General features: G+C 53.4%; 386 protein-coding genes, 5 pseudogenes and 3 riboswitches (1 of these 394 only partly in view). Of the genes and pseudogenes, 171 read left to right on the top strand and 220 right to left on the bottom strand.

Translation table 11 applies throughout. The features are described from left to right. From cydB to FQ179_RS04060, 3 genes are all read left to right on the top strand, one after another. Positions 1-942, top strand: the 3' portion of a protein-coding gene (gene cydB, locus FQ179_RS04050; protein WP_149395971.1) for a cytochrome d ubiquinol oxidase subunit II. It extends 66 nt beyond the left edge of the window; only the last 942 of its 1,008 coding nucleotides appear in the window; the start codon falls outside the window, past its left edge; its stop codon occupies positions 940-942. Positions 943-1,024: 82 nt separating this feature from the next. After that, complete coding sequence (locus tag FQ179_RS22580) at positions 1,025-1,177, top strand: DUF2474 domain-containing protein (protein WP_255474823.1); 153 nt, start codon at positions 1,025-1,027, stop codon at positions 1,175-1,177. Between the two features lie 315 nt (positions 1,178-1,492). Then, positions 1,493-3,802, top strand: coding sequence for a heavy metal translocating P-type ATPase (locus FQ179_RS04060; RefSeq protein ID WP_149395973.1), 2,310 nt, complete (start codon positions 1,493-1,495; stop codon positions 3,800-3,802). Positions 3,803-4,015: 213 nt separating this feature from the next. Here FQ179_RS04060 and FQ179_RS04065 read toward each other — a convergent pair whose 3' ends face one another. Next, positions 4,016-4,216, bottom strand: a complete 201-nt coding sequence (locus FQ179_RS04065; RefSeq protein WP_149395974.1) for a heavy-metal-associated domain-containing protein — start codon at positions 4,214-4,216, stop codon at positions 4,016-4,018. Positions 4,217-4,327: 111 nt separating this feature from the next. Here FQ179_RS04065 and cueR point away from each other — a divergent pair, with 111 nt between their 5' ends. Next, complete coding sequence (gene cueR, locus FQ179_RS04070) at positions 4,328-4,774, top strand: Cu(I)-responsive transcriptional regulator (protein WP_149395975.1); 447 nt, start codon at positions 4,328-4,330, stop codon at positions 4,772-4,774. Between the two features lie 46 nt (positions 4,775-4,820). Here cueR and azu read toward each other — a convergent pair whose 3' ends face one another. Beyond that, entirely contained in the window at positions 4,821-5,270 is a 450-nt protein-coding gene (gene azu, locus FQ179_RS04075) for an azurin (protein WP_149395976.1), read from the bottom strand. Positions 5,271-5,539: 269 nt separating this feature from the next. Between azu and FQ179_RS04080 the strand changes: the two genes are divergently transcribed. Further along, positions 5,540-6,235, top strand: coding sequence for an O-methyltransferase (locus FQ179_RS04080; RefSeq protein WP_149395977.1), 696 nt, complete (start codon positions 5,540-5,542; stop codon positions 6,233-6,235). A gap of 11 nt (positions 6,236-6,246) precedes the next feature. Here the strand turns inward: FQ179_RS04080 and FQ179_RS04085 are convergent, their stop codons facing one another. The 3 genes from FQ179_RS04085 to FQ179_RS04095 all read right to left on the bottom strand — a co-directional run bounded on the left by FQ179_RS04085 (position 6,247) and on the right by FQ179_RS04095 (position 8,311). Continuing rightward, a complete protein-coding gene (locus FQ179_RS04085) occupies positions 6,247-6,573 on the bottom strand; it encodes a chaperone modulator CbpM (protein ID WP_149395978.1) in 327 nt (108 codons plus the stop codon). Positions 6,574-6,575: 2 nt separating this feature from the next. After that, entirely contained in the window at positions 6,576-7,514 is a 939-nt protein-coding gene (locus FQ179_RS04090; protein WP_149395979.1) for a DnaJ C-terminal domain-containing protein, read from the bottom strand. 215 nt (positions 7,515-7,729) lie between these two features. Beyond that, positions 7,730-8,311: an HdeD family acid-resistance protein gene (locus FQ179_RS04095; protein WP_149395980.1), complete on the bottom strand. Its 582-nt coding sequence runs from the start codon at positions 8,309-8,311 to the stop codon at positions 7,730-7,732. 416 nt (positions 8,312-8,727) lie between these two features. On the opposite strand from FQ179_RS04095, the gene FQ179_RS04100 reads away from it, so the two are divergent. The 8 genes from FQ179_RS04100 (at position 8,728) to malQ (ending at position 25,352) form a co-directional block, all read left to right on the top strand. Beyond that, on the top strand, positions 8,728-9,474 hold the full coding sequence (locus FQ179_RS04100) for a phosphoadenylyl-sulfate reductase (RefSeq protein WP_149395981.1): 747 nt from the start codon (positions 8,728-8,730) through the stop codon (positions 9,472-9,474). After that, a complete protein-coding gene (gene cysD, locus FQ179_RS04105) occupies positions 9,471-10,388 on the top strand; it encodes a sulfate adenylyltransferase subunit CysD (RefSeq protein ID WP_149395982.1) in 918 nt (305 codons plus the stop codon). Before FQ179_RS04100 ends, cysD begins: the two co-directional genes overlap by 4 nt. Beyond that, positions 10,388-11,746, top strand: coding sequence for a sulfate adenylyltransferase subunit 1 (locus FQ179_RS04110; protein ID WP_149395983.1), 1,359 nt, complete (start codon positions 10,388-10,390; stop codon positions 11,744-11,746). Before cysD ends, FQ179_RS04110 begins: the two co-directional genes overlap by 1 nt. Positions 11,747-11,871: 125 nt before the next feature. After that, positions 11,872-15,090 carry an alpha-1,4-glucan--maltose-1-phosphate maltosyltransferase gene (locus tag FQ179_RS04115; RefSeq protein WP_149395984.1) on the top strand — a complete coding sequence of 1,073 codons (3,219 nt, stop codon included), beginning with the start codon at positions 11,872-11,874 and terminating at the stop codon, positions 15,088-15,090. A 219-nt stretch (positions 15,091-15,309) separates the two neighbouring features. Further along, a complete protein-coding gene (gene treS / locus FQ179_RS04120) occupies positions 15,310-18,738 on the top strand; it encodes a maltose alpha-D-glucosyltransferase (protein WP_149395985.1) in 3,429 nt (1,142 codons plus the stop codon). Between the two features lie 38 nt (positions 18,739-18,776). Then, complete coding sequence (glgB, locus tag FQ179_RS04125; RefSeq protein ID WP_149396901.1) at positions 18,777-20,732, top strand: 1,4-alpha-glucan branching protein GlgB; 1,956 nt, start codon at positions 18,777-18,779, stop codon at positions 20,730-20,732. Positions 20,733-20,735: 3 nt separating this feature from the next. Continuing rightward, positions 20,736-22,856, top strand: a complete 2,121-nt coding sequence (gene glgX / locus FQ179_RS04130) for a glycogen debranching protein GlgX (RefSeq protein ID WP_149395986.1) — start codon at positions 20,736-20,738, stop codon at positions 22,854-22,856. After that, entirely contained in the window at positions 22,857-25,352 is a 2,496-nt protein-coding gene (gene malQ, locus FQ179_RS04135) for a 4-alpha-glucanotransferase (protein WP_149395987.1), read from the top strand. It abuts the gene before it with no gap. Positions 25,353-25,434: 82 nt separating this feature from the next. Here the strand turns inward: malQ and panD are convergent, their stop codons facing one another. Continuing rightward, positions 25,435-25,848 carry an aspartate 1-decarboxylase gene (gene panD, locus FQ179_RS04145; RefSeq protein WP_149395988.1) on the bottom strand — a complete coding sequence of 138 codons (414 nt, stop codon included), beginning with the start codon at positions 25,846-25,848 and terminating at the stop codon, positions 25,435-25,437. Between the two features lie 158 nt (positions 25,849-26,006). Between panD and arfB the strand changes: the two genes are divergently transcribed. Together arfB and FQ179_RS04155 are read left to right on the top strand one after the other, a co-directional pair. Continuing rightward, entirely contained in the window at positions 26,007-26,426 is a 420-nt protein-coding gene (gene arfB, locus FQ179_RS04150) for an alternative ribosome rescue aminoacyl-tRNA hydrolase ArfB (protein WP_149395989.1), read from the top strand. 143 nt (positions 26,427-26,569) lie between these two features. Continuing rightward, the gene (locus tag FQ179_RS04155) at positions 26,570-27,286 is read left to right on the top strand and encodes a Crp/Fnr family transcriptional regulator (RefSeq protein WP_149395990.1); all 717 of its coding nucleotides are present in this window, start codon (positions 26,570-26,572) and stop codon (positions 27,284-27,286) included. A gap of 76 nt (positions 27,287-27,362) precedes the next feature. Here the strand turns inward: FQ179_RS04155 and FQ179_RS04160 are convergent, their stop codons facing one another. After that, entirely contained in the window at positions 27,363-29,069 is a 1,707-nt protein-coding gene (locus tag FQ179_RS04160) for a PQQ-binding-like beta-propeller repeat protein (RefSeq protein WP_223146183.1), read from the bottom strand. Positions 29,070-29,087: 18 nt separating this feature from the next. Then, positions 29,088-29,831 carry a hypothetical protein gene (locus tag FQ179_RS22405; RefSeq protein WP_223146184.1) on the bottom strand — a complete coding sequence of 248 codons (744 nt, stop codon included), beginning with the start codon at positions 29,829-29,831 and terminating at the stop codon, positions 29,088-29,090. Positions 29,832-30,289: 458 nt separating this feature from the next. Between FQ179_RS22405 and FQ179_RS04165 the strand changes: the two genes are divergently transcribed. The 5 genes from FQ179_RS04165 to tkt all read left to right on the top strand — a co-directional run bounded on the left by FQ179_RS04165 (position 30,290) and on the right by tkt (position 37,630). Beyond that, positions 30,290-30,976, top strand: coding sequence for an HAD family hydrolase (locus FQ179_RS04165; RefSeq protein ID WP_149395991.1), 687 nt, complete (start codon positions 30,290-30,292; stop codon positions 30,974-30,976). A 16-nt stretch (positions 30,977-30,992) separates the two neighbouring features. Further along, positions 30,993-32,099, top strand: a complete 1,107-nt coding sequence (gene tal, locus FQ179_RS04170; protein ID WP_149395992.1) for a transaldolase — start codon at positions 30,993-30,995, stop codon at positions 32,097-32,099. Next, positions 32,096-33,748, top strand: coding sequence for a glucose-6-phosphate isomerase (gene pgi / locus FQ179_RS04175; protein ID WP_149395993.1), 1,653 nt, complete (start codon positions 32,096-32,098; stop codon positions 33,746-33,748). Before tal ends, pgi begins: the two co-directional genes overlap by 4 nt. 112 nt (positions 33,749-33,860) lie before the next feature. Beyond that, the gene (gene pgm / locus FQ179_RS04180; RefSeq protein ID WP_149395994.1) at positions 33,861-35,507 is read left to right on the top strand and encodes a phosphoglucomutase (alpha-D-glucose-1,6-bisphosphate-dependent); all 1,647 of its coding nucleotides are present in this window, start codon (positions 33,861-33,863) and stop codon (positions 35,505-35,507) included. A 35-nt stretch (positions 35,508-35,542) separates the two neighbouring features. Beyond that, on the top strand, positions 35,543-37,630 hold the full coding sequence (tkt, locus tag FQ179_RS04185) for a transketolase (protein ID WP_149395995.1): 2,088 nt from the start codon (positions 35,543-35,545) through the stop codon (positions 37,628-37,630). Positions 37,631-37,728: 98 nt separating this feature from the next. Here the strand turns inward: tkt and FQ179_RS04190 are convergent, their stop codons facing one another. From FQ179_RS04190 to FQ179_RS04270, 16 genes are all read right to left on the bottom strand, one after another. Beyond that, positions 37,729-38,064 carry a cytochrome o ubiquinol/quinol oxidase subunit IV gene (locus FQ179_RS04190; protein WP_223146185.1) on the bottom strand — a complete coding sequence of 112 codons (336 nt, stop codon included), beginning with the start codon at positions 38,062-38,064 and terminating at the stop codon, positions 37,729-37,731. Next, a complete protein-coding gene (locus FQ179_RS04195; protein ID WP_149395996.1) occupies positions 38,061-38,684 on the bottom strand; it encodes a cytochrome c oxidase subunit 3 in 624 nt (207 codons plus the stop codon). The genes FQ179_RS04190 and FQ179_RS04195 overlap by 4 nt, the downstream gene beginning before the upstream one ends. Continuing rightward, complete coding sequence (locus FQ179_RS04200; protein ID WP_149395997.1) at positions 38,681-40,798, bottom strand: cbb3-type cytochrome c oxidase subunit I; 2,118 nt, start codon at positions 40,796-40,798, stop codon at positions 38,681-38,683. The genes FQ179_RS04195 and FQ179_RS04200 overlap by 4 nt, the downstream gene beginning before the upstream one ends. Then, positions 40,795-41,868 carry a cytochrome ubiquinol oxidase subunit II gene (locus FQ179_RS04205; RefSeq protein WP_149395998.1) on the bottom strand — a complete coding sequence of 358 codons (1,074 nt, stop codon included), beginning with the start codon at positions 41,866-41,868 and terminating at the stop codon, positions 40,795-40,797. Before FQ179_RS04205 ends, FQ179_RS04200 begins: the two co-directional genes overlap by 4 nt. A 77-nt stretch (positions 41,869-41,945) precedes the next feature. Further along, the gene (locus FQ179_RS22410) at positions 41,946-44,738 is read right to left on the bottom strand and encodes a glucoamylase family protein (RefSeq protein WP_223146186.1); all 2,793 of its coding nucleotides are present in this window, start codon (positions 44,736-44,738) and stop codon (positions 41,946-41,948) included. 28 nt (positions 44,739-44,766) lie between these two features. Then, the gene (locus tag FQ179_RS04220; protein ID WP_149395999.1) at positions 44,767-45,834 is read right to left on the bottom strand and encodes an SDR family oxidoreductase; all 1,068 of its coding nucleotides are present in this window, start codon (positions 45,832-45,834) and stop codon (positions 44,767-44,769) included. 52 nt (positions 45,835-45,886) lie between these two features. Further along, positions 45,887-47,533, bottom strand: coding sequence for a GMC family oxidoreductase (locus FQ179_RS04225; protein WP_149396000.1), 1,647 nt, complete (start codon positions 47,531-47,533; stop codon positions 45,887-45,889). Further along, positions 47,523-48,164 (bottom strand): gluconate 2-dehydrogenase subunit 3 family protein, encoded by a 642-nt coding sequence (locus tag FQ179_RS04230; protein WP_149396001.1) that lies wholly within the window; start codon positions 48,162-48,164, stop codon positions 47,523-47,525. The genes FQ179_RS04225 and FQ179_RS04230 overlap by 11 nt, the downstream gene beginning before the upstream one ends. Continuing rightward, positions 48,157-49,122, bottom strand: a complete 966-nt coding sequence (locus FQ179_RS04235) for a hypothetical protein (RefSeq protein ID WP_149396002.1) — start codon at positions 49,120-49,122, stop codon at positions 48,157-48,159. Before FQ179_RS04235 ends, FQ179_RS04230 begins: the two co-directional genes overlap by 8 nt. A 283-nt stretch (positions 49,123-49,405) precedes the next feature. After that, complete coding sequence (locus tag FQ179_RS04240; RefSeq protein WP_149396003.1) at positions 49,406-51,193, bottom strand: thiamine pyrophosphate-requiring protein; 1,788 nt, start codon at positions 51,191-51,193, stop codon at positions 49,406-49,408. A gap of 286 nt (positions 51,194-51,479) precedes the next feature. Next, positions 51,480-52,397 (bottom strand): VOC family protein, encoded by a 918-nt coding sequence (locus FQ179_RS04245; protein ID WP_188074491.1) that lies wholly within the window; start codon positions 52,395-52,397, stop codon positions 51,480-51,482. Then, positions 52,394-53,311 carry an SMP-30/gluconolactonase/LRE family protein gene (locus tag FQ179_RS04250; RefSeq protein ID WP_149396005.1) on the bottom strand — a complete coding sequence of 306 codons (918 nt, stop codon included), beginning with the start codon at positions 53,309-53,311 and terminating at the stop codon, positions 52,394-52,396. The genes FQ179_RS04245 and FQ179_RS04250 overlap by 4 nt, the downstream gene beginning before the upstream one ends. 10 nt (positions 53,312-53,321) lie before the next feature. Continuing rightward, a complete protein-coding gene (locus FQ179_RS04255) occupies positions 53,322-53,789 on the bottom strand; it encodes a cupin domain-containing protein (protein WP_149396006.1) in 468 nt (155 codons plus the stop codon). Then, positions 53,786-54,352 (bottom strand): DoxX family protein, encoded by a 567-nt coding sequence (locus tag FQ179_RS04260; protein WP_149396007.1) that lies wholly within the window; start codon positions 54,350-54,352, stop codon positions 53,786-53,788. The genes FQ179_RS04255 and FQ179_RS04260 overlap by 4 nt, the downstream gene beginning before the upstream one ends. Next, positions 54,349-55,962, bottom strand: a complete 1,614-nt coding sequence (locus FQ179_RS04265; RefSeq protein ID WP_149396008.1) for a GMC oxidoreductase — start codon at positions 55,960-55,962, stop codon at positions 54,349-54,351. Before FQ179_RS04265 ends, FQ179_RS04260 begins: the two co-directional genes overlap by 4 nt. A gap of 294 nt (positions 55,963-56,256) precedes the next feature. Beyond that, complete coding sequence (locus FQ179_RS04270) at positions 56,257-56,511, bottom strand: FABP family protein (RefSeq protein WP_149396009.1); 255 nt, start codon at positions 56,509-56,511, stop codon at positions 56,257-56,259. Between the two features lie 336 nt (positions 56,512-56,847). On the opposite strand from FQ179_RS04270, the gene FQ179_RS04275 reads away from it, so the two are divergent. Continuing rightward, a complete protein-coding gene (locus FQ179_RS04275; protein ID WP_149396010.1) occupies positions 56,848-57,078 on the top strand; it encodes a hypothetical protein in 231 nt (76 codons plus the stop codon). A gap of 24 nt (positions 57,079-57,102) precedes the next feature. Here FQ179_RS04275 and FQ179_RS04280 read toward each other — a convergent pair whose 3' ends face one another. Both FQ179_RS04280 and FQ179_RS04285 read right to left on the bottom strand, forming a co-directional pair. Continuing rightward, positions 57,103-57,546, bottom strand: a complete 444-nt coding sequence (locus FQ179_RS04280) for a hypothetical protein (RefSeq protein WP_149396011.1) — start codon at positions 57,544-57,546, stop codon at positions 57,103-57,105. Between the two features lie 132 nt (positions 57,547-57,678). Further along, complete coding sequence (locus tag FQ179_RS04285; protein WP_255474827.1) at positions 57,679-58,362, bottom strand: GntR family transcriptional regulator; 684 nt, start codon at positions 58,360-58,362, stop codon at positions 57,679-57,681. 121 nt (positions 58,363-58,483) lie between these two features. Between FQ179_RS04285 and FQ179_RS04290 the strand changes: the two genes are divergently transcribed. From FQ179_RS04290 to FQ179_RS04300, 3 genes are all read left to right on the top strand, one after another. Beyond that, positions 58,484-59,704 (top strand): alanine--glyoxylate aminotransferase family protein, encoded by a 1,221-nt coding sequence (locus tag FQ179_RS04290; RefSeq protein ID WP_149396012.1) that lies wholly within the window; start codon positions 58,484-58,486, stop codon positions 59,702-59,704. A 94-nt stretch (positions 59,705-59,798) separates the two neighbouring features. After that, the gene (locus FQ179_RS04295; protein ID WP_370459833.1) at positions 59,799-60,590 is read left to right on the top strand and encodes a fumarylacetoacetate hydrolase family protein; all 792 of its coding nucleotides are present in this window, start codon (positions 59,799-59,801) and stop codon (positions 60,588-60,590) included. A 165-nt stretch (positions 60,591-60,755) separates the two neighbouring features. After that, positions 60,756-62,693: a potassium transporter Kup gene (locus FQ179_RS04300; protein ID WP_149396013.1), complete on the top strand. Its 1,938-nt coding sequence runs from the start codon at positions 60,756-60,758 to the stop codon at positions 62,691-62,693. An 18-nt stretch (positions 62,694-62,711) separates the two neighbouring features. Here FQ179_RS04300 and FQ179_RS04305 read toward each other — a convergent pair whose 3' ends face one another. After that, positions 62,712-63,911: a tyrosine-type recombinase/integrase gene (locus FQ179_RS04305; RefSeq protein ID WP_149396014.1), complete on the bottom strand. Its 1,200-nt coding sequence runs from the start codon at positions 63,909-63,911 to the stop codon at positions 62,712-62,714. Between the two features lie 127 nt (positions 63,912-64,038). Between FQ179_RS04305 and FQ179_RS04310 the strand changes: the two genes are divergently transcribed. After that, positions 64,039-65,157, top strand: a complete 1,119-nt coding sequence (locus FQ179_RS04310) for a DNA-binding protein (RefSeq protein WP_149396015.1) — start codon at positions 64,039-64,041, stop codon at positions 65,155-65,157. A 131-nt stretch (positions 65,158-65,288) separates the two neighbouring features. Here FQ179_RS04310 and FQ179_RS04315 read toward each other — a convergent pair whose 3' ends face one another. Further along, the gene (locus tag FQ179_RS04315; protein ID WP_149396016.1) at positions 65,289-65,921 is read right to left on the bottom strand and encodes a hypothetical protein; all 633 of its coding nucleotides are present in this window, start codon (positions 65,919-65,921) and stop codon (positions 65,289-65,291) included. A 698-nt stretch (positions 65,922-66,619) separates the two neighbouring features. On the opposite strand from FQ179_RS04315, the gene FQ179_RS04320 reads away from it, so the two are divergent. After that, positions 66,620-68,932 (top strand): nitric-oxide reductase large subunit, encoded by a 2,313-nt coding sequence (locus FQ179_RS04320; protein WP_149396017.1) that lies wholly within the window; start codon positions 66,620-66,622, stop codon positions 68,930-68,932. A gap of 174 nt (positions 68,933-69,106) precedes the next feature. On the opposite strand, the gene FQ179_RS04325 is transcribed toward FQ179_RS04320, so the two are convergent. Beyond that, positions 69,107-69,574 carry an NUDIX pyrophosphatase gene (locus FQ179_RS04325; protein WP_149396018.1) on the bottom strand — a complete coding sequence of 156 codons (468 nt, stop codon included), beginning with the start codon at positions 69,572-69,574 and terminating at the stop codon, positions 69,107-69,109. A gap of 314 nt (positions 69,575-69,888) precedes the next feature. Between FQ179_RS04325 and FQ179_RS04330 the strand changes: the two genes are divergently transcribed. The 18 genes from FQ179_RS04330 (at position 69,889) to FQ179_RS04415 (ending at position 94,942) form a co-directional block, all read left to right on the top strand. Beyond that, positions 69,889-70,050 (top strand): DUF1674 domain-containing protein, encoded by a 162-nt coding sequence (locus tag FQ179_RS04330; protein ID WP_149396019.1) that lies wholly within the window; start codon positions 69,889-69,891, stop codon positions 70,048-70,050. 126 nt (positions 70,051-70,176) lie between these two features. Continuing rightward, positions 70,177-70,596, top strand: coding sequence for a succinate dehydrogenase, cytochrome b556 subunit (sdhC, locus tag FQ179_RS04335; protein ID WP_149396020.1), 420 nt, complete (start codon positions 70,177-70,179; stop codon positions 70,594-70,596). After that, entirely contained in the window at positions 70,593-71,006 is a 414-nt protein-coding gene (gene sdhD / locus FQ179_RS04340) for a succinate dehydrogenase, hydrophobic membrane anchor protein (protein WP_149396021.1), read from the top strand. Before sdhC ends, sdhD begins: the two co-directional genes overlap by 4 nt. 31 nt (positions 71,007-71,037) lie before the next feature. Further along, a complete protein-coding gene (gene sdhA, locus FQ179_RS04345) occupies positions 71,038-72,834 on the top strand; it encodes a succinate dehydrogenase flavoprotein subunit (protein WP_149396022.1) in 1,797 nt (598 codons plus the stop codon). A gap of 90 nt (positions 72,835-72,924) precedes the next feature. After that, complete coding sequence (locus tag FQ179_RS04350; protein WP_255474908.1) at positions 72,925-73,680, top strand: succinate dehydrogenase iron-sulfur subunit; 756 nt, start codon at positions 72,925-72,927, stop codon at positions 73,678-73,680. A gap of 729 nt (positions 73,681-74,409) precedes the next feature. Then, positions 74,410-74,820, top strand: a complete 411-nt coding sequence (locus tag FQ179_RS04355) for a hypothetical protein (RefSeq protein WP_149396024.1) — start codon at positions 74,410-74,412, stop codon at positions 74,818-74,820. A 312-nt stretch (positions 74,821-75,132) separates the two neighbouring features. Further along, a complete protein-coding gene (locus FQ179_RS04360; protein ID WP_188074492.1) occupies positions 75,133-76,821 on the top strand; it encodes a bifunctional diguanylate cyclase/phosphodiesterase in 1,689 nt (562 codons plus the stop codon). Positions 76,822-77,279: 458 nt separating this feature from the next. Then, positions 77,280-80,129: a sugar ABC transporter gene (locus FQ179_RS04365; RefSeq protein ID WP_149396026.1), complete on the top strand. Its 2,850-nt coding sequence runs from the start codon at positions 77,280-77,282 to the stop codon at positions 80,127-80,129. Then, complete coding sequence (locus FQ179_RS04370; protein WP_149396027.1) at positions 80,122-85,221, top strand: tetratricopeptide repeat protein; 5,100 nt, start codon at positions 80,122-80,124, stop codon at positions 85,219-85,221. Before FQ179_RS04365 ends, FQ179_RS04370 begins: the two co-directional genes overlap by 8 nt. A gap of 66 nt (positions 85,222-85,287) precedes the next feature. Continuing rightward, positions 85,288-85,833, top strand: coding sequence for a penicillin-binding protein activator LpoB (locus FQ179_RS04375; RefSeq protein ID WP_149396028.1), 546 nt, complete (start codon positions 85,288-85,290; stop codon positions 85,831-85,833). Between the two features lie 5 nt (positions 85,834-85,838). Beyond that, on the top strand, positions 85,839-87,215 hold the full coding sequence (locus tag FQ179_RS04380) for a PelD GGDEF domain-containing protein (RefSeq protein ID WP_149396029.1): 1,377 nt from the start codon (positions 85,839-85,841) through the stop codon (positions 87,213-87,215). Continuing rightward, entirely contained in the window at positions 87,208-88,215 is a 1,008-nt protein-coding gene (locus FQ179_RS04385; protein WP_149396030.1) for a type IV pilus biogenesis/stability protein PilW, read from the top strand. The genes FQ179_RS04380 and FQ179_RS04385 overlap by 8 nt, the downstream gene beginning before the upstream one ends. Position 88,216: 1 nt before the next feature. Further along, on the top strand, positions 88,217-89,770 hold the full coding sequence (gene pelF / locus FQ179_RS04390) for a GT4 family glycosyltransferase PelF (RefSeq protein ID WP_149396031.1): 1,554 nt from the start codon (positions 88,217-88,219) through the stop codon (positions 89,768-89,770). Positions 89,771-89,780: 10 nt separating this feature from the next. Continuing rightward, the gene (gene pelG, locus FQ179_RS04395; RefSeq protein WP_149396032.1) at positions 89,781-91,157 is read left to right on the top strand and encodes an exopolysaccharide Pel transporter PelG; all 1,377 of its coding nucleotides are present in this window, start codon (positions 89,781-89,783) and stop codon (positions 91,155-91,157) included. Positions 91,158-91,242: 85 nt separating this feature from the next. After that, positions 91,243-92,052 (top strand): endo alpha-1,4 polygalactosaminidase, encoded by an 810-nt coding sequence (locus FQ179_RS04400; protein ID WP_255474830.1) that lies wholly within the window; start codon positions 91,243-91,245, stop codon positions 92,050-92,052. Positions 92,053-92,253: 201 nt separating this feature from the next. Then, positions 92,254-93,291, top strand: a complete 1,038-nt coding sequence (gene galE, locus FQ179_RS04405; protein ID WP_149396034.1) for a UDP-glucose 4-epimerase GalE — start codon at positions 92,254-92,256, stop codon at positions 93,289-93,291. 613 nt (positions 93,292-93,904) lie between these two features. Next, on the top strand, positions 93,905-94,351 hold the full coding sequence (dksA, locus tag FQ179_RS04410; protein ID WP_149396035.1) for an RNA polymerase-binding protein DksA: 447 nt from the start codon (positions 93,905-93,907) through the stop codon (positions 94,349-94,351). Between the two features lie 390 nt (positions 94,352-94,741). After that, complete coding sequence (locus tag FQ179_RS04415) at positions 94,742-94,942, top strand: heavy-metal-associated domain-containing protein (RefSeq protein ID WP_149396036.1); 201 nt, start codon at positions 94,742-94,744, stop codon at positions 94,940-94,942. 93 nt (positions 94,943-95,035) lie between these two features. On the opposite strand, the gene FQ179_RS04420 is transcribed toward FQ179_RS04415, so the two are convergent. From FQ179_RS04420 to pgaA, 5 genes are all read right to left on the bottom strand, one after another. Beyond that, positions 95,036-95,857, bottom strand: a complete 822-nt coding sequence (locus tag FQ179_RS04420) for a response regulator transcription factor (RefSeq protein ID WP_149396037.1) — start codon at positions 95,855-95,857, stop codon at positions 95,036-95,038. Between the two features lie 123 nt (positions 95,858-95,980). Continuing rightward, the gene (locus tag FQ179_RS04425; protein WP_149396038.1) at positions 95,981-96,472 is read right to left on the bottom strand and encodes a PgaD family protein; all 492 of its coding nucleotides are present in this window, start codon (positions 96,470-96,472) and stop codon (positions 95,981-95,983) included. After that, positions 96,469-97,797 carry a poly-beta-1,6-N-acetyl-D-glucosamine synthase gene (gene pgaC, locus FQ179_RS04430; protein ID WP_149396039.1) on the bottom strand — a complete coding sequence of 443 codons (1,329 nt, stop codon included), beginning with the start codon at positions 97,795-97,797 and terminating at the stop codon, positions 96,469-96,471. The genes FQ179_RS04425 and pgaC overlap by 4 nt, the downstream gene beginning before the upstream one ends. Beyond that, the gene (gene pgaB, locus FQ179_RS04435; protein ID WP_149396040.1) at positions 97,794-99,824 is read right to left on the bottom strand and encodes a poly-beta-1,6-N-acetyl-D-glucosamine N-deacetylase PgaB; all 2,031 of its coding nucleotides are present in this window, start codon (positions 99,822-99,824) and stop codon (positions 97,794-97,796) included. The genes pgaC and pgaB overlap by 4 nt, the downstream gene beginning before the upstream one ends. A gap of 9 nt (positions 99,825-99,833) precedes the next feature. Next, positions 99,834-102,245, bottom strand: coding sequence for a poly-beta-1,6 N-acetyl-D-glucosamine export porin PgaA (pgaA, locus tag FQ179_RS04440; RefSeq protein ID WP_149396041.1), 2,412 nt, complete (start codon positions 102,243-102,245; stop codon positions 99,834-99,836). 1,336 nt (positions 102,246-103,581) lie between these two features. Between pgaA and FQ179_RS04450 the strand changes: the two genes are divergently transcribed. Beyond that, a complete protein-coding gene (locus tag FQ179_RS04450) occupies positions 103,582-104,154 on the top strand; it encodes a cytochrome b (RefSeq protein WP_149396042.1) in 573 nt (190 codons plus the stop codon). A 157-nt stretch (positions 104,155-104,311) separates the two neighbouring features. On the opposite strand, the gene FQ179_RS04455 is transcribed toward FQ179_RS04450, so the two are convergent. From FQ179_RS04455 to FQ179_RS04465, 3 genes are all read right to left on the bottom strand, one after another. After that, positions 104,312-104,638 carry a DUF190 domain-containing protein gene (locus tag FQ179_RS04455; protein ID WP_149396043.1) on the bottom strand — a complete coding sequence of 109 codons (327 nt, stop codon included), beginning with the start codon at positions 104,636-104,638 and terminating at the stop codon, positions 104,312-104,314. A gap of 215 nt (positions 104,639-104,853) precedes the next feature. Then, the gene (eno, locus tag FQ179_RS04460) at positions 104,854-106,152 is read right to left on the bottom strand and encodes a phosphopyruvate hydratase (protein WP_149396044.1); all 1,299 of its coding nucleotides are present in this window, start codon (positions 106,150-106,152) and stop codon (positions 104,854-104,856) included. 66 nt (positions 106,153-106,218) lie between these two features. Further along, positions 106,219-106,587, bottom strand: coding sequence for an HIT family protein (locus FQ179_RS04465; RefSeq protein ID WP_149396045.1), 369 nt, complete (start codon positions 106,585-106,587; stop codon positions 106,219-106,221). Positions 106,588-106,941: 354 nt separating this feature from the next. Further along, a riboswitch (Fluoride riboswitch) is annotated at positions 106,942-107,006 on the top strand. Between the two features lie 171 nt (positions 107,007-107,177). Here FQ179_RS04465 and FQ179_RS04470 point away from each other — a divergent pair. Beyond that, positions 107,178-108,701, top strand: a complete 1,524-nt coding sequence (locus tag FQ179_RS04470) for a DNA mismatch repair protein MutS (protein ID WP_188074493.1) — start codon at positions 107,178-107,180, stop codon at positions 108,699-108,701. Next, positions 108,698-110,272 (top strand): DNA mismatch repair protein MutS, encoded by a 1,575-nt coding sequence (locus FQ179_RS04475; protein WP_149396047.1) that lies wholly within the window; start codon positions 108,698-108,700, stop codon positions 110,270-110,272. The genes FQ179_RS04470 and FQ179_RS04475 overlap by 4 nt, the downstream gene beginning before the upstream one ends. Before the next feature lie 203 nt (positions 110,273-110,475). Here FQ179_RS04475 and FQ179_RS04480 read toward each other — a convergent pair whose 3' ends face one another. From FQ179_RS04480 to FQ179_RS04510, 7 genes are all read right to left on the bottom strand, one after another. After that, positions 110,476-111,792, bottom strand: a complete 1,317-nt coding sequence (locus FQ179_RS04480) for a hemolysin family protein (protein WP_149396048.1) — start codon at positions 111,790-111,792, stop codon at positions 110,476-110,478. Between the two features lie 180 nt (positions 111,793-111,972). Next, entirely contained in the window at positions 111,973-113,958 is a 1,986-nt protein-coding gene (locus FQ179_RS04485) for a proton-conducting transporter membrane subunit (protein ID WP_149396049.1), read from the bottom strand. Further along, on the bottom strand, positions 113,951-114,766 hold the full coding sequence (gene nuoB, locus FQ179_RS04490) for an NADH-quinone oxidoreductase subunit NuoB (protein ID WP_149396050.1): 816 nt from the start codon (positions 114,764-114,766) through the stop codon (positions 113,951-113,953). Before nuoB ends, FQ179_RS04485 begins: the two co-directional genes overlap by 8 nt. Positions 114,767-114,775: 9 nt before the next feature. Further along, positions 114,776-116,269 carry a nickel-dependent hydrogenase large subunit gene (locus FQ179_RS04495; RefSeq protein ID WP_223146187.1) on the bottom strand — a complete coding sequence of 498 codons (1,494 nt, stop codon included), beginning with the start codon at positions 116,267-116,269 and terminating at the stop codon, positions 114,776-114,778. Further along, a complete protein-coding gene (locus FQ179_RS04500) occupies positions 116,266-117,765 on the bottom strand; it encodes a proton-conducting transporter membrane subunit (protein ID WP_149396051.1) in 1,500 nt (499 codons plus the stop codon). The genes FQ179_RS04495 and FQ179_RS04500 overlap by 4 nt, the downstream gene beginning before the upstream one ends. Next, positions 117,765-118,445 (bottom strand): hydrogenase, encoded by a 681-nt coding sequence (locus FQ179_RS04505; protein WP_149396052.1) that lies wholly within the window; start codon positions 118,443-118,445, stop codon positions 117,765-117,767. Before FQ179_RS04505 ends, FQ179_RS04500 begins: the two co-directional genes overlap by 1 nt. A 5-nt stretch (positions 118,446-118,450) precedes the next feature. Further along, positions 118,451-119,392, bottom strand: a complete 942-nt coding sequence (locus tag FQ179_RS04510) for a respiratory chain complex I subunit 1 family protein (RefSeq protein ID WP_149396053.1) — start codon at positions 119,390-119,392, stop codon at positions 118,451-118,453. Between the two features lie 160 nt (positions 119,393-119,552). After that, a riboswitch (Fluoride riboswitch) is annotated at positions 119,553-119,616 on the bottom strand. Between the two features lie 197 nt (positions 119,617-119,813). Continuing rightward, a riboswitch (Fluoride riboswitch) is annotated at positions 119,814-119,881 on the top strand. Positions 119,882-120,048: 167 nt separating this feature from the next. Between FQ179_RS04510 and crcB the strand changes: the two genes are divergently transcribed. The 3 genes from crcB (at position 120,049) to FQ179_RS04525 (ending at position 121,470) form a co-directional block, all read left to right on the top strand. Beyond that, entirely contained in the window at positions 120,049-120,432 is a 384-nt protein-coding gene (gene crcB, locus FQ179_RS04515; protein ID WP_149396054.1) for a fluoride efflux transporter CrcB, read from the top strand. 16 nt (positions 120,433-120,448) lie between these two features. After that, positions 120,449-120,772, top strand: a complete 324-nt coding sequence (locus tag FQ179_RS04520; protein ID WP_149396055.1) for a DUF190 domain-containing protein — start codon at positions 120,449-120,451, stop codon at positions 120,770-120,772. 68 nt (positions 120,773-120,840) lie between these two features. Continuing rightward, on the top strand, positions 120,841-121,470 hold the full coding sequence (locus FQ179_RS04525) for a histidine phosphatase family protein (RefSeq protein WP_149396056.1): 630 nt from the start codon (positions 120,841-120,843) through the stop codon (positions 121,468-121,470). A 41-nt stretch (positions 121,471-121,511) separates the two neighbouring features. On the opposite strand, the gene FQ179_RS04530 is transcribed toward FQ179_RS04525, so the two are convergent. The 3 genes from FQ179_RS04530 to FQ179_RS04540 all read right to left on the bottom strand — a co-directional run bounded on the left by FQ179_RS04530 (position 121,512) and on the right by FQ179_RS04540 (position 125,502). After that, positions 121,512-122,738 (bottom strand): MFS transporter, encoded by a 1,227-nt coding sequence (locus FQ179_RS04530; protein WP_149396057.1) that lies wholly within the window; start codon positions 122,736-122,738, stop codon positions 121,512-121,514. 243 nt (positions 122,739-122,981) lie between these two features. Next, positions 122,982-123,773, bottom strand: a complete 792-nt coding sequence (locus FQ179_RS04535; protein ID WP_149396058.1) for a hypothetical protein — start codon at positions 123,771-123,773, stop codon at positions 122,982-122,984. A gap of 436 nt (positions 123,774-124,209) precedes the next feature. After that, positions 124,210-125,502, bottom strand: coding sequence for an arsenic transporter (locus tag FQ179_RS04540; protein ID WP_149396059.1), 1,293 nt, complete (start codon positions 125,500-125,502; stop codon positions 124,210-124,212). A 198-nt stretch (positions 125,503-125,700) separates the two neighbouring features. Here FQ179_RS04540 and mgtA point away from each other — a divergent pair, with 198 nt between their 5' ends. Continuing rightward, positions 125,701-128,445, top strand: a complete 2,745-nt coding sequence (mgtA, locus tag FQ179_RS04545; protein WP_149396060.1) for a magnesium-translocating P-type ATPase — start codon at positions 125,701-125,703, stop codon at positions 128,443-128,445. Positions 128,446-128,564: 119 nt separating this feature from the next. On the opposite strand, the gene FQ179_RS04550 is transcribed toward mgtA, so the two are convergent. The 3 genes from FQ179_RS04550 to FQ179_RS04560 all read right to left on the bottom strand — a co-directional run bounded on the left by FQ179_RS04550 (position 128,565) and on the right by FQ179_RS04560 (position 131,344). Continuing rightward, positions 128,565-128,969, bottom strand: coding sequence for a TraR/DksA family transcriptional regulator (locus tag FQ179_RS04550; RefSeq protein WP_149396061.1), 405 nt, complete (start codon positions 128,967-128,969; stop codon positions 128,565-128,567). A gap of 191 nt (positions 128,970-129,160) precedes the next feature. Further along, the gene (locus FQ179_RS04555; protein WP_149396062.1) at positions 129,161-129,712 is read right to left on the bottom strand and encodes a Spy/CpxP family protein refolding chaperone; all 552 of its coding nucleotides are present in this window, start codon (positions 129,710-129,712) and stop codon (positions 129,161-129,163) included. Between the two features lie 78 nt (positions 129,713-129,790). Beyond that, positions 129,791-131,344 carry an AAA family ATPase gene (locus FQ179_RS04560; RefSeq protein WP_223146188.1) on the bottom strand — a complete coding sequence of 518 codons (1,554 nt, stop codon included), beginning with the start codon at positions 131,342-131,344 and terminating at the stop codon, positions 129,791-129,793. A 163-nt stretch (positions 131,345-131,507) separates the two neighbouring features. On the opposite strand from FQ179_RS04560, the gene FQ179_RS04565 reads away from it, so the two are divergent. Then, a complete protein-coding gene (locus FQ179_RS04565; RefSeq protein ID WP_149396064.1) occupies positions 131,508-132,188 on the top strand; it encodes a haloacid dehalogenase type II in 681 nt (226 codons plus the stop codon). Between the two features lie 182 nt (positions 132,189-132,370). On the opposite strand, the gene FQ179_RS04570 is transcribed toward FQ179_RS04565, so the two are convergent. After that, positions 132,371-132,787 carry a DUF411 domain-containing protein gene (locus FQ179_RS04570; protein WP_149396065.1) on the bottom strand — a complete coding sequence of 139 codons (417 nt, stop codon included), beginning with the start codon at positions 132,785-132,787 and terminating at the stop codon, positions 132,371-132,373. Positions 132,788-132,918: 131 nt separating this feature from the next. Between FQ179_RS04570 and FQ179_RS04575 the strand changes: the two genes are divergently transcribed. Beyond that, the gene (locus FQ179_RS04575) at positions 132,919-133,497 is read left to right on the top strand and encodes a TIGR00730 family Rossman fold protein (RefSeq protein ID WP_149396066.1); all 579 of its coding nucleotides are present in this window, start codon (positions 132,919-132,921) and stop codon (positions 133,495-133,497) included. A 128-nt stretch (positions 133,498-133,625) separates the two neighbouring features. Here FQ179_RS04575 and FQ179_RS04580 read toward each other — a convergent pair whose 3' ends face one another. The 7 genes from FQ179_RS04580 to FQ179_RS04615 all read right to left on the bottom strand — a co-directional run bounded on the left by FQ179_RS04580 (position 133,626) and on the right by FQ179_RS04615 (position 143,299). Next, positions 133,626-134,324, bottom strand: a complete 699-nt coding sequence (locus FQ179_RS04580) for a DUF72 domain-containing protein (RefSeq protein WP_370459834.1) — start codon at positions 134,322-134,324, stop codon at positions 133,626-133,628. Positions 134,325-134,672: 348 nt separating this feature from the next. Next, positions 134,673-136,913, bottom strand: a complete 2,241-nt coding sequence (locus FQ179_RS04585; RefSeq protein WP_149396068.1) for a proline/glycine betaine ABC transporter permease — start codon at positions 136,911-136,913, stop codon at positions 134,673-134,675. After that, positions 136,910-137,938 (bottom strand): glycine betaine/L-proline ABC transporter ATP-binding protein, encoded by a 1,029-nt coding sequence (locus tag FQ179_RS04590; RefSeq protein WP_149396069.1) that lies wholly within the window; start codon positions 137,936-137,938, stop codon positions 136,910-136,912. The genes FQ179_RS04585 and FQ179_RS04590 overlap by 4 nt, the downstream gene beginning before the upstream one ends. Before the next feature lie 203 nt (positions 137,939-138,141). Next, on the bottom strand, positions 138,142-139,107 hold the full coding sequence (locus FQ179_RS04595) for an ABC transporter substrate-binding protein (RefSeq protein ID WP_149396070.1): 966 nt from the start codon (positions 139,105-139,107) through the stop codon (positions 138,142-138,144). 1,264 nt (positions 139,108-140,371) lie between these two features. Further along, entirely contained in the window at positions 140,372-141,196 is an 825-nt protein-coding gene (locus tag FQ179_RS04605) for an amidohydrolase (protein ID WP_149396071.1), read from the bottom strand. Further along, positions 141,186-142,226 carry a D-isomer specific 2-hydroxyacid dehydrogenase family protein gene (locus FQ179_RS04610; protein ID WP_255474832.1) on the bottom strand — a complete coding sequence of 347 codons (1,041 nt, stop codon included), beginning with the start codon at positions 142,224-142,226 and terminating at the stop codon, positions 141,186-141,188. Before FQ179_RS04610 ends, FQ179_RS04605 begins: the two co-directional genes overlap by 11 nt. A gap of 2 nt (positions 142,227-142,228) precedes the next feature. Continuing rightward, entirely contained in the window at positions 142,229-143,299 is a 1,071-nt protein-coding gene (locus FQ179_RS04615; protein WP_149396072.1) for a LacI family DNA-binding transcriptional regulator, read from the bottom strand. 178 nt (positions 143,300-143,477) lie between these two features. On the opposite strand from FQ179_RS04615, the gene FQ179_RS04620 reads away from it, so the two are divergent. The 3 genes from FQ179_RS04620 to FQ179_RS04630 are packed head-to-tail and all read left to right on the top strand — an operon-like array spanning position 143,478 to position 146,304. Further along, positions 143,478-144,491, top strand: coding sequence for a TRAP transporter substrate-binding protein (locus FQ179_RS04620; RefSeq protein ID WP_149396073.1), 1,014 nt, complete (start codon positions 143,478-143,480; stop codon positions 144,489-144,491). 59 nt (positions 144,492-144,550) lie between these two features. Next, entirely contained in the window at positions 144,551-145,012 is a 462-nt protein-coding gene (locus tag FQ179_RS04625; protein WP_188074494.1) for a TRAP transporter small permease, read from the top strand. Beyond that, positions 145,009-146,304, top strand: coding sequence for a TRAP transporter large permease (locus FQ179_RS04630; protein ID WP_149396075.1), 1,296 nt, complete (start codon positions 145,009-145,011; stop codon positions 146,302-146,304). Before FQ179_RS04625 ends, FQ179_RS04630 begins: the two co-directional genes overlap by 4 nt. Before the next feature lie 81 nt (positions 146,305-146,385). Here the strand turns inward: FQ179_RS04630 and denD are convergent, their stop codons facing one another. The 8 genes from denD to FQ179_RS04670 form a co-directional block, all read right to left on the bottom strand. After that, positions 146,386-147,360 (bottom strand): D-erythronate dehydrogenase, encoded by a 975-nt coding sequence (gene denD / locus FQ179_RS04635; RefSeq protein WP_149396076.1) that lies wholly within the window; start codon positions 147,358-147,360, stop codon positions 146,386-146,388. 221 nt (positions 147,361-147,581) lie between these two features. Continuing rightward, on the bottom strand, positions 147,582-147,992 hold the full coding sequence (locus FQ179_RS04640; RefSeq protein WP_149396077.1) for a heme-binding protein: 411 nt from the start codon (positions 147,990-147,992) through the stop codon (positions 147,582-147,584). A 68-nt stretch (positions 147,993-148,060) separates the two neighbouring features. Further along, positions 148,061-148,939: a carbohydrate ABC transporter permease gene (locus FQ179_RS04645; protein WP_149396078.1), complete on the bottom strand. Its 879-nt coding sequence runs from the start codon at positions 148,937-148,939 to the stop codon at positions 148,061-148,063. Next, a complete protein-coding gene (locus FQ179_RS04650; RefSeq protein WP_149396079.1) occupies positions 148,936-149,835 on the bottom strand; it encodes a carbohydrate ABC transporter permease in 900 nt (299 codons plus the stop codon). The genes FQ179_RS04645 and FQ179_RS04650 overlap by 4 nt, the downstream gene beginning before the upstream one ends. Positions 149,836-149,965: 130 nt before the next feature. Beyond that, entirely contained in the window at positions 149,966-151,288 is a 1,323-nt protein-coding gene (locus tag FQ179_RS04655; protein WP_149396080.1) for an ABC transporter substrate-binding protein, read from the bottom strand. 126 nt (positions 151,289-151,414) lie between these two features. Continuing rightward, on the bottom strand, positions 151,415-152,491 hold the full coding sequence (locus tag FQ179_RS04660) for an ABC transporter ATP-binding protein (protein ID WP_149396081.1): 1,077 nt from the start codon (positions 152,489-152,491) through the stop codon (positions 151,415-151,417). 481 nt (positions 152,492-152,972) lie between these two features. Then, positions 152,973-153,872 carry an NAD(P)-dependent oxidoreductase gene (locus tag FQ179_RS04665; RefSeq protein ID WP_149396082.1) on the bottom strand — a complete coding sequence of 300 codons (900 nt, stop codon included), beginning with the start codon at positions 153,870-153,872 and terminating at the stop codon, positions 152,973-152,975. Positions 153,873-154,044: 172 nt separating this feature from the next. Next, on the bottom strand, positions 154,045-154,488 hold the full coding sequence (locus tag FQ179_RS04670) for a CHRD domain-containing protein (RefSeq protein ID WP_149396083.1): 444 nt from the start codon (positions 154,486-154,488) through the stop codon (positions 154,045-154,047). A gap of 256 nt (positions 154,489-154,744) precedes the next feature. Here FQ179_RS04670 and FQ179_RS04675 point away from each other — a divergent pair, with 256 nt between their 5' ends. Continuing rightward, on the top strand, positions 154,745-156,244 hold the full coding sequence (locus FQ179_RS04675; protein ID WP_149396084.1) for a triacylglycerol lipase: 1,500 nt from the start codon (positions 154,745-154,747) through the stop codon (positions 156,242-156,244). Between the two features lie 236 nt (positions 156,245-156,480). After that, complete coding sequence (gene petA, locus FQ179_RS04680; protein ID WP_149396085.1) at positions 156,481-157,134, top strand: ubiquinol-cytochrome c reductase iron-sulfur subunit; 654 nt, start codon at positions 156,481-156,483, stop codon at positions 157,132-157,134. Positions 157,135-157,182: 48 nt separating this feature from the next. Here petA and FQ179_RS04685 read toward each other — a convergent pair whose 3' ends face one another. From FQ179_RS04685 to FQ179_RS04695, 3 genes are all read right to left on the bottom strand, one after another. After that, positions 157,183-157,611 carry a PIN domain-containing protein gene (locus FQ179_RS04685; RefSeq protein WP_188074495.1) on the bottom strand — a complete coding sequence of 143 codons (429 nt, stop codon included), beginning with the start codon at positions 157,609-157,611 and terminating at the stop codon, positions 157,183-157,185. After that, positions 157,611-157,910, bottom strand: coding sequence for a hypothetical protein (locus FQ179_RS04690; protein ID WP_149396087.1), 300 nt, complete (start codon positions 157,908-157,910; stop codon positions 157,611-157,613). The genes FQ179_RS04685 and FQ179_RS04690 overlap by 1 nt, the downstream gene beginning before the upstream one ends. Before the next feature lie 209 nt (positions 157,911-158,119). Further along, positions 158,120-158,605 (bottom strand): hypothetical protein, encoded by a 486-nt coding sequence (locus FQ179_RS04695; RefSeq protein WP_149396088.1) that lies wholly within the window; start codon positions 158,603-158,605, stop codon positions 158,120-158,122. A 261-nt stretch (positions 158,606-158,866) separates the two neighbouring features. Here FQ179_RS04695 and FQ179_RS04700 point away from each other — a divergent pair, with 261 nt between their 5' ends. Further along, entirely contained in the window at positions 158,867-159,748 is an 882-nt protein-coding gene (locus tag FQ179_RS04700; protein ID WP_149396089.1) for a lipid A biosynthesis lauroyl acyltransferase, read from the top strand. Between the two features lie 180 nt (positions 159,749-159,928). Here FQ179_RS04700 and FQ179_RS04705 read toward each other — a convergent pair whose 3' ends face one another. The 6 genes from FQ179_RS04705 to FQ179_RS04730 all read right to left on the bottom strand — a co-directional run bounded on the left by FQ179_RS04705 (position 159,929) and on the right by FQ179_RS04730 (position 167,162). Next, the gene (locus tag FQ179_RS04705; RefSeq protein WP_188074496.1) at positions 159,929-160,372 is read right to left on the bottom strand and encodes a hypothetical protein; all 444 of its coding nucleotides are present in this window, start codon (positions 160,370-160,372) and stop codon (positions 159,929-159,931) included. A 31-nt stretch (positions 160,373-160,403) separates the two neighbouring features. Then, entirely contained in the window at positions 160,404-161,213 is an 810-nt protein-coding gene (locus tag FQ179_RS04710) for a lysozyme inhibitor LprI family protein (RefSeq protein ID WP_149396091.1), read from the bottom strand. A gap of 169 nt (positions 161,214-161,382) precedes the next feature. After that, entirely contained in the window at positions 161,383-163,965 is a 2,583-nt protein-coding gene (gene mprF, locus FQ179_RS04715) for a bifunctional lysylphosphatidylglycerol flippase/synthetase MprF (protein WP_149396092.1), read from the bottom strand. Between the two features lie 239 nt (positions 163,966-164,204). After that, positions 164,205-165,530, bottom strand: coding sequence for a TRAP transporter large permease (locus tag FQ179_RS04720; RefSeq protein ID WP_149396093.1), 1,326 nt, complete (start codon positions 165,528-165,530; stop codon positions 164,205-164,207). After that, positions 165,523-166,011 (bottom strand): TRAP transporter small permease, encoded by a 489-nt coding sequence (locus tag FQ179_RS04725; protein ID WP_149396094.1) that lies wholly within the window; start codon positions 166,009-166,011, stop codon positions 165,523-165,525. Before FQ179_RS04725 ends, FQ179_RS04720 begins: the two co-directional genes overlap by 8 nt. Positions 166,012-166,157: 146 nt before the next feature. After that, a complete protein-coding gene (locus FQ179_RS04730) occupies positions 166,158-167,162 on the bottom strand; it encodes a DctP family TRAP transporter solute-binding subunit (protein ID WP_149396095.1) in 1,005 nt (334 codons plus the stop codon). A 330-nt stretch (positions 167,163-167,492) separates the two neighbouring features. Here FQ179_RS04730 and FQ179_RS04735 point away from each other — a divergent pair, with 330 nt between their 5' ends. Genes FQ179_RS04735 through FQ179_RS04745 form a run of 3 tightly spaced genes read left to right on the top strand, consistent with a single transcriptional unit; the run spans position 167,493 to position 171,140 of the window. After that, positions 167,493-168,323: an IclR family transcriptional regulator gene (locus FQ179_RS04735; RefSeq protein WP_149396096.1), complete on the top strand. Its 831-nt coding sequence runs from the start codon at positions 167,493-167,495 to the stop codon at positions 168,321-168,323. 10 nt (positions 168,324-168,333) lie between these two features. Next, positions 168,334-169,503 carry an acetyl-CoA acetyltransferase gene (locus FQ179_RS04740; RefSeq protein ID WP_149396097.1) on the top strand — a complete coding sequence of 390 codons (1,170 nt, stop codon included), beginning with the start codon at positions 168,334-168,336 and terminating at the stop codon, positions 169,501-169,503. Then, positions 169,500-171,140, top strand: a complete 1,641-nt coding sequence (locus tag FQ179_RS04745; RefSeq protein WP_149396098.1) for an acyl-CoA synthetase — start codon at positions 169,500-169,502, stop codon at positions 171,138-171,140. Before FQ179_RS04740 ends, FQ179_RS04745 begins: the two co-directional genes overlap by 4 nt. A 136-nt stretch (positions 171,141-171,276) precedes the next feature. Here FQ179_RS04745 and FQ179_RS04750 read toward each other — a convergent pair whose 3' ends face one another. The 3 genes from FQ179_RS04750 to FQ179_RS04760 form a co-directional block, all read right to left on the bottom strand. Continuing rightward, on the bottom strand, positions 171,277-172,161 hold the full coding sequence (locus tag FQ179_RS04750; RefSeq protein ID WP_149396099.1) for an AEC family transporter: 885 nt from the start codon (positions 172,159-172,161) through the stop codon (positions 171,277-171,279). A 287-nt stretch (positions 172,162-172,448) separates the two neighbouring features. Further along, on the bottom strand, positions 172,449-172,709 hold the full coding sequence (locus FQ179_RS04755) for a hypothetical protein (RefSeq protein WP_149396100.1): 261 nt from the start codon (positions 172,707-172,709) through the stop codon (positions 172,449-172,451). 792 nt (positions 172,710-173,501) lie between these two features. Then, complete coding sequence (locus FQ179_RS04760; protein ID WP_149396101.1) at positions 173,502-175,721, bottom strand: OsmC domain/YcaO domain-containing protein; 2,220 nt, start codon at positions 175,719-175,721, stop codon at positions 173,502-173,504. 323 nt (positions 175,722-176,044) lie between these two features. Between FQ179_RS04760 and FQ179_RS04765 the strand changes: the two genes are divergently transcribed. Further along, the gene (locus FQ179_RS04765) at positions 176,045-176,242 is read left to right on the top strand and encodes a hypothetical protein (RefSeq protein ID WP_149396102.1); all 198 of its coding nucleotides are present in this window, start codon (positions 176,045-176,047) and stop codon (positions 176,240-176,242) included. Positions 176,243-176,546: 304 nt separating this feature from the next. Here the strand turns inward: FQ179_RS04765 and FQ179_RS04770 are convergent, their stop codons facing one another. From FQ179_RS04770 to FQ179_RS04815, 10 genes are all read right to left on the bottom strand, one after another. Continuing rightward, positions 176,547-177,404, bottom strand: coding sequence for a glycine betaine ABC transporter substrate-binding protein (locus FQ179_RS04770; protein ID WP_149396103.1), 858 nt, complete (start codon positions 177,402-177,404; stop codon positions 176,547-176,549). A 114-nt stretch (positions 177,405-177,518) separates the two neighbouring features. Continuing rightward, positions 177,519-177,782 (bottom strand): hypothetical protein, encoded by a 264-nt coding sequence (locus FQ179_RS04775; RefSeq protein WP_149396104.1) that lies wholly within the window; start codon positions 177,780-177,782, stop codon positions 177,519-177,521. A gap of 95 nt (positions 177,783-177,877) precedes the next feature. Continuing rightward, positions 177,878-178,288 (bottom strand): hypothetical protein, encoded by a 411-nt coding sequence (locus FQ179_RS04780; RefSeq protein WP_149396105.1) that lies wholly within the window; start codon positions 178,286-178,288, stop codon positions 177,878-177,880. An 839-nt stretch (positions 178,289-179,127) separates the two neighbouring features. Next, positions 179,128-179,868 (bottom strand): amino acid ABC transporter ATP-binding protein, encoded by a 741-nt coding sequence (locus FQ179_RS04785; protein WP_149396106.1) that lies wholly within the window; start codon positions 179,866-179,868, stop codon positions 179,128-179,130. Next, positions 179,855-180,505 (bottom strand): amino acid ABC transporter permease, encoded by a 651-nt coding sequence (locus FQ179_RS04790; protein ID WP_149396107.1) that lies wholly within the window; start codon positions 180,503-180,505, stop codon positions 179,855-179,857. Before FQ179_RS04790 ends, FQ179_RS04785 begins: the two co-directional genes overlap by 14 nt. Then, positions 180,502-181,200, bottom strand: coding sequence for an amino acid ABC transporter permease (locus FQ179_RS04795; protein WP_149396108.1), 699 nt, complete (start codon positions 181,198-181,200; stop codon positions 180,502-180,504). Before FQ179_RS04795 ends, FQ179_RS04790 begins: the two co-directional genes overlap by 4 nt. A gap of 146 nt (positions 181,201-181,346) precedes the next feature. Beyond that, entirely contained in the window at positions 181,347-182,153 is an 807-nt protein-coding gene (locus FQ179_RS04800; protein ID WP_149396109.1) for a transporter substrate-binding domain-containing protein, read from the bottom strand. A 1,092-nt stretch (positions 182,154-183,245) separates the two neighbouring features. Then, positions 183,246-183,584 carry a DUF3325 domain-containing protein gene (locus tag FQ179_RS04805; RefSeq protein WP_149396110.1) on the bottom strand — a complete coding sequence of 113 codons (339 nt, stop codon included), beginning with the start codon at positions 183,582-183,584 and terminating at the stop codon, positions 183,246-183,248. Then, a complete protein-coding gene (locus FQ179_RS04810) occupies positions 183,581-185,197 on the bottom strand; it encodes a PepSY domain-containing protein (protein WP_149396111.1) in 1,617 nt (538 codons plus the stop codon). Before FQ179_RS04810 ends, FQ179_RS04805 begins: the two co-directional genes overlap by 4 nt. Then, complete coding sequence (locus tag FQ179_RS04815) at positions 185,194-185,529, bottom strand: hypothetical protein (RefSeq protein WP_149396112.1); 336 nt, start codon at positions 185,527-185,529, stop codon at positions 185,194-185,196. The genes FQ179_RS04810 and FQ179_RS04815 overlap by 4 nt, the downstream gene beginning before the upstream one ends. A gap of 94 nt (positions 185,530-185,623) precedes the next feature. Between FQ179_RS04815 and FQ179_RS04820 the strand changes: the two genes are divergently transcribed. The 5 genes from FQ179_RS04820 (at position 185,624) to FQ179_RS04840 (ending at position 191,513) form a co-directional block, all read left to right on the top strand. Beyond that, on the top strand, positions 185,624-186,304 hold the full coding sequence (locus tag FQ179_RS04820; RefSeq protein ID WP_149396113.1) for a response regulator transcription factor: 681 nt from the start codon (positions 185,624-185,626) through the stop codon (positions 186,302-186,304). Next, a complete protein-coding gene (locus FQ179_RS04825; protein ID WP_149396114.1) occupies positions 186,297-187,634 on the top strand; it encodes a HAMP domain-containing sensor histidine kinase in 1,338 nt (445 codons plus the stop codon). Before FQ179_RS04820 ends, FQ179_RS04825 begins: the two co-directional genes overlap by 8 nt. A gap of 56 nt (positions 187,635-187,690) precedes the next feature. Continuing rightward, positions 187,691-188,821, top strand: coding sequence for a YncE family protein (locus FQ179_RS04830; RefSeq protein ID WP_149396115.1), 1,131 nt, complete (start codon positions 187,691-187,693; stop codon positions 188,819-188,821). A gap of 396 nt (positions 188,822-189,217) precedes the next feature. Next, positions 189,218-191,197, top strand: coding sequence for a TonB-dependent receptor domain-containing protein (locus FQ179_RS04835; protein ID WP_149396116.1), 1,980 nt, complete (start codon positions 189,218-189,220; stop codon positions 191,195-191,197). An 88-nt stretch (positions 191,198-191,285) separates the two neighbouring features. Beyond that, on the top strand, positions 191,286-191,513 hold the full coding sequence (locus FQ179_RS04840) for a hypothetical protein (RefSeq protein WP_149396117.1): 228 nt from the start codon (positions 191,286-191,288) through the stop codon (positions 191,511-191,513). Positions 191,514-191,716: 203 nt separating this feature from the next. Here the strand turns inward: FQ179_RS04840 and FQ179_RS04845 are convergent, their stop codons facing one another. The 4 genes from FQ179_RS04845 to FQ179_RS04860 form a co-directional block, all read right to left on the bottom strand. Beyond that, the gene (locus FQ179_RS04845) at positions 191,717-192,571 is read right to left on the bottom strand and encodes a PRC-barrel domain-containing protein (protein WP_188074497.1); all 855 of its coding nucleotides are present in this window, start codon (positions 192,569-192,571) and stop codon (positions 191,717-191,719) included. A gap of 231 nt (positions 192,572-192,802) precedes the next feature. Next, a complete protein-coding gene (locus tag FQ179_RS04850; protein WP_149396119.1) occupies positions 192,803-194,122 on the bottom strand; it encodes an NAD(P)/FAD-dependent oxidoreductase in 1,320 nt (439 codons plus the stop codon). Next, entirely contained in the window at positions 194,119-194,886 is a 768-nt protein-coding gene (locus FQ179_RS04855) for a methyltransferase domain-containing protein (RefSeq protein WP_149396120.1), read from the bottom strand. The genes FQ179_RS04850 and FQ179_RS04855 overlap by 4 nt, the downstream gene beginning before the upstream one ends. After that, positions 194,886-196,022, bottom strand: coding sequence for a type III polyketide synthase (locus FQ179_RS04860; RefSeq protein ID WP_255474833.1), 1,137 nt, complete (start codon positions 196,020-196,022; stop codon positions 194,886-194,888). Before FQ179_RS04860 ends, FQ179_RS04855 begins: the two co-directional genes overlap by 1 nt. A gap of 250 nt (positions 196,023-196,272) precedes the next feature. On the opposite strand from FQ179_RS04860, the gene FQ179_RS04865 reads away from it, so the two are divergent. The 4 genes from FQ179_RS04865 (at position 196,273) to FQ179_RS04880 (ending at position 199,466) form a co-directional block, all read left to right on the top strand. Next, the gene (locus FQ179_RS04865) at positions 196,273-196,446 is read left to right on the top strand and encodes a hypothetical protein (RefSeq protein ID WP_370459835.1); all 174 of its coding nucleotides are present in this window, start codon (positions 196,273-196,275) and stop codon (positions 196,444-196,446) included. 596 nt (positions 196,447-197,042) lie between these two features. Further along, on the top strand, positions 197,043-197,324 hold the full coding sequence (locus FQ179_RS04870; RefSeq protein WP_149396121.1) for a type II toxin-antitoxin system ParD family antitoxin: 282 nt from the start codon (positions 197,043-197,045) through the stop codon (positions 197,322-197,324). A gap of 220 nt (positions 197,325-197,544) precedes the next feature. Then, positions 197,545-197,634, top strand: a complete 90-nt coding sequence (locus FQ179_RS04875) for a DUF1778 domain-containing protein (protein ID WP_255474909.1) — start codon at positions 197,545-197,547, stop codon at positions 197,632-197,634. Positions 197,635-197,966: 332 nt separating this feature from the next. After that, the gene (locus tag FQ179_RS04880) at positions 197,967-199,466 is read left to right on the top strand and encodes a Fic family protein (protein WP_255474834.1); all 1,500 of its coding nucleotides are present in this window, start codon (positions 197,967-197,969) and stop codon (positions 199,464-199,466) included. Between the two features lie 296 nt (positions 199,467-199,762). On the opposite strand, the gene guaA is transcribed toward FQ179_RS04880, so the two are convergent. After that, the gene (gene guaA / locus FQ179_RS04885) at positions 199,763-201,352 is read right to left on the bottom strand and encodes a glutamine-hydrolyzing GMP synthase (RefSeq protein ID WP_149396911.1); all 1,590 of its coding nucleotides are present in this window, start codon (positions 201,350-201,352) and stop codon (positions 199,763-199,765) included. A 107-nt stretch (positions 201,353-201,459) separates the two neighbouring features. On the opposite strand from guaA, the gene FQ179_RS04890 reads away from it, so the two are divergent. Both FQ179_RS04890 and FQ179_RS04895 read left to right on the top strand, forming a co-directional pair. Further along, positions 201,460-202,914, top strand: a complete 1,455-nt coding sequence (locus FQ179_RS04890; protein WP_149396123.1) for a YbfB/YjiJ family MFS transporter — start codon at positions 201,460-201,462, stop codon at positions 202,912-202,914. A 20-nt stretch (positions 202,915-202,934) separates the two neighbouring features. After that, positions 202,935-203,687: an alpha/beta fold hydrolase gene (locus FQ179_RS04895; RefSeq protein WP_149396124.1), complete on the top strand. Its 753-nt coding sequence runs from the start codon at positions 202,935-202,937 to the stop codon at positions 203,685-203,687. Between the two features lie 183 nt (positions 203,688-203,870). Here FQ179_RS04895 and guaB read toward each other — a convergent pair whose 3' ends face one another. From guaB to FQ179_RS04940, 9 genes are all read right to left on the bottom strand, one after another. After that, positions 203,871-205,331, bottom strand: coding sequence for an IMP dehydrogenase (gene guaB, locus FQ179_RS04900; RefSeq protein ID WP_149396125.1), 1,461 nt, complete (start codon positions 205,329-205,331; stop codon positions 203,871-203,873). 259 nt (positions 205,332-205,590) lie between these two features. Continuing rightward, on the bottom strand, positions 205,591-209,646 hold the full coding sequence (purL, locus tag FQ179_RS04905; RefSeq protein WP_149396126.1) for a phosphoribosylformylglycinamidine synthase: 4,056 nt from the start codon (positions 209,644-209,646) through the stop codon (positions 205,591-205,593). Between the two features lie 101 nt (positions 209,647-209,747). Next, entirely contained in the window at positions 209,748-210,308 is a 561-nt protein-coding gene (greB, locus tag FQ179_RS04910; protein ID WP_149396127.1) for a transcription elongation factor GreB, read from the bottom strand. 83 nt (positions 210,309-210,391) lie between these two features. Next, on the bottom strand, positions 210,392-211,222 hold the full coding sequence (locus FQ179_RS04915) for a 3',5'-nucleoside bisphosphate phosphatase (protein WP_370459836.1): 831 nt from the start codon (positions 211,220-211,222) through the stop codon (positions 210,392-210,394). Positions 211,223-211,254: 32 nt separating this feature from the next. Further along, positions 211,255-212,211, bottom strand: a complete 957-nt coding sequence (locus FQ179_RS04920) for an alpha/beta fold hydrolase (protein ID WP_255474835.1) — start codon at positions 212,209-212,211, stop codon at positions 211,255-211,257. A gap of 77 nt (positions 212,212-212,288) precedes the next feature. Then, complete coding sequence (lpdA, locus tag FQ179_RS04925; protein WP_149396128.1) at positions 212,289-213,686, bottom strand: dihydrolipoyl dehydrogenase; 1,398 nt, start codon at positions 213,684-213,686, stop codon at positions 212,289-212,291. Between the two features lie 14 nt (positions 213,687-213,700). Next, the gene (locus tag FQ179_RS04930; protein ID WP_149396129.1) at positions 213,701-215,212 is read right to left on the bottom strand and encodes a dihydrolipoamide acetyltransferase family protein; all 1,512 of its coding nucleotides are present in this window, start codon (positions 215,210-215,212) and stop codon (positions 213,701-213,703) included. Positions 215,213-215,214: 2 nt separating this feature from the next. Continuing rightward, positions 215,215-216,306, bottom strand: coding sequence for an alpha-ketoacid dehydrogenase subunit beta (locus FQ179_RS04935; RefSeq protein ID WP_149396130.1), 1,092 nt, complete (start codon positions 216,304-216,306; stop codon positions 215,215-215,217). A gap of 2 nt (positions 216,307-216,308) precedes the next feature. Next, positions 216,309-217,544 (bottom strand): 3-methyl-2-oxobutanoate dehydrogenase (2-methylpropanoyl-transferring) subunit alpha, encoded by a 1,236-nt coding sequence (locus FQ179_RS04940; protein WP_149396131.1) that lies wholly within the window; start codon positions 217,542-217,544, stop codon positions 216,309-216,311. A 404-nt stretch (positions 217,545-217,948) separates the two neighbouring features. On the opposite strand from FQ179_RS04940, the gene FQ179_RS04945 reads away from it, so the two are divergent. The 6 genes from FQ179_RS04945 (at position 217,949) to FQ179_RS04970 (ending at position 226,130) form a co-directional block, all read left to right on the top strand. Then, positions 217,949-221,773, top strand: a complete 3,825-nt coding sequence (locus tag FQ179_RS04945; protein WP_149396132.1) for a nitrate reductase subunit alpha — start codon at positions 217,949-217,951, stop codon at positions 221,771-221,773. Further along, the gene (gene narH / locus FQ179_RS04950; RefSeq protein WP_137238322.1) at positions 221,770-223,311 is read left to right on the top strand and encodes a nitrate reductase subunit beta; all 1,542 of its coding nucleotides are present in this window, start codon (positions 221,770-221,772) and stop codon (positions 223,309-223,311) included. The genes FQ179_RS04945 and narH overlap by 4 nt, the downstream gene beginning before the upstream one ends. Next, the gene (gene narJ / locus FQ179_RS04955; protein WP_149396133.1) at positions 223,312-223,998 is read left to right on the top strand and encodes a nitrate reductase molybdenum cofactor assembly chaperone; all 687 of its coding nucleotides are present in this window, start codon (positions 223,312-223,314) and stop codon (positions 223,996-223,998) included. A 72-nt stretch (positions 223,999-224,070) separates the two neighbouring features. Further along, positions 224,071-224,757, top strand: a complete 687-nt coding sequence (narI, locus tag FQ179_RS04960) for a respiratory nitrate reductase subunit gamma (protein WP_149396134.1) — start codon at positions 224,071-224,073, stop codon at positions 224,755-224,757. A 17-nt stretch (positions 224,758-224,774) separates the two neighbouring features. After that, positions 224,775-225,572, top strand: a complete 798-nt coding sequence (locus FQ179_RS04965; RefSeq protein ID WP_149396135.1) for a peptidylprolyl isomerase — start codon at positions 224,775-224,777, stop codon at positions 225,570-225,572. A 150-nt stretch (positions 225,573-225,722) separates the two neighbouring features. Further along, complete coding sequence (locus FQ179_RS04970) at positions 225,723-226,130, top strand: ribonucleotide reductase subunit alpha (protein ID WP_149396136.1); 408 nt, start codon at positions 225,723-225,725, stop codon at positions 226,128-226,130. A gap of 309 nt (positions 226,131-226,439) precedes the next feature. Here the strand turns inward: FQ179_RS04970 and FQ179_RS04975 are convergent, their stop codons facing one another. The 4 genes from FQ179_RS04975 to FQ179_RS04995 form a co-directional block, all read right to left on the bottom strand. Continuing rightward, the gene (locus FQ179_RS04975) at positions 226,440-228,947 is read right to left on the bottom strand and encodes a DNA internalization-related competence protein ComEC/Rec2 (RefSeq protein ID WP_255474836.1); all 2,508 of its coding nucleotides are present in this window, start codon (positions 228,945-228,947) and stop codon (positions 226,440-226,442) included. A gap of 277 nt (positions 228,948-229,224) precedes the next feature. Continuing rightward, positions 229,225-230,046, bottom strand: coding sequence for a TatD family hydrolase (locus tag FQ179_RS04985; protein ID WP_149396138.1), 822 nt, complete (start codon positions 230,044-230,046; stop codon positions 229,225-229,227). 91 nt (positions 230,047-230,137) lie between these two features. Continuing rightward, complete coding sequence (locus FQ179_RS04990; RefSeq protein WP_149396914.1) at positions 230,138-230,860, bottom strand: ABC transporter ATP-binding protein; 723 nt, start codon at positions 230,858-230,860, stop codon at positions 230,138-230,140. Between the two features lie 94 nt (positions 230,861-230,954). Then, positions 230,955-232,226: a lipoprotein-releasing ABC transporter permease subunit gene (locus FQ179_RS04995; RefSeq protein WP_149396915.1), complete on the bottom strand. Its 1,272-nt coding sequence runs from the start codon at positions 232,224-232,226 to the stop codon at positions 230,955-230,957. Positions 232,227-232,266: 40 nt separating this feature from the next. On the opposite strand from FQ179_RS04995, the gene FQ179_RS05000 reads away from it, so the two are divergent. Further along, the gene (locus FQ179_RS05000) at positions 232,267-233,202 is read left to right on the top strand and encodes a hypothetical protein (RefSeq protein WP_149396139.1); all 936 of its coding nucleotides are present in this window, start codon (positions 232,267-232,269) and stop codon (positions 233,200-233,202) included. Beyond that, complete coding sequence (gene recJ / locus FQ179_RS05005) at positions 233,184-234,902, top strand: single-stranded-DNA-specific exonuclease RecJ (RefSeq protein ID WP_149396916.1); 1,719 nt, start codon at positions 233,184-233,186, stop codon at positions 234,900-234,902. Before FQ179_RS05000 ends, recJ begins: the two co-directional genes overlap by 19 nt. Before the next feature lie 72 nt (positions 234,903-234,974). Here the strand turns inward: recJ and FQ179_RS22585 are convergent, their stop codons facing one another. Together FQ179_RS22585 and FQ179_RS22590 are read right to left on the bottom strand one after the other, a co-directional pair. Then, on the bottom strand, positions 234,975-235,496 hold the full coding sequence (locus tag FQ179_RS22585) for a VOC family protein (RefSeq protein ID WP_255474910.1): 522 nt from the start codon (positions 235,494-235,496) through the stop codon (positions 234,975-234,977). A gap of 33 nt (positions 235,497-235,529) precedes the next feature. Next, positions 235,530-235,916, bottom strand: a pseudogene (locus FQ179_RS22590) (SgcJ/EcaC family oxidoreductase); the annotation flags it as partial. Between the two features lie 146 nt (positions 235,917-236,062). Between FQ179_RS22590 and FQ179_RS05015 the strand changes: the two are divergent. Continuing rightward, complete coding sequence (locus FQ179_RS05015; RefSeq protein WP_149396141.1) at positions 236,063-236,788, top strand: helix-turn-helix domain-containing protein; 726 nt, start codon at positions 236,063-236,065, stop codon at positions 236,786-236,788. On the opposite strand, the gene FQ179_RS05020 is transcribed toward FQ179_RS05015, so the two are convergent. Next, complete coding sequence (locus FQ179_RS05020) at positions 236,725-237,633, bottom strand: DMT family transporter (RefSeq protein ID WP_149396142.1); 909 nt, start codon at positions 237,631-237,633, stop codon at positions 236,725-236,727. The genes FQ179_RS05015 and FQ179_RS05020 overlap by 64 nt on opposite strands. Positions 237,634-237,810: 177 nt before the next feature. Then, positions 237,811-238,026 (bottom strand): hypothetical protein, encoded by a 216-nt coding sequence (locus tag FQ179_RS05025; RefSeq protein ID WP_137238312.1) that lies wholly within the window; start codon positions 238,024-238,026, stop codon positions 237,811-237,813. A gap of 132 nt (positions 238,027-238,158) precedes the next feature. Between FQ179_RS05025 and epsC the strand changes: the two genes are divergently transcribed. Further along, on the top strand, positions 238,159-239,091 hold the full coding sequence (epsC, locus tag FQ179_RS05030; RefSeq protein ID WP_149396143.1) for a serine O-acetyltransferase EpsC: 933 nt from the start codon (positions 238,159-238,161) through the stop codon (positions 239,089-239,091). Positions 239,092-239,193: 102 nt separating this feature from the next. On the opposite strand, the gene FQ179_RS05035 is transcribed toward epsC, so the two are convergent. From FQ179_RS05035 to FQ179_RS05060, 6 genes are all read right to left on the bottom strand, one after another. After that, positions 239,194-239,889, bottom strand: a complete 696-nt coding sequence (locus FQ179_RS05035; RefSeq protein WP_149396144.1) for an aspartate/glutamate racemase family protein — start codon at positions 239,887-239,889, stop codon at positions 239,194-239,196. Between the two features lie 248 nt (positions 239,890-240,137). Next, the gene (locus FQ179_RS05040) at positions 240,138-240,899 is read right to left on the bottom strand and encodes a transporter substrate-binding domain-containing protein (RefSeq protein WP_188074498.1); all 762 of its coding nucleotides are present in this window, start codon (positions 240,897-240,899) and stop codon (positions 240,138-240,140) included. 68 nt (positions 240,900-240,967) lie between these two features. Further along, positions 240,968-241,696 carry an ABC transporter permease gene (locus tag FQ179_RS05045; protein WP_370459837.1) on the bottom strand — a complete coding sequence of 243 codons (729 nt, stop codon included), beginning with the start codon at positions 241,694-241,696 and terminating at the stop codon, positions 240,968-240,970. Between the two features lie 157 nt (positions 241,697-241,853). Beyond that, positions 241,854-242,849 (bottom strand): ABC transporter substrate-binding protein, encoded by a 996-nt coding sequence (locus FQ179_RS05050; RefSeq protein WP_149396147.1) that lies wholly within the window; start codon positions 242,847-242,849, stop codon positions 241,854-241,856. After that, positions 242,846-243,682: an ABC transporter ATP-binding protein gene (locus FQ179_RS05055; RefSeq protein WP_149396148.1), complete on the bottom strand. Its 837-nt coding sequence runs from the start codon at positions 243,680-243,682 to the stop codon at positions 242,846-242,848. The genes FQ179_RS05050 and FQ179_RS05055 overlap by 4 nt, the downstream gene beginning before the upstream one ends. 518 nt (positions 243,683-244,200) lie before the next feature. Then, positions 244,201-244,806, bottom strand: coding sequence for a peroxidase-related enzyme (locus FQ179_RS05060; protein ID WP_149396149.1), 606 nt, complete (start codon positions 244,804-244,806; stop codon positions 244,201-244,203). A gap of 386 nt (positions 244,807-245,192) precedes the next feature. Between FQ179_RS05060 and FQ179_RS05065 the strand changes: the two genes are divergently transcribed. From FQ179_RS05065 to FQ179_RS05100, 8 genes are all read left to right on the top strand, one after another. Further along, positions 245,193-245,744, top strand: coding sequence for a hemerythrin domain-containing protein (locus FQ179_RS05065; RefSeq protein ID WP_149396150.1), 552 nt, complete (start codon positions 245,193-245,195; stop codon positions 245,742-245,744). Positions 245,745-245,961: 217 nt separating this feature from the next. Further along, positions 245,962-247,083, top strand: coding sequence for an ABC transporter ATP-binding protein (locus FQ179_RS05070; RefSeq protein ID WP_149396151.1), 1,122 nt, complete (start codon positions 245,962-245,964; stop codon positions 247,081-247,083). Positions 247,084-247,085: 2 nt separating this feature from the next. Next, on the top strand, positions 247,086-248,153 hold the full coding sequence (locus FQ179_RS05075) for an ABC transporter substrate-binding protein (RefSeq protein ID WP_149396152.1): 1,068 nt from the start codon (positions 247,086-247,088) through the stop codon (positions 248,151-248,153). A 39-nt stretch (positions 248,154-248,192) separates the two neighbouring features. Further along, entirely contained in the window at positions 248,193-249,473 is a 1,281-nt protein-coding gene (locus FQ179_RS05080) for an ABC transporter permease (RefSeq protein WP_223146189.1), read from the top strand. Positions 249,474-249,483: 10 nt separating this feature from the next. Beyond that, positions 249,484-250,341, top strand: coding sequence for an ABC transporter permease (locus tag FQ179_RS05085; protein ID WP_255474837.1), 858 nt, complete (start codon positions 249,484-249,486; stop codon positions 250,339-250,341). 80 nt (positions 250,342-250,421) lie between these two features. Continuing rightward, positions 250,422-251,426, top strand: coding sequence for a TRAP transporter substrate-binding protein (locus FQ179_RS05090; protein ID WP_149396154.1), 1,005 nt, complete (start codon positions 250,422-250,424; stop codon positions 251,424-251,426). A 67-nt stretch (positions 251,427-251,493) separates the two neighbouring features. Then, complete coding sequence (locus FQ179_RS05095) at positions 251,494-252,042, top strand: TRAP transporter small permease (protein WP_149396155.1); 549 nt, start codon at positions 251,494-251,496, stop codon at positions 252,040-252,042. After that, positions 252,042-253,319, top strand: a complete 1,278-nt coding sequence (locus FQ179_RS05100; RefSeq protein WP_149396156.1) for a TRAP transporter large permease — start codon at positions 252,042-252,044, stop codon at positions 253,317-253,319. Before FQ179_RS05095 ends, FQ179_RS05100 begins: the two co-directional genes overlap by 1 nt. A gap of 185 nt (positions 253,320-253,504) precedes the next feature. Here FQ179_RS05100 and FQ179_RS05105 read toward each other — a convergent pair whose 3' ends face one another. Continuing rightward, a complete protein-coding gene (locus tag FQ179_RS05105) occupies positions 253,505-254,620 on the bottom strand; it encodes a tellurite resistance/C4-dicarboxylate transporter family protein (RefSeq protein ID WP_149396157.1) in 1,116 nt (371 codons plus the stop codon). 140 nt (positions 254,621-254,760) lie between these two features. On the opposite strand from FQ179_RS05105, the gene prfB reads away from it, so the two are divergent. The 6 genes from prfB to FQ179_RS05135 all read left to right on the top strand — a co-directional run bounded on the left by prfB (position 254,761) and on the right by FQ179_RS05135 (position 261,176). Continuing rightward, positions 254,761-255,865, top strand: a protein-coding gene (gene prfB, locus FQ179_RS05110) for a peptide chain release factor 2 (protein ID WP_149396158.1) whose coding sequence is annotated in 2 segments (ribosomal slippage) — positions 254,761-254,841 and positions 254,843-255,865 — 1,104 coding nt in all. Because the reading frame shifts where the segments join, the coding sequence is not laid out codon by codon here. Between the two features lie 2 nt (positions 255,866-255,867). Further along, the gene (locus tag FQ179_RS05115; RefSeq protein ID WP_149396159.1) at positions 255,868-256,620 is read left to right on the top strand and encodes an SDR family oxidoreductase; all 753 of its coding nucleotides are present in this window, start codon (positions 255,868-255,870) and stop codon (positions 256,618-256,620) included. Between the two features lie 9 nt (positions 256,621-256,629). Continuing rightward, the gene (gene lysS, locus FQ179_RS05120) at positions 256,630-258,147 is read left to right on the top strand and encodes a lysine--tRNA ligase (protein WP_149396160.1); all 1,518 of its coding nucleotides are present in this window, start codon (positions 256,630-256,632) and stop codon (positions 258,145-258,147) included. A 12-nt stretch (positions 258,148-258,159) separates the two neighbouring features. After that, positions 258,160-259,185: a lysophospholipid acyltransferase family protein gene (locus FQ179_RS05125; protein ID WP_149396161.1), complete on the top strand. Its 1,026-nt coding sequence runs from the start codon at positions 258,160-258,162 to the stop codon at positions 259,183-259,185. 278 nt (positions 259,186-259,463) lie between these two features. Next, positions 259,464-260,429 carry a nitronate monooxygenase family protein gene (locus FQ179_RS05130; protein ID WP_149396162.1) on the top strand — a complete coding sequence of 322 codons (966 nt, stop codon included), beginning with the start codon at positions 259,464-259,466 and terminating at the stop codon, positions 260,427-260,429. 15 nt (positions 260,430-260,444) lie between these two features. Beyond that, a complete protein-coding gene (locus FQ179_RS05135) occupies positions 260,445-261,176 on the top strand; it encodes an enoyl-CoA hydratase-related protein (protein ID WP_149396163.1) in 732 nt (243 codons plus the stop codon). A gap of 342 nt (positions 261,177-261,518) precedes the next feature. Here FQ179_RS05135 and FQ179_RS05140 read toward each other — a convergent pair whose 3' ends face one another. From FQ179_RS05140 to FQ179_RS05160, 5 genes are all read right to left on the bottom strand, one after another. Beyond that, positions 261,519-262,160 (bottom strand): 3-oxoacid CoA-transferase subunit B, encoded by a 642-nt coding sequence (locus FQ179_RS05140; protein WP_149396164.1) that lies wholly within the window; start codon positions 262,158-262,160, stop codon positions 261,519-261,521. A gap of 12 nt (positions 262,161-262,172) precedes the next feature. Beyond that, complete coding sequence (locus FQ179_RS05145; RefSeq protein WP_149396165.1) at positions 262,173-262,853, bottom strand: 3-oxoacid CoA-transferase subunit A; 681 nt, start codon at positions 262,851-262,853, stop codon at positions 262,173-262,175. A 27-nt stretch (positions 262,854-262,880) separates the two neighbouring features. Next, positions 262,881-263,855, bottom strand: a complete 975-nt coding sequence (locus FQ179_RS05150) for a tripartite tricarboxylate transporter substrate binding protein (RefSeq protein ID WP_149396166.1) — start codon at positions 263,853-263,855, stop codon at positions 262,881-262,883. A gap of 380 nt (positions 263,856-264,235) precedes the next feature. Next, positions 264,236-265,414, bottom strand: a complete 1,179-nt coding sequence (locus FQ179_RS05155) for an acetyl-CoA C-acyltransferase (RefSeq protein WP_149396167.1) — start codon at positions 265,412-265,414, stop codon at positions 264,236-264,238. A 153-nt stretch (positions 265,415-265,567) separates the two neighbouring features. Further along, the gene (locus tag FQ179_RS05160) at positions 265,568-267,658 is read right to left on the bottom strand and encodes a 3-hydroxyacyl-CoA dehydrogenase NAD-binding domain-containing protein (protein ID WP_149396168.1); all 2,091 of its coding nucleotides are present in this window, start codon (positions 267,656-267,658) and stop codon (positions 265,568-265,570) included. Between the two features lie 200 nt (positions 267,659-267,858). On the opposite strand from FQ179_RS05160, the gene FQ179_RS05165 reads away from it, so the two are divergent. From FQ179_RS05165 to FQ179_RS05175, 3 genes are all read left to right on the top strand, one after another. Next, complete coding sequence (locus tag FQ179_RS05165; RefSeq protein WP_149396169.1) at positions 267,859-269,061, top strand: acyl-CoA dehydrogenase family protein; 1,203 nt, start codon at positions 267,859-267,861, stop codon at positions 269,059-269,061. Between the two features lie 84 nt (positions 269,062-269,145). Beyond that, positions 269,146-270,297, top strand: coding sequence for an acyl-CoA dehydrogenase family protein (locus tag FQ179_RS05170; protein ID WP_149396170.1), 1,152 nt, complete (start codon positions 269,146-269,148; stop codon positions 270,295-270,297). Continuing rightward, positions 270,287-270,736 carry a PaaI family thioesterase gene (locus FQ179_RS05175; protein WP_188074499.1) on the top strand — a complete coding sequence of 150 codons (450 nt, stop codon included), beginning with the start codon at positions 270,287-270,289 and terminating at the stop codon, positions 270,734-270,736. Before FQ179_RS05170 ends, FQ179_RS05175 begins: the two co-directional genes overlap by 11 nt. 53 nt (positions 270,737-270,789) lie before the next feature. Here FQ179_RS05175 and FQ179_RS05180 read toward each other — a convergent pair whose 3' ends face one another. Then, positions 270,790-271,608 carry an IclR family transcriptional regulator gene (locus tag FQ179_RS05180; RefSeq protein ID WP_149396918.1) on the bottom strand — a complete coding sequence of 273 codons (819 nt, stop codon included), beginning with the start codon at positions 271,606-271,608 and terminating at the stop codon, positions 270,790-270,792. 259 nt (positions 271,609-271,867) lie between these two features. Between FQ179_RS05180 and FQ179_RS05185 the strand changes: the two genes are divergently transcribed. Both FQ179_RS05185 and FQ179_RS05190 read left to right on the top strand, forming a co-directional pair. After that, positions 271,868-272,866, top strand: a complete 999-nt coding sequence (locus FQ179_RS05185) for a tripartite tricarboxylate transporter substrate binding protein (protein ID WP_149396172.1) — start codon at positions 271,868-271,870, stop codon at positions 272,864-272,866. A gap of 4 nt (positions 272,867-272,870) precedes the next feature. Then, the gene (locus FQ179_RS05190) at positions 272,871-274,082 is read left to right on the top strand and encodes a CaiB/BaiF CoA-transferase family protein (protein WP_149396173.1); all 1,212 of its coding nucleotides are present in this window, start codon (positions 272,871-272,873) and stop codon (positions 274,080-274,082) included. Between the two features lie 205 nt (positions 274,083-274,287). Here FQ179_RS05190 and FQ179_RS05195 read toward each other — a convergent pair whose 3' ends face one another. Together FQ179_RS05195 and FQ179_RS05200 are read right to left on the bottom strand one after the other, a co-directional pair. Then, entirely contained in the window at positions 274,288-277,767 is a 3,480-nt protein-coding gene (locus FQ179_RS05195; protein WP_149396174.1) for a YhaN family protein, read from the bottom strand. Positions 277,768-277,770: 3 nt separating this feature from the next. Further along, positions 277,771-279,021, bottom strand: coding sequence for a DNA repair exonuclease (locus tag FQ179_RS05200; protein WP_149396175.1), 1,251 nt, complete (start codon positions 279,019-279,021; stop codon positions 277,771-277,773). Between the two features lie 343 nt (positions 279,022-279,364). Between FQ179_RS05200 and FQ179_RS05205 the strand changes: the two genes are divergently transcribed. Next, the gene (locus FQ179_RS05205; protein WP_149396176.1) at positions 279,365-280,210 is read left to right on the top strand and encodes a Sir2 family NAD-dependent protein deacetylase; all 846 of its coding nucleotides are present in this window, start codon (positions 279,365-279,367) and stop codon (positions 280,208-280,210) included. A gap of 8 nt (positions 280,211-280,218) precedes the next feature. Here the strand turns inward: FQ179_RS05205 and FQ179_RS05210 are convergent, their stop codons facing one another. Further along, complete coding sequence (locus tag FQ179_RS05210) at positions 280,219-281,262, bottom strand: hypothetical protein (RefSeq protein WP_149396177.1); 1,044 nt, start codon at positions 281,260-281,262, stop codon at positions 280,219-280,221. Positions 281,263-281,599: 337 nt separating this feature from the next. Between FQ179_RS05210 and FQ179_RS05215 the strand changes: the two genes are divergently transcribed. After that, the gene (locus FQ179_RS05215; RefSeq protein ID WP_149396178.1) at positions 281,600-282,394 is read left to right on the top strand and encodes an IclR family transcriptional regulator C-terminal domain-containing protein; all 795 of its coding nucleotides are present in this window, start codon (positions 281,600-281,602) and stop codon (positions 282,392-282,394) included. A gap of 83 nt (positions 282,395-282,477) precedes the next feature. Here the strand turns inward: FQ179_RS05215 and FQ179_RS05220 are convergent, their stop codons facing one another. The 13 genes from FQ179_RS05220 to FQ179_RS05280 form a co-directional block, all read right to left on the bottom strand. Next, entirely contained in the window at positions 282,478-283,206 is a 729-nt protein-coding gene (locus tag FQ179_RS05220; RefSeq protein ID WP_149396179.1) for an enoyl-CoA hydratase/isomerase family protein, read from the bottom strand. Positions 283,207-283,218: 12 nt separating this feature from the next. Then, complete coding sequence (locus FQ179_RS05225) at positions 283,219-284,490, bottom strand: CaiB/BaiF CoA-transferase family protein (RefSeq protein ID WP_149396180.1); 1,272 nt, start codon at positions 284,488-284,490, stop codon at positions 283,219-283,221. Positions 284,491-284,494: 4 nt separating this feature from the next. Beyond that, positions 284,495-285,916: an aldehyde dehydrogenase family protein gene (locus FQ179_RS05230; RefSeq protein ID WP_149396181.1), complete on the bottom strand. Its 1,422-nt coding sequence runs from the start codon at positions 285,914-285,916 to the stop codon at positions 284,495-284,497. Beyond that, positions 285,913-286,788, bottom strand: a complete 876-nt coding sequence (locus FQ179_RS05235) for a VOC family protein (protein ID WP_149396182.1) — start codon at positions 286,786-286,788, stop codon at positions 285,913-285,915. Before FQ179_RS05235 ends, FQ179_RS05230 begins: the two co-directional genes overlap by 4 nt. Before the next feature lie 29 nt (positions 286,789-286,817). Beyond that, positions 286,818-287,837 carry a tripartite tricarboxylate transporter substrate binding protein gene (locus tag FQ179_RS05240; protein ID WP_188074500.1) on the bottom strand — a complete coding sequence of 340 codons (1,020 nt, stop codon included), beginning with the start codon at positions 287,835-287,837 and terminating at the stop codon, positions 286,818-286,820. 401 nt (positions 287,838-288,238) lie between these two features. Continuing rightward, positions 288,239-289,810: an amidase gene (locus FQ179_RS22595; protein ID WP_255474838.1), complete on the bottom strand. Its 1,572-nt coding sequence runs from the start codon at positions 289,808-289,810 to the stop codon at positions 288,239-288,241. Next, complete coding sequence (locus FQ179_RS05250) at positions 289,807-290,544, bottom strand: SDR family NAD(P)-dependent oxidoreductase (protein ID WP_149396184.1); 738 nt, start codon at positions 290,542-290,544, stop codon at positions 289,807-289,809. The genes FQ179_RS22595 and FQ179_RS05250 overlap by 4 nt, the downstream gene beginning before the upstream one ends. 292 nt (positions 290,545-290,836) lie before the next feature. Continuing rightward, the gene (locus tag FQ179_RS05255) at positions 290,837-291,613 is read right to left on the bottom strand and encodes an SDR family NAD(P)-dependent oxidoreductase (RefSeq protein ID WP_149396185.1); all 777 of its coding nucleotides are present in this window, start codon (positions 291,611-291,613) and stop codon (positions 290,837-290,839) included. Beyond that, complete coding sequence (locus FQ179_RS05260; protein WP_149396186.1) at positions 291,610-292,440, bottom strand: polysaccharide deacetylase; 831 nt, start codon at positions 292,438-292,440, stop codon at positions 291,610-291,612. Before FQ179_RS05260 ends, FQ179_RS05255 begins: the two co-directional genes overlap by 4 nt. Positions 292,441-292,454: 14 nt before the next feature. Then, positions 292,455-293,246: an ABC transporter permease gene (locus FQ179_RS05265; RefSeq protein WP_149396187.1), complete on the bottom strand. Its 792-nt coding sequence runs from the start codon at positions 293,244-293,246 to the stop codon at positions 292,455-292,457. Further along, positions 293,243-294,091, bottom strand: a complete 849-nt coding sequence (locus FQ179_RS05270; protein WP_149396188.1) for an ABC transporter permease — start codon at positions 294,089-294,091, stop codon at positions 293,243-293,245. Before FQ179_RS05270 ends, FQ179_RS05265 begins: the two co-directional genes overlap by 4 nt. Then, positions 294,088-295,170 (bottom strand): ABC transporter ATP-binding protein, encoded by a 1,083-nt coding sequence (locus tag FQ179_RS05275; protein ID WP_149396189.1) that lies wholly within the window; start codon positions 295,168-295,170, stop codon positions 294,088-294,090. The genes FQ179_RS05270 and FQ179_RS05275 overlap by 4 nt, the downstream gene beginning before the upstream one ends. A gap of 35 nt (positions 295,171-295,205) precedes the next feature. Then, the gene (locus FQ179_RS05280; protein ID WP_149396190.1) at positions 295,206-296,231 is read right to left on the bottom strand and encodes an ABC transporter substrate-binding protein; all 1,026 of its coding nucleotides are present in this window, start codon (positions 296,229-296,231) and stop codon (positions 295,206-295,208) included. Between the two features lie 189 nt (positions 296,232-296,420). On the opposite strand from FQ179_RS05280, the gene FQ179_RS05285 reads away from it, so the two are divergent. Beyond that, positions 296,421-297,017, top strand: a complete 597-nt coding sequence (locus FQ179_RS05285) for a MarR family winged helix-turn-helix transcriptional regulator (protein ID WP_149396191.1) — start codon at positions 296,421-296,423, stop codon at positions 297,015-297,017. A 117-nt stretch (positions 297,018-297,134) separates the two neighbouring features. On the opposite strand, the gene FQ179_RS05290 is transcribed toward FQ179_RS05285, so the two are convergent. From FQ179_RS05290 to FQ179_RS05305, 4 genes are all read right to left on the bottom strand, one after another. Next, positions 297,135-298,409, bottom strand: coding sequence for a TRAP transporter large permease (locus FQ179_RS05290; RefSeq protein WP_149396192.1), 1,275 nt, complete (start codon positions 298,407-298,409; stop codon positions 297,135-297,137). Further along, on the bottom strand, positions 298,406-298,993 hold the full coding sequence (locus FQ179_RS05295) for a TRAP transporter small permease (protein ID WP_149396193.1): 588 nt from the start codon (positions 298,991-298,993) through the stop codon (positions 298,406-298,408). Before FQ179_RS05295 ends, FQ179_RS05290 begins: the two co-directional genes overlap by 4 nt. 84 nt (positions 298,994-299,077) lie before the next feature. After that, complete coding sequence (dctP, locus tag FQ179_RS05300) at positions 299,078-300,085, bottom strand: TRAP transporter substrate-binding protein DctP (protein WP_149396194.1); 1,008 nt, start codon at positions 300,083-300,085, stop codon at positions 299,078-299,080. A gap of 77 nt (positions 300,086-300,162) precedes the next feature. Beyond that, entirely contained in the window at positions 300,163-300,846 is a 684-nt protein-coding gene (locus FQ179_RS05305) for a GntR family transcriptional regulator (protein ID WP_149396195.1), read from the bottom strand. Between the two features lie 104 nt (positions 300,847-300,950). On the opposite strand from FQ179_RS05305, the gene FQ179_RS05310 reads away from it, so the two are divergent. Together FQ179_RS05310 and FQ179_RS05315 are read left to right on the top strand one after the other, a co-directional pair. Continuing rightward, complete coding sequence (locus FQ179_RS05310; protein ID WP_149396196.1) at positions 300,951-301,826, top strand: oxaloacetate decarboxylase; 876 nt, start codon at positions 300,951-300,953, stop codon at positions 301,824-301,826. Between the two features lie 104 nt (positions 301,827-301,930). Next, complete coding sequence (locus FQ179_RS05315) at positions 301,931-302,194, top strand: hypothetical protein (RefSeq protein ID WP_149396197.1); 264 nt, start codon at positions 301,931-301,933, stop codon at positions 302,192-302,194. A 40-nt stretch (positions 302,195-302,234) separates the two neighbouring features. On the opposite strand, the gene FQ179_RS05320 is transcribed toward FQ179_RS05315, so the two are convergent. The 3 genes and pseudogenes from FQ179_RS05320 to FQ179_RS22600 all read right to left on the bottom strand — a co-directional run. Further along, positions 302,235-302,525: a helix-turn-helix transcriptional regulator gene (locus FQ179_RS05320; RefSeq protein WP_188074501.1), complete on the bottom strand. Its 291-nt coding sequence runs from the start codon at positions 302,523-302,525 to the stop codon at positions 302,235-302,237. A 313-nt stretch (positions 302,526-302,838) separates the two neighbouring features. Continuing rightward, positions 302,839-303,441 carry a cytochrome b/b6 domain-containing protein gene (locus tag FQ179_RS05325; protein ID WP_188074502.1) on the bottom strand — a complete coding sequence of 201 codons (603 nt, stop codon included), beginning with the start codon at positions 303,439-303,441 and terminating at the stop codon, positions 302,839-302,841. A 582-nt stretch (positions 303,442-304,023) separates the two neighbouring features. Beyond that, a pseudogene (locus FQ179_RS22600) lies at positions 304,024-304,224 on the bottom strand (transposase); the annotation flags it as partial. Between the two features lie 412 nt (positions 304,225-304,636). Here FQ179_RS22600 and FQ179_RS05335 point away from each other — a divergent pair. The 6 genes from FQ179_RS05335 to FQ179_RS05360 all read left to right on the top strand — a co-directional run bounded on the left by FQ179_RS05335 (position 304,637) and on the right by FQ179_RS05360 (position 312,294). Continuing rightward, complete coding sequence (locus tag FQ179_RS05335; protein ID WP_149396200.1) at positions 304,637-305,260, top strand: winged helix DNA-binding protein; 624 nt, start codon at positions 304,637-304,639, stop codon at positions 305,258-305,260. Further along, entirely contained in the window at positions 305,257-307,122 is a 1,866-nt protein-coding gene (locus tag FQ179_RS05340) for an ABC transporter ATP-binding protein (RefSeq protein ID WP_149396201.1), read from the top strand. The genes FQ179_RS05335 and FQ179_RS05340 overlap by 4 nt, the downstream gene beginning before the upstream one ends. 45 nt (positions 307,123-307,167) lie before the next feature. Continuing rightward, positions 307,168-308,703 carry an ABC transporter substrate-binding protein gene (locus FQ179_RS05345; RefSeq protein ID WP_149396202.1) on the top strand — a complete coding sequence of 512 codons (1,536 nt, stop codon included), beginning with the start codon at positions 307,168-307,170 and terminating at the stop codon, positions 308,701-308,703. 76 nt (positions 308,704-308,779) lie between these two features. Continuing rightward, entirely contained in the window at positions 308,780-309,703 is a 924-nt protein-coding gene (locus FQ179_RS05350; protein ID WP_149396203.1) for an ABC transporter permease, read from the top strand. A gap of 3 nt (positions 309,704-309,706) precedes the next feature. Continuing rightward, positions 309,707-310,564: an ABC transporter permease gene (locus FQ179_RS05355; RefSeq protein ID WP_149396204.1), complete on the top strand. Its 858-nt coding sequence runs from the start codon at positions 309,707-309,709 to the stop codon at positions 310,562-310,564. Then, on the top strand, positions 310,561-312,294 hold the full coding sequence (locus FQ179_RS05360; RefSeq protein WP_149396205.1) for a M14 family metallopeptidase: 1,734 nt from the start codon (positions 310,561-310,563) through the stop codon (positions 312,292-312,294). Before FQ179_RS05355 ends, FQ179_RS05360 begins: the two co-directional genes overlap by 4 nt. 65 nt (positions 312,295-312,359) lie before the next feature. On the opposite strand, the gene FQ179_RS05365 is transcribed toward FQ179_RS05360, so the two are convergent. The 8 genes and pseudogenes from FQ179_RS05365 to FQ179_RS05400 form a co-directional block, all read right to left on the bottom strand. Further along, positions 312,360-313,475 carry a Fic family protein gene (locus FQ179_RS05365; protein ID WP_255474839.1) on the bottom strand — a complete coding sequence of 372 codons (1,116 nt, stop codon included), beginning with the start codon at positions 313,473-313,475 and terminating at the stop codon, positions 312,360-312,362. Between the two features lie 423 nt (positions 313,476-313,898). Beyond that, a pseudogene (locus tag FQ179_RS22605) lies at positions 313,899-314,021 on the bottom strand (3-deoxy-8-phosphooctulonate synthase); the annotation flags it as partial. A 26-nt stretch (positions 314,022-314,047) separates the two neighbouring features. Further along, a complete protein-coding gene (locus FQ179_RS05375) occupies positions 314,048-315,358 on the bottom strand; it encodes an FAD-binding oxidoreductase (protein WP_149396207.1) in 1,311 nt (436 codons plus the stop codon). Beyond that, positions 315,355-316,947 carry an FAD-dependent oxidoreductase gene (locus FQ179_RS05380; RefSeq protein ID WP_149396208.1) on the bottom strand — a complete coding sequence of 531 codons (1,593 nt, stop codon included), beginning with the start codon at positions 316,945-316,947 and terminating at the stop codon, positions 315,355-315,357. Before FQ179_RS05380 ends, FQ179_RS05375 begins: the two co-directional genes overlap by 4 nt. An 18-nt stretch (positions 316,948-316,965) precedes the next feature. Continuing rightward, complete coding sequence (locus tag FQ179_RS05385) at positions 316,966-318,624, bottom strand: ABC transporter ATP-binding protein (RefSeq protein ID WP_149396209.1); 1,659 nt, start codon at positions 318,622-318,624, stop codon at positions 316,966-316,968. Further along, positions 318,621-319,499, bottom strand: a complete 879-nt coding sequence (locus FQ179_RS05390) for an ABC transporter permease (protein ID WP_223146190.1) — start codon at positions 319,497-319,499, stop codon at positions 318,621-318,623. The genes FQ179_RS05385 and FQ179_RS05390 overlap by 4 nt, the downstream gene beginning before the upstream one ends. A gap of 14 nt (positions 319,500-319,513) precedes the next feature. After that, on the bottom strand, positions 319,514-320,467 hold the full coding sequence (locus tag FQ179_RS05395; RefSeq protein ID WP_223146191.1) for an ABC transporter permease: 954 nt from the start codon (positions 320,465-320,467) through the stop codon (positions 319,514-319,516). A 121-nt stretch (positions 320,468-320,588) separates the two neighbouring features. After that, the gene (locus FQ179_RS05400) at positions 320,589-322,199 is read right to left on the bottom strand and encodes an ABC transporter substrate-binding protein (protein WP_149396210.1); all 1,611 of its coding nucleotides are present in this window, start codon (positions 322,197-322,199) and stop codon (positions 320,589-320,591) included. A gap of 182 nt (positions 322,200-322,381) precedes the next feature. On the opposite strand from FQ179_RS05400, the gene FQ179_RS05405 reads away from it, so the two are divergent. Next, positions 322,382-323,083, top strand: a complete 702-nt coding sequence (locus FQ179_RS05405; protein WP_188074503.1) for a GntR family transcriptional regulator — start codon at positions 322,382-322,384, stop codon at positions 323,081-323,083. Between the two features lie 91 nt (positions 323,084-323,174). Beyond that, positions 323,175-324,101 (top strand): 2-hydroxyacid dehydrogenase, encoded by a 927-nt coding sequence (locus FQ179_RS05410; RefSeq protein ID WP_149396212.1) that lies wholly within the window; start codon positions 323,175-323,177, stop codon positions 324,099-324,101. Between the two features lie 8 nt (positions 324,102-324,109). Here FQ179_RS05410 and kdsA (FQ179_RS05415) read toward each other — a convergent pair whose 3' ends face one another. Continuing rightward, the gene (kdsA, locus tag FQ179_RS05415; protein WP_149396213.1) at positions 324,110-324,952 is read right to left on the bottom strand and encodes a 3-deoxy-8-phosphooctulonate synthase; all 843 of its coding nucleotides are present in this window, start codon (positions 324,950-324,952) and stop codon (positions 324,110-324,112) included. Between the two features lie 519 nt (positions 324,953-325,471). Here kdsA (FQ179_RS05415) and FQ179_RS05420 point away from each other — a divergent pair. Beyond that, positions 325,472-326,293, top strand: a complete 822-nt coding sequence (locus FQ179_RS05420) for an enoyl-CoA hydratase/isomerase family protein (RefSeq protein ID WP_149396214.1) — start codon at positions 325,472-325,474, stop codon at positions 326,291-326,293. Positions 326,294-326,499: 206 nt separating this feature from the next. Here FQ179_RS05420 and FQ179_RS05425 read toward each other — a convergent pair whose 3' ends face one another. The 3 genes from FQ179_RS05425 to FQ179_RS05435 form a co-directional block, all read right to left on the bottom strand. Then, positions 326,500-326,823, bottom strand: coding sequence for a DNA-binding transcriptional regulator (locus tag FQ179_RS05425; protein WP_149396215.1), 324 nt, complete (start codon positions 326,821-326,823; stop codon positions 326,500-326,502). 34 nt (positions 326,824-326,857) lie between these two features. Next, positions 326,858-327,037, bottom strand: coding sequence for a type II toxin-antitoxin system RelE/ParE family toxin (locus FQ179_RS05430; RefSeq protein WP_370459838.1), 180 nt, complete (start codon positions 327,035-327,037; stop codon positions 326,858-326,860). A gap of 142 nt (positions 327,038-327,179) precedes the next feature. Then, on the bottom strand, positions 327,180-328,088 hold the full coding sequence (locus tag FQ179_RS05435) for a LysR family transcriptional regulator (protein WP_149396217.1): 909 nt from the start codon (positions 328,086-328,088) through the stop codon (positions 327,180-327,182). 103 nt (positions 328,089-328,191) lie between these two features. On the opposite strand from FQ179_RS05435, the gene FQ179_RS05440 reads away from it, so the two are divergent. From FQ179_RS05440 to FQ179_RS05450, 3 genes are all read left to right on the top strand, one after another. Beyond that, positions 328,192-328,986, top strand: a complete 795-nt coding sequence (locus FQ179_RS05440; protein WP_149396218.1) for an SDR family NAD(P)-dependent oxidoreductase — start codon at positions 328,192-328,194, stop codon at positions 328,984-328,986. Positions 328,987-329,039: 53 nt separating this feature from the next. After that, positions 329,040-329,957, top strand: a complete 918-nt coding sequence (locus FQ179_RS05445; RefSeq protein ID WP_149396219.1) for an SDR family NAD(P)-dependent oxidoreductase — start codon at positions 329,040-329,042, stop codon at positions 329,955-329,957. A gap of 87 nt (positions 329,958-330,044) precedes the next feature. Next, complete coding sequence (locus FQ179_RS05450) at positions 330,045-331,010, top strand: tripartite tricarboxylate transporter substrate binding protein (RefSeq protein ID WP_149396220.1); 966 nt, start codon at positions 330,045-330,047, stop codon at positions 331,008-331,010. Between the two features lie 345 nt (positions 331,011-331,355). On the opposite strand, the gene FQ179_RS05455 is transcribed toward FQ179_RS05450, so the two are convergent. The 6 genes from FQ179_RS05455 to FQ179_RS05480 all read right to left on the bottom strand — a co-directional run bounded on the left by FQ179_RS05455 (position 331,356) and on the right by FQ179_RS05480 (position 335,850). After that, the gene (locus FQ179_RS05455; RefSeq protein WP_149396221.1) at positions 331,356-331,880 is read right to left on the bottom strand and encodes a carboxymuconolactone decarboxylase family protein; all 525 of its coding nucleotides are present in this window, start codon (positions 331,878-331,880) and stop codon (positions 331,356-331,358) included. 133 nt (positions 331,881-332,013) lie between these two features. After that, positions 332,014-332,277, bottom strand: coding sequence for a Txe/YoeB family addiction module toxin (locus FQ179_RS05460; RefSeq protein ID WP_149396222.1), 264 nt, complete (start codon positions 332,275-332,277; stop codon positions 332,014-332,016). Next, positions 332,274-332,519, bottom strand: coding sequence for a type II toxin-antitoxin system Phd/YefM family antitoxin (locus FQ179_RS05465; protein ID WP_149396223.1), 246 nt, complete (start codon positions 332,517-332,519; stop codon positions 332,274-332,276). Before FQ179_RS05465 ends, FQ179_RS05460 begins: the two co-directional genes overlap by 4 nt. Before the next feature lie 286 nt (positions 332,520-332,805). Beyond that, positions 332,806-333,165: a DUF4148 domain-containing protein gene (locus FQ179_RS05470; RefSeq protein WP_149396224.1), complete on the bottom strand. Its 360-nt coding sequence runs from the start codon at positions 333,163-333,165 to the stop codon at positions 332,806-332,808. A gap of 372 nt (positions 333,166-333,537) precedes the next feature. Continuing rightward, positions 333,538-334,716, bottom strand: a complete 1,179-nt coding sequence (locus FQ179_RS05475) for a mandelate racemase/muconate lactonizing enzyme family protein (RefSeq protein WP_149396225.1) — start codon at positions 334,714-334,716, stop codon at positions 333,538-333,540. A gap of 72 nt (positions 334,717-334,788) precedes the next feature. Then, entirely contained in the window at positions 334,789-335,850 is a 1,062-nt protein-coding gene (locus FQ179_RS05480) for a LacI family DNA-binding transcriptional regulator (protein WP_188074504.1), read from the bottom strand. A 222-nt stretch (positions 335,851-336,072) separates the two neighbouring features. Here FQ179_RS05480 and FQ179_RS05485 point away from each other — a divergent pair, with 222 nt between their 5' ends. Together FQ179_RS05485 and FQ179_RS05490 are read left to right on the top strand one after the other, a co-directional pair. Next, positions 336,073-337,062 carry a tripartite tricarboxylate transporter substrate binding protein gene (locus FQ179_RS05485; RefSeq protein WP_149396227.1) on the top strand — a complete coding sequence of 330 codons (990 nt, stop codon included), beginning with the start codon at positions 336,073-336,075 and terminating at the stop codon, positions 337,060-337,062. A gap of 77 nt (positions 337,063-337,139) precedes the next feature. Further along, positions 337,140-337,925: an HpcH/HpaI aldolase/citrate lyase family protein gene (locus FQ179_RS05490; protein WP_149396228.1), complete on the top strand. Its 786-nt coding sequence runs from the start codon at positions 337,140-337,142 to the stop codon at positions 337,923-337,925. 184 nt (positions 337,926-338,109) lie between these two features. On the opposite strand, the gene FQ179_RS05495 is transcribed toward FQ179_RS05490, so the two are convergent. After that, complete coding sequence (locus FQ179_RS05495; RefSeq protein WP_149396229.1) at positions 338,110-338,469, bottom strand: DUF4148 domain-containing protein; 360 nt, start codon at positions 338,467-338,469, stop codon at positions 338,110-338,112. 477 nt (positions 338,470-338,946) lie between these two features. Further along, positions 338,947-339,924 (bottom strand): tripartite tricarboxylate transporter substrate binding protein, encoded by a 978-nt coding sequence (locus FQ179_RS05500; RefSeq protein WP_149396230.1) that lies wholly within the window; start codon positions 339,922-339,924, stop codon positions 338,947-338,949. Between the two features lie 149 nt (positions 339,925-340,073). Between FQ179_RS05500 and FQ179_RS05505 the strand changes: the two genes are divergently transcribed. Genes FQ179_RS05505 through FQ179_RS05520 form a run of 4 tightly spaced genes read left to right on the top strand, consistent with a single transcriptional unit; the run spans position 340,074 to position 344,342 of the window. Further along, positions 340,074-340,796, top strand: coding sequence for an SDR family oxidoreductase (locus tag FQ179_RS05505; RefSeq protein WP_149396231.1), 723 nt, complete (start codon positions 340,074-340,076; stop codon positions 340,794-340,796). A 51-nt stretch (positions 340,797-340,847) separates the two neighbouring features. Further along, positions 340,848-341,888, top strand: coding sequence for a cyclase family protein (locus FQ179_RS05510; protein WP_149396232.1), 1,041 nt, complete (start codon positions 340,848-340,850; stop codon positions 341,886-341,888). A gap of 26 nt (positions 341,889-341,914) precedes the next feature. After that, the gene (locus tag FQ179_RS05515; protein WP_149396233.1) at positions 341,915-343,540 is read left to right on the top strand and encodes an AMP-binding protein; all 1,626 of its coding nucleotides are present in this window, start codon (positions 341,915-341,917) and stop codon (positions 343,538-343,540) included. 49 nt (positions 343,541-343,589) lie between these two features. Continuing rightward, a complete protein-coding gene (locus tag FQ179_RS05520) occupies positions 343,590-344,342 on the top strand; it encodes a GntR family transcriptional regulator (protein WP_149396234.1) in 753 nt (250 codons plus the stop codon). 91 nt (positions 344,343-344,433) lie between these two features. Here FQ179_RS05520 and FQ179_RS05525 read toward each other — a convergent pair whose 3' ends face one another. From FQ179_RS05525 to FQ179_RS05535, 3 genes are all read right to left on the bottom strand, one after another. Next, the gene (locus FQ179_RS05525) at positions 344,434-345,207 is read right to left on the bottom strand and encodes an enoyl-CoA hydratase/isomerase family protein (RefSeq protein WP_149396235.1); all 774 of its coding nucleotides are present in this window, start codon (positions 345,205-345,207) and stop codon (positions 344,434-344,436) included. A gap of 84 nt (positions 345,208-345,291) precedes the next feature. Beyond that, the gene (locus FQ179_RS05530) at positions 345,292-345,789 is read right to left on the bottom strand and encodes an enolase C-terminal domain-like protein (protein WP_255474840.1); all 498 of its coding nucleotides are present in this window, start codon (positions 345,787-345,789) and stop codon (positions 345,292-345,294) included. Continuing rightward, on the bottom strand, positions 345,779-347,218 hold the full coding sequence (locus tag FQ179_RS05535; RefSeq protein WP_149396236.1) for an RNA-guided endonuclease TnpB family protein: 1,440 nt from the start codon (positions 347,216-347,218) through the stop codon (positions 345,779-345,781). The genes FQ179_RS05530 and FQ179_RS05535 overlap by 11 nt, the downstream gene beginning before the upstream one ends. Positions 347,219-347,254: 36 nt before the next feature. Between FQ179_RS05535 and tnpA (FQ179_RS05540) the strand changes: the two genes are divergently transcribed. Next, the gene (gene tnpA, locus FQ179_RS05540) at positions 347,255-347,692 is read left to right on the top strand and encodes an IS200/IS605 family transposase (protein WP_149396237.1); all 438 of its coding nucleotides are present in this window, start codon (positions 347,255-347,257) and stop codon (positions 347,690-347,692) included. 204 nt (positions 347,693-347,896) lie between these two features. On the opposite strand, the gene FQ179_RS05545 is transcribed toward tnpA (FQ179_RS05540), so the two are convergent. Both FQ179_RS05545 and FQ179_RS05550 read right to left on the bottom strand, forming a co-directional pair. Next, positions 347,897-348,220: a LysR family transcriptional regulator gene (locus FQ179_RS05545; RefSeq protein ID WP_149396238.1), complete on the bottom strand. Its 324-nt coding sequence runs from the start codon at positions 348,218-348,220 to the stop codon at positions 347,897-347,899. 13 nt (positions 348,221-348,233) lie between these two features. Further along, positions 348,234-349,223, bottom strand: a complete 990-nt coding sequence (locus FQ179_RS05550) for a hydroxyacid dehydrogenase (protein ID WP_149396239.1) — start codon at positions 349,221-349,223, stop codon at positions 348,234-348,236. A 169-nt stretch (positions 349,224-349,392) separates the two neighbouring features. On the opposite strand from FQ179_RS05550, the gene FQ179_RS05555 reads away from it, so the two are divergent. Beyond that, the gene (locus FQ179_RS05555) at positions 349,393-349,605 is read left to right on the top strand and encodes a hypothetical protein (RefSeq protein WP_149396240.1); all 213 of its coding nucleotides are present in this window, start codon (positions 349,393-349,395) and stop codon (positions 349,603-349,605) included. 124 nt (positions 349,606-349,729) lie between these two features. Further along, positions 349,730-350,173 (top strand): RidA family protein, encoded by a 444-nt coding sequence (locus tag FQ179_RS05560; protein ID WP_149396241.1) that lies wholly within the window; start codon positions 349,730-349,732, stop codon positions 350,171-350,173. Between the two features lie 418 nt (positions 350,174-350,591). Here FQ179_RS05560 and FQ179_RS05565 read toward each other — a convergent pair whose 3' ends face one another. From FQ179_RS05565 to FQ179_RS05580, 4 genes are all read right to left on the bottom strand, one after another. Next, entirely contained in the window at positions 350,592-351,869 is a 1,278-nt protein-coding gene (locus tag FQ179_RS05565) for a TRAP transporter large permease (protein WP_149396242.1), read from the bottom strand. Then, positions 351,869-352,396 carry a TRAP transporter small permease gene (locus tag FQ179_RS05570; RefSeq protein ID WP_149396243.1) on the bottom strand — a complete coding sequence of 176 codons (528 nt, stop codon included), beginning with the start codon at positions 352,394-352,396 and terminating at the stop codon, positions 351,869-351,871. Before FQ179_RS05570 ends, FQ179_RS05565 begins: the two co-directional genes overlap by 1 nt. Continuing rightward, positions 352,393-353,400 carry a TRAP transporter substrate-binding protein gene (locus tag FQ179_RS05575; protein ID WP_149396244.1) on the bottom strand — a complete coding sequence of 336 codons (1,008 nt, stop codon included), beginning with the start codon at positions 353,398-353,400 and terminating at the stop codon, positions 352,393-352,395. The genes FQ179_RS05570 and FQ179_RS05575 overlap by 4 nt, the downstream gene beginning before the upstream one ends. A gap of 113 nt (positions 353,401-353,513) precedes the next feature. Further along, entirely contained in the window at positions 353,514-354,506 is a 993-nt protein-coding gene (locus tag FQ179_RS05580; RefSeq protein WP_149396245.1) for a tripartite tricarboxylate transporter substrate binding protein, read from the bottom strand. Positions 354,507-354,685: 179 nt separating this feature from the next. Here FQ179_RS05580 and FQ179_RS05585 point away from each other — a divergent pair, with 179 nt between their 5' ends. From FQ179_RS05585 to FQ179_RS05600, 4 genes are all read left to right on the top strand, one after another. Then, positions 354,686-355,648 carry a LysR substrate-binding domain-containing protein gene (locus FQ179_RS05585; RefSeq protein WP_149396246.1) on the top strand — a complete coding sequence of 321 codons (963 nt, stop codon included), beginning with the start codon at positions 354,686-354,688 and terminating at the stop codon, positions 355,646-355,648. Between the two features lie 114 nt (positions 355,649-355,762). Continuing rightward, complete coding sequence (locus tag FQ179_RS05590) at positions 355,763-356,569, top strand: aspartate dehydrogenase (RefSeq protein WP_149396247.1); 807 nt, start codon at positions 355,763-355,765, stop codon at positions 356,567-356,569. Between the two features lie 45 nt (positions 356,570-356,614). Next, positions 356,615-357,334, top strand: coding sequence for a cysteine hydrolase family protein (locus tag FQ179_RS05595; protein ID WP_149396248.1), 720 nt, complete (start codon positions 356,615-356,617; stop codon positions 357,332-357,334). A gap of 94 nt (positions 357,335-357,428) precedes the next feature. After that, positions 357,429-358,361 (top strand): glyoxylate/hydroxypyruvate reductase A, encoded by a 933-nt coding sequence (locus FQ179_RS05600; protein ID WP_149396249.1) that lies wholly within the window; start codon positions 357,429-357,431, stop codon positions 358,359-358,361. 111 nt (positions 358,362-358,472) lie between these two features. On the opposite strand, the gene FQ179_RS05605 is transcribed toward FQ179_RS05600, so the two are convergent. Both FQ179_RS05605 and FQ179_RS05610 read right to left on the bottom strand, forming a co-directional pair. Next, positions 358,473-358,895 (bottom strand): type II toxin-antitoxin system VapC family toxin, encoded by a 423-nt coding sequence (locus tag FQ179_RS05605; RefSeq protein ID WP_149396250.1) that lies wholly within the window; start codon positions 358,893-358,895, stop codon positions 358,473-358,475. Further along, positions 358,895-359,149, bottom strand: a complete 255-nt coding sequence (locus FQ179_RS05610) for an Arc family DNA-binding protein (protein WP_149396251.1) — start codon at positions 359,147-359,149, stop codon at positions 358,895-358,897. Before FQ179_RS05610 ends, FQ179_RS05605 begins: the two co-directional genes overlap by 1 nt. Before the next feature lie 292 nt (positions 359,150-359,441). Here FQ179_RS05610 and FQ179_RS05615 point away from each other — a divergent pair, with 292 nt between their 5' ends. Together FQ179_RS05615 and FQ179_RS05620 are read left to right on the top strand one after the other, a co-directional pair. Then, positions 359,442-360,083, top strand: coding sequence for a DUF6088 family protein (locus tag FQ179_RS05615; protein ID WP_149396252.1), 642 nt, complete (start codon positions 359,442-359,444; stop codon positions 360,081-360,083). A gap of 174 nt (positions 360,084-360,257) precedes the next feature. Beyond that, positions 360,258-361,385 carry a Fic family protein gene (locus FQ179_RS05620; RefSeq protein ID WP_149396253.1) on the top strand — a complete coding sequence of 376 codons (1,128 nt, stop codon included), beginning with the start codon at positions 360,258-360,260 and terminating at the stop codon, positions 361,383-361,385. A gap of 93 nt (positions 361,386-361,478) precedes the next feature. On the opposite strand, the gene FQ179_RS05625 is transcribed toward FQ179_RS05620, so the two are convergent. Beyond that, positions 361,479-362,696, bottom strand: coding sequence for a pyridoxal phosphate-dependent aminotransferase (locus FQ179_RS05625; protein WP_149396254.1), 1,218 nt, complete (start codon positions 362,694-362,696; stop codon positions 361,479-361,481). Positions 362,697-362,830: 134 nt separating this feature from the next. On the opposite strand from FQ179_RS05625, the gene FQ179_RS05630 reads away from it, so the two are divergent. After that, a complete protein-coding gene (locus FQ179_RS05630) occupies positions 362,831-363,775 on the top strand; it encodes a LysR family transcriptional regulator (RefSeq protein ID WP_149396255.1) in 945 nt (314 codons plus the stop codon). A gap of 62 nt (positions 363,776-363,837) precedes the next feature. Here FQ179_RS05630 and FQ179_RS05635 read toward each other — a convergent pair whose 3' ends face one another. Beyond that, entirely contained in the window at positions 363,838-364,056 is a 219-nt protein-coding gene (locus FQ179_RS05635) for a hypothetical protein (protein ID WP_149396256.1), read from the bottom strand. 329 nt (positions 364,057-364,385) lie between these two features. On the opposite strand from FQ179_RS05635, the gene FQ179_RS05640 reads away from it, so the two are divergent. Continuing rightward, positions 364,386-364,952, top strand: a complete 567-nt coding sequence (locus FQ179_RS05640; RefSeq protein ID WP_255474841.1) for a transcription termination/antitermination protein NusG — start codon at positions 364,386-364,388, stop codon at positions 364,950-364,952. 4 nt (positions 364,953-364,956) lie between these two features. Here FQ179_RS05640 and FQ179_RS05645 read toward each other — a convergent pair whose 3' ends face one another. Further along, positions 364,957-365,259, bottom strand: coding sequence for a hypothetical protein (locus FQ179_RS05645; protein ID WP_149396257.1), 303 nt, complete (start codon positions 365,257-365,259; stop codon positions 364,957-364,959). Between the two features lie 529 nt (positions 365,260-365,788). Between FQ179_RS05645 and FQ179_RS05650 the strand changes: the two genes are divergently transcribed. The 14 genes from FQ179_RS05650 (at position 365,789) to FQ179_RS05715 (ending at position 385,475) form a co-directional block, all read left to right on the top strand. Beyond that, positions 365,789-366,946, top strand: coding sequence for a polysaccharide biosynthesis/export family protein (locus tag FQ179_RS05650; RefSeq protein ID WP_149396258.1), 1,158 nt, complete (start codon positions 365,789-365,791; stop codon positions 366,944-366,946). Positions 366,947-366,995: 49 nt separating this feature from the next. After that, positions 366,996-369,212 carry a polysaccharide biosynthesis tyrosine autokinase gene (locus FQ179_RS05655; RefSeq protein ID WP_149396259.1) on the top strand — a complete coding sequence of 739 codons (2,217 nt, stop codon included), beginning with the start codon at positions 366,996-366,998 and terminating at the stop codon, positions 369,210-369,212. 207 nt (positions 369,213-369,419) lie between these two features. After that, positions 369,420-370,730, top strand: a complete 1,311-nt coding sequence (locus tag FQ179_RS05660; RefSeq protein WP_188074505.1) for a lipopolysaccharide biosynthesis protein — start codon at positions 369,420-369,422, stop codon at positions 370,728-370,730. A gap of 102 nt (positions 370,731-370,832) precedes the next feature. Next, a complete protein-coding gene (locus tag FQ179_RS05665) occupies positions 370,833-372,107 on the top strand; it encodes a hypothetical protein (RefSeq protein ID WP_149396261.1) in 1,275 nt (424 codons plus the stop codon). 507 nt (positions 372,108-372,614) lie between these two features. After that, entirely contained in the window at positions 372,615-373,799 is a 1,185-nt protein-coding gene (locus FQ179_RS05670) for a hypothetical protein (protein WP_223146192.1), read from the top strand. Positions 373,800-374,173: 374 nt separating this feature from the next. Then, a complete protein-coding gene (locus FQ179_RS05675) occupies positions 374,174-375,289 on the top strand; it encodes a glycosyltransferase family 4 protein (RefSeq protein ID WP_223146193.1) in 1,116 nt (371 codons plus the stop codon). Further along, positions 375,286-376,773, top strand: a complete 1,488-nt coding sequence (locus FQ179_RS22415) for an aldolase/citrate lyase family protein (protein ID WP_149396263.1) — start codon at positions 375,286-375,288, stop codon at positions 376,771-376,773. The genes FQ179_RS05675 and FQ179_RS22415 overlap by 4 nt, the downstream gene beginning before the upstream one ends. A gap of 4 nt (positions 376,774-376,777) precedes the next feature. Then, entirely contained in the window at positions 376,778-377,734 is a 957-nt protein-coding gene (locus FQ179_RS05685) for a D-2-hydroxyacid dehydrogenase (protein ID WP_149396264.1), read from the top strand. A 650-nt stretch (positions 377,735-378,384) separates the two neighbouring features. Further along, positions 378,385-380,598: a nucleoside-diphosphate sugar epimerase/dehydratase gene (locus FQ179_RS05690; protein WP_149396265.1), complete on the top strand. Its 2,214-nt coding sequence runs from the start codon at positions 378,385-378,387 to the stop codon at positions 380,596-380,598. A gap of 110 nt (positions 380,599-380,708) precedes the next feature. After that, positions 380,709-381,983, top strand: a complete 1,275-nt coding sequence (tviB, locus tag FQ179_RS05695) for a Vi polysaccharide biosynthesis UDP-N-acetylglucosamine C-6 dehydrogenase TviB (protein ID WP_304654087.1) — start codon at positions 380,709-380,711, stop codon at positions 381,981-381,983. Positions 381,984-382,058: 75 nt separating this feature from the next. Further along, complete coding sequence (locus FQ179_RS05700; protein ID WP_149396267.1) at positions 382,059-383,003, top strand: Gfo/Idh/MocA family protein; 945 nt, start codon at positions 382,059-382,061, stop codon at positions 383,001-383,003. Next, on the top strand, positions 383,000-383,581 hold the full coding sequence (gene wbpD / locus FQ179_RS05705) for a UDP-2-acetamido-3-amino-2,3-dideoxy-D-glucuronate N-acetyltransferase (RefSeq protein ID WP_149396268.1): 582 nt from the start codon (positions 383,000-383,002) through the stop codon (positions 383,579-383,581). Before FQ179_RS05700 ends, wbpD begins: the two co-directional genes overlap by 4 nt. Before the next feature lie 3 nt (positions 383,582-383,584). Continuing rightward, positions 383,585-384,694: a DegT/DnrJ/EryC1/StrS aminotransferase family protein gene (locus FQ179_RS05710; RefSeq protein WP_149396269.1), complete on the top strand. Its 1,110-nt coding sequence runs from the start codon at positions 383,585-383,587 to the stop codon at positions 384,692-384,694. Positions 384,695-385,079: 385 nt separating this feature from the next. Beyond that, positions 385,080-385,475: a hypothetical protein gene (locus FQ179_RS05715; RefSeq protein ID WP_149396270.1), complete on the top strand. Its 396-nt coding sequence runs from the start codon at positions 385,080-385,082 to the stop codon at positions 385,473-385,475. Positions 385,476-385,627: 152 nt separating this feature from the next. Here the strand turns inward: FQ179_RS05715 and FQ179_RS05720 are convergent, their stop codons facing one another. The 9 genes from FQ179_RS05720 to FQ179_RS05760 form a co-directional block, all read right to left on the bottom strand. Further along, positions 385,628-386,677, bottom strand: coding sequence for an esterase (locus FQ179_RS05720; RefSeq protein WP_149396271.1), 1,050 nt, complete (start codon positions 386,675-386,677; stop codon positions 385,628-385,630). Between the two features lie 163 nt (positions 386,678-386,840). Next, positions 386,841-388,241, bottom strand: coding sequence for an amidase (locus FQ179_RS05725; RefSeq protein ID WP_188074507.1), 1,401 nt, complete (start codon positions 388,239-388,241; stop codon positions 386,841-386,843). A 62-nt stretch (positions 388,242-388,303) separates the two neighbouring features. After that, a complete protein-coding gene (locus tag FQ179_RS05730) occupies positions 388,304-389,257 on the bottom strand; it encodes a tripartite tricarboxylate transporter substrate binding protein (RefSeq protein ID WP_188074508.1) in 954 nt (317 codons plus the stop codon). A gap of 49 nt (positions 389,258-389,306) precedes the next feature. Beyond that, positions 389,307-390,320, bottom strand: a complete 1,014-nt coding sequence (locus tag FQ179_RS05735; RefSeq protein ID WP_188074509.1) for a fumarylacetoacetate hydrolase family protein — start codon at positions 390,318-390,320, stop codon at positions 389,307-389,309. 200 nt (positions 390,321-390,520) lie between these two features. Continuing rightward, entirely contained in the window at positions 390,521-391,447 is a 927-nt protein-coding gene (gene rarD / locus FQ179_RS05740) for an EamA family transporter RarD (protein ID WP_255474842.1), read from the bottom strand. A gap of 51 nt (positions 391,448-391,498) precedes the next feature. Next, on the bottom strand, positions 391,499-392,815 hold the full coding sequence (locus FQ179_RS05745; protein WP_149396276.1) for an FAD-binding oxidoreductase: 1,317 nt from the start codon (positions 392,813-392,815) through the stop codon (positions 391,499-391,501). A 35-nt stretch (positions 392,816-392,850) separates the two neighbouring features. After that, a complete protein-coding gene (locus FQ179_RS05750; RefSeq protein ID WP_149396277.1) occupies positions 392,851-394,512 on the bottom strand; it encodes a hydantoinase B/oxoprolinase family protein in 1,662 nt (553 codons plus the stop codon). Beyond that, entirely contained in the window at positions 394,502-396,568 is a 2,067-nt protein-coding gene (locus FQ179_RS05755) for a hydantoinase/oxoprolinase family protein (protein WP_149396278.1), read from the bottom strand. Before FQ179_RS05755 ends, FQ179_RS05750 begins: the two co-directional genes overlap by 11 nt. Before the next feature lie 76 nt (positions 396,569-396,644). Further along, positions 396,645-397,622: a tripartite tricarboxylate transporter substrate binding protein gene (locus FQ179_RS05760; RefSeq protein ID WP_149396279.1), complete on the bottom strand. Its 978-nt coding sequence runs from the start codon at positions 397,620-397,622 to the stop codon at positions 396,645-396,647. A 296-nt stretch (positions 397,623-397,918) separates the two neighbouring features. On the opposite strand from FQ179_RS05760, the gene FQ179_RS05765 reads away from it, so the two are divergent. The 3 genes from FQ179_RS05765 (at position 397,919) to FQ179_RS05770 (ending at position 399,921) form a co-directional block, all read left to right on the top strand. After that, on the top strand, positions 397,919-398,824 hold the full coding sequence (locus tag FQ179_RS05765) for a LysR family transcriptional regulator (RefSeq protein WP_149396280.1): 906 nt from the start codon (positions 397,919-397,921) through the stop codon (positions 398,822-398,824). Between the two features lie 166 nt (positions 398,825-398,990). Further along, positions 398,991-399,299, top strand: coding sequence for a UDP-N-acetylglucosamine 2-epimerase (locus FQ179_RS22420; RefSeq protein ID WP_223146194.1), 309 nt, complete (start codon positions 398,991-398,993; stop codon positions 399,297-399,299). Positions 399,300-399,312: 13 nt separating this feature from the next. Then, the gene (locus tag FQ179_RS05770; RefSeq protein WP_255474843.1) at positions 399,313-399,921 is read left to right on the top strand and encodes a UDP-N-acetyl glucosamine 2-epimerase; all 609 of its coding nucleotides are present in this window, start codon (positions 399,313-399,315) and stop codon (positions 399,919-399,921) included. A 276-nt stretch (positions 399,922-400,197) separates the two neighbouring features. Here the strand turns inward: FQ179_RS05770 and tnpA (FQ179_RS05775) are convergent, their stop codons facing one another. Next, positions 400,198-400,632, bottom strand: coding sequence for an IS200/IS605 family transposase (gene tnpA / locus FQ179_RS05775; protein ID WP_149396281.1), 435 nt, complete (start codon positions 400,630-400,632; stop codon positions 400,198-400,200). A 36-nt stretch (positions 400,633-400,668) separates the two neighbouring features. Between tnpA (FQ179_RS05775) and FQ179_RS05780 the strand changes: the two genes are divergently transcribed. The 5 genes from FQ179_RS05780 to FQ179_RS05800 all read left to right on the top strand — a co-directional run bounded on the left by FQ179_RS05780 (position 400,669) and on the right by FQ179_RS05800 (position 406,941). Next, on the top strand, positions 400,669-402,108 hold the full coding sequence (locus tag FQ179_RS05780; RefSeq protein WP_149396282.1) for an RNA-guided endonuclease TnpB family protein: 1,440 nt from the start codon (positions 400,669-400,671) through the stop codon (positions 402,106-402,108). Between the two features lie 71 nt (positions 402,109-402,179). Then, positions 402,180-403,475, top strand: coding sequence for an amino acid deaminase (locus tag FQ179_RS05785; RefSeq protein ID WP_149396283.1), 1,296 nt, complete (start codon positions 402,180-402,182; stop codon positions 403,473-403,475). Between the two features lie 503 nt (positions 403,476-403,978). Then, positions 403,979-404,959 (top strand): TRAP transporter substrate-binding protein DctP, encoded by a 981-nt coding sequence (gene dctP, locus FQ179_RS05790; RefSeq protein WP_188074510.1) that lies wholly within the window; start codon positions 403,979-403,981, stop codon positions 404,957-404,959. Between the two features lie 180 nt (positions 404,960-405,139). Next, entirely contained in the window at positions 405,140-405,661 is a 522-nt protein-coding gene (locus tag FQ179_RS05795; protein WP_149396285.1) for a TRAP transporter small permease, read from the top strand. After that, complete coding sequence (locus FQ179_RS05800; protein ID WP_149396286.1) at positions 405,658-406,941, top strand: TRAP transporter large permease; 1,284 nt, start codon at positions 405,658-405,660, stop codon at positions 406,939-406,941. The genes FQ179_RS05795 and FQ179_RS05800 overlap by 4 nt, the downstream gene beginning before the upstream one ends. 88 nt (positions 406,942-407,029) lie before the next feature. On the opposite strand, the gene FQ179_RS05805 is transcribed toward FQ179_RS05800, so the two are convergent. The 4 genes from FQ179_RS05805 to FQ179_RS05820 all read right to left on the bottom strand — a co-directional run bounded on the left by FQ179_RS05805 (position 407,030) and on the right by FQ179_RS05820 (position 409,622). After that, positions 407,030-407,509 carry an RES family NAD+ phosphorylase gene (locus FQ179_RS05805; protein WP_223146195.1) on the bottom strand — a complete coding sequence of 160 codons (480 nt, stop codon included), beginning with the start codon at positions 407,507-407,509 and terminating at the stop codon, positions 407,030-407,032. Beyond that, a complete protein-coding gene (locus FQ179_RS05810; RefSeq protein WP_149396287.1) occupies positions 407,506-407,949 on the bottom strand; it encodes an antitoxin Xre-like helix-turn-helix domain-containing protein in 444 nt (147 codons plus the stop codon). The genes FQ179_RS05805 and FQ179_RS05810 overlap by 4 nt, the downstream gene beginning before the upstream one ends. Positions 407,950-408,077: 128 nt before the next feature. Continuing rightward, the gene (locus FQ179_RS05815) at positions 408,078-408,743 is read right to left on the bottom strand and encodes a PAS domain S-box protein (protein WP_149396288.1); all 666 of its coding nucleotides are present in this window, start codon (positions 408,741-408,743) and stop codon (positions 408,078-408,080) included. 93 nt (positions 408,744-408,836) lie between these two features. Beyond that, positions 408,837-409,622, bottom strand: a complete 786-nt coding sequence (locus tag FQ179_RS05820) for a LuxR C-terminal-related transcriptional regulator (protein WP_255474844.1) — start codon at positions 409,620-409,622, stop codon at positions 408,837-408,839. Positions 409,623-409,864: 242 nt separating this feature from the next. Here FQ179_RS05820 and FQ179_RS22425 point away from each other — a divergent pair, with 242 nt between their 5' ends. After that, positions 409,865-409,990, top strand: coding sequence for a UDP-N-acetylglucosamine 2-epimerase (locus FQ179_RS22425; RefSeq protein ID WP_255474845.1), 126 nt, complete (start codon positions 409,865-409,867; stop codon positions 409,988-409,990). Positions 409,991-410,047: 57 nt separating this feature from the next. Here FQ179_RS22425 and FQ179_RS05830 read toward each other — a convergent pair whose 3' ends face one another. Further along, positions 410,048-411,262, bottom strand: a complete 1,215-nt coding sequence (locus tag FQ179_RS05830; protein WP_149396289.1) for an RNA-guided endonuclease TnpB family protein — start codon at positions 411,260-411,262, stop codon at positions 410,048-410,050. Positions 411,263-411,285: 23 nt separating this feature from the next. On the opposite strand from FQ179_RS05830, the gene FQ179_RS05835 reads away from it, so the two are divergent. Continuing rightward, positions 411,286-411,525: a transposase gene (locus FQ179_RS05835; protein ID WP_149396290.1), complete on the top strand. Its 240-nt coding sequence runs from the start codon at positions 411,286-411,288 to the stop codon at positions 411,523-411,525. A gap of 44 nt (positions 411,526-411,569) precedes the next feature. On the opposite strand, the gene FQ179_RS05840 is transcribed toward FQ179_RS05835, so the two are convergent. The 11 genes from FQ179_RS05840 to neuC all read right to left on the bottom strand — a co-directional run bounded on the left by FQ179_RS05840 (position 411,570) and on the right by neuC (position 427,356). Beyond that, on the bottom strand, positions 411,570-411,911 hold the full coding sequence (locus tag FQ179_RS05840) for a hypothetical protein (RefSeq protein WP_370459839.1): 342 nt from the start codon (positions 411,909-411,911) through the stop codon (positions 411,570-411,572). Positions 411,912-412,099: 188 nt separating this feature from the next. Continuing rightward, positions 412,100-412,615: a helix-turn-helix domain-containing protein gene (locus tag FQ179_RS05845; protein WP_149396291.1), complete on the bottom strand. Its 516-nt coding sequence runs from the start codon at positions 412,613-412,615 to the stop codon at positions 412,100-412,102. Between the two features lie 99 nt (positions 412,616-412,714). After that, positions 412,715-413,572: a metallophosphoesterase gene (locus FQ179_RS05850; protein ID WP_149396292.1), complete on the bottom strand. Its 858-nt coding sequence runs from the start codon at positions 413,570-413,572 to the stop codon at positions 412,715-412,717. 342 nt (positions 413,573-413,914) lie between these two features. Next, complete coding sequence (locus FQ179_RS05855) at positions 413,915-415,144, bottom strand: DUF1501 domain-containing protein (protein WP_149396293.1); 1,230 nt, start codon at positions 415,142-415,144, stop codon at positions 413,915-413,917. Positions 415,145-415,160: 16 nt separating this feature from the next. Then, entirely contained in the window at positions 415,161-416,768 is a 1,608-nt protein-coding gene (locus tag FQ179_RS05860) for a DUF1800 domain-containing protein (RefSeq protein ID WP_149396294.1), read from the bottom strand. Between the two features lie 98 nt (positions 416,769-416,866). Beyond that, positions 416,867-418,984, bottom strand: coding sequence for a capsular polysaccharide biosynthesis protein (locus FQ179_RS05865; protein WP_149396295.1), 2,118 nt, complete (start codon positions 418,982-418,984; stop codon positions 416,867-416,869). 201 nt (positions 418,985-419,185) lie between these two features. Next, on the bottom strand, positions 419,186-422,272 hold the full coding sequence (locus tag FQ179_RS05870) for an alpha-2,8-polysialyltransferase family protein (protein ID WP_149396296.1): 3,087 nt from the start codon (positions 422,270-422,272) through the stop codon (positions 419,186-419,188). A 164-nt stretch (positions 422,273-422,436) separates the two neighbouring features. Beyond that, a complete protein-coding gene (locus FQ179_RS05875) occupies positions 422,437-423,789 on the bottom strand; it encodes a DUF6716 putative glycosyltransferase (protein WP_149396297.1) in 1,353 nt (450 codons plus the stop codon). Continuing rightward, a complete protein-coding gene (locus FQ179_RS22845) occupies positions 423,786-425,405 on the bottom strand; it encodes an N-acetylneuraminate synthase family protein (protein ID WP_149396298.1) in 1,620 nt (539 codons plus the stop codon). Before FQ179_RS22845 ends, FQ179_RS05875 begins: the two co-directional genes overlap by 4 nt. After that, complete coding sequence (locus FQ179_RS05885; protein WP_149396299.1) at positions 425,405-426,076, bottom strand: cytidylyltransferase domain-containing protein; 672 nt, start codon at positions 426,074-426,076, stop codon at positions 425,405-425,407. The genes FQ179_RS22845 and FQ179_RS05885 overlap by 1 nt, the downstream gene beginning before the upstream one ends. Continuing rightward, positions 426,073-427,356, bottom strand: a complete 1,284-nt coding sequence (gene neuC, locus FQ179_RS05890) for a UDP-N-acetylglucosamine 2-epimerase (RefSeq protein WP_223146197.1) — start codon at positions 427,354-427,356, stop codon at positions 426,073-426,075. Before neuC ends, FQ179_RS05885 begins: the two co-directional genes overlap by 4 nt. Positions 427,357-428,000: 644 nt before the next feature. Here neuC and FQ179_RS22885 point away from each other — a divergent pair. Beyond that, complete coding sequence (locus FQ179_RS22885; protein ID WP_223146198.1) at positions 428,001-428,123, top strand: helix-turn-helix transcriptional regulator; 123 nt, start codon at positions 428,001-428,003, stop codon at positions 428,121-428,123. A 30-nt stretch (positions 428,124-428,153) separates the two neighbouring features. Beyond that, the gene (locus FQ179_RS22435) at positions 428,154-428,318 is read left to right on the top strand and encodes a hypothetical protein (RefSeq protein ID WP_223146199.1); all 165 of its coding nucleotides are present in this window, start codon (positions 428,154-428,156) and stop codon (positions 428,316-428,318) included. Positions 428,319-428,576: 258 nt separating this feature from the next. Here the strand turns inward: FQ179_RS22435 and FQ179_RS05900 are convergent, their stop codons facing one another. Continuing rightward, positions 428,577-429,554 (bottom strand): SIS domain-containing protein, encoded by a 978-nt coding sequence (locus tag FQ179_RS05900; protein WP_149396300.1) that lies wholly within the window; start codon positions 429,552-429,554, stop codon positions 428,577-428,579. A 485-nt stretch (positions 429,555-430,039) separates the two neighbouring features. On the opposite strand from FQ179_RS05900, the gene FQ179_RS05905 reads away from it, so the two are divergent. Both FQ179_RS05905 and FQ179_RS05910 read left to right on the top strand, forming a co-directional pair. Continuing rightward, complete coding sequence (locus tag FQ179_RS05905) at positions 430,040-432,373, top strand: glycosyltransferase (protein WP_149396301.1); 2,334 nt, start codon at positions 430,040-430,042, stop codon at positions 432,371-432,373. Between the two features lie 6 nt (positions 432,374-432,379). Beyond that, complete coding sequence (locus FQ179_RS05910) at positions 432,380-433,633, top strand: polysaccharide pyruvyl transferase family protein (RefSeq protein WP_149396302.1); 1,254 nt, start codon at positions 432,380-432,382, stop codon at positions 433,631-433,633. A 217-nt stretch (positions 433,634-433,850) separates the two neighbouring features. Here the strand turns inward: FQ179_RS05910 and FQ179_RS05915 are convergent, their stop codons facing one another. The 4 genes from FQ179_RS05915 to FQ179_RS05930 form a co-directional block, all read right to left on the bottom strand. Beyond that, the gene (locus FQ179_RS05915; protein WP_149396303.1) at positions 433,851-435,413 is read right to left on the bottom strand and encodes an alkaline phosphatase; all 1,563 of its coding nucleotides are present in this window, start codon (positions 435,411-435,413) and stop codon (positions 433,851-433,853) included. Between the two features lie 604 nt (positions 435,414-436,017). Continuing rightward, positions 436,018-437,364, bottom strand: coding sequence for a 3-deoxy-manno-octulosonate cytidylyltransferase (gene kdsB, locus FQ179_RS05920; protein WP_149396304.1), 1,347 nt, complete (start codon positions 437,362-437,364; stop codon positions 436,018-436,020). A gap of 9 nt (positions 437,365-437,373) precedes the next feature. Then, positions 437,374-438,216 carry a 3-deoxy-8-phosphooctulonate synthase gene (kdsA, locus tag FQ179_RS05925; RefSeq protein ID WP_149396305.1) on the bottom strand — a complete coding sequence of 281 codons (843 nt, stop codon included), beginning with the start codon at positions 438,214-438,216 and terminating at the stop codon, positions 437,374-437,376. Between the two features lie 77 nt (positions 438,217-438,293). Next, on the bottom strand, positions 438,294-439,271 hold the full coding sequence (locus FQ179_RS05930; RefSeq protein WP_149396306.1) for an SIS domain-containing protein: 978 nt from the start codon (positions 439,269-439,271) through the stop codon (positions 438,294-438,296). Positions 439,272-440,265: 994 nt separating this feature from the next. On the opposite strand from FQ179_RS05930, the gene tagD reads away from it, so the two are divergent. The 3 genes from tagD (at position 440,266) to FQ179_RS05945 (ending at position 443,260) form a co-directional block, all read left to right on the top strand. Next, entirely contained in the window at positions 440,266-440,685 is a 420-nt protein-coding gene (gene tagD, locus FQ179_RS05935) for a glycerol-3-phosphate cytidylyltransferase (RefSeq protein ID WP_149396307.1), read from the top strand. Positions 440,686-440,810: 125 nt separating this feature from the next. Continuing rightward, positions 440,811-442,103 carry a glycosyltransferase family 29 protein gene (locus FQ179_RS05940; RefSeq protein WP_149396308.1) on the top strand — a complete coding sequence of 431 codons (1,293 nt, stop codon included), beginning with the start codon at positions 440,811-440,813 and terminating at the stop codon, positions 442,101-442,103. A 2-nt stretch (positions 442,104-442,105) separates the two neighbouring features. Continuing rightward, positions 442,106-443,260: a CDP-glycerol glycerophosphotransferase family protein gene (locus FQ179_RS05945; protein WP_149396309.1), complete on the top strand. Its 1,155-nt coding sequence runs from the start codon at positions 442,106-442,108 to the stop codon at positions 443,258-443,260. Positions 443,261-443,429: 169 nt separating this feature from the next. On the opposite strand, the gene FQ179_RS05950 is transcribed toward FQ179_RS05945, so the two are convergent. The 4 genes and pseudogenes from FQ179_RS05950 to FQ179_RS22615 all read right to left on the bottom strand — a co-directional run. Beyond that, positions 443,430-443,747: a hypothetical protein gene (locus FQ179_RS05950; protein ID WP_149396310.1), complete on the bottom strand. Its 318-nt coding sequence runs from the start codon at positions 443,745-443,747 to the stop codon at positions 443,430-443,432. A 70-nt stretch (positions 443,748-443,817) separates the two neighbouring features. Continuing rightward, a complete protein-coding gene (locus FQ179_RS05955; RefSeq protein ID WP_149396311.1) occupies positions 443,818-444,138 on the bottom strand; it encodes a hypothetical protein in 321 nt (106 codons plus the stop codon). Positions 444,139-444,140: 2 nt separating this feature from the next. Then, positions 444,141-444,872: an acyltransferase gene (locus FQ179_RS05960; protein ID WP_149396312.1), complete on the bottom strand. Its 732-nt coding sequence runs from the start codon at positions 444,870-444,872 to the stop codon at positions 444,141-444,143. Between the two features lie 1,016 nt (positions 444,873-445,888). Next, positions 445,889-446,038, bottom strand: a pseudogene (locus tag FQ179_RS22615) (transposase); the annotation flags it as partial. 176 nt (positions 446,039-446,214) lie between these two features. Between FQ179_RS22615 and FQ179_RS22620 the strand changes: the two are divergent. Continuing rightward, positions 446,215-446,752 (top strand): annotated as a pseudogene (locus FQ179_RS22620) (transposase); the annotation flags it as partial. Positions 446,753-447,000: 248 nt separating this feature from the next. Here the strand turns inward: FQ179_RS22620 and FQ179_RS05975 are convergent. From FQ179_RS05975 to FQ179_RS05990, 4 genes are read right to left on the bottom strand one after another with little or no spacing between them, the layout of a single operon-like run. Continuing rightward, positions 447,001-447,666 carry an ABC transporter ATP-binding protein gene (locus tag FQ179_RS05975; protein ID WP_149396314.1) on the bottom strand — a complete coding sequence of 222 codons (666 nt, stop codon included), beginning with the start codon at positions 447,664-447,666 and terminating at the stop codon, positions 447,001-447,003. Further along, complete coding sequence (locus FQ179_RS05980) at positions 447,663-448,448, bottom strand: ABC transporter permease (RefSeq protein WP_149396315.1); 786 nt, start codon at positions 448,446-448,448, stop codon at positions 447,663-447,665. Before FQ179_RS05980 ends, FQ179_RS05975 begins: the two co-directional genes overlap by 4 nt. A gap of 2 nt (positions 448,449-448,450) precedes the next feature. Further along, positions 448,451-449,605 (bottom strand): polysaccharide biosynthesis/export family protein, encoded by a 1,155-nt coding sequence (locus FQ179_RS05985; RefSeq protein WP_255474846.1) that lies wholly within the window; start codon positions 449,603-449,605, stop codon positions 448,451-448,453. A 33-nt stretch (positions 449,606-449,638) separates the two neighbouring features. Next, positions 449,639-450,751 carry an ABC transporter permease gene (locus FQ179_RS05990; RefSeq protein ID WP_149396316.1) on the bottom strand — a complete coding sequence of 371 codons (1,113 nt, stop codon included), beginning with the start codon at positions 450,749-450,751 and terminating at the stop codon, positions 449,639-449,641. 452 nt (positions 450,752-451,203) lie between these two features. On the opposite strand from FQ179_RS05990, the gene FQ179_RS05995 reads away from it, so the two are divergent. Both FQ179_RS05995 and FQ179_RS06000 read left to right on the top strand, forming a co-directional pair. Next, a complete protein-coding gene (locus tag FQ179_RS05995; protein ID WP_149396317.1) occupies positions 451,204-458,961 on the top strand; it encodes a type I polyketide synthase in 7,758 nt (2,585 codons plus the stop codon). Positions 458,962-458,965: 4 nt separating this feature from the next. Beyond that, on the top strand, positions 458,966-460,498 hold the full coding sequence (locus tag FQ179_RS06000; RefSeq protein ID WP_255474847.1) for an aminotransferase class I/II-fold pyridoxal phosphate-dependent enzyme: 1,533 nt from the start codon (positions 458,966-458,968) through the stop codon (positions 460,496-460,498). 178 nt (positions 460,499-460,676) lie between these two features. Here FQ179_RS06000 and FQ179_RS06005 read toward each other — a convergent pair whose 3' ends face one another. After that, positions 460,677-461,261: a hypothetical protein gene (locus tag FQ179_RS06005; RefSeq protein ID WP_149396318.1), complete on the bottom strand. Its 585-nt coding sequence runs from the start codon at positions 461,259-461,261 to the stop codon at positions 460,677-460,679. Positions 461,262-461,373: the final 112 nt, after the last annotated feature.

Raw genomic sequence — 461,373 nt, forward strand, 5'->3', positions numbered from 1 at the left:
ATGGATGGCTTCGACCTTGGCATCGGCATTCTGTTTCCATTTTTCAAAGAGGAACATGACCGCAATGTGATGATGAATACGGTGGCCCCCGTCTGGGACGGCAATGAAACGTGGCTGGTGCTGGGGGGAGCGGGCTTGCTCGCTGCTTTCCCGCTGGCTTACGCCGTGATTCTGCATGCGTTTATGTTGCCGCTTATTTTTATGCTGCTTGGCCTTATTTTTCGGGGCGTGGCGTTTGAGTTTCGCTTCAAGGCTCACGAAACCGGGCGCCATTGGTGGGATAAGGCATTTATATTCGGTTCGGTGTGTGCCACGTTTTTCCAGGGTGTCACCCTGGGCGGCTTTATTCAGGGCATCCCGGTGGTCGACGGCAACTATACCGGTGGGACGCTGGGCTGGCTGACCCCGTTTTCGGTGTTTACCGGCTTGGGGTTATTGGTAGCCTATGGGCTTTTGGGCAGTACCTGGCTGGTGTTAAAAACCCATGGTGAGCTGCACGATCGCATGCGCAGCCTGGCCCGGCCTTTAACGTGGACCTTGCTGGGTGTCATCGTCATCATCAGCATCTGGACGCCCCTTACACACCCAGACATTGCCCAGCGCTGGTTCAGCCTGCCCAACTTATTCTGGTTTGCGCCGGTGCCCATTCTTGTTGCCCTGACTGCATGGTATTTATTGCGTTGTCTCGGGCGTGAGCCACATGGCGGGCCCTTTATCCTTACCCTTGTTCTTATCTTTCTGGGCTATAGCGGTTTAGGTATTAGTGTTTGGCCCAATATTATTCCACCCGACATCAGCATCTGGCAGGCTTCAGGCCCGCCGCAAAGCCAGGGGTTTACGCTGGTCGGAGCACTGCTAATCATACCCATGATACTTGGGTATACGGGGTGGTCGTATTACGTGTTTCGCGGCAAGGTATCGGTTGACGATGGCTATCACTGATCCGCCGGACATCTCGCAGCGGCCGCAATCCCGCCCCCAGCAATCGAAACCTGCACAATGTGCCCAACAGGACACGCAAAATGTGCAATTTGCAGCGCAACAGCGAATCACTGCATTGTCATGGTGGCGCCGACTGGGTTGGCTGGTGCTTATCTGGGGTGCCAGTATTGTCGCGCTGGCCATGGTGGCGGGTTTGCTCAAATTGTTTATGAACGCTGCCGGCCTCACCGCATAAGCCGCAAGGCTTGCAGGCCGCGTTAGGGCAACTGCCATAAGCAGGCGAGGCTTAAGGGCCGCGTTAAAGCAACCGCCATAATCACGTGGGGCTTAAGAGCTACATTACGGCACCCGCCATGAGCGCGAGAGCGCACGCGAAATCAACACGCCAGAGCAAGACGCCCGGGTTAAATCACGACTAATACACCTAAATATGCCTCTGCGCCATGAATGGCGTCGCAGAGGTATTACGCAACAAGCGAGTCTGACCTTGACCTTGCCATGATGGTAAGGTCTACAGTAAAGACTGTCTTGTTATTTTCAGGTGCATAGTATGGACCAAGCTCTGCGTACACCCGACCGCGCGCCGCTGGGCGGCGACACGGCGGCGGGCGCTGCCATAGACCTTTCGGTGCAGGGTATGACATGCGCTTCCTGCGTTGGACGCGTAGAGCGTGCCCTGGCTGCTGTGCCAGGTGTTGCCCGCGCCAATGTCAATCTTGCCACGGAACAGGCGCATATCCAGGCTGAAGCTGGTGTTACCGGTGATCTTCTGGTTCAGGCCGTTGCCAAGGCAGGTTATGAAGCGCAGGTGCTGTCTGATGATAATCGCCACAGCGACGAGGCTGAAGCCCGTCACGATGCCGAGGCTGACGCACTCAGAAAAGCCTTGTGGCTGGCAGCACTGCTGACGTTGCCGGTGTTTATTCTTGAAATGGGCTCGCACTTAATTCCTGGAGTGCACCGGCTTCTTGCAAACACCATAGGTATGCAGAACAGTTGGTATCTGCAGTTTGTTTTGACTACGGTGGTGCTCTTGTTGCCCGGCCGCCGATTTTTTACGGTCGGCATCCCTGCGTTGCTGCGTCGCGCGCCCGACATGAACTCGCTGGTTGCCCTTGGCGCGGGCGCTGCTTATGCCTACTCCGTCGTCGCGACATTTTTTCCGTTCTTGCTGCCTCCTAGCGCTATTAATGTGTATTACGAGGCAGCCGCCGTCATTGTCACCTTGATTTTATTGGGCCGCTGGCTTGAGGCTGGTGCCAAGGGGCGTACGTCCGAGGCTATAAAGCGCTTGATGAAGCTGCAGCCTGATACGGCCAGAGTGCTGCGCGACGGTCAGTGGACGGATGCCAGTGTATCCAGCCTTAGTCGCGGCGAGACGGTGGCGTTACGGCCCGGTGAGCGCGTGCCTGTTGATGGCATCGTCATAGAGGGTTCGAGTTATATCGACGAATCTATGATTAGCGGCGAACCTGTGCCAGCACAGAAAAACGAGGGTGCTTCTGTTGTGGCCGGTACGGTAAACCAGAGCGGGGCGTTGACATTGAAGGTTACCAAGACGGGCGCTGACACAGTTTTGGCGCAGATTATCCGTATGGTGGAGCAGGCGCAGGCAGACAAGTTGCCCATACAGGCAGTGGTGGATCGCATTACGATGTGGTTTGTTCCGGCCGTGATGGCGGCAGCCGCCGTAACCTTTTTAGTGTGGTTGCTTATAGGCCCGACACCAGCGCTAACCTTTGCACTGGTTAACGCGGTGGCGGTTCTTATTATTGCTTGCCCTTGCGCCATGGGGCTGGCCACGCCAACGTCCATTATGGTGGGCACGGGCAGGGCGGCACAATTGGGCGTATTGTTTCGCAAGGGCGACGCCTTGCAGGCACTGCGCGATGCGCGGGTTGTGGCGGTCGACAAAACAGGCACGCTGACTGAAGGCAAGCCGGCTCTTACAGATTTCATCACGGCAGCCGGCTTTGATCGTACTTCTGTATTGCGACAGGTTGCGGCGGTTGAGGCCCGTTCAGAACACCCCATTGCACAGGCCATTGTGCAGGCCGCGCAACAGGAAGGGCTGTCGCTGGCACCCGCCACGGCGTTTTCCACGCAAACCGGCGCAGGCATCGTTGCACAAACCGAGGGCGTACTGGTGCAGGTCGGGGCTGAACGCTACATGCGATCGCTGAACATTGATGTGGCGGTATTTTCAACTGAGGTGCAACGCCTTTCCGAAGAAGGCAAAACCCCTGTGTATGCGGCCATTGACGGCCAACTTGCTGCCATGATTGCCGTGTCAGATCCTATCAAGACCTCAACGGCCCAGGCCATTCAGGCCATGCACGGCATGGGGCTGAAGGTTGTCATGGTTACGGGCGACAGCCGCCGCACGGGCGAGGCCATTGCCCGTCAGCTGGGTATTGATGAAGTCATCGCCGAAGTGATGCCTGATGGCAAGGTAGAGGCGATTAATACGCTGAAACAGCGGTATGGCATGCTGGCCTTTGTAGGCGATGGCATTAATGATGCGCCGGCGCTGGCTGCTGCGGATATCGGTATTGCCATTGGTACGGGCACCGATATTGCCATGGAAGCAGCCGATGTGGTGTTGATGTCAGGCGATATGGGCGGGGTAACTGCAGCCATTGATATTTCGCGGGCTACGCTGGCAAATATTCGTCAGAATCTGTTCTGGGCCTTTGCCTACAACACCGCGTTAATTCCGATCGCTGCCGGGGTGCTGTACCCTATCAACGGGGTTTTGCTGTCACCTATTTTTGCCGCAGGCGCAATGGCTATGTCTAGCGTGTTTGTTGTGGGTAATGCCTTGCGTCTGAAACGCTTTGTGCCGCACCGCCATACTTAGGGCAACGCTAGACAAGACCAGGAAAGGCTAGCCTGGGCAAGGTAAGGCAAGCTTCGAAGAGACTAGCCAAGCATAGCCTAGCTAAGACAGGACAAGACAGGACAAGCTATGGGTGGGCAAGGCAAAGGCAAGTAAGGCAAGGCAGGATACGACAAGGCCGGGTGAGGGCAATGCCCCGACCCGGCCCAGGTGCTTTATTTGAGGTGTAACGGCTTACTTAACTCGTACTGGCGAGTATCCGGCCTCGCGAATAATTGTCGCAATAGCTTCCGCATCACTGGCGCCGCTGACGGTGACACGATGGCTTTCTACATTAAACTCAGGCACCACGCCAGGCGCACCGGCGTTGAGCGCTTTGGTGATTGCGCCGACGCAATGGCCACAGGTCATATCGTTAACTTCGAATTCAAACATACACGGCTCCAGAAGAAAGGCGTCGGCAGCATGCCAACAGATTTGGTTTAATAAGCTTAAACGTTGCCATAGTGTCAACGTCAATATCTTTAGCGTACCGGGAGACCCATCATGAATATCGGCGAAGCGGCTACGGCCTCAGGGATAAGCCCGAAAATGATTCGGTATTATGAAAGTATAGGGCTGATGCGGCCAGTACAGCGCACGGCTGCGGGTTACAGGGTATACGACTACCATGAAGTTCAGACGCTGGGCTTTATTAAGCGTTCGCGTGAACTGGGGTTTTCGCTTGAGCGTATTCGAACGCTGCTGGGTTTATGGGAAGACACCGCCAGACAAAGCGCCGATGTCAAAAAGCTTGCCAGAAAACATATTGATGAACTGGATGAAGACATACGCAAGCTGCAGTCAATTCGCGACCAATTACAACACCTGGTAGAGCATTGTCATGGCGATAACAGGCCTGATTGCCCCATTATCGATGGCTTGGCTGCCGACAAAAAAACGCCTGACGTACACGTGTGTGATCGCCAGGCGGTTGGATCAGCTAAGCAGTGAACCCGCAACGTAGACCGCACGGGTTCAGGCCGCTGGGCTAGCCAGCTTAATCCGACAACTTAACTACGCCGTGCATGATGGCGTAATGGCCAGGGAAGGAGCAGAAGAAGTTGTATTTTTCATCCGCAGAAAGCTTGGATACGTCGAAGGTTACTGAAGTTTCTTCGCCGCCACCAATAACTTTGGTGTGTGCCAGAACACGCGGGTCTGCGTCATCGACGTAGTCTTTGGCGGCGCCGGCTTTCATGCCTTCGGTGGCCACGGCCTGCTTGTCGGCTTCTTTGGTGAGCACCCAGTTGTGGCCCATGGCCGCTGCAGGAAGCTTGCCCACATGAAGGAGCTTGACTGTGAAGTCTTTGCAAGTTTTGTCAATCACGATTTCTTTCGTGTTGAACTGCATTGCATCATTGCTTTCGACAGTAACAGCGCAATCGGCGGCAAAGGCGGGCAGGGTCATGACCGAAAGTAGTGCGGCAAACGTGGCTTTGACAAGCATATTAATTCTCCGATAAAACAAAAAGGTACAGAATAAGGTCTTATAGACATAAACATTCTATATGCTTATTTGATCCTGAATCAGCGTTATAACAATTGATGCAGATCAACCTGTCTTATAACCCGCACGTAAATATTACGCATGGTCACGTATAGTCACAAGTCCGTGCGAGCTGGTTTCATCAAGTCGTAAACAATTAATAGGGCGACGCGACTCGGTCATTTTTGCGCACAGGCCGATGCGCGCTTTTTCTTCTGTAAGAGAGAATCATGGATCTACACACTACTCAGCAAACCTGGTCCCGCGTCGACGATTATTTTGCAGACTCCCTGGTCGGCAACGACCCGGTGCTGGATATGGTGCTTAGAAGCAGCGCCGAACATGGCTTGCCTGCCATTCACGTGGCACCCACTCAGGGCAAGCTGCTTAATCTGTTAGTGCGTCTGCACGGTTCGCAGCGTATTCTCGAGATCGGCACATTGGCGGGCTACAGCACCATTTGGTTGGCGCGGGCGTTGGGCAGTGGCGGAACGCTAGTCTCTCTTGAGGGTAGTCGCCTGCATGCCGAACTGGCCCGTCAAAACATTGAAAGTGCGGGGCTTTCCGAATTAGTCCAGGTTATGGAAGGCGCCGCCGTAGACTCACTCGACCTTCTTATCGACCAGGGCGCTCAGCCTTTCGACTTTGTGTTTATTGATGCCGACAAAGAAAATAATGACGTTTACCTTGAGCGCGTACTAAAGCTGCTCAGGCCTGGCGCGGTTATTATTGGCGATAACGTGGTGCGCAAGGGCGGTGTCGCTGACCCCGATAATAACGAGGCCGATGTGCAAGGTGTGCGTCGGTTTATAAAACGAATGGCCGAAGACAGCCGGCTGGACAGCACGGCCATACAAACCGTAGGCGTAAAGGGATGGGACGGGTTTTCAATCTCCATTTATCAGCCCGGGAAGTCAGACGAATAAGAAGCAGCGGTTTAACGCTTTGCGCGCAAAAGCCGACTTTTAAGGTTGGTGAGTTCGGTTTCGAGTTCATCAACCCGGCGCAACAGCCGCATGGCAACAGCGAGGCCTTGCGTGTCGAGCTCAAAATCGTCACGCAAGCGTCTCGCCCGGTGAGCAATAACCACGCATTCGGTATGAAAAAAATAGTTGCCGCGGTCTTGGTTTGAGGGGGGCAACACTCCGGTGTGCACCAGGTCGAGGATGTCTTCCTGGCTGAGCCCCGATACCTCTGCAATATGCTCTAGTGAACAGATATCAGACGCATTAAGCCATACGCTTTCAGTAATGTGTAGTGTCATGATCAGGCTCCTGCATACAACTGCGCACGGGGGTCAAAGGCCGACTCTCCTGCCATCTGGCTAAAGAGTTCAAGTTCGCGCGCGGTGGGTTGTTTGGGAACATCAATACGCACCTGTGCATAAAGGTTGCCAGGGGCGCCCTGGGCGCCAGGCAGGCCGCGGCGAGACAGCCTTAGTTTGCGGTCGGAGGTTGTGCCGGCAGGCACGGTAAGCTCAACTTGACCGCCGGGGGTAGGAACCTGCACCACCGCACCTAATACGGCTTCCCAGGGGGCCAGCGGAAGGTCTATGAAAAGGTCTTGGCCATCTACGCGAAACAGGCGGTGAGGCTGTAGCCGCATAATGAGGTAGAGGTCGCCGTTTTTACCGCCATTCAGGCCTGGCCCGCCTTTTCCGGGCAAGCGCAGGCGCTGGCCATCAGCGGCGCCCTTGGGCACCTGAACCCGAAATGTGCGTGGCCTACGGTGCATGAGGCCGTGCTCGTCCAGTTCTGGCAGAGCCACTGTAATATCGGTTTCGGCGCCACTATATATTTGTTCAAGAGTGACGGGCACAGTGATTTCGAAGTCTTCGCCCCGCATGCCACGTCGGGTGTGATGCTTGCCACCTCCTTGGGCAGCGGCAAACGCCGCCATCAGGTCAGCCAGATCGACGTCGGCAAAATTACCATAGCCTTCGTTAAAACCCTGTTGCCAGCCTTGCGGCGGTACAAATTCTTCGCCTTGGGGATGACGGCCCAGGTTGTCGTACGCCTGCCGTTTTTCAGGATCTTTGAGCGTGGCATACGCCTCTGCAATTTGCTTGAACTGGTCTTCGGCGTCTGCCTCTTTGGAAACGTCGGGATGATATTTGTGTGCCAGTTTGCGATAGGCTTTTTTTATATCGTCGAGTGAGGCGTCGCGACTGACACCCAGTACCTGATAGTAATCAACGTATTTCATCTGAAACTTCCATTGAGCGCGTTACGTGTCTAAAGATAGTCGCGCCCGCGATCAAAGGCAAGCTACCTGTGCATAACGCGATAAAGATTTGATCGAATGCAAAGCGCAGTTATTCAGGCAGGCATGATGGCGTGCGGACGTGTATAAAAGGGGGACATGGCTGTTTATGCGGTTTAAGACCCGCGTTACTTGCGCCCATGTCTGGCGCGCATGTTTTATTGTCGGCGCTGCCTGCGTAGTGCAAACCCCAAAAACATCAGTGTCCAGCCCTGGAACATCAGGTCGAGAGCAAGCAGCAGGCCCAGCAGCCATGCGCTATTGCCCGGCCAGCCTATGGCGATCACCACGCCTGCGAGCAAGGTAATAAACCCCGAAAAAGCCAGCCACTGCCAGCCTTGCTGGCCGCGGTTGTTGTACCAGATCCATAGTCTGAGCGCGCCGGTGCCGATGAGAGTGGCGCCCAGCAGCAGCGTGATCAGGCTGGCACCTGCCATAGGGTTGATGATGGCTAGCAGGCCTGCACCTGCATAGAGCACGCCCGCAACGGTCCAGAAAAGAAAGTTGCTCCAGTTTTTGATGCGCCAGGCGTGCAGCAATTGTGAAATCCCACCAATCAGCATCAAAATACCGACGAACAGAACGCTAACCAGCGTTGCGCTCAGTACGTAACTTGACGCGACGATGCCAAGTATTAGCATGACCAGGCCAAGTGCGACAAACCAGCCCCACTGTGCGCTTAGGGCGCTGAGGGCCGCAGCCAGTTTTTCAGGGCGGGAGGAGTGAGAGGGATCGACCATGGCGTTTCCTTGCAGTAAAACCATTAAGCTGGATTGCACAGAAAATAGTACTGGAACACTGCAGGTGCGTGGTGTTTTCAGCGCTTTGCGGCGCTGATGTGCGCCGCAAAGATAGGGTAGCCTGTATTGCTTGTTGTGTGTTTTGCGCTACATCACCCATTCTACCGAAAGCGCCCAGCTGGGCGTTGAGAGACGCTGTCTGCACTATAAGAAGACACTCAGCCGAGCGTCGATGACGGCGCGCTTGTGCCAAGAGAACACGCTCTGCCGGGTGACCAGGGCATAGGCCCTGCCTTAGCTGCACACTCCGGCGTCATTATGCCGCGCACGCATAAGCAATCGAAAATCGGATCGTTCCGTTGTGGGGAGTTCAAGCGCAACATGATGACTTCAGGCAATTCCAGGTCACGGAGCTCATGATACCTACAGACACCGAGCAAAAATGGAACACGTTGACGGCGCGGTTGCGACAGATCGCTGCCAATTACCCGCAGGCAGCGCTGGCGTCTTCACTGGCCGCTGAAGACATGGTGCTAACCCATGCCATTCTTTCCGAGCACATACCTCTGGCAATTTTTACGCTGGATACAGGGCGACTGCATGCCGAAACCCTGGGGCTTATCGACACCATTGTGGCGCGCTATGGGCGTGCTATTGAAGTGTGGACGCCCGAGCGCCACGCGGTGGAGCAGCACGTCAGTGATCACGGCGCGTTTGCCTTCTATGAGAGCATTGCGTTGCGCAAAGCGTGTTGCCAACTACGCAAGGTCGAGCCGCTGCAGCGCGCACTGCAGGGCAGGGGTGCATGGCTGACGGGCCAGCGTCGCGAACAGTCGACAACCCGATCTGATCTGCCTGACGCCGAGTTTGATGCCCACTTCGGGCTGCACAAATTCAACCCGCTGGCACTCTGGCACGACACGGATGTCTGGGAGGGCATACGCCGTTTTGACATCCCCTATAACCCCTTGCACGACAGAGGCTACCCTTCCATCGGTTGTGAACCCTGTACGCGTGCCGTGCGACCTGGCGAAGACCCGCGTGCCGGGCGATGGTGGTGGGAGTCTTCTGACTCCAAAGAGTGTGGCCTGCACGAGATCAACCTGCAGCGCAGCCAGGATTCCATTCATAAACCTATCTCAGACAGGCAGATTTCATCATGACCGCCGTAAAAACCGTGCAGATAAATAGCCATCTTGATTGGCTCGAGGCTGAAGCTATTTACATTTTGCGTGAAGTGGCCGCCGAGTGCGAGCGGCCGGTATTGCTGTTTTCAGGTGGCAAAGACTCGTGTGTACTGCTGCGTTTGGCCGAGAAGGCGTTCAGGCCGGGGAGCTTTCCGTTTCCTCTTCTGCATATTGATACGGGACACAATTTTGATGAGGTCATTCATTTTAGGGATGCATGCACCAGCCAATTGAGCGAGCGGCTGATTGTGCGCCACGTCGAAGACTCCATCAAGCGAGGTACGGTTGTGCTCAGGCGTGAAGGAGACTCTCGCAATGCGGCCCAGGCCGTCACATTGCTTGAGGCTATCGAGGAGTTTGGGTTTGACGCCTGCATAGGTGGCGCTCGTCGCGACGAAGAAAAAGCCAGGGCCAAAGAACGAGTGTTCTCGTTTCGGGGGGAGTCGGGCAAGTGGGATCCTAAAGCACAGCGTCCAGAACTCTGGAATCTGTACAACACCCACGTGCACCCCGGCGAAAACATGAGGGTGTTTCCCATTTCGAACTGGACCGAGCTGGATGTATGGCAGTACATACAACGTGAAGATATCGCCTTGCCACCCATTTATTTTTCACATCAACGCGCTGTGGTGCGCCGGCGCGGCCTGCTGGTGCCGGTAACGCCGCTAACGCCTCCCTCTGAAGGTGAGCAGGTTGAGCAGTTGCCTGTGCGTTTTCGTACCGTGGGTGACATTTCGTGCACCTGCCCGGTGGCCTCGGAAGCCAGCACCGTCGTTGACATAATCACCGAAACCGCACTCAGCACGCTTACTGAACGCGGTGCTACACGCATGGACGACCAGACCTCCGAAGCGTCGATGGAGCGTCGTAAAAGAAATGGGTATTTTTAATGAATGCGATTAACGAGCAGTTTATTCAGGACCATGGCCGCAGCGTGCTGCGTTTTATTACGGCAGGCTCGGTGGATGACGGCAAATCAACGCTGATCGGACGCCTGCTTTTTGACAGCAAGGGCGTATTTGCCGATCAGCTTCAAGCCATACAGAAGTCGCGTTATCACCGCAGCGAAGACGGTATGCCAAATTTGGCCTTGCTGACCGATGGGCTTGAGGCTGAACGGGAGCAGGGCATTACCATTGATGTGGCCTATCGCTATTTTGCGACACCGCAGCGCAAGTTTATTGTGGCCGACGCGCCTGGCCATGTGCAATACACACGCAATATGGTCACCGGCGCGTCGACGGCGCATGCCGCCATTATTCTGGTGGATGCCACCAAGGTTAAGGACGGGCAGCTACTGACCCAAACGCTACGCCACAGTACGATTGCCCACCTGCTTGGCATTCAGCATATTGTTTTTGCCGTCAATAAACTCGATCTGATGGGCTGGAGTGAAACACTCTATCAACACCTTGTTCAGGCGTGCAGCGCGCTTTGCCGAAAAATCGGCATTGCCCAGCACCATGTCATACCGGTTTCTGCCTTGCACGGCGACAACGTGGTTAACGCTTCACCGAATACACCCTGGTACCAGGGCCCGGCGCTGCTTACGCTGCTTGAAAGCCTGCCCGCCGACAATGACCTGTCATACCAGCCATTGCGCTTTCCGGTTCAGTGGGTGGCACGCCATCACGGCCAGTACACCCATGGCTTTCGCGGGTATGCAGGGCAAGCGGCCAGCGGCATCATGCGTGTTGGCGACAGGGTGGTGGTAAGGCCTTCGGGCGTTTTTGCCACCATCAAATCGTTGCGAAATTCTCAAGGTTTGGTCGATCAGGCTAGTGCGGGTGTGCCCATTACTGTAGAGCTTGAAGAAGATGTCGACGTCTCACGCGGCGACTGGCTGACGCATGAGTACGATGCGCCCCGCGTGAGCAAGCAGATCGAGGCTGAACTGTGCTGGCTGGACGCCGAGCCGCTCCACACTGGACGACGCTACCTGATCAAGCATGGCACACGTACCAGCACCGCAAAAATCAGCCAGGTGCATACACACAGGGATCTGCAACAGCTTGCGGTACATGCGGCAAATCACTCCACCTTGGGCATGAACGACATAGGTCGTGTCACCTTGACCAGCAGTGATGCCTTGGTTACCGACCCCTATGACGTGCTTGCTGCAACAGGCGCGTTCATATTGATCGATGAGGTGTCGCATCAAACCGTGGCGGCAGGCATGGTGAGAGAGGCGGGTTGGCATTTTCCCGTCATTAACGACCAGAATTTACGACCAGAAGTGCTGCCGTAAACAGTTAAAAACCTACGCGCGAGGCATCGCTCGCCGGGCTCCGGCACGAAACTTGCCGGACAGGCTTGACCGTATCATTTTGGTGTCAGTCAGCACCTAAACCGATATTTAGGGCGAGCCTGTCCATGCAATTAGCACACAATTCTTTGCCACCTTATCGTCGCCTCTTTCATGTGGGCGACAGCTACGAGGTGCAGCAACCGCCAGAGGCCGGTAAAAAGGTACCCAGGCCAACAGGTAGTGCTGCGCTGGAAAGGCTTTGCCGCCACGCAAGTGAACAGGGATGCGATAGTGTTTTGTTTTCCATTGCGTGGTTGGTAGGCCATAAGCTGATTTCGTTTTCAGACCAGCCCGTGCTGGCGAGCTCGCTGGCGCAGATACGTACGGTGTGCAGGCGTAACGGGCTGGCGTTTCTCTTTGATTTCACACTTACTGATCGTATTGCGACCTGCGCGCTCGAACAGAAGCCCCCCGAAAGCCATAACCCTAGCGCCGACCACCAGGCCGATACAGATCCACTGATCGCAAAAGACGATGGTATCTCGCAAAGCCTTATCACTGCCTGGGCCCAAACTCTGTCGCGATGGGCGCATTCGGGGCTGGCGGGTGTGCGGTGCTGCAAACTCGGCGATCTGGCCGCTGAGGATTGGTCGGCCCTTATGAGGCAGGTGCGTTCGCATCATCCAGACTTTGTGTTCATGGCCTGGACGCCCGGGCTTACACCGCAGCAACTGACAGCCATGGAGGGGGTTGGGTTTGACGCCACCTTTTTGTCCCTGCCGTGGTGGGATGGCAGGCAAGACTGGTTGCTTGATGAAAGGTTACGCTTACGCCGCGTTGCACCCGTGTTGGCCCCAGTTGATCCGCAGACGGAGCTGGCTCATTTCACAGCTCAATTGGTCATTGCCGACTTCTGCGCAGATGGCATCATGATTTCGGCCAATGCCCGCAATGGAGTGCCTGATCGGCCGGCTCATCTTGCCCCAGGTGTGCCCAGTGCGTCGGCGTCGTCTTCAGTGGCAGGCCTGCGTATGCTCACAGGCCCATTGGCTGGCATCACGGCACTGGCACGCACTCATCCGACCCCCGGTTTGCTGGCGTTTAACCCGGGCCCGGATGTTGATGACAGCCTGGACTGGCCCATGCTTCAAGCGCGATTACCAGACGACTTGGTAATTTCAGACATCCATGGCTTACCCTCTTCACTGCCGCCTTGGGGGCATGTTCTGGCACCGCTAGAGCATGCTTCACCCATTCTGTCGCCGGCAATGCAAGCCGAAGTATCGAGAGCTAGCCTGGTTTCGTCTTCTCATGCGCTCAACGGACCACGAATCGTCATAGAGCGTATTACACCCGCCGTGGACGATGGTTTGTTTTCCCTCAAGCGTTGTCTTGGTGAACCTGTCACGGTTCAGGCTGATGTGTTAATGGATGGCCACGATCAGCTTGCCACCTGCCTGCTGTGGAAGGCCGCCGATGAGACGCAGTGGTCTGTAGTCCCTATGCAGGCACTGGATAATGACCGGTGGGTGGCTGGATTTCGGCCCCGTCGGCTGGGGCGGCACGTTTACTGTGTGCAGGCGTGGTGGGACAGCTGGCAAACTTTTCGCAAGCAATTGCAGATAAAGGCTAAGGCGGGCCAAGATGTGCGGGTAGAAGTAGAAGAAGGGCGGCAGCTGGTGGCTCTGGCCATCGACCGCATCAAATACGCTCTGCCGACGGTAGCCGCTACATTGTCGTCGATGCTAAACGATGCACGGGCTGCTGGGCGGGGGGCAAAGCCAGCCAGCACGGCAAGCGCGAATAGCGTTGCACCCGGAGCCAACCTTGCTGCGGCAGAACAGCACCACATTGATCTTATGCTTTCCGACGCGCTGGCGGCAGCAATGCGTCAAGCCGATGGCAGGCCATTTGAAACCCGGTCGGCCGTTTATCCGCTTTATGTAGATAGGCGTGCGGCCTGCTACGCGAGCTGGTATGAATTGTTTCCACGCTCGCAGGGCCCAACGCCCGGTCTGCACGGCCGATTTGTCGATGTGCTTGGGCGTTTGCCTATGATTGCACAGATGGGTTTTGATGTACTGTATTTTCCTCCCATACATCCCATTGGGCTGGCTCACCGCAAAGGCAAAAACAATGCCTTGCAGGCCGGCGCCGATGACCCGGGCAGCCCCTACGCCATCGGTTCGGCCCAAGGCGGTCATGACGCGCTGCACCCCGAACTGGGTACGTTGGACGAGTTTTGTGCACTGATCGATGCCGCTGGGGCGCATGGCCTGGAAATCGCCATGGACTTTGCCATTCAGTGTTCGCCTGACCACCCCTGGCTGGAACAACACCCGCAATGGTTTAGTCGGCGACCTGATGGCTCGTTACGCTATGCAGAAAACCCGCCCAAGCGCTACGAAGATATCGTCAACCCTGATTTTTACGGTGCTGCCGGCAGCGATAGGCCTCAACTGGCGTTGTGGCAGTCGTTGCGTGATGTGGTGTTGTTTTGGGCAAAACAAGGCATACGAATATTTCGGGTAGATAACCCTCACACCAAACCGTTGCCTTTCTGGCAATGGCTGATCGCTCAGGTCCAGGCCAAATACCCTGAAACGGTGTTTCTGGCAGAGGCCTTTACACGCCCCAAAATGATGCACAGACTGGCCAAGCTGGGCTTTACGCAATCCTACACTTACTTTACCTGGCGCAATGACAAAGAGGCGTTGACCAGCTACCTGACCGAGTTGTCGACGCCACCTGTCGCTGAATTTTTCCGGCCTAATTTTTTTGTGAATACGCCGGATATCAACCCGTATTTTCTGCAATCTTCAGGCAGACCCGGGTTTTTGATTCGCGCTGCGCTGGCTTGCACGTTGTCGGGGCTTTGGGGCATGTACAACGGCTTTGAACTGTGTGAGGCGGCTAGCATGCCAGGCAAAGAAGAATACCTGGACTCAGAAAAATACCAACTGCGCCATTGGGATATGGATAGGCCGGGCAATATTATTGCTGAAATTAGCCAGCTGAACCGCCTGCGTCGCAATAACCCGGCGCTGCAGACACACTTGGGTGTGGCGTTTCATGAGGCCAACAATGACCACATCATTTTTTATTCTAAATCTACCGTTGAAAAAGACAATATTGTTCTGGTCGCCGTAAGCCTGGACCCTCATGCAAGCCAGCGCGCCACGCTGGAACTGCCGTTGTGGCTCGCAGGCATACCCGACGATGGCACGGTTTACCTGCACGATCTGCTAAACGATCACCGCTTCCGCCTGTCAGGAAAATTCCATACTGTCGAACTGAACCCTGACCAGCCGTATTTAGTGTGGCGTGTTGTACCCGCTGTCTGAATGTACGCAGGTTTAACGTGTTCGTCGTGGCACATGGTGTCCGCTACCTGAAGGTGCGCAGGGTTACGTGGTGCGCGATACCTGGTGGCTGAAGGCAGGCGGGGTCCACCCAGTTTTTTTGGCATATGGTACTCGCCGTCTGAATGTTCGCAGGTTTACCGGTATGCAGGCACGCCGCTTGCCCGTACCTCTTATTAACGACAGCAACAGGAGCGAAATGTGGAGTCAGCCAAACCTACAACAGTTCAGCAGAATGACCCGCTTTGGTACAAAGATGCCGTCATCTACCAGTTGCACGTCAAGTCATTTTTTGACGCCAACAATGATGGCGAGGGCGACTTCAAGGGCCTGATCAGCAAGCTGGGCTATATTGCCGAGTTGGGTGTGAATACGGTTTGGCTGTTGCCGTTTTACCCGTCGCCACGTCGTGACGACGGCTATGACATCGCCGACTACCGCGGCGTGCATGAGGGGTACGGCAACCTGGCTGATGTGCGTCAGTTTATTCGGGCCGCTCATGAACGTGGCCTGCGGGTCATTACCGAGCTGGTCGTTAACCACACTTCTGATCAACACCCGTGGTTTCAGCGTGCGCGCCGCGCCAAAGCAGGGTCAGCTGCCCGCAATTACTACGTTTGGTCTGACAACGATCAGGCCTACGCCGGCACGCGTATTATTTTCTGCGATACCGAAAATTCGAACTGGACATGGGACCCGGTGGCTGGCGCATACTTTTGGCACCGTTTTTATTCCCATCAGCCTGATCTCAATTATGACAACCCTCAGGTGCTTAAAGAGATCCTGAATGTGATGCGGTATTGGCTGAACATGGGCGTGGACGGGCTGCGCCTGGACGCCGTCCCTTATCTTGTGGAACGCGAGGGCACCAATAACGAAAACCTGCCCGAAACCCATGCGGTGCTACGCAAGATTCGGGCCGTCATGGATGAGGAGTTTCCGGGGCGTCTGCTGCTGGCCGAGGCGAATCAATGGCCGGAAGACGCGCAAGAATACTTTGGTCAGGGTGACGAATGCCATATGTCGTTTCATTTTCCGCTTATGCCGCGCATGTACATGGCCATCGCCCGCGCTGACCGCTTCCCCATTACAGACATTATGCAGCAGACGCCTGCGATACCTGCCTCGTGCCAGTGGGCGATCTTTTTGCGCAACCATGACGAATTGACGCTGGAAATGGTCACAAGCAGTGAGCGTGATTATCTTTGGGAGGTGTATGCAGCCGATCGTCGGGCCCGCATCAATCTGGGCATACGGCGGCGTCTGGCGCCGCTGCTGGAAAGAGACAGGCGCCGTATTGAACTGATGAACAGCTTGCTGCTTTCCATGCCGGGCACACCTGTGCTGTATTACGGCGACGAAATAGGCATGGGTGACAATATTCATTTAGGTGATCGAGATGGGGTACGCACCCCCATGCAGTGGTCACCGGATCGCAACGGTGGGTTTTCACGTGCTGACCCCGAGCGCCTGCAGTTGCCTGTACTCATGGGGCCTTTGTATGGTTATGAAGCCGTCAACGTAGAGGCTCAGCAGCGTGATCCTCATTCGCTGCTTAACTGGACCCGCCGCATGCTCGCCAAACGTCAACAGACGCATGCATTCGGTCGTGGCAGTTTGCGTTTTCTGTTTCCAGGCAACCGCAAAATACTGGCATATCTGCGGGAGTATGAAGGTGTGTCGTTGTTGTGCGTGGCGAACCTGTCTAATGCTTCTCAGCCGGTCGAGTTGAATTTGCCGCTTATGGCGGGCAGGGTGCCCATAGAATTGTTAGGCGGGACAGCCTTTCCGACCATTGGCGAGCTTCCCTATTTGCTGACGCTGCCTCCCTACGGTTTTTACTGGTTTGACCTGAGCGCCAGCGCCTCACCGCCTAGCTGGCACGCCAGCATGCCTGAACAACTCCCTGACTACGTAACACTGGTGTGGCGCTCGCGAGCCAGCCACCCGTTTACAGACGAAGCGCGCCGCCGTCTGGCCCAAGATGTTCTACCGCTTTATCTGACGCGACAACGATGGTTTCCCGGAGACATCAAACCTGTTTCGGCGGCGATTGCTTACCTGGTGCCGCTTCCTGGGCAAACCGAGATGTGGCTGGCAGAAGTCGATGTAGACCAGGCCGAGGGCAAAAGTCGGTACTTTTTGCCACTGGCCATGTTCTGGTCGGAAGCGCCCGGGGGCATGGCTGCCCAATACGCCATTGCCCGCGTGCGCAGAGTCTCTGATGTGGGTATGGTCACAGATGCCTACACCATGCCTGGCTTCGCACTGGCTTTGATCGAGAGCTTTAGCCAGCAGCGTCGAATTCTTGTGGAGACCAGCGATGGCGAAGACAGCATAGAGTTTAATGCCGAGCCGGCCCTGAAGGCCATGGAGTGGCCGCAAGAGCTGGAGGTGTCGTGGTTTCATGGCGAACAGTCGAACAGCTCGGTCTTGGTAGGTGATCAGGCCATACTGAAGATTTTGCGCCATATCGTGCCTGGTGTGCACCCTGAGGCCGAGATGACACGCCAGTTAAGCCAGAACGGCTTTGGAAATGTGGCGGCGTTACTGGGTGAAATGCGGCGTGTCGACGCAAGTGGTACGCCCCACACTCTGGCCTTGCTGCATCAGCGCATTGAGAACCAGGGAGATGCGTGGGCCTGGACTCAAGACTACCTTGAGCGCATTCTTGAAAATGCCGCACTGACCCTGGAAAGCGAAGCGGACTATGAGGAAGAGTTGCTGAGCTATCGCGCTGTGGCGGCCACCATAGGGCGCAGACTGGCCCAGATGCACGCTGTTCTGGCGCAACCCACGTCGGACGCAGCATTCGCACCCGAAATTGCCACAGAACGTGATGCAGGCGTCTGGCTCAAAGCCATACAAGGTATGGTGGATCAGGCCTTAAAGAATGCGACGGATGCCCGTGGATCATTGCCAGTTGCCGGGCAGGATCAGTTGACCGAGCTGCAAGCCTGGCGGCCCGCACTTCGCAAGATTCTGGAGCAGCGCGTCAAGCACCTGGTGGGTACGACGCGCATCCGCATTCATGGTGACTTTCACCTGGGTCAGGTGTTGATCGCACAGGGAGACGTCTACCTGATTGATTTTGAAGGCGAGCCTGTGCGCCCGCTGGCTGAGCGCCGGCTCAAGGCGACGCCGTGGCGGGATGTGGCGGGTATGCTGCGCTCCTTTGACTATGCGTCGGCCACGTTTGTGGCGCAGGCCATCGAGGCTGTTCCTTCGTCAAAGAATCCGACGGATGAAATGGCCGATCAGGAACCGCAGACCGGGCCTGCTGCGGCAACGCTGCAGTCTCTGCGGCATGAGCTTCTCGAGAGGTTTTGTCAGAGTGCCAGCAGTGCCTTTCTCGACGGTTATGCCACGGCCCTGGATGAGGCGGTGGGCCCCCAGGCTGTTCAGGCTGCCACCACGCCTGTCACGACGCCAACGGCGATGGCGACATGGCCTGAGGTGGGTGACCATGGCTTGCTTGATCTGGCCGTGTTGGAAAAGGCTGCATATGAGGTGTGTTACGAAGCGGCACATCGTCCAGAGTGGTTGCCGATCCCGCTGGCAGGCTTGCATCGCGTTGTGTGCCGTATCATGAAGCCATCAGCACCAAGTGCTAAAGAGGTGGTTGCGTGAGCACGAAAACAGGCCACATTGGCAGTTCGTCCTCGCCCATGTTGGGTGAGCTTGATCTGCATCTTATCGGCGAAGGCCGGCATCTTCAGATCGCCGACCGCCTGGGTGCGCACGTTACCACCCTGAACGCGAAAGAGGGCGTCAGGTTTGCCGTATGGGCGCCCAATGCATGTAAGGCGTCTGTGGTCGGCGATTTCAATAACTGGGACGGCATGCGCCACCCCATGGAGCGGCGGCAGGGCAGCGGCGTGTGGGAGGTGTTTATCCCCGATGTCATGCCCGGTGCACTCTACAAGTACCAGCTGCATGGCCCCGATGGTGGTGTGTTGCCGCTAAAGGCTGACCCCTATGCGCGGCAGGCCGAACTGCCTCCTGCTACCGCGTCGGTGGTCGCAAACCCCACTGCCTTTAACTGGACAGATGAACCCTGGATGGCTGCCCGTGCATCAAAGCAGGCATTTGACGCGCCGCTTGCCATTTATGAAGTGCATATGGGCTCGTGGATGCGTCATCAGGGGCAGGGCAGCGTGTGGCAAACCCTGGGCGAGCAGCTTATTCACTATGCCGCCAACATGGGCTTTACCCATATCGAATTGCTGCCCATCACCGAACACCCCTTTACGGGCTCGTGGGGTTACCAGCCCCTGGGCATGTTTGCACCTTCAGCGCGCTATGGTACGCCTGAGCAGTTTGCCGCATTTGTAGACCGCTGTCATGCGGCAGGGCTGGGGCTGATTCTGGACTGGGTGCCGGCCCACTTTCCGTCTGACGCACATGGCTTGGCCTGCTTTGATGGTACGGCGCTGTATGAGCATGCTGATCCACGTCAGGGCTTTCATCCAGACTGGAACACACTAATCTATAACCTCGGGCGTAATGAGGTGCGCAACTTTTTGATGGCCAGCGCCCTTGAGTGGCTGGGCCGATATCATGTTGATGGCCTGCGCGTCGACGCCGTGGCTTCCATGCTTTATCTTGACTACAGTCGTGAGGCGGGAGGGTGGATACCCAATCGTTACGGCGGCCGGGAGAACCTGGAAGCGGTGCAGTTTCTGGGTGACCTGAATAAGCTGGCCCACCACGAATGCCCGGGCGCCATCATGATTGCCGAAGAATCGACGGCGTGGCCCGGCGTCACCAAACCGGTGGAAGAAGGCGGGTTGGGGTTTGACTACAAGTGGAACATGGGTTGGATGCACGACACCCTGAACTACATGCAGCACGACGCCATACACCGACGCCATCACCACAACGACATGACGTTTGGCATGGTTTATGCCTATTCTGAGCGCTTTATTTTGCCGCTGTCGCACGACGAGGTGGTGCACGGCAAAGGCTCCATGATAGGCAAAATGGCTGGCGACATCTGGCAGCGCTTTGCCAACCTGCGCGCTTATTTTGGTTTTATGTGGGGCCACCCGGGCAAGAAGCTGCTTTTCATGGGCGATGAGATCGGGCAGTGGCGCGAATGGGATCACGATGGCGAGATCGACTGGGCCTGTCTGGGTGCCGGGGGCGTTAAGGACGACGCTGAAGTCGGGCAAGTTGCGCTCGCCTGCGGTCCGTTACTGCATTCTGCAGGTGATCATGACACGCCGCACGCCGGCGTGCAACGCCTGGTCAGAGACCTGAACAGGCTTTATGCCGCCACCCCCGCTCTGTATGGCACGGATGCAGTCCCCGAAGGATTTTCGTGGGTGATCGGCGATGACAGCAGCAATAGTGTTTTCGCGTTTTTACGGATGAGCCATGATCAGCATGTTTTGGTCGTCAGCAACATGACGCCCGTGCCGCGCAGCGCCTATCGCATTGGGGTACCCCGTGCCGGGCGGTGGCGTGAAGCCATCAATACCGATGCACAGCACTACGGCGGCTCAAACCTGGGCAACCAGGGTGGTGTTCAGTCTGAAGAGATTGCCTCACATGGCCACGCGCAGTCACTTTCATTGCTGCTGCCACCTCTGGCGACGGTGGTCTTTATTGCAGAAGGATAGACAATGCGGACGATACTTGCCGACAAACTTGCCCCGGGCTTGCCTTACCCCATGGGCGCTACCAGCGACGGGCTGGGTGTTAATTTTGCAGTCTTTTCGGCGAACGCGAGCAAAATCGAAGTGTGTATTTTCGATGCGCGGGGGCGCAAAGAAATCAAGCGCTATGTGCTGCCCGAATGCACGGATGAGGTTTGGCATGGCTACCTGCCCGACACCGGGCCTGGTCTGGTTTATGGCTACAGGGCGTATGGGCCTTACGACCCCAGAAACGGACATCGTTTTAACCCTCAAAAACTGTTGGTTGACCCGTATGCGCGCCAGCTTGAAGGGCCGTTGCGCTGGTCTGATGCACTGTTCGGCTACCGCGTACGCCACTCGAAGGCGGATTTGAGCCTGGATAAGCGCGATTCAGCACCTTTTGTGCCCAAGAGTGTGGTGACGAACGATAACGTTAACTGGGGTGAGTTGGCCCGCCCTTGCACCCCCTGGGCTGATACGGTTATTTACGAGGCGCATCTTCGCGGCGTGTCGCAGCGGCGCGAGGCCTTGCGCCCTGAGTGGCGCGGCAACAGCGACGGGCTGGCTCACCCGCATTTTATTGATCATTTGCATGCGCTAGGCGTAACGGCTATTGAGTTGTTGCCGGTTCATGCATTTTTGAACGACCATTTTCTGGTTGAGCGGGGCCTTAAAAACTATTGGGGTTACAACACACTGGCGTTTTTTGCGCCTGAGCTCACCTATCTTGCCAATGGCTATGGTAATGATTTGCGCATGGCCATACGCCGGCTTCAGGATGCCGGTATTGAGGTGATTCTTGATGTGGTCTACAACCATACGTGTGAGGGTAACGAGCTGGGGCCAACGCTGTCATGGCGAGGCCTGGATAACGCCAGCTATTACCGGCTGGTGGCAGGCGACGAGCGTTACTACATTAACGATACCGGTTGCGGTAACACCGTTAATTTATCCCACCCACGTGTGCTGCAAATGGTTATGGACTCATTGCGTTACTGGGCGCAAAGCTATCGTATTGACGGCTTTCGTTTTGATCTGGGCGTTACGCTGGGGCGTGAGGGCACTGGTTTTGATCCGGGTTCTGGTTTTTTTGACGCAATCTTGCAAGATCCGGTTTTGTCACGTCTGAAGCTGATCTCAGAGCCCTGGGATATTGGCCCGGATGGCTATCAGCTGGGCCAACATCCACCGGGGTTTGCCGAATGGAATGACCGCTATCGCGACGGTATGCGCCGTTTCTGGAAGGGCGAGGCTGGGTTGCGGGGTGAACTTGCCGACTGGCTGATAGGCTCCCCCGCCATTTTTGACCATAGGCACCGGCGTCCGTGGGCATCTATTAACTATATTGCGTCGCATGATGGCTTTACCGCTGCCGATGTTGTGTCGTATGACGGCAAGCACAACGAGGCCAACGGCGATGATAATAACGACGGGCATGGCGAAAACCAGAGCCATAACTGGGGGCATGAAGGCACCACCGATGATGCAGATATTTTGCGCGTGCGCGGCGTGGTGTTGCGCTCTATGCTGGCCAGCGTCTTTTTCTCGAATGGCACGCCCATGCTGCTGGCGGGTGACGAGTTCGGCAATAGCCAGAATGGCAACAATAACGCCTATTGTCAGGACAATGAAACCTCATGGCTAGACTGGTCGCAGGCGGATTCTGCTGAAGGAAGGCGCCTGACGGCCTTTGTGTCCAGGGTTAGCGCGTTGCGACGGCAGCATCCTTCTTTGCGCCTTGCCCGTTTTGAGGATGGTAACCACGAACTGATGCCGGGGCTGCCACGTATTTGCTGGTATGACATGGACGGCAATGTTATGTCACAGGCCGCCTGGGACTACCCTGAGGGTCGTGTTTTGGGGCTGCAGCGTGCTGCTCTGCAGTCAGACAGTATCGACATCACGCTTCTTCTGCTTAACGCAGGCGAAGAACCCATCGATTTTGTCCTGCCATCTACCTATATCCACTTGTCCGTGCAATTGGATACCAGCGTGGAAGCGGTACAGCCAGAATCCAGCCAGCCGTCTTCCCCTAAAGTCAGGGTGGGCGCGCATGGTCTGGTGTTGCTGGCGGGCAAGCTAGACGGCCCGGACGCGGCGGCCTGAATGATAAGGCAGGTAAACAATCCATTGCGGGCGCTGGCGGTTGCCGCGGGTCTGGTACCCGTCTGGCAAGATGTATTTAGTCAGACGCAAGAGGTCAGCGACGACAGTTTGCGCAGTTTACTTTTTGCATTGGGGTTCCCTTGCGCCACGCCCGCGCAGATTCAAGATAGCCACCGCCGGGTGTTGGCGGCCGGTGCGCCAGAACTCATTAGCGCAGCTGGCAGATTGTGGGTTATTGATGTCGGGCAAATACTGGATTTTCCCTGGCAAGGCAATATCAACAGCCAATTGGTACTTGAGTCAGGTCTGCGCATTGACGGCGCAACAACATGGCGGGAACCCGGCGTGGCCCGTATTGCACCCATTTACGAGCCTGGCTATCACCATCTTTACCTAGGCGATTGCTGCATCGCGCTTGCTGTATGCCCTTTGCGGTGTCCTGCACCAATGCTCAGCACTGGCACAGGCACAAGTATCGGCACCAGCACAGACAACGGCAACAGCAAGAGCACCAGCAGCCGCGACAACGGCAACAGCCACAGAAAAAGCAACAGCAACAGCAACGGCGCACGGACACCGGCCTGGGGCATCGCGGCACAGGTGTACAGCTTGCACGGGCAAAAATCGGGTAACCGTGCCGGTGATTTTTCTGTGCTGGCTGACTTTGTCACGCGAGCAGGGCATGCAGGAGCAAGTGCTGTGGCGATCAGTCCTGTGCATGCGCTGTTTACTGCCGCGCCGGAGCGCTACAGCCCGTACTCACCATCAAGTCGCCTGTTTTTGAACGTGGCTTACGCCGACCCATCATTGATAGATGGGCCCGATGCCGCAGCGCTCGGAATGAATGCTGCGGCAGGGAGCACCACCAAGACAGCAGTTGCCACTCGCTCGGACAGCCACGTCGGGCATACCGATCCGACTGGGCCCGCATTGGGCGGCCAGATGCAAGACCTGGCGAAAGGCTGCATTGACACCATCAACTGGCCTGTGCAGATGCATACCCATCTGGCCTTGCTGCGGCAATGCTTTGATCGGTTTGACCGAAGCAGTGACCATGCGCCGGCCCGCGATTTTCGCCAATTTTGCGCGGAGGGGGGGGAAGCGCTCGAAAGCCACGCGCGCTATGAGGCGCTGTCATCGATCTATTGCCAAACTCTTGGCCCGGAAAGCGGCTGGCAAGACTGGCCTGCGGCGCTGCACGATCCGGAAGGCGCGGCGGCGCAGCGTTTTGCAGCTGAGCACCGCAACGACGTCGATTTTCATTGCTTTGCGCAATGGCTTGCTGACCAAGGGCTGGCTGCAGCACAGGCCGCAGCACGCGGCAGTGGTATGTCAGTAGGCTTGATTACCGACTTGGCCATTGGCACCGACGCGCGAGGCAGCCACGCCTGGAGTCGGCAGCGCGAGATCCTGCATGACGTATCAGTGGGGGCGCCGCCGGATGTGTTTCAGCCGCAAGGCCAGAGCTGGGGCATTACCGCGTTTTCGCCGCATGCTCTGCAGCGCAATGGCTATATGGGGTTTATTGAAACCTTGCGCGCTAATTTGCGTCATGCCGGGGGCATACGCATGGATCATATTATGGGCCTGGCACGCATGTGGTTGGTGCCCAAGGGTGCGCAAGCCCACGAAGGCGTTTACCTTCGCTACCCATTTCAGGATATGCTCCGATTGCTCGTGCTTGAGGCATGGCGGCACCATGCCATTGTGATCGGTGAAAATCTCGGAACAGTCCCGCCCGACTTTAACTCTCATCTACAAGAAAAAGGCGTGCTGGGTACCAGCGTATTGTGGTTCGAGGAGCAAGGTAATTGGCCTGACTGGACCATGGCAACCACGACCACCCATGATCTTCCGACGATAGAAGGCTGGTGGGCTGCCCGAGATATACGTTGGCGCGAGCAGTTGGCGCACGTGACAGCGCAACAAGCCGATCAGCAGCGTATAGACCGAAGCGCAACAAAAAAAGCATTGTTGGCCAGATTGCCAACCAATGACGTGCCACCCGACAGTGCAGCAGCGCCAAGACAGGCCATTCTGAAGTATGTGGCAGCCACGCCCGGCCCTTTGGTTATTATTCCCGTCGAAGACATAATCGGGTTACTTGAACAACCCAATCTGCCGGGAACATCGACTGCGGCGGGCGCTGTCGAGCCGCTTGAACAACCGAATCTGTCGGGTACATCGACTGCGGCGGGCGCCATCGGGCCGCATGAGCCACCCAATCTGCCGGGCACTGCGACTGCAGCAGGCGTCAACGGTAAGGGACACCCCAGCTGGATTCAGCGTCTGCCGCAGTCGGTTGAAATGCTTTTTGTCGATAGCGAAAATCAGAACAGCCTGGAGAGCATCAGGCAAGGTCGAGCTGTTGCCGCGCGTGCCGCCTCGGCGGCTGCAACTACAGCGATTTCCACAGGCTCATCAGGTGAGAAACTGGACCACGGTTCGAACCAAGGCTCGAACCAGAACCTGAATCAGGATCCGAACCCGAGCTAGAACCTGAACCTGCGCCTGAACCTGGGCCTGAACTTGGACGTTGGGCCGGAAACGCCGCTATACCGGGCGTAGAGAGGCAGGTTTAATCAAACCTGACGATATCGAACTTCAGGCGGCCCTGTTCGTCACGCCCTACGCTGTAGCCCAGACGCTCGTTAATGGAATTGTCAGGGTTAAAGGTGAGCACTGCAGGCTTGACGCTTTCAAGCTCGTTGTCGATTAAGTATATCGAATTGGCGATAATGACTTCATCGCCGCGCTGGCAAGTGCGGGCCGCTGCGCCATTTAATATGCAGCAGCGCGAGCCACGTTCGCCGTAAATAACATAGGTGCTGATCCTGGCGCCCGAGTTTTTGTTCCAGATCTCGACGAATTCCATGGGCAAAATACCGGCTGCTTCGCAGTGATCAGGATCGAGCGTAATAGAACCGTGATATTCAAGATCGGCCCCGGTAACGCGTATGCCATGAAGTTTTCCGCCTACTATTTTTCTCACTGATTTTCTCTGAGTAAAGGAATGAAAGTCGCGTATTGTAATATGCCTATCCATCGTGCTCCGCGCGCCAATATTCAAAATGCCAGGCGCAAACACAGACCGCTGCGCACAAGCCATTCCCAGTTACGGTCTTTAAGGTTTAAAGGGTAAAGCAAGCCATGCTTCATGTCAGTGACACTGTTTTCCTGGACGAAAACGAAATCGAGTTTTCCATGATTCGGGCACAAGGCGCCGGCGGCCAAAATGTTAACAAAGTATCGAGCGCCGTTCATCTTCGTTTTGATGTGGCTCGATCAAGCCTGGATGATGAAAGCAAAGCCGCTTTGCTGGCTTTGTCAGACCGTCGCATTTCCAAAGATGGCGTCATCATCATTAAGGCACAGTCATTTCGCAGTCAGGAAAAAAACCGTGCTAATGCCATTGAACGATTGATCGAATTGGTGCGTTCTGCGCTGGACAAACCCGCCATACGCAAACCAACCCGGCCAACCAGAGCGTCGCAGCGGCGTCGCGTACAGCGCAAAATTTCGCACGGCGAGGTCAAGCGGTTGCGCGGCAAGCCTGTGGATCTGTCATAAAAACATCTCGACGGATATCTTTGATGTAACGTACGGATACATTGCGTACAGAATCCGATAAGTCGCCTACACTTTGCCGTGTAGTCTTATTGGCACGGAATTTGCTGTGTATGCAGGCCTCTGTTGATCAATCCGTATTAAACATGTCAACGATAAATGATCCCGTTCAGAACCATCTGCTTGCTGCGCTGCCAGCCGAAGACTACCTGAGCCTGTTTCCTCAACTGGAACTCGTCCCGCTACCGCTGGGTTATGTAGTGTCTGAACCTGGTGACCCCTTGCATCATGTTTACTTTCCGACCACGGCCATTGTTTCTCTGCTTTATGTCATGGAAGACGGTGGTTCAGCTGAAATTGCGATTGTCGGCAACGAAGGTGTTGTGGGGGTTCAGCTTTTCATGGGCGGTGAAACCACAACGAGTCGCGCCGTTGTGCAAAGTGCCGGGCACGCCTACCGCCTCAAGAGCCAGCTACTGATCGATGCATTCCGTTGTGACGGCCCGCTACAGCGTCTATTGTTACGCTACACGCAGGCGTTGCTAACCCAGATGGCGCAAACGGCGGTGTGCAATCGGCATCATTCCGTAGATCAACAACTGTGTCGCTGGCTACTGTTAAGCCTGGACCGTTTACCTTCAAACGAATTGGTCATGACGCAAGACCTCATCGCAAATATGCTTGGTGTACGCCGAGCAGGCGTTACCAAGGCCGCTGGAAAACTGCAGCGCATGGGGTTAATTCACTACAGCCGCGGCAAGATCACCGTGCTGGATCGCCCTGGGCTGGAGTCACGTGTTTGTGAGTGCTATGCAGTCGTAAAGGCCGAGTCTGACCGTTTGCTATCAAAACAAGCCTGTTAACGTTTGTAGGCGACAGCTTACGGCTGACGCGGTGTGCAAGGCGGTGACATGGCGCATGAGTCTTAGCTGGCCTCATCTAGTTTGAGTCGGGCAGGGCAAAGGCCGCTATTTGATCCGATACCTGCGGTTTGAGAATGGAATTGCCTCCCGCCACAAACACGACATATTGCCGGCCCTTGTAAACATACGTAGAGGGATTGGCAACGGCCGGTGCATCCACCTGGGCTTTCCACAGCACATCGCCTGATTTGAGGTCAATGGCGCGTACCCGTGCATCCATAGAACCGCCAATAAAGATCACACCCGATTTGGTGATAAGTGGTGCGCCGATGGTCACCGAGCCCCAGGACTCAGGCATATAAAAGCCCCATTTTTGCACTTCGCCAAAGGGTTTGCGCCACAGCAATTTTCCGGTGTCCAGGTTATATGCGGACAATGTTCCATATGGCGGCTTCCAGCATGGCATGCCCCAGCGATTAACGAAGTTGTGCAAATAGAAGCCATACGGTGCGCCAGTCTGCGCATAGTAGCCATCAGGTGTCCCGTTCTTGGTCTGTTGCTCATACTCTTTGCGAGGTATTAGCCGATATATCTGAGCCACCGCGGAGCTGTTAACGACAAAGACATTGCTGCGTGGATCTACGGCACCGCCACCCCACTCGATCCCTCCTGCCGTTGATGGATACGCCAAACTGCCTTTCACGCTGGGAGGCGTGTATAGACCGTCATGGCGAAGTTTCTTATATGTTCTGGAGCATTCGCCAAAGCTGGCCCAGTCGGCCAACGTAGAGATGCCCGGAAACTTGCCGACGGTTGGCTCAAGTACTTCAGGGTAGGGCTGAGTGGGTGAGGCCTTCTCGCCGGACGCGTCTGAGGCGGGCACAGCGTGCTCGGTAATCGGATAGACCGGCTCGCCAGTCAGGCGGTTAAGGGCGAAAATTAAGCCCATCTTGCTGGTCTGCACCAGTGCCGGGATCGTCTTGCCGTCTTTGTTGAGGTCGACCAGGGTCGGTGCAGCATCGGTGTCGTAGTCCCAGAGATCGTGGTGGACGAGCTGTCGACTCCACACTACCTTGCCGGTGTTGGTGTCCAGGGCAGTGACCGACGTTGCCAGTGGCAGTTTCTCGGTGCGGTTGCCACCGTAAAAGTTCGGGCTGGGCGAACTCACAGGCAGGTACAAAATGCCGTGCTGCGGATCGACAGACATACTGGCCCAGACGTTGGCGGTTCCCGTTTGTTTGGCAACCTCCGGGGGAATAGCATGGAAAGTCCAGTTGAGCTTGCCAGTTTGTGCATCGACGGCAAAGACGGTGCCCGGAGGCGCTTCGGAGTCCTCCCAGTCTTTGCCGGCCCAGCCAATGAATAGCTGGTTCTTGTATACGGTAGGGGGTTGCAGTATTGACAGCGGCCACTTGTTGTTACTGGTGTTCCACTGGTTAATATCGAGTACACCGTGGTCAGCGAAACTGTCGCACGGCTTGCCGGTATCCGCGTCAACTGCAAAGAGTTTGGCCTCCATGGTGCCCATGTATACAATTTTCTGGCAGGCTTTTTGTGCTGCCGGGTCGGCCGCTTGCCAGTACGCGACACCACGCGACTTCATGTCTGGCTGGGTCAGCGCCTTTAGGACAGAGTGGGAGTCAAACGTCCACTTCACCTTGCCCGTGTCGGGTGCTATCGCGAATATGCGGTAAAAGGGTGTGCCAACGTATACGGTATCGTTGACGAACAACGGTGTTGCCGACCAGTCGCTGGCCGGGGTCTTGCCCTTGCCGGTAGACACGTCACCCGTGTGAACCTCTCAAACCTTCTGCAAATGCGCCACATTTTTTGGCGTAATCTGGTCTGCGGTGGAGAACTTCTGGGCCATCAGATCGCCATTAAAGGTGTACCAGCCGTGATATTGGAAACTTGCCTGCTTGATCGTAGGCGTGGGCGTGGGCGTTGCATCATGCGCTGAACTTGCACCATGCATTGAACTCACATCACGTGTTGAACTTGCATCCCGTGTTGAGTCTGCATCCTGTGTTGGACGTGTGCCATGCGTTGAGCTTGCATCGTGCAGTGCGGAGGCTGGCTTTGGTGGGTTTTCGGCACTCTGGGCGTCTGGTGTGTAGCCGAACAGCAATGCCGCCAGCGATGCGCCCATGGCAACAGCGGCAACAGTCAGGCCCGACGTCGATACAGACGGCGGTGCGGTGTCACTACCGATGTCGACCAGCCAGCCGATCAAGGCGAGTGTTACGCCACCGAGCACCCACCACGCCTCGAGCATATACGCGGCAAAGGCGGTGCCCAGAATGACAATAAGCAGAAGCACGAGCAGGATGCCATGCGTTCTGGAAGACGACGTTCGCCAGTGTGCGAGTGCACCGCCAAGAATCAGCATCACTGCGCTGGTAATAATGACCAGCAGTAGGCCAGCCGTACCGTGGATACCATTACCGGTCCAAAAGTAGTCGAATACGGACACCGCAAACCCGATCAATGCGCCAAGCAAAAGAAGCCGGGCACCAAAATTCTGCCGCATGCGTGTTGCTGTCATACTGCCTCCGAAATATGGACATACCCTGCAGCTCGACGAGTGAGCCTTTATGTCAATGATAAATATCGAGACGGTGCTGTCTGTTCGCTAGCGTGCACAACGGCCAGGTTTATCGGGGCTCCTATCTAGTGGACGCTCTTGAGCATGTGACGCGCTGTGTCGGTTACGCGGGAAGGAGGCTGCCCGCGTATATGACACCGTTACTCTGAATGTGCGTTGGCGGACAGACATAGCGTGCGCAACTTGCTACTAATGGGTTGAGCGTCCATCGCATGAAGGTCGGTTACGGCAGTTCGCCACAGCATCGCCTTTTTGCATTGCCAGATGACTGTAATGCGTGGATCCACATCGGGGCTGAGCACTCGAACACTGCCACTTTCGCAAACCTGGTTTGGTGGCCAAATACAAGGTGCAGATCATCCTGACAGTGACATGGACGTGCCACAGGAGGCTTCATCATGATGGCAGGCAACGAGATCGTCTTTTTGTTCGATTGCGACAATACCTTGCTCGACAACGACCGCGTTCAAGACGATCTACATGCGCATCTTGAGCGTGCCTTCGGTGCGTCGAGCTGCAATCGTTACTGGGAAATATTCGAAGCATTACGCACCGAACTGGGTTATGCAGACTATTTGGGTGCATTGCAACGTTACCGGCTTACAGCCACCAGCGATCACCGTTTGCTACTGATGTCGCAGTTTTTACTGGATTATCCGTTTGCTGATTGCCTGTACCCGGGCGCTCTGGACGTCATCAAACACGTGAACCAATGGGGCCAGGCTGTCATCCTGTCCGACGGTGATGTGGTGCTTCAGCCGCGCAAGATACAGCGCTCCGGGCTGTGGCAGGCGGTCGATGGCCATGTGTTGATCTACGTTCATAAGGAAAAAATGCTGGATGACATCCAACATCGCTATCCTGCACGCCATTACGTGGTAGTCGACGACAAGCTGCGCATACTTGCGGCCATGAAGAAAGTAATGGGCAAGCGCCTGACAACGGTTTTTCCACGTCAGGGGCATTATGCCCTCGACCCTGACAGCACGACGACTTACCCTGCGGCAGATCTGACCGTAGAGCACATAGCAGACTTAATTCAATATCGCCAGCGGGCCTGTTTTATGCTGACTGACGGCGGTTAACGTCAAGGAGGATACGATGAAGGCTACCGAACAGCTTCAAAAGCTTGGGCAAAGCTTGTGGTTGGACAATATTACACGCGGGCTACTGGACGAGGGTACGCTGCAGCGTTACCTGAACGAATTCGCTATTACCGGGCTTACCTCGAATCCGACGATTTTTGATCATGCCATCGGGGGCACAAACTTTTATGACGACGCGATCCGGGAGCAGGCGGCTGCGGGCAAGGCAGGCGAAGCGTTGTTCTTCAATTTGGCGCTGCAAGACCTGACCCGGGCCGCTGACTTGTTTCGCCCCATTTACGCCAAAACCGATGGCAAAGATGGCTGGGTATCGCTGGAGGTATCGCCATTGCTGGTTAATGATGCCGCAGCCACGGCACGTGAAGCCGCACAATTGCATGCACGTGCCGCGCGGCCCAACCTGTTTATCAAGATCCCCGGCACACCAGCAGGCGTTGAGGCTATCGAAACGTCCATTTTTGCTGGTGTGCCCGTTAATGTGACATTGCTGTTCTCGCGTGAGCAATACATTGCTGCGGCGGATGCCTACATGCGGGGTATTGAACGGCGCATTGCGGCGGGGCGTGATCCTGTGGTTCATTCAGTCGCCTCTATTTTCGTAAGCCGTTGGGATGTTGCCGTAAAAGACCAGGTTCCACCAGAACTGCAGAATCATCTGGGGATTGCCATCGCGCAACGCGCTTATAAAGCGTATTGTGAACTATTGAGCTCGCCGCGCTGGCGCAAGCTGGCTGATGCCGGCGCCCGCCCGCAAACGCTATTATGGGCAAGCACGGGTACGAAAGACCCTGCGGCGTCTGATACGCTTTACCTGCAAGCATTGGCGGCACCTGACACCATCAACACCATTCCAGAGAAAACATTGTTTGCGTTTGCCGATCATGGCAAAGTAAGTGGCAGCATGGCGACGGACGGCGGTGATAGTGAAAAAATTCTGGCCACTTTTGCCCGCGCAGGCATAGATGACGCCGCACTGGCGAGCCGCTTGCAAAAAGAAGGTGCTGAGTCATTCACCAAATCATGGAATGACTTGTTGGCGGTTATTACAAACAAGAGTGCAGCGCTGGCAAATAAGCAGCCAGTCAAACGGAGTCCATCGTGAATGACGCGCCACACAAAACAGCCTCACAGCTTACCGACTATCCAGCATGGCAAGGCTTGGTCGCGCACCACCGGCAATTTCGCGATTTACATTTAAGGCAGATTTTTGCTGACGATCCGCAACGTGGCGAGCGTCTGACGGCCGAGGGTGCTGGTTTATACCTTGACTACTCGAAGAACCGTGTAACCGATGAAACACTAACGCTGTTACTGCAGTTGGCCGATCAGGCCGGGCTGGCCAGCTGTATTGAAGCGATGTTTACCGGCAAAAAAATTAACGTAAGTGAACACCGGGCAGTACTTGATACTGCCCTGCGTGCACAGCCTGGTGAGCGCATTGAAGTTGATGGCGATAACGTGGTGCCTGAGGTTCGTGCGGTTCTTGACCATATGGCACAGTTTTCTGACAGTGTGCGCAGCGGGCGCTGGGTGGGCCATACGGGCCTTGCCATACGTAATGTCGTCAATATTGGCATTGGCGGGTCAGATCTGGGCCCGGTCATGGCATTCGAAGCATTGCGTCACTATAGCCAACGCGATATGACGTTTCGCTTTATTTCCAACATCGATGGTACCGATTTTGAAGAGGCAACAGGCGACCTGAACCCTGAAGAAACCCTGTTTATTGTGTGCTCAAAGACATTCGGTACGCTGGAAACCTTAACCAATGCACATACCGCACGTGTCTGGTGTCTGGGCAAGCTCAAAGACCAACAGGCAGTGAAGCGGCACTTCGTCGGCGTGTCGAGCAATACCGAGGGCATGGCACAGTTTGGTATCGACCCCGACAACATGTTCTGCATATGGGACTGGGTTGGTGGACGTTATTCCATGGATTCGGCCATTGGCCTGTCGACCATGCTCGCCATTGGGCCAGACAATTTTTTTGCAATGCTGTCTGGCTTTCATGAGATGGATGAGCATTTTCGCAATACCCCGTTTGAGCGCAATTTACCGGTGCTGATGGGGCTGCTAGCCATTTGGAACAATAATTTTCTGGGTGCGCAAACCTTGGCTGTTTTGCCTTATGAGCATTATCTGAAGCGATTTCCTGCGTATTTGCAGCAATTGACGATGGAGAGCAATGGCAAACACGTCAAGCTTGATGGCTCACAGGTTGAGGTGGCAACGGCACCCATTTGCTGGGGTGAGCCGGGCACCAACGGCCAGCATTCTTTTTATCAGCTTATTCATCAGGGAACGCGGCTGGTGCCATGCGATTTTATTGGCTTTTGCCAGACCCTCAACCCGCTGGGCAGTCATCATGACATTTTGCTTGCCAACCTGTTGGCGCAAACCGAAGCGCTGGCGTTTGGCAAGACTAAGCAGCAAGTTGAGAATGAAGGAACACCCGCCTGGCTAGCGCCGCATCGCGTATGCGAAGGCAACCGACCGACCAACACGATTTTGGCCCAACGCCTGACACCACAAACGCTCGGGCGCTTGGTTGCACTGTACGAGCACAGTGTTTTTACACAGGGTGCAATTTGGCAGATTGATTCGTTCGATCAGTGGGGCGTTGAGCTCGGCAAGCAGTTGGCGCAGCGCATTATCCCAGAGCTTGAAAGCACTGAAGAGCCTAAGCTGGCGCACGACAGTTCGACCAATGCCTTGATTCGCCGTTATCGCCGGCTTCGGAAGCAGTCATGATGAACGCAGGCCATGACGACGTACTTTGCCTGATACCCAACACTTATAGGGTAGGCTTACGTCTTGGTTCTAACACTGCTGTCATCAACAAAATAACAAGAAGGTTAAATCTATGAAAATCAGCCCCCTGGCTGGCAAGCTGGCGCCCGCTGAGCTGCTGGTGAACGTGTCCAGTCTTATCGACGCGTATTACAACAAGGTTCCTGATCCATCTATACCCGAGCAACGCGTGGCTTTTGGTACCTCCGGGCATAGAGGGTCTTCGTTTGACACCAGCTTTAACGAATGGCATGTGGTGGCGATCAGCCAGGCCATCTGTGAGTATCGTGCTGGCCAAGGCATTAATGGCCCACTGTATATCGGCATTGATACACATGCGCTGTCCCAACCTGCTTTCAATAGCGCACTGGAAGTGCTGGCAGCTAACGAGGTACAGACCCTGATTGCGGCAGGTGGCGAATACACGCCAACGCCTGCGGTCTCTCATGCCATTTTGGCTTACAACCGTAGCCGTACAACAGGCATGGCGGATGGCATTGTAATTACGCCGTCGCACAACCCGCCTGATGATGGCGGTTTCAAATACAACCCGCCTAATGGTGGCCCGGCCAGCACAGACATTACCAACTGGATCCAGAACCGCGCCAATGCACTGCTAGAGGATCGTCTTAAAGATGTAAAGCGCCTGCCGCTGGCGCAGGCGCGCAAGGCAACGACCACGCATGAACACGATTTTCTCAATAGTTATGTTGCCGACCTGGGCAACATGGTTGATTTTGATGTGATACGCAGCCGCGGTATCCGTCTTGGTGTAGACCCGCTGGGCGGAGCCGGCGTGCATTATTGGGCGTCGATTGCCGAGCGCTACAAACTGGATCTAACCGTAGTGAGCGAAGAGGTTGACCCGCAGTTTGCCTTCATGACGCTAGACTGGGATGGAAAAATTCGTATGGATCCGTCGTCATCGTATGCCATGCAACGACTGATCGGGTTAAAGGATAAATACGACGTGGCGTTTGCCTGCGACACCGACCACGATCGTCATGGCATCGTGGCGCGCAGTTGCGGTCTAATGCCACCCAACCATTACTTGTCAGTGCTGATTGATTACCTGTTTGGGCATCGGCCGCAATGGAACAAACAGGCCGCAGTGGGCAAGACCCTGGTCAGCACGTCGATGATAGACAGAGTGGCGCAACGTTTGGGGCGCCCACTTGTTGAGGTGCCTGTTGGCTTTAAGTGGTTTGTAGATGGCCTGTTCGACGGCTCACTTGGTTTCGGCGGTGAAGAAAGCGCGGGTGCATCATTTTTGCGTAAAGATGGCACGGTGTGGACGACAGACAAAGACGGCATTGTGCCGGCACTGCTATCGGCAGAGATTACCGCACGCTGTGGTCGTGATCCGGGTGAACAGTATCTGGCGCTCGCCCGCGAGTTGGGCGAAGTGGTTGCTGATCGGGTTGAAGCACCCGCAACCCCTGCACAAAAATTGATGCTGGCAAAGCTGTCGCCCGAACAGGTTAGTGGCACAGAACTGGCCGGCGAAAAAATAACTGGCATGTTTGATCATGCGCCGGGTAACGGCGCACCCATCGGCGGTATCAAGGTTGTTGCCCCCAACGGCTGGTTTGCGGCACGACCTTCAGGAACTGAAGATATTTACAAAATCTATGCAGAGAGTTTCAAGGGCGAGGAGCACTTGCGCTTGATTTTGCTGCAAGCGCAAGAAATGGTCGACGACGCATTGCTGCGTTCTTGATGCAATGAAGGCGCTCTGACCCCCAAGGACGGATCATGACAGATCAACTCGATGAGCAATGCATCAATACACTGCGCTTTCTTTCTGTGGACATGGTGCAAAAGGCAAATAGCGGCCATCCGGGGTTGCCCTTGGGTGCAGCACCCATGGCCTATGTGCTGTGGACGCGTTACCTAAAGCACAACCCGCGCAGTCCTCACTGGTCTGACCGTGATCGTTTCGTGCTGTCGGCGGGGCACGGCTCGGCCTTGCTGTATAGCCTGTTGTTCACCACCGGCTACGAGCTTTCACTGGATGACATCAAGCAATTTCGCCAGTGGGGCAGTAAAGCACCCGGGCATCCTGAGCGTGGTCACACGCCAGGTGTTGAGGTGACGACCGGGCCCCTGGGGCAGGGCATGGCCAATGCCGTCGGTATGGCGATGGCCGAGGCGCAACTGGCGGCGCGTTACAACGTCGAGGGGCATATACCTGTTGATCATAGAACCTGGGCCATTGTCAGCGATGGCGATTTGATGGAAGGTGTAGCTGCCGAGGCCGCGTCGCTGGCTGGGCATCTGCGCCTGAGCAAGCTGACCTGTTTATATGACGATAACTACGTTACGTTGTCTGCCGGAACTGACATTACGTTTTCTGAAGATCGTGCGGCGCGCTTTGAGGCGTATGGCTGGCATACGGTTAAAGTAGATGATGGCAATGACCTGGCTGCAATCGATGCTGCGTTGCAGGCTGCCTGCGCTGAAACGACGCGGCCGTCGCTTATTCTGGTGCGCACCCACCTCGGCTACGGCTCGCCTGAGCAAGACAGTTTTAAAGCGCATGGCTCGCCACTTGGTGCTGAGAATGTACGCAAGACCAAACAGAACCTCGGCTGGCCTACGGAACCCGCCTTTTTTCTGCCCAAGGACGCGCTTGCGCATTTACGCACGGCGTTAGATCGCGGCGCCACGCAGCAGGAGGCATGGAGCGGGCGCATGAAAGCCTATGCCAGTGCGTTTCCTGAGCGGGCCCGCGAGCTGGAGCGCCGTTTGCGCAGTGATTTGCCCGGTGGCTGGGATGAAGACCTTACGTCATTTCCGGCTGATGCCAAAGGCATGGCCACGCGGGTTGCCAGTGGTCAGGTCATGAATGCCATTGCGCCGTGCCTGCCGGCGCTATCAGGGGGCTCGGCTGATCTCGACCCTTCTACGAAGACGGCGTTAAAGGGTCTGGGAGACTTTAACCCGCCGCCATCGAAAAGCGAAGATGAGCAAGGTTCAGATGGCGGAGGATGGGGCTTTCAGGGCCGCAATATTCATTTTGGCGTGCGCGAACACGCCATGGGCGCCATTGCCAACGGCTTGTCTGCTCACGGTGGCTTTATTCCGTATGCGTCGACGTTTCTGATTTTTTCTGACTACATGCGCCCGGCCATCCGTCTTGCCGCCTTAATGCATTTGCATGTCGTGTATGTATTCACCCACGACAGCATTGCGCTTGGCGAAGACGGCCCCACGCACCAGCCGGCAGAGCAACTCGCCAGTTTGCGCGCCATACCTAACCTCACTGTTATCCGCCCTTGCGATGCAAATGAGACCGCCGTGGCCTGGCGCCTAGCAGTGGAGTCGCGTGCGCGCCCCGTGGCACTGGTGTTGACCCGACAAGATCTGCCCACATTGGATCGACAGCGCTACGCAGACGCGAATGGGCTACGTAAGGGGGCTTATATCCTGACTGACGCACCAGACTGCAAACCCGTCTTGATCCTGATTGCGTCGGGCTCAGAAGTGGGCCTGATTCTGCGGGCCGCTGAAAAGTTGCAAGGTGAGGGCATTGCGGTGCGTTGTGTATCTATGCCGAGTTGGGAGCTGTTCGATGCGCTGCCGCACGCAGCACGAGATGCCGTGCTGCCGCCTTCTGTGCCTGCGCGACTGTCCGTGGAACTGGGGATTGGGCAGGGCTGGCACCGCTACGTGGGCGATGGCGGCGATGTACTTTCGGTAGAAGGCTTTGGTGCCTCTGCGCCAGCCGCCGTGTTGCTGGAAAACTATGGGTTTACCGTAGACAATGTTTGCGCACGTGCCAGGGCCTTGTTAAAACGTGGTCAAGAGAAAAGGGCTGATCACGAAACGCATGGCCATTAAACATGTTTGATGGCGCATTAGTGGCCTCGGTCAGACAGATAGAAATTGCCTGCTTTGGCGCTGAAAGTGTGGGCGCTAGCATGGCGCCTGCCTGTGCGCTAAGCAGGCATCGCCATGCGCACGGCAAGACTAGCCATGATCCAGATGGTACCGGCCACCATAATAAACAGCAGCAGTGCGGAAAACAGAATTAACTGCAGGTCTTCGCGTTTGTGCGTAAAACCAATGTGCAAAAATAAGCGAAAGTGAACAACCATCTGGGCCAGCGCCAAGACCCCAATCGTTATGTACAGCGCTGACTGTGCCATCATGCTCCAGTTAACTAGGGCAAAAGCCACCAGTGTCAGCAGCAGCGCCAGGCCTGCGCCCCACATATACGATAGCAACTCGCGCCGCTCCGCTTTAGTTTTGTCAGTGTTTGTCGTTTCGGTCATGCCAGCCCTCCCAGATACACCACCGTAAAGATTGCAATCCAGACAATATCCAGAAAATGCCAGAACAAAGCCAACCGCAAGATTCCCAGCTTGGCGGGGGTGTCCAGGCCGTAACGTGCAATCTGGCCGAAGATGCACAGCATCCAGATGCCGCCGGCTGTCACGTGCAGGCCGTGCAGCGGGACCAGATCAAAGAAGGCAGACAGAAAGCCGCTGCGCTGCGGTATGCCACCCTTGGCGGCCATCGCCATAAAATCGTGTACCTCGAAACCCAGAAACGCTGCGCCTAGCAACAGCGTTAGCACCAGCCACCCGATCAGTGTAGGCAGGCTATGTTTGTATTTCATGGCGAGCGAAGCCATGCCAAACGTAAAGCTACTGGCCAGCAGCAGCAGGGTTTGAATGAGAATGCTGTTGATGTCGTACAGTTCGTGCGGGCCAGGTCCACCGGCGGTGGCATGGACGGATGTTACGTACGTGGAAAACACAATGCCGAACAGAACGGCATCACTCATTAAAAATACCCAAAAACCAAACAGCATGGTTTCTGCGGCGTTGTGCGCCTCGGGGTGCGTGTCCCCCAGGTTTAGTCCTGGGTACTTGAAAACTTCATAGCTCATGGCGTCGCCCCTGCAGTTTCCAGTTCAACCTCGGCCAGGCCACGATTGGCGGGAGCACGTTCATCGGCCCGCGTAATGGCCGTCGTGTTGTGTACCGTGGCCAGCCACTGGCGGTGTTCGCGCCTGACTTCATCGGCGGTAATCGTTTTGGTGGTGTGGCGCGCAAAGCCACGCACAATTAGGGTCGCGATTGCCGCCAATGTAGACAGAACAACCAGCCACCAGATATGCCAGACCAGACCAAACGCCAGGGCAAAGCCAAGCGCACCCAGCACGGGACCCATGGCGGCGTTGCGCGGCAAGGTGATGTCCACGTACTGATCTGGTTCCTGGTAGCCCATGCCAAATTCTTTGGCAGCCGTAAACGCGTCGCGATCGTTTACAACAGGAATAACGGCAAAGTTGTACTCAGGCGGTGGCGCCGAAACTGCCCATTCCAGGCTGCGCCCGCCCCAAGGGTCACCCACCGGAACGCGGTTTTGCTCACGATCCCTGATCGATACCCAAAGCTGGATGAGCAGTGCCAGCAATGCCACGCTAAGCACCAGTGCGCCGATGAAGGCAACCATTTCCAGCGGTGCATACGCGGCTTGGGTGTAGGCTACCGAGCGGCGCGGTAGCCCCATAATGCCCAATGCATACAGCGGGAAGAACGCCAGCATAAAGCCAAATGTCCAGCACAGCGCCGAGAAAATGCCCCAGCGTTCATTAAGCCGAAAGCCAAATGCCTTGGGAAACCAAAAGTGGTACCCGGCCAACATGCCGAACAGCACGCCAGGCACTGCAACGTTATGAAAATGCGCCACCAGAAAGACGGTGTTGTGAACCTGATAATCGATGGTGGGGTTGGCCAGCAGAATGCCGGTCATGCCGCCCAATACGAACAACACGATGAAACCCAGCGCATACACCATGGGCGTTGCGTAGCGCACGCGGCCACGAAACATGGTCCAGAGCCAATCGTAGATTTTTACCCCTGTGGGTATGCCGATGAGCATGGAGGCAATGCCGAACACCGCGTTAATATTGGCGTTTTGGCCCATAGTAAAAAAATGGTGCAGCCATACGGTAAAAGACAAAATGGCGATGGCCATGGTGGCCATGACCAGCGAGCGGTAGCCAAACAGCGCCTTGCCCGAGTAGGTGGAGATAACTTCCGAGTAAACACCAAAGGCGGGCAAGATCAAAATGTAAACCTCAGGGTGACCGAACAACCAGAAAAGGTTGGCAAAGTTCATCTGGTTGCCACCCAGCCCATTGGTGAAATAGTGAAAATCGAGATAGCGGTCAAGTGCCAGTTGCCCCATGGCGACCGTCAGCGGTGGCATGGCAAAGATCATTAATATGGCCGTACACAGCGCAGTCCAGGTAAACAGCGGCATCCGCAGCAAGGTCATGCCGGGTGCGCGTTCTTTGTAGATCGTTACGGCAAAATTGATGCCTGTTAGGGTTGAGCCCAGCCCGGCAACCGTGAGCGCCCAGATCCAGTAATCGGGCCCAACCCCCGGGCTAAAGGCCGTTTCGGTGTAGGGCGGGTAGCCGAACCAACCGCCTGTTGAAAACTGCCCTAACACCAGCGACACCATGACCAGCGCTGCACCCGCGGCAGTTAACCACAGACTGATTGAGTTGAGCACCGGAAACGATACGTCGCGTGCTCCAATCTGCAACGGCATCACGTAATTGATGAGGCCGGTAAGAAACGGCATGGCCACGAAGAAAATCATGATGGTGCCGTGGGTACTGAACAATTGCGCAAAATGGTCGGGCGAAAGAAAGCCACCGCCCAGGCCCCAGGCCTGCTGAGCACGCATCAGCACTGCTTCGATCAGCGCCCGTGCCAGCATGACGAGCGCCAACAACACGTACATAATGCCTATTTTCTTGTGATCAAGGCTGGTCAGCCATTGTGTCCACAGCACGCGCCATTTGCCATAGTACGTAATGAGTGCGATCAGGGCGATGGCACCAATTACGACGAGGCTTGCGGCGAACCCGCCAATGCTGCCGTTGATTAAATTTGCCTGGGTCGGGTCCTGCAGCATCTGGTAGAACGGTAAAGATGAAAGCTGCAGACGCCCAAGTGGGTGCTGGAAAATGGCGGCAACACTCATGGCTTTTCCTCCGGGACGGCAGGGGGCATTGTTGACGTTGCGGCCGTACAAATCATCATAGGTGGCGTTCCAGCGCGAGCTAGTTCAACAGGTGTGCCGGCCATGACGTCGTGAACGACGGTAGGGAATAAAGACGTGCTCACGCCAGAAAAATACACATTGCCGTCTGCGTGTTTGGCACCTGGCAGGGCGGCAATCAACTGGGCACGTGTGCTGCGTTGCGAGATGGCGTTTAACGCGTGCGCGTCCAAAGATATACCGTTGATGCGCACATTGGCCACCCAGTCATTGAACTGGTCTGGCGTCATCGCAACGGCGTTGAATTTCTGCTGATGGAAGCCGTTGCCGTTGTACATGGTGTTCTCTCCCAGAGAGCGCCCAGGCTTGGAAGCTTGCAGATTCAGTTGCGTAACCATGCCCCCCATGGCGTAGATCTGGCTTCCTAGTGCCGGAATAAAAAATGACTGCATCACCGTGGCAGAGGTCAGATCTATTGACACGGGGCGGCCCATAGGCATTGCCATCATGCCTATGGTGGCAATGCCCTGATCGGGGTAAATAAACAACCACTTCCAGTCATAGCCGATCACCTGCACGCGCAGAGCCGGCTGGTCTGAGGCCAAGGGCTTGTAGGGATCCAGTTTATGCGTGTCGGGCCATACAAAAAAGGCCAGCACCACCACGATGACGATAGGGCCGCCCCAGGAAAAAAGCTCCAATGATCGTGAAAAATCCCATTTTGGCGTGTATCGGGCCGACTTATTGCCGTAGCGGTAACGCCATGCAAAAAAAGGCAGTACGACAAAAATTGGCCCGGCTACCAGCACCGCCATCACGCCCAGTACCCAATAAAAATGCCAACGCTGGGCGTCGGCAATTGGGCCCTGCGGATCAAGAAAGCTGATGTGAGTACTGGTGCTGGCACACGCGCTGAGAAGCTGCAGGACGATGAGAAGGGCAAGCCAGCGCCCAAGTGCTATCGTTTCATGGCGTTTTGTAACGCCCAAGAGTCTCGTCCAGCTTGAATGATCATGCTGTGTAAGATCCCGTTGACCTTTCTCAATACTCACGATGCATCCTCTTTTATGCCATTTGCCACCGCGATGACCGGCTGCTCATGGATTGGCCGTTCTGAGCAGCAGCAACCTTATGGAATCATTGGGTGATCCAGCCACCCACCACTAAAGCCGAGCCTTTGCAGGCCTCTAATGAACGTTGGCGATTTTCGTGTCAGCTTCCAGATGAAACTCGTACGCGCGTTTTCTATCATCATGAGGACCAAACCCTGGTCGATGCCAAAGCAGGCCGGTGCTACCCATCCCTCGGGGCCGTCGCCCGGAAGTGATGGGTTAATGGCACCAACGAATTGCCCGTCGCGCAGGGCGCGTGGATAGGTGTTGAGCATTGCGTGCAGCCCCGCTAGTGCATCCTCGGGCGCGTGCGCAAGACACGTCGCAGCCGCCCATGGAATTAACGTGCCGTCGTCGGGACCGCGCGTCACACCGCGGGCAGCGTAACCCAGGAGTTGCAGCGTATTGCCATGACGTGTTTTTTGTTCGCCTTCTGGTCCTTCACAGGCTGAGAGGCCCCAGATGTCTATGCCGTAGCCGGTAAACCCATGTGGATTCAGAAACGCATAAGTACGTTGTATGGCGATCGCACGACGCGTATTTTCAAAATAATCGAGATGATCTTGTTTGCTGATGTAGCCGTCGTCAAGCTCTCGCAAGTCTATCCACGCCTGTGGGAAGAGATGGATGAACAGAGGCGTGGCATGGATCCAGTTGAGTCCTGCGTTGTGTCTCCATTCGTAGCCTCGAGCGTCTTTTTCGTAGGTTTCTTGTGACAGCGGATGGGATGACGCCGCCGCACCCATTACATACATGATGAGTGCTTCGGTATAGCCTTGCCAATCGGCATGGATGAATCCCCGGTCCGGCTTCCAGGCTTGATTGACTTCGCCGTTTTTGTCAAGCACCCAACTCCAATCAACGCGATCGAGCAGGCTAAGCGTGAGTGAACGGATTTCCTGTTCCGCTTTGTCTTTGCCATTGAAATACTCCCCAGCAACGGCCATTCCCGCGAGCAAGATGGCAGTGTCGATTGTGGACAACTCGCAATTGTGCGCTCGCTTGCCACTTTTTATGTCCAGAAAGTGGTAGTAAAAACCTTTGTAGCCAGTGGCCTGGGCCTCGTCGCTCTGGCAGCTGCCGGAGAAAAAGTTTAGCGTTTGCAACGTGACAGCGCAGGCCTGCTTGCGGCTTAGCCAGTTGCGCTCGACAGCAATGGGGTAGCAGGAGAGCGCGAATCCGGTGGCAGCGATACTGGCTGCCGATCCCTTTTTCGAGTTGTCTGCTACCAGACCGTTGTTCGGGTTAGTGTGCTCTGTAAAGTAATGGAACGCGGACGATTGCAACTTTCCCAGCAGCTTTCCGTCCTCTGTATTGAAAGCATGGGTTCCCGCCGTTGCGTCTTTCGTCGTTGTTGTGAGCTGTTTCGTTGAAGCCTCAGTGCGTAGTTCCACAACCGTGACAGACTGCGGTTGTACCGTGAGCTCGAACGTGGCGGTCTTACCATTTCTCTTCAGTTCTACATCTTCGTCTTGCAGCCGTGAGGCTGCAATCATCGCCGCTACCTCAGCAGGGCTGGGGTAGCCGGGTTCGCCCAGCATCTTCCACTCTGTTTTTGCGTTGGCGTGCTCATCGTCTATACGCCGAACCTGCGCGCTTGCGATCGACGGTAGATTGAAAAACTCAACATTGACTTTTTCGGCTTTGATCGCATGCAACGGCAGCGCCAAATTGACAATTACGACCTTGACGGCGTCTGCGCCACGGACGACCCATACCTGAATTGTTTCGTGGCTGCCTTTTACAGGCAGTTTTTCAAGCCCCAGACCATGCAGTATTTCGAAAGCCCGATAAGCCGGTTTGGGAATACCATGAATGTTCATCAACCCGAAGCCTCCTTGGAAGGGTTTGGACGGGAAGTAATTTTCTTCGAAAATGTCTGAAAAAGTCCAATAGCTGTAGGCATCGACTAAATCGCCCATGTTGAGCATGGCTTGCGTGATGTAAGCGGCGGCGTAAGAGTCGTCGTGCAGTTCATCACGAGGGTTGGACGATGTACTCCATTCGGTGTAGTACAGGGGCCGCTTCCCGGCCTGCTTTCTTGCCGCCTTCGCGCGCTCGCGCAGTAGGCCTATCTTGCTTTTGGAAAGCGCATGCTCAGTGTCATCACCTGGGCTGCCTCGGGCATCGGTGGGGTAGGTGTGTGTGCTGATGAAATCAGGCGGCACACCTGCTTTCTCGCAATAGTCTATAAACTCGGCGATCCAGGCATTTTGGGCGGTCGCCGGGCCACCCACCGTTAGCTCGGGGTGTACATGCTTTAGCGCCTTCCACGTTGTTTCGAAGAGCCGAAAATAATCTTGCTGGCTGCCGGTCCAGAAACTGCTCAGGTTGGGCTCGTTCCACACCTCGATTGGCCAGAGCGAAACTTCTTTGGCGCCATAGCGATCAACCCAGTGGCTGGCCAGTTTGGAAATGAGAGCCCCCCATTTCGCATAGTCGGCGGGCGGGGTGACATTGGCCTTGTAATGAAAGGTGATTTGATCGCCTGATGACAGCGTGCTGGGCATGAAACTTAACTCTACCAAGGGCCGCATTTCGATAGTGCGCAAAAAATCGTAGATTTGATCGATGTTGTGGAAGGAGTAGAGCGCTTGGTCGTCCTCATCCACCAGTGTGCCCATGTCGTCGTCAAGCATGCCATGAAAGCGTACGTGCCGAAAGCCAAGCTCGTCGTGGCACTGCTTAAGTTGTGCCTGCCAATCAGCCCGCAGGGCCAATGTGGCATGACCGCTGCCCACGCAATGCTCCCAAAAGTGGGGCATGTTTTGAGGATCTTTGGAACAGTCGCAACTAAAGCTGGTGGTCATGATGTGTGTCCTGGTTAAGTAGCCCTTCTCAGTGCCGTCTGCGGCTGTGTGCAGAACCTGATTGCGAACGCGCCCCATACCAGCCCAGAGCCGCCAGCACGCCGACAACTACCGCAGTGCCGATAACCCACTCACGATTTTCTTCTACCCATAATGCGGGGCTCTTCGGACTCGAACGCGTGCTGAAGGTCCCACGTGTTCCGGGATCGCCCGCGACGGGTTCGAACAGGTTGTCGGCGCGCCCCGGATCCTCTGATTCATCGGTCTGTTGCCCGCTCCAGGCGACGCGCGCAAGGTAATGATCAAGCATGCCCGGTACAAATTTTTGGCCCCATTCGGACATCCACGTCGGCGAACCGACCGGCACGTTACGACGACGGTGGCTCGCGGCGAACAGAATCGCATTTGCTGCGACTTCTGGCTGAAATATGGGGGGTACCGGCTGCGCGCGGTTTGGCATCTTGTTGCGCGCCCAGCCAAACTGCGGCGTGTTCAGTGCCGGCATTTGCACGCTGGTAATGTGAATGCGACTGTTCTCGTGGATCAGTTCGCTGCGTAATGAGTCGATGAACCCGACCAGAGCGTGTTTGGCTCCACAATAGGCTGACTGCAGCGGGATGCTGCGGTAGGCCAGTGCAGAGCTTACCTGCACGATCACGCCACGGTTGCGCGTGCGCATGCGTTTGAGCGCCGCCATAGTGCCGTACACACCGCCCAGGTACGTGACCTCGGTGACGCGCTTGAATTCATCTGGTTCCAGCTCGCTCACCGGCGCAAAAACCGTCACCATCGCATTGTTGACCCAAATGTCGATGGGGCCGAGTTCTTTTTCGATTGTGTCGGCAGCGGTTTCCACCGCAGCAGCATCGGATACGTCAGCGACAATCGTAAGTGCTTTGCCACCTGCCAGCTCAATGTCCCGTTTGGCAGATTGAAGGCCTTCCTCGCCGCGCGCGATCAACGCGACGCATGCCCCGGCTTTAGAGAACGCCAATGCCGTGGCGCGACCCACACCGGCCGATGCGCCGGTAATTACGACGATCTTGTTGTTAAAATCGCCTTTTTGTGTGTTCGAGCGTGTCTTTAATAAACTCATTTGAGTGACTCCATGTTTAATTTTGCCCGTCAAGTGCGATTCGGCTTTTTATTTACAGCTCGCCCCGAGCCGCCAGTTGGCGAATCCGATCTCCAGTGCGACAAGCGATAGCCTGGATGGTCAGCGAAGGGTTGACCCCGCCGACAGTAGGAAACACGGAGCCATCACAAACCCACAGATTCCGGATGTCCCAGCTTCGACAGTCTGCATTAACCACACTACTGCAGGAATCGTCGCCCATCCGTGCAGTACCGTACAAATGACATGTGTCGTCGCCTTCCGCCCAGATGTCACGAGCATTGATTGCTTCCAGACTTTGTGACATGAAGCCCACGGCATGCCTGACCAGGGCTTTGTCGTTATCACAGAGCGAATACGTCACGCGCGCAATCGGCAAATCGTACTGATCTTTTTCGTCGGCGAGTGTTACGCGGTTGCATTCTTGCGGCAGCGTTTCGCCCACAATTTTGAATCCTGCCTGATGGTTGTATTGCTCCATTTCATGCAACAACGCAGCACCCCAGAGTCCGCGGTTGCTGGCTTGCGAAGCTGCCCACGCCTGCGGCAACGGCCCCTGCGACATGTATGCGTAGCCGCCGAAAAAATCCTTGCCTGTATCTGTGTAATTCCAGTGTTCGGTGAGGGTCAGAGAAGGCGGCCCCTTATACCAGCGGATCTCGTCTTCTAACACGCCGAATGCACCGTGATTAGTCTGCGTCATCAGGTATTTACCGACCAGTCCCGAACTATTGGCCAGGCCATCCGGGTAACGGGCATTGGCTGAATTCAAAAGCAGCCGCGGCGTCTCGATTGCGTACCCGGCCACGACTACGTTGCGCGCGCGCTGGAAATGCCATTGCCCCTCGCGGTGATAGTGGACTCCGGTCGCAAGCCCCTCTGCGTTGGTTTCTATGCGTCCGACCATCGCCAAGTCTCGGATTTCGGCACCCGCTTTTACCGCACGTGGAATCCAGGTGATCAGTGCGCTCTGCTTGGCATTGGTTGAGCAGCCGGTTACACAAAAACCGCGATACGCACAGGGAGGCGAGTGTCCACGCGGCGCTGACACGGTGGCCAGCGGCGTCTCTGTCCAGGGGATGCCCATTGCCTCGCAACTTCGTGCAAGCACCCAGCCTGCGGCGTTAATTTCGTGCGCGCGATATGGATAACGCGGCCGGTGCGGTCCCCACGGGTAGGTGATAGGGCCTGCGATCTTCAGTGCCTGTTCGACTTCAGTGTAGTAACCCCACATTTCTTGCCAGTTAAGGGGCCAGTCGACGCCGTAACCCAGAGCTGTTCTCGCCTTGAACCACTCGGGGCGGAAACGTAGTGAAACCATCGCAAAGTGAACGGTTGAACCACCGACGGCTTTGCCACAATTGTTGCCACCAAGCTGCAGTGGGTTGGCGCCATCGCAAATGCGCTCGTCATTCCAATAAAGTTTGCTCTGGTGGGTTTCATCGGAGGCAAACTCTTCGAGCGGGCGCCACCACGCACCGGCATCCATGGCGACCACCGAAAACCCGTACTCGGCGAGTTTGCACGCCAGGGTTCCGCCTCCAGCGCCAGTGCCGACGATCACGAAATCGACCGCGTCGTCTTCGCAATACTGTCGCATTGGCACCCATCCGCCGATTTGCAACGGATTGGGCGCGCGGCCATGCTTGCCGCGAGGCGTATGTAGTGCGTCATCGTACATGCTTGTTGTCCCTGGTCACCTCCGCCGTTTGGCCGGACTTGTCTTCCACGGCTTCCCACGGGTCGCGTCGATTGAAATACATGCGCACGTAGCCGCGTGGGCTGGCTGGGCCACCGAAACCGATTTCGTTCCACGAGGTGGGGTGTGAATAGTAGGCAGCCAGAATGTCGTGCGCGAGCCGTTCTTTGAAGAACGCCTCTGCAGGCATGTCACCCAACTCCAAATCGGTGAGCTCGCCGTCCTGCATGGCGTGTAGAAGTTGATCTTGCACGGTGGTATCCAACTCACAAAAACGCATGTCATGGCCAGTGCGTGCGGCAGCATCAAGGGTCGCTAGCCCGCGTCGCCACGCTTCTCGCAACGGAGGCAGACTGCCTTGTCGATGACCATCGCGTTTGTCGTCGGCCAATTTTTGCTGCACGAGGGCCGCGACCGGTACAGCTGCTCGATGGCTGGTCTGCGGTGCGATGCGATTGCAAATCGCGTTTAGTGTCTGCCACTCCTGGTCGCTCAAATAAGTGGGTGTGTTAGGTGTCGCGAGGCGCTCGTCGATCACTTTGCGCGTCAATTCGTTCCATGACGGCGTGTCACGCTTATCCATCACGTTGTACCCCGGATAGCGGTCAGTCATCGTGGGGCTCCTTAAGCAAGCCGAGGGCAGCCAGGCCGGCGAGCGCGACGCCGGTAAAACTTGGTGGGGCTGGTATCGGCGGCCCATTTAACAGGTTTTGTCGCCAGTTGCGCCAGCCGCCCATGTTGCGATGCACACCCCACACATGAAAACCCGCGCCAGCGAACCCAATAGCAGCCGTCAGCCGTAACCACCAGCGGGCCAGACGGCTGGGCTCGCGGCGATGATTTATTGCGGCTTCGGCAAGTAACACAGCCGCTATCGGCGGCACTGTCACGGGCAAATACATGAAGGGGTCGTGATAGGCACCGCGGAAATGTAGCAGGCCTGCTTCGGCGGAGGTTGCCAGGAACCCGACGGCAGTCAAGCCTGCCAATGCACGACCAGCCGGCATTCTGAAGACACGTGGCGCATCAGAATCGCTGCCACGCACGCGCTCTGAGTAGTAGCCCAGTAAGCCAGACAGGGCAATGGCCGCCGGCGCGCCCAGCGGCGAACCATAGAACAGGTTCTGCCAGGAAAAACCACCAGGTCGTTTTGTAACGTTATAAATGTGAAACCCCGTTCCGACTACGCCAGTGAGTGCAGCAACAAGATAAATCGGATCTCGTACGGCATGTGCGAGTGGCCGCTCGTCGCGGCTCCCGTGCGCACTCACTGCCAGCGTCAAGGCAGAAGCCAGTAGCGGCGTGAACATCGCTTTATTGTGAAATGAGCCGCGGTAATGTTCGATGCCGCTATCCAACAGAGTGGAAGTGGCTATCAGGCCTGCAGCACCATTCAGACGACGTGCGGCTGTCACAGCGGGTGATCGGGACGCCTTGCGGTCGGGCGGCGCGTCCAGACATTTCTTAGCTCGCGCTGGGGTAGCTGCTGGGTGCTTACGCACAGCGAGCACACCCAGCGCGATGGCCAGTACGCCCAGTGTCAATGTATCTGTTAGGCGGTCAGTGAGCATAGGAGGCTACGAATGGTCTGCACACGCTTTGTGCCCGCATGCACAGGAGTGGTGTTCTTCGCCGCCAGCATGCTTGTCAGATGCAGCGAGCCGGCAATGCTCACCGCAGAACTTCTCACCCGCCGGTACCTTGCAATGGCAACCTGCGCGTTGGCACTGTCGCTCATTTTTTTCATTTTGCATGATAATTACCTCGGTCGTTGAAACGTTAAGATTGCTAAGTGCGATACGTCAGTCGGTGCCATAGGCGCCGCTACACGCGTTAAACACAAGCTCGTTCACGTCATTTCTCCTTGCCGGGAAAGTACGTTGCCAGCATTTCACGCGCAGATTGCTTAATCATCCCTGTCGTACCACTGTCGCCCTTAAACATAGATTCAGAGAACGCGACCGCCTGTTCAAATGTGATGTGCGGTGGCAACGGCGGCACTTCGGGATCGGTAATCACCTCTATGATGCACGGCCGGTCGGCTGCAAACGCCGCCTCCCATGCTGCGCCCACATCTTCGGGCCGGTTGACCATAATGCCCTTTAGACCAACCAATTCGGCGTAACGTGCGTACGGAAAATCAGGTACGTGTTGCGCCGCGTCATAACGCGGATCACCCATCATCACGCGCTCCTCCCACGTCACTTGATTCAGATCGCGGTTGTTAAGCACCACAATCACCAGACGCGGGTCTGACCATTCCTTCCAGTAGTCGCCAATAGTAATGAGCTCGGCATTGCCGTTCATTTGCATGGCACCGTCGCCGACCATGGCAATTGGAACGCGATCTGGAAATGCAAATTTTGCTGCAATGACATAGGGCACGCCTGGTCCCATGGTGGCCAGTCCACCTGATAGCGATGCCATCATGCCGCGCCGTATCTTGAGGTCACGTGCGTACCAATTGGCAGACGAGCCGGAGTCCGACGCGAGGATGCAGTTGTCCGGAAGGCGCGAAGAACCTTCCCAGAATACGCGTTCGGGGTTAATCGGCTCAGCCGGTTGCATTGCACGCGCCTCCAGAACGTCCCACCATTGTGCGACGTTAGTTTCGATCGACTCGCGCCAGCTGCGGTCGGTCTTGTGCTTGAGCAAAGGGATCAGCTCGCGCAAGGTCGCCCTCGCATCGCCGACCAAATTGATATCCATGGGATAACGAATCGAGAGCATTGCCGGATCGATATCGATCTGAATACCGTGCGCCTGGCCTTCCTTGGGCAGAAATTCTGAATACGGGAAGCGAGAACCAATCATCAGCAGAGTGTCGCAGCCGGTCATCATGTCCCAGCTCGGCTTGGTACCTAATAGACCAATGGAGCCAGTGACAAATGGTAAATTGTCAGGTAGTACGGCCTTGCCAAGCAAGGCCTTGGCTACACCCGCGCCAAGCAAGTCGGCAACGTCGATCACCTCATCGGTCGCGGCTAGTGCGCCTGCGCCCACCAAAATTGCTACCTTGCTTCCTGCGTTAAGCAAGTCTGCGGCCTGTTGCAGATCCGTTTGTTGCGGCACCACGCGAGGAGCACGATAACCGAATCCTGAATGGATAGTGCCGTGCGCGCGTGGTGGCGGTTCCACGGCTTCCAGCTCCTGTACATCGCTCGGCACGATGATGCAGGTAACCGTGCGTTTGGCTGTGGCGATGCGGAACGCGCGATCGACAATATGTCGCACCTGCGCAGGCACCATAATCATCTGTTCGTAGTCGCAAGCGACATCCTTGAACAAAGACATCAAGTCGACTTCCTGCTGGTACTGTCCACCCATAGCGGTGCGTGGTGACTGACCGACGATCGCGACTACGGGCTGATGATCAAGCTTGGCATCGTACAAACCTGTTAATAGGTGGATTGCGCCAGGGCCCGAAGTGGCCATGCACACACCTGTTTGGCCCGTAAACTTCGCATGCGCGCAAGCCATGAATGCACACATCTCCTCGTGTCGAGCGCGTACTAACTTAAAGTGGTCGCCGGCGCGATCTAATGCTCCCATTAAGCCATTGACGCCGTCACCCGGATATCCGTAGACGCGGCGTACGCCCCATTGGTGGAGGCGATGAAGCAGAAAATCGCTGACGTTCATGCCTGGCTCCTCTGGTCCACGTAAGGTGCCTGACAGCAGGGCAGCGCGTCCGGATTTTTGGAATAGTGGTAACTGAAGCTAGTGCTCATGTTTCGTGTCCTCGTCTCAGCGGCTCCTTTCAGTTCTTTCTGGAGCCAGATCATGGGTCACAAACGCGCATCTATCATCGCGTATTCATAATGCCATGCTAGTACCACCTTCACCGTTTGCTCTGTACGCTACAGAACACAAAGCTTGAAAGTATTTTCGGCGTAAGGCCGGTTTGCAGTGTGATGGTTATCGCGGGCTATTCGATTAAGACCAACCAATGCCCATCGGGATCGGAAAGCAACGCGACGTGCGTAGACTGCCTTACATCAGTTGAGTCGGTCGTAATGTGAGCCACATGTGCATGACGCAATTTATCGAGTAGGTTGGGCAGGCTTTGCGTTTGCAACACCATGCGGTCTGCGCTGATGTCGCAAACCCCCGAATTCGGGGGTTTTCTGCCCTGCGGGATCCGATAGCCGAGCAACTCGAGATGTGGCGTCTGTACATTAGCTGGTCGTAGCGCGATCACATCTACCTCGACCTCTGCAAGATCATCGAGGCATTGTTGTTCAGGGCCGCGGTTTACACCACGCGAACTGATCTCGAAGCCTAGCCGTTGATAGAACGCAATGCTGCGCTCCGTATTGCTCACGCTAATCGCTGTGTGGTCAATGCCGAGCGCCACGTCGTTACCTTGCAGCGGCCATATACTATTTTCACCATCTGATGGAAACGAAATTAGTTCCAGCGGATGGCCATCGGGATCGCGAAACTTAAAGGCCGTCACGCTGCCGCTTGTGGCCGGCAGATGTTGCGGTCCGTCACGGCTGATCGCGGCACCGCCGCCGTACCTAAGCCAGCGCGCATAGGCTGCACCCATGTCATCGACCACGATTGCGCAATGCTGAAAGCAGAGGTCGGCGCTCGTGGCACCCGTTGGATAAGGTGTAGCACTCGGAAATTCGCTTAATGCAATTTGTTGCGTGCCGAGCGACAGCCGCGCGCTGCGTGTTGGCCGTGTGCCGATACGTGGCAAGTTTCTCCAGGCTTGCGGCGAGGTTTTTGCGTCGCGCTCTACCTGGAAGCCCAGGGCATCACAGTAAAACGCAACCGCACGATCCAGATTAGCAACGTTGCGATCTATCCACAGCAGCCGTTGCACGCCCGCGTTCACGGCCACTCCGCACCGCGTCTATTGACGTATTGCGCAAACAATGTCTGTGATCCGCAGATGAACAAACGACTGCGGTTGCGCCCACCGAACGTCAGGTTGGAGACCACAAAGGGCACCTTGAGCTTTCCCAATAAGGTGCCGTCGGGGCTTATGCAGTGCACGCCATCGGCAGCACTCGTCCAGATGTTGCCATCTGTGTCGCTGCGAAAGCCGTCCGCCATGCCCGGCTGTACCTTGTGAAACACACGCGGGTTGCGCAGTTGTGTGCCGTCATCGGAAACATCGAACACGCGAATGTGTTGTTCGGGATTTTGTGCGAAAGGCGTGCCGCTTTCGGCCACGTAAAGCAATTTTTCATCAGGCGAAAAACACAGGCCATTTGGAGCCTTGAAATCGTTGGCGACGACAGTCAGTGAGTTATCCACGGGGTCAAAGCGGTACAGGTTGGGTGGCAACTCGGCGTCTTGCTTTCCCCCTTCGTAGTCTCGAGTAATGCCGAATGTGGGATCACTAAACCATATCGTGTCGTCACGCTTGACGATGATGTCGTTAGGTGAGTTGAGATGCTTGCCTTGGTAGCGATCAACAAGCATTGTGATAGTGCCGTCGAACTCGGTGCGTGTGATGCAGCGACCGTGGTGCGAGCAGCCGATCAGCCGGCCCTGGCGGTCGCGGGTGTGCCCGTTGGCATAGTCGGAAGGCTCGCGAAACACCGTTATACCGCCCGATTCGGTCCAGCGCATAATTCGATTGTTAGGGATATCGCTCACCAGCAGGCATTGCAAGTCAGCAAACCACACCGGGCCTTCCAACCAACGGAAGCCTTCGCCCAGTTTTTCTAGCGGCGCATTCGGCAGCACGCAAGACTTAAAGCGCTCGTCGATGATTTCGATGTTGGCCATGCCGGTATCCATGCCGCTCTCCTTATTTTATGTGGCAGGCTTGGTGCACTGGCGATACGTGACATTGCACGCACATCAATACACAAGGCTCGTCCGACACGGTGCCAGAGCGGTGGCCCTTGTTGCCGTGTTTGTCGGCCACGCAGTGTTGGTCCTCGCCCCGTGACAGTACGCCCGCACCCATCTCGACCCGGGTGCCGTCCATAGATTCAACAAACCAGCGCCCCGACAGTGGCAGAATCCATTGCGGCGCGGGGTTCTCATGCCAATCGCCGACCCACCCGACCGGGAGCACCGTGAACACAACGGTGGCCTCGCCGCGTTTCTGCTTGTCGTTCCATTGCGGATCGGCGCTACCAACGCTGCCAAGTTCAAAATCGTGCAGCGCACAGCGGGTTTGATGACTGATGCCGTCTGCATCGGTCCAGATGTGCCAGTACGGCACGGTGGGTTTGTTGCTATGCTTAGCGTTGTCTTGATTGCTGCTCATTGCTGGACGCCTCCATTTTCGTGTTGGGCTCCACTTGAGTGTGTGTTCGAGCCAGATGCGTCTCGTGCTGGTGTTGGCGTGATGGCCGGCATCAAGGGCGCGTTACGCGTATAAATCGGTGTCGAGGAAAGCAGATGCGTGGTCACCTGATCGGCCGGAACAAGTGATGTGCCAAATGTCACAAGCAGCAGGCCGCCAACCAATCCAAAATTTTTGAGAAAATCCCAAAAATGGCTGCGCGCCTTGCTGTCACCTTTGGCCCAGAAATCGGGGTAGCGCCAGAAGTTGTGGTATAGCAGGGCACTTACGACACAAAAGCCCGCAAGCACAAGTGCGGCAAGGCGATCATGCCAGCCGATCACGATACATACCGGCGTCACCAATTCGACAACAATGGCGAGCAGCAGCATTACGGGAGCCATCGAAGCCGGAACGAAGCTGGATTTAGCCTGCTTTAGTGCACCATTCCAGTCCAGGATCTTATCCAGCGCGCTGAATGGAAACAGCACAACAAGACAGATACGTATCAGTAGCGGAATGAGAACGACGTCTAGCCAGGTCATATGTCGCTCTTTGTGCCGACGTAGGATGGGGCGGTCGAGCTCACAGCACCAAGTCGTTTTTTGATAATGTCGGCGACGCGCAGTGCGTTGGCAATTATGGTTAAGGTGGGGTTTACCGCGCCTATGGAGGGGAAGAAACTGGCATCGGTGACGTAAAGGTTGTCCAGTTCATGCGCCTTGCAGTCAAGATCAAGTACCGAGGTTTTTGGATCTGTACCAAAACGCGCGGTGCCAGCCTGATGCGCCGTGCCACCAATCGGAATATCTTTGCCAAAATAGAGTTTGCGTTGCCACAGGTGCGCATGCGCGCCATTGTGTCCCATCAGCCGCTCCAGCTTTTGCTTCAGGCGATGGTGCGCCTCCATGTTGTTCTCGGTGAGATCCAGCACCACCCGCTCGCCCTCGTAGCGAATGTGGTTCTCGGGGCGCGGCAAGTCTTCGCTGGACAACCAAAAGCTCATGGAATACTTCGCTATTTTCTCGAAAGGCATCTCTGGCAGCCACTCCAGCCACGATGGCAATGTTTCACCGCGAATTTGATCAGCGTGCGTGACCGCACACATTTGCATCAAGCCCAGCGGATACGCCCAGTCATCTGCACCAAAATAGAAATCACTTAGTGCCAGCGTCTTCTGAAAAACTGTTTCATTAGGTTCGTGCAGTATTGCCATCAAGACCGACTGGTTGTGACGTATGTAGTTGCGCCCCAGCTGGTCTGAACCATTGGAGAGACCATTGGGGTGTTTGGTATTGGCAGAACGCAGAAGCAACAGTGCCGAGCTCAATGCACCACACGCCACCACCACGATATCGGCTGAATAGGTTTCTTTCGCACCATTGTGTTCGACCTGCACTGCACTGACTGTGCGACCGGTGGCGTCGGTATCTAGCTTGGCTACGTAGGCATTGGTGAGCAGTGTGACGTTGTCGTGAGCCGCCAGCATAGGGTCTATGCACATTACTTGCGCGTCGGCCTTGCCGTTCAGTGGGCTGGGAAAGCCATCGAAGTAGGGGTTGCGGAAACAGGCGCTGGTGGAGGTGGCCTTGCCATCTTTTTCGTCGAGCAATACGCCTAGCGGCAGATGAAAGGGATGCAGTCCGTCTTTGGTGAAACTGTTGCTTAATGCCTGGATACGCGGTTCGTGCGCAACGGCTGGAAAGGGGTAAGGTTCACTGGAAGGGGGGTCGTTGGGGTCTTCGCCGCGCTTGCCGTGCACATGGAACAGCCGCTCGGCTTGCGTGTAATACGGTTCGAACACATCGTATTTCAGTGGCCATGCCGGAGACACACCATCAACGTGTCGGATTTCGTCGAAGTCGCGCTCGCGCAGGCGGAATAATGCCGCACCGTAAACCTTGGAGTTACCACCCACGTAGTAGTGCAGGCCGGGATGGAACGTTTGGTTATTTTTGTCGTACCACGTTTCAGAGGCTTGGTAAACGCCTTCTACAAACACTTTGTGAGGATTCCAGTTGTCCATGGACCGTGGCAAGTAATCGCCGCGTTCCAGGATCAGTATCCTTTTACCAGTGGGTGCGAGGCTGTACGCCAGCGATGCACCGCCAGGGCCGGACCCGATCACAATGAGGTCATAGTGATTGTCGGACATTTCCTTTTCACCTAGCTTGATACGTTTATCCTAAACCTATGTCGCCCTCCAAAACAACCACTTAATTTGCGTGTGACGGATCTTGCAGACAAAACTTACGTGTGACATATCTTGCAGGCAAAAAAAATCACCCATATTGTTTTGGGTGATTTTAAAAAGGGGCAGCCAATGTCGCTGCCTATTTAATGGCTGCAGGCCCTAACGTGTTGGCAGGCCCGCGCTGCAGTCGCCTTGCAGCGATAGCGCGGAATAAACCTAACAACGCATTAAGGCCTGCAAGGAAAAAGCCTGCCGCTAATGCTCAAGATTGTCGCGTAAGGTGATTGGTGTCGGTATGGTGCCGTCACCATTTAGCGTGAGCTTGAGAATATAGCGTACGACTTTAAAGTTCTCGATCAGGAATGGGTGTTGGCAAATGCCGAAGGTTTCTGACCCGGCTTCGGCGACCAGCTCAAAACTGGTGGCGTCTGGCTTTACCGTACCGCCTGCGTTGATGACAATGCCGCGAGGTAATTTTCTACATGGGGCGTTCTCAGTTGAAAAACCCATCGCTCGCGGTACTTGCTTTCGGTGTCTGTCATCATCCTGTCAGGCATACCCGGGCAGATATCTGTGCCATCGTTTCCTTCCCAAACGCCTAGCAAGCCCGCCAAAGGGCCAAAATTTGCCAGATTCAGGTCGTTTTCCTGAGCCGAGCTATCGATGTCTTTATCGTGATCTATCGTTGCGAAAAGTATCCCCCGCATCACTATGGTAGGTCGATGTATGCCCTGCGTCTAATTAATTGTTTTGAACTGGCTCAAGAAATCTAAACGCTTCTGGCCTATGATTTAAATGATGTAGCGGGGCTGTCGCACCGTGATAACCTATTTTTGGGCTGAAATTATGAGTGATATGCGTAGCTTCAATGATGCTCAAGGCACAGCCTGGCAGGCGGCCTTGATGGAAGCGTCGTATGGTGCTGTTTTACTGTTGTTTAGCCCGCTCGTAGGCAGCGATATTCGCTCGCAGAGTATGTATGTAGAAAATATGGCAGAAGCGGAAGAACAATTTACCCGCATGACCGACGATGAGTTACGTGTGCTGCTGTCAGAAGCGCAGCCCTGGAGCCCTTGAAACAGAGAACCACGGACCGCCGCATTATTTGCTCAGTTGGCTTAGTGCTACACCGACGAATGAACTTGCCGCCATCACCACAATAAGCAACCAGTAGCCCGTGCGGCGTAAGCCCGGCATGCCACCGCGCACACACCATGCAAACCAGAGCATGGCAAGGTCATAGAGCACGGTACCCAGAATAAGAATGACGAAGTTACTGAGCAATGTCCCGGCTATAACCCCTGCGTGCCCGAGGTTCAGTAGTACCCACTGGCCCCAAATGGTAGACATAGCCAGAGGTCGGGCCGTCAGGGATGCTTGTCCGGCACCCAGCACATATTGCACCACCCCCGTTACCAGCACCAGATAAGCCACCATCCACACCAGCGGCTGGGTTGGGCGGTGCGCGATGGCGGCAGCGATCAAACCTGCCGCGATAATGGCGATCACGCCCATGGTTTTGAATGGGGTGGATGCGGTGTTCATAGTAAAGAGTCCTTAAACCGTGGCGCTTTTGAGGTTAGTGTAGCGCGCGGGTAGAGGTTGCTCTCTCTGACATTTTGCGATGACTACGGCTTATGGCTATGGATCTCGGCCAGGTGCGGCCATCATCCGGTTTCATGCTGTTTGCGCGGCAGAACGGCTTTCAAGCACCGCATCACGTTTGCGGTGCAGGTGAGACTCAAGCAACTGTCGTACGGCAACAGCATCGCGTTTTTGCAAGGCAGCCAAAATTTGCGCATGTTCTCGTAGCGCGTTTGCCCACTTAGTCTCATCCTGGTTAGAACGAAAACGCAAGGTGTGCATGCGGCTATTAACCTGCTTCCATGTTTCGCGCAAAACGGGATTGCGGGCCGCTTCGCTGACCAGGTCGTGCACCTGGGCATTGAGACGGTAATACGTAGGCAGGTCACGGCGCTCGAAAGCGGCTTCCATTTCGAGCTGTAAAGCACGTAATTCAGCAAGCTCTTCGTCGGTAATGTGCTGGGCGGCAAGTGCGCCCGCCAAGCCTTCAAGTGACGCGACCACATCAAAGGTATGGGCAATATCCGCATCTGACAACGCCAGCGCAAAGGCGCCACGACCTGGCTCAAGCACAACCAGCCCTTCTGCAGCCAGCAGACGTATTGCCTCTCGTAAGGGTGTTCGAGATACACGCAGCATTTCGCAGAGTTCGCGCTCATTTAGCTTGCTGCCGGGTTTTAGCGTGCCCTGGGTGAGCAGCTCACGCAGATGTGTGGCAATGCGCTGGTGCAGCGTATCGCGAACTATGCCCATGTCAGGCGGTGTAATAGAATTCATGTTTTGTATTATATATTCAAAATAAAGTTTAAATCTCGGGTATTTACCTAGAGCATCCTACTGCGGTTTGTATATTATATTTTGTATAACGCATAACCGATTCACCCAGGAGCCTCTTCCTATGCCCAATCTTAACTTCCATCCCGTCGGCCGTCATTATCTTCAGATTCCGGGGCCCAGTCCTGTGCCAGATCGTATTTTGCGCGCTATCAGTTATCCAACTATCGATCACCGCGGCCCCGAGTTTGGCGCGCTGGGTCGTAAAGTATTGGCGGGCATTGGCAAGATATTCAAAACAGAGCAGCCCGTGGTCATCTACCCGGCATCTGGAACCGGCGCCTGGGAAGCGGCCCTGAGCAACACCATGAACAAGGGTGATACGGTGTTGATGTATGAAACCGGTCATTTTGCCTCTTTGTGGAAAAAAATGGCTGAGCGTTTGGGTTTGAAACCTGAGTTTCTGGGTAAGCCAGGCCTGGAGGGCTGGCGCCAAGGGGTACAGGCAGACATGATCGAGGCCCGCCTGCGCCAAGATAAAGAACATACCATCAAGGCGGTCTGTGTCGTTCACAACGAAACCTCTACGGGTGTCACGTCTGATATTGCGTCCGTGCGTCGTGCCATTGATGCAGCAGGTCATCCTGCGCTGCTTATGGTCGACACCATTTCTGGTTTGGGTTCTATCGACTATCGCCACGATGAGTGGGGCGTAGATGTCACGATCAGCGGTTCGCAAAAAGGGCTAATGCTTCCTCCCGGAATCAGCTTCAATGCGGTATCGGCCAAAGCCGTGGAAGTCAGCAAACAGGCTACCTTGGGTCGCGCCTTCTGGGCCTGGGATGAAATCATAGAGATGAACAAAACGGGTTACTGGCCCTACACGCCCAACACTAACCTGCTTTATGGCCTGTCAGAATCGCTGGACATGATTCAGGAAGAGGGCTTGGACAACGTATTTGCCCGCCACCAACGGTTGTCTGAGGCATGCCGCGCTGCCGTCAAAGCCTGGGGCCTGGAAATACAGTGCACCGATGACGCTTGCCACTCTCCAATACTGACGGGCGTAATGATGCCTGAGGGTGTCGACGCAGATAAAGTACGTAAATTGATTTATGAAAACTTCAATATGTCGTTGGGTGCAGGCCTGGGTAAATTGAAGGGGCTTATGTTCAGAATAGGGCATCTGGGCGATACCAACGACCTTACGCTGATCGCCACGCTGGGCGGATGCCAGATGGGTCTGCGCATGTCAGGTGTCAAACTTAAAGGTGACGGTGTTGCCGCCGCCATGGATCATCTGCAGGCCACCGCCACGCCGCAGGCTCATTACCCGAACGAATAGAACGCTGCTACACCTTGGTTTGAGCATGGCGTGCAACAATGAGAAGAAAAGCGCTGGCAGTTGTGACCTAACATAATTTTCGGAGTACCTATCCTTGTCTTCCGCGACCTTACCCACACCCAACGTATCCGTTCAACAAATCATTGATGAGCTTATCGCTGCGCGACAGCAAGGCGGGGTGGCGTCTGCGGCGAACCTCGACGGCACATTGACGACGGCAGAACAGGCCTATGAAGTGCAGGCCGCCGTTGCCAAAGCCTTAGGCTGGTTCGGTACTGATTTTCCACGCTACTGGAAATCGGGTGGCGCCAATCGCGAAGCGACCCTCACACACGCGCCATTACCCCCTGCGGGCGTATGGAACAGCCCTGCAGAGGCCGGCGCGTTTTTCTTCCATCGTCGTGGTATAGAGGTCGAAGTGGCACTGCGCTTGAGCAAAGCGGTGGATCACGCAACCGCGCTCGAACTGGATGAGGCGGGTGCCAGCAGCATGGTCGATGCCATGGCGGTATCGATCGAAGTTGTAGACTCCCGCTGGCAAGAGTGCATGACCGCCCCAGCGCTCATGCGCCTGGCCGATCTGCAATGTCACGGTGCATTGATTGTTGGTGAGTGGCAGCCATGGCAAGAGCGTGACTGGGCACAGCAGGTTTGCCGCGTAAAGGTCGGCGAGCAACCTGTTGTTGAGCGCCGTGGCACACACCCGTTGGGCAACCCCACCTGGGGGCTGGTGGCATGGTTGCGTCATGCCACGCGCGATGGGGCTACCGTTCCTGCTGGTACGGTTGTTACCACAGGAACATGGGTTGGCATTCTGGATGCACAGCTTGGTGATCTCGTGGTGGCACGTTTTGAGGGTATAGGGTCGGCGCAAGTCCAGCTATAACTTCTATTGGCAAACCGCGGGGGGCAAGGCCTGTCGGCGGTAGTTAAGCTGACACACCTTAATGCTTAACGCGGGTGCCAATGGGCCTGGGTTTTTCGGGCGAGTATTCACGTCGCATTGGCACATCACGGGAGTACACTCAAGCTAGGCTTGGGGAGCTCCCGCATGTCAGGACCACGTGAAGAAGTCCAGCAACGTCGCCGCTTTCACTTCAGGGCGGATACCGAGGATCACATTGCTTCAGGCCCGCGCGCGGCTGTGGCACTGGCAACACTCGGCGTTGTTTATGGTGACATTGGCACCAGCCCCATTTACGCGCTGCGACAGGCCTTTACCGGGCCTACACCCGTAGCGGTAGATGCGATTAACGTGCTTGGCGTTCTTTCGTTAATCTTCTGGACGCTAATCGTCGTTATCTCGCTCAAGTACATGACCTTTGTTCTGCAAGCCAACAACCGCGGCGAGGGCGGCATTTTTGCGCTCATCGCTTTGCTTCGGCCCTGGCGCGGCCTCGAAAAACGCCGCCGTCGGCTGCTTATTTTATTCGGCTTAGCCGGTGCCGCGCTGCTATACGGCGGGGTCATTATCACGCCGGCTATTTCTATTTTGAGTGCCGTAGAAGGGCTAGAGGTGGCAACGCCGTTTTTTGCTCCCTACGTGGTGCCTGCAACCGTGGCAATCCTCGTACTGCTGTTTGCCTTCCAGCACAAAGGTACAGCACACATTGGCGCTGTGTTCGGCCCGGTGATGTTCCTCTGGTTTCTGGTTATTGCCGTGCTTGGCGCGGCCTCCATCGTGCAAACCCCATCGGTGCTCAAGGCGCTTAGCCCAACTTATGCCTTCACGTTCGCGCAGCACGGCGGGTGGAGGGCGTTCGTCGTCTTGTATGCCGTGTTTCTGGTAACGACAGGCGGTGAGGCGCTCTACGCTGATCTGGGCCATTTTGGGCGCTGGCCGATTCGCTATCTCTGGTTCGGGTTTGTACTGCCCGCACTGCTGCTCAACTACTTCGGCCAGGGGGCACTGCTGTTACGCAGTCCGGCGGGCACGGTGCAGCCGTTTTATCACCTGGCGCCGGGCTGGTTTCTCTACCCCATGGTGGCGCTCGCTACGGCGGCGACAATTATTGCCTCACAGGCAGCTATTACTGGTGCTTTTTCGCTCACAAACCAGGCAATTCAGCTGGGCTTGATGCCGCGCTTTCGTGTCACACAAACGTCGGAGAAAGTGCGTGGCCAGATTTATGTCGCTGCAGTGAACTGGGTGCTGATGACCGCCACCATCGCCGTCGTGCTGATGTTTCGCAGCTCCAGCGCCTTGGCTGCAGCCTACGGTGCTGCAGTGAGCGGCACCATGATTGCCACCACAGTGTTAGCGTTTAATGTGGCGCGTGAAGTGGGGGGGTGGAAGCGTCCAGCGGCGCTTGCTTTCCTGATTGGCTTTCTGACAGTGGACCTGCTTTTCTTCGGTTCCAACGCATTAAAAATTCCCTATGGCGGCTGGTTTCCTATCTTGATCGGTATTCTATTCTTTACGATCATGGCTACGTGGCGGCGGGGTACCGAAATACTCCAGGACCAGGCGGCGCGCAATGCCGAGCCGTTAGAGTCACTTATTGAAGAACTCGATAAGAACCCGGTTGCGCGGGTGCCCGGCACGGCCGTGTTCTTGACGGGAAGGGTAAATAATTGCCCGCCGATACTGCGACATCATGTAGAGCGCAACAAGGCACTGCAGGAACAAGTGGTCGTGCTTACGGTGCTTGCTGAGGATGTCGCCCGCGTTGTCCATGAAGAGCGCATCGAAATCGAGCGCCACGAACAGGGCTTTGTGCGCATTATTTTGCATTACGGCTACATGCAAGGCGTAAACGTACCTGCAGAACTGGCTGCGTGCAAAGACCTTGGTCTGGATGTAAACCTTGACGATGTCACTTACTACACAGGAAGCCAAACATTAATCCCCAGTCGTAAGGAGGGAGGTATGGCTGCGTGGCGCGATGGCTTGTTTACGTTTATGGTCCGCAATGCGATGGATCCTACTGACTACTATCACATCCCGTCTGCACAAACAGTGGTCATCGGCCAGCGTGTTCGTATTTGATCCGGTACCTTCGTCAGTTCACCACTGGATCTTGTGGTGGTCTTCGGTTTCGCGATGCCGTGCATCATCTGAAGAGTGCAGGTAGGCGTTGGTCGTACTGATGGACTCATGCCCAAGGTTGTCGCGTACATGGCGCAAATCGACGTCGTGATTGGCCATGTGTGAACCTGCTGTATGGCGTAGCCAGTGCGCTGAGGCGTGTTCAACGCGCAGCGCTTCCATCTCAAAACTGGCTCCGCGCGTCCTTATCTGGTTTGCGGTTTTTTTGAATACTTCTTTAATGATGGAATGAACAGCAGCACGGGTAAGGGGTCGCGTTTGGCTGCCTATGGGTAATAAAAGTGGTGTAGCTTCATCGGCAGTAGGCAAGGGCGCCAGGCCTTTTTTGCGTCGATAGTGGGCCAACTCGACCATAAGCTCTTGGGTTGCTGGAACAATACGGGTTTTGTCGCCTTTGCCGGTAATTTCAAGCCACCAGCGCTCGTTGCCGGTGTTGTCCCGCCGGCAAAAGAAACCGCCCATTGTGTTTTGGGTAACTTCAGAAATGCGTAGCCCACACAAATACAACAAAGAAAAAAGCCAGCGCAGCCGAAGGTAATGCTCTTGCTCTCGGGCTGAGTTTTGCGGCAGTGCCATGATGGTGTGCTTTACCTGCGCCCAGGCCTCGTCGTCGAGGTAACGCGTAACACGTGGTTTAGCTTTGCGCGCACGCTGACGCGACAACGACAAAGGGTTACCTGCCAGATAGCCGGCCGTTACCAGCCATGAAAACATTGAATTCAAAATAATAATGGCCTGGCGATGGCTGGTGGGCGCCAATGGCCCTGCGAAGGGGCGCCAGTCTGCATGGCCTCTGGCTACTTTGCGCCCGCTGCGCATTACCCACTGGTCTGCGGGTTGTGGGTTTTTCAAGAAATGTTGGTAGGCCAGCAAATCTTCATGCGTAAGCGACGAGACGGGCTTTTGCGCTGCAAGGGTAGACCACAGTAGCAGACGTTCTGCTTCTTTACGGTAGTTATTAAACGTGTTGGGAGAGCCAATAAAGCGGGCTAACCACGCGGTAATGGCGTCAATGTCGTTGGTGGCCGAAATGAGCGGCGGCTTGCCGTGGGCGCGGTTTGTCCCCGCATGCCCGTTTAGCTCGGGGGAGACGCGAAGCGCGGAAGAAAAAGGGGCGTGGGCCGTTAATGCAGCCGCATGCTCATTATTGGAGACCATGGCGGGCCTGTTGAATAGGTAAGCGAGTTTTCTCGCGGCGTGTTGTGTTGTAATTTGACATTATAGCAATAATGTCAAATTAATAAATTCAATAGTTGTGAATTTAATATAATATGTTGTATTATTAATGAATCAACAAATAAATACGATGATTTCTATGCCCACTGACGACGCTGCACTTTCACAAGATGTTCAAGCCTTGCGTGAACGCTTCACCCACACTCAAGAGCTGTACCGCGAGGTCTGCGCGTTGCTGTTCTTCAGGTATGGCATGACGCCCACGGCCAACAAGCTTTATCAGCTCGTCCGCAAAGGCAGCATGAGTGCACCGGCTGAGGCATTGTCCAAGTTCTGGCAAGATCTACGTGAAAAAAGCCGCACACGCATTGAGCACCCTGATCTACCCGAAAGCCTAAAAAACGTAGCAGGCGAACTCATTGCCACACTATGGACAAACGCTCAGGCGGCAGCGCAAGAATCGCTCGACGCGTATAAGGTTCAGGCCCAAGAATCGGTACTTCAGGCCAAAGCAGAGGTTGCCGCGTTGCAGTCTGAGCGCGAAGCCGAGCGGCAGGCTCTGCAAGCGGTCAAGAGCGAGCTCAAACAGGCCGGTCAGCACATCAGCGCGCAAGATAGGGCGCTTGCCGTCGCCGACGCTAACCATGCGTCCTTGCTCGTAACGGTTGATGAGCTAAAGCACGATAATTCGCGCGTGCGGCTACAGCTCGAAGACTCACGCCGTCAGTTCAACGCCGAACTCCATAAATTACGAGCGGCGGCGCAGTTGTCCGAAGCGCGCTCTCAATCTACAGAAAAGCGCATGCTCGTCGACATAGACCGCGAGCGCATGGCATCGGCCAAACTGCAAAAAGAGCTTGAGGCGCAGGTCGCCGCGTCGTCACGCACAGCTCAGCAGCATCGCCAAGAGTGCAATGCATTGCAGCAGGCGTTGGGTGATAGTCGGGAAAAAAATGGTCAGCTGGAAGGGGCGCTGCAGGCCGTAACAGCAAGCCTTGATCTCGCCCGCCTTGAGTCCCGGCAATTGCAAACCCAATTGAATGAAGCGCAGGTCCAGATCGTGCGCCTTGGCAGTCAGGCCGATGATCTGCACCGTCAATTAGAAGAAACACAGCGCCAGCTACAGTTAGAAGAAGCACAACGACAACAACAGCTGGACGAAGCACAGCGACAACAAAAGAAGTCTCAGACGGTAAAACAGTCCAAGCCACGAACGCAACGCTCGTGATCACTTACCTTAGGCAGGTGTGTTTGTTCCAGTTTCACGTCTTTCAAGGTCAATGCCAGGGCGGCATCGTGCCTAGCCTGAAGAAAGCTCAGGCGGCCAGGCCACCCAAGCGACGTTCGCAACGTTTGTGATCACTTACCCTTGGGCAGGTGCGTTGGTGCCAGTTTTACGTCTTTCATGCCCAACGCCTGGGCAACGTCGTACATAGCCTGATTGAGTATGTAGTGCGTATTCTGGTCACTGCCGTGGCCGAATTTCGCGTCCACATCGGCCATCACCTGATTATGAATCTGATGTGATAAAAGTTTATCGAACATATGCCCTGACCAGAAAGCACCGTCTGGCGCTGTACCTGCCTGAACAAGCGCCTTGGCCAGGGCAGGGCCTTTCATATCGGCGGGCGCTGCCGGTAATTTGACGCCAGCTTCCGTAGCGCGCTTGAGGGCATCGTGAACGTCCCAGGTCATTCCACTGATAAAGTTTTTGGTGTTTTCATCACCAAACTGTTTATTCAGTTTATCGACCTCGGCATTAACGGTTTTTTCACCCAACATGGAAACCAGTGCGGTAGGGAAGCTGAAGTTCTCAGCGCCGCCGCCAGCCTTGACCAGCGCTGCGGTGACATCGAGCGCAGGTGCGCCGTCATAGACTGGGCCACCAAACCAGTTCATGGCGCCTGGCGCAGCGTCAGCCGCAAGAGCGGCCCCCGCCGGCAAAAACGCCATCGAAACAGCAACAGCCATTAGTATTTTTGAAATTTTCATGATGCGGCCTCTAAGACTAAAGGCTCGCGGCGTGCCGCGTCAAAATGACACGGTGCAGCGCGGGCATTGAATAACAATGCAAGGACTATCTGTTCGGGGCCTCCGAGTCCGATGGTTTTGATGCGTATTGCAAAAAATATGTTATTGCCAACCAGATAATCAACCGATTTAAGCAGATCGAGGCTTCTGCAAATTGCATGGTGTCGGCGGGCAGAACATATCGCTGGCGACAGGCCTAATGGACGTGCTTTTAAATATTCGGTGAACTCAATACCCGGCTTTTTTCTGAGCCGGATGCAGGTGATTTCGTCGACAGTTACACATGCATCTACTGTACTACTCATAACTAAATTGTCAATTATCATTCCTGCCTAATACTTAATGAGTCTGAAGCTTATGCCGCACTTCGTGCGGGGCTCGTGGCATAACGCCATCAACCGTATGTCGGCGCATATATATGAGTAATTACAGTTCGCATTCCTTGCAAAAAACCCTTGGTCAGACGCGATATTTCAGTCTTTCTTTCTCGGCAGAATAAGGACATATGCCGGGCCCATACGACAGAGATGTTGAGATGGCTTCACTTTATTCGGCCTTGCTATGTGGGTTAGGCATGAAGGGTGGGCGTATCATTATGTTGAGCCCGTTACACCCGGTTGTTACGACAATATATGAACGGGACGCGAAAGGAGAACACGATGAGCGTGGCTGCACAACCACTAACGGAAGATGACGGCCCACTGTCAGTATGGTGGCTACGCACTATTTTGATTGTGATGGTGCTTGGGTTTGCCGGTTTGCTGGCGATAACGCAAAAGGCCTATACCAATGCACCGCCAATTCCGGCACAAGTGGTTGATGCGCAAGGGGCAACACTGTTTACCGGGGCTGACATCAGTGACGGCCAAGCGGTCTTTCTGAAATATGGCTTGATGGCAAACGGCAGTATCTGGGGCCACGGTGCCTATTTGGGGCCAGATTACTCGGCTGCAGCACTGCATCGGATGGGCCAGGACGCCGCCAACGCGATCGCACTGCAACAGTATCAAAAACCGATGACGGAATTGAGCTTGTCACAGCAAGCAGCTGTGCGCGCTGAAACGGCGGTAACGCTCAAAACCAATCGCTATGATGCTGCAAGTGGCACCTTGCAATTAACGGCGGCAGAAACCGCTGCGTATCGCCAGCAAATTCCATACTGGACAGACTATTTTCGCCATCCTGAGCGCAATGCTGGTTTGAAGAAAGGTTTAATCGAGGACCCAATTGAGCTGCATCAATTTACGGCTTTTGTTACTTGGGCAGCATGGGTTTCGGTAGCGAATCGGCCAGGTGAGAATTACTCTTATACCAACAATTTTCCATACGACCCTAGCGTCGGTAATCTGCCTACGGGGGATGCGGTATTTTGGAGTGCAATGTCTTTGATTGTGCTTTTGGTCGGTATCGCCGCAGTCTTGCTCGCATTTGGAAAATTCGATTACTTGGGCTGGATTTCCCACGACAAGCATGTCCATCCACAGGTGTTGCCCGGGCGGTCCAGCGCTGGCCAGAATGCACTATTGAAATTTTTTGTGGTGGTTGCGTTGCTATTTTTGGCGCAGACGCTGGTGGGCGGTGCTGTTGCGCATTATCGGGCCGATCCTGGTAGTTTTTATGGCTTTCAGTTAGAAACTATTTTCCCCAGCAATCTTATGCGTACCTGGCATTTGCAGCTGGCCATTTTCTGGATCGCCACTGCGTATGTAGCGGCGGCTTTGTTCCTGGCGCGCACCCTCAGCAAAGAAGAGCCAGGCTGGTTCGCGTGGGGCGCGCACACATTGTTTGCTGCGTTTGTGCTGGTGATAGGTGGCAGTTTATTGGGTGAGTGGTTGGGTATATCGCAACTCTTGGGCCAATGGTGGTTCTGGGTGGGTAACCAGGGTTGGGAATACCTGGAACTGGGGCGCATCTGGCAGTACTTGTTGGTTATTGCCTTGTTTGGCTGGTTTGTGATGCTGTGGCGTTTACTGCGTACTGAAACCTTGGTCGAGCCAAGCGCAAAACCGCTGGTTAAGATGTTTATGCTGGCAGCCTTGGCGATTCCCGTGTTTTATATCCCGGCCTTGTTTTTCGGTGCCAAAACAAATTTTACGGTAGTCGATACCTGGCGCTTTTGGATAGTGCATTTGTGGGTTGAAGGTTTCTTCGAGTTTTTTGCTACCACCGTAGTGGCATTGACCTTTTATCAACTTGGCTTAACCCGCCGGAATGTCGCATTGCGCGTTATTTACCTGGATGCCATTTTGTATTTTGGAGGCGGGCTGATCGGCACCGGTCATCACTGGTATTTCACTGGCCACACTAGCTTCAATATGGCGTTGGCGGCGATGATCTCAGTACTGGAAGTCGTGCCGTTGACACTGTTGACGCTGGATGCATGGGATTTCGTTCGCACCACCAAGGGAGAGTGTGATATTTGCAACAAGAGAGTCACCGTACCGCACAAATGGACTTTCTATTTCCTGATGGCGGTTGGCTTCTGGAATTTCGTTGGGGCAGGCGTGTTTGGTTTCCTGGTCAACCTGCCCATCGTCAGCTATTACGAAGTAGGTACACAGATCACAGCGACCCATGCGCATTCAGCGTTAATGGGTGTGTTTGGCATGCTGGCAATCGCGTTAATGGTATTCGTGTTGCGGCAAACCACTGATGAAGCCCACTGGCCAGGTATTGAAAAATACATCAAGGTCGCGTTTTGGGGCACCAATGTTGGGCTGGCCATGATGATTTTGATGAGCCTGTTTCCAAGCGGCGTATTCCAATTCTGGGATGTGATCCAGCATGGTTACTGGCATGCACGCAGCCTTGAGTTTATCGGTAGCGAGCGTGCCCTGATCATCGAATGGCTGCGCCTGCCGGGTGACTTAGTCTTTATCTTTCTGGGCGCAGTGCCGCTGGTGATCGCCTCGATCAAGGGGTATTTAGGTATGCGTACTGCCAATAAAGAAATGGCTGTGGTTGGCGCTTGACGCTTACTGGCGGGTTCGTCATTCGTATGCGAATCCGTCATCACAAAGCAGCCCTGTTGCACTTGGCTATCGAGATCGCGTTAAGCATGTGCGGTAATGATGGTGTTAAACCAGAACCGTAATGGTGGAGAATAGTTATTGAAAAACGGGGTTTTGGTGCGCAGCGCTTATGGCTTAATGAAGCGCGATCCGCAAGTGTTCTGATGGTGGTCGATCAATGAATTCACGCTGCACATACGCAAACAACTCACGCTGGCTACCAAATGGCAGCTCGCACATGGCAAATTCAAACGAAAGCCAGCGCAGCGCAGAATGTTCATCGTTTAGCTGCACCACGCAGTCGTCATCGACGCGCGCCACGAAGGCTGGCACCACCATGATGCAATCGTTGCCAGCGTCGTAGAACTGCTCGCAAAAACTCGTGGCGAACAGCATCTGCGCGGCAAGCCCGGTTTCTTCGTGGAGTTCACGTATAGCTGTCTGCCATCCCGTTTCATTCGATTCAATGTGGCCCGCGACGTAGCTCCATACGCCGCGCAGATACTCGCTTGCCCGCTGTAGCAACAGCACCTGGGTATTGACGCCTTCGCCCTTGATGACGACGATGGATACCATACTGCATCGGAGTTCTAGCATAGCCATGGTTTATTGCCTGCGCATCGAGAAGTAAGTTTTATAGTAGGCCATCTTGCCGTACGTGGGCGATAAGGTTGTCGAAGGCAAATATTGATCTTCTTTGCGACACCATCATGCAGAGGGTGCGTCCCTAACCGACGTGGCCGATGCCGGGTTTTGCTATACACAAACCCTGATAGACACATTAACTCTGGTCAGCGTATAGTGGGTCAACTCGACAGCCCTCAACAGTGGCGTCGATATTGGCGCTAGCAGGGTTTTGAGGGCTAGCCGGCACCCATCACATTGAGCTGCATCGCACCCTCTACGGAGTGCAGGCCATGGAAGAAGAATCGACCGATACGCCCACACCCAAACCTACGCCTGCACCGGCGGCTGTGCCGGGCACAGCGCCTCGCGAACGCGCGACGCCTGAGGGTGATGGCCTAGACCCGACGCGTTATGGCGATTGGGAAAAAAACGGGCGCTGCATTGATTTTTGAAAACGACAGTTATGCGCGGTGCATCTCTGTCGTTACGCGATGGGTACGTTTCTTTTCGTAGCGCATCTGCCGGGATCGGTGCGTTTGTGAAACCGTGTTTCGTGAGCAGCCACCAGGAGCTTAGACATGTCCAATACGCGACCGCTATCACCACATCTTGGCATCTATCGTTGGCGCGTCAACATGCTGCAGTCTACGCTGCATCGGCTAACTGGTTTGTTCTTGTGCCTGGGCGCACTGCTAGTGGCATGGGGCTTGATTGCGGCAGCCACAGGAGAGAGCGCCTGGCACACATTTGCCTGGTTTTGCAGCAGCTGGTTCGGTGTGCTGCTGCTCATCTTATGGACATGGTCGCTGTTATTTCACCTTTGTAACGGCATTCAGCATCTGGCGCGCGATATGGGCAAAAATTTTGGCCCGCCCACGCGTGATCGCACGCGTAACCCCGTCTACTGGGCTACCGGCTGGATGGTCATCGGTGTGAGTGTGTTGCTGACGTTAGTGGTATGGGTAGCCCTGGCGCTTCAAACAGGAGGTTCGCTATGAGTGCATACCCCGGTCAAGACTCGTTTCGCACGCCGATCAAGATTGCACGTAGACTCGGCGCTTCCAAGTCAGGCGTGCATCATTGGTGGGTACAACGGGTTACCGCCATTGCCTTGATTCCACTTTCGATCTGGTTTCTGTTCTTCCTGGGTGCTCTGGTGCATGCCAGCTACCCCATGGTGCTGGCCACGATCGCGCAACCTGTGCCTGCGTTCTTGCTTATTGTGTTGAGCTTGTGCCTCTTCTGGCATGGTGCGCTCGGTATTCAGGTCATTATTGAAGACTACGTACATACACGCTGGCTGGAGGTAACACTGCAGATCGCCTTGCGCTTTGGTGCCATTCTCGCTGCACTTGCCTGTGTACTTGCGGTACTTGCGATCTGGCTGGGCGTTGTCCCACAACACTAAGCGTGAACTTCGTAAAAAAGAGGAAAGGTCTATGCCTGCACCAAGTTACAAAGTCCAGACCCACGAATATGACGTGGTGGTTGTTGGCGCGGGTGGTGCGGGACTGCGCGCAACCTTGGGGTTGGCTGCCAAGGGCTTGTCTGCAGCGTGTATCACCAAGGTATTTCCAACACGCTCGCACACGGTTGCTGCACAGGGCGGGATCGCTGCAGCATTGGGCAATATGGGTGAAGACCACTGGCGCTATCATTTTTATGACACCGTCAAAGGTGGTGACTGGCTGGGCGACCAGGACGCCATCGAGTACATGTGCCGTGAGGCCATTCCGGCTGTCATCGAGCTGGAACACTTCGGCGTGCCGTTTTCGCGCACGAAAGAGGGCAAAATCTACCAGCGCCCGTTCGGCGGCATGACGACCCACTACGGCGAAGGTATCGCACAACGCAGTTGCGCAGCGGCCGACCGCACCGGCCACGCCATTTTGCACACGCTGTATACCCAGGCGCTTAAGCACGATGCCAAGTTTTTTGTCGAATATTTCACCACTGATCTGGTAAGAAACCCTGCTGACGGTCGTATTGTAGGTGTGCTCGCCATTGACCTGAACAATGGCAGCCTGCATTTCTTTAGAGGCCACGCCATCATGCTGGCGACCGGCGGATATGGGCGTGCCTATTTTTCCTGTACTGGCGCGCATACTCAAACAGGCGATGGCGGCGGCATGGCCTTGCGCGCTGGCCTGGCATTGCAAGATCTTGAGTTTGTGCAGTTTCACCCAACCGGCATCTATGGTGCAGGTTGCCTTATCACCGAAGGCGTGCGTGGGGAAGGGGGGTTTCTCACCAACTCTGATGGCGAGCCCTTCATGGAACGCTATGCGCCCAATGTCAAGGATCTGGCCTCGCGCGACGTGGTAAGTCGTGCAATGACCATAGAAATTCGCGAAGGGCGTGGAGTTGGCGAACACGCAGATTATATTAATTTAAACCTTGCTCATCTGGGCGCGGACACGTTGCATGAACGCCTGCCAGGCATTTCGGAGACGGCACGCATTTTTGCTGGCGTAGATGTTACCAAGGAGCCTATTCCAGTGCTTCCGACAGTGCACTACAACATGGGCGGCATCCCCACCAACTACCATGGTGAAGTGGTGCAAAAGGTTGGCAATGACCCCGATGTAGTGGTGCCGGGTCTGTTCGCCATCGGCGAAAGCGCATGCGTGTCGGTGCATGGCGCAAATCGCTTGGGTACCAATTCGCTGCTCGACATCGTGGTGTTCGGCCGCGCAGCGGCCAACCGTTGCGCCGAGGTCGTCAAGCCTGGCACGCTACACCGCGATCTGCCTGCTGATATTTTGGAACCGGCACTGGCGCGCCTGGACCAAGTACGGCACGCCAAAGGCGCTACGCCGACTGCACAACTGCGCCTGCATATGCAGAAGACCATGCAGGCTGACGCCGCCGTATTTCGTACCGCCGAGACGCTTGAACAGGGTTGCAGAAAGATCGACGAGATTAACGCCCAGTTTGCCGATATCCGTGTCACCGACCGTTCTTTGGTCTGGAACAGCGACCTCATAGAAACCTTTGAACTGGCGAATTTGCTGGGGCAGGCGGTTGGCACCATGCACTCGGCCGCACAGCGTACAGAAACCCGAGGCGGGCACGCTCGTGAGGATTTCCCCGAGCGCGACGACGTTAACTGGATGAAGCACACATTGGTTAGCGTGAACGAGAAGGGTGCTTGTTCATTTGACTACCGGCCCGTGCACTCCAACACCCTGACTGACGAGGTAGAAACCGTCCCGCCCGCCAAGCGCGTTTATTGACGCGTGTTTGCGGAACAACAGCTGCGCGCCTAGTCACATGCAGATCATCCAATGTAAGGAAGAAACATGGCCGAATTCACCTTGCCAAAAATGTCCAGGATACAGAAGGGCAATCACCACGCCGCCTTGCCGGGTGCAAAAAAGGTTCGTAGCTTCCGCGTCTATCGCTGGGATCCTGATGCGGGTAGCAATCCGCGCGTAGATACTTACGAAGTTGATGTCGCTGGTTCCACTATGGTTCTGGACGTTTTGCTCAGGATCAAGAACGAGATCGACCCAACGCTTACGCTGCGCCGTTCGTGTCGTGAAGGGGTGTGTGGTTCGTGCGCGATGAATATTGACGGTGAAAATACGCTGGCCTGTACCAAGGGCCTGGATGAGCTTCCAGATGGCGTTGTCAGCGTATACCCATTGCCGCACATGCCGGTAGTGAAGGATCTGGTATCCGACCTTACGCATTTATACGCGCAATATGCGTCGATCAAGCCATGGATACAGACCCAGAGTGTGGCCGGTACGCGCGAACGCCTGCAGTCTCCCGAAGATCGGCAAAAACTGGATGGCCTGTACGAGTGTATTCTGTGTGCGTGCTGCTCCACGGCTTGTCCAAGCACGTGGTGGAACCCAGATCGTTTTCTGGGCCCTATGGTATTGCTGCAGGCTTACCGTTGGATCGCCGATTCACGCGATGAGGCAACGGGCGAACGGCTGGATGATCTGGAGGACCCGTTCAAGCTGTATCGCTGCCACACCATCATGAACTGCACCAACACGTGCCCGAAGGGGCTCAATCCGGCCAAAGCGATCAGTGAGATCAAGCAGCTAATGGTGAGCCGGAAGGTGTGAGGGCCAATCGCGTTGGCGATGGAATGAACCATGCCGCCGACTTTACTTTCCGGGTTGTGAGGGAGTTTTTCCCCGAGCGACCAATCGCTGGCAGTTTATGCTACTTAAAATAAAGACTATGTATGTATTTTATTTTACAAGTGCTCGTAAACTAATTATTTGCATAAGCCTATTAGAGTAAAAGACAGATTCTGTCCTTAATATGTATTATGGTTTTCACGTAAGCTTAATGTGACGTTGTAAATATTAGAACTAAATTCAACGCATTAAGCTGGGCCAAGGTTACCTATAAAATCTTCGCCATCGGGAAAACAGCCTATGTTCAAAGCATATAGCCTGGGCCACAATTTCTCTCACACTGCGAGCAATATGTGGAGGATCCAAGTTAGCGCATCACAACGTTCTGCCTTGACGAGATGGCAACAGGCAACGAATAGGGACACATCGTCGAACTGCTTCCTCTATTGCTAGCCTCTCATTGGGAGCACGGGGCAAAGGTCGCGCGTTAATTCCTAACTCTCCATATTTTTGCAACTGAGGTCGGTTGTGCGATCGTCTCGCCTCCAATCGGTCACTGTCGTTTTGAGCATGAAGAGAATTTCACATATGCGTATTTACGTTTACCACAGCATCACTATTTTTCTGCTGAGTTCAGGCCTGCTGTGTAACAGTTTAAGTCCGTACTTACTTGGTTTGCCACTGAAAGCACGTTTTGAGTGAGTACCTTTGATGGCAACGCGCAGCCGCCTGTGGCACACCGAGATCAGAACGACACTGACAAAGCATCCCGAAGCCGTGCTCGGGATGACGAGCCATCTTTGGCGTCAACTAGCGGGTGAGCTGATCCCTATCATCGGCGGCCTTGGCTTCAAGTCCCTGTACGCCAGAAGCTGCTCGTTGACCAGGCTCGATTTCCCGTGGCTGGTCAACGAGCAACTGACGGCTGGTACCGATTTCTCGTTTACACAATTATCAAAGTGTCTGGCGCGGCAAAACGTAACTGAAGCGAGTGAGGGGAGCGCGCGTCTGCTAATAACGTTTTACGACACACTCGCTCTGCTCATCGGCGAATCGATGGCCGACACCATCATAAGCGATGCCTGGAGCGATACCACTCTGCTCGATCACCTGGAAATTTGAATATGACGCGTGAAGCGACCAAGCAACGGCTGTTTTCAAAGTGTGGTGTCGATGGTCAAAGTGCCCGGCAGCCAGCACAGCAAACCTATCCATTCTTGTAAAATCGTGCATGACAGCTTCACTATCGATGACGTGCTGAGCCAGTGAAGGTGTTTTTTCGGATCAACCAAGCAGCCAGGCTCTGCCGGATCTCAATCCCACGGTTCCAGCATAGAGCGCCTTCTTGAGCTTTGACATGCGGCACCTACTTTACGGACGGATGGAATGCGAAATCTTGGTCGGAAAAAAGGAGTAAGAAGCGAGGCGCGGAAGATGTTATTCCGTGAGTCGGCTGACAGTCCTGCAAGCGATCCGCAGACCGTGGTAGAAAAGAACCGGCGTAAAAACCTTACTCCGGTGACGATGTTCGATCAGGTGCGACCGGCAAAGGAAGCCAGGAGAGCGTTTGCTGATCAGCGTATGCGCGAGGCTGCTCATAGCGATGATATTAGGCAGATGCGCAAACAACTGAAGAAGTTGCGGCAAAGCGAAGTTGCCTCGCGTGAAGATATCCTTCTGACAGCGATGCGGATGCAGTCGACGTTTGATTCGCATCTTGCCAAGCTAAGGGAAGCGAATGAAAATCTGGTAATTGCCTCGGTCGATACCCAGATGATGGCTGATAAGGTAAAAAAAATCAGAGATCAGATGAGCTACATGGCCCATCATGATTTTTTGACTGGCTTGCCAAATCGGAAGTTGCTGGAAGAGCGCCTGACGCAAGCAATATCGCTGGCCAGACGTCACGGCACTAGACTGGCGGTGCTCTTCATTGATTTAGACCGTTTCAAGACAATCAACGATTCCCTGGGACACGCGACCGGCGATGGGTTGTTAAGGTTGGTCGCACAGCGCCTGCTAAGCTCGGTTCGCGCCAGTGATACCGTCAGTCGGCAAGGTGGTGACGAGTTCGTACTCGTGCTTTCTGAGGTCTTAGATGTACACGCGGTGGCGAAGGTCGCCGATAAAATCTGCGAAACGGTCAGTGCAAATTACACACTTGCTGGGCAGGAGCTTCATATAGGCACCACGATTGGCATCAGCATGTACCCGGACGATGGCGTCCATGCCGAAGCGCTGATCCGACATGCCGATGTCGCCATGTACCACGGCAAGAAATCACTTGGCTCCAATTACTCGTTTTTCAAACCTGAAATGACCGTGCGTGCGGTGCAACGCCAGAAAGTGGAAGCGGATTTATACCGTGCGCTGGCGGCTCAGGAATTTCAGCTGTATTACCAGCCACAAGTTGACTTGCTGACAGGCCGCATCGTAGGCGTGGAAGCGTTGATCCGCTGGCGCCACCCCGAGCTTGGCTTGTTGCTGCCGCGGGCCTTCATCCCAATCGCCGAAGAATGTGGTGCGATTGTGCCGATTGGGCGCTGGGTGTTGCATGAAGCATGCCGACAAACCATGACGTGGTTAGAGGCTGGTCTTGCGGTGCCAGTTATAGCCGTGAATATTTCTGCGATCGAATTCGAGACGGCTGATTTTATGGAAAGCGTCTGTGCCATTTTGCTGGACACCAGATTAGAACCGCACTATGTGGAACTCGAGATTACCGAGTCCGCTTTAATGAAGAACGCCAAAGCCACAATGAATGTTCTTCAGGAGCTTAAGCGCATGGGAATAAGGATCGCAATCGATGATTTTGGCACCGGCTACTCCAGCCTCAGTTATTTGCAGCGATTCCCGGTGGATACCCTGAAAATCGACCACTCGTTTGTAGAGGGCATTGAGGCCGATGGTGCTGACTGCAATGTTCTGATCAATTTAGTGGTTGATCTGGGGCATAGTCTGGGGCATCAAGTTATTGCAGAAGGGATAGAAACGGCGGCGCAACTGAAGTATCTGGTGGATCATCTGTGTCTGAAAGGACAAGGTAATTATTTCAGTGAGCCATTGAGTGCAGATCAATTTGCCACTGTGCTTCAAGCGAGATTGTCAGATAGGCCCGCTTGATTAGGGTAAGTGAATGCGGTTGCTGCAGCGCTTAATGCATGCTGATGTAAGCAAAGAACGTAATCTGTTAAGCGTGTTCGAATTGGGGTTGTTTTATTGCAGCGAACCCGTATTGCTTTGTTTTCGAGCAAACACTTACTTTCAGTGATATCAAAACACAAGTCTATAAGTTGTTGTTTTTAAAGCTATAAATAATTTTTCTAAATGTGAGTGGAATTATTAATTGGTGACAGAAGCAGTTTAACGTGGCACACTTTCATCAAGTTGACTGCGACTTTTCAGATCTCCTCAATGCGTTGTTGATTGCGGATCTTTCCATGCTGTGGCGTCTCATGCCGCAAGTGTGTCTTGAACTACGGCGAAACCTCTATGCGTCTGCATTTTGGTGGTTCAAGCAAGAGCACAAACCTTTTTGATTTCCACGATGTCAGGCATGTGGTGAACCATGGGTATGGAAAATGATTAAAGTATTTACTAAAACTTACAATGGTCAATGCACGGTCCGGAAATGCCAACAATTCGCGTCGGTGCATACGGTTTATGCGACGCTGCGCGGCATTGCCGTCACTACACTTCTGGCACTCGCGGGACTGCTTCTCGGTCAATCACTCGCCTATTCTGCTGACCTAGCCACAGCCTTCTCAGCGCAAAGCCCGAACATCGCGTTTTATTATCAAAGCGACTTGCCTGTCGATGAGCTGCAGATGTTCGATGCGGTCGTCATTGATCCGGCGCGGGCAACGCTGCCGCCCATTCAGTCAGCGCCTCATACCGTCTGGCTCGCACGCCTTGATTTGAAGTCGTTTGTGCGCGGGTCTTCGTCGGACGCAAACGCCTTCGTGCAGCACGTTGTTGCTCCCCTGTGGGCTAAGGGATACCGCGGTTTTCTCCTGGATGATTCTGCTGCGTTCGACGCCAGGGTGGGTGACGCTGACAACCGCATCGGCGCATTGTTGTTGGCTATCAGGTCGATGTACCCTGATGCGCGTCTGATATTGCGCAATCACCTGGCCTTGGCTCAAGCTCATGCCGCCGATCTGTACGCGCTGGCGCTCGACTCCGTGTATCACACACGCTTCGGTAGTGGCTACGGCGGTGCGACTGTGCCGGCTCCAGAAGTGCTGCGTGCAGAGGCGCTGACCATTATCAAGAGAATTCAGCGTCAGCATGCTTTGCCTGTCGTGGCTCTCGACTATTGTGCAGTGGGCGATCAGGTGTGTCGGAGGCAGGCAGTAAATCAGATTAGCGCGGACGGTCTCACGCCCTATGTAACATCGCGCGATATGGGAGCAGTTGGCGTTGGCCGCATTGAGGTGATGCCACGCAAGATACTAATGGTGCAGTCGCCGAGCAAGGGTTCGTCCCTTGATTTGAGTGTCGGCGTCTATGACCTGTCAATGCCGTTGAACTATCTTGGTTACGATGTTCAATATGTTGATCTGAACGAAGGGCTGCCCAGCCATGTAACGAATGATCGCTATGCCGGGATTGTTGTGGCCATTGGGAGCCCGGTGCAGCGTGCAGGAGTGTGGCGCGAATGGCTGTTAGCTCGCGTGCAAGAAGGCATGCGAATTGCGGTATTGGGTCAATTCGGTTTCCCTATGGATAGTCAGGCAGCTCGCATATTGGGTCTGGACATTGTCCCGGGCACAATAGCGCTTGACACGACACCGCAGATTGTTAGCAAGGATGCGACGATAGGTTTTGAGATCATGCCTGCGCCGGACGCACTTGCAGCGGTTGGTATACGAGTAAGTAGCAGTGGCCATTCGTGGCTGCGCCTGAAAGCGGGTGGTTACGTATATGATGCTGCGGGTCTTATGCCGTGGGGTGCGTACGCGCTGCAGCCCTTCGTTCTGGTCAGCATCAATGCCTCGGGCGGATATCGCTGGGTCGTTCAGCCTATAGATTTTTTCAGGCAAGCATTGGCGTTGCCCGACATGCCAGTTCCAGACTTGACTTCGGAAAATGGACGCCGCCTGTTGTTTACCCATGTGGACGGCGATGGCTTTGCCTCCAGGGGAGAGTTTGCGGGCGGGCGTGAGCAGTACAGCGGCCAGATTCTTTATACGCAAATTTTTTCAAAATACGCGATTCCGATGTCTATATCGGTTATAGAGGGCGAGATTGGCGCGCACGGTATGTATTCTAAGCTCACCACTTCGTTGGAGCCTATCGCACGCAAGATATTTGCTCTACCCAATGTAGAGATCGCCAGCCATACATTTTCGCATCCGTTTTTTCTAAATGAGATTGATAACACGACAGGCCGCCGAGTACGTAAAAATAACAGCATGACGAAGAGCAGCGATGAGGTGTTCGCCATGAAGATACCGAGCTATAAGTTCGATCTTGATCGCGAAATCAGTGGCTCGATTGACTATATCAATCAAAAACTTGCTCCTCCGGGTAAGTCTGTGGTGGCTCTGTTTTGGCCTGGCGATGCCGCTGCGCCCGCCATTGCCTTGCAAAAGGTGGCCAAGGCGGGGGTGTTGAATATTAATGGTGGCGATACCGTCATTACCGACACGGCGAGCAGCTGGACCAATATTGCACCCTATGGCGTAGCCAAGGGGGATCTTGCTGGCGAGTATCAGGTGTACGCGGGCGCAATGAACGAGAATATGTACACCAACGACTGGCTAGGCCCTTATTACGGATTCCGACGCGTGCTTGAGACGTTTGAGATGACGAATAAGCCGATACGGTTCAAGCCTATCGATGTTTACTATCATTTTTATTCCGGTACCAAGCAGGCCTCTTTAACGGCGCTCCGCACCGTTTTTGATGCGGTGCTCAAACAGCCAGTGATGCCCATCTATACGACGGATTACATCAAACGGGCCATGCAGTGGCGCCATGTTGGTGTGGCGCGCGCTGGTGATCGCTGGTTAGTACGGTCCGGTCCTGATCTGCGCCAACTGCGTTGGCCAGGGAAGGGTGTGCCCGATTTGGCCACTTCAGCAGGGGTGGCTGGCTATCTCCCGGGGCCGGGCGGCTTGTATATCCATATGGGAAGCGATGAAGCCACATTTACCATGAGTGCAGCACCCCGTAACGATGTGCCCTATATTGCCGAGGCATCGAGTTTTGTCCGTCAATTTAGCCGCAGGGGTCGTACTATGCGGTTCGAGGCCGGTGGCTACACCAAACCTTTTGTCCAGTTTGCAAACGCTGCGCACTGTCGGTTCAGTGTGGATGGCAGGGCAGGGAAAAATAACAGTACTGCCGGAGCATTCAGGCTGGATATCAAAGGTGAGTTGGCTCAGCCCGTTTCTTATCATTTGATCGAGGTGGATTGTGAGTAAGAAACGTGAACAGCTATTTCCTTTATGGATGCCCTCTCTGATTGCGCTGATCTTGGTCATTGCCCTGGCTACCGATTATCCTCGCGAAGGCATGCAGGCTCGCAGTCTTTCTTCACACGCGCCCTCCGAGCTGTCAGTCGCTTACCTTGAGGCTTGGCTGCGGGTGGAGCCCAATTCTCCGGAGTATCTGGAGTCTCTGGGAGATCAGTACCTACAGCTCGGCCGTTGGAAATCTGCCATACAAACTGCGCAAAAGCTTGAGAGCCTAGATGGGAGCCACATCAACCAGCAAAGGGCGCTCATGCTGGAAATCAAGGCCGTGGAGCAGCTGGCCTACGAGCAGCCTTCTGGCGATAACGCGCGCAAAGCGTTGATGAGCACGCTTAAGTTGGCTCTGGAGCGCAGTGAGCAGTATCAGTGGGATGTGCTTAAGATGCAGTCGCTGGCGAAGACCGCGGCTCAGGTAGGTGATTCTGCATTAATGGGCAGATACTATGCAAAGCTCGCTGCTGCAGACGCAGTTAATGCATCGCACTGGCAACAGTTGCTGGCACAGGCAGCCTTGGCGCAGCAAGATTATGATGCGTCTGCCAGGGCGTATTTTGCAGCCTATGACGCTGCAAGTGCCATCGACCTTAAGCGCCACTATTTCATTGCTGCGCTCAAAGTGCTTGTATCAAATAATCAGACTGCACGAGCATGCGATGAGGCAGCCCAACGTTTGGATACGCTATCCAAAGACCCCGAAACCTTACGCTATCTAATCGACTTGGCACGTCAGGCAAGTCGGGTGGATCTGGTGACGCGCTACGCTCGTGCTCTGCTCGACAGCGCAGAGGTCGCTGGCACAGACGTCAAAAATGATCACGCTCATCGCAAGAATGTGCAACGACCGTCACTGTATGAACAAGGTCGTTACCGTGGAGTAGGCGCGAGGCCTCTCGCGTCCTATGACCCCAAAATACGCGTACCTCGTTTAACGGCCTATCTGTATGCGAGCGATAAGCCTCGGTGGGTTCGGGCTGCTGCAGAAACGGCAACGGATATGGCAGCGCGATATGAACTCGTCTTCAATGCTTTCGTTGAAAGCAATCAGCTTGATGACGCGGAGAAGGTGGCACAAAAGGCGCTGGACGCAGGGCTGGACACAGCGTTGTGGTCACATCGGCTAGCCAAGGTGGCTGTATGGAATAACCATCCGCAGATAGCGCTTGGAGCGTGGCTCACATTGGCCCGAGCATCGGATGATACCGTCGCTTGGGGAGCAGTTTTGAAGCTTGCGCCCCAACTGGATGATTCCGAAGCATATCTGGAGGCATGGAAAAAAATAGCTGCGGGCACAACGAGCACTGGTTCCGATTTTGAGCACGGCAAGAGCGCCTTGTTCACGGAATATATGAAAATCGGTCATTGGAATTCTGCACTGAACATGGCCGATCAGCTCAGTCAATCGGATGATGCTGCTGTACGTCAGCGTGGATTATTGATGCGGGCGCAGGCGACCGAACAATTGGCTTATCAGTTTTCAGAACAAGATCCTCGCCGTGCTGCAGGTATTGTCCGTTTTAACGATGCCATCAATGACGCGGCCAACTACGAATGGGATGTGCCGACCTTGAAGTGGCTCGCACAAAAAGCGCGCGAACTTGGCGACCGTGAGGTCATGGTCGGTTTTTATCAGAAGCTGGCGCTTTTGGAACCTGATCAGACGTCGAAGTGGCAGGGCCTGCTGGGTGATGTCGCAGCGGAGCAGCAATCTTATGAAGCTGCCGCGCAGGCGTATTTTGCGGCGCAGCAGGCAGCCTCGACGCTTGATGAGAAGCGACATTATTTCTTGATGGCTATTAAAATTCTGGTGGCAGGTGATCAGGTTGACCGGGCGTGCTCGGAGGGCGAGCAGCACGTCGGCGAGCTCGAGCAAGATCCAGAAACCTTGCGTTTCCTGCTCAACACAGCGCGTCAGGCAAACCGTCAATCGTTAATGGCTCGCTATGCGCGCGCTCTCATTGCGGTGCCACCTAAAGGCTCACACAGCGGTTATTTTCCAAAGGTCAGGCATCCTAAGCTTCAAGTTCAAGGACTACTCCCTGAAAAAATTATTTATCGCGACGGCCTGGCGGGCGCGCTTGCTTTGGCACAACAGCGCGGCGCACGCATTCATCTGATCGCCACCAGAAATCCTCGTACCAGCACCCCATCCGCTCAGAGAAGCGAAGATTATGAGTCAGCATATGCGGCGTTTGTTGATAGTAAGTTGCTTGATGAGGCTGAAGCTCTGGCTGAGAGGGCGTTAGCCGAAAACATGGATGTGCTCATCTGGGCCCCCCGAGTGGCGCAGGTTGCACAGTGGAATAATCAACCGAAAAAGGCCCTGAAATACTGGCTGCAGTACGCTCAGGCGTCGGGCAATCAGAATGCCTGGGCTACCGTGCTTAAGCTTGCAATGCAACTTGACGATAACCTGGCATACCTGCTGGCTCTGCAGCAAAAGGCAAGTCGTGTCCCCTCAGACATGACCATTCTGGATGAGCTGGTGCAAACGTACGAAAAGCTGGGACGGCCTGAGTCTGCCATGTCTTATCTGAAAGCGCACGCCCGTGGCGCTTTGCGGCAACCGATGTTAGAACGTTATGCCGCTGTGGCAGAGCGGTCGGGCCACGATGAAGTAGCACTGAAAACGTACACGACATTGCTGGCCGAGCACCCCATGCATTCCCTCTATGCTATGCATATCGCCAGTCTGCACTATGAGCAAGGAAATCTGGCTAGCGCGTTGGCAGCTTTACGTCGTGTAAGCGGTAAAGCAGACGATAGACCCGAAACCGCGCCGTACTGGAGCTTGTACGGTCAGCTGGCTCAGCTCACCAACAATAAAAAAGAGGCGGAGCTGGCCTATAAACATTTGTTGGCCACGGGAAAGGCAGATGTTTCAGATTTAGACACGATGACATATTTCTATGAGGGGCATCCTATCGACGCGGGCCGCATCGCCGAGATGTCGTATCGCAAAGACGGGTCTAAGCACGCGCTTGAAGCGGCGTTGACGTTTTATACCCAGGCTGACGCGTTTCCGCGTGTCCAGAAATTATTGGACGAACTTACGCTTGAACAGCGCGTGATATTCGAACGTTCAGTCAGTTTGCTTAGCGCTCGTGCAGAATACTATCTGAAGACCGGACAGTGGAAGGCTGCACTCGAGGATTATCAACATGCAGTCCGCTTGCCCGGGGCGGGTGACCAGACCAAGATTGCGTACCTGTGGGCGCTCGTCGACTTTGGTACCGATGCTGCACTGCGATTGGCAGTGCAGCAGTGGCGCCCCGCTGCGCTGATCAATTCAGGCTACTGGGGGGCTTTCGCAGCAGCGCAGATGCGCTTGAACAACCCTGCTGAGGCGGTGCAGTTTCTGCGCTTGCAGTATCGACAATCCAGACAAGATCCTTTGTGGCTGATGACGTTGGCAGATGCGGAAGCGGCGGCTGGCCGCACCGAGCTTGCATGGAGCTACCGCCGTGAGGCATTTTCTATCCTTGAGAAGAAAGCGGCAGCGATGCAGCCCACACTTAATTCGTCGACATCAGCGACTACACCTGAGCGCCTTGATCTGGGCGCTGCGCGAATCGCGTTGAGCCAGATATTCGCAAACGGCGATGTGTCGCGAGATCTGCTGGTTCATCTGCTCAGGCAAGATGGACGCTCGCCTCAGAGTGTCGCATTGGCGAATTCCATACTGGCCAACACGGCTGGATTGCCGTCCGTCGAAGATGTAATGGTCGGAACGACGACAACACCGTCCTCAGTGGTCAGCAATAAGCGTGTGCTCGACGAGGCCGCGAAATCGGTTGTGCTGGCCTGGGCCGTAAGTGGGGAGCATAACGAGCTGGCACGCGCCTGGCTGGCACGTGAATACGCGAACCGTCTGCTGCAGCCCCCAGATGCGGCAGCCACTCTGGCCCTCGCAGCCAATGACATGGCTGAAATTGGCCGCCAGCTGGAAATTCAAGGGGGAGCCGGTATCCCTGTGGAAACCCGTATCCCGGCATTGATGCGTACAGGTCAGACTGGTGCCGCAGAAACACTCGCTTTTCAGGCAGCACAAGGTGCTCCGGAGAACGACGCGATCAACGATTTGATGGCTGAGACATTGCTACGAGATCGTCCAGCATGGGGCGTTGATACCTTTTGGTCTGACTCAAAGCCTCTTAAGTATATTCAGACCACTGTAGCCGGCGGCCTCAAATTGACAGGACGTCTTGGCCTCGGTTTTGAAGCCGTCCAGCGCAATCAACGCAGTACCAACGAGGTGGACATGCCGTGGGTGCCTGCGTTTGATCGCGAATATAGCCTGGCATTGCATGACACAACAATCGATCGTGATCTGGCAGTGAAACTCGGCTACCGGGACGCCATGGCGTCGTTCGTTCCGTTGAGCCTAAGTGGCGAGTTCAATCGCCAGGGACCGTTTATCGTCAGCGTCATGCTGGGTGTCAACCAGTTCACGGATCTCACACCACAATTGCAGGTGGGTGCAGTTCAGGACGTGCTTCGACTAGGTGTGCAATGGAATCCCGAGTCTCGCTGGTTTCTGGGCGCTGCGGTCGACGTAAACCGCCTTTATTCGCAGAGTTCGACGTTTCACGATCGTACTTATATCGGTCGGGGGGTGCATATGGATGCAGCTCTGGGCTATCGCATTCGCTCCGCGTACCCGGACTGGAGTGTCCGCCTCACCATGGCGCACGGCACGTATCACGCCAGTGATCGAACGGTCGGATCCATGGCCGCTTTGTTTCCAGGTGGCACGGCCCCGCTGGCGTCCGAGTTGATACCCCAAAATTTTACCCAGTACGGTTTGATGGTTGCCTTGGGGAACTCAGATAAGACGACTTACGATCGCACCTGGCGGCCATTCATGGATGCGGGAATGGTGCATGACAACCATGACGGGTGGGGGCCGCAGATTCTGGTCGGGTTAGGCGGGCCTATTGTTGGGCGTGATCGGCTGCAGTTCCACGTACTGTATGAAAAATCGACTCAAGGATCCAGCCAACGCACGATGCAAGTGGGTTTGTCGTATCGAATGTTGTATTGAGCAGGAAAGTGCGTCAAAAGCACTTCCTGGGTAGAAGCATTATTAAATAACAACCGGAGTGACAAAATGAAAATTCTTGAATTCGGAAAACGATATAAATGGGGCGCGTTGCTCTTGGTAGCGGTTTTGTCGGCATGTACATCGATGGCAGTCGGGACTGCTCCCCCAATGGTCGGCGCAGACAGCCTGGTTGTTCTGCCCATCGCCAATTACACAGAAACGCCAGATGCTGGTCATCGCGCACAGAGTATTGCGCAGAGTATTCTGCAGCAGCGAGGATTCCGCACGCTGCAAGAGTATCCACGCTCAGGCGACGCAGATCTTCTGGCAGGCAATCAGTCGGATCAGGCTAAGAAACAGGCAATTGATTGGGCTCGGAGTGTAGGCGCACGGTATGCGCTGACAGGCTCGGTGCAGGAGTGGCGCTACAAGGTTGGTCTGGATGGAGAGCCTGCGGTTGGTCTGACATTCAATCTGTTGGATGTGGACAGTGGCGCAATTATCTGGAGTGCAACAGGCAGCCGCAGCGGCTGGAGCCGCTCTAGTCTGGCAGGTGTAGGTCAGACGTTAATCCAGCAGCTACTGGCGCCTTTGGTAGTACAAAAAGGCTAGGGCTCGTGCAACCACTTATATCTGAAGATAAGTCGCAAGCTCGACGCAAGTTGGATCGTCCATCTGGTGCACGAGGCTGGAAACACCTCATGCGTCTGGAGGGCGCCCGGCCGATTGCTGTAATAGAAACTATCGTCGGAATGACAGTTGTGTTTGGAGTGTGCTATCTGTTTCAGCCAGCGGATCCATTGCTCCTCAGTATGGGTTTTCCATGGATCTGGCTGGCTGCAACAGTATTTGCCTTGCGCTATGGTGCGCTTCTCGGCGTGCTTGCGGGGCTGTGCATTGTGTTGGCGTGGTTATTGTTTTACGGTCCGGGCGCGGCAGGAGAGTTGCCGCCCATATCGTTTGTTGGTGGCCTGGTGCAACTAATTCTCGTGGGGCATTTCTCCGATCTCTGGACAAGTCGTGTTGCTCGAGAGTTAACTGTAAATGAATATCTCGCCGGTCGTCTGGCGGCCATTACCAATAACCATTATTTGCTACGCATCTCGCATGAGCGCCTTGAAAAAGACCTGCTTGCCAAGCCTTCAACATTGCGCGATGCACTAGGACACCTACGCGGACTGGCCGCGTCTGACGGCCAGTGTGATGGCTTGCCTAATATGCAAGCCATGCTCGAGTACGTTGCGCTAAGTTGTCAGATCGGCGAAGCAGGTGTGTTTCCCGTCACAGGCAAGAGCTTGTCATCCGAATCGGTAGCCTGTATCGGTGAACGATTCCAATTAGATGCGCAGGATCCGCTGGTTCACGAGTGTATTGCCACTCAGGCCCTGGTGCACTTTCGCCAACTCGACGGGCTGGACAGCGCATACCTGGCATGTGTACCAGTGCTGTTTTCCGGAGAGCGGCTCGCGGGTGTGCTGATCGTGCGCAGAATGCCATTTTTGTCGTTAAATTTTGATAACCTGCAATTATTGTTGGTATTGATCAACTACTACGCAGACGGGATTGAGCAGCACGTGTTGGTAGACCCCGTGCAGCAGCTTGTGCCGATGTGTCCCGAAGATTTTGCGTTGGAACTCGGGCGTTTGGCACGCATGCGGCGCGTGAGTGGCGTGCAATCCTCTCTGGTGGCACTGGTCATTCCACGCGGCCCGGTCGGAGACTCGCTGTTTGATCAACTGATTCATTTTCACCGCGCTCTGGATATCTCCTGGTCGTTTGCGACGGAGTCGGCTCAAGTAAGTGTGGCCCTGCTGCCTCTGGCAGACCAGAATGACGTTGAAGGGTACCTATTCCGTATTGAGAGTGCCTTCAAAAGCCGGTTCAACACCGACTTTGTCCAGGCACAAATCGCGTCTTACCGCTCGGATATAGATCCGAATAATCCAGGCGAGGGGCTGCTGCAATTTCTATTGCTCTGTGGATATCATGTTTGATGCGCTGACTAAGTATATTTTGGGTGCTGCGGCTATCTCGTTGCAGGGTTTGGCCGTATATACGATTTTGCAGCCGATTAGCATCGTTGACCCTATGCTCGGGTTCTTTTTCTGGCAGGTTCTTGCTGCATTCATGATGGCTTGGTTTGTGCTGGCGGTGCAATCTCGTCGATATCACCGCTTGGGGGGGATGGCCTTTGCCCACGTATTCGTCATGTGCCTGCTATTGCCTGTTGGTGGGCTCGTGCTGTTTATGAGCCTCATCCTTACGGCTGTGGTGTTTCCTTCTGTGCGCAGACCGGCCGAATTTACGTTGGTGGAGAACCCGACCTTTGTGACTTATTTGATTGCCCGGGTAAGGCACGGAATGGGTGCGCGTTTGCGTGCGCGCCTGGAAAACCCCCTTGTGCCCATGGACGATCGATTGTCAGCCATGGCGGCATTTCGGTCTTTACCTCCTCATTTTACGGGTAGCGTATTGCAGAATCTGCTGTCAGACAAGACGGAGGAGATCCGTTTATTAGCTTACGGTATTTTTGATACGGCTGAAAAAGTCATCATGCAGGAAGTGGTTCTGGCGCGGGAAAAAATAGCCCACGCGACCACCTCTGCCGAGCTGGCGGGCGCAAATAGCCGACTGGCCGAACTGCACTGGGAATTAATCTATCAGAATTTTGTGCGGGGTGAGATGCGTGGCCATACGTTAAAGCGCGTAGAGCAATATGCGCAGGAGGCGCTGGAGCTCAATAGCCGTGACGCCAACATGTGGTACTTGCTTGGGCGTTGCGCCTTACTCAAAGAGAGTGCAGACGAAGCAGAGACTTTTTTCTCGAGAGCACAGCGCAATCAGTTTCCCTCTGGGCGCCTTCTTCCGTGGATGGCTGAGGCTGCATTTTTGCGTGGCGAGTATACGAAGATTCCAGAGATGCTGGCCCCATTGAGTCACAGTGGAACGGCGTCATCCATATTGAAGCCTGTTGTGCGTTATTGGACGACCTAATATGGATCTTAGTCGTTCCGCTGCCTCTGCCGATATTGCTTTATTGCTCGAAGGCACATTTCCGTATGTGTCAGGTGGCGTAGGCGCGTGGGTCAGTCAGATTATTCAGGCCTTTCCCGAGCACACTTTCGCCATTGTTTTTCTGGGAGGGCGTCGCGAAGATTACGGCGCGCCACATTACGAGCTGCCGGCCAATGTTGTGCATTTCGAGGAGCATTACATCCATGAACCGCCCGTTTTGAGTTCGGTTCGCGGCGTGACTGGCAAGCGTGAGGTCTACGAGCGTGTTGCTGCGATGCATGATAGTTTGCGCACAGGTAAGGATATGGGTGTAGTGGGCAGGCTGTTGCGCAACATGATTCCTATGATGACTGGCAACGGCGATCTGAGCGAGCAGCAATTTATGCATAGCAAGCGTTCCTGGGACTTTATCACCCAAGAGTATGAGAAATACTGCACAGATCCGTCATTTACCGATTATTTCTGGACAGTTCGCATCATTCATAAGCCGATATGGCAGTTGGTGCGAATTTGTGAAAACCTGATCCCAGCCAAGGTTTATCACACTGTGTCGACAGGCTACGCCGGCTTCTTGGGTGCCTTGCTGCAGTTGCGTACGAATCGTCCTTTGTTGGTGTCGGAGCATGGCATCTACACTAAGGAGCGAAAGATAGATCTTTTGCAAAGCCAGTGGATACGAGATAACCGCGGCATGTTTGAGAAAGACATTTCCCAGGTCAGCTATTTTCAGGATATGTGGATCCGATTTTTCCAGGCAATGGGCAGCATCTGCTATGAGAGCGCAAGCGACATCGTCGCTCTGTTCGAAGGCAATCGCCAGCGCCAATTATCCGACGGTGCTCCTGAGGCCAAGACCCATGTCATTCCTAATGGCATCTCGATTGCCAAGTTCGCGCCTCTGCGCAGCCAGCGTACGGAGGAAATTCCTCTCGTCGTGGCGCTCATTGGGCGAGTGGTGCCGATCAAGGATATCAAGACCTTCATCCGGGCCATATTCATTGCCAACCGTAAACTACCCAATGTACAGGGCTGGATTATCGGCCCTGAAACCGAGGATGGCGAGTACGCACGTGAGTGTCATGAATTGCAGGTGAGTCTTGGTATGCATGAGTCTGTCAAGTTTCTCGGATTTAAAAAAATCGATGCACTGTTACCTCAAGTTGGCCTGGTCGCGCTCACGTCCATTAGTGAAGGATTGCCGCTGGTTGTGCTAGAAGCCTTTGCTGCGGGCGTGCCTGTTGTCACCACCGATGTTGGTTCCTGTCGTGAATTGATAGAGGGTGTAGATGCTGCGGACAGGGCGCTGGGTGCGGCAGGCTCTGTTGTGCAGATCGCCAATCCCGAATCGTTTGCGGATGCCATAGTTGATTTGCTGAGTTCTCCCGAACAATGGTATGCGGCCCAGGCGGCCGGGATTGCGCGCGTTGAGCGTTACTACACCGATACCCTGATGGAAGAAAGCTATAGCGGTTTATACCGCAAGTTGCTGTTCGGTCCTTCAGAAGATATCAAGCCAGGAGTTGCAGGATCTTGAGGAGCACATCATGTCAGGGGTAGGCATCACACTGCGCAAAAGAGCTCGGCGAGGCAGCCTGAGCACCGAATTGTCTGCCTATGCCTATGCGGGCATGATCAGTGCGGGCCCACTGATCTTGTCGATTACCGGGATTCTGCTGATCGGTATCTTAAGCTTGCCCGAGATGGCACACCCGGAGCAACTGGTGCAGTTTCAGGTATCGGCAACCTATCTGACTGCGCTGAGCCTGATTGCGACAGGGCCTTTTCAACTCTCTTTTACCCGCTTTATCTCTGATCGGCTCTACAAGCGGCAGTTCAGCCGCGTGCTGTCGAATTTTAACGGGGTCACGTTGGTGGCAACGGTAGTAACGGGGCTGCTGGGTGTGGTGGCTATGCTCACGGTTTTCAAAGACGAATCCTTGATGTACAGAGTGCTGATGTTGCTTGGGTTCGTCACGCTCAGCAATATATGGATAGGTGTCACCTTTCTTACCAGCGTCAAGCAATACCATGCGGTCTTCCTGTTCTTCTTTGTGGGCTATGTGGTTGCAGTCACTCTTGCGATCAGGCTCAATGGCTATGGCTTGGAGGGCTTGCTGGCAGGCTTCGTAATAGGCCATGTGATCATATTGCTTGCGCTTATCAGTCTCGTAAATTACAAGTTTCGCTCAGATCGGTACATATCGATGGATGTTTTTGACCGGCGGGCTTTTTACGTCAGCCTGGCCCTCATCGGCTTTTTGTTTAATCTCGGTGTGTGGCTGGATAAGTTCGTGTTCTGGTATTCCGCCACCGGGCAGAAAGTTATAGGTTCTTTGCATGCGTCTGTGATCTACGACATTCCGATATTTATTGCATATCTGTGCATTATTCCTGGGATGGCGGTGCTGTTTTATCGGCTAGAGACGAGTTTTGTGGGAGATCAACGCCAGTTCTTTGATGCAGTCCGTTTCGGTGGAACCCTTCAAGAAATACGTTATGCTCATGATGCGATGGTACGCAGTGCCAGGGCCGCGCTTTATGAAGTTTTAAAGGTGCAGACCATTGTGGTGCTATTGATCTTTGCCTTTGGCGGAAAATTGCTGGGGTTGCTGGGCATTTCCGTACTTTATTTACCCCTATTGCATATCGACGTCATCGGGGTCAGTCTGCAAATCTTGTTTCTGGGCATATTAAATATATTTTTTTATATTGATCGCCGCAACTCCGTGCTGAGTCTGACAGCGCTCTTTGTGGTCTTGAATGGGTCACTGACTTGGTTTACTTTGCAAGTGGGGCCAAACTTATACGGGTACGGCTTTGCGGGCTCGCTGCTCATCGTTGTGCTAATCGCCATGTATATGTTGAATCGAAGCTTTGGTTTGCTCGAGTATCAGACATATATGCTGCAGTCCAACTCCTGAACCTATGCGCACTTCTTTTACTTCTTCTAGCCGGCGTCACTTCTGCCAGCGCTGTTTTGGTGGGTTGGCAATTGCACTGGTAGGTATGACGTCATGCGCCCGGTGCGCGTATGCACGAAGTTCTCCTGCACTGCGTAATATCGCCTTTTTCTATGGAAACACCCCCGACTTTTCTGAATTGGAAAAGTATCAGTTTGTCGTACTTGAACCCAGTGGCCAATTTAAGCTTCCCACGAACAGAGGGCAGGGCACGCATTGGCTCGCGTACGTTAGTGTGGGTGAAGTAACATCCTTGCGAGATTATTATTCGGCAATGCCAAAAAACTGGGTAGTTGGGCGCAATACCGAATGGGGCTCCGAGTTGATCGACCAGGGCGCGCCGGGCTGGCCTGTGTTTTTTGCCGAACGCGTGATTGCACCGCTCGTGCAGAGTGGCTATCGCGGATTCTTTTTTGATACGTTGGATTCTTATCAGCTCTTTGCTACAGACGAGAAGACAAGACTAAGAAATCAACGTGGGTTGATCGCGGTTATTCGCGAAGTCAATAAACATTTTCCGTCCGCGAAAATAATTTTGAATCGCGGCTTTGAGCTATTGCCCCAGATCCACGATCAGGTCTACGCGGTCGCGTTTGAATCGTTGTTCAAAGGCTGGAGCGAAGCACGTGGCATGTACGTCGATGTGCCTCAGGATGATCGTTCGTGGCTGCTGGATCGCGCCCGTATAGTTAAGCGTAACTATGGTTTGCCTGTTATTGCCATTGACTATTGTGCGCCCGCTGACAAACAATGCGCGCACGACGTAGTGCGCCGCATACGCGGCGATGGGCTAATACCGTATGTAAGCGACGGGCATCTGTTAACTATCAACCTTGCAGCCTTGTCCAAAGACTGATAACGCGTGTCGCCTTGCGCGGAGTAACGGACAGGCTAGGGCGGTTGTGCTTCCGGCCATTAGTCGTCATGCGTTAACATCCGAACAAAACCTGTTATTTAACATCTTTATCTATCAATTTTTTATTGTTGTATTCCCCGTCCTTTAATCGCTAAAGAACATAGACCAAAGAACATAGATATTTAGTACAGGAATTTAAGCATGATCACAGAGAAAGAAACTGTATTGGTGACAGGCGGCGCTGGGTTTATTGGCAGTCACACCACAGTTGCCTTGCAAGAAGCTGGATACCGCGTGCTTATCCTCGATAACCTGTGCAACAGTGATGTTGCCGTGTTGGATGCAATCGCCGAGATTACCGGTGAGGCACCTGGCTTCATCGAAGGAGACATTCGAGATCGAGCTCTGCTTGATGAGGTTTTTGCCAACCATCGTATTGATGCCGTAATGCACTTTGCAGGGCTGAAGGCCGTAGGTGAATCGAGCGCCGAACCGCTGTCGTACTATGACAATAATGTAAATGGCAGCCTGCAGCTGCTTCAGGCTATGCAAAGGGCCAGTGTTCGCACCATCGTATTCTCGTCATCAGCAACCGTATATGGCGAGCCGCAGTCGCTTCCGCTAACCGAGTCCCACCCTCGATCCGCCACCAACCCCTATGGACACACGAAGTTGGTGGTAGAAGAAATGCTCGAGAGTCTACATGCCAGCGAAGCAGGGTGGCGTGTGGCGCGTTTACGGTACTTCAATCCCATTGGTGCTCACGGCAGCGGACGGATCGGAGAGGCACCGCAGGGAACACCAAATAATTTGTTGCCCTATGTCGCCCAAGTTGCAACAGGCAGGCGAACTGAGGTGCAAGTATTTGGTGCAGATTACGACACGCCCGACGGCACAGGTGTGCGCGATTACATACATGTTCTTGATCTGGCCGACGGGCATGTTGCAGCGCTCGCGTACTGCAGGCGTACTCACAATGAATTGCTGACCGTTAATCTGGGTACAGGAAAAGGGCATTCAGTGCTTGAAATGATCGCAGCATTTGAGCAAGCCAGCGGCAAACAGGTTCCATATAAAATCGTCGCGAGACGGCCTGGTGATATTGCACAATGTTGGGCCGATACAGAGAAAGCCTATCGTCTGTTGGGATGGCGTGCTTCACGCACCTTATCCGAAATGTGTGAAGACGCATGGCGTTGGGAGCAAAGTCGCGGTGGTGTCGAAGCGGCTGGCAAATGAGTTAATCTTCATGGCTCGCTCGGCAAGTTCTTTTGGTGCTGTGAGAGTGCCTTCTATCCAATGCGTTACGGCACCGTTCCTATAGGCTCGCGCGTAGGCGGCATGGTTGATACCATAGTTGACCCAAGGCCTGAGTGCGCGATAGAGGCGATGCAGGCTGCAACTGCGGTGTCTTGTGGGCATACGACCGGTACGCCCGTCGGCCTGAAAAACGCTTTTCAGTGTTTGGAGTCCCCGTTTTGCGCGCTATTACAGGGTATCGCTCACTAGCCAAACAAGAGTGCAATTTGAACGGCTTTTCGGAGAATCGAAATTGATCGCGGTTGGGACCGTTTACCGCTCGTCATTCAACTGTGATCGGAAGAGCGTCGCCTGTAATGTGTATCTTTTTAAACGCCGAGGCTTCAAAGCAAAAGATTTCAATATTTCGCTAATGCGGGGTGAAAAGTGTCGCCTAGACATTGCGCTGGAACTGTTCTCGCCAGTAACGGAGCAGTCTCGCTCGTGCTATCCTGATTCTATCGACCACGCATGCGTATCAGAAAACGCAAGTTGAAGTCGTGACACTTGATTACTCATCGTCGCGCTAACTTGAAGGAAATGGGGAATCATCATGGCAAAAGAGACAAGAACAGCTGGTAAACAAATCCATTTGCCAACGGAAGAACAGCTATTGGCGATGTCTCCTTCTGAGTATATGAATTCAGCGCAACTCGCGTTCTTCCAACATCGCTTGCAGGAGCTGGAGCGAGAGATTCATAACAACACAGATAAGACCACCGAAACCTTGCGTGGTACGGAGTTTGTATCAGATCCAAGCGATCGTGCCACTATCGAAGAAGCATACGGAGTGGAATTTCGAACACGAGATCGTGAACTTAAACTGCTTATCAAGATACGGCAGGCGTTGGGCCGCATAGAGTCTGGCGACTATGGGTGGTGCGACGAAACCGGAGAGCCAATCGGCCTTGGCCGTTTGCTAGCACGTCCGACCGCTACCTTAACGCTAGAAGCACAAGAACGGCGAGAATTACGACAGAAGTCTTACGAAGATCGATAAGCATTCGTTGTCCATGTGCACTATAGTAAACAGCGTTCATATAGCCTGAGCGAAAATAATTTATATGATCGCAATTGATCGCTTTTAGAGCCGCTGTATATGACCTGGTCCTGTGGATTAGATGTTTAACGACTTAATCGGCAAAAACATGCCGATGTAGTGAACCAAATTGCTGAGAAAGTAAATATTTAGTTCTTTATTAGAAATCTGACGTTCTAAAGCGAAGCTGTCGCCCAAGAAATTTCTTCAAGATTGAACGAACGATTGGACTCGCCGCTGCTCTGGCTCTCAATTCGTGGCTTAGAATGAGTTTTATGGCTTCGACCAACTTGACGGCGTGATGATGGAAGGGTTAGCAATGCGAGGGGTGTGCTTGCCTAGGAGAATAAAATGATTGAGTTCGAAGTCAAAAACATGACGTGTGAGCATTGCGTAGAGACGATAACCCGTGCAGTCAAAGAAACGATTCCTCAAGCGACTGTTCATATTGATCTACGTCAGCATGTAGTCCGCATCGAAGGAACCTCCGACACAGAGGCCATCCATCGCGTCATTCGAGAGGTTGGATATACGCCTACACTCAAACAATAAGTGAAAGTCGAAATATTGATTTGTTTCAGCGCCGGCTCGTACTGGACACTGCTGAGCAAAAAGGAAGTCAAGGATTGCCTTAAAGCGGAGTTGTCAGACTTTCTTGCTTGCCGACGCCTTCTTTTCTTCTAGAACGGGAGCGTCAGCTTCATCAGAGAACGGGGCACTAGTCTGTGTAGCGTTAGGTAGTACATGTTGGGCGTACTCCAACGCCGAGGTCATATTCGGCCATCCCAGAGAGGCTCCGCGTTCCACTGCTATATATACGGCTTCATTTCGACTATGGACATTCAGTCGCTGATAAAGCGATTCTGTGTGAGCTCTGGTGGTTGCCACCGAGATGTGCAAGTGCTGGCTTACCAGTTTTATAGGGTAGCCACGAGCAAGTAGAACGAGCACCTCATACTGACGGGGTGTGACCCCTAAAATTTCGCATTCAATGGAGACACAACTAAGTTTAGTTGACATCACGGCTCGCACAGCTCCCGACGATACGTCTGCATCCAGGCGTCGTTTAGACTCAGTTTTGTGCTGTGACAATGGAAAACACCTGCCACCCGCCAACACCAATCTGACGGAAGCTTCGAGTATCGCGGGCACAGCATGCCGCGCAAGATACCCCGCCACAGGCGCTGGCAAGGTCTGAACCCACTGCGGCATTGTTTCATCGTCCGACAATAATAATATTGAAGTGGGTGAGAACGCGCTGCAGATGTCGGGAATTAGGCGATGCAGGTTTTTGAATGTGGTTATAGAAAGCACCAATATCGCGCACTCAGCGCCTTCTGGTCGTACGTCAAAGATGGATGAGTAGTCTGTACTTTGCAAGACGTATTCTGTGCGCAGGCTTGATAGCGCCTGCACGATACCTAGTCGCAACAGCGGATGTGGCTCGACAATTTGAATGGATCTCATGAGTTACCTTTTTTAAAAAAGGTGATATATCCGGAAACACTGTGCGATAGTTTTTATTCAAATTAGTATGGCCTATTATTATTCGATGCAAGTCCCAAGTAGCTATGGAAATTTTCGTGGCCATCATGAGGCGCTAAGTGGCCACGCTACTTCGACATCGAGTTGCGCCTCGCCCGTGCCCAGCTGGTCTGTTTCAAACCGATCAATCTCGCCATCCATCAAGTGATGGACAACTGTCACACGGCTGTTCTCCACTTCGTGTAATTGATAGTCAGATACGTGAAATTGATTCGTGCGATTATCTAGTAATATGACACGTTGGTTAATTCGGGGCCAGAAATGCCGTGAAAGTGGCTTCCGGTAGTGGCCCCACAATGCAACGAGTACCGCGTTGCCGCATCCCGCAATAAGATACAGGCTAAGTATGTCAGCTGTTGGGCCCAAAGAGCCAGCTACATTGTCTATGTTCAAAATGCTTCTTGCACCGTAAGTGTCAAACACGCCTTGTCCTATTAGAAAGACAAACCCAATCCAGCCTGCAGTGGTAAGGGTAAAGTCTATGACATAGCCCAGAGGTGTACGTTTTGTAAAAATAATTAACGATTTATTGTTCATGGCAATTCCTTAATCCCTCGATCGGGGCTTGTCCACCGGGCCCGACGTCGGCGTATTCTCAACATAACTTTGGGAAAGCCCCAGATAACCGTTGTAAAACTAATGAGCCAGTATGCAAATGGATACCAAACCACCCAGAAGAGCGAGCGAGACAAGCCTGGCTCATAGCGACGGTCGATTACGATACTGACCATGAACTGCACCAGGCACATTACTGCCAGCACCATACCCGTGAAAGATGGCGGCATTAAAACGCGTACACGTATGTCTTCTGGTAGGACGATAAATTGATCAAGTGCCCAAAGGCCTATTGACAGCGCGAGCGCAAAGGCCCATGCGATAGAAAGAAAGTAGTCGAGCATCAAAGGCCATAGGCGGGAGTATTTCCACTTCCATATCGTTGGCAGATTTTTCAGAAACACCTCTGCGCCACCCTGGGCCCAACGTAGACGTTGCTTAAACAGGCCAGACAATGTCTCTGGCATCAGAATCCAGCATAAAGCGCGTGGTTCATATAGCACACTCCAACGTCGACGCTGAAGCTTCCATGTGATGTCAATATCTTCGGTGATCATGTCCAGACTCCAGTACGCAGCCTCTGCGACTGCCTGGCGCCGAAAGGCCGTGCACACTCCTGATACCGTAAAAACTTGCCCATAAACACGTTGTGTACGCTTGATCAGGCCAATTATTGATGAAAACTCACCTACCTGAATGCGACCAATTAACGTAGAACGGGTGCGTACTCGTGGGTTACCCGTAACAGCACCTACCCGCTCATGATTTACTAGTGGCTCAACTAAATAATTGACGGCGTGTGGCGCCAGCATGGCATCACCGTCAATGCATACTAGATACTCACTGCGGGCCACCAACGCGCCCATTCTCAATGCCATTGCCTTGCCCTGATTAATAGCCAAGTGCACCACACGCAGCCGAGGATGAACCATGGCTAAACGGTCAAAAAGCTGACGGGAATCGTCCGTAGAACCATCGTTGATGACGATGACTTCAATATTTGGATAGTGCTGATTAAGCGCCGCCATTATCGTCTGCTCGCCGTTGGCTCCTTCGTTGTGACACGGGATAAGTATGCTAACCAAAGGATGGTCGACAAGCGTGGGAGGTATGTCGCTGGGCCAGGTCCACTTTCTCTCCCAGTGCACCCAGAAATAAATACCGCCTGCGATCCAGATACCCGACATGAAGAGAGGATAGAAGAATACATAGCTAAGCAGCATGTCACTGGTGAGTGACAGCAGTAGCCCCACTGGAGCACCTAGCGCCGCGCACAAAATAAGAAAGGCAATCAATCGATCGGTCATCGTATCGGGTACCAGGAATTCGAGATCGCAGGCCGGATAATTTTCAGCTTTGGATGGTCCTGCACAAAATCATCCGGGTAATATCCGAAACTTTTGGCGCCGCGCAACTGCATGCGTTTCAGCCACGTGGCCAGCACTGCGGAGTCAATAGGCTTATTGTCTGTGTCGTTATGGCGTCTGCCCCAGTCGGTGGCCTGGATTTCGAAAATTGTTTTGTCCATGGCCCCCGGATGTGTAGCCACGGCATCGACCAACCTATCGAGCCATGCGCCGGCCTGAGCCATAGGTATTTTTTCCATCAATGGCATAGCCATAGGCGCGGTCCAATCATACGAGGCCAGGAAATTATCGAAATTCTGCGCATACCACTGTTCGCTTTCGGGATCCAGAATTGGTTGCGCGAAAATATTTCGGGCCGTCTTGATTTCTTTCCCACGGATTCGTTGCACGTGTCGTGTGATCTCGAGGGTAAAGGCGGTCAGGGCCTCGGTCTTAAATTGCGTCCAGCGCCATAAGGTATCTGGATTTGCGCGCAAAACTTGTAAGTCGGGTGTAAACCCTGCGGCTTTGTATGCGGCCAACGCATGAGGGCTGGCATCCTCAAAGTCAGTAAGCACAGCATCATCATGGTACAGAATACCGTCGAAATTAGACGTTCGTGATAGGTCTTCATACAGTCGGATAATGGCTTTGCGCGCAGCCGGGTCGAAAGGGGAAAGGCGGCGATAATAATCGGGGTCCGAGTAGGTTGTGCCTGTGTCAGGATTCCAGCGCATGACGCGATCTATGTTGGAGTCCAAGTCGAAACTCAATACTGGTAGCCAAGCATAAACGTTGACGTGGGCACGCGTCATAAGCTGCCAAGCTGCGCGATTGAATAGGTCGGCCCGCATAGGAATGACGCTGTTTGGAAAATATACCGACTTGACCAAACCGTTTCCATCTGGGTCTGCAAACGCCTGCAAAAACACTGTATTGATCTGCATATCAGCAATTCGTTGAACCAGCTCCCCAAGGTTGCGCTCCATCTGTGCAGGATCCGCATCGTATACATAGTCGAGGTCTACTTGGGCAACACGCAGTGTGGGTTTTTCCGCGATATGGGTAAGATAATTGGCAAATGCAGTGATGCTAGGATCATTGGAGATAAGCAGACGGGGGGTATGCATGAGGTCATCTACCGATGCCAGCCCGTCATCAAGCGTGAGCGCTACCGAATAGCCATTCTTAGCGATAATTTCAAGCGCTTCTCCAGAGACCGCGCCATACGGCCACACCCATACTCTGGGATGCTTTCCAGTTACTTCGATTAATTTATTCGTGATGGTTTTTACATCATGAGTGATGCGTGCTTCGAATTGCGCCTGTGTTTCGTACATTCCGGTCTGAGCATCATAAATGCGTGTGTTGGCGGCAGGCTGTGTGTTGCCCTGCGGATTTGCAGGCACACCATAATGAAGGTTGTAACTATGGGACCCCACCTCAACAAGACCTGATCGTGACATTTCGGCAATCTCTTTCCAGGTTAGAAATTGGTCGCGCGGTCTCTTGTTGTCTCCATACGCAACCGTTTGGTCCGCTGGCGTGTCGATCCATGCTCCTACCGGTGCAAGTACTGCGGGCCAGTCGTAAGACTTCAAAAGTGGGAAAACCGTTGTGTAGAAGCTGCGATATCCATCGTCGAAGCTGAGCAAAATAGCTTTTTTGGGTAGCTGCTTGCCACCTTGTTTTGCAGCGAGTATTTGATCAATTGAAATGGGGTGATAGTCATTTGCCTTCAACCACGCGAATTGTTCCCGCAGCTTAGATGACGTTACGCTCATGAACCTTTGATCGGGTGCGTCGTCCTCGACCTCATGGTAGGCTAGCGCCCGAAAGGTATTTGGAGGTGCAGTGGCCCCCACACTTACAGCTCCGCGCGCTGCGGGTGGAACAAACTTGGGCGCATTTGACGCACAGGCAACTAGCGTGATCATGGCAATTAACCCAGTGGCAAGACGAAATAACGTTTGGCAAGTCAATTGCATAATCACTTCCTAAAAACGCAGATTCATGTCAAACATGATTTGGATGTCACGTTCACGTATGCCGTCATAAGGACGGCTAGTTACGTTGACAACCGCCCCAACATCGAAGACATCGTTTGTTCGGTAACGCAAGCCATATCCTAAGGACACGACCGCCGCAGTTCCATAACCTTTTTGGGCATAGGCGCCAGCCCCAGCCGTGAAGGTCTGCACCACAGAGTCTTGATAGCGTTGGTAAAGACTGTGAGACAAGCGAAGGGAGGGCATGACGAACAGATCAGAACGTGGGTTGAAATAATTTGCTTCAATTTGGGAATTGCGTGAGCTCGAAAGCTCAAACAAAAGGTCAGCCTTGAAGGTGGGCGAGACATAAAGCTGTTGGCGCCCAGTTATGGTGGCAGCGAGCCGCTTGTTCCCATCTGTAAAGCGTGAGGGGGTCAGGTTTGCTGACCATTCACTGGTCTCGTCTGAGTGCCATCTGACGCTGAACCCTAGTGAGTTTGAGTAAACGTTGGCCAACAGGGCGCGTAGCGGAGTGTCTCGAGAAAGCAGCTCGCCTGTTGCGCCAAGTTGCCAATGATCATTCAGGTCATAAGTGGCGCTTGCGCGTAATCCGAGCTTGATGCCGTACCCATAATCGTTTGTTGATGCTTCTGCTTCCGCAGTGATACCACGAGATCGCCATTCTGCGCCTGCTCGCTGCCAGCGATAATGCGCTTTTCCTTCTTGAAATTTTCCCTCGGCATACCCTGCACCAGCAAAAGCTCTCCAGTTGTAATGAATGGGTGCCGAGTAAAGTACAGTATCTATCCCCATATCGCCATTGCCTGATACTGGGCTACCTGAGGAGATGCCGCGATAGCCCGCTACCCTAAGTTCTTGTTTGGTGTGCACATCCCAGTCGCGCTTTAGGCGCAATGCCTGCTGATTTTCTGGAAATCGGGTGTTTGTGTCTTGCATTAACGATTCTGCTTGTTGCCATTCTTGCAGATCGAGCGCAGTTGAACCTTGCCCCAGTTCTACCTCCAGGGCGCGGGGCGAGAGCGTTTCGGCTAGCTTCAGTTCACGTTCGGCCTTGCGAGGTTTTTGTTGACTCCGATACCCCGAAGCCAGCGCGGTATGCAACGACGTATTATTGGGCGCGTTGGACACCATTGCCTCGAGTTGAGTCACAGCCAGTTTTGCATCACTGGTGTACAGGTTAGCCAGAGCGGATGTCTTCATTAAGTCCACTTTCTTTTCATTTGGCTGTCTAATCGGCTGGCCTTTCAGAAGAAGCCAATCGGGCTCCGCATCGATTGCCGCCTGGAGCAAATCACTAGCCTCACGATAGTGACCGCTTTCAAGTAGCGCGTAGTACATACCAATGCTTCGGTCTGCTTCTAGTTGTTTATCGGTGCTTGCGCCTTTACTATTTATTTGAGCCGTATAAATCTCAACCGCCTTTTCAGGCTTTCGCAGATACAGGTAGGCGTCGGCGACATCGCCTAAAGCGTAGCTAGGTACTTCTATTCCTTCTGCCTGCATGGACTCGTACTCTTGAACAACATCCGCCATTCGCATTCTTGCGTGAAGTGCTTGCAGTCGGTCGGTGCGCATACGCAAATCAGCAGCGTCTGAGGCCGGGATACCACCCTGCGAGATACCAAGGAGCTTGTCGTATTTATCGATAGCCTCATCCGCAACCAGAAATCGGTTACTTTCGTCCTGGCTTGCCAAAGGTGCAAAACGTGTCAGCTCAGCGGCTTCATCGGCTTCTAGCATCTGAAGTTCGGCGGCGCTGACTAGTTCGGGGTGTTCCCGCGCAACGCGAAGGGCAGGTCCATATAGCCTGGCTGCGCGCAGGCTATTTAGGTACTCTCGAGTGACGTACGCTTTCTTGGGCGCCATTGTATGAGCGCGGGTCGTTAGTGCGAGCGCTTGGCTTACATCTTGTTGTTTTTGATAGGCATAAGCGAGCGCCAATTCGATGTCGGCCGTGTCAGACCGTTGTTCGGTCAACGACTTACCAATGGAAAGGGCTTCGTCTGAACGTCCGGCATCTACGAGAGTTTTGATTTCCCCCACTATGAACCTTGCTTGTTCGGGGTAAAGCTTGCGTCCTTCTCGATAGTGGGCAATACCTGCATCCCACTGTTTCAGATCTCGGTAGGCTGCCGCGACGTCGGCCTGCACATCAGCAGGAAGTGGACGTGGCGAAGATTTAATCACTTCATAAGCTGTAATCACCTCACTGGGAGATGCGGCCCATGAGGCGATAAGAATATGATCGTAAGCAGCACGCAGGTTTTGTGGATTCAGTCTTTGCTGATCACGGAGCATTTCCAAGGCCGGTTTAAAATTGCCCGCACGCGCCTGGAGAATTTTTGCGTCGTACTCTTGTCGGGTGAGCGCCTGCGATTGGCAACTTAGCAAGCCCATGATTACGCTGCTGATGCAGACGTATGCAGTTTTTCCTAACATTTTACGTCAGACTGCCCTGACCAGGTGCAGCCATAAGCATGGACATTTCCTCCCATCGGTTTACTCCTAGAACCGTTGCGCGTTTTGGCTCGATCTTTGTGGCACGGTTGTATGACTGATACATGCCTGCTTGTCGTATTGTTAGTCTTTGATTTGCTGAGTGCTAGAAAACATGATGAGGCCTACTCGCAGTAAAGAAAATGTGCTGTTTATCCTACATAGCGGAGACGAAAGGAGTAGGTTGTTTATCCTAGTCAGTCGGTGAGGAATATCCGCACTTCTGGGGGTGAAGCGAATGATCAACGGTTATTACCTGCCCGGGGGTTACGCGAATAGCTCCGGCGCCTGTTATCGGTGTCTCTGGCATAGCAACAAGCGGGACGCGCCTCGATCCACCGTCGACCCGCTTCCCGTTCTCTTGGCAGGGCAGGGGTGCGAAGGGCTGTATGTACCATTTCCGGCCTCGGTTTCAGTGCATGCCGCCAGCCTGGGGGCAGAATTGACTCTGGACTGAGTGAATGGCGTTTACTCTTCATCGTTGCGTACAAGAATGATTGATCGCACACATCAGCTCGCCACTCCCGATTGAGATCCGCTCAGAGATCCGGATTTTCCCAAATGCAATTCTCGAGTTCGTGGGCAACTGATGACGGGAAGACGCTAATGATTTTTTCAGAGTGGTGACGGACGCATGCCCGAGGTTGTCACGAACGTGGCGTAAGTCGACTTGGTAGTTGGCCACAGCAGTAGACACTCGGCCTCTTTGCGGCAGCTCGCTTAGTCAGATCGAAAGAACGGAACTAAATTTGGAGCAAAGGTGCGTTGCAGCTTTGTTGAAAATTTAGTTCCTAAACTGGGCGGTAATTTAGTTCCGGGCACTGTGAGAGACGCATGTTCAGCCCGGTGGAAACGTGAAAGACTCATGTTCTTTAAAACGCATAATGTGTATTATGTAAAGTCGTGTATTTGGACAGCCATAGGCAATTATCCATCTCCCACTGCCGCTCACTTCAGCACTGATGCGTTGAACCATGGCCACAGCGTTGAAATCCCGTAACCTGTCAGCTTGTAGAAGTTCCGCTAGTCTCTGAGTATGGAGTCCAGGTAACTCAGTCTATTCAGTACATGTGAGCGCTTGGCGGGAAAGGTTTCTTCTGCACCCGATAGTTTGGGAGCAACTGCACGCAGCTTTTGCTAGGCCCTTCGGCCACTTGACCAGACGTATGTCCTGGCGCACCATCTTTGTATGTAATGCCTGTGTGGCGCTATAAGCTACATCGTCTGGAGGCCGCTTATGCCGCTCGTCAACGGTACCCGGTTAAATGCTCGAGGCTACAGCGCCACTGCAAAAACCCTGCATTGGCTGATTATGCTGATTGTGTTGGCGCAGTTTGTGGTTGCGCTGTTAATGCCGCATATCGGTCGTAATACAGAGCTTGTACCGCTGATCACCCGCCATTTTTCGCTCGGTGTCGTGATCTTGGTGCTGATGGCGATTCGGCTCGTGCTGCGATTGCGTCGCCCCGTTCCGCTAGACAGGTCTGAACTGGCTGACTGGGAGCGTTGGTCGGCCTATACAACCCATGGCCTTTTTTACTTCATTCTGTTGATTGGGCCATTTCTGGGCTGGGCCTCGGCATCGGCTCATTCACTGCAAGTTAGCGTATTCGGTGTCATCCCCCTTCCCAGTATCGCCGCGCCCAAAGCCTCTTGGGCACTTACTGCGGGGGATGTACACAGCTTCATGATGTGGGTATTACTTGCGCTAATTGGTCTACACATGGCGGCCGCGCTGTATCACCATTTTTTCCGGCACGACAGTGTGCTTCGCCGCATGCTTCCGGCTACGTCGCGTCGAGTTGACTGACCGACCATTCGTCGCCCAGGTCGCCGAGGAGCGAGACGGTATTTGGCAATCGCGCTGTCCGTGTACGCTTAGAAGCGCTTGACGCGCATTGATAGGCTGAGCCTCACTCATGCCAATCTCTGAAAAGCATTGTGATCAGCCACCAGACGCCTCTTACTTATTGTTCCGCACGACCTATAGATCCGAACTCGACCGGTGTCTTTGCGTAAAACAATTCCAGATTGGGTTCTGCATTGAGGCGCTCGAATAGCCTGACAGACTCTTCTTCAGACACAATCATTGTGACCTCTAGTGGTTGATCTGCCAATTCAAGAAAATGCGCCGAATGTAGTCTATGCCGGCCGCCAACGCCGGTTTGCGCGCCGATCAGTGTCGCACCATGAAGTTGCATGGATTTGGCAAGATCAAGCAACCAGTCGCCGATTTGCTTATGCCCGTGACGACGATCTTGCACAGTAAAAAATGTTATTTGATAGCCCTTCATGGTTTTAACCTCCAGACTGACTGGCCTTCAACCGCACAACAAACGCTACGCCTTTGGACTGGGTAGCTCAGGCCGGGGCCATGCGTGTCTTTAGTCATTTTCAGCTGCCCGTTTTATGATCAGAACTTGTTCTGTGAAACTTCAGGCCAGGGCGATGCATGTCTGTAGTCATTTTCAAGCGCCTTTTTTATGCTCAGATTTTGCTCTGTAAAATCTCAAGCCGCTCCGGCTCGTGGAAAGGCCGCCCTGCCCGCAAACACCGCTCGATCACCCAGCGTAGCTTCAATGTGCAGCAATCGGTTGTACTTAGCCACCCTTTCGCCTCTGGCCGGCGCGCCAGACTTAATTTGCCCACAATTTAGCGCCACGGCCAGGTCAGCAATACTGGTATCCAGGGTTTCGCCAGATCGGTGCGATACCAGGCAGGCGTAACCGGCCTGTTGTGCAATTTTTGCTGTTTCCAGTGTTTCGGTAACGGTTCCGATCTGGTTGGGTTTGATGAGTATGCCGGTGCAGCAGCCCGTGTCTATTCCGCGTTGAAGAAACTTTTTGTTAGTGACGAAGATATCGTCACCAATAATTTGCACCTTCTTGCCCAAGCGGGAAGTAAGGCGCTGGAATCCGTCCCACTCTTCCTCTGCCAACGGGTCTTCGAGTGAAATAATTGGGTAGTGCTTGAGCCAGTCGGCCCAGTAGTCGATCATTTCGTCCGTGGATAGCCTGTGCGCGTCCCTATGCAACACATACTCATTGTGGTGAAAAAATGTCGTCGCTGCCGGGTCCAGGCCGATGGCGATTTGTTCGCCAGGCCGATAGCCTGCGCGCTCGATGGCCTGCATAAGCACATCCAGATATGCAGCATTGGATGCAAACGATGGCGCGAAGCCGCCTTCATCCCCTACGGTGGTGGGCGCGCCGGCATCGTGCAACACATCATGCAGTGCATGATAGGTTTCCGCTCCGAATCGCAACGCTTCACGAAATGTTGATGCACCCAGCGGGACGAGTTTGAATTCCTGGATGTCTGAACCATCGGGCGCGTGTTTGCCGCCATTAAGTACATTAAACATGGGAACAGGAAGCACGTGGGCTTCATGCCCCCCAAGATACTCGTATAACTCAACACCGTGGGATTGCGCAGCGGCTCGCGCGCATGCCAGTGAAGTGCCCACAATGGCGTTGGCGCCCAGGCGCTGCTTGTTTTCAGTTCCGTCCAGCTCCAGCAATACTGCGTCGATAGCGGGCTGATCGTCTGCCATCAAACCGGTCAATGCCGGCGCAATAATGTCGGTGACGTTTGCGATAGCATGTAGTACGCCTTTGCCTTCGTATCGGGCGGTATCGTTATCGCGGCTTTCTATTGCTTCGTATTTTCCTGTTGACGCCCCGGCAGGTACAGCAACGCTGGCCACTGTGCCGTCGGCCAGCCCCAAAGACATTTCGATGGTCGGATAGCCTCGAGAATCAAGCACCTCAAAGGCTTTCACAAATGAGACTCGTGTGTTGTTAGCCATGAGTGCCTCCAGATTCTTTGTTGAGTACTGACATTATGGACGAACAGCCTTTCAGGCTAAACGCGGTTAATACGATTGCTTTGCGGGGATTACGCCTCGCACGCCGCCGCGCGGGTTTTCCACATCATCGCGATAACGAGGGATTAAATGCATGTGTACATGGGCAATGGTCTGCCCCGCCATCTCCCCCACATTGATGCCAATGTTGTAGCCATCAGGCGCGTAGTTTTCAACCAGCCACACTTTGGCCTCGCTGAGTAATTGCAGCAACGCAATACGTTCTTGATCCGTTGTGTCAAAGTAGTTGACTACGTGTCGACGCGGGATTAACAGCAGATGCCCGGGTGTTACCGGGTTTAGGTCGCGCCGGGCATAGACCAGACTATTATGGAATAACACGCTGTGGCCGGGGGTGCAGAAGGGGCATGCTGACATCAGTGTTTCCGTTATGAAGTCACAATGGGTTTTTCATGTTATTGCCCTTCCCTTACCATATATAGTAGTACCGTTTGAACGGCCTGACGATGGTAATTCTGTTCTGGTTCGAGTTATTTTATGTAGGCTGAAATGCCCCGAGTGCATAAAACAGTGTTGGCAATGAAGTGTCAGTCGATACCGTATGCGTAGCTACTAACGCACTCATAGTGCCTAATCGACTCTCAATGTCCGGGTCTTCTGTAACCACCCCACCCTGGGGAATTGTTCTCATCTCTCGCCCCAAAATCGGACAACACATGAATGCCAGACACCTCGAATTTAGATCTAGGCAATCTGCTGCCAACTCGTTAGAATGAATAAGGAGATGGTATTCCTCCTTAACCGCCCTGCCCCGGGCTGATGATGCCTACGTTAACCTCGGCAGTCGAGGCCCGTAGGCGTTTTTTTGGCCTGATGCTGCCGCCAACCGAATCAATCGGAGGTGTGCAATGGCAAGTTCAAACCCCTCTTCATTCTGGCGTGCCGGTTCAAAAGAAGAACCCAGGCCGGCAGGCTGCGCGCCAGGTACCGCACCCGCGTTAAGCGTCTTGTTTCTTGACCCGCAACGCAGTATCAAATTATCTAAAACCTTGCCGCCACAGCCCGATTATTTTGTTGATTTAAATATAGATCAGGCTGTAGACACCATTATTGCGATCCGCCAAGAGTACAACCTGGCCGGAGTCTTTCGTGAACCGCTGCGTGTCAAAGACGACGTTGAGTACCGCCATGAGGTATTTCGTGACCTCGAGGAACAGCCGTTACAGCAGGCGTTGATCGCTTTCGCGGTAGAAATGCGAAAAATGCGCAACTACCTGGCACAGGTCGAGAAACTTAATTACCCCTATCAATCAAAACGTTGGTACATCGAGGCCATTCTGGTCTATTGCGATGCGGTTATTGCACTGGCCCAGGTTCTGACGGGCAGTGCCGTGAAGTCTCGTGCCATGGGTGGTTTACTGAGGGAATATCTATCTGCTTATGTAGCATCAGCACAGTTTAAAACGCTAAATAATGAGGTGCGCTCACTGCTCTCTGAGTTGGATTCCATTACCTATAGCGTTCGCATCAATGGTGACACGTTGACTGTGCGTCATTATGGCGATGAGGCTGACTATAGTGCAGTAATTGAAGCCACGTTTGAAAAATTTCGTCAGGGCCAAGTTCACGACCATCGCGTCAAGATATCTGAGTATCCGGAAATGAACCATATCGAGGCGAAAGTGCTGGATTTCGTGGCCTTACTGAACCCCGATTCGTTCCAACGGCTGGATGATCTTCACGCCCGCAGCAAGAATTATCTGGATGCAACCATTGCTGAGTTTGATCGCGAAATTCAGTTTTATCTAGCGTATATAGAGTATATGGCGGGGTTCGCGAAGATTGATCGCCATTTTTGTTATCCCTGCGTAAGTGAATCAGATAAACACATACTCGCCAGAAATTGCTTTGACATTGCGCTCGGTAAGAAGCTGCTTTTAGTGGGAAAGAGCGTGGTATGTAACGATATCGAGTTAAAGAATGGCGAACGCATGATTGTCGTGAGCGGTGCAAACCAAGGGGGTAAAACCACTTTTTCGCGGATGTTCGGGCAAATGTTTTACCTGGCCAGCATGGGCTGCCCCGTGCCAGGCACGGAAGCCAGCTTGTTGTTGAGTAACGAAATATTTACGCATTTCGAGCGGCAAGAGGACATTAATAATCTGCGCGGAAAACTCAAGGACGACCTCGTTCGGATCCACCATATATTGAAATCAGCAACCCCACGCAGCGTTCTGGTCATGAATGAAATATTTACCTCGACGTCTTTGACCGACGGATTGTTTCTAAGTGAAAAAGTCATGAAGGAGGCGATCAAGCTGGACGTTCTTGGTATATGGGTAACGTTTATTGATGAACTGGCGTCATATGGGGATAGCGTGGTCAGCATGATAAGCACAGTCGACCCCTCACAAACCCTACGCACATTCAAAATAATCAGAGCCTCGGCGACAGGTCGTTCATACGCCATGGCATTGGCGCATAAGTATGCGCTGACCCCTGAATCCATCAAAGAGCGAGTGCAATCATGAAAGTTCATTTAATGTATGAAGCGCGCGACTTCGATATCACTGCGCCACAACCATTGAACGCCCGTGACCTCACCGCTGATTTAGAGCTGGACACGCTTATACAGGCTATGGCCGGTGAAGATGAGTTTCTGCAGACAGTTGCACGATCCGCCCTCCTCTCGGCGGTGAAGTCGGACATTGAGACCATTGCGCACCGCCAGGCGATATTGCGTGATTCGCTGGAAAATACTGATGTGGTTCGGCAGCTTTATCAATTATCCATTGACGCACTCGAGTTAAAGAAAAAAGGCTATTGGGGTGTAGGTCTGCACTACCCGCTTGCGATTTTGCACGGGTCAATGGAAGTGATCGACGTATTAGTCCCCAAACTTAAAGAGTTGCGGCAGATTGCAAATGAGGTTGCACCGCAATTCGCAGCCCCAGGATGGAAAACGCTTTTTGCAACCTTGGATAAGGAGCTCAGCGATGACTACATCGAAGAAGTGCAGGCCCATCTTAAAACCTTAAAGTTTCGCCACGGCATTTTTGTCAGCGCACATTTAGGCCAAGGTAATCGTGGCAATGATTACATACTTCGCACGCCTCTTGACGATGGGCATAATTGGTTTACGCGCATCATTGCCAAGAAGCCGGATTCATACTCGTACACCCTTCCCGCTCGCGATGAAAATGGGGCCAGGGCCTTGTCCGAGCTGGCCGATCGGGGTATTAATCTGGTGGCTAATGCGCTGGCTCAGTCGGCCGAGCATATTGCGAGCTTTTTTACGCTGCTGCGCGCCGAGCTAGCCTTTTATGTTTGCTGCATAAACTTGCAAGAAAGCCTGGGCAAACTCGATGAACCCATCGCTTTTCCGGGTGTTGTGAAATCCAGTCAACGGCAGCAATGCTTTGATGGCCTATATGACGTTTGTTTGGCGTTGAAAATGGGTAAAAAGATAGTGGACAACACCATTGACGCTCAGGATAGCCGTTTGGTGATTATTACGGGTGCCAACCAAGGTGGAAAATCATCCTTTTTGCGTAGCATCGGCGTTGCACAAATTATGATGCAAAGCGGTATGTTCGTGGGCGCAAAGACATTTTCAGCCAATTTGAGCGAGGGGCTGTTTACGCACTACAAACGAGAAGAAGACATTTCTATGGAGAGCGGCAAGTTCGACGAAGAACTCAAGCGCATGAACGCAATTATCGATCAACTATCGCCTGATGCCTTGGTGCTCTTTAATGAGTCGTTTTCATCCACAAACGAACGAGAAGGGTCAGAGGTGGCGCAAATGATTACCGATGCGCTATTAGAGAGCGGAATGAAGGTGTTTTTTGTAACACACCAGTACGCCTTTGCACATGAGCTTTACAGCCGACCGGTTGAGCACGCCCTCTATCTGCGCGCCGAGCGCCTTCCAGATGGTACGCGTACCTTCAAGCTTAAGATAGGGGAGCCCCTGCAGACCAGTTACGGTGCCGATCTTTATCGTGAGGTTTTCCAATTAGAAACACCCGGTGTTACTACTAGCCCAGACAGGCAGGCTACTACGTTGCGCATACGGCCTGAAAGCGCTGGTGGTGATTGATTCCGCTTGCAGCTGCGCAGGAGTGAGGCTGAGCCTGCGCAGCTGCGGTTAAGCTATACATGTCCGCACCGACGTTGCTTAACCCAGCGCTGCTGAGAGTAGGAGCGAACACCTATGTGTTGTTTTTGACGACGCAAAAGGGGTTCGTCAAGCGTCTCCGAATGGTATAGGCTCAAAAGTTGAGTTTGTTCTGGGCGCATCGCTTACGATTCTTTTGTTTCTGCGCCGTCTTTTGCAGAGGGAATCAGTCGCAGCGTTTTTATGGATCGTGCATCTGCATCTAATACTTCGATTGTCCATCCGTCAAAATTCAGTTTTTCTCCCGGCTGAGGCAAGTGTTTAAGTTTTGACAGCACCAGGCCTGCAACCGTTTTGTAGTCTGGAAGGCTGTCGTCCTTTAGGCCCAGGTATTCGGTCAGATCGTCGGCGGGTAGCGAACCAGGAACAATGTAGCTTCCATCGTCTTGTTTTTTCAGCATTTTTTCACCGAATGCATTGCGCTCAGGTTCTGGAACATCTCCGGCTACAACCTCCAGCACATCGTGCAATGTAATAATCCCGACGACCGAGCCAAACTCATCAACAACAAAAAGCATCCCTGCTCTGGCATGCTTTAGTTTATTGAGTAGCCCCAATACCGTAGATGTTTCGGATACAAAAACGGGAGCCTGCGTTATTGACGAATAGTCAATTGTGCCGCCCTGAAGTAATTTTGTGAGGATGTCCTTTTTGGCTACTACGCCAATCGGGCGATCCAGGTCTTTATCACGCGTAATGATCAATCGGGAACAGGGAGTTTCAGCTATACGTTTCTCGATTTCCTCTGCACTCATTGCTTCATCCACAAACTCAAGCCGACGTCGTGAAGTCATTACAGTACGTGCAGACCGGACACCAAGCTCAAGAATGCTTTCGAGCATGGCGTGTTCAATGGCTTTGATCGTTCCAGACTCAAGTCCGCCTGCAATAACATAATGGATTTCTTCCGCCGTAGTTTGGTTTGAGGGGGACTCTGGCACATTGAGCAGACGTAACAACAAGTTGTTAAATAGAAGAAGTAATGCCACAAAAGGCGAAACCGCCAACATGGCCCATCGCATCGGCACGATCACGAATATGGCACAGCGCTCGGGTGCCGCAAGCGCGACCCGCTTTGGCAATAGCTCTCCGAAAATCAACGTCAAAAAAGTAGCCACCATAATGGATAAAAATGTGGCCACGCCGGTAGCATAGGGGTTTAAAAGAGGTAGCCAGCCAAGTGCACGACTCAACTCATTGGCCAGTTCAGTCACGCAGAAGGTTCCGGCCAGAATACTCATGACTGTAATGCCAGTTTGTGTGGCGGCCAGAAGTGCTCCGGTATTAGCCTTTAGTGCTAAAACCTGATTAGTTAGCTGGTCAGACGCCCCCGGTGCTGACTTCAATCGCTCTGGACGTGAAACGATTAACGCCATCTCCGTCAGGTTAAAAAATGCTGTGAGGGCCACCAGTAGAACGAAGATGCCACCATATAACCACATGTTTTCTCCCGTAGGCTAAGCTGAAAACAGAATGCTGTATTGATGACATTAGGCAGCATTCTGGCAATCAATCCTGTACCTCATAGGCTGACTGCTGTCGCGCAAGCTGTCAACGGCTGAAAATGTATAGTGGCCTCTCTTAGAGCACAAATTAATTCTGAACAAAAAAATAAGTTTCGCTTATTGCAATAGGGTTATGAAAAGTATGGCAATCAGCAAGCCGCCGATAAGTGCCAGATAAAAATTTAAATCGCCTGACTGCAAGGCACGCAAACGCCCTGCCAGGGCCCAGATAATGTGCTGTACAGGCTTGAACAGCAGTGCATCAAACATATTCACAACGTCATGACGAAAATCAAGCTTATGCACGAAGTAGGCATTGGTTTGATGCTCGCGCGATGTATCTTGTGTGGGGCGATAAATAAACCGATACGTGGTCCGCATAGCATTGGAAAAACTTAGTGATGTCGTGGCTGCCCGCTGTGGGTTTTCGATCATGCCGCCATACCAAACGTGCACACGACGTAGGTGATGTCTGCGCAGGTTCAGTAACAACAGCAATGGCACGATGGCGAGCAGTGGCATGGCGATAACCAGCTTCGCGGGTGAGATAAAGGCAAACGTATTGGTCAACGGAACCAGGATCCACTCGTTAACCATTGCTCCTGTGCCGTCTGCAGCCGATTGGGCAAAACCCATATTGCCCAGCGCGGGCAGCCAGACGATCAGCCCCAACGCGGAAACAAGTACCCCCAACCCCAATAACAGAACGCACCAGCCGTAACGCGCACCCACGGTCGCTTTGCTTGACAGGTTTGGCGCCCCCAGCAACCCGACGCCAAATAATTTTATAAAGGTCGCCAGCGCGACGGCAGCGGTCAGGGCCAGACCTGCGCCCGACAGTGCCAGAATAAGCTTGCCCATAAGACTGCTCAGGTGAAAGCCCTGGAATAATGTTTGAAAGACAAACCATTCGCTTACAAACCCCATTTGCGGGGGAACGGCCGCCAGGCTCATCGTGCAAAACAAGGCCCCTATACCAAACCTGATTCCAGCTTTGCGCAGCCACCCGCCTTGAACGATGGCATAACTTGCACTGGCGTTGTAAACGCCATCGGCACACACAAAAAGCCCACCCTTGGCCAAGGCATGTCCGGCAAGATGCAAAAGTGCGACCGTCCACGCCAGGGCCGCCAGGTTCGATTGCCCGTCTTCCCGGAAAATGAGGCAAGCTCCCAAAGCGGTGACAGCAATTGAAGCATTTTCAGCGGTAGAAAACGAAAGCAGGCGGCGCCAATCGTTTTGCTGAAAAGCGAAAAGTGCCGCAAGAATGGCAGAAAAAACGCCGATAATGGTGATACCAGCACCCAATACGAATAACCACTCACCCGTCGCAGGCAACCATTGGGTCAAGCCTCGCGACAGTGCAAAAAACGCGGCATTTAACACGACTCCGGACAGTATCGCGCCAGACGCACCGCTTCCCGATGCATAGGCAGCGGGAAACCATTCATAAAACGGCAGCAGGCCCAGTTTGGCGCCAAACCCAAGGGTCAGCAATGCGCCGATCAGGATACAGGCATTCGTCGACAGTGTCTGGGCACCGCCGGGAAAGGCGGCGAAAGACATGCTGTTGCCACTCGCATGCCCAAGCAGCAACAAGGCAAGCAAAATTGCTACGGTTCCCACTTCCAGCAAGCCCAACATGAAAAGAACGCTCTTGCCATCGTCGTTTGATAAACGCTCGGCCAACAGCATCATGGCTGCGCCCAGACTCATGAATTCCCACGCAATCAGAAAAGAATACGCATCCTGTACGCCAAAGATACCCAAGGCGCCTAATAGCGACAACGCGGCGCCGGCCAGCCAACCGGGTCGCCTTGCTACGACTGGGCTGCACAAGCCGATGGCCACAATGGCGGGCAATAGCCCAAACCCCATGAGCCATAGGGCTTCAGTGCCATAGCTGAGGGTTACGGTTTGGCCTGCCAGCGTAAAGGGCAAAACCAGTGCCGTGCCTCCGTAGGGAAGCACGGTGGCTGCAGTGATTACGCCGGCCGCTGCACCCCCGCCAAGTAGCCAGCGCGCAGGCATACTACGTTGCAAGAATGCCATGAGTAAGCCCGCCACCATGAGCCAGAATGCGACGACCAGGCCTTCAGGCATGATTGTCTCCGTGCGTAAGCTGCCCACCGTGTACCCGCTGCGGCGTGCGCATGAGCAATACCAGTAGTGCCTGGATGATGGCTGCCGGATTGGGAGCACACCCCGGCAAATACACATCGACCGGCAATATGTCATCCAGACCGTGCCCGCATGCGTAGCCACCGCCGTTTGTGCCACCCGATACCGCGCAGGTGCCCATCGCCATGACAAAGCGGGGTTCTGGCATGGCGTCGTAGGTTTCCAGAAGTGGCCCGCGCATGGCGTACGTGACGGGCCCCGTGACCAGCAATAAATCCGCAGCTCGTGGCGATGCCGTAAAGAAAATGCCTAAGCGATGTAGGTTATAGAACGGATTATTCAATGCCTGCAGCTCAGACTCGCACCCATTGCATGATCCCGCATCGACATGGCGGATGTGCAGACTACGTCCGAACACCCTGTGAATGTTCTCCTTCAACTGTTCTGCGGGTAAAGCGTCCAGCGCTTGCGCCCACACCAGGTCTTCACGGCGTCGCACGCCAAACGCCCAATCTGAGGATGACATGAAAGCGCCGGTAGGACAGGCCTGTACACAGGCCTGACACGTCACGCAACGCCCGTAATCGACGGCGAGACGCGCTTGACCTGAGTCGATCATGGTAATCGCTTGCGGCAGACACGCGTCTGCGCAGAGCTGGCAATCTTCCTGGCACTTGTTGGGGTCGAAGCGTGGCATGCCGATAACACCGGTTTGTCCATCCTCGCCTTTATCTGGCCATGGGGTGCTCGCGTTTCCTTTCAACAGTCCGTAAAGTGTCCACATGGGCATAAGGTTCTCCTAGCGGTCGCATCCGGCCATGGTCAGGCCAAAGCTGGCCTCGTTGATTGCATAATCCATCATATTGCTGTCATAGACAGTGAGCGGAAAAACGCGCCAATTGGAAAAACTGGGTGACTTGATCTTGACGCGCGCCAGACGACCATCGCGTCCAATGTGGACCGCGTAATAAAGCGAGCCGCGCGGTGACTCGGCCCATCCCAGACCTTCGCTGTTGTCCGGCGGAATGCACGGTACACGTATTGGGCCGGATGGCAGCGTGTTCATGACCTGTTCGATCAAATCCAGGCTGTTTTCGATTTCGGCAATACGAACCTGTTGGCGTGCATGCGCATCACCCGCTTGTTTCACTGTTTCGTACACCACGAGCTGTGCGTAGCCGGAATAGGTCTGATCGCGGCGCAAGTCGCGATTACTGCCCGACGCGCGCTCAATCGGCCCGGTTGCACCTTCATCAAAAGCAGCCTGACGCGTTAGCACACCAGTTGTTAAAAGCCGATCAAGATGCGGCGTACTGGTCTCGAGCATGCGTGCATAGACGGCAAATTCGTCCTGCAGTTTTTGCAGATCAAACGTCAGCCCTTCCAGTTGCGGCTCATGGCGCAGCCCGCCCGGGATAATCACGTTGCGCAGTAAACGATTTCCGCTTACACGACTGTTGATTTGTTTGGCTAGTTCTTCGAGGTATTTGCCTTGGGCCTCGCCCACCTTCAACGTAGTCGTATGGCATAGATGGCCCAGATAATGTAGATGGTTATATAAACGTTCCAGCTCAGCCAATATGACGCGCATGGCCTGTGCACGCGCAGGCACCACACAACTGGCAGCCTGTTCAACGGCCTGGCTGTATGCGAGCGCATGACACAGGCTGCCCACGCCAGAGACGCGTTCAGCCAGTACCATGCCCAAGTTAGAGGGCTTGCCTTCGAAACGCTTTTCCATACCGCGGTGCTTGAAAAAAAGCTGGGCGTGGTAATGCAGAATAGCTTCACCGATATAGAAAAATACAAACTGTGCAGATTCAGCCACATCAGCACGAACGGGACCAAAAGGCAGTACCTGAATGTCGTCGCGATCTGGCCCGCCAATTTCCGGTAGCTCGTAAGCCAATGGTTCATACTGAAGCACCGGCTCAATACCTGCTGCATTCAGCACTGGAGCAGATACATGTGTTCCCGGTAAAAATATAAGTGGCACGGCTTCAGGGTAGCCCTCGAAGCGTACCCCACACATATCGCTTATCTCACGCTCATACCAGGACACCAGAGGGGCTATGTCAGCAAGGCTTGGAATAGCCCCCTGGCCTGGATGGCAGCGCCAGATCTGCAAGCCTGCGGATGACGCTGGGTGAACGATGTATCGAACTTCGGGCTGGTCGGCCTCTTCAGGAAACCACGCGTAAGCGAACTCCAGATGACCGCCCTCCTCAACCAGTTGCTGGCAGCGCGCGCGTAGTTGTTCAATTTCAAGGTCTTCAATAGACATCTCGCTCATGGGGTGCCTCCCGCGCTCAAGCTGGCTGCTACAGCAGCAAAAAAACGCGTGAAAAAATCGGGCCACCAAAAGCCCAGAATTAGGAGGGGGATTAAGGCCAGCCACATGGGCAAGGTGCACCACACCGTAGGAAAGCCATCGGGTGCGGCAGACTTGTTTCTTAACGTTGAGTCTTCTGAAAACCTCTCAGGGACGGGGCTAAAGAAAAGAGCACGAAAATGGTTCAAAAAGCCGATAAAGATAACGATTAACAAGAGCGCCATCAGAAACACCGCCCACACAAACGGTGTATTTAAGCCAGCACGCAGAATGACGATTTCACTTAAAAACAGGGCAAAAGGCGGAGCGCCGGTAATGGCCACGGCGCCGGCAAGCCACAGCCAGCCAGAAACCGGAAACCGACGTGGCACGTCGTGTATGGCCCTGATCTTCTTGGTTCCCCAAACACGCATAACGTTGCCTGCCCCAAAAAACATGAGCGACTTGTTCAGTGAGTGATTGAGCATGTGATAAAGCGCGCCCGCCACACCCAATGGGCCACCGAAGCCAAAACCCAGCGCCAGTATGCCCATATGTTCAATACTGGAGTAGGCCATAAGCCGTTTGATATTTGTTTGGCGCACAATGAACAGTGCTGCCACAAACAGTGATGCAGCGCCCAGCACGACAACCAGCGCGCGTGGCAGCAGGCCGATATGTGCAGCATCGCTTATTTGCAGATAACGGGCAATACCAATCATCGCCGTGTTAAGCAAGGCGCCCGAAAGCATGACAGACACGGGCGTTGGCCCTTCACTGTGGGCATCAGGCAACCAGGTGTGCATGGGTGCAAGCCCAACTTTGGTGCCGAACCCTACAACGACGAGTAGAAACGCCAGCGTGCTGATAGCTGGGTTCATGCGTGGCGCTGCCGCTCTAAGGGTTGCCCACGTCATATCGTACGTTGGCCCTAGTATCAGGCTGGCGCCCCAGTAATAAAGTACAGTGCCCAAAAGCGCCAGGCTGATGCCGGCTGAAACAACCACGATGTATTTCCAGGCAGCCTCAATACTTTCACGGCCCAACTCAAAGCAGACAAGAAACGTGGAAACCAATGTGGTCAGCTCGATGGCGATCCAGTACACCCCCGCATTATTCATAATGGGGCTGGTTAACGTGGTGAGTGCAAACCCTGCATAAAGTGCATAAAACCGATGCAACCTCCGGTCTTCATTGAGAATACGCATATAGCCAATGGCGTAAATCGAACCCAACAAATAGACGCTGGAGACGCATAGCAAAACCCAGGCACCCAGTGCATCCACGATGAGATAGCCGTGCCAGAAATAATGGGGTCCATCCAGGCTTTCTGGCAATAATCGGAGCACTGCCAGGAACACCAAAATAGCAGCTGCCAGGTTAATAAATTCGGCAGGTCGGGGGCGACGCAGCACCAGGCAAGCCAGAACGACAACGATGGGCGCAAGAAGAATAATGAGAACCAATGTGAGTAACATCAGCCCACCAACCTGCGTAAAGCGCGCACATTGGTTGCCCCTGCGTGCATGGCCAGATAGCGCACCAGGACGCCAAAACATGCCACAACGACCAGCAGATCAAACAGAATGACCAATTCAATCAATAATGGCATGCCGGGTACGAGGATTTGGCTACCAAGAAAAATGCCGTTTTCCAGTACCAATAGCCCAAGTACTTGACTGACCGCTTCGCCACGTACGGCCAGCATCAGAAACCCAATTAACTTCATGGATAGCATGACGGTAAGCGCCAGCACAGCAACGGTGCCGCCAAGGTTCAGGGATTGTGCAAGATGCGTGGACACCACAAACGCAAACAGTGTGAGCAGACCGCCCAACACGAGGCTTGTGCTGGCTGACAGACGCTCGTGCAATTCGCGATCAACCGCCAGGCGATCGACGACTCGTAAAATCATCCATGGCAGGATGACGCCGCGAAACACAGCGGTCAAGATCGCGATCAGGTACAGCTCGGTAAAATGCCCGTAATAGCCAATGGCGGCTGAAAGTAGCGCAATCAGCCAGGATTGCACGGCAAAAGCCAATAAATAATCTTTGAGCCACCGTGAACCCAGCATGACAAACGCCAATAGCAGGCTGCCTATGGCCAATAAGCTGAAAAGTGAGGCGGCCAGCGGGGGTAACTGCGCAGCCAGCATAATGCTTACCTTAATTGGTTAGCGACAATGGCCAGGACCGCCAAAAGAAACGAGGCAGCCAGGGGTTCTTGATAGCGGTAATAGCGCAAGCGCGCCTGTGCGGTTTCCACAAACACCACAGCAAGCGCAACAACCATGAATTTCAGTAAGAGAGCAAACAGTGCACCCAGAACACCCAGCACCTGGCCACGATAGGAAAGCCCCCATGGCAGCACCAGGACATTGCAGAACAAGATATAGAAAATGACCTGCTTCATCATGGAGGCCCATTTCAGCAAGGCGAGCAGCGGGCCCGAATATTCCAGAATGCGTGCCTCCTCGATCATATAAACTTCAATGTGCGTACTGGAATGAATAGGCAGTCTGTCTGTCTCGACCAGCAGAAGAATAAAAAAAGCCGCGACCAGAAACAGATGTGCCGGGCTCCAATACACCTCGGGCTGTTGGACAAGCAAATGATTGACTACAAAAGGCAGCATGGATTTGGCCAGCAGCGTAATGCCGACAAATACCAGAATAAGTGCAGGTTCTGCCAGAATAACCAGCATGGCTGATCGCGAAGCACCTATGCCCCCATAGGCACTGCCTGAATCCAATCCTGCCAAGGTGATCATGAAGGCGCCCAACGTGAGGATCAGGCCACCACCCAAAATATCGCCCATGTCTGAAGCAGGCAGCGGGTAATTGGTTAACACCGGAATAAGAATAGGCACCGTCAGCATGCAGGTAAACGCGACGATGGGCGCCAACCAGTAAATAACACTGGCCGTCTCGGGCACGACTTGTTGTTTATGGAAGAGTTTCCATAAATCGCGATATGGCTGAAAAATGCCTGGACCTTGAGCCCGCTGCACCCGTTCGTCCCATTGCACAATAATGCCTTGCAGCAATGGTGCCAGAAGAAGAACCGTAGCAACCTGGGCAATTTGGAGCAGGATGTCGCGCATTAGGCTCGCTCCTTAGCGCTCGCTGCGCAACGGTAGAACACGCAGCGCCGCCATGTGTACCGCAGCCCGAAAGTAGCGAGCGCTACGGCAAGTGGCCAAAGGAGGAGTTATTGTCTTTTTTGTCATTGGCACCACCAACTCTTTCCTGCAATACAGGAATTGTTTGGTAGGCATCATCAGCCGATAGAGGCAGTTAAAGGAAGAATGCCATCTCCTTGTAAGTAGTCTACTCCTACGGGTGTTTTTGGCAATACCCGGCACAGAACCTAGAGACACGAAAAGAGCTATACAAAAATGTCCCACTTGGCGATGTGGGCGATCTATCGAAGTGGTTTGCGCTGCATCTCTGAGTTGCTGATACTGCCGCGTTGCATCGCTGAATATGCGTGAAACGGTTGCTAGGCCTTTGTGCGCTTGTTACACTGAACACGGAGATGGCATTCCTCCTTTAACCATTGGCTAACGTCAATTAATGATGCCTACAGATCCCTGGCACAAGGGTTGTAGGCAGTATGTCAGCGCTACTTGTGGTCCAGGGTTATTCCCAAATAACCATCCGACCCCATGATTAACGTGCATCTTCCCCCCTTTCTTCCTTTGCCCTGGTCTTTTCGCCCAGACGGGCTGTCTATAAGCGCAACTGCAGAGATCTCGTCATGCTAAGCGCAATCCTTGCAATTTCCATTGGGGCTTCATTGGGTGCATTATTGCGATGGGTATTGGGCACGGGCTTAAACTCCATTTGGCCGACACTACCGCTAGGCACATTGGCAGCCAACCTAATAGGCGGTCTGTTAATTGGTGTGGCAAGTGAATTACTCACCCGACACAGTGGGCTTGCTCCTGAGTTTAGGTTTGCTGTAATTACCGGGTTTATGGGTGGGCTGACAACCTTCTCTACATTTTCGTTAGAAATGAGCGCCATGATCTTGAACCGTGAGTTGGCAAGTGCAGCAATGGGAATAAGCCTGCATGTCATGGGCTCCATTGCACTGACTATTCTCGGCATTACCATCGTGCAGGCGTTATTCAGTCGTTAACCAAGGAGCCAACATCATGACAGGCTATCAAGTCACGTTTTTTACCCAACAAGACCGCCATCACGGCCATCACCCACTCCATCAATGGCTAATGGAGCTTTTACGAACGATGGGCATTCGGGGCGCCACCATGACAGCCGCGCAAGAGGGGTTGGGCATCCACCATAAGCTTCATTCCGCCAGGTTTTTTGACTTGGCAGACCAGCCGATTGAGATTACGGTAGTCTTGACCAATGCCGAGTGCGATGATCTTATGGCGCGTTTGCGTGCCGAAGCCGATCTTCACTTGTTTTACGCCAAATCGCCCGTGGAGTTCGGTGTTATAGGCGATGCTGATTAATTGTTTGGCTGGCAATTGAAATAGGTGTTGTACAGAACATTCACTGGTTTTATACGAGGAAAAAAGCAATGACCACACTTGTTTTGATGCGCCACGGCCATGTTGAAGGCATACATCCTGAACGATTTCGTGGGCGCGCCGAACTGCCGTTAAGTCCTCTAGGAGAGCGTCAGGCCCAGGCACTGGCCAAACGTGTAGCCTCACGCTTTGCGCCTGTAGCACTGTATACCAGCCCTATGGCCCGATGCATCGCTACTGGCGCACCCATTGCACAGGCTCTGGGTCTTTCATCCGAAGTGCTCAGCGGCTTGCATGATCTTGATTATGGCCAATGGCAAGGCATAACCCACGAAGACGTCAGCAAACAATGGCCACAACTGTATAACTGTTGGTACAACACACCACACCTGCTGCGTTTTCCTGATGGCGAGTCATTACAGGATCTTGTGGCGCGCACGGCTGATGGCTTGCGCGAGGTTTTGAAACGCCACCCGAATAAATCTGACGTCGTCCTGCTCATCGGACATGACAGCGTAAACCGCGCCCTTCTGCTCCAGCTTTTGGATCAACCGCTTTCTGCCTACTGGCGCATAGCGCAAAGCCCTGGCTGCATTAACCAGATTGATATTCATGATGGCAAGATCACCATAACCTGCATCAACGACACTGCACATCTAGAAAACCTTACGCCCACTTAGTCGGTGTCACCCCGTGATTGTGTGGTTTGGTCAGAGCGGGATTAAGCTCCGTCAGGTGGGGTGCTACACGGTTGGCGCTTCCCCACCCAAGCGAACAGTGGAATGGCCAGTAGCTGGGTAACAACACAAAATACAATGGTCCAGGCCACTGAGTAGTCGTAGACGAAACCTATGGTTGCACTGCCCAGAAACCAGAATATGCCGTAGCCAGCGGTAAACAGCCCGAAAGCCGTGGCACGGTGTTGGCTGGGCACCATGGGGGTGACGGCTGCTGGGATAATAGATTCATGCACACCCATGCCCATGCCCCAGATGGCCGCGCCGAGCAACGCTGTTTTAAACCCGCCCAAAAATACCAGTGGTGCAAACAGGCTGACCAGTAGCGTTAGGCCAATGAGCACACGAAAGCCATAGCGATCAAACAGGCGGCCAAATAGCAGCGATGAGGCACCGCTGACGGCCATGGCCACCGAGTAAAACACGGCAATCCACGGGGCTGGCATGGCATCGGTATGAGCAAAGTGATAAGCCAGTAACGGGTAATCGGCAAAGCCAGCCGCCACCAGGCAAGCACCTGCCAGATAGACCCAAAACGTAGTTGAAAAACGCTTAGGGTTGGTGTTTGTCTGCGTTATGTCCTCATCCAGTTCTTGCGGTTTAGGGTATAGACGGTACGCAACAAACACAAAAAGAAGATTGAGTAAGGCGGGTAACAACAGTACGGCAAAAGCCAACTGATACGTGCCGTGATAGGACAATACAGCGGCCATTACCAAAGGCCCGAACATGGCACCAAACTGATCGCAGGCCTCGTGTATGCCGAACGTCCAGCCATAGCCACCGATATGCTTGGCCGCATGCGACAGCATGACGTCTCTTGGCGGATTGCGGATCGCGCGACCTACTCTTTCCAGGATGATGAAAACAGCCGCGCTTTGCCAGGTATGGGTAAGTGCCAGCGCCGGAACAGCTGCCATCTGCACCACATAGCCGGTTATTGCCGTTGGCCAGAATCGACCCGTGATATCGGCAAAGCGACCAGAAAAATAACGCAGGGCGTACCCTGCTAGCTCACCGAAGCCAGTAACCACGCCGACAACAAACGCACTTGCCTGCATGGAAGCCAGAAATGGCCCCAAAATACTGCGCGACCCTTCATGCGTAAAATCGGCGAAAAAGCTCAATACGCCAATCAGCAAGACGAAACGCATGGCGATGCGGCTGGTCGTTGCAGAGTGTTGCTCGTCAGGCGATCTGTTGGTTTTCATGGACGTAGCGTGTTTGAAAACTTTGAGTTGAAATCCGACCGAGAACATGGCAACTTAAGCCATAAGATAATCAAATGACGGATAGACGTGCCAGTTCGATAATGCATACTAAAAACAGCATTTAGCGTACCCAGTCTGGATCGCAGCGCCCTCTCAAACTGGCATACGGTTCAGCCTGAGCGCTATGCACTGAGGGTTGCATTGCCGCCCGCATACGCACCGGTAATTTCGCACTGCAGACCCCTATTGCCCCGGTTGAATTGCCTCAGCAGGGTCAACCATGGCTTGCCGCTGCGCGACGAGCAGAGCATCGCTCTGATCAATACGAATGATACCGATCCGGGGAAACTCGAAATCGATGATGATGTAAATGGCAGCGGTCGTTACCACGGCGAAAATCAGTTGGTGCAGCCAAGCAGTGCGCTTGGAGACTGCCAAGTTTACGCCCACCAGACAGGCGGCCACCAGTGCAAGAAAGCACAAAAACATATAGGTTACGACAGGGGGATGTAATTTCTGCGCTACGGTCTGAGAGGTTGAAATGTCAAACATATCGTTAACTGCATCAATATAAGCAACGGCAAAGGGCGGCACGCTATTATGAGCTGCCTTTATCGACGTCGCCCAGATCTCCTTTTGAAGTACCGCGATTCGATTGGTAAAGGCCTCGCGGTACTTCGCGTTGAGCAGATAGCGGTTGTAGTCTATGCGTGCGTCCACATAGCTGCGGAACTGATCACGAAGTTGCGGCTGGTCGCCGACATTTAGCATATCGATACGCAACCACGCGGTACCGACATCATTGACTTCTTGTACGATCAAATCTCGCCGGTCACTCATACGCTGAGCGGCGCCTGAGAACATGAAGGCTACCAGCAGGCCCAACAGCGCAAACACCAAGCCTTCAATCGCGGACGCACCAGGGCGGTTTTTTTCAGGAATATTACGTCCGAGATGTTTGCCGATGCGAACTGCAAGCAATAACAACAACACAAAAGAGATGACCAACGCTGCAAGGACAAGGTAGTAATTCATTTCGTTACCATGATGCGTACAGCTATTATTGAAAAGACACGACAATAGAACCTGTCTTCGGAGCTAGCCTTGTACTAGCCTGGCGGATGTTTGACGTTACATGGGTTGGCCGGGTTTTCAATTTTGTTGTAATGCGCGCATTATGTCTTGTTAACAACATAGAAATTTATGTTTTCTTAAAATTAGAATTACGTTTCAGGCGTTGCGAACACACGTCTGGCATCCGTGCTAAATGTACTTATACCAAGCGACGAAGGCAATAGTTGATTTAAATATTGCACCAAGGGGCAACTTTGGCGTAACCCTAATCGCTATCGGTGCGGTCAATGCAACAACAAGGCAGGTTGAGTAATAGGCCGGACACGATAAAAACTGTCGTGTGAGCTACATTGGCATGACGAGCAAACAGGGATGGTCTGGCGCTCGCCCCGCTCACTCAAACCGGCATACGGTTCAGCCAGAATGCCAGTGCCGCCAGGGTCGCCACAAGTACTGGCAGGGTCAACACTATGCCTACTTTGCAGTAATAGCCCCAGGAAATCGTCATGCCTTTCTTTTGCAGCACGTGCAACCACAGCAGGGTTGCCAGGCTGCCTATGGGCGTAAATTTGGGGCCGAGATCGCTGCCGATGATGTTTGCATAAATCATGGCTTCTTTGATTACGCCACTGGTCTGGCTGGCATCAATGGATAATGCGCCGACCAGAACGGCTGGCATGTTGTTCATAATGGACGATAGTGCCGCGGCGATCAAACCGGTGGTCAGTGTTGCGACGAATATCCCCTGCTCTGACGCCATGCTCAACACTTGGGCAAGGTGGGCGGTGAGCCCAGCGTTGCGCAGGCCGTACACCACCAGATACATGCCGAGTGAAAAAAGCACGATTTGCCATGGTGCCTCGCGCACGACCTTGCGCGTGCTGATCACCTGCCCGCGTCCAGCCACCAAAAGCAAGACAATCGCGCCTGCGGCAGCCACCGCACTGATCGGAACACCAAGGGGTTCAAGCGCAAAGAACCCCACCAGCAGCAACGTCAGCACGCCCCACCCCGCCTTGAAAGTACGAGGATCGCGTATGGCGCTAGCTGGGTCGCCCGCCAGGGCGGGGTTGTAACGTTGGGGAATGCTTTTACGAAAATAGACGAGTAAAACGACTAAGGTGGCCAGCACCGAGATTATGTTTACCGGCACCATGACGGCGGCGTAACGGTTAAAGCCAATATTGAAGAAGTCGACGGAGACGATATTTACAAGATTGGATACAACCAGAGGCAAACTGCCGGTGTCGGCAATAAAACCCGCGGCCATTACAAATGCGAGCGTGGCTGCGGGGCCAAAGCCCAGCGCGAGAAGCATAGCCATGACGATAGGCGTAAGAATCAGCGCCGCCCCGTCATTAGCGAAAAATGCGGAAACAGCGGCACCCAGCAGAATCAGCAGCACGAACAATGCCCGGCCACTACCCCTGCCCCATCGCGCCACATGAAGTGCGGCCCACTTAAAAAAGCCTGCTTCATCAAGAACGAGGCTAATGATGATAATGGCGATAAAGGTTGCCGTCGCATTCCAGACTATGCCCCACACCACTGCGATATCAGAAAGGTGAACAACACCCGTCACGAGCGCCAGTATGGCGCCTGTGCTGGCACTCCAGCCTATGCCTAACCCTTTCGGCTGCCAGATAACGAAGACCAGGGTCAGGATGAATATTGCAGAGGCTAAGAACATAGGTTGCAGGGGCGTTTAATTTAGCGATAAAAAATTGGGAGATGGCACAGTGTCTTGATTGTGTACCTGAGCGTAGCGCATGCAGTGTACTGCGCTTGATCTGGTTTTTTCGCTTATGTAAGGAGTAAGCTAGGTGCTGCACCTCTTGGTCAAGCGGCGTGCAACCCGTTATGTATATTCTGCAATCGGTAAGACGCCATGAGCATTTTCAGCCAATACTTTGAGCGATACCTGGCATCACGACGCCGCCGTAATCTTTTTCGTCGCCAGGTTATCCTCGAGTCACTGTCACGCAGCAAGCGTGCAGTCCGGCTTTCCGGCACGCTCAATCGCCGGTTGGTCGAGCAGGCGCGTAGCGATCTGCCTGGCTTGCTGGAGCAGATGGGTACTTCGCCCCAGGGGCTAACGCAGCCCCAGGCCGACGCATTGCGTGAAAAATACGGGCCCAACGAGGTCGAGCACGAACGCCCTGTGCCATGGTGGCACCATCTCTGGTTAAGCTACAAAAACCCGTTTAACCTGCTGCTTACTCTGCTTGCGGCCGTGTCGTATCTTACGCACGATATACAAGCCGCCATCGTGATCTGCTGCATGGTGTTTCTGGCGACATTGATACGGTTTGTTCAGGAGCGGCGATCCAGTCGTGCTGCCCAGGTGCTAAAAGAACAGGTCAGCAATACGGTCAGTGTCAAAAGGCCTGTAGACCCGACCGAAGAGCCACCCAATGCGCAGTCTCGACGTCGCGCCGATGATCCCATTGAAATTCCCATTAAACAACTGGTTCCTGGGGATATTGTTGTGCTGTCCGCCGGCGATATGATCCCTGCAGATTGCCGTATCATGACGGCCACCGATCTGTTTTTGAGCCAATCGGCCATGACAGGTGAATCGCTGCCGGTCGAAAAATTTTCTGTGGCGGGCCCCGAATCTGACTCAGCGCTCGCCATGAATAACCTGGTGTTCATGGGCACTAACGTTATTTCAGGTGTCGCCACGGCAGTGGTGTTGTCCACCGGTAACGAAACCTACTTTGGCACACTGGCCACGCGCGTTTCCCTGGCATCGACCGAACCAGAGGCCAACGCCTTTCAGCTTGGCATAAACAAAGTTAGCTGGCTGCTGATCCGTTTCGCATTGGTCATGGTGCCGTTGGTCCTGTTTATCAACGGTTTTACCAAAGGAAACTGGTCAGAAGCCTTTCTGTTCGCGCTGTCAGTGGCTGTCGGGCTAACTCCAGAAATGCTGCCTATGATCGTCACATCGACGCTGGCTCGCGGCGCGGTGGTGCTGTCGCACAAACAGGTGATCGTCAAGCGGTTGGATGCGATCCAGACCTTTGGTGCTATGGACGTGCTGTGTACCGACAAAACCGACACGCTGACGCAGGACAAGATCGCACTGGCCCGCCATATAGACGTAGACGGGCAAGAGTCAGACGAGGTTCTGGGTTTTGCTTATCTCAACAGTCATTTTCAGACGGGGCTAAAAAACCTGCTCGACCGCGCCGTATTGGAACACGTTGAATTAAAAACCGAACTGAACATTGCGCGCAACTACCGCAAAATTGATGAGATCCCGTTTGACTTTGAGCGTCGTCGCATGTCGGTCGTGGTGTCGGAGCGTGAAGACCACCATGAACTGATCTGCAAGGGCGCCGCCGAAGAAATGTTTGAGGTTTGTTCCCACGTGTATTGCGACGGCCAGACCTATCTGCTCGACGCCAGCTGGCATGCAAGCTCAGAAGCCGTGCTTCGTCAGCTTAATGAAAGTGGATTGCGCGTGGTGGCCGTGGCGATGAAAGAGATTCCGCCAGAGCAGCTCAGGTATTCAAAAGCCGATGAATCGGGCCTGACGCTAATGGGCTATATCGCCTTTCTTGATCCGCCCAAAGAGTCTACGGCACCAGCGATTGAAGCGCTGTCGGCTCACGGTGTGACGGTAAAGGTGCTTACGGGGGACAACGAATTGGTTGCTGCAGAGGTGTGCCGCCAGGTCGGGCTGATTGTTGGCGGGATGGTGCTGGGCACGCAAATTGATGCAATGGGCGATGAAACGCTGGCTGAAGCGGTAGAACGCAACACCATTTTTGCCAGACTCTCACCGCTTAACAAGGAGCGCATTGTACGCAGTCTTCGCAGCAACGGCCACGTTGTCGGTTTTATGGGGGATGGCATCAACGACGCTGCTGGCTTACGTGCCGCTGACATCGGCATTTCGGTTGATAGTGCTGTCGATATCGCCAAGGAAGCAGCCGACATTATTCTTCTGGAGCGCAGCTTAATGGTGCTGCAAGAAGGCGTGATCGAGGGCCGCAAGACATTCAATAATATGTTGAAGTACATTCGCATGACGGCCAGCTCCAACTTCGGCAACGTGTTCTCGGTAGTGATCGCCAGCGTTGCCCTACCCTTTCTGCCCATGTTGCCATTGCAACTGCTGGTGCAGAATATGCTGTACGACATTTCACAAATTGCAATTCCGTTCGACAGTGTGGATACCGAGCAAGTCAGCCAGCCGCTAACCTGGGACCCTGACGGCATTGGTCGCTTCATGCTTTTTTTTGGCCCGCTTAGCTCTATTTTTGATCTGGTTACGTTTGCCGTGATGTGGTACGTGTTCAAGGCCAATACCGTTGAGCATCAGGCACTGTTTCAATCGGGCTGGTTCGTCGTTGGCCTGCTGACGCAAACATTGATCGTACATATTATTCGCACGCCCAAAGTCGCCTTTATCGAAAGCCGCGCTTCGGTGCCCCTATTGGCCATGACGCTGCTTGTCATGGCCATAGGTGTTTTTCTGCCCATGGGGCCATTGGCAGAGTATTTCAAACTGCAGGCGCTGCCCTGGCCCTATTTTTTCTGGCTTGTTGGCATCGTGTTCGGATACGTAGTGCTGACATCGTTGATGAAGCGCTATTACATTCGGCACTTTGGTTGGCATTGAAACCGTTCTCGCCTGCTGTGACTTATGCATCATCTTTAAAACTGACCACTACAAGGTTTAGCTTTGCTCTGTTTTGCTCACTATGAGTGAGCAAAAAACCTACATTTCAAACTGGGCTCTCAGCTCGTGTAAGGTGAGGCTGCTCGGCGTTCTTCGTGGCTTACCTGGCATGTGTAGCAACGTTTGGCAGTTGGATACGCATCCAGCCGCTTGAACCGGATGGGTTCACCGCAGTTGATGCACAGGCCGTATCGCCCCGCTGCCAAACGCTGTCTCGCTGCAACGATGTCACGCACTTCTTCTACATCGCGTACGACCTCGGCTTCGGTAATGCCGCGCAGCAAGGATTCAGCGGCTGCATCGCCAGGGTCGCCCTCCCCGCCTAGGAGTTCAACATCGTGCTCGCTTTTGGAGCGTGCCAACACCTGCCGGATTTCATCGAGCAAAAGGGCTTTGCGCGTGTCGAACCGCTGTTCGAAATGCTTAATCTGTTCTTTTGTAAGGGTGTTTTCAGAGGTGCTCATGGTTTTTATCCTCGCGTTATGCATTAATCAAAGGTACTGGTATCGAGAGTTTTTCTGGCCCGGGTCTTTTGGGCGCAAAATGCTTGATCTGCAAGACGCGGGCTTTATGAAGGAGCCCGCGTGCATCATCCCGCCCTAACTGCATGGATTGTGCGGTTTACAGTGCGTACTTCGATCTCATTAAGGCAAAATTAACGTGCTCGCTGTTCACGTTGTTTGTCGGTCAGTAAGGCGTCGATTTTCTTGCGGGCATCCAGACGGTTTTCGAACATCTGTTTGCGCAGCGCGGCCATTTCATCGTAGGCTTTGCGGGCCGCCGGTTCGTCGAATGTTTCACGGCCTGCACCCATCATGCCCGAGCGCAGACCAAGCTCGCGCATCTTGCCCATGAGTTCCCACTGCTTGCCCCGAAACTCCTCCTGAATCGCCTGAATTTTGGTTTGTTGCTCGGCAGTGAGGTCGGGCACACCGCCACCGCCGCGATAATTGCCGGGGCCACAGTCTCCCATCATGCCTTGGCCAAAGCCACCCATCATGTCAGGGTCCATCATGCCCGGCCCAAACCCGCCCATCATGTCTGAGCCATGACCCCTCATCATTCCTTGACCATGACCACCCATCATCCCTTGACCGTAAGCGTTACCGGGCATCATGCTTGGCGCTAATTCCTGAGATTGAGACCAGACAGCCAGTGGTGCCGCGATGACCAATCCCGCTGCAATCATCTTGATAGCTTGTTTCATGTTGATTCTCCGTCAGTAAGGATGTTTCTCCTCAACAACGTCGCTGTGCGCGTCGAAGAAAAGCAAGGTAAATAAAACCTAAGACAGGTGCTGACTAAATGTGACCGAGCGCTCTCCCAGCACTTGGGTTATTTGTGCCACCGTGTTGTCGATGTCGCCACCCGCATCAATGCGAAACCAGGTGGGCCTGCCGATATCACTCGCAAGCTGTGCGCGCACGACTTCGGCTGTTGCATCGGACGGGTCACCGACGCGTTTTTCTACCCGTGAAAGCAATTTGTCGGGCTGTGCTTGCAGCCAGAAACCCGTGAAGCGCACCGCTGAGTCGGTGGCCGCATCTTCGATTCGTTGGCGCTCTACGGGCAGGTCGAATACCGCATCGGCCACTACGCCATGATTACTTGCCAGAGCCTTTTGTGCATTTTGCGCTAACGTCGCATAAACGTGTGCCGATACCTCGGGCTCGTATGCTCGCTCAGGCAAGCGGGTTTCTGCGATCACGCCATAGCAGTGTTTGCGAATGCGATCAGAGGCCAGAATGCGCGCACCAGGCGCTGATCCGATTTTGTGTGCAATGGCGGCCGCAACGCTAGACTTGCCCGAGCCACTCAGCCCGCCGATTGCAACCAGGCAGGCAGATGCTGGTGTTAACAGACGAAGCGCCAGGGCTGCGTAGGACATTGCTTCGTCCACCAACCCATCACGTTCCTGCCCGCTTGCATGTAGGGCCTGCTGTACCGTGACATGGGCCCGGATGGTGGCGCGCAGCGACATGAAAAACGGCAACAGTGCCAGACCGTCCACCTCATCGTATTCGTCCAGGTAGCGGTTAAAAACGAGATTGGCTTCAGGCTCCAGCTGTCTGTACCACAGATCCATGAGCAGAAAAGCCAGATCGTAGAGCACATCGATGGTGGCAAGTGTCTCGTCAAACTCTATGCAATCGAATAAGGTCGGAACCCCCTCCACCATGCAAATGTTGCGCAAGTGCATATCCCCGTGACAGCGTCGTACCTTACCTGCGCGTGCACGGGCATTTAAAAGCGCGACATGCTCGTCGAAAGACCGCCATAACCCCGTGGTCAGTGACGCAATCGTTTCGTAAGGGAAAAGCCCACTGCTTGCCAGTGACTTTGCGTTGGTATCGAGCACCGCTGCCATGCGGGCCGCACCCCCATGGTCAAGTGCAACGTCGGCATCGGCGTGAAAGTGTGCAATAGTGCGTGCCAACTGGGTCAGCGCGACGGGTGTCAACCGACCTTGAGTGGCCAGCCTGTCAAATAACGTGTCTTCGTCAAAACGAACCATTTCAACGACGGCATCAAGCAGCGTGCCCTGCCCGTCGAACATCAGGCTACCATCTGCCTCAAGCGTAATACGTCGCACGGCAATGTAAATACTTGGCGCGGTTCGCTGGTTTAGAATTAGTTCGCGTTCACATGCTTCAAGTCGCCTGTCGACGGTTGAGAAGTCGACATATGGCAGTCGCACCGCGCGCTTTACCTTGAAAACCCGCGATCCCACAAAAATTATGAGGGATATATGCGTTGGTTTCGTGTGAATGCGCAACGTCGGATCCCCATAGCTGCTTGGATCCGTCAAGAATGCGAGTACAGCGCGCTGATCGTGCATGTTCACTCCTGGCTGTGGCAGCCACGCGGCCTCATGTAACCGCCGACGCCTACGAATTACCTATATGCTTAGCATAGCTTTAATCGTGAGCGCGGGCATTGAGCCACATCAGAGTCCTGACGCGCAACCGTTCTACGCCACCAAGTAAAATCAAGGAGATCGCATGCCCATCAAAGGTATCGCATTTGACGCTTATGGCACATTGTTCGATGTTTATTCTGTCGAGACACTGGCCGAGGAGTTATTCCCCGGGCATGGTGCGCAGCTTGCTGGCATTTGGCGTGACAAACAGATCGAGTACACGCGTTTGCGCACCTTATGTGATCACTATGCTGATTTCTGGCAGGTAACCGAAGACGCGCTTGAGTTCGCCTGTGAAAGGCTGGCGCAGACGTTGACTGCGCATGCACGGGAGCGTTTGATGGGTGCCTATGCCGAGCTGACCGCCTTTGCGGAAAATGCCCAGGCTCTGCAACAGCTAAAAACCATGGGTATTCCATTGGCGATACTGTCAAACGGCACGCCACGCATGCTCGACCAAGCCGTAACCGCCTCAGGCCTTGGTGAATTTTTCGATCACATTCTCAGCGTTGATACCGTGCGCCGATTTAAAACTGCGCCAGAAGCCTATCAGCTAGGGCCAGATGCATTAGGGTGCGCAGCCAGCGATATATTGTTTGTGTCTTCGAACTGTTGGGATGCGTGCTCCGCCACCTGGTTTGGCTACCGTACCATTTGGCTGAACCGCTACGGTTTGCCACTGGAACGCCTTGGCGTGCAACCGCACAAAATCGGCACATCATTGAATGACGTGGCCGACTTTGCGCGAGAACTGAATGCTTAATTGTAAAATTACCGGTTTGATCAAGATTACCCCAGCCTGACCGCTGGCATCTCTACAGCACACAATGGCTGCGTTAAGCTGCACTTGAGGCGATCTTGCACCAGCTTTATGTTCAGGATTACCGAGCACTACTTGGCATCAACGGCTGTACCTTTACCGCCAGCACGGGCTGTTTGATGCCATTAGTCTCTGGAAAACGGCTTGCCGGTGAAATCGACGGTGACCAAATTGCCGTCCAGTTTGCCCATGCCAGGCGCGTTTAACGGCATGCCTGGCGCCGAAACACCTTTTACCGAGGGTGCAGCTAACATTTTGTCGACAACGTTTGCAGGTACATGCCCTTCTATGATTTGGCCAGTGCCTTCTACAACACCCGTATGACAGGAAGCAAGCTCTACCGGCACACCGAGTTTTTGTTTAACGGTAGCCATGTCAGTTGTTTTTATTGCGGTAACGTCAAAACCAGCGTCTACCATGTGCTCGACCCAGCCAGTGCAACAGCCGCAGTTAGGGTCTTGGTAAACGGTGATGGCCTCGCCGGCCGCATGAGCAAAAGACGACGCAGCCGACAAAACAAGGGCTGAGAACAAAAACTTCATAAAACCTGCTCCAATGAAAATACAAAACTTGAACGTCCGGCAATAGCGATGGTAACTGCAGATGACGCGCGCCCCATCCACACATAAAATTACCTGCCTCAAACACTCAACTGAACAAAGGGAACAGTACCATGCGACTTTGTCTATTTTCTGGCTCCAGCCCCGGCCACCTGCCGATTTACGCTGAAGCGGCCACACGTTTAGGCCACGTTTTGGCCGATGCCAATATTGGCTTGGTCTATGGCGGTGCGTCGGTAGGCTTGATGGGCGCTGCTGCTGATGCTGCCCAAGCTCATGGCGGTGAAGTTATCGGTGTTATCCCACGCTTTCTGGTCGAAAAAGAGGTTGCACATAACGGCCTGCAAGACTTGCGTATCGTGGATTCCATGCATCAGCGCAAGGCGTTAATGGCCGAGCTGTCTGATGGCTTTATCGCACTGCCCGGCGGCCTGGGTACGCTGGAAGAGTTGTTTGAGGTATGGACGTGGGCACAATTGGGTCAACATGCCAAACCTTGCGCACTACTGAACATTAACGGCTTTTACGATGGCTTGTCGACGTTTCTCGACCATGTCGTGGCCGAGGGCTTTCTGAAGCAGGCCCATCGCGACATGCTGATCGTGGAAAACGATGTGACTACACTGCTGGCTGCGATTGAAAACTACCAGGCGCCACCTGTTACCAAATGGATCAAACGGGAGCACACTTGATGGTGGGCTAGCCTTGCCCCGATGTTGCACGCCAATGCATAGTCGAAATAAGCGATAACGCCACGGCCAGCCCTTATCAAGGACGCTGCCAGGCGGGGAATACACCACCCTTCGTGTGGAACGCGAGCTTACATTGCGGCGCACTGAGGAGCGGCGCCAAGCAGCTTCATCAAGCTCAGCGCATTGGGTATTGCTTCGCCACGCGCCGTATTGTCGAATATGCACCACACTTCACTGCCTGCTCGGTGCGCGTCGGTAATCTTCAAGGCTACTGCGTCGAGGAACACTTCGTCATAGGCTGAGTAGTATGTTTTTGGTGCACCGTGCAGACGGATATAAAGGGTATCAAGATGGCCCGCTGGCTCAACGTTTGGCACAGGCAATGGATGAGCGCGTACACACGCGATGCCTGCAGAGGTCATTAACGCTGCGGATGCGGGTGTAAACCAGCTTTCGTGGCGTGGCTCGCAGACCACTCGCACGTTCGTAAGCCTGCGTAGCATAGTAAAAAAATCGTTAGCTGCTGGCGGGTTCAGTGCAAGGCTAGGCGGAAGCTGCAATAGCAGACATCCCAATTTTTCGCCCAACGCAGTGACCCCGTCTAAAAATGCACGCATGGTTGAATCCGCGTTGCGCAGCCTGAGCGTATGGCTTATGGTGCGCGGGATCTTTACACTAAATTGGAAGCCGTCCGGTACGCTCGCTGCCCATCGTTCGTATGTTTTAGGCTGATGCGTGCGGTAAAAAGACGAGTTGACCTCAACCGCCGAAAACACCTGAGCATAGCGTTTAAGATGGCTGCCCTCAGTCGGGAAGATGTCGGTCACGGGGGACGCGAGCCCCCACCCGGCGCACCCTATTCGGATTAGCGGTGCAGTGTTGTCACTGGCTGGGCGAGTACTTGCGGTTCTCTTAGTCTTGGCCAATTTTCCTCCCCATTCTGTATACGTGTTGGTTCGATGGCCACCTTGATCCTGTGCCTGAGCGTAAAAGGCCCCAACGCGGCGTCATCGAAGTTGCTCAGGGGTGTTCGCAGCCGACTACATTGCGACAGCCTTGCAAGCTAGATTCTATTAGCTTAGCAACTTTGACTCTGCCAAACCAGACTACAACACACGTAAGTTGATAGTCAGTCTCGAGCTCTAGAAGCGTTGACCTGGATAGTTAGTGTTTCTTCACACTGCCCCTAACGCCATCTTTTTACGCTTCACCCAGGCCCCGATCAGACGATCTGCGGTAATGCCCAGAAACGCAATACACAAGCCTGCTACCAGGGCTTTGCCAATTTCATTGCCCGAACGTGCTGCGTTAATTTCAGCGCCCAGATCCTGTGTGCCTATTAATGCGGTGATGGCGACCATGAACAAGGCCATGAAGATAACCTGGTTCACGCCCAGCATAAGCTCTGGCAAGGCAATCGGTAGTTCCACTTTTATCAAGCGCTGCAGCCGGGTTGCCCCTTGTTGCGTTGCCGCCTCGATAATCGGTTTAGGTACGCCGCGTAAACCCAGGATGGTATAGCGTATCATCGGCACTACCGCGAACATCAACACCGCGATAATGGCAGACAAATCACTTACCTTGAACAACATGACGACCGGAATCAGGTAAATAAAGGACGGAAAGGTTTGCAGAAAATCGCAGATGCCTGACGCAAAACGAGACCAGCCTGCGGTACGCGATGCGCCCAACCCGATGACAAAGCCCACGCTTACACAAATGACGGCTGCCGTACCAATCATGTACAGCGTCGTCATCGTTTCAGGCCAAAGGCCCGTGGCTGCCGGGAATAATATAAGCAAGCCAGCAATCAGCGCCACGGACCAACCGCCCAGGCGATAACCGACTAAAACGATCAGGGCAAGAAAAGTAACCCACGGGATGGCCAGGAAAAAATTACGTGTTGGAATTAATATTTCCATCAGCGTGAAATTGCGAAATGCCTGAACCGAATCATAAAGATGCAGGTTGATCCAGTCGATTCCGGCGTTCCAGTATGGGGCCGTGGTAATGCTGTGTTCATCAGACAATAGCGCCAGATCTGGCAGTACGCGTGCAAGCAAAACACTTACAAGAAAAAACACCAGTGCCATCACCATGTAAGGATGACGTCGCCACCACGCCAGGGTTGGGTCTGTGTATTTCGGTGTCTTCAATGCGTAAGCACGGCTTAAACGGTCTAGCACCACAGCGATTACAACAATGGCAATGCCCTGCTCTAACGCCTCGCCCAGGCGCAGCGACTGTAGCGAGGTTAATAACTCACTGCCAAGGCCCGATGCACCAATTAGCGCCGCCAGCACAATCATGGCCAGGGTTTGCATAATGCCCTGGTTCAACCCAACCAAGAGCACGGAGCGCGCCGTTGGCATTTGTACCTTCCACAATAACTGCCAGCGCGTGCAGCCCATCATCTGGCCAGCCTCAAGTACTCCCTTTTGCACACTTTCCAGGCCTAGTGCAATGCAACGGGCAACAGGCGGTACCGCGAACAAAGCCGTCGCGATCATGGCGGGTACATCGCCTACGCCATACAGCACCACAATAGGCACCAGGTACGCAAACGGCGGCATACTCTGCAAGATATCAAACAGAGGTGTTATGGCACGTTTGAAACGCGAGCTTTTGCTCATCAATACGCCGGCCACCAGACCGATCAAAAACACCAAAGGTACGGTGATAAGCACAAGCGAAAACGTTTGCATCGATGCCTGCCAAACGCCAAACAAGGCCAGATACGTAAACGCAACGGCGCCGAGCAGCGCGCTACGCCATCCGCCAACCCAGTGCCCCAAGAGCGCCGCCAGGCCCGCCACGGTTATCCATGGAAGTGCCGGAATGCTTTTAGAGAAACCATCAAAAAATATCGACTCGGACAAGTGCAAGGGATAGGCCAGCACTGATGCAAGGCCACGCGTTACGTCACGGGGCGAAAATCCGTATGATGTCCCGTCGAAAAAACGAACCCCGTACACCAACCATTCGAAGAACGCGTCGATCCAGTTTTTAAGAGGGAAAATCCAGTCAGATGGATAATGTGCAACCCAGTCGAGCCGACTTGCCGCAAATTGGCCCAGCGCGATAATCGCAAGCGCAGCGACCCAAAATAAAAGCCGATGACGTATTGGTTTGACGCCACTGTTTGTCAGTGACGTGGCAACGGGATTAGCAACATGCCCTGCCTCAATGGTGGGTGCAGCTAACTGCTGCGCACCTGAAATAGTTTTATTTAAAGCGTTTGCATCTTGAGCAGCGTTGCTTGAAGCTTGAGCAGCCAAGGCAGACTTACTTGAACCTTGCGTAGGCAAGACAGCCTTATTTGAAGCCTGTACAGCTGAGGCTGGCTTATTTGAAGCGTGTGCGCCCGCAGCCGCTTTGCGTGGTCCATTATTAGGTAAGGTGACAGTTTGGCTCATTGGAATAACGCCCTCGCCAAATGCTCTCGGTTTACCTGGCCCACTACTATGCCAGCAGCGTCGACAACAGGTAAGGCCTGATCCGCTTCGATGACGCGCTTTGCGATTTTTTCCAATACATCTGTGTTCTTGATCGTAATTTGGCTGCCGGCAAGGTTAATGTCCCCAGGGTTTGCTGGCACCATGATTTTTTGCGCAGTAATCAATTTTGCACGCGGTGCGTGCTGTACGAATTTTTTCACGTAGTCATCTGCCGGCGTCATTAACAACTCTTCAGCAGTGCCAATTTGCGCCAAACGACCATCCTTCATAATGGCGATACGGTCACCTAGACGCACGGCTTCATCAAAGTCATGCGTGACGAACACGATGGACTTGTTCAGACGAGACTGCAGGCTGACAAACTCATCTTGCATCTCGCGACGAATCAGCGGGTCAAGCGCCGAAAAAGGCTCATCCAGAAACCAGACATCACATTCCCCAATTAGGCTGCGCGCAATGCCGACACGCTGTTGCTGACCGCCGGACAGTTCACTTGGAAAATTGTGCTCGCGCCCCTCAAGACCCACTGTTGCAACCAGTTCTTGTGCTTTGGCCAAACGCGCGGCTTTCGGTACGTTTTGGATCTCCAGCGGAAAAGCAATGTTGTCCAATACGGTGCGGTGCGGTAACAGCCCAAAACTCTGAAACACCATGCCCATTTTGCGCCGACGGATATCGGTCAAACTACTGCGTGAGGCCTGTAATAGATCTATCCCATCAAACAACACCTGGCCGGCGTTGGGCTCAAGAAGTCGTGTCAAACCTCGTACAAGCGTTGACTTGCCCGAGCCGCTCAAGCCCATGATGACCAGAATCTCACCCGCATAGACATCAAAACTGACATCGCGTACGGCTGCAATTAAGCCTGCGGACTCGAGGTCGGCGTCGCTTGGATTGTGGTGGTGTTTGTCGAGAAAATCCGTGGCGCCTTTGCCAAACAACTGCCAGAGATTTTTACAGGAAATTTTTATTGATTTATTCATAGCCGCATCCGTCAAATAAACGCGCAAAAGCGCGGTCACTTTCCGACAGGAGCAGCGATATGACGATATTGGAGCTGACTCAGAACTAAAACGATAGGGTGTCGGATAAGTGTAGAAAGTGAACGATGGTCATGCGCATCGTGACGCGAAGACCAAGAGGCATTGTGCGTGGCTGCACACATGTAGCCACGCACAACCGGGTATTACTTAGCGCAGGCTGGCATCCATGCGGAAACCTGTTCCTGATGCTTTTCTATCCATGCAGTGGCAGCAGCGTCATGGCTCATGCCTTCCACATCCGCCAATGCAGCGGCCTGGTCAATCATGGACCCAGTAAAGTCGATGTTTTTAATCAACTGATAACCACACGACCATTTTTTCTCGAAACCTGACCAGGCACCCTTCTTCAGATAGCCGCCCTTGGGTGAGCCACAGTCATAGGTTTTGTCTGGATTCACGCCCCATTTCGGGTCTTCGGTGCAGGCTTTTTCATGTTCCGGAAATTCAACGAATTTACCGGGAAACGCCGCGCCTACCCAGTTGGGGGCCCAGTTAAACAGCACGATAGGTTCTTTGCGCGCGGCGGCTGACTTTAGTTCGCCAAATAAGGCAGCGGCCGAGCCGGCATTGACCACGGTAAAGTTCAGATCCAGTGCTTCGATCTTCTCTTTGTCATGTTTAATCCAGTCAACAGGGCCTGCCAGATAGCGCCCCTTTGGGGCTGTCTCAGGTGCAGCAAATTTTTCTGCACATGCATTTAGCGCTTTCCAGTCTGGCAAACCGGGGCAAATGTCTTCCATATAGTCTGGATACCACCAGTCTTCACGTGTTGTTGCTGCATGACTGCCGAGATCGACCATGCGGCCAGCGTTAACTTCCTTCATGAAGCTGTCGTTCATCGTGCCTTCCCAGATTTCCATTTGCAAATCCAGGTCGCCCAAGCCCATTGCGGCAAACTGCCCCTGACTGTCTGACGGCACGATTTTGGTCTCGTAGCCGACTTTTTCAAGCAATTGCTGTGCAACGCGAGCCAGTACTTTTTGGCTTGACCAATTATTGTCAACGATTTTGATGGGGTCAGTTGATTCGGGCGTGAATGCGTAGGCGGGTGCGGCGATAACACCGGCAGTTAGCAGAAGGCTAACGCTGAGTTGATTAACGAGTTTCAATGGGAAATTCCCTCCATTTGTTGAAAGAGTGATGAAGCCACTCGTTTCAAGGTTTTGACCAATACGCCAGCATTGCCGATAGAGGCAACACTGATCCATTGATCAGGAGCGCAGTTGTTTTTATTGCACTACAAGAACAAGAGTAGGAGCCATGCAAACAAGCGTGGTCCAGTTGGCGCGCACGATAGCGCTTTGGTTGGCGATTACATCGTCAACTAAACAAAACCATGCGGTTCAGAATGTCGGATTTACTTCAGACAGATCGGATGGAGCTACTTTTTTCCAGCGGTACCCATTGCATGACTGATTAATCGCCCTATGCGAATTTGCCAGTAATGCATTACACCCGGATACGTGGATGAATTGGAAAACAACGAGGTGCTGCGTACGCTGCGTTTGATCGGTTTTTACGCCGTTTTATTGAAACTAATAGGAACATTATACAAGAAATGAAGCTTTTTTGGCATTTTTTCCTGTTTTGCGGGATATTGGAGCCTGCTGTGGTCCTCTATTTACCTATGGGCTGCAAGGGATATCCGCCCTGTGGAAGGCGTGTTCTGCAGTATTTCATCCATCCGAAACTGGAAATTCAAGCGTAGTACTCACTCACGTTCAAGCACCACGGTGACTCAGCGCCAAAGGTTCATGTCTTCTACACTGACATGTTTGCTTTTTGGCGCCTTGAGTATGCCTGCCATGTCGAGCATGGGTTTGCTCTTTACCCGAACAGTTATTATTCCGTCTGTCATGACTGACCAGACAAGCCGAGTGCCTGGTTGGGCTTGCACCTGCGCCCGGATATCGGCTGGAACAGTCGGGCAGTGGGCAGTTACGAGCCCCGCCGAACTCCGCCAGCGCCTGCATGCAGCGCACAGCCAGTTCGACATAGTGATAAATGGGTATGCGGCCTCACGCATGCGTGTCAGCGGTGAAGGTCGCAGATCTGAGTACAGGCTATGCACAAGCACTGGCTTGCCAAGCTGGTGATGCAGCTCCGCAAGACGGTTTGATGCGGACGCACTCAACAAACACAGCAGGGTCAGCAGCTGCCCCGCCAGCAACGTCTATGGATTTGTTGCCCGCTGGCTTTACGCCAGCGGCGAGTGATTTGCATACTGCGGTGTATGACAACGAAAATATCGTTGGGTGATTGCAGTGCTTTGGTCAGCAGGAGTACATAAATGTGACGCCAGGCCTAGGTGTTGGAGCGTAATACTGGCCGGTTTAGTCGGAGCTTAAATTTCGATAATCCAATTCTTGTTATTTAGAATTGGTATAAAACGTGGGGATTCTTGCACAAGATACGGTCGTAGGCGCTAGGCGTCGGCGCCCAGTCGCGCAGCATGTGCAGCAGCCCTTCATCGTCCGGACGTATTGCTTGTGTTGGGTGTGGCCAATTGCTGGCCCAAAGACAGCGTTCGGTGTGCTCGCGCGCCAGTACCCTGGCCAGTGCGCCGACATCCTCGTAGTCGGGCGGACCTATCCGAGAGGTTTCATAAGCAGCGGAAAGCTTCACGTGGAAGCGCCCCGTATCCAGCAGCTTCCGCAGGCAGTTAAATGCTGGATCCTCTGGTTCGACAGGCTCCAGGAACTTGCCGATATGATCAATTACGACGGGGCAAGGAAGCGACATGAGCAATGGAGCATACTGTGGAAGATCACGCCCATCCAGTTGCAAGTTAATATGCCATCCCAGCGCGGCGATTTCCTCGGCAATAAGTGGAAGTTTGGCCCACGTCATGGTGCCGCCACCGCCTGGAATCAACATAAAACGTACACCCACCACACCGAGTGCGTTTAGCCGATCCAGCTCATGGCGTGCAGTGTCGGGTTCAAGAGCGACAATTGCTCGCGCGCTACCCTGCGCACTGGCAAGAGCATCAAGCGTGCAGCGGTTGTCCAGCCCGTAACCCATAGGCTGAACGATAACGCTTCGCCCAAGCCCTAATGCAGTCTGAAGTTTTGCGTAGGCTGACCATGGAGCTTGTGGGGGCGAGACAGGGTCTTTCTGCGGAATCGGATAGCGATCCAGATCATAGACATGAATGTGACAATCGCATCCTGGCAGTAGTGTTTCTTCAGTTTGCATGAGTGCCCTCCTGTGTTGGCTGCGCCAGTCGTTTTCGCAGTTGGTTCAGTCTCCAGGCATCGCCCAAGTTCAAAGCGCCGTCCGGTGCATCGCCAGCCACCAATTGTGCGAGCTGCCGCACAGAATCCATGGCCTGATGCGTTGCGGCTTCTGGGGTTAGGCCACCAATGTGCGGTGTTGCGATGACTAATGGGTGCATGGCGAGCTGGCGTGCAGGTTTTTGATCGTCTTCCGACCCGACATCCAGCGCTGCACCCGCGATGAGCCCGTTCTCTAGCGCGTGCAGGAGTGCGGGCTCGTCAACCAGTTCGCCGCGCGATGCATTGATGAAGAATGATGAGGGCTTCATAAGGCCGAATGCTGCGTCGTTCATCAGCCCTACGGTATCTGGAAGAGATGGTGCCAGGCATGCGACGTAGTCTGATTTCGTAAGCAGATCGTGAAAATTTATCTGCTGAATTCGCACGTCGTCGACGTCGACGTTGGGGTCGTGAACAATGATGTTCATTCCGAAGGCTTGCGCCAGCCTACACAGATACCTGCCGATCGTGCCATAGCCAATGACGCCCAGCGTAGCACCACGTAATTCTCGCCCCATGAATACCGCAGGCTCACGTCCTTCATGGTATACGGCATTGCTTGCTGAAATGCTGCGGCTCAGGTCTATCATCACTCCGATAACCCACTCGGCCACTGACGCGCCGAAGCCTGGGGTGGCCCGGGTGACGAGGATGCCGTTGCGGCTCGCCGCGACGATGTCGATATTACTCACATCCACCGCAACACGGCAAAGCACCGCAAGCCTGGGTAATTGCTCCAAGAGGGTCGCAGGAAAGGATGGCTGGCGAAATGCGACAATGACATCGCAATCGCCTGCTTCATTCAGGATTTGTTCGTGCGAAGGCTCGGAGTCGTGCTTGTTACGTACTATCGTGCCAAGCGCCTGTAGTTTGGCCAGCGCTTGATCGCCGTAATACAGCATGCAAGATTGCGGACTGTGGGTAAGATAGATATTGATTTTGTTGGGCATGATTAGCGGCTTCCTGGGCGAGACTGGTGCCGGCCAGTGGATGGTGCAGCAACCGATTTTCGTATCGTCAACGTGGGCTCGAAACAGATTTCCTCAGCCTTCAGGTCTGGTTGCGCGATGCGACGCACGGCCCGGTCGACCATGGTGCAGGCCATGTCCTGCATCGGCATGCAAATCGATGTCAGTGGCGGCCAGGTGAAGGCGGACAAGGTCAAGTCATCCATACCCACAATAGACATATCATCTGGTATGAGAAGGCCTTGATCTCTGATGCCGGCCATAAGGCCGACCGCCATCATGTCGTTCACCGTCACAATACCCGTTGGTCTAGGATCCATATTCACTATTGTTGCGGCCATTTCGTAGCCCATGCTTGCAAGTTCTGTATCGCCATACCGTGTCGCCGATTTCCCCTCGACCACCCTTCCTGACGCTTTCCCGGACTCTTGATCGATGGCCGCCATAAAACCCTCTATTTTTTGGCGTCGGCTGTAGGTCAAACCTTTTGGCATCGCAAACGCCAGGTGCGAATGCCCAAATTCAATTAAGTGTCTGGCAGCTAAGGTACCCGCAGCCACGTTGTCTGGCAGCACATAGTCGTGCCGGATCGTGCTGCCCGGATCAGGTCCGAGATCAAAGCTGATCACCGCGAGCCCGCGAGCCATAGCGGCCTCAATATGTTGCTCGTCACTCAACGACGACACCACAATGACCGCACGTACCCCAAACGCGATAAGGTCATCAAACATCGCGGCTTCGAGTTGCTTGTCGCGATGCGTGTTGCACAGAAGGACTCTATAGCCGTATTGCTGCTGAGCATAGGTTTCCATGGACATGGCCAATTGGCCAAAAAACGGGTTGGCCGTCGTTGGGACCAGTAGGCCGAGAATGGGACTACGCCCCGTCTTCAGTTGCCGAGCAGCTTGGTTGGGCCGATAGCCTAATTTGCGAATGGCCTCTTCTATGCGTGTATAGGTTTCGGGCCGCATACGGTCGGCTTTTCCGTTGAGCACATTGGATACTGAGCTCACCGAAACATGCGCAAGTCTGGCCACATCTTGTATTGTCGTCACATTAACATCCAGCTATAACTATATCGATTTACTATATCGATATAGTTATCCTAAGGCAAGACTAAGATTCATAAATATATTGCTGTCACAAGCTTTATATTGCACCTTCTAAAAAGCTATGTTAGTTTTTAATAAATCGATTTACTAAATCGGTATATTACATAAAACGGAGAGACAAATGAAATCAACTATCCCATTCTTTCAAGGGGCTGCAACGCGTGCCTTATTGGGTGCTGCCCTAGCCCTTGCCATATCGCTTCCGGGTCAGGCCCAGACAGTGCGTGAGCTGAAAATTTCGCATTCGGCGCCGGGTACGTCTGAGTCCGAGCTACACATGGCTGCCTGGGTCTTCAGCAGTTATATCAACGAAAACTCGGACACGCTGAAAGCCAAAATATATCCTTCCAACGCGTTGGGCGAAGAGCGTGCTGTTTACGAAGCCATGCAACTGGGTGGTGGGGCTTCATGTGCGGTAACGGGTACGGCGATTCTGAATAATTTTTCCAAGCGGTTAGGCGTCATAGACTTGCCTTTCATCTGGCGAGATTACGACCATATGCAAGTTGCGCTTGAGGGGCCCATTGGTGACTCCCTGTCCGAGGACCTTGAAAAATCCGGCTTTAAGGTGATGGCCTGGATGACAAACTGGGGCGCACGTAATATTGTGACCTCCAAAAAGAAAGTTACCCAGCCTGAAGACCTGCATGGCCTGAAGATTCGCACCATTCAAAGTCCCGTGTATATCGGCGCGCTCAATGCCATGGGTGCTAACGCTACGCCGATGTCTTTTGGGGAGGTCTACACGTCCATGCAAACCGGCGTCCTGGATGGCTTTGAACACGGTTCAGCCATCGTCATGAGCCAAAAGTTCTACGAAGTGGCAAAGTACATAGCGCTCACGCGTCACTTCCTTGGCCCCGTTGCCTTAGTTTGCTCCAAGTCTGTGTGGGACAAGCTCAATGATCGGGAAAAGCAGGTAATGAACGAAGCGGCCAGTTTGTCGGCTGACGTGAACTGGGCGCTGGCGCCCAAACGCGAAAAAGAGGCCTTTACCTTCCTGCGGGGCAAGGGGATGGAGATCACCGAGATCGATACCACGGGCTTTCGCAAGAAAGCGCTTACGCTCCAGGATGAGTTCGCCAAAGAGCGAGGCGCTGAGGATCTGTTGCAGCAAGTCCGCGCCACTCAGTAAACAGCCACGCGCGCCATCTTCGGGCATTGTCCTTTGGGTGGCGCGCAAGAGGAATGCATATGCGACACATCAACAAGCTTGCGGAAGGTGTGCTTAGCCTGCTATTTGCCGCCATGATCATTGTGGGGACGCTTCAGGTATTTAACCGATTCTTTATCAATGAATCGCTGAGTTGGAGCGAGGAGTTTCAGAAATATGCATTCATCTGGCTGGTGTTCATAGCCATTCCTGTTGCCTACAATCGTCATGCGCACTTGCGGGTAGACTCGCTAGTTGCACTTTTCCCCGAAGGTCTGCAACGCTTGCTAAGACTGGTCGTTGATCTTCTTTGGCTTGCGCTTGGCGTAGCGCTGGCGCTATTGACGCTTCGCATCATGCAGGTAACGCAGTCGCAAGAAAGTCCTGGGCTTGGATTGAGCATGTCGTGGGTGTATTGCGGGCTGTTTATTGGCGGTGTATACCAGGTTCTTTGCGTACTACACCGGCTCTATAGCCAGGCATTCAAAGAGGGCCGCCCATGAGTCTGGTTATGATTTTCGCGGGCATCCTGGCCCTAGTATTTTTGGGCGTGCCCATCCTGTTGTCGATTGCAACCGTGAGCCTGGCAGGCATCATGCTTATCCCCGAGCTGGTGCCGGCACTCATGCCGCAAAAAGCCTTCGCCATGCTGGACTCGTTCAGTCTGCTCGCTCTACCCTATTTTATTCTTGCTGGCGCCATCATGACCCGAGGGGGCTTAAGTGCCGGCTTGATTGAGTTTTCACAAAAAATCGTGGGTCATATTCGAGGAAGTCTTGGGCATACTGCGGTTTTGTCCTGCGTGGCATTAGCCAATATTTCGGGATCGTCCACGGCGGAAGCCGCAGCAGTGGGCTCTGTAATCATTCCGCCGATGAAGGCTGCAGGCTACCGTCCCGGTTATGCCGCCTCAATCGTTGCGGCCGCCGCCACAGTGGGGCCTATCATCCCGCCCAGCATGACCATGATCATCTACGGATCGATCACAGGTGTGTCTATCGGGGGATTATTCATGGCGGGCGTGATACCGGGCATTATTATCGCTATTTTGCTCATGACGCTGATCTATGCCATGTCATACCTGCCCGCGTACCCAGAGCTGCGGCACACGCTCCCTAGATCTAGCCTACGCGAAATTAAAACCGCAACGATTAAAGTATGGCCGGCGCTCCTCGCGCCCGTAATCATCATGGGTGGCATCCTCGGGGGTATCTTCACCGCAACCGAGGCGGGCATCGTTGCGTGTGTCTATAGTTTAGTGGTTAGTATGACCTGGTACCGCATTCTGCGGTGGCGTGACCTGCCGTCAGTACTGGTCGACGCCGCCGTCACCACGGCGATGGTTGCTGGCGTGATTGGTATGGCTGGCGTACTGGGTTGGCTACTCAGCTATCTCAACTTCAATGATGCTGTTTTGGGTGCATTGCGTGGGATAACCGATAGCTCCCTGCTAATGTTGTTGCTGCTGATCATTATCATGCTAGTCTTGACCATGATGCTGGACGGGTTGGCAGTGGTGGTGGTTATGGTTCCCACCATTGTTTATGTCGGAAACGCCTTCCACATAGATCCTTTGCATCTGGGTGTGCTGATGGTCATGATCACCCAGATAGGTGGCCTAACACCGCCAGTGGCCATTCTTCTTTTCGTTACATCCAGCATTGCCCGCATCCCGTTCGCTGAAGGAGTACGGGCTGTCTGGCCATTTGTTGCCGTGCTTTTGCTCAGCCTTATTCTGGTTATGCTGGTTCCTGCTCTGGCGACTTGGCTACCCAGTGTCGCTTTGAAACATTGAAGTCGCTCGCCCTGGTCTGAACGAGCCTATCGTCACTTTGCTTTGACGGTAGTCCTTACATAGTGGGCTAAGGAGTGCGGTTCAGGTTGCCAGGTCATCCTGAATATATGCCTGGATGACGGCATCAAAATCAGCGTCTCCAGTTAGGCCCAGCGCCTTTGCCCTGCTGTCATCCAAGGCCCCTGGCCAACTGGCCACGATTCTTTCGATGGCCGGGTCAGGGCTGAACTGTACGCGCTCAGCAACCTCGCGCCCTGCCTGACGCTCCAGTGCGGCCAGCATTTCCTGCACGGTTACTGAAAGACCAGGCAGATTGATGCTACGGTTATTGCCCAGGGCGGCCGCTGGCAGATTGTGGCCAGCGATCAACGATGCAATGGCCTGCCGTGGGGAAGATAGCCACAAGCGCAACTGTGGCGACACAGGGCAGATGGCGGTTTCGCCATTTAGAGGTTCTCGCAAAATGCCACTGGCAAAAGAGGATGCAGCTTTGTTCGGCTTGCCGGGCCTGATGCTGATGGTGGGCAGACGCAAGGTTCGCCCGTCTACAAAGCCACGACGGCTATAGTCGTTGAGCAGCAGTTCGCAAATGGCCTTCTGGGTGCCATACGACGATTGCGGGTTTACGGCGGTCGTGTCCAGCACGGTTTGTGGCAGATCCCCACCGTAAACCGCCACCGAACTGGTAAAGACTACCTTGGGTTTTTGTTCCAGCTCGCGGCAGATTTCCAGTAATGCGAGTGATGCATCCAGGTTGACCCGCATACCAAGTTCAAACTCGGCCTCTGCCTGGCCACTGACAATTGCGGCAAGGTGAAATATCGATTGCGTTTCAGCGTCTATGATGCTGCGCAAAAATGCCACATCGCTCAGGTCACCTGTAGCAATGCGGACACGTGGGTCGCCTGAATGGGGCGCGGGTGCAACGTCTGCAAGCACCAGCTGGTCTATTTTTTGATCCTGGCCATTGTTATCGCTCAGGTGACCCAAATCAAGCAGCCGCTGTGCCAATCGCTGCCCCAGAAAACCGGCGGCGCCAGTGATAACTACTTTCACATTAATCTCCTCATTGCTGCGCTGGGCCGACCATTTCAACGCGGTCGCCACGGAGGCGCTATGTACCGTTGGTTCTCGTCAACAATGTGGCCATTTCTTTCTGGCGGTAAGAACGACGCGCACTTAAACCTTTGCATAGAGGTGTTCGTCGGCATCATCGTCAGAAAAATTTAGCGCGTCCAGACACTGATTAACGAGAATATGACATGCATGTTAGAACGTCAAAGCGTCTTGGCAAAGCCTGCCAGATCATCGGCCAGTTCCTGGTCTTCTTGCGGTGTAAGACCGCTTACGCCCACGCCACCGATAATGTCGCCGCTTTCATTGTGTATTACCGAGCCGCCGGGCAGTGCCGTCAGTAAAGCATCTGCAAAATAACCTATTGGTATGTTTTCGTGTTTGAGCCTGGCATCAAAAGCCGCTGTTGTCAGCCCGAGCCTTACGCTGCTGTAGGCCTTGCGCTGAGCAATCTCAATGCTGCGCAGGGTGGCTTTGTCCATACGGACGAAACTGACCAGAAAGCCCTGCGCATCACAGATTGAAAGACAGACAGCTTTTCCTGCGGGGTTATCCATACGCTCAACGCCCTGCTCCAGAACTTGCAGCGCTTGAGACAACTTGATTGAAGCCATTTTTCCCCTCTGTAATCGTTGAATTGTTCTTGAACCGGTGTCCGGCGAGTTATGGACTCGCGGCTGTTCTACTCTTTGACGGCACCCGTCATCCCCGACACATAGTATTCAACAAAAAGCGAATACACCAACGCAACAGGCAAAGACCCTAATACAGCGCCTGCCATAAGCTGGCCCCAGTGATAAACGTCGCCTTCGATAATATCGGTGACCACGCCTACGGCAACCGTCTTTTCTGAGGTCGACGAGATAAAGGTCAGCGCATAAATGTATTCATTCCAGGAAAGCGTAAATGCAAAAATCCCCGCTGATATCAGGCCAGGCACGGCCAGAGGCAAAATAATTTTGGTAAGAATCTGCCAGTTGGTTGCGCCGTCGACCAGTGCACATTCCTCAATTTCGTAAGGTATGGTGCGAAAATATCCCATTAAAAGCCAGGTACAAAATGGGATCAAAAACGTAGGGTAAATAAAGATCAGTGCCCAGGGACTATCGAACAGACCTAGCTGATACACAATGGAGGCAAGCGGAATAAACAGAATGGAAGGTGGCACCAAGTAGGCGAAAAATACAGAAAGCCCCACCTGCTTCGATCCGCGAAAGCGCAGGCGCTCAATGGCATAGGCTGCGAATGCGCTGGTAAACAGCGAAATAAACGTGGCCATGAACGCGACCATTAGCGTATTCCACATCCACTTCGGGAAGGCTGTATTGAATATCAGGTCTTTGTAGTGGTCAAACGTAACTCCCACCACGATAAACGGGTTTGCATCACTAGAGTTCAGTTGAGCGTCTGGTTTGAATGAGGTAATAATCATCCAGTAAAACGGGAACAACAGAATAATCATGAAAATGATCAGCGGGATATAAATCGTGACCCAGCGTCGGGGTAATGACTGCAAAAACGCCATGCCCTGGTCTTCTTGGTTTTTGGTGGATTTTTTCATTTGTCACCCCCTCGTTGCCATGCGCGACGTTGCAATCCAAAATAGGAGAACAGAATGGCGGCAAGCAGAAACGGGATCATCATAATTGCCAATGCGGCGCCCTCTCCCAGTGACCCACCCGTGATGGCGCGCTGATAAGAAAGTGTTGTCATCAGGTGCGTCGCATTCAAAGGGCCACCTCGCGTCAGCACCCAAATAAGCTGAAAGTCTGTAAACGTAAACAGCACGGAAAACGTCATAACCACCGCGATAATTGGTGTCAGCAGCGGCAAGGTCACGTAACGAAATTTTTGCCATGACGAGGCGCCATCAATGGAGACGGCCTCATACAGGGTTGGCGAGATGGTCTGCAGCCCTGCCAGCAGCGTGATGGCGACGAACGGAATGCCGCGCCAGATGTTCATGGCAATAACGGAAAACCGTGCGTTCCAGGGCGTGCCCAGAAAGTCGATGTAGTTGTCAATAAGGCCCATTTTTACCAGCAACCAGCTGAACACCGAAAATTGCGGGTTATAAAGCCACCAGAAGGCAAGTGCAGAAAGTGCCGTTGGCACTATCCATGGCAGCAGTACCAGCGAACGAAACAGGGTCTTAAAGGGCACATTCTGATTCAATATCAGTGCCAGCCACAAACCCAGTGCAAACTTGATAATGCTTGCCACCACGGTGTAGACAATGGTGTTGAAAAGCGCCAATTGGGCAATGGGATCCTGCGCAAGATAGATATAGTTATCCAGCCCTATCCATTTTCCGGGCCCTGCAAGCGTCGTGTCCGTAGATCCCAGCCATATCCCCAGGCCTAGCGGGTAAGCCAGAAAAAACAGCAAAATCGCGGCAGCCGGCAGCATGAACAGCAGCCCCAGCGTATTTCGATTGTTCAGACTACGAAATAACATGAGTGAGTCCCGGGAAACCAGCCCAGGACGCCATCAGACGTGGCGCCCCAGGGTTTTGGCTATAGGAAACTGGGTAATCAAGGTGCGACACCTATCGGAAACTGTCTGAGTCGGCCTGTCGCATCGCCCATCAAGCCTTGTAATACCGCTGCGCCCTTTTAGCCGCCGCAGCGGCAGCCTGCTTCGGAGTTTGCTCACCACTGGCTGCAGAAGCAAACATGTCAATCACGATATAGTCCGCCATCACGGCGGCAGAGGCCGTACCCAACGGGCCTGCATAGCCATCAGGCAGCATTCTGCTGGCCACATCCCGATACACCGTAATCTTGGGATCCGACGTCCAGATCGGGTTCTTCTCGTACGCTTTCAGTGTTTGGCCCACATAACCCAGCGAATCGTGCAACCAGGCGTTGTACTGGTCGGCCTCCATCATGAACTGCATGTAGGCCTTTGCCGCGTTCGGGTATTTGGTGTAGTCGAACAGCATCATCTGCGTGATGCCCTGCAATTCGGTGGGTTTGCCAACCGGGCCTATCGGCAGGTGGGCATGGAAGATGTCTTCGGCCATGGCATGGCGCTTGGGGTCTGTTGAATTCAGCGCCGCAAAATATACTGAAATACCGTTATTAATGAGGCTTACTTTTTCATCAAAGAACGCCGTATTGTTGGAAGGATCCAGCCAGGACAAGGTCCCCGGTGGAAACGTTTTGTAGAGTTGCTGCACAAATTCAAGCGCCGCAACCGTTTCTGGCGAATCCAGGACAACATTCCCTTTTTCGTCGGCAACCTTGCCACCGTGGCCCCATAGTATCCAGTAGGTCCATCCATTACCGTCGAGCACCGAATGGCCTAACGGGAACCCTGGAGGCGTACCTTTCGCGCTAAGGGCCTGACAGAGCTTCAGAAACCCAGGAAAGTCTGTAGGAAATGTATCGAACCCTGCTGCCTGAACATGGCTTTTTCGATAGACCATCTCGTTGCCGATAACTGCGATCGGCAGGCCTATCCATTTGTCACCACTCATGCCATAAGTTTTGCACACGTCATACCAGCCACCGTATTTCTTGGCCAGATTGTTGGCCACTTCTGACACGTCGACCAATTTATCCGGGTAGCGGTGTGGGTCGTCAAACCAGCCAAGAATAATGTCGGGACCCGCCCCGATGCGCGCCGCAACAGCCGCCTTGGGGCGAATATCTTCGAAGCCTGCACGGTCCATCTGGACTTCTACACCCGTCAGTTCCGTGAATTTTTTAGTGTTTTCCATCCAGCGCTTTTCTTCGGCAGACACAAACTGCGTCCATCGCAGAACGCTCAACTTTGCACCTGATTCGATCTTAAACCCCATATCGGGCTTATCTGCAGCAAAAGCCGAGCCTGTAGCCCCGACCGCGGATGCCGCTGCTATGGCACCAGAAGATATCAGAAAGTCCCGCCTTGTATGCGTTGCCATGTCTCCACTCCTTTAGTTCCTTGTCGCATGTTGGTTGATAAACCTACAAATGCCTGGTTGGCGCGTGATGCTGCTCCTTCCAGTACTAAAAGACGTTTCATGATGCCGTTGTGCTGCGTTCAGGCGTTAGCCGAGGTTTTTCCCGCTTTCTGCATCGAAGAGGTGTGCCCGGGTTATGTCGGGATACAGGTTTACAACGTCATCGAGCTTGAACGTATACCGTTCATTGGATACGGAAACGGCGGCCACGCCCGCAAACTGGTAATGAATTTCTGTATTGGCACCGGTCAGCTCCACCAGCTTGACTGTGGCTTTTAGCCCTGGTCCTTCGCCACCCACCACGATATGTTCCGGGCGTACGCCGAAGACGAGAGATTGCCCCGCCGCCGCTAACTCGCCGGATTTGGGTGCCGCAAGGCGAGTGCCGTCTGCGAACTCAACCAAAGTGCTGCCGTTTTCTTTATGGGCCGTGCATGTGAAAAAATTCATGGATGGCGAACCAATGAATTTGGCGACAAAAAGGTTATCTGGGTGGTCGTATAAATCCAGCGGTGAGCCGCGTTGTTCTACACGGCCGTCATTCATAACCACGATTTGATCGCCCATGGTCATGGCTTCAATCTGATCGTGCGTCACGTAAATGGATGTCGTGCGCAGCCGCTGATGGAGCTCGCGGATTTCAGTGCGCATCTGCACACGCAGATTGGCGTCTAGATTGGATAGCGGTTCGTCGAACAGAAACACCTGAGGATTGCGCACGATGGCACGGCCCATTGCCACACGCTGGCGTTGGCCCCCCGACAATTGCCGCGGGTATCTTTCCAGCAATTCGTCCAGCCCCAGAATCTGGCTTGCGCGCGCAACACGACTTTTGATTTCGGTTTTGTCGAATTTGGCAAGCTTTAGCGAGAAAGCCATGTTTTCGAACACCGTCATATGAGGATAAAGCGCATAGTTTTGAAACACCATGGCGACATCCCGCTCTTTGGGTTGCATGTCATTAACGACTTTGTCGTTAATCATGATCTGACCTTCAGAGATCTCTTCCAGGCCGGCAATCATGCGCAGCAGCGTGGATTTTCCGCAGCCCGATGGCCCCACAAGCACCGTGAACTCGCCATCCTTGATATCAATATCGACTCCCCGAATAACCTGAGTGCCACCGAAGTACTTCTGAACGCCATGAATCCCTACGGTAGACATATGCATCATTTCCTTTTGGTTATGCGGTGCTGCACATTTATTTTTTGCAGTGTGCAGAGACTATTCAGGCATATAAACCAGGCGGCATTCAGGAGCAAATATCTGGCGGGCCGTGACCGGTCGTACCTTGGTTTGGCAACACGGCGCTTAGATATCGGTAGAGACGGGAGTTTCGGTGTGTGCCTTGGGGTTTACTTATAAACCATTGGGGCTTGCGGCTACGGAGACTCCGGGAGAATACCGGAAACCAACAACTTGAAACGTAAACTTCCAGACGGCAACGAATGCCACTTTATGTTACGGCACGATGTTGTATCGCTTCAATGGGCACAAACCCGAGGGACTGCGCGACAACAAGCCCTAGTTTCCCAAGTGTACGCATAAGCACCCTGCGGCGTGTAGCGTCACATTGGCCAAGTAGTTCAAGATTTTGTCTGCACCCCGATCTAGTGATCCCATGCGGGAGCGCCCAGCTATCGGGTCACTTTGTTGACTGTGGCGTCAGGCTTGCCCCGTTAAGTACCTGATAACTGCGGATTACCTGGCTGTCGTCGGCTCGACCGTCTCCACGGCCTGAAGAAGTCAAAAACATCTGGTAGGCAGCTGCGGCAAGCGGCAGTGCCGCCTTAACGTCTTTGCCCGCACTGAGCACAATATCCAGATCCTTTACGAAAATGTCGACGGCGCTTGAGACTGCAGGGTTATCTTGCAGCATGCGCGGCCCGCGGTCGCGCAACATCCAGCTGGAGGCGGCAGAGCCCCCCATGATCTCCAGTAAAAGCTCGGGATTAATGTCGGCCTTTGCCGCAAGGCTGAAGGCTTCTGCGGTTACGGCAATATGCACGCCACACAATAACTGATTGACCGCTTTAACCATAGCGCCCTGACCAGGCTGCTCGCCAACATGGAACAGACGCTCACCCATCTGCTTTAAAACGGGTGCAGCCTCCTCGAAGCAGGCTTGCTCGGTAGCTGCCATAATTGTGAGCGTACCCGACTCGGCACCCACAACCCCGCCTGAGACGGGTGCATCAATAAACCGTCGGTCGGCGCTTTGTACGAGTGTGCTTAGATGTCGCATGGCGGCTGGCTGGCAGGTTGCCATGACGCAGACAATGCCATTGCTTTTCAGGCCGCTCAATACGTCAGGTTGCGTGAGGACGTGTTCTGCCTGCTGGGCATTAACGACCATCACGATCAGCATGTCGGCATCTCGGGTGGCCTCTGCGGCAGAGGCCAAGATACTGCCGCCCGCTTGAATAAATGCTGCACAAGATTGCTTATTAAGATCTACGCCCCTAACCTCGTGTCCTTTCAATAGCAGATTCGTTGCCATGGGCAACCCCATGGACCCCAATCCTACAAATGCGATAACACTCATTTTGAAGCTCCATGAGGTAGACAGCCCAAGTGCCGGCACGCGTTTCGCCCTATCATCTATAGAACTAACGACCTGTCGAGGTTAATACTGCACCATGCGATGCGCATGGTGCAGTAGATATGATAGGCGTCGTTCGCAGGTTTCGCGAGGGTCTGGCGAGTATGATCAGATACTAAGGCTTTAGTTGGTCTCGAATTTCGCCTCCCTTGTGGGCGTCGCTGTGCACGTTGACATAGAGATCGCCCGCCTTATAAGCCTTGTATTGTGAATCGGTAAGTTTGGCATTTGTCGGCACCATCCATTCGTTATCACCCTTTTTTTCCAGGGTAATGATGGGCGGGCCGTTTTTACCGGCTGCTGCTTCATGGATGTGCGCCATGGTCCCGTTCAGCCCCGACGTTGTAACGCTGCCGGTGACAGCCATGTTGTCCTCAATTGTGATCGTGCCCTCACCTTTGGCAGATGTCGTGACAGCCGGCACTTCGTGAGCACCACTTAGCATCACTTTGCTTTGCGCAGCCATGGCAACGCCATAACCGCCAGCCAAACCGGCGATCATCACGCTGCTTGCCAGAACCGCCAGACGGGTTTTAGTGAAAAGTTTATTGCTGCTCATATAAACACTCCTTGTCGTAGAGACCCCGGCGCAACTGCCGGCTGTCATCAACTCATGATTGAGTTGATGACAGATCTCCTATTCAGCATATAGTGTGCCTGCTACTGTATTAGCCGGGTACTATGTCAGCATTGTCGGCAGCATGATTGTTCAACCCTACAGGCAGTTTCTGGTGTGTCATCGAGGCGCAGCATTATTACCAGCCCTCCTGAGCGCTTCGCGACCCCGCCTGAATACCTGTTCAGAGAGGCCCATCATGGCAAACCCGCTCGCGCCGTACTATCCCATTATCTACGTTCGTGGCTATGCAATGACGCCAGGCGAAATCGCGGCAACTGTATCAACGCCATACATGGGCTTCAATCTTGGTGCCACCAAGGCCCGGCAGGCCTGGGACGGCCGCGTGGTTCGGCATGTTTTTGAATCTCCGCTGATCCGCTTGATGAAAGACTATGGCTATCGCGACATTTTTTCTGATGGCCTGGAAATTGCAGGCACAATTCAGCCGCGCAGCATCATTATTTACCGCTACTACGACCCGGCAGATTCGGATCTGGGTACGGGTAAGGTATTGTCCATACCCGAGGCGGCAGCCGGCTTGAAGGACCTGATTCACGGGCTTCGCAAGCAAGTCTGTGGCGACGATAAAACATTGCTTGATCAGTTTAAGGTCCATCTGGTGGCTCACTCTATGGGGGGCCTGGTCGTGCGCAGTTTTCTGCAAAACGATAAGATAAGCACCAAGGCCGATCGAAGCCTGGTAGACAAGGTTTTCACTTACGCAACACCACATAACGGTATCGAGATGGCGGGCCTGAACGTACCCGCTTTTCTGGGCCTGTGGGACATGAATAACTTTAACCGCAAGAAAATCGCCGAGTTTCTTGGCATGACCGGGCAACGCGATCGTGTTGACTCGCTCGATGGCAAGTTCGACCCACAGAAGTTCTTCTGTTTTGTCGGCACTAATCATCGAGACTATGAGGTTGCTCTGGGGCTTTCCAAACGGCTTGCCGGTGAAATGAGCGATGGGCTGGTGCAAATCGAGAACGCTACCGTTAGCAAGGCACCGAGAGCTTTCGCTTATCGCAGCCATAGTGGCCCTTACGGTGTCGTCAATTCTGAGGAAGGCTACCAAAACCTGGTGCGATTTCTGTTCGGCGACGTCCGCGCAGACGGCGAACTGGCCGTTGCATGTTTGCCGTTGCCTCCTTCAGTGCAAAAGGCCAAGGATGCAGGCAAAACCGTTCGTGCCTCCTACTATTTCGAGGCAACCGTGGCGCCTCGAGGAGAAATGAGCTACAACCTCACCGAGCGGCGGTGTGACACCTATAGTGCAGTGCTGCGCGGCTACGATGAGTTATTAAAGATTGAGCGCGCAGAACTAGATGCGCCGCGCTCCCCGATGCTGTTTTCGGTATTTCTGGATAGCAAAAAAATAACACTGGGGCGCACACTTGTCTTTTCGGTAGAGCTTGCTGTTTCAACAACGGGCTATAACATTGACGGTTTTCTCTGGCTGGATCAACATGTCGAGGGTGAGTACCTGTATCGCGACACGTTAACCATTCGCGTGACGCATACGACAGACGGTTTTAATGTACGTTACGTGAGCACCGACAACAAATGGAGCGAGTCTACGGGCACGCTTGCCGAACAGGGCAAGGGGCAATACGTTATCCCTTTGTCGTCCAGCAAAGGCTTCAAAGGGCAGCTGCTGCTGGGTGTTCAGGCCATTGAGGCCGCCCCAGAGTAGTTTTCATACACCTGAGTGCTCTGAACATTTTTGGGGTCGTTGTTCACTTAGTGCGGAACTTTTCATGGCCAGCTCCGGTCATCTACAAAAGAGAGTGCTCGAAATGGGTAGTACATGCCTGCATCGCCCATTAGCTCGCAGTAGTTCATGTTTTTGAATGCGGGGTAAAGACGGCCAGACTGATCGTGTTTTGGACACCTTCCTTGAATAAATCAAATTAAAGCAAGGTTCCAATCATGAGCAATGAACTAGATGCCAAGTTTCATCACGCCGAAATCATCCTGAAAAAACGTCGCCTCTTACTGGGCACCGCAGTCACAATGGGCGCTGCGGGCACCATATCAACGGCTGTTCCATTTGTCGACTCAATGAAGCCCAGCGCGCGGGCACTGGCGGCCGCTGGCCCAGTCGACATAGACGTCAGCAAGATCGCACCCGGGGACATGATAACGGCGGCATGGCGCGGCCGGCCAATCTGGGTGGTGCATCGCACCAAAGAAGAGTTGGCCGCATTGCCAAAAATGGAGTCTTTGCTGGCAGACCCCCTTTCACTTACTTCCCAGCAACCTCCCGACATGCAAAATCTCAATTTGAAAGAAGGCTTTCGCGCGATTAAGCCCGAGTTTCTGGTTTTAGTTGGCATTTGTACGCATCTGGGCTGTATTCCAACGTATATGCCGGCGCCCGGATCGCTAGACCCAACCTGGCCAGGCGGCTTTCTGTGCCCCTGCCATGGCACGCGCTACGACCTGTCAGGCCGGGTACTGGCAAACTTTCCTGCCCCGCTTAATTTGCCCGTACCGCCCTATTATTTTGAGTCAAATACATTGATCAAGGTGGGTATGCTCAAAGACAACAACGACCAGAACTGGGAGCCTCAAACTTGGTAACTGTTGAGTGCTCGCAGCTGGCTTAAACGCCCAGTTCGATTTACGAAATTACCGGCCCGCCCTGAGGGGATTGAATAATTCAGTGCCTGCAAAGTCTTTTTCGTTGTCGGTCGCAACAATACAACTGTTCGCCTCAGCAACGGCGGCGATGACAGTATCGAGTGCGTTTTTGGGTTGCCCTTTCGCTTTGCTCTCTGCCATCAGGCGAGCCCAGATGAGACTAGCGCGCTCGTCGAACGCAAGAATGCGCCCTGAAAAGAGCGCTTGCGGACCTTCAGGTCCGGAAAACCAAGCCTCAAGTTGATCGCGTCGTTTGCCGCTAGGCTTCTCGAGTATTCCTCGGCGGATTTCTGCGAGCGTCAATGAAGCAATAAACAGATCCTCGTCACGCTGAGTGGCCATCCATTTAAGTAATGATTCTGATGGTATTGGCTTGATCACGTTACTAATGATGTTGGTATCAAGAAGGTATCGCATCAGAACTCAACCGGGCGTCCTGTATCGCGGGTACGTGTCAGGTCTAGATCAGCATCAACCAGCGGTGAACGTCGTAGGGCCGCAAGGATACCCCCTTTTTGCTTAGGCTCATCAGCGATTGTTTGTTTAACAAAGGCGCGTAACCGTGAAGCTTCGGGACCGTCTTGAGCCATCCGACGCGCCAATGTGCGGATCAGTTCGCGATCTGTATCACGTCCCAGTACCTCAAAGCGTGCGAGGCCACGCTCGCTTAGGCGAGTTCGATAGGCTTGGATGGCGCGATTCTGCGCAGTGCTCATGGCTTATCTCCTGATATTGCCTGTAATATAGCCAGACGAGTTAGATTTGGCAAGATGCTTACTATTAATAATAGTGCGCAGGAATGCTCTTCGTAGTGTGACCATCCTCCCCTGATCCCGCCAGGCAGATGGGTATCAGCACTGCATATCGCATGCCAAGCCAGCCGACAAAAGCCAGTACCCAAGTAGCCCTTTGCCCTGCAGTTGGATCAGCCCTGACGATGCATAAGAAGCAGCTTCTCGCGAAGATCAGTCATAATCTTGCAGAATACGGTGGCCGGCAACGAGGTCGTGGAAGATTCGGGTTCAGAACCCGTTTCGTGTATTAGCGTCAGCCCCTCCGTAGAAATCAGCACCTTCTGTAAGCCAATAGACTGCTCTATACGTGCACAAATGGCACGCCCAATAAGCTGATGGTGCTCGGCCGAGCCGTATGTAATGCTAATTCCTGCCCAGTACACAGCACGGCGGTCTGCCTGGCTGGCCAGGCTCTTTGCATCCCAGCCACTGGAACAAAACGCTATGGCTCGCCGCGGGTCAGTTTCTGGAAACTTAATGCCCTGAATAAACCCTTCTATTGAGGCAAGCAGTATGTCATCAAGTACAAACGGAGAGAGGCTGAAATTTGACAGTGCCACGCCGCGCCAGTCAGTTGAGGTACCCGACACGTTCAGGCTGGAAGAAGTTACTTGCATTGCGGCATCCTTACGGAGATTCAGGGCAAAGACAGTTGATGGCGCGATAAAGCCAAGCGCCAGAGCAATGTTAGCGTTGACGTAGTGATTGCGCTCTTATTTGGTATTGCACCATACAATGCATGATACTGTCGGCGGAATAACATTGTTAAATGCCTGGCTCGTCAGGGGTTTATCGCTCAATGTGTACTCCCCGCAGTTACCTTAACCCTTCGGATACCGTCATCGTCGTTTAGCGGCTGGGCGCCACTAGGACAAAATTTGAATTACAAACTACAACACGTATTGACCTCGGGTCTATTGCGCGTGTTTGCCGCGCTGCCTTATGGGTTAGTCGCCCGGGCCGGAGAGGGGCTAGGCCGATTACTGTACCGGCTTCCAAGCAAACGTAAGCGCATTTTGCATACAAATTTGCGTCTTTGTTTTCCGGAAAAAACTGACGAACAGCGCGAAAGCCTGGCGCGTTCAACATTTGAGCATGTTATTCGCAGCTACTTCGAGCGCGGTGTGCAATGGTATGGCAGTGCCAAGACGCTTACGCGTTTGACTGAGCTACACAGCGCCATAGATCTGGCCGACGCTTACGAGCAGCCCACCATCTTCTTGGGGTTTCATTTTGCCGGCATTGAGGCGGGCTGCATGTATTACTCTATCCACCACCCGGTTGCCTCGCTGTATACACCAATGTCGAATAAGGCTGCGGAAGATATCTCTCGCGTACAGCGCTCCAGATTTGGCACCGAAATGATTCCACGCGGTAGCAGTGCCCGCCAAACCCTGAATATACTGAAATCAGGCAAGCCCATTATGTTGGCGGCTGACATGGATTTTGGCCTGCGCGACTCGGTATTCGTACCGTTTTTTGGCGTTCAGGCTTGTACGCTAACAGCTGTATCCCGTCTGGCCAAGATAAGCGGCGCACGCGTAGTGCCCTTCGTGACCGAAGTGCTGCCCAATTACCGTGGCTACAAGCTAAAGATTTTTGAACCTCTGCAAAACTACCCATGTGGCGACGACAAAGCTGATGCCCTGCTGACCAATCAGTTTCTGGAAGCGCAGATACAGAATATTCCTGAACAATATTATTGGGTGCATCGTCGCTTTAAGCGCCGCCCCGAGGGCGAGCTGCCGGTTTACCAATAATGAGCGTCTGAGGGCGGTCTGCCAGTTTGCCAGTCATGAACATCTGATGGCTAGCTGCCGGTTTAACGGTAATAAGCATCAGAGGGCGAGCTGCCGCTTTACCAGAAATAAACACCGGCAATGCCGGTTAGTTTCGGTGTACTGAGAGGGAAGCTGTACTCTTCCCGCCTGAGGCCCGCCCTACCCTGTGAGCCACTTGGCGAACATCACCACGCCTTTATATGTCCAGCCGTTTTCCACAACAAGTTTGTGCAACGGCTCGCGCATTTCGTTGATATCAAACTTATAGGTGTAACTGAGCTTGGGAACGGGCAGCCCGTTCTCGACCTGCACCCCATACACGGTTTCGTGCCTGAAGTTGTAAAAATCAATGCCCCATTGCGCCTTGAACTGTAAATTTAAACTGGTTGGGCTGCCCGAACCATCAAACTGGGACTGATATTCACGTACCCGCACCACATGGTCAGACTCGTCAACCCAGATGGTAAAGCGAGTTAAATAGGCAATACGGTGTATGCGCATCAGATCAAACCAGGTGGCATCCGCGTACTTCCAGTCCAAAATTAGCTGGTCGTCGCGTTTTCCGGGCTTGATAACAAAAGGAAACTCGGGCGCGTTGTTCATGGCCAGCATGCGTTGCCGCAAGCTTTCAGTGCTAACTGGGCTTGAGCCTGGCGCCGGTGTAAACGTCAGCGCCAAAGTCGCCATACGAAAAAACACAATGGCGACCGTCGAAAATACAGCCACCGCCATGGTAATAATTGCAATCGCCGTAGGTATCGACGTTTAACGTGCCGCTGGCATCCAGATCGAAGTTAATGTCACATACCGGCGCACTTGGCTCGGTGGGGTCATAGCTTGCACCGTGAAGTGCCCTGCCCTCAGGCTTGCCATAGAGCGTGACAGCTCCTGAACAGCCCGGCATGCCTGTGATAAGGTCCACCACCAGATAGTCGGGCTTGGCGGTGCCGCGTCGTATGGTTGCGGAAAGCATTCCACTGCCCTTGCCCGACCAGGACCCCACCCAGGGGTCTGTAGTGGGAGCAGCTGTAGAAAGTGCCTCGATACGCGCCGCATAGATCCCCTGCAGGCACATAAGCTGGCCCATTTCGCGAGGGCTTAAGCCCTCTTCGCTGGTGGGGTCTGGTGTGACGGCGTCAAGCGCGCATTGGCGATTGCGTTTGCTCAGCCATTCGCGTTGGCCTGACATCAGCGCTGTCCGGTCGGCATCGTTGTTTTGTGCAGCAAGTGCTGCCCGGTAGGCCTTAGTCATCTTCCCGTCAAGCGAACCTACTGTATCCCAGTTGCAAATGGACTTCTCGACCTGAAGTGTGGCTTTGGTACAGTCGAACCCTGGGCCGGATGCCCATGCGGGTGCCGACGATGTGATGCCCAGAGCGAGTATGGCCGCTGTCGCATTTAAGTAGTGCCCTAACCGTGGTGAACAGAAGTACCGAGTGTCCATGTTTAGCCCCACCGTGGTGACGTTGTCGCTATTGTCAGACTGTCTTTATAAGTGATAGCAGCTCGTTGTGATACTGAAATGTTGGTGTGACCAGAGCGCTTCACCAGACCCGGTAACACTAATTACGACCAATACAGATTGGTGTGATTCAGGAAGCCAGGCATGGTTCTTATCGGCTGATCAACCCCTTCACCCCCCCACTGACCAGCAGCGTTGTATCACCCAACATTCGTGTCATCTCAATACCGGGCCGTGCTGCGAGGTAGCGCGATCGCCACTCCGGTGAAAATTTTTCCTTATAGGCTCGAAGGCCCTGAAAATTGTAGAAATGCTCGGCATGGCGATATATCAGTGCGCCAGCTCGTGACAGCATGGGTGCTGAAGCACGCCCGTCTAGCCCCGCCATAGGGGCCATCCCCATGTCGAATTCTGCATAACCTTGTTCGCGTCCCCACAGCATTAATGCAATAAACAGATATTCCATTACGCCATTAGGGGCATCATCAACTTGACGCATCAAGTCAACAGAGATCTCGCTGTGATCAGATGCGGCCCACAGATTGGCGAACGCAATAATGCGCCCTTCCAGACGCAAAATCGCAACGGGGAAGTGGCAAATATAATCAACATTGAAACGTCCCAGTGAAAAGCCCTTTTCGCGGGCATTCTTGCCACGCAGCCATTGGTCCGAAATACGCTTTAGCTCATCGGTAATTGCAAGAACGTCGGCCTTGGCCACAACCTCGAATACCAGCGGCAAACGCTGGCCTCGATTCCAGGTCTGACGTAACTTCGCTCTGCCAGGGCCTTGAAGATCGAATTGCGGTAACGACACATAGGCTTGCTCTCCAAGCTTTTGGAAGGCAAGTCCCACCTCGGCAAGCACTGGCATCGTATCTGGTGTGATCTGGTAAAAAGCGGGTCGTCCTGCGTGTTGATGGCAAATCTCCATGAAAGACCAGATCAGATCCTGCTGCTCTTCCTGCAGGCCGACGGGTTCTCCCATGGCGATCCAACTATGCCCCTGAACACCAAACATGATGAAGCTTCGTCCACTTGGGCTGAACAAAAACCGTTTATCGCCCAACAATGCCAGACAGGCCGAGGTACTGGCTCCTTCTGCATGTTGAATGACGTTTTCGACTTGGGGCAAATCGGTTTCTTCAGGCAACAAGACGGACACCGGTGCGGGACGCAAGACGGTATACAGACACACGATAAGAAACGCGATAACCGCACCAACGCTGGCTCGAAGAAAGCGAGGTGCATCGCCATGAACCACAAACGACCACCAGAGGTCGTCTGCATACTCAACACGCTGGTAAGCAAAAAAGCCAAGCCATAAGCAGCCGGCCAGCGCGGCGGCACTCGCGAGCAGCCAACCGGGCGTCGGCGTGAGGGCGAACAAGCGAGCCTTGCGATTGAATGCGTGTCGACAAGGAAGTAGCGCGACAAGGGTAATGCCCAGCCCTAGCGCCTCTTCGAAATCAAACCCCTTGAGCAGCGAAAAAACAATACCTGCTGACAGAAAGCCACATGCCAGTAGCCATGCACCATCAAGCCTGCGACGCAATCCGTCTGCGATGAGTAGTAGCGCAACCCCCATTAAGCTACCAAGAAAGTGCGATACCTCGATAACCCCAAGAGGCACAATGTGGAGTAACCAGTCGGCCCGGGCTTTGATGACCGGCGTTACGCCCGAAATCAAGAGTATGAGGCCAGAGACAAAGACCAGTACAGCGAACAGCGAGGGTGCTAGAGGCAGCGTTCGGGCCAACATCGTGCGGCTGGGACGCCCCAGCGTATGGGCAGCAATCAGCAAGCACGAAATGGCAAGAGGAACCAGGTAATAAATAACTCGGTAGGCCACCAGTGCGGCGACCGTAGCACCGGACGCATCAGAAGGCACAGCCAGGAGAATCGTGGCATCGAATACGCCAACTCCGCCGGGGACATGACTGATAATTCCAATGGTGTTGGCAACGACAAAAAGCCCCAAAAACCCCAACAGACCGAATCCGATCGAATCTGGCAGCAGTATATACAGCGTCAGTGCCGCGAAGCTGTTATCTACGATGGATATAAGAATTTGCCCTGCTGCGATGGGCACGTGCGGAACGGAAACCTCATACTGGCGCCAGGTTAGCTTGCCAACCTTAAAGCTTGCGAGCGCCAGCCATGTCAGAGGCAGCAAGAGTACGATGGCCCCGAATATGGGCCCAAACCAACCCGGCATGCTGACTAATTCCATTAGGCGCTTGCCTTCGCCAATGGCGGCAACGCCCAGAATGGTCGACATACCCAGTGCCGTTGTTAGAGTCACAAACACGATGACCTTGGCAATATCGGCAACGCTCAGCCCCCAGCTGCCGTAGAGTTTGTAGCGAACAGCCCCACCACTGAGCATTCCGAACCCTACATTATGGGCCAGCGTGTACGAGGTGAATGAGGCCAGCGCGATGCGACGATACGTGAACCGATGCCCGATCCAGGTAAGTGCAAGCCAGTCAAATAGCGTGAGCGCCAGATAACTGCTGGCCGTGGCGGCCACGGCCAGTGCGATGGTCTGCACTGGAATCGCAGCAATCTGTCGCAAAATCTGGTGCACGTGAAAGTGTGCCAGTTCGCGATGGATGAACCATAGCGCAAAACCGAATACGACAAGGCCGATGAGCATCGGCCACATGACGCGTAAGCGAGCCCATAATTCAGCCAGCAATGAATTTGGCTCTGTAATTGTTTTTGTTGGCATTCGCTTCCTGCTTATTGGCAACCATTAATACAGCGCGAAGCTTTATATGCAATGCGATTTACGGGCAACCATCATGGCGTGGTTGCTCCCTTAGTTGTGCCGTGTATATGGCAGTAAGCATAGGCGGTCGCAGGCGGCTTCAACATATTGAGGATGATACCAATCATAGGCGCCCGCTGCCGCCTCCGTTGCCAGTTTAGATGCCCCAAGCCGCAGCGTATTGATGCAACGGCCAGAGTTTATTTCATAAAGTTAACCAAAGCGCTCGACAGTTCAGGCACCGCTGCCACAATGGCTAAGCCTATGACACTCGTGATCAAGAACGGAATCGCCCCAAGGGCGATCCGTTCCAGCGGCATTCGAGTGATATTGGCCGCCACATACAGATTGATCCCCACAGGCGGTGTAAACAGCCCTATCGCCAGATTGATCATGACCACCACACCGAACCACACCAGATCCCAGTGCAACTCACGCGCTACCGGCAGAAAAATCGGGAGCGTGATGTACATAATCGTGACGGCGTCCATAAACATGCCCGCAATCAGCAGCACCGCCATGATCACTAGCAGGATCACGGCTTCGTTACCGCTAAAGCTTAACAAAGCACCTGACGCCCGGCCGATCAGGTCATCCACCGTGATTACCCAGCCAAAGAGACTGGCGTAGGCAACCACCAGCATGACCACTGCCGATGAAGCGGCTGCATCCACCAGGGTTTTGTACAGGTTTTTGAAGTTAAGGGTGCGGTAGATGAAGACCCCCACCAGCAACGCATAAACGGTAGCAACGATAGCGGCTTCAGTTGCCGTGAAGACACCGGAGTAAATACCGCCCAATATGACAACCGGCATCATCAATCCCCAGAATGCGGAGACAAAAGATTTCCACAGACGAGGAAAATAGCGCAGGGTGGTGTCTGGTGTTGGCGAGAGCGCCTCGAGGCTGGGCGAAGACGTAGGCTGGTTCGCGTAGCGGCTGGCGAAAGGTAATGTGAGCAGCATCAGTGCACCAAGCACCAGGCCTGGCACAACGGCGGCAATAAACAGTTCAGAAATAGAGGTTTCGGCGATAACCCCATATATCACCAAACCGATGGACGGCGGGATGACGATGGATAGTGCTGCCCCCGTGCATACCAGGCCAGCGGCAAAGTGCGGAGAGTAGCCGTCTTCTTCCATGCCTTTGATGATGAGTGGCCCGATCGCCGCCACAGAGGCTGGGCCCGAACCGCTTACGGCGCCCCAGAACAGACACACTACAGTACCCACGACCCCCATACCACCCGGCAGGCCACCTACCAGGATGCGAAAGAAACGGATCATGCGTTCTGCGATACCTACCGAACCCATCAGAATGCCGGCGAGAATAAAAAACGGAATCGCCAGCAATGAAAACTTTACGATGCCGCTGGATATCAGATCGCCCACCAGATCCAGGCCAAAGCCCATGGCCCACATGGCGTAGAGCGCAGACAGCCCCAACGCAAAGGCCACAGGCAGGCGAATGAACATCAGTACAAAAAACAGGAGCACCATCTGGGTGCCAGCGCTCATATCAAACATAGTGCTCGCCCTCTTTGCGATTGGCGCTGTGATAGAACTCGATGGCGTACTGTATGTAGCGGATCAGCACGATGGCAAAGGCAAACGGCAATGCCACGGTGTAGTACCAGGCGGGTACGCTCAAGGCATAAGACTTCAGCCCCGAAGACACCTGATTCATGAGCAGTTGCCAGAAAAACCAGGCAGACAGAGCCAGTAGAAAGGCCGCCAGCAGGGTCGACACAATCAGGATCAGCTTGCGCACAGGACGCGGCGCCAGGTCATAAAGCAGCGTCACGGCCAGATGGTCACCACTGCGTGCTGCAATCGCGGCCCCCAGAATGGTGAGCAAAAGAAAACCGTGAGTCAGTAGCTCTTCGGTCGACGCCAATGAATAATTAGTCAGGTAGCGGACCATTACGTTGACGAAACCCAGCAGGGTCATCGCCATGAACAAGATCGCACAGAGGATCTTTTCCGCGTTCTGTAGAAAATAGGCCATGGGACGGGATTTCCGGGCTGTGAGCTAGGCGGGGGGTGCCGGAAGCATCCCCGGCGATACCGGCGAGACCAGCCCGCCGGACAGGAGTGCAAAACCTTTGTGCGGCGTCATGGATGAGACCACCGCACAAAGGCTGCTGGCAAAAACTACTGGGCTTTCTTGATGGCGTCCTGAAAGCTCTTAACCAGATCTGGGCCGACCTTTTTCGCCCACGTATCGAAGGCTGGCTTGGTCGCCTCGCGGAAGGCCATCAGTTCGTCGGCGTTGGGCTCGTAGACTTCCATGCCCTTGTCGCGCAAGAACTGCACACCCTTGGCGGTGTCGTCACGTGTCAGCTGCTTTTGGAAGCTCATGGCTTCGACAGCGGCGGCGCGCACCTTGGCCTGGGTATCGGCGTCCCAGGAGCTCCACAGTTTGTTGCTTACGCCCACGAAGACGGGATCATACGAATAGTGCCAGGTGGTCAGGTATTTTTGCACTTCGTAGACGCGCTGCGGAATGATTACCGCGCCTATGGGGTTCTCCTGGCCATCCACCACGCCTTGTTGCAGGGCGGAGAACGTTTCGGTCCATTGCATCTGCTGCGGATTGGCGCCCAAGGCGTTCATGACGTCGATGTACATGGGGCCAGCCACGCGCATCTTCAGGCCCTTCATGTCTGCAGGCGTCTTGATCGGACGAACATTGTTGGTAACCTCGCGAAAGCCATTCTCACCCCAGGCCAGCATGACAATGTCTTTTTTGGCCAAGATCTCGGCCATCTTGTCGCTGGTGGCACCGGTGGTGGTTGCGTCGACGTCTTTGTAGTCGGCATACAGGTAGGGCAGCGAGAACACCGCCATTTCCGGCACCAGTGGCGTGACGTTAATGGCCGATGTAATCAGAAAGTCTAACGCGCCCTGGCTCACCATGGTGGCCTGCTTCATCTGATCGCCACCCGACAGGGTTGCATTCGGAAAGATGCGGATATCTATTTTGCCATCGGTTTTTGCCTTCAGCAGTTCGTTGAATTTTTCGGCGCCCTTGTGCCAGGTAGTGGTGTCGCTGGTGTTGTGCGACAGGCGGTAGGTAGTGGCTGAAGCGGCTCCTGGCAGTGCAAACGCCGTCACCAAGGCTGCCACCAACACGGTTCCCAATTTCGTTACTTTCATATTCAGACCCTCCGGGTAGTCTCCAAAAATCGATTGTTCTAAATTTTGATACCGATGCCGGCGCGTGGGGCACCCAAAAAGGATGATGGACGACTTGCGGGATGCACCGAATCTGGTGTGGTCGATCAGATGGAACCCAAGCAGCACCGGGAAGATTGGACAGAACCCGGGCAGTACAGCCGTCACTCGCCAACCCTGTTGATTGTATATTTAAATTTTATATAGTGAGACATAATTAATACTAGGGTTTGCGCTAATATATTGACTTTAATAGGGATTAACCTAAAATCAAAGAATATTTAACGCCTGAATTCATTACTGTTTCATACTATGGAACTACCTTCCGCTGCTTTACAGGCGACACGCCCCAGTGGGTCGCAGGCTATCCAACGTGCCATTCTGGTGCTGCGCAGCATCGCCCGCAGCCATGAAAACGGCATCGGCCTGTCTGTACTTTGCCAACATACCAAGCTCAACAAGTCCACTGTACACCGCATCACCGCCACCCTAATCAGCGAAGGTCTGGTCGAACAACACGAACAGACGCGCCGCTATTACCTGGGCACCGAATGCTACACCTTGGGTCTGATCGCAGCCGACCGCTTTCGGCTGCGCAATGTAGTAGACGAACCTGTGCGCCGCCTGGCACGTGAAACCGGTGATGCGGCGTTTTTTTCCGTGCGTCAGGGCACCCATGCGCTGTGTCTGCTGCGCGAAGATGGCAACTACCCGCTTAAGTCTCATGTGCTGCATGCCGGCGATCGCCACCCCCTGGGCGTGGGCGGAGGCAGCCTCGCCATGCTCTCTGCCATGGACGACAAATGGGTCAACGACTACCTTGATCGCAGTATCGAAGATATCGGTAGTCTCTATCCGGTCTACACCCGTGACGTGCTCGAATCGGTGGTTCAAGAGTCGCGCTCGCGGGGGTACGCCGTTAACCGAGGTTTGGTGCTTAAAGGCTCCTGGGGGGTAGGCGTAGCCATACGAGACCCAGATGGGCAAGTTATGGGTGCGTACAGCATCGCCACGGTCGAAAGCCGTATGTCGGCCGAGCGCGAAGCTGTGCTGTATCGCTTGCTGCGAACCGAAACAAACGCGCTAGAAAAATACCTGCAAGACTCCCACAAAAACGTTAAACACACTGATTTTTCTTCATAGGGTGAAAGACATGGCAAAAGCACTGATTGCGGGATGGTCGCACATCCCTTTTGGCAAACTCCCCGATCCAGACACTGAAAGCCTAATGGCCCGCGTGTCGGGTGCAGCCCTGGAGCACGCCGGTATCACCGGCAAGGACGTCGACGCTATTTACGTCGGGGTCATGAACAACGGCTTCCAGAAACAAGATTTTCAGGGTGCTCTGGTCGCCCTCTCCGACCCAGATCTGGCCTACGTGCCGGCCACTCGCCTGGAAAACGCCTGCGCAACCGGCACAGCGGCCCTTTATGCGGCCATGGACTTTATCGAGTCTGGGCGCGGGCGCATTGCACTGGTGATAGGCGCCGAAAAAATGACGGCAAAATCCACACCTGAAATTGGTGACCTGTTGCTTAATGCCAGCTACCGCAAAGAAGAGGCTGACATCGAAGGCGGCTTCGCCGGCGTGTTTGGCCAGATTGCGGCGCAATACTTTGACCGTTATGGTGATCGCAGTCATGAGCTTGCCATGATCGCAGCAAAAAACCACCATAACGGAGTCTCCAACCCCTACGCTCAAATCCGCAAAGACCTGGGTGTAGAGTTTTGCAATACGATTTCCGACAAAAACCCCTATGTGGCTGCACCACTGCGGCGCACTGACTGCTCGCTGGTGTCTGATGGCGCTGCGGCTATTGTGGTGGTAGAAGAATCGTTGGCCGCCCAGTTTCCGCGCGCCATCCGTTTTCGCGCACGTCAGCACGTTAACGACCTGCTCCCCTTAAGCCGACGCGACCCTCTGGCCTTCGAAGGTGCCGCACGCGCCTGGCGCCAGGCCTTGCAACAGGCCGGCCTCACACTTAATGACCTTAGCCTGATCGAAACCCACGACTGCTTTACGATTGCCGAAATGCTTGAGTACGAGGCCATGGGCCTGGCTGCACGCGGCGAAGGCTATAAAGTCGTACGCGAGGGCATTACCCAAAAAGACGGCAAGTTACCCGTTAACCCATCTGGCGGGCTTAAATCCAAGGGCCACCCCATTGGTGCCACGGGTGTCTCCATGCACGCCATGGCCTGCATGCAGCTGACTGAAACCGCCGGTGATATGCAGATTGCCAACGCCCGCCTGGCCGGGGTGTTTAACATGGGTGGTACTGCGGTGGCCAACTACGTCAGCATTATGGAGCGCGTCAAATGAGCCACGCCTCGCTCGCTGCGGGCACTACACAAACAGCGCCACAGGGCGGCCTGTTGCCGGTTTCCCGGCGCGTAATGAACCTCGCCACCTTCTTGAGCCAGATTGCTGCGCGCCTGCCCAATGAGCCAGCCCTCATCATTGACGAGCACATCACAACCTGGGGCGCACTTGAGCAGCGTGTACAGGCGCTGGCCTCAGTATTCACGCAGGCCGGCCTGGTTAAGGGCGACCGCATTCTCACCCATTCTCCCAACAATCGCGAACTCATCGAGGTCATGCTGGCCTCTTTTCGTATCGGTGCGGTGTGGGTGCCTACCAATTTTCGTATCACGCCTGACGATGTAGACTATCTCGCGCGCAGTTCAGGGGCGTCGGCCTTTATCTGCCATAGTGACTTCCCCGGCCACGCCGCTCTGGCCGGTAAGCTGGACGGCCTGAAACTGGTAGCAGGCATTGGCCAGACTGCCGGAGATAGCGGCGTCGAGGCACTAATAGACGAAGCGCTGCAACACGCAACCGTGCACCAGGCTGAACGCGTCGACTACGACGACCCCTGCTGGTTCTTCTTTACCTCTGGCACCACCGGTAAGTCTAAAGCCTCGGTGCTCACGCATGGCCAGATGGCCTTTGTGCTCACTAACCATTTGTGCGACCTCATGCCGGGCACCACCCATCATGACCGCAGCCTGGTGGTTGCCCCGCTTACGCATGGGGCTGGCGTACATTACCTGGCACAGCTTGTTCGCGGTGCGGCAACCGTGTTTTCCACCAGCCCCAAATTTTCAGCCGAGGCAGCCTGGGCTGCAATCGAACGCTGGGGCGTCACCAATTTTTTCACAGTACCCACCATACTTAAATTGATGGTCGAGCACGAAAGCGTCGACCGCTACCGGCATAACTCGCTGCGTTACATCATCTATGCCGGTGCGCCCATGTACCGCGCCGACCAGAAAACCGCATTGCAAAAACTGGGCTCGGTGCTGGTGCAATACTTTGGCCTGGGTGAAGTCACCGGGAATATTTCAGTCTTGCCGCCCGAAGACCACTCGCCCGATGACGAGGCCATGCCGCACCTGGGGTCTTGTGGCTACGCGCGTACTGGTATGGAAATTAGCATCCAGGACGACGACGGCAAGTTACTGCCAGCAAATGAAAACGGCGAAATCTGTATTTGCGGCCCGGCCGTGTTCGCCGGGTACTACAACAACCCTGAAGCCAATCAAAAAGCCTTTCGCGATGGTTGGTTCCGTACCGGCGACATGGGCTACCAAGATGCCAAGGGCTATCTTTACATTACCGGCCGGGCCTCTGATATGTATATATCTGGGGGCTCCAACATCTACCCGCGCGAGATCGAAGAGAAAATTCTCGTGGCCGGCCTGTTGCACGAGGTCTGCATTCTTGGGGTGCCTGACCCCACCTGGGGTGAGATTGGCGTGATGGTGGGTGTGCTAAAGGAAGGCGCCAGCTGGGATCCCAAAGTTTTTCAGGCCTGGCTCGATGCCAACATTGCCCGCTACAAGCACCCCCGCCATTTCGTGATCTGGCCTGAGCTGCCCAAATCGGGCTACGGCAAAATCACCAAAAAAATCATCTACCAAGAATTGCTCGACCGCGAGGCCCTGCCTCAACCCTGAGCCGCCCGCCACCTACAAGGACTCGTGCTTATGAATTAAGACCACTCCGCTGAAAAAGGCGTCGTCATTGTTACTGACGGCGCTTCGGGCATCGGGCTTGCGCTGCCAGGCTCCCGATCCCTGGTAAAACACTACCCTAGACCCAGGTCAGCGTCACCCACACCACCAGCGGGATGACCAACACCGACATTGCATTGCCCATCAACACCACTGCCGCGACAGAGCGCGGTTCTACATCATAAAGCTCACACAACAGATAATTAATGACGGCCGGAGGCAGCAACGCTGACAAAATAATCAGACGCGTCCAGTCTTGTGTCAGCGGCAACAACCACACTACCGGAATCAACGTCAGTACACCAGCCAACAGATAGATAAGATTGATGCGCAGGGCTTTGTTTATGTTTTCGATGCGATCTTGTGCCAGTCGCACACCCAGAGCAAACAGCATCAGAGGAATGGCAATCTGCCCCACCAGATCAACCGTAGTCAGGACGAATTCCGGTATCCACTGACGCTGTGATGACAACAGCAGGCCCAGCACCGCCGCCCAGACGTTTGGGTTGCGCACCCATTCCCAACGGCTTCTGCCGCTAGAAAGAATAAATAACCCGAGCGAAAACTGCAGCAGGTTCGTCAGGGCAAACAGCAGCACGATATCGCCCAGCTGGTCCTTGCCATAGGCCAACATCATCAGCGGGATACCGACGTTGCCTGTGTTACGAAACATACCCGTAACGACAAAAGCAGGCCGGCTCATCCCGGCATTGCGCACCAGCAACAGCAGTATGCCGGGTATGACGCAGATCAACACCCCCGCCGCTATCAGCGGCCAGCCCCGCGTCAGATCCACCGGGTTGTTCAGTAGCGCCGAAAACACCAGTGCCGGACAGAACAGCACCACATTGGCATTGTTAATGAAGCTCATGTCGGACGCACGCAAATGACGTCGCCCGAATCCGAAACCCAGGGCCGCGATGGCAAACACCGGCAAAACAATATTCAGTAGCGTGAGCAGCATGGGTACTCGAGAAGGGAGTGCAAAAAATCTGCGAAAAAATACGGCCCTTGAGGCCGCGTGGGTCTAGGCTGCCAGTGTACCTTGGACGGCCGTCGCCCTATTCGTCGTGCGTCATAGGTTCAACGCCATAACGCATGCTTTGAAACTCCGAAAATTCGAGCGCCGCGACGGTCTCCACCTCTCCACGTGGCAATACCAGTACGCCTGATCGAGTTCGACAACGTGGTTCGGCTTTGTGGACCTCGATGCTGTATTGTTTGCGCTCAGTGTGAGATGGAGCGTCTTTCTTATGCAGAAAGCTTGCTTTGTTTTTGGTTGGCTTGGCTTGTGCGGTTTTTAATGAGATCAACTATCTGCGCGTTCATAGCCAGCCTTTGTTCCCTGGCAGCAAACCACCGTGCGCGTAGCTTGATCTGTTGCGCAAAATTATCACCCTGCTCTGCTGATTGCAGCAAACCCAGCAACGTTTGCTCTTGTATTTTTAACGCCATAAATACATGCGTTGCTGCATCAACTCGCTTGGTCCAAGGCTCAATGTAATTATCCATCTATGAAGTACACCGTTCTGTTTTTTTGCGATTAGGTTGAGACCAAGGCTCGAGCAGAGTCACAAAGTGAAGCAATAATCTAGGTTTTAAAAGCAGAAATTTCCTGTGATAGGTGTAAATCACACAACATATTACTGGTCTAGTTACTATCAAATATATCGTATCGTGACGATATATATGCATAAAATGAGGGCCTTATTATTACAATCCTCTGTGTACGCTTTCTGAAGGTACTTGTTTTTTGAGTTCATTTTAGCAGTTATTAACATAAGATAAGCCGTACTAGTGTATATGGATTGAGCCGTGATCCAGTTTCTGTTGACGAACAACAGAGTTTTCTTCCCAACTAGCACTCTATCTTATTACACATTGCTACGTAGAAAAACATTGTATCTACGTGATTAATATCTGATATCGCACCGCGAGCGTCACCTATTTATCGGGTCATTAAGTAAGCGGGCCATGCATGGCTGGCCTTCTAAGACACGACGTTCGTTGCCATACCGTTTGAGGCTTCAACGACACCATCTGGCAGACTCAGCTTTGGCACCGCAAGGTTTTCCTGCAGATGTGCAAGTGACGACGTGCCGGATCAACCCTTGCTGCTTAAGCTCAGCCAGCGCAGTACGTACGGCTGCGTCAGCGCTGTCGGCGTTGCGCGTAAATTCCAACGCCAACGCCTGTCGTGACAAATAAATCACACGCGAATTACTCCACTCATGCGTTCCTAAGGGTTCGTAGAATTAATTGGGGACTGGAGTGCGTGAGCGAATCGGATATTCCCATAAACTGCTACGCGTGGATGGGCGCATTGCCTACAGCCGCTATATTGGATCGCGCCTTATGCAATTTCTTGTAGCTGTCAATCAACCGGTGGTGTCTTTCGAGACCCTCCAGTTTCATACTGGTTGGCGTGAGCCCAAAGAAACGCACACTGCCGTCCAATGCACCCATTACGGCGTCCATGCGCGCATCGCCAAACATCCGACGAAAGTTGACCACGTAGTCGTCGAGTTCCATATCGTCATCGAGCAGCACCTCGAGCACGACATTTAAAGCCTGGTAAAACAACCCACGCTCCACAGTATTGTCGTTGTACTGCAGGAAGGCTCCCACGAGCTCTTGCGCCGTCTCGAATTCTTGCAAGGCAAGATTAATCAGCAGCTTTAACTCTAGAACGGTTAGCTGTCCCCAGTCAGTATTTTCGTCAAACTCGACGCCGATCAACGTGGCAATATCGGAGTACTCATCGAGGTCGCTATCCTCCAGCCGCTCAAGCAGCGCTACCAGGCCGGCATCGTCTAGCCTGTGCAAGTTCAATATATCGGAGCGAAACAACAGCGCCTTGTTGGTGTTATCCCAGATCAAGTCCTCTGCCGGGTAAATCTCCGAATAATCGGGCACTAAAATGCGGCAGGCTACGGCACCCAACTGGTCGTACACCGCCATGTAGACCTCTTTGCCCATGTCTTCGAGAATGCCCAACAACGTGGCGGCTTCCTGTGCGTTAGCGTTTTCACCCTGAGATGAAAAGTCCCACTGAACGAACGCGTAATTTGATTTGGCGCTGAAAAAGCGCCAGGACACCACGCCGCTGGAATCAATGAAGTGCTCGACAAGGTTGTTTGACTCAGTCACGGCGTCACTGACAAAGGTCGGCTGAGGCAGGTCGTTAAGGCCTTCAAAGCTGCGGCCCTGTAATAATTCTGTAAGACTGCGCTCTAGCGCCACCTCGAAGCTTGGGTGCGCGCCAAACGACGCAAAGACCCCACCCGTTCTAGGGTTCATTAAGGTGACGCACATTACAGGGTAGGTGCCGCCCAACGACGCGTCTTTAACCAGCACAGGAAAGCCCTGCTCTTCCAAAGCCTGAATGCCAGCCTGAATGCCTGGGTATTTCGCCAGCACGTCGTCTGGTACATCAGGCAACGCGATTTCACCTGCAAGAATTTCGCGCTTTACCGCCCGCTCGAAAATTTCGGACAGACTTTGCACCTGTGCTTCAACCAGCGTATTACCCGCACTCATGCCATTGCTAACGAACAGGTTATCGATCAGGTTAATGGGGAAATACACTACTTCGCCGTCTGACTGCCGCACATACGGTAGCGAACATATACCGCGCTGGCTATTACCGGAGTTGGTGTCGTACAAATGCGAGCCGTAAAGCTCGCCATCTGGGTTGTAAATTTGCAGACAGTAGTCATCCAGGATTTGAGCAGGCAGTGCATCTTCAGGGCCGGGCTTGAACCAGCGCTCGTTCGGGTAATGTACAAACGCCGCATTGGCGATATCTTCGCCCCAAAACGCATCACCATAAAGATAATTGCAATTGAGGCGCTCGATAAACTCGCCCAACGCCGAAGCCAGCGCGCTTTCTTTGGTTGCCCCCTTGCCGTTGGTAAAACACATGGGCGAGTGCGCATCGCGAATATGCAGCGACCACACATTGGGAACAATATTGCGCCATGAGGCGATTTCTATCTTCATGCCCAAGCCAGCCAAAATACCCGACATATTGGCAATGGTTTGTTCCAAAGGCAGGTCCTTGCCGGCAATATAGGTGCTGGCGTCAGCAGCCGGTTTCAATGTCAGCAACGACTGAGCATCAGCATCTAAATTTTCGACCTCTTCAATGACAAACTCGGGCCCGGTCTGCACCACCTTTTTCACAGTACAACGCTCAATGGAGCGCAAAATACCGCGGCGGTCTGCATCCGAAATATCAGGCGGCAACTCGACCTGGATCTTGAAAATCTGCTGGTAGCGGTTTTCTGGATCTACAATATTGTTCTGCGACAGACGGATATTTTCGGTAGGGATATTGCGCGTCACACAGTACAGCTTTACAAAATAAGCGGCACACAAGGCGGATGAGGCCAGAAAATAATCAAAGGGGCCTGGTGCCGAACCATCGCCCTTATAGCGGATAGGTTGGTCGGCCACTACCGTGAAGTCATCGAATTTTGCTTCAAGACGTAGCTTGTCGAGAAAGTTGACTTTAATTTCCATGTGTAAACTCTAAAAAATTGGAATCGGTGAACTTCCATGCGCCATGGTGATTTCCACAGCAGCGACAAGCACCAGACGGGGCCGCCACGAGTTTTTCCAGTATTCTTCAGAATACAAGAACCAACAAGCAGCAATCCAGAATAAAAAGCCCCGTAAAACCAGGGCTTTAATAGTTAATTAACCAGAGAAACCCTGAACTAGTCAGGGCAAAAAACAGGCTCAATAAAGTCAATCATTTACAGCAGCAGGTTCAATCGGAAACCGGCGTGTTCAGGCCATGTTAGCCAAAAAACGCATCTGCTTTGAAACTCTGCTCACGCTCAATGAGCAACAAAAGCATTGAATCTATTAGGCTATTTCAATTAACCCTTGATAATACCATTCAACATGCTATCTCCATAAACCCGTTTCATGTTGCCTGGGTCTGTGTGGCGTTGCCTGGCCTGCTTGATGCTGCCATGCTTTTTGAAGCTGTCATGGTTTTACCTGAATTTATCAATACATCGATGCCGTATGGATAAATCGCATGTGTACGTCTCGGCGCAGCGTATGGCTGCAACGCTGCCCATACTACGCAAGGTCTGAACAAGTCGGTTTTCAGCTGAATCCACTGTCGCGAACGATTGATTTTATTGAATCTGTTTTTGTCGACCTCGGTCTTCTTCAGACTCTCCCTAGACGAGGTGGCCCCCTGTCCAAAGCTACGACAGATTGGTAACATTCTTGGGTTGGTCGCGCCAAGAATTCCATATCTGTCGCAGCAAGTACGCTAATGAACAAAAACACGTCCCACAAAAGGAGACATGTCCTGCAAAAGCGAGTTTGTTAGCTTTCACCCAGCCATTGCTTTACCTTTTCAGGGTTTTCGTCTACCCATTTTTTTGCATTTTCATAGGGGTCGCTGCCTTCGGCCTCGTTCATCAGAAGCACTTTCCCCATGTCGTCGGGAGCCCAATAGAAGTTATTCAGAATTTTATAGGCGCCTGGCAAGTCTTCTTTCAGGCCGTTGCGCGCAATCGTGTGAATTTGCTCGGCACCACCATAAACGCCTTTTGGGTCATCCAAATACTTAAGATCCCATCCGGCAAACATCCAGTGTGGTGTCCAGGCGGTAACCACGACATCCTCGTGACGTTTAATGGCAGTGCCCAGTGCCGCAGTCATCGTCGCATCGCTGCCATCGCGTAATTTCAGCGTCAAGCCGTAGTCTTTTACAGCCTGTTCTGTCAAGCGCTGTATTCCCGCACCGGGGTCGATTCCGATAATTTCGCGGTTGAAGGCATCAGCATGGTCATTGAGATCTTCAATAGAATTGGCTTCAGAGCATGCAGGCACTGCCAGACCCAGCTTTGTGCCATCCAGGTTTGGACCCAGATCGACCACTGCATCGCCGATCTGCTTCGCATAGTCAGCCTGAGATGTTGGCAGCCAGGCGCCTAAAAACGCATCCGCATCATGAGTTTTTGTTGCCTGCCACACCACAGCTGCTGCCAGTGATGTGGTTTTTACGTCGTAACCCGCTTTTTCCAGAACTACGCGTGCGACGTTAGTGGAGGCAATATTTGATGACCACTCTACGTATGCTAGATGAACGGTGCCTTTGCTCTCAGCATGAGCCATACCGCCCAGCAAACTTGTGCAGGCGGCAAGTGCCACCGTCAACGTTTGTACACGGCGACCCATGCTTGTTAGTGCTGATATAATTAGTCCTGTAATGATTCGTAGTGTACTCATTGTAGACAATACGTCATTTCTACGCATCTCGGGCTATTCAGCACATCAGCAATCCCCGGTAAATTAGTGCGGTGGCATGAACGTTGACCCTCCTGGCAGCTCGGGGCCTGTCCTCTGTATATCGCCTGTAACGGTATCGGTGAACCGATTCATAAAGTCCAGCAAGCCGGTGTCGTTCTCGGTGTGTGTAGAAGTAGAATTGAAATGCCCCGACACATTTCCATATTCAGTGGGGACGCCGTGCACGTCATGACGGACGACTTGCAATTGAAACCAGCCTACCAGATGATTATGCTCGGCCTGCTCCAACACGAGCTTGGGTGTCATGCAAGGAGCATCATTGCAAACACCCCATTTGGTCGAGTCATCCCCAGCCATCGCTTGCGCGCCGGCCATTGAAGTAGCCCACTCTGGAACGACCCCTACCTTGAAGTTACGCCTGTTACCGTCTGCGCACCACCACTACGCCCGGGCAGAGTTGCAGTCAGCATTAGAAGGCAATCTTGACTGCCATGTCGGCCATTGAATTGGGCCGATAGCGGGGTTTCACTCTGAGCCCGAGCCTTATCGGCAGCAGTATCGATGATGGCGCCGGTTTGTCCCGCCATGGCGGCAGCCATCTTATCCTCAACAAGGGCACGCAGCGCCTCCATCTTGTCCAGTGTATCGGCATTGATAATCATATTATTATCTTGTCCCATGTCCGTTGCTCCCGCCAGCCCTCTAGCCTTGATTTTTGCCAGTTCCTTAGCCTGCATCTCCACAAGCTCTTTAGCCATTATTTGTGCCTTATCAAAGTCGCTTTCAAGATTTTTTTTTGCCTGAGGAAGCATGCGCTCAAGTTCCGTGCCAACGCCGTCAGGCGTCATAAGGACGAAAGACGCCCGTGCAGTAGCTCCACCCGTGCAATTCCACATGGCGCCAGGCCCCTGCACATGTCAACCTGGGCCAGGCCTGTTACCTGCCATGGGCCGGGCTGCTCAAAAATATAGCGCAGATACGTCAGACGGCGCGGGTCGTCGGGCCGCGTGCTCCCCAGCATCTCGCCCATTGCATACCAAAAGCCCCAAGTGCCATAGCTGCACAAATACGACAAACCTTCAGCCCGATGCTGTTTAATCAGGCTCTGGTCGCGTGAACTGTCACGCAGATTCTGCGGCAATGAGGGCCAATGCAGTGGCTGATCACAATAGCGTACCCAATTACCACGGGACGAGCCTTTGAAGGGGTGACCGTATCGGTAACCATTGCTGTATTCCAGCCAACAAATCTGAACGTAGGACGCAGACCCTTCCGTTATCCAGTCATCCCCACTGATACTTGCCTTGCGGCATTTTGGGGGGCCACTGTGCCCATTCCGGCGCAGCAAACACCAGACCAACAAGGAGGGCTGCCAACCTGCAGCACTTGGCCTTGCTACACACTTCACTGTGAATCTTGTTCATCAGTCACTTCCCTGCAAAGTAGTCTTCAAATCGTGTGCAGCCTTGTGTAGTTTCTTGTTGAATTTACTACAGACAAACTGAAATCACCCCGTTCCAATGAACGGGGTGATTCGTATGGAAATTCAATAGATTGGCTTGGGTTTGCGCGGTAAAGAGATACACAATAATCAATCAGCCCAGACGCCTGCCTGACGGGATGAGATTCCCAGAGGTGCAGCAAGAGATTGCTACTCTGCTCGTCTTGTCCCGGCGCCGATAAACTGGCGCGCCTCGGGCGTTTGGGGGTCGGAGAAAAATGCTTCGGAAGGCGCAGCCTCCCATATTTTTCCTTGATGCATGAAAACGGTAATGTGCGCCATACGACGAGCAAACTCCATCTCGTGCGTAACAAGCAGCATCGTCATCCCAGCACGTGCCAATTTTTCCATCACCATCAGCACTTCCTGGGTAAGTTCAGGGTCAAGTGCTGACGTGACTTCATCAAACAGCATGACTTGCGGCTCCATTGCCAGTGAACGTGCTATCGCCACTCGTTGCTGCTGACCACCCGACAATTGCTCTGGGTACGCATCGCGCTTATGATCGAGCCCGACCTGTGTCAATACCTTGATTGCGGTGTCACGCGCCGTCTCTATCGGGATTTTTTTGACAATTCGGGGCGAGAGCATGACGTTTTCCTCAACTGTCAGATGAGGAAACAGGTTATAGCTTTGGAACACCATGCCCACATCTTTACGCAGATTGATCAAGCCAGCGCCTTTAGTGGTCAGCGTATGACCGGCTACCTTGATGCTGCCGCTATTGATCATCTCGAGGCCATTAATGCAACGCAGCATCGTACTTTTCCCCGAACCGCTGCGACCAATGACCGCAACCACTTGCCCGCGTTCGACCGATAGCGAAATTCCATTGAGTACTTGGGTCTCGCCGAACTTCTTGGTGATGTTATCGATCTCAACGATGGGCATGCAATTTCCTTTCCAAGAAAAAACCGAAGCGCGACAACGGGTAGCACATTACAAAATAAAGCGCAGCGACGACCGGAAACACCACGAACGGTTGAAATGTCGCATTACTGACAAGCTTGCCGGCCAGTGTGAGTTCCACCAGACCGATAATCGAAGCAATGGATGTGTTCTTAATAAGCTGAACCAGAAAGCCAACCGTGGGGGGCAATGAAATGCGCAGCGCTTGCGGCAAAATTACGTGACGCAACTGTTGCCAGCGATTCATCGCCAGAGCCGTCGACGCTTCCCATTGCGGTACGGCTACAGCCTCAATCGACCCGCGCCAAATGTCTCCAAGGTAGGCTGCCGAGTAAATCGTCATCGCTACCGTCGCAGCGATCATGGGGGGCATTTCAAAGCCAAAAATCGCCAAACCGTAAAACGCCAGAAACAAGATGATCAAGACCGGCGTACCCTGAATAATCTGAATGTAGATAGCAGCAATAACACGCAGCATCCTCGTATTCGAAGTGCGCAAAAGCGCCACCACAAAGCCGGCGATTCCGCCGAAGAAAAATGCCAGTGCCGAGAGCAACAAAGTCCAGCGCCCTGCCTCGACAATAAACCTGAACTGATCCCAAGAGAATTCTGCAATCATGCCATTCCTCTAGCACGTGACACACCGAGTCGACGACGGCGTTTAAACACAAACAGCCCAATGCCCCAGAAGCTGAAACGGAACAATAGCGCCAGTGCGATATACAGCACCATCACGACCAGGAATATCTCGAAACTGCGAAACGTCTGAGCGTCCAGTAGGCTGGCAGCCGAGGTCAGATCTTCCGCCGATATGGTCGACACCAGGCTTGAGGCCAACATCATGAGCGTGAACTGGCTAGCCAAAGCCGGATAGACCTTTTCCAAGGCTGGCGTTAACACTACGTGACGTATTACTTGCCACTTCGTCATCGCAAGCGCTTGGGCGGCTTCAATCTGCGAATGATGAATCGCCATCATGCCGGCGCGCACAATTTCAGTCGAGTAAGCCCCCAGATTGACCGTCATTGCTAAAAGCGCCGCCCAGTTGGCATTAATCTGCACACCTACAGCGGGTAGGCCAAAAAATATAATGAACAGCTGCACAAGAAAAGGAGTGCTGCGTACGACTTCCACATATGAGGTCACCACTAGTCGCGCGAGGCGAGAGCCATGAATGCTTACAATAGCACCCACAATTCCGACTGCAAGACCGCAGATCATAGAAAGCGCACTCAGCCGTATAGTGAGCAAGGCTCCCCACAGCAACTTATCCATATGCTGAAAGATAAATGCGAATTGAAAATCGTAAGACATCCTCTGCTCCTTGCAGAGCCGCCCAAATTAGGCGACCGCATCAGTAGAACGTAATGGCATTACTCCGGCATCTGACCGGACGTGCATAACTCCCATGCACTACCCGGTCAAACACCAGCTCACGGCTCTTTACCTTTGGCTACGTTCTAGAACACAGGCAAATTTGGCAAAGGTGTTCCGGCCCATTTTTGCGAAATCACATCCAGCTCGCCGTTCAATTTGATGTAGTAGATGAAGTTATTCAGCCACCGTTGCAGATCAAATGCGCCTTTACGTACTGTCATAGAGTTTGGTTGCACTGAAAACGGAAATTTCATCTCGACTTTTCCAGCCCCGCGGGTCTTCACTATCTCAAGTGCCAAAACACTGGGGATAGCGATCGCATCAATTTGGTTACTCAGTAACGCCTGAGTTACGGTCGCATCGTCTTCAAACCGAACCAGTTCGGTCGACTTGGATGCGACACGGCTAAGTGCGCTATCTTGCGTAGTGCCGCGTGCAACCCCGACCCGCTTACCGTCCAGGTCACCAAGCGTCTTGTATTGGTCCTGAACAGGACCAACGATGGCTAGTTCAAAACCGTTATAAGGAATCGTAAACATCACAGATTTCGCCCGCTCTGGCGTTGGTGCCAGTGTAGCAACGAGGAAATCAACTTTTCCGGACTCCAAGGCCGGAATGCGTGCAGGCGGCGTCAGTGGAACCACCTCGACTGGTAAGCCCATATACTTACCAACCAGATTGGCGACATCGATGTCATAACCTACCGGTGTTCCTTTTGCGTCAATACTGCCAAACGGTGGAAGTCCGCTGATGACGCCGATTTTTATCTTTCCCTTGGCAATCAAATCGCTAACTGTTTGTGCCTGGGCCGTTGCAGTTATGCCCACGGCACATGCGGCGGCAAACGCCAGCGGAATAATCGTATTATTGATAATTTTTTTAATGTTCATTTTATTGTCTCCTGAGTATCGTTTTAACGCCCCGGCCGATGTCGACGAGGCTGAGTTTATATAGATCGAACTCGCGTCCTGTATAGCCCTGCACCGAACCCCTCTGCTCCTAAAAGACCGACCACACATAAAAGAAAACGTCGTTTTTTTGTGAATAATTATGTTTGAAAAGCGGCGTGATGATTTATCTGAACTTAAGCGCCTCTTCAAATATCGCTTCTTTCGATGACAGCCTCATCACCGTTTGATAGATTTTTTCCGGGCAGCTAGCGCAATGCAGATAATTGGTTTGCCCAGACACAATTTTTCAGAAGTGGTGTAGCAGTAGATGGAGCGCTCTTAATACAGCGCCGTCATGTGCAGATGCTCAGGGTTGTTAAACCAATCCCCTAGAACGCAAATAGAAGGGTTTCATAGAATCGTTATCCATATGCCCCTGAAAACTCATGGATAAAAAAGATTTTTATCTCCTTCAAGGAATACTATAGGTACACACTTGCACGGGTCAACAATAAAACCGTAGCTTTAGGCTAGTACATTCCCTTACATGGACCTCAGGGAAATGAAGCTTGTTTTAAATTTGGTTTAAGTTTAATTTCATATATAAAATAAAACCTCTTATGCGAAATCGTAACGGCAACCACGCTTTTTTTAGGCCAGATCATCAGCTCTGCCGAAAAACTGGAAAAATACTGCGTATGAAGGGTCCGTTAGAGAAAAAACTCTGTCCAGATAAAAATCGCCTAGCGAGAGCCAAAGATGCGTAGACACAGTGAGGTTGTTAGAAAAAACGTCTAGAACAACGAGAACTATGATGACGTTAGTCGCAACTAGCCGTAATAACGTCACGGGAATCGACAGCTCGCCCCCTGGATTCCCGTCGATGCCATTGAGCGCGTGGTTGCCAGTGTTTTTGAGACCGTACATACCTGACCACATCACACGCCCATAGATCGATTACAGCTCCTTTCTGAATAAATCCTGGAGAATGAGTTGACCCCAAGTGTGGCAGCGGGCGTGCACTATCGCGTCGCCCCCGCCGACTAATTGCTTCTCCAATCGTTCAGGGCAGGCGCGTATTTCTGGTAGCGGCTATCCGCCACTCACACCCTTGCTCAGAATCAGCGCAGCCATCGCGAGCGTCAGTACACCCGCCCGAAGCATAAGCCGGGGAACATAGTTCAGGACAAGGACGCACAGACCGGCTGGTATTGTTAGCATGGCTATCCCCAGCGCGAGCCCCACCGAAGTGCTAAGGTTTTGCATGCAAGTCATTAGAGCCGCCACCAGCAGTAACCAGCCCAAGCCTGTGAGCAGCCGATGTGCGGGGTTAGCCAACGATTTCTTAAATACAACCGACTGATACCTTTCCATATTGATGCCCAGCAGGCAAAAACCGGCAAAGCCCAACATCATGCCTGCGAAAATCATGTGACAGCCCCTTCGCAACTTGCCGGCGCTTTGCGGGCCACCACAACCCTCTTGGGCGACACCACAGGGCGCCGGATAAGTAGGTATGCAGACCAGGCAGACACGGCGGCGACAGCCAGTAAGATCAAATCCACGCCAGCGACAAGCCAGCGACCATCACTCAGCGTCGCCAGCAAGTGCGATTGCGACAGGTAGAAAAAGCTGAATATCGGCAGGCCGACATACACCAGCGCAGTAAAGAGCAGCTGTTCAATCCATGCGCGCTTGTCGCTTCGAAAAAGCGGGTGCAGAAAACACAACAGCCAGGCAAGGAAAAAGAAACGTATCTCCCAAAGTGAACGATTGGGCAGCGCCTCAGGCAATAACCGGTTAGCCCAAAAGTAAATACCTAGGGCAAGCGGAAGGCCTATAAGGGTACCGATGTTCAGCACGCGAACCAGGCGATCACCGAATGGAGTCGTACCGGCCTTAGCGCGCATGGGGCGCCGTTTAACTACCCACAGCACCAGGCCGGTGGCTATCATGCCAGTGCCCAGCACGCCTGCAATAAAAGAGAGCCAGCGCAGGCTGATATCGGCAAACCTCAACAAGTGCAGGCTGGTGAAAACATTGTAGATAGCCCTGACCGTGTCAGTATCTGCCGGCGCCGCATCGGGCAATTGCATGCCAGTTGCGCCATCAAACCGCAAGCGCTTGCTTTGGCCCCTGTCAATTAAACTGTCTCCGCCATGCTGCCTCAACTCAATGACGGACTGAGTCGTCCCTGGCTGACTGACAGTAATGCCAACTACAGCACCAGACCATTGTTGCTGGGCCTGAGCGATTAAGGGTGCTATGGGCGTAAGCGGTGCAGCTGAAGCAGTGGGTGCCTGGGTGGCAAGACTGGCGACGGCACTTACGCCTCGTGAACGGTTTTCTGCAAAGAACCGAGCCGTATCCCCATCATAAGCAGTCTGCAAACCCCATGGCATCATCATGAACATGAACAAAAGCAAACCGCTGTAGGTAATCATGAAATGGAATGGCAGTGAAATCACCGCCAGCACATTGTGTGCATCCATCCAGGAACGCTGCCCTTTTTTTGGTCGAAAGGTAAAAAAATCCCTGAGGATTTTCTTATGGACGATCACGCCGCTGATGATGGCAATAAGCATAAACATTGTCGCAATGCCTACGATCCAACGTGCCCATACGCGTGGCATGCCGTACAGTTCAAAGTGGAAGCGATACAGAAAATTTGCGCCTCGCGTCTCTCTAGCTTGTAGCGTTTGCCCACTGGTTGCGTCGATCACAACACGCTTTCCGCCCCCTTTGGTCATGCGCTCGCCTTGCTCATACCACTGAGCCTGAACACTTTGGTTTCGTTCGGTGGGCAGGGTAATAGACCATGAGGCCGCGTCAGGGGCCAGTTGCTGCATCGTTTTAATAACGCGGGCCGGCGTTTCTGCATCTGGCTTGGAGGCGTGCAATTCAGGCTTCATCCAAAATGAAACCTCGTCCCTGAAGAAACTTACTGTTCCCGTGAAGAAGATTGCATATAGAAGCCATCCGAGCAAAAGCCCCGACCACGTGTGCAACCAAGAATTCGTTTGCCTGAAACCAAGCCCGTTCATTTGATAACCGCCGTACACAGCAAATGCACGGTAGGAAATGCTGCAGCAATCAATGCAACCAGCACTACTTTACGCAGTGCGGATGCCGCGTAGGCCCAGATGATAAATACGCTGTAGAGCGCGAACGACAGCATGGTTGAAGCAAGAACAGCTTGTGCGCTGGGCATTGGCACGACAAGACTGAGGCTTGCGGTATAAAGCGACACGACGACATAACCGACCGGGAAGACAAGCGCGGTGCGTAGGGCGATCTCCCATTTGCGCGACGCATCGGACAAAGGCACAGTCTTTTTGAGCGTGATCGTATTCGGTGGTCGTGGTGAAGTATGCATTATTTAAATAAGCCGTTAGAATAGTAATGAGAAGCAGTATTAATATTATTTACCATCATTATCATGCCATATCTTCCTGATGGCAGCCTGACCAATGCACATACTTGTCGTCGAAGATCACCCTGCTCTCCAACAATTGCTATCCGGTCATTTAAGAAATTGCGGCTTTGAGGTAGATATCGCCGCGAATGGTCGCGATGCACTAAAAGCCCTTACTGACCATTCATTTGATGCGCTTATTCTCGATCTGGGTTTGCCTGACATGGATGGCATGCAGGTACTGAAGCGTTCGCAGCCTCTCAAAACGCCTTGTCTAGTGCTGACTGCTCGTGATGCGCTCAACAGCCGCATTACGGCTTTAAACGCCGGCGCAGACGACTACGTTATAAAGCCGTTCGAGGTTGCCGAGCTTGAGGCTAGGTTGCGTGCGGTATTAAGACGATCAAGCACCGTTGACATGCATAAACTCATACGCGGCAATGTCACCTATGAGCGTGAATTCAGGTTTTTTCAGATCGCAGGCAAGGTCCTAGACCTGCCACGCCGCGAGTCACTGCTGCTAGAAGAAATGCTAAGAGTTGCGCCGCGCATCGTCATCAAAGACAGGTTGGAAGAGCATCTATACCCATCCGGTGAAGCCGTCACGCTCAACGCCATAGAGGCGCTGGTTTCACGTTTGCGACGCAAGCTGACCGACATGGGGGCAACGATCAAGATCGATACAGTGCGAGGCATCGGTTACCGCATTATCCATCAGGCCGTCACCGATGTTTAGGCGCAGCCTCGAACTAAGAATGCTGATTGCATTGTTGATCGTGTTTTCGTTAGGCTTCTGCAGCCTCGTACTTTATCTCTACGATTCACGCGATGAACTCAGACGTACGACGATGTTCATTCAGGCCCGGGAAATCACTGCGCGGTTTACCGCTGACAGCGATCCTGCCAGCCTCCCCACGCATTTTGCCGGCGGCGAACTGTCTTACACACTGTATTCACCGACAGGTGAGTACGTCTGGAAATCAGAAAACCTTGAGCAACCCCGAAGACTCAGGCTGCTAACCCTTCAAGACGAATACCGATTATTTCGCAAACCATTGCGCAGTGGCTTTGTCATTAACGTTCCTGTACTGCTGGACGACGGTTCAGTGCTGATGGTGGCCAAAAGAGATGATTTTGAACGTGAAACTATAGGTGCCCTGCTTACGACGCGTATGTTTCGAGGCATGATCATTCAGCTACTATTCTGTCTAGTGGCGGTCACCTTGATCGTCGGTTTGCTGCATTGGATGATGCGCCCAATCAGGCAGGCTGCTCGCCTGACAGATAAGTTTGGACCAGCCCATCCCGACTATCGCATTCCCCTGCACAAGCTTCCACGCGAAATCCTGCCTTTGGCTCAGGCCGCCAATAGCGGTATGGATCGTATGTCGCACGCCTATACTCTCGAAAAACGGTTCTTCGAAGACGCTGCCCATGAACTGCGTACGCCGCTGACGGTACTCGATTTGCGTCTGCAGCAGGCCAGACTGGGCGGCCAAACAGACTGGCTGGCTCTAACGCGTGATATGTCTCAAATTCGACGGCTGCTGGGGCAGCTACTTACACTGTCTTGCCATGAGCATGAGATGCCCCCCGGCGCTGAGTACATTGAATGCGTCAACGTGTCTCGTACCGCTCGCAAAGCAGCAGCAGTGATTATTCCCCTATTCGAAACAGCCCGGCGTGAATTAAGGGTAGAAATTGAAGACCACGTATTCGTTCACGGTAACGCAAATCTGCTTCATGAAACCCTGATCAACGTCATGGAGAACGCCCTGCTTCACGGTGCAGGCACCGTCACCTTGCGCGTTTTTACCAAGCCCGAGGCAGGCAGCATTATAGAAATCGTCGACGAAGGCACTGGGGTCGATCTGCAAACACAAAACCACATGTTCATGCGCTTTCGCAAAAACGTTCAGAGCACGACGGGATCAGGCCTGGGTTTGGCGATAGCCCGCCGGCATATATTGAATATGGGGGCAACCATCGCGTTTATTTCACAATCGCCATGCATCGTTCGCATGGTTTTTTGTTCGTCAGGTTCCGATCAGTCTATACGTGCATGATGCCAGCAATATGAGGTTAATTCTCATTTGCTTTCGCACATTTATAGGAAATCATAGTGACTGATCATGTTGAACCGTCTTACCGCCCACGTAGCGTGTTTCTAGCTGCATTCATAAGAAAATCGACGCCGTTTATGCTTGCACTGGCGCTCAGTGGGTGCGCCAGCCTTGCAAACACATCAAAAGAAAAGGCCGGTGCAGACAACGTTGCGCACACCACATCAACGGCAAAAACGATTCGCAGCGCTATCGCCCCGGGCCTGTTCGAACTTGTTCATGCGAATGGTATGTTGTTCGCCACGTCGGCCGGCGACGATCGACGCAATGGCGAAGCAGGCCATATTTTGCTGATCAATCCATACACGCTTGCTATCGCACAAACTGTTCAGAGCCCTGAAAAGCCGTTTGCACTCGCGGCAAACCACAAAACGAATACGCTTTACGTGGGCCACTCCATGGATCGTCGTGTCAGTGTCTATGACATGCAAACCATGACGCGCAAGGCAGTTATTCAGCTTGAAGGAGCAGATTCATCCGGCAAACCTTACCGCAGCCGCCAATTGCTGGTCGACGAGCGCACTGACACGGTCTATGTCAGTAGCCCATCTACCGACGGCCCCGTCTGGATCATTGACGGACCGAACATGAAGGTGAGCGGCACTATCGCAGGTGCAGGCGGCCCTGGCCTGACGCTTGATGCACAGCGCAACAGGCTCTACACCAGCGGGCGTGGGTTCTGGAGCAGCATTGACCTAGGCACAGGCAAAATTCTTGCCCGCCATTCAGTGCAAGACAAGGCAGAACGCTTTTTGGTAAACATTGACGCTGACCCTGAAAACAATCGCCTGTTTGCAAGCGACAGCAAGCATGGCGAGCTCCTGGTGCTAGACCCCGAAAATGGTCAGCTAATACGCACGATAACCACAGGCGCTGGCGCAATGGGCGTCAAGCACAATGCGTCGCGCCATGAGGTGTATGTCAGCAACAGAAAGTCGGGGACGGTTACCGTTGTGGACGCGAAAGAACTCGTGGTCAAGCAGTCAATTGACACGCCGCCCTTTCCCAATAGCTTTGCGTTAAGCCCAAATGGGCAAGAGGTCTTTATCAGCATCAAGCAATCACGCGACCCAAAGAGTGAAGGTTTCCGTGCAGACAAAAAGGAATCGATCGCGAAGATTGCGCGTTGATGCTTGCCCGGCATGACTGCGGGCGCGCGACCTCGTGTGGAAACAATGTTCACACGCTGACCGAGCAACTAAAGCAGGCATCGATCCAGTAGCAGAATCGCGCTGCTGTTCCGGACACGGTCTGCGCCAACCCGGGGCGTCGGGGCATCAAAGGCGAGATTATGGCCTGCGGCCTGAAGCGCCGGGGCAGCTAAACCTCGGCGTCTCGCAAGCCTTGGATCGCTGGCAATCCAGCCTCACACGTCTGAAATGAATTAATCAGAGGGTTTAGGCGACTAAATCAGCCTTCAGTCAGACTTTGGTCAGGCTTGCATAATAGTATGTCGAAATTCAAATAGAACTGATTCTTATTTGCAATAGCGTAAATATTGTATTGAATTTCCAAAGAGGGAAAGAATGAATTATCGTCGAACCGGCACCGAACACCTAAGGCTATGCACTATTCAGGCTGGAGCTGCTGCATTGATTGTATTATCACCATCTGCACAGGCCCACGAGAACAACGTACCCACGTTATCCAACGTCGTCGTGACCGCCTCAGGGTTTGAGCAGATCATTGCTGACGCGCCGGCCTCCATTACTGTCATCCCAAAAGAGGAACTCGAGGGCAAGGCATACCGCAACGTCACCGATGCACTACAAGATATACCCGGTGTATCCATAGAAGGCGGCGCCGGCGGTAAACTTGAAAACACACGAGTCACAATTCGTGGCATGGGCGAAGAGTATGTGCTGTTTTTAGTAGACGGCAAGCCTTTGGGCGCATCATCAGAGGCCTACTACAACGGATTTGGCGGCGGTACACAAGTAAACTGGTTGCCACCTGTATCGGCAGTCGAGCGCATAGAGGTAATCCGCGGACCTATGTCGTCGCTCTATGGCTCCAGTGCCCTGGGCGGCGTGATCAACGTGATCACCAAAAAAGTAACGGACACGTGGACAGGCAACGTCACCCTGGATGGCACATTGCAGCAGCATTCAGACTCAGGAGACTCCTACCAGGGCAAGTACTACCTGAGTGGGCCGTTGGTTCAAGACAGGCTTGGGTTGACGCTTTATGGCTCACGCTTTCAGCGCATGGAAGACAACATAGAGTCTGGATACGCCAAACAGCGCATCACCAGCAATAACGCAAGATTTGACTGGGTACTTAATGCTGACCATAGCCTGCAACTTGAGGCGGGTTTAACCAGTACTGACAATCTGCGCACCGAAAGATCGGGCACGCCTAGCGATATGGACAATAAACGTACCAACTACGGGCTGACCCACGACTGGAAATGGGGCAAAAATAACAACACCAAAACCTATGTGCTAAACGAAGACGTCAAGATTAACAACGGTACAAATAAATCCGAGTACAAATCCACCATTCTCAACACCAAGACCATTATCCCGCTCGATACACATATGATTTCAGTAGGCGCCGAGTACAAAACTGAAGAAACAGATCATGACGAGGGGCGCTTTCCTGGCTCTAAATCATTGAACCTGACGCGCTGGCAAACAGCACTTTTCGCAGAAGATGAGTACAACCTAACTGAAAATTTTGCGCTCACTGCCGGCATTCGCTTCGATAAGAATGAGCATTACGGCAATCATGTGACACCACGGTTGTATGGTGTTTATCACTGGAACGATAACCTCGTGCTAAAGGGCGGTGTAAGCGGTGGTTATAAAACACCTACGCTGAAACAGGCCGATGAAAACATCGTCGAGCAGGCCGGGCGCGGTCGTTCATGGGACATGGGCAACTCTGACCTCAAACCCGAAAGCAGCACAAACTACGAGCTTGGGTTTGCATGGAGTTCACCAGACGAACTGAGCTTCGGTGTTATGGCCTACCACACCAGGTTCAAGGACAAAATAGGTAAGGATTACATCTGCAATACACCCGACGGTGCCCCGCCCTCTTGCACATATAACGGCGAGACCCGTTACAGCATTCAGCAATACACAAACCTGGATGCCGCCACCTTGCAAGGTGTTGAGGCCACGTTTGGCATGCCGTTAGGGCCAGTCAGAATGACGACCAACTATACGTACTCTGACAGCGAGATTACCAGCGGTCAAAACGAAGGCAAACCACTGAACAACACACCACGCCACATGTTCAACATAGGCCTTGACTGGAAGCCAAGCAGCAAATTAGGGGTCTGGGGTAAGCTGAAATTCAAGAGCGACACCATAGACGGTGGTGAAGACCGGATTCCATCCTACACCTTGGTGGATGTCGGCACCACCTACAAGTTCAACCGCCATATCACCGGTTTTCTAGGCATCTACAACCTCCTGGACAAGCAGGTCGGCAGCGAACTGTATGGAAAAACGCTGGACGGCAGAAGATACTATGCCGGCGTGTCATTGGATTTTTAACGTCGTTGACGCCTGACGGGCCGCTGCGCAGCGGCTAGCACCGGCGTTCGATGCGACCTTCTTTGAAGGGCCAAATGGATATCATCAGATGGATGTGATGGGCGAAGCACTGATGATCGACCGCACAGCGTTACTTCGCCTAGCCGAGGAGGCTGAAGTCTCGACAGCGGAAGCTAGCAAAATCATTGTTCGCATGTGCGACGTGGCCGGTCAGTTTGCCGCCATCGTTGGTAATCTTTACCCTGCTGCTATCACGCGAGACAGGCTGCACATAATACAAGGTCGCATCGATCAGAACATTGCTCTGCTGCGCTAAGGTTACGGCCAAGCAAGAGATATGGGGCAGCCATCTGCTATCGTCAGCCAATCCAAGGCTGCACCTTAAATCAACAGCGCCTTACCGAACAGGGCGTTGAATCAGAATCAGTGTGCCAGGCTTCGCGTGCCGCAGATGACTGTCAGCGTCGATGCAAAGCCAAGCCTATCCCTCAGAAAGGCTCCACCTGTGTTTGTACCGACTCATTGCTTCGGCGCTGGTCTGTTAATAAGTTCGTCTCGGTTCAGATCGTTCAAATGCCCCCATTCTTTCGCATCAAAGTTCTTCATTGATTGCACGGTTTTCTGATCCACATCGAGTATCAAATCGTCCTTGTCACCATTAACTTTGAATGCGGTGAGAGGAAATGCGAACATCTTATCTTTCGAAAACCAGCTCGGATCGAAAGCGAGCACAACATAATCCACCTTATTGCCCTGTACGTTAAGAACCAGATCGTTGATTTTTCCGATACTCTTTTTGTCACGACTGTCAACGTCTTTCCCGAGCAACTTACTGGCTCGCATTGATCGAAAATCACCAGCGGGCGGGTTGAGACCATAGTTGTTGTCAAGTTCTAACACGTAGCGACTGTTCTCGAGTGCTTTCTGCCAGTCAGCTTTGCTGACTGCTGCTTTGTCGAGCTGGGCGCGCGTAAGCTCCTTATAAACCAGGGGCTTATCGTCGGCTACGTAGGAGAAAGCGCTGAGCGGCACGGCAAATAACTTATCTGATTTCAGAAAGCCGGGATCAAATTCGAGTATTGCGTAGCGCACCTCGGCCGTACTCACGTTAACAATCAAGTCTTTGATCTTACCTACATTTTTACCATCTGCGCCTTGCACGTGCATTCCAATAAACTTACTGGCGCGCACCGCGCTCTGTTTTTGGGCGACTGAGGCCGTCGTTGCTGAGGATGTGGACGTAGGCGAGGTATCTGCCGTCGAGGTCTGGGCGAACGTAACCACTGAAAAGGTCGCCATGGATAAGGCGATTGCGCTCATTCGCAATGCATGGGGAAAATGTCGATCAGTAAAAAGAGGTTTGGGCGATGGCATGAAAAATCTCCTGTTAGATGGAAAACTCAAGTCTGCGCGAGCTTCACGACTTGCGGAGTGATGTACCTGATCATCTCCACATTCTCTATTCACGCTCATTGTGCAAGCAAGAAACATGCCTGGGTCGAGCAATCGATTTTTGGTAAGTGCTCATTACGGTGATAAGTTTGCACAACGTATTCCCGCCCTCAGAAAACCAACGCGAGAAACTGCCACCCAAACCGCGGTGCGTTATGCATGCCCTGCAGAATCATCGTCGGCTTTAAGCGTTCTGACTGCTGGCCCCGGGTCGCAGGTATCAGCGTCAATGGCACCATGGAAACGGTCATCGGTGCTTGCGATAGACGCAGGGCAGTTGACCTTGCCGGCCCAGATTGCGCCCAGTGTTATCAGTGACGGCCAGCGTGTTAACGGTATCAGTAAAGCAGCAGAGGTTGCCGGTCGCATCGCCACGTATGCAAAGGTACTCGCAAGTCGCATGCGCGGTACGAACTTCTTGCGCCATTGGGCTGCGTAATCGTTGCAGACCGCGCGTTGCCAAGTTGTACTGACACTCGCAGCATTCGTTTGCCCGGCTTGCATCAGTTTTTCACAAAGCAACCAGGCAGACTGTAATGCCATACTCATGCCTTCGCCAATGATGGGGTGCGCTTCTCCAGCTGCGTTTCCGATACGAAAGACCGTTTCCTCGCTCTTCAGGCGTATCCCGGGCGCGAGGGGGCCAGATGCCATCCAAGTACCTTGGCGCATTGCACCGAGCAACGCGTCCTCTACGCCGCGGCATTCACGCTTGAGCATTGCTTCAATCACTTCACCGGCGGGTTTGCCGGGTGCCGAGCGGCGCAATGCATCAAGGCGATCAGCGCGAACACAGCAGGCCAGCGTTGTGAGGCCATCGCCTGCAAGCACCATGCCGCCATATCCGCCATGAAATAGCAGTACGGGTAGTAGTCCGGGAGTCAATGACGCCCCACTGAAATTGGCCTTGAACGCCAGCAGATCACTGTCGCTACGGGCCAGCCGCTGCTCCTCCCGATCTGCAGGCAGTGGCTCCCAAGAACCGTGGGCAAGAATCACCACGGGAGCTTCAAGAATGACCCGCTCATTCGATCCGGATTTCCGTGCCGTGCAACGATGCAACCCTGATGCGTCATCGATTTTTTGGACTGCCCACGGTTGAAATACTTCTGCACCAACGGCATGTGCACGTTCAAGCAACATCGTGTCGAGAACTTCCCGACCCAGCGCCCTGCCCCACGCGTACCGGGAGTCCGGGGCCAACGGTAGATCAGCCAAGATGGTGCGCGCACCGCGCATTACGGCGGTCTGACGCAACTCGGGTCCGGCACGGGCAATGAACTCAGGTCCGATACCCAAGGCATGCAAAAGAGGCAGATTGCTTGCAGCGACACATTCACCACATACTTTACGGCGTGGGAAGGCCTGTTTTTCAATTAATGCGACCGACCATCCTGCTTGGGCCAACAGAATGGCGGCACTTGATCCTGCCGGCCCGGCACCAACAACAATCGCATCGAAATCGGTTTTCACGAGCGCGCATCCGCACGCAAACCACGTGTTCTGGCTGCGTAAAAGCAGTGGCTAAAAAGACCGGCAGGGTATTCCTCAAGAACCCAGTCGTCTTCTCCCACTGGCCAGAGCGTACACAGTTCTCTGTTGCGAAACCCTGCCCGCACACTGAGCACAGCATCTTGCCGCGTTACCGCATTGGCGCCCACTGCGCCCACCAAGTGGCTTCCAGCCAACGCGAACCAGCTCCGGTTGGGTTCGCAAGCAATAAAGTGATTTGAACGTGCGGCCACTGCGTCCAACAACAAGACCAACTGCGGATCGTCGAAATGGTGCAGAAAGAGGTTGCTGACAATCAGATCCCAGTGTGCTGTACCGGAGATCAATTGCGCCATGAATTCGGGCTTAGCCCAGTCGAGCACATCGCACACCTGTGCCGAAACACGCCAACCAGCGTTGGCATAGCCCTGCTCAGTGGTCGTCTCCAGCAAGTTATGCTGATCCAACAGCGTCAGGGAAACAGCTGGCCACAGGCCTTGGAGTGCACGGGCAACACCCAACATCAAGCTGCCGTCTCCAGCGCCAATTTCCAGCACTTGCAACCGTGGCGACGATGAAGAGACCGAGCGCTGCCATGAAATTTTACGCAGCGCGTCAAGCAATATCGTCTCTGTGCGCATGATCCTGTGCAAACGCCGCAGGTCTCTGCGTGAACGTTGCGCCCTCGGGTCTTGCATGTCTAAATCGTCCAACAACTCAGGAACAACTGTTCGTATCAGCGTCATTACCGAACCTTTAGCAATGCTCCATGGCAGCTAAAGCCTGCGCCAAAGGAGGACAGCCACCAGTAACCACTGGGCGCACTGTCGGCCAGCGCGGCCTGAAGGACAAAATAGACGAATGCGCTAGAGAGGTTGCCGTAACTACGCAGTATGTCGCTGCTGTAGCGCAAGTCTGAACTTTGCAAGGGGAAGTGGAGTTCGACAGCTTTCAAGACGTCGCGCCCACCTGCATGCATGATCCATGTGTTGACATCATGCGAATGTAGACCCGCGCGTTGCAACACCGTGTGCAGCACGTTCAGGGCATGCTCAGCAGCCAGCGCAGGTACCGCTCGCGTGAGCACATTGCGCAGCATGCCGCGGCGTGTTTCGAACTTGAGCACGTCACGATGAGACGGCTTTACCACGGAACTGCTGTCTACCCACTCAATTTGACGTGTGCCCGTGGTCGTGCTCGCGTTCGTGCCCGTGGTCGTCCCCTTGGTCGTGCTCGCGTTCGAGCTTCGCGACAGCACGGCGGCACCTGCACCGTCGCCAAACAGGCAAGCGCTCACAATGACCCCGGGGTCATTGTCAAGATACATCGCAGCACTGCTAACCTCGACGCATACCGACAAGACATGCGCACAAGAGCCCGTTGCCAGTAGTGCCCTGCCAAGTTGCATGTTTGGCAGCGCTGCCGCACAACCCTGCCCCACCAGATCGTAAGCCTGAACATCAGCACGCAGACCCAGCCCCTCTACGACGTAACCAGACAGCCCTGGGCAAAGATAGCCAGTGCAGGTGCTCACCACTACAGCGTCAATGTCATTTGCACTGATTTTTGCAGCGCTCAGGGCACGTGATCCGGCGGAAACTGCTAACTTGGGTGCATGGTAGAGAAAACGCCGCGCCAGCGTGTCGGGATCGATGTGGAAAACCTCGTCTAATGAATCTAACGCAAGATGCCGCACCTCGATGCCGTTTTCGTGTTCGAGTACGGTTTGCGCGATGAAGCGTGAGCGCGCGTCCAGTCGATTGAACCATGCAGACTGTTCAAACGCGAGCAGGCATTGCGCCTTGGTATAACGCGTCGCGGGGACAGCCGTTCCAACTCCGCGAATGTACATGCTGCCAGAAGCGGGCACGAATTCCTTCATGTGTCGACACCTATGTAGGACGCATTAAAGTAGCTGCAGTGACGCTTATTCATAACGCATAATACAGCCATAACAATGGATGCCCATAGGTTGGCGCTTGTTGCGAGGTTATGACGAACAGGCTCTGACTGAGGTGACAGCCCGGCAGGTCGACATGATGCCGATTGGCTTGAGCAAAGCACTAAAGATAATAAATGCTGTAGTTCATTTTTTGTCTTGATGGTTGGTACAACAGCCTTGGATCAAAAAAATGATGAGAGATCCGGCCGTAAGTGCCGAGTATGAACGCATCGAGCACGAGGAAATGCCAATGTTGGACACCATCCTCAAGGCCCGCGCTGAAGCCGGGCTTACACGGGCCCAGGTAGCCGAACGCATGGGTACCAAAGCTCCGGCGCCGTGGCACGACTGGAAAATGCGCTAATAACTGGCAAGCATTCCCCGTCGATTGCTACGCTTCAGAAGTATGCAGCCGCCCTGGGCAAGAAGCTGGAAGTACGATTCAGCTGATAAGACCGTGATTGGCAAACGTACTGCTTCGTAGTGAGCATCGGTAGCTCCGAATTAGATGTAACGCGAACGCTTGCTCGCGCACATCTCAATTGAGATACCGCAGCACAACAGTGTTCTAGAAACAAAAGTACTTTGCACTACACCTAAAATATATAAATCACTTTAAATAACCAATGTAATATATTAATTTATAATGGTTTTTTTAAAACATCCACTCCCACTAAATTATCAATAACCAAATAAAACCATTGATTTCATTCAGCTAATCTTTAAAACTGTCGCCAATACCATCCAAAATAGCATCCCAAGAAACCAGCCTCACATTGCTTGAGGCTGCTTGCCGTTGCCAGGGCTTTTAGCGAATATCGGGTTCTCGTATACAAATGAGGTTTTTGTGAGCAAATGGCACATCGTGGTATTGGATTGGGTCTTTTACGTAGGAGCTTCCCTCTATGCCTATGAAAAAGTATGATTAAGTATGAATTCCCAACTCAAAGGTACCTAACAATGACTACGATCGAACGACTGACTGTGACCATGCCCAAGGAAATGGCTGCCACGCTCAAAAGCGCCGTGGAAATGGGCGATTATGCATCGACCAGCGAGGTTATCCGTGAAGCACTGCGAGACTGGTCATTTAAACGCCAACTCATGCTTGATCAGTTGACTGCACTCAAGCAAGATATCGACAAGGGCTTGGCTGATGTAGCCTCTGGCCGTACAAGAGAATTTGATGCTCAACGAATCGCCGAGCGAGGGAGAAAGCTATTAGCCGCACGCTCCACCTAACCGAAAGTGCTGAAGCAGACCTATCGTGTATTGCACGGTGCCCGAGATATATCGCGAATCATGGCTAAAGGTGGATTTAGCTGATCAAGTTATGGCGATAGTTTTCACCCACATTTCGTACCCTACCCAACCATCAGCCAGGGCGGCCCTGAAATAAACGGTGCCTATACTATGGACGCGTCCCGGAGCCTCTATGAACAACGAGCCGTTATCAGAGGTGATGCGTATTCGCCTGACCTCCAGTCAGCATCAGCGTCTTTCCGAAGCAGCCGCTCTATCTGGTCTGAACCTGTCGGATTACGTTCGCTGATGATTGATGATAGCCTACATAACTTGACATAAATATTTTATAATTCACTTTAATAAAACACTATAACTATTTGATACTAATTAATTTTTTTAATCAACTTTATTCCCACTCAATTATCAATAGCCCAATAAAACCATTGATTTAATTTAGTTTATTTGACGACGCTACTGCCAATACCATACAAAATACCATGCCCAGAAGTCTGCTTGGTATTTCTTAATCCTGCCTGCTGTTGCCAGGATTTTTAGCGAATTTCGGGTTCTCGTATACAAATGGTGCTTTTGGGGGCAAATCGCTAGCTCGTGGTATTGGAAAGGTGCTTTTATACCTTCTTGAACGGATCCATTCACGAAGTCGTCTATGATCTAAACACAACAGGCTTGGTCACACAGCCATTTGCAATTGAGTACACCCCCATGTCTGAAGCAGAGCTAGTTCAAATCCTGACGCGCGGCGAAGATAGCCGACACCAATTTAAGCGCGAAGCGCATAACGCCGACAGCATCGCGGCAGAATTGGCGGCATTTGCCAATAGTGGAGGTGGTCGTTTGTTCCTGGGCGTCGGCGACGATGGCCAAATTGTCGGCCTGGATGCGGCGAATGTCCGACGGGTCAACCAGCTGCTAAGCAATGCGGCATCTCAGCACGTACGCCCACCCATTCACCCCATTACTCATAACGTTCAGACCGAGCACGGTGTTGTCATGGTCGTAACGGTGCCCGATGGCTTATCTAAACCTTACATTGATAATCACGGACGCATCTGGGTAAAAAACGGATCCGATAAACGTCACGTCACTGCCCGCGAAGAAATCCAGCGCCTATTTCAGCGTGCCGGGTTGGTTTATGCAGATGTTATTCCCGTCACCGGCACGTCGGCTGACGATATCGACGAAAAAGCCTTTGCTGCCTACTTTACCCGCCGTTATGGTCAGTCGTCTGAAGTTGCGGGGCAACCTCTATCGCAATTACTGCAGAACTTGGGGTTGGGCGATGGGCACGAACTGAACCTGGCTGGTTTGATGCTGTTTGGCAAACGCCCTCAGCGCTATCGCCCTGCTTTTGAGGTCAAGGCCGTTGCCTTTCCTGGGCTGGTATTACATGACAGCCGTTACCTGGATAGCGAAGATATCGGCGGTACGCTTTTAGAGCAGTACCAGCGCAGCTTTGCCTTCATTAAACGTAACCTGCACCACATTCAAGCTGACCGGGGTTTCAACACCTTGGGGCAGTTGGAAATTCCAGAACAGGCTCTTGAAGAGTTATTAGTCAACGCCCTGATTCACCGAGACTACTTCACCAGTGCGTCTATCCGCCTAATGGTGTTTGCTGATCGTGTTGAAATCATCAGCCCCGGACATCTACCCGATAGCCTAAGCACTGAGGCCATCCGCCATGGCGCAACCAACCGACGTAATCCCACGCTCACGGAACATGCTGTCCATATCCTGCCATACCGGGGGTTAGGTACTGGTATACCGCGCGCACTGCATGACTGGCCTACCATTGAGCTACTGGATGAGATAGCCAGCAACCAGTTCAAGGTCGTCCTGCCGAGGCCTCAACTACCGAGCGAGACTACCCCCCAAGTCACCCCCCAAGTCACCCCCCAAGTCGGGGATTTACTGGCGGCGATCCGGGGAGAGCAAACCCGAACGGAATTAATGGATGCACTTCAGCTAAACGACCGCAAGCATTTTCGAGTTGCTTACCTGCAGCCCGCACTCGACGCGGGGTTGATTGCGATGACCATACCGGATAAACCCAATAGTCGCTTGCAGAAATATCGAATTACCGAGCAAGGGCAGGCACTACTGGCTAAACGACATTAGTTTAATAACGTTGGTGTAAAACCCGTCACCCACACCACTAACCCACTCATCAATCAATTAGGGTGCGTCCGGGAGCCCCGATGTACAACGAACCCCTATCAGAGGTCATGCGTATCCGCCTGACCTCCGGCCAGCATCGGCGTCTTTCCTAAGCAGCCGCTCTATCTGGTCTGAACCTGTCGGATTGTGTCCGCTGATGATAGGTGGGAGTTCACATAAATCAGCATAAATATTTTATAATTTACTTTAATTAAACGATATAAAATAATGATTTATAACGAATTTTTATAATACTCCTACTCCCACTCAATCGTCGCAGGCGGCTTGCTCGACACGTCGTACGTAACCCGATTAATGCCACGCACCTCATTGATAATGCGTGACGACACACGCTTGAGCAGTGAATACGGCAATTCGGCCCAGTCGGCTGTCATGAAATCAGTAGTTTGAACCGCGCGCAGCGCGACAACGTACTCATAGGTACGCCCGTCACCCATGACACCCACCGACTTCACTGGCAAAAACACCGCGAAGGCTTGCGAAGTAAGGTCGTACCAGCTTTGCCCACTGACAGGGTCTATGGTGTTGCGCAGCTCTTCAATAAATATCGCATCAGCGCGACGCAACAGGTCTGCAAACTCTTTTTTGACTTCGCCCAGTATGCGCACGCCCAGGCCTGGGCCCGGAAACGGGTGCCGATAAACCATGGCAGGTGGCAAACCCAGGGCCACGCCCAGCTTGCGCACTTCGTCTTTGAACAGCTCGCGCAGTGGCTCAAGCAGTTTTAAATTAAGGGTTTCGGGCAGCCCACCTACATTATGGTGTGACTTGATCGCCACCGCCTTGCCGGTTTTTGCGCCGGCTGACTCGATGACGTCGGGGTAAATAGTGCCCTGCGCCAGCCAGCGTGCATTGCTAAGCTTGCTGGCCTGGTCTTGAAAAATCTCTACGAACTCGCGCCCGATGATTTTGCGTTTGGCTTCAGGGTCAGCCACCCCGGCCAGCTTGCCAAGAAACACTTCAGAGGCTTCAACATGAATAATTTTGATGCCAAAATGCCCGGCGAAGGTCTCCATAACCTTTTTGCCTTCATTTAGCCGCAGCAGGCCATGATCAACAAACACGCAGGTAAGCTGGTCGCCAATAGCCTTGTGGATGAGCGCGGCGGCCACAGAGGAATCTACCCCGCCTGACAACCCGAGAATGACCTCATCGTCACCCACTTGGGCGCGAATATGCGCGACCGCCTCTTCGACATAATCAGGCATATTCCAGTCATGGTTGCAGCCACAGATCTCGGTGACAAAGCGCGACAAAATGGCTTCACCCTGGGCCGTATGGGTAACTTCTGGATGAAACTGCAGTGCGTAGAAACCGCGGTCTTCGTCGGCCATGCCAGCAATGGGGCACGATGGCGTGGAAGCCATAAGCTTAAAGCCCGGTGGCAGCGCGGTAACCTTGTCACCGTGGCTCATCCATACCTTGAGCATGCCATGGCCTTCAGGTGTTTCGAAGTCTTGTAAGCCACTAAGTAAACGGGTGTGGCCGTGCGCACGCAGCTCAGCGTAGCCAAACTCGCGGTGATCAGACCACTCTACCTTGCCACCCAATTGTGTAGCCATAGACTGCATGCCGTAGCAAATGCCCAGCACCGGCACACCAGCTTCAAACACTTTACTGGGCACTTTCAGAGAGGCTTCGGCATAGGCCGATGCATGGCTGCCTGAAAGAATAATGCCCTTGAGGCCATCCCGCTGCGAGGCGATAAAGTCGTTATCGACGTCGCCAGGGTGTATTTCGCAGAAAACGCCAGCGTCGCGTACGCGGCGGGCAATAAGCTGAGTGACTTGTGAACCGTAATCGAGAATAAGGATACGCTGGTGCATGGCTTGGCAGAAAAAAGAAAACAAGGCGTTAATGTACTGCATCAGCGGGCTTTGCGCTGGCGCGTGGGTGTCTCTGCGGCTACATTAATGAGTAATCTGGAGTTTGCATGCAACACCAACAACCCTCTGCCGCCCAACTCGCTTTCTCGGGCATGATCGCACTGGCTGTCGCTATGGGTATCGGGCGATTCGCATTTACCCCTTTGCTCCCCATGATGCAGCAAGACGCTGGCCTTGAACTGGCGCAGGCAGGCTGGCTGGCGGGTGCCAACTACCTGGGCTATCTGGTTGGCGCTGTGGCTGCGGGTGCCCTTCCCTGGTCAGTTGCTACACAGCTACGTGTGGGGCTTGCTGGTGTGGCCATCACCACAGCCCTTATGGCCATTGGCGACAGTTGGGCGGCCTGGGCGACGTGGCGCTTTATCGCTGGCTTGGGCAGTGCCATTGTGCTGGTCAGCACGGCGACCTTATGTATGGGCAGACTTGCAGCCTTGGGCCAGTCTAGCAAAGCGGGCATAGTGTTCGCCGGGGTGGGTAGTGGCATTGCCCTCGCCGGGCTGCTCTGTATGGGCATGGCCCTGGCTCATGTTTCTTCGTCGACGGCTTGGCTTGTTATGGGGTTAATGGCATTGCTCGGCACAATTGCTGCACGCCGTCTCTGGGCGTCACCTGCCTCCACCTCCACCTCCACCTCCACCTCCACCTCCACCTCCACCTCCACCTCAACTTCTACTTCCAGTTCTTCCTTTTCCTCGGTGCCCGTCCCCACCGCATTCGAGCAGCCGGCCGCCGACACAGCTAAAGCCCCGGGGCCGCAGTCAAGGGCTGACGGCGTGATCGCCGATGAGATCTCTGTTCGCGTCTCCCCACCTCGTGCTGTAACGGTCTCTCTTGATGACGTCACGGCTCTCCCCCGGCACGATGGACCTGGTACGAACGACGCAGGCCTTGCCGCGCTGCAGGCGCCTTCTGACGGGTCGGCTCGCCGTGTGCTCATGCGTCATTGGCGCATGATCGTCTGTTACACCAGCTTTGGCTTTGGTTATATTCTGCCCGCAACATTTTTGCCGGCGCAGGCGCGTCAGCTGGTATCTGACCCCGCAATTTTTGGCCTGGCGTGGCCGGTATTTGGCATTGCTGCCGCCGTTTCCACCTTGATCACAAGCCGGCTGCTACAAGCATTTTCGCGCCGTAAAATCTGGATTGTTTCCCAGCTTATTATGGCGGTGGGCGTATTGTTGCCGGCGCTGTGGAGCAGCATTGCTGCAATCGTCATCGCTGCCTTGTGCGTCGGGGGCACGTTGCTGGTGATCACCATGATTGGTATGCAAGAAGCTCAGGCCCGTGGCGGGTCGCATACCCGAATTCTAACCGCCGCCATTACTGCCGCGTTCGCGCTTGGCCAGCTCATTGGGCCCATATTTTTCAGTGTCATCCATGGCTGGCTGGGCGTCAGCCTAGACGTTGCGCTAGAGTTGGCCAGTGCCGTACTGGTGCTGGGGGTTTTCTTTCTGCTGCGTCCATTTCCGTCGGCGTCTACGCTTGCCACTCCTTCTCATTGACATCTACGAGTACCCACCACATGACTGTTTCTAATCCAATTGCGGCGACAGCCCCTCTTACATTTGTTCTGGTGCATGGCGCCTGGCATGGCGGCTGGTGCTGGGCACGCGTTGCCGACCGGCTGCGTGCCGCAGGTCACGCCGTTTACACCCCAACCTGTACCGGGCTGGGTGAACGCAGCCACTTGCTGTCAAGCGACATTACGTTGCAGACGTTTGTGCAAGATATTGTCAACGTGCTGGTCTGGGAAGATCTTCACAACGTTATTCTTGTGGGGCACAGTTTTGGCGGTATGACCATAACCGGCGTGGCTGATGTGGTACCTGACCGCATCAAGAAGCTGGTGTATCTTGATGCCTTTATTCTGGAAAGCGGTGTTTCAACGCTGGATACGCTGCCCGCCAATATCATCGAAAAGTTGGAGGCAGGCGTAGAAAAAGCCGGTGGGCCAGTGCCGGTGCTGGCCCCTCCTAGGCTGGAAGCGCTTGGCCTTACCGAGGCGGATGACTTGGCATTTGAAGAAGGCCGCGTTACCCCACACCCCTACAACACCTATCGTACTGCCCTGCAGCTTAAAAACCCCGTTGGCAACAACCTGCCCGCCACCTATGTGCAGTGTGTGGAGCCTGAGTTTATGGCTGTGCGAAGTTCGTTTGAATGGGTCAGGGCCAACACTTTATGGCAACTAGAAACGCTGCGTGCCGGACATTGCGCAATGGTCTCACACCCTGAAGATGTGACGCAGACTTTGCTGGCTGTTGCGGGGGGCTGAGTGTGGGGCGCACAGGCTGTGCTGATGCGGGCCTGAACATGGCGCATGCCGGCCTGAAACCAGAAAGCTGCCAGGTTAACGCGTTAACGTAACGCGAATGGCTCTTTAAATAGAAAAGCCTGGGCGTTTGATGCCGCGCGACCCGTTGATTGCGACGAGTAGCGCGGCAAGCCTTTGGGTGGCTTAATCAGCCCTGTAGTTGGGGGCTTCTTTCGTGATCTGCACGTCGTGCACATGTGACTCCCGCACGCCTGCTGAGGTGATTTCGACGAATTCTGCCTTGTTGCGCAGATCTTCGATGGAAGCGCAGCCACAATAGCCCATGGAGGCACGTATGCCGCCCAGAAGCTGGTAAATAATGGCGACGACGCTGCCTTTGTAGGGCACACGGCCCTCAATGCCTTCAGGTACCAGCTTGTCGACATTATTGGCGGGGTCTTGAAAGTAGCGGTCGGCCGAGCCATCAGCCATGGCACCCAGGCTGCCCATGCCGCGATATGACTTGTACGAACGCCCCTGAAACAGCACTACTTCACCAGGCGCTTCTTCAGTGCCGGCGAACATGCCGCCCATCATGCAGGCGTTGGCGCCTGCAGCCAATGCCTTGGAGACATCGCCCGAATAGCGGATGCCGCCATCGGCAATAAGCGGCACGCCTGTGCCCTGCAGCACCTTGGCAACGTCGGATATGGCGGTAATTTGCGGCACCCCAACCCCTGCCACGATACGTGTGGTGCAGATGGAACCCGGACCTATGCCGACTTTGACGCCGTCAGCGCCGGCCTTAACCAGGGCAAGCGCCGCGTCGGCAGTGGCGATGTTGCCGCCTATGACCTGAATATTGGGGTAGTTTTTCTTGACCCAGCTAACGCGATCGAGAACCCCGGCAGAATGACCGTGGGCGGTATCAACCACGATGACGTCGACGCCGGCATTGGCCAGCTTTTCGACGCGCTCTTCAGTGCCGTCACCCACACCCACGGCAGCACCTACTCGAAGCTGGCCGTGTTTGTCTTTGATCGCACTGGGGTGTTCTGTGTTTTTGACGATGTCTTTGACCGTAGCCAGCCCGCGCAGTTGAAACTTGTCGTTGACAATGAGCACGCGCTCTAAGCGGTGCTTGTGCATGAGTGACTGCGCTTCTTCGAGCGTGGCGCCTTCATGCATGGTGATGAGCCTGTCTTGCGGTGTCATGACATCGCGCAATGGCAGATCAAGCCTGTCTTCAAAGCGCAGGTCGCGGTTGGTAACGATACCGACCAGCTTGCCGCCTTCTACCACGGGTAACCCTGAAAACCCATGCTGGCGCTGTAGCGAAATGGCATCGCGCACTTTCATGGTGGGGGTTACGGTAACCGGGTCGATCACGATACCGAACTCGTGACGCTTGACGCGCGAAACTTCGCGGGCCTGTTCGTCAGTGCTCAGGTTTTTGTGGATGATGCCGATGCCGCCTTCTTGGGCCATGGCAATGGCCAGCCTGGACTCGGTAACCGTGTCCATGGCTGCAGAAACCAGGGGGATATTAAGCGTGATATCGCGCGTAAACTGCGTGGTAAGCGAACAATCGCGCGGCAGGATGTTTGAGTATGCTGGCACCAACAAAACGTCGTCGAAGGTGAGCGCTTTTTTTATGAGACGCATAAACTAGCTCCGTGCAAAGCAGAATTATACGCCACATGAGGGTATTTACCTAGCCTTCGCGGCGCCCACACGGCCATCCCGTGGGTTGTGTGTCGGGTACTTGCGACGCTTAGGCTCATCATTAAGTAATGACGACACGTAAAGCGATTGATTCTGTTGAACCAACAGCACTAGCAGGCAAGGTTTGGCGTCAAGAGATATCTGGCGCAGCAACACGTGCTGCTGCGCCAGAGGGCTGTTTGGGCAGACGCGAGCCCGATTAACCCAGCCACACCCGCGCGTTGCGGAACATGCGCATCCACGGCGTGAAGCCGCCCTGAGGGCAAGCCAGGCCACCGCTGTCTTGTTCGCCCCAGGTGCTGGGTGCCCACGACATCATCACATTGCGTGTGGTGCGTTCAGGGTGCGGCATCATAATGGTGAAACGCCCGTCTGCCGTGGTTACCCCTGTGAGCCCCTGCGAGCTTCCATTGGGGTTGGCGGGGTAGTCTTCTGTGCGTACCCCACGGTTATCGACAAAGTACAGCGCGCCCTGCACCTTGGCCTGATCGCCCTGGCGCGAGAAGTCAGCGTAACCTTCGCCGTGCGCAACCGCTACGGGTACTTGTGTGCCGGCCATGCCTTGCAGAAACAGCGATGGTGACTCGGGGATTTCTACCAGAGACAGCCTGGCTTCGTATTTTTCAGATTGATTGCGCGTAAACCGGGGCCAGTGTTCTGCACCGGGGATCATGGGGGCAAGTGCTGCCATCATCTGGCAACCGTTGCACACCCCCAGCGCAAAGGTATCCGGTCGTGCAAAATAGGCCGCAAATTGGTCAGACAATTGGTTGTTAAAGCGTATGGTGCGTGCCCAGCCTTCTCCGGCGCCCAGCACATCGCCGTAACTAAAGCCGCCCACGGCAACCAGACCTTGCACGGTGTCAAGACGCACGCGCCCCGACAGCAGGTCTGTCATGTGAACGTCAAGCACTTCAAAACCAGCCTTGTCGAACGCCCAGGCCATTTCGACCTGACTGTTGCATCCCTGCTCGCGCAGCACAGCCATGCGTGGCCGGGCTCCGCGCGCCACAAACGGTGCGGCCACATCTTTTTGCGGATCAAACGGCACTACAGGCGTCAGGCCCGGGTCTTCGACGTCATTCCAGAGTTCAAATTCGGCCTCGGCACACGCCGGGTTGTCGCGCAAACTCATGATGCGACGTGTAACCTCGGACCATTGCCGGCCCAGGTCGGCGCGCGGCTTTTGATAAATGCACTGGCCGTCGCGGTAGATCTGAACTTCATCTTTGGTATTGAGCGTGCCTACGGGGTGTGAGTGTGTAGACAGCCCTGCCTTATGCAGCACTTCTAGCACGGCATCACGGCGGCTGCGAGGTACCTGGATGACGGCGCCAGCCTCTTCGGCGAACAAAGCCTTGATCGTGGCCTCGTCACGCTGCACCGCCACCTGTTCAGACCTTATTTTGTAATCGCCCCAGTCCGCCACATTGGCGTCAAAGGTAAGCATGTCAATGTTAAGAGAAACGCCAGTGCGCCCTGCAAATGCCATTTCGCACACCGTGGCCAGCAAGCCGCCGTCTGAGCGGTCATGGTAGGCGAGAATATCACCGTCTTGCGCCAGTTTGCGTATGGTCTGGAAAAATGCACGCATGACAGTTGCATCGTGCATGTCGGGGGTATCTTGCCCTACCTGCTTGAACACCTGTGCCAGTACGGAGCCGCCCAGGCGTTGCTGGCCCAGGCCAAGATCGATGAGAATTAATACCGTGTCGCCCACATCTGTGCGAAGCTGTGGCGTCAGCGTGGCGCGCACGTCAACGACGGGCGCAAAAGCGGTTACCACCAGCGAAACCGGTGCGACAACCTCACGCGCCTCGCCGTCTTGCTCCCATGTCGTGCGCATGGACAGTGAATCTTTGCCAACGGGTATAGACAGATCTAGCGCCTGGCACCAATCGCTGACCGCAGCCACGGTGTCATACAGTGCGGCGTCTTGCCCCTCTGCCCCGCAGGCAGCCATCCAGTTGGCCGACAGCTTAATGTCTTTAAGTGATTGCACATCGCTGGCAACCAGGTTGGTCAGTGCCTCGGCAACCGCCATACGGCCTGATGCCGGGGCGTTGATGACAGCCAATGGCGTGCGTTCGCCCATGGCCATGGCTTCACCGCGCACGCTTTCGTAGTCAGCCAGTGTTACCGCGCAATCGGCCACAGGAATTTGCCATGGGCCAACCATCTGGTCGCGGCTGCTAAGCCCGCCAACGCTGCGATCACCAATGGTGATGAGGAAGTTTTTGCTGGCCACTGTGGGGTGACGCAGCACACGATTTATGGCTTCGCTCAGGTCTATTCCGACGACATCAACCTCTTCGTGCATGATTTCGTGACGCTGTACGTCGCGCTCCATGCGCGGTGGCTTGCCCAGAATGACATCAATGGGCACATCAACCGGACGAATGTCGCCTTGGGGCAAAGCCTGAACGGTTTCACTGACGCCCGGCAAACCTTCGCCGTACGTAACCCTAAGCTGGCGCGCTTCAGTGGCTACGCCCACAACAGAATAGGGACAGCGTTCGCGCTTCGCAATGGCGTCAAAGCGGGCAAGATCTTGAGGGGCAATCGCCAGCACGTAGCGTTCTTGCGATTCATTGCTCCAGATTTCAGCGGCAGACAGCCCCGACTCTTCAACATGCACTTGTTGCAGTTCAAACAATGCACCGCGGCCAGCGTCATTGACCAGCTCGGGAAACGCATTGGACAGCCCGCCTGCGCCAACGTCGTGGATGGCGATGACGGGGTTGTTGTCGCCCTGCTGCCAGCACCGGTCTATGACTTCTTGGGCTCGTCGTTCGAGCTCCGGGTTGCCGCGCTGTACAGAGTCAAAATCAAGCTCGGCGGTATTGGCACCGGCGCTCATGCTGGATGCAGCACTGCCGCCCATGCCTATGCGCATGCCGGGGCCGCCCAGTTGAATGAGCAGTGCACCCGGAGGGATAGGGTCTTTATGAGTAAGGCGCGCGTCGATGGAACCCAGGCCGCCTGCGATCATAATGGGCTTGTGATAGCCCCAGTGCACACCGGCAGAAGTCTGCTCAAATGCGCGAAAGTAGCCCAGCAAATTGGGGCGACCAAATTCGTTATTGAATGCGGCGCCGCCGATAGGGCCCTCTATCATGATGTCGAGCGGGCTGGCGATGCGATCAGGTGCGCCGTAGTTGTCGGCCTCCCAGGGCTCTATGGCGTCGTCAAAGCGCAGGCTGGAAACCGTAAAACCGGTCAGGCCGGCCTTGGGCTTGGACCCCCTGCCCGTAGCGCCTTCATCGCGAATCTCGCCGCCTGCTCCCGTTGCCGCGCCAGGAAACGGCGCAATGGCGGTTGGGTGGTTGTGGGTTTCGACCTTCATCAAGGTGTGCACACGCGCCGCGTGATGCCCGTAAACACGTTCTTCGCCCGGCTGGCTGGCGTGAAACAGCGTGGCCTGCCCGCCTTCCATAACGGCGGCGTTGTCGGAATAGGCTACAACCGTGCCCTCGGGCTGCGCCTTGTGCGTCGCGCGTATCATGCCAAAAAGAGTTTCAGTTTGAGCCTGCCCGTCTATGACCCACTGCGCATTAAAGATTTTGTGGCGGCAGTGTTCGCTGTTGGCCTGGGCGAACATCATTAGCTCGACGTCTGTGGGGTTGCGCCCCAATTGACGAAACGCACTGTCAAGGTAGTCAACCTCATCGGCCGAGAGTGCCAGGCCCAGCGTGCGGTTGGCTTCTTGTAATGCTTCTTGCCCGCTTCCCAGTACGTCAATGGTTTGCAAGGGCTTGCCAGGCAGCGAGGCAAACAGTGCAGCGCCGTCAAAGTTTTGATCGACCACGGTTTCGGTCATGCGGTCGTGCAGACAGCCTGCAATGGCCACCAACTGGGTTTCGTCGAATGTTTTGGCGCCCAGCAGCCCGCGTGCAGGCGTAATAACGTAGCGGATACCGCGCTCTATGCGTCGTACGGCAGAAAAGCCGCAGTTGTGGGCAATATCGGTGGCCTTGCTGGCCCATGGCGACACCGTGCCAAGCCGTGGTACTACGCTTAACGTCAGGGTATTCTTGGTGTGCTTCGGGGCCTCGCCCGCTACACCGTAATCGAGCAATTGTTGCAGGCGCTGTTGCGCCGCGTCGTCGAGATTACTGTCAACCCACACGAAATGCTCGTAATGCCCTTGAATATCGGCAACGGGCAAATCTAACCGGGAAAAGCGCTGGAGCAATTGCTCGCGCCTGAAAGAGGATAACACCAGGGAGCCGGGGAAATGCAGAAAGGAGTTCACGATACGAGGCAGGCAAAGGAGGGGGAGGTAAACATAGCATTTTACCAGTTAGCGTGGGGGAAAGACTGAGCGCTCGAAGGGGATGGCCAGTTCGAAAAGCGTTAGGCTTCAGGGTAAGAGATCTCGAGCACATCCAGTTCGTCTATACCCGCTGGCGTGCGCAGCACAACCGTATCGCCTTCGTGCGCCTTGATCAAAGCGCGTGCAACTGGCGAGATCCAGCTGATGCGGCCGTGCAGAGGCTCGGCCTCGTCTACACCAACAATGGTAACCCTGAATTCTTCGCCCGCTTTGTCACTGTACACGACCGTGGCACCAAAAAACACCTGGTCGCGATTGGGCTGCAAGGCAGGGTCCACCACCTCGGCGATCTCCAGCCGCTTGGTCAGAAACCGCATGCGCCTGTCGATTTCGCGCAGGCGTTTTTTACCGTACAGGTAATCGCCGTTTTCTGAGCGATCACCGTTGGAGGCTGCCCACGAAACGACTTGCACCACTTCAGGCCGTTCAATGTTAATTAAATGCTCGTACTCTGCGCGCAGTCGGTCGTAACCTTCACGGGTTATGTAGTTTTTTGTACCCGCAGGCAAAGGGACGGCCTCAGGGCCGAGGTCGTCATCATCGTCGTCGTTGTCGTTTTCTTTGACAAATGCCTTGTTCATTTTTTAACTTCAGGGCTAACCGCCAGACGACGGTGCGCTTGCGCGATCTGGCGCGTGCATTGGCCCGTTTCTCCGTAAAAAGTTCAGATCCAGTCGTGCCAGACAGGTTTGAGGTCAGCTGGCAGGGGCGGCACTTCACCCAGATCTAGTTTACCTTCTCTGGGGCTGTGGAAGTCAGACCCGCTGGAAGCCATAAAGCCGTATTGGCGCGCCACAGTCGCGTACTGTGCGTACTGATCAGGCGTATGACTGCCTGTCATGACTTCGATGGCTACCCCACCCACGTTCAGGAAGTGATCATACAAAGCATCAAACTGCATGGGTGTGTAGTTGTAACGGCCGGGGTGAGCAATGACAGCCCGCCCCCCCGCGCCGGTAATCCAGCCCACGGCGTCGTCCAGGGTTGACCAGTGCATGGGCACATAAGCGGGGCCGCCATCTTTCAGGTATTTGTCAAAGGCTTCTTGCAGCTTGCTGCAATAGCCTTCCTGGACCAAGAAGCGCGCAAAATGGGTGCGGCTAATGAGATCAGGGTTGGCTGCGTAGGGCAACGCGCCCTCATAGCTGTTGGGGATGCCCAGGCTTTCGAGCTTGTCGGCCATTTCGTGTGCGCGAATGGCACGCCCGTTGCGTATGCCTGCCAACCCTTCATTGAGGGCCTTGTTGTGTTCGTCAACGTTTAAACCAACGATGTGCACGGTGTGACCGGCCCACGTTACGGAGATTTCTACCCCTGTAACAAACCGCATACCCAGAGACTCGGCAGTTTGTCGTGCTTCAGCCAGCCCCGCCAGCTCATCGTGGTCTGTGAGCGCCCAAAGGTCAACGCCGTTGGCCTGCGCGCGGGCCGCAACGACGGCTGGCTCGAGCACGCCATCAGACATCGTGGAATGGCAGTGCAAATCAACGTTCACCCAGTCTCCTGTTTTACTATTAAAAGCGTAGTTTACGCTGTGTTACCTAGCAGAAATTTTTCTACTACAGTGATCTGATCGTCGCTGCGCAGCGTAGGCGCGTGCCCCACGCCCGGTACTGTATGCAAACGTGCCTGCGGATTACGCCGCAGCATCTCCTGGGCGGTGGCTTCGGTTAGCAGGTCAGAGAGTTCACCTCGCACAATAAGCACCGGTTCGGTCAGGCTTTCATAAGCCCGCCAAAGCATAAGCTCAGAGGCCTGCATCGCCGCCTCGTTTTGCAGGGCAAAGGGTTCAGCAATACGCAAGTCATAATGTTTGACCCACTGGCCGTCCTGCTCAACAAACACGTAACGCGTCAAGGCCTTCCAGCCCTCTTCGTCGTGTTCGCCAAAGCTTGCCGACACGCTGCGCACGTAGGCAACTGCCTCGTCAAAGCTGTCAAAGCTCATGGGCTGCCCCACGTAGGCGGCAATGCGCTCTAACCCGTCTGCTTTAAGCATGGGGCCAATATCATTAAGTACCATTTTGCCCAGCGGAACACCCCGATCTTCTGGTAGCCCTGCCCCCGTGCGCACAGGCTGGGCCAGTGCCGACATGGCCAGCGCCCCGGACAGCCCCAGGCCAATCAGGCCACCCATTGACGTACCCACCCAGTCGAGCGTTGCGGGTTTCAGGCGCGCAATCAACGTGAGCAAGTCGGCGACATATTGAGGTACGACATAACCCGCTGGGTTGATCAGCCAGTCGGACGTGCCACGACCGACGATGTCGGGGCAGACCACACGGTAATGCGGAGCCAATCGTTGTGCCAGCTTGTCAAAATCACGCCCTGTGCGCGTTAGGCCGTGCACGCAAAGAAGAACTCGGGAGTTGCTGGGGTCACCCCACTCCCAATACGCCATACGGTGTGTGCCCGCAGGGCTGGCACACATGACATAGTCCAGGCGCGGCTGTGTCGCCTCAGGGTTTTTATCGCTTGCTGACATGGAGGGCTGCCTTGTTTGTAAGTGAAAGGGGTAAAACAGTGATTATTGTATCGTCGACAACCCCGGGTGCCATGTTCTTAAATATGCAGTGCGTGGCCAAGGGCCCGCAGTGCGGCTTCCTGCACGGCTTCACCCAGAGAGGGATGCGCGTGAATCGTGCCCGCCACGTCTTCCAGACGTGCGCCCATTTCCAGCGATTGCGAAAAGGCCGTGCTTAATTCGGAAACCCCTGGTCCGACAGCCTGCCACCCTACTACAAGATGATTGTCGCGGCGAGCGACTACTCGTACAAAGCCTTCGGTGGATTCCAGTGTCATGGCCCGCCCATTGGCGCTAAATGGGAACATGGCATGAATGCAGTCCAGGCCCTGCTGCGTGGCCTCATCGGGGCTAAGACCCGCCACGGCGATTTCAGGGTCTGTAAAACACACGGCTGGTATGGAGGCAGGCGTAAACCGACGTGATTTGCCCGCAATAATTTCAGCCACCATTTCACCTTGTGCCATGGCCCGATGAGCCAGCATAGGTTCGCCCACCAGATCGCCTATGGCCCATACGTTGTGCATGGACGTGCGGCATTGGTCATCGATGCGAAGCGACCGGCTGTCCATGTCGAGCATGAGCGATTCAAGGCCAAAGCCCGCTGTGCGTGGGCGCCGGCCCACGGCCACCAGTACCTGGTCTGTTTCGAACAGTAGTTCGCTGTCGCGTTGGTCTAGTACACGCAGCGCCGTGCCTGCGGCGTTCATGCCCTTTACCGCGCATGACAGATGCAGCGTGACACCCAGTTTTTTGAGCGATGCCAGCACGGGCTTTGTCAGATCGGCGTCGTAGGCCGGTAAAATGCGGTCTTGCGCTTCGATAATACTTACCTGAGCGCCAAGTTTGCGATAAGCGATGCCAAGTTCCAGGCCTATATAGCCGGCACCCACCACGGCAATGCGCTCAGGCACCGTGGTTGGCGACAAGGCCTGGGTAGATGAAATAACCTTGCCACCAAAAGGCATGTCAGGCAGCTCGGTGGCCGCTGAACCAGTGGCCAACAGCAAATGCTCGCAGCTGATCTGTAAGGGCTCGCCCGCCTTGCCACCCTGATCGATTGCAATGGTTTTGCCATCGATAATGCGGGCCCAGCCCTTGATGACGTGCACGCCGTTCTTTTTCAGCAGTGCCGCCACACCGCCGGTTAATCGCTTGACCACGCCATCTTTCCAGGCAACGGTTTTGCCTATGTCTATGGCAGGTGTGGATACCTGTATACCCAGTGACGAACTGCCACCGTACCCAACCACCTTGTGAAACTCATCAGCGGCATGAATTAACGCCTTGGACGGAATGCAGCCAATGTTAAGGCAAGTGCCTCCTACATTGTCGCTTTCAACCAGAACCGTAGGAATGCCCAGTTGGCCGGCGCGAATGGCCGCGATGTAGCCGCCGGGACCCCCACCGATAATCAACAGTGTTGTGGATTGCATAAAACCCGGGCTCCTTACTCGATAAACAGCATGGCAGGGCATTCGAGATACCCGCGCACGCGCTGGATGAATTGGGCGGCATCCATGCCGTCCACGACGCGGTGATCAAACGACGATGACAGATTCATCATTTTGCGTGCGACGACGGCACCACCAACAATCATGGGCCGCTCTACCATACGGTTAACGCCCACGATCGCCACTTCGGGGTGGTTGATGACGGGTGTAGACACTATCCCGCCCAGGGGGCCCAGACTGCTTAGGGTAATGGTGGAGCCACTGAGCTCATCGCGGGCTGCCTTGCCTGCCCGTGTGGCCTCGGCCAGACGCGTGATTTCAGCCCCGCAGGCCCACAGATCAAGCGCTTCGGCATGCCGTACAACCGGAACCATTAACCCAGCAGCCGTCTGAGCAGCAACGCCCAGATGCACGGCACCATAGCGTTTTACAACACCCGCCTCGTCGTCATAGCGCGCATTGATTTGCGGAAACTCACGCAACGCATTGATAACAGCACGTGCCAGCAAGGGTAAAAGCGTCAGCTTGCCGCGCTCCGCGCCCCATTGGGCGTTTAACTTCTGGCGCAGGGCCTCGAGTTCAGTGACATCGACCTCTTCCACGTACGAAAAATGAGGAATTCGCCGCTTGGACTCTTGCATCTTCTCGGCAATGCGACGCCTCAGGCCAACTACGGGTACGTCTTGTTCGTCATCGCGACGGGCATAGGCCGAGGGCCGCGCTGTGGCACTTGCCTTGGCGCCCCGCTCAATGTACAGATCAAGGTCACCGTGGGTAATTTGCCCTGCTGCGCCAGAGCCTGCTACATACTGCAGTTCTATGCCCAGATCCCAGGCGCGTTTACGTACTGCGGGGGAAGCAAGTGGTTTTTCTCCATCAGGCCGGGCTGCCATGCCGCTGCCGTGGCCCGCAGCACTGGCCGTCGCTACACGTGCGTCAGATCCGGCGGATGAGTGGTTTGCGCCGGAGGGTGCGGCGGGCTGGTTTGAGCCAGAACTTGCCTGCCCTTGCCCATGTCCTTGCACCTGCCCTGCTGCCAAATGACCGGATTTATTCTCATGGTGCGCTAACGTTTCCGCCGCCTTGTTCGAATCTTTGCCATGACCTGCAGCGGCGCTGGCGGTCGAGCCCGCGTCTTTGCCCAACGCGCTGTCGTCAAACTGCCCGACACGTACAGCATGTTCGCTGCTTGCGCTGCCCGATACTGTCGCCACTGACGCGGCGGGCCGACGGCTTTTGCCAGAATGCAGATGCTCGTTGCCCTGGCCTTCGACCTCCAGGCGCACCAGCTCGGAGCCAACCGCCATGACTTCGCCCACCTTACCGCCCAGTGCCAGCACTTTGCCGTGCACGGGCGACGGTACCTGCACCGTGGCTTTGTCCGTCATGACATCGGCCAGCACCTGATCTTCGACCACGCTTTCGCCTTCCGCCACATGCCACTCTACCAGCTCAACTTCTGCAATACCTTCGCCGATGTCAGGCATTTTAATAATGTGTATACCCATGATCAGCCCTCCCTCCCGGCCGTAAACCTGTCTTCCTGAACCTCACGGCCTGGCGTTCCCCCCATAACCCTGCGAAAAGCCTCGCTCACACGGGCCGGGCTAGGAAAATATGCCCACTCATGTGCGTGCGGGTAAGGTGTGTCCCAGCCTGCAATGCGTTCTATGGGAGCTTCAAGGTGATAGAAGCAATGCTCCTGCACCAAGCTGACCAGCTCGGCGCCAAAGCCGCTGGTTTGGGTTGCCTCATGCAAAACCACACAACGTCCTGTCTTGCGCACCGATGCCAGGACCGTGTCGATATCCAGTGGCCAAATGCTGCGCAGGTCAATAATTTCGGCATCAATGCCTGATTCTTGCGCCGCCACTTCAGCTACAAACACCATGGTGCCGTAAGTAAGTACGGTAAGGTCTCTGCCAGGTCTGAATACAGATGCTGATTCGAGGGGAATGGAGTAATACCCCTCAGGGACTGCGCCCATGGGGTGCTTGGACCATGGCACGACGGGTTGATCGTGATGGCCGTCAAAGGGGCCGTTATATAAACGCTTTGGTTCAAGAAAGATGACAGGGTCATCGCATTCAATTGCCGCAATAAGCATGCCTTTGGCATCGTAAGGGTTGGAAGGCATAACCGTGCGCAAGCCGCTGACATGGGTAAACAGGGCTTCCGGGCTTTGGCTATGCGTTTGCCCACCAAAAATACCGCCGCCGCAAGGCATGCGTATGGTGAGCGGCGCAATAAAGTCGCCGGCCGAGCGGTAACGTAAGCGAGCCGCTTCAGAAACGATTTGATCAGTGGCTGGGTAAAAATAGTCGGCAAACTGAATTTCAACCACGGGCCGCAGACCGTAGGCGCCCATGCCCACCGCGGCACCGACGATGCCACCTTCTGATATGGGGGCGTCAAAAACACGGGACGTGCCGTATTTGGTCTGCAAGCCTTCGGTGCAGCGAAATACGCCGCCGAAATAACCCACGTCTTGCCCAAAAACCACTACATTTTCATCGCGCCCCAGCATGACATCCATGGCAGACCTCAAGGCCTGGATCATGGTCATGTTGCGGGTTTTACCGGTAGAAGGACGATAGCTCATGATTACACCCCCGCCTGTTGACGCTGCCGACGCAAGTGCCAGGGCATGTCTTTGTAAACATCTTCAAACATGGTTGCCACACTGCTTGAGCGCCCGGTAGCCAGGGTGCCATAACTTTCGGCTTCTTTCTGGGCGGCGATCACCTCAGCCTCACACTCTTTTTGTGTGCGGTTATGCTCTTCTTCAGACCAGTGGCCTTCCAGAATCAAATGCTTTTTAAGGCGCTCTATGGGGTCTCCCAATGGAAAGCGGGCCCAATCGTCGGCGGGTCGGTATTTGGAGGGGTCATCAGACGTGGAGTGCGGGCCAGCTCGGTAGCTGACCCACTCGATTAATGTTGGGCCCAGGTTGTTGCGGGCTCGCTCGACGGCCCACTTTGATACGGCGTACACGGCAAGAAAGTCATTGCCGTCAGCTCTTATGGATGCAATGCCCGAACCTATGCCGCGCGCCGCAAACGTGGTGCTTTCGCCGCCGGCTATTGCCTGAAAGCTCGAAATAGCCCATTGGTTGTTGATAACATTAAGAATAACGGGTGCCTGATACACGTGGGCAAAGGTCAATGCTGTCTGAAAGTCAGAGGCTGCTGTGGCGCCATCGCCTATCCAGGCAGATGCAATGCGTGTGTCACCCTTGATGGCCGAGGCCATAGCCCAGCCTACGGCCTGCACAAACTGGGTAGCGAGGTTACCGGAGATCGAAAAAAAACCATGCTCACGCATGGAGTACATGACGGGCAGCTGACGACCTTTCAGGCTGTCACGCTCGTTGGAAAAAAGCTGGCACATCATGTCGACTAGCGGCACATCTTGTGCAATAAGCAGGTTTTGCTGACGATACGACGGAAAACACATGTCACCCTTGGTTAACGCCAAGGCCTGGGCAGTGCCGATGGCCTCTTCGCCCAGGCTTTGCATATAGAACGACATTTTTTTCTGGCGCTGGGCGATAAGCATACGCGCGTCATAGCTGCGCGTCTTGATCATGACCCTTAAGCCCTTGCGCAATAACTCGGGGTCTATGCGCTCTTCGGCCCAGGGGCCAACTGCCCTGCCCTCATCGTCCAGCACACGCACCAGCGAAATGGCCAGGTCGCGCGTATCGTACGCTGAGGTATCAACAGGGGGCTTGCGCATTTCGCCAGCTGGGGCGAGTCGCAGATAGGAAAAATCAGTGGCGTGCCCCGGACGGCCGGACGGCTCGGGCACGTGCAGCCGTAATGGTTTGGTTTGTCTCATACTCGCTTCTTGAAAATATCTTGTGGAATTTTCTTCGCTGCCTTGCTTTACCCGGCCTTGTGAGCCGGGCAAACCCGCTTTTTCATGGGTTAAAAACATTATCGCCGATTCGCCGCAATCTGCAAGCTGACTCGTCGTTATGGCAGGCGTCTGGTGCCGGGTGAAGCCTGTTTTTTATTTACGCTTAGTGTTTGTATGGGTATTGCCCGATGTCGATACCCGCACTATCATGACCCCACGTTGTATCGCCAGGACCGACCGGCTATCGCGCATTGCACCAGGTAATGCGCCCATACACGCTGGCCAGGGCCTATCCTGTTTGCGACACCGGAGGGACCTATGCCTTATACGTATTGTCCGCAAAGCGCAGCCTGTATTTTTGGCAATTTTACACGGGCCGCGCCATGAGTCATTTCGTCGATAGACTCAAATACTTTTCGCAATCCAGGCCGGCTTTCTCCGATGGCCACGGCATTACAACGCAAGAAGATCGAAAGTGGGAAGAAGCCTACCGCAAGCGGTGGCAACACGACAAAATTGTTCGTTCTACCCACGGCGTCAACTGCACCGGTTCCTGTTCCTGGAAAATCTACGTCAAGGGCGGCATCGTCACCTGGGAAACCCAGCAGACAGACTACCCACGCACACGCCCCGACATGCCCAACCACGAGCCGCGCGGCTGCTCGCGCGGCGCATCGTATTCCTGGTATCTGTACAGCGCCAATCGGCTCAAGTACCCCTTGGTGCGCAGCGCACTGCTGCGCCTGTGGCGCGACAAGCGTGCCACGCTCGAACCTGTTGACGCCTGGGCAGCTATTGTTGGCGACAGCGCGCAACGGGCCTCGTACACCAGCCGCCGCGGCTTGGGCGGCTTCGTCAGGTCAAGCTGGGACGAAGTCAACGAGATGATCGCTGCGGCCAATATCCACACCATAAAGCGTCATGGCCCGGATCGCGTCGTGGGCTTTTCGCCGATACCCGCCATGTCCATGATCTCGTATGCGTCTGGCAGCCGTTATTTGTCGCTGATTGGCGGCGTAAACCTCAGCTTTTACGACTGGTACTGCGATCTTCCGCCCGCTTCACCGCAGACCTGGGGCGAGCAGACCGACGTGCCCGAATCGGCAGATTGGTACAACTCTACCTTTATCATCATGTGGGGGTCCAACGTACCCCAAACTCGAACCCCCGATGCCCACTTCATGACCGAAGCGCGCTATCGTGGCACCCGTGTGGTGTCGATTTTTCCTGACTATGCCGAAGGCGCAAAATTCGGCGATCTGTGGATGCACCCTAAACAGGGCACGGATGCAGCGCTGGGCCTGGCCATGGGTCATGTCGTACTCAAAGAGTTTCATGTGGCCGGCAAGAGCGAGTATTTCTCCGATTACTGCCGTCGCTATACCGACATGCCTATGCTGGTGCGCATCGTTAAACAAGGTGATCATTACGTGCCTGAGCGCATGTTGCGCGCCGACGAGTGTGAAAATGCGCTGGGGCAAGACAACAACGCCGCCTGGAAAACAGTGGTTCTGGATGAAATCACCGACAACCTGGTCGCGCCTGTGGGTTCCATAGGGTTTCGCTGGGGCCAGAAGGAAGGCGGTGATGCGGGCAAGTGGAACATCAAGGAAGAAGATGCCAAAGGCAATGCCATTCGTCCTCGCCTCTCGCTGGTGGCGCATCATGATCAGGTGATAGACGTTGCCTTCCCCTACTTTGGCAATACCGAGACTACACACTTTACGCATACCGGCCATGACAGCATATTGCCGCGACGCATAGGCGTGCGCCGGGTCAATACGCGCGAAGGCGAAGTGCTCGTGGCCACGGTATATGACCTGTTTATAGCTAACTACGGCGTCGATCAGGGCCTGGGTGGCGACAATGTGGCCGCCAGCTACGACGATGACATCCCTTACACGCCAGCCTGGCAGGAACAGATCACGGGTGTAAAACGCGCTGACGTCATCGCCGTGGCCAGGGAATTTGCCGTCAATGCCCATAAGACTGAAGGCAAGTCTATGATCATTATCGGTGCCGGCCTGAACCATTGGTTCAATATGGACATGAGTTACCGCGCGGCCATTAATTTGCTGGTTATTTGCGGCTGTGTGGGTAAATCAGGGGGCGGCTGGTCGCACTATGTGGGCCAGGAGAAGCTGCGGCCACAAACTGGCTGGCTCCCGCTGGCCTTCGCCACAGACTGGCATCGCCCACCGCGCTTCATGAACGGTACCTCTTTCTTTTACGCACATACCGATCAGTGGCGTTACGAAACCCTGAAAGTCTCAACTATATTGTCGCCGCTGGCCAGCACACAGGCGGTTTCCGAAAGCCTCATCGACTACAACGTCAAGGCCGAACGCATGGGTTGGCTTCCTACCGCCCCGCATTTTAAAAGCAACCCGCTGGATATAGGACGTGCGGTTGCCGGAGGTGACGCCGCTGCCTTTGTTGCCGACGGCTTAAAGCATGGTTCGCTGGAAATGGCCTGTACCGACCCCGATGCGCCAGAGAATTTCCCTCGCAACCTGTTTGTATGGCGATCCAATTTGTTGGGCTCATCGGGCAAGGGGCATGAGTATTTTCTCAAGCACCTGCTGGGTGCCGAGCATGGCGTCCAGGGCAAGGAGCTTGGGGCAGAATCAGGCATACGGCCGCAGGATGTGAAATGGCGCAGCCCCGCCCCGCAAGGCAAGTTGGATCTGGTGGTAACACTAGACTTTCGCATGTCTACCACCTGTCTTTATTCTGATGTCGTCTTGCCCACCGCCACCTGGTACGAAAAAGACGACATGAATACGTCTGACATGCATCCCTTTATTCATCCGCTGTCTACGGCGGTTGACCCGGCCTGGCAGTCCAAGAGCGACTGGGATATCTACAAAGGGATTGCAAAGCGGTTTTCTGAGCTGGCGGTTGGCCATCTGGGTGAAGAAAACGACATTGTGCTCGCTCCCCTGTTGCACGACACGCCAGAGGAAATTACCCAGGGGCCCGAAATACAAGACTGGGGTAAAGGTGAGTGCGACCCGGTACCTGGAAAAACCATGGCCAATGTGATCAAGGTGACGCGCAATTACCCCGACACCTACAAAAAATATACATCAGTCGGGCCACTGCTAGACACGCTGGGCAATGGAGGTAAAGGCATATCGTGGCAGACTGGTGAAGAAATCGAGCTTTTGCGTGGCCTGAACCATACCGTGCTGGAAGAAGGCGTATCCAAAGGCCGGCCGTCTATTCAAACTGGCCTTGATGCCTCAGAGGTTGTGCTGACGCTGGCGCCTGAAACCAATGGTGCGGTGGCGGTCAAGGCATGGGCAGCCTTGTCGAAATCGACCGGCATTGATCACACACACCTTGCCCGCAGCCGCGAAGACGAGAAAATACGTTTTCGTGACATACAGGCTCAACCCAGAAAAATTATTTCATCGCCGACCTGGAGCGGCATAGAGTCTGAGCACGTGTCTTACAACGCGGGCTATATCAACGTGCATGAAATGATTCCCTGGCGTACCTTGTCGGGCCGCCAGCAGCTTTACCAGGACCACACATGGATGCGTGATTTTGGCGAGGCCTTGTGCGTGTACAAGCCCCCCATGGATACTCGCAGCACCCTGGGCATGGAAGGCACCCATTCAAACGGCAACCCTGAAATTGCCCTTAATTTTTTAACACCGCACCAGAAATGGGGCATACACAGCACCTATACCGATAACCTTTTAATGCTGACGCTGTCGCGTGGAGGCCCCATTATCTGGATGTCAGAGATTGACGCGCAAAAAATAGGCGTGGTCGATAACGACTGGATTGAAGCCTTTAACTTGAATGGCGCGCTCACGGCACGCGCTGTGGTCAGCCAGCGCATCCCCAAGGGTGCCGTGCTGATGTACCACGCTCAAGAAAAAATCATTAACCAACCTGGCTCCGAGGTAACCGGCGTACGGGGCATACACAACTCGGTCACACGCATCATTCCCAAGCCCACCCACATGATTGGCGGCTATGCACACCTGGCCTATGGCTTTAATTACTACGGCACCGTAGGCTCAAACCGGGATGAGTTTGTCATCATTCGGAAAATGAACGTCATCGACTGGAAAGACGAGTCGACGCCAGACTCCGTGCTGTCGGACAGCGCCGCAGCGCGGCACCAGCACACACTTGAAGAAGGCGCGCCAACCTTATCCATGGCCACCAAAGAAAGCGGAGACGAAAAATGAAAATTCGCGCTCAGATCGGCATGGTCATGAATCTGGACAAGTGCATAGGCTGTCATACCTGCTCAGTAACTTGTAAAAACGTATGGACGTCGCGCGAGGGCATGGAGTACGCATGGTTTAACAACGTCGAAACCAAGCCCGGCGTAGGCTATCCGAAAGATTGGGAAAACCAGAAACGCTGGCACGGCGGCTGGAAACGCAAGGCCAACGGCAAGATAGAATTGGCCGCAGGCAGTAAATGGCGCGTGCTATCCAAAATTTTCGGTAATCCCGATCTGCCTGAAATTGACGACTACTACGAACCATTCACCTTCGATTATGCTCACTTGCACGACGCGCCCGACGTAAAGGTCGGGCCGGTCGCTCGACCGCGCTCATTAATTACGGGCGAGCGTATGGAAAAAATAGAATGGGGCCCTAACTGGGAAGAGATTCTTGGCGGCGAATTCGAAAAGCGCAAGGCCGACTACAACTTTGACCAGGTGCAAACCGATATTTACGGTGAGTTTGAAAACACCTTCATGATGTACTTGCCGCGCCTGTGCGAGCATTGCCTTAACCCTGCCTGCGTTGCTTCTTGCCCTTCGGGTTCTATTTACAAGCGCGAAGAAGACGGCATCGTACTGATTGATCAGGACAAATGCCGCGGCTGGCGCATGTGTGTATCAGGCTGTCCGTACAAAAAAATCTATTACAACTGGCAAAGTGGTAAATCTGAAAAATGCATTTTCTGCTACCCGCGGATTGAAGCGGGGCAACCCACTGTCTGTTCAGAAACCTGTGTTGGGCGCATACGCTATCTTGGCGTGGTGCTGTATGACGCAGACCGCATTCAAGAGGCTGCATCCGTCGAAAACCCTGAGGATCTTTACGAAGCCCAGTTATCCATATTTCTGGACCCACATGATCCCGCAATCATCGAACAGGCCAGACGTGATGGTGTGCCCGATAACTGGATTCAAGGCGCGCAAAGATCGCCGGTTTATATGATGGCCATGGAGTGGAAGATCGCCTTTCCGCTTCACCCGGAGTACAGAACCCTGCCCATGGTCTGGTATGTGCCACCCTTGTCTCCCATTAGCACTGCCGCCAATGACGGCAGGCTGGCTTCGAATGGGTTAATACCTGATGTGGACTCCCTGCGTATCCCCCTGCGTTACCTCGCCAATCTTCTTACCGCCGGCAAAGAAGAACCTGTAAGGCTTGCGCTCAAGAGAATGCTGGCCATGCGCGCATTCATGCGCGGTCGTCATGTAGACAGACATGATGATGTGGCGTTGCTTGAAGAGGTCGGCCTAAGTCTGGCGCAAGTTGAAGCCATGTACCGGTACATGGCGATTGCCAACTATGAAGATCGCTTCGTCATCCCGACCACGCATCGCGAATATGCCGAAGACGCATTCGACTTGCGCGCTTCCTGTGGCTTTTCCTTTGGCAATGGCTGCTCTGAAGGCACTACTGAAACCAGCCTGTTTGGTGGCCACAAAGGCATAGGCAAGAAACGCAAAACCATCCCCATACGTGCGGCGGGAGACTAAATGAAAAATCATGGCCCCCTGCTCCAGGCGCTGGGCGCATTACTGGACTACCCGGATCAGACCCTGCTCGACGCCTTGCCCGAGATCCGCGACATTGTTACCGGCCACAGCGCCCTGCCCGCTGCGAGTCGCGCAGCACTTTCTGATCTGATCGACCACCTTGATGGCATCGACCTGATCGCCATGCAGGAGGCTTACGTCGAGATCTTTGACCGTGGGCGGGCCAACTCGCTTTACTTGTTCGAACACGTACATGGCGAATCACGCGAGCGCGGTCAGGCCATGGTCGATTTGTTGGCCATGTACGAAAAAAGCGGTTTGTTTCTTCATGGGCGTGAGCTTCCAGATTATTTGCCGGTATTTCTGGAGTTTGTCGCACGCGAGGCCCCGCAGAAGGCCCGCGCGCTGCTGGAAGAAATTGCCGAAATCAATCGAACCATCGCCACGCATCTGGCACAACGTGGCATCCCTCACTATGCCGCCGTAGCCGCCTTGCTGCCGCTTGCGGGGGCAAAACCTCTGGATCCTGACGAAATATCCCCTGTTGAAGATGAGCAAGCCGCGATCGACACCGAGGCTCTGGACAAAGAGTGGCAGGATGAACCCGTAAGCTTTCTGAACGCACCAGCGCCGCTCAGTAACGAATATCAGCCTGTACAGTTTTACGAGAAAAGACCACCACGCTAATTCATCACGCAGAGACCGTGTCAGACCGCACACGTACGCACCCAGAACACGGAAACCTTCGGGAGACAGATCATGAACAACAGCATCTGGAATACATTGCTTTTTGGTGTGTACCCTTATATTTGCATGACGGTTTTGCTGCTGGGCAGCCTTATACGTTTTGACCGCGAGCAATACACCTGGAAGAGCGACTCTTCTCAGTTGCTCAGACGAAAACAACTGCGTCTTGGCAGCAATCTCTTTCATTTTGGCATCCTGATTGTGATTGCCGGCCATTTTGTTGGCTTTCTTGCGCCGCACTGGATGGTTTCGCCCTTTATAAATGCTTCTCAGCATCAGTTGCTGGCCATGGCCGGTGGCGGTGCCGCAGGTATTGTTGCCATTGTGGGTCTGACCATTCTGTTCTACCGTCGGCTTTCAGACCCACGCATACGCATTAATAGCGCCAATGCAGATATCCTTGTGCTGGTACTGCTCTGGCTTCAGTTGGCATTGGGGCTACTGACCGTACCGCTGTCATTGCAGCACATGGATGGCGTTATGTTTGAAACCCTGTCCGACTATGTTAAAGGCATCGTCACCTTCAACCCCAGTGTTGCCGCACTGCTCGTTGGTGTACCGTTGGTGTACAAAATGCATATTTTTCTGGGGTTTACCATTTTCCTGGTGTCGCCCTTTACCCGGCTTGTGCATATATGGAGCGGGGTAGCCACAGTGGCTTATTTGGGCCGGCCGCATCAAATAGTGCGTAAGCGCTAAAAGGACAAGGCTCGCTCATGGACTCTACCTCTGTTTCGCGCCCAAGCACCCCACCCGCAACTGAGCTGCGCGTCAATGGCGTGTTGATCGACGACAGCATTATCGCGTCTGAGATCACTGCCCATGCCGATGAAACTGACCCCGATCAGGCGGCACGGCGTGCATTGATGACCAAAGAGCTGTTGCGCCAGCAAGCATGCGCCAAAGGGCTCATTGACCAAAGTCAGGACATCGATGATGACACCATAGACCGACTGATTGAACAAGAGTGCCTTACACCTGAACCCTCCGAGGAAGAATGCAGACGCTATTACGAGGCCAATGCAAAAAAATTTCGCAGCCCAGATCTGGTGCATGCCAGTCATATACTTTTTGCCTTGACTGAGGGCGTCTCTATGCCATTGTTGCGTACACGCGCCGAAGAGGTGCGCCGCGATCTGACACGCCATCCTGGTACGTTTGGCGAGCAAGCCCGTGCCTTGTCCAATTGCCCCTCCGGCAAAGTGGGCGGAAATCTGGGGCAACTTAGTCGCGGAGAATGCGTGCCAGAATTCGATAAGGCGCTGTTTGAAGGCACCGCGACCGGCCTGTTGCCGGGCCTGATCAAAACCAGGCATGGTTTCCATATCGTTCTGGTTGAACGAAGGGTTGAAGGGGTGGCCATGCCTTATGAAATGGTCAGCAACACCATTGCGCGTTATCTGCAAGAATACGTCAGGCACAAGGCCATTCAGCAGTATTTAACCCTACTGACATCCAGCGCCGAACTGCAGGGTGTCACCGTTAACGTGCGGCCAGGCCTGCTGTTGCAGTAACCCCCCTTGGGGTGCGGCCAGGCCAGATCTTGCAGTAAGATGCCTCGGGTATAGTTACCTAAATTCTGGCCTGGGCAATGCTCCAGGCTAAAACATCGGTTTTCTTGCCTGGGCAGTGGTCCAGGCTTAAGCATCGCAAGGCACCCGTATATGAGTATCTCAAGTTTTGACGATTTTATCGTCGCCGCCCGCGCGCAGCCCGAACCCCAGCGCCTGCTCTTTGTGTTCACCGCTGTCGAATTGCCTGACGACTGCACCCCTGCACAGCGCGCTGCGTTTGAGGCGGGAGAAGGCGGTACATTAACGCCACTAGCCTGTCTGGATAAATCACCAGACGAATTAATCAGTTTCGAGGCCTTGCTCGAAGAGGCGCGGCAACACCTGCCTGACTGGACGCTGGTTTTCGCCGCAGCATTATCAGGTTCCAAAGACAGGCCGCCACGTTCCGAAGACGCCGAAGCCCCGCTAAACCGCATGGTTGAAATGATTAAGGCGGGCACCGTCGGCACCCTCATCCCCTTCGACACCAACGGCCATACCGTTATGCTGAATGCGTGACGCTCTGGACTTGCCCGACATCCTGGCGATCGCGGCCATTAGTCACGTCGAGTTGTAGGGCCCCGTCACATTGTGCGCACCATAGCGCTTGGGCTCTGGGGCCCATACGCTAGTCGGCTGCGTAAACTCGAAAGTCTGCCGTCACTGAACGAAGCGATTCATTTGTATCAATTCACGGGGAAGGCAGTGCGCCTGCAAAGAAGATTCGGTGCTCAATGTTCAGCGAAATAATGTACGAAAAGAGATGGCCAAAATTTTTTACCCCGGTGGCCGCGCCAGCGATTGTGTGAGTATCCTTCAAACAATGCACTAATCACCCTTGCGGGAAGCGTGCCAATATCTTCGGTTTTTATCACGTACGGCCGACACCGATAGCCCCTTTGCCTCAGAGTGCACGATAATCGCACCATGCAGGTCTGTGCGCCAGAACTTGGCCCCATGATCTGACCAGCGTGCCTGCACTTCGGGGCTGGGGTGACCGTGACGGCTCTGAAACCCCGCCTGTGCAATCACATCAGAAGGTTTGGTCGCCCGCACAAATCGAGGGCTGGATGAAGATTTTGACCCGTGGTGCGGGGCGAGTACCAGGTCAACAGTTTCCAACCCACGATCAACCAGCATAAATTCTTCGCGTTTACCGATGTCGCCCGGTAACAAGGCGGAGTGATGAGCACCGCGTATGCGCAACACACAACTGCCGGCATTGCGAGCATTGCCGCGTCGGCCTTTCAACTTCGGTGACTGCGTTTGGTCATCGGTTTTTTGCACAAATGAGGCCGCAGTTGCAAAGTGTTTGGGTGGCCAGAGAAACTCAAACGTAACGCCATCCACCTGCCACGTAACACCGTATTCGCAGCGGGCAAGCCGCTGCGGCAACATGGTCTGCGTTCCAAGCAACTGCGTCTCACGCGCCAGATAAGCCGTTAGGTCAAAAGAGCTATACGCCTGATCCACACGAAAAGCCTGCAGCAAGCCGCCCACACCGCCAGCATGATCAAGATCGGCGTGTGACACCACCAAAGTGTTAATGTGCCGCACGCCCAGCGATCGTAGAAACGGAGCCAGTACTCGAGTGCCATCGTCCGCGTCGGGGCTATGGCGCGCACCCGCGTCAAACACCAGTACATGTTTCGCCGTGCGCACGACCACCGCGCCGGCCTGCCCTACATCAAGCGCATACAGTGACCAGCCGCCCTCATCGGGGCGTGCTGGCTGCCAGCACAAAGCAGGCAACATTAGCAGCCAGCCTGCATGGCGTAGTGGCGGGCCATAAGGCGCCAAGGCCAAAGCCAGGCCAGGCAGACACAGCAATAGCGTCCACCAGGGTGCGGCCGCCACAGAAAAGCTGGCCGCCGGCAGCGACGCCAGCCATACGGTAGGCAACATGGCCAAATGCAAAGCGCTGTGAGAAAACGAAGCCAGAAGCCCGGCCAGCCAACCCAGGCCCGGAACCAACGCCGCACCACCTGCCAACAGCGCCAATGGTGTTACCACCAGACCGATAACCGGAATGGCATAGGCATTGACCAGTGGTGAAACCGCTGACACCTCATGAAACATAAACGCCAACGCCGGCGTCAACGCCAGTGAAATGGCTATCTGCAAACCGACGGCAGCACGCACATAGCCTAGAAGTCGTTGCCCTGCAGACATATCGGTGTGGCCAACGGCCCGTCCGGCCCAAGCCGCGCTAATCATGAGCACGGCAACGGCTGAAAATGACAACCAGAAGCCGCTTTGCAGCAGTGCCCAGGGGTCAAGTAACACCACGACAAAAGCCACCAGACACAGAAGACGAGAAGCGTTTAACCCCAGACGCAGCACGTAAAACACGGCGACCACGGCCAACATCAGAAACGTGCGTCGCGCGGGCACGCCCCACCCTGCCAGCAGACAATACAGCCACGCCACCAGCAAAGCGGTCGCGGCGCTCGCCACGTGCGCAGGCACCCGTTCGGCCAGCATACGGCCGGCTATGCGCACCCGGCGCCAGAACCAGAACATGGACGCACCACCGATTGCCGCGATCATGGTGATGTGCGAGCCACTAATGGAAACCAGATGGGTAATGCCGCTACGGTTAAACACCTGCCAGTCTGACGCGCTGACGCTGGCCTGATCGCCTATGACCAGCGCCAGTAAAACCGCGCCATAGCGATAGCCGCCCACATGTTCAAGCAAGGCGGCACGCACATAATGGCGGGCGCGTTGCGCGACAATGCTCAAGCTGGCGTGGGGCTCATCCCGCAAAAGCCTTGGCGTACCGCGCACGCTTGCTGTGGCTCGCACACCCTGCGCAAACACGTGGCCTTCATAATCAAAAGCATGCGGGTTACGCGTACCTCGTGGCGTCTTTAACGTAAGTGCCATACGCCACACCTGGCCGGGTACCATCTCAGGAAAATCATAAGCATCACCACGACGCCCGTAAGGCCCTGAGTACCCGGGTGCATTCCACGTAACCCGTATCTGCGTCGGCACCCCCTCGGGGTTGGACGACAAAACCTCAGCGTCAAAGACGCGCTTGTCTGGGTCTAACCTGGGTAGCCCAGACACCCTCAGAACGATACGGGAAACTTTGTTTTCATTATGCGCGGATAAGGCATCGGCCAAACGGTGTTCAGCCCGTGCCAGCGTGAACAAAAAACCCGCCAGACCGGCCAGCAAGGCCAAGGCCAGGCTGCGCCAACCCACCACCCACGTCACAATAGACAGCAAGGTGACGACAAACGCGGTAACCAGCCACATGCTGCGCCCAGGCAAGTGCGCAAGCAGGTGTACCGCTCCGCTGGCGGCCACAAAAGCCAACAAACACATACGCCCTTTCATACCGTCACGCATAAAAAATAGGCAAGCGTAAGCGGTCTGAAGACCTGCTGGCCGCAGACGAGAGCGAATCGTTCAGTGTGGGAATTACGGGTGGGCGGCAGGCTCATGGCACGCGCCGCTATTGGCGTGATCCGGTGCGCGGCAGCCCCGCTGGGGTTCGTGTTGCGACCATGTGTCGGCGGACAACCGGCAGACGTAGGCTCGGCTCGAGTGCGTGGTATGTGGTTTCGAGGAAAACGCCGATGTGGTTGGTGCACTCATTGTTCTAAGAGTGGAACACGCGTCCCCCAAGCCGCGGCAGCACCCGCATGGCATTAGTCGTCGTCAACCGCGCAATGTCTTCGCGCCCTACACTACGCAAATCAGCCAGCACATCGACAATACCCGACACTTCACCCGGCTCATTTCTGGCGCTAAGCCCACCGGGCTGACCCAGCCACGACGGAGGAATATCAGGGGCATCGGTTTCGACTACCAAGGCTTCGTCAGGCAAGGTGCTGGCCAGCCGGCGAATCTGCAAAGCGCGCTCGAACGTCATGGCGCCACCAAAGCCCATGGCCATACCCAGGTCCAGAAACTGCTGGGCCTGCTGAAAACTGCCGTTGAAAGCATGAGCAATGCCACCGGTAATGGCGCGCTGGCGCAAGGCTTTCAGAATAAGATCTTGCGAACGACGCACGTGCAAGATCACCGGCAACTGGTACTTTACGGCCAAGTCTAGCTGGGCGCCGTAAAAAAACTGCTGCCGCGCTACCATTTCAGGTTGTTTAAGGTTGGGCAGGAAGAAATCCAGCCCAATCTCACCTATGCCAACAAACCGTGGGTCATCCAGCGATTGCTCAATCTGCGTTTCGAGCGTGTGCAGATCAGAGTTACTGGCCTGCGGCACATAAATGGGGTGGATGCCCAGGGCATAAAACCCACCGTCAAATGAATGTGCAAGCTTTCTGACCACATCAAAGTTTGAACACGCCACCGCCGGAATGACGATGGTACAAACGCCGTTCGAGGCAGCACGTGCAATAACGCCATCGCGATCGTCGTCGAACTCGGCGGCATCCAGATGGCAGTGTGTATCGATTAGCATGCATGCTCCTTACTTGACGTTGCGCTGCCCCTCAATGCTCAAGCCTTAACGTCGATATCGCTGGGTGTGACAGCCACACCCAGCGTACGCGTTAATCATCAACCAGCTTGCCCTTTTCGATAGCCAGACGCCGATGCGCCAGCGCAGCCAGTGCCGGGTCATGCGTAACAATGGCAAACGCCGTGCCAAACTCACGGTTTACCCGCGTGAGCAACTCAAACATGCTCTCAGCCGTGTAGCGATCCAGGTTACCGGTAGGTTCATCAGCCAGCACGCACGTGGGCCGTGTAACCAAGGCCCGGGCCAGCGCCACACGTTGCCGCTCACCGCCAGACAGCTGGCCGGGGTAATGGTCAACACGGGCAGCCAACCCAACCTGTTCAAGAACCAGCTCGGCCTGTTCGCGCGCGTAACTGCGTTTCTCGCGTCGCACAATGAGCGGCATGGCCACGTTATCAAGCGCAGAAAACTCAGACAACAAGTGATGAAACTGGTAAACAAAACCCAGATGCCTGTTGCGCAACTGGCTGCGTTTGGCTTCAGAAAGACCGGCCACAGAAAGCCCATTAATCAATACCGTGCCGGATGTGGGCTGGTCAAGAAGGCCTAGTGTATGCAGCAGCGTGCTCTTTCCTGAGCCCGATGCACCCACAATGGCCACCATTTCACCCTGCGCCACATGAAGGCTTACGTCGCGCAGAACCTGGATCTCCTGCCCGCTTTCGGTATAGGTTTTGACCAGGTTGCGTGCCTCAATGGCGTGCACGGCGGTGTGCGCTGGCGCCGGGCCGCCACCAAAGCGGCTGGGCTGCATGACACTGTGCGATGTAGTGCTTCCGGCATTGGACGCCGCTCGATCACCCGAACTCGTTGCGGTCGCGCCATTGTGGTTTTGTGTTGTGGTGCGATCAGTCATGGCGCAACACCTCGGCTGGCTGCAGGCTGGATGCACGCCAGCTGGGGTACAGCGTGGCAAGCAGCGACAGCACAAGAGACGTAATGGCAATAATAAGGATATCGGTCATTTGCGGATCTGATGGTAATTCGCTGATGAAATACACCTGCTGCGGTAAAAACTGCACCCCCAGCATACGTTCAATAAATGGCACGATTACGCCGATATTGAAGGCGACGAGCATTCCGAAGCCTACGCCCAGCAAGGTGCCAACCACGCCAATGAGCGAGCCTTGCACCAGAAAAATGCGTGCCACCTCGCGCGGTGTCGCGCCCAGCGTACGCAAAATGGCAATATCAGAGCGCTTGTCTTTGACAGCCATAACCAGCGACGACAACAAATTGAACGCGGCCACGGCCACAATAAGCGCCAGAATCAAAAACATCATGCGCTTTTCAGTTTGGACGGCGGCAAACCAGGTGCGGTTGTTTTGCGTCCAGTCTTGCGCCTGCACATACGGCGGCAGTGCCGCGCGCAGCTCCGAAGCCACCAGTGGCGCCTTCTGCATGTCGGCAATACGCAGGCGTACGCCTGTTTGCCCGCTGTCGCGAAATACCTTGGCCGCATCTTCGTAGTTGATGAACGCCATGGACGCGTCAAACTCGTAATAGCCCGAGGAAAACAGACCTGTTACCGTAAACTGGCGCATGCGAGGGGTGAACCCTGCCGGCGAAATAGAACCTTGCGGCGCCAGTACCAGCACCGTATCGCCCATGCCCACGCCCAGCGTGTGAGCAAGATAATTGCCCAACACAATAGAAAAACTGCCCGGTACCAGCGACGTTAACTCGCCCGACACCATTTGTTCAGCCACGTCGGATACCGCCGCGTCTAGCTTGGGATCGATGCCGCGTATCTGCACGCCACTGAGTGTTTCGCCGCGCACAATCATGCCCTGGCCCGCTACAAACGGCGCGGCACCCTTTACCTCCGGGTTTTCCTCGGCCATACGGGCGATGTTCTTCCACTGTGAAAGTACTTCATCGGGAGCCATGCGTGGCGCGTACAATTCAATGTGCGGCAAAACAGACAGCATGCGATCACGCACCTCTTTCTGAAAACCGTTCATCACCGACAGCACAACAATCAGCGCCGCCACACCCAGCGCGATGCCGACCATGGAGCTTGCGGCAATAAACGACACAAAGCGGTCACCACCCCCGCCCTTGCGTCGGGAGCGTGCCAGGCCCGCGTAGCGCGCCCCTATCCAGAACTCATAAGACATCATCAAGCCACCGTTTCCCCATAAACACTACAATCCTGGAATGCAAATCGTACTACCTGGCGCCTTGCCCGACCCGCGTGAAGCACGCGAGCTGGCTCAATACCTGCCCAAAACCGCGCCCACCCTGTTTACATGGCTAAGCCATGCAAAACCCCATCGCCTTGCGGCTGACCCCGCTCTCAGCGGCTGCGTGCCGCATGAGCAGTGGCAACTTGTGGCCCGTGGCTTTAAACCAGACGCCGGACAGAATTTTGCCACAGGTCTGGGCCCGCTCTGGGCAGGGCAAGTTAGCGATTCAGACAAACCCGTCTGGCTGGTCGAACTGGTTCATGTAGCGCCTTCGCGTGATGGCGCCGCACTGATACCGGCGTCCGAGCTGGCCATTACGCCAGAACAGAGTGTAGCGTTGTTCGAATCGGTGCAGCCTTTCTTTGAAGAAGATGGGTTTGCGCTGCAACCTTGCGATACAAACCGCTGGCGCATACAACCGCCAAGCGGGCACAGCGCGCCGGTCGCCAGCCCTATGCTTGTCAGCCTTTCCTCTGTTAACGAATGGTGGTCGCAAGATGCGGCCTCACGACCTTGGCGCAGGCTGGCCAACGAGGTGCAGATGCGGTGGTTTGACCACCCCGTCAACCTTGCGCGTCAGCAACAAGGCCTGCCGGCCATCAACAGCTTGTGGCTGTTCGGCGGTGCGCGCGCCAGACAGCTGCATCATGCTGCGCCTGCCAACGTCAACATTTACACCGACCTGCTGGGCCCACTGATACGCCAAGACTGGAATGGCTGGATAACCGCATTGGGCCAGCTGGAAGCGCAGGTGTTTGCCCCTCTGGCCGGGCAACCTCCCCGCCAGATTATTATGACTGGGCGGGACGCCATCATAGAACTTACCCCCGGCGCGCGGCGTCTGTGGGCCCAGTGGCTGCCCGGCAGCAAGGAAGCATGGAGAAAATGGTGGTCACCCCAAAACTGAGCGTACGCTCCGCCAACCCTGAAGCCGCCCGTTTGCTTGAAGCGTCGGGCATACACCCACTGCTCTCGCGTCTTTGGGCCGCCCGTGGCGTGCATCAACCCGAAGACGTGCGACTGGCCTGGGGCGCAATGATCCCGCCAGGCCAGCTAACCCAGGTGGAATACGCTGCAGGTCTGCTGGCAGACGCCATCCGCGACGGCAAACGACTGTTAATCGTCGCCGACTACGACTGTGACGGTGCCACGGCCTGTGCGGTCGGGCTGCGCGCCCTGCGCAGCATGGGTGCCAGCGTCGATTATCTGGTGCCCAACAGGTTTGAAACCGGTTATGGGCTGTCGCCTGCCGTTGTCAGCCTGGCAGAGCAGCATCATGCCGGCAAACCTGACATTCTGGTCACGGTGGACAACGGCATAGCCAGCATAGACGGCGTCGACGCAGCGCGACAGGCAGGCATGGACGTCATCGTCACCGACCACCATCTGCCTGCAGATACGCTGCCCGACGCACTGGCCATCGTCAACCCCAACCAGCCGGGTTGCGGCTTTCCCTCAAAAAATCTGGCTGGCGTGGGCGTCATCTTTTACCTGATGTTGGCGCTTCGGGCTGAGCTCAGACGACGTGGCGTATTCCCCGCCGACGGCGGGCCGCGCCTGGATCAGCTGGCCGATCTGGTGGCCTTGGGCACGGTCGCCGACGTGGTGCGGCTTGATGCCAATAATCGCCTTCTGGTCACACAAGGGCTAAAACGCATGCGCAGCGGCCGCATGCAGGCGGGCCTGCGTGCCCTGTTTGCCGTGGCCGGCAGAGAACCGCGCAATGCCAGTGGCTTTGACCTGGGCTTTGCGCTGGGCCCGCGTATCAATGCGGCAGGACGGCTGGCAGACATGAGCATCGGCATTGAGTGCCTGACCACCGATGACGAAGGGCGCGCCCTCGAACTGGCGCGCCAGCTTGACGCCATGAACCAGGAACGTCGCAGCATAGAAACCACCATGCGTGAAGAAGCCCTTGTGGCGTTTGAGGCAGCAACCCCCAGCATAAAAGCCACGGTCTGCGTTTACGACCCCGGCTGGCATCAAGGTGTGGTTGGGCTGGTGGCATCAAGGTTAAAAGAAACCTACTGGCGTCCCACGCTGGCCTTTGCGCGCTCCGACAGCGGTGAGCTGCGCGGTTCGGGCCGGTCGATTCCCGATGTGCACCTGCGCGACGTGCTGGATCTGGTCTCCAAGCGTTACCCCGGCATTATTCTGAAGTTTGGTGGCCACGCCATGGCTGCCGGCCTGACTTTGCGGGAAGACGCCTACGAGATGTTTATTGACGCGTTTGATGCGGCGGTTACCGAGCTGACCGGACGCAGCAGCTTTGAGCCTATTATCGAAACCGATGGCTCGCTTGAGGAAGGTTATGCCAATGCTGATGTTGCCGGCCTGCTGCAGCAGCAGGTATGGGGAGCGGGCTTCCCGGCCCCCATATTTCGGGATACATTTTATGTACGACAGCAGCGTCTGCTTAAAGACAAACACCTGAAATTAAGCCTGGAGCGCGGCCACCAGCGTTTTGATGCCATATGGTTTAACCAGGCTGAAATGCTGCCCGAGCACATAGACTGCGCCTACCGTCTTGATCAAAACATCTGGAACGGCAGGGTTTCAGCCCAGTTAATTATTGAGTACGCCTGCGGGCCAGGCGGCGCGCGTTAAGACGCACTATGACCCCTAACGACGGTCTTTGTGCTATGCAAAAAGCCGCGCCTGGCCCGAGTTCAAACATTTTCAGGACGCCGATGCCGGGCATTCTATGTCGGCCTGCATGGCTGAACTTGCGGCCTGCATAATTTCTTCATGTGACAGGTCGTGTTTATGGGTGGCTAGCGACCAGCGGTGACCAAAGGGGTCTTCGACCAATGAGTACCTATCTCCCCAGAACATGTCACCCGGTGCCATTATTACCTTGGCGCCAGCCGCCACGGCCTTGGCAAACGCAGCATCCGCATCGCCCACGTAAACATGCAGGCTGACAGGCGTGCCGCCCAGCGTGCTGGGGCTTGTGGCACCCCATTTAGGTACGTCTTCCATCAAAAAGAAGGGAGACCCGGCAATTCGCAGGCAGGCATGCATAATTGAGCCATCTGGCGATACTAGTTTTGACTGCTCTGTAGCGCCAAAGGCATTTTTGTAAAACGCAATGGCCTGGTCGGCATGCTTGCAAACCAGATGGGGCGTAATCGCGTTCATGCCATCAGGAATGGCCCTGGGCGTACCTGCTGTTTCGGCATTGGGGTCCAGTTCATTCATGACACGACCCGTCAACATATCGAAGGGCACAGAAAAGTGCTCGTGGGCAATTAGCCAGTGCCCATCCACCTTGCGCAGACTTGCTGTTTTGCGCGCCCAGCCGGCTTCTTCCTTGCCCTGCTCGTCAACCGTGCCGCAATGCACCAGTTCATGGACCACGGCCAGATTGCCATCGAGTTGTATCTCACGTTGTGAGGCCTCGAAGACCATGCCTAGGGGGCACATGGCCATGCATTTTTCCCAGTGTTCACCGTAGGCTTTAATGCCCTTAAACTGCAACGCCTGAATGGCATCAAACGCCACAACGTCAGGCAAATATAGGGCGAGTACGGCTTCTACATTTTTGGTCTTGACCGCCTCGCTCCAGCTGTCAAGACACGCGACAATCTCAGCTCGCGCACTGTGTGTTTTTGCGTCCATGTACGTCTCCGTAAGGGGTAAGTTGTCACCGGCTGCCTGATGTGTTGGCTCAGTTTTTGATCGGTGCAATCACACTCTAACACCAGGTAGTCCTAAAAAACAACTGCTTAATATTTTTTAAGGACTATCGTGCTAAACTGTTACGCATGGCAATAAAACGTAGTTACGATGATGCGTGCGCCGCCGCTCACGCACTTGACCTTGTGGGAGAGCGCTGGGCGCTGCTCATTGTGCGCGAGCTGCTTCTGGGCCCCAAGCGCTTTACCGATTTGCGTGGCGGCCTGGGGGCCATTAGCCCCAACGTGCTTACTCAGCGCCTGGGTGAGCTGGAGTCTTTCAGCATTATTGTGCGGCGCAAACTGCCAAGGCCTGCCAGCGCCTGGGTTTACGAACTTACCCAGTGGGGTCAAGAGCTCGAACCGATTGTGCTGCAATTGGCCCGCTGGGGCGTACGTTCGCCTGTTTTTTTACGAGGGGCCGCCCTGGGGCCCGATGCATTAATGTTGTCGCTCAAGGCCATGTTCAGGCCTGAAGCCGCTGACGTACAGGCGTTCAGCATAAATATCAAGCCGGGCCAAGAGGCTGACGATTATCATATTTGCCTTGAGACAGGGGTGTTTACCATCACTCGGGCCGCTGCGCCCAGTGCCCAGGCCAGCCTGACTGCCCCCACCGATACCCTGCTCGCCCTCGCCTTTGGCAACCTCAGCCTGGCTGCCGCTGTCAGTGGCCATGGAGCGGCTTACAGTGGTGACAAAGCGGCGCTGCAGCAGTTTTTCTCGTTATTTAGCCTGCCCACGCGCGCAGCTCAGGCCGATGACCTCGAAGACACCACAATGCCGCCAACAATCAGCACAAAGGCCAAGGCGTGATAAAACTGGGGTGATTCGCCCAAAAAAGCCACCGACATAAGCGCGGCGAACAAGGGCGAAAGATTGGCAAAAAAACCGGCAAGTGTTGGCCCCACCCGCTGCACCCCAGCCCCCCAGCAACGCAAGGCCACAATAGCAGGGCCAATGGCGACATAAATTAGTGCCACACCCAGGCCCCAGCTCCAGGTAATATGTGCGTCGTCCACCACCAGCCATTCGCCACCGGCCATCGCACCTGACCAGGCTACGCCATAAACCAGTTGCGCCAGCAACACCCCTACCCAGTTTGAACGAATCTCGGCCGGATCATGCCCTTTAATAAGCAGCCAGCTGTACAGGGCCCAGATAATGGTCGCAATTAACTGAATCACGTCGCCAGGCACAAACCGCAGACTCATTAGTTGCGACCATTCGCCGTGGCTTAGAACGACCAGCACCCCGACCAACGACAGCACGGCACCGGCAATCTGCCAGGTCTTGACGCGTGTTCCGAAAACCAGCGCCCCAATAACAAGCATCCATACCGGCATGCTGGCGCCCACCAGCGTTACGTTAACCGCCGTAGATGTATGCAGGGCCATGTACTGCATGGAGTTGTACAGCCCTATGCCCAACAGGCCCAAAAGCGCGTAACGCTTGCGATGCTTCCAAAGCCCGCTACCCTTGCGGAAAATAACCCGGCCAAATGGCGCCAGAATGACAAGTGCGATGGCCCAGCGCAAAAAATTAAGCGTAACTGGCGGGACAACGTCGTGCACAGCCCGCCCCACTACGGCGTTGCCCGCCCATAGCAGTGGCGGAATGACAAGCAGCAATACAGTTGTGGGGGTAAGTTTATGACTCATCAGGCAAAGGCAGCACAATAGAAACAGCGCGCCAGATGCGCGCGACAGGCATTATCGTAACCTACCGCGCAAGCGCCCATTTTTAGGCACCCTACGAGCCGAAACCACTTTACAACAAGTGCGTGAGATCACCCTGCCTCAAAACCCGCAAGCAAACAGCAGACATGTCGACAAGAATTACTCAGCAATCATGGGCGCTATCAACTGCATCGCCAGCTCTGCGTTCTCTTTTTCGACCAAAAGCGTCTGGGCATTTAGACTTCCCGTAAGCGGGCCTGGATACATGGAGCTGAACGCCCCGCCCTGCATGACGAAGTGAATGCCATAGGCTTGCATCATGGAAGCAATAACCGCTGCCTCAGACTCTGACTTAGGTGAATAGATTGGTATCATAATTGTTTTCTCCCCGTTCACACTGCCAGTCACGTTAGTGCAGTTGTACACCACAAACGCACGCATTGCCACCAAGTGCAGGTGCAGCGGCGCTGGCACAGGCTTTATTTCAACCCCGAGGTTTTCCCGCTCATGGCCGTATTCGACATCCAACCCATTGTTGCCGCACTGAACGCCGAAAGGCAAGCATGGCGCACGTCACAGCGCAGGTCGCGCGAGCCGGGCGGGCGTGAGTTCCCATCCCCCCTGGCCATTGAGCATATTCTTGAGGCATTCAAAGGCATACTCTTCCCCATGCGGCTTGGCCCGCTTGACCTGCGCCAGGAAAGCGAAGACTTTTTCGTCGGGCATACGCTTGATTCCGCCCTGCATGCCTTATTAAGCCAGGTGCGGCTCGAGCTGCGTTACCAAAGACGGCATGAAACGCTGGCTGACAACGCCGTCGAAGCACAGGCTATTCAGGCAGTACAAACGTTTGCCGCTTCACTGCCTGCCATGCGGCGTCTGCTCGACAGCGATGTACTGGCTGCCTTTCAGGGTGACCCTGCAGCGCGCAGCGTCGACGAGGTGTTGCTGTGCTATCCGGGCGTGCTGGCCATGATCCATCATCGCATAGCTCATCAGCTCTACAAGCTCGAGTTGCCTCTGCTGGCCCGTATGTCATCAGAAATCGCTCACTCAAAAACCGGCATTGATATCCACCCCGGCGCGCAGATAGGCTCTTGCTTTTTCATTGATCACGGAACGGGCGTCGTTATCGGTGAAACAACCATTATTGGCGATCGCGTACGCCTCTACCAGGCGGTTACGCTGGGGGCCAAACGTTTTCCTCTTGATGAAAACGGCAAGCTCGAAAAAGGCTTGCCCCGCCACCCTATCGTCGAAGACGACGTGGTTATCTACGCGGGCGCCACCATACTTGGCCGCGTTACGCTGGGCAAAGGGTGCACCATAGGCGGTAACGTGTGGCTCATCGATGATGTGCCCCCCGGTACGCATGTTACCCAGGCGAAGTTTCAGGGGGCGGCAACCTGCGACCCGGCGGCTGAAGACGCCGCCCAATAAGCCAGCACCACGCCAGCTTTATGTAGCGAACGCCACGCAGCGCACGCTTTAAGTGCCCAGTGCAGCGCTGCGAGCCTCTATGCGCCCAGCGCCACGCCAGCCTTATTTCGCCAGCGCCATGGCGACAGCACGCTGGGCATGAATACGCGTGGTATCAAACAGCTTGACCGGCGTATCGGCCTGCTCAACCAGCATGCCGATCTCGGTGCAGCCCAAAATAACGGCCTCGGCACCCTGCTCTGCAAGCTTGTCTATGATGCGCAAGTAATCGCGTTTTGACTCAGGCCGTATAACGCCCTGGCACAACTCGTCATAAATAATGCGGTGTACCACTTGCTGGTCGGCGTCGTCGGGCACCAGCACGCGCATGCCTGATTGCAGTGCCAGGCGGTCTTTGTAAAAGCCCTGCTGCATGGTAAAGGCCGTACCCAGCAGCCCCACGGTTTCAATGCCATCAAGTTGCAATTCGTCACCTGTGGCGTCGGCAATATGCAGCAATGGTATAGACACCGCATTGCTTATGTCATCAGCAACCTTGTGCATGGTATTGGTACACAGCACCAAAAAATCGGCACCAGCGGCTTCTACGCGCGCGGCGGCTTCGGCCAGTACAACACCCGCTGCAACCCAGTCGCCTGCATTTTGCAGTTTTTCAATCTCTTCAAAATCAACACTGTACATGGCGATGCGGGCAGAATGCAGCCCGCCCAGACGTGCGCGTACGCCCTGGTTAATGTCGCGATAATAATGTGCTGTACTTTCCCAGCTCATGCCGCCGAGCAAGCCTATGGTTTTCATTAGTTTCCCCGTTGGTGTGATGGCTCATACCCGTTTGCACGCAGAATAGCTGAGCAGTATCGGTATAAGATCCCGTGATATGTTTCGGTCGCAATGTGCCAGGTAAAACTGCCCGAGGGACGACAGCTTACTGCGATATGGGCCAGGCCTCAACAGCCACACAGTCTTTGCAAGCGATTAAAAGTATCAGAAGCAATTAAAGGTACTGGAGGTGATCAAGGGTACGGGAAGTGATCAAGGGTATAGGTCTAGTGGCAGTCTGGCACAGACTGGTCGAGATAAACCTCGAAGGCAATATCGTTGGCGCGTTGCTTCAGCAGTTTTTTCAGATACCCTTCAGAACGCCAGCCTTGCACAAGTTTTTGGGCTGCCTCAAGCACCGCCGTATTGTCTCGGCGTACTGCAAACACCAGATCCATGTTGTCACGCGGCGGCAGGCTGGCTGAAAACTTTTTCCATTCGGGTAACTTCAACAGGCTACGAAATAACGCCTCATCGTGCACGGCCGCATCGCATTTACCCGTACGCAGCGCCAGCAGAGAATCTGCCGGTGCCCGGTATACCTGCTCGATGGCACCATACTGTGCAGCCATCTTGCCTATATAGAGGCCACCTTCGGCAACACATACCGTACGCCCCTGCAGTTGTTCCCATGACTTGATGTCAGTGTCGGTGCGCATAATCGCCATGGGCCGTGAACGATAGCCCGTGGGTAGCGCAATTATTCCTTCGGGAAGCTGAGCAGCACCGTCAGGCACTGACAGCAACGCCACATCAGCCTCGCCCTTTTGCAGGCGCTCGGCCACGTGCGCATCAGCGCGCAACGGCATTTCGTCAGAAGCCCCCAGCATTGCCGCCAAGGCTTGTGCCATGGTTGCATCCGGTGCCTCAGGCGTACGCACTTTCTGACCGCCTACAAACTCCGGGATGACATAATGCATGGCGACCACCACTGGTTTGTTGTCGGCCACCTCAGAAGATGCTGCAAACGCGGGCTGAAAACGTGCCATAAGTGCAGCCACTAAAAGCGCAGCGAATAGTGCGCCACGGGCCTGTAGACGAAGAGTGGCTGGCTTTATCATACGTATTGATAACGCAAAAGGCGGCGCTTGAGTTTCTCAAGAAAAACCTGATCGATCAAGGTCGCCAGTATGGCAATGGTCAAAATATTGGCCATTACGCCTATCATGTCGGCCGTTTCGCCCGAGTATGCCAGCGACCGACCCAGCCCCTGCCCAAAACCAATAAGCATTTCGGCCGAGATCAGCGCGCGCCACGCATTGCCGAAAGCAAGCTGGGCACCCGTTATAAGCTCGGGCGTGACCGCTGGCAAATACACGCGCTTAATCATGCCCCAGCGGCTGGCCCCCATAACCCGCGCGGCAGAAACATGAACGCTAAGCACACTTTCTGTTGCGTTCATGACTGACAGCGCAGCAGGAAAAAACGCCGCCAATGCCACCACTACAATAATGGGCGTGTTGCCAAAACCCATCATGATCAGAAACAGCGGCACCCAAGCAATGGACGGAATTGACTGCAAAATAATAATGGCTGACTTGAGCACTTCGCGGAAAAAGAACAGCACGCCCCCTGCCAGGCCAAAGCCTATGCCAAACAGCAAGGCCAGCCCGTAGCCTACGCCAAGGCGACCCAGGCTACCCGAAAGCGCCGCGCGAAACTCGGCAGACTGTGTTTCAAGCCCTAGTCGGACAAACACAGACGGCACGCCAGGCATGAGAAAGTCGGGCAAAATCCAGGCCGCCGTCTGCCAGAACAGCAAAATAACGATAACGGCGACTGCCATGGCCAATCGTTTGTTAGAAGGAGAAAGTCTTTTCTGAGTGCTCATGATTGCTAATAAGAAAGGCGATCGGCACAACCGACCGCCTTGGTGCTGCGATGTCACGCCACGGGATACTTAACCCAGCCAGGCGTGACGACTTGGTACTGTACCGGCCGCTTTATAACTTGCGCGCCTGCTGCCACTCGAGATCTACGATTTTGCTTACATCGAACGAGCTACCGTCACGCGTTTTCAGTGCACCCTGCTTTTGCATGATGTCAGCGATCTCTTGCATGCGGGCGACTTCTTGCGTTGTAAGTACAGGGCTAAACGTTTGGCTTTCAATAGCTTTCTGGATAACGTCTTCACGCGCTACGTCGCCATTTTTCAGCGTCTTGATCGTAGGCTCGGCAACAAAGTAGCTGGCGATCAGCTTGGCGGCTTCGGCTGGCTTGTTTTGCAGCAAATCAATGGCTTCACGCTGTGCATCCAGTGATTTCCAGACATCGTCTTTACGTTTTTTGAGTGTGTCGCCTGCAGTGATAACGACCATGCATGGAAACGGCCATACCTCGCCAATTTCATAGATTTGCGTAACGGGTGCGATCAGCTTGGCGATACTGGCCTGTGGTTCGAACAAAAACGCTGCATCGACACGCTTGCCAACCAGTGACTGCACTGCAACCTGCGGGCTAACGCCCATGACCGTGACGTCGCCGCGCTCCAGCCCTGCATTTTTTAGCACCACCCCTTTCAAAACGGTATCTGCCGTACTGCCCTCTTTCTGCGAAGCCAGCGTCTTGCCCTTGAGGTCTTTGACGTCTTTAATGCCAGCATCATCGCGCACAACAATGGCGTGGTAGCCATGTTGCGCACCGCCAACCACCTTCAGGTCAGCCCCACGCGAAGACCAGGAAGCCGCGTTCGTAAAGCCCAGCACGCCGGTATCAAGCTGGCCGCCAACAATGGCCTTAATGAGGTCAGTGCCAGACTTGAACTCAACCAGTTCGACATCAAGCCCGTGCTTCGCATAAAGCCCACCTTCGTAGGCAGCAATCGCCTGCGCGTCATCCATGACGCGCAGATAACCAACCTTGAATTTGTCGGCAGCGACTGCCTGGGTGGTAAGCGCGAATGCGGCCAGCGCGGGCAGCAATAGTCGTGATAGCTTCATGCTTCTACTTCCTCGGGAACGTTGACAGATACAGGGTTATTGGCTTTGGCAATGGCACGAGCCGCGGCATCAGAAGCTGAGGCCTCTGAAGCGCTTGCGGCGTGGGCTTCGATGCCCAGCAAGACGAGAATTTCGCTGCGCAAGGCGGCAAACTGAGACAGGTCATGGGTTTTGGTGTGCTGTTGCAGCCTGAACTCTTTAAGCACAGTGGCGGGCCTTTTGCTAAAGACCAGTATGCGATCAGCCAGAAATAAGGCTTCATCAACATCATGCGTGACCAGAAGCACGGTGGGGGCCGCTTCATTAAGTAACTGGCGCAATACATCTTGCAGCGTCAGGCGCGTGAGCGCGTCAAGCGCACCAAAAGGCTCATCGAGCAGCAAGGCTTGCGGGCTTGAAATAAACGCACGCGCAAGCGCCGCGCGTTGCCTCATGCCGCCTGAAACCTGATGCGGGTAATAGGTTTCGAAACCTTTAAGGTTTACTTTTTCGAGCCAGCCATACGCCTGGGTTTGGGCCGTTTTCTTTTTTTCGCCCTGAAACTCAAGCGCCAGCGCCACGTTTTGCGCCAGCGTCATCCAGGGATAGAGCGCGTTTTCCTGAAACATGAGCGTGCGCGAAGGGTGTGGGCCTTTGATGGGCGCGCCGTCAGCCAGCAGTTGGCCGGCACTGGGGCGTTCAAGCCCTGCCACCATGTGCAGCAATGTTGACTTGCCGCAACCCGACGGCCCTACCAGCGCGACCAATTCGCCGTCGTCAATGCTGCGGTTGAAGTTTTCGATGACGGGAAGACCAGAAAACTGCTTTTCTATATTATTGAAACTTAGTTTCATATGGGCTCGATTAACTTATTTGTTATATCGAACTGTACTGGCCGCTATCTTGCTTAACAAGAATTTTTCTGCACTATGCTTATAAGCTCTGGGTATATATTTGGCGCGCTACCCATCACAAACAGACAGTCTGTGACCTGGCTGATACCATCCAAAAGCTCGCAATGCGCCCCAAAGATCTGTTCAAGGGCGTGCATTGCCGTGGCGAAGGCTCGCGTTCTGGGCGTCCAAGCCATCTTTTGAATGGGGAGTAAAAAAACGCCACAATGCGCCCTAAAGATTTTTTTAAGGGCGTGTGTTGTTGCCGTGGAGGCGCGAGTTTTTGGCCTTTAAAGCAAGTTTTTGACTGCGAAGAAAACAAATGTCACGCAGCTGTTTTGTGCATTGAAGCCACTTGCCGGCAGACATTACCTGTCGCTCACCCACACGCTAAAGCACTTATTTGATAGTTCCCTCAGCCTGAAGGAACTACCGCAAAAGGCTCTGACACACGAGCCCCACCTCTATCGCCGCACTCGTCAGGTTTTTTTTGCAGGCGGGTTAAACGGTTCAGGCCGCGCCATGCCGTGGTATTCAGGGTTGGGAATCATGTCGATGCCAATACCCATGCGATTAGACATATTGAAAAAGCCCACAGTATCTGCAAGGTCGAAAATGTCATCCGTGGTGAGTCCAACAGCCCGCAACGCGTCGCGATCAGCCTTGACCACGATTTCAGGCGTTTTGGTCAGCTTCCATGCGAAATCCAGCATCGCCCGTTGCCGTGCGTCCAGCGGCGCCACACGGTAGTTCATGACCATCATCTCACCTAACTGTGGGTCACCTGATAAGACCCTTACTGCAGCACCATGCGCGACAAGGCAGTAATAACAATGGTTAGCGCTGGAAACCACCACCGCCACCATTTCACGGTCGAGCTTACTTAACCCCGAAGGCCCCAGCATTAACTCGTTGTACATGGCCATGAAATTGCGCAGTTTGTTTGGGCGCGCACTGTAAGCCTGCAGCACGTTGGGGACCAGCCCCAGCTTGTCGACACATTTTTGAAAAACCTCTTGGAGATCGTCATCAAGGCTTGTGGGATCGGGTGCGCCCAGTGCGGATACGTAATCGGGCTGTGGCATATGTGTCTACCTCCTTGCTGCAGTTTGTCGTTGGTTATTAATCTTTGTCTCACTGTATCATTTTCAAAGCAATACGCCGGTAATACCATTAGTGCCAGCATCAGGCTGTTCTACATACCCGCAACGGCTTGTGATGGCAAACATTTAGCCCACCCGTGCAACGCGGATTTCACGTGACGCCACCTCACCTCACGTCGCGGCGTCAGCGGCTTCAGACAAGTTAGCCGTAGAACATGCTCATTGCTTCACTCACACGTTCAATCGCCCTCCCAACGTTGTCTGTTTACCTCTGCGCGCAGACTTGCAGCCTTCACCCCGCAGGACAATAATAGAAGATAGCCGTGCAACAGCCTGGCACCTATCATTACTCCATAAGAAATCAACACATGACAACCGAGTTTCCAGGGTATTCAGGCCCTCAGGCAAGTACAGAAGCCCCACTTGAAATGCTGGCAGCCTGCCACATACGTATACGTCGGCAATGCGACACCCTGCTGCGCCTGGTTGCTCACCTGAAAGAGCATGGATGCGATGCCGACGCACGCAGCGCTGCGGCCAGTGTCATTCGTTACTTTGATACGGCTGCGGTACATCACCATGCAGACGAAGAAGAAGACCTGTTTCCGGCCATGCTCGAATCCATGGCTGGGTCTGACGCGGTGTGTATACGTGAAATGACCAGCGCACTGGCCGCCGAACACCGCCACCTTGAAGCCGCCTGGTGGGCTCTACGCAAGATTTTGCTAGAAATTTCAGAAGGTGGCAGCATAGCGCTTGCCGCCCATACGGTCGAAGCCTTTACAGGCGCCTATGCTCGACACATGCAGATCGAAGAAGACGAGGTGCTGCCCATGGCAGACCGGCTGCTAAGTCAGCACGACATCGAGCGCATCGGCCGCGCCATGCGCCTGCGCCGCGGCATTCCTGACAATGCATGAGCGCCAAAGCTGAATCGTATTAGCTGTGCCCGGCTACAGACACCCTGTCGCTATCGCTATCCGCTGACGCTCATCCCAGCGGGGGGAAACCCCTGTACTCACGGTAACATCCGGATGCTATTCTAATTTCCACGCCGCGAAGCGTATTTCGTTTCGCAGAGAAAATGATCGTGCCGGGCCGGTCCCGCGCAACCAAGAAGCACAGACGGGACACTGCATGAAACAAACGGGCGAGGCTGGATTTCTTCAATTTACCAACGTAAAAAAAACCTACGATCAAAAAACACTGGTCGTTAAAAGCTTTAACCTCGACGTAAAACGAGGTGAGTTCGTCACCCTGCTCGGCCCCTCTGGCTCAGGCAAAACCACGGTGCTCATGATGCTGGCCGGTTTTGAAAACGTAACCAGCGGCAGCATTACCATTGATGGCCGCTCCATTACCAAAACCGCCCCGTACAAACGCAACATAGGTATGGTCTTTCAGAACTATGCCCTGTTTCCGCACATGACCGTGGCCGAAAACCTGGCCTACCCGCTGAAAGTGCGGGGCATGGCTAAAGAGCAGGTACAGAAGCGGGTTGGCGAATACCTCAAACTTATTGAGCTGGATCAGTTTGGCAACCGGCACCCGGGCCAGCTCTCAGGTGGCCAGCGCCAGCGTGTAGCCCTGGCCCGCGCACTAATCTTCGAACCCACACTGGTGCTCATGGACGAACCTTTGGGCGCCCTTGATAAAAAATTGCGCGAACAAATGCAGTTCGAAATTACCCGCTTGCACAAGCAACTGGGCTTTACGGTTATTTATGTCACCCACGACCAGGTTGAAGCGCTAACCATGTCCAGCCGTATCGCTGTGTTCAACCAGGGTGTGGTGCAGCAATATGCCTCGCCCGAACAGCTATACGAACGCCCGGCCAACGCCTTTGTCGCCAGCTTTATCGGCGAGAACAACCTCATGCCAGCCCAGGCTCCTGTATTTCAAGATGACGGCAAGGTTCAAAGTACGCTTGACTGTGGCGCAACCGTCATGGCCCAGAACAGCGACTGCAGTGCGGATGACGCGCGATGCATCGTTTCGGTGCGGCCTGAAAAACTCGTTATTACGACGCAGAGCCAACACTTTGACAACCAGGTTGAAGCGCGCTTTATCGCACGCCATTACGTGGGCGATTTCATTCGGTATTACTTCGCCCTGCCCGGTGCGAACAATGTAACGGTAAAAACGCTTAACGACACACGCGCACCCGAGTTCACCGAAGGACAGTCCGCCATACTGGGCTGGAACGCAAGCGATTGCTTTGCATGCAAATACGACACCACCTTAGCTCGAGGAGATTAACAATGAAAAAATTCGCACTTACGCTGGGCCCCGCAATACTGCTTGGCCTTGCCCTGAGCGTTAACGCACAAGCCCAGGATAAAACCCTGACCGTGGTTTCCTTTGGTGGTGCCTATGGCGCAGCACAGCAAAAACACCAGATTGACCCCTACATGAAAGAAACCGGTAACAAGGTGCTGTTTGAAAACTACACGGGTGGCGTTGCCGAAATGAAAGCCCAGGTTGAATCAGGGAAAATTCAGTGGGATGTCGTCGATATCGAAACCATTGACCTTGAACGCGCCTGCGCCGAGGGCCTGCTAGAGGTTATTCCGCGCAATGTTTTGCTAAAAGGCGCTGACGGCACACCGGCTGAAAAAGACTTTATCCCCGAAGCGCTCGAGAACGAATGTGGTGTCGGCGAAATTGTGTGGGCAACCGTATATGCTTACAACGACAAGACCATAGGCGATAAAAAGCCGTCGACCATTAACGATTTATTTGACCTTAAAGGGTTTCCCGGCAAGCGCGCGCTGCGCAAACGTGCCCAGGTCAATCTCGAATGGGCATTGCTGGCTGACGGCGTAGCCCCCGAAAAAGTATACGAAGAACTGGCTACATCCGAAGGGCAGGATCGTGCGTTTGCCAAGCTCGACACCATAAAAGACGATATTGTCTGGTTTGACAGCTGGTCACAGGCACCTCAGCTGCTTAATGACGGTGGCGCCATCATGGTGCAATCTGCCAACGGCCGCTTCTTTGACGCCATCAAAAAAGAAGGCAAACCTTTTACCCTGGTATGGGATGGCAACCTGTACGACCTTGACGCATGGGGCATACTAAAAGGCACGCCCAATCTTGAGGAAGCGCTTAAGTTTGTTGCCTTTACCACGAGCACCAAGGCACTGGCTGGCTTCCAGGACGTTGCTTATGGCCCACCACGCAAGTCCTCCATGGCATTGGTTGCCAAAGACGTGATCGACCACCTTCCCAGCTCGCACGTAGACGAAGGCATCAAGGCCGACGGCATTTTCTGGGCTGATTACGGTGAGTCGTTGGGTGAAAAATTCAACGAGTGGCTGCTGAAATAAACGGCAGAGTCATGCAACTAAGTAGTCAGGCATAAACACATGAAGGCCACAGCCAGCCATACCGGCGCATCACACCATGATGCGCCGCTCACCGCCCTGTCAGCCGATGAGGTTCGGGCAGAAAAACACGAGATGCGTCGGCGTCGGCGTATTGCCGTTTTGCTCGTGGCACCGCTGTTGGCCTTTATTTTCTTTGCCTTTGTGGCGCCTATCGCCACCATGCTGTTTCGCAGTGTTTACAACCCTGATGTCGTCGAGCTCATTCCAAAGACGGTGGCCAAGCTGTCCACGTGGTCTGGTGAAGGTATGCCTGACGACGCAACCCTGACCACCATGGCTAATGAGCTGAAAAGCCTGGCGGCCGAACGCAAGGCCGGCATGCTGGCTGCGGCCGTCAATCGCGCAGAGCCGGGCTCAGCCAGTCTGATCAACGCGACGGCGCGCAAAATGCGAGCCATCAAAGACGAGGACATGGAAGGGTCGGGCGCGCTCAAGCTGCGCGAAGCGGATAAACGCTGGGCCCAACCCGAGCTGTGGCGATCCATCAAGTCAGTGGGTCGACCTTATACCGATACCTACTACCTGACCGCACTAGACCTCGAGCGTAACCGCGCGGGCGATGTACATTGGCGTGAATCGGCGCGTATCTACCTGCAGCTATACGGCAAGACACTGGGCATTGCCCTGACGATTACCGTGTTGTGTCTGCTGCTGGGCTATCCGCTGGCTTATTATCTTGCCCATGCCCCGAGACGTACTGCGGGCCTGTTAATGGTGTTGGTGCTGCTGCCCTTCTGGACCTCACTGCTGGTACGCACCACCGCCTGGATCGCGCTATTGCAAACCAATGGCGTCATCAACGCTACGCTCATGGCAACCGGCATTATCGGCCAGCCGCTCGAGCTGCTGTATACGCGCTTTGCGACCATTATCGCCATGACGCATATTTTGCTGCCGTTCATGATTCTGCCGCTGTACAGCGTCATGAAAGGCATAGACCACAGCTACGTGCGTGCTGCACTTTCGCTGGGAAGCCGCCCCTGGTCGGCCTTTGTGCGGGTGTTTTTCCCCCTGACCTTACCGGGCCTGAGCGCCGGGGCGCTGCTGGTATTCATTATTTCTGTGGGTTACTACATTACCCCTGCGCTGGTCGGCGGCACCGACGGGCAAATGATATCCAACATTATTGCTTTCCACATGCAGAGTTCGGGCAATTGGGGCTTGGCCGCTGCGCTCGGCACGCTATTGCTGGCATTGATACTGACGCTGTACTGGGTGTATGACCGCCTGGTTGGTGCTGGTTCGATCAAACTGGGCTAAGCATATGGACATGACACCCGACTACTACAACTGGCGCCTCAAACTGGGTTCGTACGCGCTCAAGCTGTCGGCCTGGGCTGTGTTGTTTTTCTTGATGTTGCCCATACTGGTCATTATCCCGCTGTCGTTCAATGCCGAGCCATTTTTTTCGTTTACCAAAGGCATGCTTCAGCTCGACCCGCAGGCCTACTCGCTAAAATGGTACAGCTCGGTGTTTCACAGCCAGAACTGGATGCTGGCCATACGCAATAGCTTTTTTATTGGCATATGCGCCACCCTGATCGCCACCACGCTGGGCACGGTTGCCGCCATGGGGCTGGTCAGCGAACACATGCCTATGCGACGCCTCTTTACCGCACTGCTGCTTTCGCCCATGATTGTTCCGCTTATTATTGTGGCGGCAGGCATGTTCTTTTTTTACACGCGCTACAATCTTGTGGGCAGCTTTGCAGGCATTATCATTGCCCATGCGGCGTTGGGGGTGCCATTTGTCATTATCACCGTCACGGCAACGCTTTCGGGGTTTGACCAGTCACTCTATCGGGCAGGCCTAAGCATGGGGGCGTCTCCATTGCGGGTGTTTCGCGATGTGGTCATACCCCTGATACGCCCTGGCGTTATTTCGGGCGCGCTCTTTGCTTTTGTAACATCATTTGATGAAATCGTACTGGTTCTGTTTCTTGCTGGCCCAGAACAGGGTACTATTCCTCGCCAGATGTTTGCTGGCTTGCGTGAACAAATCAACCCGGCGATCCTCGCCATCGCTACACTGCTCATTGTTGTCTCCATTTTGTTTCTGGCAACACTAGAAGCGCTGCGAAGACGCTCCGAGCGCATCCGCTATGGCGGCGAGGCGCCCCAAAACTGAATTTTGACAGTCGGCATTCACGCCTATACAGTAGTCGAGCAACGTTTTCCACAACCACTAAAACCAACATGGAGAGACCCATGAAACTCACCTCACGTACAACATTAGGCCTACTGGCCACCAGCATCGCGCTGGCTTTTTCGTCGGTAGCCGCAGCGCAATCGCCCATCGTCATCAAGTTCAGCCACGTTGTGGCCGATAAAACGCCTAAGGGCCAGGGCGCACTCAAGTTCGAAGAAATCGCCGAAAAACTTCTGCCAGGCAAAGTTGATGTGCAGGTTTTCCCTAACTCGCAACTGTTTGGCGACTCCAAAGAAATGGAAGCGCTGTTGCTGGGTGACGTTCAACTGATTGCTCCGTCGCTGTCCAAGTTTGACCGCTACACCAAAAAACTGCAGCTTTTTGACTTGCCCTTCCTCTTTGATGACATGGACGCCGTTGACCGCTTCCAGCATAGCGATGCCGGCAAAGAGTTACTTGGTGCCATGAAAAACCGTGGGCTGCAAGGTCTGGCTTACTGGCATAACGGCATGAAAGAACTGTCGACCAACAAAGACAAACTTACTCGCCCCGAAGACGTAAAAGGGCTTAAGTTCCGTATTCAAAGCTCTGACGTGCTCGAAGCCCAGTTCAGGGCGCTTGGTGCCAACCCACAAAAGCTCGCCTTCAGTGAGGTGTATCAGGCCCTGCAAACAGGCGTGGTTGATGGGCAAGAAAACACATGGTCCAACATCTACTCGCAGAAATTCTACGAAGTGCAGAAAACCATTGCTGAAACCAACCACGGCGTGATCGACTACATGGTCGTCACTAACGCCAAATGGTGGGATGGTCTGCCCGAAGATGTACGCGCAGGGCTGACACAGGCTATGGAAGAAGCCACCGTGTTTGCCAACAACCTGGCTGCAGAGCTGAACGCTCGTGATCGTCAACTTATTGTTGACGCCGGCAAAGCCAAAGTACAAAAGCTTTCCAAAGAAGACGTCGCTGCATGGCGCGCTGCCATGGAACCTGTATGGAAGAAGTTTGAAGGCGACATCGGTAAAGACCTGATCGAATCCGCCCAGAAGGCCAACAAGAGCTAAACGCTTGCTGGGGACTACGCCGCATTAATTTGTAGTCCCCGGCCATTTTCCGGATTCGGAGAGCATCATGAAGTTTCCATTGCTTGAGCGGTTGGAGGAGGCGTTAATCGCCACGTTCCTTGCTGCCATGACACTCATTACATTTATCCAGGTTATTGCACGGTACGTGTTTAACTACAGCTTTACCTGGGCATTAGAGCTCGCCACGTTTTTGTTCGGCGGGCTTATTTTTCTGGGCATGGCCTACGGTGTGCGCATAGGTGCGCATATTGGGGTCGATGCGCTCGTCAAGGTTTTGCCGCCCAAGGCCGCACGCGTCGCGGGTTTTATCGCCGTGTCGCTGTGCCTGATCTACACCGTCATTGTTTTTTACGGTAGCTGGATTTACGTCGATAAAATGTACGAAATCGGCATCCTTGCGCAAGACATACCCATACCGCAGTGGGTACCCCGTCTTGTAATGCCCGTGGGTTTTGGCTTGCTGTTTTTGCGCTTTGCCGGTGTGCTCTATGACATGCTGCGCGGCAGACGCTCCCGATTGCTCGGCGATGAAGTCGAAGACGCGCTCAAGCTCCAAAGTGCCGACCCCTCTGTTACCGACAAGGAAGAAAAATAATGAACATTGCCGGCCTCTTCATTATGCTGTTCGTGTTCATGTTTTTGGGCACGCCAGTGGCAGTCGCGCTTGGGCTTTCTTCGTTGCTGACCATTATGCTGTTTGGCACCGATTCGCTCGCCTCGCTGTCACTGAAAATGTTCGAATCTTCTGAACACTTCACCCTGATGGCCATCCCCTTCTTTGTGCTGGCGGGTGCTTTCATGACGACGGGTGGCGTTGCCAAGCGCATGATCCGTTTTGCCGTTGCCTCGGTGGGCCATCTGCATGGCGGTCTGGCTATTGCCTCGGTCCTGGCCTGCTGTCTGTTTGCGGCTGTTTCAGGGTCCTCGCCCGCCACCGTGGTGGCCGTGGGTTCCATCGTAATCGCCGGCATGGTACGCACGGGCTACCCGCTTCCGTTCGCTGCCGGTGTAGTTTGCAATGCCGGCACCCTGGGTATTTTGATACCGCCATCTATCGTGCTGGTGGTGTATGGCGCAGCCACTGAAACATCGGTTGGGCGTCTGTTCATGGCGGGTGTGATACCCGGTCTTGCACTGGGCGCTGCACTTATGGTCACCATTTATATCGTGGCCCGTATCAAAAACTACCCGCGTCAGCCTCAGGCGCCGCTCAAAGAAGTTTTGGCCGCTGGTCGAGATTCTTTCTGGGGCTTGATGCTTATCGTCATTATTTTGGGTGGTATTTATGGTGGCGTTTTCACGCCAACAGAAGCAGCAGCGGTGTCAGCGGTCTATGCGTTTTTTGTAGCCGTTTTTGTTTACCGCGATATTGGGTTGCGCCAGGTACCCGCCGTACTCATGGATGCGTCCAAGGTTACGGTGATGCTTATGTTCATCATCGTCAATGCCCTGCTCTTCGCGCATGTACTCACCACCGAGCGCATACCTCAGGTCATTGCTGAACAAATCATAGCCTGGGATATGGCCTCGTGGCAGTTTCTTATTGTCGTCAACATTCTTTTGTTGATCGGCGGTATGTTCATGGAGCCCACCGGCATCATCCTGATCATGGCACCCATACTGTTCCCTATCGCCACGCAGTTGGGCATAGATCCAGTGCATCTGGGCATTATCATGGTGGTCAACCTGGAAATCGGTATGGTAACGCCGCCTATAGGGCTCAACCTGTTTGTCACGGCGGGCATTACTAAAATGAGCATAGGCCAGGTCGTGCGAGCAGCTTCTCCGTGGCTGATCGTCCTGCTGTCGTTCCTGATGCTTATATCTTACGTGCCGATTATTTCATTGTGGCTGCCTAACCTGCTGCAGTAAGCAGGTGCAACACTCTGGCAAGGTCTATTGTGTTAGCCTTGCCAGAGCCAGTTCTGGTAGTGCAAGCTGCAGCAGTAAGTAAGCGCAACACGCCGGCAAGGTCTATTTTGTTAGCCTTGCCGGAGTCAGTTCTGGTAGCGCAAGCCGCATCAAGCACGTGGAACATACCAGCAACGTGTGTTTTATTAACCTTGCCGGAACCTGTTATGGCGCATTAATCGGTATACGCTGGCTAGTGCGCCATATGCTGTACACACCCAGGCTACAAGCGCCATCAAAAAAAACAGCCGCGGCACTTGCTGCAAAAAACCAAAGCCCATCACATGATCCATTTGCCACGTGCAGGCGGCATACATGCCTAGTGGGAAGACGGCGCCCCAGTAAAGCGGGTCATATTCAAACGGAAAGCGCCGGTATCCATAGCGCCAGATACCCAGAATAAGCAGCATGGGTATCCACCAGGTGCCACTGGCCCAATAAAAAATGGTAAAGCCCTTTAAAAATGGCAGCACTGACTGAAGATACGGCGCGTCGGGCGCATTGCCGATTAGCAAAGAACCGGCCAGCGTCGAAATGGCCATGGCACCCATATTGATCCAGTACGGCGGTGTCAAGTCACCTGCCGAGAGCCGGAAGAACGTATAGCGGTAAAAAATAAGCGCCATCGTCCAGATATAAAGCATGCCACCCCACAGCCACATGGAAAGTGCCAGAAAGTTCAGCTCCAGCCTGAAGGGCTGACCAAGCGTGGTCGCCAGCAGCGCGCTGGACACCGAAATCGACTGCGTAGCCACCACGGCCAGCAACCATCCGCCATTAATACCTTTATCGAGCGAAGGCTTGTTGCGTTTGATGGTTAGCGCCGTAAAAATGGTGTACGTTAGCACCACCCATAACGCCAGCGCCATCATCCACAGCACGCGCCCCATGTACGAATCACCCCTGAGCACCAAATACTGCGACCCCAGCACCGAACAGGCAACCACCGTGGTAAAGAAGCCCGGCCCGCGCAAGTGGTCTACCATGTCGTCAAAAAAATGACGCGGATAGCGTAGTGCACGCAGCAGCGTCAGCACACACAGCAACAAAAAAAGCCCATTGTTCAGAACAAACAGGCTTTGTGAAATTAACGGATGCCCCAGCATGTGCGCCGCAATCGACACAATGCCTGTTGCCATCACCATGCCGAAATTGGCAGGTGACATGGCCGCCAGGCCGCCTGCTTTCTTATGCTTGCTGCCCTGCCCGGCAGACGACGAAACAAGCGGAGAATTATCGGGTGGAGTATTTGAAAACGCCATGTGTCTGGTCTTTATTCTTTGATTAGGGCCCATTCTAGCGCCATGCGCCACAGCACCATAGCAAGTACGGGTTAAAATGGTCGGTTAACCGTAATTATTCACCGTCAATTTTCGCGCCAACGCGCCGCACAGGAACACTCATGGAAGCCGAACGCCAAAACCTACTCGAAGCCCACCTTGAAGACTACGCCGAGCGTGAGGCTGCACTTCGGAGGTATCTTTGACTACGATGCCAAAGCTGAACGCCTGCACGTCGTTAATGCCGAACTAGAAAGCGCTGAGGTCTGGAATGACCCCAAGCATGCTCAAGATTTAGGTCGCGAGAAAAAGAGTCTAGAAAATGTAGTAGAAACGCTTGGTGCCATCAATGCTAGCCTGACCGATGCGCGCGAGCTCTTCGAAATGGCGGCTGCTGAAGATGACGACGCCACGTTGGCCGCCATCGAGCACGATGCCCAGGAAATCGCGCAAAAACTAGAAGCGCTTGAGTTCCGGCGCATGTTCTCCAACCCGGCAGACCCGCTTAACTGCTTCGTCGATATCCAGGCGGGTGCCGGCGGCACCGAGGCGCAAGACTGGGCCTCAATGCTGCTGCGCCAATACCTGCGCTACTGCGAACACAAAGGTTTTAAGGCTGAAGTGCTTGAAGAGTCACACGGCGACGTCGCTGGCCTCAAGTCTGCCACCGTCAAGGTCGAAGGCGACTACGCCTTTGGCTATCTGCGCACCGAAACCGGCGTGCACAGGCTGGTGCGCAAAAGCCCTTTTGACTCCAACAACGGGCGTCATACCTCATTTGCCAGCGTGTTCGTTTACCCAGAGGTCGATGACACCTTTGAAGTAGACATTAACCCGGCCGATTTGCGCGTCGACACCTACCGTGCCAGCGGTGCCGGCGGCCAGCACATCAACAAAACCGATTCAGCGGTACGTATCACACACGAACCCACCGGTATCGTGGTGCAGTGCCAAAACGACAGGTCGCAACACCGTAACCGCGCCGAAGCCATGCAAATGCTGCGTTCGCGTCTGTACGAGCTCGAGATACGTCAGCGTATGGCTGAGCAGCAAAAAATGGAAGACTCCAAAACCGATGTGGGCTGGGGCCATCAAATTCGTTCTTACGTGCTGGACCAAAGCCGCATCAAAGATTTGCGCACTAACGTCGAAATCTCCAATACGCAAAAGGTGCTTGACGGCGACCTCGACCCATTCATCGAAGCCAGCCTCAAACAGGGGGTATAAGTATGGAAATCACTACCGTTGCAATCGTTACCGGTGCAAGCCGCGGCCTGGGCCATGCACTTGCGCGGGGCCTGCTGCAGCCCGGCACTCAGTTGGTCACCGTCTCGCGCTCTCATGATGAGGCGTTGGCCCAGCAGGCAGCCCAGGCCGGCTGTAACGTGCAGCAAATACAATCTGATCTTGCCAACCCGGCCGCCGCCGAACGCCTGGCTGCACAAATCGTGGCCAACCTGCCTGCCGGCGCGCAGCGCTATCTGCTCATCAACAACGCAGGCACGGTGGGGCCCATCAGCCAGACCGACCAATTGTCTGATGCTGCAGCCATTACCGCTGCCTTCAGCCTTAATGTCACCAGCGTCATGTTGCTGACCACGGCTTTTTTACAGACGGTCAAACCCTTGGGCGCTGACTGCCGCATTCTTAATATTTCATCGGGCGCAGGGCGCAACCCCACGGCTGGCTGGGGTGTTTACTGTGCAACCAAGGCGGCGCTCGATCACTACACTCGTGTACTGCACGCTGAAGAACATGGCGTGCGTATTGTGTCGCTTGCCCCCGGCGTCATAGACACAGGCATGCAGCAAACCATACGCTCCAGCGATGTCCACGATTTTCCAAATGTGGCACGCTTTACCCAACTGCACGACGAAGGGCGTCTTACCTCGCCTGACGAAACGGCTGCCCGCATTTTGCGCTACATAGACCGCGATGACTTTGGCAGCAACGTGCTCGACGACATCCGAAATTACGCATAAGTACAGAACATGAACGACACCACGTCACCCCTACCCGTCGATGAAAATCACCTGATCGCCGAACGCCGCTCAAAGCTGGCCAATCTGCGCAGCGAAGGCCCCGCCTTCCCCAACGACTTTCGTCCTGACACACGTTCGGCAGACCTGCACGCCGCCTACGATGAACTCGACAAAGAGGCACTGGCAGCTGTTGGCAAACAGGTAAAAGTTGCCGGACGCATGATGCTTAAACGCGTCATGGGCAAGGCCAGCTTTGCCACCGTGCAAGACGGCTCAGGCCGCATTCAGGTTTTTCTTGACCGCAACAAGCTGGGTGACGACCTGTATTCCCGCTTCAAAACCTGGGACATGGGCGACATCATCGCTGTTGAAGGTTTGGTATTTAAAACCAACAAAGGCGAACTTTCGGTTAACGCGGACACCATACGTCTGCTGTCCAAGTCATTGCGGCCTTTGCCTGACAAGTTTCATGGCGTCGCTGACCAAGAACTGCGCTATCGCCAGCGCTATGTAGACCTGGTCATGACCGAAGAAACCCGCAACACCTTTCTTACGCGCAGCAAAGCCGTGGCAGGTATTCGCAACTTCATGGTTGAGGCAGGCTTTCTTGAGGTCGAAACACCCATGCTGCACCCCATTCCGGGTGGCGCCACGGCCAAGCCCTTTGTAACGCATCACAATGCGCTCGACATGCAAATGTACCTGCGTATCGCCCCTGAGCTTTATCTCAAGCGGCTTATTGTGGGTGGTTTTGACCGCGTGTTTGAAATCAACCGCAACTTCCGCAACGAAGGTGTCAGCCCCAGGCATAACCCCGAATTCACCATGATGGAGTTTTACGCCGCTTACGTTGATTACCAGTGGCTCATGGACTTTACCGAGCAGCTTTTGCGTGACGCAGCCATTATTGCCACCGGCAGTGCCGTGCTTGATTACCAGGGCAAGCCCGTCGACCTTAGCCAGCCCTTTGACCGACTAACCATCGTCGCAGCCATAATCAAGTACGCGCCCCATTACACCGAAGCCCAGCTTAGCGACGAAGCCTTTGTTCGCGCCGAGCTCAAACGCCTGGGTGCTGACGTCAATGGGCCTGTACTGGCACGCGCTGGCATGGGTGCCCTGCAATTGGCACTGTTTGAAGAAACCGCCGAAAGCCAGTTGTGGAACCCCACCTTTATCATTGACTACCCGGTTGAAGTGTCGCCACTTGCACGGGCCTCTGACGCCCGCCCCGAAATCACCGAGCGGTTCGAGCTGTTTATTACCGGGCGCGAAATCGCCAACGGCTTCTCTGAGCTTAACGACCCCGAAGACCAGTCGGCCCGTTTTCTTTCGCAGGTAGAAGCCAAAGACGCCGGTGACGAAGAAGCCATGTATTACGACGCCGACTATATCCGTGCGCTCGAATACGGCATGCCTCCTGCAGGCGGCTGCGGCATAGGCATTGATCGTTTGGTCATGTTGCTGACTAATAGCCCCAGCATCCGTGACGTCATTCTCTTCCCGCATCTGCGCCGTGAAGACTAAGCCTGCTGACGCATGACCGGCCAGCGCAAACGCAACGTACCCCAAGTGCGCGCTTCGGCGCGCACCAAAGCGCCCAGCCTCATCCCTAACTGGCGCAGTGCGTCCAGCCGTAAGGCATGGAAGCGCTATTGGCTGCTCGACCCTCTGGAGGGCTTGGCCGAGCGCAGTGTTTTCCGGCTGCTGCGCATGCTGCCGCTAGAGTGGGGTTCGCGGCTGGGCGGGTATCACGGCCGGTTTATCGGCAGTGCTCGCAAACGCACTCATGAACAGGCGCGCCGCGCACTGGCTTTTATTTCGCCTGAGTTGTCCCAGTCTGAAGTGGCCGCCACGCTAAACAGACTGCGACAGAACGCCGGGCGAGCGCTGGTCGAAACCTTGATTTCAGACCGCATTAGCGCGGCTGACCATGTAGTCGAACCCGTAGAGCCGCGGCGCTCGGAAATCAGGGATGCCGCTACCCCGCGCATTTACGTCACCATCCATACCAGCAACCTTGGCTATCTTATGGGCATAGCCTTGCGCAAAGCCACTGGCCTTCATGTCACGACAGTAAGCCGCATGCTGCCCAATCGGTTCAGCCAACGCCTTAGCGAGACGCTGTACCAGCAACATGAGGGTAAAGTGCTTGGGCCCGGCATTAGCACGGCACGCCATCTTATGGAACACCTGCGCAAACCCGGTGGCCTGGTGCTTATCCATATTGACGAGGCACGTAGTCGCCAGGTTTATTTTCCGACATTTGGGCGAGAAATGCCTTACGGCAGCAACCTCAGCCTGGCGATACGACTGGCAGCAACCACGGGTGCGGCCATTGTGCCCGTTTACCTCAAGCGCACCAGCGGCACCCACTTCGAGTTGCGCGTGCTGCCAGACATTGCAGCACCTGCCAAAGACGATACCGAGCAGGCCGATGTTGCCCGACAGCTTGACGTTTTATTTGAAAAAATAATACGAGACAATATCGATGACTGGCAGCAGCTTTATTTTTTGCGGCCTCCCACTGGCGAGTCGACCACGGCCGGCCCAGATCACGTGTAATACATGGCTACGCACTGTGGCACTCAGCCGATCAACTGTCTTACCCGTTTGCACGGGAAAATCCACCAAACAACACATTGCCGCCCGCACGAACGCGTCGAGGGCACCATTCTTCGAATACCCCATTCAAGATGCTTACGTGTAGCAATCATAAGCCTGAACACAAAATTCCAGACATTCTCGCAGTTTAGATGACTCATTGATCGGTCTATCTTTTCAGTGACTCTGCAACAAAAGCTAGAATAGGCCTCTTGAACCATGTGGAGGAAACATCTGCCATGCACCCCACCGTCGCCGAGCTGTATAGTCAGCTCACCTTGCCCGTCATCAGCGCGCCCATGTTTATTGTTTCAGGCCCTGAGCTCGTCATTGCGCAATGCGCCAGCGGCATTGTGGGCTCCATGCCTGCGCTCAATGCCCGGCCACAAGAGCAGTTGTCACCCTGGCTCACGCAAATCGAGACCGCACTGACCGAACTGCGTCAGCGTGAACCTGACCGACGCATCGCGCCTTATGCCATTAACCTGATCATTCATCGCTCAAACGACCGCGTCGACGCGGATCTTGCAGTTTGTGCCGAACACAAAGTCCCCATCATCATTACCAGCCTGAGTGCACCACATAGCGTGGTCGATGCCGTGCATGGCTGGGGTGGCAAGGTGTTCCATGACATCACCACGCTGCGCCACGCTGAAAAAGCCCTTGAGGCAGGTGTAGATGGCCTGATTCTTGTTTGCGCTGGCGCAGGCGGCCATGCAGGCACGCTTAGCCCCTTCGCCCTGGTTGGCGAAATACGCAAAATGTTTGATGGCCCCATTATTTTGTCGGGTGCCATTAGCCGGGGGCAAGATATTGCAGCGGCACGCGCCATGGGCGCTGACTTTGCCTACATTGGTACGCGGTTTATTGCCAGCGATGAGTCCAATGCCAAAGAGGCCTACAAACAGGCCATCGTCGATGCCAGCGCCAAAGATGTACTCTACACCCCCTACTTTACAGGTATCCCAGGCAACTACCTTAAGGCCAGCATTGCGGCCGCAGGGCTTGACCCCGACAACCTGCCTGCTGTCGACCCAAGCTCGGCCAATTTTGGTTCTACTCGAAGCAAGCCCTGGAAGGACATCTGGGGCGTCGGTCAGGGTGTGGGCAATATTGAACGCGTGTTGTCTGTCGCCGACATCGTCGATCAGCTTAAGCGTGAGTATGTTGCAACCGTACACTCGCTCAATGACAAATTTATCTAAAAAAGTGATGATGTAATGATAGATACCAAGTATGAAAACGGCGCCATGGTGCTTACCATTAACCGTCCCAAACAGCGCAATGCGCTCAGCACCGATATGTACCTGCAGCTTAGCGAAGGCCTGCAGGCGGCGCATAACAACCCTGAATGTTATAGCGTCATTATTACCGGCGCGGGCGACCATTTCACCGCAGGCAATGACCTTGCCGACTTTCAGCGTCAGCGCGTGCCAGGCGATAGCCCTGCCCTCACCTTTTTACGTACGTTGGCATCGGTTGACGTTCCCGTCATCGCTGCTGTGCAAGGCTACGCCATTGGGGTAGGCGTAACCATGCTGCAGCATTGCGACTTTGTCTATGCAGACAGTACTGCTGTCTTCAGTCTGCCCTTTGTCACGCTGGGGCTTTGCCCCGAAGGTGGCTCCAGCATACTGCTTGAGCGTCTTGTAGGCCCACGCAAAGCGGCGCAATGGCTGCTGCAGGCCAAGCGCTTCGACGCCGCCGAGGCGCTGGATGCCGGGCTGCTCACCGCCATCTCTGAAAACGGCCAGGCCCTAACTGATGCTCAACAGGCCGCCGCACTACTGGGCAAGCAACCTGTCGCGGCATTGCGCCTTTCCAAAAACATGCTCAGAGAGCCGGGCCGTCTTGCTTTGATGCAGGCTTTCGATATAGAACGCGATCGCTTCCAGGAGCGTTTAAAGTCTGACGAAGCCCAAACCGCCTTCAAGCGGTTCTTTGAGCGGTAGGCGGTTCGTAGCGCCAGCCACTTCCAGTCCAGGCCGATAGCCTCGCCGCAATGCCTGCAGGACATAGCGATAGGACAAACGAGCTACACAGGAATGCCTTCAGGACATACCGGTAGGTCAAACGAGCAACACATGAGTGCCTGCAGGGCGTACGGTCAGGACATATCGGCATGATATATGGGTAACAAAAAGGGCTTGCCAAATGTGCAAGCCCTTTTTGCGTGTGCGCTAGCGCCCTGTTGCAGGTGCAAGTCTTCCAATAAGTTGATCACCGAGAATGAGGTGAAGCGCAATGAGGGTTAAAACAAGCCAGAAACTAGTGATAACCCGCCGCTAACCTGCTTAAGGACGAATCAGTTGTGCACCTGTCTGCGCCTGCAAATCGTCAAAACTGACGCCATCATTGATCTGCAAAACCTTCAGCCCTTCTGGCGCAACTTCGAGCACGGCCAGATCCGTGTAAATACGGCTGACCACGCCTACGCCCGTAACCGGCAGCGAGCACGATTCGAGAACTTTGGGTGAACCGTCTTTGGCGTTGTGCTCCATAAGAATGAACACACGCCGTGCACCCACCGCAAGATCCATGGCGCCGCCGACAGCAGGCGGCTCGCCCGGACGGCCTAGATTCCAGTTTGCCAGATCGCCCGTGCGCGAAACCTGCATGCCACCCATAATACAAATATCAAGATGGCCGCCGCGCATCATGGCGAACGAGATAACGTGATCAAAAAACGCGCCGCCTGTTAGCAAAGTTACTGGTTTCTTGCCGGCATTGATAAGCTCAGTGTCTTCCTGACCCTCAGGCGCGGGTGGCCCCATGCCCAGAATGCCGTTCTCACTTTGAAGAATGACTTCTTTCTCCGGACTCAGATAGCGGGCGACCAGTTCGGGCATGCCGATGCCGATATTTACATAGCTGCCGGCCGGAATATCGGCCGCGAGACGCTCAGCCATTTCATTTCTATTTAACCGCTTTAACATAATAAATATCGCTTAACTGGATAGTTCGGGGTGGGATACGCGCACAATGCGATTGACGAAAATGCCCGGCGTAACAATACACTCGGGATCAAGATCGCCCAGCTCAACAAAGTGTTTGACCTGCACAATCGTCTTGCGGGCCGCCATACACATAACCGGCCCAAAATTGCGTTGTGCCTTGTTATAGACCAGGTTGCCCCACCTGTCGGCGCGTTCGGCCATAACCAGTGCAAAATCACCTCGTATGGGTTTTTCGAACACATAATGCTTGCCGTCGATCTCGCGGGTTTCTTTTCCGGCCGCCAGATCGGTGCCATAGGCCGTCGGGGTAAAAAAGCCCCCCAGCCCGGCACCGCCAGCGTGAAGACGCTCGGCAATCGTACCTTGCGGCACGGTTTCGAGTTCTATCTTCCCTTCTTTGTACATTTCGTTGAACACCCACGAATGGCTGGCTTTGGGGAACGAGCAAATAATCTTGCGTACCCGACCCGCCTTGATCAGTGCCGCCAGACCGTTTTCGTGGTTGCCGGCATTGTTGTTGACGACGGTGAGATCGCGCGCGCCCTGGTCAATGAGGGTATGAATAAGCTCGGTGGGCATGCCCGCCCCGCCGAAACCGCCCACCAGAACGGTCGCGCCATCATGGATGTCAGCGACCGCCTCTTCGAGGCTGTCTATAAACTTGTTGATCATTTGCGTGTAAACCTGCCAGATAAAAAATTAATTTAACGAAATATTGGCTTTCTTGATGATCTCTGCGTACATGGCAGAGTCAGACTCGATACGTTTCTGGAAGGCTTGTGGCCCGTCGCCTACCGGCACAAAGCCAGCATCCTTGAAACGCTGAGCGACCGCAGGCTCTTTGACAATTTCTTTAATCTCGGCCGCCATCTTGTCGATGATGTCTTGCGGGGTACCAGCTGGGGCCAGAATACCCGCCCACGAACCCATGGCAAAGCCCGGGAAGCCAGACTCGGCCACGGTACGGACGTTAGGTTCATCGGCCCAGCGCTCGCTCGAAGAAATGGCAAGCACTTTAAGCTCGCCTTTTTTGGCGTACTGCATGGGCACCAGAATCGGGTCAAACACCATAGAAACCCGACCTGCCAGCAAATCCGTCAAGATAGGCGCGCTACCTTTATAGGGTACGTGCGTCATGTCCAAACCGGCCTGATAGCCAAAGTTAACGCCAGTAAGGTGTGCACTGGACCCTGCCCCGCTCGACCCATACGTCAGGGCACCGGGGTTTTTCTTGCCATACGCAACCAACTCTTCGAGCGTGTCGGCCGGCACATTTTTGGCCACAAACAAAAACAGCGGCAGCTCGGCCGCCAGTGCTACCGGCGCAAAATCAGAAAGCTTGTACTGCAAATTGTAAAGATGCGGGTTAACCGAGTGTGCCGCAATAACCGTCACAAACGTATAGCCATCGGGCTTTGCCCGCGCGGCTGCCGCCGTGCCTATGGTGGCATTGGCACCAGGCTTATTGGTAACCACAAAAGTTTGGCCCAGGCGTTCAGACAGACGCTGCGTCACCGCACGGGCAACCGTGTCAGTGGCACCACCTGGCGTATAGGGCACAATCATTTCAACCGTTCTTTCGGGCCAGCTCGCGGCGTGAGCACCAAAGCCAGCGGCCATGGCCGCCGCGCAAAACAGTGATGTGAGTGTGCGTTTGATATATCTATGATTCATTGTCTACTCCTTGGTTTTTTGGTTGAACGCGCGTTACGTTCTGTTCGTCGAACCACACGCGCCTGATAATCAGATGTGATCTGGCTGGTGTTAATACGTACTCGAGGCCTTAGGCGGCTAGTGGGCGCATCGCAACACAAACACCTCGACATTATTGCTGTACCGATGCGTCTGCGCGATGCCAACGCTTCGTGATAACGCGTGGGACCAGTGTCGCCGATCGATAACGCTGGGCGGTCAGTATTTGTGCTGATCGATAACGTTCTGGGTCGGTACATGTGCTGATCAATCACGCTTGGGATCCGTACATGTGCTGATCAATAACACTCGGGGCCAGTGCACATGCTGATCAAGTCAGCCTGTGCTCTGGCCCCGGTGTATTAGGCGACCTCGAAAAGCCCGGCTGCACCCTGGCCGCCGCCTATGCACATGGTAACCACCACGTACTTGACGCCGCGCCGCTTGCCTTCGATCAGCGCATGGCCGGTCATACGGGCACCTGATACGCCATAGGGGTGGCCTACAGCAATAGCACCACCATTAACGTTGAGACGCTCGTCAGGAATGCCCAGCCGATCGCGGCAGTACAGAACCTGGCAGGCAAACGCTTCGTTAAGCTCCCACAACCCGATATCATCAACTTTAAGCCCTGCGCGCTCCAGCAGGCGCGGCACGGCAAACACCGGGCCTATGCCCATTTCATCAGGCTCGCAGCCTGCCACGGCAAAGCCACGGAAAATACCCAAAGGCTGCAGCCCGCGCTGTTCGGCCAGCTTGCTGTTCATAACCACGCATGCCGAGGCGCCATCAGAAAACTGGCTGGCATTGCCAGCAGTAATGACACCGCCGGGCAAGGCCGAACGTATGCGCGACACGCCTTCAATCGTCGTGTCGGGGCGTATGCCCTCGTCACTGGAAATAGTGACTTCGCGCGTGGACATCTGTCCGCTACGCGAGTCGAATACACCCATAGTGGTCGTCATGGGTGCAATCTCATCATTGAACAAGCCCTTTTCTTGCGCAGCGGCGGCACGCAACTGACTGCGCACCCCGTATTCGTCCTGAGCCTGTTTGGAAATATTGTAGCGATCAGCCACTGTTTCAGCAGTTTGCAGCATGCTCCAGTAGAGCTCTGGCTTGTGCTGGAGCAGCCAGGGATCACGCCGCATGAGCGGGTTCATGCTGTTTTGCACACATGAAATACTTTCAACGCCACCGGCCACCATCACGGGTACCTGGTCAACAATAACGCGTTGAGCAGCCATGGCAATAGCCTGCAGCCCCGAGGAGCAAAAACGGTTAATGGTCACGCCGGCCGCTGTGACAGGCAACCCAGCCCGCAGCGCGATGGCGCGTGCCACATTACCGCCCAGCGTACCTTCGGGCTGCGCCGTGCCCATGATGATGTCTTCAACTTCAGCAGGGTCAATGCCTGCGCGTGCTACGGCGTGCTCAACGGCGTGGCCGCCCAGCGTAGCGCCGTAAGTCATGTTAAATGCCCCGCGCCACGATTTGCCCAGCCCGGTGCGAGCGGTGGATACGATTACAGCTTCAGTCACACGTGTCTCCAGATTCAATTCAAAGAATAAATGTCTGTTTGCTTAATTGGCTAGTGCCACTGCCAAGCCTTCAAGTACATGGCCACGCTCACGAGCCTTGCGCAGCTGGAACGCCGCGCGGCGCGTAACAACCTCGCGACCATGTCCAGATCTTCAAGCCCAGCGACCACCGGCTTCGACGCGTTTAACCAGCAGCGGCGAAATAGCCCAAAACTTGGCCGCTTTGTCTGACTCTTGCGCGTATTGCCCGATGGCACGTGCGATGTTGTACAGACCAATTTGCTCTGCATAATGCATGGGGCCGCCGCGAAATGCCGGGAAGCCGTAGCCACTCAAATACACCACATCAATATCAGAGGCACGCAGTGCTATACCTTCGTCCAGTATTTTGGCGCCTTCGTTAACCAGTGCGCAAAGGCAGCGCATCAAAATTTCTTCATCTGAAATTTTGCGTGGTGTAACACCTTTTTCGGCGCGGTAGGCTTCAATAATCTGTGTAACCACAGGATCAGGAATCGGCTTGCGGTTGCCCGGCTCATAGCGGTACCAGCCTGCAGAGGTCTTTTGCCCGAAACGACCAACCTCGGCCAGCTTGTCGGCAACCATGGAGAAATCTTGATCAGGGTTTTGTGCAGCGCGATGCTTGCGAATTGACCAGCCAATATCTATGCCGGCCAGGTCGCCAACGCGGAATGGGCCCATGGCCATGCCAAAATCTTCAAGCACTTTATCAACCTGCTGGGGCAAAGCGCCCTCAACAATCAGGTCGTTGGTAACGGTGTAATAGCGATGCAGCATGCGGTTACCGATAAACCCGTCGCACACACCCGAGACCACAGGCTGTTTGGCAATTTTCTTGGCCAGGTCGATACATGTGGCCAGCACATCATCGGCGGTCTTTTTGCCACGTACGATTTCAAGCAAACGCATCACGTTGGCGGGGCTGAAAAAGTGCAGGCCAATGACGTCGCCAGGGCGCTTGGTAAAGTTGGCAATAGCGTCGACATCAAGTGTAGACGTGTTCGAGGCCAGAATGGCACCTGGCTTCATTACCTTGTCGAGCGCGATAAACACCTGCTCTTTTACGTCCATGTTTTCGAATACGGCCTCGATCACCAGATCTGCCTGCGCCAGGTCCGCATAGTCGAGTGAGGTGGACAACAAACCCATGCGCTCTTCAACCTGCGCTTGTGTCAGGCGACCTTTTTTCATGGTGTTTTCGTAATTGCGGCGTATGGTGGCCACACCACGGTCGAGCGCGTCCTGCTTGGTTTCAAGCATGGTTACGGGTATGCCCGCGTTCAGAAAGTTCATTGTGATGCCACCACCCATGGTGCCGGCACCAATTACACCTACGACCTTGATGGGACGCAGCGCAATGTCTGAAGCAATACCCGGGATCTTGGTCGCAGCGCGCTCGGCCGCAAAAATATGACGCAGGGCCGCAGACTCAGGCGAACTCATTAACTGCAGGAAAAGCTGACGTTCTTGCTCTATACCCTGATCAAACGGCAGCGAAACACTGCCCGCAACTGCCTCAAGACACTTGAGCGGCGCAGGAAAGCGCTTTGCGCCTGCGGCCAGGTTGGCACGGGCCACCTGCAGCAGCGCCTCGGCGTCAGGCTGGTTAACCTTAAGGTCACGTACGCGCTTGTGCGAGGCGTTTTCTTTTGCCATTTTTTCGGCGAAGGCTGTTGCACTGGCAACCACATCTGTATCAACCACCAGGTCAAAGAGTGGTGTGTCGGCAAGCTTGGTAGCCGACACAATAGTACCGTTCACAATCATGTTCAGGGCTTTTTCAAGGCCTAGCAGCCGCGGTAAACGCTGTGTGCCGCCGGCGCCCGGCAAAATGCCCAGCTTGACTTCAGGCAGGCCTACACGTGCAGACGTGGCGGCTACACGGTAGTGTGCGCCCAGTGCCAGCTCAAGGCCGCCGCCCAGGCAAACGCCATCAATGGCCGCAACAACTGGCTTGACCGATGACTCCAGTACTTTAATCACCGTGCGCAATGTGGGCTCTTGCCCCGCCTTGGGTGTGCCAAACTCGCGTATATCAGCACCACCCGAAAATGCACGTGTGGTGCCTGTGAGCACAATTGCTACGACGTTGTCATCGGCTTGCGCGCGATCAACCAAGGTAACAATGGCGTGCCGCAGGTCAAAACCAAGACCGTTTACGGGAGGATTATCAAAGGTAATGACGGCAGTTTTACCTACCACTTCGTAATGTGCGCCGGGCATGGATACTCCAGAAGATGAGCTAGAAATGCAGGTGATATTCTGCATTGCAGAACTAAATTTTGATTTACTGCAGCTATACTAATCGCTAGTATAGTGGCTGTAAAGCAGTACGTACCCACAAATCCGCCCGAAATATCAATGAACGTTTCGCTGTGCAGAACTAACCGCACAGCCTTCGAAAACAAACAACAGGTCTCATCATGGATATCCAATACACCAGCGATCAACTGGCTTTTCGTGACGAAGTACGCACATTTCTTGCACAGCATCTCAGCAAAGACGTGCAGCGCAAAGTCATGAACGATCAGCCCATCAGCAAAGAAGAGCGTCAGGGCTGGCAACGCACGCTCTACCAGCAAGGCTGGGGAGCGCCCGCATGGCCTGTTGAGTACGGCGGCACCGGCTGGGACGCCATCCAGCGACATATTTTTGAAGAAGAATGCGGTCGCGCCTTTGCGCCCGAGCAACTGCCTTTTGGTCTTAAAATGGTTGCGCCGGTTATTCAGAAGTACGCCAGCCAGGCGCAGAAAGACCGCTTTCTGCCCGGCATTATTTCGGGCGATGACTGGTGGTGCCAGGGTTACTCTGAGCCGGGCGCGGGTTCAGACCTGGCCTCGCTTAAAACAAGCGCCGTACAGCAAGGCGACGACTACATCGTCAATGGCCAGAAAACCTGGACCACACTCGCTCAACATGCCAACTGGATATTCTGCCTGGTGCGCACCAATAGCGAAGTACGTAAGCAGGAAGGCATTTCATTTTTGCTGATCGACATGAACACCCCCGGCATTACCGTACGCCCCATCATCATGTTAGATGGTGGCCACGAAGTAAACGAAGTGTGGTTTGACAACGTACGCGTGCCGGTTGCCAACCGCATTGGCGAAGAAAACAAAGGCTGGACTTACGCCAAATACCTGCTCGGCCATGAGCGCACCAATATTGCGCGTGTAGGCCGATCCAAGGCCATTCTTAACCGGCTCAAGCGCATCGCTGCCTCGCAGCCTGGTAACCGCAGTGACCGTCTTATCGATGACACGTCTTTTCGCGAGCGTCTGGCCATGGTCGAGCTTGAGTTACAGGCACTTGAAATTACCAACCTCAAACTGATTGCCGCTGACGGTCAACAGCGCGCACCTGGCCCTGAAGCATCTATTCTGAAAATAAAAGGTTCGGAAATTCAGCAAGAGCTGTCTGAACTGTCCTCATTAGCGCTGGGTCCCTATGGCATTGCACACATTGCAGCGGATGGCAGCGAGTACGCCAACGGTGTTTCAGACGCCATGCCGGCAGAGTATTACAGCTCTACCGCGCGCTACCTCAATAATCGCAAAACCACTATTTATGGTGGTTCCAGTGAGGTTCAGAAAACCATTATCTGCAAGGCCATACTGGGTATTTAAGCCTTTCTCCGGCCCAGGCCGCAACGTACAACAAGACAATGATCACCCGCAGATACCCGAAAATATCGCGGACAAGGAAAGACTATGAACTTCAACCTCACTGAAGAACAACTAGGCCTCGAAGACACGCTACAGCGCTTTTTGAACAGAGACTACACCTTTGAAAAACGCCGCGCCCTACTCGCGAATGAAGACGGGTTTAGCCGCAGCGCCTGGGCCACCTACGCAGAACTTGGCATTCTCGCCCTGCCATTCCCGGAAGAATTTGGCGGCCTCGACGGTACGGCGGTTGACACGTATCTGGTCATGCGAACTCTGGGTAAAGGCCTTATTCTTGAACCTTACCTCAGCACCATTGTGTTGTGCGGCGGGGTTATCAGCGGCTTTGCCACCCAGGCCCAAAAACAGGTGCTGATCCCGTCACTGGCTTCGGGTGAAAGCTTGCTCGCGCTTGCGCATTACGAACCTCAGTCGCGCTACAACGAATCGCTGGTTGAAACCCAGGCCGTGGCCCAGGGCGACGGCTGGGTGCTAAGCGGCCACAAGGCTGTTGTACTGGGTGCACCCAGTGCTGATCACTTTCTGGTTTCTGCCCGTCTTGAAGGTGACAGCAACAGCGAAGAAGGCGTATCCCTGTTTCTGGTGCCTGCAGATGCCAGCGGCCTGAGCATTAACAGCTGGGTCAATCACGATGGCACCCGTGCCGGTGATGTTGTACTGCAACAGGTCAAGGTTAATGCCGACCAACTAATTGGCGAGCAAGGCAAAGCCATACCCGCCATCAGGCAGGCCATTGCCCTGGCCAACAGCGCCATGGCGGCCGAGACCACAGGCATTATGCGGGCCCTGATTGCCGCAACGCTTGAGTACCTGAAAACACGCCAGCAGTTTGGTGTGCCGCTCAGCACCTTCCAGGCCCTGCAACATCGTCTTGCAGACATGGCCATTGCTGCCGAGCAGGCTGACTCCATGGCCTTGCGTGCCGCCATTGAAATGCAGAATCAAGACCCTACAGCACGCTTGCGTCAGGCGTCGGGCGCCAAAACTTACGTGGATCAACAGGCACGTCTGGTCGGGCAAGATGCCGTCCAGCTGCATGGTGGCATTGGCGTAACTGACGAGCTCGATGTAGCGCACTACTTCAAGAGGCTTACCACGCTAAGCTTGATGTTTGGCGATGCCGCGTATCATCTGCAACGCTACAGCGACATGCTGGAGACCGCTAATGAGCAGTAAAACTGCTGAAGTTGTAATGCAAGTGGCTGATATCCCCGAGGGGTATCAGCCGCTCAGCCGCCCCAGCAATTTCAACACGCTGTGTGGCCCTTACTTTGAGAAAGTCGAAAACGGCGTACACATTGGCCTGGGTCTGCGTATTGAAGGAAAACACCTGAACCAGCGCGACATCACACATGGCGGCATGCTGATGGCGCTGGCCGACAATGCCATGGGTGACATTCTGGCCCGGGCCTACGATTACAAATTCGGGGTGGTAACAGTCAGCATGAACTCTGACTTTCTCAAGCCCGCCGCCATAGGCGACTGGGTGGAAGCCCGACCAGTTGTACACCGCAATGGCAAGACGCTGGCGTTTGCAGAGTGCCCGCTGTATGTAAACGACACGCTTATTTTCAGGGCTAACGGCGTGTTTGCTGTGGTTGAAAGGCGGGGTTAAGGTTCAGGCTGATGCCGTCAGAGAGCTACTAGTAGCCAAGGGCCTCCCCGCCCTCAGTGGCCCATTGCCGTTCTGATCTTTTCAACGGTTTCCAGCAACCGCGGCCGTACATCGTTAAGCAAAAACTCTTTTGAGACTGTAAACGAAGGCGCGCCGCAAGTAATAACCATAATTGGCTGGTTTTTGCTAAGCTGAAAGCCCACAGCAATGGCGTTGACATCTTTTTGCCAATCGCCGAACGAAGTCGTAATGCCAAGCGTTTGGTGCTCAACCACCGCTTTTTCTATGCCATTTAATATGTCTTTTTGTGACCAGGCGTCCAGTTCTCCCAACCGTTCGGCAATTTCGCGCCGCTCAGCTGCCGTGGCAATGGCCAGATAGCCACGCCCCATGGACGAGGTAACAATAGGTATACGCGCACCCACATCAAGGCTTAGCGTGAGCGCCGCCTGGCTGCGGCAGTTTTCGATATAAAGCATAGACAAACGGTCGCGCACGCCCAGCGACACCATAGCCTGTGAAAAATCAGCCAACTCTTGCATATAAGGGCGTGCCACCTGGCGGATATCAAGCTTGGCCAACATACCCACGCCCAGCGACAGCGTGGCCATGCCAATTTTATATTTACCGCTTTCTTCATCGTGAGTCAGATACCCGAGCCGAACCAGCGTCATGGTAAGACGCGATACGGTTGACTTGGGAAGCCGGCAACGCTCGGCAAGCTCTTGATTGCTGAGTACACGGGTACCTGAGCGAAAGCAGGCAAGCACCTCTAGGCCTCGCGCCAGCGCGGTAACAAAATGCCGATCTTCGCCCGGCGGGGTTTTTTCTGAGCGCGTGTTAAGCGCAGTTTGGGATGGGGCTGTACTCATCATAACTAACCTTTGCAAGATAATGCCTTGACGGCCCAAACGGCATTATCAGGCATTCTCATAAGCAACATTGTTTACACCGCACATTCTGCGTACCGGAAATGATATAGCAAATGCAGAACAGCTTCCTCCATGTTTACCCTTGCTTCGGTATAAGCTTATGCAATAGAATGGACTTTGATTCTGCACAGTGGTTTTCGATAGCCAGTTTTTTGGCTGCTCCCTCTCTTCAGATAACCTCATTCAAGGTATACCCAATATGATTAGCTCCCTTAGCCGGCGCATGTCGGTCAAAACCCTGCTGGCCGTCGCAGCCGGGTCCCTGCTTGTGGCAGCCGGTGCTGCTAGTGCAGCCAACGCTGCTTACCCCGACCGCCCTGTTTCATGGGTCATTCCCTTCCCCCCGGGCGGCCCCACTGACGTTTCAACCCGTGTGCTGGCCGAAGCCTTCAGCAAAGCACTCGACGCCACCTTTGTTGCCGAAAACAAACCTGGCGCATCAGGCACCATCGGTGTACGCAACGTCATGCGCAGCAAGCCCGACGGCTACACCATAGGCATGCTTGCATCGCCCAGTCTTACTGCGCCTTATATGCTGGCCGGCACGCCCTATGACCTCAGCAAAGACATCCAGCCTATTGGCGTTGCTTACGTAACCCCGCTCATTCTTGTCGTCAACCCCGAGGTTCTGCCCAATGTTACTGATCTGGCCTCATTGGCCAAGGCAGCCAAAAACGGTGATCTCAACTACACCTCAGCAGGCACAGGCAGCACCGGCAACCTCACCATGGAATTGCTGAAAACTGAAATGGGCTTTGCAGCAACACACATCCCTTACCAAGGCAGTTCGCCCGCCGTTGCCGCCGTACTTGCGGGTGATGTTCCCATCATGTTTTCGGACTCGGTCGCCGTACTGCCCCAGATCAAGGCCGGCAAGCTGCGCGCCATCGCCGTCAACACCGAAAACTTCAACGCGTTGCCTGACGTCAAGTCTTTGAAAGATCAAGGCGTCACAGGTAGCAAGGCTATTTCTTGGGTAGGCGTTTTCGCACCGCTCAAAACCTCTGACGAAGTGCTTGCCAAGCTTTCTGATACCCTCAAAACAGTATTGAAAGATCCGCAAGTTGCTGCACGCATGATCTCGGTCGGCGCCTACCCGGCTTATGGTACTGCCGACGACATGGCAAAGCGCATTGTTACTGATTCGGCCGTCTGGGAAAAAGTCATCAACGACAACAAACTCGGCGCGCGTAACTAAAGCCATGCCAAACACCACACTCTCTTCGCTTCCCCTTGCCGGTGTCCGTGTACTTGATCTCTCCCGCGTTTTCGCGGGGCCGCTTTGCACCATGGCACTCGGAGACCTCGGCGCAGAAATTATCAAGGTAGAGCATCCAGTGCGTGGTGATGACACGCGCGACTGGGGCAAGCGTGTCGGTCCAACTGGCACCACCTACTTTAACTGTGCCAATCGCAACAAGCGGTCGATCACGCTTGATCTGCAGACCAAAGAAGGTCAGGAAATCGCCCGCAAGCTGGCTGCACAATGCGACGTTGTCGTGCAAAACTTCAAGTTTGGCGGCGTAGAAAGGCTCAATCTTGGTTACGAGCAGCTACGCAAAATTCGCCCTGACATCATTTACTGTTCTATCTCGGGGTATGACCGCAGCGGGCCTGAAGCGGCCCGCCCGGGCTACGACCTGGTCATGCAGGGCGAAACCGGCCTTATGTACATGAACGGCGAGCCTACCCAGCCACCGCTCAAGTTTGGCACCTCTGTCGTCGACATGTTTACCGGCATGTACGCCACGCAGGCCATACTGGCTGCGCTTTACCAGCGACGCGGCACAGGCACGGGCCAGCACATCGAGATGGCACTATTCGACAGCGGCGTCATGGTTTCGGCATTTTATGGCCTTGAATCGCTGCTTATTGGTGAAGACGTGCCACGTTGTGGCAACTCGCATCCTTCTATCGTGCCCTACGGCGTGTTCGAAGCTCAAGATGGGCCGCTGGTACTTGCCGTAGGCAATAACGCCCAGTTTGCCCGCTTTTGTACTGACGTGATCGGGCGGCCCGAGTTGGCTACAGATGAGCGGTTCCGCACTAATCTTGGCCGTTCCAAGCACCGCGAGGCATTGTTGCCCGTCATCAACCAAGAGCTCGCTGCACGTAAACGCAAAGACCTGCTCCAGGGTTTGTCGGCAGCCAACATACCGTGCGGCGAGGTACTAGGGCTGCACGAGGCGTTAACGTCTGAGCGTGCGCAACAAAGTGGCTTAATCCAGCACTTTGGCCTGCCCGATGGCAGCCAGGCGCACATCATGGCACCGCCGTACAAGCTTAATGGTGAACGCCCTCCAGTGCGCCGTGGCCCACCCCAACTGGGTGAAGCCACCGACGAGGTTTTGCACGCCATGCTTGATCTGTCTGAGGAAGATCTGGCCAAGCTGCGAGACCAAGGCGTGATCTAGGCATATACCCGTAATACCCTCGTCGCGCGTAACCGTGGTTTCCCGCGTGTGCGGGCAGGACGAAGGTGTTAGTAAAAGGCTGCAGGGCCAAGAGGGCTAACCATTAAGGCTAGCCCTCTTGCCGTTCAAGCTGCACCACATTCAAGTGGCATCACACTGAAGCTGCAGCATGTTCAGGTTGCACCACGTTTAAGCTGCGCCACAATCAAGCCGCACCTCGTTCAAGCCGCACCACATTCAAGGCATTGCCAAACACCTCGTGGGCCAGGGGCAGCAAATGCTCATGATGCGTTAAAAACAATACTTGGGTATGCTGCGAAAGTGTACGCAACGCTTCCAGGCCTGCCCTTGATCGTGCATCATCAAAGTTGATGAACAAATCATCAGCAATAAAGGGCAATGCGCGAGCATGAGTCAGGTGCAGTTCCAGCGCAGCAATGCGCAAGGCCAAGAACAACTGATCGCGCGTGCCTTCGCTCAGCCCTGCCACCTCAACACGTTGTTCATTTTGCCGCCTTGCCACCAGCGCCGGCGGCTGTACTTCATAATCCACCCCCAGCCTCACAAACTGGCCCAACGTCAGGCCTGAGAACACCTCACCCGCCCGTTGCAGCATAGGCCCCTGTTGCTGATCCCGATAACGATCAATTGCCCATCTAAGCAAACGGCCCGCCGTAGCTGCCTCCAGGTATTGCTCGGCAAGCTCCTCCATTTCGGCCAATGCTTCCTGGCGTCGGGCCTCCGCCGTCGCTGCGTCAGACTGACCGTTAATCAATGAAAACGCCTGCTCGGCCGTTACTCGTTGCTGATAAAGCATATGCAAGTGTTCACTGATCTCAGCCACGTCACGTTTCGCCTGTTCCAGCAAACTTTCTACTTCAGCTGGAGCATACTCGGCCACTTCAGCTTCGATTGCCTCACGCGACAAACCATCGCTTCCGCGCGTGACGGCCGCAACGGCTTCTGCAATTGTCTGCTGCAAGGCCCGATACCGGTCTGAACGCTCGGCCATTGGCAAGGCCTGGGCAACATCGCGCGTGCCAGCCAGCGACAGCAAGGGATTAATGCGTGCTTCAGCATTCGCAATGGCTGCCGCCGCATCACGCTTTTGTTGCTGCGCCGCTGCAATGGCACCATCGATGCGCTCCGCTGCGTTGAGCGCTTCCTGCGCTGCCCGCAGCCGGCGCATCAATACACGGGCCAGATCTGCCCCATCAGCGCCTGGCACCACCTTTTCACCCACTGCGTTGGCGAGTTGCTGCGCCGTTTCGTCCAGGCGCTGCAGGTCGTGCAGCATAGTGTCAACACGCGTACGACGTATAACCTGCGCCTGAGATAGTTTGTCTGCCACGCGGAAGGCCAGCCCGACTGCTTCTTCGGCCTCAGCCTGAGACCCTATCGCTTGCTGCAGCCTGGCATCCTGCACGGCCTGCTGCCACTGCTGCTGCCAAGCCTCGAATGCTGCATCGGCCTGCTGCGCCTTTAGCTTCAAGGTATGGAGCGCCGATTCAGCCTGCGCAACTTGCTTGGCCAGACTGGCCTGCTGGGATCGTGCCGCATCCAGGCGTTGAACATGCGCAGCTGCGGTCACAACCAGTGCTGGCAGATCAGGCGTATCGCTCATACCGCCTAAATCGACCGATTCTGCCTTTAACGCGCTTGCCAGCGCCTGCGCCGCCTGAGCGTAAGCGTCTTGCTCAGCGTTCAGCTCTGACTCACGCTGACGCAAAGCAGCGTCAGCCGTCAATGCCACATCGCGTTTGCCTAGCCAGTCTGGCATGTCGCCTAGCGGCATCCCGGCAACGCCCGCCTCATCAACAATCGCCGCCCACATTAGGTCATGATCTTGCAGCGCTTTTTCGCTGTCTGAAACGGCCTGTAATTTATGATGCAACGACTCTTCGACCTGCTCGGTGGCATGGCGCACAGCCTGAAATGCCGCCGCTTCTGCAGAATAGCCAAGCTGGGCGTCCACCAGTTCATCAGCCAGCCGGATACCCGCGTCGACCAGCGGCCCACCATCATCGAGCGCGAGCTCGCCATGTTTGACCTGCAGCCAGGCTTGGTCGCGCTGCAAACGCGCCTGATGGACCTCGGCCTTCGTGACCAGCTTTCCACCCTGTTCAAACTGTTTGGCCTCCAGCTTGAGACGTGCAAGCTCGGCCTTATCCTGGGCAGCGCGTTCGTGTGCATCACTTAGCTGTCGAGCCAGTCTTTCACGTTCGCGACCCAAATCAACCACGCGGGCAGAGGATGGCAGCGACAACGTGCGCAGCGTGTGGATATCCATAGACCATCGCCCCAACTCGGCCAATGCGCTCTGCAACAACACGTGCGCCTCACCGACCTTTTGACGCAGGCTGCTCAAACGTGCGGTACCCGCCCTAAAGCCTTGCGCCTCTTCGAGTGCCAACCTGAGCGGCACAGATACCTCAGTGGTAGCAAGCTGCTGCGCCTGCTGCTGTTGTGTGTGAAGCTCGCGGTTTTTTTCATCAACAGCTTCCTTAGCCCACTGTTTTGCCTGATGCAGGCCGCCATACTGTTGCAACAGTTGCGTAACGCGTCGCAGCGCACGCTCATCGGGCAGCGTTGCTATCAAAGCCTGTGCCTCGATTGGCCAACCCAGCCGTGCAGCCCCGTCGAGTGCGGCTTCAAGCAAACCATCAGCCTCAGCCTCACGCAGCGGAATATCGCGACGATGATTAACACATGCCCCGCGCAGCACGTCGAGGTTTTCAATGTCGTCCGCCATCTCAAGCACGGCGCGATCAACCACAATGGCCTCGCGCTCCTGCTCTCTGGCTTGCACGTCTTTACCGCGTTCTTCCAGAACGCGCTGGGCAACCTCAAGATCAATCTGCGTCTTTTGCAGGTCGGTATAGGCCGTCGGCGGGAACGTGACCACCTTTCCTAGCGCTGTAAGCTCAGCCTCTTTTTCTTTAAGCATCTGCAGGGAAGGTGCCACACGCCGCACGCGCTCCAACCGTGATCGCAAGGTATCAAACTGCAGGCGTTTATCGTTGGCAGCATCAATGGCCTGATTAACCTGATCAAGCGCTTCTTTGGCTTCGGACCAAGCGCGCGTGCGCACGGTCGACGACTTTAACGCCGCCAGGGCCTCGTTATAGCGTGCCTCCGCCTTTGCATACTCTGTACTGCTGCTGCGTTTGGTCCAGAGCTGTGCGGCACGTGCCTCAAGTGCCTCGCGTACCGGCCCAAGGCTGGCCACACCTGCCGCTGACTGAAACAGCACCTGCCCGACCTCATCAGAAGCCTTGAGCAAGCTTTCTCCACCGGCGATCAGCCTGGTGTGATCCAACCCAAACATATTCTCAAAAAAGGCCTTGCTGGTGTCACCTAACAAGGGCTGCAAAAAAGTTTCGGGTAATTTTTCATCTTCAGGCGTGCGTAGTGGAGTACGGCCGCGCACACGGTGAAACACGGTTTCCTGACCGTCTGCTTCGAGTACACCACCCAGCCTAAGCTCGCTCAAATCGTGCAGAAAGCCCAGCGGTGTACGCTGGGGCATACCGAATAACCACTCGGCAACCGCACTGCGCACCGTAGACTTGCCAGCTTCATTTGGCCCCACAATCAGATGAAAATCGTGAGTGGCTGTCGGGAAGGCCAAAGACTCGTCATGGAACTTGCCATATTTGATTAGATCAAGACGTTTGATACGCATGGCTTATTCTCCCTCAGCCAGACGGGCAAGCAGTGCGGGTGAAACCTGATTTACCAGATCAGCGAAATCGCCTGCCCGCGCCAGCGAGAGCAAGGGTACATCATTGTTGACATCTGCTACTACCCTGCCAAAGAAAGGCTGAAGCTCGCTCTGCAGCGCCGCCAGAAAATCCGGGTCGTCTGCCGCGTCTGCCAAAATTGCCTGCAGATCGGCAATGGCATCAAACCGCGAATGCAACGCCAATGCATCTTCAAGCGGCTCGGTAGCCACCTTAACCTTCTCCAGCCATACCTTATCATTGCCCAACACGGCGATCTGACTGCGCACCTCGGCATGTAGTGTCTGCGCGTTGCCAAACAGCGGGCCGTGCATGGCGCTGCGACCGCGCAGGGTAACCCTTACCGCACGCGGCACATGCTCATCAATGGAAAGCAGGTTCTCAAGCGCAGCGCCGGTCTGCCTTGCAATGTCGGCCATAGAAGTACACCCTGAGACATCAAGGTCTAGCGCCTCCCAGCGCAGTACATCAATGAACAGGCGCTCAACCTGTGTATGGCCCTGGTCTACGGTGACCAACACGGCGCCCCTGCGCCCGGTCTCGCGAATATGCCGACCCTGCAGGTTTCCGGGGAACACAATGACAGACTGTTCGTCCCATTGCTGAAACTCATGCACGTGCCCCAGTGCCCAATAATCGTAGCCTCTGGCATGCAGTTCTGCGCGGGAACACGGCGCATAATTGGCGTGAGTGCTAGACCCTTCAAGAGCGGTATGCAGCACACCAATGTTGTAATACCCGGGCACTGGTTCCGGGTAGCCCAGAACCAAATTATCAACCACCGCCTTGGTGCGAAAACTTTGCCCGTGCAGGGCCACTTTCAAGTCATCAAGCCGGAAAACCTCAGGCTTGCGTGCACCGAACACAGACACATTGTCAGGTAGGGTGAGTTTTTTGGTCATCTCGCTTTCGGCATCGTGGTTGCCATAAAGCAGAAATACCGGAACACACGCACGCCGCAAACGCCCCAACTGCTGGCTAAAGAAAATACCCGTATTGTGATCGCGCCAGTCACCGTCATAGAGATCACCGGCGATCACCATAAAATCAACATCTTCTTCGATGGCGTGGTCTACCAGCTTTACCAGCGCATCGCGCGAGGCATTGCGCAACAGCTCCGCCGGTGCGTCGGGGTAAGCGCTAAGGCCATGCAGTGGGCTGTCAAGATGAATGTCTGCGGCGTGGATAAACTTCACGTGTTTATAACTCCGGGGGGTGTGTAGTTGCTAGCTTGAGTACTTGTTTGCCAGGATGCCAGATTATCAGGAGGTTAGATTGTCAGTTTACTGAGCTGATTAGTGCATTAGCTTGCAGTTAAGTGTTCAAGATTTAAGGCTAGCATGTTGGTTACTGACGTTCCTCTTTGCCTATCAAACCTGCCTCACTGCCGTCAATGATAGCGTGCCGCCATGCAACGGGCGTGATCAGCGAGGTAGACATGGCCGGCACATGCCACACAACATGTCGCACCCGTTCTGGCCTAGACTGAGTGTGCCTGATAAATACAGGCGGCTTTCCAGAATTAATCCAATTAATACGATGACTCAACATCCCTATTCGCACGCACTAAACAAAGCCGCCGAGCTCATCTGCAGCGCGGACAGCATTTTAATCACGGCAGGTGCCGGCATGGGTGTTGACTCAGGCTTGCCTGATTTTCGTGGCGATGACGGCTTCTGGCGCGCCTACCCTGCCCTGCGCCGGGCAGGGTTGTCTTTCATTGACATGGCGTCCCCCATCCATTTCCAGAAAACGCCGCATCGTGCCTGGGGTTTTTATGGCCACAGGCTGGCTATGTATCGAGAAACAGAACCACATGAAGGTTTTTATATATTGCGCGACATTGCAGCCCGCTTGGAACATGGCGCGTTTGTTTTTACCAGCAATGTTGACGGGCATTTTGGCAAAGCAGGCTTTGACGACAGTCGCATGGTCGAATGTCATGGATCAATTCATTACTTGCAGTGCCTAAACACCTGTCAGAGCGAAGTGTGGCCCGCCACGAACTTTACGCCGCAGGTGGATGAACAGCGCTGTGAATTGCTAAACGATACACCTGTGTGCCCATATTGCAGCGGCATCGCACGCCCCAATATTTTGATGTTTAACGACTGGGATTGGGTGGAAGCTCGCAGCGAGCAACAACACCATGCACTTGGTTTGTGGCGCCGCAAGGTTCGAGCCCCGGTCGTCATTGAGTTGGGTGCCGGTACGGCTCTGCCGACCATACGATACTTTGGCGAACAGCAGCGCGTACCGCTGATCCGCATCAACCTGCGTGAAGCGCAGGGGCATCACCGAAAAGAAATAGTGTCACTGCCCATGCGGGCGTTGGATGCATTAACTAGCCTACACGGCGCATTAGATGGGCGCGGATTTTTTTAATATTTCGATTATTCAAAAACAGCCTCGAGACGCTTTGCCTCCAATACGTTGAGCGTCCAGCGTTGAAGAGTTTCTGTGTCTGCCTGCGCAATGCGGGTGGTTACCCACGCGGGCAACTGACCAAACCGGCGCTCAAGCATTGCTGACAGCAGCCGTGCGGCGCTGTTTCTACCTTCTTGAAGTCCTTCTTCACGGCCTTTTTGCAGGCCTTTTTGCAGGCCTCGGGCCTCACCTAAACGTTCGATGCTAGTTACATAAGGCATGTTGAGCTCCGTTTCTATTGCTCCTACGGCCTGTTCAAAGGCCGGTTCAAGATCTTTGGGAAGACACATTATCCAGTCGATAATGCGGAATAGCTGCTGGATGCGCCGGCGATCGTAACGATGCTGAAACAGCAAGCGAATAAGCCTGACTTTAGTCAACAGGCGCTCGCTTGCACCATGATGCGCCTGGGCATCTAGCTGGGCCATTACCACTAAAGCAAACGGATTGAGCGCCGCAAGATCAACCAATGACACTCTGTCGTCCTCCCAACGGCGCAAGTGTACGACGGGAAAACGAAAACACATTTGACATTTGCCCAGACGTTGACGGTGCACCAAAACGGATGGCCCGTCTGTGCTTGAAGTAAGAATGGCCAGGCTATAAAACGAAGTATTCTTGGCATCCAGCTCAATCGGGCCTGAAGAACCCACGCCCGCCATTTTCTGCCTCACGTAGCGGTCCCATATGCGATAAAAATAGGTGAACATGCGTTGAGCCAGCTGGGCAAGGCTTGTGCCGCTTGGCGGGCCGCTTTCAACTTCAACATGCACCAGAACCCAGGCCTGGCCATTATCAAGACGATGCAGCTTGACGAGTTTGTCAGCATAGCGACGCCCATTTGGCGAGTCGGAGGCAAGGGCTTGCAGCTCGGTATCAAGAAACACCGGCGCGACGGACCAGTCAATGAGCGCATGCAGTTCGGGCGCCAGTAACGCGACGAAATCTTCAAAAAAGTAATCAAGCGCCTCTTTCCAGGGGCTGTCGTAATCAGTGAGGGTTTGGGTCATGGACGCTGTCTTTGCGGTTGCAATGCAGAAAAAGCCATGTTGCAGGCCGCAGCGACAGCGAACAAGACGTAATGCACGCAAAGGTCCTGCCTGAAAACGTTTGCTACAGGCCTGCTAGAGCTTGTCAGCGCGCTTAGGTCGGCGTAGTGCCGCACACACTACAATACCCACACAAATGCTCATTAAGCTGGCTCAACTGTCAGCGGGTACTTGCCTTGCGTCGTACATTACGGGTTGACTTCGCAGGTTAAACGTCAATTTTCAATCGGGCCGCCCTGCTATCGTACGCTGCCAGATCAACGCACCCCGAGCTCAAATAAAAGCCCGTCTACATAACATGAAGTTACCCAACGCCAGTAGTACTGGCAAATACAGCGAATTGCGCGGCGACCCTGATTTCATGCTGTCGCTTGCGCGCGGCATAGAGGTGTTGCTTGCATTCTCTGAAAGAAAATCGGCTGCCAGCGTTGCCGATCTGGCTGCACGCACACAGCTCGACAGGGCTGTGGTCAGGCGTTGTCTTTATACGCTTGAACAGCTAGAAATGGTCGAGCGTAGCGATGGTAAATACAGGTTAAAGCCGCAGGTGCTAAAAATAGGTCATGCCTATTTTTCATCTGAAGCCATTATTACCCGTGCCCAGCCCCTGCTGGATACGCTTAGCGAACAAGTACATACCAATTGCGCCCTAGCCATACTTAATGATGAAGACGTGGTTTATCTTGTGCGCTCACAGAGCAAAAAGCTACTGCCGCAGTCGCTGGGCATGGGAAGCCGTCTGCCCGCGTATTGCACATCGCTGGGGCGCGTATTGCTGGCAAACCTGCCGGAAGAAGAACTAAACCTGTATATGGCCAAGATCAGGCTTGAACCCTACACAGAGTTTACCGTTACTCAAGAGCCTGCCTTGCGCGCAGCGCTGCAAGCCGCCAAAGCTGACGGCTACGCCATTGTTGACCAGGAAATGGGCCTGGAGCTTAGCGGTATCGCTATACCCATACAGGTGCCCGGCTATGAGTTCTTAATGGCGCTAAGCGTCACGTCCAACCCCAAGTATGTGCATACCAACGAGATCAAAGACAGATATCTGACCGATATGCTGGCGACGGCCGAAAAATTGCGCCGTCTCTAAACAAGCACACTATTAAAGCCTCAGGTATCCAACCTCGCATCTCCCGCAATACGCCTCCGTGATGCCCACGTTAACCGCTCGCATCAAGAAAGAAACTTGCTGAAAACCTTTTGCGCGTAGTCTGAATTAATCTGTTCATTGAACACTTGCACTTCGTAATCAATTGCCGCTGTCAGTGCCGACTGATTGGTGTATTTCAGCATATGCTTGCTCTGGCGCACGGCATCGCCATGCAGTTTCTCCAGGTTGCTGGCAGTGGCTCTGGCTCGCTCCAGCGTTTTGCCTTCTTCAGCAAGGGCTGTGGCAAAACCAGTTTGCACCGCTTCAGTGCCATCGAAAGGCTGGCATTCTACAAGCCACTGCATGGCTTTGCGCAACCCGACCAGGCGTTCCATCAAAATAGTAGAGCCACCTTCAGGGCATAAACCCAGTTCGGTAAACGGCATGCGAAAGCGCGTATTAGCCGTGGTATACACAAAGTCAAAATGCTGCAGCATGGTCGAGCCTATGCCAATCGCAAAACCCTCCACTGCCGCGATAAGCGGGCATTTCGTCACGGCGAGCTGTCTTAAGTACTTGACGGCAGGCGAATCGCTGCCATCACGTTTTTTTTGAAAATCTTTAATATCTGCGCCGGCTGTAAATATGCCGCCCGCACCATAAACAATAATGGCCTGGCATGTGGGTACACGATCAGCGCCTGCAATGGCTTCGGTCAGGTCGTCATACATGACATGGCTTAGTGCATTTTTCTTCTCAGCCCGGTCTATGCAAATTTCGAGAACGTTTTCGTTCCAATGTGTTTTGATCATTGTGCAATCCAATTATTTTCCAGCAGTAATCTCGGCGTCTTTGCGAGCGTTGGCCGTGCCTATGACACCACGGCTTCCAAGCTGCTCGAGCTCAGCGTCAGACAAACCCAGAAGCTCACCCAGCACACCATGCGTGTGTCGCCCCAGCGACGGAGCAGCCGTGTGGTGACGAACCGGGGTATCGCTAAACTTGATGGGATTGGCTATGTTCTTAACCATCGCGCCGCTCTCTTCCGACTTAACCGAAACCACCATCTCACGATGAACAACCTGTGGGTGCTCAAACGTCTGGCGGTAGTTATTGATTCGGCCGTGAGGCACATCGGCTTGGGTCAATGCTTCCAGCCAATGGGCCGTGGTCTTGCCCGCCACAGTTTCTTCAACGGCTGCCAATAACGCTTCACGGTTAGTAATACGACCGGCAGCCCGCTTATAAACCGGGTTATTCAGCAGATCATCACGCTCAATCGCGTTGCAAAACTTGGCCCATTGCGAATCATTGCCCACGGCGACCACTATGCTTGCGTCCTGGGTTTTCAATACCTGATAAGGCACGAGCGCAGGGTGTGCATTACCCCAACGCACTGGCTCTATATCGTTAACCAGCTGAAACAGCCCCTGGTTTGAAGACAATGCGGTCATGCAATCAAGCAAAGCCATATCTATGTATTGGCCCACGCCTGTAGTGTGACGCGCGTTAATGGCAGCGAGAATGGCGGTAGACGCATACAAACCTGTTGTCAGGTCAGCAATGGCCACGCCTACCTTTTGCGGTCCACCGCCGGGCAAGTCATCGCGCTCGCCGGTAATACTCATCAGGCCAGCTTCGGCCTGAAACACAAAGTCGTACCCTGGGCGACTTGCATACGGCCCACTCTGGCCATAGCCAGTAATAGAACAATAAACAATGCGTGGATTTATCTTTCGTATGGTTTCGTAATCAAGCCCATACCGGGCCAGATCACCCACCTTGAAGTTCTCGATGAACACATCGCTGTTTACGGCTAACTTACGCACAAGCTCGGCGCCTTCTTGCGTCGCAATATCGATGGCTACCGACTTTTTATTGCGATTGGTCGAAGCGTAATAGGTGGAGTCCTCAAACTGCTCGCCAAGTTCATCCTGTACATATGGGGGCCCCCAATGCCGCGTATCATCACCACGTTTGGGATGCTCGATCTTGACTACATCGGCCCCCATATCGGCAAACATCTGCGTGCACCATGGGCCCGCAAGCACACGGGTTAAATCAAGAACGCGAATATCTTCCATAGCGCCACGCATGTGCTTACTCCTTGGCTGGCAGTGGTTGCTGAATAGACTTGTACTCAAGAAACTCTTCCAGCCCGGCAGAACCGGCCTCACGTCCAATGCCGCTCATGCCAAAACCGCCAAATGGTGCCAAGGGGTTAAACGGCGCACCGTTTAAGTCGACCTGGCCTGCACGCAACTGGTTTGCCACGCTCATGGCCTCTTCAGGTTCGCCCCACACCGCAGCGGCCAGCCCATAGTCAGTATCGTTGGCAATGGCAACGGCCTCTTCCACCGTTTTATACGTAAGCACGCTAAGCACGGGGCCAAACACTTCTTCGCGAGCCAACACGTTATCCGGCTTAACCTCCAGCACCATAGGGCTGACGAAAAAGCCTTCGGAAGGGATTTCAGTAACCGATGCAATAACCGAAGCGCCCTGCTCTATGCCTTTGCGCACCAGATCTTGAACACGTTGCTGCTGTGTTGCCGAAATAACCGGGCCAAGCCGCGTGGTGGCTTCCAGGCTGGCGCCTACCGTCAGCTTTTTAACCTCAGCAGCGATCAGCGTCTTAAATTCGTCGAGCTTGTCTTCTGGCACCAGCACGCGCGTCAATGCGTTGCAAGTTTGACCGTTATTCAACATGCAGCCGCCCAAGGTGCCTTTTATGGCGCGCAGCAGGTCGGCAGAAGGCAAAATAACCGAAGGCGATTTGCCGCCAAGCTCCAGCGACACCTTTTTAACGGTGGCAGCGGCCTCACGCATAACGGCTTGCCCCGTGGCTGTCGAACCCGTAAAGCTCACCATATTTACAAGCTTGGACGTAACCATAGGCATGCCCACTTGCGCGCCATTGCCGTTCACAATATTTACCACGCCCGCAGGAAAGCCCGCCTCGTGTACGGCCTCGGCAAACAAGCGTGTGGTTTCAGGCGTAAGTTCGCTGGGCTTGAGTACTACCGTGTTGCCGCACAACAGCGCAGGCACAACCTTGAGCACAATTTGGTGCAGTGGAAAATTCCACGGCGTAATGCAGGCCACAACGCCTACCGGTTCGCGCACCACCAGCGAATTAGCGACTTCACGCGACCACTCAAACGCTTCAGCAACCTTGACGAAGTTTGCGCAATTACGTATTGGCGCCATCGTCTGCACATAATGCGAAATTTTTAGCGGTGTGCCTACTTCGCTCGCAATGGTACTGGCCAGCACTTCAGCGCGATGGTTCAAGGCTTCAGCCAAACGCTTGACCGCATCAATGCGTTCCGTTAACGGTGTGCGAGCCCAACCCGACAACGCGGAGGCGGCTGCAGTGATGGCAGCTTGCGCATCTTCAGGTGCACCAGTGGGTACCTGCGAACCAACGCTGCCCGTGTTTGGGTCGGCAATCGCCATGGTGGCATCGCTGACAGAAGCCTGCCATTGGCCGTTTACGTAATTTTGAAAAACTTCACTCATGACGCGATCCCCGTTTCAAGTGGCAGTATCAGCTCAGGCTTGCCCGACCAGCCCCAGGCCAGTGTTGTGCGCGATACACCCAACAGCACGCCGTTAAGCGCGGCGGGGTGAACCCACAGTCCGTCCTGCTCTACAGGCGTGGTGGTGCGGCGTGTGTACTTCTGGCCACGATCTTCAAGCCGGGCAATAATATCGGCCAGGTTATTGGTTTCGATGTAGCACATGTATAGCGCATCGCCACGCTTTTTGACGAAGCGCCCCATTGGGAAGGCAACATCATGCGCTTCAGATAATTCAATACGATCAAGGCGGTCGGGGTGAAACCGCAATAACACCCCTTCATAGCCAAACCGTGCAAACGTAATGCCTACAAAGTTTTCTTCGTCCAGCTTAAGCTTGTCCCGATAATGATCTGCTACGGTTTGCCAGCGGGTATCCAGTACCTGCGTAATCTCATAAAGATAATCTACAGGGCCCGAATAACGCTCTACGGGTTGTGCTTGCTCTTCTGAAATGGCCAACGCCAGGCCAAACATATCGGCTTTTTCAGGGTAAAGACGCCCGTCTTCTTCTTGAAACTTAATGCCTGATTGTTTGAGCGTTTCACGGCATGCGTTCATATCCGCCACGGAAACGCCGCCGCAGAAAAGACCTTCGCCGAACTGAGTCACATGTTGCTGTATGGCGCCCTCGGCCACAGCCTGGCAAAGCTCTACCTGGCTTCTGCCCAACTGCAGGATACGCCGCTTGGCACCCAGTAGTGGGCTGTCTTGCTCATCAATAACTACTGCGGCCAACAACGCCTGGTAGTTTTCTGTTGCCTGGTCAAGGTCTTTTACAGCGACCAGAATCCGGTCAGTACGCTCAAACATACATACTCCTGTGTAAACGTTGATATAAATTAGTTGCTGGTCTTAAGATTTAGCTCTTTGATCAGAGCACCCCAGCGAGCATTCTCGGTTTCGACGAACGCACCGTACTCCTCGGGGGTGCTGGGCGTCATGTCCACATTCTGGCGGCTGAAATATTCAATAATCTCGGGCTTGGCCTGAATTTTGCGCAACACGGCGTTGAGCTTGTCGATAATGGGGCGCGGTGTGCCTTTGGCAACATGCAGGCCAAACCATGACGACACCTTGTAATCAGGGTAGCCGCTTTCGGCCAGGGTGGGCACGTCAGGCAGAGCCGCTGAACGGGTGTCTTTGGTAATGGCAAGAGGAATGATTTTTCCTGACTTGATGTGTGGCAAAGCGGTATTGATGCTGTCAAACATAATATCAACATCGCCGCCAAGGAGGCCGACCATGGCAGGCGAGCTACCCTTGTAGGGTACATGCAGAAATTTGATATTTGCTTCTTTGGCAAGCATCTCCGCCGACAGGTGCGACGATGAGCCAATACCAAACGAGGCGTACGTTATCGCACCGGGGTCTGCTTTGGCTGCCTTCACCACCGCTGCCACATCAGGAAACTTGTCAACATTGGCCGCATTAATGACCAGCACATTATTGGCTTCAGCAACCTTGCCTACCGGCAACAGATCGTCTGGCTCATAGGGCATGTCATCGCGCAAAAACTGGTTGACGCTGACCTGGCCGATAGCACCAAACATAATGTTGTAGCCATCTGGTTTGGAACGTGCCACGCTGCCCGCCGCAATGGCACCATTGGCACCGGCCTTGTTCTCGACAATAACAGCCACACCCAGCTCTTCCGCCAGATCCACAGCCAAGCGTCGTGCGATCACATCGTTGATGCCACCAGCTGGGTAACCCAGTACCAACGAGATCGTTCTCGTGGGGTAGTCATCGCCCTCAGCCTTTACGGGCTGGCTGATCAGCATACCGGACGTGGCCAGCAGAGCCAGCGAAATCGCGCCACTCAGTGCGCGCCTTCTTAAAGAGAATTTATTGGATTTCATGTCTTCCTCGTAGCTATAACGTTTTGTCATGCAAAGTATGGAGCGAACTGGCTTACGTGGACGCGCGAAAATCACGATTTTGTGCGTTAATCGCGCATTTAGGAGTGGGATCTCTTCCGTACAGGGGAATGCTCTATACGAATGCCTGTGCAGCAAGGCCACAACACGAGGCCCCGCTCGAACGAATGCGAAAGGTGGAGTGCTTGTGCGGAACAGATCGCGCACATTTATTGCAGAAGTAGCCGTGTTGCTTTAACCAACACGCATATTGCAAACACTCACAACCACTTTTGAACTAGGTTTTTGGAAAGCAAAATATGGACTGGTGGGCGATTTATTCGGCGCCCCTTGAATTGTTTAATAATGTGCGTTTAATTGGCCCAGACGTCCAGCCCAAAACCTCAGCCCATTTGCTGCACCAACCCCTCTACCTGCTCCGCAAGGTCCAGCAAAAATGCTTCTGAATACCATTTTCCGCAAAGCTGCAGCCCTATGGGAAGCCCGTTTGAAGACGTACCACAAGGCATGGACAATGCGGGGTGTCCTGTCAGATTCATGGGGTAGGTATACGGGTACCAGGCACCGCGTATCGTTCCTGCGGGCTCGCCGTCGATGACGACAATACCGTTGGGATCTTGGTCTATGGACAGCGGAGGAGCTGAAACCGTCGGTGAAAGCAGCACGTCGTATTGCTCAAACAGCTTTTGCATATCTTGAAAGCAACGGGTGCGGGCGAACGCGGCTTCATGCAGGGCAACCGCTGTATGGTTCAAACCGCGTTCGGTCAATGCCACCAGCGCAGGGTCGAGCTGCGCGCGAAATCGTGCCAGATGAGGCTGTACGCGTGCCGCGGTCATGCTTTCCAGAATGACTAAAAAGTGCTGCTCCAGCGCGACAAAATCCAGTGAGACTTCTTCGACGATGGCGCCGGCCTGCTCCAACGCGCGCGCCATGGCGTCGGTGGCTGCTTTTACCTCATGGTGAACACGATTGCCGCAGGTCGGCATATACGCTACACGTAGGCCTTTCAGTGCTACCGCGTCCAGGCCAGAAAACAGTGCACCCGTGTTGCTTTGCTGCTGCGACATGCTCGGCTGCCCTGTCCCACCTTGCCGCTGCATCTGGTTCGGCTGCCCTGTTCCGGTTAGCTGCTGTGCCATGCTCGGCTGCCCCAACCTGCTTAGCTGTTGCGCCCGGCTCAGCTGCCCCGCCCCGCCTTGCTGCGCCAACCTGCTCAGGCTTAGGCCCCACGGGTCCCGCGCATGCGGCCCGTTGAGCACCGAGTAAAAAAGCCGGGTGTCGGCCACGTCGCGCGCCATAGGCCCCACATACGAATTGGCCGAGAAAAGATCAGCAGGCTGCAGGTTGGCAATATCGCCCAGCGTTGCTTTCAGCCCGACAATACCGCAGCATGAAGCGGGAATGCGAATGGAGCCGCCACCGTCCGACCCGAGCGCAATGGCCCCCATACCCGTTGCGACGGCAACCGCAGCGCCACCGCTGGAAGCACCACAGGTAAATGCGGGGTTGATAGGGTTTAAGGTACGCCCGAATATTGGCGCATCCGTACTTTGTTTTGCACCAAATTCGGGCGTCGTCGTCTTACCCAGCAAAATGGCGCCAGCTGCCTTGCTGCGTGCCACAGCCACGGCATCTTCTTGCGGAACGAAGTCAGCAAATATGGCTGAACCCATGGTGGTGCGTACACCTGCGGTAAGCGTAAGGTCTTTAACGCTATAGGGCACGCCATGCAAAGGCCCGAGAGGTGCGCCCGCCATCACCTGCTGTTCAGCGACTTTGGCGGCCTCCATGGCAGCATCGGCGGTCACGGTAATGAACGCGTTCAAGTGTTTGTTAGCTTCAATACGCCGCAGCGCGGCCTCAACCACCTCGACCGGCGACACCTTTTTTTCTCGCACCAGCGCAGCCAACTCACGCGCAGGAAGGTTTAACTCATCATGCTTGTCGTTCATAACATCCACCGCCCACCGTCCACCATAATTGTCTGCCCCGTTATGTAACGGGCTTCTTTGCTCGCCAGAAACGCTACCGTGGCGGCCACGTCATCGGGCGACCCCACATAGCCTGCAGGTGTAGTCGCCTTAATATGATCAATAACTTTGGCGCTGAGGCGATCATGCGCACGCGTTGCAATCGCACCCGGGCACACCACGTTAACCGTAATGCCATGCGCCGCCAGTTCTCGCGCCAGCGAGCGGCTAAACCCCACTACACCCATTTTCGCGCTGGCGTAATCGGCCAAGCCCACGTCGCCTGCAAACGCGGCATTGCTGCTCATATTGATAATGCGGCCATAACCGCGTTCTTTCATGCCCGGCGCAACACGTCGGCTGGCACGCATGGCTGTTAACAGCGACACCTCGAGCACGAAGCGCCAGGTTGATTCTTCCGACTCAAGAAACGGCGTTGCCTTTTCGCGCGCGCTCTGCCCAACGTTATTGAACAGCACCTCGACCGGCCCCAGTTGCGACGCAACCTGATCAAAAAAAGCATCCATGGCCTGCGCCGAAGTGCAGTCGCCCGCCACCACAAGATGTTGCTCAGCCAGATCCGCAACGCCGCTGCAGTCCAGATCCATAATGGCAACCCGTGCGCCATCAGCAACAAAGCGACGCGCTGACGCTGCGCCTATGCCTTGTCCGCCGCCCGTCACAACCACGACCGGGCCTTCTGTTGGTTTACTCATTTTGCTCCCGTCTACTGTAGGCCCGCATCACGTGGGGCTTACGATCTCATCTGAGAATGCCTGCGTATTTCAAATCTTGCGCAACGTATTTATTTTCTTCCAAAGAGCTCTGCTCAGGCTGCCAGCACTGTTCAAGGCCAGCTAGCCTGTCTCAACGATGTGAAGGCTTTTCCTTATTTACCCGCTACCGCACTGCTACGCCATATTCAGACAACATATCTGTTGGGCTTCATCCTCAAACGCTCAGAGGTTCAGGCACTCAGACACGGAGTTGCCACTACATCAACAGCCATCAATGAAAACTCCGCCCACCATCAACGGCCAGCGTCGTACCCGTGATATATGTAGCACCCGGCCCGCACAAATAAAGTATGGATGCCGCCACCTCATCAACATGCGCGATACGGCGCAATGCATACCGCGCGCGAATGGCGGCCAATGCCTCATCCTGATCAGGCTGGTCTTGATAAGACTGCTGCAGCAGTGGCGTATCGACGGCGCCGGGCGCCACAGTAACCACCCGAATGCCAAATTCGCCCAGCTCTTGTGCCATACATTTGCCCAACATATTCAGGCCCGCCTTGCTGACACAATAGGCACTGCGCCCGGGCAGTGGCGACAGCCCTGCGGCCGATGACACATTAACAATGCACCGATCACCGTCGCCACGCTTTAAATAAGGAATGGCTGCGCGGCTCACGCGCATGGGGCCATTAAGATTGATGTCCATAATGCGCAACCATTGCTCATCGCGCATGCTTTCCACCGGCGATTGCAGGTCTATACCTGCCGAGTAAACCAGGCCATCAAGACGGCCTTCCAATGCAGAAACAGCATCCGCCACGGCGGCCTCAATAAGGCCTGCTTGCGTTACGTCTACACATAATGCCGCTGCAAAAACGCCTTCAGCCTCTAGCGATGCTAGAGCAACGTGGTCTTTGTCCAAAACACAAACGCGCGCACCCTGTGCGGCAGCGAGCCGCGCAAAGGCCAGCCCTATGCCGCTTGCGCCACCAACCACGAGATAATGCCTGCCCTCGTGCGCTAAGCAGGCGTCAAGCGTGCTCATGTCGAAATATCCGACTGCGTTTTCAAAATAAGTCGCATATCGTCAGTGATCTCATCGCATCGGCCTATCCACACATTGTCGTGCTCACGTGCATAAATCAGCAGGTTTTCCAGCACCTTTAACCGTGAGGGCTGACCAATGATTTGCGGGTGCATACCCACCATCATCATGCGCTGCTCTTCATACAGCGTGTCAAACTCGCTGGTCCAGGCCTCAAGCAATGCCGACGGCGCCTGCATGGTGCGACCGGGCAAGACGATTGAATACTGAAAAAACGGTGCATCGTCCAGCACCCATCTAAAGGGCAGCTCCACAATATTGGTCTGCTTGCCGCGAATATTCAGCAAATAAGGTGAGTCATCGTCAAAGAAATTGGACGAATAATCAAAGCCGTACTCTTGCAGCAGATCAAGCGTAATGGCGCTGAACTCCGCCGCTGGTGAGCGCCACCCGCGCGGGCGATAGCCTGTCGTGCGCGTCAAGGCCTCAAGGCCTTTTTCCATTTCTTCGCGCTCTTCTTCAGGCGAAAGGTTCACAATCCATTTATGGCTATAGCTGTGATGTGCCACCTCGTGGCCGCGATCAACGATTTCGCGCATCAGTTCAGGGTGCTGCTCAGCCACCAGGCCCGGTACAAAAAACGTACAGCACACTTCATACTTTTCAAGCAGCCGCAAAATTCGCGGCATGCCCACCTTCCAGCCATAAGCCCCCTGCGACATCAAGATGGGCCGCTGGGCATAAGCCGGATCACGCGCCGTCCACATGGTTTCAAAATCCAGGTCGAACGTTAGCAGCAGTGGAAAGCCCTTACTCGTTACAGCCATGATCAAACATCCTATTAAATATTCTTGTGGAACCCTGTCCACCGTTCTGCCACCACCAAAATCAAGGCAGTCGCCAGAATCAACAAGGTCGACACCGCCGCAATACTTGGATCAACGCCCTGCTCAACCGAGGTAAAAATCTTTACCGGCAATGTGTTCTGGCTGGCAGAAAGCAAAAACACCGTTACGGGCACGTTGTCGAACGACGTAATAAAAGCGAACAAGCCGCCGGCAATCAGGCCGGGCCGAATGATGGGCAAAGTCACCAAACGAAAGCTGGTAAACCGGTTGGCACCTAGTACCGTGGCGGCATCTTCCAGTGCCACGTCGCAGGCTGACAGGCTAGACAAGCTTGCACGCACCACATAGGGCACGGTGATCACGATATGGGCCAGCCACAAGCTGAACGAATAACCTCGCAGGCCGGTCACCACGTAGTACTGCAGCATGGCAACACCTAACACCACAGAAGGCAGCACCAACGGAGCCATAAACACATTACTAAGAAACCGGGCGCCTACGATTAAGCGACGATGAATCGCATACGCCGCCATGACGCCCAGCGTTAGCGACCCTGCCGTCGCTGCTGTGGCCAACCAAAGACTGGTCCAGGCGGCCTTTAAATAATCAGCATCATGCAGCACCAGTTCAAACCACTTGAGCGTAAGGCCCTTGGGGGGAATCGTCAGATAAGCCGTCTGGCTGAACGCCGCCAAAATCACCACCGCCACCGGCAACATTAAAAACCCGATCACAGCAAAGGCCACAAACGGCAAGGCCCAGCCCTGTTTGCGTTCGTCGTTCATGCCACCCCTCCCCAGCGCCCGAACAGACGGCTAGAAAGACCGATCACTGCCAGAGCGATTAGCGTCAGCATAAAAGCAAGCGCTGCACCCGAAGGCCAGTTAAGCGTTAGCAGAAACTCGTCATAAATAAGCGTGGCCATAACCTTATAGGTCGCACCACCCAGCATGCGCGGCGTTACCAACGCGCTAATCGAAAGCACAAACACAATAATTGACCCGGCGAGTATCCCCGGCGCCGTCATGGGCAGCGTGACCGAGAAAAACGTGCGCACGCGCCCGGCCGATAACGTGGAAGCGGCATCACGCACATCTTGCGGCACAGCTTGAATAGCCGGAACCAGCATCAACACCATAAACGGCAGGTAAATGTGCGACATGCCAATCAACAACCCACCCAGGTTGAACATCATTCTGATCGGGCTAGCGATAATGCCCCAGTCCATCAACAAGTTGTTGATCAAGCCATGATCGGCCAGCAGCGCAATCCAGCCAAAAGACCGCACCACCAGGTTCAGCAGCATTGGGAAAATAACCAGCAGCGTCAACGCCAGCTTCATTCTTGGCTTGGCAAACGCCATGTAATAAGCCAGCGGGTAGCCCATGAGCAGACAAAGCGTGGTTACGCCAAACCCCAATACCAGTGTACGAAAGACGATTTCGCGGTAATAGCTATCGGTAAATAATTGGGTGTAATTCTCCAGCGTCCAGGTGTCAGACATACCCATGCCTGGGATGTATTCCTGAAAGCTCAATGGCGCCATCATCAACACCGGTGCCACAAACAGCAGCAGCAGCACCAGCAACAACGGAGAAACCAGCCCTATGCCGGTAAGCCTGCCGCTCATGCCATGCTCGCCGGGGCACGGTTTACATAGACATGCCCGGGTTGCACGCCAATAAACACCTGGGCACCTGACTCGAGGCCGGCATGCTCACCGTTGGTGGCCACTTCGGCGATCACTTCCAGCCCGCCCTCAAGCCCCACCACATACTGCACGCGAGATCCAACAAACGATCGCATCACCACCTTGCCGGCATGCGCGTGCTCGCGAGGCGTGAGTGCAAGAAATAAATCTTCCTGGCGCACAACAATATCCACGGTCTCACCGCGCCTGGGCGGAGCGCCGCGATCCGACCTGAACACCTGCCCTGAGGGTAGCCGCACAGAACAGGTGTTGCCTTCCAGCATCTCGACCACACCCGCAAGTCGGTTGGATCGGCCTATAAACCCGGCCACAAACGCCGTTGCCGGGCGATGGTAAATATCTTCGGGTGTGGCGTACTGCTGCACTACGCCGTCAGCCAGCACACAAACACGGTCAGACATGCTCATGGCCTCGGACTGATCGTGTGTAACGAATAGCGTGGTCATGCCTAGTTCGCGCTGCAGCCGTTTAAGTTCAAACTGCATTTCATCGCGCAGTGCCGCATCAAGGTTAGATAAAGGCTCGTCAAACAGCAGCACACTGGGTTGCGGCGCCACCGAGCGCGCCACCGCCACGCGCTGTTGCTGCCCGCCCGATAACTGGCGCGGGTAGCGATCACCATATTGAGTCAGCCTTACACTGGCCAGCGCAGCGTTAACGCGGGCCTGCAGATCAGCCCCTTTTACCCCTTGACGCCGCAGCCCGAACGCAACGTTTTCAAACACCGTCATGTGCGGAAACAAGGCATAAGACTGAAACACCAGCCCTATATTGCGTCGATTAGTGGGCAGGTTGGTAATGTCAGTGTCATCGACCAGAATGCGGCCTGACGTAGGCGTAACCAAACCCGCCACCATGCGCAGCACTGTGGTCTTGCCGCAGCCCGAAGGCCCCAGCAAGGACACAAACTCACCATCCTGCACGGTCAGCGTCACATTTGACGCCGCCACATGGTTACCGAATTTTTTTTCGAGACGATCTAAAGTAAGAACTGGCATAGCGTTACCTGAAGCCTTGTGGGTTAACAGATGGCCTAGCGCGCTACTTCACGTTGCCAGCGCTTCATCCAGCCTGGCAAGTTTTTGGCGACCTCGGTTGGGTCAGGCAACCACAGATTGTCAAAGTTATGCCCTATCGGCACAATCGCTGCCGCTTTATCAGACAGTTTTACCGCCGTGTTCACTGGCCCGGCGTACTTTTTCTCGGCAAAGCAGGTTTGGCCATCTACTGACAACAACTCATCGATATATTTCAGTGCAAGTTCAGGGTTTTTGCTGCCCTTTGGTATCACCACTGTCGGCAAAATGCCCACGGCGCCTTCCTTGGGGTAAACCACAGCCAAAGGCAGGCCTGCATCGATCGCCGAGCCCGCACGGTCTGGATACCAGACTGCAACCGCAATCTCTTTACGTTCAAACATAGAAACAAGCTGGTCGGCCTGGGTGTACAGCTGGGCAGAATCCTTGGCCAAAGGCTTGATGGCCTCAAACCCGGGGTCCATGTTTTCAATGGTGCCGCCCTTTAGCTTGTTGAGGGCAAGCAAAAACTGCATGCCTGACGTGCCGCTGATGTCGCCAATGGCCAACTTGCCCTTGTATTCGGGCTTGAACAGGTCTTCCCATGATTGCGGAGGCGTCTTGATCTGCGTGGTGTCGTAAACAATAACGGTGGCGCCCGTCATAAACGCCACATACTTGCCGTCAGGGTCAAAGGCCATGGGGGCCACTGAGCCTGCGTTGGTCAGTTTGCTCTTGTCTATGGTTTCAAGCAGGTTTTCGCTCTTAAGCTGGGTGGCCAGCGAATTGTCGATATAAATAATGTCGAAGTCTGACTTACCCCGCGTCGCCCTCACCCCTGCCGCAAATTGTGCAGAGTTACCGGGCTTGGTCAGTACCTTGGCGCCGGTTTTTTTCTCAAAAGGCTGTATGTGACAGGTTTGCGACGCTTCGGCAAATGAACCGCCAAAAATCCCGACGACCAGTTCCTCAGCGTGGACGACTGAAACCGTTGAAACACACAAAAGCGCAGTACTGAGCGCGGCAAGGCGAAACTTCATCATGGAAAACCCCCAACAGAAACGCGCTGGCGCGCAATAAGTGCTCCGGACAAGCAGCGTTGAATAAATTGCTTGAATGGTGCAATTTATCTTTTTGAAAAGATAAAAACCATTAGGGTTAACGCGCGATGGTCACATGGCACCTCGTGTTCCATACTCTGCAGTGTTTTTATTAATGACGTAAACCCACGCATGTCTTCACCCGCCTATCAACGCAAACGCGCTGCCATCGAGCCTGTTCAACACAACCCCGACGACGATCTGGTCGGCCGCGGCATTGCCGAATGGCGTACTGCCCGTCCTGACCTGGACAGCTCGGGCAAAGAAATTATCGGGCGATTGATACGGCTGCAGGAAGTCGTATTGAAAGGCATTGACGAAGCCCTTCGTACGCATAATCTGACGTATTTTGAGTACGCTGTGTTGGCTACATTGCGTGTTTCAAGCGAACCCTATGGTCTGGCCCCTGGCTATTTGCTTTCGCGTTTGCTGTGCAGTTCGGGTGGGCTTTCCAACCTGCTCAAGCGACTTGAAAAACGCGGGCTTGTGGCACGCGCCGCCGACCCTGATGATGGCCGTGGCGTGCTCGTGCAACTGACGGATGCTGGGCACGAACTGGCCAACCAGGCCATGCCCACGCACGCCGCCGCTGAAATCGCTTTGGTGTCCATGCTGAGCACCAGCGAGCGGGAGGTCCTGGCGGGCTTGCTAAGCCGCATGCTGGTAGGTAATGCGCCTGAATTGATGTTGGCGACGCTTGAAGGGCGAAAGCCAAAAAACGAAGGGTAGAAAATTAGCCTATTTTGACTTCAAGCTCGTCCTAACCCTAGCTTTCGCGCATAGGCACCCATCGTAAAAAAGGCCCGGTGCATATGCCCGGGCCTAAAACCATTTGCTGCCATCTGCCTACAGATTATTCGGTATCCAGGTAACCACCGCTGGCACAAAATAAACAATGATAGCGCCGAGCAACATGATAAAGATAAACGGAATAACCCCGCGCGCCACCACCCCTAAATTGGTGCGTGCAATAGCCTGGATAACAAACAGGTTCAGCCCAACGGGTGGCGTAATAAGTGCCAGCTCAATCAAAATAACAAAGTAAATACCAAACCAGATCGGATCAATGCCCAGCAAAAGTACCGTGGGGAACAATACCGGCACCATAATCAGCAGCATGGACAAGCTTTCGAGAAACAACCCAATCACCAGCAAAATCGCCGTTACCAGCAGCATAAAGCCATTGACCGAAGAGATATGCACGTCGACCAGCTCGGACAGCATAAACGGCACCTGGTACAGCGTAATCGCCTTGCCAAAGATCTTGGCGCCAATCACAATCAAAAACAGCACGATCGTTGTTTTTAATGTTTGGCTTACCGCCGCGTAAAAATCTTTCAACGACAGCGTACGCAAAACAAACGCCACCAGCACAAACGACGCAAAAGCCCCTACTGCCGACGCCTCTGTGGGCGTAAATGCACCCGTGTAAATGCCGCCGATAATCAATACCGCAAGCAATATGGTGGGCATGGCACGCACAGTGGACGTCATTCTGTCTTTCATCGAGGACGCTTCCTGGCCCTGATGCAAGCCTGTAAACCACGCGTACCCAACGGTGTAAATGGCAAACATAACCAGCAGCATAAGCCCCGGTCCTACCCCCGCCAAAAACAACTTGCCAATACTTTCGTCTGTAATCACGCCATAAACAATGAGCGGTATAGACGGTGGAATCAAAATGCCTAGCGTGCCACCGGCCGCCAGCAACCCCAAGGTGAAGTGCTTGCTGTAACCGTGCTTGGTCATTTCAGGGATGGCCACCGTGCCAACCGTAGCCGCCGTGGCCACCGAGCTGCCCGAAATCGCCGAGAAAATACCGCAAGACACCAGCGCCGACAAACCCAGGCCGCCTGGCAAATGCCCTACCCACTTCTCAACAGCATCGAATAAATCTTTGCCCACCCCGCCTTTGAGCAACAGGTTGGACATCAGCAAAAACAGCGGTACTGACAACAATACAAAGTTATCGAGCGCGCCATGCAGGTTTTGCGCAACCATGGCCAAAGGCAAGCCTTTGAGCATAAGCAGCGCGGCGCCCAGCCCAGCCAGCGAAAACGCCACCGGAACACCCAAAAACAATAGGCCTAACAGCGCCAGGCCAATATACAAAAGCATCATGCGTTGGCCTCTTTGCCTGCGGTGTTGTGGGAAGGTTCGTCGTCAAGCTCGAGTTCGCTTTCTGGGTCAAACGAAGGCGGGCCACGAAAAGGCAGCCGTATCAATTCAGCCAGTGATTGCAGCGACAACAGTGCAAAACCCAGCACGACGGGCAGTTCGGCAATCCAGTTTGGAAGCGCCAACATGGTCGGTTGACGGCGACCCAGGGCGATGGAATCTGTAACAACGTCAAAACCCTTTACTGTCGCCATAATCGAGAACAACAAAATAATAATCAGGCCCAGCGCTTCACACGCATACCTGACCCACGCCGGCGCGATGCCCAGCATGGCAGTAATGCGTATCATCTTGCCCTCTTTCAACACCAATGCCATGCCCAGGTAGGTAAACCACACCTGCATGGTGACCGAGATATCTTGCGTCCATTGCGTGGGCGCATGGAAAAAATACCGGGCAATCGTTTCGTAAGTAAGCGCGGCGGTAATGAAGATAATCATTAAAACGCCGATATGACCACACACGTCAGCCACACGGTCGACAATACGTAACAGCCAATGGTTTGGGACCGTGCTGGATTTCAACATGGGATGTGCTCGCGTCAGTAGTCAGGCTGCGCTTTTCGCCCACACTGCAGTGGGCGCGCAGCCTGACAAGAAAAAATCAACTAATCAGTAAAGCTTTTTAACTTCGTCAACAAGGCGCTTGCCAACATCACCTGATTCTTTGATATAAACGTCAACAGCAGGCGCTGCAGCCTTCTGCCAGGCTTCGATTTGCGCAGGCTCAAGATGGATGACCTTCATAGGCGTCTTGTCAGCAATAAACTGTTCAGACTTAAGGTTATCGTTCTTGGTGTCGGCGCGGATCGTATCTTCAGCAGTGCGCGCTGCCGTAGACACCCATTTCTTTTCCTGATCAGACAGAGAGTCCCACAGCTTGTCGTTAATAACGACCAGAAACTCAGTTTGGGCGTGGTTGGTAATGGTGACAGAATTCATTACCTCAAACAGCTTGCGCGACTCAATCGCGGTGGTGCCCGTCATGCCGACGTCAACTGTGCCGCGTTGGTAGGCAATAAACTGCTCTGAACCGCCAATTTTCACGGGGATGCCGCCAACAGCAGAAATAAAGTCACCTGAAGGCTTGCCCAGTACACGAACCTTCTTGCCTTTCATGTCAGCTGGCATAACGATAGGCTCGCCTTTAGACAGCAGCTGTACGGGGCCATAATCTTGCCACCACAGTACACGCGTGCCCGTCTTGCGGATCATCTCGTCAATTTCCTTGCGTACGGGGCTGTCAGGCGCTGCCGCCTTGGCCAGCACTTCGTAATCAGGGAACATAAACGCGACCGAGAACAACCCGGTAGCAGGAATGGTACCGGCGTACTCATCAATAAGCACCAGGCCCATGTCCACGGCGCCTGCCGATACTGCTTGAGGAACCTCGCTACCCTTGTAAAGCTGGGCAGAGTCGTAAAGTTCAACTTTAATCTCGCCGTTCGAAATTTTTTCAACTTCGTTTTTAAACAGAACGATGTTGGCACCCACGGGATGCTTGGTATTTACCTGAAGGCTAACCTTAAGGGTGCGCGCGGCTTGCGCGGAAAGACTGGCGCTGAGCAGCAGCGAAGCCACAGCAGTCAGACACAACGATTTGGCAAAACGAGCTTTCATTGGATATCTCCTCCGTATAAGTGCTGTGCAATTGTATACAATCATGGCGATTTCGCAATTAGGCGTTTACCCCAAGGTCAGCGCGTTTTTTTCAAGGCGCGTCTCGTTGACTGGTGCCCTGCTGACAGATGCGCGCGCATCACGCTTTCGGCCCAAACAGGATCGCGCGCCGTAAACGCATCAACCAACTCTCTATGGTGCGCCATGCTGCGCACAATCTCAGCCGGGTCATAGGTTTCAAAAGTGCGATACACCAATGGAAATGAAATAACCTGCCCCGTCAGGGCCACCAAGCGATGGCTGTGTGCAGCCTGCATAATCGCCACATGAAAGCGTTCATTCAAGCGCGTAAGTTGTTGCTTGGCCTCGGCGGATTCCACCCCTGTCGCAACCAGGCTTTCCATACTGTCGCAAAGCGCATACAACTCAGCTAGCTCTTTTTCAGTAACGCGTGTTGCGGCCAGTCGCGCCCCGTAAGACTCCATCACCACACGCAGCCCGAATATCTCCTCCAGATCCTGGCTGTCCCATCGCTTAAGGCGGCTGCCCTGATTGGGAATCGTTTCAACCAGCCCTTCCAGCGTCAGGCGTCTGAGCGCGTCACGCACAGGCGTACGGCTGACGCCAATCTCATTGGACAGATCACTTTCTTTAAGTGCGGCGCCATCAGGCCAGCGATTGGCAAGAATCTTTTGCTTGATCCATTGATACGCTTTCTCAGAGGCGTGCCCGTGCTGCGAAGCAGGTGCAATACTCGACATGTTTATCCCCATAGCTGCGTTATTTTTTCACTAACGTTCTCGCTTTATTGTATACAATCAAAAGAAAATTACTCGACTATTTATACCAATGGAGGTTTACCTTAATGACTGCAGCAGCTAAGCGCCAACGCCTTTCGGCCCGCCTGGCCCAACCCGGCCTGATTACCGCCCCCGGCATCTTTGACATGATTTCAGCGCGTCTTGCTGACCGCATGGGCTTTGATCTGCTGTACATGACAGGCTACGGCACAGTCGCCTCCTACCTGGGCTTGCCCGATGCAGGCCTGGCCACCTATACCGACATGGTCAACCGCGCCACGGCTTTTGCTCAAGGTTCCAACACGCCCATCATCGCCGACGGCGACACCGGTTATGGCGGCTTGCTCAACGTTGCACACACCGTACGCGGCTACGAAGCGGGCGGCGTGGCCGGCATACAGCTTGAAGACCAAGAATTCCCCAAAAAATGCGGTCACACCCCCGGTCGGCGCGTCATCCCGCTAGAAGACATGGTCAAGAAAATACGCGTGGCCTCCGACGCGCGATCAAGTGCAGACTTTCTCATCATTGCCCGCACCGACGCGCGCACCACGCTGGGCCTGGACGAAGCCATGCGGCGCGCCGAGGCTTACTCAAAAGCCGGTGCAGACATACTGTTTGTAGAATCGCCAGAGTCTGAAGACGAACTGGCGCACATTGCCAGCACACTTGATAAGCCCGTGCTGGTCAACAACGTGGAAGGCGGAAGAACCCCCATCTTGCCAAAGTCACGCCTCGAACAACTGGGCTTCAAACTGGCCATCTACCCGGCAACCGGCTTTCTCGCCATGGGCCATGCCCTGGAGCAGGCCTACACCGCGCTTCAGCAAGACGACACCGACAACGCCCTGAAAGGTCAGCTGTACGAGTTTCAAGACTTCAACAAGCTGGTCGGCTTTGAGAAGGTGTGGGACTTTGACAAGAAGTGGAACGAGGGCTGAGATACAGTTAAAGCGCAGGCCGGACGGCGAGCCGGCCATAGCCTGCATCGTTCCCGAACAGCTTCTCGGGCTATATCGCAAGCAAAGCACGTGCATAGGCAGCAGTGCTGGCCAGTGTTCAGGGGCTGTCGATCGAGAAGCTCGGCACGGTGTCGTACCGGCTGGCATTTATGCTGGCGTGGCTAATGGAGATCGGTGCAGTCGTTACTTTCTCGCGAAAGGACCCGCCCTTGTCCCGCACGCTGGTGCGGATGATTGGTCGCGAGTTTACCCTCGACGATACCGCTGCCCGCCGTTCACTGGGCTACATAGGAAGAACGTCGCGTAGCCAAGGCTTGGCTACCTTTCATCAAATTGCCGTTAGTTGAGTGTCTGTTGCGAACTTGTTTTGTACGTACACATCAAGTTTCATGGCCGATACTTTTGCTGTGAGCGAGTTGAGAAAGCGTTTTCACGCTCGGCCAGCACATCATCGAGCGTAGGGGCTGAGAACGGTCGGCTTACCAGCTCTAGGCCAACGGCCGCGTACAGGGCACGAAGCGTCGACAGCGTGCAATCTCCGCCCGCTTCAATCGTACCAACCGTCTTTCGGCTGACACCGGCGGCTTCTGCAAGCTGGGCTTGCGTCACTTTTTGCTGCTTGCGCGAATCAATAAGCGAACGAATCAGCGGATCCAATAAAAGATATCTCTCAGTCATAATGACAATTACACTTCCCATAACTAGGCGTTTAGGCGTAAAAATGTAACGTTTAATACGCTTATCTTCGCACTATTTGGGTATGACGTAAACGTGCCATTTAAAATCAAATAAATAAGACTTAGTTAATTGATTTGAATTTCGTTCAATTGATTCTTACAGGGTGTCTCGCACGCGCTGCTGGAGAATATGCGGCAAATGCGTTAAGCCTTGGGCCCAGGCCGGGCAATGATGAGGCAAATATCGCTGCCTACCTTCAGGTCGTAATGAAAGATGGCGATCCAGCAACACTAGGCCGACCGAGCTGACCGCCCTATTTTAGGAACAGCATCTTCTTCCAGACCTGCTTGCCGACGATGCTGTGGGCCACTGTACCGCCTACGTGCAAGATCAGGTAAGCGGGCACCAGCACGTTGCCGATCTGGTGCCAATGTTTAACCACATGCAGCCAACCGAACACCGGAATACCCGGCGTAATCGTGAACGCGCTGAGCAGGCCACTGAGGCCCAGCCACAGAAACGCAAGTAGCCCGAGCGCTTCCACGAACCCCGATAGTCCGACGTGGGCGGGGTGTTCGGGAACACGCAATCGCAGAAGCGAGCGCACGTCATCCACGACCACTTTCAGGCGCGCTGGCGTCCATGGCACCCAGTTTACGAACCGTACGCTCGCGGGGCCCACGAAGCCCCAAAGAATCCGCGCCAATAGAAACACCGTAAACACAATGCCTACCCAGCGATGCTGGATATACCCAGAATAGACGGGGTTATCATAATCACTCGCACCTGCCCCGATCCATCCCAAGCCGTCTAGCCATGACCAAACGCCGAACACCGCGAGACCGAGGTGCAGTAGCCGCGTAATCACATCGAGCGGCGGTGCCGCAATTGGCGTGGTGCTTGGGGTTTCGGTCATGGTCGTCGTCCTGCCGGTATGTGCTTCCATCGCAAGAATAACCAATCCCGCCAAACAAGTCGGTTCGATACCGCACACTACAAGTAGATAATGGACTTCAATTGGCCAAGATCAGCCAGTGGAAAAATGTAGTAAAAGCAGTCCCCTTATGGTCAATTTGGCTCGGGTTGCATGAGCACCAGTCAAACAGTCATCGCAATGCTCTCGACCGAGCCGTCGAACTGACGTCAACACACCCGCGGGTTTATAGTAAGCTTTAATCCTCAACTGATTTAGTGTGGTGTATTTCGCTGAAACAGCTGACTGAAGACTTGCTTCGCGGCGCTTAGCCAGCCGAAAACGGGATTCTTGTACTAACGTTGTAAACTGCCATAAACCGTTTCGCCCCTGTCTGCATATTCAAAGGAATCAAAATATGAATAGAATCATCTGGCTCGTTGGCCTTATCGTTATTATCTTGTTTATCTTGGGATTCTTGGGCTTACGCTAAATTATAAAGGCGTCAAGTTTAGCGTAACACTGCTAGTACCCGAAGTGAAGCAGCCGTGTTTATCAGGCTGTACAACGGATCGGGCAACAGGACTAGGTGCCCGATACGGACAGTCGGCCGTCAAGTCGGCGTCGTGTTCTGAAGCGCGACTGGGCGCTGATACCGTATTCGGCACACCATTTATAAAGGCTCGCACTGCTTATCCCGTGCTCGCGGCACAACTCGAGGATGGCAGTGCCCGCCTCAGCCTGCTTCAAAATGGCAATGATCTGGCTATCCGTAAATCGTGACGTCGTCGTGCAAAATTTCCTCTGAGACCGCTTTTAGAAAACTCTACTTCAACGACCGTTAATTTACGGGAGAGTTACCAACCCACCGCTGCTACGCGAGTAGACGGTAGATGCGCGCAGCCGGCCCGGTGCCACGTTCAAAAAACAGAGAAAACGGCCACTCGCTTCGAAGCTATCTGGCGGCGCCCTCAATACCATGCGGCAATCTGGTTGCTGACACCGTCGATCGTCGTTGGCTAGCCCTTGCCTGATTCCTCCAGCCCCTCAACAAAATTATCAGCTTGCCGCTGATCGAGCCTCGTCCCAACAAACACACTCCCCTTAAATATATTTACTTGAACACACCGTTTGATTATATTGACGAACAATCGACAAAATGATCACAGATCGTAGACAAGATTAGGGGACGAACACCATGGGCACGAAGAAAAACCCCAAAAAGGCCGATGCGGCATCGTGCGACGCCACAAATAATGACGATACTGCTGCACTGGCTGTCAGCAGCTTGCCTCAATATCTGCATTCCGTACCGTCGTCCATTGGCCCCATTGTTTCCTCTGCGCATTTGGCTGAGGGCGGCTCGCCTGCCCTCTCTGAGGTTGAATATGGTTTGATCCTGGCGTCCCACGCATTTTCCCGCTGGACGGTACGCTGCATGGCCGCCGCAGGCCTGCCCGGCCTCTCCCCCATTGAAGTGCTAATCCTTCACGCCATCCGCCATCGCGGGCGTGAAAAAAAGTTGGCTGATATTTGCCTTGTTCTTGATATAGAAGACACGCATATTGCCAACTACGCCCTGCGCAAGCTTGAAAAAGCCGGGCTGCTAACTACCGGCAAAGCATCAAAAGAAAAAACAGTCTGCATTACCGATAAAGGGGCTGAGGCCTGCGCCAATTACGCGCGTATACGCGAACGCCTGCTGGTTGACGCAACATCCCATGCCCGCCCTTCAGAAGACGCCTTGTCAGAAGTTGCGGCCCTGCTGCGGTTTATGTCAGGTGCTTTCAATCAGGCAGCCCGCTCTGCCGTTACCCTATGAAGACCACAGAATTGAACAACACGCAGTCCAGCCCCAACGATCCTCTCCAGCAGCTCCTGGAAGTCGATAACTTATCCGTCACGTTCGGCAGTGCCCGGGTGGTTGAAAACCTAAGTTTTTCCGTAAAGGCAGGCCGCACACTGGCCATTGTGGGCGAGTCGGGTTCGGGTAAATCCATCACCTCGTTATCCGTCATGCGACTGGCCGACATGATGGGAGCACAATTTCCTACCGGCAAAATCCTGTTTGCTGGCGCGCAAGGCAAACTCGACCTGCTTCGCGCCGAGCAGAAAACCATGCGTCGCATTCGTGGCAAAGAAATTGCCATGATTTTCCAGGAGCCCATGACCTCGCTGAACCCCGTGTTCACCATCGGTGACCAGATCGCCGAAGTGCTAACGCTGCATGAGGGCATGAGTAAAAAAGCTGCGTTACAAGAAGGCCAGCGCCTGCTCGAAATGGTCCGCCTGCCTGACGCTCACGGCATGCTGGGCCGTTACCCGCATCAGCTTTCAGGTGGAATGCGTCAACGCGTCATGATTGCCATCGCCCTGGCGTGCCGTCCAAAACTACTTATTGCCGACGAACCCACAACCGCGCTCGACGTAACCATTCAAGCGCAAATTCTGCACATCATCCGCGATCTGCAAAAAGAACTGCAGATGGCCGTCATCTTCATTACCCATGACATGGGTGTTGTCGCCGAAATGGCGGATGACGTAGTGGTAATGTGGAAAGGCAAAAAGGTTGAAGAAGGTTCGGTGCGCCAAATCTTCGCTGACCCCCAGCATGCGTATACCAAGATCTTGCTTTCGGCTGTACCAAAGCTGGGCAGCATGACAGGCGAAGCCTTCCCCATACGCATGCCAGTTACCGTTCTACAAGACGACAAGCCCATTGTGATGGGTGAAACCCGAATTCAGGACACGGCCCGCCTTAATGAGCCGCCGCTGCTGTCGGTGAACAACCTGTCTGTGCGCTTTAACATCAAGAAGAACATGTTTGGACGGGTTACGCATGTGTGTAACGCGGTCTCCCAGGTTAGCTTTGACATCTACCCGGGCGAAACACTGGCACTGGTGGGTGAGTCGGGTTCGGGCAAATCAACCATTGGCCGCACCATTCAGCAATTGCAAGACCCGCTTTCCGGCGATATACGTTTTAACGGTAAAGCATTTTCAGACATGAACGCGGCAGAGCGCTTCCGCATGCGCCAAGAGGTACAGTACATTTTTCAAGACCCGTTCGCCTCGCTGGACCCGCGCAAAACCATGCGCTTTTCTATTGCCGAACCCATACGCACACATGGTCTCATCCTGGATGAAGCCGCCATTACCCGGCGTGTTGATGAACTGCTGGAACGCGTAGGGCTAAGCTCGGCGGTGGCCGACCGCTATCCGCATGAGTTTTCTGGGGGGCAGCGCCAGCGTGTTTGTATTGCCCGCGCGCTTGCCTCAAACCCCAAACTAATTATTGCCGATGAAGCGCTTTCTGCGCTCGACGTTTCCATTCAGGCGCAAGTCATTAACTTGCTTATGGACTTGCAAGAAGAACACGGCCTGGCCTATCTGTTTATCAGCCACGACATGGCTGTAGTAGAAAAAATAAGCCATCGTGTAGCCGTGTTGTATCTTGGCCAGATTATGGAGCTGGGTTCACGCCGTCAGGTTTTTGAAACACCCTCGCATGACTACACCCGCCGTCTGCTGTCTGCCGTGCCGGTCGCAGACCCTCTGGCACGCGGTGAGCGGCTTTTGCTGGAAGGCGAAATACCCAACACCACACAACGTATAGAAGACAAGCCGGCCATTTGGCAATATAAAGAGATCGCCCAAGGACACTTCGTCGCACAAAGCGCCTAACACCCACCCATCCTGTTTCAGTTTTACATTAAGGGGAAAGAGCAAATGAAGATCAAACCACTTATCAGTGCCTTGGCCTTAAGTGCCACCGCATTGTCCGTTGCAGCGCTTACTGCCACCCCCGCGCTGGCGGCCGGCAAATTAACCGTTTCCTCGCCGCAAGACCCGGGCAGCTGGGACCCTATCGATACATTTCTCATCAACTGGGCCTCTGTCGCCACCAATATCTATGACGGCCTGGTCTATCGTGGCCCCGATCTAAAAATTGTGCCCGCTCTGGCCACCTCTTGGGAAGAACTGGACGACGGCAAGCGCATCCGCTTTCATCTGCGTGAAAACGTAAAGTTTCATGATGGCGAGCCTTTTAACGCGGAAGCCGTTAAATTTACTTTTGAACGTTTGCTGGGCGATGAAGGCGCCAAAGGCCCGCAACGCTCTAATTACGTATCTATAGACAAGGTTGAAGTTATCGACGACAACACCGTTGATTTTCACCTGAAGAATAACGATCCGGTGCTTATTACCAAGCTTGCCGGCTACGGTGCCATGATTGTGCCGCCAAAATACATTAAAGAAAAAGGCGATGAGTACTTCAATTCTCACCCCGTCGGTACCGGCCCATTCAAATTCGTAAGCTACAAGCCTAAAGTGGGCATTCAGCTCGCAGCGTTTGCTGACCATTGGGGCGGCGCGCCCAAGCTGTCCGAACTCGACTACCGCTTTATCTCAGAACCTTCCACCGCTGTGGCAGAGTTGCAGGCAGGCCGCGTTGACCTGGTCATTCCGCCCACCATCCCCATCGGCATGATCCCCACCATTGAAGCCGACCCTAAACTGGCCCTCGTTACCACCGCAGGGCCAACCGTTTACGCGCTACGTTACAACACGCGTGACGGCATCACGGCTGATGAGCGCGTGCGCAAGGCCTTGATTTTGGGTGTTGATCGCGACACCATTATCAAGTCAATTCTTGGCGGTCAGGCAGAGCCTATTGCCAGCTTTCAAAGCGCCCTCTCCTTTGGCTACGATTCAAGCATGAAGCCGCTGCCGTTTGACCCTGCAGCTGCCAAAAAGCTGCTGGCCGAAGCCGGTGTTAAACAAGGTTCCACCGTACAGATCGACATTCGCGGCAATGACGCCACCTTCAACGAAGTGGTTCAGGCCGTTTCTAGTTATCTGGGCATGATCGGCATCAATGCCACGATCAAACCATATGAAACCAATGTACTGCTCAATGACATCATCCCGCAGGGTAAAACCGGCGCGATGTTCCAGCAATCATGGGGCGGCTGGACATTTGATTACGACAACACCGCTTACTCCATGTACCACTCCGGTGAAAAATGGAACCCGTATGACAATGACCCCAAGATGGATAAGCTGCTGGAATCCCAGCGTTCGATTACCGATCGCCCCAAACGCGAAAAAATTCTTCAGGAAATTGCCCATTACGCCGCCGACCGTGCCCTGGAAATGCCGCTTTACAACCTTAAAGCGATTTACGGCATCAACAAGCGCGTGAAAAACTTCGTACCAGCACCTGACAACCGCTTGCGGCTGAACGAAGTAACTGTTGACTAAGTAGCGTCATACCGCGCTGGCATAGGCTGGCGCGGTAATTTCACCATCGCGCATCTATTGCTGAAGGACAGAAGACTTGACCGGGTTTCTGATCAAACGAATTTTACAAGCCATCTTTGTCATTATTGTGGTGACATTGACGGTTGCTTTTGCAATCCGGCTAACCGGCGACCCCGCCCTCATGCTAACGCAAGGTGCTGGCAGCGTAACCGAGGCTGATCTTGTACGCATACGCGAAGGCCTGGGGCTAAACCAACCCTTTCTCGTGCAATACCTCAGTTTTATCAAGGGCATATTCACGCTAGACTTTGGGCGCAGCTTTCTTGGTGGTACGCAGGTTTCACTGCTGATCAAAGACGCATTGCCCGCCACACTGATGTTGGCCTTTGCCTCGATGGCGGTGTCCATTGTGTTGTCGATTCCGCTAGGCATTAAGGCAGCCGTGTCGCGTGGGAAATGGTCAGATCAACTGATCCGTATCGTTTCCTTGGTGGGCTTGTCTTTCCCTAATTTCTGGCTGGGCACCATGTTGGTGCTCATTTTTGCCATTAGCCTGCAATGGCTGCCACCCAGCGGCATGAGCGGCTTTACCAGCTTTATTATGCCTGCGGCAACCATGGGCATCATCCTAACAGCCACCAATGTACGGCTGGTGCGCACAGCGATGCTCGAAACCCTGCAATCGCAATACATCATGGTTGCGCGTGCCAAGGGCTTAAGCGAAAACACCGTGCTGTATAAGCATGCCCTGCGCAACTGCGCCATTCCACTCATCACGTATTTTGGCCTGCAGTTTGGCGGCCTGCTGGGCGGTGTGGTGGTTATTGAGCGTGTATTTAACTGGCCGGGAATGGGCACACTGGCCTTTGATGCCGTATCGGGTCGTGATTACCCGGTGCTTCAGGCAACCATCACCGTGCTGTCGCTGTTAATTGTTAGCGTCAACCTTCTGGTCGATATTGCCTACGGCCTTATCGACCCTCGTATCCGCACGGAGTAGACCATGGCTGCAAAAACTTCCTCCTCCCTGCTTCTCAGTCGCCTGAACAGCCTTGAGTTTATTGTCGGTGCCGGGCTCATGCTTATCATTTGCCTGTCAGTATTATTTTCCGGGCTCTTATTTTCAGATAGCGGTGAAAAAATCAACCTGATGGCACGTCTTGTAGCGCCATTTACCAATGCCAGCCACATATTCGGCACAGACCCGCTGGGGCGTGATGTACTGGCGCGCGTAGTAACCGGCGGCAAAATCTCATTGTTAATCGGCTTTGCTTCCGTGGCCGGTGCCGTGGTATTAGGCGTGGTTATGGGGCTAATTGCCGGCTACTACCGCGGCTTTATTGACATGGTGGTTATGCGCTTTGCCGACGTGCAACTGGCCCTGCCGTTTATTTTGCTGGCCATTACGTTTATTGCTATTGTTGGCGGCAGTTTAATGAACACCATTATTTTGCTGATTGTGTCCCAGTGGGTACAGTTTGCGCGCTTGGTGCGCGGCTCTGTACTGGCATTGCGCGAACGTGAGTTTATCTTGTCTGCGCGCGCCATTGGCGTAAAAGACGCGCGCATTATCTTTCAGCATCTGCTGCCCAACCTGCTGGGGCCAGTTATTGTGCTAATGACGCTTAACATGGCCAACAACATACTGCTCGAAGCCAGCCTAACCTTTTTGGGCCTGGGCGTTGACCCATCCATACCGAGCTGGGGTGGCATGCTGGCAGATGGCCGCACCTACTTACAAACCGCTTGGTGGGTAAGCGTATTTCCGGGCCTGGCCATTCTTTTGACGGTACTCGGCCTTAATTTACTCGGCGACTGGTTGCGCGACAGCCTCGACCCCACTGGCAGAACATCACGATGAGCACCATCTTTGAAAAAAGCTACCAACGCAGCATTGATAGCCTGGTCACTCGCTTTGCCAAGCCCGCAATGCAAGGCGCAACCCTTAAAGCGTGGCTGTTCGACGACCAGAAAAGCCGCAAAGCGGCTGAACATACACTTCAGGCCGCGGGTGTAAACGCCACCTTGCGCAGTGCCTATAAGCCGCTTGTGCATTTTTTTATAGAAGAAATTGACTGCACTGCGCTTGCGGCGGCAAGCATTGGCTACCCCATGCATGAAGCGTGTGCGCCCAACCGCTTTTTGCTTGAAACCTACCCGCTAACCAAGCTAGTGGGTGACGCAACGGTTGAGTTTTACGCCACCGATGCAGCAAACTCTACCTATCATGTAAATCTCACTTATCAAGATGGCCATGAAGAAAGCCACCAGGTATTTGCCCCAAATCGCACCCATAGCGATATTGACGGCCAAACATTGCTGTCGCCCACGGGTTGGCTCAACATAAACCATGAAGGCCAAGAAAGCGCTGAGCGCCTTGAAACCGACCTTGAACAACTGTTTCATGACGCCATTGCGGCCATTTCTGCGTACGACTGGGGTAATACCGAGCCCTATTTCGAAGAACTAAACGTTTCGGCGCAATTACCGTTTAAAGACCGCGCGCTGCCGTACGCAGAAGAAGTAATCAGCCTTACTGAAGCCCTGCATGAAGATATTTATTTTTCATTGCTGGAGTTTTTTCAGAAAAAATCCGGTAGGCCACTGGGCGACCGAGGTTTGCAACCCGGGCAGATTGTGCCTGAAATTACCTACCACGCCGGTGCACCCTCTGTGCGCGTCAGCACCAGAAAGCTCAACACCGAAGACAGCACCGGCCCCCACCAGCAACTCAGCACAGCGCAGGCGCCGCTTTTTGCCGCGCAAATTCTCCAAGAACTCGACACCCTGGGTGGTGAACACTACCAAGCCCACGCGCGCTCAGGCCGTATCGTGCACGGTCGTTACATCAAAGGCAGCGATGCGCCCATAATGATTAGCGGTGCTCAGCATGCCAATGAAACAAGCGGCGTCGTCGGCGCGCTGCGTGCCGCGCAGCAGCTCATAACCCGCAAAAACGCGCACTTCACCATCTCGCCGCTTGAAAACCCCGACGGCTACGAGCTGCATCGTCGCCTTTGCGCCGTCAACCCTAAACACATGCACCATGCGGCCCGCTATACCGCCATGGGTGATGACTTGGAATACCGCAGCGCTGAAAAGCTGGGCGAAAAAGCCATTCGCACCAAGGCACAAGCGCTAACAGGCGCAAAGTTGCACGTCAATTTGCACGGCTATCCGTCACACGAATGGACACGACCTCTTTCGGGCTATATACCGCGCGGCTTCGGCATGTGGACCTTGCCCAAAGGCTTTTTCTTGGTGGTACGCCATCAAGTAGCCTGGACGCAGCAAGCAGAAAAACTGGTTGACCATGTAACGCGCCACCTGGCAGCCATCGACGGGCTAGTGCAGCAAAATAATGCACAAATCGCCTTGTTTGAAAAACACGCCGGCGAAACAGGCTTTCGTATTATTAATGGGTTTCCGTGCCTGATCACTGCAGATAACGCCTATAGCGTGCCCATTACGCTAATCACCGAATACCCGGATGAAACCATTTATGGTGAAAACTTCATCCGTGGCCACACAGCACAAATGGAAACTGTTCTTGCCGCGTACCAAGCTTTGCAAAAACATATTAAGGAGTAGGTCTTATCCCAACGTGGCACCTGAAATTCCACTAATCATCTGGTACAGCCTAGCGCTTAAACCCCTTACCCTTGGTCGTCAAAGTTATGCGTATTAGCTTCTGGGTATAGATTGGGAAACAAAAAATTCAGGTGCTTTAGTGGAAACCCGATTTCAATAGGTGCTCTGGTACTTTCACTTTGAATCAGGCCTTCTTTGAGTAGGGCCGAGGTCAAATACCGGGCTGATCTTTCCCCTAGGCCTGTCATTTGCGCGAAATCACCTCGACTCACTGGCCCGGCAATAAAAAGGTGCTGCAGAGGTAATATGGCCTCTTTGCGAACACCAGGGTTCTGAGCAGACAAAAAAGTAATGAGAGCCTGAATCCGCGGCTTCATCTCTTCCAGTGAAAGCATTTTCCTTTGAAACTTGACTTGATCCAGGCAGGTATCAAGAAATATATCAACCCAAGAAACCAAGCCTTTCTCGGACAGATTTCCCCGACCATCCAAATCACCTTGCCTTGGGCTATCTGCATAGGCCAGAGCCCCATAGTACCTGTCAACATCGCGAGCAAACCCACGACTGACTGACCATAGCCCCTGGGTAATAGGAAGAAGTGCCAAGTGCGTTTGGAGCCGAGCGACCCGGCCGTTTCCATCAAGAAACGGATGAACCCACGCAAAGCGATAGTGGGCGCATGCGGCGGCAATCAGTAGGTCGTGCGGGGCCCAATCTTTGCTATAAGTTTTATCCCAATGAGCCAGAAAAACTGGAACCGAAGCCCACGCGGGAGCAGCATGACGCCCCACCTGAACATCGTGTTCTCGCATCGCGCCACCCTTAACGATGATACCGTCATGAGAGAATCTGTCGTGCTCGGGGAGCCTTTCGTACAACTGCTTGTGAGCTGAAACTGCGATACCTGACGACAGGGCCAGTCGTGACTGACCCAACTGCGCCTCAAGCGCCTTTTCCGCTTCAATGTGGGCAATAGCCAAACGTTGTCGCCTGGCTATATCTGGGCGGTCAGAGAAGTCGTGATGTAATGCTCGTTCAATATTAAGAGGGTGCGTTCCCTGCCCTTCGATCCGGTTGCTATAGAAGGAGTTCATCGATCGTGTGAGCTCGCGTATTTTCAGCGCAGTAACCCAATGAGCGCCGGCCGATAGCTTCGTCGCGTGATCAAGAACCTCACTCACCTTAGGTGCCAGACGCGCGCGCGCCTCTTCGCTCGGAAGCAAAGGCTGAAACTGGTGAGATGAGTTAAACATTTGCCGCTTTCCTTGCTCGTTATAACAATCGCTAACTGACTGATTATAAAGGAATTATATAATAATTTAAGGCATATAAATAAAATTTTGTGCCGGTTTAATTGCCGGCTATTTCACCGAGTCGGTATTCATCATGTTTTATTTACGCCTCTTTTTTATTACCTTGTCAGCTGCCACCTTTCCGTCGAAACTTCGCAAAACGGCCACGCCGGAAAACAGTCGAGACGATGCATAGCCAGAGAGCACGAAACAAGCCAGTCCCAACGCTTTCTTCCTGTACCTGTATCTGTGTCATGGATTACGGGTCGCTACCCCCGCCCGACCCGTACGACATTCGCAATGGGTTGGGCCTTACGCAATATGAATAGGCGTAAACGACTTCACCACATCATCCAACGCGTTTAGCTGCGTTAAAAACGGCTCAAGCTGATCTAGCGGCAAAGCGCTGGGGCCATCGCACTTGGCGTTGTCGGGGGTAGCCTGGCCGAGGCCTGGTCTTACTACCAACCCGTTCGCTGTTCCAACCGGTCCAGTGCCTTGTAGTAGTTTCCAACAATCGGAAGAAACCACGGCTTGCCGTAATAAAGCGGGTTAGAAGAAAAAGGCAAGCCATCAAAGCCGCAGCGCGGGCTTTGAGGGTCAATTATCTTGAGCGCTGTCTGGTGGCCCAGATACGTTGCCATGGCCACGCCAGCACCCTGGCAACCACCGGCGTAATGAACGCCCTCATGAACACCCATGTGGGGTAAGTGATCAAACGTGAACGCCACATTGCCCTTCCAGGCGTGCGTCAATTTAATGCCTTGTAGCTGCGGCCAAATACCACACATAAATTGGTACAGGCTGCCTGCCGATTCGCGCTCATTAACATCGCGAAAGCTCGCGCGGCCGCCGAAAATAATTCGACGATTGTCGGGTGTTAGACGATACCAGTAAAGAATCCGCTTGGTATCTACCAGCATGCGCTTATTCGGATTTAGTTTCAGAATCAGTTCAGGTGGCAGCTCTTCGGTTGTAATCACAAAACTTGTGATGGGGATAATACGCCGCTGAAGATAAGGCATAGCGCTACCGCTGTACCCGTTTGTGGCCACAAAAACCTGGGTAGCCGCAATCGTGCCGCGGGAGGTCGTTACCGTGAAGCCCCCGGCAGTCGGGGCAATATTTTCAACCTTTGCAAAGCCGTGCAACGTTCCGCCTGCTGCCTGATACGCCTCACGTAGCAATCGATGGTAACGCGCCGGGTCAATGCCACCACTTTCGTTTACAACCATGCCCCCGTGGTAGAAATCGCTGCCGATTTCCTCATGCTGCCTTGATTCGGGCACCATGGTTACGGTCAGCCCCATCTTGTTGACCAAATCCGCAGCCTGCCGTTCTTGACGCCGGTATGCACCACGCGAGTGCGCGCCGGTAAAACGGCCGCAGCGTTGATAACTAATGTCAAAGTTCTCGCGTTTCAAGAACTCCTCAAAATGCGTGAACGATGCGACCGAATCGCGCTGAACCAGATTAAACCGCTGAGCCCCAAGCTTACTGCGCATGGCCTCGGGAACCTTAAGCCCGCCGCTGACCATGCCCCCATTGCGCGTACTGGCACCCTCGCCTATCCTGCCTGAATCCAACACACAAACTTTAAGGCCTGATCGTGCCAGTTCCAAACCTGCTGCTAGCCCACAATAACCGCTGCCGACAATAACGATATCGACCTTTGAAGGAAGTGGGTTACGTTCCTCGGTCGGCGGGTTTGCATCCCACCAATAGGGCTGCACAACAAAGTCGGGATGGAAAATGTTATCCGAGGCACTCATGACCCAATGTCCTTGCCGGTATACGATGGATTAAAGTTATCCCGGACAAAATATTCATAAGCGGCTACCTGTCTGTCCACCTCTTGGGCGTCCCAGCCCAGGATATCGGCCACAGCATCGGCCGCCCGCTGTGCAACATTCAACCCCATCTTTGGCCCCCATCCCAATCCGACCCGTCTGAACATCAAATCGCTTAACGTTTGCACATGCTCATACCGTGCGGCATGGCGCAAATCCGCAATACTTACATGGGGGAAATCAGGATCAACCGGCTCTGAAGACGCATCCTCAGGAAACAGCCTGGCAGCATGCGAAAGCGTATTCTCATTTAAGGTGGGCTTGATCATCTGCCCGACACGCTCTGCTATTTTTTCACCGGCATAGCGGTGATTCATGATGGGCGTGCCCGTCAATGCCATCGCATTAGGCATGCCTTCGGTATCCAAATCGTGGATACTCAATAATTTGATAATGTCTTTTTCACCAGTTGCAGCTGTGCGCGGACGTATCCCGCACCAGGAGTGCACAATGTCTTTTTCTGTCAACTTCAGGCTTGGGAATAAGAAGTTTGCTTCTTTAAGAATGTATTCAATTTCTTCGGGCAGTACGCGCGCATCGTCGGGGTCACCCTCAAAAACCGTATCAGTCGGCCCAAAGAAATGGTGTGTGCCCCAAGGCATGCAGTAAAAAGGCTGGCCAATGCTGCTAATGGTTTCCAGACCCTGGCCCTCGCATTCTGGTGGCAGCTTAACCAAAATGTTGACGCCTTTAATACCGATTAAATGCTTTTTACCTGTGGGCGCATCGGCTTTGGCAATAACGCGATCAACCCAAGGCCCTGCCGTATTGATCAATACACGCCCGGTAACCTGAGCGTGCTGGCCCGAACCACTTTTATCGACAAGCGATACATGCCACGAGCCATCAGCTTGAGAACTTAGCGCCGTAACTTCGGTGTAGTTGCAAATGACGGCCCCCAACTGTTCGGCATCCAGAATCGCGTCTACGCAAATTCGCTCAGCCCAGTTGTATTGATATTCTGTGTATACGCCAACACTTTGAAGTGATTTGTTTTGGGCCAAATACTTGACCATACCGTACTTTTCTGCCGCTTTTTTTATCCCTAAGCGCTGATAATTAAGTCGCACCTTGGAAAAGCCAATAAGCTCTAAAAGACGAAAACCCAGGTCTACCTTCCACCCTGGAAAATCCCCGTCTTTATGCACCGGAAAGAAGAACTGATGGGCAATCAGACGTTCGGGGATGGTCTTTACCATCTGCGTACGACATTTCATGGCAAGCCGCGCCATATGGACTCTGCGCATCAGATCAAACGGCCCCAAGATAAACTGCCACATTGGGTGGTCTGGCGACAAATGCGCCAGGCCACAGTACAGCAACCGGCTGGATCGGCTGCTTGTGCCACTGGCAAAGTCACTTTTATCCACCAGCAACACTTTATAGCCCTTGGCCGCTAAATTCTGCGAAGTACTGGCACCCGAGGCACCTCCACCCACTACGACAACATCAAAGACTTGACCCTCGATCTCCGAAAGCTTTTTACCCACAGTATGTTCCGCCTGTTTCATTTGTTATTTGCCAATTCATTAGGCCACGACGACGCGATCATCATGATCGGGACGCACCTCTTCCAACCAACCGCGTCGCAACTCGGGTACAGAACGCAAGAGAAGTTTGGTGTACGCATGCTGTGGATTCAGTAAAACGTCTGCAGCCGAACCTTGTTCCACCGCATTACCGTTTTGCAGCACCATAATCTGATCGGCCAACGAGGCCACTGTCGCCATATCATGGCTAATAAAAACAATAGCCAGGTTCAAACGATCTCGAAGGTCTTTAATAAGAGTAAGTATTGACGCTGCGACAACGGTGTCTAGCGCCGAGGTGATCTCATCGCACAACAGCACATCAGGTTCGGCGGCCAAAGCACGAGCCAAATTGACACGTTGTTTTTCGCCGCCAGACAACTGGCCGGGCTTGCGCGACGCGTAGTGTTCAGGCAGGTTTACCATTTCAAGCAAGGCTTTGACGCGCGCCGGCCTGTCTGCGGGTTTTACATGGCCAAAGAATTTCAGAACGCGTTCCAGAATACGCCCTATCGTATGTTTGGCATTTAACGCCGTATCGGCAGACTGAAACACCATCTGCACACGCCTTAACTGCTCTGGTGTTCTGGATACGATACGGCTTTGAAGAACTTCTCCCCCCACCCGTAAATTGCCTGCCGCACGCGGTAAAAGGCCTGCAATAACGCTAGCCATTGTGCTTTTGCCTGAACCCGATTCACCGATAATGGCAAGGACCTGCCCTTGCTTTAACGCAAACGACAGCCCCTTCAAAACAGGTATCGCAGGCATGCCTTTAGCATCTGTCGCGCCGTAGCCTGCCCACAAGTCTGTCACTTCTAGATAATTCGCGGATGTGTTCGTTGCCCGCGAAGATGAAGGCAAACTAGTCACGGGCCAGCGGCTGCAGGCGGCGATAAGCTGCTTGGTGTACGGATGCTGCGGGTTTTCAATAATTTCAGCCGTCGTGCCCACCTCGATCAGTTCCCCCTTGCGTAAAACCGCAATACGATCAGCGATTTGCGTTACAACGGCCAGATCGTGGCTTACAAACAGTGCAGCAGTCTGCTTGGCGCGGATCACACCTTTCAGGGCACGCAAAACTTCTACTTGGGTCGTAACGTCAAGCGCACTGGTTGGCTCATCGCAGACCACAAGTTTGGGATGCAGCAGCAAACCCATGGCAATCATGAAACGCTGCAGTTGCCCACCTGACACCTGATGCGGATAACGTGAACCAATGGTATCTGGCGCAGGAAGGTCAAGCTCGCGATACAGGTTGTGCGCGCGCGCCACGGCATCGACCGACGACATTAAATGGTGAATTAACGCGGGCTCGGTCACTTGCTTATCCAGACGCATGCGCTGGTTAAATGACATCGCTGCGCTTTGGGCAATGTATGAAACAACACTTCCGCGCATTGAACGCAAGCGGCGCTTGTTGACGTGGAACATGTCAACGCCATCAAGCGTGACCGTACCATTTCGTGCAACAAGCCCTGACCGGATATGCCCTAAGGCACTAAGTGCCAACGTTGTTTTACCCGAGCCCGATTCGCCGATCAGTGCCAGGACTTCCCCTTTGTTCACGGTGAGCGATATGTTGTTAACGGCCGGCCGTAGCCCCAAGGTTGGAAATACCTGTAAATTTTTAATTTCAAGCAATGGCGAATCTATCATTTTTGCGACTCCGCAAAAGCACTCTCTTCTCCGGTCGCATCAACCAGCAGGTTCAAGGCGACAGATACGACCGCAATAGCAAGCGCGGCATAGATCGATGCATACGATCCATTCGCTATGCCATCAAGATTCTCGCGTACCAACCCTCCCCAATCCGCAAAGGGAGGCTGCACGCCTAGCCCCAGAAAACTAAGGCTACTCATGAATAAAATCGCAAAGCTGACACGAATCGCAAAATCAGCGGCAAGCGGGTACACCACGTGGGGCACGATTTCACCAAAAATAATCCACGACGTACCTTCGCCGCGCGCACGCGCCGCCGTTACGAAGTCTTGCTGGCTTACGTCTAACCCCAACGAGCGAGCAATACGAAAAACGCTGGCAGAATAAATTAAACCAGTCATCACAACGATGACCTCAATAGAGGAACCCAGCGCTGCCACGATCACCAATCCAACAATGATTTTCGGTAACGACAAAATCACATCCACCAGACGGCATAAAACCATGTCAACCCAGCCGCCTCGCACTGCCGCGTACAGACCGAAAACATTACCAACGGCATGCGCAATTAATGTGGCACTGACCGCCATGAGCAGCGTCAGACGCGCCCCACCAATTAAACGTGACAGCACATCTCTGCCCAGAAAATCGGTGCCTAACCAGGCCTGAGCGCTGGAAGGTTCGAAAGGCGTATACGATACAAATGCGGTCGGGTCATAAGGCTGCAGCAAGGGTGCAAACACGGCCACCAACACGCAAAACAGCAGCGTCAGGCCGGAGAACCACAATATCGGCGAGTGCTTGCGTTTCTTGCGAACAGCGAGCATATCTTGATCCGTTGCCACTTGTTGGGCTGAATTGCTCAATGACATGGTTTCCTTTTTAACTACCTGGTCGTTACGGATCGGCGCACGTCAAAGATCGTGGCAAGCGTATCTGACAACAAAATCAAAATGACGTACACCGCGCTAAACAACATGGCGCAGGCTTGAATAACGGGCATATCGCGTGCAAGCACAGCATCAATCATTAAGCGCGCCAACCCTGAATACGAAAAAATGGTTTCTACCACCACCACACCGCTAACCAAGTAAGCAATGTTCAAAGCAACCACATTGGCGATGGGCCCTACGGCCATCACCAAAGCATGCTTGCGCACGATGCTCCAACGCGACGCCCCTTTGAGCATGGCCATTTCGGCAAAAGGCTGGCTTAAAAGATTGCTGATAATGGCGCGTGTCATGCGGGCAATTTGCGCTGTAACGACAACGACCAACGTCATGACAGGCAGAAACAACGCTTGGGCTGTCGCCCATAAACTGGAACCGGGTGTCAGGTATGAGATCGCAGGCAACCACTGCAACTTGACGGCAAAGGCCAGCACAGCCAGCGTAGCGATAAGAAACTCCGGTGTTGCAGAAAGCGCAAGTACCGTAATTGAGCCGAAGCGATCAGCCCATTTTCCAGTTCCCAGACTCAGTAAAAGCCCCAGCGTAATTGACAGAGGCACGGCGATAAGCGTGGTTAGCCCGGCGAGCAAGGCGGTGTTGCCCGCCCGCTCTGCAAGCATGCTGCTGACCGGCACGTTTGTTAAAAGAGAGTGACCCCAGTCGCCGTGCAGCATGCCCGTAAACCATTGGACATAGCGCACAACAGGCGATTGATCCAAACCCATTTGCGTGCGCAATGTTTCGACTGCTTCCGGCGTGGCGTATTGCCCCAGCGCCAATTGCGCCACATCACCGGGCAAGATCTGACAGCCCACAAAAACAAGAACGGATACCAGCCATAGAACAAACACGGCTAGTACAGTGCGGCTCAACAGAAACTTCGCCATCATTTACCTTTTTGAGTCTCCTCGGTATTTACAAGAATGCTTGTAAATACCGAAGACACATTCACGCGTGAGTGCCTGGCATGCCAGAAAAAGCTGCCCAACTACACAGACGCACACGGTTAAGTTAGCTTTCCAGCCAAATTTGATCTGTGAAGAAACAGCCACCCATAGGGGCAATGGGAATAGGCTTCATACCTTTGACTCGTTTCGATATGCCATCGACAAAGTTAATAAAGGTGGGCAGCACCAAGGCTCCAGAGTTATGAAGAATGGTGTCGATGTCATGATAAATTTGAATACGCCTAGGCTCGTCCAGCGTGGCGCGCGCAAGATCAATAAGCTTGTCGAGTTCAGGGTTACTGTAATTTGAGAAATTCCATGGCGCCCCAGACTTCCACGTCAAGTTCAATAACAAGTTATACGTAGGCCGCGGATTAAAAGTCGTGGCAAAAAACGGGCGCTTACCCACAATAGAAGACCAGTAGCTATCCGCAGGGTCGCGTTTCAAATCGAGATTCAAGCCAATGCCTGCCGCCTCGCGTTGTAAAAACTGGCCAATTTCAACGCTAAACGCGGACGCATCGCTGACATGTAGCGGTACCTTGTTTGCGCCCACCCCACTTTTTGCAAGATAAAACTTGGCTTTATCAGGATCAACCGTGCGCTGGGGCAACTCTTTATTGGCATACGGCGAGCTGCTCATAATCGGATAATCGTTGGCGATAACGCCATTACCCAACAGCGCGGTTTGCAACACACGTTCGCGATCCATTAAATGCGCAAGCGCCAAGCCTACGTTGGGGTTATTTGCGGGTGCCATGTTAACGGCCCCCTGGATTGCGGTATACCGCGGCGCCTTTGTTATGTAAGGCTCAACATTGTCTGAGCGTTGCAGCTTTGCGATACTTTGGCCGCGTATGTCGACGGCCATGTCCACATCACCCGATAACAAGGCATTTGCCCGCGCTACCTGATCGACAATGGCAAACATTTCAAATTCATCGATATAAGGTTGGCCTGATTTCCAATACTTGTCGTTACGCACGCAAACCGTGCGTATGCCAGGCGTAAACTCTTTGACTACAAAGGGCCCTGTTCCCAGAGGCTTGGAGAAATCGTAGGTGCCATCCTTTACCATGGTAAATGGACTCGTACTCAGCGTAACAGGCAGATCGGCGTCGGCTTCGAGCAGATCGACCACAATGGTTTGTGGGCCGTCGGCGCGTACCTCTTTGACGTTGGTCATAAGTTGCTTCACGCTGGAAACAACACGCTCTTCCTTGTGACGCATCAACGAAAAAATGATGTCTTGCATGGTGAGCGGCGTACCGTCTGAAAAAATAACCCCAGGCGTTATCTGAAAGACCCAGCTTTTCCCATCAGTACCACTTTCAAACGAATGTGCCACTTCAGGCAGCGCCGCGCCATCTGTGTCCATGCGAGTCAGGTAACTGAAAATACTTGAACATCTAATAAAGTCGCCTGGATTTAGTGCGCGTGCTCCGTCAAACGTGTCGTTGGCACCTTGCGAATTGAGCGCAATTCGAACTCTGCCGCCCTTCTTGGGCGTCAACGTTTCTGTAATTGCGGCCGACGCGAAACGGGAAGAGCCCAAACCCGTCAACGACAGGCCCACGCCAACCACCAAACCACCAAACTGACGTCGACTTAAAGAACCGGGGTCGCCGCCAATAAACTTATTTCCGTATCGTGATCCATCATTTTGACGAGACATGAGGCTACCTTTAAAGTATGCGTTCTGTAAGTTTCACATCAATGTAAACTGCGTTCGGTATACGTTAAGGTAACTCGCCGTACTAAACAATGGGGATTTCCCGTATATATCGCTTATTTTTATTGAATTTTATAACATCAAATAAATTAACGTATACTGAAAGCACGAAGAAGGAGGTTCATATGTCTAGCATGGCCCATCCCGTTATGATCAACCCCGAGCCAGTAAAAGCCGGCGGGTTATCGAGCACCGTCTATGACAGGCTGAAATCGGCGATTCTTTCACAAGAAATCACCCCCTCTACAGCCATGCAAGAAACGGATCTGGGGGCTAAATTTCAGGTAAGCCGAACACCTGTACGCGAAGCCTTGCACGACCTGTTAAGAGAAGGGCTCGTTCGACGTCGTGGCCGCTTTTATTATGTAGCCCAGCTTTCACCGCTGGAAATTCGGCATCTGTATGAAGTGCGAGAAGCGTTAGAACGCATGTCGGTTCGGCTTTTCATCGAATACGCGCCCGAAGCCTCGCTAGACACCCTTAACGCCTGTTTGAACGAACAAGTTGACGCATTAAAGGTAAAAGAAATTGACCGCCTGAACACGTTAGACAGCGAGTTTCATCTGACCATCGCTCATTTGACCGGCAATACCCTGTTGCAGCAGCAACTGGCTTCCGTACACGACAAAGTCATACTGGCTCGCGGGCAAACCCCGTCAACCACGCCCACATGGTCTGACCGCGTCATTGTCGAACACGGTCGCATACTTAACGCGCTAAGTCGGCGCGATGTCGCCGTGTCAGATGCCGAAATGCGTTATCACATTAACAGCGCCGCTCGACTGCACCTAGGCATGAAACAAACACCTTTAGAGTCAAGTGTTTAAGTGTTTTTATTAACTAAGTTTGTCAACAGATAAAAACAACGTATCTGAACGCCAGCCCTTAAATTACCTATCAATCTAACTCGGTGAACACATGAAAACGGCCTATATCGATTGCACTGCGTACGGGCACTCCGTGCTAAAGGCCCACTCCATACTTGATAAGATCCCTGGCTTACATCTGCATGTGGGTGATCCGACAGCGACTGAGCTCGACGCGCTTATGAAAGACACAGTGGGAATCATCAATGGGCACACCATCATGGACGAGGCGCTGCTCGAACGCTACCACGCCCTCAAAACCATTGTTTTTTTGGGTACAGGCGCATCCACGTACATTGATCTATCTGCTGCGCAAGCACGTGGAATCGACGTACTCACCGTACGCGGTTATGGTGACAGAACCATTGCTGAACACGCCTTCGCGTTAATGCTCAGCGCGACGCGTCATATCGCCGTCATGGATCGTGAATTGCGTCGAGGTATTTGGCGCACACCAATCGGGGTAGAGCTTGCCGGTAAACGCATCGGCATCATCGGGGTTGGCGGCGTCGGAAAAGAGCTTGTATCCATGGCGCACGCGTTCGGCATGGAAGTTGTCGTCTGGAATCGTAGCCCGGTTCCTGACGACCTCCCCTGCAAACAGGTTGAACTTAACGAACTTATCAGCACCTCAGACGTCATCTCGCTGCATTTGGCGCTTAACGATGACACGCGCGGCATCATTGGCAAGCAACAGTTTGCCCTAATGAAACAAACCGCCATTCTTGTAAATGTTGGGCGTGGTGCACTCGTCGACGAAACCGCCTTGATAGAAGCGCTGAAAACCCAACGTATCGCTCACGCAGCGCTAGATGTGTTCGACATAGAACCCCTGCCCGTCGACCACGAACTTACAACGCTCGAAAACGTCACGCTAACCGCGCACGCCGCCTTTAGCAGCGAAGAAACCATGAAGCGCCTGCTTACATCAGGTTTTGACTTACTGAGGCAGGCGTTGGATACTCCGCACGCTAGATGATCCAGCCCTTACGCAATATGAATTGGCGCAAACGACTTCACCACATCATCCAGCGCCTTTAACTGCGTTAAAAACGGCTCAAGCTGATCTAGCGGCAAAGCACTGGGGCCATCGCACTTGGCGTTGTCGGGGTCGGGGTGGGCCTCCAGGAACAAACCTGCCAAGCCCACTGCCAGCCCTGCCCTGGCCAAATCAACCACCTGCTGACGACGCCCGCCCGAGGCTGCGCCTGACGGGTCGCGTTGCTGCAGCGCGTGCGTAACGTCAAAAATAACCGGCAAATCATTGCACGCCTGCTTCATGACGCCAAAACCCAGCATATCCACCACCAGGTTGTCATAGCCAAAGCAGGTGCCGCGGTCGCAAAGTATGAGCTGGTCATTGCCAGACTCTTTAAACTTTTCAACAATATTGCCAACCTGTGTCGGGCTAAGAAACTGCGGCTTCTTAATGTTGATAACCTTGCCAGTTTTGGCCAGCGCCGTCACCAAATCAGTTTGTCGCGCCAAAAAGGCCGGCAGCTGCAGCACATCAGCCACTTCGGCCACCGGTGCGGCCTGCCAGGTTTCATGTACATCGGTAATCACCGGCACACCAAACTCTGCCTTAACCGCCTCAAACATCCTCATGCCCTCTTCCAGCCCAGGGCCGCGATAAGAGTGGATGGACGACCGATTGGCTTTGTCAAAGCTGGCCTTGAACACATAGGGTATGCCCAGCTTTTGCGTTACGCGCACGTACTCGGCGCAGCTACGCAATGCCAGATCACGCGACTCAAGCACGTTAATACCGCCAAACAACACAAACGGCGCTGAATTCGAGACCGTAATCTGGTCGTTGATGACAATCATTGAAACCTCAAGACAGTTGAATTAATTCTGGGCGACACCTGCCGCCATCGCACCGGCAACGATCACATGTCACAAAACCTGCTTGCTGCGACAAGCGGGCTTCTAGCCAAGGTAATTTACAAGTGTAAAACAACAATGCCGGCCGGGATCGGAGCACGCCCGTTCAAACACGACAACACGACTGAAAAGCCATCACAAATGGAATTTATCATCTTTTATAGGTTATTGATTTTGTTGAATATTAACGCAAACTGTACAGGATAAACTAATAACTCCATAGCATCATGAACTAGTAACACCATAACGGAATGGGCGTATGGCAAGGTGCATGATGAATGTGCAGTTTGCCTCCGGCAACTATCCATGGGTCATCATTCGGGTGGCAAACCAAGCCTCTCCGGAGCAAAACGTTTACGTGATACCGTAACCCCAGAAATTGATACCCCACGGGCATTCAAGAAACGTGCTTCAATTTACCCAAGCATGAAGCGTATCGCTGCCCTTTTACGGAAAAGAACAATGAGCAACACAACTACAGACACGACGGCTGACGCCGTCAATGCCCCCGTTTTGTCCAAACTGGAAGACGGCGTGGCCCACATCACGCTAAACCGGCCTGACCAAGCCAACGCACTTGATGACGCAACCATCAATGCCCTGGCTGCTGCCATCAACCAGGCCTGCGACGACACTGGTACACGCGTCGTGTTGCTGCGCGCCATCGGGAAAACCTTCTGCGCTGGCGGCGACATTCGCATGTTTGAAACAAGGCTGGATGAACTTGCCGAACTTCTGGATAACTTGCTCGTGCCATTGAACAAGGCGCTGGTGCGCCTGCAAACGTCGGGCTTGCCTGTGGTTTCTGCAATTAACGGCCCGGTGGGTGGCGGTGGCATAGGCATTGCATTGTGCGCTGACTTCGTCCTCGCCTCCGACACCATGAAGCTGCGTTGCGGGTATTCAGCCATAGGCCTAACACCCGATGCCGGAAGCTCATGGTTTCTGGCAAAACGAACAGGCACGGTGTACGCCAAACAATTATTTTTTATGAATACGCCGCTTGATGCCCAAGCCTGCCTGCAGAAAGGCATTGTGGATGCTGTCTACCCTGCGGAGCAACTGCTGGATGAAGCCACTGCCCTGGCCAAACAACTTGCCGCTGCGCCCAAGCACGTCATGCAACGCACCAAGTTTCTGGTCGACAGCGCCGGCAAGCTTTCATTTGAAAAACACCTGGACGCCGAGCGTCGCTACATGGTTGCTTCTGGCGGCGAAGCGGCCTCGCACGAAGGCATAAAGGCTTTTATTGAAAAGCGTAAGGCGGTTTTTAATAACGCCTGAGTAGCACCGAGGGTCGCCACGAACGTCAGCGCACACGCTCAATTATGGCGGCTTGCATAGCCTAAATGGCCCCGTTAAGCTGTGTGACAATTATTATTCCGTGCGCACGCGAGGTCAGCGGGCGGCGCGTTTAAAGAAGGTCATGTTTATCAAGTGCGCTCAGGCCATGTTTGGTCAGCATAAGTCTTTTGTTGATAGCCTACTTCTCAAAGAATCGCCTCCAACCCTTTGCGATCCAATAAATTCAACAGTTTGAGCGAAGGACCACTAGGGTGTTTATCCCCTTGCTCCCATTTGCGAATGGTTGATACGCTGGTATTGAGCACCGATGCCAGTACTGTTTGGCTGAGCTTCAGCTTTTCACGCATGGCACGGATTTCTTCACTGTCATAGGGCGGAATCGGATCCAAGCAGAGTGCATCGTATTGATTCATCTGGCGTTTGGTGATGAAACCTTGGCGATGCAAGTCGCTGGCAGTGTCATGTACGGCAACCAGAATAGGACTCTTCACTTTAGTTTTGGTTGTCATAGCAGATCTCCTGTATTGATCCATCACGGATAGCTTATTTCAATTGAATTTGCGTCAGTTGCAGTAGATCACTGGCCAAGCTTTGCAAAGCTTCCAATTCGGAATCGCTGATGTTGGCTCTAGCATTCTTGGCGAAGCCAAATACGAAAAACCAGCGATCTCCTTTGTTGGTCGCAACCAGTGTTCCGTCTTTCTGCAATTTCTCGTCGTGCAATGGGCCGCGTCCCGGATGGCGACTCCGGTACGGTCGTAACCTTCTTGGTCTCCATATCCGATCGTTACAAACCTGGGCACGGTTCATCTCCTTAATTCAGTCCAGTTTAGCTGCAACACATATAATCCATCCACAAAGCCCCTCACCCTCCCTTCCCCAAATGACTCAACGCAAACTCACTAATCCACTCAATCGCCTTTACGGCAAACTCTGACAAGCCTGATTCGTGCCGCGTGATTACGCCAATTGTGCGCTCGGGGCCGCCCTTTAGGGGGATGGTGTACAGGTCAGCCTCTAGCACCATGTGGGCCGCCGACAGCGGCAAAATTGCCACCCCGCAGCCCTTTTGCACGAACTTACCAATGGTGGGCAGGCCTTGAATTTCGAGCAAGGGACGAAACGGCACGCCGCGCTTCATAAATGCCATATCCACATACATGCGCGTGCCCGTGCCGCGCGGCATCGAAATCATGGGCAGCTCGGCCAGCTCATGCGCGCACCACTCTGCCCCACGCAGCTCAACCGGAAACGCCCTTGAAGCCAGCAGCACAAAAGGCTCGCGCATAATCTCGATGTAAGACAAATCGCGATACACCACGTCCAACCCAGACAGCGCGAAGTCCACTTTGCGCAAGCGCAGCAAGTCTATGGCAGCGTCATTGATCACGTCATGAATCTTAATAATCGATGAAGGCTGCTCTTGCCGCAGATGCGCGACCAGATCCGGCAACAGCGCCGCCGCCAAAGACGGCAAAGCCGCGATAGACAGACGTTGTGAGCCACGCCGCGCCACTTCCTCCAGCTCTGTTACCCCAACTTCAAAGTCATCCACGACTCGTGATGCAACCTCGAGTAGATCGCGCCCGTCTGAGGTAAGCGAAACACTGCGAGTGGTGCGCTCAAAGAGTTTGACGCCCAATTTGTCCTCAAGACTGCGGATCATCTTGCTCATTGTCGGCTGCGTCACAAAAAACTGCTCTGCCGTCAAACCAAAATTTAACGATCGTGCCAGGGAAATAAAAACCCTTAATTCCCGAGGGGTTAGATTCATTCCAATTACCTATTAATCATGTGAAAAATAGAATTTCCCGCACCGCAGAACACCGCCTACCATAGTTGGCTAAGCAGTCACGTGCAACAAACAAAGGATACGCATGCTCAGATTAGACAACAAAGTAGCCATCGTCACCGGTTGTGGCTCCAAAGGTGAAGGCTGGGGTAACGGCCAGGCCATCGCTGTGCTGCTCGCCAGACAAGGCGCACGCGTATTCGGTACAGACCTAAACGCAGTAGCGCTCGAAAATACAAAGAAAATAATCCGCGATGAAGGCGGCACCATGGAAGGCATGATTGGCAACGCCACAGATGCCAACCATGTAAAAGAAATGGTTGACGCCTGCATGGAACGCTACGGCCGTATAGACATTCTTATTAACAACGTGGGTCGATCAGAACCCGGCGGCCCGGTTGAAATGGACGAAGATACCTGGGACGAGCAGATGGACGTTAACGTTAAATCTGCCTACCTGACCTGCAAGCACGTACTGCCCATTATGGAAAGCCAAGGCACTGGTGCCGTTGTTAATGTGTCATCCATTGCGGGGCTACGTTACGTGGGCAAACCGCAGGTAGCCTACGCTGCAGGTAAAGCGGCTCTCATGCAGCTTACCCGCACCACCGCCGTAATTTATGCGCCTAAAGGCATACGGCTTAACTGCGTTGTGCCAGGGCTCATGTTCACGCCACTCGTCAGCCGCCTGGCCGACAAGTATGTCAAGGGCGACTTTGAAGGTTTTGTTGCACACCGCCACAAGCAGGTACCCATGGGCCACATGGGTGACGCATGGGATATCGCCAACGCCGTGCTTTTTCTTGCCAGCGATGAAAGCAAATACATCACCGCCCAAGAAATTATTGTGGATGGCGGCATTACCGCCGCCACACGTTAAACACGCGCATGTAACGAGCGCACTGCGCCACCTTCCACGAACCAGGCCACACCATGAATACACACGACCCAAGCCAAAACAGTGCAGAGCATGATGGAGAAAGTGCCGCGCAACAAGGCCTCACTCCCGCCACGCAACTGCCCGCCCCAGCCACGCAACTACCTGTTCCACCTGCCAAAAGGCTAGCCGGCAAGGTGGCCATTGTTACAGGCGCAGGCTGTGTGGGCCCAGGATGGGGCAATGGACGCGCCATCGCATTTCGTTTCGCGCAAGAAGGTGCCAAAGTCTTTGCGGTCGACAGAAGCCTGGCCTCCATGGAAGAGACACAAGCCAAAATCCATGCCATTGAAGGTGACATCAGCCCCTACGAATGCGACATCACCAATACCGACGCCGTCATCGCTATGGTTCAAGCCTGTAAAGAGAAATACGGCGCCGTCGACATCCTTGTCAATAACGTTGGTGGCCCCTTGCCGGGCGGTGCCGAGGCCCTAAGTGAAACCGACTGGGATCAGCAGATCGATCTAAACCTAAAAACCGTTTTCATGGTCAGCAAGCAGGTGATCCCGGTCATGGCCGCACAAGGTGGTGGCTGCATCGTCAACATTGCCTCTACCTCGGGCATACGCTGGACGGGTGCCCCACAAATCGGCTACGCAGCCGCCAAAGCCGGCGTAATACAGTACGGCCGCGTGGCGGCTGTTGAGTTGGCCAAAAAAGGCATACGCGTTAACGCCGTGGTGCCCGGTCAACTGTACACGCCGCTGGTTGACAAGGTGCTGGCCCGAACCCAGTCAGGCAACGATACCGCTCAACTACTAAAACGCAGGCAAAAGCGCATCCCCCTGCCCTTTATGGGTGACGGGTTGGACACCGCCAACGCCACACTTTTTCTGGCTTCAGACGAAGCCCGCTTTATTACAGGCACAGAGCTCGTTGTTGACGGAGGCATGAGCGCACGCTGTGATTAACACGCCATGGGTAATGCTGCGCTCTGCGCCAAGCCAACCCATACCCACTTGTTTATAAAAACAGCTTTACCAACGAAGGAGACATTCATGAAAATCAAATGGATAACCACACTTTGCGCCGTTGCTCTGACGACATTCGCAACATCAGCCACCGTGGCTGCTGATAAATTCCCTGCAAAACCCATACAAGTCATCATCCCCTTTCAACCTGGTGACACTGACAACATGCTGCGCCCTTATCTGGAACGCATGCACGAGTTTCTGGGTCAGCAAGTCATGCTGATCTACAAGCCCGGTGCGGGCGGCGCGATTGGCGCGGGGTCGGTTGCCAATAGTGCCCCTGACGGCTACACCCTGGTCGGCACCTCGCCAGGCTCCATCGTCGTCGTGCCACTTGCAAATAAAGACGTCAAATATTCCACAGACGATTTCGAGCCGATTGCTGCCTTCACCGAGGGTGGGTTTATGCTGGTGGTGTCGTCCAGCTCGGGGTGGAACTCCATAGACGAGTTGGTGAAACACTCTAAAGACAAGCCAGACGAAGTCACGTTCACCAGTTCAGGTGCAATGGGCATTACGCACTTGCTGGCCGAGGCGTTTACCAACGAAGCCGGTGTTAAATGGCGTCACATCCCCTACAAAGGAAGTGCACCAGCCATTACTGCTTTGCTGGGCGGCCACGTAGACATGGCCTCGAGCGCCATCGCACCCGCACAGGCGCATATTCAGGCAGGCACCTTGAAGCCGCTAGCCGTATTCGGTGAAACGCGGCTGAAGGCCTACCCTGACGTGCCAACCCTTAAAGAGCTGGGCTACAACATGGGCAGCCCGGCTTATTACGGCATCTTGGCACCCGCAGGCACACCGCCCGAAGTGATAAACACCATTTATGAAGCGGCCAAAAAGGTCGACGAAAAATATGGTGAAGAAATTGCCAAGAACCTGGCAGTAATGGGCGCACAAGTAAAACTGCTAAACCCGCAAGAGTACAAAGAGTATCTTGCCGGGCAAAAAGCCCTGTTTGGCGACGCCGTTAAAAGCTTGATTCAGTAAAACCAAAGAGCGCTGTCGGGTAATACCGGACAGCGCTCTTTACTGTAGAACGTACTCCATGCTGCGTGACATTGCAGCCCGCCAAGTGGCACTGCCGCTTGGCGTACGGCGCTTTTAGCTGCTGCGTGGCACTGCTGCTTACCGTGTGACACTGCTACATACTGCGTGACACTATCCTGACCTTGCGGCGTTGCAAGCCTCTGCGACGCACTGCTGCCTACCGTGCGGCACTAGTACCTGCTGAGTGACACGACTAGCTGCTGCGCCGCATTGTGCAGCCTACCCCGCGCCGCTACGGCTCTCGTCGCTGCTGGCGCTCAGCCACAAAACACGCGTTAATAAACATCACCTAGCATCATCACTATGAATATCAAACGCTTCCAGAAACCGCGAAACCATGTTGTACGCCCCAATCGTGGCGACCAGCTCCACCAGCTCGGTATGAGAGAAGTCACCGCTTAAATCTTGCACCAGCTTCTTGTCGACCTGCACATTTCTGGTCATTTCTTCTGCAAGCCCAAGCACACGCCGCTCAACCTCATTGAAGCTATCAGACGTCTGCCAAGTTTCAAGATCATCGATCTGCTGCTGGGTTATCCCTTCTTTCAGCGCAATCGGTATATGCTGCTCAGCCTCATACGGCGCACCGTTAATCTGGGCAATGCGCACAATCACCAGTTCACGAATAGCGCCATTAAGGCTGGACTTCTGCCTTACAGCAGTCAGGTAATTTAGCCAGCCTTCTGCAATCGGTGGGCTATGCAGCAACATCTGATACAGGTGCAGAACACTGCCCCGCTCTTTTGTTATGCGCTCCACCAGTGGGCGGGCCTCTTCACTGCCGATATCGGCATAAGGTATGCGTGCCAAGAGATGCTCCTTGTAGGGTGTTAGATTTTTTTAGGTTGAAAGGTCACTGTACCCATGGAACCATAAAGAGTGAAGTTCCGGTATTGCGGGTGTTGATTCATTGGGTGAATATATCAGCGTGTGTTCCCGGCGGTTACTCGTAATGCGTCCACATCCTCAAAACACGAACAACATGTTCTTTAACGAACACCTCATACACTAACCGACGCTGGATGTTAATACGCCGGGAATACGCACCGGTAAGATCGCCGATCAGCTTTTCGTAAGGCGGTGAATTCTGAAACGGATCAGCCTCTAGCAGCGCAATCAGCGTTTGCACTTTGGTTTTTAAACAGGCCGCAGCAACTTTTTTCGCATCTTTGAGCGCAGCATTTGCGAAGACAACCTGCCAAGTCACCAATCAAGCTCCCTGGCGCTTTTTTCTAGGGGCTCCGCCATGCCTTCTCTGATTGAGTCGCGCATACCGGGCACAGAAACCAGATACAGAGTCTCTTGAATGGCGTCCCAATCAGCCTCTGAAATCAGCACGGCACTCGTGCGCTTGCCGGCGATTCGAATAGGTTGATGGGACTCGGCAGTTTGGTCTATAAGACGGTACAGGTTCGCCCGTGCCTCGCTCGCAGTCATGGTTTTGGACATTGTAGGTCTCCAAAGCGGTCTCAATGGTACGCTTTAACGTACGTAGAAACAATCCTCTCTTCATGGAAGCCACAGGTGGTGATGGCAGCAGCTCTAGCAACGTCATGCGTTTGGCGAGCAGACATGGACAACCAGCGTAAAAAACCCAAAGCAGCCACGCTAGCTATGTGCACCGGCCTTTGAATATGAAGACCGACGGTCAAGCGCACGTCATTTGAATACTCTGCTGCGTAATAGGAGCACTGCAGAAAATTTGGCTGCTCCCGGAAGCAGCCTAACAATCTATTTAGTGTTCAATAACGGGCGAATCGGTGCGCGCATACTGTTTTAATTCTTTCAGCACTTGAGCACGGCTCAGGTGAGACCCTTGAGTGATGCTGGGGTATACGGATGCCTCACCCTGGAGGATGCCATCCGATTGTTTGGCAGCTTCCAGTTCGGCCACAACCTGAGCGCGGCTCTGGTCTGAGCTGTGAGTAATCATCGGATACACCGACGATTCACCTCCCAGCAGAAGGCCCGCTTGTGCGGCAGCTTGCAGCTCGGCCGCCACTTGAGCGCGCGTCGTGGATGTATTGATTTCTGCGTTGGCAACGCTAGCAACTGTAGAAAAGGCAAGGATAGCTGCGATGGTAACTACTTTCATGATTGAATCCCGTTGAGATATAAAGTGGGCAATTGATTCGCCCTGGTTTAAGTCTTTGTTTCGACGGGTTCAGTATGAAAGAAGTGAGCAAGCAGATAAATACACAAAACGCGAAATAATTGTTCCATGTCCACTAACAATGGGAACGTTTTTCAGATTTTGTTTGTCCTTGTTGTTAACGCAGCAAGCTACAAGAGAGTGTCAGAATTCTTTAGGCGGTTTAGATGAACCATTGATCTGCCTATCACGACCCAGTGACTCTGGGTCGTGATAGGAATAAGCGTGAGTGAATCGCTCCTCGTAAAGGATGGCAAACTGCTGCATAGCAGCGGTCCTGTGATGTGTGGGAGATCCCCATTCAACGCCAAACGATCAATCATCCTTTATCGGCGCCGAAGTTACGCGAAATCTCCGCGCTGCTTGAAGATCGGGCACTACGCCAAGCCCAGGTGCAGTGCCAAGCCACACGCACCCATCCGTCACCTGAAACCCTGGCCGTGCCAGCATTTCTCGTAGGGGATTAGCGTTGGCGTCGATTTCTACATATCCAGGCCCACCAACTGCCGCCTTCAAATGCATAGACGCTGCAAGACCAATCCCTGCTCCCAACCAGTGCGGACAATACCAACGCCCTGATCGAACAGCCGAGCGCGCCACCTGCAAACAACCCGTTATGCCGCCCCATTTGCCCACATCGGGCTGTATGACTGACATTGCGCCGGAGTCGATGAAAGCCTGAAAACGTTCTTGACTGTCAAGATTTTCTCCGCCTGCAAGTGGCATGGGCAATGTCTTTGCAAGTGCCAGCCAGTGATCAATAGGTGCATTGGCCCGTAGCGGCTCTTCGAGCCAAAGCAGATCAAAAGCAGACAAAACATCGCCTGCCTTTTGCGCCTCTCCCAAGCTCCAGGCCTGGTTTGCATCCACCATTAGACGAGCTTCGGCACTCAATGCCTGGCGCATGCGACTGAGGTTTTCCAGATCGCGCTCCAAGCCAAAACCGACCTTAAGCTTAAAGTCGCGAAAGCCCTCTTCTTGCCGGGCAACTGCAAGTAATTCTGGCTGAGTGGGGTTGATGCCGGATGCATAGACACGCACCTTGTCAGAACCCGGCGCACCGCCAAGATACTGCCATAGCGGTAGCTCAGCACGGCGTGCAAACAAATCCCAAATCGCAGTATCAATACCTGCCATCATCTGATGCAATGGTCCTGACTCACCCGTCTGCAACATGAGCACCTGCAGTCTGGAATACATTTCATGCCAAGCATCCTCAGGACGCAACCATGTTTTACCCTCTATAAGAGGGCGACCGTACGCGAGAGTGAGCCGCGCGCGATGCTCTGCACCAACCGTCGGGAAATTGCACCAGATCTCTCCCCATCCTTCAGTCCCGTGTTCGTCTTTTACCCTTACTAGCACTGCGGGTCGATCATGCATGGTTCCAAAAGACGTCTGGATCGGCGGAATTGCGGGGCAGCGAAAGACAAAAACATCAAGCCTGTCGATCTTGATGCCCTCTGGCACGAAATTGTTATCTACAAACTGCATCAGACCTGGTCTTCCTTTTGTAGTCTCTGATTTCAAAATAATTTTTTGAGGTACAGGCTCTCTCGACTAATTTTAAAGATGCACCAAACTGCTCTCACGCACCAGCAACTCGCATGGCAACAGTTCTTGAATCATCTCCACTTTCGCAGCAGGATCTGCAGCTAACAACGCCAATACCGTTCGAGCGGCTTGTTGCCCTATTTCGTAACGCGCCGGCCGCAGCGTAGTAAGTGCCGGCTTGAGGCGCGCAGCGAACGCAGCGTCACCAAACCCAGCTATGGCACAGTCACGCGGCAACGAGAGGCCGCATTCCTCGGCATGCAAAATGGCGCCTGCTGCCATATTGTCACTGGCAAAAATCAATGCTTGAGCGCGAGTGCTTTTTGCTTGAGCGGCCAGCGAGGCGATACAGAAGGCTCCGGCGTCAAACTCATCATCATGCTGGGCTACCTGTATGTGCGGTGTAAAGCCAGCGCGCTTCATGTGCTCGGCAAAACCACGCGCACGCTGCTCCGCGCGAAAGTCTTCAGGGTTTGACGGCATAACAAACTGAATACGCGTGGCACCTTGCTCAAGAAAATGCTCGGCAAGCGTACCACCCGTTTCAACGTTAGGAAACCCTACCTGATGAAAAGGCCGCCCTTCCGCTACGCCCCATGCTTCGACAATGGGCACATTAAGTCCACGCAACATGGCCTCTGCGGCTGGCGTGTGATCATCGCGCGTGAGAATAAGTGCCGTCGGATGCCAACCCACAAATGTGCGGATGGCTTGCTCTTCGAGTTCGCGTGAATACTGTGCATTTGCAAGTAAGAGCTGCAACCCCGAAGCCCGAAGCTCATCGGTCATACCCTTGACCAAGCCGGCAAACGTGGAGCTGGCAATATTTTGCATGACGGCGCATACAACTCTGCCATGACCGGATGCGAGTCCACCTGCCACCTGGCTAGGTACATAACCAATACGATCTATGATCTCGCGCAGTTTTACACGCAGCCCCTCCGACACCTTTTCGGGCGCATTGAAGTACCGCGAAACCGTTATGGCTGAAACCCCTGCCAAAGCGGCAACATCATGGATGGTGTAAGCACCCGCTTTTCGTCGCGATGCGCGTAAAGAATTACTGCGTGTCATGGTTTTTCCTAATGGCGCGCTTTCTTTAAAAGGCTCTAGCATACCCTCTATGTTACCGGTAACACAGGCCGAGAGCATCCATAAATACCCCTAAATGGTCATTTCAGCACCAAGTCATTGATGAGCCACTTCGTTTATCTACGCCAGAAGTTCGGAGCATCGACTATGACCGTATTTTTTTTGAGTTATTCGGGTACCTGAACGATTCGTAAGGAGACATCAATGATCAAAACAAAACCTAAGTCTTTACTGGCTATCGCGCTAATGGCGGGCACAATAGCATCTGCGTTTGTCATGCCCGCTCACGCTGACGCTTATCCTCAAAAGCCGATCACCATCGTCGTGCCATTCCCACCAGGGGGAACGGCAGATGGCTTCACTCGCGGCCTCGCTCAAGAACTAGGCAAGCGTCTTGGGCAATCGGTCATTGTTGATAATCGCCCTGGTGCAAACGGTATTTTGGGGTCAGCATACGCAGCAGACAGACCTGCTGATGGTTACACGATTCTTTACGGCTCAGGTAGCACCCTTGCAGTGAACCCTTATATTTATCCGGTTGCCAACTTCGATCCGTTGAAGGACATGGTGCCCCTGGTCATTACCCATCAAATGCCCAATGTACTGGTAGTTGGCGAGAGCACAACCTACCAGACTGTACAAGACCTGATCGCCGACGGCAAAGCCAATCCCGATAAATTAAGTTTCGCGTCAGCGGGCACTGGAAACAGTATGCATCTGGCAGGCGAGCAATTTAAAACGGCAGCGGGCATTGAAATGTTGCACATTCCTTATAAAGGTAGTGCAGAGTCGCTCAACGACATCATGGGCGGCCGGGTTCCGCTTATGTTCAACAACCTGCCATCTATTGTTGGGTTGGTTAAGTCAGGCAAGTTGAGGGCTTTAGCAGTCACGGATAGTAAACGCTCGCCACTACTGCCTGACGTTCCGACAATGGAAGAGGCTGGCGTGCCCGGATTCACCAACGTAATTTGGGTGGGTCTCGTCATGCGCAATGGAACGGACCCGAAGATCATCAATCGTTTGTCCACGGAAATAAGGGACATTCTGAAGGATCCAGAGTTCAGCAAACCGACTGAAGCACTAGGATACGAAATTATCGCGTCCACACCCGAAGAAATGAACCAGGTCTGGCAAAAAGATTCCAAAGAAATGGGCGATTTAACACAGAAACTGGGCATACGCGTCAACTAACAGGTTGGCTATTTTCCACGAGGGTGACACGAACACGCGCCAGACGCCGTGCAGCCACCTTCGAACAAGAGTAAAAAATGAGAAAAAACACACTTAAGCAGCTTTTAAAAGCAAACAAGACAGCGCTCAACGCATGGGCAGCCATCCCCTCCTCGTTTTCGGCAGAGATAATCGCCAACTGCGGCTTTGATGCCGTAACCATTGACCTGCAGCACGGCATGATTGATTTTGCACAGGCACTGACCATGCTGCAGGCCGTCTCCACCACCAATGCCACGCCACTGGTGCGCCCAAGCGGCTCAGAGGCGGTGCAAATCATGCGATTACTGGATGCAGGTGCCTACGGCGTAATCTGCCCTCAAGTAGACACGCCTGAAATCGCCAAAATGGTGGTTTCCGCTTGCCGATATCCACCCGTAGGCACGCGCTCTTTCGGGCCACCACGGGGCCTTTTGTACGGCGGCGCCGATTATTTTCAGCATGCCAATGACGAAATACTTGTTTTCATCATGATCGAGTCAAAGCAAGCGGTTGAAAACCTGGACGAAATACTAAGCGTGCCCGGCATTGATGGCGTATTTATTGGCCCTAACGACCTAAGCATTAGCTATGGCAGCGGCATCGGAAACGACCCTCAAGGTGAAGCGGGCGAAGCTATTGAAACCATCCGCAAAAAGGCTGCGGATCGTGGGATTGCAACAGGCATTTATTGTGGTGACGGCGACATGTGCGCCATGCGAATCAAGCAAGGCTTCCAAATGGTAAACCCCGCTAGCGATGCGGTGCTGCTGAAGAATGCCTGCGTAGCGCAGGTACAAAAAGCGCGTGGGGAAACGCTAAAAAAAGACACTGCAGGATATTGATCTATTCATAATGCGCGTGGCCGCTCTGGCTTTAAAAACTAAACCAGAGCGGCCACGCGAGCAGTGCGCACTGGTCTCTGAATATAAAGACCGATGATCAAGCGCACTTTATTTGAATATTTTCCTGCGCAATAGGAGCACTGCAGAAAATCTGGCTGCTCCCGGAAGCAGCCTAACAATCTATTTAGTGTTCAATAACGGGCGAATCGGTGCGCGCATACTGTTTTAATTCTTTCAGTACTTGAGCACGGCTCAGGTGAGACCCTTGAGTGATGCTTGGGTACACGGACGCCTCACCTTGGAGGATGCCATCCGATTGTTTGGCAGCTTCCAGTTCGGCCAAAACCTGAGCGCGGCTCTGGTCTGAGCTGTGAGTAATCATCGGATACACCGACGATTCGCCTCCCAGCAGAAGGCCCGCTTGTGCGGCAGCTTGCAGCTCGACCGCCACTTGAGCGCGCGTCGTGGATGTATTGATTTCTGCGTTGGCAACGCTAGCAACTGTAGAAAAGGCAAGGATAGCTGCGATGGTAACTACTTTCATGATTGAATCCCGTTGAGATATAAAGTGGGCAATTGATTCGCCCTGGTTTAAGTCCTTGTTTCGACGGGTTCAGTATGAAAGAAGTGAGCAAGCAGATAAATACACAAAATACGAAATAATTGTTCCGTATCCGCTAACAATGGCTACGTTTTTCAGATTTAGTTTTTCTTTGTCGTTTTCAACATGTCGCTGGTTCAGAGCAATTCGGGGTTCCCTCTCTCTAACGCCTTTGGTGCGCTCACGCTTCTGTGTGGTGACACCTGCACGGGCTCCGTGGTAGATCTGGGTGCACTTTATCCAATTGATTAGCGTGCTTAGCATGCAGGTGATTCTGGGCCCCGGTAGTACACGACTACTCCAGACTCATTGCTTGAGCCTGCCGTAGTCGTTTCAGGTGTCTACGCCCTGCCCCATGCGCCGTGCCATCTGGCTTCAAACCGCATAGTCAGCGCTATTCACAGAGCCCCAAAAAATGCCCTACTTAGTATCAAGGTTCTTGATAACAGGCTCCCATTTATCAATCGTCTTCTGAATATACTGAGTAAAGTCAGCCGCGTTTTTATAGTCAGTCTTTAAACCAAACTGGTCCGCGCATTGGCGAAACTGATCGGTGTCGATGGCAGTTTTAAAAGCATGGTCGATTTTGGCAACAACGGTAGGGTCCATGCCCTTGGGGCCAACCAGGCCCAGGATGCTCGGGGCCACTAGGTCGTAGCCTTCTTCCACCAGTGTCGGCGCGTCTTCAAAGCCTGCCATACGCGCTTCAGTAAACACGTTCAGCAAACGCAGTCGCCCGTCTCGCACGAAGGGTACCCATTCAGCGGTTTGCGCCATCACACCCACATCACCTCGCACCAGAGCCGTCGACGCTTCAATGCCGCTTTTATACGGTACATGCACCCACTTAGCACCGACCTCTTCGCCAAGTTTTTCCATGGTCAAATGCTGCGGTGTACCAACCCCTGCGGTACTGAAGGCCACAGAATCAGGCTTTTCTTTAGCCAGCTTGATGATGTCAGCCAGCGACTTTAGCGGTGAGTCTGCGCGAACCAGCAAACCGACCTGATATTGCGCAACCATGGCAATAGGCGTCAAGTCTTTCATAACCTCGTAATCAATATTTGACACGAGAAACTGGTTAAGAACTGCACCGGTAGACAACGCTGCAATGTTGTAGCCGTCAGCCTTTTGGCGCGAAATATAGCCGATTGAAAGAGAAGAACCTGCTCCCGGCTTGTTCTCCACGACAATCTGTTGACCAAGCTCTTTACTGGCCGCAACGGCAAGCGCCCGAAAGCACATATCCGTACCGCCGCCCGCACCATAACCCACGACCAACTGAATGGGCTGTGAAGGAAATTGCTTGGCACCAGCCTGGGCCGAAACTACGGCTATACATACGCCGGCAAGGCCAAGTGCCAGCCCACGAGTGGCACTGGATTTTGTAGCTTTCATTTTTTTGTCTCCTGTTTATTGAGTAGTTATAAAACATATAATAGACTAAAAGCTATATTTATAGACTATTGATCTTTTTTTGCCTTTCCTGGCGTATCCTAGCCAGCGCATATCCTTATTTCCAGCACACACTCAAGGTCGATCACGCCATGAAAAACCAAACCAACATCCTGGTCACAGGAGCCAGTCGCGGCATTGGTCGCAGCATCTGCCAACGTCTGATTAGTGACGGTTATACAGTTACGGGCATTGCCCGTACACGCCCCGCAGATTGGCCTGAAGACATGCCCTTCTACATCGTCGACCTGGCAGAGCGCGACGCTGTTAAGGAAACCATGGCGCAGATAGCCGCACAATCAACGTACTACGGCCTGGTCAACAACGTGGGCTATGTTCCCACTGGGCGTCTTGAGGATCTGAATAGTGCAGATCTGTACAAAGCTGTCGCGCTCAACCTGGAAGTAAACATACTTTGCGCACAAGCATTGCTCCCTGGCATGCGCTCCCTGGGCAATGGTCGCATCGTCAATATCGGTTCGCGCGCGGCGCTAGGAAAGCCCTCACGCACGCTTTACAGCACGACCAAGGCTGGCATTACGGGTATGACACGCACCTGGGCGCTAGAGCTCGCACCCGATGGCATCACGGTGAACGCGATTGCTCCCGGCCCGATCGCCACTGAGTTCTTCCAAAGTGCCAATGACACGCAGAGCCAGGCCACCAAGCATTTGCTGGCAGGCATCCCGCTGGGCCGAATCGGGCAGCCCGAAGATGTCGCGCATGCCGTCGCGTATTTCATGGACAAGCGCTGTGGCTTTGTAACGGGCCAAACGCACTATGTGTGCGGCGGCATCACCATAGGCGCCGCCTAACGGCCTCATGCCAATCTAGTTATTAAAACTTCAACGATAAAAGGGACACACATGGCACGCTGGACACATCGCCCCGAGGGCTCAAACTGGGGCGACTTTGGCCCCGATGATCAACTAGGACGCCTTAATCTGCTTACCGAAGAGCAGGTACTGAAAGGCGTGCGTGAAGTGCGTGCGGGCAAAGTTTTCTGCCTTTCGTTACCGCTCGATCTGCCTGGTGGCATGGTGTTGAACCCGCGCCGCAAGCCGCCACGCCTGGCGGCTACCGAGCGCGACAACATCCCGTACATGAATTTCCCCATGGAAAACCTGGACGCCGCGTCTATTGACGTTTTAAGTGACGACCAGGTCACGTTATCTCTACAGTATTCCACCCAATGGGACGCCTTGGCACACGTAGGTGCCCAGTTTGATGTAGATGGCAATGGCCAAACCCGCAAGGTGTATTACAACGGTTATCAGGCTGGCCCAGACATCGCAGACGCGCCACCGCACGATGAAAGCGAAAACTGTTGCGAGGGTGGCGCCAGCGTCGGCGCCAAGAAACTGGGCATTGAAAATTTCGCGGTCAAGGGTATGCAAGGTCGTGGAGTAATGGTCGATTTCGTGCGTCATTTTGGCCACGGCCGCACACTCATCGGTTACCGAGAGCTTGCTGCTATCCTCAAGTCAGACAATATTGAGGTAGAGGCAGGCGACATGCTGGTGCTGCGCACCGGCTTTGCAGAGACCATCATGGAGATGGGGGGCAATCCTGATGCCGACAAACTGCACAACTCAGGTGCTGTCCTCGATGGTGCAGACCCCCAATTATTAAACTGGATCACGCAAAGTGGCATTGTGGCCATCTGTGCTGATAACTATGCCGTAGAGGCCTACCCTGCTCGCACTGAGGGCGACAAGAAATCATTGCTGCCCTTGCATCATCACTGCCTGTTCAAGCTTGGCCTGCCTTTGGCCGAGCTATGGTACTTGCGCGACCTGGCTGAATGGCTAAATGCAAACCAACGCAGTCGCTTTCTGCTGACCGCGCCACCGTTGCGCCTGCCGGGTGCCGTAGGGTCTCCGGTCACACCCATCGCCACTGTATAAACCCACCACCTGAGTAACCCCACGCCATGAACTTTCAGTCGCTTCTTGAACACCATGTTGCACAGCGCCCGGATGCTATCGCTTTTTACGACATCGATCAGCCAGTGCTCTACAGCGAGCTGCTTGCCGAGTCTAACCGTGTTGCCGGACTGCTTTTTTCCCAAGGGGTGCGCACAGGTGATCGACTAGCGTTGTGGTTACCCAATTGCACTGCGTGGTTGATTACCTTCATGGCATGCGCCCGCTTGGGCGTAACGGTTGTATCCATGAATACGCGTTTTCGCAGCCGGGAGGTTGGCGACCTCATAGCCCGCGGAAAATGCCAATGGCTGGTCATGTGGCCCACGTTCAAGGGGCTGCCCTTCCAGCAGATACTCAATGAGGTAGAACCTGCACAGCTAAAAGGCCTGAAAGCAGTCATGGTAGTAGGCGGTTCAGAAGGCGTGGCTAGTGTTGGCGGCGTAGATACTGCAGGTGCGTCAGAAAACCCGCAACTGGTGCAAGGCGTGCCATCCTTTAGCTACTCAACCCCCTCGCAGCCTGATGCATTGAAAGACGTCACCCAGGCGGGTGGCGATGCCTATGCCTTGGTCTATACAACCTCAGGTACCACCTCCCAATCTAAGCTCGTGGTCCACGATCAACAAACGTTAATTGGCCACGGACACAACGTGGCACGCTACTTTGGTATTGGGCAAGACGATGTCGTACTGCTTGGCGCGCCGATGTGCGGTGCGTTCGGGTTTTCGACAGCGCTGAGCGGGCTGGCCGTCGGGGCACCATTAGTGTCGTCACCCATACTTAGCCCTGCGGAGTGCGCCGCGCAAATACAGAACATGCACGTTACCCATACGTTTGCCAATAACGAATTGCTCGACCGCATTCTTGACGCTGCCGAAAATAAAGACAAGCCCTTCCCCTCCCTCAGAGTAGCGGGTTTTGCCAGCTTTGCACCCTCGCTAGAAGACTTGCCTCAACGCGCCGAACACGCCGGCATCAAGCTGGTAGGCCTGTATGGATCCAGTGAGCTGCAAGCCCTGACAGCTGGCCAGCCGCTGGATGCCCCGCTGGCAGAACGCCAAAAACCAGGCGGCCAACTCGTAGCCCCTGACGCACGAGTACGGGCACGTGACATCGAAACAAACGAGATCTTGCCTCATGGCGAGGTGGGTGAAATCGAAATCTGCACGCCTAGCATCATGAAGGGCTATCTAGATAATCAAGAAGCGACAACCAAAGCCATTGATGCGCAAGGCTACTTTCGTACCGGCGACCTCGGCCACACGACCAGCGATCAACATTTTATTTTCCACGCCCGACGCGGTGACTTTCTGCGTCTTAGTGGCTTTCTGGTTAACCCGCTGGAGATCGAGAACTTTATTGAAAGCCTAGAGGGCGTGGCCAACTGCCAAGTGGTAGGCGTGCCGCATCAGGGCAAAACCGTGCCTGTCGCATTCGTGATTGCGAAACCCGGCCACCATATACAGGAAGCGCGAATTATTTCTGACTGCAAGGCACAGCTGGCAGGCTTCAAAGTGCCCGTAATGGTTGGCATAGTCGAAAGCTTTCCTGTTGTAGAAAGCGCCAACTCGAATAAAATCCAACGCGGCAAGCTGCAAGAACAGGCAATTGAGATGCTCAATACCCACTAACCTCGTTTAAGCGGGCCTAACACCCACTAGTTTTTCAAAAAGGCTGAACATGTCCGACCCATCTTCCAGCCAAACGGCCATGAGCCGCAGCCGTCAGCCACTATATCTGCAACTGGCTACCGAATTCCAACGCAACCTGGATGTCGGTGTGTGGCCGGTTGGCCATCAAATCCCCCCACTTGAAGAGCTCATGCAGACGTACAAGGTGTCGCGCATGACGTTGCGAAATGCGCTGGGTGTACTGGAAGCAGATGGGTTGATATCCAGGGTTCGGGGCAAGGGAACATTTGTAGAAAAACGCAAACACGATGCATATTCATTGAATATACCCACATCCTGGGATGAAACCGTTGCGCTTAGCGATGTGTTGGGCACACATCGGTTCGTAGAGTCAGAACGCACCGTCAAACAACTGCCCGCATTCAACATGGTGTGCAAAGGTACCCCGGCCCCAGCGTATCAGCATCTACGCCGACTGCACAGCAGTGACGGCGTGCCGTACTGCTACAGCGAGGTCTATGTTGATAACGCACTGTTCAAACAGCACAAGCGAGCCTTTCTTAAACAAGCGGCCGCTTCCGTTATTGCGCGGGTTCCTGGCCTGAAAATATCAGAATCTCGCCAGCACCTGGCCATTATTAATGCAGGGTTTGAGTCAGCCAATGTCTTGCTCTTGCGACCAGGCGAAAGCGTCGCGGAAGTTACCCGCTTTGCCTGCGCTAACGGTGTCATCATTTATTACGCCCGGTTAGAATTCCCGACCAAGTTCGTTAAACTTGAGTTGGATTTGCTGGCACGATGACCAGATAATGTCACCAGTTTTCTAGCCTCCCAACTCTTGAAATCAAGATCGCAAAACAAAGACGCCATGATCAAACTGACACGGCCTCATCTTAGCCTGCAGAACGCCCCGACCGCCCCAAGAACCTCTCCGCAAACCGCTGCGGCTCACCCTGGGCATAGCACTCTAGCTGCGCCCTCACCCCTGCAAGCACCGCATCATCAAAACCCGACTGGGTCATCTCGCGAAAACGCTGTTTCGACACCCTTACCGCAGTTGCCGGTAACGCCGCCATTTCATGCGCTTTGCTGACGGCCACTGACAGCACCTTATCGGCATCGGCAAGCTCCGTCACTAGCCCAATATCGTAAGCGCGTTGTCCGGTTATGAGGTCGCCCGTTAACGACATGGCTACATTGTGTGTAAGCCCTACGTACAAGGTCATCAAGTATGAGCCGACGATACTGGCCAGCCCCGCCTTTACCTCTGGCTGCCCGATACGAGTCTCAGGAGCAATCACGCGTATATCAGCGCATAACGCCAGCTGAAAGCCGGCGCCTGCCGCGACACCGTTGATGGCCGCAACACAAGGCTTGTTGAGGTTGCGAACGGCCTGGTACATATCACGTTGCGCGTGCAGCCAAGTAACGATATCTTCCCATCGCATTCCGGCCGATTCCATCAGGTCTTGCCCGGCACAGAACGCGCGGTCGCCGTCGCCGGTTAGAACAATGGCACCTACATCGGGCGCATCATTCAGTGCTCCAAGCGCACGCGTAAGCTGCGACCGCAATTGCCCGTTAACGGCATTCATTCGCTCAGGACGTTTCAGCGTAACGATGGCAACCTCATCGTCTCTGACTATCGATACCACATCATTGCTCATGCCTGAACTCCAAACCAAATCCATCAAATAACACCGCGCCGCGCAAGCTAAGGCTTGGCGCGGCGCGGTACACGATTCACCACATCACACGTAAGCAGGCCCATCTGTTGCCGGGTAAGCCTTGATAAAGTCCTCATCTACCTCAACGCCGATACCTGGCTTGTTCAATGGCAGTACACAACCATCTTTGTCGACGCTATAAGGCGTTTCAACCAACTGGTCGCGCAACAGATTGGTTTTAGCGGCATCCGCTTCAAAGTATCCGGCATTATCAATAGAAGCCAGAAAATGAATACTGACCGCCATGCTAATACCTGACATGGCGCTATGCGGGTTGATCAGTATTTTCTGTGCAGACCCCATGGCCGCGATACGCAGCCCCTCAGTAATGCCACCACTCTTGGATAAGTCGGGCTGCCAAATGGTGACGGTTTCTTCCTTGAGTAAATAATTGAATTCAAAACGGGTGTAATGGTTTTCACCCGATGCAAAGGGAACGCGCCCGTAGTTACGTGCTTCACGATAGCTGCGGTAGTCGTGAGCGGGAAACGGCTCATGAAATTTCCCGCAGCTAAACGCCAAGCGTTGTAGCTGGGGTTTCCCGTTTCAACGATACGCACGCCAGGGTGTTGCCACCCTGACGATTTACCACTATCTCCACGAGCGTAGGCTGAGTCTCTCCAGCCGGTTCGGAGCATCCCGCCCCTACCTCTTTTACTCTCTGTTTAGTAATCCCCACGCGCTTGACACTCTTTTTGACCAAACCATCGCTCAAAATAAGCGAAACGCCACGTTTAACCAATACCTTGGCGGCGTTGGTATCAGCGTTATCGGTGTGGTGGCAGCGTTGGCAGACAAAAACCGCTTGTGAGAGCCGGTTGTCCTGGTGAGTGAAGCCGCATTGGCTGCACTCCTGCGAAGAGTAATGCGCGGGTACCTCAATACTTAATTTTCCTGCACGCCTTGCTTTGTAGTGCGTGTAAAGCTTGATCTGGACCCAGCCAGAAGCCAGGATGGACCGATTGAGCCCCGTCTTCTGGCGAACATTCTTGCCCGGCGCTTTGATGCTCCCTTTGGCGCTGGCGGTCATGTTTTTGACGTTTAGCGCCTCGAAGACAAACAGCTTGTAACGCGTATCGGTCACCAGGGCATGGCTGGTTTGGTGGCAAAAATCCCGGCGCACGTCAGCGCCATAGCGTTGGTAACGGGCCACACGCTGTTTGGCTTTTTTCCAGCGGCCAGACCCTTTTACCCGACGTGCCTGGCGACGCTGCCAACGCTTTTTGTACTTGATCTGTTTGGCCACCCGTTTCTTTTGAACCTCGGAAAAATCGAATTGCTGACCGTCGCTGCCCGCCAGAGGGATGTTAACGCCTCGATCTAAACCCAGCGTCATGGCGGCCAGCTCAGGCGCGCTAAAGCCGCGCAACCACTCAGCCGATTCCTCTTCGGTAGGCGCGATTACCCCATCCTCATAGTTAAACGACACATGCCAGCGACGCGCGTGCACGCTCAGGTGAATAGAGGATGGCGGCTGATAGCCGCGATGGGCGACAAAGGCCAAAGCGCCGATTGGATGTTTTTTTGTGCCAATGTGCAGAGTATGGGTCACTTCTCCGGTGTCTGGGTCAGTGGCTGGCACAAAGCTGAACAACTCGTTGGTGAGCCACACAGACTGCTTACCATGCCTTGTTTGAATCGTAGGGCGCCCACCAAGACCAGAGAAGAACCGGCTGTAGGCTTGTTTCCACTTGGTCGCGCCATTGCGCAGCAGCTGGCTTGGCACCTCATAGAGCCAGGGGGTCAATTCTGGGTTTTTGAACTGGCTGTATTGCTGATCGATGGGCGCGAACTTTCCAACATGGCTCAGTGACTTACGCGCAAAGTTACGGTAATACCTGTCTTCGCCTACTTTGGCGTTGTAGATAAACCGCTGGCACCCAATCCACTGCAACAACTTACGCTGTTGAACTGGGGTGGGATAGCAGCGAAAACGGTTACCGATCTGCATGGTAGGATTGTAGCAATTATGTATTAAGGCGCAAGCATGCAAACCAACAATAAATCGCTGTCTCACGCTGTTTATAACATTAAGCTGCATGTTGTTTTTGTGACCAAATATCGACGCAAGACGTTAACGCCTGAGCTACTGGATTACCTGCAAACAGCGTTCTCGGACATTTTGGCGGCGTGGCGTTGCAAGCTGGTGGAGTTCGGCGGCGAGTCCGATCATGTGTACCTGCTAATCGACATTCATCCAGCTATGAATATTTCGGTGTTGATTAACAACCTCAAGACCGCCAGCGCCCGGCGTAGCAGGAATCGATTTGCCGAGCATCTGGCTGCATTCTATTGCAAGCCAATGTTCTGGCACCGGGCCTATTTTGCGGGCAGTGTGGGCGGGGCCACACTGGAGACGGTTAGAGCGTATGTGGACAGCCAAGGCACCGAAGAACAGGCGAGAAAGAAAGGCAAGGCGCTTTAACCAAACGCCGTTCGCTTGACCCCCACCCTGCCCGTTAGGCTAGGGTGGGGAATGCGCTCGCAACATGTTCAATTTCAACTATCTTCAGATCGTCATCGGTCATAGCGACGGGCTTGTGCTGCACATTCTTCGACATTCTTTGCTCCGCATTGATAAGAGCGCGCCACCGCGACGCACTCTCTGACCGACTCTACTAATTAATTTTTACGTCTGCTGCTTTTTCGATCTTGCCCATACACGCAGGATCCCGGCGGGTACACCGGAGTTGTCTCTGACGCATTCGTCAAGGCGACGGGCCTGCGCCAGCAGGCTTTTTATCTCCGGGATAACCTCGCGGCCAAAGCTTGACAACACCATACCGCGACCCGTACGGTCAAACAGGCGATCACCCCACTCGTCCTCCTGGCGAACAAGCTGCTTGCTAACAAACGACTGCGTCACCCCGAGTACCTTTGCGGCGGCCGTCACCGAACCATGATCTGCAATCAGCAGCACGATCTCGAGTGCTCGTTGATTAAACGGCGCCATAGTCAGCACACCGTCAACTCAACCGCTCAAACCGCGCGACAATTTCATCACGACATTCGCTATTCCACAAATGCTCGGGCAGCTGGCCATCAAGTATTTGCAACACCTGCTTGGCAGCGCCCTCTCCCATGCACTGCATGCTCTGCTTGGTGATCCCGGCAATATGGCTGGTAACCAGCACATTACCCAGTTGCAGCAAAGGCGATGACGCTGGCAGCGGCGAGGTCGTAAATACATCGAGCGCTGCGCCTCGTATATGGCCTTTAGAAAGCACGTCGATCAAGGCGGGTTCATCGATGACACCACCTCGTGACACGTTAATCAAACATGCAGTTGGCTTCATTCTCGCCAGCAGGCTGGCATCTACCAGACCTTTGGTCTTCTCATTCAGTGGGCAGGCAAGCACGATAAAATCAGAGCGCTCGAACAAAGCAGGCAAATCCACCATTTCAACAAATGAATCAGATGGTGCGCCGCTGGGTCGATAGGCAATAACATTCATATTGAAACCATGATGTGCTTTCCGCGCCAGATTTTGTCCGATCTGGCCTATGCCTACAATGCCTAGTGTCTGGCCTTCGATCTCAACCTTGTTGTCAGACAGAGCACGGGCGGCAGACCACCCTTCTTGCCGCAATGTTTTATCAATGTGGGTGAACTTGTGGGAGAGGTTTAACATTTGCCCGATCGCGTATTCAGCGACTGAGCCGGCATTGCCCCCCGGCACGTTGGCCACCGCAACGCCATGACGTGATGCGGCATCCACGGGGATCATGTCTATGCCTGCGCCATGGCGCACCACGCCGCGCAGGCGTGTGGCCTGCTCAAACAAGGCCGGTGGTAGCGGCGAGCGAACAACAATAACGTCGGCCAGACGGGCGGCATCAATTAAGCCCTGTTCTGATTTGTCTTTAGCTATTTCAACGTGTGCCCGCGCAGCCATCAGCGCGGTAGCTGACGGCGCGATGGCGTCTGTCAAGAGTACAAACGGCTGCTTGTTCAATGCATTGTCTCCGTATAATTTTTATGTAAGGCCATAAAAACAGCCCTTGTTGGCCTTTTGCTTGTCGCTAAGGCCACGACAGGCTGCCAAAAAACAATTCTAACCCAGGCTAAGCAACACTAACGCGCCCCCACAGTGGTATCGTTTAACGTTTTTCAAGAAGCAGATTATGGGTGATTTAACTGGCGCTATTATTGTTGTCGTAACGTTCGCCGTCTCGTTTGGCCTCGTCAGGGCCATAGTGCTTTATCGCAACAAACGCGCTGCCGAACGCAAACAGGCGGTTGTCGCCGCCCAGGCGCTAGAAAAGTCTTTGCAGCCACCGTCAAAAAACAAGAACAAGCGTCGGCGCGAGCAACGCAAAAATTCGTCTGGCTCGTGATTCGACAAAGCGGTAACCTGCCCGCTATACGTCTATAAGAAGGCAGAGCTGGTACGCTGTGCTGCTAGGCTATTCGCTGCTCGTACTCGGTACAATCAACCAACACCCACTACACATCAAAAAAATGACTGACTCTGCTAAAGCATCTTTACCGATACCCCAAGGCAACTATCTGCCAGCCACGCGCGATGGCGATCAAATATTTACCGCTGGCATGACCCCCCGACGCGATGGCACGCTTATTCTTAAAGGAAAGGTCAGCAGCGCACAGGCATTGGGTGACTACAAAGAGGCGGTTCAGCTGGCAGCGGCTAATGCGCTTGTGGCCGCAAAATCAACGTTAAACAGTGATGAGCAAGTAGGCAAGGTGCTGCACATGACGGTGTACATCGCTGCCGACGCAGAGTTCGAACAGCACGCCAAGTTGGCTGACTTCGCGTCTGAATACCTGGTTAACGAACTGGGTGACGCGGGCCGCAGCACGCGCGCTGCAATCGGCGTCTATACATTGCCGGGCAACGCGCCTGTTGAAATTTCATTGATTGCGAGCGCTGCTAAGGCAACCTAACGTTAACCCAAAAAATAATCGAATCTGCGCAACACACCGGATTTCTAATCGTTTTCACGCAGACGTAATCGATTTTGTGCAGCAATCAGACAGGAAAGTCAGTCTGCTCAGAACCTGATTGGTCTTTCCTGCAGTGCCCCACCCCTACAGCAAACCTTCCCGCACTATGTCGAAAGCTTGCCAACCTTCAAGGCTTACGTAAACGCCGATCGCCTGATTTTTCGGCACAAGTAGATGCTGTTATAGCTGGCCTGGATTAGGCTGGCTTCTGACACAGGCTTCTGACACTGTCATGTACATCTTGCCTGGGTGACTTCGCGCCTGAATACCTGGTTACCCAGCAAGCTGAGGCGGGCCGCAGCACGCGCGCCGCAATCGGCGTCTATGCGTGGTTTTCGCCCTGCCTGCCCTCCGTCACTTAAAACGCTTTGAATGTCTGCGGCAACCAGAGTGACAGTGCTGGAATAAACGTAACCATTAACACGACCAAAATCGACAAGATGATGAACGGTATAACCGCCCGCGCAAGGCGGACCATCGACGTGTTGAACAGCGATGACGCCACAAACAAGTTAAACCCGAACGGTGGTGTGAACATGCCCAGCGCGCCGTTTACCAAAATGATAATGCCAAGATGAATCGGGTCTACGCCGATAGCATTGGCGACTGGAAGAAACAATGGCGCAAAGATCACCGTTACTGACGTGGGATCTAAAAACATGCCCGCTATAACCAGAATCAAGTTGATCATGAGCAGAAGCGCAATCTTGGAACTGAACGTGCTGGTCAACCATTGTGAAATTTCGACGGGAACCCGTTCAATAGTCAGCAACCATGCCATTGCTGACGCCGCACCAATCAAAATCATAATCTGTGCAGTGATTGCAGCAGAATCAATGGCAATATCGAGTAAGCCCCTTACGTCCACTTCACGGTATACGACCATTGCAACAAAAATCGTATAAACCGCCGCCACTGCAGCAGATTCTGTAGGCGTTACGATCCCGCCATATATGCCACCAATGATGATGATGGGCACACCGAGCGCCCAGATGGCTCGCTTAAGTGAGCTGAGAATTTGTTCCCAGCGATAATGGTCGTTGCTTTTGTGACCACTCCACAAGCATAGAACCAGGGCATACAGCATGAACATCAAACCGTACAAAATCCCCGGTATGATGCCCGCAATAAACAACTTGCCTATCGAGACATTGGCCACCGTGCCATAAATGATCATTCCGATACTTGGCGGAATAATCGCTGACACGGATGCGCTTGCGCTGATCAGACCCGTTGAAAAGCCGGGGGCATAGCCACTTTTGATCAACGCGGGGTACATAATGCCCCCGATTGCAATAACGGTCGCCGGGCTGGATCCAGACACTGCGCCAAACAGCATGCATGCTAAAACTGTGGCAAGCGCAAGGCCGCCGGGCATTGGGCTAACCAATGACTTGGCGAAGTCAATAATACGTGTAGACATCCCGCCCCGGCCCATGACGTTTGCCGCAAGTATGAACAAGGGGACAGCCATCAGCGGAAACTTATCGAGGCCCGAAAAGGTACGCTGAACCACAATGCTTGGCGGGAAGTTTGTGAACAGTGCGATATAAACCAACGATGTCAGCAAGAACGCGACGAAAAGAGGCGTCCTTAACAACATGAGACCAATGAGTGCACCCGTAAAGCCCAGCATTACGATTCCGTCCTATCAGTAGAGGCATCAGCGGGTGATAGATTGTTGGACAATACTGGCGGAGGGGTCCAGATCAATATCAGGAAGCGAAAAAACATAAGCGTTCCGCCAATCGTCATGGCACCGTACATCAGCCACATGGGTAGCCCCAAGGCGATGGTGTTCTGATTGGTCTGAATGGCTTTCATGACAAGCTGTGCTGAGTACCAGACGAAGGCACCGCAAGTTGCTGCGCTCAGTGCATGCACGCCAGCAAGCCACCAGCGGTTGACACGGTAACTTAGATGCTCGCCCCAGATATCGACTGCAATATGCAAGCGCCGATACACGCATACACTACCGCCGATGAACGTGATCCAGATAACGCCATACCTCGCGAGTTCTTCCGCCCAGCTTAAACTTGAGCCAAACGCGTAGCGAAGAACAACATTGGCGAAGATTACCCCGGTAATGACCAGCAGAAGAACCCCTATGAAGATTTCCTCTGCCGATCTAAACCGGTTTTGCCGTTTTTTGGGTCGACTCATTTACTGGCCTGGGCCTCAATCTGCTTGAGCAGCTCATCACCATTCTTTTTGACATACTCTGACTGAATCCCTTTTGTGGCTTCTCGCAAAGGCTGTTTTTCTTCGGCACTTAATGCATATACCGTGACGCCAGCGTTCCTGATTGCGTCTAGATCCTTCTTTTCAACATCCTGCGCCAATTGACGTTGACGTTTTACCAGTTTGCGTCCGGCATCCATCAACATGGCTTGTTGTTCGTCTGTAAGACCCTTAAACCATTGCGTGCTGTACACAAGAACGCCAGCCAGCGCGGCATGTTCAGAAATAGTCAGATGCTTCTGCACCTCTTGAAACTTCATATCATGGATTAGTACCACCGGGTTTTCCTGGGCATCAATAGTTCCCATCTGCAAACCGTTGTATACCTCGGCGTAATCCATAGGAACTGGGTTTGCCCCAAGCGAGCGGTAGAAAGACATGACGATTTCACTTTCCATCGTCCTGAACTTGACGCCATTAAAATCTTCTAGCGTGCGCAATGGTTTATTGGCCGTCATTGCCTTAAACCCATCAATATAGAAGCCGACCCCGGTTACCTGCTGCTCTGCAAGAGAGTCCAACAACTTCGTTCCGACATCACCATCGACCACCTGCTCAAGGAAATCCATATCCTTGAAAACAAACGGAAGATCGAACAACTGAAGTTGAGGCGCAAAGCCACTGATACGCGCAGTAGGAACCCAAGTCATCTCCAACGACCCCAATTGCAGGCCCTCGAACATTTCACGTGCGCTACCCAACTGGCCTGAATGGAACACGTGAACGTTTATCGCACCGTCGCTGCGTTCGCTCACTTCCTTGGCAAATTCCGTCGCCGCCTCGTGGTGAATCGAGCCTTGAGGAAATCCATGTCCAAAATTGGCACTTACTGGCTTTGCCACGGCGGCAGAACTAAAAAATAACGCGGCGATACTGAGACTTAGAATTCGTTTCATGGTTTTTTTTGCGTCGATGCTTTTGCCCATAGCCAAAGGATTCTTAAATCAACCTGGCCACGCACAAGCCTCGCCTTCCTTAAAATAATTAATAAAAGCAATCGGCCGACGTCATCACCTAGAGAGCCAGCCAGGCCCGTGTTTTATTCCACACTGATCTTGGCGCGATCTATGACATCACCCCAAACCTTAATTTCTGACACGACAAAGTCATTAAATTGCTCGCGTGTGCCGTCATAGGTTGTCAGGCCGCGTTCGGCAAAATCCTTCTTGACTTGCTCTTTTGCAAAAACGCGCTTCAAGGCGTCGCTCAGTATTGCCACTTTTTCAGCGTCAACACCAGCAGGCACAAACACGCCAAACCAGAGTGATGCATCAAAGTCTTTAACGCCTAGCTCTTCCATCGTTTTAACGTCAGGCAACGCTGAAGAGCGATTTTTCGTGGTGACGGCAATCGGCCGGACGCGGCCCGAATTAATGTTCTGCAGTGCCGTGGGCAGTGGCTCCAGAAGAAAATCAATCTGGCCACCAATCAAGTCTGTCATGGCTGGCGCACCGCCGCGATACGGCACATGCGTCCATTTTGCGCCGGTGCGCAGTTTAAGCATTTCGGTTTGGATGTGGTGGCTGGTTCCCGCGCCGGCCGAACCATAATTAAGATGGGCAGAATCCTGCTTGCCGGCGTTAATTAATTGATCTAAATCCTTCCATTTTGATTTTTCGCCAACCACAAGCACACTGGCCGCTGAAGCAATGCCACCTATGGCCTGAAGATCTTTCGTCGGTGAATACGTAAGGTTTTTATACAAATTGGGCGCGACGGCGATCGTGCTGCTGGCTCCAAGAAGAATCGTATAGCCATCAGGCTCGCTTCCAGCGGCCAGGGCTGTGCCAATGGTGCCCCCGGCGCCGGTGCGGTTATCAACGATAACGGTGGTGTTCAGTTCTTTTTCCAACTGGGCAGCGGTTAGGCGCCCGACCACATCATTAATGCCCCCGGCGGGAAACGGCACAATCATTTTTATAGGCCGGTCTGGCCAGGCTTGCGCAGCCGTTGCCATGCCGATCAGTGCAAACGTGACGCTGCCCGTCAAAAAATGGCGAAAACCTTTTCGAAAATTACTTCGCTGGATCATTGGTGTCTCCTTTTGTTTTCATTGAACGTGCGCAACCCGTTTGCTTTTACGTGTTGTGGCGTGTTTTGCACACATGGTCCCAATCTTAGTGACGTAGTGACGCAGGTACAAACGATTTAATATCCTCGCTTTATGAGATAAACTAATGAGTCCATTTAAAGGCGGTTTACCACTCGCGTATGACTCAAAGGCTTCCACCCCTGCTGGCCGCACGTTATTTTGAAGCAGTCGCCAAGCACCTTTCCTTTACAAAGGCCGCCGAAGAGTTGCACTTAACGCAAGGCGCACTCAGTCTTCAGGTTCGCAAGCTTGAAGAATTTCTGGGCACCGCCCTGTTCGTGCGTCACGCCCGCAACATAGAGCTTACCGAGCATGGTCGTAGTTTTTATCATGCGTGCCGCACTTTGCTCGACGGTTTTGAAAAAGCCGTTGACGACATTAAACGCCCAAACCATCTTCAAACATTAACCGTCAGTACCATTCCTACCATTGGCATACTCTGGTTAATGCCGCGATTATCCTCGTTTACATCGCAACAACCAGACATTGAGGTGCGCGTGGTGTCTGACATACGCACCGTTGACATGCATGCCGATAACATCGATGTTGCGATACGTGTAGGTAAGCTGCCCGGCAAGCGTTACCCTGCAAAGGCCCCCGCCGTAGACCTTGTCTTGCTTGAAGACTGGACCGACATCGAAGCTGACCTGCTGTGGCCAGACGTTATGGTACCGGTTGCATCAAAGCAATGGTATGCCGCGCAGCCACCTATTACGCAACTGGCAGACTTTGCCTCGTCACGCCTTATACATACTGCCAGCCGGGCCAACGCATGGCACGACTGGCTGAGCGCTGGCGGTGCTCATTACACTGACAACGGCGACAAACTTGAGTACGGGCATTTCTACATTGCGCTTGGTGCGGCCCTAGAAAACAAAGGGATCGCGCTCATTCCAGACGTATTGCTGCATAACTACCCTGGCAGAAACGAATTAACCGTGATATTGCCCGATGGCGTTAAGCCCGTTCCAAGTGCGGGTGACTATTACCTGCTAACGCAAACCAAGTCACGAAAATCAGCAGCCATTCAAAAATTTCGCCAATGGGTGCTGGCCGAAGCAGCAGAAACACTGCGCTATTAGCTGTACTAATGCCTTAGTTGATCATAAATCGTTTGTTTGTTCCATCCGGGTTTCCTAGAATGCATTTCAATACCTTCAAGGTTGAATGAATTTTTAGAAACAGGAACTCGGCAAATGCGAAAGACAAGAATAGGTGTTGCAGGCTTCGGTGCGATTGGTCGTTCAATCGCTGAACATATAGCACAGGGCATTGAAGGCATTGAGCTGACTGTGGTTGGGGTCAGAAACCCCGATGCGCCGCCCGAGTTTGACTGGGGCAGTCAAGGCGCGCCGCGGTTCACAACGCTGGACAACATGGAGCCATACTGCGACATCGTAATCGAATGTGCGCCCGCGCCACTGCTTACCGTTATCGCAGAGCCCTTCCTGAAAGCCGGAAAAAAAGTCATCACCCTGAGTAGCAGTGCGCTATTGCTGCAACCCGCATTAATAGAACTGGCACGTCAGCACCACGGCCAGCTACTGGTACCATCGGGTGCCATTCTTGGCCTTGACGCCATTCTGGCTACCGCCGAAGGTACAGTTGAATCCGTCAAGATTGTGTCGCGCAAGCCCTTGAAAGGCTTCTTAGGGGCGCCCTACCTTGAGAAAAACAATATCGATGTGTTAAGCCTAAAAGAACCCACCATGATTTTTTCAGGTTCGGCACGCGAGGTTGCGATTGGCTTCCCGGCTAACCTGAATGTGGCCGTAAGTGTGGCGCTTGCCGGTATTGGCCCAGACAAAACAAGCCTTGAAGTGTGGGCAGACCCCACAATAAATCACAACACCCATCGAATAGAAGTTGTATCTGATTCTGCCTTGCTGACCATGCAAATTCAGAACGTTCCCACCAATAACCCGAAAACCGGGCGCATAACGGCGCAAAGCGTTATTGCCATGTTGCGCAAGCTTCACGCCCCGCTAAGCGTTGGCACCTAAGGCGCGCAACGCAAGTATGCGGGCTGCATCAACACTGAGGCAAACATGTCAACCTTTTCTGTAAACCGGTCACACCAGCAAACTCTGCCCGCCGGCATAAGCGCTGGCATGCCCCTGGCATTAACACTGGAAGAACAGCTTGTTCGACAAAAAAGCGCCCTGCTGGTCATTGATATGCAGAACGATTTTGTGTCCGAGCAAGGCCTGCTGGCCCGGCGCGGGCTTGATCTTATGCCTCAACGTCAGGTTATTGATAACATTAACCGCCTTGTGCGCGTTGCCCGCGAGGCCGGGGTTCTGGTGATATGGGTTCAGACCAGCCACAGTTTTGCCGAAGCACTTTCTAATTACCTGTCAGTGCATTTGCGCAATCTGCCGCGTGAACGCTGGGTACACGACGAGTTATTGGTGAGCGAAGGATCAGAAGGTGCCCAATGGCACGAAAGCATAATTTCACGACTGCCCGACGAACCACTGCTCACTAAAAACATGTATTCGGCGTTTAGAGGCACGTCTTTAACGCAAATACTGGATGCGCATCAGGTACGCAGTCTTGTCCTGGCGGGTGTTAACACCGACGTCTGCATCCATAGCACCGCTACTGACGCATTTTTCGATGGGTATTATCCCGTCTTATGCGAAGATGCCTGTGCCACCTCGACCCGGGAAACCCATGAGGCCATCCTTCGCACGCATCGCACCTTTTATGGACTAACAGCGACGCTGTCTGACATAGAAAAGCTATGGGCTGCAACGCCACAGTAGCACCGAACAATTTAAACAGACATGTGGTCTGAGCCTGCTTGCGCTTCGACCCTGTAAATACGCCCCGCCCCGCCCGTAACTAGAAGGTACCACCATGCAAATACTTTTCGCTTCGTCACACAGCCATGATCCCGACGTATGGATCAACCCACTGCGAAAGGCTTTGCCTTATCTTGAGTTCGTGCAATGGGACGAGAACGGCGACAGCATTAACGCAGAGCTGGCCATTGTGTGGAACCCGCCAACGCAAATTTTTGAGCGTGAAAAAAACCTGCGGGCAGTGTTTAACCTGGGAGCTGGCGTTGACGCCATATTGCAGCGCCCGGGCTTAACCGACAAGGTCGCCATATATCGTCTGGAAGACGCCGGCATGGCGGTTCAGATGGCCGAGTACGCCACCTGGGCGCTACTGCGCGCCTCACGTAACTTTGATGCCTATCAGCAGCAGCAACAACAGAAAAATTGGCAACGCCTGCCCGACATCCAACGTGATGCGTGGCCCGTAGGCGTGCTGGGGCTAGGCGTAATGGGAAGCCGCGTGGCTCAAACCCTTGCCGGGTTTGATTACCCCGTTGCTGGATGGTCGCGTAGCGCCAAACAGCTGGATGGCGTGGAAACCTGGGCGGGCGACGAGCAGTTTTCAGGCTTTTTGTCGCGCACGCGAGTGCTCATCAACACATTGCCGCTAACCTCAGAAACGCATTCAATATTGTGTCGTAAAACCTTCGAACAACTGCTGCCCGGCGCCTGCATCATAAACATGGGTCGCGGCGAGCACCTTGTCGAGCAAGACTTGCTGGCCATGCTGGATGAAGGCCACATCCAGCAGGCCACCCTCGATGTGTTTGCCCAAGAGCCCTTACCCGCCGACCATCCATTCTGGGCTCACCCCGGTGTCACAGTAACGCCCCATATGTCGGCAGCCAGCCTGCGCGATGTCACCATCCGCCAGACAGCAGAAAAAGTACGCGCATTCATAGCGGGTGAGCCGGTGTCGGGGCTGGTGGAGCGCAACCGGGGCTATTAACTGATAATAGTGACCGCCCCTTGCCAAATAGTCACCACCCACTCGTGACTATTTGGTCGGACCTGCAGGCCCGCATTCGTGCTTCAGATACCAGGCCGCTGTGCCTAGACCTTAGGCATCCTCCCACGGATTGATAACGTCCAGACCAGCACTGCGGAAGGGCTTTACGTCGCGGGTTGCAACGATAAATCTGTTGACCTGAGCCACAGCCGCAATCAGTGCATCAGCGGTCTGGATGACACTACCGGCCTGTCGAGCCGTGGCCGTCAGCTCGGCATAGGCGTTCGTGCAAGCCATATCAAACGGCAGCACTCGGCCAGCGAACATCGGTAGCACACGCTTTTCAATGTGTTCATGCAGCGTCTGCCGCCGCTTACCGGACGGCATCAACGCAACACCAGCACGCAGCTCGGCTACGGTCATTGCCGACAGATACAGTGTTTCGATCGGCTGCGCGTCGATCCAGTCACTGACACGCGCAATAGGGGATGGTCGCAGCGGCTCTGAAATGACATTCGTATCCAGCAAAATCATTATTCAAAACTCGCTGCACGAGCCGGAGTTTGATCGCGTACGCTTTCGAAAATGGCAAATTCTTCTTCGGTCAATTTGACCTTGCGGCCAATCTCGGTCAGCAGCGAACCCAGCTTTACACGGCCCTCCGGTCTTACGGCGGACTCAAGAATGTCACGCATTTCTGCCTCGATGCTGCGGCCATGTTGAGCGGCCCGAACGCGGATGGCACGATGTACCTCTTCAGGTACATTTCTTACAGTAACTGATCGCATTCAAAACACCCTTTTGATTGAGATTAAAACAATTTTAGTCTCTGCAATCATTTCGAACAAGTGCTCACCGCGCAGACGCTGTCAATGGCCATTAATTCTTTCGCCCTTGGTCAGCAGAATTGCCCCCCCCTTCTTTGCTAACTGGATGCTTTCTGCTTCATATCGTCAAACCTCGCGTAAGAACTTGCACGCAGCATGTTGGTGACTGTTCTGTCCGAAATTTGACTATATACTTCGGACAAACTTGCCTTCTGTCGGAAAAAGATATACAAATATCGGACAAAGGTGCTCTATGAACGATATGAAAACTCAGATCAAGGCCCACATCGACATGGCCACTCCTAGCCAAGTTTGGGTACCAACTGATTTCACCCATCTTGGCAGCCGCGACTCCGTGGACAAAGCGCTGCAACGCCTTGTCACGAGTGGCCAGCTTCGACGTATCGACCGTGGCCTGTATGACCGCGCCAAGTTGAACAGCCTGACCAAGAAAGCTTCGACACCGGACTACCGAGCGGTTGTGGATGCAATCGCCCGCCGCGACCAGTTGCGCTTGCTGGTCGACGGCATGACCGCCGCAAACGACCTTGGCCTGACCGATGCCGTGCCCGCCCATGTCACAATTCACACCGACACGCGCCGGCGCAGCATACAGCTCGACAAGCTCACAATCAAATTCAAAGTAACGGCCCCAAGCCGCTTGTATTGGGCGGGCCGACCGGCGATGCGCGTCGTGCAGGCTCTGCATTGGCTCAAGGACACTTTGCCTGCAGACAAACCACGTATCGTCAAGCGGTTTTCATTGCTGGTGAATGACCCCACTCAGGGCGATGCCATCCGCCAGGATCTGCTGAACGGCTTCAACACATTGCCGGCGTGGATGCAAGCTGTCGTACGCGAACTGCCTGGACGCGAACCCAAACCATTGCACTAATAAGGCTATCGGCGACGTGCTGCAAGCCATTACTGACGTGGAGCTGCGCCTCAACCCTTTCAACCGGGGATGATATTTCACTGAATCTCTGCAAATCCCCAACGATGGGCCTCCCCACGAGTCCCCCTAGATTCAAAGTTTGACAACAAAACAAAGGCGCCACATAATCACCGCATGAATTACGGTGAATACATCTGGCAATCCCCGCACTGGCCTAACTGGCAATATGATCTGGCTGCTCTGGCCGAGCCCTTGGCAGCGGTTAGCCGTGCCCAGGGGCTACTATTCGGTCGCTTGGCAGACGTCGGCATGGCCTTGCGTGACGAAGCCAGCCTGTCTGCCCTCACCCAAGACGTCGTCCAAACCAGCGCCATCGAAGGTGAAACGCTAAATGTAGCCTCTGTTCGATCCTCAGTCGCTCGTCGCCTGGGCGTAGACAACGGTGCTCTGGCCCCTGCAGATCGTCATGTAGAAGGCGTAGTAGATATGGTGCTGGACGCAACCAGCAATGCGACCGCCCCACTCACTACTAAGCGTCTGTTTGGCTGGCACGCCGCCTTATTCCCAACAGGCTACTCTGGCATAAGCCGCATTCACGTCGGTACGTGGCGTGACGACTCCACCGGCCCAATGCAAGTGCTTTCAGGCCCAATTGGCCGTCAAAAAATACACTTTGAAGCACCACCAGCCAGCCGCCTGCCCGCCGAGATGGATCGCTTCCTGGCCTGGCTGAATAACACCCACGCCACAGAGCCCGCCCTGCTGCGTGCGGGCTTGGGCCACTTATGGTTCGTCACATTACACCCGTTTGATGACGGCAATGGCCGAGTTGCCCGCGCCATAGGCGACCTACTCCTGACACGGGCTGACGGAAGCACGCAGCGGTTCTATAGCCTTTCTGCGCAAATTCAGCGAGACCGCAAAGCCTATTACGACATGCTTGAACGCACCCAAAAGCGTGGCATGGATGTGACTGGCTGGCTGGAATGGTTTTTGGCAACGTTGCAAAAAACTGTCGAATACGCACACGGCACCCTCGATCAAGTGCTGGCCAAGACAAAGTTCTGGCAACGGGCTGCGACCATCCCCATGAATGAACGCCAAATCAAGGTGCTGAACCGGCTGCTGGACGGGTTTGAAGGCAAACTAACGACGAGAAAATGGGCAGCGATCGCCAAGTGCTCGCAAGACACAGCGCTTCGGGACATTACCGAGTTGGTACAGTACGAAGTGCTTCAGAAAACTGCAGCGGGTGGTCGAAGCACCCACTACGAAGTACGCCATTATGGTTTTGAAGGCTGAAAATGCCCCAGCACAAATGAGAACCGACGCGTACACAAAGTGCAGAGGCGTCGGGCATATTGGGGGTAATTTTACGGTATGGCTTGCCTGCAATCAAGCACGATACCGCTCAATCATCTCCACAGTTCGCTCTGCAGCACGCACCGCATTGCCATGATCCTGCGAAAAATTAAACCGTATGCTTGACTCAGAGTGCGGGCTAAACTCGGTGCCGGGCGTCACAATAACCCCAGCCTGCAAACGCAGCGCGCGAACAAATTCCAGCCCCGATATCGTTAGCTTAGGCAGCTGCGGAAACAGATAACTACCCGCCTGGGGTGTACGCGCCTGCAGGCCTTCTGCGCCGCGCAGTACTTCAAGCATGTCATCGCGTATGGCCTGGTGCTTGCGGGTGCGGTCTAGCATCCAGCCTTGGGGTTCTGCAAACCACGTTTTTAGCACGGCCTGGTTATACCCAGCGGCGCGCAACGCCACGATGGCCTGCAGTTTTTCCATGCGGCTAATAATCTTGGGCGAACCAAAGGCAACACCTACCCGATACCCACTCATGGATTCTGTTTTTGAAGGGCCAATAATAGTGACGATGTCAGCGTCGCCCATATCCATGGCGCGTAAGTGCGTATATTGTTGACCATCATATAAAAGGCGTGAATAAAGCTGGTCAACAATCACGGTTACCGAATACCGGGCCGCCAGCTGGGCAATGCTGGCAATTTCTTGCGCCGAATACACCACACCGGCGGGGTTATTGGGATTAGAAAAAATAAATACTTCGGTACCGTTTTTAAACGCGGCTTCCAGCACATTTAAATCAATGCCCGACCCCGATTCAGTACCCAGATAATCCATAGGCACGGGTACCAGCTCACCCTCAAAAAACTCAACCAGCTTACGGTTGGCAAAATAATCAGGCTGAACAATGGCTACCTTGGTGCCACGTGCGATGGTACTGGCTGCCGCCAAAAACAGCGCACCTTGTGTGCCCGAAGTAATAATTAGATCTTCATCACCCGCAACAGGCGCTTTGGTAAAGTCAGCCAGCTTTGCGGCCAGATCTTGGCGGATCTCCAGGCTACCGCGATATTCGGTATACGCCTGCGCAGCACCGCGCTTAACGCCATCGGCGAACACGTCAAAAGAGCCAGGTATTGGCGTAAATGCATCCACATCGCCATGAGAAAAGTCCACCACGGGGCCTTCCAGATTATCGCCCTTCAAAGCCGGCGCATCCTCAGCATTATTCTGGCGCACTTCTTGGCCAGGCGCATTGTCAGTGCCCAATTTTCTGAATTTTTCGGTAAGCAGATCCATCACTATTCCTTATAAGTCTCATCAAAGCCAAAACAAGTAGCCCAGCGGCCTTCGCAAGAGCCCAGTGTCGCATCAACACTGAACGAAATAAAGCTACAATAAATGATGCAACTCATTATTTATTCTGATCAGTCATGATTACAGAGTTACGCACCTTTTTAGCCGTGGTGCGCCATGGCGGTTTTGCACGCGCCGGTGAACATATCGGCCTGACGCAAGGCGCTGTTAGCGGCCACATCCAGCGGCTGGAAGAGCAGATCGGGCATACCCTGTTTGACCGCACTGGCCGGCGCGCCATCTTGACGCCAGCCGGGCGCGAAGTGCATCGCCGCGCAGAAGACATCGTGTCGGCCGTAACCGAGCTGGGCAAGCTCGACAACACCACCGGCACACGTGGCACACTTGCTTTAGGTGCCATCACATCCGCCCAGCAGTCATGGCTTATGAAAGCCTTGGCCGCATTTCGCGTAAGCTTTCCCGGTATGTCGGTGCGTGTTCTGCCCGGAGCATCATTGAATATATTGGGGCAAATCGATTCGGGCGAAATTGACCTGGCTGTGATGGTGCGCCCGCCGTTTATTCCGCCACCTGAAATCCACTGGCATTCGCTGCTGCGCGAGCCATTTGTGGCCTTGGTTCCGGCCGATTATTCGGGTAACAACTGGCAGGCCGCCTTGCACGACCTGCCCTACATACGTTATGACCGCTCATCATTTGGTGGCCGCGCCATAGACCTATACCTGCGACGTGAACAGATTAACGTTCAAGATGCTTTAGAACTGGACGAAGTCAGCGGCCTGGTTCAAGCCGTTGAACATGGCATAGGCGTAGCCATTGTGCCCATGACCGCCGCATATTTACCCTACAGCGATAAGCTGCGTGTACTGCCGCTTACCGGCAACCCGCCCTTTCGAGAAATCGGCATCGCGCAGCGATCTGTATGCCGCTACCCAGAAATAACCAACCAATTGGTAAAGCTGATTGATCACTGTGCGGCCAGCAGCGCACAAGAAACCTTGCCCATTATGCAGCACTATAACTATGCATCTGCCTATGTGGGTGATGGGCCTAATTTGTGAAGCCGCGCCACGCCGCGTGCATGCTGCAGGCATTGCTATAGCCAACGAATTGCCACTAAGCCTCAAAAAAACAGCCGGTACAGCATATACAGCACCCCGCCCGCCAGTAAAAGCCCTAAATACCCCACTTGCGTTAAAGCCAGCCGCCCGGTGTCCAGATAGCTGTATACCGCTTTCATCAGCGCCACAACGGCCAAGCCCAAGATAACAACAACCGGCCCTTCAGGCATAAGAAAGCCCGCAATAAGCACCCCGGCGATAACATGAAACAAGGCTTGCAAGAAGAAAACTCCGATAACGCCCGCCACTGGCAGCAGGCCTGAACTGCACGCACAAAACAGCGCCAGCCACTGCTAAAACGTGTACCCGCGCGCCTCGTGGCAGAAAACCAAGATATTGGACAGCCAATGTTAGAATTGGTTGTCTATAAAAAAAGCCCGTGTTAGGGCCTTGTTTACCGTTTAAACATCGCCGATTCTGCTATAGCCAAACACCAGCACGCATCTGATGGAACCGCAACACCGTTGTCATCAACCATTAGTAAAATGCCTGGCTATACACCGCCTTAGACCTGCGGCAGTTTCGACAGCAGATCATGGGTATTTTGACCATGCCAGCCACATTAAAAAAGCAACACTGCCCCGCAGCGCACATTGAGCCGCAACCTGAAATGACCACCATCTGCCCAGCGCAACCCTGGTACGTAGCCCATACGCGGCCACGTCAAGAAAGTATTGCCTTGGACAACCTGCTGGCACAGGGCTTTAACGCCTACCTGCCTCTGTACAAGACGTACAAGAAGCAAATAGCAGGCAGCGAGCCCATGTTTCCCCGGTATATCTTTTTGCAGCCGGCCAACCCACAGCAATCACTGGCCACGGTACGCTCTACCCGAGGGATTACCCACTTAATTAGATTTGGTTTGAAGATCGCCAGCCTAGACCCTGCCGTGCTCAAGGCCATACAGGCGTTAGAAAAAAAGCGTAACGAAACACCCGAAGACCAACTGGCGCGCCTGCGCCCCGGCAGACGCGTGCGTGTGCGCGACACGCCCTTAGATGGCCTTGAAGGCCTGGTGCATACGGTGTCGTCCAAGCGGGTTACGCTGTTGATGGAAATACTGGGCCAGCAGCGTGAACTGATAATTTCGTCGGACAATCTGGAAACGCTGGACTAAGCTGCTAAATGATTAGCCCGTACAGCAGGCACAGCACCCCGCCTAACAGCAACAAACCCGCGTTACAGGCGTCGCTAGCTGTAAGCTGCCCCTGGTCCAGAAAGCGATACAACGTTCTCATGGCAACGATCGTTACCAGACCCAGTAGGGTAACCAGTGCGCTTTCTGGCAACAGGAAGGCAGCGATCAAAACCCCCGCCAAAAAGTGCGTTAAGGCGTGCACGCTTATGCCCCCAACCAGACCGAGCAGACCGTGCCGCTTACTTGCCAAAGCATGCTTGCCAAGGAGTTCGCTACGCAGGTTCATAATTGCAGACCTCGGCCAGATTATTTATGTTTATAAGTGTTACATAACATAGGCTTAGCGTGACGTAGACACCATAGGCTGTAAGGCTGATCACGTTTACCCGATGGCGGCCAAACACAGAAAACGAAGGCCTAAGCGTGCAGCGTGGGTATATGCAACAAAACAACGCCCTTATATGTTGCTAGAATAGCAATCATTACGATTTAATCTGTAAGTGCTGAAACAAAAGTAGTACTATTACAACGAAAATTTAATACAGAATGTCATTTATTTGACAGTTTTACGCCGCAGAACTACATATAGTTACTTTCGCGCTGACATTATCATCAAATTGTCATCTAATGATGGCCTACTAGCTCAACTTGAGCGTTAACGATTCTTTAATAGAAAATGTCGTGTTTTTGCCCATAAATAGGCAAAAATACTGCGGTAGCCTGCGCGTTTGGTTATGATGTACCCCGCAACACCCCCCTATCTAGCCTAGGCTGTACGCCCGATACAGCGCCTAATGTTCTCCCAAAAAGACAAAATGACAGCATCGATCCCACAAGAATCACGCCTGCCGCTACGCCTTGCGCGCCTTGGTGCCATCACACTCGCCGCCGCTACATTGTCCGCCTGCGCCTTATCACCGGGCATGCACATGGGCAGCCCTTCTGCCGTACAAAGCAAAATGGATCAAGCGGGGGACGAAGCACCCGCTGGGGCGCTAATTAACATTACCCCCCAACTGCTTAGAGAACAGCAGGCAGCTGTATCTGCAACGATAAGTGACGATGTAAAGGCACTGTTTGGCACGCCCCAGCCCTACACCATAGGGCCAGGCGATATTCTGAACATTGTGGTGTGGGATCACCCAGAGCTGGCGATGATGCCTATTACGTCGTCGAGAAGCACGGGGTCACCCAGCCAGGCAGATATCGGCAACGGATACAACGTTGATGCCAGCGGTTTGGTTCAGTTTCCTTATGTTGGTGCACTGAAAGTAACCGGCAAGACCGAACTTGAAGTGCGCAACATCCTGATGAAAAAATTAGCATCCTATATTAAAGACCCGCAAGTAACTGTGCGAGTGCAGTCATACCGCAACCGTCGTGTTTATGTAGACGGCGAAGTTCGGCAACCCGGCCTGCAAGTAATGGACGACTTGCCCATGACGCTGCCAGAAGCTTTGAGCCGTGCCGGTGGCTTTACCCAGGAAGCTGACCGCTCCACCATTGTGCTGACGCGAAAGAACAAATCAGTACGCATTAGCATGCCCGACCTGCTGCGCCTGGGCATCAACCCCAACAAGATCATGCTGACCAATGGCGACATGGTTCGGGTGCGTAGTGCCGAAGACAACAAGATATTTGTGATGGGTGAAGTGCTCAATGCCATCAGCCAGCCCATGCGCGATGGAAAGTGGACACTCGCTGACGCTCTTGGCGCTGCTGGCGGACCAAACCCATTGACCTCACAAGTAAACCAGATCTATGTCGTGCGTAAAGGTAAGCAGGATGACGCGGAGATTTATCATCTGAATGCTAGCAGCCCTACTGCGTTTGTGTTGGCGAATGGGTTTGAGCTGCAGCCGGACGATCTGGTTTATGTTGACCCAGCAGCGGTTGTGAGGTGGCAGCGTGTGATTGGGAATATATTGCCTAGTTATGCGGCGGTTACTGCGACACGTAGCGCAACGCGATAAACAAACCTACTGTTCACCTAATAATTCCCAATCACATCTGTTTTGACTAATGACTAGCCTCTCAAGCCCCGCACAGCAATCTCCGTTCGAAAATAATGACATTGGCCCACTAGATATTTTAAATATCATTTTAGAAGCGAAATGGGTGGTCTTAGCTATATCCGCCGCAGTAGTTTTGGCCTCCATCATCTATGTGCTTTTTAGCACCCCGATCTATCAAGCTAATACACTTATTCAGGTTGAAAACAATCAGGGTAACAGCAGTGAAATTATGGGCCAAATGGCAGCCCTATTTGAAGTTCAATCTCCAGCGTCTGCAGAAATGGAGATTATCCGCTCTCGTCTAGTGGTGGGTCATGCGGTAGATGAACTGAATTTATATATTCAAGCTGAGCCCAATTATTTGCCGATATTTGGACGATGGCTCGCCAAGCGTGCAACTGAAATGTCTGAACCAGGTATTTTCGGATATGGGGGTTATGTCTTTGGCAATGAATCTATAGAGATAAAGACCCTTGATTTGCCTAGAAAACTGGAGGGTGAAGGCTTAAAACTCATTGCTACGCCCGAGGGCTACCGACTATTAGACCAAGACGGTGAACTATTGGCTCAGGGCAAAATTGGAGATGAAGTTAAATTCACAGTAAATAATGAGCCAGGTCTAATAAACGTAACTATCTTGCATGCCAAGCCTAGAGCTCAATTTAATGTGCGTAGGCTGCCAAAGTTGAAGGCCATTAGCGACTTGCAGGAACGATTAAGTATAAGTGAAAAGGGAAGACAGTCCGGCATGATCGCTGCTACTTTGGAAGGGATAGAGCCGGCCAAAACCGCCGTTACATTAAATGCCATAGGGACTGCATATGTTGCACAAAATATTGAACGCAAGGCTGCGGAGGCAGCCAAAACACTAACTTTTCTCGATGAGTTTTTGCCTCAGCTAAGTCAGCAAATGCTTGAATCCGAGAAACTGTATACTCAATTTCGTGACCAACAAGGAACGTTTAATTTGAGCGCTGAAGGCGAAATGTCACTTCGCGCCGGAGCAGAACTAAAAGCTAACCTCTTGGAGCTCGAACAAAAACGACGCGAATTAGCACCCCGATTTCAACAATCCCACCCAACAATCAAGACTATTGAAAGACAGATAGCTGCGGTGCGAGAAGAATTGGCTCGAATAGAAAGCTCCACGAAGCGGATGCCCGATTTAGAACAGAAACTTTTGAGTTTAAGAAGAAACGTGCAGGTGAGTAGTGAAATGTACGTAAACCTACTAAATAGCGCTCAACAGCTGCGTTTGGTGAAAGAAGGAAAGGTAGGTAATGTTCGAATTGTGGACACGGCCACCCAACCGGAAATTCCCATTAAACCGAAAAGATCGCTTATAGTCGGCGTCGCAACAATTTTTGGCCTTCTTTTAGGCATAGCAACGGCTTTACTTAGAAATTGGTTGCATCCAGGAATAAGAACTCCGTCCGAAATAGAAGCAGCTCTAGGGCTCCATGTATTCGCTACCGTTCCCCACTCATCAAATCAAGCATCCCTTCACACCCGGATCGAGCGTAAGATGCCAGGACAACACGTTCTAGCGAATAGCAATCCGCATGATCCTGCAATAGAAAGCCTACGAAATTTAAGAACTTCGTTAAGTTTCGCCATGCTCGATGCCAAAAATAACGTCGTACTTTTAACGGGGCCAACTCCCGGCATAGGAAAATCTTTTACCAGCGTCAATTTCGCTGCCATACTTGCAGCTGCTGGTAAGCGTACGCTATTAGTTGATACTGATATGAGAAAAGGCCACATAAATCAATACTTTGGCTTACCACGTCAGAATGGATTTAGCGAAATTATTGCAGGTACCGTAACCATCGATGACGCGATACACCGGGACGTATTAACAAATCTTGACTTGATTACGACTGGCACGTTACCGCCAAACCCAGCCGAATTACTTCTGTCTCCAACCGCAACGGCAGCCATTAATTCACTTGCTAGCCAATATGACTTCATAATCCTGGACGCGACCCCAACATTAGCGGTGTCTGATGCTTTGGCTCTCGCTCCGCAGGCAGGAACCACATTTTTGCTTTGTAGAGCAGATATTACGACGTTGGGAGAAATCCAGGAATCAGTAAAACGGATACAACAAACTGGTGCGAAAGTGAAAGGCATCATCTTCAATGATCTTACAAGCTCAATGAGACGATACGGATCCAAATATGATGCATATCATTATGTGGATTACAAGTACAATACGCAATAATGCTCGTTGTCGCTTTGGCCTCTATATGGCGAAAGCTTTGCTTAAGTCAAAATTCGGGTAATAGGTGCCGGTTAAAACCAATTTGTATGGATAATTATCGTAAGAGCGGTATCATCGAGAGCCTAATAAAAAATCCTGTGCCATGCAGGTTTCAACCAATCGCACACTAAATTGATAAAACTAAGCAAGAATAGCTTCAGCAGGCAAGTGAGTTTATTGGTAGGTGGCACGGCTGCGGCGCAACTGCTAAATGTACTGAGTCTGCCATTCCTTACAAGACTGTACTCGCCCTCCGAGTTTGGGATCCTGGCCATTTATGTCTCGATTATAAATATAGTCGCATCAGTAGCGTGCCTCAGGCTTGAAATCGCCATACCGATTCCACGGCATGACAGAGAAGCAGCACGTCTCTTAGTGATTTCTATACTCAGTGCGCTCAGTATTTGCTTGCTAACTGCCGCAATTGTATTCATTTTCAAGTCCGAAATAGATCTGTTACTCGGGAAGCAAGCTTTAGAGAAATATTACTGGTTAATTCCTATTGGTATAATGGGTAATAGCTTATATGCAAGCTTTCAATACTGGACCACAAGAAAAAAAAGATTTACTCTCATAGCAAAAACAAAGGTTGTTCAAGCAGTGGGCTCAATAGGAACCCAAATACTACTAGCCGGGTTGGGCTTTAACTCATTTGGGCTGCTGATTGGTTATGTGGTCAGTAGCAGTGCTGGCTTTGTGTCTTTATCCCGAGAAACTCGTAACCAAGAGAAAAATAAATTTCGCAATATACGGCCACGTGCGCTTTTACACACGTTGAAAAAATATCAGCGTTTTCCCAAATACTCAACTCTTGAAGCGCTGGGAAATAGTACTGCCTTGCAGGTTCCTATATTAATGATAGCATCACTAAGCTTAGGGCCGGAAGTTGGTTACTTGATGCTAGCAACGCGGGTAATGGCTGCCCCAATGACACTGATAGGTCGTGCTGTAGGGCAGGTATATTTATCGCGCGCACCAGATGAGTTTCGTGAAGGCACACTACATACTTTCACCAACACAATCTTATCAGGACTGGTAAAAACAGGAGTAGGACCTTTAATCTTCGCGGGAATCGTTTCGCCCTATATCTTCCCACTAGTTTTTGGATCGTCTTGGCAAAGAGCTGGGGAAATCGTCAGTTGGATGACTCCCTGGTTCGTGATGCAATTTATAACATCGCCTATATCTATGACCCTGCATGTCCTCAACAGGCAAAGATCTGCCCTCGTTTTACAAATGCTGGGACTTGCAATGCGAGTTGGCTCAGTGCTCTTAGCGGCATCTATCGCAAAGCCTTATGTTATAGAGGCTTATGCTATTTCGGGTTTCGTCTTCTATTCAATATATTTTTTGGTGGTCGTTTTATCTGCCGACCTTGAAATAAAAGACGCCCTAAAGGCACTAGGCAAAGGTTTTCCCATCATACTTGCATGGGGAGGCCTTGGAGTTTTGAGCATATTAATACTCAGACATTTTTAAAGCTAATATTAGACACAGAAATAAAATATATCCTTAGCTCAAGGCCGAAATATAAATAGGTTTACCTTGCTTTTACTACCGCTTATTATATTAACAACCATAATGCTTTCTATCGGGAGCGTTATTTTAACAAAACATATCTTCACGAAGAAGTTTTATCTCTTCTCTCCTTTAGTAATATGTTTTGTGTATTTCGCAGTGCGAGTGTATCCCGGTATCATCGCTGCATCGATAGAGCTGGACACTCATACTCCCCTAGTAGCTGTTTTAGTCGCAAATTTAGGGGTTTTATGTAGCACAATTCTTTTGAATACATCAGTACGTAAAAAACTGGGTTCGTATCCCCATGATTTAAAGTATCCGCCAGCTGTAATTATTTACACACCGATACTTGTAGGGGGATTGGCTATTCTATTTACCTTTGCTATGCTCGGACGCGTACCGCTCTTTTATCTGTTTCAAGACATGCTTGGGAGTGGCGCGGAAATTAGTATGCATGCAGCCAGAAGGATGAATACCTTAGAACATCATTCCGGTGATACCATTTACTTTGGACAGGGCTATTTCAGATTAATTTATCAGACGATAGCCCCGATCTTTATTGCTGTGCTCTATGTTAGAGCTAGCAACGCTGTGCAAAGCCTCAAACTTGTAAGGTTTCTTATCTTGTTGTTTTGTATTGGTGCGTCATTAAATGGCCAGATATGGACTGTGGCGAATATGGGAATTTTCTTCATAGCGGTGAAACTGTCCATTCCTTACTTATTCTCTTCTTCCCCTCCTCCATCTCCGGCCAGACTTATTAAGCGAGGCGCCGTTGCACTACTGGGAATTTTCGCGTTCATATTCATGTTTCGATATTTCCAAACATTGTCTGGCCGCGAATTTGATAATTTCCTTTTGAATACTTTCAGACGCATTTACTCTGAAGATGTATCTGAGTTATTTTCACTTTTCCCAAATCCGAACCCTTATAGATACGGGTCTACATGGTTCAATGACATACTTGGATTTTTACCTGGAAGCCGACAAAGTTTCAGCTATGAAGTGCATTATTTATTACATGGTGGCGGCTGGGGCTTTACAGCCGCACCAGGGTTAATCGGCAGCGCCTACGTGAACTTTGGAATGTTAGGCGTGTTCTTTACGTTTATCTTTAGCTTTCTAATATTCAATTTGATGTATTGGCGATTGGTTAACTCCAACTACGCACACAAGCGCGTTCTCGCACTATACTTGTCGATATCGCTCGCTTTGGCAATATCGGCTGATTTAACGAGTGTAATTTTACCTATAATAGTTGTAACTCTTTTAAATTTATTAATCAGCACTACTTCTGCAATTTTTAAACGACCGATTGGACGACGTTTTCAATGAGAGTCTATACTTTTCTTGATTTACGCTCCTGATTCGCTCCAGCACTTGCATCATTTACCTCGTTTCCTGTATGTCATCAAAACACTGTGCGGAGCCATGCGATAACACATATTATGCAACTCAAGATGGGCTGAGGAAATCCTGCTTGTATATTTATCGCAGTCTATATTATTAACCGCGGTCGATATATACACTACGAACAAGATTTAATTATGTCTGAGATGCGCTCACCAAACAAAAATTCTGATATTCCAAGCTAGATTGCTCTTGATCTTGAAGATCTCTTAGAATCAACTGTTTTAGCCATTACGTTTTCGCAATAGCGACCACTTGCTGCGAGATAACTTAAAAGTCTCAGTAAAGATTAATAAATATCACCGTAAAAATAGTATGAATCTAAATATATTGATCATTAGTTACAACTGGCCGCCGAGAAACGCGATCGGGACCCATCGCCCTTACTCTTGGGCCAAATACTGGTCCCAAGCTGGCGCCAAAGTCACTGTCGTGACTTCAAAAAAGGTAACGTTTGATGAGCCCTTGGATTTGATGTTGGCGACTCTTCCAGGGGTCGAGGTGATCGAAGTACCTTTTTTTCACGAAGAAACAATCGATAACTCGAATGTCGGTTTCAGAAAATTACGAACGGAACTTCGTGCCGCTTTCTATAAAAAACTGAAAACCTATAAGAAATTTATAACAATGATGTTAGGTCGAAAAGATATACGCGATAGATGGTATAACTCATTCATAAAAAACCATCTAGATGATATTACAGACCAACACATTGATATAATAATTAGTACATATGGGCCTCGTTCTTGTCATTTAATAGGGGCAGAGGTTAAGAAACTAAAGCGCAATTCCAAATGGTTCGCTGACTATCGCGACTTATGGAGCCACGCGCATCCCAATAGCAAGATGGATGCTGAGATGGAGACAACTACGGTAGGCCGACTCGCAGATGCAATCGTCACGGTCTCGAGCGGACTCGCTAATACTCTCCAGGAAACTCTTAAATGTCCCGTCCATGTCATCCCGAATGGGTTCGATATCTCGGTTGAAGAGCTAGAAGAAATATTTGCCAAAGCCAAGACGAGGGAAATCGATGCACCAATTAAAATTGTGTACACGGGAACTATTTATCCGAGCACGCAGGATCCCACTCCGCTATTCATTGCCATAAACCAATTAATTGAAAGTAAAATTCTGACATCTGAAGAAATTATTGTTCATTTTTATGGCGCTCGGCAACCCGGGTTGAAGGATTTCATTGCCAAAAACGAAGCTGAGTCGTATACATGTATTCACGGTCATGTCCCATATGCTACAGCGCTTTTGGCCCAAAAAAATTGTGATTTCAATTTGCTGTTAGAGAGTGCACGTCCTGAGAATCGTGGAATGTTAACGGGAAAGCTGTTCGAATATATGGTAAGCGGTTCACCAATTCTAAGTATAGGCAGTCCACTGGATTCCGCTATTGGAGAATTGATTCAAGATTGCAAGATCGGCTTTGTGATGGAGAATGACCACGACGCTATCAAGCGGGTTTTAATAACCTTGAAAGCGCAAGGAACAATATCATATAGGCCCGATGTCGCAAGAATAGGTTTTTATTCGAGGCAGCATCAAGCTAAGCGGCTATATGACCTATTTCTTGAGGCTAAAAAAGCGGATGGATTTAGAAGATGAGCGTAGATACAAGTGACCAAATCTGGCGGCCGTTGATAGTTATATTTTAATGATGATGCCAGCCCTAAGCTTCGGTAATAGAGCGTTAGGCAGAACTAAATTTACGACCTGCTTTCATTGTGATTTTAAAAAAATTTACTTTTAAATTGGGCTTCTTAGGACGCAGTCCTTAGAGTGTAAATTGTTAAGTCTGATAGTTGAATAAAAGCCGCATTTCCCATATGTATTTATGGCAGTTAAATGTAATTTTTTGATCGATTAGCTAATACCATTCATTACATTTTTAGAAAATGTGAAGCCCGATTTTACCATCTGAGTCTTATGAAACTTCTGAGCCGTCTCATTCAATTATATATGCTGGATTATAAGAGCTGATGGCGACTATACTTTTTATTGCTGGTAATGCGCGCTCATTGATTTCGAACCGTGGTGAGTTGATTCGATCGATGTTGTCCGCAAATCATAAAGTCCATGCTTTAGTTCCTTCTTACGACCTCATACCTGAGATAGATGAGCTTGGTATCCAGTGGAAGGCGATTGCGCTTAGTCGAACCGGAATCAACCCTCTACGTGACCTGCTTAACACTCTTGAAATCTACAAACATGTCCGCGATATCCGTCCAGACAAGATCTTTTCCTACACCATCAAGCCGGTCATTTATGGTGTCGCTGCTGGCCATTGGGCTAGAGTGCCACAACTATATGCAATGATCACAGGGTTAGGCTATGTGTTTACCGGCCGCACCCTTAAACAGCGCATTCTGTTTTTTATCACACGTCAGCTTTATAGCTATAGTCTCCGTCGCACTACAGCCGTTTTTTTTCAGAATCCAGACGATCTGACTCTCTTCCGTAAGCTGGAGATTATCAATAAGAACGTTTGCCCGATATTGGTCAACGGTTCTGGGGTGGATATGGAGCGCTTTGGTTTGGCTCCGTTACCAAAGGGACCTCCGATCTTTTTAGTTATTGCTAGATTGTTGAATGATAAGGGTTTACTTGAGTTCGTAGAGGCTGCAACTCAATTGAAGGCGATTTACCCGGCAGCCCGTTTCCAGTTGCTCGGTCCACATGACCCAACTCTACCGCATGCTCTTCCGATTGAAACTGTCGAGGCATGGCGAAGCAACCCCGTCATAGAGTTTTTGGGACACCAGAAGGACGTTCGTCCATTCATATCCGCAGCGAACGTGTACGTGCTTCCGTCCTATCGCGAAGGTACACCTCGATCAGTACTTGAGGCGATGAGCATGGGCCGTCCCATTGTCACGACTGATGTACCTGGCTGTCGCGAAACAGTCATTGAAGGGAAAAATGGGTTTCTGGTCGAATCACATAACGCAAAGTCTTTAGCTGCTGCTATGCAGCGATTTATCCAAGATCCAGCTATCATACCCGTCATGGGCAAGCAAAGTCGTATAATCGCCGAACAAAAATATGACGTGAATAAAGTGAATCAAGTAATTATGCAGACAATGGAATTATTGTGAAGCGTATAATCGAAAGTATAGTCTCTGCATTAGCGTTATTAATATTAGCGCCATTGCTTATCCTCATCGCAATAGCAATAAAGCTCGATAGCCGCGGTCCGGTGTTCTTTCGGCAACAGCGTGTAGGCAAAGATTGTAATCTGTTCGACGTGATAAAGTTTCGAACGATGAATCATCGTGAACATATTGACCAACATGCCGAATCCGTTATTCAGGGCGGTACTGACTCTCGTATCACGCGGGTGGGCCGGCTGTTACGCATGTCTAGCGTTGACGAACTACCACAATTGATCAATATATTGAATGGTGAAATGAGCTTGGTAGGTCCGCGTCCAATTTTACCTGAGCAAATGGAAGTTGTTCCGGAAAATCGTATGGGTCGGTTCGACGTTCGTCCCGGCATCACTGGACTGGCGCAAGTCAATGGGCGCCGTGGTCTGGACTGGATGAAACAGTTGGAATATGACACTGATTATGCTGCACATCATAATCTGTTGCAGGACTTACGCATCGTGTGTCGTACATTTATCGTGGTACTTACAGGTTCAGGCATTTACGCTGATGCTTCAAAAAATTGGCGTGCGTATCGACAGACTGCTACGTCCGCCGCACCCACTTTGGCAGAAAATCTTGCTGAAGAAATCACATTTATGATTATCACCAATAATCCTGTAATGGCAGATCAGTTTATTAGCGCCGGTGTGAATCGTCTGTTTGTTGATATGGAGACTCTCGGGAAAGAAGAGCGGCAGGGGCATCTAAACACCCATCGTGCCAGCCACACTCCTGATGATGTACGCGCACTCCGAAACGCAATTCCAACTGCTAGCATCATGACTCGAATAAACCCATTGCATGACGATTCTATTGAGGAAATAGACGCTATAATTTCCGCCGGAACTGACTACATTATGCTGCCAATGTTTGAAACAGCCGAGGAAGTGGATACTTTTTTGAGCCTCGTGGATGGCAGAGCAAAAACAACATTACTGCTTGAAACCCCCCAATCACTGGTGCGTATAGATGAGATTCTTGAGCACTACGAGCGTATAGATGAAATTCATATTGGACTAAATGATCTACACTTGGGCATGCGGCTTGATTTTATGTTTGAGTTGCTAGGCGGTGGACTCGTTGATTACTTGGCCAACAAGATTCGAGCGCGCAATATCCGCTTCGGTTTCGGCGGGATTTCGCGCATTGGTGGAAATGAAGCCGCACCGGCTAATTTAGTGATGGGCGAACATGTTCGGCTTGGATCCGAAATGGTCATTCTTTCTCGTTCTTTTCATCAGCAAGCTGCGATTAGAGAGGGACAGGACACCCATCTTGACATCGCTTCGGAAATACAAAAACTCCGCGAATGCGAACGAGCTTACCGAAATGCAAGTGCAGAAGAGCTTGAGCATAATCGGTCCCAACTTCAACAGAGTATTCGGGTTTTTGTTAAGCATCGCCGAGATACGAGCGTCGAGACGGCTTAGTTAAATGAAAATTCTATTTATACAGCGCCCTGACGTCTTAATGACTCAGCGCGCATTTGTCGAGGCTGAGCTTGCTCAACTCGACGATGCACATATACAGTTCGCATCCTCACCCGAAGAGGCATTGCAGCACCGAGACACCGAGGTGCTAGTGTGCCCGACGCTACCATGGATTTCCGATGTTGTACAAGGACTTCCACTTTTGCAGTGGATTCATTTTCTAAGCGCCGGGGTTGATAAAATTTGGGATATGCCTTTTGACAAGACTCAGTATCACATGTCTAAGTCAATTGGCGTTCATGCCTCTACGATCACTGAATACGTCTTGGGCGCCATTCTTTATATATTGAAGGGATTTGGTACTTTTCAGCAACAACAACAAAGACGGGAATGGCGGCGATTTCAACTAGACGAATGTTACGACAAAACGCTTGCAATAATCGGAGTGGGCTCCATCGGAGTCAAGCTCGCAGAGCTAGCAAAATTAATGGGGATGCGAGTCATTGGCACGGTGGTAACCCAGCGTTCAATCCCCGGGGTGGACAAGGTTTACAGTAGTAATGAGCTAGATACTGTGATTGCACAAGCGGATTTTGTTGTGCTTTTAGCACCGCTCACGGCTGCGACACAAAACTTGATCGATACTAAAGCATTTGAGGCAATGAAGGGCTCCGCCTGGCTCATCAATGTCGCTCGAGGCGAGCTGGTGGATCAGTCTGCGTTGATCAATGCGTTATTAAGTAAACAAATAGCGGGTGCTGTGTTAGATGTCTTCGATGAGGAGCCTCTTGTGTCTACATCCAAGTTATGGGGAATGGACAACGTACTGATCACACCTCATGTAGCAGGCACCACCCAACACTACATGTTTCGTGCACTTGAAATCTTCAAGGATAACTATCGGTCGTTCCGATGCTCGGGCAAATTAACGACACCGATTTCGATCGAAAATGGCTACTAATTGTGTGCGCCCAATGAGTAGATGCGCAATCCCCTACGCGTAATTCGCTCACTGTACGATTTCCACAGTTAACACTAGACCGAATCCATTTGAAATCGGCCGGAATTATCTGATCACCAGCACCTGGTGCATCATCAATATAGATGAGTTTTTATTTTCACCTTTGTTTTAGTAAAAATCATTGTCGACTACAAATTGATCATTACATATGTCAAAGCCATGAGATGATGCAATTTTACAGAATAGTAATCGCTTTAACATATTCTTAAATACAGGGTGCGATGATGCCAAATCACCTTACTAGAGACCGCATCTAAAAATTTCGTGACAGGTTGCGAGAGCCGTAGAAAACGCGATTTCAGATCAGCATTTAAAAACTAATTGTTGTACGCTTATAAACTTTCCCCTTCCGAAAACCTAGCGGAGTTTGTCGCAACACTACTCAAGCTATAAATACATTCGTCCATCATGACCGCCCTCTTCTATCAAAAAAATAAATATTTGACAATGTTAGCTTAAAGAAACCGTCGCTCACGACATCCCCTAGGATGAGTGTTAGATACCGTGAGTGAAGTTCAACTTAGTATTTAAGGATCGCCTGCGATCACCTCACTAGGTCGTTCCATTCTTATATTATTTTTTGAAAACTCATGCAACTTGAAAATAGACCGCAGTTGAATACAAGAGAGCGACTATTGGCTCTGCCGCGCAGCCAGAAACGATTATTACAGCTGGTCGCCGATACTGTATTGATATGGCTGGCCTTATGGCTAGCCTTTGCTATCCGCTTGGACAGCCTCAGTGCAGCAGCGCCATTCGGCGGCCATGCTTGGTTATTTATTACGGCGCCGCTGGTTTCACTTCCATTGTTTATTCGTTTTGGCATGTATCGCGCTGTTCTGCGCTATGTCGGAGCTCAGGCGCTGACGACTATCGGGCGCGTAGTCACTCTGTCAGTGGTGATCTTAGCTGCCGCCGTGTATTTACACGGCACAGAACAAGCTGTTGTGCCGCGCTCGTTGCTTATTATCTACTGGCTATTATGCTTGCTGTTTGTTGGTGGTTTGCGGTTGGTAATACGCCGATATTTCAACCAGTTGCAGTTCGGCTCACGCCACCTGCCTCTGATGCCTCATGGGCCGGGCAAGCGGCATGACCAGCGCCAGCGCGTGCTGATCTATGGTGCTGGCGAAGCGGGCAGTCAGTTGCTGCAGGCTTTGCGCCATAGTTCTGAAAGACTGCCCGTTGCCTTTCTGGATGACAATCCGCAGCTGACTGACCGCTTGATGGCGGGTATGCAGATCTATGCACCTGACAACCTCGCAGAGGTGCTTGAAGATACTGGTGCTCAGGAAATACTATTGGCTATCCCTCGTGCCACACGTGCGCGTCGCCGTGAAATCGTGGAAATGCTGGCACCCTACTCTGTGCCTGTACGTACTGTACCTGGCCTAAGCGATTTGGCTAGTGGACGGGTTAAGGTGGAGTACCTGCGCGAAGTCGAGGTTGAAGACTTGCTAGGCAGGGACCCTGTTCCCCCTCATGACGACTTGCTCGCACGCTGCATTAGCGAACAAACCGTGATGGTAACGGGCGCTGGTGGTTCAATTGGCTCAGAGCTTTGTCGCCAGATTTTGCGTATCTGCCCAAGCTCACTGATTTTGTATGAACACTCTGAGTTTGGTCTTTATGCCATCCATCAAGAGCTTGAATCATACGCACGCGACAACAGTCTGCCAGTAAGTGTGATCCCTGTGCTAGGTTCTGTCCGTAATCAAACCCGTATGCTTGATGTGATGAACGCCTGGAAGGTAGACACGGTTTACCATGCTGCAGCGTATAAGCATGTGCCTATGGTAGAAAGCAATATCGCTGAAGGTATTGTCAACAACACCTTCGGCACGTTGTATGCCGCCCAGGCAGCCATACGTGCAGGCGTGGCCAACTTTGTGCTTATCTCCACCGATAAGGCCGTACGCCCTACCAACATTATGGGCGCTACCAAGCGCATGGCAGAACTAGTGCTGCAAGGTTTGGCACAAGAGGCCACGCCTACACTTTATGGCTTCGAAGAACCGACAGAGAACCGTACCCGCTTTACCATGGTGCGTTTCGGCAATGTGCTGGGCTCATCAGGTTCGGTCATACCACTATTTCGTAAACAGATTCGTAGCGGCGGGCCAGTAACCGTTACGCACCCCGAGATCACCCGCTACTTCATGACCATACCCGAGGCTGCACAACTGGTTATCCAGGCTGGCTCTATGGGCGAAGGTGGTGATGTCTTTGTGCTGGACATGGGTGAACCTGTCAAAATCGCCCAATTGGCTGAAAAAATGATTCAGCTATCTGGCTTGAGCGTCCGTTCCGCCAGAAATATCGATGGTGATATTGAAGTCGAGTTCACTGGATTGCGCCCAGGCGAAAAACTCTACGAAGAGCTGCTCATCGGTGACAACGTAACCCCCACAGCGCATCAAATGATTATGCGCGCCAACGAAAAGCGCTTTGATTGGGATGACCTCATTGCAGCACTAACGCAACTACAGGCCGCCATTAAAGCCGAAGATTATCCACGCATACGTCAGCTGTTCTTGATGCTGGTTGATGGTTATAAAGGTGGTGAGCACATTGAAGATGCCATCTACAAACAGAAAATCGTCGATGCCTCCCGCACGGCTCAAGCTTCAGAACATGACGCACAAGCCTATGGTGTGGAGCAACGCGAGAATGGCGCAGTGAGCAACGACATCCTCAACACCCAGTCGGACTTGCTCAACGGAACCCAATCAAATATGTCTTCTCAGGGCGAACGCAGCACGGCCCGCGATACAGCTTTTGATCTGACACCCAATACGCCTTAAATCAGCAACGCCGTAACCTACGGTGGGTTTCGATAAGAGACCTATCAATTGACGCACTCGGGCGTTCATCTTATTTAACTTCCCATATGTTTCCACAGCAGGAGAATTACTTGCAGATCCAAGACGTCAAACTATGCGTGGTCGGCTTAGGCTGTGTCGGCCTACCGCTGGCTGCTGAGTTTTCAAAGAAACGTCCTGTACTGGGCTTTGATATCAATACACGCCGTATTGAGCAGTTAAAAAGCGGCGTTGACAGCACGCTGGAGCTGAGCGCTGAAGAACTGGCAGAGGCCGCCCAGTTGAACTTCAGTAGCGACCCGGCAGAGCTGGCCAAGGCCAATGTGTTCATCGTTACCGTACCAACGCCCATTGACGATTACAAACAGCCAGACCTTACACCGTTGATTCGTGCCAGCGAGACTATAGGCAAGTTTCTCAAGCACGGGGATATCGTTATTTACGAATCCACCGTCTACCCAGGCGCAACAGAAGAAGATTGCGTGCCTGTGCTTGAGCGCGTGTCGGGCCTGCGCTTTAACGAAGACTTCTTTGCGGGTTACAGCCCTGAGCGCATTAACCCGGGTGACAAAGAACACCGGGTTTCCACCATTATGAAAGTAACCTCCGGCTCTACGCCCGAGATTGCCGATCTGGTGAATGATCTTTACAGCGAAATTATTGTTGCCGGTACACACAAAGCGCCATCCATCCGCGTGGCTGAAGCTGCCAAGGTTATTGAGAATACACAACGTGACGTAAACATCGCGTTAATCAATGAGCTTGCCCTCATCTTTAACAAAATGGGCATAGACACCCAGGCCGTGCTTGAGGCAGCAGGTACCAAGTGGAATTTTCTGCCGTTTCGTCCCGGTCTGGTGGGTGGGCACTGCATTGGTGTGGACCCCTACTACCTGACACACAAGGCTCAGTCTATTGGCTACCATCCAGAGATCATCCTGGCCGGGCGCAGGCTTAATGATTCTATGGGCGGTTATGTAGTTTCGCAGTTGGTAAAAGCCATGACTATGCGTTGCATCCCGGTACAGGGTTCACGCGTGCTGGTGATGGGGCTAACCTTCAAGGAAAACTGCCCTGACCTTCGCAATACCCGTGTCGTAGACATCGTGAAGGAACTGGGTGAATACAGCATCAACGTTGATGTGTACGACCCATGGGTCGATACAGAAGAAGCCCAGCACGAATACGGCATTACTCCGACCAAGCAGCCTGCTGATGGCGCCTACGATGGCATCATTCTTGCAGTGTCGCATCATCAGTTTGTGGAAATGGGCGCTGCAGCCATCCGCGCGCTGGGCAAGCCGAAGCATGTGCTGTACGACCTTAAGTATGCACTAGCGGCTGATCAGGCAGACATACGTCTGTGAGCATTTAAGTACAGTACTGTTTACCTTCTTGCTTTTCATAAACTTATTCTTTAACCCTCAATGAACGCACACACAATGAAGAACTTTGCTCTAATTGGTGCAGGTGGCTATATTGCCCCCCGCCATATGCAAGCCATCAAAGCCACTGGCAACAATTTAGTCGCGGCGCTAGACCCCAACGACTCCGTAGGCATTATCGACAGCCACTTCCCTGATGCAGAGTTCTTCACGGAATTTGAGCGGTTTGATCGGCATGTCGACAAAATGCGTCGCGAAAATCACGGCAACCGTATAGCTTATATCTCCATTTGTTCGCCTAATTATCTACACGACTCGCACATGCGTTTTGCGCTGCGCTCGGGTGCAGACGCCATCTGCGAAAAGCCATTGGTGCTCAACCCCTGGAATATCGATGGGCTGCAAGAAATAGAAAAGGACACGGGCCATAAGATCAATACCATCTTGCAATTGCGTGTGCACCCATCCATCGTGGCCTTGCGCGACAAGGTGCGTGCTGCTGCAAAAGACACCAAACACGAAGTGGATCTCACCTATATCACTTCACGTGGCCACTGGTATCTGCAAAGCTGGAAAGGTGATCTAAAGAAATCGGGCGGTATCGCCACCAACATAGGCGTGCACTTTTTTGACATGCTGCACTTCATCTTTGGCGAGCTGCAGCAAAACGTGGTGCATCACTCTAGCGACACCAAGGCCGCAGGCTACCTCGAATACGAAAACGCACGCGTACGCTGGTTCTTGTCGGTAGACATCGAAGACGTGCCTCAGGCCGCGCGCGACAACGGCCAGCGCACCTACCGCTCCATCACCGTCGATGGCGAAGAAATCGAGTTTTCCGGTGGCTTTACCGATCTGCACAACCGCAGCTACGAAGAGATTCTGGCCGGGCGCGGGTTTGGGCTGGAAGAGAACCGCACGGCGATCACCACCGTCGCCGCCATCCGCAATGCGACCATTGCCCCGCTGCAGGGCGACTACCATCCATTTCTAAAGAAATGAGCTACTACCAACACGAGAGCGCCATTGTGGACGAAGGCGCGCAGATCGGTGAAGGCTCACGCGTCTGGCACTTTGTGCATGTATGCCCGGGCGCGCGTATCGGCAAAGGCGTGTCGCTGGGCCAAAACGTGTTCGTTGGCAACAAGGTCGTCATCGGCGACCAGTGCAAGGTGCAGAACAATGTGTCGGTGTACGACAACGTTACGCTGGAAGAAGGCGTGTTCTGTGGCCCCAGCATGGTGTTTACCAATGTCTACAACCCACGCTCGCTCATCGAGCGTAAAGATCAGTACCGCGATACGCTGGTCAGAAAAGGTGCCACGCTGGGGGCCAACTGCACCATTGTGTGCGGCGTGACCATAGGCCAGTTCGCCTTTGTGGGCGCTGGCGCCGTCGTAAATAAAGACGTGCCTGATTATGCTCTGATGGTCGGGGTGCCGGCACGCCAAATCGGCTGGATGAGCGAATTTGGCGAGCAGCTAAACCTGCCCATTGAAGGCGAAGGCCAGGTGCAGTGCCAGCATACCAGCGCCCAGTATGTGCTTAAGGGCAAACAACTCCACAAGCAGGAAGCCTGAACCATGATTGAATTTGTTGATCTGAAAGCGCAGCAAGACCGCATTAAGGGCAAGATCGACGCGGGCATTGCGCGCGTGCTGGCCCATGGCAAATACATACTTGGGCCAGAGGTTGCTGAGCTCGAAGAAAAACTGGCCGCCTTTGTGGGTGCCAAATACTGCATTAGCTGTGCCAATGGCACCGATGCGCTGCAAATTGTGCAAATGGCACTGGGCATAGGGCCGGGCGATGAAGTTATTACGCCCGGGTTTACTTATATTGCGACTGCCGAGACGGTGGCGGTGCTGGGCGCCAAGCCCGTGTACGTGGATATTGATCCACGCACCTATAACCTGGACCCTGCGCTGCTCGAAGCCGCCATTACCCCGCGCACCAAGGCCATTATCCCGGTCTCGCTTTACGGCCAGTGTGCCGACTACGACGCCATCAATGAAATTGCCGCGCGCCACGGCATACCAGTGATTGAAGATGCGGCCCAGAGCTTTGGGGCGACCTACAAGGGGCGCAACTCGTGCAACCTGACCACAGTCGCCTGTACCAGCTTTTTTCCCAGCAAGCCGCTGGGTTGCTACGGGGACGGCGGGGCGATTTTTACCAATGACGAAGAGCTTGCCAAGGTGATACGCCAGGTGGCACGTCACGGGCAGGATCGCCGTTATCATCATATTCGCGTGGGCGTGAACAGCCGGCTCGATACATTGCAGGCGGCCATCTTGCTGCCCAAGTTGGAGATCTTGCCTGACGAAATTGCACTGAGGCAGCAGGTAGCTGCTCGCTACGATGCACTGGCACGCGAGGCAGGCATTGAATCAACACCGCATATTGAGTCTTTCAACACCAGCGTCTATGCGCAGTACTCGCTGCAAGTGGACCGGCGCGATCAAGTTCAGGCAGCGCTCCATGAGGCGGGTGTTCCGACTGCAGTCCATTACCCCATTCCGTTGAACAAGCAACCAGCAGTAGCGGACGCAGATGTAAACCTACCTATCGGAGACGACGTAGCAAAACGCATAATTAGCATTCCTATGCATCCTTACTTAGCTGAAGCGGATCAAACGAAAATAATTGTCTCTATAGAAAAGCTTGCTGATCGGGAAGCACGGATCAAATAGACTTTATGAAATCAGCCTGATCCAAGCAAGTGCGGCCACTGTAGCAATTACTCAACCCACGCTATAACGCCTTGGATCAGCTCGGTCTCCAGTCGAGGACATAATCTTCATTTAACCGGTCTATCCTCTTGAAATCTGTGAGCATCGCAGCCACGACCTTCTACAGCCAAGATCTTTGTTTTCTGAAATACCTATCATTCTCATATAGATTTTTATTATAAACGCGAATAAAGGCTGTATTGGGAACAGTCTCAGATTGCAAATAATTGTCAATATTGTTACATTAACTGCCGTTGCCGAAACCTGCAACTACACGCCTCTTTCACTCCGATCGCGGGCTAACGCGTCGGCTTTCCGACATCCTCATCCAGGTTTGGAGCAATAAATGAAGTCAGTCCAGGGCGTCGTCAGTATGCTCGGCTATACCCTTGTGCGTCGCAAGGCTGTAACCTATAGCGTCATCGAAATCGGTGATCAAAATCTGACTGACATTGCCGTCCCCAAGCCACTTATCAGATACTTGATTAGGGCTTCGCGTCGTCCTGAGGCTTCCGTTCTATACGTGAAGGGAAAGCGGCTGGTCGGGGTGCGGGTAGGCGGCGATAAAAGCTATTACTATCGCCCTAGCCTCTTGCTGCTGGCTTTTGCCACGCTGGTTTATATTATGTTGGTCCCCGTGTTTGGCTTGGGTCTGTATTTGCTCTGGCATTGTATGAAGTACTGGGGGTATATGAATGCGGGCAACATGCTTTCGGCACAGGGTGCTGTGCTTACAAACTAGTCTGCAGAAGCTGGCGTCGAATCATCTCCGCCAGCACGCGCCCACAAGCCGCTTATCACGTAAACCACTGCGCTGGCGTTTCTGCTAACACGGCACCTCCAACGAATAGACTGGACGTCCAGCCCTCGAGATGCCGCGTATTTACTTCAGGTTTACTGCATAAGCCCAGCCGAATCCATCCATACCTGTATGCGTTCGGCAATCTGGTCAGAGTTCTTGTCCATCATCATCATGTGCGAGTTGCCGTGTATGTTCGCTTGCGGCAAAAACAGCACATCGGCTTTGCCGCCGGCGGCTTGTAGGTTTTGGCGGAAGGTTTCCTGGCGTTTAACTATGCCTTGCCAGAACGGCATCTGCTCTGTGTAGTCGCCCCACACCCATAGCATGGGTATGCCCTTTATTTTGCTAAAGTCAGTGGTGGCGGGGTCTGGCGAACCTGAGGGTTCAACGGCAACTATGCCTTTGATGAGGTCGGGGTTTTGCAGCGCTGCTGTAAAGGCAAAGTTACCGCCTTGGCTATGCACCAAAATCACGCAAGGGCATACTTTTTTTACATAGGCGTCGTAGGCCGCCTGGGTGGCAGCGTCGTTGGTTGCCCAGCGAGGTATGCTTTGTTTGGCCATTTGGTCAAACGCCTCTACCGGAAACTGTGTACCCGGCATGGCTTGTCGTTGTGCAGGGTCGGAGCGGTATGAGCCTACCGGGCCTATACGAAACAGCTCCCACCCTTCTTTCTTGGTTCTAAAGAACGGCTCACTTTTGAAAATTTCTGGGTAGCGTGCCCACGAGGCTCGGCCTCGTTCCATGGCGTCGCTTACGTAAACATTATGGCCAGTACGCAAAAAATAGTTTTCCCAGCCGGGTTTGCCGTCGGGTTTGGTTTCGTAAGAAACCCCTGATAGCCCACCGCCATGCCACATAAGCAACGGGTAGCGCGCCTTTGGGTTATCGAGCAAGGTGTAGCGTGCGTACATGGCTTCAACTTCGAAGTCGCCGTTAGGGTCGACCTTCAGGGGCGCAGCGCCGGGCGTGAATACGATTTCACGCGTAGGTAAACCACTGAGTGTGACGGCTCGCCCGCCAACATGAAAGCTGCCTACGTCTTTGACGGCAAGCGTGTGGTCTTTGGTTGCGCAGCCTGCTAGGGTTATGGTGGCTAGTGCGGTGCTCGCAAGCAAAAGATGTCTGACTGTTTTTTTCATTGTTGTCTCCCCGGTGTTGTTAGATATTTGATTGTTAAATCGTATCGTAAACAGCGGATTGGCCCTAATGAAATTTCGTCTGCGCATATTCGGAAGGTGAATTTGTTCCTTGACTCACAGGCGATCGCTAACGAGAAGCTTCAGCAATTTTTCCTTGTCGTGGTTACATAGATAGCGTCGGCACAGCAAGTTCCTTCTCCAATATCTCGGCCACATCGAGCAGATAGGCCTCGTCATACCAGCGCGCTGCGAGATGAAACCCCACAGGAAGCCCGCTGTTCGTATAGCCGCACGGGATGGAAATTGCCGGATGGCCCGTTAAATTAAAAGCCATGGTGTAGGGATACCACTCAGCCCTAACGCGTCCTGTTTCGTTCCCATTAATAATGACTGATCCGTGAGGATCTTGGGCATGTGCCAAAGGCGGAGCCGACATAGTGGGCGATGCAATGACGTCGAAACGCTCAAACACGTCTTGAACTTGCCTAAAGGCAGTGGCCCGCTCCGATAGCGCATCCATGTAATCCATGGCCGTATGGGAAACTCCGCGATCATAATGCGTGAGAAGTGACGGATCGACTTTGCTTAAGCTTTTTTCATCAAGCGCCCGCAGGCTGCGTGCAACCCGGCTTTCCATCAGCACCAGAAAGTGCGGTTCGAGCCGTGCAAAATCAAGCTCCACCACCTCTACGATGGCGCCAAGATCTTGCATAGTGTTCACCGCAGCTTTCGAGAGCCGCTCAACCTCTGTGTCGACCTCCTTATTGCCACACTTCAACAGCCACGCAACGCGCACTCCTTTCAGGCTGTGCAGTTCCCGCAAAGCTGGCCGACGCCCTTGACTATAAGGGTCGTGAATGTGACCGCCCTCTAGTTCGCGGTAAAAAAAGCGGATATCGGCTACGCTGCGTGCCAATGGCCCTGCGTGCGCTGTCACGCCGAATAAGTCTTGTGCCTGATGATCGGGAAGCGAACCAATAGAAGGCTTCAAACCCACGACCCCGCAGCATGCGGCAGGAATGCGAACCGACCCGCCACCGTCGGTTCCCAGTGCAATTGGCCCCATTCCGAGGGCCACCGCCACGGCAGCGCCACCGCTGGAGCCACCGCTCGTGACCTCAGGATGAAAAGGATTCAGCGTCAGGCCTGACAGCGGGGAGTATGTGAACGCCTTGTGCGCGAGTTCGGGCGTCGCCGTCTTTCCGAGCAATATCGCACCCGCCACCTTGGCGCGAGAGACGGCCAGGTTATCTTCGGAGGGCAGGAAAGCGGGCAAGGCCAGAGAGCCATAGCGGGTAGGTACACCGGCGCAGTTGGTGACATCCTTAGCCGAATAGGGAATTCCTAGCAGAGGAGGCAAGCCATCTTGCCCGCTATGCAAATCCTGATCTACCTTTTTGGCGGCTTGCCTTGCCTGCTCGGCCACAGTGCAAACGAAAGCGTGGACGTTTGAGCACTCTTCTATGCGCGCGAGCATGGCATCGACGACTTCTATCGCACGCAGCTCCTTTCTTACAATATTTTGTGCCAGCTCTACGGCTGACATGCGACAGATTTCATTCATTACCATTTTACTTCCCTGATAAACGTTGCTGGTGCCTAACTCAAGAACAGCGATTTTGGCCGCTATTGAACGGGCGGGATATTCGCGTCTTTCACGAATTCAGCCCACACCTTCATATCGCGCTTAATCAGCTCTTGGGTTTCGCTGGGGCTCAGCGTGTATACATCGATGGCATGCGCGGCAAACCATTCTTTGCTGCGGGGATCTTTGAGCGCAAGGGCAAGCGATTCACGCAAGCGTTTTGCTGCAGGCTCTGGCGTTCCCGCTGCTGCGGCCAACCCCAGCCATGACGACATATCAAAGCCCTTGAAGGTTTCAGCAATGGTGGGCAAGTCGGGCTTAATTGTGGCGCGCTGCGGCGAAGAGACCGCCAAGCTCTTGATGAAGCCAAGCTGCTCATTTTGGGCGGCCAAATCAAAAAGGAAAAACGCTGCGTCCAAGTCGCCCTGACGCAGCCCAGTGATAACTTGACCCGAGTCTTTGTAGGGAACTTCGTAGACGTCGATTTGTGCAGCTTTGCTCAGCATGTAATTCGAGAGGCGTGAACTGGCCGAGTAATAAGGCATGTTGACCTTGCCTGGGTTCGCTTTTGCGTATGCAACGAACTCCTCAACGCTCTTGACGGGTAAGTCTGATCGAACCTGCAGAACCCAGAAAACGCGGCCGAACGTACCAATATGCGTAAAACTATTCAAGGGGTCGTATCCCAAGTTAGTGAAGAGGCTGGGCGCTGCGGCGTGTGTGCCGGTGTTGCTCACGGTCATCGTGTAGCCATCAGGCGGGCTGTCGGCGACGTACCTCGTGCCGATAGTGCCTATGCCCCCTGGCTGATTCACTACATAGACGGGTTGCCCTAGCTGCTCTTGCAATCGTTCAGCAAGAAAGCGCCCGACGGTATCCGTCGCGCCCTGGCCGAATGGAACGATTATCTTCAGTGGTTGTTGTGGGAAATTGGCTTGGGCTGAGGCTAGGCCTGCGGCGCAAAGCATGAGTACAGATACCAAAAAGCGTTTCATATAAATAACCTTCCTTGATGATCCGAATAGCGTTAAGGAGAGTCGTCGCTCAGGCGGCAACGATTTTGTTTCTAAGAACACCGATGGGAGCAACATGCAGCTCCACGATATCCCCAATTGAGCCTTTTCTTGCCTGCTCTAGGCCAGAACAATTCGCAACCGTTGCAGAAGAAATCATCTCGCCTGGGATCAGCGTTGCCGCCCGCGATGCGTAAGCGATGCAGTCAGCGAATGTCCACTGTGGGTTAGCGGTACTCGCGCTTGCCCATTCAACACCATTCACGCGCAAGCTCGCGTCCAGCGCGTAAATGTCAATTTCGTCACGCGTGACAATGCAGGGTCCCATTGGGTACGCGCCGTGGAAGTCTTTTCCTTTGGCAGTTATGGACAGCGATGTTGCACTTGCCAGCGCCTGCTCATCTCGGGCGCTGAGGTCATTGAGAAGTGTGTAGCCAAAAATGTGCTGTTCGGCCTGTTCTTTCTTAATATCGCTGCCACCCTTGCCGATTACGGCAACCAACTCCAACTCATAATCAATCCACTCGGAATAGGCGGGCCAAACGATCTCGTCTTCGGGGCCTGAAACACAGTAGTGGTCCATTAACCAGTAAATAGGCGTCTGGTAGTAGCCCTTGGGAGGACGCTTGACAAACTTTGTTTTGGCCAATTCAAACGCTGCCTCGGGATCGACCTCAGACCGAGCTTCTAGCCTCGCTCGTCCTTCTTGGGCGCGTTGAAGGTGTGCTGGGTAACTAGACATTGAACGAAGACGCGGCGGGCGTGGAATTGGCGCAAGCAGCCGCACTTCGCTCAGAGCCAAGAGTGCTTCAGCAGGAGGGTTGTCAATGAGACCCTGCGCTGCTTCTAACGCAGATTCACCGTCTTCGATTAGGGCAAGCATGCTCGAAAAGCTGTCGCGATCATGGTTTTTTGTTAGTTTGTAGGCATCGGCGAGATCCAGTACACGGTCCCCCGTCAATAGACAACCGACTTTAGCCTTGCCGGCTTGTTCAAAAGTTACTAATCGCACAGTGTGTTCTCCTCGAGTGTTTTTCTGCGGCATACGCACGTTCGAGCGTCGCCATTTGTTTCGCATGATTCAATCGCGATTTGTAAACCAGCTGCTAGTTTCTCTTAATCCTGATCAGAGCGGTAAATTAGTGTTCTAAGCCGGCCTTGCGCTGCTCCATTGCAGTGACAGAAAGCACGCCAATTTTTCTAGCGTGCCGACGAGACTCAGCCACGATCGCCTGAAGGCCCAGATCACGAAGGTACGCCTTGCAATGTTCGTGACAAGCGTACCTGCTGAATGCCCTCTAAAAGCAGCACGATCACAGACATCCAAATCGCTGCGTACGTCAACCACTGGGTCTTGGCAATGCTTTCCCCTAAAGCCAAGGCTACACAGATCATCAAGACGGGTTCAAGATAGTTCAATAAGCCAAAAAGGCTAAAGCTAAGTAGTCGACTAGCAAGAATAAAACAGATGCTTGCCATGCCACTCATCAGCCCCAAAAACGGAATCATCCAGTACAACGCCGGCCGCTCAGCAAATGCAGTAAGAGATACGTCTGCACCAATGGCAAACCACAGCGCGGCGGGAAGTATCAATGTCATGTCCCACCATAAGCCTCCCAAATGGTCAAATTTCCATTGCCGACGTATAACAAAGTAGGCTGGGTAACCAAGCGCAACAAGCATAGTCACCCATGAAAAACTACCCACCTGATAAATTTCGTTGGCCACGCCGATCGCAGCAAACAGTGTTGCCACTTTGCGAAGCATGGAAAGTCGCTCGCGATAGATAAGTCGACCCGCTACGACCATGCTCAGGGGCAACAAAAAATACCCCAACGAAACATCCAGCCCATAACCGTTTAACGGTGCCCACATGAACACCCACATCTGAAGACTGATCAGCGCAGAAGATATCAGTAACACCAGAAAAAGGTTCGGCTTCTTCCGTATACGGTGAAAAACATCAAGGACCAGAGCCCACTCGCCTCGCAAAAGCATAAAAGCAGTAATGCTGGGAGCCGTTAACAACATTCTCCAACCAAAGAGTTCACTGCCCGTCAAAGGCGAAAGTAAACTTGAATAGAAATAGATGGCGCCAAACAAAACCGACGCTGCAATAGAAAAACTAATACCGCTGATCAAAGCTGCCCCCCATGACGCGCACGCCTCCATTGGAGACGGTAACGTCGAATCAACGCATGTTTGCAAAAGCGAAGCGGTAACCTAGCGTTCTAGACCTGCCTTACGCTGCTCCATTGCGATAACCGAAAGCACACCAATCTTTCGGATGGGCTCGGGGGGGATCCAGGTAGGTCCTGCTAGTTTCAATTGATCCGACAACAGGTCGGAGTCCTGCCCGCAGGCCATTTCAGCAAGCAGACGACCTTGTATGCTGCCACGCAGTACGCCCGATCCATTACACCCCACCGATGCATAAAGCCCAGGCCTGACTCGTCCAAAGAATGGCGCACCATTTCTTGTGAGGGCTGTACAGCCACCCCAAACGGTTTCAAACTTGTGCGAGCGTAAATGAGCGTAGCGATTTTTATAGAGCTCGGACAGCATTGACGAGGCGTGTTCGGCCGGTAGTTCGCGTTCATAGGAGTACGCACTGCGCACCATAAAGCGGCCTCCCCGTACCTTACGCAACGTGCTACCCAGCCGATGGGCCGGGATTACACCCCACGAGGGTTCGTTCCCCAACAAGGAGAACTCACTATCATCCAGGGGTTCGGTTAACCCGGCATAGGTAAAAATGGTAATAAGCCTGCTAGACAAAACGCCCAAACGCTTGGCAAAACTATTATTGGCGAGAATCAACCTGTCGCACTCGAACTCGCCGATAGATGTGTTTACCTTGTACGTTTTGCCTTCGCGTATGTTCAGGGCAGGCAGGTTTTCTATTAGGTGTACATTTGCGGGCAGGCTGTCCGCCAAACCGCGAATTAATGCAGCGGGTTGAACAAACGTGTTGTACGGTGTGCTAAACCCAAATTTATAGTAATTCGTTCCCAGCCGGGCCTGTAGATCACCCTGGCTCAGCGTTTCACATGTTAGCCCCCAGCTCAGATATCGCTTCGCTGTGGCCTGTAGGGCTGTCACCCCCTCGTCAGTCGCCGCCGCACTAATGCGGGGCGAAACATCATCCCAATCGCACGAGATACTGTGCTTTTGGACCAATTCACTTAACCACGCCGTTCCTGCACTGTAAAGCCGCATTTGACGCCGAGCCGTTTCCGCAACGTCGCCATGCTCATTGGCAATCGGCCTGTTAGGCAGGCGATTGAGAAACCCGGAGTTTCGCCCTGCAGCCCCCTCACCGATCTCACTCGCTTCAAGCACAACCACTTCTGAGTCGGGCTCCAGCTCGGCAAGTCGTCGCGCTGCGGCCAGGCCTGTGTACCCGCCTCCAATCACAAGACTCTTGACGCGTCGTGCGGTTAACGGATGCTTGCTGACGGTGCGTTCTGGAAGCAGAGAATTCCACCCTGCACGACTTAAATACACGGGATGAGTCGTTTTTTTCGATGATTGAAGCATAATAAGTAAACCCGAAATTCAGAGGTCAAATGGAGTTAAGCAATTGCCGGTTCAGCCACCTGGCTTTGATAGTGGGTGTCGGCCTGCTGACGGGTGATCACCCTTTCAGACAGGTCGCGCACTACATCCCGTTGCTTGCGAAATACGGCAGGGCCGTACCCCCCTCCCCCCGGTGTGATGATCTCCACAATATCGCCACTGATGAAGTCTCGGGTGTCCTCGGGCAAGGCGTTTCCATCGCGGAAAAATCGAATGGCGCTTCCGGCACCGCTCTCGCCACCATCCAGCCCCCAAGGCATCGAGTTAACCCTGGACACATTATTGACGGTTAAGCGACAGCTAGCCTCCATAAGGTAAGTACGTCGTAAGCCCATTCCACCGCGTTGCTTTCCACACCCCCCAGAGCCGTCGACGAGCTCATACTTTAAAAGCGTAATGGGGTACTCCAGCTCAAGCGACTCCGCAGGCAAATTGGACGTGTTGGTCATATGTACGTGCACACCGTCCAGACCGTCTTTGGTTTTCCGGGCGCCCATGCCGCCGCCAATGGTTTCCAGGTAAACCCACATGCTGCCATCGGGTTTAGTGCCTGAGAACGTTGCAGCAACGCAGGAGCCGTTTCCAGCCGCAATAGATCGATCCGGCACAGCTTTGGATAAGGCACCAAAAATAATATCCACCACACGCTGTGCAATCGCAATACGGCCATTTACGGCTGCTGGCAGTACGCAGTTCAATACGGAGCCTTTAGGCGCAGTGACACGCAATGGTCGTGCCAAGCCCGCATTAGGCAAAATCGTGGGATCGATCATGGCCTTCACGCCATAGTAGACGCACGCTAACAAGCCGGTAAAAACCAGGTTCAGGCCAGCGCGTACCTGTGGTGGGGCATCAAATCGCAAATCCATTTCATCGCCACGGATTTCGATATCAACTGATAATTCCATATCGATGTTACTGCCGAACAGTTCAAATCGATCAGAGAAAGAGTAAATACCGTCTGGTATCGCCCTGATACCGGCGCGCATCTTGCGCTCAGCGTAGTCTTGCAAGGCTTCTCCCGCGGCAAGAATTACATCGACGCCATACTTATTGCACAACGAGATTAATCGATCTGAACCTGTGCGATTAGCAGCCAATTGCGCTCTAAGGTCTGACAAACGCTCACCAGGAACTTGGCAGTTCAATAAAAACATCTCTTGAACGTCTTCTTGTAATTTACCCGCTCTATATAGCCTGATTGGAGGAATGCGAATTCCTTCCTGGTAAATATGTGCATGGCCACGATCAGCAAAGTCAGCATGGTGCGCCGTGTTCACAACCCAGCCAATAAGCTGCTCTTGGAAGAAAACGGGTTGTGCAATGACGATGTCGGGCAAATGGGTAGCCCCCCCTTCATACGCATCGTTGCCTATGAATACATCGCCTTCCTTTAAGCTGGAAATGTCATTGCGCTTGATAATGTGTGGAATGATGCCCAGGAAACTACCCAGGTGCATCGGGATATGTTCGGCCTGACACAACACATTACCGGCCACGCCAAATATGGCGGTCGAGCAATCTTGTCGCTCTTTGATATTCGTTGAATGGCTGGCCCGAACTAACGCAGCGCCCATTTCTTCAGTTATGGATGAAAATGCGTTTCCGATGATCTCAACGGTAATTGGGTCTAAATTAACTGTTTTATTAAGATGCATAATGCGCCTCTATGTCTTCAATAACCAGATTGAGATAGCAATCAACTTCCACTGACATGCCAGGAAGAATGACGGTTGTGGTATCCATCTGCTCAACAATGGCGGGGCCTTGAAAGCGGTCACCTGCCTGCAACAGGCTGCGGTCATATATTGTTGTTTTGCGCCAATCTTTATGCTCGCTGTACCAAACGTCTCGCGTATCGCGTACGGCTTGGGATGCATCGCCACTTTTCACAGCATGCTGCTTTAGCGGTATATGTTTTGTTTTCCCGGTAGCCACCAAGCGGTAGGTAACCAGCTGGATTGGGTCATCACCCGAAAAACCGTATTGTTTGTGATGAGCTTGCATAAACGCCTCTTTCGCGCTAAGCAAATCGGCTTCATCGGCAAAGTTTTTACTAACTTTTATCGGTAATTCATAGTTTTGCCCCACATAGCGCATATCCATGTACAACTCTGTATCTCGGTCTTCCAATTGCACATCTTCAGCCACAAACCATTGTTCGGCATCTTCAAATAGCCGACTAAAAATTGCCTGAAGCTCCACCAGTGGTTTGTCATCCATGCCCAAAATCTTGGTAGCCATAAAGTTGGTGGATAGATCAGTCAGCAGCAACCCCATCGCGCAAAGCACGCCGGGGTACAGTGGGACAACAATTTTCTTGATCTCCAGCTCGCGAGCCAAACGCGCAGCATGCAACGGCCCCGCGCCACCAAAGGCCATCATCGGGTACTCACGCGGGTCGTACCCCCTCTGCGTGCTAATTACCCTGATCGCTTTGGCCATGTTTGAGGTGGCCACAGCGATAACGCCGTGGGCCGTCTCCATCAGCCCAATGCCTAGCTGATCCGCCAACACTTGGATTGCATCAACGCTTTTTTCACGCTGAACCTGCATTTTTCCGTCAAGAAAACGTTCAGGGTTTAACGTTTGAAGTACGATATTGGCGTCGGTAACGGTTACGCTTGTGCCGCCGTTTCCGTAACAAATAGGCCCAGGGAAGGCGCCGGCGCTCTCAGGCCCCACTTTCATCAGCCCCCCTTCATCCACGAACGCGATTGACCCCCCACCGGCCCCAACCGTGTGGATGTCCAGCATTGGCACCTTCAAGGGGTAACCATGCACCTCGGAATGGCTGCTTAGGTTGCACGTCCCATTGATCAACAATGCCACGTCGCTGCTGGTGCCCCCCATATCGAAGGTAATGATGTCCTCCAATCCGATCATTTTTGCGATTTTTTGCGCAGAAACGACGCCGGTGCTTGGGCCAGACAACACCGTTCGAACTGGAAATTTTGACGCAGACTCAAAGCTAATAACCCCACCATTTGATTGGGTCAACTTTGGTTCTACGACCAAGTCAAAATCATCAAGCCGATGCTTTAGGCGATCGATGTAGGTCTTCATGATCGGACCGAGATACGCATTGACTACAACCGTGGACATACGCTCAAATTCGCGAAACTCAGGCGCTACTTCGTTGGATACGCTAATAAAAACGCCAGGAAGCGCATCTTGCAGTCTTTGTTTAATAAGCGCTTCGTGCTGGTTATTAATAAAACTGTAGAGGAAGCAAACCGCTACGGCTTTGGCCTCGCTGCCCCGTATGGTTTCAATTATTTCCTCCAGGCCATCCAGGTCGAACGGAGTGACGACGCTTCCATCAAACTTCAGTCGCTCGGAAATTTCAAAACGCAAATCGCGCGAAACCAGAACTACTGGCTTGTCGGCGTAAAGGTCGTATAGGCTAGGCCGCTTTTGTCGACCGATCTCGAGAAGATCCCTGAACCCTTCTGTAACCACCAAGGCTGTTTTGGTGCCTTTCAGTTGGATCAACGCGTTAGTGCCTACCGTGGTGCCATGCCCCAGAAAGCTAACTTCTTGCGCCCGTCGTCCTACATCTCGCAGCATATTGCGTACACCCTCAGCGATCCCTTCCGAAGGATCGTGTGGCGTCGACGCGATTTTACTGACGCTTAACTCGCCCGTGTTCTCGTCAAAAGTACAAAGATCGGTGAACGTACCACCAGAATCCACACCTATACGAATAGCCATCAAACCACCCTAGAAAATTAATTTACCGCTGTTACACCAGGGCTCGATGCCCTGCGCCATATAGTGCGAGTTCGACCTAGAGTGGCTGCAAACCGATAAGGTCAACCATCTTTTTGAATCGTGCCATGTCATCCCGAACGCGTTGCAGGGCAGCATCCGAACTCGAGGCAACAACGGTAGCCCCCATATCGTTCAGTTTTTTTGTCACACCGGGCTGATTTAAAACACGCGTTGCGGTCTCTCTGATGGCCTCGACAATATGTTTTGGTGTGCCAGCAGGGGTTACCAAGCCGTACCAGGCCGACTCTGTATACCCTTGCACCCCAGCTTCGCTCAGCGTGGGTATGCTGGGTAAATAAGCAACTCTCTCGGGTGTCGAGACACCTAAAGCGCGTACTCTTCCATCAGTTATGAACGGCAGCTGAACCATGGTGTTGTCAAAAACAGCGTCAAGATGCCCACCCAAGAGATCGGCCGTCATGGCTGGCCCACCGCTGTATGGAATCATATTCAGCTTAATTTTTGCGGTATCTGCAAAATGATGTGCTGCTAAATATTGATGACTTCCGATACCTGCATTGCTAAGCGAAACACGATCTGGGTTGTCTTGTGCATGCTTTACCCAACCGGCCAGGTCTTTATATTTCGACTTACTATCAACCACCAAAACAAATGGCACTTCAATCAAAATAGTGACATGTTCGAAGGCATTGATTGAATCGTAGTTGATCTCTTTGTACACAGTGGGGTTGACGGCCAGCGTGCCCGAAGTTGTCACCCCGATCGTATAGCCATCTGGCTTAGCCTTCGCCATATACTGCATACTTATCTGGCCACCCGCGCCTGGCTTATTGACTGCGATTACGGGCTTGCCCCATTCCTTTTCCAGGCCCTCTGCCAGTAGACGGGCAATGATGTCAGCGCCTCCACCAGCCGCGAACGGTATCACTAAAGATACCGTCGATTTCGGAAATGCTTCACGCGCTTGCGACTGCGCCGAAAGCAGTGGAATGCTTGCCATCAGTGTTAAAGCGAAAGCTTTGATCAGTTTCACTATGTCTTCTCCTTTGGTATTTTTTTAGGCGGTAAACTTGGGTTGAAAGTGTGATCGTGTTGTTTATTTCTTATCACTGAAGCAGATCGTAGTCGCAGTGCTCGTCACCGTCTAATTCTTTAAAGCCACTCAACTATGCCTGGATGGCATAGTTAGATGATCTTGGGTACCAGTGATGTGCGTTCGCTGTTAGAAAAGCTTCTAGCGATGGGGCTATTTCGTGTTGTTTATCGTCGCGCTTCCATCCAATAAAACGCTGCTCGGCGTTATGTAACGAGTGCCAAAAAGGTTAACGAATGGACGCCAGCTTTTTACGCGGTAATTTAAGGTCAATTGAAGTATTCCTGAGCGTCATGGAGAACGGCACCACTCAGCGCGCAGCCGAGCTGCTCTACACCACGCAACCCACAATCAGCAAAACTATCGCCCGGCTAGAGTCACTTCTAGGTGTTGAGCTTTTCGTCCGTTCAGGCGGCAGGCTCAAACCAACAAATTACGCGTTTCGCTTGTTGAGAGAAGCAGAGCTGATCCAAACAGAACTTGCAGGGTTCGAACGTCGAGTTCGACAGATCAAAGATGACGCAGAGGATGGCTTGTGGTTTGAAGCGGTATCAACCCTATCCATTGCCATGGTTCCCAGAGCAATCGCGAGACTGAAGCAAATTCATCCAGATATTAAAATTACTTTTAATATCTCGCAGACCGATCAAATCCTGCTCCGTGCCAAAAAGAATCTGATTGATTTCGGACTGCTGCACTTTCCAACTGATACGCCATATCCAGGCGCGCAAAAGCTTAATTCTTCGGAATTGGTGTGCATCGTTCCCAAGGGCCACTTTTTAACAAAGAAGAAAATGGTCACGCCGCAAGACTTGCAACCTTTTCCGCTTGTTTCTTATCGAGCCAGCTTGCCCTATACGAAATTGATAGAAAGTGCGTTCCACGAGTACGGATTAAGGTATGAGGCCAGCATCACGGTAAACCACTCAGTTGCTCTTTACTCACTGGTTAACGCAGGCTACGGTGCAGCGATAGTCGATAATTTTTTTGCCACAGACGGCGTGTTCCCTAATATCGAGCGAATACCATTTAGCCCCAAACGAGAGGTGACGGTTGGCCTTATCGTTGCAGACCAGAAGGAGCTCTCAAAACAGGCTTTGACGTTTATTGAGTACCTTAGGGATCCGCTTGAGTTGAAGTGATGTGTATTTGTTTTGCGGTTGTTGCAGATGCCATGGACGACGTTGCGAGCGGTGCTACCGCAAAGCCTAGCTACACAGCTTCATAAATCCACACCTATACTGGTGAGTATTTACAAAACGATACAGCTCAAACCCTTCCACGCTTATTCAATAATTAACAAGAATTATGCTGAGTGACATCATTGCAGGCGCACGTCCTAATTTCGTGAAAATAGCGCCCATTATCAAGGCGTTAAAGGCGCGCACTGCTGATGGTGGCCCGTTGCGTTATCGCCTGGTTCACACCGGCCAGCATTACGATGCCAAGATGTCGGGGGATTTTTTCGAACAACTAGAAATACCCCTGCCCGATGTCAATCTTGAGGTTGGTTCTGGCACGCAAGCTGAACAGACCGGCAGCATTATGCAAAAGTACGAGGCGTTGCTGCTGAACCGAAGACGCCAGCCGCAATTTACGGCAGGCTGGCATCGATGAGGATCGTATTTTCATGGTGGGCAACACCATGATCGATAGCTTGCTCGCTAATCAGCGCAGGTTGCGTGTGCCTAACTTTTGGGAAGCGCTGCAGCTGAAGAAAAACAACTACTTCGTCGTCACCCTGCACCGCCCTGCCAATGTGGATAAGCTTGCGTCGTTCTCGGAGTGGGTCAACGCGATTGTTGAAGGCACGCATGGCATGCCGGTGATCTTTCCCGTTCATCCGCGTACGGCTAAAACCTTGCAAGCGTTGCACAACTTCCCGCCTTCCATAAAACTGGTCGACCCTCAGCCGTATCTTGAGTTCAACTATTTAGTAAAGCATGCGTTGGGCGTTATTACAGATTCTGGCGGCGTTACGGAAGAAACCACGGTCATGGGGGTTCCGTGCCTAACATTGCGCGACACCATAGAGCGGCCTGAAACCGTTACGGTCGGCACCAACGAGCTTATCGGTACCGACCCAGCCAAGCTTAAGCCCGCGCTTGATCGCTCGTTTGCGGGCAAGTGGAAGAAAGGAGCTATCCCTGAGAAGTGGGATGGGCATACCGCCGAGCGTATTGTGGCGCAGCTTGAGGGGTTGTTTGGTGGGTGCGTCGCCACAAGTAAGACGATTTGAGCATCCGTTCCTGGGCATGTTGACGGAGCAGTCAGGCTTTTGCAATTAAAAGGGGCCGCAGCAAGCGCATAGTACGACATAGCCCATTGAAGCCCTTGCAGTGGCGGTATAGACTAAGCAAAAAATACTAGCTGTATACAGAAAGGCATTCCGTGGGATAAGGTCGGGTTGGTGTGGTCGTGCCGCGCTACTTGCTCATCATTATTTGAACATGTTGCGAGCGCATTCCCCACCCTAGCCAAACAGGCAGGGTGAGGGTCAAGCGAGTGGTGCTTGTTAAGCCTTGTCTTTTTTCCTTGCATGTTCTTCGGTCCCTTGGCTTTCCACATAAGCTCTAACCGTCTCCAGCGTGGCTGCGCCCACGCTACCCACAAAGTAAGCGCGATGCCAAAACATGGGTTTCCAGTAAAAAGGTGCCAAGTGCTCGGCAAATCGATTTCTACTACGCCTGGCGCTGGCCGTCTTAAGATTATTGATCAGCACCGAAATATCCAGCGCGGGATGGATGTCTATCAAGAGGTGTACATGATCGGCCTCACCGCCAAATTCCACGAGCGTGCAACGCCAGGCTGCCAAAATTTCAGAAAACGCAGTATGGAGGTAATCCAGCAGCTCAGGCGTTAGCGTTTTGCGTCGGTACTTGGTTACAAAAACAACGTGTAGCTTAATGTTATAAACGGCATGAGATAGAGATTTACTGGTAGTTTGCATGTCTGCGCCTTAACTGATTTATGCTATAATCGTACCATGCAAATCGGTAATCGCTTTCGCTGCTATCCCACGCCGGCCCAACAGCAAAAACTGTTGCGCTGGATCGGGTGTCAGCGATTTATCTATAACGCTAAAGTGGGTGAGGACCGTTATTACCGAAAATTTGCGCGCAAATCGCTGAGCCATACCGGCCAGTTTGCGCCTATCGACCAGCAATACAGTCAGTTCAAAAACCCAGAATTAACCCCTTGGCTCGCAGACGTCCCTAGCCAGGTGCTGCGCAATGGTGCGACCAAATGGATGCAGGCGTACGCGCGTTATTTTGCCGGCCTGGGTGGGCGTCCCGTCATCCAAACAAGGCATGGGAAACAGTCGGTATGGTTAACCAGTGAGTTGTTTAGGTTCGTACCCACCACCAATCCAGACACCGGTGAAGTGACCCATACGCTTCATATTGGTACGAAAAAGCATCCAATCGGCACGTTGGCCTTTATCGCCCATTGCAGCTATACATCGCCATCCTCCATTCACCTAAGCGTACAGGCAGGTCGATGGCATGTGTCGTTTAACTATGACGATGGTGTGGCTGAGCCTACAGACGAAGAAACGGCGGCGTGGTTACGAGGTTTTAATACGCCTGAGTTAACATCGATGACGTTGGGCCTGGATCGAGGCGTTAAAACGCCTCTGGCAGGCAGTAATGGCCAACAATTCGATTTTTCTGACATTCAAAAAAAACGGGTTGCGAAACAGATCAAGTTCAAAAAACGTTGGCAGCGTCGCCAGGCACGTCGGGTAAAAGGGTCTGGCCGCTGGAAAAAAGCCAAACAGCGTGTGGCCCGTTACCAACGCTATGGCGCTGACGTGCGCCGGGATTTTTGCCACCAAACCAGTCATGCCCTGGTGACCGATACGGATTACAAGCTGTTTGTCTTTGAGGCGCTAAAAGTCAAAAATATGACCGCTAGCGCCAAAGGGAGCATCGAGGCACCGGGTAAAAATGTACGTCAGAAGGCGGGCCTTAATCGGTCCATTCTCGCTTCTGGCTGGAGCCAAATCAAACTTTATACTCAATACAAGGCTCGCCGTTCAGGAAAGCTGAGTATTGAGGTACCCCCGCACTATTCTTCGCAGGAGTGCAGCCAATGCGGCTTCACTCATCAGGACAACCGGCTCTCGCAAGCCAGTTTTGTCTGTCAACGCTGCTACTTCACCGAAAACGCGGATACCAACGCTGCAAAAGTATTGGTTAAACGTGGCGTCTCACTCATCTTGAGCGACGGCCTAGTAAAGAAGAACGTTAAACGCGTGGGGATTACCAAGCAAAAAACAAATAAGGTAGGGGCGGGATGCTCCGAACCGGCTGGAGAGATTCAGCCTACGCTCGTGGAGATACCGGTAAATCGTCAGGGTGGCAACACCCTGGCGTGGGTATCGTTGAAGCGAGAAACCCCCGCTACAACGCTTGGCGTTTAGCGGTGGGAGAATTCATTAATTAAAGGCAGGTACCCCAAAATCGCTTTAATTAATTGGAAACTAACGTGACCATGAAACTTAAAAACGATACCCCTTCAACGATCGATATGCGCGTTAAAGGCATGCCAGGTCGCATGCAGCCCATACCCATTACCGACATAGGCAAACAGGGGTGGAATTTACTGCGTGAAGAGCTAACATTACCCGTCGCGGTTCTGAAAAATTCTGCGTTGCAACACAATAGTGATTGGATGCGGCGTTTCCTGGCGGCTGGCAACTGCCTGTTTTCGCCTCACGGTAAAACAAGCATGAGCCCTCAGTTGTTTGAAATGCAAATCAACGACGGCGCATGGGGCATTACGTTAGCGACGAGTCATCAGGTGCAAGTGGCGCGCCGCTTTGGTTTCAATCGAATTCTGCTGGCCAATCAGTTAGTCGGCAAACAGGCAGTCGCTTACATCGTGGAGGAACTGCGTAACGATCCAGATTTTGATTTTTACTGTCTGGTTGATAGCGTTGCACTGGTCAACAACCTTGCACAGGCCGTACGCGAAGCGGGCATAGCCAGACCGCTGCAAGTTTTTCTGGAGGTCGGCTGCGAAGGTGGCCGTACAGGCTGTCGCACCTATGAACAGTGCATGGACGTTGCGCAAGCCATTGGCGACGCATCGCCCTTTCTGGCACTTAGAGGTATCGAGGGGTTTGAAGGCTTGATACCTGCACAGGCGGGTGTGGCAGTCGAGCAGCAGGTACGAGGGTTTCTCGACCTTATGGTCAAGGTTGCCCACCAGTGCGATGCGGATCAGCGCTTCAGCGCCGGCCCCATCATCCTTAGCGCGGGTGGCTCTGCATTTTATGACTTGGTTGTTCAGAGCTTCGCCGATCTCGCCCTATCGCAGCCCTACGTCATTGTGACGCGCAGCGGCTGTTACCTTACGCATGATGCGTCTATGTACAAACGCGCATTTCAAAAGATCACGGATCGATCCGCACAGGCGCGTGAGTTGGGCGACGGGTTTATTCCTGCACTCGAAGTGTGGGGCTATGTAATCTCGCGTCCCGAGGCAAAAAAAGCAATTCTTAATGTGGGCAAGCGCGACGTTTCACACGACCAATTGCCTTTACCGCAGCGTTGGTATCGAGTTGACTCTAAAGACAAACCACAGCCACTTGCTGACGCGCATGTGGTCACGCAGCTGGACGACCAGCATTGCCACATGACTGTTCCTGAAGACTCGCCTTTGCAGGTGGGCGACATGGTTCAGTTCGGTATTTCTCACCCGTGCCTAACGTTTGATAAGTGGAGGGTCATTTGCCTGGTTGATGACGATTACAACGTGACGGGAGCCGTTGAGACATATTTTTAACTTACCGCAGAGCAGGCGTATCGCGCCAACGTATAGTGCAACAATTGTCTTGACAGTTATCACTGTGTAACAGTAACGTCAGGTGCTAATGGCTGAACATAACAATAATATATACAAGCTGAACACTAAAAAGCCAATAACGCCCTCAATAAAATAATTTACGCGGCCTTTGGCTGGCTCCAAGTTTTGGCTACACCTAGTTGTAACACTGCAGCGTAGCATTCAAGTTGACTGATGATCTTTCTATGCAGAAAGAATAAAAGCAAAAAATCAGTCTATGGCAATTTCTACCCAGTACCAATAGGAGGGGCATTCATATCACATATCCACAGTTGGTCATCTCTCACCCATAAGATTTATAAATAAATCAGAGGTTAGCCATGTCAAGATATTCTCTTTTCGGAAAATTTCCGAAAAACATTAAGATCCGCCATCTAGCATCTTTATTTCTCATGGTATCGGCCTCGTCCGTCTGCTCCACTGTCTTGGCGGCGAAGTATACGATGAGCATCAACTACCTTTACCCATCTGACATTACATCAAACGAGCAAGCAGCGGCCTTAACACATTTTAAAATTCTTGTTGAGTCTGCCACGAATAAAGATATTGAAGTTAAGTTGTTTTCCAACCTTCAGCTTGGGTCAGAGGTAGAAACAACCAAACAGTTAAAAGACGGCGCGTTAGTTCAATCTACGCTTATATCGTCGGGTGCGATGTCGTCGTTTTACAAACCATATCAAATCACCTCTACGCCATTTCTGTTTACAGATTACGCAACAGCTTGGGATTTTTATGATTCAAAATGGTTTGCTGAGTTTATGCACCCTCTTATCAAAGAGCGTGGCATTCGTTACTTGGGCACGTTTGATGATGGCGGCGGTTTTGTAGCCTTTACCAACAACAAACATATCATCAAAACCCAGGCTGATTTTAAAGGCTTAAATATTAGGGTTGAGCAAAACCCTGCTGCGGTAGAGATTGTTAAGTCACTGGGCGCGAATGCTACGCCTCTTTCATGGGGTGAGGTGCAAACGTCTTTGGCAACTAATTTGGTCGATGGCCAATACAACGCGCCCGGTACCAATGCAGCATTCAAGCTATGGGACGTAACCAAATACACGACACTAGCGGGTTTGGTCTACAACACCACCACCTGGCTGGTAAGTGAAAAATGGTTTGCGTCACTACCCGAAAATTATCAGCGTATTGTTGTTCACGCTGCACGTGAGTCCGTCTTTTTGGGGCACGGCGTGGCTGCTCGGGTATCGCTTTCAGGCTGGCAAGAGTCCTGCAAGCACTTTACCGAGTGCTATATCCTTCCTGCCGAAGAGCGCGCCAAATGGAAAGCAATTGCACTGCCCGCCTACAAAGAGTGGATAGTGAAAAGTTTCGGGATCGCCGAGACCGAAGTGGATAGCTTCTGGGCTGCCGTTGCAAAAGCTTCCAAAGATGTAGATCAACGGGACAGCATATTTCTTCAATAGTCATGCCTGGCGGCCGCTTGCACCACCAAGGGTGAACGGCCGCCTCGTATTCGGTGTTGTTGGGTTGGTAAACCGGGCTTTTAGCGCCATTTTAAGATGCAAGACATGCTGCAATGCGGCGCTTCATCTATGCAAACGATGCAATTACCCTCTAAATAATTACTCTTCGCAGGGTGCTTTATGTTTACGCAATCGAAACTGACCAAGATTAGCGACATCGTAAATGTTGTGGTGATGGTATTTGCTTCTATTTTGCTATGCATTATTTTTACGATAACAATCATTGCTGCCACCTATAAATATACAACCAGCGCTTCATTGACGTGGGCTGTTGGTGTCAACCAGGCCCTACTGCCCTGGGTGGCAGCGTTAAGCACGACTGTAGCCTTAAAGTATGGTGAGCATATTGCCCTGTCGTTTTTGGCCAAGCATGTACCTGTTTATGTCAGCACAATTTTGCGAACCATAAATTTTGTTTTAATCGGCATTTTTGCGGTACTGCTGCTTTTTTACGGTTATGAGTTCATGAAATCATCTGATCAAATGATCATGATTTCAAGCATGCTCCAGATATCAGGCATGTGGCCTGCCGCTGCCATACCGGTAACGGGAGCCATATTTTGCATTCATTTATTGGCGGGGCCAGACCTGTTAATAACCAGGGATATTTTAGATGATCTTGGAGAGGATCTTCCAAAATGACCATAGTCTTATCCGTATTTGCTGCCTTACTGGTAATTGGTATGCCAATAGGCTTGGTCATGATCATCAGCGCCCTGGCGGGTGTTAGCGCGCTCGGTGGATATAGCCAGATTTCGATTCTTGCCTATCAGTTTTATGCGGGCATTTCAGACTACGTACTTGTTGCGATCCCATTCTTTATTCTGACAGCAGAACTCATGAACCGATCACGATTGACCGATCGGTTGGTTGCCTTTAGCACCAGCCTTTTCGGTAGCGTACCAGGTGCGTTGTCACACGTAAACATCATGGTCAGCATGTTGTTTGCGGGTATAACCGGCGCTGCGGTTACCGATGCAATTGCCATTGGCAAAACCTTGATCCCCTCGATGAAGCGCGAAGGGTATGGGGCAGCCTATTGCGCTGCTGTTACAGCAAGCGGTTCGATCATTGGCCCCATTATCCCGCCAAGCATCGTCATGATTGTGTACGCGACCTCTCTTCAAAACGTATCGGTAACGTCGCTATTTGCTGCAGGTGTCGTGCCAGGCCTTCTGATGGGCGTGTCGTTGTTAGTGGTAAGTAGCTGGATCTCAATTCGAAGAAAGTACCCACGTCATGAGCCGATCAAGGTTTCGCGTATATTTAAAACGGGGTTTCAAGCAGCACCCACACTGTTAATACCCATCATTATTCTTGGTGGAATTCTATCTGGCATTACCACGGTAACCGACGCAAGCGTTTTGGGTGCATTCATGGCGCTGATACTGGGTGTATTCGTCTACAAGACCTTAACCTGGCGCGATGTTTGGCAATCACTGATCGCCACCATTTCGTTCTCGGGCGTCGTCTTTCTGCTTCTGGGCGCTGCGGCGCTCTTGGGTTGGTTCATCACGCGCAGCGGCTTGGCCGCTGAGTCGGCAGAGTTTATATCTACGCTTAGCTCGCATAAGCTGATTCAAATGATTATTGTGGTGGTGTTTTTGATTATTTTAGGAATGTTTATCGATGTGATACCGGCTGTAGTGGTCGCTGGGCCTGTGTTGGTGCCCGCCTTAATCAGCATCGGGTTTGATCCGCTACATGTAGCGATGGTGGCAATTTTGGCGTTAAACGTGGGTAACTTAACACCGCCCGTGGGGATGTCGTTAATGACGACGGCGAAGATCAGCAATGTCAGCTATGAAAGTGCAATTCGGGAAGTTATCCCGTTTATTGTTAGCCAAATCGGCATCGTACTTTTAGTGTGCTGGTTGCCTGAAATCGTGCTTTGGCTGCCTCGTACGCTGGGGATGAATTGACTGTAGTAAAAATCTAGAGCAGACGGTACTTGGGCTTAAGTGAGAACTCGTTATCGATCGCCGCCAGTTGTCGGTCGAGTTAAAACTGCTACTTCAATAGCCGGCGATCAGCTTGGAACGTAAGCGGTTCGGCCGTTTGGATAAGCGCCTGAAAATCAGCATGGCTCGGGTTTATCAAATAATTTTCCTCGCGAGGTACGATTGCGCTGGGTACGGCAAGAGCCAGACTTGCATTGGCCTTCAGCCACTCGTCCCCGATGGCTGCCGTTTGAGATGGCGCGGGATCTTCCTGCCAGTTATCTGGAAGTTTTTCCACATTCAATTGTAGTATCGACTGAGTGGGGATGGCTAAACGATAAAGCATGTAATGCTGCAGCAAGCTGTTTTCTTCGAGGTGCACCATTACCTCCAAAATGGCCAGTGATTCGCTTGAGGCAAGATATACGCAAGCGTTTCCTTTGCTGTTGAATCGGCCACCAAACTGCTTGGCCCCTTCACCATCAAATGCATTGCTAGCCCATTTTTTCTTGACCAAGCGAAAAGCAAACACCATCTCAGGTTCGCTCATGAAAATACGCCATGCTCCAGTCGACCAATAAGATCAAATACCGCCTCGGATTGGGCATAAGTGCCAATCATGTCGACGGGGCGGGCACCACCAAGCCCTCGGATAGGTTTGCTTATCCATCGTTTGGCAGCATCCCGGTCTCCTTCAAATAATTCGATCGCGCTGTCGAGCAGGTGTGCAAGGCGGTAGATCCTGTCGCTTTCATCCTTGCTGAAACGTCCGGCTTTATTGCGTCGCTGTAAAGTGGCTGAGGCAATGGCGACGATTTCAGAGAGATCCTGCTGGTTGATGCCCGTCATCGTAGACAGGGTTTTAAACGTTTTGAAGGGCAAGCCCTTTTCTATCTGCGCATATAGCCGCGGCCCCCGAGACGCCACACCAATCTCTTGCCAGAATGGACTGTCCGATTTTGCAACAGGATCAAAGACTGCGGTGGACATGAATGATCTCTCAATTGATATATTTAAATAATATCATATGATCTTTCTGTTGTGACAATCTACTGTTCACGTGCATCCGCGTAAAGTGCCAAGTTTCCTTCGAACTGTGGATGGATAGAAAGATAGCCTCACCGCAGGATCTGAGCTGGCTCATAAAAGAAGTAGCCTATGCTGCGTAACGTATTAACTGGCAGTGATTGGCCGCAAGCCTCGTTGACTTTGCGACGTAAACGCAGCATTTGGGTATCTAAACGACGTTGGTCATAATCCAGAAAATCTTTCCCCAGGGCTTCAATAATGGTTTTTCGCGTAACGCATTCGCCGCCGCTCATTAGTGTCAGCAAAACAGTGTGATCCTGCTGAGAAAGGGGAACAATTATGCCAATGGGCGAGATCAAGCGGCGTGGCGATGCAGATAGCTGCCAGTACGATGAGTCTTTGGAAAGAAGTTCTCGTGCAGCCAGCTCACCCTTGTCGAATTTGAGTTCAGTGATGTCTCGGGCCACACCGATTCTTAGTTGATGGTGCTCGGACCACGTCGCAGACCAACTGATATAGACAACTTGCCCGTCTTTGCGTATGTAGCGATTTTCAAAATGGCGTTGAAGGTAACCGTCCATTACTCTGTTAATCGATTGCTCCGTACGCTGCTGGTCTTCAGGATGCACGAACTCCAGCATTCTTCTGCCGATCATCTCTTCTGGTTTATAGCCAAAGATACGTTCGCACGCCCCACTTGCAGATATGCACCTGGCCTGGGCGTCAACGGCAAAAATCGCATCTTCTAACGACATCTTCGGCACAAACCACACGAATAAAACGGCGATGAAGAAGCCTCTTCATCGCCGTACCGATTGCGCCGCCTGCTTAAAACGTTTACTTAGTGTTTAGCTATCTTGGGCAGCAAGCATAGCTTGCGCCTGATCTGTTGCCGTGGCTATGCTCGGCAAGCCGAGCGTAGCGCCGCGAGATACGGCGGCATACACCGCAGCATTACGGCTGTGTACCTTAAGTCGTTGGTATAGCGCTTCAGAATGCGCTTTTGCAGTGGCAAGCGAAATGTTCAAGCTGCGGCTTACCAGTTTCATGGGGTATCCGCGCGCCAACGCAACCAGCACTTCATACTGCCTCGGTGTCAAACCTAGCATTTTGCACTCAGGTTGTGTCTTGCTTTTGGTCACTGCATTATGGTTCTTCGTCAGCTGGATATCAGCTCGCATCCTTGTGGACGAAAGTGGGGCTCGCGTGGCAGCCTGGCCTGGTCGGGTTGGCTCTCGCACTCTTGTCGCCTGGCTGGGGAAGCAAGTGCCCCCGGCAAGTATCAGCTTGACGGATGCCTTCAGCACTTCTGGAGGAACATGTTTGGTGACATGGCCTGCTACCAGCGGGTAAGGGCTGCTATTTATGCTGGACAACTCTTCAGCATGTTCTGAGAGCAGCAAAATGGCCTTGGGTGAGTACTGCTGTGTCACGAGAGCGATCAGCCCCGATAAGTCGTCGTGGGTCGAAATAGATAATAGGGCGAGATCGTACTCGCGTGGAGCAGACGAACTCTGCCTAGGGAGAGGATGTTCCACGCCGTCTACATTTGGCTGCGCAGATAATTCTGACATTAAGCGCAGAATTCCCAGGCGCAGCAATGGGTGCGGTTCAATAACTATGATTGCCGACATATTGCTAGTTCCCAGTGGTCGTTCGTCGAAAGACATCCCGTAAGCCGGGCACTTTTGCTTGGGGTCCAGGCCAGGCGAGGGGTAGAATTCAAACGAACACAGTCGTATAACGTATGATTTATCTTGATATACAAATCGCTTTTTTGTTTTATATAGCAAGCATTAGTGTCTGATTATAAGAAACATATTGGATTCGAAACTGAGCAAGTCTGAGCAAGAATCGGCAGAATCTGCTTCGCCCGGTGGTAGGAGACGTCACGTCTACCATGGCCTGTGCTATCACTGCACAGAAGCCGCAGATACCGGTAGCACATGTGCAGGCAGGCATCCGCCCGAACTGCTCCCGCCAAGCTCAAGCCGGCGCTTGACTGCTTGTTTTCAGTTGACATCCTCTCCTCCCTTAGGTGAGGGGATTCCTACCGTGTTCAGTCCGCAGGGACTGACTCACCTCGGCGGGTTCCTGCTGCTGGCGACCTTACTGCATCGCTCACTTCACAGGCGAACCGGGCGTGTCCCGCCCTTAAAATATTGATCGCGCCGACCAGATCAGCATTTTCCTCGAAACCGCATTCCACACACGCGAACTGCGCTTGTGTTTGCCGGTTATCCTTGGACACATGCCCACAAGCCGGACAGGTGCGGCTGGTGTTCTGTGGCGGTACGGCAATGAGATAACCGCCGTTCCATGCCAGCTTGTAGTCCAGTTGGCGGCGAAACTCAAACCAGCCCTGATCCAGAATGGCCTTGTTCAGGCCGGATTTGGCCCGCACGTTTGTTCCCGGCTTTTCGGTACTGCCTGCCCCCGACTTGGACATGTTCCGTACCTGCAAGTGCTCGATACACACCATCGCGTGGTTTTGGCTGATCGTGCTCGTGGCTTTATGCAGGTAGTCGCGGCGGGTGTTGCCGATGCGGGAATGGATGCGCTGGACGCGGGCTTTAGCCTTCTTCCAGTTGTTGCTGAACGTGGTCTTGCGGCTCATGGCCTGCTGCGCTTTACGCAGCGCCGTTTCGTGTCGCTTGAAACTGTTCAGGGGTTCGAGATGGGAGCCATCCGAGAGCGTGGCGAAGCGGGCAATGCCCATGTCGATACCCACTGCCGTGGTGGACTGCGGCAAAGGCTGCTCAACCTCACGCTCAGTCTGGATCGACACGAACCACTTGCCGCCCGACAAGCTGACTGTGACATTTTTCACCGTACCAAGCACTTCCCGGCTGTTGCGGTAACGCAGCCAGCCCAACTTGGGCAGGAAGATTCGGGCATTGCCCTGATCGAGCTTGATCTGCTTGGGGTCGGGGTAGCGCAAGCTGTCGGACTGGCCTTTTTTCTTGAAGCGCGGGAAGTCTGCTCGCTTGGCGAAGAAGTTGGCATAGGCGCGCTCAAGGTCTTTGAGCGTCTGCTGTAGCGGATGCACTGGCGCATCCTTGAGCCACGGCGTTTCAGACCCATTGCGCCACGCAGTGAGTTCCTTGCACAACCCGGCATAGCCCAACTTCTTCTCGCCCTGCTCGTAACGCGCCCTTTGCAACGCCAGCGCCTTGTTGAATACGAACCGGCAGGAGCCAGCGAAGCGGCGCATCTGGCGCTGCTGCTGGCCGTCGGGCCGAAGTTCGTATTTAAAGGCTTGGAGGCGTTGCATGGCTGGAACTATATTCTTGGCCTATGAGTAACGAAAATGATATTCGACACGGTAGACACTGTGTATTTATGATCCACGTCCACTTGGTCTTTTTGACCAAGGGTGTGTCCAGCCGGATGATTCGTAAGAAGAGCTACCCGAGCATCCGCAAGAAACTGTGGGGGGGTGCCCTGTGGTCACCGTCCTACTTTGCGGGTAGCTGTGGTGGTGCCCCCATCGATACCATCCGCCAGTACATCGAACAGCAGCAGACGCCACACTGACCGCCCAAAGGACGTCTGCGGCGTCCGCGCTATCCTTCCCCGGCCTAAAGGCCGAGGCTTGCCGCGCACCGGGTCAAATCTAGGCGAAAGGACCGGAAGGCAGCGGCGACTTCGTGCTGATGTTTGAGGCATAACCCGCCAAGAAAGGCATCTGGTTCTTGCAGAACGATTCCTAGTTTGGCCAGTACAGTCTTCTTGAAATCCTTGATATTGCGGGACACCAGTGCGACTGCTGATGCCTCAGGATAAGCCTTGGCGGCGATCAAATAGTGCGCGCAAGCCGCAACGTGCGTGTCTTTCACTGATCGAACCGCAGGCGCCACAGCCTCGAACTGCGCATGTACGTCTTTCACTGACACCAGTGCATTTGGTAAAGCATCGCACATGCGCGACTCGTGCGCCTTAGCATCTTTCAGAGTTTTTTTTCGCCCTGTGCCCACCAACGCTCGGGTGACCTCATCCAGAATCAACGGCGACCAATGGAGCTTAATCAGCCCGTGCTAGTCGAGGTAGATCAGAAGTCCTCGTGTTATGGCCGGAAACAAAGTATCGGCATCAGCAACGACAGGGATGTTCACAACGAGAATATTTCCTTGTCCAGATCCTCGGACAGACGCTTAAGAGAATGAGCCTGCCGATCCCGTTCGGTTACTTGCCAGCGGGTTACGGCGCTGCTAAGCACTCGCCGCTGATTGCCGACCTTCTGGTGCAGTTCTATCTCGCCGGAATCGATCAGTTTGGCAATAAAGGGCCGACTCACCCCTACCATCCGCGCGGCTTCTTCAGTGGTAAGGACGGGATCGGCTTCCGACACTGGAGCAAGCCGCTGGCCTGCCGCATCGTCCGCAGCAGTCATCAATTGCACGTCAGCGTGGCCCAGCACCTCAGCCAGATCGTGGGTGATGGCCTCGCGAGCTTTCTTGCTAAGTTTGACGTGACGCTGGATGATGGACACGAACGGCTCCACATCGAACGACAGCTTGACCGCCAGCGTGCTACGCACAAACGCATCCCGCACACTTAATGCCCGACCGTGGGCCGGGGTAGCTTGCTTTTTACGAGACGAAGAGGAAATCGGTTTGGAAGTCATGCTTACAATGATAGCACCAACTCGAAACGAACGAAACACTCGAAACAGACTCGAAACACGTTCAAAGGCCAGACCACACTGACAGTATGCCGCTGACGTTCACCCCAACCCCAACCACCCCAACGCCTGCTGATGATCCAGCATCAAAAGCCCGCTATTCTCATTCCGCAGGTAAGCGCCCCTGTCCACGTATAGATGCGACGCGTGCAGCGTCATCTGCGGCAACGGAGTATGCCCCACATAGGTCAGTGAAAGCCCCGGGTTATAGGCGTTTTGACTGATCAGCAGCGGGCCTTGCGGTGTTTCTATGGTTTTTGATGTGGCGGTATCCACTTCTTTGATCAGGCGGCGGCCCCACATAATGGGCTCCGTCATGGTGGCCAGTAGGGTGTCATCCAGCATATTGTCGGTGGCGACACGCCGCACTTCTTGCCTGTTGTTGCCTGACCCCGTAAGGCGCTGCCAGAAGCTGGGCTTTTCTTCTTTAGGCCCGGTGGTTAATAGCTCTGCATGGGCAATGTGAAACTGCTGGCCGCCCTCGCCTACGGTAATTACGTACGGCAAGGCGGCGACCTTGGGCAGGATCACGTCTTTCATCTCGACCAGTTCGTCGCGGCTGAGTGCATCAACCCATTGCCCGCCATTACGCATAAGCAAGGCTCCGGCTCCGGGGCTAGGCTTGATGGGCGAGCCGGGCGCTGGCAGGTAGCCCAGCAGCATGTCTTCGTGGTTGCCGCGTACGGCATGAAACCATGGTTGATTCAGCAGTCGCAAACAGGCCACAGAGCTTGGCCCTCTGTCAGCCAGGTCGCCCACGGACAGCATGCGGTCGACACTGGGGTCAAACTGCTGGCGGGCCATTTCTGCTTCGAGCAGGTCCAGGCAACCGTGCAGGTCGCCAATAATAAAATCTCGTCCCCGCGTATTGGCGGGGATTTTTTTGTGTAGCGTGCTCATTGCGACTCTTGGGTACTCGTCCAGTGTTCAGCGGTAGATTTACTTGCTTATCGTGTGGCGAACCCATGATAACGCACGGGCGGTTTGCGGCGCAGGATGTGTGTGGTCGGACGCGCGGGTTATTGCGCTGAGTGGGTGTGGCTGGGTTTTGGCGGGCTGCGTAAACTCAGGCTGCTCGGAAAGTGTGTGGGCGGTGTACACCGGGGCTATCGCAGGTATATTGCGGCCACGTTGAGGCTGGGTTGGCCGCGAACAGTTCAGTGCATGTAACGATTCAACGCGTTCGAACGGCCAGGCCCGCTGGCCTTGCGCGCCAATACTGGTTAGCAACCGCGTACTCGCTCAAATCAAACCTAAATCTTTGGGCTTGGCCCCTGCAAATATTTTCTGCAGCTGCTTGTCATCAAGGCCATACAGGCGTTTGAACAGCCCACCGAATACATCGCGGTAGTTGTTCAGCACCGGGTAATCGCGGTCTTGGTTAAGCGTAGTAGGCGTCAGCTTGATCTGCTCGCCGGCGATTCTGCCGCCATTGACGGCACCGCCCATTACCCAATAGGTGGTGCCATGGCCGTGATCGGTGCCTTTGTTGCCGTTTTCTCTAAACGTACGGCCAAATTCGCTAATGACCACCACCACGGTGTTCTTCCAGGCAGAGCCCATGCCTTCTGAGAAGCTAACCAGGCCTTTGGCCAGCACATCAAGCCGTCTGGCCAATGTGCCCTTGGCACCGCCCTGGCCCACGTGCGTGTCCCACCCGCCTACGTCAACAAACCCGATGTTGTATTGCTCGCGCATCAGCGTGGCAATACGGCGCGCCTCGCCCTGAAAGCCTGACACCGACAAGGCGTCGCCCCCGGCTTGGTCCATCTCGTTTTTAATGGCTTCGGCGGACGCGTTGCGGGCGGTAAAGCCTTCACTGACCAGGCGGTTCATGTCAGAGCTCTGATACAGTTGCTGGATCAGAGCCTGCTGGCGAGCATTGATGGGTGACTTTAGTGTTCTACCGACTAGTGCGATGTTTGGCACATCGAAACCGCCGGTAAGCAGTATGGGCAGCTCACGCGTAAACGAGGCCGGGTGCGCCTTGTTGGCCGTTAGCACCTGGGCTAACCTGTTCAAAAACCCCGATCGCAAATCGCGGTCGCCTTTCAGAGCCTGGCCCAGTTCTATGGTGTTTTGTGTTTCAAAATGGCTGCGGCTTAGGTCTGCCGTGCCAGCAAAGTTTACAAAGGCCAGCTGTTTCTTTTTATACATGGGCAGCAAACTGTCTTGCATGAGCGGGTGCAAGCCCCAGTCTGCGTTAAGCGGCAATGCCGAGCCCTCGCCCTGCCCCGGGCGGGCAATGGCGATGGTGGGCCGAGACTCATAATAAAAATCACTGCTTGTCGGCACCAGTAGGTTGGCACAGTCATAGGCACCACGCATAAACACCACAAAAAGACGGGTGTCGGTTTGCGGGGCGGCATACAGTTGGCCACTGGTCATGGCCAGCAGGCCCCCTGCGCTACCCAGGCCCAGTCGCAGCAAAGGGGCGCTACCCAACAGTTTCAATACGTCGCGTCGTTTCATGATTTAACTCGTGTACTTAATGGTTCATGAAATCAGGTGAAGACAGCAGCAAGGTATTCCATTCTTGCGTTGTTTTCGCCTGCTCCAGCGTTTTGCGGGTTTCTGCAGAGATGCCATTGTGCAAAATACCGTCATAGGCTTTACGAGCAGCTTCAGGCACGGCGCGCTTGGGCGGCTTTTCGCCTTTGACGTAAGGCACATAAAGCTGAGGGGCTGGCCCGCCGATGAAACGGGCAAATTCAAACCGGGTCAGCATCTGCCCTGAGTTTTGCCATGCATCACGCTCTATGGCGAACCCGTCAGGTGTAAGGCGGCCGTATAGCGGCTCGCCCATGCGCGACAGCCAGCTTTGCAACAGGCGCACATCAACAATCTTGTCTGCACCGCTGTGCATCAGGCGCGTTGAGGCCAGCACATACTCCATAGGGTCTTTAAAGCTGTTTTTTGAAAGCGAAGCGCGAAATTCCTGGCTTTGAAACATCACGTTCAAGGTTTTAGCGATGTCGCCATCACTTTTTAAAAACGTTTTGCTCATATCAGACACCAGGGCGTCGGAGGGGTTATCGCTGACAAAATACACGGCCAGTTCACGACTAATGTGTTTGGCGGTAGAGGGATGGCTGGCCAGCAGCTCGACGACCTCGTCTATTTCAGCCAGCCCGCGGCCCTGTATTACATGACCCAGAATACGCTTATCTTTGTAATCATGCCGTGCAGGGTTAAATTCAAAAATACCGTTACGCACGTAGTCGTTGCTGTAGCGTTTGGACGGTTTGGGCATTTTTCCGGTCAGGTTAATACCCAGCCCGGTTAACGCACGGCTAAGTTCGGTCACATCTTTTTGCGTATAGCCGCCCCCTACTCCCAGGGTGTGCAGCTCAAGCAGCTCTCTGCCGTAGTTTTCGTTGATTTTGCCGGCCCGGTTCTGGTTGTTGTCCAGGTAGATAAGCATGGCGGGGTGATGCATGGTGGCGGAAAGCAGGTCTTTGAATTTGCCAAGTGCGTAGGGGCGGATGGCGCGTTCTTCGAAGTCGGCCAATAACGGGCGTAAATACGGGCTTTTATTCAGGTAAATATTGAAGTGGTTCATCCAGAACCACGTCATTTTCTCTTGCAATTGGTCGGGTGAATATAAAGCGCGCAATAAATACCGCTGTTGGGTTTCTCTGCCCAGGGTGTTTTGTCGCTGCTGCAGAGCTTTGCGGGCGTCTTCACGGGCAGGGTCATCCGCCGACAAGCTTTTCAGCGTCTTACGTAGTTGGTATAGCTCCATGGTCAGCGCCGTCGTATCACCCGATATAGCCATATCGTCAATAACGGCTTGCACGGGTTTGGGTAGCGGTTTGCCTTGCGGGGCTAGCTGTCGCTGGATGAAGGCCTTTTCGTCTTGTTTGGAATAGCTGACAGCGAGTGCGGGCGTTATGCCCCACGACAGGCGGTTGATCAGGGCTATTTGGTCTAGCGCCAGTTGCTGTGTGTTGGGCTTGTCAGCCTGGGCATCGTTGGGTTTGACCTGAGTATGATTGGGCTGATGGCTAGTACTCGTTTGCTGTGCTAACGCTTGCGGGCTAGCACTGGCCCAAACCACACAACCACACACCGCCGCCACCAGAATTCGCAACATGTTCGTTTCCACTCAGTTTCTGTCACGACGCTAGTAAATCACAAGGCGACAGTGCGTGCATGGCAAAACGTTACGAAAGAAACGACTAGCGTTGTGGCCTACCCTTTATGTGCTTTTAGGGCCTCTTTTAAGACCTGCGTTAGGGCCCGCGTCTTGCGGCTTTTACGTTGCACCCACCCGGCGATGCCATTACCGCAGTCAGCGCTGCCACGGCCTATGCGTGCCGCCTGCTCGGCAACCCAGCTAACAGCCGCTTCCGCCGACACAAACCCGCCTACTCCCGCCCCCGGTGGTAATACATAGCGCGGATACTCCAACATGGCGGCATAAATAAGTTCATCAAGCGTAACCCGTCGGGTACGGTGCGGCAGCGGGAAGTGATCATGCGTAAGGCCCCATCCTGCATAAAAGGGCCCGCCATAGCAATGCACGGAGCGCCCGTGCAACAGCGCCTCAAACCCCGCCAGTGACGTCATGGTATGCACCTCGTCAACGGCGTGTATGCAGTCAATAATATTGAAGTCAGGCACGCATTGGTCAGCCAGTTGCGCCTGCGCTTCTGGATCTACTGCGCCCTTGCGGTTGCCTGCGACGACGTCGGGGTGGGGTTTGTAGATGATGTAGGCGTCTGGGTTATTGCGCCTTACGGTTTCCAGCAACGCCTGGTTGGTGCTTACCATGGGTGAGCCCAGCATGATGGACGCATCGTCTTCTACCTGCCCCGGCACCAGCAGTATTCTGCGCCCCTGCGCATCGATGCGCAGTTCACCCGTGCCCAGGTTGTATTTGCTGACGCGGGTTTTAACGTAATTGGCACGAAATGCCTGTGCACGTTTAAATTGCTCAGGCTTTAACATTTGGCTTTGCAGTATACGCTCCAGGTCGCTGCCAGACGCCGGGTCGTAATACATGCCGTGGGCATCCACTACCAGCGAGATGGGGCTAAACAGATCAGACCCCAGCCCTACAGAACGTATAAACCCATCTTCCATACGCCATACGGGTATGCCTTTGCGATCAGCAAACTCGTGCGCCTGGGCCAGGGCTCTTGCACCCCATACCAGGATGCGTGTTTGAGGCTTAAGGCTTATTTTCTCAAGCGCGTTAATGGAATTAACGTATTTAATCTGACAGGACTGCGTACGCAAAAACGAATTGGTCACCGCACGTTTCCACAGGCTAAAGCCTATGCAGTAGAGCGTGCCTCGGGCCGCTTCATTTATGGATTTGTTTCGTGACAGGTAATCAATGGCATCGAAAATGGTGCCGCGAGCGCCAGACCCCTGATTTATATAGCGTGGGTATAAAAGGTATGCCGCCGCAAATAGTTCTTGAAGGCTGCGTTTTACCTTACGCCGCGCTGCAATGGTATTAAGTTGTGGGCTTCTGTCGTCTGTAAGCCCCCAGCCTACATACCAGGGCAAACCAAAGCATACGACGGGTTTGTTTACCAACAAGGCCTCGAAGCCCAACTGAGAGGACACCACGTAAACCTTGTCGACGTTTTCAAGCAATAACATGGGGGAAACGTCATCGCAAAGCAAGGTGACTCTATCGCCTAATGAAGCCGTGAGCGAAGGCTGATTCAAGTAGCCTTGCTTGCCACCGTCTATGACGTCGGGGTGGGTTTTTATGAAAATATCGGCGTCGGGGTTTTCGTTGACGGCTGCCTCAACCATTTGCTTAAAGGTTTCTGCCGTCGCACCGCCCAGCTTTACCGACACATCGCCATTGGTCTGGTCAACCACCAGTACGCGGGGTCGTTGCGAAGCCTTTATGGCAGCGGGCAGGGTTTCAGGTGCGTGGTTGTATTTTGACAGCCGGTTATCACGAATAAGCTGCATGGCACGTTGAGCGTCAGCGCGCATGGCGTCGTCCAGCTTGATGTCGCGAATAAGCTGTTCAAGGCGGGACGGCTGGGTGGCATCATAGTAAATGCCCACGTCGTCCATAATCAGCGACATAGGCATGGGGAAATGTCTTCCAATGCCTATAGACCTCAAAAACCCGTCTTCCAGCAGGCAATAGCGCGCGCCAGCCTTCTTTGCCTGATCTATGGCGGTGAAACCGCTTTTCTTCCTGCCCCAGCCCAGGTAAATGGCTTTTTCGTCCGCAAAGGATTCGATATCGGCTACAAATGGCTCGTCAAAATAGACCGACAGCCCTTTGTTTTTGCGGATACCCGTAGAGGAAGCAGGCACAACAAAGCGGCTCATGCGCGATCCCAATAACAGAACTTTGAAGTTAACAACGTTTTTCCTCGAACATCTAGTACCCTCGCCGCTTTATGCTTTGTGTCGGCGCTGACAGAAGCAGCGCCAACCGCCTTGATCAACGCCCGGGCCTCGTAAAAGTAGGAGTGATTGTAATTGCCTGAGAAAATCAGCGCTGCACGGGCGTGCCGATGTTTAGGAATTCTAGTGCGCGAGTACGGGTTTTTCGTGATTTGCCAGCAAGGTATTGAGCGCAAGCAGGCGATCCCAGGCGTAGGGTGGTGCAGATTCTGCAAACTGGGCCAACATCGTATGCCAGGCCTCGGCGGCCATTTGCCAATGCCCCGTCAATTGCGCAACTTGTGCCTGCAGCTCTAACTCCTCCGGCGTTATAGCGGCGCGCGTGGTGTCTGCGGTTAACACCGCATATGCGTCGTCGATCAGACCACCCATAAGGTATGCCGCTACCAGCACCCATGGTGCGTCGTCTGACTGTGCCTGGAGCGGCTGGGCGATAACAACCGCGCTCTGCCAGTGGCCGGTCTGCATCTTAAGCGCAGCGAACTCCAGATAAGCCTCAGGTTTCAGGTGTTCACTCGCCGTGTTATCACCCCAAAACGATAGCGCTTTGTCGATGAGGCCTTGCTTTCTTAGCGCCATTGAATAGGCAACAACAGCCCAGGTGGGCATTTCCATGGTGTCTACGGAATACGCGGCCTCGAGCATGGCGGCGAGATCTTCCCACCGTTTTTCGTCGCGGGCAAGCATCGCATGTTCTTTTTGAAGGAGTACGCGTTGCTCGCAGTAAGCCTTGGCGGCATCTAGATGCTGCTTTGCCGATGAAAAGTCCTTCAACGTGCGGTATGCCCTGGCCAGGAGGACGTCGGGAGCCAAGGTGCGTCTTTCATCATCGCTAAACTGGGCAAGGTTGCTGCCTAATTCAGCTGCCACGTTTATCCATTGAGCTGCTGCGGCATCTACCCACGCTTGTGCCATAGCGATTGCTGCCGTGGACAAGCCTGCGTTGTCGCTTAACTGGAGTAATTGAACGGCATTGTCGTGGCGGCCCATTTCTGCCAGACACATAAGCTTTTGGATTAGGGTTGAGCGCTCAGCGACGTGGGTGGCTGAGCAGGCATCCATTGCGTTAAGGGCGTTAAGGGCGGTTTGCCAGTCTTCGTCCCAAATCGCAAGACGCGCCCTCGCCTGCTGTATGGCTATAGCGCCTTGCGCGCTATGCAAGATATTCGGACTGCTGGCGCTATTCACACCATCGAGGGTGGTCAGACTGATTATATGTTCTACGTCGCTATACACTTTCCAGCCCTTGCGGCCTGAGAACGTCGTGCCTAGGTAAGTCAGGGCCAGGTGCGCTGCGTCGAGAATACGGGTGTCAATAAGCTTTGAAGGTGCAGTCTGCGTCGCATCTACAGCAATATTTTCGCTGCCATGCGCGCCTGCACGTACATTAATGTTTCCATTTGGGTTTGCGCTCGCATCTGCCGTTAAACGGCAGCCTATAAAGGCATTGATATTGGACGGTGTGCTGGCCGTTACAGTAGCCTGTACTCTTATCTCAGCGCGGCAATGCCGCGAAATAGCCGCCCCCCACACCTCTAGCGCTGCGTCATAGCGTTCTTGCATTACCAGTACGGTGAACACCTCGGCGGCTATTGCGGGTGGCAATTCGGCGTATCCCTCAGCAAACGCCCACGAAAAGTAACAGCTGGCCTTTTGCCACTGCTGACGCGTCGCGGCTATGCGGGCGGTAGCGAGTAACAATACCCGTTCATTTTCGGTGACGAGGGCGTGAGGGATGTGAGCATCATCGTCAAGAAACGTGCCGTCGGTAAGCGCATTCCCGTCGTTGCAAGTGCTGCCTGCGCGACCATTCTCGTCAACATGTGTACGGACGGCATCTTCGATGTCCTCAGCATACTTGTGCGCGGTCTTCTTGTTCTCGTCGGCCCACATAGAGTTGTTATTTTCAAACTTGTCAGCAGGCGGAGGGTCGGGGTGCCTGACCTCGCCTGCACACCTACAGTCTGTGGCGTTGCCCGTAAAGTCGGCAGCCATAAACGCTTCCGGCAATACGACCACATGTTTGAACTTCTTGAGTATTTCCAGGTGTTTAGCGATTAACGCACAGCTCGCCGCTCTTTTACCCGCATTGCCGCCGCTGGCAACCATGCTGAGAAACGTTGGTGCAATCGAATACACACGTATCGACTTGCTGACAAAAGGCGCGTACACCAATGAGGTAGACGCAATGCCGATCACGCCGCGTGGCCGGGCGGCTGCAATGGCTGGCTCTATAAGAAAGTCAGGTTCGTTAATGTAAATAATGCGATCCTGAAGCACGCGCTGCTCAATCTGGGCACGAAACGCCTCATGAAACTGGGGCGTGTCTTTAGGATGCATTTTTACAAACACCCTGCACGACAGCATCTCGGAAATACGGCTTAGTATGGTGAGTACCGAAGCTGCATGCTCCGCTTCATCAATACGATAGCGCTGGTTTACATACACAAAATCTGCCGAAGAAATTTGGTATTTATGCACCAGCCGCTTGGTGCGCGCATCGGCCGTCATACCGCCCGCATGCAGAAAAAACCGATGAAACCTGTCGCTTTTAAAGACCTTTTTTGCTAGTTCAGGGAAGGCAACGTAAACATCGTCGTAATGAAGATACGGGCTTAATGCGCTACGGTATCGCCGAAACATGGGCAGCGTACGTATACAGCAGACCGACAGCCGCTCAGCCCGGTTCAAACCATCAGAAAACACCGTGGCTGGGCGCAGCTGAGCCTGATCAAGCTTGTAAGTGCCCGTACCCTCTTCCACCAGCGCCAATTTGCACCCCCATGAAGAAGCCCTTGCCGCCAGCAAGGCATAATGCCGTTCAAAGCTCAACAAAAATACGGTTTTTGGTCGAATCGCCAATAAAACTTTCTTATACATGCGATCCATGTACACAAGCTTTTTAAGCACTAATTTGTTGGGCGAATGCGGCAACCACAGCAAGGCGTGGCCCGTAAACAGTGACGTATCAATGTTCTTTATAATAAAAACCGGCATGCGCTTATTGGCGTCAGTATGCAATATCAGAAGATAATTGTTCTGCAGTTGCTCAAACTGAATCAAGGCCTGAACTTGCGCCAGCTGGCCTAAATTGGTCACCACAAACAGATTATCTACGCCATCTACACCCTTAAACTCTTCCTGCCTGAACCACAATGATTCGTTAAGAAACTCTCCGGGCTGATGAAAAAATTTGGTCAGTTTAGGCATTGAGCACCTCTATCGGCGTTACGGGCTCTCTACGGAGGGCGGCCCGACCTCGCCGTAAAAACCAGATGGAGCGGATAAGAGGCCGAGCACGTCGTAGAAACCGCATAGGGAGGATAAGAGGCCGAACATGCCGCAGATACAGCAGGTGGAAATAGGCGATCTGCTCAGCCATTTTGCACCCTGATCAAGGTAACGCGCACCCGACGGATGAGAGGCCGGCCATACCTCAAACACAACAACGGAAAGAAGAGGCACAGACGCAATAAAGGCCGTTTAACCGTAATGGCTCTGGGCTGAGCGGTACCGTTCAGTACACGCTGCAACACCGCCTCGGCGCAAGCATGGGGGTTGGCCACATTGGCACTTTGCCACGTCTTAGTGGGGTAACCGCCCTTGCAAAAATCGATAGCGTCAGCTGGCATCATAAGACCGCTGTTTTTAAAATAGTGGGTGAAATTCTGTCGAGAAGCAAAATCACCCAGTATGTACACGCGCTTACCGGCAAGTATGCCCTCGATGCCTGCCGAGCTTGATATGGTCAGGCAAGAGTCGGCCATAGCCAAAAGCTGCGACACGTCCTGGTCTGTAATCTGCAGATTATTGGGCAGGCGCGGCTTTGAATTGAGTATGTCCGCAAGCGGCAGGCACGCGCCATCGTCGGTCTTACCTGTTTGTGTGGCGTGCCGCTGCTTTATGTAAAACGTTCTGGCAGGAAAACGTGTCGCCAGTGCGATCAACAAATCCACCAGCCGAGCGCGTTGTTCAGCACCGTACGGTACGTCAACTTGTTCAAAGAATACGGTTGCTGGGGGACAAGGGTCGGCGCTGGTCTGTTGCTGCCTACTGTCCGCAACATCCGCGTGTTCGTGCCCACAGACTGGGGCGACCTCTTGTTCGAAATCTCGCTTCCTGGCATCAGCTCGTTCCAGTTCACGTCCCGTAGTATTTTCTAGCTCTGGCTTGCATCCCATAACCCCAACGTGTTCGGGCTCACGTGGCGCGGTGCTCTCTTGTTTCAGCTGACGCTTCATTAAATTTGCGTGTTCGAACTCCTGCCGCGTATCCGCCGCTTGCACATCGCATTGCTCATCGATGTCATCCCACCACGCCGCACCAAACACCACGCCGTTATCGGGCATGCCCAGCGCCTTACACACGCGACGATAGATACGCGCATCAAACTGTGAGTTCAACAGCGTAATGCTGCAACGAACACGCGACACAAAGGCCTCAAGCTGCTCGGGCACGACAATACCGGGGAACAAGGCAACCGTTAGCGCTTTGCCATTGCGGTCTCGCAGCAGGCTGAGTATTTCGTTTATGTCTTTACCACCGCAGCTTAAAACAACGACATCTGCGTCGCTTAGTTCACGCGCGGCCTCTTTAGGACCGCCGAAATCATTCAAACTGATGGCATCAACACGGCACCCTGCTTCGCGTAATTTGCGGGTCAAAAGACGGGTGGCTTTTTCATGGGCGAATGAGCGGTAGACAACTTTAATGCTATGACACTTCATTTTGCTACGCCGCCCCGCTGTGGTTGACGGGCGGTATGGGCGGCAGTGCCATCCGACGCTAACTCGCTGCCTGCGCGCTCTGTAGCGCGGCCACGCTTAGGTTGATTGGCTGTGCTTGCCTTGGGTTGATTGGTTATGTTTTTCTCAGGTTGGGTGGCCGTGCTTTCGACAACGACACGCTTTATGAGAAGAACGCCTAAGCGTTTTGCCGCGTCATTATGTGCAAGCTGATTGGTCTGAGATGCTGTTTCAGACTGCAGTTTTGGTGGGTTCTTGTGGCCCGCCGCATCAGCATGCCGTCCAGGTATAGTCGCCTGGCTCTTCGCAGCCTTGTTCGGCCCTGGATTGTTGTATTGCATTGCCACATCAAAGTTCTGACTCGATTGACTGCATTGGTTCACTGCATTGCCGTCTCGCCCCGGCTTATTCTCTTGACTCGACGCACCATCACTCTGCCCTATGCTGTTACCTTGGCTCGCTGCCTCCGCGCCACGGCCTGGATTGCTGCTTTGGCTCGCACCACTGCTGTCCTGCCTCGCAGTCACACGGCCGAATGCCAACTGACCGCCGTCACCCTCAACTACATCACCCCGCCGCAACTGGCTCCTCTTCTTTATCAACCGCGCTGCAGTCTTGCCGATTAACTTCTCATAATCACCAGCATTAAAATCCCCCGTACCAGGCCGCCGCACCCATAGGTTATCTTCAGAAAACGTGTCACCGGGGGCTATGTCAGCATCGGCCACCACGGATGCGAAGGCGAACTGCATGGTCACTTCTTCTTCTGGTGCATGCCCCTTGTTGCCACCCCGGGCCTTAAAGATGGCCCTGCTGCCGGCAATAAGATCAGACAGCGCCGCAGAGTCCATGGAACACACGATGTCGGGTCCAGGCCTAGCCATAGAATCGGTAAAGTGGCGTTCGAGTATGCTCGCGCCCAACGCCACGGCACCCAGGCAGGCATAGTTATCAACCGTGTGGTCAGACAGACCTATGACGGCATCTGGAAAGGCCGCAGCCAAGGCCGTCATGCCGCCCAAACGCACCAGCTCATGCGGTGTGGGGTAAACATTGGTGCAATGCAGTAGTGCGAACGGTAGCTTTGCGGCACGAAGAATGCCCACGGTTTTTGCGATGCTGCTCAGGTTATTCATGCCTGTAGAAACAATAACCGGCTTACCAAACGAGGCCACCAGCCTAATTAACGGGTAGTTATTGCACTCCCCTGAGCCTATCTTGTACGCAGGTATATCCATACGCTGCAACCGCAACGCCGCGGCGCGTGAAAAAGGCGTGCTGATAAATTGCATGCCCTTGGCATTTACGTAATTCATCAGTACCCACTCATCGTCTTCGCTCAGAGCACAGCGCTGCATGATTTCATAAATAGACACATCGGCATTACCCGGGATAACCTGCTTGGCCTCGTCAGACATTTCATCTTCGACAATATGCGTTTGATGCTTAATGACCTCCGCACCCGCCTGCTGCGCTGCATCCACCATGACGATCGCGGTATCCAGGTTGCCTTCATGATTAATGCCGATCTCGGCAATCACCAGCGGTTCATGCGCCAGGCCCACCTTGCGGTTGCCGATACTAAATTCTGCGTGCATCAATAATTCCTGATCAAGGTATTTGCCAATAGAAGATCTGTTTCTGTGTCGATATCAATCGACGCAGTGGCGCTCATTTCGTAGAGCGTTACCGGCGAGACAAAAAAGGATTTTTTACGGAGAAGATCGGCAACAGTGTTGACGTAGATGGCGCCATTGGGCCTCGACATGGGCGGTAGCAACTGACGTGGTTGCTCCATGTGGGCGAAATCATGCAGCGGGCGTGCGGCGGCCTCTTCTACATAAAAAGTCTTGAACGGATGGTGCTCGCACTCGCACACAGAGATCACGCACCCTTGGCCCGCGTCTTCGAAGGTTTGCACTGCCTTGACGATATCCATGACGCTACGAAGGGGGCTGGTAGGTTGCAGCAAAACGGCAATACCTTGCGTTACCCCCATGTATTCCAGTGCATGGCACACGGCGTCTATGGATTTAGCATCATCGCCAGCAAGTGCTGCCGGCCGCATCACAACCCTGGCCCCTGCTCGTCTGCCTTCTTCGGCGATTTCTTCGCCGTCAGTGGTCAGGACGATGTCGGAAAAGATGCCGGCCTCAGCAGCTGTCTGAATAGCCCTGGCGACCAGCGAAACACCACCCACCGTTCTAAGATTTTTACCGGGCACGCCTTTGGAGTTGCTGCGCGCAGGCACTATTGCAAACCTGCTCATGCAGCCGTTTCCAGGCAAAGGGCTGGCAACGGCTCATCTGAGGTACAAACATCGATATCAACAAATGCCTTCTGAAACGGCGTCTGCCAGAACCCTGTTGAATTCAACGCCAACGCGAATTTCTCAACACTGTTGCCATCCCCAAAGGGCATAGATCGCCTGCAGTTTGTGTACGATTTTGCCTTGTGAATAGCGTCAAGTATCGATTGCTCGTGGTAACCGCAATTAAAAATAGACTCACAAAAATAACGCCTGCTCTGTCGTGTACCTACATTAACGGTAGGCACTCCGTAAAAAGGCGCTTCACGAATGCCTGCGCTGGAATTTCCGATTATGTAGTTGGCGTTTTTTAATAGCGTCAGAAAATGTTCAAACCGTATGGAGGGGAAAACAGAAAAACGTCTGTTTTCTCGGTGCCTATTTATTTCTGCCAATATGGCGCCGGTACCCGCATCATTGTTGGGATAGACAACCACATAACGATCGCCAGTTTTTTCCAATGCCGAGAAGAAGGCTTTGGCATATGCCGGCATGTCGGCCTCTTCGCTTGTCACCGGGTGGAACATGGCAATGGCATAGTTAGCGGAAGGTATTTGATAGTGCGCCAATGCCTGCTGCAAAGACGGCAAGGTGTCAGACCGCATCACGTCAAGGTCTGGCGAACCGATCACATAAATGTTGCTGCCGCACTCCCCAAGCTGCACCAACCGCGCTGCGGCATCGTCATTGGCCACCATATGTATGTGCGCCAGCTTGGTCACGGCATGGCGGATCAAGTCATCCACCGTGCCAGACAGCTCACCACCTTCAATATGGCAAACCAGCGTATTGCTAAGCGCCCCTACCGTCGCACCTGCCAAGGCCTCCAGGCGATCGCCATGAACCACAATAAGATGCGGCGCTATCTCGCCAATAAGCCTAGAAAACAAACAGACGGAGTTACCCATAATTGAGCACATGGGCTCGTTGGCGTGCTGGTTGGCGACGAAGTAAATGTGCGTGAAACCTTCGCGCTTTACCTCAAGATACGTGCTGCCATATAACTTAAGCATATGCATGCCGGTGACGATGACATGCAGTTCGATGTCACTGCGCTGCTCCAGGTAGTGCATCAGGGGCTTGAGCTTGCCGAAGTCTGCCCGGGTGCCGGTGATGAATACGATTTTGCGGATGGGGTTGGCTTTATCCTCTTGCACCAGACGGCGTATTTCGTCGCACCCGGTTGCTGGCATGGTCAGCCTTTGACAGGGAAAGCCGGGCGGGTTTTTCAACTTGCTCATTAAAATCCAAACTTAACTTTTTCTATTGACACAAACTAGAGTGACTGCGCCCCACACAACGGCTGACGCTGCCAGCTCGCAGGCACGCAGACTCGAATTCGCTAGCTCGCTCCAGAGACCCTTAAAGGCCATATGAATCGCATTAGCCAATGCCCCCCCTCATGCAAGACAGCTTGCTGCCGATGCACAAGAAGAAACAGCTGGCTTTTGTAAATTCAAACAGTACGAACGAAAAAAAGGCCGATTAAAGACAAGTACTTACGTTCTCACGAATATGTGCCCGTCTCTTTGACCCCGAACAGGGCGCTGAATTTGTCCACACATGAATGTGCACAGCCCTATCAACCCCAAGGCATCTGCCTGGTGTTTTGATCGGGCTAGTTTGTCTGGAGAATTCTATTCTGGCGTGAAAAAGCCAGAACTTGAAGGAATTGGATCTTTATTGCTCAGTTCTGTAGTTTGAGATGTATTTATTGGACTACGTGAAACTGACAGCCTGCGGTTGCCAACGTAATGGGGTTGAGCACGAATAAACGAGGCCAATCTCGACGGCATGACCTAACTGCCGAAATGCGGTTTATTCGACTAATGTGATATAGTTTTATGCATCACATGAACATTTTGATGCATAAATCCACATCACTATGCGTTATAGCCTCGAACCCATCTCAAATCGCCTGCGTGAAGCACGCATTGCCAAGAACCTGAGCCAGCGCCAACTTAGCAAACTGGCCGGTGTGCCACAGTCACACATCTCCAGAATTTAAAGCAATCAGGTAGACCTGCGGCTTTCCAGTTTGATTGCCATCGCCAACGCTCTCGATCTTGAAGTAATACTTGTACCGCGCAAGGCCATGCCCGCTGTGCAATTGATTGCGCGTCAGGCAGCACATACGTCCTCGCAACAACAGTCGTCCACCGAACCCAGGCCCGCCTACTCACTGGATGAGGACGATTGGTAATGGCAAACGCTTCCACCCTGGGCACTTGGCCGCCAAGGCCGCCTTACCGCGCCAGCTGGTGATAGATACCGCACAGGAAACCGTTGCGCTTTTCATGCAGCGCTGGGCCAGCGAAAAGAACCACCTGCCTATGCATAAAGACGTCAGGACGGCCATAGAAAAGCATCTTGAGACACTCCCGATCGTGACATACCATCCGTCATAGACCGCCGCCGCACGTTTACATCAAGCTCAGTTGGCTCACGCCGAAAAATGAAGTCAATCATAAATCTCAACAATACCGATAACATCAATACTGCCCGGCTCAGTAACCACAAGAGCCCTTATCTTGTGCTCCCTCATGTAAACCTCTGCCTCTGAGATCCGCATGTCTGCAGGGATGGTGTGTGGGTCTCGGGTCATGAAATCAGACACGGTCAATGCTGAAGCATCCCCATGCGCCAGCAAGGTACGACGGATATCGCCGTCAGTAACGATACCGACGAGCCGCCCTTCATCCATCACGATAACCAGGCCCATGCGGCCATAGGTCATGCGCAGCAGGCAATCGTGAAAAGTCGTCGCTAACTGTACCGCTGGAGGATCCTTGCGCATCACATCGCGGGCACGGGTAAGCAGGCGTCTGCCGAGACTACCCCCTGGGTGATAGCGGGCAAAGTCCATGGGCTTGAACCCGCGTGCGTTGATAAGCGCGACGGCCAGCGCATCACCTATGGCCATCGTCACCAAGGTTGACGTTGTAGGAGCCAGATTGTTAGGGCAAATTTCGCGTTCGACTGAAACGTCTATCCAAAGATCAGCGTTCTTAACCAAGGTTGATTCGCTATTGCCCGCAAACGCAACAATGATATTGCCAAACGCTTTCAGGCTGGGGATGAGCTTGACCACCTCCTCCGTTTCACCACTGTAGGAAATCAAGATGATCAGATCACTTGGTGTGATCATGCCAAGGTCGCCGTGAAACGCCTCGCCTGGATGCAGAAAAAAACTTGGGGTGCCTGTGGACGCCAGCGTCGCCACGGTTTTTCGCCCCACCAAGCCAGACTTGCCCATACCGCACACAGCCACCCTACCCTTGCAGGCGAGAATCATTTCAACCAACCGTTCAAAGTCGCCATTGATACGCGCTGCCAGACGTTTAATGGCCTCTGCCTGTGTATTGAGGGCCTGTACTGCGCATGCGATATGGCCCTTCTGAGGGGAAGGAATGCTGCTAGCGTTGGATAAATTCGTCATTCAAATTGCTCTAGGTGCAAAAAAAGCCATCTGCTGATTGGAATGGATGAATCAACACATTGGCGCAATTAATTAGCTAGTGGTCGTGGGCGGCTTCCCATAGAAAAAGCCTCACGAGCAACGCAAGTATATACGCAGAGGACACCAGATCAGCCACAGTCATTTTGTAATTTAATAAAATCTTAATAATCGGCACACTTATACGCATTAAACTTGATTGCAAGATTAAGCATGAATAACTTACTAATGATCAATTATGGCAATGATATTAAATAATTGTTTTTCACAATATTTTTTTGTAACTGGACGTACTCTTCTCAAGATAAAATCTTCGTTCAATTACGAATTGTTTAAATATTTGTTCTGATGTATTTCTTACTTCGTCTAGACTTCCGACACCATATTCCCCCAGATACAGTATTGAACTATGAAATGTTTGATTAGCGCTAAGTCATTGTGAAAAACTACCGTTAGCTCACCCTAATTTGTTTCAAAATCGCAACCAAAACGGCTGGATTAATCAGATGAGCAAAACCTTAACAGTCATAATTCCTTTACGGGCTACGTCATCTCGACCGGATGTAGTTGAAAGGCTACATTATCAGGTGGAGAATGCTGAAAACAGCAACCACGTAGACTTTCTTGTCGTCGACGATGGCTCAGCAGCGCCCTTTGACGAGCAAATCAAAGAAACATGTCAACGCAATGGTATGCGTCTTATACGCCTGGAAACAGCAGATAAGCTGTTTAGCTTCGGGCGATGCCGAAATATTGGTGTGTCTCAGTCAACCACGCCTTTTGTTATGTTCCTTGACGTTGACCTCGTACCTTATGATGATTTCTATAAAGATCTTATAACCGAAATCGAGGTTCGCGAGCTGCACAATGATGTCTCTGACTTCATCATGGTAGGCGTCATCTATCTAACCAAACAAGGCACTCAACAGTATTTTAATACGGCGCCAAAACTGAGAAAACAAAAGTTCACCCATGCACTGCTTGAAGATAATCACGAGATTATCGAAAAATTCTCCACCGGAACTTCTGTCACCGTATATAGCCGCCCTTGGTATATGGCCCATGGCGGTGTAGATGAAAGCTTTGAGGGCTGGGGGTATGAAGACCTCGAGTTTAATTGCAGGATGATACGTCTTAGCAAAAAATTCCCCTTACCCTCGGAGTTTTCCAAAGATTATCGAAATTTTAAGAACATTGTCGAATACAAAGGCTGGAAGAGTATTTATCGCTTGTTTGGTGATTTAACTTTCTACAAGGGCATTGTTTTGTTTCATGCCTGGCACCCGGTGGAAACTAATGGCGACTACATGAAGCGTAAAAGCGCTAATGAAAAGCTGTTCAATGAAAACTTACTCAAATTCGCCAAAGACAGTCATGAACCCTGGGCCTTGCCAATGCCAGAAGCCGGGTCATCCATCTTCTTCAATAAAAACCCCTTTGTATACAACAGACTGACGGCGCCCTACTTCGGCCGCATACAGCTATTTGACGCGAAAAGAGAAACACCAGAATCAATCGTAAACCTGATCCAGCATGGTAAAGCGGATCGTGTCGTGTTTTTTAACCCCTATGCAGACGAGCATGTAAAGTCTATCTATAAGGCTGTCAAAGCCGCCCGCCTACCTTTTTTTGTGTGCGAGCGCGGGGCGTTACGTGACTCAGTTTTCATTGACCCCAACGGCTTTAATGCAGAAAGCGAAAGCTACCATGCAGCGTATTGGGACAAGCCCCTGAGCGATAAAAAACGCCTGAAGGTTATGGACTACATCAATGAAGAAAAAGCCCTTGATGCGTCACTTGAAAAACAACCAGAGCGTCTCGGTGAACTTATTACCCGCAAGCAACTCGGGCTTGAAGGCAAAAAAGTACTGTTTGTACCGTTTCAACGCCCAAGTGATACCGTAATCCAGTACTTTTGCGGTGAGATTGAAACGTTCGATAACTTCGTTAATTTGGTAAAAACCTTAGCAGACGCACTCCCGTCCAACTGGGCAATCGTCGCAAAACGGCACCCTCTTGAAGACGACTTACCCGATATGCCCGGCGTTAAATGGGCAAACAGTAACAACGTTAAAGACCTGCTTGCCGTAGCCGATGCCACGCTGGTAATTAATTCAGGCGTAGGCCTGCTTTCGCTCATATACGGCAAACTCACCATCGCAGCCGGCCAAGCCTTTTATGCACAACCCGGGCTAGCAGAACAGGCCTCCACTGTCGACAAGATCCATCAGTTACTCGATAGCGGAGCGCGACCAGACCCAGAACGCGTTCTTCGGTTTACCTCATACCTTATCGACGATTTTTACAGTTTCGGCACGTTCAAAACACGCGAGGTAGCCTGGAAAGAAACCGGGCAACGCATGACGGCCACTACCGACATCGACTTTTATCAGATTCGCGTGCCAGGCATAGGGGGTTACAACCGCCGTCGCAACAAAGACATAGCCATCCGCCGCGAATCAATACTGTTTGACCGTTACCGAGTAGCAATGAGCATGGAGGCTTATCAGCAAAGACAAGCGGCCATCAACGCAGCAGATTCTGTGCAGCCCAAGAACGCAATCATGCTTTCTCAAACGACCGGCCACAACTCTGCTAGCCCCCTATCCAACGATGGTTCTGCGCGCCTAGGCACATTTAGCGAAACGCAGCTTGTCACCAACGCGTCCTACTCAGTCAATCACCACAGTGGGAATAGGTCCTGGAAAAAGATAAAAAAGCTTATCAGAACCCCACGCCGTTATTTCGAAGAGTCAAGGTCGCCAATTGTGCTTGGCATGTACCGAGTATTTAAAAGGTAGAACATCATGCGTCTTCTTTTCTATCGCCCCGCTCAAACTCTGTACACCTCGTCCGTTTCAACAGCCTTTCAGCAAGGTGTGCCCCTGTCTTCCGGCACCACCATCGGCAATCACGTGGACGGCTACAAACTAACGGGCAACAAAGGCAACATGATCCATAGAATGGCCATGTTGCAACTGCTTGACTTTGACAGACCCAACTCAGCTCAAATGGATTTAGCTGCCTTGAGAAAGAGCGGAAAATCTATTGATTACATCAAAGACTTCGTGCGAGAACACTTTGACGCCGTAGTCCTGACCTTTTCGAACATCATCCGAAAAGGCGACAGCGACGGGTTTTTAACCGATATCATCAAAGCCATAGACATACCCATTGTCACTGTAGGAGTCGGCCTTCAAGACACCTTGAGCGACGGCATACAGGCCCTAGACCCAACCACCGTCGCACTTTTGCAAGTGCTGAACGATCGCAGCGTTTTATTCGGCGTGCGCGGCCACCGTACACAAGAATGGTGCCATGAGGCGGGGTTTGAAAAAGCCAAGGCTATCGGTTGCCCAAGCATGTTCGCCTATCCGCAGAACATCCGAAGCCTGAAACCTACGCACTATAGACGCTCAATGCGCGTAATGACAGCAGGCCACTTGCACCCAAGACTGCTAGATGCACAAAAAGCCCGGATCATGACATTAATGGCCAAGTTGCCTAAAAAACATGTGAGCTATGTATTTCAAAGCGAGCTCTCCGCGTACACAGATATTTTAGGCATCGAAGGCCTATACAACGAAGCAAGCTCAGAGATAGACGCCGGCTTTATGAACGGCTATCTGCAGAACCATTTCGGCATCAACAGAAGCTTTGATCATTATTATTGCTTTAATGATGCAGGGTCTTGGCGGCAGGCTGCCTCGTTTCACGACTTATATGTGGGAGATCGCATTCACGGCGGCGTAGCGGCCATGCAGGCGGGTACGCCTGCAATTGTTCTATATGAAGATATCCGCGTGGCTGAGCTGACTGCTTTTCATGGGATACCTAATGCTAAGGTATCCGACCTTAAAAAACATAGCTTTGCTGACCTCGTGGACATGCATCTGAGCAGTGAAGCTATGGCGAGGTTTAAAAAGAGATATGAGATTACGCTTGGTAATTTTTGTCAGCAGATTGGGGCGGCTGGTTTGGAGCTGATTATTTCACCGAATATAGCCGCACTGGCTGATCGTCTAATTGGATCGGAGCGTGCGCCGGTCGCTACGGTATAAGCGATAGCATACTAGGTCAACTTGGATTGCCGATCAGCCTGCCGTGTTCAGCGACCATTAACTTGACCGACCAAGATAGTTGACGCGCGACACTGCCACTACAGGCAACAATTGCCTATAGTCCGGCTGCTACCGACTGAAGTAGGTATCGTGCAAGTAATGCGCTCAGTTGCAGAGGCTGACGTTTTTTGCTAAATACCAGAGAAGAAAATGCCGATTATTCGGCCGCTTCAGCTCTCCCTACAAATTTTCCGTCTGCAACTTCAAACTGGGCCAGTGTTGCCACACCTGAATCGACATCAAGTGCATTATCCAATACTCGTAATTTCACAAGCATCTTAGCTGGGGTAATCTCAACCACGCCATAACCTCTTTTTACAGGATTGTCGAGCAGGCAATGAGGGTTAGTTGCCATCAGGCGATTTGCCTGAGCTTGCGTACGCGAACTTGTAGAGGAAATACTAGTGCCGCAAAACTCACTGGCTAATAATGGCGATTTAACATCGTAAGGATCATGGTGTACGCGGGCCACCCAGTTCTGGTGAATATCGCCTCCCACAATAACGGGATTACGCAGCCGACTGCGCTGCATAGAGTCTAATAGCCGCTGACGCGCCTGTGGATATCCATCCCAGTTGTCAATCGACATTTTTCTGCCTGGGCCATAGCGATAGTTGGCTGGAGTAAACCGCGTCTGCTGGACAATAACATTCCACCTTACGCCCTGTTTTACTGAACGCAGAAAACTTTGGCCTAGCCACGCTTCTTGCTTCTCTCCCAGTATACTGCGTGACGCTTCTGGTGCCATGCAAACCGCTGCTACACCTGGTTTTGGATCGTTTGGACACAACGGCGCGTCACGGTACTGACGATCATCGAGTACATGGAAGGCGGCTAATGTTCCAAAGTCCACTCTATCGTATATCCGCAACTCTGCCCCATCCTTCAAGCCTCGAAGGCCCGCCCGTAGCGTACTGGTACGCAATGGCATATGCTCATAATAAGCTTGATAGGCTGCCGCACGACGTTTGTTGAATGCCTTGGTCTCATACATGGAAAATGACCCAGCGTAATTGTTTTGTACCTCGTGATCATCCCACGTGACCAACCAAGGGCAATGAGCATGTATCCTCTGTAAATCAGGATCACTTTTGTACAAGGCATAGCGTGCACGATAATCGGCCAAATTTCGCACACTACGCAACGAGTGCGTTCGAACTGCATCAGGTTTTTTACTGGGCGGCCCTTCGTAAATGTAGTCGCCCACAAAGACTATCAAATCCAATCGTTCACCCAGCATATGCCGATAAGCGGCGTAAAACCCAGACTCCCAGCCTTGGCATGAAGCATAAGCAAAACGCAAGCGCGTTGGCGTAGCGGTTCTGCTAGGAAGGGTGCGGGTACGTCCCTGATCGCTTTCATACCCAGCAACCTGAAATTGATAGCCATACCATCGATCAGCGGCAAGACCATCAACTTCTACATGAACAGAATGTGCAAGCTCAGCCAGAGCTGCATATTCACCATGGGCAAGTATTTGATTCGGTTTATCTAGGTCGAATACTTGCCATAAAACTCGCACTGCGGGAACAGCATTCAGTTCAGGTGCCGACAAGCGTGTCCATAAAACAAAACCATCAGCTGTTGGAGAGCCGCTAGCTACACCTAACTGGAACGGCGTTGCGGCGAACTTGATTGGTACTACCAACGCAAGTGCCGTGGTCGGAGCTGCAACCGCCAACGTCAGCAATTTTAATAGAGTACGACGTTGCTGGTTCATCTCATTGTGCCCCTTGGCAAGAGTAAAGGCCCTTTATCGATAAATGTATCATCACAAGGTGAGGATACAAGCTGTATCTCGGGCACTAACCTGGACAAAGCAGCTTATCTACAGATACTTCAAGGTCGTCGACATTCAGATTTGCCACCAGAAATCCAGATTTTCTGCCAATAACTTATTAACCGGCGCCGTTGTGCTCGTGAACTGGACTGCATACCCTAGCTGCCCAGACCGCCTCTAAATACAAGCCCATCATAGCGCCAAAAGCTCGCCTCATCTAAGGCACGCATCGAATCCTCAACCACATCAATCGGCATCGATCCCTTGATCAGTTCACCAACCCGTCCACAAAACAATGTAGGTATCGGTTTTCGTGCCATCGCCTAATCTGTAATCGTACGCTTTCTCTTGTTTGGCATCTAATGTAATTTACTGCGCCTGCTTTGCCTTTACCCGTGAAGCGCCAAATAGGCTCACTATACTTATTGATTATACTGAGACTATGAAACCGAACCGGGGCTTGAGTCTTATGGAGTTTATCTCAGGCCGGTTAACCTTGAGCACTAAGGACACACGGCTCATTTGCGCCATGCGGTTCCGCTACTCACTGCACAGCCCCAGCCATTATTGTCCCAAAGCCCTCAGCAGAATCAAATATATGACTTTTCCCTTGTGCTGACAAAATGGCATCGGCTAATTCACGTAGTGCGCCGTGTCCGCCTTTCAAACTTAGCACGGCACTTGCCTTGGCCTTTACATAGTATGGCGCATCCGCCACAGTAAACGACAAGCCGCAAGCAGCGAAGGCTGGTAGATCAATGCTGTCGTCACCCACGAAAACAGTCGTCTCTGCAATGACTCCCACTTCGGCCATCAATTCGTGGCAAGCGGAAAACTTGTCTTTCACACCAAGCTTGTACACCGACACACCAAGATCGGCTAGACGTTTACGCAACGTGGGTGAATCCCTGCCTGAAAGAACTGCGACACGTACACCACCTTCTTCAAGTAGCCGGATGCCCAGGCCGTCGCGTACATGAAAGCGTTTAAGACATTCCCCTGTTTCGTCGTAGTAGATTCCGCCATCAGTTAGCACACCATCAACGTCAGTAATCACGAGTCTGACGCCATTCAACGACGGCCACCCAGCGGTCCCGCGCAGGGCTGCGCTGCTACTGGAGTTGTTGGTGTCGCTCACCTTAGTGGCGGGTACGCCTCCCCCCAAAATCCCCCTTACGCGCTCAAGACACGCGGGCGTATCAACTCCAGGCCCCGCCTCGTCAACTTCAAATGCGCGTATGCGAATGCCTGCAGACAAAAGCCGCAATTGCTCAAGTTTTTCAGCATGCTCCATCATGGGCTGACTATATTGTCCATAAGCTGCAAGTACTTCGCGACGATAGGCGTATATACCCACGTGCTTTAAGTACGGCACCTCATCCCCATCGCGAGAGAACGGCACCTTGGCCCGGCTGAAGTACAGCGCGTCGCCGTTCTCTGCCTGCACCAGCTTGACGTTGTTTGGATTATCCGCATCGGAAGCACTAATTCGATGACAAAGCGTACCCACCTGTATGGTAGACGAGGCCGCCATGTTGCTAACAAGCAGCGCAATATCCTTGGGACGTACTAATGGCTCATCACCCTGGAGATTAACGTAAATGTCAGCCTCTACTTGCTCCATAACCTCCGCAAGGCGATCTGTACCCGACGGGTGATCCGGAGACGTCATGACGCAGGATCCGCCAAATGCGTGTACTGCCGCACGCACTCGCTCATCGTCGGTCGCGACAACAACTTGTGTCACGCCAGGCACCTGCATCGCTCTTTCGTACACATGCTGCACCATAGGCTTGCCCAAGATGTCGGCCAACGGCTTACCCGGTAGTCGGGTAGATCCATATCGTGCAGGAATAACAATAGCAACGGTAGGAGATACTACATTCAACATAACCGGGCCTTAGGCGATAAGAATAGGTTTGAACGACTTCACCACATCATCCAGCGCCTTTAGCTGCGTTAAAAACGGCTCAAGCTGATCTAGCGGCAAAGCGCTGGGCCCATCGCACTTGGCGTTGTCGGGGTCGGGGTGGGCCTCCAGGAACAAACCTGCCAAGCCCACTGCCAGCCCTGCCCTGGCCAAATCAACCACCTGCTGACGACGCCCGCCCGAGGCCGCGCCTGACGGGTCGCGCTGCTGCAGCGCGTGCGTAACGTCAAAAATAACGGGCAAATCGTTGCACGCCTGCTTCATGACGCCAAAACCCAGCATATCCACCACCAGGTTGTCATAGCCAAAGCAGGTGCCGCGGTCGCAAAGTATGAGCTGGTCATTGCCAGACTCTTTAAACTTTTCAACAATATTGCCAACCTGTGTCGGGCTAAGAAACTGCGGCTTCTTAATGTTGATAACCTTGCCAGTTTTGGCCAGCGCCGTCACCAAATCAGTTTGTCGCGCCAAAAAGGCCGGCAGCTGCAGCACATCAGCCACTTCAGCCACCGGTGCGGCCTGCCAGGTTTCATGTACATCGGTAATCACCGGCACACCAAACTCTGCCTTAACCGCCTCAAACATCCTCATGCCCTCTTCCAGCCCAGGGCCGCGATAAGAGTGGATGGACGACCGATTGGCTTTGTCAAAGCTGGCCTTGAACACATAGGGTATGCCCAGCTTTTGCGTTACGCGCACGTACTCGGCGCAGCTACGCAATGCCAGATCACGCGACTCAAGCACGTTAATACCGCCAAACAACACAAACGGCGCTGAATTCGAGACCGTAATCTGGTCGTTGATGACAATCATTGAAACCTCAAAAACAAATATGAATTAGCAGCATTTAATCCGCAACACGCTGACCGATGGTCGTCTGCATAGCGACTTCAGTCGAAAATCTCCACAACACCGATGACATCTTTACTGCCTGGTTCGGTAACCACGAGTGCGCGTATCTTGTGCTCTCTCATATAAGCTTCCGCCTCTGCTATCCGCATATCTGCTGGAATTGTGTGCGGATCTCGAGTCATGAAATCGGGGACTTTGAGACTGGTAGCGTCACCGTGTGCTAGCAGTGTACGTCTAATATCACCGTCGGTAACGATACCGACAAGCCGCCCTTCATCCATCACGATAGCCAAGCCCATTCGCCCATAAGTCATACTGAGTAAACAGTCGTGAAAAGCTGTCGCTAACTGAACCGCAGGAGGATCTTTACGCATTACATCACGAGCGCGAGTAAGTAAGCGTCGACCCAAGCTACCCCCCGGGTGATAGCGTGCGAAGTCCATGGGCTTAAAGTCACGAGCGTTAATGAGTGCCACTGCTAGCGCATCACCTATAGCCATCGTAACCAGTGTCGAGGTCGTAGGAGCAAGGTTATTAGGACAGATTTCCCGTTCAACTGAAACATCAATCCAAAGGTCGGCGTTTTTAACCAAGGTCGATTCACCATCGCCTGCTATAGCAACAATCGTGTTGCCGAAAGCTTTAAGGCTGGGAATGAGTTTGACTACCTCTTCGGTTTCACCACTGTACGAAATCAATATGATCAAATCACTAGGAGTAATCATCCCCAGATCACCGTGAAAGGCCTCACCCGGGTGCAGGAAGAAACTGGGAGTACCAGTCGACGCCAAAGTTGCTACCGTCTTACGCCCTACCAAGCCAGACTTCCCCATACCACAGATAGCAACACGGCCCTTGCAAGCTAGAATCATCTCGACCAACTGTTCGAAGTCGCCGTTAATGCGTGCTGCAAGGTGCTTAATAGCCTCAGCCTGTGTATTAAGTGCCTGTACGGCATATGCGACGTGGACCTTCTGGGCCGAAGGAATACTGATAGATTTGGATAGGTTTGTCATTCAGTTTTCTCGAAAGCACATAGATAGCAAAGCCCCACGACAAGATGTCGGAGCAAGTGCGCCATCCCAAGATTTGTTGGGACGTATTGTAGCGCCAATGGTTTCAATTGAGCCAACCGCCACGCGGTAAGGGATACCAGCCACTATAAACGAGTTGATCACTTTGACCTCGGCTTCCGTTGATAATACAAGCAGAGCTGCCACTTCAGCCGGCGCCAATTTATTGCATGAAGGGACCTTTTCCAGTTTACAGCAACAGATTTTTGCCAGCCGTGGTACCGCTTGCATCCACCGTCTCAAAACCCTGCTTCCAGGAATCCAGTTGCACAGAACCTTGCCGCACCCACGGCAAGGTTTCGAGCGTTCGGCTTCAGTCATCAAGCGGTCTGGAGCATCTCAGCCAACTTGATTGAGGCAAAGTCCCACACAAGGACACAAGATCGTTATTACGATGGCGCCGGCTAACATAGCCGCTCGAATCGTTTACATGAGGCGAGCGAATAACGGGTAATCCCGAACTGTGTTTACGCAAGTGAAATAATCAACTTCGCTATCGAAAAAAATAAAAGAAATTTTTTTAAATCTTCATCCCATATATTGCTTAAAAAACCAATGCCGATGATGCACCGACTAGTCATCGCAAGGCACAGCCCGCCATTTCCAACGCACAGCGACCGAGCTCTTTTCTTGTAACTAGCCCAGCATTCAGCACACCTGATCTCTCACGAATACTAACGCTGTGAAAAAACTTTGAGCGTAGTGCGCATACTTTTTCAACATAATTAATTGGGCGCGTAGCAGACCAGGAGCCCCCATGAAAGTGGAGGTTTACGCTCTTCAAAGTAACATTGTGCAACGATAACGTATAATCTTATCAGATTATAGTATACTTACACCTTTAAAAAAATTTTAATCTCGTTTAGCTTACTCGCTTGTGGAAAATAAATCTTACTTCCGGAGAGTCCGCCAAAACGTAAATGAGATATTGGAAAGAATGAGAACAATAATCACATATGGAACATTTGACCTGTTCCACATCGGGCACCTGAACCTCTTAAAACGTGCACGATCATATGGAGATCGTCTTATCGTCGGACTATCCACGGACGAGTTCAACTTAACAATGAAAAATAAGGTCACGGCGATCCCTTACCCTGATCGAAAAGAAATCCTGGAGGGGTTGCGTTGTGTTGATCTCATAATCCCAGAAAGCTCTTGGGAACAAAAGAAAGATGATGTTCAGCACCTACAAGTTTCGACATTCGTTATGGGTGATGATTGGGTCGGCAAGTTTGATTTTCTGAAGGAACACTGCGAAGTTGTTTATCTGCCGCGAACGCAAGACATTTCAACTACTGAGATCAAAAGACACATCGAGAAAGGTAACCAAGGACAGCTCAGGGCGGTGGCATAAACAATCACTAGGACTTAGGTCGCCTCGACCTAAGTTTTCATTTTTAAGCTTAATAACTGAGCCATATTAACCCAGTTAATTAATGGCTCAAATATTTATCGGCACGGCACGCAGGCAAAGACACCATGTTTTTCATGAAGAAAAGAAAGAAAAAAAACATACATCCACACTCAAATCTACAAAAAAGAATAAACAAAATATATCAAACTAGATATGGATTGTATCGAAATTTCTTCATGCTATTTATGCCTATCATGGCCTATTTCCCATGGAAGCGAATTATCACAACGCCCTCTCGAATAGAAAGACGCTTAGGAATATATTTTTATTGCTGCCTACATTGCCTACACATAAAAGATCACGATACCGTAACATTAGAAATAATCCGGCGTACATTTCAGCACACTAATAATAAATATTTCGCTTATTTGTTGGCCGATACATTATTAAAAAACAGAGACTACTCAGCCAATACCGAACGTGTGTTTAAACTGGCAACAAATAGAAATTGTGAAATCCATGCGAACTTTAGACATACCGATTATTTAGTGCAAAGATTTGGATATCGCACTGAAAAATTGAAGCCCATTATAAAACGTTTAGCCGGAAGAAGAATATATCCTCATCTCACAAGATATCAACGGATTCGACTGCTAACAATTCTATTACAACAAAAGGCAATTCCCCAGGCTCGCCGTATAGGCAAAAGCATAGGAAAAACTTATTGGCAAAACAACTCAACAGCGTTATACCTTCAGCATCAGGCAGTCGTTTATAAGTGGGCTACTGATCCTCACAGTAAGGCAGCCTCCTTGATCTACCTGCAGCTTTTGGACGGCCGGAAAAAATTCGTAGCCCTAATCAAAGAAAATAATAGGAATTTTTGTATTATAGGAAACGCTCCTACAGAAAAAGGGTTAGGCAGCGGTAAAAAAATCGATTCCTTTAAAGTCGTAATTCGTATGAACAACTATACGCTATCTGAACCAGAAGATTATGGTACAAAACAAACGGTATGGCTACGAGTTGCAAACAGAGAAATCACAGCCGACCATTCCGGCCAGAATCAGTTAGAGATATTCGCTTCTAATAATTTCGCCGTCAAGAGAAGAGATGCTTATCAATATGTATACCCGCTATTTCTTAGAGAAACTCAGTTTACGGCAATACCTAGTGGCATATATCAAGAATTAATCCGGAAGCTGGATGCGCTTCCCAGCACGGGACTAGCCTTACTGTATTGGATTTTTAAAATAAATGGAAAAATTCCTCAATCTCAAATATATGGCTTTAGCCATTTTGTAGAGAATGCTGATTTCGAAGCTCATTATTTTGAGGACAATGTGGACATTGGCATACATTTGCACAATTGGGATAAAGAAGCCTTATTGTTGAAAGAGATTACTAGCCAGGATTAAAGATGAAAATTGGATTTATAGCGTGGAACCCGTTTCAGATTGTACAGTTCGCCAATCTTTTCCCCTTGTTCATTAATTCAGATATTTTGATTATAGATAAAGGAGATAATTTACAGCACTTTAACAAAAAATGGTTAAATAAATTTGGCATCCGTTTTGAGTATATTAGACAATCTATGATTTCTAGAATAGATGGTGTATACGATGCTATTTTTTTTCAGTCCCCTTTCCCTCTAATGGAACGCATAACAAAAACTAGACTTATATCGCTTCAATATGGATTAGCTAAAGAGCGCCATAATTATGGCGAATGGCGGTCACTCGCCGATATGAACCTGATGTATGGCCCTTATTCAGTTAAGCGTGTAGAGCATTTTTCACCCAGTTTCTCTGTCGGCAATCCAAAGTTCGATAACTGGACATCGTATGCCGGGTCACAACAACGACAGCTTATCTTCAATCGCCTAAAAATAAATAAAGAAAAGCTGGTAATTCTTTACATGCCGACTTGGGGAGAGCTTGGGTCATTTGACCGGCTAAGTCATAAATTGGCGACCCTGACCACTCGTTATAATATTATTGTAAAAATGCATCACAATAACGATTCGCGATTTCCCGCTTGGAAATCAAATGCGACAAAACTTGGGTTTGGCTTAATATTTGATGGCGCAGCCGATCAGCTTGAACTGCTTTCTATTGCAGATTTAGTAGTAAGCGATTTCTCCGGTGCTATCTTTGATGCCATCTATGCTCAAGTGCCTGTTCTGCTATTTCAGGAAAATACTGAAGAGAAAATTGGAGTTCAGAAATTCGACTGCACATCACTTGAGTTTGCCAGAAGAGATGAGATCGGATATGTTTGTAATAATTTAGAAGACTTTGAGCAATCTGTTATCGAAGCGCTAAATATGTCACATTCGCTAGTACGCCAAGCTGATCTATTGCGGACTGATTTATTTCAAGAAACTCCAACCTCTCTTTCATGCTCCGCTGAAATTCATGCTAAGACGACGAGTTTATTGAACAATGAGATCCCCGCACTCAGTGCCTCGCAAATGTATGTAAGGGAAAGCGTTCGCAGTCTCCGCACCATTCAAAAGGAGCTTAGAGCTGCCAATAAGAAGCTGACAAAAAGACGTCGTTTCTTAATCTTCTAATTAAACCCAAGTAGATACCTGCCCGCTGAATAAATTTTGCGATGAGGCGCTTTGTGTCGCACATCACTTATCTTGGCCGGCGGTCGGTTGACCACACGCGCCAGCGCCGTATCGGAGCCGGCACGCATATCCATGGGTTCCACCGCTAACCAGATCTGATCGACACGGATCACGTGAACAGCTCCCGTGTCCACTGCGCCAGGGCTTTGTGCTCGTTCGCTGGCCAGCGCACCTTCATGGTCAGCCCTCGCGCCGCCAGATCTAGCTCAATCGTGGAACCGGATTCGTCTCCTTCAGGCGTTGGTGCAACTGGTGCGGGTGCCGCTGCTTTGCAATCGTCGGTCACGTGCAGGGGCTTGAGTGCAAACCAGTTCGCCGGTGCCATGTCAATGGTTTGGCGCGCCGGGGCCGCCTCGTCATCTTGCAGGGTATGCTTGCCATAGCGCTGATGTTCAGTCACCCAGCGATGCAATACATTCGGATTCATGCCGTGATCGTGAGCATCCGGTGAGTACCGACTTGTAAAGGCACGGATATCCAGGCAAGCACCGTTCAGGCTACGTCGACTTGCGCAGCAGCCCTGGCGAGACTTTCCACTGTTGACCGTCATCGGTGCACAGGCCGGCGGTCTTTTTGTTCAGGCGCATGATTGTGCCGTGCTTGGTGGTGCCGTCGTCGGCGGTGAAGCTGACTCGATCGCCTTCGGTGAACTGGGCCAGTTGCACCGTGCTCTTGGCTTGAGCAAGCAAGTTCAGGCGTTCAATCACCGTAAGAGTCCGCCCAGTACCGTCTGGAAATCTCAGCGAATTCTCGTCAAGATGAGTGTCCACGTAAATTTGAACTGACCCCAAAAAGTAATAGCCAGTAACAATAGGCATTCCTATTTAGCCTCTGTATCATCAATCTCTTGCGTAAACCGCCAATATTTAGAAATGGAAATGGAAGCCTTGTCTGGCTTGACGTACGGTTTAGAGATTGACAGATGAGGACGCTCCCACGCAATATCTTTCTTGATTACCCTCGCTGGTATGCCAACGGCAATACAATTATTAGGAATATGACCCTTGATCACAGCTGAAAAACCTATTACAGATCCTTCACGTATATCAGAGCCACCGAGAACAACAGCTCTCTTGGCCAGCCATACATGATCGCCAATGTAAACATCTTGAGACATATTTATTCGCTTTCCAGATCGAATATCAAATATTGGATGCGCATCATCTGATCGAACTTCATTTTGACTTGCAAACATACAATCATCACCAATTATTACGCTCGATCCTTCAGCCGCAGAAATGGAAACGACTCCAGTACATGTTAAGTCGCTGCCGATTATGACGCGTGATTTTTCGCCTACTCGTATGGAGGCCTTTATCCCTTTTCCCGCTATTTCATGTCCTTTTATCTCAACATATCCGTCATCACACTCAAATGATAAAGAAAAAACATCAAGTCTCGTCGTATTGTGGATTATTAATTTATTATTAAACCCTCTAAATGAAACCTTTACATCTTCATAAATATCTGAGGAAACTATACTATTTCCCATTTCATCCAGATATTTTGATATTTTATGTAATTTCACCTTTCTCACAGGCTTTTTTTTCATTTAATCTCTCTTACGCCAACATTTTAGTTTCGTTTGCGGTATAAAGCGCCTCATTGGCGCTTGCCTTCCATCTTTCGAGTATATTATTATTTTCCATTGCCCAGCAGGCCTCTCAATTGTTTCCATATTAATTATTTACGAAATATCATCTAACATCAATATATTTGCATTCAATTAGCCATTATAAAAACAACCTACAGGGACGGGGGTACTAATAGACGGTACTTCGCTCTGGAAATGCAAGGCTTTTTTATTATACCTTAAATCCCTCTAAGGCATATCGAAAAAAAACATATGCAACCTTCTTCACCCCTCATCTGAAGCGCCTCGGATTTTTTGAGGATTAGTCTATTTGAGTTAAGCCTCGACTGCTGATAACGATGAGTGTACCCAAGCGCAATAGCTTAACCGAATCCCTTGTTTATGCCTGGCGAAAACTATTTGCAACATAACCACCGATTGCGTCAAGCTACTTAAGACATTTTAGCCAGGGAACACACAGTTAAATAAAATCGGGGCGATGCGCTATGTTAAGCTTAAGATCATGCGAAAGACTGACACAAAAAATTTATCAGCACACAGCCTCGCCACGGCTGAACCAGGTTTACGATATGCCGAGGCATGAGTCCACAACGAGTTTGTGTTCCGATACAGGTAAATCGCGCCCGCTTTGGTTATACGCATTCAAGATACCGATCAACATTGAGCGATTATGGCAAGCTGTAGAGGAATCGACTTAATTCAAAATTTAAGGATACTCTGAACAAGTCCGTGGCTGAAAAAACAGACTCAATAAAATAATCAAATAACTTACGGCTGCAGGCTCAGCTAAAAAGCGACTAGCCGCCCCAAAAGAATTAATTTCACTCATCTCACGCCGGATTTCCGGCGATCTGAGCCCTCGGATACTGGCGATGTAATCTACCCCATAGGGCTGATGATTGAATCTGCTGCTACAATCATGCCAAAAAATAAGGTAAAAAAAGTGGACGGATGCCCTTACGGGCAATCATGCGCAGCAGCCACTTTATATTAAGACCAACCGCACTCAATACTGCATGGATCGCATCGCCTATTTCACCTTTTAAAGGACAGCGATTCATGCCGTGATCGCTTTTCAGTTGCCCAATAATACGTTCTATCGCAGAACGTTTTTTTAATAACTGACACTCCTTTTGTTAAGCCGTTTGTATTTGCCTCGGTGCTTCAGGACATAACCCGGGATCTCACCATCGACTCCGCGCTACCCCAATTCGGTATACACCGTCTCGGGTTTCACACCGGTGGCTTGCAGCAGGATGCTGGACTGCTCCAACTGCTCAGCCAGGGTATGCTGAACGAGCTGTTGGCACGAATCAAACGGATTCTGGATCAACGTACCAAAGACAAAGGCAAACTCTATTCGCTACACGCGCCAGAGGTCGAGTGCATCTCCAAGGGCAAAGCGCGCACGCCGCACGAATTCGGTGTGAAGGTCTCAATCACCACCACATTAAAAGAAGGCTTTGTGCTGGGTGCGCGCTCCATGCCAGGCAATCCGTACGATTGACACGCCTTGTCCGAAGCGCTGGAGCAGGCGGCTATCCTGGCCGATGCGCCGATTCACACCACCATCATGGACAAGGGGCTATCAAGGCGTGGTGGTGCCCGGGGCTCGAATCCTGCGCTCGGGTCAGGGCCGGGACATGACTAAGGGCCTGAAGGCCATGACCAAGCTGCGTAGCGCTATCGAACCGACCATTGGACACATGAAGTCCGAAGGCAAATTAGTCCGTACTTGGCTCAAAGACGCGCTAGGTGATGCGCTTCACGCCATCCTGTGTGGTACAGGCCACAACATCCGCCTGGGGCATTTTTGTGTGGCTGCTATGGCCCATTGAAAATGGTAGCAACAGCGGATCCATTTTAATCTAACAAGCTGATTTATTCAGGGCCGGCTAAATACACATAGACAAACTGCATATGCACCAATGTGCGAGTTAGAAAACGACTTACAGAGCGTGCTCAGCGACAATTAGCTTAATAGGTCAGAGCGGCTTGGATTGTATTGTGTAGATAGAATTCTACTTCTTATTATTTTAGCTGGAACGAATAACTAATACTATCATTCCATTTAGATAGAGAGTTTCTAAATTGTACCTTTTTGGTACGCCGCGATACCTTCCTCCACATCGTCGTACTGAATGACCTTTCCATGTTCAAGCAGCAACACAATCTCGCACATTGTTCTTACCTGAGTCATCCCATGAGTTACAAGGATTACATTAGCTTTGCCGGTCCGTTCTTTAAAGACATTGGCAGCTTTTTTCTTGAAGTGCGCGTCGCCTGTCGACATGGCTTCGTCAACGAGATAATAATCAAAATCGAATGCAAGACTTAAGCCGAAGGCCACCCGCCCACGCATACCTGTTGAATACGTCTTTACTGGCAGGTCGAAATATTCGCCGATATCGGCAAACTCTTCGACATATTTTACAAGCCTGTGAAGCTCTGCCCCTCTGGCTCCTTGTACGCGGCAGACAAACTTTACATTTTCTCGAGCAGTAAGCGAGCCCTGAAAGCCGCCAGACAACCCTACGGGCCATGAAATTCTTTTATCTGTAATAATTCTTCCGCTATCAGGCGCATCTAAGCCACAGAGCAGTCTCATCATTGTAGATTTGCCAGCCCCATTTCGACCTATCAGGGCGATATTTTTACCAGCAGGGATAACCAACGACAGATCACGAAAAATCACCTTACGCCCACCGCGATGGTGCAAATACGACTTGGTAACATTACGTAGTTCTATCATATCGACACAAGTTGGCGTCTGCGCAAACGATACAAGGCCAGGCCTAAAAACAAGGTGATAAGCGCCATCTCCATAGGATATGTAAAACTGATTCCATCAATGACGGGATATTGAGAAAAAGTAGATCGGCGAAGATTGTCAATAATATGCAGGTACGGGTTCCACAATAGCCAATGCAAATACTGCCCAGGCACTTGCCATAATGGAAAAATCACCGCTGATATGAAATATAGCGGCATAAAAAATAATCGAATTATGCTTTTTGCGTTGGGCATAATTTCAACCACAACACAAAATATTAAGCCAAGCCCAAAAGAAAATAAAATACCTGAGCCCAACGATGCGAGCCACTGCAAGGGTTGATGGATGGCTACATCATAGCCGAACCACAACGCCATACCTGCCATAATAATTACGTACACGGAAGCCATTATTAAAAACTCGACGACGGCTCGGGCTACAAATGTATCGAATGGTGTGATGTTTGGATAAGCAAATAATGCTCGGTTTGCATTAACGGCATCCATCAACTTCAATGCAATATTGCGCATAAGGAAGAATGGCATCAGTCCGATCCCGAGATATACGGCAAAATCCATCCCCGGTACATGCCGGCCTCGAATCACCCCAAATATAAACATCATCAGAACGATATGAGCCATAGATTCAAACAGAATCCAGAACGCACCCATCCGCCTCTCGCCAAATCGTGTCTGCAGTTCACGCAGAACCAGCGCAAAAAGTACTGATCTAACGATTTGAAGCGACGACCTTTTCTTCATTATCAATTACCGATGGCGTCCATAGACCTACCCAAAATCAAAACTTGCACGATCGGCGAAATGAGTTTCTGGAACTCATATGAATGGGCATTGGTTACATAGACCGCGTCTTCTGGTTGAACCAGAAAATTGCGAGCAAGGAATATAGCAGTGGGATCGCGCAAATCAAGTCTGAACACTTTGGCTGATGGTTCAGCGCCAGGTTGATCTTCTAGCCTGAAAACAAACACACCTCGGGCATCTGCCGTACGCTCGTTTAGCCCACCCACCAACCCCAGCACCTCAAGCAGACTCGGGTTGGCGGATGGCAAATCCAGTAGGCCGGGCTTTGAAACCGCACCCATGGCTACAAACCGTTGTCGCGCACGCTCTACGATAATCTCAGACCGGGGCGGCACAAGGTGGTTGTTACCCGCCAAGATATCCTGATAACTATAGCTTTTTACCTCTTTGCCGGTACGCAAAATCACCCTAACCAGGTAAGGTTCTAACAACGCACCGCCAGCTTCATTAATAGCGTCCAGCAAAGTCAGAGGCCCTTGCGTCGCAGAAAAGCGACCTGGCGACTTTACAGCGCCAGCCACCAACACTGACCCAGACAGGTCTGACACCAACTCAACGTGCACTTGTGGATCACTGGCATACCGGGTGGCAGAATCACGAAGCTTATCTTCAACTTGGCCCAGTGTCAGGCCCGACACTTTCTGTCGGCCCACATAGGGTAACGAAATACCGCCTTTGGCATCAACGCGCACCTTGTCAAAAACCGTGCCTCCCGTGGCAAGCGGTGCAAACAAAGCCCCCTCAGTCGAGCTGTCTGAAATCATCACCCGCAAAACATCCCCCGACACCAGCCTGACCTCGGGCATAGAGGTATCGGACACAGCGCGGGTCAATACAGGTTCAGGTGCTCGCATATAAGGCGCTATAGTCTCGGCCGACAGCTCCACCAAGGTATAAGGAGGCGTAGTATCGTCGCCCTGCTTAAGCACGGCACTTTTCGTGGGGCCGGAACCAGAGAAAAAGCTGCCACCGCAACCTGCAAGTGCAACTGCAAGTAAGACGAGGACTGAGCCGCGCATAACGCGTCGTACAGCGCCAGCCCTTAGGCCCGCCGACAGCCACGCATTTTTGTGGAAAACTCGTTGAGTATTCATAAAATTCGCCAAATCAATGCAATAGGTATACCGTCAATCACGGTGATCTTCAATGGTGGCAAGAACAAACGCTGCAATACCGTAAATTAACAACAAGACGATAAACAAGGTAGCTAGGTTATAAACCCGCGTCGGGTACACCGCTTCTTGTGGCATGTTGGGGGTAACAATCTTTACCAGGCTACGTATCTTTTTACCCGCTTCAATACGTGCATTTTCTACTGCTACAACCGACGCCTTGTAACTCTGCTCGGCAATACCCACCGCCATTTCTACGTCACGATATTTGGCAGCGATTACATTCAGCTGCCCTCCGGCTTTGGTATTGGACGTTAGCGTACGTTTTTCTGCGTCGAGCTGTTGCTCCAGCGCTTTAATCCTAACCCGTTGCTGGCGAACCTGAGGGGTGGTATTGCCAAGCGTGGATTGCAATGTCTTCAAGCTTGCACGCTCTTTTGTCAACTCGGCCTCAAGCGAACCTATGATGGTGGCCCTGGACTCTGCTGACGCTTGCGCATTCAACAACTCATTGACATTCTGGAACTCAAGCATTTCCTGCTGTTTGCTGGAGTAGTTTTCTCGGGCAACTTCCATCTGCTCATTTGCAAAACGCACTTGCTCCAGCGCCATGTTGTGGGATAGCTCATCAACAAAGCGTTCGCTTTCGTGAAGTATGGCCTGCAGGACCTGTTCAGCGAACTCTGGTGTAAGCGCCTGGACTTCTACCGTGAGAAGCCCCGTCGTTTCATCGTAGCGGGCCTGTACGACGCGCCTGTAAAACTTAAGCACGTCCTCTTGTGGGGCACTTTCACTCAGCCAGTAGAGCGGATCCAGGACTTGCTGGTTGTAATGATCGTTCCAATTGAGATCTTTCTGCAGCACCTTCAGCATATCAATCGAGGTAATGTATTCTCGAAGATAAAGCGTTTCTTCGCGGGAAGACGGGTTCACGCCTCCGGCTATCATCAATGCCAGCCCCGGCATGGGGGCCGATGACTCACTCCCCGCTTGCCTGACGACTGCCTGGGCGCTACTTACGTAACGATCAGCCGCGAACACCGTATAGTAAAGAACCCCCAACAGCATGGGGACCACTACCATCCATATGGCCAGGGTCTTTGTTTTAGAGGTATTCTTGAATGTCATTTATAAACAGTAAAAACCAACTTCACGTGGATGGTGGCGCCATGCACGAAATGTCAATCATTGATAAATTATCAGAATCAGCGCGATTCGTTACGCACCGAGCAACCTGAGGAAATGTGGCCAGAATCATACAACAATTCGGCAAAACATTAGTTGAAACGTTCGTGTGGAAAAGTGACGAGTTCGCCTACGAATCAACCTATTAGGCCACACTCGTTTAAGGTTTCCTAGCAAAGCATACCCGAGCCAATTGATTTACCAACTAAATATTGCTTGTGTGACGCAATCAGTAACATCGGACGTCACCTCGAACAGTAACGCATTTTGCTACAATACTTGGCTTCACTGCGTCCCTCTATAATGCGGCAGATAACGGGCACAAAACGGTGGCCCCTGACCACTAAAACTAACGTTGCCTTAAAGCAACGCACGCAATAGAAAGTAAGGAAACCATGGGAAAACGAGTAGCGGTTGTCGGGATGTCGTTCCGGCTTCCAGATACAGACTCGGCGAATTACTGGCCTGACATGCTGTCAGGCAAAGATCTGGTGACCCATGTCGATCCTCGACGGTGGGAACCAGACGCCTATCTGCACCCGGGCAAGTCGCACCCAGGCACTTCCTATACGTTTGCCGCTGGTTCTATTGGCGACGTATCCGCGTTTGACCCTGAGTTCTTTGGTATTTCGCCGCGCGAAGCGGCCAATATGGACCCTCAACAGCGCCTGCTGCTTGAACTGTGCTGGGAAGCCATTGAAAACGCAGGTGTGCCGCCCTCGCACCTGCAAGGCAGTAACACCGGCGTATACGTGGGTATTTCAGCCGATGATTACCTGAACCGAATTGTGGATGACCTGGGGGCAGCTGATTCATCAACCGCCACGGGTAATACGTCGAGCATCGCCGCCAACAGGCTGTCGTACGCCTTTGACCTGTGCGGTCCCAGCATGGCCATTGATACGGCCTGTTCTTCCTCGCTGGTGGCTTTCCACCAGGCGTGCTTGTCCATCGTTTCTGGCGAAACCAGCATGGCAATTGCTGGCGGTATCAGCCTTCATCTTCATCCCTTTGGTTTTATTGGGTTTTCTAAGGCGACCATGCTGTCGCCTAATGGCCGTTGCCGCGCTTTCGATGCCGATGGCGATGGCTATGTGCGCTCTGAGGGCGGCGGGCTGTTTTTGCTTAAAGATTACGATCTGGCGGTGGCTGACGGCGACCGCATTCTCGCGATCGTGGCCGGCTCGGCGGTCAATACTGACGGCAATAAAACCGGGCTGACCGTGCCCAAGTGCACGCGCCAGTCTGACCTAATGCGCGTGGCTATGGCCCGAGCCGGTATTTCGCCGGATGAAATCGATTACGTCGAAGCCCACGGTACGGGCACGGCGGTGGGTGACCCCATAGAAACACGTGCCATTGGCATGGCGATGGGCATGGCTCGCAGCGTGGGGCCTCTGCCCATAGGCTCGGTAAAGAGCAATATGGGCCACCTGGAGACCGCGTCGGGCGTAGCCAGCCTGGTCAAAGCCATTTACAGCATGCATTACCGTATGGTGCCTGCGACCATAGGCGTAAAAACACCAAACCCGCAGATCAAGCTTGATGACTGGAATCTGCAAATTGTGACCGAAAACCTGCCGCTCAAGCCCAAGGGCCGGCTAACCATAGGCATAAACTCATTCGGGTTTGGTGGGGCCAATGCGCATGTGTTGCTGCAAAGCGCCGACCCTCACAACTCCGTTATCGCCGGAGAGCCTGCTTACGCTCTTCGGCCGGCCGAGGTGCCGGTACTGGTATCGGCGCGCTCTGATGAGAGCCTAAAGGGTAATGCGGCGGCTCTGGCAGACTTCTTGCGCCGATTCCCTAAAACAGATCTGTACGATGTTGCTACGCACGCCGCGCTGCGCCGCGAGTGGCACGATAAGCGTGCCATGGTGTTTGCCACCTCAGTAGAAGATGTCGTTGATGCGTTGCAGGCGTTTGCCGACAGTGAAACGGGCGAAGCCCCAGGCGTAGTCACTGAAACCGCCCTTGTCAATAAAAAGGGCCCGGTGTTTGTGTATTCGGGCAACGGCTCGCAGTGGGAAGGCATGGGGCCACGTCTGCTGAAAAACCCGGTTTTTGCCAAGGCGATTGACGAGGTCGACGCCTTGTTCCAGCCACGCGCGGGTTACTCGCTGCGTGACGAGTTGCTGGTCAACTGCAAGCCCGGTCGCTATGCCCATACCGATGCGGCACAACCTGCCCTGTTTGCCCTGCAGGTGGGTATTACGCAAATGTTGCGTGCGCGCGGTGTCACTCCCTCGGCGGTTGTGGGGCATAGCGTAGGTGAAGTGGCGGCAGCATGGGCTTGCGGCGCTCTGACGCTGACGCAGGCTGTTCGGGTTATCTTCGAGCGCAGCCGCCTGCAGGAAACCACCAAAGGCCATGGCCAAATGACAGCGGCCGCCATCAGTGCAACCGCTGCAGCAGAGTTGCTGTCGCAACTTCCTGCTGATACCTTGGCCTGTGTGGCGGGCTACAACAGCCCCAATGGCTGCACGCTGGCAGGCTCGCCTGAAGGTCTGTCTACGGTAGAGCAGGCGCTCGCAGCGAAGAAGGTTCGCTTCAAGCGTCTTGATCTCGACTACGCCTTCCACAGCCCGGCCATGGACCCTACCGAGGCAGAGCTGCTGCAAGTATTGGCGTCGCTAAAGCCCAGCACTACTTCCATCCCCATGATGTCCACGGTAACGGGTCAGCCCATTACCGGGGAGCAGCTTGACGCCACGTATTGGTGGCAAAACATTCGTTTCCCTGTGCTGTTTGAGCAGGCGCTTGATGCACTGGTCAGTGACGGGTCGAATCTGTTTGTGGAAATTGGCCCCCACGCGGTACTAGCCGGTTATGTGCGTGATACCTTGCGCGGCCACGACAAAGAGGGCCGGGTGCTCACGACGCTTAAGCGTCGTCATGATGAGCCCAAGCTGGTGTTCGATGCCGCCGACAAAATACTGTTATCGGGCGAAGCCAGCGACTGGGACGGTTTCTTTCCCGTTGCGGGTCGTTTTATTGCTCTGCCGCATTATGTCTGGCAAAAAGACAGTTACTGGCACGCCGTAACCCCCGATGCCATGGGCTTGCTGTACCGGCGCAAGGTGCATTATCTGCTGGGCTACCCGGTAGCGCAGCACGAAGGTGAGTGGGAAAACCAGCTCGATACCCTGCTTTACCCCACGCTGGCCGACCACGCAGTGGGCGGTGCGGTGCTGTTTCCAGGTGCGGGCTTTGCTGAAATCTTCTTGGCCTGTGCCTTGCAGACCTACCCTGGGTCGTATGCGGAAATTGAAGAACTCGACATCGCCAACCCGCTGTTACTCGCAGCTGAGCCTTCCAAACGCGTGCGTACGCGGCGTGAGGCCCACGATGGCCGCATGCTTATTCATAGCAAGCCGGTAAACAGTACCGAAGGCTGGACGCTGCACGCGTCGGCACGCATTTTGCAAGAGCCAGGCGCACTGTTATTAAATGATGGCCTGCTGGCCGTGCCTGAGCGTGCCGCAGATTGCTCGGCTGCACAGCACTACGCCATGGCGCGCGCTGTCGGGCTGGAGTATGGCGAGGCGTATCAGGCGGTTGAAGATATCTGGGCGTTAGACGCGACCACTGTGCTGGCCTCGCTGGTTGTACCTGCCTGCATCGCCAATGAGGTTGAGCAAGGGCATTTGCACCCCGCCCTGCTTGATGCTGCCTTCCAGCTGGTTGTACAGCTACTTAAGACTGAAACACAGGCCGAGCGACCCGTTGCTATGGTGCCGGTCAAGGTTGAACGCTTGGCCTTGCGCACAGATGCTGGTGTGCCGCGCTATGTGCGCGCCCACATTACTACGCGCGGGCCTCGCTCGCTTAAGGCGGATTTCAGTCTGTATGACGCCGAAGGCCGACAGGTTGCCGCCCTGCGTGGTGCGCGATTCCGCAGCGTAATGTTGCAAAAGCACGCGGCTCTTGCTCTGGATTACCTGGATTACGTTCCGGTACCACGCCCTCTGGTACATGGCGACGCGGTCTCCGTATGTGTGGATGAGAACGGGTTGGCGTTGGCCCAGGCACTGAGTGCTCTGGCCGCAAAAACGCACGATAGCGACGCTTATGCCCGTTATGCGCACGAGCTGGATCCGCTGCTCGATAGTTTGGCGGCCCGCTATGCTTTGCGTGCGCTGACGGCGCTGGCCGATGACAACAGGTTGTTGAGCGCCACGACGGTTGAAGCGCTGACTCGCACGGTGCCGCCTGCTGGCCCTGTACTCGACTTTTTGCTGGCGCAGGCCGTTCAGGCCGGCGAGGCAGACGTTGTTGAGGCTGGCTGGAAGCTGGCCGAGCCAGACGTTGACACCCCGCCCGAAGATATATGGAACGCCTTGCTGCGCGATTACCCAGACTATGCGCCGTTGATTTTTGCAGTGGGCCGCACGGGTACACACCTGGCTTCGCTGCTGGTGGGTGAAACCACCTGGGACGCCGTGCGTCCACGCGAGTTGTCAGGCGCGAGCATGTTGCGCCAGGTCGTGGGTGATGATCAGCAGGCGAGTTTGGCTGGTCTGCTGCATGATGCGATTAGCGCAACGCAGCGCGCATTGCCAGTCGGCAAGCGCCTGGGTGTGCTGGAAATCAGTACGGGTGAACCTCTGTTCGCGGCAGACTGCGGTGGGGTGGTAGATTTTGGCCAGACGGATTATGACTTTGCCAGCACCAATGCTGACGCCATTGACGCCGCACACGGGTTGCAGGAGCAGTTTCCCGATTTAACGCTAACGCGTATTGATGGGTCTGGCGGCGGTCAAATGCAAACCGGGGCTGTAGCTGATCTGGTATTGCTGGCGGGCGATTTTGAATCTGCAGAGGCTGCACATGCCGCACTCGATTACGCCACGGCACGTAGCGCGCCGGACGCGCAGTTGCTGTTTATTGGCATGCATACCTCGTACTGGAACGACCTGGTGCTGGGCGGTACCCACGCTGAATCCGCCCCTGCAGGCGACGGTATCACTGGCCTGCAGCCCCCCGCCTTCTGGCAGGCGGCGTTGGCGCAGCACGGCTGGTCTGACGTTCAGGTACTGGAGTTTGCCGAGGGCATAGAGTCTGGTCCATATGTGCTGATGGCGCGTACGGCTATGACAACGCAATCTGTGTCCGGCACCGTGGCCCTTAGCACTACGCCTTCAACCTGGCTGGTGCTGGCCGACGAGCAAGGCCCATCCGCCCTGCTCGCTCATGCACTCGAGAGCCGTCTGACCGCGCAGCAGCAAAAGCTGGTGCTCATGCCTGCGCAAAACGCAGACTCGCTCGCAAGCCTGATCAATGGGCTGTCCCACGACCAAGCACCGCTGGCGCACATTGTGCTACTGGCGGGCCTGGGCTGCGACAGCTCGCAAACCCATGGCTCCATCGTGCTGCAACAGACAGATCGTTGCGCATTGGTCGCCGCAGCGGCGCAAGCCTGCGAAAGCACGGGCGCTACGCCAACGATATGGGTCATCGGCTCACAGGCGACGGCGGGCTTTATGCCTGTAGGCAACCCCAAGCATGACAGCCTTGATGCGCTAAGTGACGCCGCGGTATGGGGTTTTGCGCGCAGTCTTATGAACGAAGCCAGTGGCTTTGCCGTTCGGGCTGTGGATCTGCCTGCGCTGGCCGACGTCTCTGTTGATACGCTGGCAGGCTATCTGCTTGAAGAGTTCGGCGCCAATGATGCTGAGCAGGAAATCATCCGCACACCAGACGGCGCTCGTTTCGCGCCCCGTTTGCGGGAGCTTCCGGCACCGCAGCCCATCTCTGCAAGCATTTCCACTGGAAAAGACCAAGCTGCATCCGTTTCTACTGTCGCATCTGCTGCGACCTCTAAGTCAGTTGCAAGTGCGGGTGCGGCTGCGGGTACAGCCTTCACCGAGAACACTGAAACATCTTGCCGCCTGGGCTTTGAGTTTTCTGGTCAGCTACGCAATCTCCGTTGGGAAGCCGTGCGTCTGCCGGCACCGTCAGACGAAGAGCTGGAAGTTGACGTGGAAGCCACAGGTCTTAACTTCCGCGATGTCATGTACACCATGGGCATGCTATCGGATGAGGCTGTGGAAAATGGCTATGCAGGCCCGTCTCTGGGCCTGGAGTTTGCTGGCACCGTGCGACGCGTTGGTGCGGGGGTTGCGGGCTTTAAGCCGGGTGACCGGGTACTGGGCTTTGGCCCGCACAGTTTTGGTACGCGCACGCTAACGCGTTCGGTTGCCGTGGCCCACGTGCCCGAGGGCATGAGCGCCGAAGCCGCCGCCACCATCCCCAGCACCTTCTTTACCGTGTATTACGCGCTTCAGCATCTGGCTCGGCTGGAGCCGGGCGAACGTATTCTTATCCATGGTGCCGCAGGCGGCGTTGGCATTGCTGCTATCCAGTTGGCGCGCCATATGGGTGCCGAGATTTACGTAACCGCCGGTTCGGATGAAAAGCGCGATTTCTTGCGCCTGCTGGGGCTAACGAATATTTATGATTCGCGCTCGCTGTCGTTTGCCGATGAAATTCTGGCAGACACGGGCGGTGAAGGCGTGGACGTGGTCATCAATTCGCTGGCTGGCGAGGCGATTAACCGCAATCTGCGTGTATTGAAGCCATTTGGCCGCTTCCTGGAGCTGGGCAAGCGCGATTTCTATGAAAATACACGCATAGGCCTGCGGCCTTTCCGCAACAACATCAGCTATTTTGGCATTGACGCCGACCAGCTCATGCAGGTGCGACCCGACCTCACGCGGCGCTTGTTCCGCCAAATGGTTGAGCTTTTTGCCGAGGGCGCACTTACGCCGCTGCCTTTCAAAACGTTTGATGCCAATAATGTGATTGATGCGTTCCGCTATATGCAGCAGGCGCGGCAGATCGGCAAAATCGTGGTCACGTATCACCACCCGCTACGCCAGATCCATCGTGCGCGTGCAGCAGTCGTACCCGGCCTGTCCTTGCCCGCCGACGCCAGCTATCTGGTAACGGGCGGTATGGGTGGCTTTGGCCTGCGTACGGCACAGTGGCTGGTGGAAAAAGGCGCACGCCATCTGGTCTTGCTAAGCCGTCGCGGTGCAACCACCGATGAAGCGCGCGAAGCCATTGCTGGCCTTGAGTCGCAAGGCGTACAAGTGCTTGCTGCTGCCTGCGACGTCACCAATAAGGCGCAACTGGCTGCCGTCATCAACGACGCGGCCGCGTCTATGCCCGTGCTTAAAGGCATTGTGCACGCGGCCACCGTCATTGACGATGGCCTGGTGCGCGGCATGACGCCTGAGCAGATTCAACGCGTGCTTGAGCCAAAGATGATGGGTGCCTTGCATCTGCATACGCTTACTCTTGACTTGCCGCTAGACTTTTTTGTGCTGTATTCCTCCGCCACGACAGTGTTCGGCAACCCCGGTCAAAGCAATTATGTCGCGGCCAATAGCTGGCTGGAAGCGCTGGCCGGCTATCGCCGTGGCCAGGGTCTACCTGCCACCTGCGCGCGCTGGGGTGCGATTGATGATGTGGGTTTTCTGGCCCGTAACGAAAAGATCAAAGAAACCCTGCAAAATCGTATGGGCGGCGCCGCTCTGCCCTCGGCAACGGCACTGAAGGCGCTCGAGCGCATGCTGCAAGCCAACCGTTCGGGTCTTGCCGTTATGGAATTCGATTGGCAGGCGCTGCAACGCTTTATGCCTGTGGCTGGCACACCCAAGTTCAGTGAGTTGGCACGCCGTTATAGCGGGCAGCAGCACGACGACGAAGGCGGCGAGCATTTTGCCGAGTTGCTTGAGACGCTGGACGAAGAATCACTGCAGTTGCACGTGCAAGAAGTCATCAAGGGTGAACTCAGCGATATTCTGCGTTTACCCGTGGCGCGCATTGATGCCAGCAAGTCGGTGTACGATATGGGCCTTGATTCACTATTAGGTGTTGAGTTGATGCTGGCTCTTGAAAGCCGTTTTGGTGTTCGCCTTCCTGTCATGACCCTGGGCGAAACCCCCACGATTGCAGGCCTGGCCGATAAACTGATCAGTAAGCTGCGCGGCGACGAGCCTGCAGCCGATGAAGGTGGTGCGGTGCAAAAACAGGCGTCACACCTGCTTAATCAGCACGTGATGCGCATGAGCGACGATGACATGCAGCAGTTCGCCGAAGACTTAGAATCCAACCTTACCGACGACAAACGCCGCATCATCCAATAAAAGCATGGACATCAAAAAAGCAAAGCCCGGCGGCTTGACGGCTCAGCTGAAGAATAAGCTCATCCAGCAAGCGCTGGAGCGCAGACTAAAGCAAGCCGGCCTGGCCACAGACTGGGCGACGGCCTCTGGCTCTGTACCCGAGCGTCACGAACACGCTGATGACGATTCGTCACATGACGGCGGTAGCCATGGCGCAAGCAGTGGTTCTGCGGCCAACGCACGTACCGGACATGGTTCACAACGCGGTGCCAACACGACCAAAAACGGTTCTGGGCCGTTTGGTACTACACCTGCACGGGCTCGGGCCAAGCGTAAGCCAGGCAAGCCCGGTGATACTGTTCCCGAAGAGTTTTACCGTTTTCATCTGATGCCGGGCTACCAGCAATTGCGCATTCTGAATGAAGGCGGTGCGCGCATGAATCTTTCTAGCCCTTTTTTCAAGGTGCATGAGGGCCAGGGCGGCAACGAAACTCGGGTTGGCGAGCGAACTTACATCAACTATGCCAGCTATGACTACCTGGGAATGTCCTCAGACCAGGCGGTTCAAGAGGCGGCCAAAGCTGCCATTGACCGCTACGGTACATCCGTGTCGGCCAGCCGTGTGGTGGCTGGCGAGCGCCCTATACATCGCGAGCTCGAACAGGCCATTGCCGACGTCTACGATGCCGAGGCTGCGGTGGTGTTCGTCAGCGGGCACGCCACCAATGTGTCCGTCATAGGCCAATTGTTTGGCCCGCGAGACCTGGTCTTGCACGATGAGCTCATCCACAACAGTGTGCTCATGGGCATTAAGCTGTCTGGCGCGCATCGCCTGCCGTTTGCGCACAATGACTGGGAAGCGCTGGACGAAGTCCTATCACGCCAACGCCATGAGTTTGAACGCGTGCTTATCGTGGTAGAAGGTTTGTACGGCATGGACGGCGACATCCCTGACCTGCCGCGTTTTATCGAGGTCAAGAACCGTCACCGCGCGTTCTTGATGGTAGACGAGGCCCACTCGTTCGGCGTGTTGGGTGAGCGAGGTTACGGCCTGCGTGAGTACTTTAACCTGGCCGGTAAAGACGTTGATATCTGGATGGGCACCTTCAGCAAGGCGCTGGCAGGCTGTGGCGGCTATATCGCCGGCGAAGCCGCACTGGTTGAACACCTTAAGTTTTTGGCCCCAGGCTTTTTGTACAGCGTGGGCATGGCCCCTACCCTGGCCGCTGCATCACTAACGGCCTTGCGCCGCATGCAGCAAGAACCGCAGCGCGTTCACGATTTACAAAAACGCGCCGCCTACTTTTTGCAGCAAGCCCGCGCCGCCGGTGTAGACACGGGTTTTAGCATGGGCATGGCGGTAATCCCTGTTATTACGGGCAGCACGGTGTCAGCGTTAAAGCTGTCAGAAGCCCTTTTTGACGCCGGCATAAACGTACTACCCATCCTGTACCCCGCCGTCCCCGAAAAAGCCGCCCGCTTGCGTTTCTTCATGAGCTGTCGGCACACGATAGAGCAAATCGACTATACGATTGCGACGTTGAAGAAAGTGATCTAACAAAAGCGGGCCGCTTGTGCTTTTTTAACGGATGCCAGTGCGCGGTTGAGAAAATAGACTGCGCCGGGGGTACTTAGCAAGAATTTATCTGAGCGCGGTTATTTAGCCAAGATGAAAACCACCTCGATCTGAGGCGGCTATGCTGTATGCAAGGGGCAGGATTAGCGGCACGGACTTACTACAAGAATACGTCTTCGACCCGCTGGGCCGTTACTACGTTGCATATCCAGCGTTCAAGATCACCAGCATCAGCTTTTTTAATCTTCATATCAGCCCACTCGGGCAGCATTTCAAACTTTATTTTGATCTGTGCCCGCAGCATATCGTGCACGCCCTCTCTGCGACCTTCTTCTCGGCCTTTTTGCAAACCTAGCTGCATACCTTGTTTAATTCCGTTTCGCTCAAAGCTCGTGATGAAGGTCATATTGAGATCCTTTTTGAGTGATTGTATTTCTTGATAAAAAATTTCCTGAAAGTGGGCGGGCAAGACTAAAAACCAGTCGATAATCCGCGCGAGCTGCTGCATATCATGCGGCGCATAGGAAAGCTGAGAAAGAAAACGAAAAAGCCTGATTTTGGCATCAACCCTGGGCGCGCCCTTACGGTGCTTTTCGGCTAAAAGCTGCGCCATAACCACCATCGTAAATGAGTTTTCTTGCGCAGATTTTTCGAGATAATCCCACAATTTGAACCAGTGGCGCAAGTGCACGACGGGGAACCGAAAATGGGTACGGCATCCATGAAATTCACGCACATACTCCATGAATGGCCTCCCGCCTTGGCTCGCAGTAAGGACGCATAAACTAAAGAGCTCTCCAGGTTTTTGCAAGCTTTTGCATGTATCCGCATGATCTTGCAAGTGACGGTCAAAGATG

Source organism: Pusillimonas sp. ANT_WB101 (assembly GCF_008369125.1).
Taxonomy (GTDB): Bacteria; Pseudomonadota; Gammaproteobacteria; order Burkholderiales; family Burkholderiaceae_B; genus Allopusillimonas.

Coding starts and splice junctions, on each gene's coding strand:
- FQ179_RS04060 (WP_149395973.1), top strand. CDS start 1,493: ATGGACCAAGCTCTGCGTACACCCGACCGCGCGCCGCTGGGCGGCGAC.
- FQ179_RS04065 (WP_149395974.1), bottom strand. CDS start 4,216: ATGTTTGAATTCGAAGTTAACGATATGACCTGTGGCCATTGCGTCGGC.
- cueR (WP_149395975.1), top strand. CDS start 4,328: ATGAATATCGGCGAAGCGGCTACGGCCTCAGGGATAAGCCCGAAAATG.
- azu (WP_149395976.1), bottom strand. CDS start 5,270: ATGCTTGTCAAAGCCACGTTTGCCGCACTACTTTCGGTCATGACCCTG.
- FQ179_RS04080 (WP_149395977.1), top strand. CDS start 5,540: ATGGATCTACACACTACTCAGCAAACCTGGTCCCGCGTCGACGATTAT.
- FQ179_RS04085 (WP_149395978.1), bottom strand. CDS start 6,573: ATGACACTACACATTACTGAAAGCGTATGGCTTAATGCGTCTGATATC.
- FQ179_RS04090 (WP_149395979.1), bottom strand. CDS start 7,514: ATGAAATACGTTGATTACTATCAGGTACTGGGTGTCAGTCGCGACGCC.
- FQ179_RS04095 (WP_149395980.1), bottom strand. CDS start 8,311: ATGGTCGATCCCTCTCACTCCTCCCGCCCTGAAAAACTGGCTGCGGCC.
- FQ179_RS04100 (WP_149395981.1), top strand. CDS start 8,728: ATGATACCTACAGACACCGAGCAAAAATGGAACACGTTGACGGCGCGG.
- cysD (WP_149395982.1), top strand. CDS start 9,471: ATGACCGCCGTAAAAACCGTGCAGATAAATAGCCATCTTGATTGGCTC.
- FQ179_RS04110 (WP_149395983.1), top strand. CDS start 10,388: ATGAATGCGATTAACGAGCAGTTTATTCAGGACCATGGCCGCAGCGTG.
- FQ179_RS04115 (WP_149395984.1), top strand. CDS start 11,872: ATGCAATTAGCACACAATTCTTTGCCACCTTATCGTCGCCTCTTTCAT.
- glgB (WP_149396901.1), top strand. CDS start 18,777: ATGTTGGGTGAGCTTGATCTGCATCTTATCGGCGAAGGCCGGCATCTT.
- glgX (WP_149395986.1), top strand. CDS start 20,736: ATGCGGACGATACTTGCCGACAAACTTGCCCCGGGCTTGCCTTACCCC.
- malQ (WP_149395987.1), top strand. CDS start 22,857: ATGATAAGGCAGGTAAACAATCCATTGCGGGCGCTGGCGGTTGCCGCG.
- arfB (WP_149395989.1), top strand. CDS start 26,007: ATGCTTCATGTCAGTGACACTGTTTTCCTGGACGAAAACGAAATCGAG.
- FQ179_RS04155 (WP_149395990.1), top strand. CDS start 26,570: ATGTCAACGATAAATGATCCCGTTCAGAACCATCTGCTTGCTGCGCTG.
- FQ179_RS22405 (WP_223146184.1), bottom strand. CDS start 29,831: ATGACAGCAACACGCATGCGGCAGAATTTTGGTGCCCGGCTTCTTTTG.
- FQ179_RS04165 (WP_149395991.1), top strand. CDS start 30,290: ATGATGGCAGGCAACGAGATCGTCTTTTTGTTCGATTGCGACAATACC.
- tal (WP_149395992.1), top strand. CDS start 30,993: ATGAAGGCTACCGAACAGCTTCAAAAGCTTGGGCAAAGCTTGTGGTTG.
- pgm (WP_149395994.1), top strand. CDS start 33,861: ATGAAAATCAGCCCCCTGGCTGGCAAGCTGGCGCCCGCTGAGCTGCTG.
- tkt (WP_149395995.1), top strand. CDS start 35,543: ATGACAGATCAACTCGATGAGCAATGCATCAATACACTGCGCTTTCTT.
- FQ179_RS04190 (WP_223146185.1), bottom strand. CDS start 38,064: ATGACCGAAACGACAAACACTGACAAAACTAAAGCGGAGCGGCGCGAG.
- FQ179_RS04195 (WP_149395996.1), bottom strand. CDS start 38,684: ATGAGCTATGAAGTTTTCAAGTACCCAGGACTAAACCTGGGGGACACG.
- FQ179_RS04200 (WP_149395997.1), bottom strand. CDS start 40,798: ATGAGTGTTGCCGCCATTTTCCAGCACCCACTTGGGCGTCTGCAGCTT.
- FQ179_RS22410 (WP_223146186.1), bottom strand. CDS start 44,738: ATGACCACCAGCTTTAGTTGCGACTGTTCCAAAGATCCTCAAAACATG.
- FQ179_RS04220 (WP_149395999.1), bottom strand. CDS start 45,834: ATGAGTTTATTAAAGACACGCTCGAACACACAAAAAGGCGATTTTAAC.
- FQ179_RS04225 (WP_149396000.1), bottom strand. CDS start 47,533: ATGTACGATGACGCACTACATACGCCTCGCGGCAAGCATGGCCGCGCG.
- FQ179_RS04230 (WP_149396001.1), bottom strand. CDS start 48,164: ATGACTGACCGCTATCCGGGGTACAACGTGATGGATAAGCGTGACACG.
- FQ179_RS04235 (WP_149396002.1), bottom strand. CDS start 49,122: ATGCTCACTGACCGCCTAACAGATACATTGACACTGGGCGTACTGGCC.
- FQ179_RS04240 (WP_149396003.1), bottom strand. CDS start 51,193: ATGAACGTCAGCGATTTTCTGCTTCATCGCCTCCACCAATGGGGCGTA.
- FQ179_RS04250 (WP_149396005.1), bottom strand. CDS start 53,311: ATGGATACCGGCATGGCCAACATCGAAATCATCGACGAGCGCTTTAAG.
- FQ179_RS04255 (WP_149396006.1), bottom strand. CDS start 53,789: ATGAGCAGCAATCAAGACAACGCTAAGCATAGCAACAAACCCACCGTG.
- FQ179_RS04260 (WP_149396007.1), bottom strand. CDS start 54,352: ATGACCTGGCTAGACGTCGTTCTCATTCCGCTACTGATACGTATCTGT.
- FQ179_RS04265 (WP_149396008.1), bottom strand. CDS start 55,962: ATGTCCGACAATCACTATGACCTCATTGTGATCGGGTCCGGCCCTGGC.
- FQ179_RS04270 (WP_149396009.1), bottom strand. CDS start 56,511: ATGGGTTTTTCAACTGAGAACGCCCCATGTAGAAAATTACCTCGCGGC.
- FQ179_RS04275 (WP_149396010.1), top strand. CDS start 56,848: ATGAGTGATATGCGTAGCTTCAATGATGCTCAAGGCACAGCCTGGCAG.
- FQ179_RS04280 (WP_149396011.1), bottom strand. CDS start 57,546: ATGAACACCGCATCCACCCCATTCAAAACCATGGGCGTGATCGCCATT.
- FQ179_RS04285 (WP_255474827.1), bottom strand. CDS start 58,362: ATGAATTCTATTACACCGCCTGACATGGGCATAGTTCGCGATACGCTG.
- FQ179_RS04290 (WP_149396012.1), top strand. CDS start 58,484: ATGCCCAATCTTAACTTCCATCCCGTCGGCCGTCATTATCTTCAGATT.
- FQ179_RS04300 (WP_149396013.1), top strand. CDS start 60,756: ATGTCAGGACCACGTGAAGAAGTCCAGCAACGTCGCCGCTTTCACTTC.
- FQ179_RS04305 (WP_149396014.1), bottom strand. CDS start 63,911: ATGGTCTCCAATAATGAGCATGCGGCTGCATTAACGGCCCACGCCCCT.
- FQ179_RS04310 (WP_149396015.1), top strand. CDS start 64,039: ATGAATCAACAAATAAATACGATGATTTCTATGCCCACTGACGACGCT.
- FQ179_RS04315 (WP_149396016.1), bottom strand. CDS start 65,921: ATGAAAATTTCAAAAATACTAATGGCTGTTGCTGTTTCGATGGCGTTT.
- FQ179_RS04320 (WP_149396017.1), top strand. CDS start 66,620: ATGAGCGTGGCTGCACAACCACTAACGGAAGATGACGGCCCACTGTCA.
- FQ179_RS04325 (WP_149396018.1), bottom strand. CDS start 69,574: ATGGCTATGCTAGAACTCCGATGCAGTATGGTATCCATCGTCGTCATC.
- FQ179_RS04330 (WP_149396019.1), top strand. CDS start 69,889: ATGGAAGAAGAATCGACCGATACGCCCACACCCAAACCTACGCCTGCA.
- sdhC (WP_149396020.1), top strand. CDS start 70,177: ATGTCCAATACGCGACCGCTATCACCACATCTTGGCATCTATCGTTGG.
- sdhD (WP_149396021.1), top strand. CDS start 70,593: ATGAGTGCATACCCCGGTCAAGACTCGTTTCGCACGCCGATCAAGATT.
- sdhA (WP_149396022.1), top strand. CDS start 71,038: ATGCCTGCACCAAGTTACAAAGTCCAGACCCACGAATATGACGTGGTG.
- FQ179_RS04350 (WP_255474908.1), top strand. CDS start 72,925: ATGTCCAGGATACAGAAGGGCAATCACCACGCCGCCTTGCCGGGTGCA.
- FQ179_RS04355 (WP_149396024.1), top strand. CDS start 74,410: ATGGCAACGCGCAGCCGCCTGTGGCACACCGAGATCAGAACGACACTG.
- FQ179_RS04360 (WP_188074492.1), top strand. CDS start 75,133: ATGTTATTCCGTGAGTCGGCTGACAGTCCTGCAAGCGATCCGCAGACC.
- FQ179_RS04365 (WP_149396026.1), top strand. CDS start 77,280: ATGATTAAAGTATTTACTAAAACTTACAATGGTCAATGCACGGTCCGG.
- FQ179_RS04375 (WP_149396028.1), top strand. CDS start 85,288: ATGAAAATTCTTGAATTCGGAAAACGATATAAATGGGGCGCGTTGCTC.
- FQ179_RS04385 (WP_149396030.1), top strand. CDS start 87,208: ATGTTTGATGCGCTGACTAAGTATATTTTGGGTGCTGCGGCTATCTCG.
- pelF (WP_149396031.1), top strand. CDS start 88,217: ATGGATCTTAGTCGTTCCGCTGCCTCTGCCGATATTGCTTTATTGCTC.
- pelG (WP_149396032.1), top strand. CDS start 89,781: ATGTCAGGGGTAGGCATCACACTGCGCAAAAGAGCTCGGCGAGGCAGC.
- FQ179_RS04400 (WP_255474830.1), top strand. CDS start 91,243: ATGACGTCATGCGCCCGGTGCGCGTATGCACGAAGTTCTCCTGCACTG.
- galE (WP_149396034.1), top strand. CDS start 92,254: ATGATCACAGAGAAAGAAACTGTATTGGTGACAGGCGGCGCTGGGTTT.
- dksA (WP_149396035.1), top strand. CDS start 93,905: ATGGCAAAAGAGACAAGAACAGCTGGTAAACAAATCCATTTGCCAACG.
- FQ179_RS04415 (WP_149396036.1), top strand. CDS start 94,742: ATGATTGAGTTCGAAGTCAAAAACATGACGTGTGAGCATTGCGTAGAG.
- FQ179_RS04420 (WP_149396037.1), bottom strand. CDS start 95,857: ATGAGATCCATTCAAATTGTCGAGCCACATCCGCTGTTGCGACTAGGT.
- FQ179_RS04425 (WP_149396038.1), bottom strand. CDS start 96,472: ATGAACAATAAATCGTTAATTATTTTTACAAAACGTACACCTCTGGGC.
- pgaC (WP_149396039.1), bottom strand. CDS start 97,797: ATGACCGATCGATTGATTGCCTTTCTTATTTTGTGCGCGGCGCTAGGT.
- pgaB (WP_149396040.1), bottom strand. CDS start 99,824: ATGCAATTGACTTGCCAAACGTTATTTCGTCTTGCCACTGGGTTAATT.
- pgaA (WP_149396041.1), bottom strand. CDS start 102,245: ATGGGCTTGCTAAGTTGCCAATCGCAGGCGCTCACCCGACAAGAGTAC.
- FQ179_RS04450 (WP_149396042.1), top strand. CDS start 103,582: ATGCCGCTCGTCAACGGTACCCGGTTAAATGCTCGAGGCTACAGCGCC.
- FQ179_RS04455 (WP_149396043.1), bottom strand. CDS start 104,638: ATGAAGGGCTATCAAATAACATTTTTTACTGTGCAAGATCGTCGTCAC.
- eno (WP_149396044.1), bottom strand. CDS start 106,152: ATGGCTAACAACACACGAGTCTCATTTGTGAAAGCCTTTGAGGTGCTT.
- FQ179_RS04465 (WP_149396045.1), bottom strand. CDS start 106,587: ATGTCAGCATGCCCCTTCTGCACCCCCGGCCACAGCGTGTTATTCCAT.
- FQ179_RS04475 (WP_149396047.1), top strand. CDS start 108,698: ATGAAAGTTCATTTAATGTATGAAGCGCGCGACTTCGATATCACTGCG.
- FQ179_RS04480 (WP_149396048.1), bottom strand. CDS start 111,792: ATGTGGTTATATGGTGGCATCTTCGTTCTACTGGTGGCCCTCACAGCA.
- FQ179_RS04485 (WP_149396049.1), bottom strand. CDS start 113,958: ATGCCTGAAGGCCTGGTCGTCGCATTCTGGCTCATGGTGGCGGGCTTA.
- nuoB (WP_149396050.1), bottom strand. CDS start 114,766: ATGCCCATGTGGACACTTTACGGACTGTTGAAAGGAAACGCGAGCACC.
- FQ179_RS04495 (WP_223146187.1), bottom strand. CDS start 116,269: ATGAGCGAGATGTCTATTGAAGACCTTGAAATTGAACAACTACGCGCG.
- FQ179_RS04500 (WP_149396051.1), bottom strand. CDS start 117,765: ATGTTACTCACATTGGTTCTCATTATTCTTCTTGCGCCCATCGTTGTC.
- FQ179_RS04505 (WP_149396052.1), bottom strand. CDS start 118,445: ATGCTGGCTGCGCAGTTACCCCCGCTGGCCGCCTCACTTTTCAGCTTA.
- FQ179_RS04510 (WP_149396053.1), bottom strand. CDS start 119,392: ATGCGCGACATCCTGCTCCAAATTGCCCAGGTTGCTACGGTTCTTCTT.
- crcB (WP_149396054.1), top strand. CDS start 120,049: ATGCTAAGCGCAATCCTTGCAATTTCCATTGGGGCTTCATTGGGTGCA.
- FQ179_RS04520 (WP_149396055.1), top strand. CDS start 120,449: ATGACAGGCTATCAAGTCACGTTTTTTACCCAACAAGACCGCCATCAC.
- FQ179_RS04525 (WP_149396056.1), top strand. CDS start 120,841: ATGACCACACTTGTTTTGATGCGCCACGGCCATGTTGAAGGCATACAT.
- FQ179_RS04530 (WP_149396057.1), bottom strand. CDS start 122,738: ATGAAAACCAACAGATCGCCTGACGAGCAACACTCTGCAACGACCAGC.
- FQ179_RS04535 (WP_149396058.1), bottom strand. CDS start 123,773: ATGAATTACTACCTTGTCCTTGCAGCGTTGGTCATCTCTTTTGTGTTG.
- FQ179_RS04540 (WP_149396059.1), bottom strand. CDS start 125,502: ATGTTCTTAGCCTCTGCAATATTCATCCTGACCCTGGTCTTCGTTATC.
- mgtA (WP_149396060.1), top strand. CDS start 125,701: ATGAGCATTTTCAGCCAATACTTTGAGCGATACCTGGCATCACGACGC.
- FQ179_RS04550 (WP_149396061.1), bottom strand. CDS start 128,969: ATGAGCACCTCTGAAAACACCCTTACAAAAGAACAGATTAAGCATTTC.
- FQ179_RS04555 (WP_149396062.1), bottom strand. CDS start 129,712: ATGAAACAAGCTATCAAGATGATTGCAGCGGGATTGGTCATCGCGGCA.
- FQ179_RS04560 (WP_223146188.1), bottom strand. CDS start 131,344: ATGCACGATCAGCGCGCTGTACTCGCATTCTTGACGGATCCAAGCAGC.
- FQ179_RS04565 (WP_149396064.1), top strand. CDS start 131,508: ATGCCCATCAAAGGTATCGCATTTGACGCTTATGGCACATTGTTCGAT.
- FQ179_RS04570 (WP_149396065.1), bottom strand. CDS start 132,787: ATGAAGTTTTTGTTCTCAGCCCTTGTTTTGTCGGCTGCGTCGTCTTTT.
- FQ179_RS04575 (WP_149396066.1), top strand. CDS start 132,919: ATGCGACTTTGTCTATTTTCTGGCTCCAGCCCCGGCCACCTGCCGATT.
- FQ179_RS04585 (WP_149396068.1), bottom strand. CDS start 136,913: ATGAGCCAAACTGTCACCTTACCTAATAATGGACCACGCAAAGCGGCT.
- FQ179_RS04590 (WP_149396069.1), bottom strand. CDS start 137,938: ATGAATAAATCAATAAAAATTTCCTGTAAAAATCTCTGGCAGTTGTTT.
- FQ179_RS04605 (WP_149396071.1), bottom strand. CDS start 141,196: ATGCAAACTGAAGAAACACTACTGCCAGGATGCGATTGTCACATTCAT.
- FQ179_RS04610 (WP_255474832.1), bottom strand. CDS start 142,226: ATGCCCAACAAAATCAATATCTATCTTACCCACAGTCCGCAATCTTGC.
- FQ179_RS04620 (WP_149396073.1), top strand. CDS start 143,478: ATGAAATCAACTATCCCATTCTTTCAAGGGGCTGCAACGCGTGCCTTA.
- FQ179_RS04625 (WP_188074494.1), top strand. CDS start 144,551: ATGCGACACATCAACAAGCTTGCGGAAGGTGTGCTTAGCCTGCTATTT.
- FQ179_RS04630 (WP_149396075.1), top strand. CDS start 145,009: ATGAGTCTGGTTATGATTTTCGCGGGCATCCTGGCCCTAGTATTTTTG.
- FQ179_RS04640 (WP_149396077.1), bottom strand. CDS start 147,992: ATGGCTTCAATCAAGTTGTCTCAAGCGCTGCAAGTTCTGGAGCAGGGC.
- FQ179_RS04645 (WP_149396078.1), bottom strand. CDS start 148,939: ATGAAAAAATCCACCAAAAACCAAGAAGACCAGGGCATGGCGTTTTTG.
- FQ179_RS04650 (WP_149396079.1), bottom strand. CDS start 149,835: ATGTTATTTCGTAGTCTGAACAATCGAAATACGCTGGGGCTGCTGTTC.
- FQ179_RS04655 (WP_149396080.1), bottom strand. CDS start 151,288: ATGGCAACGCATACAAGGCGGGACTTTCTGATATCTTCTGGTGCCATA.
- FQ179_RS04660 (WP_149396081.1), bottom strand. CDS start 152,491: ATGTCTACCGTAGGGATTCATGGCGTTCAGAAGTACTTCGGTGGCACT.
- FQ179_RS04665 (WP_149396082.1), bottom strand. CDS start 153,872: ATGAGTGTTATCGCATTTGTAGGATTGGGGTCCATGGGGTTGCCCATG.
- FQ179_RS04670 (WP_149396083.1), bottom strand. CDS start 154,488: ATGAGCAGCAATAAACTTTTCACTAAAACCCGTCTGGCGGTTCTGGCA.
- FQ179_RS04675 (WP_149396084.1), top strand. CDS start 154,745: ATGGCAAACCCGCTCGCGCCGTACTATCCCATTATCTACGTTCGTGGC.
- petA (WP_149396085.1), top strand. CDS start 156,481: ATGAGCAATGAACTAGATGCCAAGTTTCATCACGCCGAAATCATCCTG.
- FQ179_RS04685 (WP_188074495.1), bottom strand. CDS start 157,611: ATGCGATACCTTCTTGATACCAACATCATTAGTAACGTGATCAAGCCA.
- FQ179_RS04690 (WP_149396087.1), bottom strand. CDS start 157,910: ATGAGCACTGCGCAGAATCGCGCCATCCAAGCCTATCGAACTCGCCTA.
- FQ179_RS04695 (WP_149396088.1), bottom strand. CDS start 158,605: ATGCAAGTAACTTCTTCCAGCCTGAACGTGTCGGGTACCTCAACTGAC.
- FQ179_RS04705 (WP_188074496.1), bottom strand. CDS start 160,372: ATGAACAACGCGCCCGAGTTTCCTTTTGTTATCAAGCCCGGAAAACGC.
- FQ179_RS04710 (WP_149396091.1), bottom strand. CDS start 161,213: ATGGACACTCGGTACTTCTGTTCACCACGGTTAGGGCACTACTTAAAT.
- mprF (WP_149396092.1), bottom strand. CDS start 163,965: ATGCCAACAAAAACAATTACAGAGCCAAATTCATTGCTGGCTGAATTA.
- FQ179_RS04720 (WP_149396093.1), bottom strand. CDS start 165,530: ATGTTTGATATGAGCGCTGGCACCCAGATGGTGCTCCTGTTTTTTGTA.
- FQ179_RS04725 (WP_149396094.1), bottom strand. CDS start 166,011: ATGGCCTATTTTCTACAGAACGCGGAAAAGATCCTCTGTGCGATCTTG.
- FQ179_RS04730 (WP_149396095.1), bottom strand. CDS start 167,162: ATGAAAGTAACGAAATTGGGAACCGTGTTGGTGGCAGCCTTGGTGACG.
- FQ179_RS04735 (WP_149396096.1), top strand. CDS start 167,493: ATGGAACTACCTTCCGCTGCTTTACAGGCGACACGCCCCAGTGGGTCG.
- FQ179_RS04740 (WP_149396097.1), top strand. CDS start 168,334: ATGGCAAAAGCACTGATTGCGGGATGGTCGCACATCCCTTTTGGCAAA.
- FQ179_RS04745 (WP_149396098.1), top strand. CDS start 169,500: ATGAGCCACGCCTCGCTCGCTGCGGGCACTACACAAACAGCGCCACAG.
- FQ179_RS04750 (WP_149396099.1), bottom strand. CDS start 172,161: ATGCTGCTCACGCTACTGAATATTGTTTTGCCGGTGTTTGCCATCGCG.
- FQ179_RS04755 (WP_149396100.1), bottom strand. CDS start 172,709: ATGGATAATTACATTGAGCCTTGGACCAAGCGAGTTGATGCAGCAACG.
- FQ179_RS04760 (WP_149396101.1), bottom strand. CDS start 175,721: ATGGAAATTAAAGTCAACTTTCTCGACAAGCTACGTCTTGAAGCAAAA.
- FQ179_RS04765 (WP_149396102.1), top strand. CDS start 176,045: ATGAGCAACAAAAGCATTGAATCTATTAGGCTATTTCAATTAACCCTT.
- FQ179_RS04770 (WP_149396103.1), bottom strand. CDS start 177,404: ATGGGTCGCCGTGTACAAACGTTGACGGTGGCACTTGCCGCCTGCACA.
- FQ179_RS04775 (WP_149396104.1), bottom strand. CDS start 177,782: ATGACACCCAAGCTCGTGTTGGAGCAGGCCGAGCATAATCATCTGGTA.
- FQ179_RS04780 (WP_149396105.1), bottom strand. CDS start 178,288: ATGCTTCCTCAGGCAAAAAAAAATCTTGAAAGCGACTTTGATAAGGCA.
- FQ179_RS04785 (WP_149396106.1), bottom strand. CDS start 179,868: ATGCCCATCGTTGAGATCGATAACATCACCAAGAAGTTCGGCGAGACC.
- FQ179_RS04790 (WP_149396107.1), bottom strand. CDS start 180,505: ATGATTGCAGAATTCTCTTGGGATCAGTTCAGGTTTATTGTCGAGGCA.
- FQ179_RS04795 (WP_149396108.1), bottom strand. CDS start 181,200: ATGTCTTACGATTTTCAATTCGCATTTATCTTTCAGCATATGGATAAG.
- FQ179_RS04800 (WP_149396109.1), bottom strand. CDS start 182,153: ATGAACATTAAAAAAATTATCAATAATACGATTATTCCGCTGGCGTTT.
- FQ179_RS04805 (WP_149396110.1), bottom strand. CDS start 183,584: ATGATTTTCGCAGGCATGATGTTGGGCTTTGCCGGTTTTTGCCTGCTG.
- FQ179_RS04810 (WP_149396111.1), bottom strand. CDS start 185,197: ATGAACGGGCTTGGTTTCAGGCAAACGAATTCTTGGTTGCACACGTGG.
- FQ179_RS04815 (WP_149396112.1), bottom strand. CDS start 185,529: ATGCATACTTCACCACGACCACCGAATACGATCACGCTCAAAAAGACT.
- FQ179_RS04820 (WP_149396113.1), top strand. CDS start 185,624: ATGCACATACTTGTCGTCGAAGATCACCCTGCTCTCCAACAATTGCTA.
- FQ179_RS04825 (WP_149396114.1), top strand. CDS start 186,297: ATGTTTAGGCGCAGCCTCGAACTAAGAATGCTGATTGCATTGTTGATC.
- FQ179_RS04835 (WP_149396116.1), top strand. CDS start 189,218: ATGAATTATCGTCGAACCGGCACCGAACACCTAAGGCTATGCACTATT.
- FQ179_RS04840 (WP_149396117.1), top strand. CDS start 191,286: ATGGATGTGATGGGCGAAGCACTGATGATCGACCGCACAGCGTTACTT.
- FQ179_RS04845 (WP_188074497.1), bottom strand. CDS start 192,571: ATGCCATCGCCCAAACCTCTTTTTACTGATCGACATTTTCCCCATGCA.
- FQ179_RS04855 (WP_149396120.1), bottom strand. CDS start 194,886: ATGACGCTGATACGAACAGTTGTTCCTGAGTTGTTGGACGATTTAGAC.
- FQ179_RS04860 (WP_255474833.1), bottom strand. CDS start 196,022: ATGAAGGAATTCGTGCCCGCTTCTGGCAGCATGTACATTCGCGGAGTT.
- FQ179_RS04865 (WP_370459835.1), top strand. CDS start 196,273: ATGATGAGAGATCCGGCCGTAAGTGCCGAGTATGAACGCATCGAGCAC.
- FQ179_RS04870 (WP_149396121.1), top strand. CDS start 197,043: ATGACTACGATCGAACGACTGACTGTGACCATGCCCAAGGAAATGGCT.
- FQ179_RS04875 (WP_255474909.1), top strand. CDS start 197,545: ATGCGTATTCGCCTGACCTCCAGTCAGCATCAGCGTCTTTCCGAAGCA.
- guaA (WP_149396911.1), bottom strand. CDS start 201,352: ATGCACCAGCGTATCCTTATTCTCGATTACGGTTCACAAGTCACTCAG.
- FQ179_RS04890 (WP_149396123.1), top strand. CDS start 201,460: ATGCAACACCAACAACCCTCTGCCGCCCAACTCGCTTTCTCGGGCATG.
- FQ179_RS04895 (WP_149396124.1), top strand. CDS start 202,935: ATGACTGTTTCTAATCCAATTGCGGCGACAGCCCCTCTTACATTTGTT.
- guaB (WP_149396125.1), bottom strand. CDS start 205,331: ATGCGTCTCATAAAAAAAGCGCTCACCTTCGACGACGTTTTGTTGGTG.
- greB (WP_149396127.1), bottom strand. CDS start 210,308: ATGAACAAGGCATTTGTCAAAGAAAACGACAACGACGACGATGATGAC.
- FQ179_RS04920 (WP_255474835.1), bottom strand. CDS start 212,211: ATGTCAGCAAGCGATAAAAACCCTGAGGCGACACAGCCGCGCCTGGAC.
- lpdA (WP_149396128.1), bottom strand. CDS start 213,686: ATGCAATCCACAACACTGTTGATTATCGGTGGGGGTCCCGGCGGCTAC.
- FQ179_RS04930 (WP_149396129.1), bottom strand. CDS start 215,212: ATGGGTATACACATTATTAAAATGCCTGACATCGGCGAAGGTATTGCA.
- FQ179_RS04935 (WP_149396130.1), bottom strand. CDS start 216,306: ATGAGCTATCGTCCTTCTACCGGTAAAACCCGCAACATGACCATGATC.
- FQ179_RS04940 (WP_149396131.1), bottom strand. CDS start 217,544: ATGAGACAAACCAAACCATTACGGCTGCACGTGCCCGAGCCGTCCGGC.
- FQ179_RS04945 (WP_149396132.1), top strand. CDS start 217,949: ATGAGTCATTTCGTCGATAGACTCAAATACTTTTCGCAATCCAGGCCG.
- narH (WP_137238322.1), top strand. CDS start 221,770: ATGAAAATTCGCGCTCAGATCGGCATGGTCATGAATCTGGACAAGTGC.
- narJ (WP_149396133.1), top strand. CDS start 223,312: ATGAAAAATCATGGCCCCCTGCTCCAGGCGCTGGGCGCATTACTGGAC.
- narI (WP_149396134.1), top strand. CDS start 224,071: ATGAACAACAGCATCTGGAATACATTGCTTTTTGGTGTGTACCCTTAT.
- FQ179_RS04965 (WP_149396135.1), top strand. CDS start 224,775: ATGGACTCTACCTCTGTTTCGCGCCCAAGCACCCCACCCGCAACTGAG.
- FQ179_RS04970 (WP_149396136.1), top strand. CDS start 225,723: ATGAGTATCTCAAGTTTTGACGATTTTATCGTCGCCGCCCGCGCGCAG.
- FQ179_RS04975 (WP_255474836.1), bottom strand. CDS start 228,947: ATGTGTTTGTTGGCTTTTGTGGCCGCCAGCGGAGCGGTACACCTGCTT.
- FQ179_RS04985 (WP_149396138.1), bottom strand. CDS start 230,046: ATGCTAATCGATACACACTGCCATCTGGATGCCGCCGAGTTCGACGAC.
- FQ179_RS04990 (WP_149396914.1), bottom strand. CDS start 230,860: ATGCAGCCCAGCCGCTTTGGTGGCGGCCCGGCGCCAGCGCACACCGCC.
- FQ179_RS04995 (WP_149396915.1), bottom strand. CDS start 232,226: ATGTCTTATGAGTTCTGGATAGGGGCGCGCTACGCGGGCCTGGCACGC.
- FQ179_RS05000 (WP_149396139.1), top strand. CDS start 232,267: ATGCAAATCGTACTACCTGGCGCCTTGCCCGACCCGCGTGAAGCACGC.
- FQ179_RS22585 (WP_255474910.1), bottom strand. CDS start 235,496: ATGAATGAACTGGACCCCAATGCCGAAACAGCAGGTACGCCCAGGGCC.
- FQ179_RS05015 (WP_149396141.1), top strand. CDS start 236,063: ATGGCAATAAAACGTAGTTACGATGATGCGTGCGCCGCCGCTCACGCA.
- FQ179_RS05020 (WP_149396142.1), bottom strand. CDS start 237,633: ATGAGTCATAAACTTACCCCCACAACTGTATTGCTGCTTGTCATTCCG.
- FQ179_RS05025 (WP_137238312.1), bottom strand. CDS start 238,026: ATGATACCAATCTATTCACCTAAGTCAGAGTCTGAGGCAGCGGTTATT.
- epsC (WP_149396143.1), top strand. CDS start 238,159: ATGGCCGTATTCGACATCCAACCCATTGTTGCCGCACTGAACGCCGAA.
- FQ179_RS05035 (WP_149396144.1), bottom strand. CDS start 239,889: ATGAAAACCATAGGCTTGCTCGGCGGCATGAGCTGGGAAAGTACAGCA.
- FQ179_RS05040 (WP_188074498.1), bottom strand. CDS start 240,899: ATGGCACGTTTTCAGCCCGCGTTTGCAGCATCTTCTGAGGTGGCCGAC.
- FQ179_RS05045 (WP_370459837.1), bottom strand. CDS start 241,696: ATGGCAGTCGCCGTTATCGTTATTTTGCTGTTCTGGCAGACGGCGGCC.
- FQ179_RS05050 (WP_149396147.1), bottom strand. CDS start 242,849: ATGAAGCTATCACGACTATTGCTGCCCGCGCTGGCCGCATTCGCGCTT.
- FQ179_RS05055 (WP_149396148.1), bottom strand. CDS start 243,682: ATGAAACTAAGTTTCAATAATATAGAAAAGCAGTTTTCTGGTCTTCCC.
- FQ179_RS05060 (WP_149396149.1), bottom strand. CDS start 244,806: ATGCCACAGCCCGATTACGTATCCGCACTGGGCGCACCCGATCCCACA.
- FQ179_RS05065 (WP_149396150.1), top strand. CDS start 245,193: ATGACAACCGAGTTTCCAGGGTATTCAGGCCCTCAGGCAAGTACAGAA.
- FQ179_RS05070 (WP_149396151.1), top strand. CDS start 245,962: ATGAAACAAACGGGCGAGGCTGGATTTCTTCAATTTACCAACGTAAAA.
- FQ179_RS05075 (WP_149396152.1), top strand. CDS start 247,086: ATGAAAAAATTCGCACTTACGCTGGGCCCCGCAATACTGCTTGGCCTT.
- FQ179_RS05080 (WP_223146189.1), top strand. CDS start 248,193: ATGAAGGCCACAGCCAGCCATACCGGCGCATCACACCATGATGCGCCG.
- FQ179_RS05085 (WP_255474837.1), top strand. CDS start 249,484: ATGACACCCGACTACTACAACTGGCGCCTCAAACTGGGTTCGTACGCG.
- FQ179_RS05090 (WP_149396154.1), top strand. CDS start 250,422: ATGAAACTCACCTCACGTACAACATTAGGCCTACTGGCCACCAGCATC.
- FQ179_RS05095 (WP_149396155.1), top strand. CDS start 251,494: ATGAAGTTTCCATTGCTTGAGCGGTTGGAGGAGGCGTTAATCGCCACG.
- FQ179_RS05100 (WP_149396156.1), top strand. CDS start 252,042: ATGAACATTGCCGGCCTCTTCATTATGCTGTTCGTGTTCATGTTTTTG.
- FQ179_RS05105 (WP_149396157.1), bottom strand. CDS start 254,620: ATGGCGTTTTCAAATACTCCACCCGATAATTCTCCGCTTGTTTCGTCG.
- FQ179_RS05115 (WP_149396159.1), top strand. CDS start 255,868: ATGGAAATCACTACCGTTGCAATCGTTACCGGTGCAAGCCGCGGCCTG.
- lysS (WP_149396160.1), top strand. CDS start 256,630: ATGAACGACACCACGTCACCCCTACCCGTCGATGAAAATCACCTGATC.
- FQ179_RS05125 (WP_149396161.1), top strand. CDS start 258,160: ATGACCGGCCAGCGCAAACGCAACGTACCCCAAGTGCGCGCTTCGGCG.
- FQ179_RS05130 (WP_149396162.1), top strand. CDS start 259,464: ATGCACCCCACCGTCGCCGAGCTGTATAGTCAGCTCACCTTGCCCGTC.
- FQ179_RS05135 (WP_149396163.1), top strand. CDS start 260,445: ATGATAGATACCAAGTATGAAAACGGCGCCATGGTGCTTACCATTAAC.
- FQ179_RS05140 (WP_149396164.1), bottom strand. CDS start 262,160: ATGTTAAAGCGGTTAAATAGAAATGAAATGGCTGAGCGTCTCGCGGCC.
- FQ179_RS05145 (WP_149396165.1), bottom strand. CDS start 262,853: ATGATCAACAAGTTTATAGACAGCCTCGAAGAGGCGGTCGCTGACATC.
- FQ179_RS05150 (WP_149396166.1), bottom strand. CDS start 263,855: ATGAATCATAGATATATCAAACGCACACTCACATCACTGTTTTGCGCG.
- FQ179_RS05160 (WP_149396168.1), bottom strand. CDS start 267,658: ATGCCCGGCGCACATTACGAAGTGGTAGGTAAAACTGCCGTCATTACC.
- FQ179_RS05165 (WP_149396169.1), top strand. CDS start 267,859: ATGGATATCCAATACACCAGCGATCAACTGGCTTTTCGTGACGAAGTA.
- FQ179_RS05170 (WP_149396170.1), top strand. CDS start 269,146: ATGAACTTCAACCTCACTGAAGAACAACTAGGCCTCGAAGACACGCTA.
- FQ179_RS05175 (WP_188074499.1), top strand. CDS start 270,287: ATGAGCAGTAAAACTGCTGAAGTTGTAATGCAAGTGGCTGATATCCCC.
- FQ179_RS05180 (WP_149396918.1), bottom strand. CDS start 271,608: ATGAGTACAGCCCCATCCCAAACTGCGCTTAACACGCGCTCAGAAAAA.
- FQ179_RS05185 (WP_149396172.1), top strand. CDS start 271,868: ATGATTAGCTCCCTTAGCCGGCGCATGTCGGTCAAAACCCTGCTGGCC.
- FQ179_RS05190 (WP_149396173.1), top strand. CDS start 272,871: ATGCCAAACACCACACTCTCTTCGCTTCCCCTTGCCGGTGTCCGTGTA.
- FQ179_RS05195 (WP_149396174.1), bottom strand. CDS start 277,767: ATGCGTATCAAACGTCTTGATCTAATCAAATATGGCAAGTTCCATGAC.
- FQ179_RS05205 (WP_149396176.1), top strand. CDS start 279,365: ATGACTCAACATCCCTATTCGCACGCACTAAACAAAGCCGCCGAGCTC.
- FQ179_RS05210 (WP_149396177.1), bottom strand. CDS start 281,262: ATGACCCAAACCCTCACTGATTACGACAGCCCCTGGAAAGAGGCGCTT.
- FQ179_RS05215 (WP_149396178.1), top strand. CDS start 281,600: ATGAAGTTACCCAACGCCAGTAGTACTGGCAAATACAGCGAATTGCGC.
- FQ179_RS05220 (WP_149396179.1), bottom strand. CDS start 283,206: ATGATCAAAACACATTGGAACGAAAACGTTCTCGAAATTTGCATAGAC.
- FQ179_RS05225 (WP_149396180.1), bottom strand. CDS start 284,490: ATGCGTGGCGCTATGGAAGATATTCGCGTTCTTGATTTAACCCGTGTG.
- FQ179_RS05230 (WP_149396181.1), bottom strand. CDS start 285,916: ATGAGTGAAGTTTTTCAAAATTACGTAAACGGCCAATGGCAGGCTTCT.
- FQ179_RS05235 (WP_149396182.1), bottom strand. CDS start 286,788: ATGTTTGAGCGTACTGACCGGATTCTGGTCGCTGTAAAAGACCTTGAC.
- FQ179_RS05240 (WP_188074500.1), bottom strand. CDS start 287,837: ATGAAATCCAATAAATTCTCTTTAAGAAGGCGCGCACTGAGTGGCGCG.
- FQ179_RS22595 (WP_255474838.1), bottom strand. CDS start 289,810: ATGAACGACAAGCATGATGAGTTAAACCTTCCTGCGCGTGAGTTGGCT.
- FQ179_RS05250 (WP_149396184.1), bottom strand. CDS start 290,544: ATGAGTAAACCAACAGAAGGCCCGGTCGTGGTTGTGACGGGCGGCGGA.
- FQ179_RS05255 (WP_149396185.1), bottom strand. CDS start 291,613: ATGAGCACGCTTGACGCCTGCTTAGCGCACGAGGGCAGGCATTATCTC.
- FQ179_RS05260 (WP_149396186.1), bottom strand. CDS start 292,440: ATGGCTGTAACGAGTAAGGGCTTTCCACTGCTGCTAACGTTCGACCTG.
- FQ179_RS05265 (WP_149396187.1), bottom strand. CDS start 293,246: ATGAACGACGAACGCAAACAGGGCTGGGCCTTGCCGTTTGTGGCCTTT.
- FQ179_RS05270 (WP_149396188.1), bottom strand. CDS start 294,091: ATGAGCGGCAGGCTTACCGGCATAGGGCTGGTTTCTCCGTTGTTGCTG.
- FQ179_RS05275 (WP_149396189.1), bottom strand. CDS start 295,170: ATGCCAGTTCTTACTTTAGATCGTCTCGAAAAAAAATTCGGTAACCAT.
- FQ179_RS05280 (WP_149396190.1), bottom strand. CDS start 296,231: ATGATGAAGTTTCGCCTTGCCGCGCTCAGTACTGCGCTTTTGTGTGTT.
- FQ179_RS05285 (WP_149396191.1), top strand. CDS start 296,421: ATGTCTTCACCCGCCTATCAACGCAAACGCGCTGCCATCGAGCCTGTT.
- FQ179_RS05290 (WP_149396192.1), bottom strand. CDS start 298,409: ATGATGCTTTTGTATATTGGCCTGGCGCTGTTAGGCCTATTGTTTTTG.
- FQ179_RS05295 (WP_149396193.1), bottom strand. CDS start 298,993: ATGTTGAAATCCAGCACGGTCCCAAACCATTGGCTGTTACGTATTGTC.
- dctP (WP_149396194.1), bottom strand. CDS start 300,085: ATGAAAGCTCGTTTTGCCAAATCGTTGTGTCTGACTGCTGTGGCTTCG.
- FQ179_RS05305 (WP_149396195.1), bottom strand. CDS start 300,846: ATGTCGAGTATTGCACCTGCTTCGCAGCACGGGCACGCCTCTGAGAAA.
- FQ179_RS05310 (WP_149396196.1), top strand. CDS start 300,951: ATGACTGCAGCAGCTAAGCGCCAACGCCTTTCGGCCCGCCTGGCCCAA.
- FQ179_RS05320 (WP_188074501.1), bottom strand. CDS start 302,525: ATGACTGAGAGATATCTTTTATTGGATCCGCTGATTCGTTCGCTTATT.
- FQ179_RS05325 (WP_188074502.1), bottom strand. CDS start 303,441: ATGACCGAAACCCCAAGCACCACGCCAATTGCGGCACCGCCGCTCGAT.
- FQ179_RS05335 (WP_149396200.1), top strand. CDS start 304,637: ATGGGCACGAAGAAAAACCCCAAAAAGGCCGATGCGGCATCGTGCGAC.
- FQ179_RS05340 (WP_149396201.1), top strand. CDS start 305,257: ATGAAGACCACAGAATTGAACAACACGCAGTCCAGCCCCAACGATCCT.
- FQ179_RS05345 (WP_149396202.1), top strand. CDS start 307,168: ATGAAGATCAAACCACTTATCAGTGCCTTGGCCTTAAGTGCCACCGCA.
- FQ179_RS05355 (WP_149396204.1), top strand. CDS start 309,707: ATGGCTGCAAAAACTTCCTCCTCCCTGCTTCTCAGTCGCCTGAACAGC.
- FQ179_RS05360 (WP_149396205.1), top strand. CDS start 310,561: ATGAGCACCATCTTTGAAAAAAGCTACCAACGCAGCATTGATAGCCTG.
- FQ179_RS05375 (WP_149396207.1), bottom strand. CDS start 315,358: ATGAGTGCCTCGGATAACATTTTCCATCCCGACTTTGTTGTGCAGCCC.
- FQ179_RS05380 (WP_149396208.1), bottom strand. CDS start 316,947: ATGAAACAGGCGGAACATACTGTGGGTAAAAAGCTTTCGGAGATCGAG.
- FQ179_RS05385 (WP_149396209.1), bottom strand. CDS start 318,624: ATGATAGATTCGCCATTGCTTGAAATTAAAAATTTACAGGTATTTCCA.
- FQ179_RS05390 (WP_223146190.1), bottom strand. CDS start 319,499: ATGTCATTGAGCAATTCAGCCCAACAAGTGGCAACGGATCAAGATATG.
- FQ179_RS05395 (WP_223146191.1), bottom strand. CDS start 320,467: ATGATGGCGAAGTTTCTGTTGAGCCGCACTGTACTAGCCGTGTTTGTT.
- FQ179_RS05400 (WP_149396210.1), bottom strand. CDS start 322,199: ATGTCTCGTCAAAATGATGGATCACGATACGGAAATAAGTTTATTGGC.
- FQ179_RS05405 (WP_188074503.1), top strand. CDS start 322,382: ATGTCTAGCATGGCCCATCCCGTTATGATCAACCCCGAGCCAGTAAAA.
- FQ179_RS05410 (WP_149396212.1), top strand. CDS start 323,175: ATGAAAACGGCCTATATCGATTGCACTGCGTACGGGCACTCCGTGCTA.
- kdsA (WP_149396213.1), bottom strand. CDS start 324,952: ATGATTGTCATCAACGACCAGATTACGGTCTCGAATTCAGCGCCGTTT.
- FQ179_RS05420 (WP_149396214.1), top strand. CDS start 325,472: ATGAGCAACACAACTACAGACACGACGGCTGACGCCGTCAATGCCCCC.
- FQ179_RS05425 (WP_149396215.1), bottom strand. CDS start 326,823: ATGACAACCAAAACTAAAGTGAAGAGTCCTATTCTGGTTGCCGTACAT.
- FQ179_RS05435 (WP_149396217.1), bottom strand. CDS start 328,088: ATGAATCTAACCCCTCGGGAATTAAGGGTTTTTATTTCCCTGGCACGA.
- FQ179_RS05440 (WP_149396218.1), top strand. CDS start 328,192: ATGCTCAGATTAGACAACAAAGTAGCCATCGTCACCGGTTGTGGCTCC.
- FQ179_RS05445 (WP_149396219.1), top strand. CDS start 329,040: ATGAATACACACGACCCAAGCCAAAACAGTGCAGAGCATGATGGAGAA.
- FQ179_RS05450 (WP_149396220.1), top strand. CDS start 330,045: ATGAAAATCAAATGGATAACCACACTTTGCGCCGTTGCTCTGACGACA.
- FQ179_RS05465 (WP_149396223.1), bottom strand. CDS start 332,519: ATGTCCAAAACCATGACTGCGAGCGAGGCACGGGCGAACCTGTACCGT.
- FQ179_RS05470 (WP_149396224.1), bottom strand. CDS start 333,165: ATGAAAGTAGTTACCATCGCAGCTATCCTTGCCTTTTCTACAGTTGCT.
- FQ179_RS05475 (WP_149396225.1), bottom strand. CDS start 334,716: ATGCAGTTTGTAGATAACAATTTCGTGCCAGAGGGCATCAAGATCGAC.
- FQ179_RS05480 (WP_188074504.1), bottom strand. CDS start 335,850: ATGACACGCAGTAATTCTTTACGCGCATCGCGACGAAAAGCGGGTGCT.
- FQ179_RS05485 (WP_149396227.1), top strand. CDS start 336,073: ATGATCAAAACAAAACCTAAGTCTTTACTGGCTATCGCGCTAATGGCG.
- FQ179_RS05490 (WP_149396228.1), top strand. CDS start 337,140: ATGAGAAAAAACACACTTAAGCAGCTTTTAAAAGCAAACAAGACAGCG.
- FQ179_RS05495 (WP_149396229.1), bottom strand. CDS start 338,469: ATGAAAGTAGTTACCATCGCAGCTATCCTTGCCTTTTCTACAGTTGCT.
- FQ179_RS05500 (WP_149396230.1), bottom strand. CDS start 339,924: ATGAAAGCTACAAAATCCAGTGCCACTCGTGGGCTGGCACTTGGCCTT.
- FQ179_RS05505 (WP_149396231.1), top strand. CDS start 340,074: ATGAAAAACCAAACCAACATCCTGGTCACAGGAGCCAGTCGCGGCATT.
- FQ179_RS05510 (WP_149396232.1), top strand. CDS start 340,848: ATGGCACGCTGGACACATCGCCCCGAGGGCTCAAACTGGGGCGACTTT.
- FQ179_RS05515 (WP_149396233.1), top strand. CDS start 341,915: ATGAACTTTCAGTCGCTTCTTGAACACCATGTTGCACAGCGCCCGGAT.
- FQ179_RS05520 (WP_149396234.1), top strand. CDS start 343,590: ATGTCCGACCCATCTTCCAGCCAAACGGCCATGAGCCGCAGCCGTCAG.
- FQ179_RS05525 (WP_149396235.1), bottom strand. CDS start 345,207: ATGAGCAATGATGTGGTATCGATAGTCAGAGACGATGAGGTTGCCATC.
- FQ179_RS05535 (WP_149396236.1), bottom strand. CDS start 347,218: ATGCAGATCGGTAACCGTTTTCGCTGCTATCCCACCCCAGTTCAACAG.
- tnpA (WP_149396237.1), top strand. CDS start 347,255: ATGCAAACCAACAATAAATCGCTGTCTCACGCTGTTTATAACATTAAG.
- FQ179_RS05545 (WP_149396238.1), bottom strand. CDS start 348,220: ATGGCGCCGTTTAATCAACGAGCACTCGAGATCGTGCTGCTGATTGCA.
- FQ179_RS05555 (WP_149396240.1), top strand. CDS start 349,393: ATGGGTGATTTAACTGGCGCTATTATTGTTGTCGTAACGTTCGCCGTC.
- FQ179_RS05560 (WP_149396241.1), top strand. CDS start 349,730: ATGACTGACTCTGCTAAAGCATCTTTACCGATACCCCAAGGCAACTAT.
- FQ179_RS05565 (WP_149396242.1), bottom strand. CDS start 351,869: ATGCTGGGCTTTACGGGTGCACTCATTGGTCTCATGTTGTTAAGGACG.
- FQ179_RS05570 (WP_149396243.1), bottom strand. CDS start 352,396: ATGAGTCGACCCAAAAAACGGCAAAACCGGTTTAGATCGGCAGAGGAA.
- FQ179_RS05575 (WP_149396244.1), bottom strand. CDS start 353,400: ATGGGCAAAAGCATCGACGCAAAAAAAACCATGAAACGAATTCTAAGT.
- FQ179_RS05580 (WP_149396245.1), bottom strand. CDS start 354,506: ATGATCCAGCGAAGTAATTTTCGAAAAGGTTTTCGCCATTTTTTGACG.
- FQ179_RS05585 (WP_149396246.1), top strand. CDS start 354,686: ATGACTCAAAGGCTTCCACCCCTGCTGGCCGCACGTTATTTTGAAGCA.
- FQ179_RS05590 (WP_149396247.1), top strand. CDS start 355,763: ATGCGAAAGACAAGAATAGGTGTTGCAGGCTTCGGTGCGATTGGTCGT.
- FQ179_RS05595 (WP_149396248.1), top strand. CDS start 356,615: ATGTCAACCTTTTCTGTAAACCGGTCACACCAGCAAACTCTGCCCGCC.
- FQ179_RS05600 (WP_149396249.1), top strand. CDS start 357,429: ATGCAAATACTTTTCGCTTCGTCACACAGCCATGATCCCGACGTATGG.
- FQ179_RS05605 (WP_149396250.1), bottom strand. CDS start 358,895: ATGATTTTGCTGGATACGAATGTCATTTCAGAGCCGCTGCGACCATCC.
- FQ179_RS05610 (WP_149396251.1), bottom strand. CDS start 359,149: ATGCGATCAGTTACTGTAAGAAATGTACCTGAAGAGGTACATCGTGCC.
- FQ179_RS05615 (WP_149396252.1), top strand. CDS start 359,442: ATGAACGATATGAAAACTCAGATCAAGGCCCACATCGACATGGCCACT.
- FQ179_RS05620 (WP_149396253.1), top strand. CDS start 360,258: ATGAATTACGGTGAATACATCTGGCAATCCCCGCACTGGCCTAACTGG.
- FQ179_RS05625 (WP_149396254.1), bottom strand. CDS start 362,696: ATGGATCTGCTTACCGAAAAATTCAGAAAATTGGGCACTGACAATGCG.
- FQ179_RS05630 (WP_149396255.1), top strand. CDS start 362,831: ATGATTACAGAGTTACGCACCTTTTTAGCCGTGGTGCGCCATGGCGGT.
- FQ179_RS05640 (WP_255474841.1), top strand. CDS start 364,386: ATGCCAGCCACATTAAAAAAGCAACACTGCCCCGCAGCGCACATTGAG.
- FQ179_RS05645 (WP_149396257.1), bottom strand. CDS start 365,259: ATGAACCTGCGTAGCGAACTCCTTGGCAAGCATGCTTTGGCAAGTAAG.
- FQ179_RS05650 (WP_149396258.1), top strand. CDS start 365,789: ATGACAGCATCGATCCCACAAGAATCACGCCTGCCGCTACGCCTTGCG.
- FQ179_RS05655 (WP_149396259.1), top strand. CDS start 366,996: ATGACTAGCCTCTCAAGCCCCGCACAGCAATCTCCGTTCGAAAATAAT.
- FQ179_RS05665 (WP_149396261.1), top strand. CDS start 370,833: ATGCTTTCTATCGGGAGCGTTATTTTAACAAAACATATCTTCACGAAG.
- FQ179_RS05675 (WP_223146193.1), top strand. CDS start 374,174: ATGGCGACTATACTTTTTATTGCTGGTAATGCGCGCTCATTGATTTCG.
- FQ179_RS05685 (WP_149396264.1), top strand. CDS start 376,778: ATGAAAATTCTATTTATACAGCGCCCTGACGTCTTAATGACTCAGCGC.
- FQ179_RS05690 (WP_149396265.1), top strand. CDS start 378,385: ATGCAACTTGAAAATAGACCGCAGTTGAATACAAGAGAGCGACTATTG.
- FQ179_RS05700 (WP_149396267.1), top strand. CDS start 382,059: ATGAAGAACTTTGCTCTAATTGGTGCAGGTGGCTATATTGCCCCCCGC.
- wbpD (WP_149396268.1), top strand. CDS start 383,000: ATGAGCTACTACCAACACGAGAGCGCCATTGTGGACGAAGGCGCGCAG.
- FQ179_RS05710 (WP_149396269.1), top strand. CDS start 383,585: ATGATTGAATTTGTTGATCTGAAAGCGCAGCAAGACCGCATTAAGGGC.
- FQ179_RS05715 (WP_149396270.1), top strand. CDS start 385,080: ATGAAGTCAGTCCAGGGCGTCGTCAGTATGCTCGGCTATACCCTTGTG.
- FQ179_RS05720 (WP_149396271.1), bottom strand. CDS start 386,677: ATGAAAAAAACAGTCAGACATCTTTTGCTTGCGAGCACCGCACTAGCC.
- FQ179_RS05725 (WP_188074507.1), bottom strand. CDS start 388,241: ATGAATGAAATCTGTCGCATGTCAGCCGTAGAGCTGGCACAAAATATT.
- FQ179_RS05730 (WP_188074508.1), bottom strand. CDS start 389,257: ATGAAACGCTTTTTGGTATCTGTACTCATGCTTTGCGCCGCAGGCCTA.
- FQ179_RS05735 (WP_188074509.1), bottom strand. CDS start 390,320: ATGCCGCAGAAAAACACTCGAGGAGAACACACTGTGCGATTAGTAACT.
- rarD (WP_255474842.1), bottom strand. CDS start 391,447: ATGGAGGCGTGCGCGTCATGGGGGGCAGCTTTGATCAGCGGTATTAGT.
- FQ179_RS05745 (WP_149396276.1), bottom strand. CDS start 392,815: ATGCTTCAATCATCGAAAAAAACGACTCATCCCGTGTATTTAAGTCGT.
- FQ179_RS05750 (WP_149396277.1), bottom strand. CDS start 394,512: ATGCATCTTAATAAAACAGTTAATTTAGACCCAATTACCGTTGAGATC.
- FQ179_RS05755 (WP_149396278.1), bottom strand. CDS start 396,568: ATGGCTATTCGTATAGGTGTGGATTCTGGTGGTACGTTCACCGATCTT.
- FQ179_RS05765 (WP_149396280.1), top strand. CDS start 397,919: ATGGACGCCAGCTTTTTACGCGGTAATTTAAGGTCAATTGAAGTATTC.
- FQ179_RS22420 (WP_223146194.1), top strand. CDS start 398,991: ATGCTGAGTGACATCATTGCAGGCGCACGTCCTAATTTCGTGAAAATA.
- FQ179_RS05770 (WP_255474843.1), top strand. CDS start 399,313: ATGGTGGGCAACACCATGATCGATAGCTTGCTCGCTAATCAGCGCAGG.
- tnpA (WP_149396281.1), bottom strand. CDS start 400,632: ATGCAAACTACCAGTAAATCTCTATCTCATGCCGTTTATAACATTAAG.
- FQ179_RS05780 (WP_149396282.1), top strand. CDS start 400,669: ATGCAAATCGGTAATCGCTTTCGCTGCTATCCCACGCCGGCCCAACAG.
- FQ179_RS05785 (WP_149396283.1), top strand. CDS start 402,180: ATGAAACTTAAAAACGATACCCCTTCAACGATCGATATGCGCGTTAAA.
- dctP (WP_188074510.1), top strand. CDS start 403,979: ATGAGCATCAACTACCTTTACCCATCTGACATTACATCAAACGAGCAA.
- FQ179_RS05795 (WP_149396285.1), top strand. CDS start 405,140: ATGTTTACGCAATCGAAACTGACCAAGATTAGCGACATCGTAAATGTT.
- FQ179_RS05800 (WP_149396286.1), top strand. CDS start 405,658: ATGACCATAGTCTTATCCGTATTTGCTGCCTTACTGGTAATTGGTATG.
- FQ179_RS05805 (WP_223146195.1), bottom strand. CDS start 407,509: ATGAGCGAACCTGAGATGGTGTTTGCTTTTCGCTTGGTCAAGAAAAAA.
- FQ179_RS05810 (WP_149396287.1), bottom strand. CDS start 407,949: ATGTCCACCGCAGTCTTTGATCCTGTTGCAAAATCGGACAGTCCATTC.
- FQ179_RS05815 (WP_149396288.1), bottom strand. CDS start 408,743: ATGTCGTTAGAAGATGCGATTTTTGCCGTTGACGCCCAGGCCAGGTGC.
- FQ179_RS05820 (WP_255474844.1), bottom strand. CDS start 409,622: ATGTCGGCAATCATAGTTATTGAACCGCACCCATTGCTGCGCCTGGGA.
- FQ179_RS05830 (WP_149396289.1), bottom strand. CDS start 411,262: ATGCAACGCCTCCAAGCCTTTAAATACGAACTTCGGCCCGACGGCCAG.
- FQ179_RS05835 (WP_149396290.1), top strand. CDS start 411,286: ATGAGTAACGAAAATGATATTCGACACGGTAGACACTGTGTATTTATG.
- FQ179_RS05840 (WP_370459839.1), bottom strand. CDS start 411,911: ATGTGCGATGCTTTACCAAATGCACTGGTGTCAGTGAAAGACGTACAT.
- FQ179_RS05845 (WP_149396291.1), bottom strand. CDS start 412,615: ATGACTTCCAAACCGATTTCCTCTTCGTCTCGTAAAAAGCAAGCTACC.
- FQ179_RS05850 (WP_149396292.1), bottom strand. CDS start 413,572: ATGAGCACGCTACACAAAAAAATCCCCGCCAATACGCGGGGACGAGAT.
- FQ179_RS05855 (WP_149396293.1), bottom strand. CDS start 415,144: ATGAAACGACGCGACGTATTGAAACTGTTGGGTAGCGCCCCTTTGCTG.
- FQ179_RS05860 (WP_149396294.1), bottom strand. CDS start 416,768: ATGTTGCGAATTCTGGTGGCGGCGGTGTGTGGTTGTGTGGTTTGGGCC.
- FQ179_RS05865 (WP_149396295.1), bottom strand. CDS start 418,984: ATGAGCCGCTTTGTTGTGCCTGCTTCCTCTACGGGTATCCGCAAAAAC.
- FQ179_RS05870 (WP_149396296.1), bottom strand. CDS start 422,272: ATGCCTAAACTGACCAAATTTTTTCATCAGCCCGGAGAGTTTCTTAAC.
- FQ179_RS05875 (WP_149396297.1), bottom strand. CDS start 423,789: ATGAAGTGTCATAGCATTAAAGTTGTCTACCGCTCATTCGCCCATGAA.
- FQ179_RS22845 (WP_149396298.1), bottom strand. CDS start 425,405: ATGCACGCAGAATTTAGTATCGGCAACCGCAAGGTGGGCCTGGCGCAT.
- FQ179_RS05885 (WP_149396299.1), bottom strand. CDS start 426,076: ATGAGCAGGTTTGCAATAGTGCCTGCGCGCAGCAACTCCAAAGGCGTG.
- neuC (WP_223146197.1), bottom strand. CDS start 427,356: ATGAGCAAGTTGAAAAACCCGCCCGGCTTTCCCTGTCAAAGGCTGACC.
- FQ179_RS22885 (WP_223146198.1), top strand. CDS start 428,001: ATGCGTTATAGCCTCGAACCCATCTCAAATCGCCTGCGTGAAGCACGC.
- FQ179_RS05900 (WP_149396300.1), bottom strand. CDS start 429,554: ATGACGAATTTATCCAACGCTAGCAGCATTCCTTCCCCTCAGAAGGGC.
- FQ179_RS05910 (WP_149396302.1), top strand. CDS start 432,380: ATGCGTCTTCTTTTCTATCGCCCCGCTCAAACTCTGTACACCTCGTCC.
- FQ179_RS05915 (WP_149396303.1), bottom strand. CDS start 435,413: ATGAACCAGCAACGTCGTACTCTATTAAAATTGCTGACGTTGGCGGTT.
- kdsB (WP_149396304.1), bottom strand. CDS start 437,364: ATGTTGAATGTAGTATCTCCTACCGTTGCTATTGTTATTCCTGCACGA.
- kdsA (WP_149396305.1), bottom strand. CDS start 438,216: ATGATTGTCATCAACGACCAGATTACGGTCTCGAATTCAGCGCCGTTT.
- FQ179_RS05930 (WP_149396306.1), bottom strand. CDS start 439,271: ATGACAAACCTATCCAAATCTATCAGTATTCCTTCGGCCCAGAAGGTC.
- tagD (WP_149396307.1), top strand. CDS start 440,266: ATGAGAACAATAATCACATATGGAACATTTGACCTGTTCCACATCGGG.
- FQ179_RS05940 (WP_149396308.1), top strand. CDS start 440,811: ATGTTTTTCATGAAGAAAAGAAAGAAAAAAAACATACATCCACACTCA.
- FQ179_RS05945 (WP_149396309.1), top strand. CDS start 442,106: ATGAAAATTGGATTTATAGCGTGGAACCCGTTTCAGATTGTACAGTTC.
- FQ179_RS05950 (WP_149396310.1), bottom strand. CDS start 443,747: ATGAATCCGAATGTATTGCATCGCTGGGTGACTGAACATCAGCGCTAT.
- FQ179_RS05955 (WP_149396311.1), bottom strand. CDS start 444,138: ATGCCTATTGTTACTGGCTATTACTTTTTGGGGTCAGTTCAAATTTAC.
- FQ179_RS05960 (WP_149396312.1), bottom strand. CDS start 444,872: ATGAAAAAAAAGCCTGTGAGAAAGGTGAAATTACATAAAATATCAAAA.
- FQ179_RS05975 (WP_149396314.1), bottom strand. CDS start 447,666: ATGATAGAACTACGTAATGTTACCAAGTCGTATTTGCACCATCGCGGT.
- FQ179_RS05980 (WP_149396315.1), bottom strand. CDS start 448,448: ATGAAGAAAAGGTCGTCGCTTCAAATCGTTAGATCAGTACTTTTTGCG.
- FQ179_RS05985 (WP_255474846.1), bottom strand. CDS start 449,605: ATGAATACTCAACGAGTTTTCCACAAAAATGCGTGGCTGTCGGCGGGC.
- FQ179_RS05990 (WP_149396316.1), bottom strand. CDS start 450,751: ATGACATTCAAGAATACCTCTAAAACAAAGACCCTGGCCATATGGATG.
- FQ179_RS05995 (WP_149396317.1), top strand. CDS start 451,204: ATGGGAAAACGAGTAGCGGTTGTCGGGATGTCGTTCCGGCTTCCAGAT.
- FQ179_RS06000 (WP_255474847.1), top strand. CDS start 458,966: ATGGACATCAAAAAAGCAAAGCCCGGCGGCTTGACGGCTCAGCTGAAG.
- FQ179_RS06005 (WP_149396318.1), bottom strand. CDS start 461,261: ATGGAGTATGTGCGTGAATTTCATGGATGCCGTACCCATTTTCGGTTC.